The sequence below is a fragment of the Micromonospora sp. NPDC047762 genome (assembly GCF_043204655.1).
Taxonomy (GTDB): Bacteria; Actinomycetota; Actinomycetes; order Mycobacteriales; family Micromonosporaceae; genus Micromonospora.
The window spans coordinates 1-449117 of record NZ_JBIDCQ010000007.1 but is presented as its reverse complement, the minus strand read 5'-3'; the positions used below and the strand labels follow the sequence as shown (position 1 = coordinate 449117).

The window sequence follows — 449117 nt, the reverse complement described above, 5'->3', positions numbered from 1 at the left end:
GAGGGCGTTGACGAGTGGGAGCCGGTGGCGCCGTTCGCGTTGCTGTCGGACGCGGACCGGGCCGCGCTGCCGGACGACCTCACCGACGCCTACCCCGCCGCGCAGACCCAACTCGGCATGCTCGTCGAGCTGGCCACCAGCGGAGCCCGGGCGGCCTACCACAGCGTCATCGCCCACCAGGTCCGCGACGGGCGACCGCTCTCGGCCGACGCGCTGCGGGCCGCCGTCGCGACGGTCGTCGCCCGGCACGAGATCCTGCGCACATCGTTCGACCTGACCGGTTACTCGGTGCCGATGCAGCTCGTTCACGCCGAGGTGACCCCGCAGGTGACCGTGGTGGACGGTCGCGACGTGCCGGCCGATGAGCAGGTGCGACGCTTCGAGGAGTTCGTCGCGACCGAGCGGTCCACCCCCTTCGACCTGGCTGTCGCGCCACTGCTGCGCGTCGCCGCGCACCAGGACGGCGACGCGAGTTGGTGGCTGAGCTTCACCATCTGCCACGCGGTCACCGAGGGCTGGAGCAGCGCACAACTGCTCGCCGAACTGCTGGCCGTCTACGCCGACCTGGCCGACGGGCGGAGCCCCACCGAAACCGAACAGCCGGTGGTGCGGTACGCCGACTTCATCGCCGCCGAGCTGTCCGCGCTGGCGTCCGACGAGGACCGGGACTACTGGCGCACGGTGGTCGACGGGCGCAACCCGTTCGTGCTCCCCGCGGGCTGGGGTGAGCCGGGCGATCCGACGGCCATCTCGACGACCGTCGACGTCACCGATCTGGACGAGGCCGTCGCACGGTTCGCCTCCGCGGCCGGCGTCTCGGTCAAGGCGGCGCTGCACGCGGCGCACCTGAAGGTGCTCAGCCAACTCACCACCGAGCAGAGCTTCCACGCCGGGCTGGTCTGCGACGCCCGGCCCGAGGTGCTCGGGGCCGACCGGGTGCAGGGCATGTATCTCAACACTTTGCCGTTCGGATACGAGCGCACCGCCCGGACGTGGCGCGACCTGGTGACGGCGGTCTTCGACCAGGAGGTAGACCTCTGGCCGCACCGGCGGCTCCCGCTGGCGGAGATCCAGCGGGGCAGCGGTCAGCGGCTGCTGCGGGTGCTCTTCAACTACCAGGACTTCTCCCGCGCCGGGCAGTCGGCGACCATGACCGGCACCGAGCCGGTCGTCGTCGGCAGCGCCGGCGACGGCGCCACCGAGTTCGAGCTGTCGGTCTTCGCGCACCGGGGCAACTACCAGCTATCCAGCCGCAGCGACGTGCTCTCCCGAGCAAATCTGGAGCGGCTGGCCGGCATGTACCGGGCTGTGCTGGCGGCGATGGTCGCCGACCCGGCCGGTGACGCGCAGGCTGTCCACCTGCCCGGTGGCGAGCGGGAGCGGTTGCTGGGCGTGGTCGACACCGGCGTCGAGGAGCCGGCGACCGGCACGGTGGTCGAGCTGTTCCAGGCTCGGGTGGCCGCCGCACCCGACGCGGTAGCGGTGGTCGCCGGCCCGACCCGACTGACGTACGCGCAGGTAGACGCACAGGCCAACCGGCTCGCCGGGCACCTGCGGGCCGTCGGTGTGGGCAGGGGCGCGGTGGTCGGTGTCTGCCTGGATCGAGGTGCGGACCTGGTGCCCGCCCTGCTCGGCGTGCTCAAGGCCGGTGCCGCCTACCTGCCGCTGGACCCGACCCAGCCGGCCGAGCGCATCGCGTACCTGCTCGCCGACGCAGCCGCCGGGACGGTGGTCGCCACGGGTGCCCACGTCGACGCGCTCGCCGGTCACGACGGGCATCTGGTGCTGCTCGACCGCACCGACCTGACCGGCCACCCGGAGACCGACCCGGCCGCGGTGAACGACGCCGACGACCCGCTCTACGTCATCTACACGTCCGGCTCGACCGGCCGCCCGAAGGGTGTCTGCGTCAGCCACGCCAACGTGCTGAGGCTGCTCGACAGCGCGCAGGAGCACTACGCCACCGACGAGACCGACGTGGTCGCGCTGTTCCACTCGTACGCCTTTGACGTCTCGGTGTGGGAGTTGTGGGGTGCGCTGTTGCATGGCAGCCGACTGGTGGTGGTGCCGCCGGCGGTGGCCCGGGTGCCGGAGGATCTGCTCGACCTGCTGGTGGAGCAGGAGGTCACTCTGTTGGCCCAGACCCCCACGGCCTTCCGGGGACTGGTTCGGCTGGCCGCCGACGGTGACCAGCGGCTGCGGCGACTGGTGCTGCGCGCGGTCGTCCTGGCCGGCGAGCGGCTGGACTTCGCCGAACTCGCCCCGTGGGTCGATCGGCTCGGACTGGCCCGGATCGCCCTCGTCAACATGTACGGGATCACCGAGACCACTGTCTACTCCAGCTATCACCGGGTCACCCGCGCCGACCTCGCTGCCGGGGTGGGCAGCCGGATCGGGCGTCCGCTGGCCGGTTTGCGCATGTACGTACTCGACCAGCAGGGGCACCCGACGCCGCTCGGTGTGCCCGGCGAGATCCACCTGGCCGGACACGGCGTGGCCCTGGGCTATCTGAACCAACCGGCGCTGACCGCCCAGCGGTTCGTGCCCGACCCCTACGGCCCCGCCGGCAGCCGGATGTACCGCACCGGCGACCTGGGGATCCGCCTACCCGACGGCAGCGTGGAGTTCCTCGGACGGCTCGACGACCAGGTCAAGCTTCGCGGCTACCGGATCGAGTTGGGCGAGGTGGAGTCGGCGCTGGCCGCGCTGCCGGCGGTCGCCGAGGCGGCGGTCGTCCTGCGCGAGGACACTGCCGGCGATCCACGATTGGTCGGATACCTGGCCGGAGCGTCCGGGCAGCGGCCGAGCACGGGTGAGCTGCGCGCGGCGCTGGCCCGCACGCTGCCGGACTACATGATCCCGTCGGCCTTCGTGACGCTGGACCAGCTGCCCCGCAACAACAGCGGCAAGCTCGACCGGCGCGCGCTGCCCGCGCCGCAGGACGGCGATCCCGGCGACGGGCGGGCCATGGTCGGTCCGCGTACCGCGTTGGAGGAACGGGTCGCCGGGATCTGGGCGCAGGTGCTGGGCCTGCCGGCGGTGGGCGTCGAGGACGGCTTCTTCGAGCTGGGTGGCCACTCGATCAAGGCGCTGGTGCTGGCCAGCACGCTGCGGACGGCCGGCTTCGACGTCTCGGTCGCGGACGTGATGGACCTGCAAACCGTTTCCCGGCTGTGCGCCGCGCTGGTCGACCGCACCGGACCGGTGCACGTCGACCGCCCGGTGGAGCCGTTCGAGCTGGTGTCCGCGCCGGACCGGGCCTTGCTGCCGGATGGCCTCACCGACGCGTACCCGCTGTCCCAGGTGCAGCTCGGCATGCTGCTGGAGATGCTGGCCGACAACGGATGGAACCACTACCACAACGTGACGTCCTTCCTCGTCCGCGAGGACGACCCGCTGGACCTGGCGACGCTGCGCGAGGCGGTGGACCTCGTGGTGAACCGGCACGAGGTTCTGCGCTCCTCGGTGGACCCGACCGGCTACTCGGTGCCGATGCAGCTGGTGCATCCAGCCGTGCGGGTGCCGGTCGTGCCGCACGACCTGCGCGGGTTGTCCGAGGAGGACCGGGAGGCCGAGCTGCGCCGCCTCGTCGCCGTGGAGTACGCGTCGCCGTTCGACGTCGAGCGGGCGCCGCTGCTGCGGTTCACCGTCTGCCGGGAGACCGACCGGAGTTGGCGGTTGGTGCTGACGATCTGCCACGTGGTCGTCGAGGGCTGGAGCCTGCACGCGCTGGTCGCGGCGATCCTCGACCGCTACCGCTCGATGCGCCTCGGTGCCGGGCCTGAGCCGGAGCCCCTGCCGGAGGTGCGGTTCGCCGACTTCATCGCAGGGGAACGTCGCGCCCTGGAGTCTCCGGTGGACCGACGGTACTGGCAGGACCTGATGGAGCGGTGCGTGAAGTTCACCTTCCCCACCGGCTGGCTGCCCACATCGCCGCCGCCGACGCGTACCGCCCACACCGCCCGGGTGCCGTTCCGAGACCTGGAACCAGGGCTTCGCGCGCTGGCCTCCAGCGCGCGCGTCTCGCTCAAGGCGGTGCTGCACGCCGCGCACCTGACGGTGCTCGGCCAGCTCACCGACGAGCCCCGGTTCTACAGCGGCCTGGTCTGCCACACCCGGCCGGACATGCCGGGCAGCGAGCGGGTGTACGCCATGTCGCTGAACACGCTGCCGTTCCCGTACGAGCGCGACTGCGCCACCTGGACCGAACTGGTCCGCCGGGTGCACGCCACGGAGGTCGAAATGTGGCCGCACCGGCGCTACCCCGCGCCGGCGATCCGACCGGCGGGTTCCGGCACCCGCCTGCTCGACGTCTACTTCAGCTACCTCGACTTCAACGAGGTGGTCGGTGAGCACGTCGAGGCGGGCCCCCGGTACGCCGCCGCCAGCTCGGAGTTCGCCCTGGCCGTCTCGGCGGTCGCCGGGCACCTGGAGCTGAGCAGCGACAGCGACCACCTGGAGCGGGCCGAGGTCGAGCGGTTGGCCGCGATGTACCGGCTCGTGCTCGACGCGATGGTGGCGGACCCGGACGGCGACGCCCGCGCGATCCGGCTGCCCGAGGCGGAACGGCACAACGTGCTGGTGGGCTGGGTCGGGGCGACCGACGGCAACGCGCCGGAGCCCGGCATGGTGCCCGACCTGGTGCGGGACAGGGCCGCCATCGCGGGCGACACCGAGGCGGTCGGCGAGCTGAGCTACGCCGGCCTCGACGCGGCGGCGAACCGCCTCGGCTGGCACCTGCGGGAGCGGGGGGTCGGGCCGGAGCGGGTGGTGGGAGTGCTGCTCGACCGGGGTGCCGACCTCGTCACGACCCTGCTGGGCATCTGGCGGGCGGGCGGGGCGTACCTGCCGATCGACCCGTCGTACCCGGCGGCGCGGATCGCGTCCATGCTCACCCAGGCCGGGGCCACCGTCGTGGTCACCAGCAGCGCCTACGTCGACCGGTTCACCGGCGTCGACCGGGTGCTGCTGGACGTCGACGCGGGGCCGATCGCGGCCGGCCCCGACGACCAGCCGCCCGGCCGCACCGACCCGGACCAGCTCGCGTACGTGATCTTCACGTCGGGGTCGACGGGACGGCCCAACGGTGTGCAGGTCAGCCACCGCAGCCTGGCCGGCTACCTGAACTGGGCGGTGGACGAGCTCGTCGCCGACCGGGTGGGTGGCGCGGCACTGTTCTCGTCGGTCGCCTTCGACATGGTGGTGACCACCATCTGGGCGCCGCTGGTCGCCGGGCAGCGGCTGTGGCTGATGCCGACCGACGCCGGGCTGGACGAACTCGGCCCGCGGCTGGCCGCGGCGGGGCCGTTCAGCTTCGTCAAGCTGACCCCGAGTCATCTGGACCTGCTCGCCGGGCAGTTGTCGAGCGAGCAGGCAGCCGCGCTGACCCCGGTGCTGGTGCTGGGCGGCGAGGCGCTCACCGCGCGGACCTGCGCGCGATGGCAGAAACTCGCACCACGGACCGTGCTGCTCAACGAGTACGGACCGACCGAGGCGACGGTCGCCGTCAGCCGTTACCCGCTGACCGGCGCGCTCACCGGCCAGGTCGCGCCGGTCGGCCGGCCGCTCGGCGGGATGCGTACCTACGTGCTGGACGCTCGGCTGAATCCGGTGCCTGTCGGCGCGGTCGGCGAGGTCTACCTCGGTGGACCGCAACTGGCTCGGGGGTACGCCGGACGGCCCGGACACACGGCCGCCCGGTTCGTGCCCGACCCGTACGGGCCGGCGGGCTCCCGGCTGTACCGCACCGGTGACCGCGGCCGTTGGTTGCCGGACGGGCAACTCGACCTGCTCGGCCGGGTCGACGACCAGGTGAAGATCCGTGGGCACCGGGTCGAGCCGGGCGAGATCCGCGCGGTGCTCCTCGAACACTCCGCCGTACGCGACGCGGCGGTGGTGGCCCGCCCGGCTCCGGGCGGGGGCAACCAGCTGATCGCGTACCACGTGGGCGGTGCCGACGACCTGGCCGGGCACTGCGCCCGGCGGCTGCCCGCGGCCCTGGTCCCGGCGGCCTTCGTGCCGGTCGACGCCATCGCGCTCAATCCCAACGGCAAGGTGGACCTGCGGGCGTTGCCGGCGGTGCCACCGCGGACGGAGGCGGAGATCGCCCCGCCGCTGAGTCCGGCCGAGACGATCCTCGCCGGGATCTGGGCCGAGGTGCTGGACGTGCCCAGGGTCGGTCGTCAGGACCGGTTCTTCGCCCTTGGCGGGCATTCACTGCTGGTGGTGCCCGTGGTCACCGCGGCCCGGCAGGCCGGCCTCCCGCTCACCCTGCAACAGGCGATGATGGACCAACCGCTGGCAGACCTCGCCGCCGCGCTCACCGTGGCCGTTACGGCCCCGAGGCCCGGTGCGGCGCGAGCCATGGCGCTGCCCCGGATCGCGCCGTTGCCCCGGGTCGCTCCACTGCTCGCCGAGGCGCGGGTGCCCGGCGCGTCGCTGGCCGTGCTCGCGGACGGCGAGTTGGTGCAGGTCCTTGCTGTCGGGCACTGCACGGCGGGCGGTGACGCCCCGGTGACCCCGGAGACCATCTTCCAGGTGGGCTCGGTCAGCAAGCTGGTCGCGGCGGTGGGTGCGCTGGCCCTGGTCGACAGGGGAGCACTCCAGCTCGACGCGGACGTCAACGCGTACCTCAAGGGGTGGCAGTTGCCCGCCGACCGGCCGGTGACGCTGCGGCAACTGCTCGGCCACGTCGCCGGCCTGACCTCGACGGGCAGCAGCGGACATCCGCGCGGAGGCCCGGTACCGCCGCTGTCGGACCTGCTGCTCGGCCGTGGCGTGCCCACCGAACCGGTGCGGGCGCTCGACGCGCCCGACCCGGTCGCGGTGGAGCGCAACAGCCACTTCGTGGTGGTCCAGCAGCTCATGGAGGACGTCACCCTGACATCCTTCGCCGACCTGATGGCCGAGCTGGTCTTCGCACCACTGGGGATGACCGGCAGCAGCTTCGACCAGAGCTTTCCGGAGACGTCCGGCCGGCCGGTGGCAGCCGGGCACGACGAACGGGGCGAGCCACACCCACACGGTTGGGCGGTGCGTGCGGACCTGGCGGCAGCCGGCCTCTGGACCACCGCTACCGACCTGGCCGCGCTGACCAGTGAGATCCAGACCGCCTACCAGGGTGATCCGGCCCTGCTCAGCCTGGAAACGGTGAGGGCACAACTGACCGCGGGCCCGGGCGGCGTCTTCGGGCTCGGCTGCATGGTGGACCGCATCGAGGGGAGTGCTGGAACACACGTGGAGTTCACCCACCGGGGCCACATCACCGGCTACCGGGCGCTCGTCACCGGTCGGGTTCCGGACGGGGCCGGGCTGGTGCTGCTGACCAACGGCGAGGCAGGCGACGAGGTCATGTCGCTGCTGATGTCGAACACCGCACGGACGGAGGACATGTGATGAGGACCTTTCCGAGCGTCTCCGCGACGGTCACCGACCCCACCGTCCAGCAGGTGCGGCACCTGGTGTCGATCCGCGACCTGACCGATGGCGACCTCTACTCGATCGTCGCCCGGGGCGCCGCGTTCGCGGCCGGGGAGTGCGGGAGTCCGCTCGCCGGGCAGGTCGCCGGGGTCTACTTCCTCAAGACCTCGACGCGTACCCGGACCGCCTTCACCAGCGCCGCACTGCGGCTCGGCGCCGGCGTGATCCAGTACGGCCCGCAGGACCTGCAGACCAACACCGGGGAGACCAGCGCCGACACCGGCCGGGTGCTGTCCGGCATGCTCGACGTGCTGGTCGCCCGCACCGCCGGTGACCCGGCCGAGTTGCGGGCCTGGTCTGCCCAGAATCGGATGGCGGTGCTCAACGCGATGAGCGCCGAGGAGCACCCCACCCAGGCGCTGACAGACCTGACCACGTTGCTGCGGCAGTTCGGCCGGATCGAGGGGTTGCGCCTGCTCTACCTGGGGGAGGCCAACAACACGGCCACCGCCCTCGCCCTGGCGCTCACTCGGTTTCCGGGCGTTGAACTGGAACTGCGCACCCCGCCCGGTTACGGCCTGCCCGCCCAGATCCTGGCCGACGCCACCCGGCAGGCCGAGATCAGTGGGGCGAGCATCGTCGAGCGGTGCCACATGTCCGACCTGCCGGGCGATCTCGACGCCATCTACACCACCCGCTGGCAGACCACCGGCACCGTGAAGCCGGACCCGGACTGGCGACACGTCTTCGCCCCGTTCCGGGTCGAGCAGGAACTCTGGCGGCACAGCCCGAACGCGGTGTTCCTGCACGACCTGCCGGCGCATCGCGGCGAGGAGGTGACCTCGGAGGTGCTCGACGGGCCGGCGAGCATCGCCTTCGGTCAGGCGGAGAACAAGCTCTACAGCGCTATGGCGGTGCTGGAGTGGTGCCGATCGCGTGCGGGTGGGACGACGCGGTGACGGTCGTCGAGCCGCCGGGCAGACCCGCCCGCCGCGCGGCGAGGCTCACCCGCAACCGGGACTTCCTGTTGCTCTGGACCGGCTCGGGGCTCTCCGCGCTCGGTGCCCGGGCCACCTCCATCGGCTACACCCTGCTGGTCTACTGGTCGACCGGTTCGGCCACCGCAGCCAGCCTCGTCACCTTCGCCGCGCTGCTGCCGAACCTCGTCGCCCAGCTACCGTCCGGCGCGCTGGTCGACCGGTGGAACCGGCGTTCGACGATGTTGGTCTGCACCACCGGCCGCGTTCTCGGAGCCGGCAGCGTGGCGGCGGTGGTGCTGCTCGACGCGGTGCGGTTGCCGCACCTGATGGTGGTCGCGTTCCTGGAGGCCACCCTCGGCATCTGCTACGCGTTGGCGGAACGAGCCGCGGTCTGTGCCGTGGTGCCCCGCGACCAACTGGGCGCGGCGATGGCGGCCAACGAGTCGCGGGCCAATGCCGCCAGCATCCTCGGTCAGCCGACCGGCACCGTGCTCTATGCCGTGGCCCGGTTCGCACCGTTCCTATTCGCCACCGGGGTGCACCTGATGTCGTTGGTGACCCTGCTGTTCGTCCGACGGGACCTGCGGGCGTCCCGGCCCCCGGACGGCGCGGCAGGCGGGCTGGTCGCCCAGATCAGGGAAGGTGTCGTCTTCATCTGGGGCAAGCTCTACCTGCGTCGGGCGCTGTGTCTCTTCGCGGCCAGCAACATCCTCTTCCAGGTTCTCGGCCTCGGTCTGGTGGTGCTGGTCAAGGATCGGGACGGCACGCCCGCGACGGTCGGTCTGCTGCTGGCGGTCAACAGCGTCTTCGGCATGGCGGGCGCGATGACCAGTAACGCCTACCTGCGCCGGTGGGGCATCCGCCGGATGATGATCGGCATCCACGTGGTGTGGGCGGTGCTGATGCCGCTGCTGGTCGTGGCACCCGGGCTGGTGGCGGTCAGTGTGATCCTGGCGTTGATCAATTACGGCGCCGGGATCGGCAATGTGGCCGGGATGCTGTACCTGCTCAGGACGACTCCCGACGAGCTGCGCGGCCGGGCGGGCTCGATCTTCACGCTGCTCTCCTCGGGCGCCAACTCGATCGGCGCGCTGTTCGCGGGCTTCCTGCTGGACGCCGCACGCATCGAGGTGGCGTTGGCCGTCGTGGGCGCGACGATGGTGGTGATCGCGGTCTTCGCGGTACTGGCCTTCGGCACCCGTGCCGCCGCGGAGGCGGAACGGGCCGAGGCGGCTGCCGAGCGGGCCGACGCCGAGCGGGCCGACGCCGAGCGGGCCGACGCCGAGCGGGCCGACGCCGAGCGGGCCGACGCCGAGCGGGCCGACGCCGAGCTGGCGGCGACGGCAGCCGGTCGCGACCCGCATGGCTGAGCCCGGCGACGATATCGAGGAAATATGGCCGCCCACGTCAGGCTGCCCGGCACAGGACCGACCCTGGCGTGGAGGAGACCGACCGATGAGCGAGCACGGCATGTGGCAGCCGCACGAGATCACACCCAGCAGCGCCGGATGCGCGGCCACCGTTGACGGGCTGATCGGCCATCTGCGGGAGCTGGACCTGACGGCGTTACTCACCACCGAGAAGGCGCTGGTGTTCCGGGGCTTCGGCGTCGAGCCGGGCGCGCTGGACCAGGTGATGGACATGGTGCTGCCCAACCGGCTCGCCTACGTGCATGGCAACTCGCCACGTACCAAGGTCGGCCGCAACGTCTACACCTCGACCGAGTACCCGGCGCCGTACACCATCTCCATGCACAACGAACTGTCGTACGCCGCGCACTGGCCGGCCCGCCTGCTGTTCTACTGCCAGCTCGCCGCGCCGACCGGCGGTGCCACCCCGGTGGTCGACGCCCGTCACTGGCTGGAGTCTCTCGACCCGGAGGTCCGCGACGCCTTCGCGGGCGGGGTGTGCTACCAGCAGAACCTGCACGACGGCCTGGGGCTGGGCAAGAGCTGGCAGCAGACCTTTGAGACCGAGGACCGGGCGGAGGTCGAGGCGTTCCTCGACGGCACCGGGGCGACCTGGACGTGGACCGCGGAAGGGCTGCGGGTGAGCCAGGTCCGCCCGGCCACCACCCGGCACCCCGTAACGGGGGTGGAGGTGTGGTTCAACCAGAGCGACCAGTGGCACCCGGCCGCTCTGGACGACGAGGTCGCTCGGGTGATGACCCAGGTGATGACGCAGGACGAACTGCCCCAGTCGGTCACCTTCGCCGACGGCAGCCCGATCCCCGCCGAGTACGTGTTCCAGATCCGCGACCGAGGGCTGGACGCGGCGATCGACGTGGGCTGGCGCGTCGGTGACCTGCTGCTGATCGACAACGTGCTGGTGGCGCACGGTCGGCGGCCCTACACCGGGAGCCGCCGCATCCTCGTGGCGATGTCGGACTGACCGGGCATCGGCCGGCGGGAGGAGAAACGTGGAGATGACAGGGGCCGGGGTGCGTGGCCGGTGGCTGCGGACCTTCCGCCGAGCTGAGCGGTCCGACCTGCGCCTGGTCTGCTTCCCGCACGCCGGTGGGAACGCCAACGTGTTCCAACCGTGGGCGGGTCTGCTTGACGGCGCCACCGATCTGCTGGCGGTCTGCTACCCGGGTCGGCAGGACCGGCTGCTGGAGCCCTGCGTGGATCAGATGGACGTGCTCGCCGAACGGATCAGTGACGTGCTCGTGCCGTACCTGGACCGGCCGATCGCGTTCTTCGGCCACAGCATGGGCGCGTCGGTGGCGTACGAGGTCACCCTGGTCCTGGAGTCCCGCTATGGGTTCACGCCGAGCGTGCTCTTCGTCTCGGGACACGGCGCGCCGCACATCTCCCGGGTCGAACTCGACCCGGATCTCGCCGACGACGAATATCTGCTCGGCCGGATCGGCGCCCTGGGTGAGGTCGATCCGGTGCTGTTGCGGTCACCGAAGCTCCGCGAGCTGATCATGCCCTCGCTCCGGGGGGACCTGCGGATGCTCTACCGCCACCTGCCGCGCGAACCGGCGAAGGTCCGAGCCCCGATCGCCGCCTACCTGGGGACCGAGGACCCGACGTGCACCACGTCGACGGTGCGGGCCTGGGGGGAGTTGACTACCGGCGGCTTCGAGTTGGCGACGTTCCCCGGTGACCACTTCTATCTCGTGCCGGAACAGGAGCAGGTGGTTGCCGCGGTGACCGCCCGCCTGGGCTGACCGACGGACCACGCCCCAAGGGACGGTCGCGGGAACCGTGGCCAGAGGAGAGGGCGGTGGGGCCGCTCGGTGGCTCTGTGGTGTACGGGTCACCGTCGGATCAAGCCGAGTTGGGTTGCGGTGGCGATGGCGGCGGTGCGTGAGTCGACGCCGAGCGCCCCGTGGCTGAGGCGCTCATCCGCGCCTCGGACCAGCAGGACGTGGTGGCTGTCACGCTGGTGATCCTCAGCGTCGTCGCGGTGATCCTGGCGTGGGTGCTGGTGAATACGATCTTCGCACTCAAATACGCCCGGCTGTACTACCGCCACGATGGCGGCATCGACTTCAAGCAGGACGATCCACCGGCGTACGCCGACTTCGCGTACGTCGCCTTCACGGTCGGCATGTCCTATGCCCCGGGCGAGAACGAACCGACAAGCAACCGCGTGCGCCGGATCGCGCTCGGGCATGCGCTGCTCTCTTACACCTTCGGAACCGGCATCCTGGCCGTCGCGGTCAACCTGGTCACCAATCTGGGCCAGTCATGCCCCCCCGGGCAGCGGAACTGGTGTGACCTGGTTCGTTGTCCTGCCACCACCGTCGCGGACGTCGAGTCAGCTCGGCGGCTGTTGCCCCTGCGGTCCGACCAGCCATGTCGTGACCTGCCTCAGGGGCTGGCTGCTGTTGACGATCCTTTTCATCCGTTGCCACGCGGCGTGGGCCGGAGACCCGCCCAGCACGCCGCCGAGACCCCCCATGCCGCCGCCAGCCACCGTCCCGCTGCTCTGAGCAAGTTGCTGAGTGCTCTGTCCGAGCTGCTGGGTGGCCTGCCCGAGTTGTTGGCCGACCTGCTGGGTCGCCTGCTGCAGCGTCTGCGACAGCGGTCCATCGGGTCCCAGCGCCTCCTGCGCCGTCTGCCCGACCTGGTTCACGGCGTTGTCCACTGTCTTCACCAGCGACTCGATGATCTGGGGGTTCCGCTCGATTGTGCGGAGGGCGCTGTCGAGGATGCCCCGGAGCTCATCGAGCCGAACCTCAAGCATCGCCTCGGCCTCGACGCCCTTGATGTCGACCTTCACCGTGCCGAGACGCGCCTGAACGCCCACGTCGAGTTGGAGCAGGCTGCCCAGCCGTGCTCGCAGAGAAACAGAGGTGTCCAGATCGTCTACCTCGACGTAGATCTGCTCAACCTTGACCTGCGGGATCTGGAGGACGACGTCCGGGTCTGACATCGTCTTGCTGCTGCGTACACCAGCCGACTGAGGAAGGCTGTGCGCACCACCCTCCGGAATGAGGGGGTGTTCGCCGGGCTTGGCACCCGTCGGCGCGGCGGCGACACTGCGGCTCTCGCCCGGCCCGGCGGATTTTGCGCCTTCCTCGGCGTCGCGCTGCCCATCAACGCGCTCACGCGGTTGCGCCGGCGACTCCCGTGCGCCCGTGTCCCGGCTCTCCGGTTCGGTCATCACGCACTCCTCGGGCTTCGCCTGACGTCCGAACGGGATCAGGTGCCGATCCGGCGGGGCTGGAGCTGTCCCGACCCCGGCCCGGTCAACTTCCAGAACTCCTGCGGCAATTGGTCGACGAAGTCCCCGTACTCCTTCGCGCTGGCAGCCTCACGGAGGGTGTCCAAGACGGCTCGCGCTCCGTCGGTGGCCACCTGGTGATCCACCCCTGCCCGGGACTGCACCCGTTGGAGGAATTCGGTGAGGCCGAACCGTTGCGGATCTTCGGTGGGCCTGGACACCAGGCCGCGTAGCTCCTCGGGGAGTTGGGAGGCAAGGTCCCTTGCCTGGCCACCGGTGACCCGTTTTGCCACGGTCTCAAGCGTGGCGCGGGTGATCGGTTCGGCCTTTTCGGGCGGAACCTTGGGTCGTGCTGCCACAGACTGAATGAACTCGTTGTAGTTCACCTCGGATCCCCTCTCGAACCGGATGGCGGCGGGTACCCGCCGCCGTCGGGGTTAATCGGCGGTTCGTCCGTCCTCAGGGTCGTGGCGGACTGTGGGTGATACGTCGGGCCACGGGCGACTGGTACAGGCCAGCGCTGGTGATGGCGTAGAAGACGGGCAGAAGGACGAAGATGGCCAGGCCGATCAACGGCGCGACAAGGTAGCCGACCAACCCCGCGAGGACGTACAGGACGACCCCGACGAGGGCTCTGAGTCGCTCGACGGGAAAGAAGCCGCCCCTGGCCTGGTCCTTGAGCAGGTCCGGGTTCTTTGCCAGGTAGTGGTAGAACGCCAGCCAGGTAGCGCACAGCAACGCGCCGATCAGCGCGTAGAAGGCGACGGCCACCCGCTGGTCCCTGTTGTTGTGCTCCTGCAGCGCGTCCGACACGACGGCGGTCGGAAACGGCAGCAACGCCGTGCTGAACAGCACGAACAGGTTCATCCAGTGCAGGCCGCGATCGACCTGCTGGATGCGGTTGAACGCCGCCTTGTGGTTGAGCCAGACGACGGCCACATACGAGTAGGACGCGAGATACGCGGCGTACGAGGGCCACTGCTCGAGGAGGCCGGACAGAAGGCGGCCAGGAGGAACGTCCGGCACCCGCAGGTCCAGGACCAGCAACGTGATGATGATGGCGAAGATGGCGTCACTGAACGCCACCGCGCGGCTGGTGTCTGACCGGGTGCCTAGGTCTGCGTCTGGCCCGCTCACCGACTGCGCCTACCCAGGGTCGTCCATGGCAAACAGATGGAGAGCCGAGGTGCGAATGCAGGCCGTCCGCAGAAGGTCGGAGCCCGCGGACAGACGCCGCATCCGGCCACCGGGCGTACCGCGGTGGCCGGATGCGCGTGGTGGTCAGGTCAGGGTTTGAGGACGACCTTCTCGCAGTTGTCCTGCTTGTTCTTGAAGATCTCGAAGCCGCGTTCCGCCTGGTCGAGTGGCAGGGTGTGGGTGATGACCCGGGTCGGGTCGATCTCCCCACGTTCGATGCGCTGCAACAGCGGTTTCATGTAGCGCTGCACGTGGCATTGACCGGTACGCAGGGTCAGCGCCCGATTCATCCACGCCCCGGCCGGGAACTTGTCGAGGAAGCCGCCGTACACGCCGATCACCGACACGATGCCGCCGCTGCGGCAGGACAGGATCGCCTGCCGTAGCGCGTGCGGGCGCTCGGTCTCCGATCGGACTGCCTGCTTGATCCGGTCGTAGGCATGCACATGCGCGGCACCGTGGCTGGCTTCCATGCCGACCGCGTCGATGCACTTGTCCGGCCCCCGCCCACCGGTCAGCTCCAGCAGCCGGGACCGCACGTCCACGTCCTCGAAGTTCACCGGCGTGTGGCCCGCCCGCTCGGCCATCTGCAGCCGGTACGGCTCTTTGTCGATGGCGATGACCTTCGCGGCGCCGAGCGCCCGGGCGCTGTCCATCGCGAACTGCCCGACCGGACCGGCGCCCCACACCGCCACCACATCGGTGGGCTGGATGTCGCACATCTCGGCGCCCATGTAGCCGGTGGGCAGGATGTCGGAGAGGAACAGCACCTGCTCGTCGGTGAGGTCGGCCTCGATCTTCAGCGGACCGACGTCGGCGAACGGAACCCTCGCGTACTGCGCCTGACCGCCGGCGAAGCCGCCAGTCAGATGCGAATAGCCGAAGATCCCGGCAACCGGGTGGCCGAACATCTTCTCCGCGATCCCGGCGTTGGGGTTGGAGTTCTCGCAGCAGGAGTACAGCTCGGCGGCGCAGGCACCGCACGCGCCGCACGCGATCGGGAACGGCACGACAACCCGGTCCCCGACGCGCAGCCGACCCGCATCGACGCCCCGGCCGACCTCCACCACCTCGCCCATGAACTCGTGACCCATGACGTCGCCGTCCTGCATCGTGGGCACATACCCGTCGAGCAGGTGCAGGTCCGAGCCGCAGATCGCGGTGGAGGTGATCCGTACGATGGCGTCGCGGTCGTTGAGGATCTTCGGGTCCGGCACGTCACGGACCTTGACCTTGTTGCGGCCCGCCCAGGTGTTCGCCCTCACGCGTCTGCCCCCTTCGCGAGCTCGGAGTCCGACAGCGGTTGCGCCGGACGCTGCGGGAACTCCTTGCGGGCCCGCTTGCCCCACGGGGCGCCCTCGGATCGAACCACCTGGCCGGTCTCCAGCACCTGCTTGAGCCGCCGCAGGTCGTCGTCCAGCTGCTGGTGCGGTTCCTCACCGAAGTACCTGGCGACCACCTTGCCGATCGGGCCGCCCGGGATGTCGTACGACATGACGACATGCACCTCGGTGCTGACCCCATCCGGGGCGGGAACGAACCGGACCGTGCCGGCGTTCGGCACGTCGGCGTTCCCGGTGGACCGCCACGCGATCATCTCCCCGGGGTTCTCGTCGGTGATCTCCGCGTCCCACTCGACATTCTTGCCGAAGGGCGCGCTGGCGGACCAGTGGCTCGTACGGTCGCCGGTGGCGCGGATCGTCTCGAGGTGTGCCATGAACGTGGGGAGGTTGTCCAGGTCGCGCCAGAACGCGTAGACCGTGGGCGGGGGTTTGCGGATGGTTGTCGTAGCTGTCAGCTCCATGGATCCTCCTTCGCGTGGGCCTCGTACCGGCACGGCCGAACCGATCCTCGTGGCGCGGGTGGCCTGCACGGCGGTCAGCAGGTCCACCACCGTGATCCCGACGATGGCGCCGGTGACACCGACGAGGCGACGGCGGCGGTGCCCGCTTCGGTGGGCGATGGCCACCCCGAGAGAGGCGAGGTCCATCGCGTCGCCCACGACCCGCGTCCACGCCCAGATGCCCTTGCGCCGGCTCGTCAGGAGCCCGGCCGCATGGACCAACTCCCGCGCCCCGACCAGCGGCACCATGGTCCGGGAGGTCGAGGAGTCGTCCACCCCGCTGATTCGGCGCACCGTGTCCGGTGCCGCCAGCTGTGCCACGCCCAGACCGAGACTCATCCAGCCGAGCCGGCGCCCTCGCCGTCGTAGGTCGTCCTGCCTGGCCTGCGCGGCCTCTCGGGTTGCTAGTTGAGTCACGGGTCGCCTCCGTATCCGGTCGCACCCCGGCCGAGCCATTCCGGCTCGTGGAAGTCCGGTACGCAACCCATAGAGGCCCGCATACCCCTCGGAAATCACCTCAATCCGCGCATCGGTCGCGGTATGGAGGTGATCCCTGTTCCGCTGCTCAACGCGGCGTCAGGGATGCCACCGCTGTGGGGGCCAGGCCCGCCCCGATGCGCCGGATCCTGAGCCCCGTCGCGTCAAGCCGTCGCCGTCTGGCGGACGTTCTCGCCCTGAGCGAACACCTCGACCATCTTGGCGCAGAAGGCAGAAAGGTCATCGGGGTTGCGGCTGGTGACCAGGCCGTTGTCGACCTGTACCTGTTGGTCCACCCAGTTCCCGCCCGCGTTGCGGATGTCGGTCCGCAGACTGGGGAATGAGGTGACGGTCCGGCCGTTGACCATGCCGGTCTCGACCAACGACCACGGGCCGTGGCAGATCGCCGCCACCGGCTTCTGTTGCTGGAAGAACGCCCGAACGAAGTCCATCGCCTGTGGGTTCATCCGGAGCCGGTCGGGGTTGACCGTCCCGCCCGGCAGCAGCAGGGCGTCGTAGTCGGCCGCGCTGGCCTCGTTGACAGTCCGGTCCACCCGGTAGTGATTGGCAGGGTTGATGTCCTGGTTCATCGACTGGATCTCACCGGAATCCAGTGAGATCAGGTGGACCTCGGCGCCGGCCTGCTCCGCGGCGGCTCGGGACTGGGTGTACTCCACGTCCTCCACCCCGTCCGCGGCGAGACAAGCTATTCGTTTGCCGGTCAGTGGCTGCTGGCTCTGCGCCATGGTGGCGGCCTTCCCTTCGCGGCGCCGCCCCGTCGGCAGCGCATCGTTCGCGCGCCGTCGCCTTCCCGGTGTCAGAACCGGGAAACAGGTCATCGAAGGCCGCGCACGGGTAGACGGTGGGCCTGCTCGCCGATCAGGCAGGTCTGCGCGGAGGAAAGGTCGCCCGACGGAGACTGCTTCCTGTCGATACGGGTAACGCGCACTGACCCCACTGGCGCCGAGGCCCCGGAAAGGCCGACATGACTCTCCCTACCGCTTCGATCGAACTGCCGTCCGGCCAGAGAATGCCCGTTCTCGGCCAGGGCACGTGGTACCTGGGTGAGCGTCCCGCGAAGCGACGGGATGAGCTGGCCGCCCTGCACGCCGGCCTGGACCTGGGCATGACCTTGATCGACACTGCGGAGATGTACGGCGATGGCGCCTCGGAGGAGCTTGTCGGCGAGGCCATTGTCGGACGACGCGGCGATGTGTTCCTGGTCGACAAGGTGTTGCCGTCCAACGCCAGTCGCCAGGGGGCCGTGCAGGCCTGCCGCCGTAGCCTGCAACGACTCGGCGTCGACCACATCGACCTCTATCTGCTGCACTGGCGCGGCAACCATCCACTCGCGGAGACGATCGAGGCGTTCGCTGAACTCGTCGACGCTGGCGACATCGGACAGTGGGGCGTGAGCAACTTCGACCTCTCCGACATGACCGAGCTGCTCGAGGCCGGCGGGGACGACTGCGCGACCAACCAGATCCTGTACAACCTCACCCGTCGCGGCCCCGAGTACGACCTGCTGCCCTGGCTACGTGAACACCGGATTCCGGTGATGGCGTACTCCCCGATCGAACAGGGCAGACTACTCGGCCACGACCAGGTCGCGCAGGTCGCCACGCGGCACGGCGCGTCGCCCGCTCAGGTCGCGCTGGCCTGGGTGCTGAGACAGGAGATGGTTGCGGCCATTCCTCGATCGTCCAACCCGGAACACACCCGGGAGAACGCGGAAGCGCGCGACCTGCACCTGACCGAGGAGGACATCACGGCGCTCGACATGGCATTCCCGCCACCTACCGGCCCACAACCGATGGAGATGTTGTAGGGCCGGCGGCCGTCTCGGTGCAGGCCAGGCGAGATCACCATCGCGCTGGTGGCGATCATCGGGTCGCCGGTAGTTTCGTGCCGGCGGGTCGACGACCGGCATGACGAGCACGGTCTCCTCGTAGAGCGCCCTGACCAGCGGGACCTCCGCGAGTGTCGCAAACGCCCCCGGCGAGATTCGCCCCTTATTGAAGGACTTGCTGCGAAGGTTGCCGATTATCGACGGCACCCGCACGAGCAGATCGAGTGACAGGGGCGGACATTGTGCTACTCGGCGCCGATCGGGTCATCGTGATCGACCGGCTCGACAACTGGCTCCAGATGGCCCAGACGCATCTCGGCGTCGAGACGCTGAACTACGAGCAGCAGGACGTCAGCGGCGAATTGTTGGAGCGCAGTGGCGGTCGAGGCCCGGACGCCGCAAGGGCGGCAGCGTGGGTTATGTGGTCGCGACCCGCCGCAACGACGACATGATCACCGCCACCATGGGTGCCGCCCGGGCGGACGAGTTGATCGCCGCTCTGCCGGCCCGAGCGTGGTGCCGGCTGTCTCGCTCGCATCGCGGGGGCGCGGTGGGCGATCGAGGAGTGCTTCCAGCAGGCCAAGAACGAAGCCGGTCTCGACGAGTACCAGGTCCGCGACTGGCGGGCCTGGTACGCCCACATCACCCTGTCCATGGCCGCCCACGCCTGACTGTCCGTGGCCCGATCCCTTACCGCGAAAAGGGACCCACCTGCGGCTACGACATGATGATCGGCTACACCGTACCGGAGATCCGAAGACTGCTCACCGCACTCGCAGTGCAGTCAACCCACCCACCAGAGCACGTCTGGGTCTGGTCCCGATGGCGCCGCCGACGCCAACACCAAGCCCGAACCTGCCACTACCGACGACACGGCTACCCCTAACCAACTGCCGTTGCAGTATGAGAAGTAATGACGAGGCCCGCGAAGGGGTGGGCCCTCGACGTCTGCCTACGGCCGTCGGTCGGGGCTGATTCCCTGCACCGCCAATGCCAGCAGCCGATCCGCCTCCACGGCTGGGTTCCGATGGTGTTCCGTGGCGAGGACGATGCCGGTGACCAGCGTCAGCAGGCCTGCCGACGTCACGTCAGCCGGCGTTACGCCGGCCCTGATGGCCCGTTGCACCAGAGGTTCACCGGCGTCGGTGACGCGCACGCAGACATGTCCCTGATCTGCCGCTTCGCCTTCTGCGCGCATCCACGCCGCGGCCAATCCTCGCGTGGAGGTGGCGTATTCCACCAGTGCGGCGAGCCAGCCGAGCAATCCGGCCCGTGCGTCTTCAGTTCTGACCAGTTCGCGGGCGCGGGTATCCAGCGCCTCCATGTGCTCCTGGAAGACGGCGTCGAGCAGGGTGCGCCTGCTCGGGAAGTGCCGGCGCACGGTGGCTGACCCGACGCCGGCGGTGCGGGCGATCTGCTCCATCGACGCGTCCGCGCCGTGCGCGGCGACCTCCTGTGCGGCGACGCTGAGGATCAGCGCGTAGTTTATCGACCAGCTCGGCTTCGACACTGTCGACACCGGACCGCTCGCTGACAGCTGGCGCTTCGAGCCCGAGGCCGGCGCCTACACCACGATCTACCTCGCCGACCCTGACGTGCCGGTCGAGCAGATCATGCAGGCTCCCGCCGCGCCGCTGCCGATCGACAAACTGCGCGCCGCGTTGCAGGCCGCCGAGCGCACCTTCTAACCATCACTCAGACATGACCGGGCAAGGCCGAACACGATCTGGTGAAGGTCGCTCGTGGGCATCCTCGTGCCGCCGCTGGCGATGGTGGCTCTCCAGTTGCGTTGCCGGTGGCGGCCGGCGGCGTGTGGCTGGGGGCTGGGACCGGGCCGGTGCCGTCCCGGTGTCTGCCGCCGGAACAGCCGGCTCGATCCCAACCCTCGCTCGGTCACTTCTGACAGAATGCCGCGATGCCCATCGCGCTGCGGATGCCGTTGACGATGTGCTGCCGGAAATGTGCGTCGCCCACCAGCTCAGCGTCGGTCCAGGCCGCGATGTCGTGGCCGAGGGTCGTCAGCCAGGCCCGACCGCCGTCGTAGTACTGGCACCAGGAAACCAGGTGTTCCCTGCCGTGCCCAGGGTGGCCGAGGCCGCCCGTGGTGCCCTCCAACATGCTGGCTTCGTTGACGCGTAGCAGTGGCTGGACGTGGCTCGGCTCCGGGAAGAGGTTGTACCACTCATCCTTGAACTCCCACGTCCGAGGCAGGCTCTGGGTGGACGCGTCCCGCTTCGATTCCGTGAGTACTGTGGCGTTCTGGTGCCGGCCGTGGTCGTAGAAGTTCGTTCCACCGAGCAGACCCTCATACCACTTCCAGTGGTACTCCGTGCCGAAGGCGTTGTGGATGCCGACGAATCCGCCGCCGCCCCGGATGTACTGCATCAGCGCGGTCTGCGCGTTGTCGTCGAGCGTGTCCCGGGTGGTACTGAGGAAGATCACGGTGTGGTACGGGCGTAGTCGTCCGGCGGAGCTGAGCTGGCCGACATCCTCGGTCCAGTCGGCGGCGATGCCCGCCTCGCGCAGCCATGTTACGAGGTTGGCCTGGGCGACGTTGTCAGCGCCGAGTTCCGGGTTGAGCCCGGCGGGTAGGGCGGTGCCGAGGTGGGCGTGCCGTGGACCGGCCGTCCGGGTGTAGATCAACGCGCGGCGCGCCTGGCTCGGGTCGGCCCGGTCGCCCCAGTCGTTGTAGCACTTGGAACTGGTGCCCCGGCAGACGCCGTAGTCGAACATCGCCTTGAGCGGGCTGCTGGCGGTGCTGACGCCTCTGACCGAGCCGGCGGTGGCCGGCGGGCTGGCGGCGGAGGCGGTGGTGAGCGCGAGTCCGAGGACGACGGCGGCGGCGAGCAGGCTCATCGCGGTACGACGGGAGACTCTCACTGGTGTGCTCCTCTCCGATGTGGTGGATGGCGACTGCCAGTCAGGCCAGCCGTTTGCGGTCTCCCGGCCCCTGGAAGCCGGACCTGCTGTAGTAGCGCCGTACGTTGCCCCTGGCGTCGACCTCGAGGCTGTAGTGCCTGAGGAAGTCCCACAACAGCGGGCACTCCTCGGCCATCGTGTTGTGCGAGCGATAGTTGTTCCTGGTGAGCTTCAGCACCGGGATCGCGGTGTCGCGGTCGTGCCAGGCCCAGGTCTGGAATCGGTCGTGCCAGCCGCTGAACCTTCCGCCAAGGGTGTCGACGTCCGACAGTTGCAGCTCGTTGACCTGCAGGTGGTAGCGCGCCCAGTGGTCCAGGCCGTTCTGGGTGTCGTCCCACGGTCCGCCGGCGAGCGAGGTGAGGTCGCCGTAGCCGTAGATCTGGTAGTTGGGGATCACCTTGCCGCTGGCCGGATACTGCACACCGTCCATCGACACCGTGCCCGAGGAGTTTGGGGCGGCGGTGAAGGACGTCGACGCGACGGCAGCGAAGTACTCCGGGAACGCGATCGCGAGATTCTGGGTCACCGAGCTGCCCGCGGAGTGCCCGGTCGAGTAGAGCCGCGTCGGATCGACGGGGTACTGGCTCAGCATGACCTCGCGGAGTTGCCGGTAAAAGGTGACCGAGTCCCGATGGCTGACCGACACCGAGTTGTTGCTGTACTGCTCGCAGATGGTGACGAGGATGAAGCCCTCCTGCTCGGCGACCTTCCACCACTGGGTAGCGTCCTGGAACAGCTTGTCGGTCTGGCTGTTGCCGGGCCAGACGAACACGACGGGGGCCCTGCGACCCCATCGACGACGGGCCGACCGGGGGACGTGGACGAGGTACTCCCGGATGAAACCCTCGACCATCATCGTCCGGACCTGGATGTCCAGCCTGGCGAAGTCGGCACGCTCGAAGAGCTGGTTGCCGTACGCGAAGAAGTTCTCGTACCGGGTGTACGAGGTCAGAAAGGCAAGCAGTCGCTTCGTCGTCTGCTTCGACCGCCAGTCAGCCGTCCGATCCTGGACCGCGACCCGGGAAATCGGCCCGGCGTGGGACGTCATCCACCGGTTGGAATCGCGCCGCTGCCGGTAGACCGTGCCGAGCGTGCCGTCTCTGGTGCCACCGGGTGCGGTGTCGTTGGCCCGCTTCCAGTACTCCAGGCTGGCGCCGATGGACCGCTCGTCCGAGCCGATGTACCAGGTGGGTAAGACTGTCTCGTCGTACCTGACGAGGTCGAAGCCGTCGGGAAAGACGACCGGGGTGTAGGTGCCGTCGGTCTGACCGTCGAACACCCGGGCCGCCTGGGAGTCCAGGTAGGACGCTCTGAGGCCACGGGAGCCGACGTACGCCTGACTGATGACCCGCAGCGGGTGGGCGACGGCCCACGCCTCGAGTGCGGGTGCTCCTGAGTCGTAGCCGACGAGGTAGTGCAGGCCGAAGATGGAGAAGTAGGCGTTGTTCTGGAAGAAGGACATCGCTGCTGCGACGTAGCTGGCCTCCTGCTCGGCGCTGCCCCAGCCGTCGGGGCCGGGCTCGAGGACGTACACCCCTTCCTCCCGTTCGTCGGCAACGTCGTGCCAGGACGAGGTGCTCAGGAAGGCGGCCGTCTCGACACCTTCGGGAACCGCGATCACCGTGTAGTGGGACCTGATGGGTGTCTCCGGCGAGATGTACACCTTTGCGGTGCGTGTCACGCCGCCGACGTCGAAGGTCTTCGTCCAGTACCCGGTCATCTCCTTCGGGATTTTGTTGGCGCGGCTGTAGTCGTAGGCCGGGAACGGGCGGCCGTCGAGTGGTTGCGGAGTACCGAGGGGCTTCGATGGCCTCCTGCCCGCCTGCACTGCCGGCGTGCTGAAAGGTTCGGTCACCAGCGCCGCCGTCGCGGCGACGGCGGCGGTCCCTTGTAGTAGTTGGCGTCGACCGATCGTGCGCATGGTGGTGGCCCTTCCGCGTTGACGAACGAGGGCGGGTGGTCGCTGTGCCACAGTGGCGCCGTGTAAGGGCGATCCGCCGTCGGCTGGGCCCGCCAGCGTTGCTTCGGGCGGCTTCCGGGCGGTTCGCGACAGTGAGATCAGAGAGGTCCGTCTAGTGGACCGTTCGATCTGCTAGGCAGACCATATCGCTCGGCTGATCAGGCGGCAAGACCCCGTACCGGTTGGGTTCCGTCGCCCGGGAACGCCGTCGGGGTGCCGGACGGCCCCGTTCCAAATTCCGACACGCCGAGCCGTCCGTCAGACGCTGCCCGCGCCATCCAGGTGGGTCGGCTGAATCGAAGGGGGTATCGGCCCCTTGTTCCGTCGGCCCTGGCCGCTCTCCTCCCAGGCGTGCGCGAGGATCCCGACGCTGCGGGCGAGCACGAACAAACCCCTGGCCAGTGGTGCCGCAAAGCCCAACTCGCCGTACACGACGGCAGTGCAGCCGTCGATGTTGATCGGAACCGGGCGGGTGCGCCCGGTCGAGAGAGCGCGCTCGACCGCGCGGGCGGCCTGGAGAAAGTCACCTGCCACCACTTGGTCGGCGACCGCCAACTCGACCAAATCGAGCAGTGGATCGCGGCGCGGGTCGACGGTGTGGAACCGGTGACCGAAGCCGGGCAGGTACTTCGACCGGGCCTGCCACCGTGCGATGACCACCGCCGCGGCACGATCGGCGTCGGCCTCGTCCGTAGCCTCGCGCGTGATCTCGGCCAGCAGGTCCATGCACTGCTCGCCGGCTCCACCGTGCACGTCGCCCAGTAGGTTCACCGCGCTCGCGACCGCGTTGTTCAACCCGACGCCGCAGGTGGCGGCCATCCGGGCGACCGCTATCGACGGAGCGTGCGGACCATGGTCCACCGACGACACCAGGGCGGCCTCGAGCAGCTTCTCCTCAGCCGAGGTGGGTACGTCACCCCGGAGCATCAGCCAGATCATGCCCGTGAAACCGAGGTGGCCGATCAGGTCCTGGATCGGCCGGCCGCGCAACTCGATCACATTGGGTTCGATCCGGGACACGGCGGTGGACCACCAGTCCGACACGTCCTGGACCGTCGGGGCGGCACGTTCGTCGTTCATGACACGGTCTCCTCGTGGGCGGGAGTGTCGGCATGCTTCGGTGCGAGCTGCTCGTTGTGCTCGCCCAGGAGCGGCGGCGGCGCCTCCGGGTGGAGCGGTTGACCGTTGATGAGCACACCGTTGCCGCTGACCCGCAGGGTGCGGTTGGGGTCGCCCGGGAACTCCAGGTCCGTGAAGAAGCCACGATGCCGAAGTTGATCGAGCCGGACCGCCTGTGGCACCGTCAAAATGCGCGCTGCCGGCACGCCCGCTGCCGAAAGCGACTGCTCCCACTCCAGGGCCGAACATCGCTGCAGGGCGGAGTTGATCTCCCGGTTCAACTCCGCGCGGTGCGCCTTGCGTGCCTCCCGGTCGGCGAATCGCTGGTCGGTGACGAGGTCGGTCCGGTCGATCAGCCGGCACAACGTCTCGAACTGGGTCTGCCGGTTGGCGGCGATGTTGAGCGGGCCGTCGGCGGCGAGGAAGGTTCCCGATGGTGCGGCGGTGGCGTTCTGGTCACCCATCGGTTCGGGTGGGACGTCGCTGACGAGATAGTTGGAGGCCGCCCAGCCCATGGCCGACAGCGATGCCTCCAGCATGGAGACGTCGAGGAAGACGCCCCGGCCGGTGCTGGCCCGACCGGTGAGCGCCGCGCAGATCGACATCGCGGCGACCAGACCGCCGATCGAGTCGGAGACCGGAAAGCCGACGCGCAGTGGCGCCGTCTCCGGCGTGCCGGTGATGCTCATCATTCCGGACAGACCCTGGACGATCTGGTCGTACGCCGGAGCCTGGTTCATCGGTCCGGACTGACCGAAGCCGGAGATGGCGCAGTAGACGAGTCGCGGGTTGATCCGATGCAGGGTTGCCCAGTCGAAGCCGATCCGGGCGAGCACTCCGGCGCGGAAGTTCTCGAGCAGTACGTCTGCGTCCTGCAGCATCTCGTGGAACGTGGCCTGGTCGGCCGGATCCTTGAGGTCCAGCTCGACCGACTTCTTTCCGGCGTTCTGGGCGAGGAAGGACGCGCCGATTCCAGCCCGGTTGAGCGCCGGCTCGGGGCCGAGTCGACGGGCCAGATCGCCCTGACCCGGCTTTTCGATCTTGACGACCTCTGCCCCGAGCAGCAGTAGCTGATAGCTGCAGTACGGTCCCGCGAGAACGTTGGTCAGATCCAGGACCCGTACGCCGCGCAGCGGTCGGTCGTCCATGCGTTGCCCCTCGGTCGTGTGGGTGGCCCCGGTGGCCTTGTCGTGCCGTCGTCATGCGGCCGTCATGCCTCGGAAAGGGTTTGACACCGGCCTATTGCCAGGAGACTTTGCTGCCCGTACGTTACACGTAGTCCATACAGCGGTCCAGAAGTGCCACATAGTGGTTTAAGTGTGAGGAGCTTCGATGCTCGACAACCTGCTTCGGGTCAGTCCGGCAGCCGTCCCGGCCGGGTGTCTGATCGCAGGCGAGTGGCTGACCGAGGGCGAGACGGTCGATCGGGTCGGTCCGTGGGCGCGACGGGTCGTCAGCACGGCCCGACAGGCGGGCGACGACGACGTGGGCACCGCCTTGGCGTACGCGCGGCGCGGTGCCAGAGCGGTCGCCAGGATGTCGCCCGCCGCGCGGGCGCAGGTGCTGGAGAGGGCCGCCACGGCGGCGCTCACCCACCGTGACGACCTGGCCCGACTCCTCGCCCTCGAACTCGGCAAGCCCCTCAAGGACGGCCGTGGTGAGATCGATCGAGTGGCCGACACGTTCGTCGTCTCGGCCGCCGAGGCACGGCGCATCGGAGGTGAGGTGCTGCCGGTCGCGGGCTGGCCCCGAGGTGTGGGCACCACGGCCTTCACCCATCGGGCACCGGTCGGCGTCGCGTTGGCGATCACGCCCTTCAACGCTCCGGCGAACCTGCTCGCGCACAAGTTGGCGGCGTCGTTCGCGGCCGGCAACACCACGCTCGTGAAGCCGCCGCCGCAGGCCCCGGCGATCTCCACCGCGATCGTCGCGCTCCTGCTCGACGCCGGGTTGCCCCCGGAGGCGGTCCAGGTCCTGCACGGCGCCGGTCGCGTCGGCGGTGCGCTGTGTGCCGCCCCGGAGGTGGCCGCGGTCAGCTTCACCGGCAGCGCGGCCACCGGCGCGGCGGTCGCCCGTGCGGCCGGTGCGAAGCGCCTGGTCCTGGAGTTGGGTGGCAACGCGGCGACGATCGTGTGCGAGGACGCGGACGTGGCCACGGCGGCCCGGATCTGCGCGGCGACCGGTTACAGCAACTCCGGCCAGAGCTGCGTGTCGGTGCAGCGGGTCTACGTCCACCGTGATCGCTACGACGAGTTCCTCGACAGCTTCACCCGGGAGGTGGAGAAGCTGTCGGTCGGCGATCCGCTGGATCCGTCGACCGACGTGGGGTCGATGGTCGACGATCAGGCGGCCGAGCGTGTCGTCGCCTGGGCGACGGAGGCCGCTGCGGCCGGGGCGACCATCACCGTCGGCGGTCGCCGCAGCGGCGCCACGGTGTTTCCGACTGTTGTCGCGGCTCCGCCGTCGGATGCGCGGTTGGTCCGCGACGAGGTGTTCGGTGCGGCGGTCAGCGTGCTGGCCTACGACGATTTCGACGACGTCCTGGCCACCTGCAACGACAGTCGGTACGGCCTGCAGGCGGGCCTGTTCACGCACGACGTCCGTCGGATCATGACCGCGTGGCGCGAGCTCGAGGTCGGCGGCCTCGTCGTCAACGGATCGTCTAACTTCCGGCTCGACCACGTGCCGTTCGGCGGGGTCAAGGATTCCGGCTTCGGCCGTGAGTCGCCGCGCTGGATGATCGACGACTACACCGTGGTCAAGACACTTCTGCTCCGGGACATCTCCCTGTTCGGTGACGAGGAAGGAACGCGATGAGCGTCGACGAGACCAGCCGTACCAGCGTGGCCAGCGAGACGGTCACGGCTGCCGAGGCACTGGTGGCGCAGCTCGAGTCGTACGGCGTCGAGTATGTCTTCGGCACCTGCGGGCACACCAACATCGCGCTCCTGGACGCCATGGCCGGCAGCGGCATCACATTCGTCATCGCCCGTCACGAGCAGGCCGCGGCCCACGCCGCCGACGGTTACGCCCGGGCGACCGGCAGGCCGGGCGTCCTGCTGATGCACGTCGGCCCCGGGATGACCAACGCGGTGACCGGCGTGCTGACCGCGGCGCTGGACTCGGTGCCTCTGGTGGCGATCAGCGGCGACGTTCCCTCCTACTATCACGGTCGACACCCGCACCAGGAGGTCAACCTCCACCACGACGCCGACCAGACGGCGATCTACCGGCCCTTCGTCAAGCGGGCGTGGCAGGTGCACCGCGTGGAGGACCTGCCGCGCTACACCGAGCGCGCCTTCTGGACCGCCACCTCCGGGCGCCCCGGCGCTGTGCTGTTGAGCGTGCCGATGGACCACTTCTCGCGTCCGGTCCCGCCGACCAGCGCCACCGCATACCCGCTCGCGGCCCAGGAACGACCGAGCCTGCCGACCGAGGTCGTCGAGCGCATCGCCGACCTCCTGCTGGCTGCCGAGAAGCCACTGGTGTACGTCGGCGGCGGCCTGCGGCGCGGGGTCGCGGCGGACGCACTGCGGTCCCTTGTCGAGCATCTCGACATCCCGGTCGTGCACTCGCTGATGGCCAAGGGAACCCTCCCGGACAGCCACCCACTCCTGCTCGGCATGCCGGGCTTCTGGGGCCTGGAGATGACCAACTCCTACACCCGCGAGGCTGATGTCGTCCTGGCGCTGGCCACCCGCTTCGCCGAGACCGACGCCAGTTCCTGGGACCGCCGTTACACCTGGCAGTTCCCACCCAGTCAACTTGTCCAGATCGATCTGGATCCGGCGGAGATCGGCCGCAACTACCCGGTCACCATCGGTGCGGTCGCGGACGTGGCGCACGCCGTGCCGGCGATCGAGGCCGCTGTTCGCCAGCGGCAACCCACCCCACGGACCCGGGCAGGGCTGCGGGAGACCATCACGACCACCCGGCAGACCCTGTTCCGGGACAGCCAGCAGCGAGGGACCAGCGCGAACTTCCCGCTGCGACCCGAACGTATCCTCGCCGACCTCCGCACGGTCCTCCCGCCGGACGCGTACCTCGTCACCGACGTCGGGTGGAACAAGAACGGGGTGGCGCAGTGCTACGAACTGCCGGAGCAGGGGCGCTTCATCACGCCCGGCGGCGCCTCGACGATGGGCTTCGGACCGGCCGCCGCCGTCGGGGTCCAGATCGCCCGACCGGACAGCACCGTGGTGGCCCTGATCGGTGACGGCGGGATGGGAGCGCAGTTGCCAGCCATCCCGATGGCCGTCGAGCAGGGCGCCCCAGTGATCTTCGTGGTGATGAACAACCGTTCCCACGGCACCATCTCCGACCTGCAGGCAGCGAGCTTCGGCCGCAGCTACGGATGCGACTTCGTCGGGCCGGACGGTCTGCCCTACAGCCCGGACTTCGCCGCGTTGGGCCGCGCCTGCGGCGCGGACGGTTACACCGTCGACAGCGCCGATGCCTTCCGAGAGGCGCTCGGTGCCGCCGTCGCCGCGCGCCGTCCGGCGGTGCTGGACGTGCCGATGGTCAACGAACCTGTCCCGACCCCGGGGCACTGGAACATCAAGGACATCTACCAGGGAATCTTCGAATAGCAACGGTCGGCGTCGAGACGCGGCCGAGGAAAAGGTGACCGGATGACCCAGATCGATCGGAGAAACGTACTCAGGGGAGCGGGCCTCACGGTGGTGGCGGCCGGGGTCGGATCGACCGCTGCGCCGGCCGCGGCCACGGCCGGCGGGGGATCCGGCGGCGGCCGGTGGCCAGCGGCCGCCGACCTCGCCCGCTTCGACACCCCCGGCGACAAGGACTTTCCCAAGGTCGGGGGCAACCTCGGCAACCAGAACTACACATCGCTGCGCAGCATCAACAAGGGCAACGTCCGCCGGTTACGGGGCGCCTGGGTCAACCGGATCGAGGGCGGCCTCGCCAGCGGCAACAGCCAGAGCACGGCCGTCGCCGTCGACGGGGTGCTCTACATCGAGTCGGCGCCCGGCAACCTGATCGCGGTGGACGGGGTCACCGGGCAGACCAGGTGGCGCTACGACCAGACCCGGGGCGCGGTGACCCGGCGCGGCGTCGCCGTCGGTGGCGGGTACGTCTTCACCAAGTCCAACGAGAACTACGTGGTCGCCCTGGACCAGCAGACCGGCCAGGTCGCCTGGGAACGTCAGATCAACGGTTACGGCAACATCGAGAAGGTCGCCGTCGTCTACCACGACGGTCTGCTCTTCTGCGGCACCAACGACGGCCCGCGCGGCGCAGCCCTCGCCCTCGACGCCCGCAACGGCGACGTCCGCTGGCACTTCTGGGGCACTCCTGGGCCGGGCGAGTTCGGCAACGACACCTGGGAGGGCGACTCCTGGGCGGAGGGCGGGGCCACCCCCTGGATCCACCCGGCCGTGGACCCGGAGCTGGGCCTCAGCTACTGGACGTTCGGCAACGCCCGGGGCAACAACTCATCCCAGGACGGCTCCCAACGCGGGGGCATGAACCTCTTTGCCAACTCCATCGTCGCGCTCGACCTCCGTACCGGCGCGTACCGGTGGCACTTCCAGTCGGTCCACCACGACATCTGGGACATGGACAACGTGATGTCCCCGGTGCTCGCCGACGTCCGTATCCGGGGGCGCGAGCACAAGGTCGTCGTCTACGGAAGCAAGTCCGGCATGTTCTTCATCCTCGACCGGGTCAACGGGACCGCGCCGCTGGGCATCATCGAGCGGCCGGTGCCCCAGGAGCCGCGCCAGAAGACCTGGCCGACCCAGCCCTTCCCGCGACAGGGCGGCTGGACCGAGCAACGGATCGTGGACCAGCCGCTGGGCACCTCCGTCCCGGGCGACCCCAACCGGGCAGTGCCCAACTACGTCCAGGGCGCGCTCTACGACCCGCACTGGGAGACGCCGATCCTGTCGATCCCCGGGCACGGCGGCGGCGCCGACTGGTCGCACCTGTCGTTCAGCCACCGCACCGGGTTGGTCTACACCGGCTACGGGTACGTGGCTGCCGCGCACTCGCTGACCGAGAGCAGCAACGGACTGCGGCCCCCGGGGGAATACCAGACCGGCGGCGTCGTGGCCGTCGACGTGAGCACGAACACCGTGAAGTGGAAGCACCGGATGCCGTACTCGCTGGCCCATGGCAACGGCGTGCTCAGCACGGCGAGTGACCTGTTGTTCATCGGCCAGCCGGACGGCAACCTGCTGGCGTTGGACGCGCGCAGCGGTCGAGAGGTGTGGCGCTTTCAGACCGGCGCGGCGATCAGTTCCAGTCCGATCATGTACCGGGTCGGCGACAAGGAGTACCTCGCGGTCTACGCCGGTGGGACCAGCATCCCGTACGGGAACTCCGCCCCGCGCGGTGACTTCCTCTGGGCGTTCGAGATCGGTGGAGCGCTCGGCCCGGTGCCCGCGCCACCCGCGCCGGTGATCCGTCGGCCGGTGACCGGCGGCCCGGTCGAGGGTTCGTCAGTGGCCAACACGGTAGTGATCGGCCGGACCTACGACGCGGGTAACGGCACGATCGGTACGACCGAGTCGTTCGCGGTGGCCGGTATGGCGCCGACGCACCTCAGGGTGCCGGTCGGAACGTCGGTCACCTTCATCAACCATCCGGACAACGCCGGCCGGCGCGGTGTGACGCAGTTCTTCGAGGGTCTCTTCGACGTCCGGCTGGATCCCGGTGAGTCCTTCCAGCACACCTTCACCCGTGCCGGCGAGTACTTCTTCAACGACCCGGGGAGCCCACGCTCCACCGGCAAGATCGAGGTCTACTAGCACCGGTGCGGGCCGGCACGCTTCGCCGTGCCGGCCCGCACTCGGCCGTCCACGGGGTAGTACCTGAGATCCACGTGGCGGCACGTCGAGTCAAGGGGTGATGGTCATGCCAGACCGGCTGTTTATTCTCAACGGTCCGAACCTCGACATGCTCGGTCGTCGCGAGCCGCACATCTATGGTCAGGTAACCCTCGGGGAGGTGGAGTCGAGCTGCCGCGAGTTGGCCAGGGAGCTCGGGTTCGACCTCTTCTTCGGACAGTCCAACTACGAGGGACAGCTTGTCGAGTGGGTCCATGGGGCGTATGACGAGTCGGCCTCGGTGATCATCAATCCCGCTGGCCTCTCGACGCGTTCAGTCGTTCTCCTCGACGCGCTCCGCATGCTCTCGCGGCCGATCGTCGAGGTGCACCTCACGAACGTCTTCAGCCGTGAGGCCGTTTACCACCACGACCTGCTGACGGCGAGGGCGGCCGGTGGCTTCATCGCCGGATTGGGCGTCGCCGGCTACGGGTTGGCGATGCGTGGCCTCAGGATGTCGGAGATCCGGCGTGGCCAGGAGTCGCCCGCCCGGTGATCGATCCGCCCCGGGGTCGCCGACCCTTGACACGGCTCACCGCGGATGGCTAACTAACGTACTAGTTCGTATAACTGCGACAATGGGGTTCGACCTCGATGTACACCCCACCATGCGGGTCCTGTCGAGGCTGGCAGACCCGTGCAACGCGGCTGTGTCGCGCCCGGACTGAGCACCGAACTGCCGCCACGACGTGGTCTACGTAGGTGTTGGTGTTGCCCGGGTGTCACGCCGTTCGTGGCGGTGGGAAGGTGGTCCGGCTGTGCGTGGCCCGCGTGCGTCGACGGCCCCCCGCCGGTTGGCCGACCGGGCGCCGGTTGCCGTCGTCGTCCGGGGTCTCGGCAACGCGGTCGGCCGTGCCGGCGTGGCTGCCGGCTGGGCGTGTTCAGCCGCCGGCACCGAACGGGTGGCTGAAACCCTGCTCCACCATCTCCTGCGCTACCCGCCTCAGATCGGCGGCGAACTCGCTGACCCGGGCCTCGGTGAAGCGGACCGTCGGACCGCTGAGCGCGAGCGCCGCCACGACACTTCCGGACCGGCCGACAATCGGCACCGCCACGGCCGACAGCCCGTCCTCCCGCTCGCCGTGGCTCTCGGCGTACCCCTGCACCGCGGCCTCGTCGATCCACTCCTGGAGTCGTTTGACGTGACCGGGCCCGTAGGGCGAGAGCCGGGCGACTCGATCCAGGATGCCGGTACCCGCGTCGCGCAGCAGCACCTTGGCGGACGCCCCGGCCCACATTGGCAACTCGTCGCCGACGTGGACGACGTGGCGCAGCGGCTGAGGGCTCTCCTGCTGGGCGATGCACACCCGGTAGACGTCCCTGGCGACATAGACGTTGACCGTCTCGCGTCGTCGTGCGGCGAGCTCGCGCATCCTGCGCTGCGTGTCCGGCGGGAGTTCCCAACTGCGTCGAGCCAGGTGCGCCCAGCGCCACAGACCTGGCCCCGCCATGTAACCGCTGGTCGTGGCCCAGAGCAGCCCGCTCTGCTCAAGTGTCGAGACCAACCGCAGGACTGTCGTCTTCGCCAGGCCGGTCGAATCCACGATCTCCCGGATCGACACGGTGGGTCGGTCCTCCGTGAGCAGGGCAAGAATGTCCAGCGCGCGTTGGACGCTACGAACGCCCTGCTGGTCGGAGGACTCCACCGCCGACGCCTGCCGGGCGGGAATCCCTGGGTCCACGGGCTCCTTCACACTCATCCGCTCTCCTCGCGTCCGGGCTGGATCGTACCCAGCGAACGAGCGAACCGCCCAGCACCCCGCTACGACAGCCGGGTCGTCCGGGACCGCTGCCAATCGGTCATCTCTTCACGCAACCGTAACGGTCTGGACTCAAACACTTGCCAGGGCCGGGAGCCACCCGTACGTTACACCCAGTCCGCGAGGTGGTCCAAACGGTCCGACTGGCGGTTCGCAGCCTAGGGGGCGACGTGTTCGAGTCCCAGCCGCACCGTTCGAGTGGATCGCTGTCCTGCGCTGGTGCGGCACGACCCCAGGACCGACCGGCATGCGGCGCAGCCGCTGCTGTCGTCGGCAGCCTTCTTCGACCGAGAGCGAGGCCAACCGTGAACCGAGCACCCTCCGCCGTGGGCGCTGGTCGTCGGCGTGCCGATCACCGAGGAGGTGGCAACCGGTGAGCGCCGACGAAGCGCCGTCCGCCGCGACACCTCTCGCGGACACCCCTGGCAGCCCGGTGCCTCGCCGCGAGCCCACCGTGTTGCGCGTCTGGGCCTCGGCGGAACTCGCCGTCGCCTGCTCTGCCCTCGTGCTCATCTTTCTGAGCGTCCTCTGGCAGGTCGTCGGCAGGTACGCTCCAGCACTCAACTGGCCGGGAGCCGGCGAGCTGGCCAACTACTCACTGATCGTGCTGACCTTCATCATGGTCGGCTACCTGATCGGCAACAACGGCCACATCACCATCCAGATCATCGACTACGTCGCGAAAGGGCGGGCGCTCGTCGCCGTCAAGATCCTCTCAGCGGTCTTCACGGCGGTGATCTGCGGGCTCCTCGCCTTCGAGGCCTACTCGCTGATCCAGGCATATCCCACCCGGCGGACGGCGGCGCTGGGAATCCCCTTCTGGTCGCTCTATCTGATTCCACTGCTCGGCTTCGTCTCGGGCGCGGTGCGGGCGATCGTCCGGATCTTCCGCGCCAACCAGGACGACGTCATCTTCGACGCGGCGGAGGCACGATGATCCTCGAGCTGTGGATGGTGGCTCTCGTCATCGCCTTCCTCCTGCTGATCCGGGTGCCGGTCGGGCTGGCGTTCATCGGCCCGAGCCTGTGGTGGGCGATAGCCGACGGACGGTCCAGTGGGTTCGCACTGAAGACGACCTTCGACGGACTCAACAGCTTCCCGCTCCTTGCCGTTCCGTTGTTCATCCTGGTCGGAGTCCTCGCCAACCGGTTCGGCATCGCCGACCGGCTCTACGAGTTCTGCCTGGCGGCGTTGGGACGGGTGCGCGGCAATCTGGCGTACGTCAACGTCGGCTCGGCGGTGGGCTTCTCCTGGATGAGCGGCTCCGCGCTCGCCGACGTGGCGGGCCTGGGGAAGATGCAGATCCCGCAGATGGTGAAGGCGGGCTACCCGTACGGGTTCGCCTCCGGGTTGACGGCCTCGTCGTCCTTGATCAGCCCGGTGATGCCGCCGAGCATCCCGGCCGTCATCTACGCGGCCACCGCGACGATATCGACCGGTGCCCTGTTCGCGGCATCCGTCGTCCCCGCGTTCCTCATGGCGTTCGGTCTCTGCGTGTACGTGTTCATCTGGTCCGCCCGGCGTCGCGACCTGACCACGGTGCCGTTCGACCGGCAACGGTTCACGAAGGCGGCCGTCGGCGCGGCCGGAGCCGCACTGACTCCGGTCATCCTGCTCGGGGGCATCCTCTCGGGGACGTTCACGCCGACCGAGGCCGCTGCGGTGGCAGTGCTCTACATGCTCGTGCTGGGCGCCGCCTACCGCCGGCTGACGCCGCGGTTGCTGCTGCAGAGTCTCCGGGAGACGGCCGCCATCACCGGCGGTATCTCGCTCATCCTGGGTGCGGCGGCGTTGCTCGGCCTGATCCTGACGCGTGCCCACGTGTCCCGGGACGTGGCGGCCTTCCTCACCACGGTCTCTGAGAACCCGCTGATCTTCATGCTCCTGGTCAACGTGATCCTGCTGATCCTCGGCGCGCTTCTCGACGCCACCGCCGTCATCCTCGTCACCGTTCCGGTACTCCTGCCGATCGCGCTCGACCTCGGCATCGACCCGGTGTACTTCGGCGTGGTGATGATCATCAACCTGATGATCGGTCTGCTGACGCCGCCGGTGGGAAGCGTGCTGTACATCACCAGTTCGGTCACCGGCAAACCGGTCGACGTCGTGTTCCGAGGTATCGCACCGTTTCTCATCCCGCTGTTCGCCGTGCTCGCCCTGATCACCGCGTTCCCCCAGGTCTCGCTGGCGCTGCCGAAGTTGCTCGGGTTCTGACCCGGATGGAAGCCCGCTGTCACCGCCTACCGCCGCTACCGCCGAGAGAAGAGGAAAAACCATGCACCGAAAGCTGACCGGGTGGCGTCGCGTCGCCGTAGCCGTCGCCGTCGCCATGCCCGTGGTCCTCACCGCCGGCTGTGCCACGGAAAACAACGCCCCGGCCGCCGAAGGCGAGAACCCCCGACTGACGCTCAAGATCGGTAGTTCTCAGCCGGAGGCCCAACCGAACTTCTACTGCGGGATGAAGTTGCTCAAGGAGCGGATCGAGGCGCAGGACCTCAACGTGACCCTGGACCTGTTCCCCAACAGTCAGCTCGGCCCCGACGCGGAGCGTTACGCGAGCGTCCAGGCCGGTGACATCGACATCGACCTGCAGGGCGGCTCGGCCATGTCCACCGCCTTCCCCAAGATCGGTGTCCTGGACGCGGCGTACGCATTCAACGACATCGACCACTTCTTCAAGTGGGTCGACTCCGACGGCAAGCAGTTCTTCGAGGAGTTCAACGGGGCCACCGATACCACGATCGTGGACGCCTGGTACTTCGGCATGCGTACCTTCACCGCGACCGCCCCGATCCGCAAGCCGGATGACCTCGGCAGTCTGAAGATCCGCTTCCCCAACACGCCGCAGTTCCTCGCCAACGCGAAGGCCCTCGGTGCCAACGCCGTCGCCGTCGCGGTCGAGGAGCTCTATCTCGCCCTTCAGCAGGGCATCGCACAGGGCCAGGAGAACCCGGTGGTGGCGACCCGGGCCCAGAAGTTCGACGAGATCCTCAAGGTCGCGAGCCTGACCAACCACCAGGTCGGCACCCACTACGTCGTGATGTCCGACAAGACGCTCGACAGGATGAGCCAGCCCCAGAAGGACGCGCTGTTCAAGGCCATCCACGACGTTCGCGCCGAAAACCGCAAGTGCGTGGACGACGAGACCAAGAAGGTTCTCGACGGGTGGCGTGGCGCCGCTGGACACACCGTCGTGGAGATCGACCAGATCGACCGCGCGGCCTTCATCAGCAAGGCAGAAGCGTTCTTCAACAGCCACTTCAAGGGCGCGGACCTGGCCCTTTACCAGAGCATCCGGGCGTCGTCCTGATCGCGGCCGTCTCCTCCGGGAGGGCTCTGGAGAATGGCCGCCCTCCCGGAAAAGACGCTGACGGGCCGAGCGGCACCACGGCCCCGTGACCACAGTGCTCGACCGGGTTGGCGGCCGCTGACCCGGGTGGGCAGTTTCCAGGAGGAGCAATGTTGGCCCGGTCTGACGCCGCGAGAGTCCTGATCGGACTCGTGGGCGAAGGTATCCAGCAGTCGCACGCGCCTCTGCTTCACGAGCGAGAAGCCCACCGGCAGGGCATACCGCTGATCTACACCATCATCGACGCCGCCGAGCACGGGCTGACCGCGAGCGACCTGCCCGACATCCTGAGGTGGGCGCGCCTGCTCGGCTATCGCGGCCTCAACGTCACGCACCCGTTCAAGCAGGAGGTCGTCCGCTACCTCGACCACCTCTCCACCGAGGCACGGCTGCTCGGCGCGGTCAACACCCTGGTCTTCGATGGCACCAGGGCCTGCGGATACAACACTGACTCGTCCGGGTTCGCCCGTAGCTTCGCCCGGGAGTTCGCGACCGCCCCGCGCCGGCTGGTCGTGCAACTCGGCGCCGGGGGAGCGGGCGCCGCGGTCGCCCATGCGCTGTTAAGCCAGGGCGTACGGCGGTTAGCACTGGTCGATCTCGATCCGACGAAGGCGATCCAGCTGTCGGAGACGCTCACCTCCCAGTTCGGCGCCGGACGTGTCGAGGTGGGTCGGATGGACCAGTTGACGGCCACCCTCGCGAGGGCGGACGGCCTGGTCAACGCCACACCGATGGGGATGGTGCACCACCCCGGCTCGCCGGTGCCCGCCGCCGATCTGCGGTCGGACATGTGGGTGGCGGACATCGTGTACCGCCCCGTCGACACGGCGCTCCTGCGCGCCGCGCGGGCTGTGGGCGCACCGATCCTGCACGGCGGCGGTATGAACGCCTACCAGGCGGTTGCCGCGTACGAGCACTTCACCGGTCGACCGGCGGACGCCGATGCGATGCTCGCCGACTCGGCCGAGCTGTTGGACGCGGGCCTCTGACACCGAGTTCCGGGCCAGACGTGCCGTCCGGTGGCACCGGCGCTCATCGCGCCGTCAGGTACTCCAGGACCACGTCACCGAGCATCCGCCGGTAGTGATCACTGCGCTCAGGGGCGAGCAGGTCGCGGTCAAAGATCGCGTTGAAGGTGAATCGGTTGGCGATCCGGAAGACGCAGAAGGAGCTGATCAACATGTGGACGTCCACCGGATCCACACCGTCGCGAAATTGTCCCCCGGCCTGGCCACGTCTGAGTATGCGGGCCAGCACGTCGAGGGCCGGGCTGGCCAGCCGGCCCAGTTTGGCCGATCCGGCGATGTGTTCGGCCCGGTGGATGTTCTCGATGCTGACCAGCCGGATGAAGTCGGGATGTGCCTCGTGGTGGTCGAACGTCAGGGCGGTCAGCCGCACGATCGCCTCGGTAGGGTCGAGGTGATCGACGTCGAGCTCCTGCTCGAGCGCGCGGATGCGCAGGTAGGCGCTTTCGAGCGCCGCGACGTAGAGCTGCTCCTTGCCGCCGAAGTAGTAGTAGATCATTCGCTTCGTCGTGCGGGTCTTGGCAGCGATCTCGTCCACCCGGGCGCCGGTGTACCCCTTGTCGGCGAACTCCCGGGTGGCGACCGCGAGGATCTCGGATCGCGTGCTGTCGGCGTCCCGCGTAGGCGGCTTGGGCGAGACGGCTCCGGACGGCTGAGTGCGCACCGCACCTCCCTGTCGTATGGCAACACTGTAGGTCGCTGTCGCGCGTCTTCCCGGGGACGCTCAGCGGGAGTATAAGTAACTAACTAGTACGTTCATGATTCGGCCCGGTCGGGTCGACCCGCTCAGTGCAACGAACGGCCGGAACCTCGCCCGGATCGACGCCGATAGGGGGCAACTTTCATGCGCACCATGGAGACCGACGGCGCACCGCAACGGCACGGAGAGCAGGTGGGCAGCGATCGGCTCTGCATCGCCACCGTCTGTCTGTCGGGCACGTTGGAGGACAAGCTGGCGGCAGCCGCCGCAGCCCGTTTCCAGAGCGTGGAGATCTTCGGTAGTGACCTCGTCGCCTCGTCGTGGTCTCCGACCCGCGTTCGGCGGGAGTGCGACCGGCGCGGCCTGTCGGTCGCCGCCTACCAGCCGTTCCGGGACTTCGAGGCGGTGCCACCTGACGTGTTCTCGGCCAACCTGCGCCGGGCCGAGCGGACGTTCGACGTACTGGAGCAGCTCGGTGCAGCCACGTTGCTGCTGTCGTCGTCGGTTTCCCCCGACGCGGTCGATGACGACGACCTGGCCGCCGAGCAACTGCACGTGCTGGCGGAACAGGCGGCCCGGCGCGGAATCCGCGTCGCGTACGAGGCGGTCGCCTGGGGGCGTTTCGTCAACACCAACGCGCATGCCTGGCGGATCGTCCGCCGCGCCGACCACCCCGCTCTGGGGCTCTGCATCGACAGCTTCCACATCCTGTCCCGGGGTGAGGACCCGTCGACGATCAGGGTGGTCCCCGGTGAGAAGATCTTCCATCTGCAGCTCGCGGACGCCCCACGACTCACCATGGACCTGGTCGAGTGGAGCCGTCATCACCGGCTCTTTCCCGGTATGGGAGCGTTCGACCTGGCCGGGCTCGTCGGGCACGTGCTGACCACGGGCTACGACGGCCCCCTCTCCCTTGAGGTGTTCAACGACGTCTACCGCCAGGCGGATCCCCGCCATGCCGCCATAGACGGCATGCGGTCGTTGCTGACCCTCCAGGAGACGGTGGCGACGGCAGGCCCGGCACGGGCTCGCGAACGACTCCGGCTCTCCAGCCTCCCGCGCGCCCCGCAACTCGGTGGACACGCGTTCACGGAAGTCGCGGTCGATGACATCTCCGGTCCGAACGTGGCCCGGGCGCTGGCCGGTCTCGGCTTCGTGCATGCCGCGCAACACCGCTCCAAGCCGGTCCAACTCTGGCAGCAGGGCACCGCCCGCATCCTGCTGAACTTCGGCGCGCAACGGATCGTCGCACCCGGAACCGCCACGATCTGTGCCCTCGGAGTCGAAAGCGCCGATCCGGCCGGGGCAGCGCAGCGGGCCGAGGCCCTGCTCGCACCGGCGCTACCACGGCTGTACGAGCCGGGCGAGGCGGAACTCACCTCGATCGCGGCGCCCGACGGCACCGCCGTCTTCCTGGTCCAGAGCGCTGCCGAGGGTGGATGCTGGCTCGACGACTTCACCGCCACCGGCCACGCACTGCGTGCTGACGCTCTGGTGACCAACACCGACCACGTATCCATCACCGAGTCGCTTGACGACTTCGACGAGGCAGCCGTCTTCTATCGCACCGTGCTCGGGTTGACGGCCGAGCGTACGTCCGAGATCGCGGCGCCCTTCGGGCTGATCCGCAGCCGGGTCGCCACCGACCCCACAGGTCAGGTCCGCATCGCGCTCAACACGGCGCCGCTGCGTCGCGGTGACTGGGCACCCACCATCCCCAGCCCGCAACACGTGGCGCTGCAGACCGACGACATCATCGCCAGCGCCAAGGCGATGCGTGCGCTCGGCGCGCCGGTGTTAAAGATCCCCGACAACTACTACGCCGACCTCGACGCCCGGCTGTCCCTTCCGGCGGCGCGGCTGGCGGCACTCCGTGACCACTCGATCCTGTACGACCGCGACGAGCACGGTGAGTACCTGCACTTCTACACCGAGATCCTCGGCTTCCGCGTCTTCTTCGCCGTGGTGCAGCGCGTCGACGGATACGCCGGCTACGGCGACCCCACCAGCGTCCCCGTACGGATGGCGGCCCACCGCGAGCGTCGCCTGCTCTCGCTACGGGAGGCGTCGGCCCCACGGCCGGAGCAGCGGCACGACTACTCACTGGCACACCTGACCGCGTTGAGTCTCTCGCCGCCCGAACTGGTGGAGGCCGCTGCCGACGCCGGGTATCGCTTCGTCGGGCTGCGGCTCAACCGGGTCACACCGCAGGAACCGCACTACCCGCTGGCGACCGACCCGGGCCTGATGCGAAGCACCAAGGTGCGGCTGGCGGCGACCGGAATCGAGGTCCTCGACATCGAACTCGCGCGATTCAGCCCGGACAAGAACCCTCGGGACTACCTGCGCTTCCTCGAAGCAGGCGCCGAACTCGGGGCACGACACGTCATCACCCAACTGCCCGACCCCGATCGGGCCCGTAAGATCCACCGGTTCGCCGAGCTGTGTGAACTTGCCCGGCCGTTCGGTCTCACCATCGACCTCGAATTCCCGTCCTGGACGGAGACCCCGGATCTGCGCGAGGCGACACGGGTGTTGCGAGCTGCCGACCAGCCAAACGCCGGCATTCTGGTCGACCTGCTCCACTTCGCCCGTTCCGGGTCGAGCATCGCCGATCTACGGCAGCTTCCCGCGCACTGGTTCCACTTCGTCCACGTGTGCGACGCGCCTGCCGGCGTGCCCCCGACCACCGACGGCCTGATCCACACCGCGCGGTTCGAACGACTCTCGCCCGGTGAAGGCGGCATCGACGTGCACGGCATCCTCGACGCGCTGCCGCCCGGGCTGCCATACGCGCTGGAGATTCCGCGCGCGACACTCGTCGCCCAGGTCGGTGCGAAGGAGCATGCCCGCCAGGCGGTCAGCGCCACCCGGGACTACCTCGAGGACACGGTCGCCCGGCGGCAGTCCGCCGCTGACGCCTGACAGCGCTGCCACCGGAGAGGCAGCAGGGGAGGGACCGCTGGGGAGGTGACGTGGGTCGGCGGCCATCGGCACCAGCGATGCCGTTGCCGGCACCGCCGCCGCTAGCGGCACGGGAGGGGTGGCAGCGCCGGAATCGCCTGGTAGAGCACCTCGCGTAGTCGCTCGACGTTCGCGGCGAAGATGCGTAGCACCGCTGCGTGGTTGACCGCGTTGGCCGCGTCGACTCCGGCGTCAAGGTCGGTCACCAGGGCGATTGGGGTGTAGCACAGCTCCAGCTCACGGGCGATCGCTTCTGGGTGCCCAGTCATGTTGATCAGCTGCCAGCCCTGGTGGGCGGAGAGTGCTCCCGGTGGTCGCGGCACCGGGGCCGCCCGGGCTGGCATGAGGGCTATTACCTTTCGATGTTCGGCAGCGCATCAGCGAGGTGCCGGCCGGATGCCGGGTAGATTCTCCTGGCGCATGCTCGGTGGACGGCTGTGCGACGATCGGTCCGTGGATTCCAGCATCGACGCCGCCTTGGTGTCAGCGACACAAAGCGGAGATTCGGACGCGTTCGCCGTTCTGGTCGGCCCGTTGCAGAGGGAGCTGCACGCGTACTGCTATCGGATGCTGGGATCCGTCCATGACGCCGACGATGCCCTGCAGGATACGCTGGTCCGGGCATGGCGGGCGTTCGGCCGATTTGAGTTTCGTGGATCGGTACGGCCTTGGCTGTACCGGATAGCCACCAACCGGTGTCTGTCGATTCTCGACCAGCGGGGGCGTCGGGCATTACCGGTTGACCTCGACCGCTCGGTGGGGAGCGACGCCCAGATTGACTGGCTCGAGCCTTACCCAGCCGATCGCCTAGATCCGGGACAGCGCTTGGTCGCGAGGGAGAGCATCGAGCTTGCCTTCGTTGCCGCGGTGCAGCGGTTGACCGGTACGCAGCGTGCTGTGCTCCTGTTACGGGAGGTGTTGGGCTTCACCTCTCGTGAGGTTGCTGACCAGCTCGATACTACTGTGGCTGCCGTCAACAGCGGGTTGCAGCGTGCTCGTGCCGCTCTCGATCCGGCGCTGCCCGCCGCGACGCAGCGGGTGACCACCCGTCAAATGGGCGAGGCCGCGGTTCTCGAACTGGCCCGACGGTACGCACAGGCGTGGGAGGCGGCCGACATCGACACCATCGTTTCGATGCTGACCAACGACGCCCGTTACTCCATGCCGCCGGTGCCGACCTGGTTCGTGGGCCGGCAGGAGATCCGCGATTTCTTGCTCAGCGGCCCGCTGGCTTGTGGCTGGCGGTTCGTGACCACCGAGGCCAACGGTCAGCTGGCGTTTGGCACGTATCGCTGGGACAGCGCCGCCGCCGCGTACCGTCCGGGCGGCCTGGACGTTCTGACGCTGCGTCGAGACGGTATTGCGGAAGTCGTCTCTTTCCTCGAAGCCGACTTCGCCGCGCACGGCCTGCCACCCAGCCTGCCGGCCTGACACGCAACATCTTTGCTCAACCGCGATGAATTCGCTGCCTTCGCCGGGTTGTACCGGTGAAAGGAGGCACACATGGTTGTGCAGCAGTACCGGGACGACAGGGAAGTCATCACCGAGCTGATCGAGCGGTGGGCGGCCGCGATCCGTGCCCAGGACTTGCATGGTGTACTGATGGACCACGCCGACGACATCGTCATGTTCGACGTGCCGCCGCCACAGGACGGAGTCCGAGGCATCCAGGCATATCGCGACAGTTGGCTACCGTTCTTCAAGTGGATCGCCGACGGCGCCGTCTTTGACATCGACCATTTGGAGGTGACCAACGGCACGGACGTGGCCTTCGCGCATCTGCTTCTGCGGTGTGGCACGCCGGCCGACCTCGCCGAACGACCCGATCACCGGCTCCGGATCACTCTCGGGCTTCGCAAGGACGCCGACCACTGGATCGTCAGCCATGAACACCACTCGTTCCCTTTGGCACACGACTCCGACAGCACGGCAACAGAGCAGGAAATCAAGTCTCTGCATCGACGCTGGTTCGCGAGCACCGCGGCAGGGGACCTCGACGGGCTGATGGCCGGCATCGCCGACGAGGTGATTTCCTACGAGCACATCGCACCACTGCAATACAAGGGCCTGTCGCAGGTCCGGGAGGTATGCGAACGCGGCCTCAACACGGGAACCGGTGAGATGTCCTGGCATATCCCCGACCTCGCCGTCCTCGCTGAAGGCAGCCTCGCCGTCGCGTGGGGCCTCAACCGGATACGATTCGACGGCCCGGAAGGGGAATCGACAGAGACGTGGTCGCGCGGAACACGAGTCTTCCGCCGTGCCGGCGAGACGTGGGTAATGGTGCACCAACACCTCTCATACCCCTGTGACCCACAGACCGGCGCAGCGCTTGCCAACCTGAGGCCATAACCACGGCGCGGGGCCTCCCGGCCCCGCGCCAAGCCAACTCCTCGGCTCGGCAGAAGCGGAAGCCCACCGGTGGGAAGTCTGTTGTGAGACCCGGAGATGTTGGTTGGTTGGCGAGGTTCCGGCGGGAGCTCTACGGGTGCTTGACCTCGCGGGCGGATGCGTTGTTCGAGCTTGCCGACGCGGTGTTGTGCGCCGACGGGCCGGTCCGGTCGTTGGCGGAGTTGTCGCTGGTGGGTGAGCACCGTCGGGGTCACGGGGCGTTGTACGACGCCCTCGCCTGCGGGCGACTGGACATCGACCGGCTGCGCACCGCCCTCGCCGGGGTGCCGTTGCCACGGGCAGCAGATGGGCGCCGATCTTCGCAGCGACAACCCAGCGCGCCGCAGTGGTCGAATCCCGAGCGGCCCGGTGATCGAGACCAGCCCTGCCTGGCAGCCCTACCGCCAGCGCAGGCGATCTGCTCTAGGAACGCAGGTCTCGGCGGTGGTAGCCGGCGACGCCGAGCACGGTCAGGATTGTTGCTGTGGCCAGCATGACTGCGGGGGCGCCGATGCTGGCCTCGGTGAGGGGTACGGGCGCGAGGTGCGCGAACGGTGAGAGGTCGCGTACCCAGTCCGGTGCCGCGACGCTCTCGGCGGTCACCAGCAGCAGGAACCCGCCGGTGGTGGGAAGGCCGCCGATGAGCATCGTCCAGCCTGGTGTCCAGCCGACCGCGAACACCGCCGCGCCGAGGCTGAGCAGCACGAGCGGGAGAATGTTCCAGGTGCCGCGCAGTGCGGCGTCTGCCTCCAGTTCGCCGCCGATAGCGGTGACCCCGAGCCAGGTCGCCAGACCGGCGCCGGTGACCAGGACTGCCGCGGCCAACGCGGTGACCGCCAGCTCGGCGCCGATCAGCCGGGTCCGGGTGATCGGTTGACTCGCGAGCAGCGTCAGTCGCCGGTCGGTCTCGGCGGTCACGAAGGCGGCCATCCGGACGGTGACGAAGCCACCGACGGGCATGGCCAGGATCGCGAACAGGGTCGCGGTGAATCCGCTGATGCTGCCCAACCCGTCGAAGCCGGCCTGGGAGGCCCCGTCGGCAAGGGCCGGATTGTCGCGCAGGAATTCGGTGACCGACACTGCGGTCAACCCGATCAGCAGGTAGTAAGCGCCGACACCGATCAGCCAGCCGGTCAGCGGCCGCGACACCCGGCGTGCTGCGAACGTTTCCGCGCTGTCCAGTAGCAGGGTTCGCGGGCGCCGTCCGGGTGCTGCGGGGATCAGACCGTCGCGAATGTCGCGGAGTCGGGCTGCGGTCAGGGTCAGAACGGTGATGAGCGCGGTGGCGGCGGCGAGCAGGAGCAGCGGCAGAACACGGTTGTGGACGTAGGGACCGCTGAGGGACAGCAGCCCGAACGGCGAGAGCCAGTGCAGCCAGCCGAGTCCGGTGACGCCGTCGCCGATCATCCGGGTCAGCAGGCCGCAGCCCAGCACCGCCACCGCTGCGCCGGTGGCCGGCGACCGAGCGGGGAAGACCTGGGCGGACAGTGCGGCAACCGCGGTGAGGAACATCCCGAGCAGGCCGGTGCCGGCACCGTGGAGGAGGGCACCTGCCGGTTCGGTTCCGGACAGCAGCAGGACGGCAGTGATGGCGGTCGCGGTGGCGGCGTTGACCACCATCACGGGTCCGAGGTGGCGCAGCAGGACGGCTGGTGCCGGAAGACGGCTGGACAGCAGCAGGTCCCAACGGCCGGCGTCCTCCTCGCCACGGGTGATCCGGGTAGTCGCCAGAACCGACCAGGCGCCGAGCAGGACCGCGATGACGGTGCCGACCCGCCACACGGTGAACCCGCCGGCGTTGTCGAGGCCGACCGGGGCGCCGAACAGGGTCCGGATCGCCGGGTTGCCGGCCAGAGCCCGCAGGCTCCCGGCCGCCGCCGGGTCGGCCATCACCTGCGCGTGAGTCGCGGCGACCAGCGCGGTCATCCCGGCGGCCAGGCTGACAATGCTGAGTGCGCCGCGTCGAACCTGGCGGATGGCCAACCACGTGACAGCCCGGCCTGGCGCGGAATCCGATGTCAATTGGGGGTTGGCTGGGGCGGGAAGGGTGTCGAGACTCATCGAGCCGCCTCCGCTCCGTAGTAGTCGAGGAAAATCTCCTCCAGACTCGGCTCCCGCATGCTCAGGGCCGTCACCTGCGCGGCGGCGAGCGCCCGCAGTGCGGGGCCGGGCTCACCGCTCAGGGTGAACCGCAGTCGTCGCTCGCCGGCCGGTTCCACCCCCACGACGCCGGGGATCACGCTCAGGTCAGGTGCGATGCCGGTGTAGGTGATCGTCACTTCGGCACGGCGCAGGTCCCGCAGGTCGCTGATCGTCGAGACCTCGGCGAGCCGGCCGGCGCGCAGGATGGCGACCCGATCGCAGACCGCCTCGACCTCGGCGAGCTGATGGGAACTCAGGAAGACGCTCTGCCCGCGGTCGCGGGCCTGCCGGACCGCCGTGCGGAACTCCCGTTCCATCAGCGGGTCCAGGCCGCTGGTCGGCTCGTCGAGCACCAGCAGTCGGGCCCGGGTGGCGAACGCGGCGATCAGGGCGACCTTCTGCCGGTTACCCGTCGAGTAGGTGCGGGCCGGTTTCCACGGGTCGAGGGCGAAGCGTTCGAGGAGTTCGTCGCGGTAGGCCAGGTCCGTTCCCGGGCCGGTGCGGGCTTGCAGGTGCAGGATCTCGGCACCGGTCAGTTGCGGCCACAACGCCACATCGGCCGGTACGTAGGCAAGGTGCCGGTGGGCGCGGGCGACGTCGGCGGCGTCGACGCCGAACACCTCGGCCCGCCCGGCGGTGGGTCGGGCGAGGCCGAGCAGGAGGCGGATGGTGGTCGACTTGCCGGCACCGTTGGGACCGAGGAACCCGAACACCTCACCGGGAATGACGTTCAGGTTCAACGCATCGAGAGCGGTCAGGTGGCCGTACCGTTTGGTGAGGTCGACAGCGCGAAGCGCGGGATCGGTCATCGCAGGGGGCCTTCCGGGCGGGCGTGGATCAATGACCGCCGACCAGACTTCCCGGCACACCTGTGGGTCACCGTACTCCCTGCCCGCACTCGGCAGGAAGTACGGTGACGGTCAGCGCGGCGCGTCGGAGTCCTGCCGTTGGTAAATGTCCGGAACGCCGTCGGCGTCCGCGTCGGCCTCTTCGACCGCGCGCAGCCGCTGGTAGTGGCGGTTGCGGATGCGCAGCACCACGGTGGCCAGCAGCGCGGCGATCAACGATCCGGCCAGGATGCCGATGCGGGCGTGCTCGTCCTTCTCGCTGCCGGCGCCGAACGCGAGCTCGCCGATCAGCAGCGACACGGTGAACCCGACGCCGGCCAGCAGCGACAGACCGAGCACGTCCCACCAACTGACTCCGTCACCGAGGGAAGCGCGGGTGGCCCGCTGCACCAGCCACGTCGCGGCGAGCACGCCGACGCACTTGCCGAGGACCAGACCGGCGACGATGCCGATGGTCACCGGGTCCCGTAGGGTCGCGCCAAGCCCGCCGGCGCCGGCCAGCGACACCCCGGCGGCGAAGAACGCGAACACCGGCACCGCGACGCCGGCCGACAGTGGTCGCCACCGGTGTTCGAAGTGCTCGGCCAAGCCAGGACCGGGGCCGTCGGCGCGGCGTAGCACCGGCACCATGAACCCGAGCAGTACGCCGGCAACGGTGGCGTGGATACCCGAGGCGTGCACCAGCGTCCAGGTGGCCGCGGCCAGCGGGAGCAGCAACCACCAGGACCGCACGCGGCGTTGCACCAGCACCGCGAACCCGGTGAGCGGCACCAGAGCGGCCAGCAGCGGCAGCAGGTGCAGGGAACTGGTGTAGAACACCGCGATGATGACGATGGCGAGGAGGTCGTCGACGACGGCGAGCGTCAACAGGAAGGTGCGCAGCGCAGCGGGCAGGTGGGTGGCGATGACCCCGAGCACGGCGAGCGCGAACGCGATGTCGGTGGCGGTCGGTACCGCCCACCCGGACAACGCCCCGCGGGCGGTGCCCGCGTTGATCGCCGTGTAGATCAGTGCCGGTGCGGCCATGCCGCCCAGAGCCGCAGCGATCGGCATGATCGCTCGGCGGGGGTCGCGCAGGTCACCGGCGACGAACTCACGCTTGAGTTCCAGCCCAGCGACGAAGAAGAAGATCGCCAGCAGGCCATCGGCCGCCCACTGCGCGAGGGTCAGATCCAGGTGCAGCGCGCGCGGCCCGACCTGCAGCGCGCCCAAATCCTGATAGGCCGACGCCCACGCCGAGTTCGCCCAGACCAGGGCCAGCACCGCCGCGCCCAGCAGCAGCGCCCGCCGACGGTCTCGGTGCGCAACACGTCACCGATCCGGCGGGTCTCCGGCCAGCTACGACGGCCGAACAAGAAACGGCGCGGACGAGAGGGGTTACCAGTCATGGGGCTCCTTCACCAGGCACGACACGAACATCGCCGACCAGGCTTCCCTGCCCTCCTGCCGTAAACCCACCCTGCCGCCCCAATGCCGGCAGCGATCGTCCTCATCACGGCTCCGGTGCGCTCGGAGATTCGAAGGACGTTTGGCAGCTGACACCGACCCGGACGGTGTGGCCGGCTGCCTCCGAAGTAGGCCAGGATCGGGGGCAACCGCCAGCCTCCACGCGACCCTTCCGTGGAGCTCTCTCTCCGCCTCCACCGTTAGAACGCCACTGGTCCGGCACGACGAGACAGCACTCGATCGCCGCTCGGCCCGCTTGACACGACATGGGGCCAGGTGTTGACTTGCGGTTATGGGACGGGCCTCAGCAGAAAACCAAGAATCGCTTGCCCGGTCGAATATGGCTGACCGCCAGAGTGTCGCTCCATGGTGGTTTTACGGGATAACCGGGGCAATCGCGGGTGCTGCGATCGTGGCGAGTGCCTTTTTTTCGCAGCAGGTCGCAGGCCTTTTCCTCGTCGCTGCAGCCCTCTTTGTGGGAGTGGTTAGCCGTATCGCGGCGAAATCCTCCGGAACTCGTCTGCCTATCCCAGCTAGCGCTGCGGGCGTCGGTTACCTGGTAACCCTGGCGGTAGTGGTGATCGGGTCCTTGATCGTTGTATGGACCGTAGTACGTCCTAACGGTCCTTCTTGGCTCGCGTGGATGCTTGCTGTTCTCGCCTTCGCGGTCACACTGAGTGGGGCATGGGTAGCGAAGGTAGGGCGAGTCGTGCAGGCTCACGAATAATGCCACGTGCTGCCACGCTGGTGTCGCATTCCCAGTTCCGCCCTCGCCTAAATGTTCCTCAGGCGAGGCGAGGACTGTTGGTGTTGCGCTCGCGGCAATTGAGTAGCGCGGGTTATGACTGCCGGCCCGTGTTGAATGCCGCCCAGAGTGAAGTGCCCTAGCTCAGTAACCTACGCCAAGACTCCATCCAACCACAGAAATTCGGTGGGGTGTAAGGCGATCTGAGCAATGTCGGCGACCGCCTCGGCTCTGTCTCCACGCAACGGCGGCCGATGGCATCAGGATGAGGATGAGCAGTATCCCCATCCGTTCGCAAATCACTAGAAGGAATGAGGCCCCTCCCGGCTACAGGGTGCTGACGGGCCCGGCGCGAAGGCATCACCAGCGGACTCTTGCGGACGTGCCAACCCAATCCTCGTGGCGGTTCGAGCGCGCGCGTCCCTGGTATCTCCCCGATGTGGGCTGCCCTTCAGAAGTTCCCTGCAGCAGGTTCAGGGCTGAAGGGATGTTGTCAACTGGGACCTCTCGGATGACCGGCCACAGCGCCGCAATGGTGCGCCGCCTGGTCGGCGGAGGAGGCGTGCGAAAGTTCGGGTCACGAGAGGTCTCCAGATCTTATCGAAAGAGCTGACTCCCGATGCTGAGGTCGTCAGCCGCCTCGTCCGTGACCAAGAAGTCGCCAACCCGGCTACAGTCCACGTTGAACTGCAGACCGTTATTAGCCGGCTTGGACTTGAAGCCGCAAGGACAGGATGAACACCGCCGGCCTGCCAGTCAGGCACTTCGGTTACGGCGAGTCGAATCCTTCGGTGTTGTGACGGTTCCGAACGCTGAACGACGGTGGGCCAGACGGCCGTACGAGCGGCAGCCTGACCCACACACCGCAGGTCTGTGGTCAGAGCACTAGACCACGCACGACGTGAGAAGGCCAGCGGCAGCCAGACCACCCTGTACGACCCACGCCACGGCTCCGGTCGGCGGGAAGATGAAGAGCGCGACCCCGCCGGCGAGCGCCAGGACGCATCCGGTGTTCCACGGTGGAGTCTGTGCAGCTCCTCCTCCGTAGGCGAGGTTGTAGCTCCCAACCTGGTTCCCGTCGATGTACTTCAGCAGGTAGCTACCGTGACAGTTGGTGGTGGGCTCTCCCTGCGAGAGCCAGAAACCACTGCCATCGGCTCCGAGGCAGAAGTAGTCGTACTCGCCGGTCTCGAACAATTTCGGAGCGACAGGAGTCGGGGCCGTGGTGGTGGTCGCTTCGTGGCTCCTGGCGATGCTGCTGGCCGGCACCACGGGTGCGGCGTTCGCCGCCTGAGGTGCGACGACGACACTTGCCGCGACGACGAACGCCGCCAGGGTCGTCATGAGCTTCTTCATTGATGCTTCCCTTCCTCGAGTTGCGGCGTCGATGCCGCGTGTTGGGAAGCTATTTGCTGGACGGACGGTCAGGGAATGTCTCAATCCCGTATCGCCTGAGGAATGTCTCGCAACAGGTAACGACGTTGCCTGGGGTGAGGTCGGTGATCAGCGCCTATGTGTGGGCGGGGCGTAGGTGGTCGCGCAGGGCTCTGGAAGCACTTCATTCTGGCAGAGCGCGTTCGACTCCGGCTCTCACGGCGCGGTGTTCGACGTGAGGTCGTGCTTCCAGGTGGGCAGGTCGCAGCCGTTGGCGGGCTTGCGATGCAGCACCCATGAGCGCCCTGTATAGACCATGCCACCTTCTGGCCGCCGACCTGCTCGGCGAAGCCCGCGTCGGAGTCGCACGCGATCGGCAGAGCAGCTCCCGCCACAGCAGCCCAATCTCACGTGCATCCGGGCAGGTCAAGCCCTAATTGGTGGCTTCCCTGCTGGGAAGTGTTGCCCTGACCGACCGTCCAGGGTCTAAAGTCGTCATATTCGCCTTCATCAACGGCGACGCTGTCGGCGGAGGCATAAAGCTCGCCCTGCACTTCGTTCCATCGGGGAGGATCGGAAGACTTATGAGCGTCACCGAGAGTGAATTTCCGAGGCATACCGCTCTGCGGGCGGTGGAGGTCAGTCTGAGTGACAACCGAGAGGAAAACGCCGCACCTGAAATCCTTGAAGCCGCGGTTCGCGCCTTCGATGAGGCGGGGTACGAGCAAGCGAGCATCAAACACATCGCAGAGCTAGCCGGTACCTCGAAATCGCTGGTCACCTACTACTTTCCCACCAAACAGACGCTGGCGTCGGCCGTGATGGATCTCGCGTATCCGGGCGGTGTCTTCATGGGCTCCCGACGTCTCGCCGACGATCCGCTTGACGCGATCCTGTGGGTTGCCCAGCACGTCACCACAAACGTGCTCTACAGCCCCTTGGCCCGGGTGGCGATCAAACTCGGCGAACAGTTTTCTGACCACAAGGGTTTCGGCGGCCGCTTGTCCGGGTGGCATGCCAGGATCACCGACTACCTCGAAGAAGCCCGGCTGAAGCGACTCATCTCGCCAACGGTCGATCCAACTGTCGAAGCAAAATTCCTCCTGTGTGGCATTGTGGGCCTCGTTACCGTGGCGATGGAGACAGGTTCTCGTCTCTCGTTGATCGACGACGCCGTTCAGATCACTCGCGATCGCCTTGCGGGCCTACGCGTATCGAACGGGTTTTTCGTGAATAAGGGTCTATCGGTGGGGTGAGGTGTGGGCTGAGGCTCGGCCCCAGAGCATCTCCACTCGCCGGCTGCGTCACATCACGCCTAGTAGAGTCGAGCGGCACTTCGGCTACAAGGTGGTCCGCGCGTACGCCCGGTATCCGGATCGGCGCGGCCCGCATCCCGCCCACATCAAAATCGATCTGCAGGCCGTCGCAGCCGCGCGCTGCAGCCCCTCACTGACCTGGCCCGCAGCGCCTGGAGAGATGATTGGGCGCAGGGCGGAGCACCCGTCGCTGCCCCCAGAAGCCGCACGACATGACCTGTCGACCAGACTTGCCAGCCCACCTGATGTAGGCCAATCCCGGCGGGTTCGCGGCCGGCAGCAACCCGGGCTGACGCTCGGGATACTGCTTCCGATGTTCGGCAACCGTCTCAGCGTGATGTCAGCCGGATCCTGACCTGGATGCCGGATAGGAATGCCGACGACGATGTGGGTATGACGAGCGACATCGCCCTGCTCACCGAGGACCTGACCAAGTTCTACGGTCGGCGCCGCGGCATCGAGGGCCTCAGCCTGGAGATTCGCGCCGGGGAGGTGGTGGGATTCCTCGGCCCGAACGGAGCGGGGAAGACCACCACCATCCGGTTGCTGTTGGACTTCCTGCGTCCCACTCGTGGACACGCGACGGTCCTCGGGCTCGACCCCCGCAGGGACAAGGCCGCACTGCACCGTCAGATCGGCTACCTGCCCGGCGAGCTCGTGTTTCCCGGGCGGGACAAGGCGGAAGACCTGCTGCGCTTCTTCGCCGCGGCACGCGGCGGCGTGGCCTGGACGCAGGTCACCGATTTCGCGGAGCGACTTGAGCTTGACCTCTCGCGTTCGGTACGGACGATGAGTAAGGGCAACAAGCAGAAGGTCGGGTTGGTGCAGGCGTTCATGCACCGGCCGGCGGTGCTGGTCCTGGATGAGCCGACCAGTGGGCTGGATCCACTCATGCAGCAGGAGTTCCTGGCCATGGTCCGCGACGCCAGCGTTGCGGGCCAGACCGTCTTCATGTCCTCTCACGTGGTCGCCGAGGTGCAGCAGGCCGCCGACCGGGTCGCCATCGTGCGCGACGGCCAGTTGGCCGCGGTCGAGCGGGTTGAGTCACTCGGAAAGCGGGCGGTCCGCGCCGTCGAGATTCACTTCGATGACCCGGTGGACCCGGCAGAGTTCAGTGTCCTGCCCGGAGTCAGCGACGTGGTGGTGTCCGGCCCGGTGCTGAAATGCACAGTCGACGGCCGCATCGACCCGCTGATCAAGGCGGCGGCGCGTCATCAGGTGGTGGACATGTTGTCGGCCGAACCGGACCTGGAAGAGACGTTCCTGTCGTTCTACTACCACGGGGAAGGGGCCGGCGATGCTTCCCGCGCTGGTGCGTAAGACCTGGCGTGACGACCGCCTCGCGTTGATCGGTTGGGCCGGCGGCGTCACCGCTTTCACCGCCATATACACCTCGTTCTACAGCCAGTTCCAGGGAGCCGCGGAGCTGAAGCAGGACGCGCTGCCCCAGGGCATGCTGGACTTCCTCGGCATCGCCGACATGCTCTCACCGGCCGGCTATCTGCAGGCGACCATCTTCAGCCTGGTCGGCCCATTGCTGGTCCTGATGTGCGCCATCACGTTGGCGGCCCGCACGATCGCTCGGCCGGAGGAGGACGGTGGCATGGAGTTGATGCTGGCGAACCCGGTATCGCGTGCCGCTTTCGCCTGGCAACGGGTGGCCGCCGCCGGCAGCGCGGTCACCGGGATCGCCGCCATCCCCGGGATCCTGCTGATGATCATCGTTCCCTGGATCGGCATGGACATCGCCCTGTCCAACGTCGCTGCCGCGTCCGTCGGCCTGGTCGCCCTGGTGTGGTGCTTCGCCGGCACTGCCTTCCTGGTTGGCGCCGCCACCGGAAAGCGGGCCGCCGTCCTCGCGGTCACCGGTGGCCTCGCTGTGGCCACCTACATGGCCAACGCCATCGGCGGCATGATCGACGGATGGCACTGGGTGCGCTGGCTCTCACCATTTCACTACTTCATCGGCACCGACCCGCTGCACACCGGCTGGCACCCGACCGAGCTTCTCACCCTCGTGCTTCTCGCGGCGGCAACCACGGTCGCCGGAGTCGTCGTGTTCGACCGCCGCGACATCGGTGTGTAAACCTGAGGCTGGTGGCAGCCGTTCACCGGCCGCCACCAGCACGCCGACGAGGAACAGCCCATGAACGACGCCAATTGGCTGGCGGCCAACTGCCAGGATCTGCTGTACGTCGCGGCCAGTGCCCGGCGTCAGGCAGCGGTCAACCTGGGTGCCCGCGCAGCGGATGAAGGGCTGACGCTGCGCGAGCTTGTGACCGGTCTGCTGGATGCCACCACTGCCCACTGGAGCGCCACCCCCGCCGTGTCGACCGACACCGCCGTCACCGTGCACTCCCGCGCCGAGACACTGCTGGACACCGCCCGTGTCCTGCTCAGCGACGCAGTGGACGGGTACACCCGGCAGAACCGTGCCGAACTGGATCGCCACGACAACGAACGTGCCATGTTCGTCAACGACCTGCTCACCGGCCGTGCCGACCCGGGCGGTCTGGCCGAGCGCGCACACCGCTACGGCCTCCGCCTGTCGGCCACGCATACCGTCCTCATCGCCCGTGCAGCCGACCTGACTTCCGGCATCACGCACCGCATCGATGCCGCGCTGGCCTCCAGGTTCGGCGAAGGTAACACCCTCACCACCCTCCGTGACGGCGACGTGGTCTGCATCAGTGCCGGCGGGCTACGGGGCATCGCGGCCGAGCTCGCCCGCCTGCTCCTGACCGAACTCGGTGCGGGCACATGGCAGATCGCCGTCGGCCGCACCCAACCGGGGGTGCATGGCCTGGCCACGTCACTCGATGAGGCCCGCCACACCCTCGACTACGCCGTCCGGCTCGGCTTCACCACGCCCGTACTCAATGCCGCCGACCTGCTGGTGTTCCCCGTTCTCCTGCGTGACCGCGACGCCATCACCGACCTGGTGACCACGGTCCTCGGGCCACTGACGAGGGCGCGCGGTGGTGCCCTGCCGTACCTGGAGACCCTGTCCGTGCTCTTCGACAACCAGGGCAACCACAGCGCGGCCGCCCGGCAGATGCACCTGTCCGTCCGCGCGATCACCTACCGACTCGAGCGCATCCGGGACCTGACCGGCTACCACCCCGGCGAGCCGACCCAACGCTTCACACTGCAGACAGCCGTACTCGGCGCTCGACTGCTCGGCTGGCCCCCATAGCCCAAGAGCGCCGGGCCTCTCATCACCGCGCAGCTGCTCGTCGACACCGTGGCGATGCCCGATAGCCGCCGCGCCGAGTACAGGGCCGATCTGGTCGCCCGCCGGGTCGCCGGCAGCGCGCCCTTCCTCCGAACCACCGACTTGTGGAGTATTCACCCGGGCGAAGACCAGCGGATGCGGCTGATTGAGGCTTTGCCTGACGTCGACGGAGCCCTCTGTGTCGATGACACCCGCTGGACCGCGCTCGACGCTGAACTCGCGCCGTGGTGCCGCACCGCACACAACGCCCTGCTTGGTACCCGGGACCGGTTCTGAGGACTTGTGCCACCAGGGTGGGCCCGGATGCTCGCTCCGGGCCGGCGCGGGTGAGGTTCGACGACGAGGTAGGCATCGGCCGCGCGGTGCCCCTGGCTCCGAGGGCTTGAAATCCTACTTTTCCGGTAGTCGCCGCGCCGCTCTGTCACGCGACGATCCTTCCGGCTTGAGTGGGCGTTCCCCGGCTGTCGGTCGTCGTCCCGCCGGTTCGCGTCCGGCACCTTCTCAGTGATGCAAGGCCGTTGTGGGGCCGGTGCCGGCCGGGCGGTACTCGACGTCGGGCGGGTGGTCGGGCAGATGAGCCCACGCGGTTCCCTTGTCGACATGGTGGCCGAGGTGTCGCCCGATGCATCCCCGCCCAGAGGCCCATCGCGAGATGCTTGACCTCAAGTGCAGTAGAGGTCGGAGGGTGATGTTCTTCTGCAGATCTACTGAAAGGAACGGTCATGCGCGCCGTCGTCCTGCACGAGTTCGGGCCCGCTGAGAACCTCCGCTATGAGATAGTGCCTGATCCCGTGCCGGGGCCGGGTGAGGTCCGTCTGTCGGTGAGGGCCGCAGGAGTCCATCAGATCGAGGCGGCGATGCGGGAAGGGCTGGAGATCGGACCACCGCTTCCCGGGCTGCCGGCCATTTTCGGAGCAGAGGTGGCCGGCGTCGTCGAGTCGATCGGGCCAGACGTGGACGAGGGCTGGGTTGGCGCCAAGGTGGTGACCGCGTACGGCAGGCCGGGGGGCTACGCCGAGCTCGCCGTCGCCGACGTCTCGTCTCTGCACCGGATCCCAACCGGACTGGGGTACGAGGTAGCCGTGACGATGGTGGTGACCGGCACCACCGCAATCGGCCTGCTCGACATCGCGGAGCTCACCTCTGGCGACGTCGTCCTGGTCACGTCCGCAGCCGGTGGGATCGGCCGTCTGGTCGTCCAGTTCGCCCGCCGTCTGGGCGCCACGGTCATCGGCGCGGCAGGCGGACCGGCCAAGGCGGCGGCCGTGCGAGAGCTGGGCGCCAATCTCGCTGTCGACTACAACCTGCCGGACTGGGCGGGCACCGTCCGCGACGCCCTGGGCGGACGCGGCGTTACGGTCGTTCTGGACGGTGTCGAGGGCGACAAGGGGCGGGCCGCCTTCGGGCTGCTGGCCGAGGGTGGACGCTACATCACGATCGGCGCGGCCTCCCGGGACGAGTTCCGTCCCGAGGAGGCACAGCTGAAGGAGCGTGGCGTGCGTTTCACCGACGCACTGGCCCTGCTGTTGGAGGGCCAGGACGCGGCCGTTGACGAGGCCCGCGCGCTTGCGGAGGCCGCCGCCGGTAATCTGGTGCCCGCCTTCCAGACTTTCCCCCTGTCGCAGGCCGCCACGGCGCACGCCGCCCTACAGGCGCGGGCAACGACGGGCAAGATCGTTCTCGTCCCCGACGCCTGATGGGGGAACCGAGGACGGCGCCCATGGCAGCGGAGGCTCGGCAGCAGCCGGTCTTCGCGGTGGCGGCCTGCCGGCACCGCGCCGGAACGCGGCGGGATCTCAGCCGGCCTGATGCGAGAGCGTCACGGCGATCGCTGGACCGAACGCGACACTGAGCAGATAGGCAAGGTTGAACAGGCCCAGGGCTTCGGCCTTGTGAGAGCCGGGCACGACGCCGGTCGCTCGCAGGGCGAGTACGCCCTGGCCGGTCGCGGCGACAAGGGACGCGAGTGCCATTGCCACCAGCAGTAGCGGTACTGCCGAGGCGACCGCAGCCAGCACCGGCGCGGCGACGGCTCCGCCGAGCAACGCGGCGGCCGTCACGCGGTGGGGCACCCGCACCGACGCCGCGATCAGGAAACCCGAGCAGAGACCGCCGAGCAGGTACGGCACCAGCAGCACGACTCCGCTCCGCGTGCTGTCCCAGCCCGCGTGCTCTCGCAGCAGATCCGGGGCGGCGTAGAGCAGGGTGAAGTTCACCAGGCCCACGGTGAAGACCAGCACGCACGCCGTGAGGAACCGGCCGTTACGCGCCACTGCGGCGGGCAGAAAGCCATCGGGGCGAACGTTCGTCCGGACCACGAGCAACGCCAGCAGCGCGACGGTGACCGGGCCGGCCACCAGCGGACGGTGCGGAGTGAGAACTGCCGCGGTGACCAGCATGGCAAGGAGAGCCATGCCGAGCGGATCGAACGACGCCGGCACCGCGTCCGGCGGTGTGGCGTCGCGGCGGGCAGCAGGCACGGCGGCCACCGCCAGCAGCGGCAACGCCAGCACCGCCTGCCACGAAAGGAGTTCGGCCACCAGTGCGCCGGTCAGCGGACCGGTGGCCCCCACGACCGCCAGCGACGCGGCGACCACCCCCATCCGCCGAGGCGAATCAGCCAGTTTCATGGCCGTCACGCTGAGGCCGGCGGACCCCAGTGCCTGCACCGCCGCGCCGGCCACCAACGCCGGCAGTGTCGGCACCAGCACGAGGAGGATCGTCCCCGCGGCCAGCAGCGCGGCCGAGGCGGTCAGGGCCGTCCGTACGCCGCGGCGGGCCAGTAGCGCCGCCAGCAGTGGCGTACCCAACGCGATCCCCCAGCCGAAGGCGGTCACGCCGGCCGCCGCGGCCCGTTCCCCGGTGCCCGTCGCGCGTGCCAGCTCGTCGAGCAGCAGGGCCGGCGCGGCGATCCCGTACGACAGCGGACCGGCCAGCAGGGCCAGCCAGGGCGTGGCCACCCGCCGTGGTGCGACCTGCCCGTGACCGTTGGCGGTTCGGTGTCGCTGTAGGTAATCCATGTCATTCCTCCGGTGTCGGCTCGGTTCAGCCTCGCCGGGTTCGCTTACCGCCGACTGCTCGTCAACTGACGTTCGCCTCCGTGGCGTCGACGCCACGTCCCGGTGAGCGGGCCGGCTGTCGATCGACGTTTCGCGGGCGGAACAGCCGACTGGCTAGTGCTGTGTCCACTAACGTTTGGCCGGGTTGTGTCAGACCCTCGTGGTTGGCCTCGGGTATGCCCAGACGTAGGGATTCAGGAGCGCCGCGGGTGGTGCATCGCACCGCCCGGGTCGGCCTGCGTCTGACCCGGGCACAGCGGCAACGCTGCTTCGGCCTGCTCCGCGCGGCCGGGGATCTTTGGGCGTGTGTATTGGAATACAACAGCTGGCGGCATCGTCGTCACGATCGGCCGGTCGCGACCTATCAGGAGTTGTGTCGACTGCTCGCCGCGTCTGGTCCGGGCACGTTCGGTGAGCTCGACTCGACCGGCGCCCGGTCGGTGTTGCGTCGCTATTCTGATGCGTGGTTCAGCGCTGCCGCCTGCCGCAGGGCGGGGCATGGTGAGGTGCGGTATCCGCGGCGGCGACGGTCGTTGATGCCGGTCCGCTGGTATCACGGCACGTTCGGTCTGAGTGAACGGCGGCTGCGGTTGCCGACTGCGGCCGGGAGCCCGCCGCTGGTGGTGCGCCTGGACCGGGCGGTTCCCTACCCCCATGATGCGGTGCGGTCAGTGACGCTGGTGTTCGATCAGGAGCGGTTGTGGGTCGAGGTCACCGCGGAGCTTCCGGTCGCGACCTACCCTGCGGGTCAGGAGCCGCAGCGGGGGCGGGTCGCCGGGGTCGACCTGGGCATCATTCACCCGTACGCGGTGGCAACCGGTGACGGGCAGATGTTGCTGGTGTCCGGGCGGGCGATCCGCGCCGAGCACCGTCAGCACCTGGCCGACCCGAAAGGCCGCCGCCGGGCGACCGCCGCCCGTGCGCCGACGAGGGGCCAGCGGGGTTCGCGGCGGTGGCGCAAGACCCGCCGGCGGGCTCGGCTGATCCAGGGGCGGCATCGGCGTCGGGTACGGCAGGCCGGGCACGAGGCCGCGAAGACCGTGATCGGCTGGGCAGTGCAGCACCGGGTCGGGACCCTGACCGTCGGTGACCCGCGTGGTGTCCTCGATCTTCCGGCGGGTCGGCGGCACAACCTGCGGTTGCGGCAGTGGCAACTCGGCCGGGCGATCGCGGTCCTGAAGGACAAGGCGGAGCTGGCCGGGATCGCCGTGTATCTGGTCGATGAGCGGGGTACGTCGTCGACCTGCCCGGTGTGCCGGCGCAGAGTGGTCAAGCCCCACGGGCGGACCATGATGTGCAGGAGTTGCGGGTTCGTCGGGCATCGCGATGTTGCCGCGGCGTTCATCATCGCCACCCGGACCCCGGGCGGCGTCACCACCACCGCACCCGACATGGGTGCGGACATCACGCACCGTCGAGCAGGCCGACACCTTCCCGGTGCCGGGCTGTCCCGGCGTGACCCACGCCGCCCACCAGCGGTGTCAGGGTCGATTGGCCGGCTGAGGCCCGCCCCACTACCGGTGGGGAGTCGCTCGCTCCGACAACGTCTGGGCGAGGAACCACAACACCACCGACAACCCGGTGAACGTTAGTGGTCACAGCACTAGTGTGAAGCGGTGAGGTTCGGGGTGCTGGGCGAGATCGCGGTGTGGACGCCCGACGGCGGACCGGTCGCCGTACCCGGCCTGAAGGTTCGGGCTCTCCTGGCTGATCTGTTGGTCCATGAGGGGCATCCGGTGTCCTCCGACCGGCTCATCGAGGATCTCTGGGGTGACCGGGCGCCGGGCAACCCGCTCGGTGCGCTCCAGGCCAAGGTGTCGCAGTTGCGTCGCGCGCTGGAGTCGGGTGAGGCGGGTGGCCGTGCGCTTGTCGAGTCCGGTGATGCCGGCTACCGGCTGCGTATTTCGCCGGAATCGGTCGACGCTGGCCGCTTCGCGGCTCTGTTGGCGCGTTCGCGGGCGCAGCGGGAGCCAGTTGGCCGGGCCGCGGAGCTGGCGGAGGCCCTGTCGCTGTGGCGTGGCTCCCCGTACGCCGACTTTGGTGACGAGCGATTCGTCCGTCAGGCGGTCGAGCGGCTCGACGACCAGCGCCTGGCCGCGTTGGAGGAGTTGGCCGAGGCCCGGCTCGATCTCGGTGAGCATCACCTGCTCGCCGGTGAGCTGGCCGACCTGGTCACCCGTCACCCGTGGCGCGAGCGGCTACGGGCCGCGCACCTGCGCGCCCTGTACGGCTCGGGACGCCAGCGTGAAGCCCTGTCCGCCTACGAGCAGTTCCGTCGGCAGATGCGTGATGAACTCGGCATCGATCCCGGTCAGGAGTTGGCCGACCTGCATCGGGCGATCCTGCGCCAGGACCGCGCGCTGCAGCCACCGGCACCGCCGTCGTCTCCGGTGCGAACCAACCTGCCGGCGCCTCTGTCACCTGGTCCGTACGGCGGATTGATCGGGCGTGACGAGGCCGTCGAGGCGGTTCGGGAGCGGCTGACGGACGGGCGGCTGGTGACCCTCACCGGAATGGGTGGGGTGGGTAAGAGCAGGTTGGCGCTCGAGGCCGCTCGTCTGCTGGCCGACACGTTCCCCGCCGGAGTGTGGCTCGTCGAGCTGGCGGGCCAGCCGCACTGCGACGGCGAAGCGACCTCTACCGAAGTTCTCGACGTGGTGGCGGCGACTCTTGAGATCCGCGACGATGCCCCGGCCGGTCTGCCCGGTGATCGGCCAGGTGAGCCGTTGGATCGGCTGCTCGCCGCACTCCGGGACCGGCGGATGCTGCTGCTGCTCGACAACTGCGACCACGTGGTGACTCCCATCGCTGAACTGACCGAGAGTCTTCTCGGAGCTGCGGCCGACCTGCGCATCCTGGCGACGAGCCGTGAACCGCTCGGGATTCCGGGCGAGGTCGTCTTGCCGGTGCCGCCGCTGGAGCTGCCGGAGCCGGGAGCGACCGCGGAACAGATCGCCCGGGCCCCCGCGGTTCAACTCTTCGAGATCCGTGCCCGCGCCGTCGAGCCGGGCTTCATCGTCGATCAGCGGAACACGGACACGATCGCCACCATCTGCCGGCGTCTCGATGGCGTACCGCTGGCGTTGGAACTGGCCGCGTCCCGACTGCCCGTTCTCGACCCGGGCGAGTTGGCGGCACGGCTCGACGATCGCTTCCGACTGCTGTCATCCGGTCGGCGTACCGCGCCTCCTCGTCAGCAGGGGCTTCGCGCCATGATTGACTGGAGTTGGGAGTTGCTGTCGCCCTGCGAACGGACGGTGCTGAGCCGGCTGGCGGTCTTCGCCGACGGTGCCACCCTGGCTACCGCCGAGCAGGTGTGCGCGGGCGGACAAGTGGCGTCCGACGAGGTCCTCGATGCGCTGGCACGACTGATCGACCGATCGCTGGTCCTGACGCGCCACGGCGAGAGTCCACGACGCTATCGGCTCCCGGAGACGGTGGCTGCCTACGGTCTCGAACAGCTCGACAGTGCCGGCGAACTCCCGGCGACCCGTCGCCGTCACGCCGCGTGTTTCGTCCGTCTCGCCGAGCAGGCCGCAGGGCGGCTGCGGGGTCATGACCAGAGTCGCGCGCTGCGGGAACTCGACGCCGAGAACGCCAACCTGCGGGCGGCACTCGACGTCGCCGCCACCGACGGTCAGCCTCGCGTGGGCCTGGCGCTCGCGACCTCGTTGGCCTGGTACCGGCTGCTCCGAGGTCGGCTCGGAGAGATGCGCCGGTCGCTGCGAACGGCGTTGGACATCGTCGCGAAAAGTGCGGACGACGTCGCATCGGACGCCCTGCGGCGACGTGCGGATATGTGGCTGACCGCCCTGGCCACCCGTGACGGTGACCCGAACGCTCCCCGGCAACGGATCCTCGACTGCCACCAGGACGCCGACGGGCCGGAGAAGGCGTTCGCGCAGTGGTTGTTCGCCTCCATGATGCTCGGTTCCGGAGATCCGGCTGAGGCTGCCGCCCTGGTCGACGCGGCGCTGACGACGTTCCGCGCCAACGGCGACCAGTGGGGCATCGCTGCCGCCTGCGCCACTCGGGCGGACCTCGCGCTCGTACACCGCAGCGACCTGCCCGGTGTGCAGCGTGACTGCGAGACCAGCCGGACGCTGTTCGTGCAACTCGGCGACTGCTGGGGGCAGGTGCATCCGACGAGCCTGTTGGGCACCCTGGCCGAGATCAACGGCGACTACGACAGCGCAGCCATGCGGTACCGGGAGGCGTTGCGCATCGCCGAACATCTGCGGCTGTGGACGTCGGTGTCCCGGCAGCTGGCGTGCATCGGACGGATCGCCCTGTTGCGCGGCGACCTCGACGAGGCGGCCGCCTGCCACGACCGCGCGCTACAGGTCGCGCGGGAACAGTCGAGCCGGTCCGCCGCCGCCTTCGCCGGGACGGGCCTGGCGATGATCGCTCGCCGCCGGGGTGACCTCGACGCCGCCGAGACCCAGCAGCGGGACCTACTCGACTGGAACCGGCACGCCGGCTACCTGCCCGGCTGCGCGCTTGCGCTTGCCGAGTTGGGATTCATCGCGGAGCACCGCGGCGATGCGGTCCTCGCCGAGCGCCACCACCGCGAGTCGCTCGGGGCGGCGCACGCCACCGGGGATCCCAGGGCTGTCGCCCTGGCCCTTGAGGGCCTGGCCGGGGCGACCAGCCTCGGCGGTGACCATCGCCTCGCCGTACGGTTGCTCGGCACGGCCCGCACGCTTCGCGCGGGCGCCGGAGCGCCGTTGCCCCCCGGTGAGCAGCATGACATCCAGCGCATCACCTCTCGCCTCCGCACGGCGCTGAGCAGCGAGGAGCTCGCTGCCGAGATGAGCCACGGCGCACAGCTCGACTTGGACAAAGAGGATTTCAACGGCATCGGTAAGGGGATGGTCAGCGAACGGTAAGCCTGCTCGGCACGGTTGACCGAGAACCGAGCCGACCCAGGAGGTAACCGTGCAGACCGCTGCCAGGATCGCCGTCATCTACTACTCCGCCACCGGCACTGTGCACAGGCTCGCGCAGGCATTCAGGGACGGAGCGGCCGACGCCGGCGCGGAGGTCCGCTTGCGCCGGGTGGCGGAGTTGGCACCGGATCAGGTCGTCGATGCCAGGCCGCAGTGGCGTGCCCACCTCGACGCCACCGCCGATGTTGCGCTCGCCACCCTGGACGACCTGCGGTGGGCGGACGGGTACGCCTTCGGCACACCGACACGTTTTGGCAACGTCTGCTCTCAACTGCGCCAATTCATCGACACCACGACCGCCCCCTGGCAGGCAGAGGAACTGGCCGACAAACCGGCGACCGGCTTCACTGCCAGTTACGAGGAGCACGGCGGCCAAGAGTCGACCCTGCTCAGCCTGTACCAGACGTTCCACCATTGGGGGGCGGTCATCCTGCCCACGGGCTACCTGAACTACGACACCACGCACGCCGCCGGCGGGAACCCGTACGGCGTCAGCCTCGTGGAGAGCCGCGCCGGCCGAGATCCGGAGTACGCCAGAGCCGTCCTCGAGACGGCCCGCTTCCAGGGCGCACGCCTCACCCGCCTGACAGCCGCCGTCCGCGCGGAGAGCCACCTCGGGTAGGAGCCACCTGACGCATCGAATCACCGAGTAGAAACGAGAAAATCATGCTGTCAGCAACCACCGCGGATCCGACCGAACAGGCCAGCCGGGTGACCGTGCTCGGTCTCGGCGAGATGGGCTCGGCGATCGCCAAGACGTTCATCGATCGCAGACACCGTACGACGGTCTGGAACCGGACCGTGAGCAAGGCCCTGCCGATGGTCGACTCTGGCGCCACGGCTGCCGCGAGCGCCGCGGAGGCCGCGGCCGCCAGCCCGCTCGTCGTGGTGTGTCTGCTCGACGGCGCGGCGGTCGACGAGGTGCTCGCCTCCGTGGACGCCGCAGTCGCGGGCAAGGTCTTGGTGAACCTGACCAGTGGCTCTCCCCACCAGGCACGGGCCAACGATCGCTGGGCGAGAGATCGCGGGGCCACCTACCTCGATGGCAAGATCATGGGAGATCCGGCAGACGTCGGTACGCCGCACGTCATGTTGTCGTTCAGTGGTCCCCGCACGGCCATCGATGCGTACGGGTCGACGCTGGGGGAGTTGGGCACCGTCACCTACCACGGGGAAGAAGCCGGCTTGGCCGCCGTTGAGTTCATGGCGCAGGTCGCGATGGGCTACGAGATCCTCATCGGGTTCCTGCACACCCTGAGGCTGGTGCAGGCAGAAGGAGTCGACGTAGCGGAGTTCGCCGAGCGTGCCGCCAGCTCCGTCGCCGCGCTGCCCCCGCTGTTGACCTCGATCGGCAACGCGGTCAAGGCCGGCGAGTACCCGCCGGATCTCGGCCCGCTCAACGTCCAGGCCGCCCTGATGGACGACATGATCAGCCATCGGGAGTCCATTGGCGTGGAAGCCGTGCGGATGCGAGAGGTCAGGGACCTGATGAACCGCCGGATCGCTGACGGCTTCGGCGCTCAGGGGTTCTCGAGCTTGTTCGAGCTGCTGACAAAGCCCTGATGGCGGTCTCTCAGCACCCGTTCTGAGACGTTGACTGGGGCTGGGCGCGTGCCATCCGGCATGCGCCCAGTGCCCGGTCGTTCAACTGCGCTGGTGACCACGCCTCGCCACCGCGGTCGTGCATTCCATTCTCGTCCTTCGTGGACGGACTCACTGGACCGGGACGAAGGTGGCGGCCAGCACCCGCCAGTGGTCGTCCTCACGCACCCAGAGTCGGGTGTATCGCAACCGCGCGGACACGGCGGCACCGCTCTGGACGGCATCCACCGCAGCGACCATGCGAGTCACCCCGGTCTGGCCGTCTTCCTGGATGTCGAGTGACTCCTCCACCAGGCTGGTGATCCGCAGTGCACCGGAGCGGTAGCCGGCCAGGTCGTCTTCCTTCGTAAAGACCGTGCCGTCCGGTCCGGCACCCACGACCTGCGGGTGCAGTAGCGCGTCGAGGGACTCGACGTCAGCGGCGCGCTGGGCGGCCTGAAGTTGCCGTTCCGCGGTGAGGAGATCCATCCACCGATCCTCCGCAGCGGGCCCCAACAAGACAAGCGGGTTCGCTCGCGGCAGAACGGCGACGTGCGCTCGCGCCGTCCGAGGACCGCCCGGACCGATGGGTTGCGCTCAGGGCTCCTGCTTGGCTTCAGCCCGGTGGTGGCTCAGCAGTCGACCGAGCAGCCGCCGCAGCTCCGCGCGCTCGTCTTCGGACAATGGCGCAAGCAGATCGTTCTGGATGTCGAGGATCTGCTCGTCGAGCCAGTGCAGCCGCTGGCGGCCGGCCGGCGTGACGGTGATGACGTTGCGCCGCCGGTCGGCCTGGTCAGGCATGCGCTCCACCAGCCCGGTCTGCGCCAGCTCGTTGATCGTCGCCACGATGTCGCTGACGTGGATGCCGCTTCGCCGCCCCAGCGCGGCCTGGCTGGCCGGACCAAACTCGTCCAGTGAGGCCAGTACCCGGTAGTGGTAGCCCCGCGCGCCGGCCCGGGCGAACCCGTCCGCGACCAGCCGCCCCGCGTGAGCGGCGGTCTGCGTCATCAACCAGCTGGTGAGGCTGCTGAGTCGGGCCGGCGTCTCGTCCTGGACGGATGGATCCACGGACCCATCCTACCAGTCTGTTGGTGGCACCTACGATTTGATACCGTTGGTCGTCCTAACGTTTGGTCAACCAATGAATTAACTGATCGCGAGGTGACGAACCATGAGTGAGGCCACCCACACCCTCGACATGACCATGATGTTCGCGGTGCACGACGCCCTGCGCCGAGACCTGGCCCAGCTGGCCCGGGTCTCCGCCACCACCGACGACGATCCACGGCAGATCCTGCGTGCGGCGGTCGGCTGGGAGATTTTCAAGTCGTTCCTCCGGGTGCACCACACCTCCGAGGACGTCGCGGTCTGGGGCCCGATGGAGACCCGGCTGGCCGACCAGCCGGACAGGGCACTGCTCGACGCCATGGAGGCGGAACACGCGGCAATCGATCCGCTGCTCGACGCCGTGGACGCCGCCATCGCCGATCGGGAGTCCGGGCCGCAGCGCCTCGGCGACGTGGTCGACGCCCTCTATCTGAGCGTCGCCGGGCACCTGCGGCACGAGGAGGACGAGGGCCTGCGCCTCGTCGAGTCGGTGCTCACCCCGGGGCAGTGGGCGGCGTTCGGTCAGGACCACCGGAACCGTGTCGGCGCGGACTCCGCGCGTTACCTGCCCTGGCTGCTCCAGGGGGCATCGCCGGAGACCGTCTCCGCCATCCTCGGCCGCATGCCGGAGGAGATCAAGAGGGCGTACGCCACCGAGTGGCGGGCCGGGTACCTCGACCTCCGCCCCTGGAACCCCCGCATTCGCTGATCCGCAAACGCCGACTCTGGAGAAAATCAATGCCTGTCTACGAAGAATCGAAGGCCTCGCTGGCGGTGGAGCCGGAAACGGGCCCACCACCACGACTCGGCCTCGCACTGCTGGTCATCGCGGCCGCCCAGCTGATGCTCGTGCTGGACAACACCATTACGAACGTGGCCCTGCCGAGCATCCAGCGGGCACTGGGGATGGCCACCGCCGACCTCAACTGGGTGATCACCGCGTACGCGCTCGCCTTCGGCGGTCTCCTGCTAGCCGGTGGCCGAGCCGGTGACCTGTTCGGTCGACGGCGGGTCTTCCGGATCGGCCTGGTCCTGTTCACCGTCGCCTCACTGCTGGGTGGCTTCGCCTGGTCCGGCACCGTCCTCATCGCCGCCCGGGTGCTGCAGGGCGTCGGCGCCGCCATCGCGGCGCCGACCGCGCTGTCGCTGCTGGCCACGACGTTCCCGGCCGGGCCGGCACGGAACAAGGCGCTGGGTGTCTACGGGGCGATGGGCGGCCTGGGCTCGGTGGTCGGCCTCCTGCTCGGCGGCGCCCTCACCCAGTACGTCAGCTGGCGGTGGGTCCTGTTCGTCAACGTGCCCATCGCCGTGCTCGTGCTGCTCGGCACGTCGGTGCTGCCACGAGGAGAGCGCGAGCGCGGTCGGGCGGACCTCTCCGGTGCCGCCACCGCCACCGCCGGGCTCGCCGCACTGGTGTTCGCCATCAACCACGCGGCCCTTCACGGCTGGCGTGACACCGTCACCCTGGGCTTTTTGATCGCTGCCGCGGTCCTGCTGATCGCGTTCGTCCTCGTCCAGCGCTCCGCAGCGGCGCCCATGCTGCCCGGCCGGATCCTCAGCGACCGGGCACGGACCGGCGCGTACGTGACCATGTTCCTGGTGGGCGGCGGCATGTTTGCCCTGTTCTATTTCCTCACTCTCTATATGCAGGTGGTCAAGGGCTACCCTCCGATGCGGACCGGCCTGGCCTACCTGCCGTTCACCGTCGGCATCGCGGTGGCTGCTGGCGGCGTCGGTCCCCAGTTGCTGTCCCGGCTGACGGCCCGCGCCCTGACGGTGAGCGGCCTGGTGCTGGCGGCCATCGGCATGGGCTGGTTCGGGGCGCTGAGCCCGACGTCGAACGCCCTTACCGCGCTGCTGCCAGCTCAGCTGGTCGCCGGCTTCGGACTGGGACTTACCTTCGTGGCCACCACAGTGGTCGCGATCAACGGGGTGGCCCCGCAGGACACCGGCATCGCCTCTGGCGTGGTCAACACCAGTCAACAGATCGGCGGCGCACTCGGCCTTGCGCTGCTCAGCGGCGTGGCCGCCACAGTGACCGCCGCCCAGCCCTCGGGCACCGCCCTCCCGGACGCGCTGACCAGCGGGTACGTCGACGGGCTACTGCTCGGCGGAGCGGTCTTCCTGGTGGCCGCGATCGTCGCGGCCGCGACGATGAACGCACGCGTGGTGGCATCGCACTGACACCACGCGGCTGCCGCCCGGCCTCCTCTGCCGGGCGGCAGCTCCGCTGGTCAGGGCGGGCTCGCCCTTCTGCCGGTCAACGGGTCACCCGGCGGTGGCCACCTCGTCCTCGGAGACCGTCGCAGTGGTCGTCCGACGTATGGCGACGGTGACGAGCAACGCGGCGGCCGTCAGCGCCACACCGAACCAGAGGGCGCTGTTGACGCCAAGACTGTCGGCGAACCATCCACCGAACAGCGCGCCCAGCGCGATGGACGTGTTGTAGCCCATGGTGTTGATGGACATGGCTGCCTCGAACTTCCCGGGTGCGGCGCCGAGCATCAGGTTGATCTGGCACAGGTTCGCGGCGCCGAAGGACGCTCCCCAGAGGGCAACGGCGAGGATCAGGCCGGGCCGTGTGTGCCCGATGGTGAGCAGCAGCGTCATCGCCGTCACGAGTCCTGCACAGGCCAGGACGAAGCTGACCCAGAGGTTCTTGGTCACCGTGTGGCCGGCGATGAAGTTGCCGGCCGTACCGCCGACGCCGTAGATCACGAGCAACACGGTGATGAAGGCGGCCGACGCCGACGCCTGTTCCTCCGCGAAGGGCCGGATGTAGGTGTACGCGCCGAAGTGGCCGAGCACGTAGAGCGTCACGGCGACCATCACCAGGCGCAGCTGCGGGTACTGGATCGGGAGTCGGAAGACATCTCGGACCGGGACGGCGTTCTGCGAGGGCAGCGAGGGAATGGCCACGGTGACCGCGAGGAACATCAGCGCGCTGAGGCCGGCCCAGATGAGGAATGTGGCTCGCCAGTTGGTGAGGCTTTCCAGGAAGGTGCCGAGTGGAATACCCACCACGGCGGCGATCGAGATGCCGGACAGCGCGACCGCCGAGGCTCGGGGGGCGAGACGTCCAGGTACGAGGCGCATCGCCATGCTCACACCGATGGCCCAGAAGACGCCATTGGCGAATCCCATGACGAGCCGGGTGGTGAGGACCAGGGCGAAGTTCGGTGCGGCGGCGGTGAGCAGGTTACCCAGAGCCAGGATCGCCAGGAGTACGGACAGCAGGATGCGCCGGTTGATGCGTCTGGTCCACGCGACGATGAACGGCACGCCGAGACCGGCGGAGATGCCGTACAGCGTGACCATCAATCCGGCGACGCCCGCGGACACATCCAGGTTCGCGCTCACCGGGGTGAGCAGGCCGACGGGCATCAGTTCGGTGGTGACGAAGGTGAACAGGCTGGCGGTGATGACAGCGACACCCAGCCATGACCTCAGGGTCGAGTACGGGTGCTCATCGATTGTGGGCATGTCTTCTTTCTTGTCGTGAGGGGACAACGGGCGTGCGTGCCGGTTCTGTTCGAAGCTTCACCCGAATCGATCAATGAGTCCAATACATGCTTGTCACCTCATCGATCGTGAAAGAAGATGAGTCCGTGGAGCTACAGCAGATGCGCTACGTGATCGCGGTCGCCGAGACGAGCAGCTTCACCCGGGCCGCCGAGCGTTGCCTGGTGGTGCAGTCCGCGCTCAGTCACCAGATCGCGCGCCTGGAACGGGAACTGGGCGCGAAGCTCTTCGAGCGCACCAGCCGACGTGTCCGGTTGACCCAAGCCGGCGCCGCGTTCCTACCCGCCGCCCGTCAGTGCGTGGACGCCGCAGAGCGGGCTTCCGCCGAGGTCGCGGGGGCCGTCGGTGAGGTACGCGGACGGCTCGTGATCGGCCTGATCTCCACCGTCGCCGCAGTCGACCTTCCCGGCGTCCTGCGAGAATTCCGTCAGCGGTACCCCTCCGTACGCATCAACCTTCGTGCGGGTGCGAGCGAAGAACTCATCGAGCAGGTCAAGCAGGGCAGCGTCGAGGCGGCCTTTCTCGGCCTCCCCACCACCGCGCGACCCGAAGGCGTCAACGCCCGAGAGCTCGCCCGCGACCGGCTCGTCGCCGTAGTCGCCCCGGACCATCCCCTCGCCGCAGAGTCAGCGGTCAGCCTGCGTCGGCTCTCTACCGAGGTTTTCGTCGACCTGCCGGCCAAGACCGCCGGGCGAATCCAGTCCGATCAGGCATTCGCCTCCGCCGGTCTCAGCCGCGACGTCGCCTTCGAGGTGACCAACGCCTACCTCACGTCGCGGTTGGTCGAGCAGGGACTTGCCGTGGCGATGCTCCCGGCCGCCTACGCGCCGCAGCTCACCGGCGTGACCACCATTCAGGTCACGGACGCGCCGACCCGCGTCGAGCACGTCATTTGGAGCCGGGCCGAGCTCACGCCCGCGGCGAAGGCATTCCTCGCACTCCTCGACATCCACGTCAATGACACCGAAAGCCACGAGTGACGCACGCTGGGCACCACCGTAGGCGTTGCGAATCGCCCACGTACGGAACGCGACGGGTGCCAGCACGGGCCTGCGACGAGCCGTCGGCGGCAACTCACCCTCGACCAGTTTCCGCGGCTCCGACTGGGGCGATCTTCATCGAGCTGCCCCGTCCGGTCCAACCAGCACGCCCGTCTGGGGCGGGCCCGCTGGAGTGGGGAGCTGTCCCGCGACGATTGCGGCGAGCGAGAGCCCGAGCCCGCAAAGCTGGATTGGGCCGAGCGTCTGATCGAGCAGGATGGCGCCGAGCAGCGCGGCGACCAGGGGCGAGAGTAGACCGAGAACCGCGACGGCGGTCACGGGCAGCGTGGTGACGCCCCGGAACCACAGGACATACGCGGCCAGGCCGCCGACCAGGCCCAGCCAGAGGTAGCCGAGTATGGCGGGCGGATCGATCACTGGTGGCGACCCTTCGACGAGGAAGGTGATGGGCGTCAGGAAGAGACCGCCCGCGCTGAGCTGCCAGCCGGCGAAGGCCATCGGGCTCACCCCGGCGGGACGTCCCCAGCGCCTGGTGAGCGTCACCCCGAGCGCCATCGTGGCCGCGCCGACGAGGCCGGCCACGATCCCCACCAGGTCGAGCGCGGCATCTGGCCCGATCACCACGAGGCCGACGCCCAACACCCCGGTCGCGCCCCAGACGGCACGCCAGACGGAGAGCCGCTCCTGTAGGACCGCCGTGGCCATGACGGCGACGATGAGCGGCTGCACCGCGCCGAGGGTCGCCGCGACGCCCCCCGGTAGCCGCTCGGCCGCGACGAAGAGTAGCGGGAAGAAGAGTCCGATGTTCAGTACGCCGAGCGCGCCCGCTTTTCCCCACCACGCCCCTTTGGGCAGTGTGCGGGTGACCGCCAGCGCCACCAGACCGGCGGGCAACGCGCGCAGGAGTCCCGCGAACAGCGGGTGGTTGGGCGGAAGAAGCTCGGTGGTGACGACGTAGGTGGTGCCCCAGGCCAGCGGGGCGAGCGCGGTCAGGGCAGTGCGCGGCAGGTTGCTGGGCAACGTGCCGCCGCCAGCTCCGCGGAGGAGCCTCTCCGCTCCGGAACTTGTCATGGGGAAATTCTGGTCACGTGCTTATCGATGACTCCAACATATGTTTGTCATCTGATCGATCGACAGGGAAGATGGATCAATGGAGTTCCATCAGCTGCGCTACGTTCTCGCCGTCGCCGAGACGAGCAGTTTCACCCGGGCCGCCGAACGGTGCCTGGTCGTCCAGTCCGCGTTGAGTCACCAAATTGCGCGCCTGGAACGGGAACTCGGCGCGAGGCTCTTCGAGCGGACCAGCCGCCGGGTCCGGCTGACCCCGGCGGGGGTGGCGTTCCTCCCCGCCGCCCGCCAGTGCCTGGACGCCGCCGAGCGCGCGGCCGCAGAGGTCGCGGCGGCGGTGGGGGAGGTGCGGGGACGAGTGACTGTGGGTCTGATCCCCACGGTTGCGGCCGTCGACATTCCGGCCACGCTCCGCGCGTTCCGGGAGCGGTACCCACACGTGCGCGTGAGACTGCGTGTCGGCGGGAGTGACGAACTCGTGGGGCACATCAAGCAGGGCGTCATCGACATCGCGTTCGTGGGACTGCCGGGAGGGGTTCCACCGAAGGGCGTTGACGTTCACGAACTCGCCCGGGACCGGCTCGTCGCCGTGATCGCTCCCGATCATCCGCTCGCGTGCGAACCGACAGTCGATCTCCACCGGCTCGCTGCCGAGGTCTTCGTCGACTTTCCGGCCGGGAGCGCGGGGCGGGCCCAGACCGATCAGGCGTTCGCGGCCGCCAACCTTGTCCGCGACGTCGCGTTCGAGGTGACCGCCGCCGACCTGATGGCTGAGCTCGTCGCCGCGGGTCTGGGCGTCGCCATGCTCCCCTCCGCCTACGTGCCACGGCTCAGCGGCGTGAGCACCGTTGCGGTGGCCGATGCGCCGGCCCGCGTGGAGTACCTCGTCTGGAGCCACCTGGCTCGAACCCCTGCGGTAGAGGCTTTTCTCGCTAATCTCAAGATCCCGACCGGGCCGCCCATCGGGGCGGTGGCGAACTGACCCGTGAGCCGAGCACGGCCTCCGGTCTCTCATCCGATGCATCGGTCGTCGATGGGCCCGGCATCGCGGTCCGGGGTGGAAGGTTTGCGGGCCAACTCACAGCGAACGCCACATCAGCGCGTGTCCCGGCGTCTCGACGACACTGTCGATGACGATGTCGACCATGCGCTCTGCGCCCGGGTGATCTGCCAACCGGTCGGGGTTCCAGTCAATGGAGGCACTGCCCGTCACCTGTAGGGCAGGTCGGGAGCCGGTCCAGTCGATGAACAGCAGGCCGCAACGCGGCTGTACGTGGATATTGCCGAGGGTCATGTACATGGCGTTGCCGCGGTATTCCGGCCAGGACAGCGTGGTGGCGCTGCGGCCGACGACAAACCCGGGGCTGCCGCCGCGGTGCGAGACATCCGCTCCATGGCCTTCGGCGCCGGTGGCTATGAAAAACGTGTCGGCACCGGCCACGACGCGTAGTTGCTCGTCGGAAAGCCGGTCGCTGGGGGCCGCAAAGGTACCTGTGGTGACGTCACCGTGGGCCTCCCGGCGGGTGATGTGCCTCGGGCAGTTCGCAAAGATCTGGTCGGCCGTGATGATGAGCCGATGCCCTTGAACGTGACCTGTGCCGTTGATGCGCATGCGGTGGCGGGTGGCCGGCTCGATGGCGAGTGCACCGAGAGGAGCCGGGGCGGCGAACGCCGCTTCCAGTGGGTCGCCCGCGGCGGGCGCGGCGTCCGCGATCACACCGCGCTCGCCGCTGGCACGCAGGAAGCCGGGTGGTCCATACAACGGGCTCGCCCATAACGCTCCGGCCGTGTCGTGTCCGCCGATCACCACCATGCGCTGGCGGATGAGGAACTGGCGCGCGATCTCCGGAAGGCGCACGCCGATGCTGGCCGAGCCGAGCCCTTCGCGTGTGTAGCCGGACCTGCGTTGGACGTACACCTCGCCTGAGTGGATTCTCATGCCATACCCCTAGAAGAAGCCGCACGGCGGGCCGTCGCCGGTGGCGGTCGCCGGCCGGGGCGGACGCTGGAAGGCGTACACCTCAAGGCGGATGCCGTCAGGGTCGTAGCAGAACAGCTGCCCGGCGGCGGCCAGCTCACCCGGCACACCGTTGTCGTCGCGGATGTCGGCACCCAGCCTGCGCAGTCGGCGCTCGACCTCGTTCAGGGCCGGGACGTCGGCGACCTGGAACGAGAGGTGGTGCAGGCCGGCGCGGTCAGCCGCGAACGGCGCGCGACTCTGCTGCCAGAGTGTGATCATGAGCAGGTCGTGGCGGCCGAGGAAGCCGTGGCGCCTGCCGTCGACATCTGAGCGGCCGATGACCTCAATGTCGAGCGCCTGACTGTAGAAGTCGAGCGAGCGGTCGAGGTCGGTGACGTTCAACCCGACGTGGCCCGTGATGATGCTCTGATCGGTCATTCGCAGCCTTCCTAATGGTCGTTTCACCAGCGGCCGTTAGAAGTTAACAGGGGGAACTAATGGCCACAAGGGGCAGGTATCATTAGTTCGTGCGTCTTGCGATCGAGCTCGCCAATACCGTCCGCACTCGTCGGGGGGAGGTCTGTGACGAGCTTCAGACACCTGCGGATCTCGCCGCTTGGCTTGGCCGCGTCAGCTTCCTGTGCGCCGTGCCGGTCGACGACGAGGCGCTGCGCGCCGTAGGTTCCGCCGAGCTGGCTGCCGCCCGAGGCATCCGAACTGCCATCCGTGCCATCGCTGGTGCCGTCTCGGCCAGCCAGATTCCCGCCGCAGTGGACGTGGAGAGCCTCAACGCCGCCGCCCGAATGGCGCCGCGCTGGCAGGAGCTCGCCTTTGCCGATACGGGGCCACGACTGACGACGCGACACGGAGCAGCGGCCATGACCGGTGTCATCGCCGAGGTTGCCGCCGACGCTGTCGCCCTCGTCGCCGCCGGCCACCTGGGTACATGTGCGGCGCCCGGATGCGTACTGCTGTTCCTCCGTGACCGGCCCAACCGCGAATGGTGCGGCAACTCCTGCGGAAACCGGGTGCGAGTGGCGCGCCACTACGACCGCCGTAAGCACGCCGCTTTGGGTGGCGAGGCGGTCTGAGGCGCCAGGGCCTGCGAAATCGCGACGCCGGACCGGACCGCGGGTGCGCGGGTCCCCGCTCTCCACGTGCCGAACGGGCAGCGTGGGCCAGGTGTGGTGGCGTGCGGTCTACGCGCTCGCGCCGCGGCCGAAGGAGCGGCGGTAGGCGGCTGGCGTGGTGTTCACCGTGGCGCGGAAACGGCGGCGCAGGTTGGTGGCCGTGGACAGGCCGACTCTGGTCGCGATTGTCTCGACCGGCAGATCGGTCTCCTCCAACAGTGCTCGTGCAGCCGTGATCCGCTGCTGGAGCAGCCACTGTCCTGGGCTGACACCCAGTTGCGCGGCGAACCTGCGGGCGAACGTACGCGGGGACATTCTGGCCTGCGTGGCGAGGTCGTTGACGGTGAGCGGATCTTGCAATCTCTCCGTGGCCCAGTCGAGCACTGGTCCCAGGGACACCGGAGTGTGCGCGGTCCGGGATGCTGCTGCGTACTGCAGCTGCCCGCCCTCGCGATGTGGCGGCATGACCATGTGCCGGGCGATCTGGTTGGCGTGAGCGGCGCCGTGGTCATTGCGGACCAGGTGCAGGCACAGGTCGATGCCGGCCGCGGTCCCCGCGCTTGTCGCGACGTCGCCGAGGTCGATGTACAGACTGTCGGCTTCGACCTGCACGCCTGGAAACCGGGCACCGAACTCGGCCGCCATCCGCCAGTGCGTCGTCGCCCTGCGCTGATCGAGCAGGCCGGCGTGGGCGAGCAGGAAAGCGCCGGAGCAGATGGCGACGATCCGGGCACCGCGCCGGTGAGCGCGCCGCAGCGCATCGATCACGGCGGTCGGCGCGGGCTGCTCCCTGCGTTGCCAACCCGGAATCACCACAGTGTCCGCGGTCTCGAGCGCGTGCAGCCCGCTGGTGACCGCCATGTCGTAACCAGCCAGCGTGGGCACCATGCCCGGCTGCTCGGCACACACATCGAACCGGTAGTTGACTGGTAGACCGGGGCGCCGCACGCCGAACACCTCGGCAACGCAGGCGAGTTCGAAGGTGGACTGCGGCGGCAGCACCAGGGCGACCACCCGATGAATGACCATGGCAGGAATGTACCTGTCAACGTCATTGCAGACACTAGCCGGTGCGGCGCGAACACGACGATCATGACTGCATGACCAATGCATCCGATGATGTGCAGATCCTGCAGGTCGACGAGGTGGAACCCGTCGAGGTCGTGCCCGGCATCATCCGGCGGCGCCTGCCGGTGACCGAGCGGGCCCGTGGCTGGATGTACGACTTCGCCCCGGGCACGGAGTGGCCAGAGGTGGACGTGCACGAGGGCGAGGAACGCTACTACGTGGTGTCGGGTGAGTTCATCGATCGAGGCCACCGTCTGGGCCCGGGCAGTTACGTGGTGTTTGCTCCGGGCAGCACGCACCGCCCGCGCACCGAGACCGGCGCACGCATGATCGGCATCAGCATCGTCGCGAGGTAGCCGGCAATTCCGAACACGCCGTCGGAGAGCGGGCTCGTGATCTGCGGGCGACTCAAGGGTGGAAGACCGGCCCGCATCGGGTCGAGACGATCCACAGTGTCAGCCAGGGCTCCTTCAATCCGCACGTGCAACTTGATACGTCCAACAACCTCCAAGCTAGGAGCGGTAGATGAGGAAGACCCTGGCTCTGGTCATAGCGACGGTGGTTCTGGCCGGGGCAGTGTCTACCAGCGGCGCTGCGCAGGCGGCACCCGACCCGGACATCGCGCGAGCCGCCAGCCGTGCCATTGGCACCGCTCCAGCGCCGCACACCCCCGAGCCGGACCCGATCACCCCGCCGGTCCCGAGGCCCAAGCCGTTCGAGGAGGCCCCGCCCAGCATCGCGCCGCACAAGGCAGTCACTCCGCCCGACTTCGGACCGAACGAACGGATCCTCTCGGCGTACCACCGGGGCAAGCTCTCCCGGGACGACGCGGTGCGGTACGGACTCACCGCGCTTCGCTCACCCCGGGCGGTACCCGCCCACCTACGGCAGACCGGTGCCATCCGCGACCCGCAGCGGTACCTGACCTACCTCTCGATGCTGGCCGCGAGCGTTGAGCCCGAGGCGGCGAGGATGATCGCGCCGGACGTCGCCGCGCCGGCTGCCGCCCCTGCGGCGGCCGGCTACGACGACTGCGCCGCCGACCCGTTCGACTATCTCGGTGTCACCTACCGCTGCCGGGCAACCGCCGGCGAGTTCCTCATCCTGTTCAACATCGCCGGAGCAGGCCGACCGGGCATTCCGGCGGACTACCATTCCAACGGCCGGGCCAAGGCCGTCCAGCACCTACTGAATTCGCTCGCGATCGCTGTCGACGAGTACCGCGAGATGGGTTACCCGCTGCCGGTGCGCGACGGCAAGCCGTGGGTGTTGGTCTACGGCGTTGACGAGATCCCTGCCGTCGGCGGTGTCGGGTTGGAGATTGACGCGCCTTTCGTGTTGCCGTTCGGGCTCAATCAGCAGGCCACCATCCTGGTGCCGAACGGGCAGACCGACTGGGACTACCTGCCCCGGCATGAGCTGTTCCACGTCATGCAGTACCAGTACTGGGACAAGTCTGACGTCAGTCTCGATTTCCTCGCCACCCTCGTGCGCGGTAAGGAGTTCGGTTCGATGAACTGGTGGATGGAGGCCACCGCCGAGTGGGCCGCCCACCAGACCTACGTCCGGGAGCCGTACCTGCCCATCCCAGGCGAGGAAGAGCTGTATGCGCGCAACGTCTACGACGTGCTCAGCATGCCGGGCTCAGCGCTCAACTCGTGGGGCGGTTTGAGTCGCGGCCCGCAGTACGGCGCGTTCCTGCTGCCCACCTATCTCACGGAGCAGGTCGACCCGAGTTTCGTGCGGCGCACCTGGGAGAGCGTTCGGGATCACGATCATCTGCCGATCGAGGCGATCCGGCATGTCGCGCAGGGTTACGGCCTGAACTTCAAGGACATGTTGCTGGGCTATCACATCGCCAACTATCGGCTGGCCAAGGCGAACGCCGCCCCCGCCCCAACGGTGGACGCGTGGCGCAGCTATGGCTACACCGACGCTGACACGAGACTGTGGCGCGTCAACCTCAGCGCCCTGAACGGGACGAGCAGCGACGTCCTCGGCGGCGCGAGACCCGCTCGCAAGAGTCACGCGACATCCGCTGGTACGCGTGTGGAGTATCAGGACATCCTGCGTAAGGGTGGTGCCGTCTATCACGACTTCCGGGCGGTGAAGAACTCCGGTGACCCGTCCTGTGGGTACTGCTCGACGCTGCTGATCGATACGAGCAAGGACACCAACCGCAGCTCCGCGGTCATCATCTGGTCACCGACCGGCAGCACCGGCACGCTGGCGGAGTACCCGAGCATCCAGACCGTGCTCTACCCCGACGCCGGTGGCCTGATCACGGTACCCAACTTTGTCTTTCCCATGGTCGCTACCCTGGTGAGCACCTGGACCGAACTGGACATCCACTCCGCCGACGCGGACAGCAGCCCGAGGACGTTCTCCACCCACGTGGAAAGCGTGCTGCCACTCACCGGCCGCTCGTGCGTGCTGCGCCCGCTGTCGGTGCGCAGCGTGGAGACCACCGTCGAGCCGGAGGGCACGTTCAACCGGTACGCCGCCAGCACGCGCGACGGCTGGACCGGCGGTGACTCCACGTACTCGGTGAAGCTGCCCGACGGTCAGATCGTCTGGCTGTTCTCCGACACCTGGATGGGACCGCTCAACGGCGACGGCACCCGCCCGGTCAGCGCACCGCTGGTGAACAACACATTCGTGGTGCAGAGCGGCGGGACCCTGACCACCTACCAGGGCGGCACCGCCGGGGCTCCGCGAGCGTTGATGCCACCCTCCGGACCAGGTAAGTGGTACTGGGTCGGTGACGGTCACCTCTCCGGCGGGCAACTCCAGGTGGTGTACCAGGAATACGAGCGCTTCGGCTCCGGCGCCTGGGACTGGCGGTTCAACCGCAACGTGGTGGCGAACTTCGCCCTGTCCAACCTGCGAACCCCGGTCAGCGTCCGACAGCTACCCTCGGCCAGCGGCGTCGCCTGGGGCTCGGCGCTCCTGCCGGCCAGCCGCAGCGGCGACGGCTACACCTACATCTACGGCGTCGACGACTCGCCGATCAACAAGCAGATGCGCATCGCCCGCGTCTACGGCAGCGACCTCGCCACGGGCACCTGGCAATACCACACCCCGTGGGGCTGGACGATGCGTGAGCAGAACTCCCGCAACCTGCTGACCGGCATCGCCAACGAATACAGCGTCACCCCCTGGGGCGGACAGTTCCTGCTGCTCAGCCAGGACAGCACCCAGGCGTTCAGCGGCCAGATCAACGCCTGGACGTCCTGCTCACCCTACGGTCCCTTCACCCAGAAGACCCCGGTCTACCGAATGCCCGAGCCCGGACCATACGGCAGCTACTGGAACCCGAACGTCATCTCGTACAACGCCCACGTGCACGCGGCGTTCAGCTCCGGCGACACGTTCATCGCGTCGTACAACGTCAACAGCATGGACACCCGCGTCTCGCCCGACGGTGACCACTACCGCGACCCCGGCATCTACCGCCCCCGCTTCTTCCGCTTCACCCTCGGATAAACACCTGCGGTTCCGCCGGGCGTATCGCACGCCCGGCGGAACCAGCAATAGGTCGGGGGATCACAAGGTGTTTCCGGCCTGACCCGCCGGGCGTGGTGCCCGCTGAGGAGGGTGGCGTGATGACCGCGGCACTGAACGACCAGACCGGACGTGATAGCTCCACCAACGTTCGCCCAACCAACCTGGCGAACTGACCCCGTTGGTCGGGTGATGAAGCCAGCGCTCCATCTTGGGGTCAGGGCAGGGTGATCGGGAGCGGGACGCCCTCGTGGCCTCGCCCGCAGGCGCAGGTGAACGGGTCGGGTGGCAGCGCCGGAATCGCCCGGTAGAGCACCTCGCGTAGTCGCTCGACGTTCGCGGCGAAGCTGCGTAGCACCGCTGCGTGGTTGACCGCGTTGGCCGCGTCGACTCCGGCGTCAAGGTCGGTCACCAGGGCGATTGGGGTGTAGCACAGCTCCAGCTCACGGGCGAGGATCGCTTCTGGGTGCCCAGTCATGTTGATCAGCTGCCAGCCCTGGTGGGCGTACCACTGTGACTCCGCTCGGGTGGAGAAGCGGGGTCCTTCCACCACCACCATCGTGGCGCCGACGACGGGTTCGACTCCGATCTCGCGGGCGGCCGCGGCGACGATCGCACGCCCGTTCGGGCAGTACGGGTCGGCGAACGACGTGTGGACCGCACCGTTGTCGAAGTACGTGCAGGCTCGTCCGCTGGTCCGGTCGACCATCTGGTCGGGGAGGACGAGCGCCCCGGGGCCCAGTTCCGCAGTGAGTGATCCGACGGCGCAGGGTGCGAGGATCTGGCGTACCCCGAGCGCACGCAGTGCCCAGAGGTTGGCCCGGTAGTTGATCCGGTGCGGGGGAAACCGGTGGTCGGCGCCGTGCCGCGGCAGGAACGCCACGGTGCGGCCATCGACGTGTCCGACGGTGACCGGGTCGGACGGGCGGCCGTACGGTGTGGAGACCTCGACCGCCGTGCCACCGCCGACCAGTTGGTAGAGGCCACTGCCACCGATCACCCCGACTTCGGCCTGGGGCAGTTCCGCGGACCTCGTCATGCTCGTGCCTTCCTGGGTGACAGCGACGGGGAGTCACCTGTTCAACGCGCCGAACCGTCGACCCGTCGCCAGCGGATCTGCCGCACGAGGTACCAAACGACGCTGACCAGGAACAGCGCGGCGGTGAGTGCCAGCCAGTGGGCCAGGTACGGGTGCTGGTTCTGACCGGTGGCCGCGAGATAGGTGTCCCGGCCCTGCCGCAGGATGCCGGGGAGGTAAACCAGGAACAGCAGCCCGCTGGCGAGTGTCGGTACCCGAATGTGGTTCAGCGGGGATGGTCGGGCTGGCGCATGCCCGGCTCGGGGCGGCATCGGGTGGGGCGCAGCGGGCGAATGCCCGTCCGTACCAGCGTGGCCGGAGCGCCCGAGCGCACCGCGCAGCACCCGGTCGGCCGACGCGTAGATCGGAAAGAGGACGAGGTCGTGGGCGACGGCCGCGCCGACGAACCAGAGCAGCATCCGGCCAGCCGTGGCCTCTTCGGCGATTCGGAGCGCGACCCAACCGGTGAGGGTGAAGCAGGCGATCATGACGACCAGGTGCTGAAGGGACGATCCGTAGGCCGCCCGGAATCGGGAGATTGACTCAGCCATCGGCGCCGGTCCGGAAGGTGATCTCGGCGACCCATTTCGTGCAGTGCACGCCGGGTAGGGCGGGGACGATCACCCGGGCGGGAAAGCCGTGGTCGGCCGAGAGGTCGGCGCCGTTGACCCGCAGAGCGAGCAGAGAGTCGGCGTCGAGCACCTGGTTGGCCTGGAGGATCGCCTGGTTGAACAATCCGGCCTTCTCCAGTGACCGCACCTGCGCCGACGCTGGATCGTCCACGCCGACCAGGGCGGCGAGGTCGCGCAGACGCACGCCCGACCAGGTCTGTCGTGTCGACCATCCCTCCACGCAGGCGATCGGCAGGCGGGCGGTGTGCTGACCCATCGCGAGGAGGCGGGGACGGTCGAGGGTGACGAGGCGGTCGCCGCCCCGCACGGTCAGCCGCCACCGTTGCCCGGTCTCGTCCGGCTGGATGCCCGCCGCGGCGGCGGTGCGGTTGATCGGGAAGCCGTTCGGTCCGGTGCCCGGCTGACGTCCGCGGGGCAGCAGCAGCGCGGTGCGACGCCAGGGCCCGTCGAGGGTCTGCCCGATCGTGAGGGCGCCGAGCAGCAGGGACAGGCCACCGACCAGGGCTATCGCGCCGCGTCGGCTCATCGTCGGTACGCCGGGTGCGGTGGCCACCAGGTCGTCGGGATCGGAGGGCTCGGGCCGGGTCGCGGCCAGCGGGGTACGCAGTTCGGCCCGCAGTGACGCGCGCTGACCCGGTCGGCGGCGGTCCCGCAGGGCCGGCCGGGCTCGGAGTGCGCTGACCAGTCGGGGCAGCTTCAGCGTCACGTGTGCCACGAATGCTGCGATGAAGACCCAGGCTCCGAAGTAGTGCGCGGTGTAGAAGTCGAAGCCGAACAGGTACGCGTACTGGATGTTGAGCAGGCCGGTCGCGATCTCGAAGAGGATGCCGCCGACCAGCAGCAGCAGGGACAGCCGCTCCAGCACCTGGGCCAGGGAGCGGGCCGGCGGCCAGATGAAGAGCTTCGGGATCACTGACCACAGCTTCGCCAGCACCACGGGGATCAGGACGATGCCGAGCGTCACGTGCAGCCCCTGCGTGACCCGGAACAGCCAGGACGGCCGAGTCGGCCAGTCGAACGGCGGCAGCCGTAACCAACCCACCTCGCGGGGTAGGGCCTGGCCGAAATGGGGGCCGTAGGCGGCGTAGTCGAGCAGGCCGGTGATGATCACCAGCGGCAGCCCGACGAGGAGCACGGCGCCGTAGACGGCGGTGAGCCATGGACCCCGTAGCGGGCTGCGCCAGCGGTCCCCGGCCAGACCGGGGATCGGTGGGGGGTGCCGTTCCAGGGCCCGCCACCACCGATGGGGGAATCCCGTTCGCCGGTCCGTCACACCCATACCCCGGGACGCTAGACGTCCCGGGTACGCGATCTAGGGCATATCGGGATACCAATCGACTGGCAGGCGGGCGGATCGGCCTCACCCCGGCCGAGTGCGGTCTACGGTCACCGGGATGCGGGTACTGCTCACCGGCGCGGCCGGTTTCATCGGATCGCAGATCGCCGACCTGCTCGTCGACGAGGGCCACGACCTGGTGGCGCTCGACGCGTTGCTGCCTCAGGCGCATGGCGGGGAACTCCCCGAGTGGTCCCGACGACACGACCCGGTGGTCGGTGACGTCCGGGACGCCCGCCTGCTGGACCGGCTTCTGGGCGGTGTGGACGCGGTGTGTCACCAGGCGGCGATGGTGGGACACGGGCTGGATCCGTCCGACGCCCCCGACTACGTCAGCCACAACGACTACGCCACCGTGGTGCTGCTCGCCGCGATGCACCGGGTTGGTGTGAGCCGGCTGGTGCTGGCCAGCTCGATGGTCGTCTACGGCGAGGGTCGATACGACTGCGCCACGCACGGCACCGTGCGGCCCGCCGTCCGCAGCGTCGCCGACCTGGCCGCCGGTCGGTACGAGCCGACCTGCCCGGACTGCGCAGGCACCCTCGCGTCAGCCCTGGTATCCGAGGACGCGCTGCTCGAGCCGCGAAGCACGTACGCCGCCACCAAGCTTGCCCAGGAACACCTGGCCGGCGCGTGGGCGCGGCAGACGGGCGGGAGCGTCTGGGCGCTGCGCTACCACAACGTCTACGGCCCTCGGATGCCCCGGGACACCCCGTACGCGGGCGTGGCCTCGATTTTCCGGTCGGCACTGGCGGCGGGCCTGCCTCCGAAGGTGCTGGAGGACGGCCGGCAGCGCCGAGACTTCGTCCACGTCACCGACGTAGCCCAGGCCAACCTGCTGGCATTGACCGCGTCGCCACCGCAGGGTCTCGTGCCGGTCAACGTCTGCTCGGGCGAGCCGCACACTGTGGGTGAGCTGGCCGTCGCCCTCGCCGAGGCGATGGGCGGGCCGGCACCGCAGATCGCCGGTGGTGGCCGGGCGGCCGACGTCCGACACGTGGTCGCCGACCCCCGGCGGGCGGCGGAGCTGCTCGGCTACACCGCCCGGGTCGGGTTCGCCGAGGGGGTGGCCGCCTTCGCCACCGACCCGCTACGGGAACCGGCCGCCCTCACCGCCTGAGACCGTCGACCTGCCCGCCGGAGGATCAGGACACCGTCCAGAGCAGGTGACTGACCGTGAGGGCGGTGACCACCTGCCCGCCCAGCCAGACCCGTCGGGCAGGCGGTGGCAGGTGGGCGGCGGCCACCAGCAGCCAGACCACGAACGGTAGCCAGATCCGTTCCACCTCCGCCTTGCTCAGCCCGGACAGATCAGCCGCTCCGACCCCCAGCACGGCGGCCAGCGGCAGCAGCACTGTGGGCCCGGCTCCCCGCAGGGCGTCAAACCGGGCGATCACCGGAGCGTGGTCAGGCCCGCGCCATCGCAACGCAGCGGTCCGGACCCAACCGGCCGACGCGAGCGCGGTCCGGCGCAGCGCGGGCCCGAGCACCGGACCCGCAGAAAGTAGAAGCGCCGCCACGTTCGCCCACACCCAGTAGCCGTACGGGCGATCCGCCGCCCAACCCTGGTGATACCGCTCAACGACCAGGTGGTAGCCGTCCAGCCACCAGAAACCGGCCAGGGTGAACGTGACCACGACCGTGCCGGCCCCGGCCAGTGCCGCGAGCAACGCGGGCCACCGGTCCCGCAGGCGCAGCGCCACCACGGTCAGGGCCAGGACGCCGACCAGGACGAAGCCGTACGACAGGTAGAGGGCGAAGCCGAGCAGCAGGCCCCCGACCGCGGCGGCGGCGAGTCCCCGCACCGCCAGCAGGGCCAGCCCCGCCGCGACCACCCCGGCGAAGATGCCGTCGGCCGAGACTCCCACCCAGATCGCGCCGGGCAGCAGCACCAGAAACGGCAGCACCTGGCGGGCGGCTTCGTCCGCGCCGAGGGCCCGCAGCGTCACCGGCACCGACACCGTGACGGTCGCTCCCACCAGCACGCAGGCCAGGGCGGCGACGGTGGGGCCGCCGAGGCCGATCCGGTCCAACCCGACGAAGAGCAGCAGCGCCCCCGGTGGATGGCCGGCGGTGTGCGTGGACCACGCGTGCGGCTGGAAATCGAGGATCCGGGCGCTGAAGCCGGCCAGCATGGCCGTGATGTCGGTGACTCGGGGCACCTCGTGCAAATATTCGGCCTGCGGGGTGAGTCGCCGGGTGAAACCGGCCGACCAGCCGTCCACCAGCGCCAACGACATCGTCCACGCGACCGCCGTGAGGTAGGCCGCGACCAGCAGCCGGCCCCACCCGGCCGTCCGGGCCCACCGGACGCCCCAGCCGAGCACCCCGGCGGCGACCAGCAGCGCGGCCGGGGTACCCCAACCCAGGTGCGGACGCCAGGTGGCGTAGAGCGGCGCGGCGTCGGCGTGCAGGCCGACACCGCGCGCGTTGAGTAGCAGGCCCACCGCCACCGCAGCGGCGACCAACGCCACCTCGACGCCGAGCACCACCAGGTCGGCGTCGACGCGTCGGGCGGGCAGTTCCGGTCCCCGCCGCAGGGGCGCGAGCACTTTCATAACGAGCGGACGGTACGGCCATCGCCGGCCCTGAGGAGCGGAAACCGGCAGGACACCACCGTTCGATGAGCGAACGACGCTGGCGAAGATGCTGATGGTCCGATTCCGTCCATGCCGGGAGGCTTGGCGTCCTAGCGTTTCCGGTATGCCATCACCGATCGACGTGGTACTGCCGTGTCTCGACGAAGCCGCGGCACTACCTGGCGTACTGACCGCACTGCCACCCGGCTACCGGGCGATCGTGGTGGACAACGGCTCCCGGGACGGCTCAGCGGAGGTTGCGGCCCGGCACGGCGCCCGGGTCGTCCACGAAGCGTGCCGGGGCTACGGCGCGGCCGTACACGCCGGCTTGGAGGCGGCCGAGTCCGTACTGGTCTGTGTGCTCGACGCCGACGGCTCCTTCGATCCGACACAACTCCCGGCGCTGGTCACTCCGGTGGCCAGCGGATCGGCCGATCTGGTGGTCGGTCGTCGCCGGCCCGTTGCCGCCGGCGTCTGGCCGTGGCATGCCCGAGCCGGCACCGCGCTGGTCGCGGCGCTGCTGCGGCACCGGGGCATACCGCTGCGCGACCTCAGCCCGATTCGCGTGGCCCGCCGTGAGGCTCTGCTCGGCCTCGGAGTCACCGACCGAGCCTTCGGATACCCGTTGGAACTGCTCATTCGCGCCGCTGCCGCAGGCTGGCGGATCCGGGAGCTCGATGTGCGGTACTCGCACCGCGCCGCCGGCACCCGGTCGAAGGTCTCCGGCTCGCTACGCGGCACGCTCCGCGCGACCCGGGACTTCGCCGGGGTCCTGCGCACCGTGGAACGGTCGCGGTGACCGTTCTGCTGGTGATGGCGAAGGCACCCGTGCCCGGGGTGGTGAAGACCCGTCTCTGCCCACCGGCCAGCCACCTCCAAGCGGCCCGGATCGCCGCCGCAGCGCTACTGGACAGTCTGGACACCGTAGGCGCCACACCCGGCGTGACACCCGTCCTCGCCCTGCACGGTCGGCTGGCCGACGCCGAAGAAGCCGCCGAGCTGACCGCGGCAATCGCCGGCTGGCAGATCTTGCCGCAGCGCGGAACCGACCTCGGCGACCGTCTGGCCAACGCCCACGCCGACGTGGCTGACGCCTACCCTGGTCGGTCGGTGTTTCAGATCGGCATGGACACGCCGCAGCTGACCCCCGCGCAACTCGACGCAGCCGTCCATCGCCTCAGCCTGGGCGACGCCGTCCTCGGCCCCGCCATGGACGGCGGGTGGTGGTCTCTGGGTCTCCACGACCCGCGGTACGCCGCCGTGCTGCGCACGGTTCCGATGTCCACCGCACTGACCGGACACCACACCATCGCTGCCTTGCGTGAGTGGGGCTTGCGCGTCGATTGCCTGAACCCACTTCGAGACGTCGACGAGTGGGCCGACGCGCTGGCGGTGGCTGCGTCGAATCCCGGCGATAGCCGCTTCGCGCGTCAGGTCGCGGCGGTCCAACGCAGCCTGACGTCCGGGATCGCACCATGAGCCGCAGCGTCCGGCCCAGACCGACCGAGGCGTTCGCTGGCGCGCTGTGTCGCCGCACCGGCGACCGCTGGCTGGTGCACGGCGACAACGGTTGGCGCACCCGCCTGCCGGTACGCCGGTGGCACGGCCCGGCCGAACCGGCGGTGGCCGCACTCGTCGCCCGGTGCACCGGTCCGACGCTCGACCTGGGCTGCGGTCCAGGCCGACTCACACTGGCGCTCACCCGGGCCGGGCTGACAGCGGTTGGAGTCGACATCTCGGCTCAAGCGGTCCGGCTGACCCGAGCCCGAGGCGCGATCGCCCTCCACAGAGATGTCTTCGCCCCACTGCCCGCCGAGGGGCGCTGGGCACACGTGGCACTGATCGATGGGAACATCGGCATCGGCGGAAACCCCGTCACCCTCCTCGGCCGGTGCCACGACCTCCTGCGCCCCGGCGGCACCGTGCTCGTCGAACTCGAACCGCCAGGCCCAGGACTGTGGCGCGGTCAAGCCCAACTTGCCCTCCAGGTCGCCGGCGGTGGATCACGCCTCGGGCCACCGTTCCGGTGGGCCCGGCTCGACACCATGGCGGTCACCGGGGTAGCCGCTGCCGCCGGGCTCACGGTCCGCGAGGTGTTCTGCCACGATCGCCGCTGGTTCGGCGAGTTGGCCACAGGCTGCGCTGGCGCGGTCAGCCCCACCAACTGAGGTCAGTACCGGCGCACACCAGCCGGCAAGTCCGTTGCTTGGCCGCAGGAGGCAGGCCCAGCCGTTGTGGGGAGGCCAGAGACCCGGGCGGGAAAGATGTGACCCAGCAACACCCTGGCCAATGAGCACTGCGGCCCGCCGGGGATCATCGTGCCCGCGCGGCCTGGTTGATGCCGTAGGGGCAGGGCGAGGTCACGCACCACGTGTCCGTGAGGTTGCCGGTCGTCTGGGCCTCGCCGGTGAAACATGTCGACCCGGTAGAGCCGGGAGCCTGCTGGCCACGATCGATGCGACGGTGGCCGTGGCGGTATCCCGGCGCAGGTGCAGTGCCCCGTAGCTGCCGGATTGGAACTGGCCGGCGAAGACGGCCTGGTCGAAGGCCAGGACCCGAGACAGGTCGTCGGTTCGGCGCCACGATTCGTGGGGTATCTGCCAGAGTGGTTCATGCCCTTGAGCGCGTACCACCTCAGAGCCTCGGTCGCCGTGTCCGACATTCAGAAGGCCGTGGCCTTCTACGAAGGCGCGCTGGGCCTGCGGGCGTTGCGGTCCGGCCCCAGCGCCACCATCGCCGAGGGCAGCCGCGTCTATGGTTCCGGTGGCGGGCCGGCGTTGAACGTGTACCAGTCGGTCACTGCCGGGAAGACCCCGGCGACGCTGGCGACGTGGTACGTCGACGACATCGACCAGATTGTCGAGGAGCTCTCCTCGTCCGGCGTCGAGTTCGTTCGCTACGAGCAGCTCGAGCACGACGCCAAGGGGATCACCGCGCGGGCCGGAGGTGGACGTATCGCGTGGTTCCAGGACCCGGACGGCAACACCTTCGCTCTCGAAGCCGACGTGTGACCTGAGGGTTGCCTGCCCTGCCGTCGAGTGACCTGGCTGCGACCCGCGAAGCGCAGCGAGGCTCGCCATGCGGACGGCTGGCACGACATGCACCTGCGCCGGCGCACGGGTGCGCGTTCGCGGCGTTGGGCGGTGAGAACGTCGCGGTGGTGTGCGGGCGGCGTCAGTCAGCACACCGCCCGCACCAGCTTCTGTCAGGTGCCGGCGACCACGACGACGGAGCCCGTCGCCGCCTCGATGCGGTGGATCGGGTCGAACTCGGCGTAACTGCTACGGTCGGAACAGGTGACGCTGCCCTCGGCGACGAGGTCGTTCGTTGCTGAGGTGGCGGTGTTCCACCTCGTCACCGGCCCGCCCGAGTCACCGCCGAGCACGGGACCGTCCTGCGCGTGTCCGGTGACGGTGTCGACCTCCACCACCGGGGAGCCGGTGCATCCGGTGTTGCCGGTGTCGGTGACCCTGCCGTACACCAGGCCGCCGTTGGAGCCGGAGATGTAGACGGCGGAGCCGATGGCGGGCCACCCGGTCAGCTTCGCCGTGACCGGGTTGGCTGTCGACGTGTCGCGCTCGCCGAACCAGGAGTACCGGCTGAAGTAGGCCCCGTTTTCGCCGGCGACCATGGAGACGTCCGTGCCCAGGGCCAGGTAGTTCGAGCTGACGCGGAGGTTCCAGCCGCCGTTGTGCCAGAAGGTGGTGCCATTGGCACCGCAGTGCCCCGCGGTCGTCACCCAGTTGCTGTTTGTTCCCCCGCGAGTCATCCGGAAGCCGGTCGTGCAGTACGCGTTCACGGTACGCGGGTTGTCTCCCGCAGCGGTGACGTTGTAGTTGAACATCGCCAACCCGCCGTAGTACGGGATGGAGTCAACCCGGCGGCTGGCGGGCGTGATCCCGGCCTGCGAGACCGATACCCGGGGAGTCACGCCGGTCGCCTTGACGGCGGCGGCGACGAGTGCGTCCGCGTCCCCGGAAGCGTGGATGACGACCTTTCCGGCCAGGCGGTCCAGCTTCACACGGTCAACGCTGGCGGCGTGAGAGCCAGCCCAGGCGCGGCTGTTTGCCAGCCGCTCGGCTGCGGCTTCCAGCCGTTTGATCGGTACCGCAGTGGTCTCGAACCGGACCGGGACCTCTCCCGCCTGTCGCGAGCGGGAGCCGACCGCGGAGCGAAGCCGGGCACCTTCGGCGTTCTGTACCTGGCGGACGACCAGTTGACCGGTCACCTCGTCGAAGTAGGTGCCGCCCGCGCCGTCGGGGTGCGCGGCGGCAGCGGCTTCCAGTCGGTGGAACTGCGCGGTCATCGCCTCGACGTCGACTGCTGCGGCAAAGCCGGGTTGCGGGGCCGGCCCGGCCGAAGACTCCTTCGCCTGAGCGGGGGACGATGTGACCGCGATCGTGGTGACTAGGCAGCAGAGCAACACCATGCTTTTACGCATGGAGCCTCCTTAGTGGAAGGTGCCCGGATGGTGCGGTGATCGTATAGTCCCGATCGCGGCGGCGATGTCCCACGCATTGATAAACGACATAGTCTGACTTGTTTCATTCGTCCAGACACGAACGGGTCCAGGGCCCCCACGCGGGGGCTCCTGGACCGGTGTACGACTGTGCGACCCGTCAGAAAATGTTCATGGCGATGCCGTTCGTGAGCGACGTGGTGCTCTGTACGCCGTCGATCTTGATCGGGTTGCCGGAGACGTGCTGCACGAAGATCCGCATGATGAAGTTACGGGTGCCGCAGGTCGGGTCGACCGGGATGCCGGACAGGGCGAAGTTCGCGACGTAGTGGTGCGCGTCGTCGCGGATCGTCTTGCGGGACGTCGCCGTGCTCGTCGTGCGACAGGTGTGCGCCGTCGTGTCCAGCTGGATCATCTCGAAGCGCACATCCACCACAGCGTTCGTGCCACGCGGCATCTCGTGGGCGTCGACGCTGCTGCTGCACGAGGCGGTACCCGTGTAGCAGGTGGTGAGCTCGAGATTGGCCAGCGCCTGGACGCTGGTGGCGTTGCTGTGCGCGTTCCATTTGTACACGGGCGTGCCGTCGTTGTAGAACACCCAGGCCGTGGAGGTGCCCGCGCCGACGTAGGTGCAGGTGCTGGACGTCCCGGTGCTGTTGCAGGAGGGGTTCTGCCACCAGCGTGCGCCCACCTGGTTGGTGTCGCTCACCTCGAGCCAGGTGTTGGTGGCGACGGCGATCAGATGGTAATCGGTGAGCGAGCTGGAGGCCGTGTATCCGTAGAGGCCGCAGGTGTAGGTGCCGGCCGACGGCGCGGTGAACAGCAGGTCGGCGTAGATGGGCAGATGCCCAGGCGTGGCGTAGTACGTGGTGTCCGAGCCCTCGTGGTTGCGGGACGACGTTGAGGTGGTGCCGACCACGGTGCCGCCCGCGTCCACGCACTTGAGCGTGTTGTTCATCGCCACGATCTGCGTGACGCTGCTCGTCGCCTCAAGGCGCCCCCGTACGTGCCTCGACTCTCCGGCCGAGAGCGTGACCGTTCGGCTCAGCAGGCGCTCCTCGACTCTTGAGTAGAAGTTGTTCCCGCTCGTCAGTGTCAGTCTCGTCACCGGGCCCGCATCCGCCTGCGCGGCCTGCGCGGAGCCGGTGATGATCAGCAGCGCCACGAGCATGCTGAATGCTTTCCGCACGTATCGACTCCTTCAGAGTTGAGGAAAGGCGCCCGGGAGGGCGCCGCGTCGGCCGAATTGCCGGCCATGACCCGAATCGGACCGTAGTTCGAGGCAAGTGAATGTTAATGCCGGCTGATGCCCCCATGGTCTGTACCAGCCGCATGGTGAGCAGCCTTCTGTCGGGTAGACATTGGCCGTGCGAACAACAGAACGACGGTGCGGGCCGCCTCCAGGTGGCCCGCACCGTTATCGAACGCTGGGCGCGTTACGCCCGTCTGCAGAAAGCTGTTGGGTTCGAGTTGCCGGCCTACAGGTCGGCCGTCGTCACGCGGAAGGATTCGTACGTCGTGAAGGACCGGGGGAGGCCCGGCACGGTGGAGACGTTCTTGACCAGCATGCCGGTCGTGGCGTCGATGGTCAGCACCTCGCTGACCCCGCCGCCGAACACCTCGGGGCCGGCGGTGATCGTCAGCGTGGCCTTGCCGTGGGTGGTCGAGTCCTTGACGCTGACCGCGGCGATGGTGGACAGCAGACGCAGCACACCGGCCCGGACCTGCGTGTTGCCGTCGCCAGCGGACAGCGCCTGGGTGCTGTATGTCCATAGGGCGTTGTCGAAGTGCCGCTGAACTGCCTGGGGGCTGTACGGCTTCGGCTTGGCGTTGCCGCCCTTTTGCTTGATGATCACCTGGGCGTCCGCCTGCTGCTTGTCCCACACCGCCTTCTGCGCTGCGGGGTCGAGGCCCACCAGCGGGTCCTTGGCTGCCTTGAGCATCTGGGTCCGGCCGTCGGTCGGGCTGCTGTCCGCCGCGGCGACGGCTGCCTTCAGGAGCGGAGCGTAGCCGCCGTCCGTCATCTGATCCTGATGACGGGCGATCGCACGCTTGATGTCCTTCACGCTGTTGCCCGTATAGATCGCGTGACCGTCGGTGTACAGCGTGTACACGACCTGCATGGTCTTGGTGCCGTGGACCTGCGTCGCCTTCACCAGCCACGCGTCGCCCGCCGACGGGGTGAGCGTCTTGATGGACCCGGCCAGGGTCATCAGCGGCGCCTGCTCGGCTGATCCGTCGACGGTGGTCGAGCTTGAGGTGGCGGCCGACGAATCCTTGCTGGCCTCCGTGCCCCCGGTCGCCGACGAGCTGAGCACCACAGCGACGACTGCCGCCGCAGCGGCAACCCCCACCCCGGCGCCGATGCCCAATCGACCCGCGAGACCGATCCCGCGGCGGCGCTGAGGCGCCGGGCTGGACTCGTGGTCCCGCGTGGTTGTCGTCGTTTCCATGGTTGAGGTCGCCTCCATAGTCGTGTCCGCCGCTGCCATCGCGCCCAGCAGCCGCACGGTTCCGGGGTCGGCCATAGCCGCCCGCAGCACCATCCGCGCCCGCTGGTACGCCTCCGGGCGTAGTGGTTCTGCGCTGCCCAACGCACCGACCAGATCGAGCTCGTCGGTCATCGGTGTCTCTCCTTCGCGCTGTTGCGGTCCTTCAGAAGCGCGGACACCCCCGGGGCGTCGCGCAATGCCGTCCTGGCCTGGCTCAGCAGCCGTCGCGCGGTGCCGGCCGGTATGCCGAGTGCCCGCGCGGCGTCGGCTGCGGTCAGGTCCTCCCAGGCGACGAGCCTCAGAACCTCCCGCTCTTCCGGTTTGAGCCGCGTCAGGGCCGACCGGAGCACCGCCCGGGCGTCCACGCCGAGGTCCACCGCCGACCACGGATCCGATCCAGTAGCCACGTCCGGTACGTCCGCGACCAGGTCCTCGGCCGGCCGGGACCGCCAGTAGCGCCGCAAGCGATTCAATGCCACCCCGTACAGCCACGGCCGCGCATCGTTGTACGACCGGTCGTACGAGCGCCGCGACTCGAACGCCGCAACCCACACCTCGCCCAGAAGGTCCTCAGCCGCATCCCGCCCCGCCCGGCGGACGAGGTACGAACCGACGGCGGCCTCATGACGCTCGACCACCTCTACGAAGGCGTCGACATCGCCATCCAGCGACCGGCCTATCAAATCCGCATCCGAAGCCATGGCCCTCCTCGGCAAATCCGCGCTTCAACCTGACATTGCCGATCAGGCGGGAAAGTGTTCAGGTGCCGAGGTCCGACGGCGAGCGTGTTGTCGCCTCACCTGCTCCGCGGCTTGGCCGCCGAAGTCAATCCCAGGTCGCCCCGCCCCGTGTCGCCATGGTGCCCGGAAGACTCCCTGATGTGCTCCTAACCGCTCGCGAGCTGGTCAGGTGGGCGGCGGCGACGGCGACGTAGGCATCGGCGCACAGAACGAGCGTTACGGGTCAAGCGGTTCGATGACCTGCTTTCGGGCGTGTTGATAGATGACGGAGCTGCGGAACCCGACGATCTCGCGGCGTCCGCTGAACTTGTCCATGAGGAAGGAGTGCAGGCCGTCGACGCTGGGTACGGCGACGTGGACGAGGAAGTCGTCGCCGCCGGCCACGACGTACACCGACAGCACCTCGGGCAACTCCATCGCATATTTTTTGAAGCCGTCGATGACGGTGCGACTCAGGGGCCGGACCTGAACGTGCAGCAATGCTTGGACGCCGCGGTTGAGGGCGGCCAGGCTGATCTCGGCGTGGTAGCCGGTGATCACGCCGCGTTCCCGTAGTGCGCGCACGCGTTCCAAGCAGGTGGACGGCGCGATGCCTACTGCCCGGGCCAGTTCGCGGTTGGTCTGCCGCGCATGTGTCTGCAGGTGCTGGATGATCGCCGTATCAAGTTCGTCCACGACCGAAATCTTGCCAGTTCTCCGAACGTTGTTCGCTTTGAGCCGCTCAGTGCCGCGCACCTGCCTACTGTCGATCTCGTTCCGGCGAGTACATGACAGGAGCCATTATGGTCGCGACCCACCTCGACACCGAGTCCATGCACGAACACGTCGTCCTCAGGCGGGGCGTACGGTCGGGCCTGCCGATCGTCGTCGCGGTGCACTCCACCGCGCTCGGTCAGGCCATCGGCGGTTGCCGGCTCGCGCACTACCCGCACTGGCGCGACGGGCTCACCGACGCGCTGCGGCTGTCGGCCGCGATGTCGGACAAGTGCGCGCTGGCCGGGCTGCCCAACGGGGGTGGCAAGACCGTCATCGCCCTGCCCCCGGGCAGGACACTTGACGCGGCCACCCGTCGGGCGGTGCTGCACGACGCGGGCGACGTCATCGCAGGCCTGGACGGCGCCTATGCCACCGGCCCGGACGTGGGAACCGGACCGGACGACATGGTCACGATCGCCGAGCGGACCCCGCATGCGTTCTGCCGACCGGTGCAGGCCGGTGGCAGCGGTGACTCCTCCGGCCACACCGCCGTCGGCGTCGTCGCCGCGCTGCATGCCCTGTGCGCCGAGCGATTCGGGTCAGCCGACCTGTCCACGCGCAGCTTCGCCGTGCTCGGCCTCGGCCGCGTCGGCAGCCACGTGCTGCGCATACTGGCCGACGCCGGCGCGACCCTGGTGGCCGCCGACACCGACGAGGGCAGGCGAACGCTCGCCGACACAGCGGGTGCCGCCTGGGCCAGCCCGCAGGACTGCCTGACCGCCGACGTGGATGTGCTCGTCCCCGCCGCTCTCGGCGGTCTGCTCACCCCGCACACAGTGCCGACACTGCGCTGCGCCGTGATCGCCGGACCGGCCAACAACCAACTCGACACCCCGGCCACCGCCGACCTGCTGCACCAGCACGGCATCCTCTGGGCACCCGACATCATCGTCAGCGCCGGCGGCATCATCCACGCCACCGCCATCGAGCTACACCGGGAAACGCCCGCCCAGGCCACCGCCCGGGTCCACGGCATCGCCGACACCCTCACGGACATCCTGCGCACCGCCCGCGCCGCCGGCTCGACCCCGGCCGCCGCCGCCCGCTCCCACGCCCGACACCAGATTGAGCACGGCCGCCCCTGACCCCGGCCGCCACCCGACCGCGAGACAACGGTCAACCGCCGCCGTTCGACGCGGCCCGAACACCGGTATCCGACTCGTGCCAGACCTGCGGCCTGCGTGAAAGGTTCCCGCAGCCCTGGCGTACGACGGTCGTCGTGACTCCTCGCTGGCGGCAACGTCCGATCAGGGAGGTGATCTGCGTAGTGCCGGCGGTCGGGTGGGCCCGGTCAGCGAGGTGGTGGAGGCAGCGTCGGGCTTTCGAGCCAGGCACGGAACAGGTCGTCCAAGGGCTCGCGGGCGAAGCGCTGAGCGTGCAGTCGGAACTGGCCGGTCGTCACCGTCGCGTGCCGGCGCTCGGCGACCCAGGCTCGCAGGAGCGCGAAGAACGAGTCGTCACCGACCCTTTTCCGCAGGGCGTGCAGAGTGAGCGCGCCACGCTTGTAGACGAGTGGGTCGAACATCCGGTCGACGCCGGGGTCGGCGACGATGACGTTTCGCGGGCGAGCCGCGACCCACGAGTACCACTGCGCGGCCATGGCGTCCGTCGGTAGATCGCCGGAGACGCCGGACCAGAGCCACTCGGCGTAGGTGGCGAAGCCTTCGTTGAGCCAGATGTGGCGCCAGTCCGCCACGGTGAGGCTGTTGCCGAACCACTGGTGGGCCAGCTCATGCACGACAAGCCGTTCGTGCGTCCGCCGTCCGTCGACGTGGTTCCGTCCGAAGACCGCCATGCCCTGCGCTTCGACGGGATCGTCGAGGTCGTCGTCGGCGACCACGACGACGTACTCCCGGAAGGGGTACGGCCCGAAGAGCCGCTGCAGCGTCGACATGATCTCGCCGTGTCGGCCGAAGTCGTGGTCGACATTTCTCCGCAGCGCCGGTGGGATCGCCGCGCGCTGCACCACCCCACCGACAGCCAGATCCACCACCTCGTAGCGTCCGATCTGAACGCTCATCAGGTACGGCGACGTCGGCTCGCGCCGCTCGTACACCCAGGTCGTGCCGCTCGCGCCCCGCCGCTGGAGCACGGGATCACCGGTCACCACCACGGTGTAGGGGGAGGCGGTCGTGACCGCGACCCGGAAGGTGGCCTTGGCGCTGGGCTGATCATCGCAGGGGAACCAGGACGGCGATCCGTTCGGCTGGCTGGCGACGAGCACCCCGTCGGTGAGTTCCTCCCACCCGAGTTCGCCCCAACGGCCGGAGATGGGCACCGGCTTTCCCGCGTACCGGATCTCCACCCGGAAGGTGTCCTCGGCGCCGATGGGCCGCTCGGGTTTGATCTGCAGTTTGCCCGGTCGGTGCACGTACTTCGCCGGACGCCCGTCCACCCGGACGTCCTGAACTCTCAGGCGACCGAGATCGAGGGTGAACCGCGACAGCGACTGCACGGCCACCGCGGTGATGTCCGCCCGGCCACCGAGACGGTTCGACGCGACCCGGTAGTCGAGGTCGAGGTCGTAGTGCCGCACCCGGTAGCCGCCGTTGCCGTGCTCGGGCAGGTACGAGTCCCCGGAGCGGTCAGCGCCGGGCGTGGCACCGTGCGGTGTCGACGCCTTCGGATTCATGACGGCCGAGATGCCGGCATTGGCCAGGTGGTGATCGGGTTACCCCACCACCGGCTGTCGCTGGGCACGGCGTCGCCGCGGGTCACCAGCGAACCGGGCCCGACAGTGGTCCGCGCGCCGATGCTCGCGCCCGGCAGAACGATGCCGTGCGGGCCCAGCGCGGCACCCGCGCCCAGTGTCACCTCGTCCATGCTCATCACACGATCATGGAACAGGTGGGTCTGCACCACACAACCGCGGTTCACCGTCGCGCCGTCGGCGAGTCGCACCAGGTCGTACTCGGGCAGCCAGTAGGTCTCCAGCCAGACGCCCCGGCCGATCTTCGCGCCGAGGGTGCGCAACCACGCCGTCAGCAGTGGCGTGCCGGTCGCGAAACGGACCAGCCACGGCGCGGCAAGAACCTCGACGAACGTGTCCGCGAGCTCGTTGCGCCACACGAAGGAGGTCCACAGCGCGCGCTCGGTGACCCGGAACCGCCCCACCAGCAGCCACTTCGCGGCCGTCGCGATGGCGGCGGCGACGATCGCCGCGCCCAGCAGCACCGGCCCGGCGGTGAGCGCGGCCGCCCACCACCCGCCAGACCGCCACACGAGCGCGAGTGCGGCCAGAACGCCGACGGCCAGGGCGCCGGCGCACATCACCGGAACGATCCGACACAGCTCGATCGCAGCCCGGGCCAGCTTCAGCCGGAACGGCGGGTCGAAGGTGCGGCTGGTGTCGGCCGCCTCCACGGTCCGGCGCAGCGGCATCGGCGGCGCACCGAGCCACGACGAGCCCTTCTTCGCCTTGAACGGCGCCGACGACAACACGCCGACAAGCCCGCGCTTGGGCACCGAACGCCCAGGCGCGGCCATACCTGAGTTGCCGAGGAATGCCTGCTTGCCGATGCGAGCCGGGGCGATACGCAGCCACCCGTGGCTCAGCTCGTACGTCGCGACCATGGTGTCGTCGGCCAGGAAGGCCCCGTCGGCGACCGTGGTCATCGCCGGCACCGCGAGCACTGTGGAGGCCTCCACCCCGCGCCCCACCTTGGCACCCAGCAGCCGCAACCACACAGGCGTGAAGAGACTGGCGTAGAGAGGGAACAACCCGACCCGAGCCATCCCCATCAGCCGCTCGGTCGTCCAGACCTGCCACGCCACCCGCCCCTGCACAGGGTGGTGCCCGGCGCGCAGGCCGATGCTGAGCGCCCGGACTGCCCCGAGTACCAGCAGCGCATAACCCACCACGTAGGCGACGGCCGCCACCGCGACGGCCGCCAGCACCGCGCCGACAAACGGTCTGACAGTGAGCGTCCAGCCGAGCAGGGCGAGCGCCGGCAGAGCGGCCACGACCGGGACCAGCCCCAGCAACTGGGCGGTGACCCCGTACGCGAGAGGCCAGAGGCGTGCCCCCGTCCGCGATCGAGGGGGGCGCTGCCCGGGCCACCCGTCCGCATCCTTACCAGCGGCCGCGGCCGGTGAGCCGGCCCACTGCTGGTTCGCCGGTACGGCCCCCGCCACGGTCGAGCCCGCGGCGACTCGGGCGCCCTTGCCGATCCGAGCGCCCGGCATGAGGGTGCTGCGGGATCCGACCCGGGCGGCGGCACCGACGCGAACCCTGCCGATGCGGACGATGTCGCCGTCCACCCAGTGGCCGGACAGATCGACCTCCGGCTCGATCGCCGCGCCTCGGCCGAGCTTCAGCAGGCCGGTCACCGGCGGCGCGGAGTGCAGATCGACGTCGGCCCCGATCTGCGCGCCGAGGGCCCTGGCGTACGTGATCATCCAGGAGGCTCCGGCGACGCTTGTGGCGCCGGTCAGTTCGGCCAGGCGTTCGGCAGCCCACAGCCGCAGATGCACGCCGCCACCGCGCGGATAGCTGCCGGGACGTACCCCACGGAGAAGCAGTCGCGCTCCCGCGGCGGCCAGGGCGATCCGACCCGGCGGGCTGAACAGCACAAGCCAGCCCAGCGCCACCCACCACCAGGAGACGACCGGAGCCCAGGGTGCGGGAGCGGCCAGGGCGAGGACGTTGCCGAGGGCGGCGAGGACGGTCAGCCAGCGCAGCCCGACCAGCGCGAGCATGGGCACCATCATCGCGGCCTGGATCAGTCCCGCGCGTCTCGGCGTCGGCCGGACCTCCCGGCGCGTCGCCGCCGTGCTGTCGAGCGCGTTGAGCACGGCCGCGAGCCGCGACAGTTTCGGATGGAGGTAGATGTCGGCCACCGCGACGCGCGGGTGCCGGCGTCGGATCCACGCCACGAGTTGCGCCGCGTTCAGGCTGCCGCCGCCATGGGTGAAGAAGTTCGCGTCCGCCTCGGTGGGGCGAACACCAAGGATCTCTGCCCAACCGCCGGCGAGCCATCCCTCCGTCGCGGTCAGCTCGGTGGCAGTGTCCGGCGGGGTGGCCAACGGCCAGGGCAGAGCGGCCCGATCCACCTTGCCGGACGTCCGGGTCGGCAGAGCGTCCACCACGGCCAGCAGCGGCACGAGCGCGGCCGGCAACTGCTCACGGATCCGCAGCGCCGCCGCCGCGGCGTCGAACGTGACCTCGTCGTGCGGGACCACGTACCCCACCAGCAGTTGGTTGCCCGCGGCAGTGCGCTGCACCGCCGCGGCAGCGCCGGCGACGGTGGGCAACGCCTGCAGTGCGGCGTCGATCTCACCCAGCTCGATCCGGCGTCCGCCGAGCTTCACCTGTTCGTCACCGCGGCCGACGAACAGGAGCCCCTCGCGCTCTGCCCGGACGATGTCACCGCTGCGGTACGCCCGCTGCCAACCGAGCGCGGGGAGCGCAGCAAACTTCTCGGCGTCCTTGCCCGGATCCAGGTAGCGGGCAAGTCCCACCCCGCCGATCACCAGCTCGCCGGTCTCACCCATCGCGACCGGAGCACCGGAGGCGTCGACCACGGCGAGCTCCCACCCGGCCAGCGGCAGCCCGATGCGGACCGGCCCCTCGCCGGTCATCCGCGCCGCGCAGGCGACCACGGTCGCCTCGGTCGGTCCGTAGGTGTTCCAGACCTCGCGGCCCTCGACAGCCAGGCGCTGCGCGAGCTCCGGTGGGCACGCCTCCCCACCGAAGATCAGCAGCCGCACCTCCTCCAACGCCTCGACCGGCCACAGCGCAGCCAGCGTCGGGACCGTCGACACCACCGAGATCCGCTGCTCGGCCAGCCACGGGCCGAGGTCGACGCCGCTGCGGACGAGCGACCGCGCGGCTGGCACCAGACAGGCCCCGTGACGCCAGGCCAGCCACATCTCCTCGCAGGACGCGTCGAATGCCACCGACAGCCCGGCCAAGACCCGGTCCTGCGGGCCGATCGCCTCGCTGGCCTCGTCGGCGAGGAACAACCGCGCTTCGGCGTCCACGAATGCCGCCGCCGCGCCGTGGCTGACCGCCACACCCTTCGGGGTGCCCGTCGACCCGGAGGTGAAGATGATCCAGGCGTCGTCATCCGGGCCGGGTCTTCCGGTCCGGCCCGAGGGGGGACGACACAGCGACATCACCAGCCCGTCACCGAGCACTGCGACGACGCCCGCCTCGGCGAGAACGAGCTCGACGCGTTCCTCGGGATCGTCAGCGTCAACCGGCACGTAGGCCGCGCCCGCGGCGAGAACGCCGAGGATCGCCACGTACAGCTCGGCCCTCCCGGACGAGATCCGGACGCCCACACGGTCGCCGACACCGATGCCGTGCCGGGAGAGCGACCCCCGGACAGCCTCGACCTCATCGGCCAGGTCGCGGTACGTCAATGTGGTGGTACCGCTGTCGAGCGCATCTGCCTCGGCGTGCGCCCGCACGGAGTCGTCGAGAATGTCGACCAGCGTGCGGCGAGCCGGGGCCGAGGCCGATCGGAACACCGCAGGAATCGTCGGAGCGGCAGCTCGTGGCGGTACCGCGACCACCTGGGGTTCACTCGACACGGGCACTCGGCATTCACCATTCTCGTCTTGCGGATCGGCGTCAACCAGGCGCGTGGCACTCGGACACCCGCCCCGGGCAGCCCTCAACGCTACGTCGCACCCGGCCGGAAGCGACGGTCAAGCAGCGGCTTCGTGTCCACCACCACAGCGACCCAGGGTGGGAACGTCGAACGGCTCTGCGACACGCCACCGATGGATCGCTCGTGTCTATTCCCGATCCGTGTCGTCGCTACGGATGTGAACGGTCCCACCGCCGCTGCGCAGTTCCTCCGTCACCTGCTTCTCGGTCAGGGCGACCAGGTGCGCGTCGATGCTCGCCGCATCCTTGAGGCGCTGGTGCGTTTCGTGCACCAGGGCGGCGATCTCGCTCTCGTCGGCACCAGGGAATCGTTGTTTCAGGGTGTCGACCTGGCGTTGCAAGGCGATCTCCGGGTCAACAAGACCACCACTGGCCGCGGGTTCGGTCATCACACACCTCACACGTCGTCTTGAGTGTCTGCACAGGTGGTGCCCAGGACATCCACTCGACATTCATTCGTTTGCGCAAAGTTCACCTTCGGGAGCAGGCCTTCCGGCTTCTCTGATGGGACCTTCGAGAGGGCCAGTTCCCCTGACGTTTGGTCAGCCCATGATCACTATCGTGGTTCTCGCGCTGACGCTGTTCGGCGCGACGACATGGACGGCGCTGCAGCAACCGCTCGCCCGTAGCCCGGCCTTCCATCACCGCCTTACCGGAGCGCTACTGGCGCTGAGCCTGGCGGTGGCCACCGCGCTGATCACGACCGTGCTCGTGGCCTATCCGTAGCGGCAATACTCAATCGTCTGAACGAGCGGTCGAGGACGCCAGACAACACGTCGTGGTCTCCCACAACCGCGTCATCCCTGGCGACGCCCGCGCAGACGTCTGCACCCGTACACGCTCGTTGCAGGGCGCGCCGAAGGCGAAAGCCGGACGCCACGCTGTGCCGACAACGGCGACGATCTGTCGCTGCTCAATAGCAGAACGGTGGCGGGTCCTCCGGGTCCCTTGTGATTCCCAGGTCCGCGCAGTTGAACGCGCTGCCCGCTCCATGGAGGCGCCACCCCCGACTCGGCGTGTACCGGAACAGGTACGCGCCGTCGCCCTGCTGTTTCGGGTCCCAACCGGTCGCCCAGTCCTTCCAACAGTCCACCCTGTCCGGGCTGATCCGGTAACCGTCCGGCAGACCGGGGACGCGGTTCAAGGTCGCCGCCGTTACCGGGCAGCCGTGGTCGGGCCGCCCACCCGCCGTCGTCCTCGAAGGCCGTGCTGGGGTCGTCGGCGCCGACGGTGGTGGCGATGATGCCGACGGTGTCGGCGAGGCGGAGGTCGGCTCCGTCGAGGGCGGGGGGATGGGGACAACCGTCGGTGGATCGGTGGCCGGCGGCGCTGGAGGACCGGAGATTCGGCCGCCCACCAGCGTCGCGGAGGCGACGATCGCCAGCACGCCCGTAGCCGCGGCGGCGCCCCTCGTGACAACGCTGCGCCGACGTAGCCGGCGGGACTCGTGCAGCGCGCGCTCATACAGGTCGGTGCTTCCGCCGTGCTCCGCCACATCGGTCATGACGCCGCGCAGCCGGTCGAGATCGTCGGTCAACGGGGGACTCCCTTCGTCTCCGTCGCCGACAACAGCTCGGGTGCGATCTGTCGCATCCGTGCCAGCGCCTTGCTCGTCTGGCTCTTGATCGTGCCGATCGAGCAGGACAGCACATCGGCCGCCTCGGCCTCGCTGCGGTCCTCGAAGAAGCGCAGCACCAGCACCGCGCGCTGGCGGCGGGTGAGTTGATCCAGCGCCCGGAGCAGCGACAGTTTCAGGTCGGTGCGACCCGCGTGGTCGCTGTCCGGGTGAGCCCGGTCGGCCAGTTCACCAGACAGGTTCTCGACAATCCGGGTCCGTCGCCAGCGGCGGACATGCAGGTGGTACATGACGGTGCGGGTGTACGCCTCGAACTGTCCGCCGTCAGCGAGCCGACCCAGCGCCCGATGGGTGCGCGCCAGCGCGTCCTGCACCAGATCCTCGGCCAGGTGCCGATCGCCGGTCAGGAGGAAGGCGCTGCGTTGCAGCGCCGGCGTCCGGGCCCGGACGAACGCGTAGAACTCGGCCTCGGCCGGATCCTCCAGCCGGGCTCTGGTCCTCGTCGCCGGGACAGCCCGACGCGCCACTGGGTCGGCCACCATCGCTCCGCTTCTCGTCATCGGAACAACACCCGCAATCGTGAACTACCACAGGTCATGCGGTCTGCCACGAGCAGAACGGTGGCGGGTCGTCCGGGTCCTTCTCGATGCCCAGGTCGCCGCAGTCGAAGGCGCTGCCCTGTCCGTGGATGCGCCAGCCCTGGCTCTCGGTGTACCGAAAGAGGTACATGCCGTCGCCCTGCTGATTGCGGTTCCAGCCGAACGCCCAGCCTCTCCAGCACCCCACAGTGTCCGGGGTGATGCGGTCCCCGTGGGGTAGCCCGGGCACGCGGTTCAGGGTAGGTGCGGTCACGGGACAGCCGCCGTCGGGCCGCCTGCTCGACGGCGACGGCAGTGTCGGAGGTGTCGACGGCGATGCCGAGGGGGTCGACGCCGACGGCGGCGGGGTGGTGGTGATCGGGGCGGACGCCGTCCCGGGCGGGGTCGAGGGAAGTGCCTCGGCGACAGGTTGACCATCGGAGCAGCCGGCCGAGGCGACCGCGACGAAAACGGCGGGTACGAGGATGCGTAGTCCGGTGTGGAGAGCCATACCTGGTGAAAGGCCCGCCACACCGTAAAGGTTGCCGTCAGCTGACGGGATTTTCGCCCACCGGCTCGGGGCGCACTCCAAGCGTGATGAGTGGGACAACTCGCCGAGGGAGTCGGGCGCCTCGAAGCCCGTCCGCAAGGGTCGTCGTACGTGTGCTGCGCCGGGCGCTGGCCAGGGAATGGAGCTGACATCGCGCACGCCGCGCTGGTCTGGACCGCCGCCGTCCCGGCGCTCAGGGCAGGGGCCGGCGGAACCTGAGCGGGCGATCACGCTTGATGCCACACCAAACTGCGATCGCGATGACCTGGCTGCTGATCGCTCTTCCTCCTCCCCGCCGTCGTCTTCACACCAGTACGGAGAGTCGGACGCTGGAGGATCGGTGGGCACGGCGCCACGTTCCACCGTTTGCGTCTCTGCGCTCGGACGGTCAGCCGGTCTTGGTGGCGAAGGGGCCGCCGTCGCCGAACGCGAGCCGCGCGAAGTTCTCCGCGATACGGCGATGTCCGGCAGGGTCGGGGTGCACCCCGTCGGGCAGTGGGAGTTCGGCGTAGTCCGCCTCGCCGTACAGGTCACGTCCGTCGAGGTAGTGCAGGTTCGGGTCATCGGCCGAGCGTTGTTCGACGATCCGGGCGAGTTCGTCACGGATGACGGTGAGGGTCAGCCGCCCAGCGCTGCGCTCGGCCGGATCGCCCGTGGCTTTGAACCGCAGAGTCCCGCCCTCGAAGTCCGGCACGAGGGGACCAGGGGTGTCCTCCTGAACCGGGCACAGGATGGCGGACACGACCAGCAGTGGTGTGGTCGGGTGCCCTTCGCGGACAGTGTCGAGGAAGCCGTGGACCGCAGGGGTGAAGGCGCGTAGACGCATCACGTCGCTGTTGACGATGTTGATGCCGATCTTGACACTGATCAGGTCCGCAGGGATGTCCCGCATGGCGCGGGCGGTGAACGGGTCGAGCAGCGCGCTCCCGCCGAACCCCAGGTTGACCAACTGCACGCCGCCCTCGGCCGCGGCGAGGGCTGGCCAGATGGCGGTGGGATGATCGGCGTTCGAGCCGTGGCTGATGGAACTGCCGTGGTGCAGCCACGTCCTGCTTCCGTTGGGCGGGGTCTGCTCGACGGGCGCGTCGGTGCGCAGCGCGATCAACTCGGTGATCTCGGTGTGTGGAAGCCAGATTTCGATGTCTTTCTCACCGTCCGGCAGATCCGCGAAGCGGGCGGTGCCGGCCGGCCCTTCGGCCAGCACAGAGGTTTGGGTGAACATGTTGGTAACCGTCCGGACGTTGCCTTCGGGCACCGAGGTCTGTGCGGCCAGGCGGCCGTTGATCAGCAGGTCGTAGACGCCGTCCGGTGGGGGCGGGAAGCCCTGGTAGACCCGCTTGGTGGGCAGCGTGTCCAGTTCGATGGTGGTGGCCCGGGTACGGAAAGCCAGCCGCACGCCGGAGGGCTGGGCCTCAGCCATGGCCAGTTGGTCGTCGGGGATCTGCTGGCGTGCCCGGGCGGTCAGCCGATGCGGCAGTAGACCGCGCGCGGTCGCCTCCAGATCGACAAAGCCGCGCACGAGGTCCGCGGTGACCGGTGTGGTGATCCACTGGTGTTCGGTGGGCATTGCCTCAAGCCTCTCGATCGAGATCTCGATGTTCATCGCCGCGCCGCGCCGCGAACCGCTGGCGGTGGTGCGGCCGTCGTTGGGTCAGCGAGTGCTGCGGCTGCGTAAGACCGCGTCGAGCGAATCCACGATCCATTCCCAGGATTCCAGCGCACCGGGAGCGCTGTGTTCGAAACCACCGGCTAGCTCCAAGCTGACGTAGCCTCTCGGCGGCCCGGGCCAGGCCAGGGCTCAGTCGAGCAGATAGCTGGCAGGGACCGCGTCGGTCAGCCAGACGCCGTTCGCGCTGCGGTGGAACACGTGCCCGTCGGCGGCCATCGCCGCCGCGTCAACGGTGAGGATCACGACCCGACCGGCCCGCCGGGAGCCGACCCGATGGGCGGTCTCGGTGTCGGTGGAGAGATGGACGTGGTGCCGGCCCCCGCGGTGCAGGCCGGTGGCCCGGATCGACTCCAGCGCGTCGGCGCTGGTGCCGTGATAGAGCCGGTCCGGTGGGGTCACCGGGGGCAGTCCGAGGTCCACCGGGACCGAGTGGCCCTGGTTGGCCCGGATTCGCAGCACACCGTCGGTGCCGCGCTCGACAGCGAACCGCTGCTTGTCGTTGCCGGCGACGACCGCGTCCAACTCGGCCCGCTCGATCCGTAGGGCGGCGAGCAGAGCGTCGACGGGAGTCCAACCGGCCGGGTCGAGCACCAGGCCGGCCCGGCCGGGTTCGTGCCGGAGGGCCTTCGACATCCGTTTGCTCAACTTCACCAGGTGCTCGCGATCCACTGTGACATTGTGGTCGAACCCCGTCGGTCGAATCGAGAGGTTTTCCGACGACACCGAACACGGGTTTTCGCCTGCACCCACTGCAGGATCGTTGCCGGCGGCACCGGTCCGCCTGATAACCGCTGTAATTGTGACGGCGTATCGGGGCAGGATCATCAGCCGTGACACTTGTTCTGCCGCCACGTCTGACGGCCTCGGCTCGAAGCTTGCGCGACGCCGCTCATCGACGCGGAATACGCACCGTCCAGCTCGGCTCTTTCGAAGTGCCCGCCGGACTGCGTGCTGATCACCTTCATGCGGGACCGAGCTTCGCCGACGTCGTCGCACCGTTGCTGGGGATCGCGCCGCTGGAAGCGGAACCTGGCTGGCTGACTGGGCTTCCTCGTGAACTTACCCGCCGCGACATCACCCTGGTCGCCATCGGCGAGGCCTACGAACTCCGGCGACCGGCGTTCATCAAGTCGCCCAATGACAAGAACATCCCGGCGATGATCTACACGGATGGCTCCCGCCTGCCCGGCCCGGATGCTGTCGACCGGCGGACTCCAGTGCTCGTCAGCGACATCGTCGACTTCACCGCCGAGTACCGGCTACACGTGCTCGACGCTGTTGTCTACGCCGGCAGTCAGTACGCCGCGCACGGCCGACTGCACCTCGGCCCTCCGTCAACCGACGCGCTAGCCTTCGGCGCCGATCTCATCGCCGGCTACGGGCACACGTTGCCCTCCGCCATCGTCGTCGACGTAGGACTGGTTGACGGTCACTGGGCCGTGATCGAGGCAAACGCCGCATGGGCCAGCGGCGCCTACGTAGCGGATCCCGACCTGGTCCTCGACGTCGTTCTTCGAGCGGCATGCCCAAGGGCTTCGGTGCCCGCCCGCGACCGACAGTTCATCCGACGGCCTCAGCCGAGCGCTGCGCTGTGAGCCGGTAGGTCCAAGCCGCTGTACTGAACTGCCGAGTTGAGTGCTCCCTGACAAGGGCTCTGTGGCACGGCTACGTTGGGCCCATGACGACGACCTTGGGCCGATTTGCCGGCGTCACGATAGATTGTCAAGATCCACAGAAGCTGGCTGACTTCTGGTCCGCCGTGCTCGGCGGCCGGGTGATGGAGTCCCTACCCGGCTGGCGACGAGTCATCGTCACCGACGGCGGGCCGGTGTTGACGTTCCAACCGGTACCGGAGCCCAAGGTCGGCAAGGCGCGTCTGCACCTGGACATCGCTGTCGCCGACGCCGGTGAAGCGGTGGACCGGATCGGGGCGCTGGGCGGCCGGTGGACCGGCGAACGGCACGACTACCCGGAAGGCGCGGTTCTGGTGATGGCCGACCCGGAGAGCAACGAGTTCTGCGTCGTGCAGTATTACCAAAGATGACGACGCTGTCTGGATCATGGTCGCATCTCGGGGTGGCGTCGATGGAGGCAGCCGCGCTCTCGATGAGGTGGGCCGGCCGCTGGTGTTGCCGTGCCGGCATCAGGGACGGCCAGGGCAGCAGATCCGAACCACTGTGAGCCGCCTCCTCGGTTGGTGGATCCGCTCCCGGGGTTGAACCCTGCCGCTACCGCGATCGCCTCGACGAGGGTCGACTTACCGGCGCGTTGGCTGCGGGCAGAGGGGATTTTGTCGCCGGGGGTTGGCCACCGCGCCTGCTCAGCGGCTACGTCCCCGACTAGGGTTTATGGCGATGTTTCCCCAGGACGGCCGCGATGCGGCCACGAGCAGACGAAGACGGCGCAACGTGCTGTTGGACAGGAGCGTCGAACGCGCGGCGCTCGATCAGCTCCTCGCGGGTGGGCGTGTCGGCGTCAGCGGGGCCCTCGTGCTTCGTGGTGAGGCGGGAATCGGCAAGACCGCGCTACTGGATTACGCCCTTGCGCAGGCCGGGGATTGCCGGGTCGTCCAGGCCGCCGGGGTGGAGGCTGAAAGCGAACTCGCGTTTGCCGGCCTGCATCAGATCTGCGCGCCGGTCCTGGACCGCCTTGCGCGGCTGCCGGCTCAGCAGGGCCGGGCGCTGAGCACCGCGTTCGGTCTGAGCGTTGGTGAGGCACCGGACCTTTTCATGGTTGGTCTGGGAGTGCTCGGCCTGCTTGCTGGCTTCGCCGACGAACAGCCGGTCGTCTGCATCGTTGACGACGCCCAGTGGCTGGACCAGGCTTCGGCCCAGGTCCTCGGGTTCGTGGCCAGGCGGCTGAGAACCGAGTCGCTGATCATGATCTTCGCGGTACGCGGGGACCTCGACAGCGACGACATGCCGGAGCTGAAGGGCCTGCCGGTCATGACCGTCACCGGCCTGACCGACGAGCATTCGCGGGCGTTGCTCGCGTCCACGTTTCTCGGGCGAGTCGACGAGAGGGTGCTCGACCGCATCATCGCCGAATGCCACGGCAATCCCCTGGCGCTCACCGAACTGCCGCGTGGCTTCACTGCTGCTGAGCTCGGCGGCGGCTTCGGAGTTATCAGCCACGGCGCTCTGCCTCGCCGCATCGAGGAGAGCTTCCGGCGACAGATTGCCGCTCTCCCTCCGGACGTCCGAACGTTACTTCTGGTCACCGCGGTCGAACCCGTCGGCGATCCCGTGCTGGTATGGGGCGCTCTCACTCGCATGGGCGTTCCCGTCGAGAGCCATCTCACCGCCTCGTGGCTCGCCGCAGAATTCGTGGATTTCGGCTTCGGGGTGCGGTTTCGGCATCCCCTGTTGCGCTCGGCGGTCTACCGGGCGGCCAGCGAAACGGAAAGGCGAAAGGCACATGCCGCGCTCGCCGACACGATGGAGCCCGGCACGGATCCGGACCGGCGAGCCTGGCACCGGGCGCAGGCAGCCGCAGGACCCGACGAGGACGTGGCGACCGAGTTGCAGACATCCGCCGCTCGGGCCCAGACCCGTGGCGGGTTCGCGGCGGCCGGAGTGTTCCTGGAACGAGCCGCAGAGCTGACTCCGGATCCGACCCGGCGGGCTTCGCGGCTGTTGGCGGCGGCGCAGGCCCGACATGTGGGCGGTGCTCCGGACGTCGCGCTGCGCCTGCTCGCTTTGGCCGAGGCCGATCATTCCTCCGAGCTTGACCGGGCGCGCGCGGATCTCCTGCGGGCCGACATCGCCTTCACGGTCGACCGAGGTCGCGAAACGGCAGACCTCTTCCTCAAGGCGGCTTCGCGGCTCGAGCCGCTGGACGTCGGTCTCGCCCGGAGCACGTATCTCGACGCCTTGCGCGCGGCCTGGTACGCGTCAGACTCGGGCAGCAGCGGCACCCTGGGCGATGTGGCCCGAGCGGCCGCTGCTGCGCCGGTTGCCACAGCGCCGGTGCGGCCCTCGGACCTTCTTCTGGACGGCCTGGCGGTGCGGTACACCGCGGGTTTCGCGGCCGCTGTGCCGAAGATGAAGGAGGCGCTGCAGGCGTTCCAGAAGCCGGATCTGGCGAGCGAGGAGGGCCTTCGGTGGATGTGGTTCGCCAGCTCCATCGCTACGGACCTCTGCCAGGACGATGCGGCGGACGCGCTCACCGGCAGCTACGTCCGGCTGGCGCGCGAGAGCGGGGCGTTGGCCGACCTACCCCTGGCGCTGACGACACGCATCCTCATGCACCTGTTCGCAGGCGACCTGTCCGAGGCATCCGTCCTGATCATGGAACTCGACGATGTGGCGGACGGAACCGGGATACCGGTGCCGAGCTACATGGCTCTGTTGCTCGCCGCGTGGCAGGGCGACGAGGCGCGGACCCTCGAATTGGCGGCCGTCAGCACCGCCGACGCCCGCCGCCGCGGTGAAGGGCTGGCCCCAGCGATCGTCGGCTGGGCCCAGGCGTTGCTCTACAACGGCGCGGGCCGGTTCGGTGAGGCGCTGAGCGCAGCTCAGCTGACGATCCAGTCGAGCCTGGAACCCGGGGTGTTGACCGGTGCGCCGCTCGTCGAGCTGATCATCGCCGCCGCCCGCAGCGGACAGCCCGAACTCGGGGCTGACGCATTGGAGCGGCTGTCGATCTCGACGCAGGCGTGCGGCACCGACTGGGCACTCGGTATGGAGGCGTGCTGCCGCGCGATGCTGACCAACGGTGCGAGGGCGGAGGATCTGTACGTCGAGGCGATCGAGCGGCTCAACCGTACGAAGATTCGACCGCTGACGGCACGCGCCCACCTCTACTACGGTGAATGGTTGTCCGAACTCGGCCGACGCGATGATGGTCGCGACCAGCTTCGGACGGCCTACGACATGTTCGCCGCGATGGGCATGGAGGCGTTTGCCGCCTCAGCCGCTCATCGGCTTGGGATGAACGTCCGTCAACGGCCGAGTAACGACGCCGGCCCGCTGACGCCACAGGAGACCCATATCGTCAAGCTGGCCCGTGAAGGACTTTCGAACGCAGAGATCGGAACCCGTCTGTTCATCAGTCCACGGACGGTCGAGTGGCATCTGAGCAAGATCTTCGCCAAGTTGGGCATAACCTCACGACGTCAATTGCGTCGCTGATCCCGGGACGGCGGCGGCACAGGGAAGCTCCGGCGCACCTGATCGCGCTCGGTAACGGTCTGCCGTCTCGGGTCGCTCACCACGAAGCACACTGGAGTCGTATGTCACAGAGTCGTTTCGTCGCGACCAACGGTATCAATATCAGGATAACGGAGGCGGGCGACGGGCCTCTCGTCCTCCTGCTGCACGGTTTTCCGGAGTCGGCTCACTCGTGGCGGCACCAGATCCGCCCGTTGGCGGCGGCCGGCTATCGGGTAGTGGCTCCCGAGCAACGAGGCTATGGCAGCAGTTCGCATCCGACGGCGGTCGAGGCCTATTCGATCATGCATCTGGTCGCCGACATCACCGGCCTCATGCGAGAGCTGGAGGCCCAGGACGCCGTGCTGGTCGGCCACGACTGGGGCGCCACTGTCGCGTGGAACATCGCCCTTATGCGTCCTGACCTGGTCCGGGGGGTGGTGGGGCTGAGTGTTCCCCCGTATCTGCGGGGAGAGGCTGGGCAGCTGACGACCATGCGCGCGATGCACCACGGGCGGTTCTACGTGAACTACATCGAGGAGCCTGGCGTCGCGGACGAGGAGTTCGGCCGAGACCCGATGACGAGCTTGCGTCGTACCTTCTATGGCGTGAGCGGGGATAATCCGGCGAACCGTGCGCCTCGGGACATGCTGGTCCCCGTCGGTGGTGGGCTGCTGGAGGCGATCGACCCGGAGCGCAGTACGGCGCTGCCGGGCTGGCTGACCGAGGAGGACCTGGAGGTTTATGCCGCCCAGTTCGAGGACGGCTTCACCGGAGCGTTCAACTGGTATCGCAACCTCGACCGCAACTGGGAACTCACCGCCGCCTTCGACGGGATCCGTTTGCCGATGCCCGCGCAGTTCATCTCGGGCGATCTGGACCCGGTACTGGCGTTCCGTGGGCTCGAAGATTACGTGCGGACCCTTCCCCGTCGGCATGACCACTTCGCCGAGCCGATCTTCCTGCCCGGGTGCGGACACTGGATTCAGCAGGAACGCCCGCAGGAGGTCAACCGGCTGTTGCTCCAGTTTCTCGCTGCCCTCTGACAGCCCATTCCGGCACTGGCCGGTCCGGCCGCGGAACGGCCGGACCGGCAATGGCATCCTCGACCGGGACCGGTTCGTCCGGCGGGTCAGTCGGCTCGCATCCTCAGTTCCGGGCGGCTGCGCCCGCACGAGCTGTCAGGATGTCGGCGACCTGGTCCGGCGCTGACAGCATCGGCGAGTGGCCCGTCGCGATCCGCACGACATCGGTCGTCTGCGACGCATACTGCTCCTGCAGGGGGACCGGGAACTGCTTGTCCTCGGTGCAGATCACGTAGGTCGAGGGGACCCTGCGCCAGGCCGCCCGCGTCGTCGGCTGCACACACGACAGCAGGCTCTGGTCGACGAGCTGGTCGATGGCCACCTTCGCGTCGACGTCCGAAAGGTCCGAGTAGAACGTCTCCCGCGGATTCCCGTACGCCTCGCGTGGCGCGAGGCCGCTGGGGTCTTCAGGCACAGGAATGCCGAAAGCCGTCGCTGCGGAAACCCCTTCGGCCGGCATGAAGGCGGCGACGTAGATCAGACGGACGAGGTTCGGGTGGTCATCGCCGAGCTGAGTGATGGTCAGGCCCGCGTGGGAGTGACCGACCACCACGACCGGGCCTTCGATCTCCCGCAGCCTCGCGGCCAGCACGTCGGCGTCCTCGTACAGGCCGGCTGTGGGCTGTTCGCCCGCGCTGGGCATGCTGATCGCCTCGGACTTCCATCCCTGGGCGTCGAGAATGCCTTGTACGGGCAGCCAGGCGGACGCGGTGTGATAGCCGCCGTGAACGAGCAGGAAGGACGGGGGAGGGGCAGAGTCACGCAAGGTGGAACTCCTTCTATTGGACATGCGACCGCCTAGGAGCGGCGCTGATCGGCCAGCCGGAGAGCGGCCAGCAGGGCAAGGAAGCCCATTCCGTAGATGGCGGAAAGGGCCGAGCTTTCGTAGACGTCCGTCGAGCGCCACAGGTGTCCGGTGGCGTCCATGACGTGTGCTGGTACGCCGTCGTGCCCGCCGGTCAGCCAGGTGACGACGTAGTCGCCGGCTACCACGACGTAGGCGACGATCGGTAGCGAGAGGTAGCCGCCGCGCCTCAGTTCGAGACTGTCGGCCTCGGGTCCCCACCGCCGCAGGTACAGCGCGAAGAGCTGGTAGAAGACGTAGACGGTCAGGCTCCAGCCCAGGAAGTTCGTGAGCGGCACCCCGAAGTACCCACCGCCGTCCTCCCACTCCCAGCGTCCCCGCAGCGTCGACGACGACGGGTCCAGGGCCAGATCCCAGGCCACCATCGCGAAGGAGGCGACGAGAGGCGTGCCGACGACTGCGACGACAGGGCTGCCCCGGTGAACCGGGCGGAACAGGATGGTGGCGAGGGACCAGGCCATGTAACCGACGGCGAAGTAGGCCGGCCCGATCAGCACGGGTACCTCGATCAGCTTGGCACCCAGCTCGTCGGTGTAGTGATAGTGGCCGAACGGCACGCCGGTCAGCACGCCGATGTCCTCGATGACGTTGCTGACCACCAGCGCCAGCAGAAGGAAGACCAGAATCCCCCGCCATCGGTAGGCCACGGCGCCGTGCGACAGAGCGAACGTCAGCTCCATCAGCAGGCTCACCACGGTCACCACCGAGCCTGCCAGAGGCAAGGGGATCAGGTTCGCGATCGCGTCCACGCCGACGGCGAACCACATCACGACGAGGACTGTCGGGGTCGGGCGCCGCCGGCGTTCGTACCGATCCCCGGCCTCGATCTGTTGAATTTGAGCACTCACAACCAACAGATACGAAGCGCCGTGGGCGAAGTTCTCCCGGTGTGAGAGATCACAGGGGTGGGCTCGTCTGACGAGGTTCAGGTCGCGTTGCGCGCCGGGGGTGGTGGCGTTCCACGCCGCGGCGGGTGCGTTCTCCGCTCGATCAGCGCAGCCGACACAGATGAAACGCGCAGCCCGTCGCGTTCGGGCTGCGCGTCGTGTCCGGCGATGTCAACTGTTGATTGCGCCCATGATGGCGGCGTTCGTCCCGCTGTTCTCCGCCCGGTCCGCAGCCTTACGAGCCTCTTGCGGGGTAGCTCCTCCTGCGGATGCACGCAGGTACGCCTCCTGGCGCCGCTGCTGGATCTGCTTGTTTCGCCGGTCCTTGAGCCTGCTCCAAATGGTCATGACAAGATCCTTTCCAAATCGGGGCGGCGACAAACCGCGAGGTCGGTGTCCGACTGGGCCCTGTACCAAACCTGCGGGGGTTTACCGGCGCATCGCGTCGACCGGGTGCCGTTGTGCAGCGGGCTGTGGCGGCAGGCGACGTGCAACGTGACGGTAGGCACAGGCCGGCAGTCGAACCGGGCGCTGAAGTCGACGTGAGAGCGGTCATGGAGTGGTCAGACGTGAACGAGCAGGAGTCGCTGCTCACGGCACTCGCTGCGGAACGGCTCGCGCTCGGTGACAAGGTCGCCGCCGCCAAGTACGGCAGCACGACCCCGATCAACGACGAAGCTCGGGAGGAGCGGCTGCTCGCGGACGTCGTCGCGCGTTCCCGGGAGATCGGGATCGACCCGTCGCTCAGCTGTCGCTTCTTCCGGGCTCAGATCGAGGCCAACAAGGTGCTCCAGCGGCGGCTGCACGCCCTGTGGAGGGATCATCCGGAACTTCGGCCACGATGCCGGCCGAATCTGGAGTCCGATGTGCGTCCGCAACTCGACACGATCACGCAGCAGATGCTTCTGCGACTGAAGGCACTCGAGAGCGCTCGGAAAGCGGCGCACCGTGTCGACGGCACCCTGCACGAGTCACTGCGCGTCCTGCACGAGGAGGCACTCCGAATCGCGCTCGGGCGGATCCGGGGGCAGGCCGCCACGAATGCGACATCCGACGGGAGCCCCGGGGTTGGTCCGGGGTCAGTACGGACTCGCTCGACAGGGCCGACTGCGACAGTGGCCGAAGCTGACCCGACTGTGCGATCCCGAAAGGCGAGAAGGATGGGAAATTCCGAATTCGAGGGTTCCGCGGGCGGGACCTACGACGTGATCGTCATCGGCGGTGGTCCCGTCGGACAGAGCGTCGCCGCTCGCGCCACGGCAGCTGGCCTGACCGTGGCGATCGTCGAGAGGGAACTCGTCGGCGGTGAATGTTCCTACTGGGCGTGTATTCCGAGCAAGGCGATGCTTCGCCCGGTCGTGGCGGTGGACGAGGCTCGCCGGCTCGACGGTGCACGGCAGGCCGTCACCGGGCCCGTCGACGCTGCCGGTGTGTTCCGCCGCCGCGACCTCTCGGTCACTGGTTGGGACGACTCCGGGCAGGCGCGGTGGGTCAAGGACATCGGTGCCGACCTGTTTCGTGGCCACGGCCGTGTCGACGGTCCGCGTCGTGTCGCCGTCGTGACCCCGGAGGAGCAGATCGTCGGTCTGACGGCCCGGCACGCGGTGGTGGTCTGTACCGGCAGCCGCGCGGCGATCCCGGACATGCCGGGTATCGCTGAGGCGTTGGTCTGGACGAACCGGACCGCCACCGACACATCGGCCGTTCCCGCGCGCTTGGCCATCATCGGCGGTGGCGCGGTCGGTGTGGAGATGGCCACCGCCTGGCAAGGTCTGGGGTCTGCGGTGACGTTGTTGGCGCGGGAGCCGCGTCTCCTACCGCGGCTCGAATCCTTCGCCGGCGAGATGGTCGGCGCGGCTCTGCGGAAGGCGGGGGTCGACGTCCGACAAGGTGCGACCGTGATGTCGATGCGCCGGCCGTCACCTACCGGTCCCGTGACGCTGGTGCTCGACGATGGAGCCGAGGTGGAAGCGGACGAGGTGCTCGTTGCCGTCGGACGCGTCCCGCTCACCGGTGACATCGGTCTTGAGACGGTGGGGCTCAGGTCGGGGTCCTGGCTCGACGTGGACGACACCTGCCGGGTCCACGGCGTCGAGGGCGGTTGGCTGTACGCGATCGGTGACGTCAACCACCGCGCACTGTTGACCCACCAGGGCAAGTACCAGGCCCGCGTCGTCGGCGACGCCATCGCGTCCGTTGCCGCAGGTAGGGCCCTGGACACCTCAGCCTGGGGTCCGCACGCGGCTACGGCTGACGTGCACGCCCTACCGCAGGTCATTTTCACCGATCCCGAGGTTGCGGCGGTCGGGCTCGCCGCCGACCAGGCGCGCCGCAATGGCCATGACGTGCGGGTCGTCGACGTCGACATGGCGGCAACCGTCGCTGGCGCTCGTCTGTTCGCGGACGACTATGAGGGCCGTGCACGCATGGTCGTCGACAGCGTAACCGAGCACATCCTCGGCGTGACCTTCGTGGGGCTCGGAGTCGCCGAACTGCTCCACTCGGCCACGGTCGCCGTGGCCGGGCAGGTGCCCATCAGCCGGCTGTGGCATGCCGTGCCGTCATTTCCGACGGTCAGTGAGGTGTGGCTGCGGCTGCTGGAGGCGTATCGCGACGGAAAGGACGCATGACCGCTGCAGATCCCGAAGCTGCTACAGCTTCGCGCGGGACCTGATGCCGAGTTTGGCGAAGGCCTTGTACAGGTGGTACTCGACCGTACGGGTGCTGATGGCCAACTGTGCGGCGATCTCGGCATTGCTCGATCCGGCCCGAGCCAGCGAGGCGACCTGGGTCTCCTGCGGGGTCAGCTGCCGTCGAGCCCCGCCGGTCTGCTGACGCGTGTTTTCCCCGGTCGCGTGCAGTTCCCGGCGGGCCCGCTCGACGAAGGCAACGGCGCCGACCTCGCCGAAACGCCCGCTTGCCGCGCGAAGCTGAGCCCGCGCTTCGACGCGGCGGTTACGCCGACGCAACCATTCGCCGTAGAGCAGTTCGGCCCGTGCCAGCCGATCGGGCAGGCCGGTGCGACCGAGCCGCTCGATGGCCTCCCGGTAGGACGCCTCCGCGTTCTGCTCGTTGGCGAGTAGCGCGTCGGCAGTTGCCTGGACGCCCATCGCCCAGTCGCTCCCCGCCGGGGTGGTGCGCCGCGAAAGTTGGGCCGCGGCCTCAACGGCCAGACTCTCGTCGCCCGAGCGGACCGCCGCCTCGACCAGCTCGATCAGCGCCCCACCCGTGACGCCGGGATGCTCCGACCGCAGCGCCGTGCGGGCCGCCCCGACGGCCAGGCCGTAGCGCCCTCCCGCGTTGTGCAGCGCCGCGGCCGCGAGCACCTCGGCGGTCCCGCTGTCGTGACCGCGAGCCTTCAGGGGAATCTGCGAGAGCAGGTCGTCGGGTCTTGGGCCTCGTCCGGTCGCGAGGTAACGCTGAGCCAGGTCTCGCCATGCCTGGCTGTCCCACACGTCTGCGGCGAGCAGACCCGCGAGGCCGAGCCACCGTGCCGCCCGGGGGTCGAGAGAGGGCTCCCGGAATGCCGAGATTGCTGCCCGCAGCGGGGCGACCGAGCGGGCGTAGCCGTCGAGTGCCCGTGTGGCCAGCCCGAACAGAAGCTGGTCGGCCGGTCGGCGGCCTTCTTCGCACACAGCGGCGCGGGCCTCGGTCGCCGTGACGAGCAGCAGCGCGCGATCCGTGGGCCCGCTGGCGAGCGTCGCCGCGAGGAGGGCATCGAGGTATGCCTCCCGTGCGTCGGCCGGGTCGAGTGGCCACAGTCGCCGGGCGGCCTCCAGCAGTTGGCGTGTGGGCTCCTCACCGGAGCACACGGCGGTCTGGATCCGAGCTCGGTGCCATTTCCACCGAGCGGCGCGGACGGCGTCCTGCGACTCCGGCGCAACGGTGGCCAGGAGCCGCTGGGCACCGGCCAGGTCGCCGTGGTCGTACATCGCAGCCGACGCCGCGAGCGCGCGGTCGGCGCGCCCGGCCGGCTCGCTGGTGAGCAGGGCGGCCCTCTCGAGGAATGCGGCACGGGCCGCTGTGCCACCTCGGGTCTGCGCCAGGCCGGCGTGGGTCGCGAGGTCATCGGCGAGAACGTCGTCGCGGGCGGTGGCCGCCAGGCCGAGGTGCCACAACCGCCGGGTCGGATCGCCGATCGTGTTCTCGGCGAGCTTGCGGTGGATCAGTCGCCGTTCGGCGGGCACAGCCGAGTGGTAGCTGACCGATCTCAGCTCTGCGCAGGCGAAGGTGACATGATCGCCGACCTCGACCAGATGGGCCGTGACGAGGATCTCCGGGTCGGCGCCCAGCTCGGCGGCCATGCGCTCGAAGAGCGGGACGTCACCGGTCGGGTCGGCCGCCGCGGCGAGCAGAAGCCGCCGCGACACCGGGGTGAGCTGACCGATACCGCTCGGACAGTCGCCCGCGTGCGAGCACGAACGGGCGCGACGTGGGCCGGGGATCGCGAATCCGCCGGCCAGCTCCGCCGCCGAGTAGCCCCGCAGCGACTCCACCAGCACGCACATCTCTCCGCCGGATTCTGCCAGCATGCGTTCGGCCACGACCTCGTCGACGAGATCCGGCCAGACGGCCCCGAGCTGACCGCGGAGCTCGCTGCGATCGATCGGCCGCACGTGGATCACCGGGAACTGCTCGAATGGGTCGAGCTGCGGCGTATGCAAGCCGGCGAGCACGATCATCAGGGCTCGCTGGGTTGCGTGGGCGGCGACGAAGGCCAGAACCTCGGCGGTGGGCTCATCCAGCCAGTGGGCGTCGTCGACGGCGGCGCAGACGGGCTGCACCTGGGCGATGCCGCTGAGCAACTCGAGCACAGCGGGCGCGACCACGTCAACACAGGGCCTGGGCTCGTCGATCAGGCCGAACGCGGCCTTCAGTGTCGCGAGATGAGCGCTCGGAAGGAACGCGCAGCCCTCAAGCAGCTCACCACAGAGCAGATGCAGCGCTGCGAAGGGGATCCCCTGCTCGGCAGCGACCGGCCGAATCCGAAGCACGCGGAAGTTGGCAGCCTGGTCGATCAGCTGGTCCAAGGCAGCTGAGCTGCGGATGCCGCGCCTTCCGACGATGCGTACCCCACCGCCGTAACCGGCGGCCGTACGCCGCCTCAGCTCCTCGAGCCGGTTCTCGTCAGGCCCGTCGAGCGGCGGCCGAGGGCTTGCCGGTGGGCCCTCGGCGTCTGGGTCAACGTCCATCGGGCAATCCTGCGCGCCGTCAGCCGGATCGAGTCAGGGGTCCGCCACCGGTTGCACCCCCGGACGTTGGCAATCTTCCCCGGGGAAGCCCGTGAACGGGACAATATTGCCTAAAAGGTACGGCGAGCCTCGTTGTTGATTGACGTATCGCCCAACACCCCCGGGGCCAAGGCCGGGGGTCGGCCCGGGGTTGATTCGGAGGCGAAGCCCTTTCTCGCCGAGCCAAGCTCGCAACCGTACAGGTCGAAGACCGTCCTGACGGTTCACCGCAGTGAAGGAGGGGGAGTCGTGCCGAACGTTCACCACCGGTATGCCTCAGTAGCAGGGCGTCAACTGTTCTACCGGGAGGCCGGCCCGACCGACGCGCCGACCGTGGTCCTCCTGCACGGGTTCCCGACGTCGTCGTTCATGTTCCGCAACCTGATCCCGGCGCTGGCCGATCAGTATCACGTCATCGCGCCCGACCACCTCGGGTTCGGGCTGTCGGACGCTCCCGCAGCCGACGAGTTCGGCTACACCTTCGACGCGTTGACCGACCTCACCGCCGACCTGCTGAAGCAGCTCGGCATCGAGCGGTACGCCATCTACGTACAGGACTACGGAGCACCCGTCGGATTCCGGCTGGCCCTGCGCGACCCCGAGGCGATCACGGCGATCATCACGCAGAACGGCAACGGGTACGAGGAGGGTTTCGTCGACAGCTTCTGGCAGACGGTGTGGAACTACCAGAAGGAGCAGACCCCGGAGACCGAGTCCGCCATCCGTGCGGCGCTCACCCTGGACGTGACCCGCTGGCAGTACCTCACCGGCACGCCCGACGAGACCCTGATCAGCCCGGACACCTGGCATCACGACTACGCCCTGCTGAGCCGGCCCGGCAACGACGACATCCAGCTTGCCCTGTTCCGCGACTACGCCACCAACCCGCCGCTCTACCCTCGTCTGCACGAGTACCTGCGCAGCAGTGGCGTACCGGTGCTGGCGGTGTGGGGCCGTGGCGACGAGATCTTCGGCCCGGACGGTGCGCGGGCCTTCGCCACCGACGCCACCGACGCCGAGATCCACCTGCTCGACGGCGGGCATTTCCTGCTCGAAAGCGCCGGCGAGGAGGTTGCCACGATCATCCGCGACTTCCTCGGCCGCCGGCTGTCCATGGCCATGCCCGACAGAGGGAAGGCGACCACGCGGTCCAGGAGTTCTTGATGACCAGTCATGCTCCACGCCTCGACGACGTGGACAAGTTGCGGCAGATCTTCGAGGAACGCTCCGGCGTCCTGCTCCGGTATCTCAAACGAATCAACACCTACCGGCCGCAGATCGTCGAAGACCTCCTGCAGGAGACGATGTTGAAGGTCTGGCGGCACATCGGCGACGTCCCCGCCGACGAGGACCACATCCAGCCATGGCTCTTCACGATCGCTCGCAACGTGTCGGCGGACGAGGCGCGCAAGCGCGTACGGCGGCCCCAGGAGTTCCAGGGCGAACGCGAATTGCAGAACTATTCCTCGCCGGCGGACCCGATGGACTTCGTGGTGGCCCGCGAGTCCATGTTGGACGCGTTCCGCAAGCTGAGCCCCGAGCGCCGTAGAGCGTTCGAGGAGGTCTACCTCCAGAGCCGCACCGCAGGCGATGCCGCCGACCTCCTTCGCGTGCCGATCGGAACGGTCAAGTCGCGAGCCTTCCACGCGATGAGTTCCCTGAGATCAGCGGTTCTCTCCGCCTGACGATGCCGGCACGCCGAGCCAGGGGCTGGCCGGTGGCCGTGCGCAAGCGAACGGCAAGGCTCTCACCCGACCGGACCGGTCACGAGGAAAGCGATGCGGCAGGTGCGACAAGCGATCAAGTCCGACTCGATGACGTCCACGGTGATGACGCCCATCGGGACGACGGCCCGCCGCGGGCCTCCGCGTATCCGATCCGCCGGCGCCACGCTCCTCGTCGCCGCCATCGCCGTCGCCCTCGTCTGGGCGAACCTGCCCTCGCTCGACTACGACGGCCTCTGGTCCTGGGTCCTGACCGTCCAGCTCGGCCCATGGGCGGCGCACCTCGACCTACGCACCTGGGTCAACAGCGGGTTGATGACGTTGTTCTTCCTCGTCGTCGGCCTCGAAGCGCGCCAGGAGTTCGATCTGGGTGACCTGCGCGAGCGACGTCGCCTGGCCCTCCCGGTGCTCGCCGGCGCGGCGGGGATGGTGATTCCGGTCAGCATCTATCTGATCGTGAACCACGGGGGAGCCGGTGCCGTGGGATGGGGCATCGCGATGTCCACCGACACAGCGCTCGCGCTGGGAGCCTTCTCGCTGATCGCGGCACACGCGCCGGAGCGAATCCGAACCTTCGTCCTGACCGTGTTCGTCGTCGACGACCTGGTTGCCCTGATCGTGATCGCCCTCGCCTACAGCGAGCACATCGCGGTGCCGGGCATGGCGGTGGCCGTGGTGGCCTACGCCGGCCTGCTGGCAGGCCGCCGCCTGCCGCACCGGCTCCGAGGCTGGAGTTTCGCGCTGGGTACCGTCCTGACCTGGGCTGGGCTGCTCTCGGCCGGCGTCGACCCGGTGGTCGCTGGGCTGGCCGCAGGGCTGGCCACGACGGCATACACGCCCAGCCGCACCGAGCTTCAGGAGGCGACCAGGCTGGTCCGGCTGTTCCGGGAGCAGCCGTCGGCGAAGCTGGCGGCCGTGGCCACCCGGGGTCTGGCTGGTGCGCTGTCGGCCAACTCCCGGATGCGCCATACCCTGCACGCCGCGACCAGCTACGGGATCGTCCCGCTGTTCGCGCTGGCCAACGCGGGCATCGTCATCGACGGTGACTCGCTGCGCCAGGCCCTCCGATCGCCGATCACGATCGGCGTCGTCCTCGCCTACGTCGTGGGCAAGCCGGCTGCCGTCGTCCTCACCTCCTGGCTGGCGGAACGCCTCAGCGGAGGCTCGCTGCGCCCACCCGTTGGTTGGGGCGCGGTCCTGGAGAGCGGCACGATCGCCGGGATCGGCTTCACCGTATCGCTGTTGATCGCGAACCTGGCCTTCACCGGTGATGCGCTCGACCAGGCAAAAATCGGGATCCTTGCGGCAGCGGCCGGTGCGGCTCTGCTGAGCTTCGCCGTCTACCGCGTCATCGAGACCCTTCCGGAGGGAGTACGGGCTCGGGCGTTGCTCGGCACCGCGGGGCGGCTGGTCGACCTGGCCGAGCCGGTGGACGACAACCGCGACCACATCCAAGGCCCTCCCACCGCCGCCGTCACCGTCGTCGAGTACGGCGACTTCGAATGCCCCTGGACCGCGATGGTCGGGCCCACCGCCCAGGAGTTGCTCATCGCGAACACCGACGTGCGGTACGTGTGGCGGCATCTGCCGCTGCCGGACGTCCATCCGTACGCGCAGACAGCCGCCGAAGCCGCCGAGGCCGCCGGGGACCAGGGTGCCTTCTGGCCAATGCACACCCTGCTGCTCGACCGCCAGGACCGACTCACCCCTGACGACCTGACCGGGTACGCCGAGCAGCTCGGCCTCGACCTCGACCAGTTCCGCGACGACCTGGCCCGCCACCGGCACGAGGCCCGGGTTCAGCGCGACATCGATTCGGCCGACCGCAGCGGTGTGGCCGGCACTCCCACGTTCTTCGTCAACGGCCGGCGTCACGACGGACCCCAGGACCTCACCACTCTCAATCGCGTCATCGACGAGGCGCGAGCCCAGGCCACCGTCGTCAACCGCTGATCAACTCCGCCTGGCGACCCTCGATGGCGTCCGCCTGAATCCCGAAGAGGAGCTGAGTTATGCCCACTGAACTGCAGAACCGAACAGTCCTGGTGATTGGCCGGAGCGGCGGCATTGCCGGTGCGATCGTCACCGCCGTACGCGCCTCCGGCGCCACAGTGATCGTCGCCTCCCGCAACCGTGACGCCCTGGCGGACGCGTACGGCGAGGAGCTGACCGTGGAATCCGCCGACGTCACGGATGAGGCGAGCGTGGCGGCGCTCGCGCAACGGTTGGGTCGCGTCGACCATGTCGTGTCGACAGCATCGGCCCGGGCTCGCGGACGTCTGAGCGAGCTGCAGCCGGCCGCCGTGCTGCAGTCTCTGTCGACCAAGGTGCTCGGCCCGATCCTGCTGGCCAAACACCTCGCGCCGCGCATGCCGCAGGACGGCAGCTTCGTCTTCTTCTCGGGCGCGACAGCCCGCAAGCCGGTGCCGGGCATGCTGGCGGTCGCAGCCACCAACGGTGGCGTCGACGCGGTCACCCGGGCCCTGGCCGTGGAACTCGCACCGCTGCGGGTGAACGCGGTCTCGCCGGGCACCATCGACAGCGGTGCCTACGACGCGCTCGGCGAGGAGCAGAAGGAAGAGCTCTTCGCGAGTCGGGCGGCCCGCAACCCGGCCGGTCGGGTGGGCGACCCGGACGACGTCGTCCGCGCGGTCCTCTATGCCCTCACGAGCACCTTCACGACCGGCACCACGCTGGCCGTCGATGGTGGCGAGACGTTGGTCTGACGATGGTGCCTCAGTAGGCCCCACGTTCGTTTCGGTTCGAGGTCAGGGGAGTGGCGATGGAACAAGGACGTGGCACCAATCTGCCGACAGGCGCGGCCCCGGACGGGCGGCACGGGACGAGTCCGGCACCGCTGTCGATTCTCGATCTGGTCATCAGGGGCACCGGGAGCCAGCCGGCCGACGCGCTCCACCAGACCAGGACCCTGGCGCAGGCCGCCGAGCGTTGGGGCTATCGGCGCTTCTGGGTCGCCGAACACCACAGCTTTCCCGCCTCAAGCAGCCCGGCCCCTGCCGTCCTCCTCGCCCACCTCGGTGCCGCGACCCGCTTCATCAGGCTGGGGTCGGGAGGGGTCATGCTCACCAACCACGCACCACTGATCGTGGCCGAGCAGTTCGGCGTCCTGAACGCCTTCCATCCCGGCCGCATCGACCTGGGGGTCGGCCGAAGTCCCGGTGGTCTGCCGTCGGTCATGCAGGCGCTGCGTCGCAGCGGCGAGGGCTCGGATGGCAGCACTTTCGGCGACGACGTCGAGGAGCTTCTGGGCTTCCTTCGCAACGCCTTCCCAGAGAACCATCCTTACCGGCGTGACAACGTGCACGTGGTGCCGGCGGCGCCCAACCTTCCCGTCTGGACACTTGGCTCGGGAGCCACGGGTGCAGAGGTGGCGGCACGCCTCGGCCTGCCATTCGCGGCTGCCTTCCACATCAATCCCGTGCAGTCCCTGCGGGCCGTCGACGAGTACCGGAGAACCTTCCGGCCGTCCGCCGCCCTGGCCGCACCACACGTGATGGTCTCCGTGAACGTCACCTGCGCCCCGACCGCACCCGAAGCCGAACGCCTGGCTCGGCCGGGTGCGCTGATGATGATGCTTGCGCGGCAGGGAAAGCAGGCCGCCCTTCCCCGCCCGGACGAGGCGGAGCACCGCCCTTACGCGCCGGAGGAGAAGGAGTTCGTCAAAAGCTGGCTGGGCAACGTCATCCACGGGGCGCCCGACATGGTGCGCGAAGGTCTGACAGCGCTGCAGAGGCGAACCCAGGCCGACGAGTTGATGCTCACCTCGTTGATCCACGACCCCGCCGACCGCGTACGGTCCTTGGGCCTTGTCGCCGAAGAGTTCGGACTTGCCACAGGCTCTTCCTGACCCGTGACGCCGCTGAACTCGCAGCAGGGTGGTTGCCAACCGATCGAGGTTGTCGTACGTACCGGATCTCATTGCCGCCAAACGGGAAGCCGAGCATGGCCCGCCCTCCGCGGGCGTTGCAGGGCGGCTCGCCACCGACGTGTCGTGGCTGCGCACCGAGCTGGAGACGGCCCGGGACACCTCGGTGTTGCCCGAACGCGCAGATCCGGCAGCCGTGAACGCCCTGCACGACCTGGTGGTGCGCACCCGACTGCACGGGCTCCCCACCAGGGTCGTGAGTCAGCGGGCTGAGGTCGGCCGAAGGTCCGCCATCTGAGACACAGGCCCACGGGCAGTGGGCGGGCGAGATCGATCTCGCCCGCCCACTACTGTGGCGCGTCTCGTCGGGGTGCCTACTGCTTCCGTACCGTCAACTTCTGGTAATCGGCGGCGTAGGGCTGATACGTCGGGTTGCCGGAGTAGGCGACGTGGACCTGGTAGGCCCCGGGCCGCAGGTCGGCGGTCTGCAGTTCGACGACGGCCTTGCCGTGCGCCAGTGGCACGACGTGCACGGCGCCGCCGAAGGTGACGGTGACCTCGCCGGTCGGGGTCGGAGCGTGCTGCTTCGGTCCGCCCGCCGGCCCGACAGTCACGTTCAGTGTGAACGTGTCCCCGCGGACAACGGACGCCGGCGTGGCTTTCGCCTTGACCTTGACGGCGGCCGGGCCGGAGGGCACCTCGAACGACGCCGTACCTTCCGACGCCTTCAGATAGTCGAAGCCGACGTACTCGGCTTTGACCGTCCGGGCACCCGCGGGCAGACCCGTCGGCAGCGTGACGGTCGCCGCACCGTCGCTCAGGTGGGCGAGCTTCGACCACGAGCCGATGCTGATCCGTACCTGACCGCCGGTCTCGAACCCGTCAGCTGCCGTGACCGTCACGGTGGCAGTGGTCGTCTGGGCCCCGCTCACGTACGGCTCGACAGCCACCTCTGTGGTGGTGGTGACGTCGCTGTTCGGGATTCCGCGGATGTCGTTCCACTCGCGGACGGTCAGCGGGATCACGGTGCCGTGCCGGGGGCGGACGACACCCGCGTTGGTCATCGTGATCGTCTTGGCGTTCCAGGTAGGAGCCTCGATGTTCTCGTGACACGCGGCCTGGTACCCACCACCGTTCGTGTACCGGTCACCCCAGAGGTAGAACTGGCCGGGGCAGGCGGTGTCACCGGGGTTGGCCTTGAAGATGACCGGTCCCTCGTACCCCTGGTTGGCGACCCACGTCGTGCGCCCCAGAGCAGGCGCGACCAACGTCCAGTTGGCGATGTTGCTGTCCAGGAAGTCGGTGTGCTTCTCCGAGAAGATGTCCGAGCCCTGGTTGCCGGCCTCGTTCTTGGTCACCCGGTAGTAGTGGTCGCCGACGCGGATCGCGGTCGTGTCGATCCGCGACAGCGGGGCCGGATCTTGCCAGACCTGGGGAGAGGAGAACGTCTTGAAGTCCCGCGTCGTGGCGTACCACATCTGCGCGTTCCCCTGACCGGTGCGGTTCACGGGGTCGTTCCACAGCGACTGGGCCCAGAACACGACGTAGGCGCCGAGCTCTTCGACCCACAGCGACTCTGGTGCGAAGGCGTTGCCCGCATTGTCGGGCGCCACCTTCACGTGCCGCTGAGGGGTCCAGTTCACCAGATCGTGCGACTCGAACACCTCAATGTACTGAGTGTCGTTGATGGCGTACCCGCCCTGGTCGTACCAGTTCAGGTCGGTGGCGATCATGTAGAACGTGTCGCCGTCGGGGGAGCGGACGATGTGGGGGTCACGAAGCCCCTGGTCGCCCAGCTGGGAGATGAGTGACGGCCGACCTCCGGTCAGACCGGTCCAGTCCAGAGCGGTGTTTCCGTTGGAAGTGGCGAACATGATCTGCTCGCCGTCGGCGATCCCCTCTCCCTTGAAGTACCCCATGAAGTACCGCTCGTACTCCTCCGAACGCGGCATGGCGGTGATGGTCACCGGGAACGACTTCTTCTGCCAGGCCTTACCCTTGGTGATCGTCGCCGTCAGGGTCGCGGCAACGTCCGCACGGCCGAAGGCGGGGCGGCTGACCACGCCCATCGGGGTGACGAGGCCGGTGGTCGACCTCCAGGTGATAGTGGATCCGAACTCTCCCTTGGCGGCGAGGTCGAGGTTTCCGCGTACGCCGTCGGCGCCGTCCACTGTCAGATCGAAGGCGTCACGGTCGACAGCCTGCGCATCGTCGAACTCGGCCTTCACCACCACGGGGATCTCCCGTGTGGTGACCTCCTGCGCGCCCTTGCGGACAGTCGCCGTCAGCGTGGCTGTCGCGTCGGCCTGTCCCTGTGCGGGCCGGGTGATCCTGCCGGTCACCGCTACCTTGCGGGCGCTGGCGACGGCCGGCGGGGTGTTGACCTCGACGACGGACGGGTCGGAACTCGTCCAGGTGATGGCCGAGCCCGCCACGGAGCCGACCTTGGGCAGAACGAGGTCGCGTACGACCGCACTGGTGCGGCCGAGGTCGATGGCCGCGGCGTCGGCGCGAACGCCGTCGGAGACCGTCTTCTCTGCCAGGAGGAGTGTCTCGTCGAGACTCACGGCCCGGTCGTACACCCGGAAGTCCCGGATCGTTCCGCGGAACGAGTAGTGGCCCGCTGTCTGCGAGCGTCCGAGGAAGTTGCAGTTGGTCCCCGCGGCGTTCACCGACGGCGCCGTCGTCAGGTTCGTTGACGTCGCGTGCAGCACACCGTCGAGGTAGACCCTGCCGGTCCAGCTCGTCCCATCCGAGTTCAGTGACTGGGTGTAGGTGACATGGGTCCACGCTCTCTCGAGCATGCGGACCCGGCTCTGTTGGAGGTTCGTCGGACCCACCGCGACGCGGAAGCGCTGGGTGTTCGACGCGAAGATGGAGCCCTCGGCGCCGGTGTCGGCGTCACACGAGCCGGACTTACGGCCGAAGCCCCACATCTGGTGCTCGCCGACGTTCGCCGGGTCGACCCACACGTCGTAGTCCACGGTGAGGTTGGACATGCCGGCGGTGATGTCGTTCGGCAGCGCCACGTATGCGCCGTCGAGGGCGCTTTCGTAGGAGTCGGGGTTGAACCTGACTCCTTCGCCGGTCAGGGCCGCCTTCTCGGGATTGACGAGCGTGGCGTTCGCCGCCGCACCCGCGCTACCCGAGTTGACCAACGTCGTCCCACTGGTCTCGTCGAGGGCGAAGTGGTGCACCAGGCCTTGGGCGAGTTGCTCCTCGGCGGCGTACGAGGGCGTTGCCGCGATCGAGACCGAAAGAAGCGCACCCAGTGCCAGGACCGCGACACCTCTGCCCTTCCGACTCCGCCCGAGACGTGGTCTTGGCTGTCGCAGTCTCAATTGATCCTCCTTGGCCGGTTACGTTTGTCTCCAGACTGGACGGACTTGTTAACGCTAACTACGGGGTGCTGCCGGGTCAACGCGATGCGTTGCGGCCCGAGCCCACGCAGGCCCGCGCCTGATGGGCCCCCGACCGCTCGGCCGGTCGGGGTTCAGATCGTGATCCGGCACGCGCCAGTGGCGTGGTGTCACGATCGCCTGTGACGTGGTGTCACTGTTCGCTCGCCGGTGAGCGCCGAATACTGGGGTGGTCACCGCACGATCGGCGCGTCACACCCGTGCCGATCGCGGCGGCCGCAGGGACGCTCAGCGCGGAGGCGCTCGGGAGCTGGACGGTGCGTCGTCGGACCCTGCCAGGGTGCGACGCTCGTTGAGCGGACCGGGCCGGCCGGGGGCGCGACCGACAACCAGGAAGGCCCCGCCCATGACCGCGTCGGTGATCGAGAAGCCCGACTTCACCGGGTTGCGAGCGATGTACATCAACTGCACCCTCAACCGTTCCGCCGGGCGTAGCCACACCCAGGGGCTGATCGATCGCAGTGTGGCGATCATGGAGGCGAACGGGGTCGCCGTGGACCAGATCCGCGCGGTCGACCACGACATCGCCACCGGCGTCCGACCCGATATGACCGAGCACGGGTGGGACACCGACGAATGGCCCGCGTTGCTGACCCGGGTACTCGCCGCCGACATCCTGGTCATCGCCGGGCCGATCTGGCTCGGCGACAACAGTTCGGTGACCCGTCGGGTGATCGAGCGGCTCTACGGCTACTCCGGCGTGCTCAACGAGCAGGGCCAGTACGCTTACTACGGGCGTGTCGGAGGCTGCCTGCTCACGGGCAACGAGGATGGCCTGAAGCACTGCGCGATGAGCATTCTCTACAGCTTGCAGCACATCGGCTTCACCGTCCCGCCGCAGGCGGACGCTGGCTGGCTCGGCGAGGTCGGCCCCGGCCCGTCCTACCTCGACGAGGGCTCCGGCGGGCCGGAGAACGACTTCACCAACCGTAATACCGCGTTCATGACCTACAACCTGCTCCACCTCGCGTCGATGATGCGCAGCGCTGGTGGCTTCCCGGCCTACGGCAACCAGCGCACGGCCTGGGAGGCAGGAGCTCATCCGGACGCCGCCAACCCCGAGTACCGCTGACGCGGCGACCGGTCCACGACAACACCTCTGTCACCCTCTCGTGACAGCGCCAAGGATGTGAGTAGTGATGACGAGCCCGGCAACGACGACCTGGCCGAGCCTGCGGGTCTCGGACTGGACCGCCACCCGCGACACAGTGCACATGTGGACCCAGATCGTGGGCAAGATCCGCATGGCACACGCTCCGTTCCTCAACCACTGGTGGCAGGTGACCCTGTACGTGAGCCCGCGCGGGTTGACGACGTCCGCCATCCCGTACGGCACGGGAGCCTTCGAGATCGAGTTCGACTTCATCGGCCATCGGCTCGACGTTCGCACCAGCGACGGCGGCGCGCGGAGCCTCGCACTCCGGCCGATGCCGGTCGCCGAGTTCTACTCGCGGGTCATGGCCATGCTCGACGAACTCGGGATCGAGGCACCGATCCGGCCGTACCCCAACGAGGTCGACCCGGCGATCCCGTTCGCTGAGGACCACGACCACGCCTCCTACGACGGCGACGCGGCCGCCCTGTTCTGGCGTCAGCTGTTGCAGGCGAATCGGGTCATCGGCGAGTTCCGGTCGCATTTCGTGGGCAAGGTCAGTCCGGTGCACTTCTTCTGGGGCGGGATGGACCTCGCCTGCACCCGCTTCTCCGGCCGGTCGGCCCCGCCACACCCCGGGGGTGTGCCCAACTGCGGGGACTGGGTGATGGTCGAGGGCTACTCCCGCGAACTGTCCAGCTGCGGGTTCTGGCCCGGCGGCGGCGAGGAAGGCCCCTTCTACTCGTACGCCTACCCCGCACCCGACGGGTTCGCCGAGCGGCAGATCGGTCCCGAAGGCGCCTACTACAGTTCCGAGTTCCAGCAGTTCCTCCTGCCCTACGAGGCCGCCCGCGCCGCACCGGACCCCGACCGCGCGGTCGCCGAGTTCCTCCGCACCACCTACGAGGCCGCTGCGGACCTCGGGAACTGGGACCGCTCCGTGCTGGAGGATGATCCCCTCCGGTGGCACCGTGGCCCTGTTAGGTGAGGACCGACAACTGTGACGTTCACGAGTACGCGGACAAGGTCGATTCCGGCGCGCCGTATGGAGGACACGAGATGGTGGAAGTGACGGACGCTCCCGAGGCCAACCGGTACGAGGCCCGGGTCGACGGGGAGTCCAGGGTCGCCGGCGTCGCACAGTACATCCGCACCGCGGAACTCGTCGCGTTCGTGCACACCGAGGTCTCGCCGGAATACGAGGGCAAGGGGGTCGGGTCGGCACTGGCCCGCACGGCCCTGGACGAAGCCCGTGCCGCGCATCTGCTCGTCCTGGCCACCTGCCCGTTCATCGCGGGATGGATCGACCGGCATCCCGAGTACCAGGATCTGGTCTACCAGTCCCGCAGCAGGGTCAGCGACTGAACGAAGGGGCGTGGCGGTGTCGCCGCGCTGCCCTCCCGGCGCAGGAGGGGAGGCCAGGGGGCGTGCTCACGGCATGGTGAAGTCGGCGAAATCGAAGCCTGGACTCACCACACAACTGACGAGGACGTGCTCGTCGCCCGCCGGTTTCGCGGACTGCCACTCGCCCGCCGGAACCAGGATCTGCGGGCACTCGGCACTCAGGATCGTCGGCCGACTGTCCCTACCGACTGTCAGCGCCAGCGGCCCGCCCGAGTGCCAGAACCAGATCTCGTCCGACCGCACGGTGTGCCAGGCCGACGAGTCACCCGGCTCGAGCAGAAAGAGGATCGCCGTCGCGGCGGCACGGCTGCCCGGGTAGCCATCGGGCTCGAACGTGACAGCGGACCGATAAGTTTCCCTGAACCAGCCGCCTTCGGGATGCGGGCGCAGATCGAACTGTTCGGCAAGAGGCGGACGTACGGACATGTTGGCCACTGTAGTGGCCGACACCGCAGAGGAGCGCGGCATCGAGCCGCGCTCCGGCCTGGCGGGAACGCCAGCGCTTCCCCGTCGGCGGGCGACTCGTCACCGAGCATGCCGGCGAGGAACACGACGCCGTCGCCAGCCGGGTCTTCGCGCCCCGACCTCGGCTGCCCTCGCCGCACCTGACATGGGCGTTCTCGCAGGCCGCCACCGAGTGCGCACACCGAGAGATGCATGGCCGGATCGGCTGATGACACGCTCGTGCAACGCCACCGGTCGATCCGCTGCGCCCCACGGAACGGGCACATCGGCTTCGCCGGGCGGACCGGCGCGTGGCCGAAACACTCCGCCGAAACTGGGAGTCATCCATGGACAGTTGCCCGTTTTCTCTGGACACCACCGGAAAAGATATCCACGGTGAGGCCGCGAAGCTGCGTTCGCAGGGCGCCGCTACTCAGGTGGTTCTGCCCGGCGGCGTGGTGGCGTGGTCGATCAACAGCTATGCGGTGATCAAGCAACTGCTCACCGATCCGCGGGTGACGAAGAGCGCCCGCAACCACTGGCCGGCGTTCATCAACGGCGAGATCCCGCCGGACTGGGAAATGATCAGCTGGATCGCGATGGACAACATGGTCACCGCGTACGGCAAGGACCATGTGCGGCTGCGCAAGCTGGTCGGCAAGGCGTTCACCCCGAGGCGTACGGAGGCGATCCGGCCGTGGATCGCCAAGATCACTGAGGAGCTTCTCGACGGTCTGGCCGCCGCCGCCCCCGGTGAGGTGGTGGACCTGCGTGAGCGGTTCGCGTACCCGCTGCCGGCCCGCCTGGTGGCCGACCTCATCGGCATGTCCGAGGAGGCTCGCGCCAAGACGGCGAAGGTGATCGACATGATGGTCGACACCACCGTCACCCCGGAGCAGGCGCAGGCCGTGCTGGCCGGCTGGCGCGGCGCGATGGCCGATCTCATCGCCACCAAACGGGAGAGCCCGGGTGAGGACATCACCAGCGACCTCATCGCCGCGCGTGACGAGGACGGTTCCCGGCTCAGCGAGGAGGAGTTGACGGACACCATCTTCGCCATCCTCGGCGCCGGCTCCGAGACCACCATCAACTTCTTCGACAACGCCATCACGGCCCTGCTCAGCAACCCGGAGCAGCGGGATCTCGTGCTGTCCGGCGAGGCCACCTGGAACGACGTCATCGACGAGACGCTGCGGGTCGAGTCCCCGCTGGCGCACCTGCCGCTGCGGTACGCCGTCGAGGACATCGAGCTGGACGGCGTGACGATCCCGCAGGGCGATCCCATCCTGATCAACTACAGCGCGGTGGGTCGCGACCCCGCCCTGCACGGCGACGACTCCGACCGCTTCGACCTGAAGCGCGCCGACAAGGAACACCTCTCCTTCGGCCACGGACCGCACTACTGCCTCGGCGCCGGGGTGGCCCGGGCGGTCGCGACCACCGGTCTCTCCTCGCTGTTCGAGCGCTTTCCCGACATCGCGCTGGCGGTGCCGGTCGCCGACCTGCAGCCGTTGCCCACCTTCATCATGAACGGCCACCGGACGCTGCCGGTCCGGCTGACCGCCCCCGTGCCCGCCGCCTGACATCCACCGACGACCTCAGGGAGCCGCCGTGCTGACCACCACCGACACACCCAGGCGCGAGGAGATCGTCGCGCGCGTCACGGACCTCGCCCCGCTGCTGCGCAAGAACGGCGTGCAGGCCGAGCGGGACCGCCGACTGCCCGACGAAACGATCGAGGCCCTGGCCGACGCCGGGGTCTTCAAGCTGCGGGTGCCGAAGCGGTTCGGCGGCTACGAGGCCGACACCCGCACGCTCGCCGACGTCGCGACCGCGCTCGGCCGGGCCGACGGTGCCACCGCGTGGACCGCCTCCGTCTACTGGATTCCGACGTGGATGGCCGGCCTGTTCCCCGAGGCGGTGCAGGAGGAGGTCTTCTCCACGCCGAACGTGCGGATCTGCGGCACCCTGAGCCCGTCCGCCATGGCGGTCCCGGCTGATGGGGGCATCGTCGTCAACGGCAAGTGGGGCTTCATCAGCGGCGCGTTGCACAGCCACTGGCAGGAGATCATCGCGGTGCTGGTCGGCGGTGATGGTCCGCCCATGCCGGTGATGGCGCTGGTGCGGACGTCCGAGTTGCAGATCGTCGACGACTGGCACACGTCCGGCCTGCGCGGCACGGGCAGCGTCAGCACTGTCGCCCAGGACCTGTTCGTGCCGGCGGAGCGGTTCCTGCCGCTGCCGGTGGTGCTCCAGGGCCGGACCGGACCGGACGCGGCCGGCGCGCCCGCCATGTACCGGGCGCCGCTGCTGCCGGTTGCCTCCGCGTCGTCGGTGGGCACCGTGCTGGGCCTGGCCCGCGCGGCCGGTGAGACGTTCCTCGAGCGGCTGCCCGAGCGCAAGATCACCTACACGGGGTACGAGAAGCAGGCCGAGGCGCCGTTGACCCATCGCCAGGTGGCCGAGGCGGAGCTGAAGACCGACGAGGCCGAGTTCCACGTGCACCGCCTCACCGCGCAGGTCGACGACAAGTCGGCCGGCGGCCAGCCGTGGAGCCTGGCGGAGCGCGCCCGTGCCCGGGCCGACCTGGGAGCCGCGTGCCGCCTGGCGAGGGAGGCGGTCGGCATTCTCGCCGGCGCCAGCGGCGGCTCCTCGCTCTACGACGACGTGCCCATCCAGCGCATCGCCCGCGACGTGCAGGCGGTCAACCTGCACGCGCTGATGAACCCGGACACCAACACCGAGCTGTACGGCCGGATCCTGTGCGGCCTCGAACCCGACACCCTCTATCTCTGAGCCGCCGAGAAAGGACACCAGAATGACCACGAGCACCTTCAACGCCGAGGCTCAGGCCGCCGTGGCCGCGGTACCGCGGCACATCGTCACCGCGTGGGCGGAGCACGACGCCGACGCGTTCGCCCGCACGTTCACCGAGGACGCGACCATGATCCTGCCCGGGGTCTTCTGCCGTGGCCGGGACAAGATCCGCGGATACATGGAGCAGGCGTTCCAGGGCCAGCTCAAGGGCACCCGGGTCACCGGCACGCCGGTCGACGCCCGCCTCATCGCGCCCGGCGTCGCGGTGCTGACGACCGAGGGCGGTGTCCTGGAGCCCGGCACCGAGGACGTGTCGCCGGCCCGGGCCATCCGGGCGTCCTGGATCCTCGTCGAGCGCGACGGCGAGTGGCTGCTGGCGGCTTACCAGAACAGCCCGCGCGGCGAGTCGTGAGCAACCAGGCCAGGAAGGGGCAGCCGTGAGCGCACAGGTGGGAGAGCGTGCCGTCGTTCTCGGCGGCAGCATGGCGGGCCTGCTCGCGGCGCGGGTGCTGGCCGACGCGTACGCCGAGGTGGTCATCGTCGACCGCGACCGGCTCACCGGCGTCTCCACGGCCCGACGTGGCGTGTCACAGGGCCGGCACGTGCACGGTCTGCTCGCCCGGGGCCAGCAGATCCTCGACGAACTGTTTCCCGGTTTCACAGCGGAGGCGGTGGCCGCCGGGGTGCCGACCGGCGACCTGGGCGAGCTGCGGTGGTTCTTCAACGGACGCCCGCTGGCGCCGGCCAGTACCGGGCTGACCTGCGTGTCGGCCGCCCGTCCCGTGCTGGAGCAGCTGGTGCGCCAACGGGTGGCCGAGCTTCCGGCCGTACGCTTCGCCGAAGAGCGCGACATCGTCGGACTGACCACCACCCCGGACCGCCGGCGGGTCACCGGGGCGCGGGTGCAGGGGCGCGACGGCGCGGCCGAGGAGACGATCACTGCGGATCTGGTGGTCGACGCCACCGGCCGCGGGTCGCGCACCCCGGTCTGGCTGGAGGAACTGGGGTACAGCCGGCCGGACGAGGACCGGATCCGGATCGACCTGACCTACACGACCCGCCTCTATCGGCTGGCCTCGGACGATGTTCTGAAGGGCGACCTGTCGATCAACCCGGTGTCGTCGCCGTCGCACCCCCGTGGCGCCTTCCTGTCCCGCATCGACGGCGGCCGGTGCATCGTCTCTCTGACCGGGGTGCTCGGCGACAGCGCGCCGGCCGACCCGGCCGGATTCCTGGAGTTCGTCAAGTCGCTGCCGGTTCCGGACATCTACCAGGCCATCCAGGACGCCGAGCCGCTGGACGAGCCCGTGTCCCTGCGGTACCCGGCCAGCGTCCGTCGCCACTACGAGCGGTTGTCCCGGCTGCCGGACGGCTTCCTGGTCCTCGGCGACGCGGCGTGCAGCTTCAACCCGGTCTACGGCCAGGGCATGACAGTGGCGGCGTTGGAGGCGCTGACCCTGCGCGACCACCTGGCCGGCGGCACGGCACCCCGGCCGACCGACTTCCAACAGGCCGTGTCCGCGGTCACCGACGTGCCCTGGGAGATCTCGGCGGGTGGTGACCTGAGCTTCCCGCAGGTGCAGGGCCAGCGACCGTTCAAGGTGCGGATGGCGAACGCGTACATGGCCAAGATGCAGGCGGCCGCGACCCGCGACCCGCAGGTGACGCGGACCTTCATGCGGGTGGCGGGGCTCGTCGAGCCGCCACAGGCCCTGATGCGACCCGCGATGATGCTCCGGGTGCTGACCCGCAGCCGCCGTCCGGCACCGGAGGTGCCGGCGTGGCAGCCCGACGCCGTCGGCACCGCCTCGGAGGTCTGATCCAGGAAATTCGGTGCCCCGGCCCTTCTGGGCCGGGGCACCGACGTGTCCGGGGCCGGCGTCAGCCGGCGAGCACGCCGCGCTTGCGCAGCAGCGGGAGCACGCCCTCCCCGACGACGTAGGCCTCTTCGAGGTGCGGCTGCGCCGACAGGATCAGGTGGTCCAGGCCGAGCCGGTGGTATTCCTCGATCCGGTCCGCCACGTCCTCGTGGCTGCCCACCAGCGCGGTGCCCACGCCGGGACGGACCAGGCCGTACCCGGCCCAGACGTTCGGGTAGACCTCCAGGTCGTCGGTACGCCCACCGTGCAGCGCCGCCATCCGCTGCTGCCCCTGCGACTCGGTGGATCGGAAGCGCTGCTGCGCCTGCCGGATCCGCGCCGGGTCCATGCCGTCGACCAGTTGCCGCGCCACCTGCCAGGCCTGTGCGGAGGTGTCCCGGGCGATGACGTGGAAGCGGGTGCCGAAGCTCAGCGTGCGTCCGTGCGCGTCGGCGAGTTCGCGGGCCCGGCCCATCGCCTCCGCCATGGCCGCCGGTGGCTCGCCCCAGGCCAGCAGCACGTCGGCGTGCGCGGCGGCCACCTCCCGGGCCGCGTCGGAGGAGCCGCCGACGAAGATCTCCGGAGCGACCGGGTACGGCCGGGTGAGCAGGCCCGCGCGGATGCGGTAGTGCGTGCCGGTGTGGTCGAACCGCTCACCGGTCCAGGCTCGGCGGAACACGTCGAGGAACTCGCCGGTGCGGGCGTACCGTTCGTCGTGCGACAACCAGTCGCCGTAGCGCCGCTGCTCGTCGGCGTCGCCGCCGGTGACCACGTTGAGCTGGAGGCGGCCGCCGGAGAGACGTTGAAGGGTCGCCGCCGACTGCGCGGCCAGCACCGGCGAGATGAGCCCGGGGCGCATCGCCACCATGAAGCGGATCCGCCGGGTGTCCGCGGCGAGCGCGGCCGACACCAGCCACGGGTCCTCGCAGAACATGCCGAACGGCACGAGCATTCCGGTGAAACCGAATCGGTCCGCCGCGAGGGCGACCTGACGCAGGTAGTCCGGGTCGACGTCGCGGCGCGCGCCGGGCGGTGGCGGGCCGGAGGAGGGCTGGGCCACCTCGCGTCCGTCCCCGTGCGTGGGCAGGAACCAGTGCAGCTGCAACGACATGTGTCGTCCTCTCGATTCGGCGGTGAGCGCCGGCGGTCAGCTCAGCAGCAGGGCCGCGAGCACGTCGTGCGGTGGCACGGAGGTGACCCGGTGGGCGTCCAGCCACAGCGCCCGCCGGTAGCGCAAGTGCAGGCCGAACTCCCAGGTCATGGCGATGCCACCGCAGACCTGCAGGGCCACCTCGCAGGCCAGCACGGCCGCGCGCGGACCGGCCACGGCGGCACAGGCCACCGCCTCGGCCGCGCCGTCGCCGTTCAGCGTCACCGCCGCCCGGTAGGCCAGCGACCGTGCGGTCTCGATCTCCGCGTACGCCTCGGCCAGCTGGTGTGCCACTGCCTGGAACGACCCGATCGGCTGGCCGAACTGGGTCCGGGTTCCGGCGTACCGCACGGCTTCGGCCAGGGCGCCGTCCGCGACCCCCACCGCCTCGCAGGCCAGCAACATGGCGCTTCGCAACCGCAGCGCGGGCAGCAGCTCGGCGGTGCGGCCGGGGTCGGCGAGCAGTCGGGCGGGCGCGTGCAGCAACCGGACGGTGGCGTACCGGCGCAGTGGATCGATGTCGTCCCGCTCGGCGATGGAGACCTCCGAGGGCGTGACGCCGAACAGCGCCACCCCCTGGCGGGTCGTGGCGGCCACCACCAGTTCCGTGGCCAGGTGCGCGTCGACCACGCCGGGTGCGCTCCCGCTGATCCGCCAGTCCGGCGTGTCGTGCGCGGCGCACGTGTCCGAGGAATCGACCAGCGCGGCCGGTCCGGGTAGCGGCAGCCCCGCCGACTGGTACACCGGCAGAGCCGATCCGGCCGTGCCGACCCAGGGTTGGGGGAGCAGCGCCCGCCCGCTCTCCTCGGCGAGCAGGGCGAGATCCACCGGTCCGAGTTCCGCGTCCAGCCAGCCCTGTCGGTCCAGCGCGGCCCAGTCCTCCGGATCGAGGAGGCCGTGATCCGCCGTCGCGGCGAGCCGGGACGGTGGGAAGCGCTCGCTCAGGTGGCGTCGGGCCGCGTCGGCCAGGTCCCGCTGTTCGGTGGTGGTGGCGAAGTCCATGGTGCGCTCTCCTAACGGTGTCGAGGCAGGCCGAGAACACGTTCGGCGACGATCCCGCGCAGGATCTCCGAGGTGCCGCCCTCGACGGTGTTCGCGCGGCTGCGAAGCTGCGCCTGCCGCCAGTACGCCGCCCACTGCCCGGCGTGTCCGACGGTGTCGCCCTGCACCAGCCGCAGTCCCAGCCGGCACATCTGCTGGTGGGTCTGCGACCAGCGCAGCTTGAGCACCGAGCTCTCCGGGCCGGGCTCCCCGCCCCGTTCCAGCTGCGCGAGCGCGCGGTAACCGGTGAAGCGCAGCCCCTGAAGCCGCACGTGCAGATCGGCGATCTCCCGACGCACGGCCTGGTCGGCGGTGGCACCGACCGCGTGCGCGGTACGGATCAGCCGGTCCAGTTGCACCGCCAGGCGAGCGGTGAGCGTGATGCCGAACGTGCCGCGTTCGTGCGAGAGCGTCGTGAGCGCCACCTTCCAGCCTTCGCCGCGCGCACCCACCACGCTGTCCTCGGGCAGTTCCACGCCGGTCAGCACGATCTCGCTGAAGTCGGTGTCACCGGAGATCTGGCGCAGCGGGCGCACCTCGACGCCGGGGGCGCGCATGTCGAGCAGGAAACAGGTCAGGCCGCGATGCTTGGGCGCGTCGGGTTCGGTACGGGCCAGCAGGAGACAGCGGTCGGCGAGATGGGCGTACGACGACCACACCTTCTCGCCGGTGACCGTCCACCCGTGCGCGGTCCGCTCCGCCCGGGTGCGCACCGCGGCCAGGTCCGAGCCAGCCTCCGGCTCCGAGAAACCCTGGCAGAAGATGATGTCGCCGGACAGGATCCCCGGGAGGTTGACGGCCTTCTGGGCGGCGGTGCCGTACCGGATCAGCGTGGGACCGACCATGTGCAGGCCGATGACGTTGAGGTGGTCCGGGGCGCCGGCCAGCGTGCTCTCCTCGGCGTGGATCGCCTGGTACAGCGGTGGCAGGCCCCGCCCGCCGTGCTCCCGCGGCCACGTCAGGCCGGCGTACCCGGCCTTGCCGAGGGTGGCGCTCCACTGCCGCATCTCCGGCTCCGGCCACGGCTGTGGCGGACCCGCGGAGGGGGCCGGCACATGCGCGCGCAACCAGGCGCGCAGCTCGGCCCGGAATTCGCCTTCTTCGTCGCTGTCGTCCAGCCGCATAGAGGCACGCTAATGCCCACGGGGGCCGGCGTCGCCATTTGTCGGCGCATTCCGCAACGTGCGAGAAGAAGGGGCACCGGAAATGGGAGGCGGCAATTTTGAAGATGCGCCCGTACGGGCCGGGCGGCGACGATGGCGTCGGATACGGACCCGGGGAGGCACTCGTGCACGTCATCGTCGATTTCGACCAGTGTGACGGCAACGGCCTGTGCGCCGACGCCGCCCCGGAGGTGTTCGAGTTGGGCGAGGACGACGTGCTCCGGGTCCGCGCGGAACACCCGGCGCCCGCACTGTGGCCGGCGACGGAGATCGCGGCCCGGGGCTGCCCCAAGCTCGCCATCACGCTGCGGACCGACGCGTGATCGCGTCCGGTGAGCGGCTGCCGGTCATGGTCGCGGCCACCCGTACGCCGATCGGGCGGCGGGGTGGCGCGCTGTCCGGCCTCAAGGCGGTGGAACTGCTGCGGCACGTGCTGCTGGCGGTGTTGGACGAGACCGGCACCGACCCGTCCGACGTGGAACAGATCATCGGCGGGTGCGTCACGCAGTCCGGCGAGCAGAGCCTCAACGTCACCCGCAACGCCTGGCTCAGCACCGGACACGACCCGGCTGTCGGATGCACCACAGTGGACGTGTCCTGCGGGTCGGCCCACCAGGCCAATCACCTGGTGGCCGCGCTGATCGCGGCCGGGGAGATCGACGTCGGCATCGCCTGCGGCGTCGAGTCGATGAGCCGGGTGCCGGTCGGCACGAACCTCTACCAGGGCCCCGGGCACTACAAGACAGCCGACTATCCGTGGGACGACCCGCCCCAGGCGCAGTTCGGTGGCGCGGAGCGGATCGCCCGGCGCGAGGGCATCACCCGCGCCGACGCCGACGCGTACGGGTTGGCGTCCCAGCGGCGGGCCGCCGCGGCCTGGGCCGATGGCCGGTTCGCCGAGGAGGTGACGCCGGTGCGCGCGCCGGTGCTCAACGGCGACGGCAGCCCCACCGGTGCGGTCCGTCTGGTCGAGCGCGACGAGGGGCTGCGCCCGACGACCGCCGCAGGGCTGGCCGCGCTGGCGCCGACCATCGAGGGAGGGGTGCACACCGCCGGGACCACGTCGCAGATCTCCGACGGCGCCTCGGCCGTGTTGTGGATGTCCCAGGGGCGGGCCCGCGCCGCCGGCCTGCGCCCGCGGGCGCGGATCAGCCACCAGGTGGTCACCGGCGCTGACCCGTACTACCTGCTGGATGGTCCGGTTGCCGCCACCGGTCGGCTGCTCGCCCGGGCCGGGCGCAAGATCAACGACATCGACCTGTACGAGGTCAACGAGGCGTTCGCCGGCGTCGTGCTCACCTGGCAGGCGGCGTACGGTGCGGACCCGGAACGCGTCAACCCGAACGGCGGGGCGATAGCCCTCGGCCACCCGCTCGGTTCCACCGGCACCCGGCTGCTGGTGACCGCACTGCACGAACTGGAGCGCTCCGGCCGGGAGTCGGCGCTGATCACCATGTGCTGCGGGGGCTCCCTCGGCACCGCCTCACTGCTGCAGCGGCTCTGACATGCGGGCCGAGGACTTCTACGCCGAAGCGCGGACCGACCTGTCCGGGCCGCTGCACGGCGTCCGCGTGCTCGACGTGACGAAGGTGTGGTCCGGGCCTTTGGCCACCTGCGTCCTGGCCGACCTGGGCGCGGACGTGATCCGGGTGGAACTGGCGCACGGCCGCGACGGTGAGGTGCCCCCGGTGATCCCGGGCACCTCGCTGTCCTGGTTCCGCCAGACGGTGCACCGCAACAAGCGCAGCCTCGGCCTCGACCTGCGGACGGCCGAGGGTCGCGCCGAGTTCCTGCGGCTGGTCCAGGTGGCCGACGTGGTGGTCGAGAACTACCGACCGGGCACGCTCGCCAGGTGGGGCGCCGGATACGCCGACTGCCGTGCCGTCCGCCCGGACGTGGTGTTCGTGTCCGTCTCCGGGTGGGGCCAGTACGGTCCCGGCCGGGACCGGCCCGCGTACGACCCGGTGGTGCAGGCGGCCGGCGGCTGGATGGCGCTCAACGGGCCGGTCGACGGCGATCCGGTGCGTGCGCCCACCTTCATCGCCGACGAGCTGGCCGGGCTGCACGCCGCGATCGGGGCTCTTGCCGCGCTCGCCCATCGGGACCGGTCCGGCGAGGGTCAGCACGTCGACGTGTCCATGCTGGACGCTCTCCTGTTCGGTAGCAGCGGCCTGCCAACCCTCGCCGCCGCCGGGGCCCCACCCGGCAGGCACGGCAACGAGACCCCGTTCGCGGTGCCGTCGAACGTCTACGCGTGCGCCGACGGGCATCTCTACCTCGTCGTCGCGCTGAACAAGCACTGGCGGGTACTGGCCCGCACGATCGGCCGCCCCGAACTCGCCGACGCCGACGGGTTCCGGACCGGCGACCAGCGGATCGCCAACCGCGACGCGGTCAACCTCGTCGTGGCCGGCTGGTGCGCGGGACGCCCGGTCACCGAGGCGGTCGACGTGCTGACCGGCGCCGGGCTGGTGGCCGCTCCGGTACGGACGCTGAGCGAGTCGGTCGCCGACCCGCACGTACGGGCCCGCGGGATGCTCCAGGACACCGTGCTGAGCGACGGAACCACAGCGCCGCTCGTCGGCCCGGCGGTGAAATTCTCGCGTACCCCGACCCGGATCCGCCGGTCCGCACCGGCGCCCGGCGCCGACTCGGCGGAGATCCGCAACGAGCTGAAAAGCGATGTCGCAACGTGAGAGAAGGGACCCCGGCCGGTCGGCCGATAAAGTAGGCGAGTAGCGATCTCCACCATTTAAGGCCAATTCATCAATGCGGCTGTTAATGGTTCGCGCGCAAATCACGACGGAGGCGAAATGGCCGAACAGCACCGGGCTCTGATCACCGGGGCGTCGCGCGGCATCGGCCGGGCGGTGGCCCTGCGACTGGCCCGCGAGGGGTACGCCGTCGCCGGCTGTCACCACAGCGGCGACGACGCCGCCCGGCGTACCGAGGAGGACGTCCGGGTGCTCGGCGTGCCGTGCTACTTCGCGCGCTGCGACGTGGCGGACCCCGCCGCCGTCGAGGACTTCGTGCGCGCCGCCGAAGACCAGCTCGGCACGTTCGACCTCGTCGTCAACAACGCCGGCATCACCCGCGACGCGCCCCTGGTGCTGGCCCCCGCGGACGACTGGGACGCCGTGCTGGCCACCAACCTCACCGGAACCCGCAACGTCTGCCGGGCCATGGCGTTCCGCTTCATGAAGCAGCGCAGCGGCGCCATCGTCAACATGTCGTCAGTGGCCGGGGTCTACGGCAACGTCGGCCAGACGGCCTACGCCGCGAGCAAGGCCGGCATCATCGGGTTCAGCAAGTCGCTGGCCAAAGAGGTGGCCCGGCACGGCGTACGGGTCAACGTGGTGGCGCCCGGCTTCATCGAGACCGAAATGACCGACGCGCTCCCGGACCGGCTCCGCGAGCAGGCGCTGGGCCAGATTCCCGTACGGCGGTTCGGCCGGGCCGACGAGGTCGCCGAAATGGTCGCCTTCCTGCTCAGCGAGCGGGCCTCCTACGTCACCGGCCAGGTGTTCCAGGTGGACGGGGGGATCACGCTGTGACCCGGGCGGTGGCATCCCCGTTGTGTGACGCCGACCTGGTGCGCCTGGACTCCTCCGGAGCGGCCTTCGCCGTGCGGGTCCCCGTGCGCGGCGACGATCCGTACCTGCGGGGCCACTTCCCCGACCTGGCGGTGTTCCCCGGGGTCTTCGTCGTGGAGGCGCTGTGCCGGGCGATGGCCGGCGCCGCCGGGGACCGCCCGCCCGAGCTGGTCGAGCTGCGCTCGGTGCGGTTTCTCGCGCCGCTGCTCGACGGTGACACGCTCACGCTCACAGTGCGGGCGGAGGAGTCGCCCGGTGGCTGGGACGTGCGCGCGGTGGCGTACCGCGCCGACGGCACCACCACGGCCAAGCTGCGCGCCCTCTTCGCCGCCGCCGGAGCCGGCGATGGGTGAGCACAACGAGATCCGGGCGGTGCTCCCGCAACGTCATCCGATGCTGCTGGTGGACCGGGTGCTCGCGCTGGAGCCGGGACGCCTCATCCGGACGGTCAAGCTGATCAGCGCGACCGAGCCCTGCTACGCCGACCTGCCGGAGAGCGCCGAGCCGTGGCGGTTCGCGTACCCGCGGTCGCTGTTGATCGAGTCGTTCGGCCAGAGCGCCGCCCTGCTCTGGCTGGGGGACAGCCCACCGCCGGACGACGACGGCGTGCTGATGTTCGCCGGCGCCCGGGACTGGCACTTCGCCGGCTCGGCGTACCCCGGTGACGTCCTCCGGCACGAGGTCCACCTCGACTCCGTGGTCGCCGACACCGCGTTCGCCCACGGCGAGACCTGGATCGGCGATCGCCGGGTGGCCACCGTGGGCACCCTCATCGCCACCCGCCGCCCCGTCGCCCGGCCGGCGGTCCCGCCGTCCGGCGTCGCCCACCCTCATCCAATGGTTTCGGTCAGCACGGAAGGACAGCGATGACGATCAAGGAACAGCAGCTGGAGGAGCTTCGCGAGATCGTCGCGGAGGTGCTGGAGGTCGAGCCGGAGGAGCTCACCGACACCGGCGACTTCATGGACGAGTACGAGGCGGACTCACTGCGTGCCATCGAGATCCTGGCCCGTATCGACAAGCAGTTCAAGGTGGAGATTCCGCAGGCGGAGCTTCCCGAACTGCGCAACCTGAAGGCCGTGCACGCCGCCCTGACCCGGCACGCCACCGGCCGGGACTGAGCCGTGGTCCGCGTCGCGGTGACCGGGCTCGGTCCGGTATCGAGCATCGGGGTCGGCGTGTCGGCGTTCGCCGACTCGCTGCGCTCCGGGCGATCCGGCATATCCCGGATCACCAGCTTCGACACCTCCGGGTTTCCGTTCGTCAAGGCAGGTGAGGTGCACGGGTTCCGGCCCGGTGCGCACCTGTCCAGGCTGGACCCGTCCCGGTGGGGCCGGTCCAGCCTGTTCGCGGCCACCGCGGCGCGGCTCGCGGCCACCGACGGCGGTCTCGACCCGGACCGGATCGACGCCGGACGCGCGCACGCGGTGATCGGCACCACCAGCGGCGAGTCGCAGGTGCTGGAGGCGCTGACCGCCCAGATCCTCGCCGAGGGGTTCGCCGGCCAGGACCCGACCCTGCTGGCGCAGCTACCGGCGAACCGGCTCGCGCACGCCGTGAGCGAGGAACTCGGCCTCGCCGGTGAGTCGCTCACCCTGGCCACGGCCTGCTCCGCCAGCAACTACGCGATCGGGTACGGCTACGACCTGCTCGTCGCCGGTGAGGCCGACGTGGTGTTCGCCGGCGGTGCCGACGCGGTGTGCCGGTGGGCGCACGCCGGCTTCTTCAGGCTGGGCGCGCTCACCGAGCACGCGTGCGCGCCGTTCGACCGGGACCGCTCCGGCATTCTCACCGGCGAGGGCGGGGCCGTGCTGATGCTGGAGACGTTCGAGCACGCCCGAGAGCGCGGCGCGCGGATCTATGCCGAGCTGCTGGGGTACGGGCGCAACTGCGACGCGCACCATCCGGTGGCACCGCACACACCCAGCATCGCGGACTGCATCCGGCTGGCGCACCGCAACGCCGGGGTGAAACCCGAGGACGTCGACTACATCTGCGCGCACGGCACCGGCACACCCGCCAACGACCTGGTGGAGGGCGCGGCGATCCTGGAGGTCTTCGGGCCCGAGCCGCCGCCGGTGAGCTCGATCAAATCGATGATCGGGCACACGATGGGCGCGGCGAGCGGGTTCGGCGCCATCGCCGGGGTGCTGGCGATCGACAGGGGTTTCCTGCCGCCCACAGTGAACTGGGAGCACCCCGACGAGGGGCTGCCGGGTCTCGACCCCGTGCCGAACGTGGCCCGCGACGCCACAGTGCGCGTGGTGCAGAACGACGGGTTCGCCTTCGGCGGCAACAACGCCATCGTGATGCTGGGAGCGGTGGCATGACCGGCGTGGGCGTGTTCGGCTGGTCCGCGCTCACCTCGGCCGGCACGGCCACGTCCGCGGCAACCGCGTCGCTGCCGCGCTCCGACGCCCCGGCCGTCCCCGGTACCGGTGGCCTGTTCACCGAGTCGCTTCCGTCGCCGCGTGGACACGTCGTGCCGGGCTTCGACATCCGGGCCCGGCTCGGCCGCAAGGGGACCAGCACGTACGACCGGGCCACCGGGCTGGCGGTGGTCTGTTGCGAGGACGCCCTCGGCGCGGCCGAACTGGCCGCCGACGCCGACCGCGGTCGCGTCGGTGTGGTGCTCGGCACGACGATCGGCAGTTTCCGGTCCACCAGCGACTTCAGTCGCGAGACGCTGGTGCAGGAGAAGCCGTACCTGGTGAACCCGATGCTGTTCCCGAACACCGTGATGAACGGCGCGGCCGGCCAGGTCGCCATCCGGCACGGCCTGCGCGGTGTCAACGCCACCGTCGCGGGCGGCGCGCTCGGTTTCCTCAACGCCGTCCGGTACGCCGAGATGGTGCTCGCCGGCGGGTACGCCGACGTGATGCTCGCCGGTGCCGTCGAGGAGTTCTCCGCACACCGGGCGTGGGCCGCCCACCTCACCGGTACGACGGCCGAGGTGCCGCTCGGCGAGGCGGCCGCCGTGTTCGTCCTGTCCGCGCCCCGGCCACCGGCCTGGGTCGGCGCCGCGCAGGTCGCCGACCTCGTCACGGCCACCGGGTTCGGTCCGGGCGGCACCGGGGCGCGCGCACTCCTGGCCTGCGCCCGGCGCGCCCTGGACCGGGCCGGCGTCGCACCCTCCGACGTCACCGCGGTCCTCACCGGCGAGGCGGACGAGGCGGGACAGGACGAGTACCTCGCGGTCGCCGGGCTGCTCCGCCACCGACCTCGCCGGGTAGCGGCGAAGAGGCTGCTGGGGGAGTGCGACGCGGCCTCGTCCGCCGCCGCGCTCGCGGTCTGGCTGGCCGACCCGGAGCCGGCCGGGCCGGCCCTGCTGACCGCCCGCAACGCCGACGGCGCGGTGGCCGTAGCTGTCGTGAGGAGGTGCGCCGATGCCGGCACTGGTGACCGGTAGCGCCGTCCGTACCTGCCTGGGCGACGGCCAGCGGACGTTCGCGGCGCTGCTCAGCGGCGCCTGCGGCGCGGCGCCGTTGCGGCACCCCGGCCGGGCGCTTCTGAACGTCTCGCACGGCTACCACGCCGCCGGCGCGGCGCCGTTCGGCGCCGCCCGGATGTTGTCGGCGTGCGTGGCGGAGGCGGTGGCCGCGTCCGGGCTGGACGCCGGCCGTCGCCGGGTCACCGCCCTGGTGGGTACCGGGCTGCGGGAACTCGGCGCGGTCGAGGAGTTCGCCCTCAGCGGGGTCCGTCCGCCGCGGTCGAAGCTGCACTTCGCCGACGCGGTGCGCCGCGTGCTGCCAGGCGTCACCGACGTCATCACGGTGTCCAACGCGTGCAGCGCGGGTGGGCACGTCCTCGCACTGGCCGAGGACATGCTGGCCCTGGGCGACGCCGACGCCGTCGTGGTCGCCGCCGCCGACACCATGACACGCTCCATGCTGGCGATGATCGGGCGGGTGAGCGATCCGCCCACCACGCGGGTCCGCCCGTTCGACCGGGACCGCACCGGTGTGCTGCTCGGCGACGGCGCGGCGGCGCTGGTCGTGGAACCGGCGGACGCCTCCCGGCCGGCGCTCGCGCGGGTCGCCGGCACCGGCCTGTCCTGCGATGCCCGGCACGAGACAGCGCCCGACGTGGACGGCATCTGCCGCGCCATGCGCGACGCGTACGCCCGGGCGGGGCGGGAGCCGTCAGAGACCGATCTGGTGATCGCGCACGGCACCGGCACCGCGCTCAACGATCCGGCCGAGTGCCGGGCACTGCGGGCCGTGGTCGACGCCGCGGGCGGCTCGCCGCTGATCACCGCGGTCAAGGGCGCGGTGGGGCACACCTCCGGTGCCGCGGCGCTCGTCAACGTCGACGTCGCGATCCGCTGCCTGGAGACCGGGCTGGTGCCGCCGGTGGCCGGCCTGCGCACGGTCCTGGCCGAGGGTGCCGGACTCCGGTTCGTCGTGGGCGACTTCGTCGGGTCGCGGCCCCGGCTGGTGCAGGTGAACGCCTTCGGGTTCGGCGGCGTCAACGCGGTCTCCCTGCTGGAGGCGTCATGACCACCGCCATCTACGCGACCGGTTGGAGCCTCCACCTGCCCGGTGCCGACCTGAGCGCCGCGGGAACGGGGGAGTGGGCCCGCGCGGAGGCCGCCACCGCCGACCGGGCGGCCACGCTGCTGGGTCGCAAGGGCCTGCTCTCCAAGGACCCCGCGACGCGGCTCGCGCTCTGCGCCGTGCACCGGGCGCTGGGGTTGACACCGGGCCGTCACCCGCTGCCGACGCCGCTGCCCGCAACCGCGGTGGTGGCCTGCAGCAATCTGGGCAACGTCGAGACCGTGGCCCGGGTGGCCCGGACGGTCACCGAGGAGGGTGGGCGCGCGGTCAGTGTGCTCGACGCGCCGGGCGTGTCCAGCAACGTGGTGTCCAGCGCGGTGGCGCTGTGGTTCGGCTTCGGCGGCCCGAATCTGATGATCTGCTCCGGCGCCCGGTCCGGGCGGGCCGGCCTGCGCACCGCCGCGCTGCTGCTGGCGGCGGGCCGCGCCGACCGGGTGGTCCTGGTCGGCGTGGAGCCGGCCGACGAGATCGCGTCGGCGCTGCACGCCGGTGCCCCGCCGTTGCGCGCGGGTGCCGCCTGCGTCGTGCTCACCGCGCGCCCGGGCCCCCTCGCCGTCCACTCGCGACAGCCGCTGCCCGCGGCGGAGCCGTTGCCGTCGGGCCCGGTCGATGACTGGGGTGACTCCTACGGCGCACGCGACATCGTCGCCCTCGCCCTGGCCGCGCACCTGGTGGCCGACGAGGGACACGGCGCACTCGCCGTGGGCGACCCCGGCGACATGCCGTTCGCCGTCCTCGGCGGTGCGTCGTGACCGTCCCCCTGCACGTGCTCAACGACGGTGATCCGGGTGCCCCGCTCGTGGCGTTCGCGCACGGGCTGGAGGACACCTGGCAGAGCTGGCGACCTCTCGCCGAGTGGCTCGGCCCGCGCCGGCGCCTGGTCGCCCTGGACCTCCCGTGGCGTGCCGGCAACGACTACCGGTGGCGGCACCGGTCGCCCGCGGACTGGCTGCGCTCGGGCCTGGCCGCATTGCCCCGAACCCCGGACGTGCTGGTGGCGCACTCGTTCGGCGGTAACGCGGCACTCCAGCTGCTCTGCGCCGACGAACCCCTCGCCGGGCGGACCGTCGCGCTGATCTGCCCCCTGTACCGACCTCCCGGAGGGCCGGTCACCTGGGCACTGTTCGACCGTTCCCGGGAGACGTTCGTGCAGCACATCCACGACGGCCTGCGCGCCCGGATGGGCAGCCGGGCGGCCCGCATCGACGCCGGGCTGCTGGCGGCGATGACGGATCTGGCGATCGAGCGGGTGGGACCGGCCGGGTTCCTCACCGTCTTCGAGCAGTACCTGGCGACCGCCGATCTGTCGCTCGAGGCGGTGGGCAGGCCGGTCGCGGTGCTCGCCGGCGGCGCGGATCCCACGCTGACCCCGAAGGCGGCGGAGGTGCTCGCCGCCGGCATGCCGGGCGGCCTCCTGCACCTGCGCGACGACTACGACCACTTCTGCCATGTACGGCACGCCCAAGGGATCGCCGACCGGGTCGCCGACCTGGCCCGGCTGGCCCGGGCGACGATGGGAACGGCGGGATGAGCAATGACCGTGACGATCACACCAAGACCCACAGTGGTGCACACCGAACCGGGGTATGAGGGCGCCAACATCCGTACCTGGATCGGTTTCAAGCACTTCCTCTACCTGGTCGAGCAGGGCGTGCTGCGCTGGCTCCGCGACCAGGGCGCCGGCGCCGGTGAGCTGTACCTGCGGCACGGTCTCGGCCTGGAGATCGTGGAGAGCTCCGTGCAACTGCCCTCCGTGCTCGAACTGGACGACGAGGTGCGGGCCGAGGTCACCTCGGCCAGGGACAACCTGCTGAGCGTCCGGCTCGTCTCGACCCGGGACGGACAGGAGGTGACCGCGCTGCGGGGCCGGGTGCGGGTCGCGCTCGTCCGCGAGCGCACCGCCGAGACCTACCGTCGCGCGCCCGGCGGGCTCGACGCCCTGGAGGTCCCCGAGCTGGCCGCGGCGACGACGGTGAGGCACCCGGACCACCGGTCGCTGGCACCCGGTGAGACCGCCGAGGACGTGCTGGGCGCGGAGCCGGGCGCACACCTGTGGTCCTGGCGGGCGCCGTACTTCTACTGCCACTACTCCGACCGGGTCCAGCACTCCGGGTTCGTGCGCGCTCTGGAGGAGGTGGTGGACCGCTTCCTCGCCGACCGCGGCATCTCCGTCGGCCGCCTGCTGACCGAGCGGTCGTGGATCCCGGTGGTGTCGCGCAGCCACCTGCAGCTCGTCGAGGCCGCGCGGATGGAGGAGACAGTGCACACCGTCTTCACCGTCACCGACATCCTGCGCGGCGTGCTGTTCGACGGACGGATGCGGTGCCACGTCCAACGCGGCGACCGCCTGGTGCAGGTCGCGCAGGCGCGGATCCTGCACGGCTACGCCATCGCCGCCGGACCCGGCGCGGGCGGCATGGCCGAGCTCGATGACGAGGTGGTCGCGGCGCTGCGGGGAGACCGACGGTGAGCGCCCGGCCGCGGCTGTACTTCTCGTTCCGCAGCCCGTACAGCTGGCTCGCGGTGCGGCGGTTGCGCGAGGCCGTACCGGATCTGTTCACCAGGATGGACCTGCAGCCCTACTGGGACCCGGACGAGCGGTCGACGGCGGCACTGGCGGCGCGCGGCGGCGAGTTCCACTACGTGCAGATGAGCCGGGCCAAGCACCTGTACATGCTGCTCGACACCAAACGCCTGGCCCAGCGCCAGAACCTGACCATGGCCTGGCCGATCGACCGGGACCCGTGGTGGGAACTGCCGCATCTGGCCTGGCTGGCCGCGCGACGCGAGGGCCTGGCCGAGGCGTTCTACGACGCGCTGGCGCAGGCCCGCTGGGGACGGGGTGAGGACATCTGCCAGCCCGACACGGTGCGCCGTGCGGCGAAGGAGGCCGGGTTCGCTCCGGAGACGGCGGTGCTGGCCGCCGAGTCGGCGAGCATCCGGGAGGAGGGCGTGGACTGCCTGTACCGCGCGTACCTCGACGACATCTTCGGCATCCCCTACCTGAAGCTGGGGCGCCACCGGTTCTGGGGACTGGAACGGGTCGACGCCTTCCTGGAGATGTGGCAGGCGGGGGACGACCGGCCGGTGGTCACCGAGCCGGCCCGGCTGACCCCGCCGTACGACCTCGACACCCCGGGCGGATGCGGATGACCACGCGCCGCGAACCGCTCGCCGAACGGCGCTACCGCAAGCAGCGGCTCGCCGCGACACTGCGGCTGTTCGCCCGCTTCGGCTTCGACCACGGCGCCGGCGGACACGTCACCGCCCGTGACCCGATCGAGCCGGACCACTTCTGGATCAACCCGTTCGGCATGCACTTCGGACACGTGCGGGTCGCCGACCTCCTGCTGGTCGACGAGTCCGGCACTGTGGTCGCGGGCAAGGGCAGCGTGAACCCGGCCGGGTACGCGATCCACTCGCACGTGCACGCCGCCCGGCCGGACGTGGTGGCGGCCGCGCACACGCACTCCACGTACGGGCGGGCCTGGTCCACCCTCGGTCGACCGCTCGACCCGCTCACCCAGGACGCCTGCGCCTTCTACGAGGACCACTCGGTCTATGACGGCTTCGAGGGCGTGGTCCTGGAGTCGCAGGAGGCGAAGCACATCGCCGACCGGCTCGGCGACGCCAAGGCGGTGATCCTGCGCAATCACGGCCTGCTCACCGTCGGCGGGAGCGTGCAGGAGGCGGCGTGGTGGTTCATCACCATGGATCGCAGCTGCCAGGTGCAACTGCTCGCCGAGGCGGCCGGCCGGCCGGTACCGATCCGCCCGGACGCCGCGCGGGCCACGGCGGCCCTGATGGGCACGCCGGGCATGGGCCGGCTCAACTTCTCCCCGCTGTACGACGACATCATCCGCGCCCAACCCGACCTGATCGAGGAGTAGACGCGCCCATGCCGACGTTGATCAACGACCTCATCGCCGCGAACGGACACCGCACGGCCCTGGTCGACAAGCGCGGCCGTTCCAGCTGGCCGGAGCTCGGTTCGCGGGTGCATCGCTGGATGGGCGTCCTGGCCGCCGAAGGGCTGGGCCGCGGCGACCAGGTGGCCTGCGTGCTCGGCAATCGCCGGGAGACGTTCGAGATCCTGCTCGCCTGCCTGCACCGCGGGATCACCGTGGTGCCGGTCAACTGGCACCTGACCGAGCCGGAGATCGCCTACCTCATCACCGACTCGGAGTGTCGGGGGCTGATCGTCGAGGAGCCCTACGCGCAGGTGAGCGGCCGGGCCGCCGCCCGCGCGCCCGGGGAGGTCCCGACGCGACTGGTGCTCGGCGACCGTGACGTGCCCGGCTTCCGGGCGGTGGAGCCTCTGCTCGCCGCCGCGGATCCGGCCGAACCGGCCGAGCAGTCCTGCGGCTCCACCATGCTCTACACGTCCGGGACCACCGGCGCACCCAAGGGCGTGCTCAACGGCATGTTCGTGGTCGGAGCGCCGTTCACCCGGGTGGCCAAACTGCTGGAGTACGCCCGCGTGGTCCTCGACGTCCCGGCGAACGAGCGGTTCCTGCTCGACGGGCCCTGGTACCACTCGTCGCAGCTGTTCCTCGCGCTGCTCGCCCTGCTGCGCGGCTGCACGCTGCACATCCAGGAGCGGTTCGACCCGGAGGCCACGCTCGCGGTCATCGACGCGGAGCAGATTTCCGCGGCGCATCTGGTGCCGACCCAGCTGGTGCGGTTGCTCCGGCTGCCGGAGCACGTCCGCCGCGGCTTCTCCGGCGCATCGCTACGGCGGGTCTGGCACGGCGGTGGGCCGTGCCCGCCGGACGTCAAACGGGCCATGATCGAGTGGTGGGGGCCGGTGTTCCTGGAGTACTACGGCGCCACCGAGGGCGGCGTCGTGAGCCTGATCAACTCACACGACTGGCTGCGCCGACCGGGCAGCGTGGGCCGCGCCGTGCCGCCGTACGAACTCGTGGTGGTCGACGAGGAGGGTGCCCCGGTGCCCGCCGGTGTGTCCGGGCGGGTGTTCGTCCGGCGCCTCACCGGGCGCACGTTCCAGTACCACAAGGCGCCCGAGAAGACCCGGGCCGTGCACCTGGCCCCGGACAAGTTCACCTACGGCGAACTGGGACACCTGGACGAGGCCGGCTTCCTGTACCTCGACGGCCGTGCCCAGGACCTGATCGTCACCGGGGGCGTGAACGTCTATCCCACGGAGGTCGAGGCGGTGCTGCTGGCCCATCCGGCGGTACGGGACGCCGCCGTCATCGGCGTGCCCGACCACGAGTTCGGGGAGCACGTGGCCGCGGTGATCGAGCTGGCTCTGCCCGAGCCGGCCGACCTGTTCGCGCTGCTCGATCCGCACTGCCGCCGCTCGCTCGCGGGTTTCAAGACGCCTCGGGCGTACCACGTGGTGGCCGCCCTGCCCCGGGACACCTCGGGCAAGTTGCGGAAGGACGCGCTGCGCCGCGCCATCGCGCCACCCGCCCCGGACGACCCGGATGCGGTGCTGGAGCGGACGTCGTCGGCGGAGCCGGTGCCGTGACCGGCGTGTCGGGCGCCACCCGGCCGGACATCGCCCATCCGGCCACCTACGCGCACGGGGTGCCGCACGCCGAGTTCGCCCGTCGGCGGCGCGACGAACCGGTGGCCTGGGTCGACGAGCCGCTACTGACCCGGCACAGCGCGAGCGGCCGGATCACCGAGCGGGGCCGCGGGTACTGGGCGGTCACCACGCACGCGGCGGTGCAGGAGGCGTCGCGGCGCACCGGCGACTTCTCGTCCGGGCGGGCCGGCGCCTTCCTCGTCGACCCACGGACACCGGCGGACCTGCGGCAGACCCGGCAGCTGCTGATCAGCATGGACGCACCGCAGCACGTCCAGATCCGCCGCCTGGTGACCTCGGTCTTCACGCCCCGTGCGGTCGGCGGTCTCGCCGACGGGGTCGCGGCACACGCCACCGAGCTGGTCCGGCGCGTCGTGCGCACCGGCGAGCTGGACGTGGTCACCGACCTGGCGGCCGAGTTGCCGTTGCTGGTGCTCTGCGACCTGCTCGGTGTCCCGCGCGCCGATCGCCACCTGCTGTACGGGTGGAGCAACCATCTGGTCGGCTTCGACGATCCCGAGTTCGGCGGCGGGGACGTGGACGCGTACCGGCGGACGTTCGCCGAGGCGTTCACCTACGCGCTGGAGCTGGCGGCCGAGCGCCGCGCGCACCCGCAGCCCGACCTGATCAGTCGGCTCGCCGTCGCCGAGGTGGACGGCCGGCGGCTGTCCGACCGCGAATTCTGCATGTTCTGGCTGCTGCTGGTGGTGGCCGGTAACGAGACCACCCGACACCTCATCGCCGGCTCGCTGTCGGCCCTGGTCGACGACCACGAGCAGCGCGACCGACTGGTGGCTGGCACGGTGCCCATCGCCGCGGCGGTCGACGAGCTGATCCGCCATGTCACGCCGATCATGCAGTTCCGACGTACCGCCACTCGCGACACCGAGCTGGCCGGGCAGGCCATCGCGGCCGACGACAAGGTGGTCCTCTACTACACCTCGGCGAACCGCGACCCGGCCGTCTTCACCGAGCCGGACCGGCTCGACCTCGGCCGCAGTCCCAATCCGCACCTGGCGTTCGGCATCGGGCCTCATTTCTGCCTGGGCGCCCACCTGGCCCGGCACGAGTTGACCGCCCTGCTCCGGGCGATCCTCCCGCACCTGCCGTCGCTGGTGCGTACCGGACCGGAGATCCGGTTGGAGTCGAACTTCGTGAACGGTTTGAAGTCTTTTCCCGCACAGATCCGATAAGCGCGTGCTTCAGCCAACCGAAGGGAATTGCGCGATGGAAGAGTTCCGGATCGACATCCCACAACCCGACGTCGACGACCTGCGTCGCCGACTGGCGGCCACCCGGTGGCCCGGCGAACTCGCCAGCGTCGGCTGGGAACGCGGCGTGCCGCTGGGCTACCTGCAGGAGCTCACCGACTACTGGGCCACCACCTTCGACTGGCGGGCCGCGGAGGCTCGGCTCAACCAGATGCCCCAGTTCCGGACCGAGATCGACGGCGCGATGATCCACTTTGTGCACGTGCGCAGCCCGGAACCGGACGCGGTGCCGCTGATCCTCACCCACGGCTGGCCCGGCTCGTTCGCGGAGTTCACCGAGATCGTCGGCCCGCTCACCGACCCGCGCGCACACGGTGGCGACCCGGCCGACGCGTGCCACGTGGTGATCCCGTCGCTGCCCGGGTACGGCTTCTCCAGCCTGCCGGACACCGGCTGGGACGTGGTGCGGATCGCCTCCGCGTGGTCGGAGCTGATGCGCCGGCTCGGCTACGACAGGTACGTGGCGCAGGGCGGTGACGCCGGATCGGTGATCTCGCAGGCGCTCGGCGTCATCGACCCGGCGCACTGCGCGGGGGTACACGTGAACATGCTGATGACCTTCCCGTCCGGCGACCCGGCCGACCTGGACGGCCTGAGCGAGCGGGACATGGCGCGGCTGGGCCGGCTGCGCGAGTTCGACGAGCACCTGTCCGGTTACATGAAGATCCAGCAGACCCGCCCCCAGACGCTGGCGTACGCGCTCACCGACTCACCGGTCGGGCAGCTCGCCTGGATCGTGGAGAAGTTCCGGGAGTGGACCGACAGCGAGAAGGTGCCGGAGGACGCGGTGTCGCGCGACGACATCCTGACGCTGGTGTCGCTGTACTGGTTCACCGCCACCGCCGGGCCCTCGGCGCAGTTCTACTACGAGGGCGCGGCCGCGGTGAAGGCGGCGGCCGCCGGGGCGGCGCCCCCTCCGATCACCGTGCCGGTCGGTGTGGCCGTGTTCCCGAAGGACATCTTCCTGCCGGTACGCCGATTCGCCGAGGCGCACATCCCCACCATCGCCCGGTGGACCGAGTTTGACCAGGGCGGTCACTTCGCCGCCCTGGAGCAGCCCGGCCCCCTGGTCGACGACGTCCGGGAGTTCGTGCGTCTGGTGCGCTGATCGACAACCGCCGCGGCCGGCCGGGTGATCCCGGCCGGCCGTGGTGTGCGTCAGAGGACGACCGCGCCGGTGGTGATGGCGGACAGCAATGTCCTGGCCTGGACGTTGACATAGTGCCCGTGCCGGAGCAGCGCGGTCAGCTGGCCCGGTGTCAGCCAGCGGTATCCCGGCGGCGGATCGGCGGGCGCCGCGTCGGTCTCCAGGACGACGCAGCGGTTCTCCGCGTGGTAGAAACGCCCGCCCTCTTCGGCGTGCACCACGTCGTATCGGATCTGGCCGGGCGTCGCCGACCTGATCAGGTCCAGGAATGCCGGCCCGGTGCCCGAGCCGTGGTGCCCGGGTGTGCACTGTACGGTCGGCCCGAGCTCCACCGTGTTGTGGAAGCCGGCCTCCACCCGGGCGTGCGTGAGCAGATGCGGCACGCCGCCGAACCGGCGGGTCAGGAACGCGATCAACCCTCGTTCCAGCGGTTCGAAGAGTGGCTGGGTCCAGCCGCGCACCTCGCGGTTGTCGGCTTCGACCGAGACCGCCATCACCCGGAAGTAGCGCGGCGGGACGTGTTCGATGGTCCGGTCGCCGATGGCCCAGCCGGGCAGCCCGCGCAGCGGCACCAGCCGGCCGTGGAGGTCGTGGCGTGTGCGTTCCGCGGTGAACCAGGAACGCACCTCGGTGTCGTCGTGCCGGGCCACCGCATCGCCGAAGGCCACCGGCGCGCAGGCCAGTACCGTACGGGTGTCCATGTTGATCAGGTTGTCGACCTGCATCAGACGGCCGATCTGGCCGAGGGTGAGCCAGCAGAAGTCCGCGCCGGCGTCGACCGGGGCGCCAGTCTCGACGATCATGTTCCGGTTCGTCTTGTGGTGGAACCAGGACCCGTGCTCCGACTGCAGCACGTCGGTGAGCGGCCGGCCGCGGTGCGGATCGGTGAAGAGCTCCAGGTGGCGCACCGGCGCCCCCCGGTGCGCCCCGGTGTAGTTGCTGCGGGTGGCCTGAACCGTCGGCGAGAGCTGCACCGGTGTCGGGTTGCCGGGCTCGGCCTTGGCCTGCAGGAGGAAGTGCAGAACGCCGTCGAACTCGGTGGCGACGATGCCCAGGATGCCCACCTCGGGCTGGTTGATGATCGGCTGCCACCACTCCAGGTGCGGCGACCCACCGGTGCGTACGTGCAGGCCCTCCACAGTGAAGAAACGGCCGCTGTGGTGCACCAGGTTGCCGGTGCCCGGAGCGAACCCCCAACCGTCCAACTCCTGGAACGGGATCGGCGTCACCCGGAACCGCTGGGCGCGTGCCCGCTCCGCCAGCCAGCCCGGCACGTCCGTCGTACGGATGGCCGCGCCGGCCTCGGTCTCGGCCGCCGAGCGAGCCAGGCGTTGCGCCAGCCCGTCGTCCTCACGCGGGCGCAGCCGGAGCGCCGCCCCCGGCGCGCTCATGCGGCCAGCTCGATCCGGGTGTCGTCACCGATCACCAGCCGGTGCGCGAGGCCGTCGCCCGCACTGACCGTCGCGGCGCGCCCGATCAGCGACCGGGCCAGTGGCGGCACCGCCGAGATGGTGGCACCAGCGAGCACCACCGAGTCGGCCACGTTGCACCGACGCAGGACGCAGTCCGGGCCGACGGCGGTGAACGGCCCCACCATGCTGTCCTCCACGAGGGTTCCCGCCCCGATGACGGCCGGGCCGTCGATGCGGGAGCGCACCACCCGGGCGCCGGGCTCGACGACGACCTGCCCGGTCAGGATGCTGGCCGGGTCGACGTCGCCGGCGATGCCGGGCGTCAGGTCGGCCAGCATCCGGCGATTGCAGTCGAGCAGGTCGTCGACCTGCCCGGTGTCCTTCCAGTAGCCGTCGTAGACGCTGGCGCGTACGTCCGCGCCGGAGGCGAGGAGCCACTGGACCGCGTCGGTGATCTCCAGCTCCCCGCGGGTGCTCGCGTCGATGGCGGCCACCGCCTCGTGTACCGCCGCCGTGAAGAAGTAGACGCCGATCATCGCCAGATCGCTGCGCGGCCGGGCCGGCTTCTCCACCACCCGCAGCACCGTGCCGTGCGGGTCGAGCTCGGCGACGCCGAACTCCTGCGGGTCGCTGACCTTGTGCACCACGATCTGGGCGGCCGGGCGGTGCACGCGGAAGTCGGCGGCGATGTCGGCGACACCGTCGGGCAGCACGTTGTCGCCCAGGTACATGACAAAGTCGTCGTCGCCGAGGAAGGAACGTGCCAGCCGGACGCAGTCCGCGAGCCCGCGCGGCTGGTCCTGGTGCAGGTACGTGATCGGTACGCCGAAACGCCGGCCGTCGCCCAGCGCCGTCCTGATGTCGGGCCCCCACCGACCGACCACCACCCCGATCTCGGTGACGCCGAGGCCGCTGACGGTTTCCAGCACCAGTTCCAGTACCGGTCGATTGGCCACGGGGAGCAGTTGTTTCGGCATGGAATGACTGAGCGGGCGGAATCGCGTGCCGGAACCGCCCGACAGGACCAGAGCCTTCACCGTGGAAATTCCTTTCCTTGCAGGAAGTGTGGACGCTCGTTCAGTGGCGTCCGGCGACGAATTCCCGGATGGTCCGCCCGACGTGGAGGATCATGTCGTCGGTGATGCCGGGATAGACGCCGATCCAGAAGGTGCCGTGCACCACCGCGTCGCTGTTGGACAGGTCACCGGCGACCCGGAACTCGACATCCCGGTAGGCCGGGTGCCGGGTCAGGTTGCCGCTGAACAGCAGCCGGGTACGGATCTGCCGCTCCTCCAGGTGTTGCTGCAGCTCACCGCGGCCGAACGGTGCGTCAGGCGTGACGGTGAGCGCGAACCCGAACCAGCTCGGATCCGAGCCCGGTGTGGGACGCGGCAGCAGCAGTCCCGGCACTCCGTCGAGCTCCTCGCGCAGCCGCTGCCAGTTCTTGCGCCGGGCCTCACCGAACGCCTGGATCCGCTCCAGCTGGCTCAGCCCGAGCGCCGCCTGCAGGTCGGTCGCCTTCAGGTTGTAGCCGACCTGCGAGAACGTGTACTTGTGGTCGTAACCGGCCGGCAGTGTGCCGAGCTGCCAGTCGAACCGCTTCTTGCAGCGGTTGTCCTCCCCGGGCTCGCACCAGCAGTCGCGCCCCCAGTCCCGGAAGGACTCCACGAGGTGGGCCAGTTCCACGCTGTCGGTGAGCACGCAGCCGCCCTCGCCCGTGGTGATGTGGTGGGCCGGATAGAAACTGACAGTGCTGAGGTGGCCGAACGTGCCGGTGAGCCGCCCGCGGTACAGCGAGCCGACCGCGTCGCAGTTGTCCTCGATGAACCACAGCCCGTGCCGCTCGGCCAGGTCGGCGATCTCGGCCGCCTCGAACGGGTTGCCGAGCGCGTGGGCGATCATGACGGCGCGGGTGCGTGGCCCGATCGCTGCGGCCACCCGCTCCGCTGTGGTGTTGTACGTGCCGAGTTCCACGTCGACGAACACCGGTATCAGACCGTTCTGCACGATCGGGTTCACGGTGGTGGGAAAGCCCGCGGCCACCGTGATGACCTCGTCGCCGGGCCGCAGACGCCGGTCTCCCAGCTCCGACGCGCGTAGCGCGGACAGGGCCAGCAGGTTGGCCGACGATCCCGAGTTGACAAGGTGGGCCTTGCGGAGGCCGAAGTACCGCGCGAAGGAGCGCTCGAACCGCAGCGCGTGGAACCCCGCGGCGATCCGCATGTCCATCGCCGCCTCGACCAGCGCCAGCCGGTCTTCGGCTTCGAGCACCGCGCCGGACGACAGCACCGGCGTGACGCCCGGAACGAACTCCTGGTCGTCCGGTGTGCGTTCGTTGTGATAGGCCCGGACCAGGTCCAGGATCATTGCCTTGAGGTCCGGGGTCATGGTGTGCTCGCCTCCTGCGCGGGATGGCCGGGGAACGGGTGGGACCGGGCGGCCTGCCAGATCCCGAGCAGCGTCTCGGGCAGCTTCCGGCGCGCCGACCAGCCGAGCACCGTGTACGCCCGGCGGGTGTCGGCCCGCTGCCAGTCGCCGTCGGCGGAGCGCGCGCCGGTCGTCGGCGCCGGCCGCAGCTCCAGTCGGTAGGGGACACCGCTGACCTCGGCGAGCGCCCGGACCAGTTCCTCTGCGGTCCGGGTGACACCCGACCCGATGTTGAACAGCCCGGGAGCGATCTGCCGTGCCGTGCCGGCAGCCAGGACGGCGTCGGCGGCGTCGCGTGCGTCCACGTAGTCGCGGTACTGCGCCAGGTCCGTCAGCTCCAGGTGTGCTGTCGTACCGGCCCGGTGCGCCGCCACCAGCCGGTTCACCGTCCGGCCCAGCACGCTGACCGGTGACATGCCGGCCCCGATGACGTTGAACAGCCGCAGCACCACCGCCTCGACGCCGTGCCGTTCAGCGAGGCGGCGTACCAGTTCGGTGCCGGCCAGCTTCGACCGTCCGTACGCGCTGCGCGGTGCGGCCGGGGAGTCCTCGGTCAGGGCTGTCGGCGGTGGCTGCGGCGCGTACTCCAGCGACGAACCGAGATGCACCAGCCGGGCGTCGGCACCGGCCTCGGCCACGGCCCGCACCACGAGTCCGGCGAGTTCGACGTTGGCGGCGGTGAGCCGGTCGGGCTCCGGCCGCCAGATCTCACCGGCGGCGTTGACCACCACGCCGGGCCGCGCCGCGCGGATCGCCTCGGTCAGCGACCCGGTCGCGACCTCGGGCCGGCGCCCGGCCACGACCACGTCCCAGCCGGCCGAGGTCAGCCGGTCACGGACGTGCCGGCCCAGCAGACCCGTGCCGACCACCAGGGCGCGGCCGGTCACGGCTCGCCCAGGCCGGCCGCCCGGCGGATGGTGTCGACCAGCCGCGCGTGCCCCAGCATCTCGGCGTGGTGCCCGGACAGGTCGTGCTCGCCGCACACCGCCGCCACGAAGGTGCGGACCAGCGCGGCGAACTGGTCCTCGGCGGCCAGCGTCCGCGACTCGCGGCGGTCCTGCTGCCGCAACCCGAGCACCGGGCGGTGTTCCGGCGGCGGCGTGAACGCGCGCTCCAACCGCAGCTCACCGGTGCTGCCCCACAGCTCGTACCCGCTGCGGTAGAAGTGCTCGAAGCCGAACCCGACCTGCACCGCGACCTGGTTCGGCCCGCTCAGCAGCACGGTGCCCGCCACGTCCACGCCGGACGGTCCGGTGCGCAGGTCCGCGCCCACCACCCGCAGGTTCGGGCCGACGAAGTGACGTGCCGCGCGCAGAGGGTAGAAGCCGACGTCGAGCAGCGCCCCGCCGCCCAGGTCCGGGCGGTACCGGATGTCACCGTTGTGCAGCGGCGGAATCCCGAACACGCTGCTGAAGGCGCGTAGCTCCCCGATCTCGCCGGCCGCGTACGCGCGGCGCACCGCGGCGTGCTGGCCGTGCAGGAGGAACGCGGAGTTCTCCATCAGGGTGAGGCCGCGCTCGGCCGCCTGGGCAACCAGATCCGCTGTCTGCTTCTCGGTGCCCACCATCGGCTTCTCGGCCAGCACATGCTTGCCGGCGGCCAACGCCGCGCCCGCCCACCGGTGCCTCAGCCCGATCGGCAGCGGCAGGTAGACCGCTTCCACGTCGGAACGCTCGAGTAGCTCCTCGTACCGGTTCACCGCGGCGCAGCCGAACCGGGCCGCGAAACGGTCGGTGCGTGCCGGGTCACGTCCGGCGATCGCGACGGTACGCAGACCCGGTTCCGCCGCAGCCGCGGGCAGCAGCTTGCGCCACGCGATGTCCGCGCAGCCGAGCACGCCCAGGCGAACGGGGACCGGCACGTGGTTCATCGGCGTCGCCCCAGAACGAGAGCGACCCGCAACCGCACGTACAGCATGGGAATCACCTGATCACCATCGCGGAGCACCGCCCGGGACGGCATCTCACACGTTGCGCAGCCGGCTCGTCCGTCCGCTGAGCGCAACTTGCGAGATGCCCGGGATGTCGCCGCTGCGGCACAGTGGTGCCATCGCAGGCAGCGTCGCCTGTCGATGTTCGGTCCGGGCGCCGGGCGGCACCGCAATCTGGAAGAAGATCGCGCGTGGCCAGAGCAAGCAGACTGAGCCGGATCAGTCGACTTATTCCGATGGGTAGGTGCTCACATGGTTGCATCGCGCCGGCAGTTCCTCGGCTCGGCCGCTGCTGTCTCCGGCGCTGCTGTCACCGGCTTGGTCCTGCAGCCCGGCGCTGCGCAGGCCGTCGGTCACAGCGGTGGGGCGGCCTTGCCGAATGTGGTGGTGCGTCCGGACGACCCGCGTTACCCCGAACTGCTGACGCGCGGGTTCAACGCGCGTTTCGTCTTCTCCCCGGATTCGATCGTGCTGGCCTACTCGGCCGGCCAGGTTCAGGAGGCGGTGCAGCGGGCGGTCAAGGAGGGCCGCAAGTTCACCGTCCGCAGCGGCGGGCACTGCCTCGAGGCGTTGGTCGCCGACCCGCGCTTCGACATGCTCATCGACGTGTCCCCGATGCACCAGGTTTCCTGGGACTCCAAGATGAACGCCTTCTCGGTCGGCGCGGGCAGCACGCTCGCGCAGGCGTACAAAGCGCTCTACCTGGGTTGGGGCGTGACCATCCCCGGTGGGGTGTGCCCACCGGTGGGCATCGGCGGACACACCGCCGGCGGGGGATACGGGCCGCTGTCCCGGCGGTACGGTCTCATCTCCGATCACCTGTACGCGGTCGAGGTGGTGACCGTCGACGCCAAGGGCAAGGCCCGCATCGTCGTCGCCACGCGCCGCCCCGACGACCCGAACCGCGACCTGTGGTGGGCGCACACAGGTGGTGGCGGCGGCAACTTCGGCGTCGTCACCCGGTACTGGTTCCGCGACCCGCGGGCCACCGGAAACAACCCGACCAAGGCGCTGCCGCGGCCGCCGGCCCGGCTCCTGATGACCTGGGTGACCTGGCCATGGGAGTCGCTGAGCCAGGCGGACTTCAAGCGGCTGGTGCAGAACCACGGTGCCTGGCACGCGGCGAACAGCGGGCCAGACTCGCCGTACGTCGTCATGCACAGCGCCCTGCACCTCAACATGAAGAGGGACTACGCGCTCTACCTGGAGTGCCGGATGGACGCCACGGCGCCCAATGCCCGCCGGATGGTTGAGGACTACATCGCCGCTGTCTCCGAGGGCGTGTCAGTGCAGGGCTACGTCGAGATGAACGAGGAGCTCTGGCTCGCCAACGCGTTGTTCGAGTACCCCCGTTCGCTCGGCGCCCGGACGAAGTCGGCGGGCAGCAACCTGCGCAAGCCGCTCACCGACCACCAGATCGACATCGTCTACGGGGCACTGACGGACCCCGACGCCAAGAACTCCTGCCTGGTCTACCTCGGTGCCTACGGCGGGCAGGTCAACGCGGTTGCGTCGGACGCCACCGCGGTGCCCCAGCGGGACTCCATTCTGCGCTTCTGGATCGACTCCACCTGGGCCGATCCGAACGCGGACGCGGAGGCTGTGGAGTGGACCCGCCGTCTCTACCGGGACGTGCACGCCGCCACCGGCGGGGTGCCGGTCCCGAACGACCAGTACGACGGCTGCTACATCAACTACCCCAGCAAGGACACCAAGGACCCGGCGTGGAACACGTCCGGGGTGCCCTGGCACGACCTCTACTACAAGGACAGCTACCCGAAGCTTCAGCGGATCAAGAAGAAGTACGACCCGCTGAACACCTTCCAACACGCGATGTCCATCGAGCCCGCCTGACCGGGCGGTTCGTCCAGGTCTTGCCCGCAGACCGCTGACACAGCCGGTCGCGAAGCGGCCCCACGCCCATCGACTGACGGGTGTGGGGCCGGTTGCGTACTGCCCTGACGACGGTGTGACGGAAGAGGTGGCGGTCCTTGCCGGACAGCCGGGACGACCTGAGTCCCGGCCGACCCGATCCGATCAGCAAACGGAGGACCGACATGACGAGCCCGGACGGCAATGCGAACGCCACCACCAAGGTGTTCCTGGTGCAACAGGGTGTCTGGGAGATGCCGCTGGAGTCGATGCCGCTGGCGTCGGGCTACCTGAAGTCGACGGCCCTGGCCGACGACCGGATCCGCGACGCCTGCGACATCAGCATCCACAACTTCCGCGGCGGCACCACCAACGCCACCATGGCCAACGCCCTGTTCAGCGACGAGCCGCCGGACGTTCTCGCGTTCAGCGTGCTGGGCTGGAACTACCGGTCCTTCGGATCACTGGCCGCGACGTTCAAACAGCTCAACCCGGACGGCTGGGTCGTCTTCGGCGGCACCCACGTGGCCGAGCAGGCCGATCGGGTGTTCCGGATGTTCCCCGAGGTCGACGTCGTGGTCAACGGGGAGGGCGAGCTGACGTTCCGCGATCTGCTCAACTGCTATCTGGACGGCGTGGACAAGCACGCGCTGCACGCGGTGGCGGGTGTGTCGTTCCGCGAAACCGACGGCGCCACCTGCCACAACGTCGCCCGGGACCGGATCGAGGACCTCGAGATCATACCGTCGCCCTTCCTGACCGGGGCGCTGGAGATGACCGACGCCGACGGCAATTTCCGGTACGACGTGGCGCTGATGGAGACCAACCGGGGCTGCCCGTACAAGTGCGCGTTCTGCTACTGGGGCGGCGCCGTCGGGCAGAAGGTCCGGGCGTTCTCGCCGGAGCGGATGCGCGCGGAGCTCGAGATGTTCGGCCGGCTCAAGGTGCACACCGTGGTCGCCTGCGACGCCAACTTCGGGCTCCTGCCCGGTGACGTGGAGTTCGTCGAGACGCTCATCGAGACTCGGGACCGGCTCGGTTTCCCGCGCGCGCTGGAGACGTCCTGGGCGAAGAACAAGTCGAAGACGTTCTTCCGCATCGTCAAGATGATGAAGGAAGCCGGCATGCGGAGCTCCTTCACGCTCGCGCTGCAGACGCTCAGCGACACCGCACTGGACACCATGAACCGGCGCAACATGAAGGTCAACGAATGGGAGGACCTCGCCGCCTGGCTGGACGAGGAGGGGCTCGACTGTTACGCCGAGCTGATCTGGGGCGCGCCGGGCGAGACGGTGCAGTCCTTCATGGAAGGCTACGACCGTCTGTCACGGCGGGTGTCGCGGATCGCGGTGTACCCGATCCTGCTGTTGCCCAACACCGACTACATGGAGAAGAAGGAGCAGTACGGCATCAAGGCCGTCCGCGGTGACAACGACGACTTCGAGTACGTGCTCGCGCACAACACCATGACCTTCGCCGAGAACCAGCAGATGCAGCGCTTCCTCTTCATGGCTCGGGTGGTGGCGGAGAACGCGGTCCTGCGCTGGATCTGGCCGGCGCTGCGGCACCTCGCCGGCATCACCCAGTCCCAGGTGCTGCGCCACCTGGACACCTGGATCAGCACCACTGACGATCCGGCGGCCGCGCCACTGCGCGGGTACGCCGCGACCGCTGTCGGCGGAACCGGCGCGTTCGGGGCGGCGATCACCTACCTCTACACCGATCCGGACGCGGAGCGGATGCTGCACCGCTGGTGGGACGAGGCGATTCGGCCGCTGGTGCCCGCCGAGGCGGCGCCGGTGCTGGACGAGGTGTTCCGGTACGACCTGCTCACCCAGCCGGTCTACCGCCCTGCCGACCATCCGGTCGGTGAGGACCTGCCGGTGGTGCTGGTCCGCGATGAGGAGTACTACCTGCGCAGCGGGGTGCGGCTCCGCTACGACGTGCCGGCCATCGTCGCGGCCATCCGGCGCGGCGAGGAGCCGGACCTGTCGCCGGTGGACTTCACTGTCGACCTGTACTACCGCACTGGCTCGGAGTCGGCGGTCACGTCGACCAACCACGAGATCGTCGTGCACTTCATGGGGATGACCGCCGAGGAGGTCCACGACAACGCGCGGGGGAGTGCCGAGGGCCTGAGCGAGGCGGAGTTCGAGGCCGCCTCGGCGTCGCGGTCCGCGGAGGCCGGCTCCCCGGCTCCGGACGGACGGACCACGCTCGGGATGCTCAAGGCGGACAAGGGCGGCTGTTCCTGAGACATGCCGCGGGCCCGGTGCCTCAGTGGGAGGCGCCGGGCCCTGGCGTGCGCGTCGACGCGCGGGCCTCCTGGCGTGCGCGCCGACGCGCCGGTCTCGAACAGACTGAGGCGTGGACGCCGGTCGCGGGCAGAATGAGGCGTGGACGCTCGACGAGCGCCCACGCCAGCTCGGGGGTCCGCGGCGATCGCCGCCGCCTACTACGTCGCCAGGTGCGGCGCCGTCCAGCCGTTCAGGTCGTACTCGGACAGGCACTGCTCGACCAGAGCGATCATGTCGTCGGTGACGCCGGCCTGGGTGCCGCGGCGCAGCACCTGGGCCCGGTTGTCGTCCGGGTTGCCGGCGTGGTTGCGCTCGTACAGCTCCTGACGCCCGCCGAACTCCGTGCCCACCGCGTCCCAGAGCAGCTTCATCACCTTCACCCGCTGCTCAGCGTCGGTGCCGTGCGAGCCGCGCAGGTACCGGTCCAGATAAGGGCGGATCTCCGGGTTGTGGAAGTCGGCGACACCCGAGTTCAGGTAGATCAGCCCACTGCCCGCAGTGTGTTGGACGATCTCGCGCATCTTGCCGTACGCCATCGGTGCGAGGGTCCGGTACGTCAGCGCGTACTCCTCGTTGGGCTGCACGTAGCCGTCGGCCCACGGCCGGCACCGCTCGATCATGGCGTCGGACAGCGCCCACATCAGATGCCGCCAGACCATCAGCTCGCCGATGTTGCCCTGTACCTGCCGGAACTCGTCGGTGCCGTTGATCTCCACGGCCTTCATCAGCAGGCCGCAGATGAAGTCGAACTTGACCGCCAGCCGGGTGGCGCCGTGCAGGGAGAACCGCGGCATGAAGCCGGAGTCGTGGAAGAACGTGTTCGCCTTCTCCAGGTCGCCGTAGACGAAGACGTTCTCCCACGGGATCAGGGCCTGGTCGAACACGATGACCGCGTCGTTCTCGTCCATCCGGCTCGACAGGGGGTAGTCGAACGGGCTGGCGGTGCGGGCCGCGGTCATCTCGTAGGAGGTGCGGCAGAGAAGCTTCACCCCGGGGACGTTCATCGGCGCCATGAACACGACACCGAACTGCTTCTCCTTGATCCGGAGCCCGTGGTGGGCGATGAAGTTGTAGTTGGTCAGCGCGGACCCGGTTGCCACCACCTTCGCCCCGCTCACCACGAGGCCCGCGTCGGTCTCCCGGTCCACGTGCACGTACACGTCGGCGACCTGCTCGGGGCGCAGGTGGCGGTCCACCGGTGGGTGCACGAGCGCGTGGTTGACGTGCAGCACGCGCTCCTGGCACTCCTTGTACCAGCGCCGGGCGTTGTCACCGAACGGGGCGTAGAAGTCGGCCTTGGCTCCCAGGGTGGCGAGGAACGACGCCTTGTAGTCGGGCGAGCGGCCGAGCCAGCCGTAGCACCGTCGCTGCCACGCCGCGATGGCGTCGCGCGAGCGGCGCAGGTCGGCCGCGTCGACCGGGGCGCGGAAGAACGGATGGGTGAAGCCACCGTTGCCGGTGTCGGTCGGGACGGTCAGCACGTCGCGGTCCGGCGACTCCCAGAGCGCGTCGTACATGTTCGCGATGGTCCGGGCATTGTTGCGAAAGGCCGGATGCTCGGTGACGTCCTTGATTCGCTCGCCGTACAGCCAGATCTCCCGACCGTCGCGCAGGCTTTCCAGATATTCGGCACCGGTAAATGGCCGTAGCCCGGACGGTTGCGCCTCCGGCGTCTCCGTCGTGGATTCTGCGCTCGGCATCGGCAATCAGCTCCTCGGCGTGGCGGTGCGGATATTCATGGAGCGTGCCAGCCGGTTCGGTGGCACGACAAGGCAATGGAAGCGGAACGGCAATTCAGGAGATGCCGCTGCTACGCAAGGAATGCGAGCGTGAGCGGGCGACGATCAGATTCTCACGACCCACGAGGGGGCACGGTGGCACGGGACGAGATGAGCGCCAGGATCTGGTCCATGGCGGGGCTCGGTACGCCGATGGCGATCCGGACGGCGGCGACGCTGCGCCTGGCCGACCACATCGACGCCGGGGCCGACACCGCCGAGGCGATCGCGGGGGCCGAGGGGGTGAACGCCGACGCGCTGGAACGGGTCATGCGGTACCTGGCCGTCCGGGGCCTGCTGACCCGGGAGAGCGGCGGGCGGTACTCACTGACCCCGCTCGGCGCGGTGCTGCGGGAGGACCACCCGTCGAAGGCCCGCGCCCGGCTGGACATCGAGGGTTCCGTCGGCCGGGCCGAACTGTCCTTCGTGCAGTTGCTGCACAGCGTGCGGACGGGAGAGGCCGGCTTTCCGGTCCAGTTCGGCCGTTCCTTCTGGGAGGACTGGGCCGCCGACCCGGAACGGGCCGCGAACTTCAACCGGCTCACCAGCGACCTGGAGTCACGGTCGCCGGAGATCGTCGAAGGCATGGACTGGGGTCCGCTGGGCTGGGTCGTCGACGTCGGCGGCGGCAACGGCGCGCTGCTGATCGGGCTGCTCAACGCCTACCCGACGCTGCGTGGCACGGTGCTCGAGATGCCGGACAACTGCGAGGCCGCCCGCAAGTCGGTCGCGGAGTCGGACCTGGGGGAGCGCCTGGACGTGGTGGCCGGCAGCTTCTTCGACCCGCTGCCGGCCGGCGCCGGCGGGTACGTGCTGTCGTTCGTGCTGCACAACTGGGCCGACGACCCTGCGCGGGAGATCCTGCGCCGGTGCGCGGAGGCCGCCGGGCAGACCGGCGCGGTGCTGGTTGTCGAGCAGACCGGGCCCGGCGGGGAGGCCACCCACACCGGAATGGACCTGCGCATGCTGACGGCCTGCGGTGGTCGGGAGCGGACCGCCGCGGATCTGACCGCTCTCGCGGCATCCGTCGGGCTGCACGCTGTGGCCGTCCATCCAGCCGGCTCGTTCTCCATCGTGGAGCTGCGCGCGGCTGGCTGACCTGCCATTCCGTTGCCGGTGCCGCGCCACCGGGTGGGTTACCCTGTGCCGCATGCGCTTCGGGATGCTCGGTCCGCTCGAGGTCTGGACCGCTGATGGCAAGCCGGTGCGCATCCCGGAGCTCAAGGTCCGCGCGCTGCTGGCCGACCTGTTGGTCCACGACGGTCGGCCGGTGGCGGCGCACCGGCTCATCGACGACCTCTGGGGCGACCGACTGCCCGCCAACCCGGCCAGCGTGCTCCGCAGCAAGATGTCGCAGCTCAGGCGCGCCCTGGACGACGCCGAGCCGGGGGCCCGCGATCTGGTCACGCATTCCCCGGCCGGGTATGCACTCACCGCCGGCGACGACGCGGTGGACGTCGGCCTGTTCACCGAGATGGTGGGCCGAGCCCGCCGCGCCGTCCACCCCAGGGACAGGATGGCGCTGCTGACCGACGCCCTGGCGCTGTGGCGCGGCCCCGCGCTCGCCGATTTCCCGGACGAGGCGTTCGTCCGCCCGGCTGTCACGCGCTGGTCGGAGGCCCGGCTGATCGCTCAGGAGGAGTGGGCCGAGACGGCGCTCGATCTGGGTCGACACGCCGACGTGCTGGCCGACCTCGGCGACCTTGTGGAACGCCATCCGTTGCGCGAGCGTTTCCGCGCGGCGCGGATGCGGGCGCTGTACCAGTGCGGCCGGCAGGCCGAGGCGCTCGACGAGTTCCGGATCTTCGGCGACCGCATGCGCGACGAGCTGGGGCTCGACCCGGGGCCCGAACTGGTCGCCCTGCACCGCGCCCTGCTCCGCCAGGACCCGGCGCTCACCGGTCCGGCCACGACGCCGGTGCCGATCGAACCCGAACGCGGGAACCTGCCGGCCCCGCTCACCGGGCTGATCGGCCGGGACGCCGCGGTCGCCGACGCGGCTCGACTCCTGGACGCCGGCCGCCTGGTCACCCTGACCGGTCCGGGCGGCGTCGGCAAGACCCGGCTCGCGGTGGCCGTCGCCGCGCGGATCGCACCCGGTGTGCCGGCCGGCGCGTGGATGGTCGAGTTCAGCACCGTGCCGCGCCCGGCCGGCGGCGGACGGGCGGCGTCCGCCGTGATCGACGCCGTCGCCAGCACGCTCGGGCTCCGGGACGATGGCCGCTCCGGCAGCGCCGGCGGTGTCGACCGACTGGTGGCGGCGCTGCGGGGTCGGCGTCTGCTGCTGGTGCTCGACAATTGCGAGCACGTCGTCGAAGATGTCGCCGAGCTCGGCCGCGAACTGCTGGATGCCTGCCCCGACCTGCGCATTCTTGCCACCAGCCGGGAGTCGCTCGGTGTGCCTGGCGAGGTTCTGGTGCCGGTGCCGCCCCTGGCGCCGCCGGAGGCGGGTACGACAACGGTCGCGCAGCTGCGTCGGTCCAGCGCCGGGGAGCTCTTCCTGGCGCGGGCGGCCGCCTCCGAGCCCGGCTTCGCCCCGGACGACGAGAACGCGGCAGCGGTGGCCACCGTCTGCCGGCGGCTCGACGGCATACCGCTGGCCCTGGAACTGGCCGCCACCCGGGTGCGCACGATGGGGATCACCGAACTGGCCGCCCGCCTCGACGACCGGTTCCGACTGCTGGCTGCCCATCGGCGCGGCGGCCCGGCCCACCACGCCACCCTGCGCACCATGATCGACTGGAGCTGGGACCTGATCGGCGCGGACGAGCGGGCCGTGCTGCGACGGCTGTCGGTGTTCACCGACGGCTGCGCGCTGTCATCCGCCGAGGAGGTGTGCGCCGATCCGCCCGCCGCCGGGGGAGTGTCCCGTGCCGACGTGGCGTACCTGCTCGGGCGACTGGTGGACTGCTCGCTGGTCACGCTGGTGGAGAACGCCGACGGGGTGCGGTACAGGATGCTGGAGTCGGTGGGGGCGTACTGCGCCGAGCGGCTGCGCGAGTCCGGCGAGGACGAGGCGGTGCGGCTGCGGCACGGCACCTGCCAGGCCGCCCTCGCCGAGGAGGCCGACCAGAATCTGCGCGGTCCCGTCCAGCGCCGGTGGCTGCGCCGGTTGGACGCCGAACAGGCCAACCTGCGGGCGGCCCTGGCCGCGGCGATCGAGCGTGGAGACGCGGTGCTCGCCCTCCGGCTGGCCTGCGCCTGCGCCTGGTACTGGGTACTGCGCGGCCACCTGGGCGAGGGCCGCCGTGCGCTGGCGGCGGCGGCCGCGGTGCCGGGCGAGGCGCCGGCCGGCCGGCGTGCCCTGGCGCTGCTCTGGGAGGCGGGCATGGCCGCGCTCGGCGGCGATGACCCACACGACCTGCTGTGCCGGGCGGAGGCCGAGGGTGAGGCCGGTGCCGACCCGCACGCTGTGGCGCGGGCCCGCTGGTTGCTCGCCTCGGCGCTGCCCGAGGATGTCACCGCCCGGCCCGGCGACGGCCGGTTGGACGGAGTGCTGTCGGAGTTCCGTAGCCTCGGCGACCGCTGGGGGGCGGCGGCCGCGCTGAGTAGCCTGGCCTGGACGGCGCTGCTGCGCGGAGACGTCGCCGCGCTGCGCCGCGACGCGGAGCGGAGTCTGGAGGAGTTCCGCGATCTCGGCGACCACTGGGGAGTGTTGCAGGCCACCAACCCGTTGGCCGCGTTGGCCCGGATGACCGGGGACAGCAGCCGCGCCGCGCGGCTGCACCGCGATGCCCTCCGCATCGCCCGCGAGCTGGGCCTGTGGCCGGAGGTGTCGTACCAGCTCAACGAACTGGGACGGATCGCGCTGGACGCCGGCGACCACGCCGCCGCCGGCGACCTGCACGCCCAGGCCCGGCACCTGGCCAAGGAACAGTCCAATCTGGCCCTGGAGCAGTTCGCCGACCTGGGGTTGGCGATCACGGCACGCCGGCAGGGCAGATGGGACGCCGCCGAGCGACTGCTGCACCCGTGGCTGGAGTGGAACAGGCAGGCCGGCTGGCATGCCGGCGTGGCAGCGGTCGGCGCGGAGCTCGGCTTCGTCGCCGAGCAGCGCGGTGCGGCCGACGACGCGCTGCACCGGCACCGGGAGGGCTTCGCCGCGGCTCGGGACAGCGGTGACCCGCGAGCGGTGGCGCTCGCCCTGGAGGGGCTCGCCGGGGCGTACCGGCTGGCCGGTGACCCGGTGCGGGCGGCCCGACTGCTGGGCGCGGCGGACGCCGCCCGCGACGCGGCGGGACTGCCGTCACCGGACGCGGACCGGCACGACTCGCGACGCGTCGCCGGGCTCCTGGCCGCCGACCTGGGGCCGGCCCAACTGGTCGCTCAGCGCGCCGCAGGGGCCGGCGCGCCGCTCGACGACCTGCTGCGCGACGACCGGTCGATGGCCCGGCGCTGACGAGCCTGCGCAACGCAGGAGATGAACCTCGGGTCGAACACGTGTGATGCTTCAGCTCGCGAGACAGTGAATTCCCGGCCGAGGGGATCCGGATGTCAGAACAATCGCGCGCCGATCTCGAGAAGCACGTCACAGCGATCTGGGAGGACGTTCTCGACACCGCGGCCGGTCCGCCCGACGCGACATTCTTCGAATTGAACGGGCAATCGATAGCGGCTTTTCGCATCGTCGCGCGGATAAGTGACCGGACCGGCATCGACGTGCCCGTCGAGGAATTGTTCAAGGATCCGACACGCGCCGCCTTCGCCCGGGCGGTTCTCGCGTGTGCGGAACGGCGCTGACCCGAGCGGGCTCGACCACGTGGAAAGGCACGGTGGAATGGTGTACGCAGAGAACCGCTTTCCGTTCTCCATCGAGCAGGAGTTCCTGCGCGGGCAGCATCAGGAGGACGGCTCCACGGCGGGGTTCGGCCCGCGCCCCATCTCCAGCGGTGGCTGGCGGCTCACCGGGCTGGTCGACGCCGACCTGCTGCGCGGGGCTCTGGACGACGTCATCGCCCGGCACGAACCACTGCGGACCATGGTCATCAGGGGCGCCGACGGCTGGGAACAGGAGGTGCGGGACCCGTGCCCGGCCCGGCTCCAGGTGCATGACCTGGGCGACGACCCGGACGGCCGGGGCGTACGGGCCGAGCGGTTCCTCGACGAGGCCGAGTCCGGTCACTTCGACGCTGACGAGCTTCCCCTGCTCTGGGCGTACCTGGGCCGTTTCGACGACCGGGACGCGGTGCTGGTGCTGGTCGCGTACCTCCCGCTGATCGATGTGTGGTCACTCGGCATCGTCATGGACGACCTGGCCGCGTGTTACGCCGCCCGCCTGGCCGGCGGCAAACCCGACCTGCCGGACCCGCCGCGGTATCGCGACTACGTGCGACGCACCGAGGGAGATGCCGCCGCCGGCGGTTCCGACCCGTCCTTCGAGTACTGGCGTGAGCGGCTGGCCGGAGCGCGCCCTGTCGTCATCGCCGCGGACCGGCCGGCGAACCCCGACCATCCGGGCGTCACCCGCGTCGACCGTTTCCAGATCGACGCCCGGCTCGGCTCGGCCGCCCTGCGCCTGGGCCGTGCGACGGGAAGCTCACCGTTCATGGTGATCTTCGCGGCGCAGCTCATCCATCTCCAGCGGATGACCGGTGTCTCGGACGGGGTGGTGTGGACGCTCACCCCCGGACCTGGCCGCCGGCACGAGTGGGCAGAGGCCACGGTCGGCTACTTCGTCAACATGTCACCGCTGCGAACCGACATCTCGGGCTGCGTCACCTACCGCGACGTCCTCGCCCGGGTGCGCGCCACCTGCCTGGAGGCGTTCCCGCACGAGGTGCCGTTCGTCGGACTGGCGCAGCGGGCCCCGGACGTCATCGCGGGGCTGGAACAGGGCGGCATGGTCGTGCCGGGCTTCGCGGTGTTCCAGAATCCCTCGGCGTCGAAGACCCGGTCCGCCGGTGCGGTCGAGTACGCGCCGGTGCGCCGGCGGTTGTCCCAGGCGCAGGGCCCGGGCATCCCCGACGACGCGATCCTGTGGACCATCGACATCGACCCGGACGGTGAGATCTTCTGCGCCGTCAGCTCGAGCACGGACCGGTTCGAGCAGGCCACGGTGGACCGCATGCTGGCCGAGTTCCGCGACCTGTTCGGCAGGGTCCTGGCCGACCCGGACGCGCCGCTGGCCGGCGCCCGTACCCACGAAGGGGCGCACTCGTGAGCACGCTGCCTCCCGGCTACCAGCTGGTCACCGACCTCCCGGACGACCGGTACGGGGAATGGCTGGACTGCTGGCTCGGTGCCTTCGGCAACCCGGTCAGCGCCGATCCCGAGATCCTCGACTTCTACCGGCGCACGCACCCGCCGGATCGGGCCGTGGCGGTCGCCGACGACGAACGGTACGTCGCCACCAACACCGCGCTCGACCGTGACCTTGTGCTCCCCGGCGGCAACACGGTGCCGGCCGCCGCGTGCACCGGTGGTTCCGCGCACCCGGTGGTGGCCCGGCGTGGGTTGCTGCGCGCCACGGTCGCGCACCTGAACCGGCGGGCCGTCGACGAGGGCAAGGCGATCGTCGTCGGGGGCGCGTCCGAGTGGCCGATCTACGGCCGGTTCGGTTCCGGCCCGGCGACCTGGTCCGACGCGGTCGAGTTCGACGTCCGGGCGGTCGGCCTGCGCGACGACGTGCCGGGCCGCGACCTGCGTCCGCGTCGGATCGACGGTACGCAGGCCCGGGACCTCGGGTACAAGCTGTACTCCCAGCAGGCGGCGCAGACGCCCGGGGAGGTGCTCACCCCCTCGTGCTACTGGGACCGGCTTGCCGGCGACCCCGCGTCCGGCGCGCTGGAGGAGGCTCTCGCCCTGGGTGCCCCGGGGTACGGGCCCCGGCACTGCGCCGCGATCGACGACCGTGGGCTGGTGACATACCGGATCATGCCGGACTGGACGGCGGAGTCCGCGCCGCAGAGCAAGCTGCACGTCATCGACTTCCTCGCGGCCGACCAGGAGGCGGAGGGCGCGCTCTGGCGGCACCTGTTCTCCGTCGACCTGGTCCGCGAGATCGACGTGTGGCGGATGCCGGTGGACAGCCCGCTGCGCTGGTGGGTCGACGACGCGCGACGGATGCGTGTCCGCCGCCAGGACGCCCTCTGGATCCGCCCGCTGGATGTGCCACGGCTCCTGCGCACCCGCGGCTGGGCCTGCGACGGCGTCCTCACGCTCACGGTGCACGACCCGGAGGGCCTGGCGGCCGGCACGTTCCGGCTGGAGGTGACCGACGGGCACGCCACGTGCGAGCCGGTCACCGCCGCGGCCGACCTGGAGATGGGCGTCGGCGCGCTGGCCGTCATCCTGCTCGGTGGCACCCCGGCGGCCGCGCTCACCCGGGCCGGCCGGATCAGCGCCCCGGACGCGCGCAAGGTGCGACTGTGGGACGCCATGGCGGTGCCGGAGCGCAGCCCGTACATCAGCTACTGGTTCTGACGGGGTCACCGTGACAGTGAGCCCGCTCGCCGTGACCGGGGCCCTGCACTTCACCGCGCCGGTGTTCCCCGACGACCGGGGCTTCTTCGGCACCCCGTTGCAGGCTGGCCTGTTCGCCGAGACCACCGGCCGTCCGCTGTTCCCACTCGCGCAGGCCAGCTACAGCCGGTCCCGGCGGGGGGTGGTTCGGGGGGTGCACTACACGGCCGCACCCCCTGGCGCCGAAAAGTACGTCTACTGCGCGCACGGCGCCCTGCTCGACATCGTGGTGGACATCCGGGTGGGGTCGCCCACGTACGGCCAGTGGGACGCGGTGCGGCTCACCGGCGACCGGATGGACGCGCTGTACCTGCCGGTCGGCGTCGGCCACGCCTTCGTCGCGCTGACCGACGACGCCGTCATGCAGTACCTGCTCTCGCGGGAGTACGAGCCCGCTGACGAGCGCGCCGTCTCCGTCCTCGATCCACGGCTGGGTCTGCCGGTGGGAAACCCCGCCGGGCACGATCTGTCCGAGCGCGACCGCGCCGCGCCGACCCTGGAGCAGGCAAGGGAGGCGGGGTTGCTGCCGGACTACGCCCGCTGCCGGGCGATCGAGGTGCGCAATCTGCGAGATGCCCCGGCCAGGGCGGCTGGTGGACGGTAGGCGGGCACACGACGACCCGACCGAAAGGGCACCGATGCGCGTTCTGTTCGCCACCTATGCGGAAACCACCCATTACTACAACATGGTCCCGCTGGCCTGGGCCCTGCGCACCGCCGGCCACGAGGTCCGGGTCGCCACCCAACCGGCCCTCATGGACGCGGTCGTGCAGTCCGGCCTGACCGCCGTGCAGGTCGGGGAGGACCACGACTTCATGTCGGTCATCGCGGCCAAGGCCGACGACCCGACCTGGGGCGAGCGGATCACCACGGCACTGCGGACCGGCGGCGCCGACATGGACTATCCGGCCCTGCTGGCGTTCTTCGACGAGGCCGTGGAGACCTCGGCCAAGGTGTTCAACGACCCGATGGTCGACGCCCTCGTGGCGTACGCGCGGGAGTGGCAGCCGGACCTGATCATCTGGGAGAACTTCACCCTTGCCGGCGCCATCGCGGCCCGGGTCACCGGCGCCGCGCACGCCCGCCTGCTCTGGGGGGCCGACGCGCAGACCCGCATCTACAACCGGTTCCAGGCGTTGCTCGCCGAGCAGCCCGAGGATCAGCGGCGCGACCCGATGCAGGACTGGGCCGCCGCGCACCTGGAGCGGTTCGGCGTCACCTACGACGCCGACGTGCTGACCGGGCAGTACACCCTGGACCAGGCGCCGGAGAGCATGCGGCTGGACGTCGGGCTGCGGATCGTGCCGTTCCGGTATGTGCCGTACAACGGTCCGGCCCGGGTCCCCGGCTGGCTGCGCGAGCACCCGGAGCGTCCGAGGGTCTGCGTGACCGCCGGCATCTCGATGCGTTACATGCTGGGCTACGACCCGATCCCGGTCTCGACGCTCAAGCTCTTCGCCGACGCCGACGTCGAGGTGGTCGCGACGCTGGCCGTCGACGAGAGCGAACTGGCCGACGTGCCGCCCAACGTCCGGGTGGTGAACTTCGTGCCGATGCACGCGCTGCTGCCCAGCTGCTCGGCCGTCGTGCACATCGGCAGTGCCGGCGTGGTGTCGACGGCGATGGCGTACGGCGTGCCGCAGCTGACTCTCGTCCCCGACCTGTGGGACGCCGTCGTGCGCGCCGACATGTTGCGCGAGCAGGGCGCCGGCCTGGATCTGACGCTCGACCAGGCGACGCCCGAGGCGATCCGCGACAACGTCCTGCGGCTGGTGCACGAGCCGGAGTTCCGGGCGGCCGCGGACCGGATCCGGGGCGAGATGCTCGCCGAGCCGGCACCGAGCGAGATCGTGCCGGTTCTCGAGAAGATCGCCGCCCAGCGGTGACCCGGGGGTTCCGGCCGGCGCACGTCCGGCCGGAACCGAACCGGAACCCCGGCACGGAAGGCTGACCACTGCTGCGGGAAGCCGGCGAGCCGGGGAGAGGTGACGCCAGGATGAGCGAGAACCATCTGCGGTTGGTGATCGTCATCGCCAGCATCCGTCGAGGCCGGTTCGGTCCGGTCCCGGCGCGCTGGCTGTGCGACGAGACCAACCGTGGTGGGCGCATCGAGGCGGACGTGATCGACCTCGCCGAGGCCCGCCTGCCCGAGGTCGCCGGCGACCCGGCTCCGCCCGCCGTTCGCGACCTCGCACCATGGCTGGCCGCCGCGGACGCGTTCGTCGTCGTCACACCGGAGTACAACGGCAGCTTCCCCGGGTCGTTGAAGACGGCCATCGACTGGTTCCGCGACGAATGGCGGCGCAAGCCCGTTGGCTTTGTCTGCTATGGCGGTCCGGCCGCGGGGCTGCGGGCGGTGGACCATCTGCGCCAGGTGTTCACCGACCTGGACGCGATGACGGTGCGCGACCCGGTGACCATCCCTCACCACCGGTCCGCCTTCGACCTCGCCGGCCGGCCGGTCGATCCCGGTCTGACGGTCGCGGCCGGTCGCATGCTCGAACAGCTCATCTGGTGGGCCGACACGTTGCGGCGCGGACGCGTGGCGCCGACCGACACCCGACTCGGGAAACTTCAGGAAGGAATTCGATGACAACCGAAGGCACCACTGCGGCCGTGCCGCGGGCGGGCCGCCGGGAATGGATCGGGTTGGCGGTTCTCTGCCTGCCCACCCTGCTGGCCTCGGTGGACCTCACGGTCCTGTATCTCGCACTACCGCATCTCAGCGCCGACCTCGGCGCCACCACGACCCAGCAGTTGTGGATCGTGGACATCTTCGGGTTCCTCACCTCCGGCCTGCTGGTCACCATGGGCACGCTCGGTGACCGTTTCGGCAACCGCAGGATGCTGTTGATCAGCTCCGCCGCGTTCGCCGCGGCGTCGCTGCTGGCGGCGTACGCCACGACGCCGGAGATGCTCATCGGCGCCCGCGCCCTGCTCGGCGTGGCCGGTGCGGCAGGAATGCCCGCCGCCCTGGCCCTGATCACGCACATGTTCCGGGACCCGGCGCAGCGCGGCATGGCGATCGCGTCGTGGATGAGCTGTTTCATGGGCGGCCTGATGCTCGGGCCCCTGGTCGGCGGCATCATGCTCGAGTACTTCTGGTGGGGCTCGGCGTTCCTGCTCGCGGTCCCGATCATGGTCCTCGTCCTGGTGGTGGCGCCGGTGCTGTTGCCGGAGCGCCGCAACCCGGGCGCTGGCAAGCTCGACCTGCTCAGTGTCGCCATGTCCCTGGTCGCGATGATCTCGCTGGTGTACGGGCTGAAGAAGCTCGCCCAGGACGGCTTCACGGCACCGGCGCTGCTCGCCATGGTGTTCGGCGTTCTGGTCGGCGTGCTCTTCGTGCGGCGGCAGCGGAGCCTCACCGACCCGCTGCTCGACCTGCGCCTGTTCGGCATAGCGACGCTGCGCGCCGCGCTCATCCTCGGCCTGCTGGTCAGCGCGCTCAACGGCGGCGCGTCTCTGCTGGTGACCCAGTTCCTCCAGGTGATCGAGGGGCTGTCACCGCTGCGGGCGGGCCTGTGGCTGCTGCCGCCGTCCCTGGCAATGATCATCGCGTTGTTCCTGGCGCCGGGCCTCACCGCCAAGCTGAAGGCGGGTCGGGTGATCGCGCTCGGGCTCGGCATCGGGGTGGTGGGCTATCTGATCCTGGCCCAGGTGGAGAGCGTCGACGGTCTCGGGCTGCTCGTCGCGGGCTTCGCGGTGCTGCTGTTCGGTATGGGCCTGCCCTCGTCGCTGGGCACCATGCTGGTGATGGGCGCCGCGCCGCCGGACCGGATCGGCTCCGCGTCGTCGTTGCAGCAGACCAGCAACGAGTTCGGTATCTCGATCGGCATCGCCACGCTCGGCAGCATCGGCATGGCGACCTACCGCAGCGAGTTGGCGGACACCGTGCCCGACACGGTGCCGCCGGACGTGGTGGAGGCCGCCCGCGAGGGCATCGCCCCCGCCAGCGTGCTGTCAGCGCAGTTCCCCGACCTGCTGGCGCCGGCGCGGGCCGCGTTCACCGTCGGTCTGAACAACGTCGCCTGGGTCAGCGCGGCGCTGATGATCGGCCTGGCCATCTTCGCGTACTTCGCACTGCGGCACACCGAGCTGAGCGAGATGACGCCGCCGACCGACATTCCGCCGCTTGCCGAGCAGGCTACGGCCGCGGACGCCGCCGGCGTCGAGGCCGGCCGCACCGACGACGCCCCGCAGACCGTTCCGCCTCATCGCTGACGCCGATGCCCGGCGGGCCTGGCCCGCCGGGCATCGCGGAAGGAGTAACCATGTCACTCGACGTGGATGGCACCCAGGTGACGCTGTGCCGGGACAGCGCACGGCCCAGCGTGCGGCTGCGGCGCCGCTATCCGGCACCGGTCGCCGCAGTGTGGCGGTGCCTCGTCGAACCGGATCAGGTCAACGCCTGGTGGACGCCGATGACCGTCGAGCTGGTGCCGGAGGCTGGCGCCGCGATGACGTTCACCTGGCCCGGTGGCGACACGGAGCCGGGCCAGGTCCTCGCCGTCGACCCGCCCCACCTCTTCGCGTACACCTGGGGTCCGGACACCCTGCGCTGGGACCTGTCCGCCGCCGGGGACGGGACCGACCTCACGTTGCTGACCACCGTGGCCGACCCGGGCCACATCGCCTACAGCGCGGCTGGCTGGCACTCCGGCCTCGACCTGCTCGGAGATCACCTGGCCGGCCGCGAGGTCGTGCCACCCGGCCCCGATCCGGCACCTCCGGCACTGGTCGAACGCTATCGTCGACTGCTCGACGGAGAACAGGGATGACACATGGCTGACGAAGAGATCCACGACAGTCCCACCAAATGGGTGGCCGACCACGTGCGCTCCTATGTGGAGACCGGTGGCGCCAAGGGACACGACTTCCAGGGCAAGTTGCCCACCCTGCTACTGACGACGCGGGGCCGCCGGACGGGCAAGCTGCGCCGCACCGCACTGATCTACGGGCGGGACGGCGACCGGTACGTGGTGGTGGCCTCGGCGGGCGGCCAGGAGGCGAATCCCGCCTGGTACCTGAACCTCTGTGCCGAACCGGAGGTGTCCGTGCAGGTGTACGGCGAGACCTTCCAGGCCAAGGCGTCGGTCGCCGCTGAGGCCGAGCGGCCCGCGCTGTGGGAGAAGATGGCCGGGATTTTCTCCACCTACCGCCGCTACCAGAAGAAGGCATCCCGGGAGATCCCGGTGGTGCTGCTGGAACCGCTGCGTTAACCCCCGAACAGGCTGTGCGCCTCCGCCGGCCCGCCCCCGTCCGCGCGGAGGCGCACAGCCCTGCCTCAGCCCGCCCGCCGGTACGCCGCAGTCAACTTCTCCACGGCGGGCACCACCTCGTTGGGCGTGGGCAGACCCATCATCTCCGTACGCAGGCGGACCGCGTTCTCCTTGAACGACGGGTCCTTGAGGACCCGCATCAGGTCCTCGCGGAGCCCTGCGGGAGTGAGGTGGTCGGAGTCGTAGGCCAGCCACACCCCGGCGCCACGCTCCTGCAGCCCGTTCGCCTGCGCCACCGGGCCGAACCACTTCTCGCTCCAGTACGCGCTCGGCACGATGAGCTGCGGTACGGCGTGCTCGAAGGCTGAGGCCATCGTCGAGGATCCGCCGTGGTGCACGATGGCGCTGCACGTCGGCAGCAGGACGTTCATCGGCACGAAGTCGACCACCCGCACGTTGTCCGGTATCCGCGGCACCGAGGCGAGCTGCTCCGCGCTCATCGTGGCGACCACCTCGATGTCGAGGTCGCCCACCGCCTCGAGCAGGTCCACGGCTGAGGCCTCGGCGACGTCCGCCTCGCGGTGGGTCATGCCCAGCGTGACGCAAACCCGCGGCCGGACCGGCGGCTCGTAGAGCCACCGCGGCACCACCGAGGGGCCGTTGAAGGCGAGGTGACGCATGCGGATGTAGTGCGGGGCGCTGGGGCGCCAGGTCCACGGCGGCATCGTGTCGATCGTCCACTGGCCGTGCACGACGTCGTCGGCGAACGCGCCGCCGCCGTGCGTGCGCAGCAGCGGCTCCAGCCAGGCGCGCATCGGGTCCGGCCGGGACCCGCCGGCCGCCCGTACCGCCTCCCAGAGCTGCACGAAGGCGTCCGTGCCGAACAGGATGCGCGCGTGCGCCGCGCCGCAGGCCCGGGCCACCACCGGTCCGGCGTAGGTCATCGCGTCCCAGAGCACCAGGTCCGGCCGCCAGGCGCGGGCGAAGCCGATCAGGTCGGTGAGCATCGCGTCGGTGTGCAGGAACGGGAGGAGGTTCGTGGTGAGGTACTCAAGCTCGGCGTACGGATCGTCCCGGGCGTAGTCGGTCTGCACCGGCAGCGTTGCCGGTGCGGCCTGGCGCTTCGGCGGCTCGGACATCTCGTCGACCTCGGCCAGCGTCTCGGCCATGGGCTCACCGGCCAGGACGGCGGTGAGCCCCGCCTGCGCCAGCGCCTCGGTCGAGCCCGGCTGGCAGGCGACGCGCACGTCATGGCCGGCGGTGCGCAGCGCCCAGGCCAGCGGCGTCATGATGTAGAGGTGTGACTTCAGGTCCGGGGGAGCGACGAACAGGACACGCATGGCGGGTCTCTCCTTCGGGTTCGAGGTGATTCACCAGCCCGCCAGCGGGCTGGCGCCGGCGACCGGGGGGAACAGCTCGTCCAGGCGCCGGATCACCGCGGGGTCGAGCGGGCTGTCGAGGGCGGCGAGGGCACCGTGCAGGTGCGCCAGGGTGCGTGGACCGATCACCGCTCCGGTCAGTCCGGGCCGGCCCAGTACCCAGGCGAGCGCCACCTCGGCCGGGTCCAGCCCGAGACCGGCACAGTACTTCTCGTAGTCGGCGACGGCCTCGTACCGGTCCTCCAGGGCCCGCATCGCGCGCCCCTGCGCCGTCTTCACCGCGGTGCCGTCGGCCAGCTTCCGGAGTGCGCCGCCGAGCAGCCCGCCGTGCAGCGGGGACCAGGCGAACACCCCGACGCCGTACGCCTGGGCCGCCGGGATCACCTCCGTCTCGGCCTGCCGGGCCACCAGGTTGTAGGCACACTGCTCGACGACGAGCCCGAGGTGACCGCGTCGGGTCGCCGTCTCCCGCGCCGCCGCGATGTGCCACCCAGCGAAGTTCGAGGAGCCGACGTACCGGATCTTGCCCTGGCCGGTCAGCATCTCCATCGCCTGCCAGATCTCGTCCCAGCCGGCGTGCGGATCGAAGTGGTGCATGTGGTACAGGTCGATCCAGTCGGTGCGCAGCCGCCGCAGGGAGTCCTCGCAGGAGGCGACGATGTGCCGGGCGGACAACCCGCGGTCGTTGGGCCAGTCGCTCATCGGGTTGAACACCTTGGTCCCCAGCACCACCTTCTCCCGCCGGCGGTCGCCCTGGTCGAACCATGCGCCGATGAGTTCCTCGGTCAGCCCTCGATGCACCTGCCAGCCGTAGTGGTTAGCCGTGTCGAAGAAGTTGATGCCGTGGTCCAGCGCCTCGTCCATGAGGCGGAACGCCTCTTCGCGCGTGGTGCGCACACCGAGATTGAGCGTGCCCAGGCACAGCGGGCTGACCTCCAGGGCGGTACGGCCGAGTCGGGTGTAGCGCATCGTCGCTCTCCTTCGTCTCAGCCGCGCTGCCCGACGAACAGGCCGCGCCCGGTAAGCCCGTCATCCAGGAACTCGGCCGGGCAGCCGGCGTCCGCGAACGCACCCAGGTACTCGTCGCGGCTGAACAGCATGAGGTGCGACGTTTGGGTGAACTCCCGGATGCCGCCCGCGTCCCCCACCAGGAAGCGCACCTCCAGGTGCGACATCCGCCCGGTGCGGGTGGTGTGTGACATCCGGGCCACCGCCCGCGTCCCGTCGGTGTCGGAGTCGACGGCCAGATGACCGTCGAGGAACCGCTCGGGAAACCACCACGGCTCCACCACCAGCACGCCGCCCGGCTCCAGGTGCTGCGCCATTGACCCCACGGCCTGACGCAGCTCGGCCACCGAGCCCAGGTAGCCGATGGCGTTGAACATGCAGGTGACCGCGTCGAAGCGGCGGCCCAGGCGAAAGTCGCGCATGTCGCCGTCGTGCACGGGCACCCCGGGTAGGCGCGTCCGGGCCGTCGCACGCATCGGCTCGGACAGCTCCACGCCGGCCACCTCGTCGAAGGTGTCGGCAAAGGTGGCCAGGTGTGCGCCCGTCCCGCAGGCCACGTCGAGCAGGCTGGCGGCCTCTGGACGCCGGTCGCGGATCAACCGGGTCAGGGTCTCCGCCTCGGCGGCCCAGTCCTTGCCCCGGCTGCGGTAGATGAACTCGTAGATCTCGGCGAACTCGGCGGTGTAGGTCATCGGCGGACCCCGGCGAACAGGCCGCGGCCGGGCAGGCCGCCGGCATCGGTGAGATGCTCGGCGGTACAGCCCGCCGACCGCAGGGCCTCGAGATAGTCCTCCCGGGTGAACAGGGTCAGCATCTGCACGTGGGAGAAGTGCCGGATACCGCCGTCGTCGGCGACGACGTAGTGCGCCTCGTGCCGGGCCGCCTGCCCCTGCCGCGCCGAGTGCGAGACCCGCACGACGGTACGGGTGTCGTCGTGGACCACGTCGTGGGCGACGTGCCCGTCGAGGAACGTGTCCGGGGACCACCATGGGTCGATCACCAGTACGCCACCGGGAACGAGGTGCGCGGCCATCGTCCGGACCGTCGCAGAGAGCTCGTCGACGTCGTGGGCGTAGCCGATGGTGCCGGTCAGGATGCACACGGCATCGAATTCGCGGCCCAGCGCGAACGACCGCATGTCGCCGACGTGGACGGCGCCGGCCGGCAGCTTGGCCTGCGCCACAGTGCACATCGCTGGGGACAGTTCGAGTCCGGCCACCTCCGGGAAGGTCGCCGCCAGCCGCCGCAGGTGCTCGCCGGTCCCGCAGGCCACGTCCAGCACGGACCGGGCCTGCGGCCGGCGCTCGCGGATTACGCGCGCCACGGCGTCCGCCTCGGCGGCGAAGTCCTTGCCCCGTCCCGCGTACAGCAGGTCGTAGATCTCGGCCACGTCGGCGTCGTAGGCGGCCGAGGTCACCGTGTGTTGGCCGGTCACCGGGTGTCTCCCGCCGCGACGGTGTGCCGGCCGAGCCGACGGGCGAGGGATGCGCGCAGTGCCGCGACGACCGCGTCCACGTCGTCGTCGGTGAGCGCCTGGTGCATCGGCAGGCACAGGGTGCGTTCGGCGGCCCGCTCGGCCCGGGGCAGCCGCGCTGCCGACCCGTACGCGGCCACCCGGTGCAGGATGGGATAGCGGAACGTCGTGTAGATGCCCTGGGCGTACAGATCGCTGGCCACGTCGTCGCGGATGCCCTCGTCCATCTGCACCCAGTACAGGTAGTGCGAGCTGCGTTGGCCGGGAGGCAGCGGCGGGGGCAGGGTCAGACCGGGCACGTCGGCGAGGCCGCTGTCGTAGCGAGCCTCGACAGTTCGCCGCCGGTCGGCGAAGTCCGGCAGTCGGCCCAGTTGCACCAGGCCGACGGCGGCCTGCATGTCGTTCATGATCGAACGCCTGGAGAACGACGAGATGTCGAAGTCCCACCATCGGTGCGCCGAGCGCCGGGCCTGGGAGAAGCCGCTGAACTGCTCCAGACCGAAGTACGCGAGCTTGGCGGCCCGCGCCACCAGGTCGGGATCGCGGGCGGTGAGCATGCCGCCGTCCCCGGCCACGACGATCTTCTGTGCGTCGAAGCTCCACACGCCGATGTCGCCGAGCGTGCCGCAGGGCACGCCGTCCACGCTGGAGTCCACCGCACAGGCGGCGTCCTCGATGAGGAGGATCCCGCGTTCCCGGCACAGCTCGGCGATGCCCGCGATGTCACCGGGCCGGCCACCGTAGTGCAGAGCAAGCACTGCGCGGGTGCGCGGAGTGAGTGCCGCCGCCACGTCGTCGACGGTGGGGTTGAGGGTGTGCGGATCCACGTCGCAGAAGACCGGACGGGCACCGTGCGCCGCAATGGCGTTGCCCGCGCCGACGAAGCTCACGGTCGGCAGCACCACCTCGGTGCCGGGCCCCACACCGGCGAGCTGCATCGCGATGAACGTCGCCTCGGTGCACGAGTTCACCGCTGTGACCCTGCCGGTGTCCACGCCGAGGTGGCCGGCGAAGGCCGCCTCGAACGCCGCGGTGCGCGGTCCCTTGCCGACCCAGTTGCTGCCGAACACCTCTGCGATGGCGTTCAGCTCCGCCTCGCCGAGGGACGGCTGAAACACGTTGATCATGATCCGCTCACCACCTCTCGTAGTCGTCGTGGTGGCGGACCCAGTCCATCTTGTCCTCCAGGTGATCTTCCTGGCGACCCAGCGGGGTGAGGTCGAGGTAGTTGTAGGTGTTGTTGAGCAGGTCGCTACCGCGCCGGTAGGTGGAGTAGGCGTAGCGCACCACGTCGCCCTCGCGCAGGAACGTGCTGACGCCGGGCATCTCCGGCTCCGGGTCGTCGTCGTCGAGGCGCACGTGGAAGTCCTCGTAGAACGTGGTGCCGTGGCAGGAGACGAACGGCACGGTCCAGCCCATCCGCTTGACGAACTGCTCCGTCTCCGCTGGCGGCTCCGGTGACACCACCACCAGCGTGGTGTCCCGTGCGTGCAGGTGTGCCAGGTGACCGATGTTGTCCACCCAGAACGAGCAGATCGGACACCAGCCGTACCCTTCCAACGAACCCATGAAGTGGTACGTGATGAGCTGGCGCCGGCCCTCGAACAGGTCGAGCAGACTCAGCCGGCGCCCGCCCGGGGCGATGAAGGTGTAGTCCGTGTCGACGGTCAGCAGGGGCAGCGCCTGCCGCTCCCGGGTCACCGCGTCGCGGGCCCGGGTCAGTTCCTTCTCCCGCTCCAGCAGCGCCTTACGGGCGGCCAGCCACTGAGCCCGGTCGGCCGGGGCCGGCGTGGTGGTGGCGGCGGCCCTGCCCGTAGCCCCGTCAGCGCAGCACGACATCGGCGCGCTCCAGCTCCGTCAGGAACACCCCGCGCGACAGCGCCTCGGCGGTCCGCTCGATGTCGTCGGACATGTAGCGGTCCTCGCTCAGCGTGGACACGAGGCCGCGGACGGTGTCATAGGTGGCCCGGGCGGCCGGGCTCAGCCCGTCGGGCCCACCCCGCAGGTCCACCGCCTGCGCCGCGGCCAGGAACTCCACGGCGAGGATGCGGTCGTTGTTCTCCAGCACCCGCCGGGCGTTGCGGGCGGCGATCAGGCCCATGCTGACCACGTCCTGGTTGTCGCCGTTGGACGGCACGCTCTGGGTGCTGGCCGGCCCGATGGTGCGGTTCTCCGCGACCAGCGCGGTGGCCGGGTACTGCGCGCCGGCGAAGCCGCTGTTCAGGCCGGGGTCGCCGGCCACGAGGAACTCCGGCAGCCCGTCGCTGAGATGCCGGTTCAGCAGTCGGTTGGTGCGCCGCTCGGAGAACACCCCGAGCTGGGTGAGCGCGATGGTCAGGAAGTCCATCACGAAGGCGATCGGCTGGCCGTGGAAGTTGGCGCCGTGGAAAACCTCCTTGCCAACGAAGAACAGGGGGTTGTCGTTGGCCGAGTTGACCTCGGTCTCCAGCTTCTCCATGGCGTGGTACACGGTGTCCCGGACGGCGCCCACCACCTGCGGGATGGCCCGCAGCGTGTACGCCTTCTGCATGTAGATCTCCGTACGGGAGACGCCGTTCGCGGCCCGCTCGGTCGCCTGCAGCTGCCGGCGCAGGTCCTCGTGCTCCAGCGCCAACCCGCTGCCCCGCATCAGGGCCCGCATGTTCGCCGCGGTGTCGATCTGGCCGCGGTGCGGACGCGCGATGTCGTGGCCCTCGGCGAGGAACGGACTGGTTGACGCACGCATCGTCTCCAACACCAGCGCGGTGACGACCTCCGCCTGGCGAACCTGGTCGAGCGCGCGTTTGGCCACCAGGCAGCCCAGGCCGGTCATGCCCGAGGTGCCGTTGATCAGTGAGAGGCCCTCCTTGAAGCGGAGCTCCAGCGGCTCGATGCCGAGCTTGCGCAACACCGGGCCGGTCGGCACGCGGCTACCACCACGCAGCAGATAACCCTCGCCGATGAGGGTGGAAGCGATGTGTGCCAGCGGAGCCAGGTCACCGCTGGCTCCCAGCGAGCCGATCTGCGGGATGGCCGGCGTCAGGCCCTCGTTCAGATACAGCGCCAGCCGCTCCAGCACCTCGGGGCGGACCGCGGAATATCCCTTGGCGAGGGCGTTGAGCCGGGCCGCCACGATCGCCCGGGCCTCGTCCTCGGCGAAGTCCGGCCCCACGCCGGCGCTGTGACTGCGCACGAGGTTGGTCTGGAGCTCGACCTCCTTCGAGGTGTCGACGAGCATGTAGACCATCTCGCCGTAACCGGTGGTGACGCCGTACACCGGCTCACCGCGTCGTACGGTGTCCTCGAACATGGCCCGGCTGCTGGCCGCACGGCCCAGCGCGTCCCGGTTCACGCCGCAGCGGACGCGGTCCACCGCGACCTTCCACACATCGGGCACGCCGACGGTCTCGCCGTCGAAGTCGACGGTCGTCTGGGTCTCGACAAGGGTCACAGTGCACACTCCATCGGATCGCGGTGTTTCGTTCTTCCGGTACGGAGGCCGGCCAGGGCGCGCCGGTCGACCTTGCCGCCGGTGTTGCGCGGCAGGGAATCCACGGTGGTGAAGGTGACCGGCAGGACGGGATCGCCGAACCGGCGGCGCAGTGCCGAGCGCCAGTGGTCCGGGGTCCCGCCTGGGCCGGGTACGACGTAGGCGTCGAGGCGGACGACCAGGCCGTCGTAGCCGGTCACGGGCACCACGGCGCAGGCGGCCACGGCTTCGTCCGCGGACAGAGCGGCCTCGACGTCGGCGAGCTCGATGCGGACGCCGTACATCTTGATCTGCAAATCCCGGCGGCCGTGAAACTCCAGCACACCGTCCGGGCGCCACCGGCCGAGGTCACCGGTCCGGTAGTGCGGGGTGACGCCGTCGACGCCGGCCGGCGGGTGAAACACCCCGTTGTCCGCGGCCGCCGCCCCCACGTACCCGGTGGTGACGTACCGGCTGCGGATCACCAGGTGACCGATCTCGCCCGGCGGGCACGGGCGGTCGCGGTCGTCCAGCACGAGCAGGTCCCGTCCGGGGATGGGCCGACCGATCGCGACGGTGCCGGGACCGGTGTCCGCGACGGACACCTCGTGCCAGGTGGCGAGGATGGTCTCGGTCGGTCCGTACAGGTTGACGAGCCTGGTCCGCGGCAGCCGCGCCCGGAGCTGGCGGGCGAGCGGGCCAGGCAGCGCCTCGCCGGCGAGCAGCAGGGCGGCCAGCCGGGTCGACGCCGGATCGCCGTCGAGCAGCGGCTCCAGCTCACGGGCGAAGCTCGGCACGGTCTGGAGCACTGTCACGCGCTCACGTGACAGCCACGGCACCAGGCGATCCGGGTCCGCGCGTATTCGCCACGGCACCGGGCACACCGTGGCGCCCCCGCGCAGGGCCGCGAACACCTCGACGAGGCAGGCGTCGTAGCCGGGTGCCGCCCACTGCGCCAGCCGGGTGCCGGCACCGATGCCGAACTCGGCGGCGAACCATCCGGTGAACTGGGCCAGCGCGGCGTGGGTCTGCCGGATGCCCTTGGGTCGACCGGTGGTGCCGGACGTGTACGCCACGTAGGCGGTCGCGTCCGGAGCGACGGCGGACACCGTGGTGTCGGTGGCGCCGGGGATCCCGGCGAGGTCCAGCACGGGCACGCCGCTCGCGTCGACCGCCCGGCGTACCGGATCGTCCGGGTCCGAGTCGGTGAGTACGCACGCCGGCCCCAGATCGGCGAGCGCGGCGTGCGCGGTCCCGGTGCCGGCGAGGCACACCATCGGCGCCCCCGAACCGAGCGCGCCGACGAGTGCGACGACCAGGTCCGCGCCGGGGGACGCGAGCACTGCCACCGGTCGTCCAGGCCCGGCACCGTACGCCCGTACCGCCGCCCGCACACCGGCCGCGCGGCGTGCCAGCTCGCCGTAGGTGAGCTCGACGTCGCCGTCCGACACGGCGATCGCTTCGGGATGCCGCCGGGCCTGCGCCCGGATCAGGTCGGCCACGGTCGGGCCGGCCTCGGCCGGCTCCAGACCCTGGGTGTTCGCGGTCACGCCTCCTCCTTTCCAGATCGGTTGGGGCGACGGGGAGATCAGCGCAGCCGCACGGGCAGCGCGTTCAGGCCGTGCATGACGACGCTCGCCCGCCAGGCCAGCGATTCGGCCGGGTTGGCCAGCCGCAGGTGCGGATAGCGGCGCACCAGCGCGCGGATGGCGATCGTCGCGTCCAGCCGGGCCAGCGGCGCGCCGATGCAGTGGTGCAGTCCGTGCCCGAACGCCACGTGCGCGTTCTGCGGCCGGTCGACGCGTAGCGTGGCCGGCTCGGCGAACCGCTCCGGATCGCGATTGGCCGCCAGCAGCGAGACCAGCACCACCGCGCCGGTCGGTATGGTGGCCCCGCCGACAGTCACCGGCTGCCGCGCCCGCCGGGCGGCCACCTGCACGGGACTCTCGTACCGGAGAACCTCCTCCACGGCGTCCGCCACCAGGTCCGGATCGGCGCGCAGCCGCTCGAGCTGCGGGCGGTCGGTCAGCAGCGCCAGCATCGCGTTGCCGATCAGGTTGACGGTGGTTTCGTGTCCGGCGATCAGCAGAAGGAACACCATGGAGGTGAGCTCGTCCTCGGTGAGCCGGTCACCGCCGTCCCGCACCGATGCCAGGGCGGAGAGGAGGTCGTCACCCGGCGCGCGGCGTTTGTCGCGCAGCAGGCCCTGGGCGTAGTCCAGCATCTCCCCGGCGGCCGCCTCCAGTTCGGCGAGGCTCAGCGCGCTCGCCGTCAGTGTGGTCGTCCAGCGGTGGAAGGCGGCGTCGTCGGACTCGGGGATGCCGAGCAGCCCGCCGAGCACCCGGATGGGCAGCGGCAACGCGTACGCCGCGACGAGGTCGACCTCGTCCTCGCCGGCCATCGCATCCAGCAGATCCTCGGCGATCCGCTCGATGCGTGGCCGCATGTCCTCCATCCGGCGCCGGGTGAACGCCGCGGAGATCAGCCTGCGCAGGCGGGTGTGGTCCGGCGGTTCCCGGTTCAGCATGTGATTGTTCATGCCGAGGCGGAGCCGCTCGGAAAGACCGCGCCGGTCGGCTACCGCGCCGGTGCGGCCCTCCAAGCGGGTGTCGGCCAGGCACCGGCGCACCTCGTCGTACCCGACCACCAGCCACGCCGGACCGCCGGACGGCAGCGTCACCCGGTGCACCGGTCCCAGCGCCGCCAGGCGTGCGGATCCGGCGTGCCGCTGTGCCGCGTCGCCCAGCAGGAAGTCCGCGGCGTGCGGCGCGACGGTCATGCCGTCATCCTGGCAACAGCGGGTGTCGCGCAGCGCCTTCGTGGTTGCGCTGCTGGAACGAGGTGCATCCGGCATGATCAGGACCGGCCGAACTGTCCCGGCGTGCGACCCGCACCGGCTGGCCCGCGGTACGCCTGGGCGATGTCCAGCCAGTGCTCGGCGTCGGCCCCCGTCGCGGTCAGGGACAGGTCGTCGCGGTGCCGGCGACGCGTGACGAGCAGGCAGAAGTCCTCGGCCGGCCCGGAGATCCGCTGCTCGGCGTCCTCCGGGCCGAACCGCCAGACGGCGCCGGACGGAGCGGTGAGCGTGTAGCCGAACTCGACGTCGGGGGTCGACTCGCCGCGAGCCTGATAGCCGAAGTCCCAGGTGCGCACCGCGAAGCCGCACAGGAACCGGATCCGGTCCGTCCGCACCTGACGCACGCCGAGCGTGTCGGCGATGTCCTGACCGTGGCCGAACAGCTCCATCATTCCGGCGCAGGCCAGCACCGGCGCGGGCAGTGGCCGCACCAGCCAGGGCACCACTTGACCGTCCGGCACGGCGGCGAGAGCCTTCTCGGCGTTGGTGCGTTCCTCCCGCCACCGGTTGAGCAGGACGTGCGGCGGGTCGGAGAGATAGGCCGACAGCGCGACGTCGACGTTGCGGTCGAAGTCACCGCTCATCGTCGCGACGCGGGCGCGGAAGCCGTCCGGGTCCGCGGCGGCGAAACCGGCCAGCCGGAATGTCGCGGCCAGGTGGGCCACCTGATGGGCGATGGTCCAACCGGGAGCCGGGGTGTCCAGCTTCCACTGTGTGTCGTCCAGGCCGGCGAGCAGCCGGTCCAGCTCGTCACCGTCAGCGGTCAGGGCGGGGATCGGGTCGGGTCCGGTCACCGTGAAGTCCTCTCGATCGGGCGTACGGATGGCGTCGGGCCGGTGCGAGCCGGGCGGCGGTGTGTGGCCTGGATCGGCGTCGGTTCTCTGCAGGCGGGGCCCGTGCGCCAATCCCCGGAAAACGTCTCCATGGTCGACCTCGCACGGAGGGTGATGCACCTTCGTCAGTGCGCTGCGGGGCAGTGTGGATCTTCGCCGCCGGGATGTTCAGGGCGACTGCGCACGAACGCGTACGCGTGGCGCGGGTGGCGACTCACCGGGACCGGAACGTTTCCGGACCGTCTTCGCACCGCCACTGGGGCACCATGAACGCCGGACGGGCGCGTCCAAAGAACCGAAGGGAGTCACACGATGGCGCAAGGCACTGATCTGCCGAGCTCACTGGGCAAGCCCGCGCTGCGGGCGCTCGAGGGTGCCGGCTACACCAAGCTGGAGCAGTTCACCAAGATCAGCGAGTCCGAGGTCAAGGAGCTGCACGGGATGGGGCCCAAAGCCCTGAGCACGCTCAAGTCCTCGATGAAGGCGAAGGGCCTCTCCTTCAAATGAACCGTGACGACCGGGTGGGTGGCTGTTCGCCACCCACCCGGTCTCGTCGTAACGGGCACCCGCCACAGCACTTTGGAAGACGGCATCTGATGGGAAACGGGTACGAAGGCCACACACCAGCTCCATCGCGAGGCAGCGTGGGGCGTCGACCCGGAGGAAGCGGCATGACACAGGCCAGAACAGCCATGATCATCGGTAGCGGCATCGCCGGCAGTGTGGCGGCACTCGCGTTGCACCGGGCAGGCATCGAGCCGACCGTGTTCGAGGCGTACGACCGGCCGTCCGACGATGTCGGCGGCGAGTTGATGCTGGCGCCCAACGGCATCGACGCGCTCGGCATCGTCGGGGTCGAGGACGACGTGCACCGCCTTGGCAGCCCCATCCGCCGTACCGTGATGACGGACGGCCGAGGCCGGCCGTTCGGCGATTTCGAGCACCTGCCCGATCTGCCGCCGAGCCGCGCGGTCAAGCGCGCGGACCTGCAACGACTGCTGCGCGAGCGGACCGAGGCGGCGGGTGTCCGCATCGTCTACGGCCGGCGTCTGGTCGGCGCCACGGACTCGCCGGACAGCATCACCGCCAGCTTCGCCGACGGCAGCAGCGCGACGGCCGACGTCCTGATCGGTGCGGACGGCATCCGATCGGCCGTCCGGCGCCTCATCGACCCGGGCGCACCCACGGCGCAGTACACCGGGATGCTCGGCCTGGGCGGCGCCGTGGAGGTGCCGTCGGTCGGTGAGCCGGGCGTCATGCATCTGGCGAACGGGCACGACGCCTTCTTCGGCCACTGGATCGGATCCGACGGACGCGTCAACTGGTTCAGCAACATCACCAGCGACGAGCCGATGGCGATGTCCGAGGCGCGCCGGGTGCCAGCGGACCGATGGCTGAACCGGTTGCGCCGGGTGCACGCCGAGGACGTACCGGCGCGCGACGTGCTCGACCGGGCCGGGCCGCAGGACGTGTTCCCGTTCGGCGCCATCGAGATCCTGCCCCCGCTGCGGACGTGGTACCGCGGGCGGATGGTGCTGGTCGGGGATGCCGCGCACGCGCCCTCCCCGGTGTCCGGTCAGGGCGCCTCGTTGGCCTCGGAGAGCGCCGTGCAGCTCGCCCGCTGCCTGCGTGATGTGCCCGGGGTGCAGGCGGCGTTCGCCACCTACGAGATGATGCGCCGGCCCCGGGTGGAGAAGATCGCTGCCGATGCCGCGCGCGCCAATCAGGCCAAGGCACCCGGCCCGGTCGCGTACGCGCTCATGCGGCTGCTGGCCCCTGTCGCGCGGCACACCGTGCTGAAGCCCGAGCGGATGTTCGGCCCGGTGCACCGCCACCGGATCGACTGGAACCGGACGGTCACCCCCGCCTGAGCGGCGTCGACCGGTCTGCGGTGTACGCCTCGTGAACCTCCCGCAGGGCACCGATGCCGCCGCCGAAGACGGTGACCGCCAGCTCGGTGACGCCGGCCTCGGCGAACTCGCGGAGCCGCCCGGCGATCCGGTCCACCGGTCCGAGCAGCGACGTACGGTCGACGAAGTCCGCCGGTACGGCGGCGGCCGCCTCGGCGTACCGCTTCGCCAGATACAGCTCCTGGACGTCACGGGCCGCGTCCGCGTAACCCATGCGTGCGGCGAGGAGGTTGTAGAAGTTGCGGTCTCGGCTGCCCATACCGCCGAGATAGAGGGCGACGTGCGCGCGGACCCGGTCGACGCACCGCCCGACGTCGTCGCCGACGGCGAGCGGCACTGACGCGATCACCTCGAACCCGTCCATGGGCCGGCCGGCTCGCTCCCGGCCGGCCCGGACGTGCCGCAACTGCTCGGCCGCGAACTCCGGGCTGAGGAATGCGGCGAGCCAGCCGTCGCCGATCTCCCCGGCCAGTTCCAGGTTGCGCGGGCCGACCGCGGCCAGATAGATCGGCAGGTCCGGGCGGGGCGGATGGACGGTCAGCCGCAGGGCTCTGCCGGCGCCGCCGGCCAGCGGCAGCGGGTAGTGCCGGCCCGGGTGGGCGAGCGGGCGCCGGGACAGGGCGAGGCGGAGCACGTCGACGTACTCACGGGTCCGCCCGAGCGGGTCGGCGAAGGGCACGCCGTGCCATCCCTCGGAGACCTGCGGTCCGGAGACGCCGAGGCCCAGCCGGAACCGACCGCCGGACAGGCGATCGAGGGTCGCGGCGGTCATCGCGGTGAGGGCGGGGCTGCGTCCCGGCATCTGCATGACGGCGGAGCCGATGTTGACGGACCGGGTGTGCGCGGCGATCCAGGTCAGCATCGTCACCGCGTCCGAGCCGTACACCTCCGCCGCCCACACGGTGTGGAAGCCGAGCCGCTCGGCCTCGGCGGCCAGCCGCACCCGGCCGGCGGCATCGCCGGCGCCCACCAGATGTCCCAGATTCAGCGACAGTCGCATCCGACCATCGTGGCGTCGGGTCGCATCGACCGGCATCTCGCGCCGTGCCGTTCCCGCAGCGCAGGGCACCGGCGACGCCCGATCAGACGGGCCCTGCACCTGCGCAGTCTGGGAGGTGCCCCCGGTCGGACTCGGGGCCAGGATGTGTGACGAGAGCAGGGGGGTGGCGATGACCGGAGGGCGCGGAAGTCGCACCGCTGCGGTGGTGAGCTTGGAGGAGTTTGATGTCCATCCACGATTCACGTGTCGAAGCTATGGATCCGGTCGAGTTCGCCCGTCTGGTCAAGCACACTCCGGACGACGAGCTGCGCGAGGTCATGCGCGGTGAGCGGCGTGCCGAAATCCTCGATCACCTGATCGGCGGGATGCAGTCCGCGTTTCGGCCCGAGGTCGCCGGCCGGACCCGGGCGGTGGTGCACTGGCGAATCGGCGATCGACCGGACGGCGGCGTCGACACCTACCAGATGGTCATCGCCGACGGCGTCTGCACTCTGTCGTCCCGCGCCGACGGGCAGCCACAGCTGACCTTGAACCTGGCCGCGGCTGATTTCGTCCACCTGGTCACGGGCAACGCGCACGCGGTGATGCTGGTGATGAAGGGCCGGTTGAAGACCCGAGGTGACCTCGGTCTGACCGCCCGGTTCCCCACCTTCTTCGCCGCCCCCCGGCCCTGAGCGCGCGGCCCGGACCGGGTGGAGGCGTCCGTGTCCATCTGGCGATTCGGCAGGTGAGGAGCGAGAACATGACCGACACCGCTGCGCACGGTGAGGATGGGCGCGATGCCGAGAACTCGGCCGCGGACCCTCGCCACGAGGACCTCGAAGACCCGTGGCGCGGTATCCCGGCCACGCTCCTCGACGGTCCCGGCTACCACATCGGCGGGCCGGTCGGAGACGGGCGAGATGCCCAGCAGACGCTCGGAAACTCTCGCGCCGAGAACGTCGAAGACCGCTGGCGCGGCATTCCGGCCACGCTTCTCGACGGCCCCTTCTACGACGCCGACCCAGCGGGTGACTCCCGATGAACGGCGGGCTCGCGGCGCGCACCGTCAGGCGGTACGACCTCGCCAGGACCCGCGGGCGCCACCGGGTCGCGTACGCCGACTGAGGCGCGCGCACCGCGGCCGGTGCGGGTGTCGCCGCTCTCCCGCCGGGCGACGTGCCTGTGCCCGTCTCCCACGTGCCTCTCAGCTGGCACGGTCGGCCCGGCGGGGAAGCTTTTGGGGCACCCCGGTCGCCGGGTCGCCGGCGTGCCGCGTGCCGTTCGCCGGCGGCGCGTCGGTGGCGGGGGAGCGGCCGTGCGTCGACGGGGCCGCGCCGGACGTGTCGGCCGGTCTGCCGAAACGCTGGGTGACCAGGTGCTCCTGGGCCATCCCGCGCAGCGCGGCGAGCGCCGCGTCGAGCAGCACCGCGCGGGCCACCGCGGCGGCCCGCTCCACTTCCATGTCGTCGCGCGGAAGCAGACTGAGCTCGCGGTCCGCGGACTGTTCCGCGAGTTGTGCGTACGGATGGAAGAACTCGGTGCCGTGGCTGCAGCCGAGCTGGCGCAGAGCTGCGAGGACATGGGCCAGCCGGTTCCGACCCGGGACGTCGTCGCCCACCTGCCAGCCCAGCTCGTTGATGAGGCGGTCGACCTCGGTGCGCTCGGCCGTCACGTCGTTGACGGCCTTGGATTTGTCGAGGTCCGGGTACACCACCCGGTTGGCGGTCCGGTACAGCCCGGGAAGTGGGAGGTCGTCGTCCTCGATGGCCGTGAGCAGTTCCATCACTGTGGACAGCTCAAGCTGGCCGATGCCGGTCATCGCTCGGATGAAGAGCAGGCGCCGTCGGTGCGCCTCGCCGTACTGCGCCTGGTTGCGGCCAGTCAGTCGGCCCGGTGGGACGAGGCCCTCCCGAAGATAGAACTTGATTGTTGCGACGGGCACGCCGGTGTAGCGGCTCAGGTCAGAGATGCGCATCGAGTTCCCCCAGCTGGTCAACACAGCCCCGCGGTGCGATTCTCCCACGTAGAAAGGGTGGAGATTGATGGCGATCCCATGGCACGCTCGTGGCGGAAGCGTTCGGGCCGTCACCGCGTCGCGGCTGTGGCCCGTGTGGGACCGGCGGTCAGGCAGTCAGGCAGTCAGGCAGCGGTACGGTCGGACTCGCGGAGCTTCGTGATCATTACGGGCGCGGCGCTCAGGGGCGTCTCGGCGGCCTGCTGTTCCGCCGCGACCCGGGCCAACGCGAGCTTTCGGCTGTCCATCAGGGCCAGTAGCACGGGCGGATCGATGCTCTGGATCGGCTGCAGGTCGAGGTCCACCCGGATGTCGGAGTTCCAAGAGACCGTGAGAGGCCCCTCCGAGGCCACCGCGATCGGTCGGTTCGCCTCGTCGGGACGCCCGCCCGCGTTGGTGTCGACGGCTTGAGCGAGCAGGTACCAGGTGCCCGGCGGCACCGTGTCGAAGTGGAAGTAGCCGCCGTCGGGTAGCACCGCGCAGCGCACCGGACGACCCTCGGGGATGCGGTCCGTGAAGAGGCCGACGAAGACCGGCCCGTTCGGCCGGCCCGGCTGCGAGGGGATGCGGCCGTGCACCCGAGCCTCGGAGAGCGGGGCCGGTTCCGGGTCGGTCGCGATCTGCGGGGCGTAGCCGGCGCGGCGCCGGTAGGTGGTCGGCGACATGCCGACGCTGCGGGTGAACCGCGAGCTGAAGGTGCCGACGCTGTTGTAGCCCACCCGGAGGCTGATGTCGGCGACGTTGAGTGTGGTGGAGATCAGCAGCTGTTTGGCGCGTTGCAGACGCAGCGCGGACAGGAAACGGCCCGGGGAGACCCCGGTGGTCCGCTGGAAGATCCTGGTGAAGTGGAACTTGCTGAACATGGCAGCCCTGGCCATGTCGTCGACGGTGAGCTGCTCGCCGAGGTTCTCTCGCATGGTGCTGATCGCACGATTCACTGCCTGCTTGGTCGATTCCTCCATGATGCCTCCCCCTGACCCGTCCGGCGATTTTTCGTACTAGGTGGTAATAATTGTCGTGTAAAGCATCGCGGTTTTGGTCCCATCGAGCGCTGTAGTGATGCATATGATTGCGCTGGTATGCCCTACTGCCTCACTCCCGCCGCCCCGAAGGGCTCCGCTTCCGGTCGAGGCTAGCCCAGCCCAGAGCGATTGACAATACTGCTGATCATCGAGGGCAATAGACCGCAATCGTGAAGAGAGGAGCGCCTTGAGCAGTGCTTTCGACACTCATATGGAGCTTGACGGTCATGCATGCGGATAGCGGTGCGACCCACTTTCCACGGGGGGTGCCGAAAGCGGTCAATTTGGAAACTGGTCACGGATACGGTGCCCCTGGGCTGCGGTTTGACGCGAAACGTCGGTAATTGTCGATCATGTACCCGGCCGTTTGGCTACCTTCAGTGAATCTGGCGCTTTGCCGACTGAAAAAGATTATTGACCGGAGCGATGAGCGGAAGGTAGGATTATTTGCTCACGCTGTTAACCGAATTTAATGCAATGCATAGTCAGAGTTTCCCGGATTGCCAATAGTCGTTTCTCTCTTAAAGAGAATGACTATCTGAATTTCTCGGGCCAGGGTTGCGTGGTCAATTTCCTTCAATTCTCAATCGGGTGCCGAGTGTGTGGATCAGCCGCTCGTCGCGCTGGTTCTAGATCGGGCCCGGATGGTCAGTCGGGACGGATTCCAAAAATCGCCGCCCGACCCGCTGAACAACAGGAGAAATGACAGTGGAATCCCGTCGGCCGCACCGCCTCTTGCCACCCGGCACGGTCCCTACCAGGATGGGGGCGAGGGTTGCCTGACCGACCCCTTTCGAGTATCCCGTCGGTGGGACACCCGTGTGAGACACACCCGAGGGGCGCGTCCTCCTACTCAGGAAGACGTACGACATGGGCCGCGTCGTTGCCACCTGAAGCCGCGGCCGGCGACATCCAGGAGCCGTCGGGCGGGCCGTACGCCCTCCGGGATCAGCCGATGGTGCGCCGGCTCCAGCCCGCCGTCGGAGCCGGCGCCACCCGAAGGGCGCGTGCGCCCAGGTGACGGGCGGCGGTGAGGCTCGACCAGGCGGCCAGTTCGACGAGGCCGCGGTCGTCGTACCCCTGGGCGCGTACCCGGTCGACATCGGCGGCGGTGACCCGGTAGGAGGCGAACGCCACCAGCAACGCCAGACGCCCCGCCGGGCGGTCCGACTCCGGCAGGCCCGCGACGCACTCGTCGAGCCAACGAAGTCGCAGGGCGGCCGGGCGCGCGTCCAGGCCGGACGGGGGCGCGCCAAGGCGAGGGAGCTGCGCCGTCAACAGCCGGCGTACCGGTGCCGGGACGGTGCGTTCGCCTGCCGCGTCGACCACCGCTGCGGACCGCGCGAACGCCGCCACCAGGTGCGGCCGGTCGCCGGTCCAGGACAGGTCCGGCGGCACCGTCGCCGGAGGCAGCAGACCCGGGGACTCGCCCGGGACCACGGTCCTGCCGGCCAGCCCGGCCAGGATCCGGGCCGCACCCCGCCGCAGCACCGCCGCGACCGGGCCGGGCACCGGCGGCAGGGGCGAGTCCGGCAGGAAGACGTTGACCATCCGGTTCAGGTAGTGGAACACCACAGCGACGCCGACGAGTTCGGGACCGTGCTCGGGCGGGAACGGCGGCGGCCCGCCGTGGGCGGCCCAGCCGGCCAGCTCACGCAGCCGCGGGTCCCGCAGAGCGGCCAACTGCCCGGTCAGCATGGCGGCGGCGTCCGGGCCGCTCAGCAGACCGGCGAGGGTGCCACCGTGCACGTCCACGCAGTACGGGCAACGGTTGGCCTGGGAAACCCCGGCGGCCACCACCTCCCGGGCCTCCCGGCCCGTCTGCCCGGACGCCAGCAGCGCCTCGCGCAGCATGGTCCAGGCCGCGGCGAGCACGACCGGAGAGGCCGCGTGCAGCGCCACCGGCGGTGCGAGCATCCCGAAGTCCCGTTCGATCTGCTGGTAAACGGCCGCCACCGGGCCGTCGGCCCGGCTCGGCGCGACCGGCGCGACGTGCCGGAGTTGCAACGCCGTGGCGGGTCGAGCGACCCTCGCGATGAGCTTTCGCACCGATTCCCCCTCGGAAGAACAGGCGCCGGCCGGCGCCCGGCCGGCCGACGCCCGACTGTTCAGCGGGCGAACACCGCCCGGCGGCCGGCGGTCTCGCCGTCCGGCGACGGCGCCCCGTAGGTGACGGAGACCCCCCGCTCCTGCGCGGCCCGAATGATGCCCGGCATGGCGCGTTCGGCAAGGGCGGCGATCGTGAACGCCGGGTTCACCGTGAGCGCACCGGGGACCGCCGATCCGTCGGTGACGAAGATTCCGGGGTGTCCGCGCAGCTCGTGCCGGTCGTCCAGCGCCGAGGTGGCCGGGTCGTCGCCGATCCGGCAGGACGCCAACGGGTGCACCGTGTACGCGCCGACCAGGTCGTTCGTCCACGGCTCAACCCGGGCCAGCCCGTCGCGTTCCAGGATGTCCTTGATGTCGGCGTCGGCAAGCGACCAGCCCCGCCGGGTGTTCGCGGTGGGCCGGTAGCTCAGCGGACCGTGCCCCAGCATCTGCTGCGAGAAGCGGTGCGCGTTGCCGGTCTCCGGCGGTGGTCCGAAGACGCCCTCGTTGTCGTCCTCGGACATGATGAAGATCGTCAGCCAGGACCGCCAGCGGCGCAGCATCTCCTTCTTGTCCACCCCGAACCAGGTCGGGCCGCTGGCGTCGGGTGCCTGCGCCAGGATGGTGCCCAGCCCCGGCGGGAAGTAGAGCTGCTCCAGTGAGTAGCGCTCGAACTCGGGCAGGTTGCCGTCGAGCCGGTCCCAACTGGCCACCGTCGGGCCGCGCCCGATCTGGTACGCCTCATAGGCTCGCCCGTCCGGTCGGGACAGCCCGAGCACGTCTCGGATCCGGTCCTCGTCGAAGACGGCGGTGTTCAGTCGCTCCCCGTTGCCGGAGAAGTAGCGCCCCACCGCGTGCGGCATGGTGCCCAGCCCGGGTTCCGACCGTTGCAGGATCACCGGTGTGGCACCGGCACCCGCCGCGACGATGACGAGCTTCGCGTCGATCGCACCTTCGTCGTGCAGGATCCGGTAGTCCTCGCCGTCCACGATCCGGTAGTGCACCCGGTAGCCGCCGTCGTCGTTACGGGAGATCTGCTGCACCTCGTGCAGCGGCCGGATCTCCGCGCCGTGGGCGAGCGCCGCCGGCAGGTAGTTCAGCAGCAGCGATCGCTTGGCGTCGAACCGGCAGCCGGACATCATCCAGTTGCAGTTGGTGCACATGTCCACGTCGACGGCGGACGGCGCCGGGTTGGCGGTGCGCCCGGCGTGCCGACAGGCCGCGCCGAACAGGCCACCGGCGTACGGGATCTTGTCCCAGGTCTGCCGGGTGATCGGCAGTGCCTCGGCGACCCGGTCGTACCAGGGTTCGAGGGCGTCCCGGCTGATCGAGCTGGGCCACATCCGGCGGCCGATGCTGCCGCGTCGCTCGAAGACGAAGCGCGGCGCGCGCGGCATGGTGGCGAAGTAGACAACGCTTCCGCCGCCGACACAGTTGCCGCCGAGCACACTCATGCCGTCGCCGACCACGAAGTCGAAGACCCGGGTGTACGACGAGCCGAGCAGGAAGTCGTGGTCGAACTCCTCGCCGCGCAGCCATGGGCCGCGCTCCAGGACGGTCACGCGGGCACCGCCCGCGGCGAGGTGGTACGCGGGGATCGCCCCGCCGAAGCCGCTGCCGATGATGAGAACGTCGGTCGATTCGATGCTGGTCATGCGGGGCTGCCCGTCGCCGTCGTGTCGGGGTGGAGGTCGGCCAGTTGCCGGCCGTAGGAGAAGGACTCGAACCGCCAGATGCCGTCGGCCTGCGGCTGTTCGTAGCCGATGGTGAGCAGACCCGGGTGGCCGGCGGCCAGCGCGGCGGGCGTGCTGAGGTGGGCGGCGCTGTCGAAGGCCATGTTGCTGAACAGGGCCAGGCCCACCCACATCTGCTTTTCCGGGTGATCCGGTTGGGTGAGGTCGGCGACCAGGGCGGTGCGGTGGTCGAACGGCAGCGCCACGAACGGCGGCACCGTCGGGTCCAGCGTCAGGTCGCGGCCGGCGGCGTACTCCCGTGCGTGGTCGTTGAGGGAGAACACCAGGGAGTCCAGCCCTTCGGCCAGACCGCCGGCCGGGTTCTCGAGAAGCTCGACCGCACCGGCCGCCACCGCACCACCGCCGGCTGACACCCCGGCCACGCTGCGGTCCCCGGGAAACCGTTTCTCGCCGGGAATGATGGTGTCCGCGAACGCCTCTAGCACGAGCGTCCGATCCGGATTGCGCTCGGATTCGTCGGGCTGCACCGCATCGCCTCCTGTCCGTGGTCGGCGCGCCGGTACGGGTCGTCCGCCTGGCGGACGCGCGACCGGAGGAGGTGCCCGCCGGGCCGGTCAGTGCCGTGGCCGTCGTGCCGGACCCGCGGCGGTGACCCACCGGACACCGCTCACGGATCGCTTTCCCACATCGTGACGGCAGCACGACAGGGACCGCATCTTCGTCGTTGCGCTCGCACGGAACCCCCGAATCTGGAGAAAACCCCCAGGTTCTGTGGAGGGCTTCTCCGGTCGTGCGCTGGACCGGTCGGCCCCACTCCAGGCGACCGCCGCCCGCTGATACTGACCGGGAACACGACGACGGATGGAGGACGGAGATGGTCGCCGCGCGGGTAGCGTCCTCAATGGTGCGTCGGCAGGTCAGGTACGTGTCCCCGGTTTCGCCCGGGTCGGCCAACGGGCTGGTCGCCGAGGTGTACGCGCAGGTGGCCGACGAGATGCGACTCGTGGTGCCGCCCGCGTTGATGCACTCTCCGGCACCGGACGTGCTGGCCGCGTACTGGGCGCTGACACGGGAACCCCTGGTCACGGTGGGGCCGGTGGACCGGGCCACCAAGGAGGCGGTCGCCGCGGCGGTGTCGGTGGCCAACACCTGCCCGTACTGCGCGGACATGCACACCGTCGGCATGTACGACCTGTCCGGCGAGCACGCCGCCGAGGCGGTCGCCGGCGACCGGATGCAGGACATCACCGAGCCGGAGCTGCGCGTCGCGGCGGCGTGGGCGCGTACCGCGCACCAGTCCGACGACGCCGCGCCGCCGCCTGCCGGGCTGTCCCCGGCAGACCGCGCGGAACTGATCGGGGTGGTCGTCGCCTTTCATTACCTGACCCGCATGGTGAACGTGTTCCTGGCGAACTTCCTGCTGCCGCCGGGCCTTGCTCCGTGGTCCCGTCGCCGACTCAAGCAGGGGATCAGCCGGGTCCTGCGTCCCACCCTGCGGGAGCCGCGCGAGCCGGGCCGGGCCTCGGGCCTGCTGCCCGCCGCGCCGCTGCGCGCGGCCACCGCCTGGGCGGCGCCCCGGCCGGCGGTGGCCGCCGCGGTGGGCCGGGCCGACCAGGTCTTCCGCGCCGCCGGTGACCGCGCGCTCGCTCCGGAGGTACGCGACCTGGTCACCGCGCATCTCTCGGGGTGGCGGGGGAGGGACACCGGAATCAGCACCGACTGGTGCGAGCGGCTGATCGCCGACCTGGCACCGGCGGACCGGGCCGCCGCGCGATTGGCGCTGCTCACCGCGGTCGCCTCGTACCAGGTCGACGAGGAGGTGGTCCAGGAGTTCCGCCGCCACCACCCGGAGGACCGGTCGCTGGTCGACGCCGCAGCCTGGGCTGCCTGGTCGGCGGCTTCCCTGGTCGGCGCCCGGCAGGTGGCCGATCCGGTGACCGGACCGCCGCCCCAGCGCCACAGCTGACCACCGCCCCGCATCCGGATGTGCCACCCGGCCGCCGGGTGGCGCATCCGCGGGTGCAGAGCAAAGGCTGCGGACATGGAAGCGGCGGCGGGCGAGGTGGGTCCGGCGCCAACTGAGCATTGTGGAAGAAAGACGATGCGCCGCGAGCCGGAAGGGTGGGAGGGGATGCCGTCCGCAGGGCTCGGGCGGTGACCGCTACGGCGACTGGAGGCCAGGATGAGTGTTGATGCGGCGCGACCCGGGAGGGTCGGCCCGACCAACTGGTGGAACGGTGCCCACCACCGTACCGCGCTGAACCTGTTCATGGTCGTGGTGCTGGCGCACTGGGCCGAGCACCTCACGCAGGCGTTCCAGATCTGGGCGCTGGGCTGGCCCGTGCCGGAGGCGCGCGGAGTGCTCGGTCTGTACTTCCCCTGGCTGGTCACCTCGGAATGGCTGCACTACGCGTACGCGCTGGTGATGCTGGTCGGCCTGTGGCTGCTGCGCGGCGGTTTCGTGGGCCGGTCTCGCACCTGGTGGATGGTGGCCTTCGGGATCCAGTTCTGGCACCACATCGAGCACCTGATGCTCTTCGTGCAGGCTCAGACCGGCACGTTCTTCTTCGGCCGTTCGGTTCCCACCAGCATGTTGCAGCTGGTCCTGCCCCGGGTCGAGCTCCACCTGTTCTACAACACCGTGGTGTTCCTGCCGATGGTGATCGCGATCATCCTGCACCTACGGCCGAACCGGGCCGAGTCCGCGCTGATGACCTGCAGCTGCGCCCCACGGCTGACCGTGGCGCCCAGCATGCCGTGACGGCGTCGGAGGCAGCGCGTCCGGGGCCCGGGTCCCGCTGGTTCGGGTACCTCGTCGCCGTTGTGGTCTGCGCGGTGGTGGCGCTGGCCGCACTCACCGACAAGCCCACCGCCCGGGTCGCCGCGGTGACGCCGGCGGACGGCGCGACAGTGGCCGGCCCGCCGGCCGAGGTGGTGGTCACCTTCGAGGGCACGGTGCGGGCGAGGGAGTTCCATCTGGCCGTCGCGCCGGCCGGTCAGAGCCGTTCGATAGCGGCCGGTCCGGCGAAGCTGGAGGAGCAGCGGTTGGTGCTGCCCGTCCGCGTTCAGACCGCCGGGGCGTATCTGGCCGCGTACCACGTGTTGTTGACCGACGGACGGCAACTGAGTGGCACGACCCGGTTCACCGTGGCCGCTGCCGGGCCGCCCGTGTCGGTGGCCGCCGACGCCCCCTCGGTCGGGCCCGGTGGGCACCAGCACGGTGCCGACGATCCGCTCAGCGTGGGCCTCCTCGTGCTGGACCTGCTGCTGGTGGTGGTCGTGGCCGTCGTGCTGCTACGCCGGCCCCGGATCCGGGAGGGGCGACGCTGACGGTGACCGGGAGCGCATGAACGAAGGCGCGCGAGATGCGGCCGGCGTACGACGATGGGTACGCCGGCCGCGGCACGTCGCCGGGCCGTGAGGGAGGACGACGATGCCGACGACCCTGGGTTCGATACGGCGGCTGGTCCTGACGCCGTCACTGGCGGAGACGACCTTCGCCCGTCGCGGCTTCCCCGTGACGCCCGGCCCGGTGACCCGCCGCCTCGAGGCGATTCCGCAGGCGGTGATCTGCGGGTTCGAGTGGGGCATCGACATGCGCGACCAGTGGGAGCTGGAACGTCGTCTGGAACTGGTCGAACCGGAGATGCGCGGCTTCGCGTACGAGGGTGCGGCGATGGCGCTCACGGTCATCGACGCGATGCCGGGGCCGCGCCGCCACCGAGCCCGGGAGCTGCTCTCCGGTCCGGGCCGGCCGCACACCTTCCTGACCTACATCGGCATCGGGTTCGCCATGGCCCGCCTGCCGCGCCCACTGTGGAAGGGTGTGCTGCCGGATCTGACCGGCACCCCCTACTACCCGACGATGAGCTGGCTGGCCGTCGACGGCTACGGCTTCGACCGGGCGTACTTCGAGACCGAGCGGTGGGTGACCCGGCAGGAGCTGCTGCCCGCGTACCCCTGGCAGGGGCGGGCGGACTACTTTCCGCGCGCCGTCGACCAGGGCATCGGCCGGGCGCTCTGGTTCATCCACGGGGCCGGCGCGGCGGACGTCGCCGCGGCGGTGCGGCGGTTCGCGCCCGCCCGGCAGGCCGACCTGTGGAGCGGTGTCGGCCTGGCGGCCACGTTCGCCGGCGGCGCCGACCTGGGCAGCCTGCGCTCGCTGGTGGACGCCGCCGGAGAGGACCACGCGCACCTGGCGCAGGGCGCGGTCTTCGCGGCGAAGGCCCGGCACTTCTCCGGTTTCCAACCGGCGCACACCGAGGTCGCGCTGACGGCGCTGGCCGGGATGTCGGTCGAGGCCGCCGCCGCCCTGGCCGACGACGTCGCGGTCGACAGCCTCGCCGACGACGCCGAACCGGACTACGAAGTGTGGCGCCGCCGCATCCGCGCTCATTTCCCGGTGCCCGCGACGCGCGTGTCGTAGCGATTCCCGCTACCCATTTAGGCGCCCATTTTCCGGGCGCGGCCCCTGCCTGCCCGAGGTCGGTTCAAAGCGCCGCAACAATGAAGAAGAATGTCCTCGCCCGGGCTGCGAATATTGGCGACATATCTATTGCCCTGGGGGTGCTGATGAGAGCTTGGCGAAGGCTGCGACGGCGTGTCCTGACCCCTGACATCTCCCAGACGACGTGTGCCGTCCGGGGTTTCCACGTCACTGACGAAGCGACGCGCGAGCGCTTGGAGACCGTCGGCGGGTCCTTCCTCGCCGGCTTCGGCGAGGCCGCGGAGGCCCGAGTCGTGGCCGACGTCGTGGCCCCGCTGGAGCGGCTGGCGCCCACCTGGCGCGGCTTCGCCTACGAAGGCGCGGCCATGGGCCTGAGCATCCGCGACGCGCTGCCCGGGCGGGGCGGGCGGGTGGCCGAGTTCCTCGCCGGCCCCGGCGACCCGCACGTCTACATGGCGTACGTCGGGGTGGGCTGGGCGATGGCCCGGCTGCCCCGGTTCCTCTGGTCCCGGCTGTACGCGCCGGACCCGCTGCTGCGCTGGCTGGTGCTGGACGGCTACGGCTTCCACCAGGCGTACTTCCGCACCGGAAGCTACATCGAGCAGCGCTACCGCGAGGAAACCTTTCCCTGGCCCGGCGACGACCCGGGCAGGTACGCGGTGCGTGCGATCGACCAGGGCGTCGGCCGGGCCTCCTGGTTCGTGGTCGGGGCCGATCCGGACCGGCTGGCCCGCCTGTTCGCCGGGTTCCCGGAGCGGCGTCGGGCGGACCTGTGGGCCGGTGCCGGGCTGGCCGCCACCTATGCCGGCGGCGCTGACGAGGCGGGGCTGGAGCGGCTGCGCGAGCTGTCCGGGTCGTACCGGGGCGACCTGGCCCAGGGGTCGGCCTTCGCGGCCGGGGCCCGGGTGCGCGCCGGCCTGACGGTGCCGCACAACGAGGTGGCCACCCGGGTGCTGTGCGGGTTGTCGACGCGGGACGCTTCGGCGGTCACCGACGACACCCGGATCGGGGTGGCCCCGGCGAACGGCTTCCCCGCGTACGAAGTGTGGCGGCAACGGATCAGGAACGCGCTCGTGCCGATTCGGAAAAATTGATTTGCTTCATTCACCGAAGACCGTGCGCGAATTGTTCCGTGCTGCGCCGGGCGTTTGAGGAAGGGCGTAGTCAGTATGACAAGAATCGCTGTGGTGGGCATGGCGTGCCGCTATCCCGACGCCACGTCTCCGCGGGAGTTGTGGGAGAACGCACTGGCTGGCCGGCGGGCCTTCCGGCGGCTGCCCGACGTGCGGTTGAAGCTGGACGACTACTGGGACGCCGATCCGAAGACCCCGGACCGGTTCTACTCGCGCAACGCGGCGGTGATCGAGGGGTACGAGTTCGACCGGGTGGCCTACAAGATCGCCGGCAGCACCTTCCGCTCCACCGACCTCACCCACTGGCTGGCGCTGGACGTCGCCGCCGCGGCGCTGGCCGACGCGGGCTTCCCGATGGCCGAAGGGCTGCCCCGGGAGCGGACCGGCGTGGTCATCGGCAACAGCCTCACCGGTGAGTTCTCCCGCGCGAATCAGCTCCGCCTCCGCTGGCCGTACGTGCGGCGGATGGTCGGCGCGGCGCTCAAGGAACAGGACTGGGACGACGACCAGCTCGCCACCTTCCTGGACGGCTTCGAGGCCACCTTCAAGAGTCCGTTCCCAGAGGTCGACGAGGACACCCTGGCCGGCGCCCTGTCGAACACCATCGCCGGGCGGATCTGCAACCACTTCGACTTCAACGGTGGCGGATACACCGTCGACGGTGCCTGCTCCTCGTCGCTGCTGTCGGTGGCCACCGCCTGCAAGACGCTGATCGACGGCGACGTGGACGTCGCGATCGCCGGCGGCGTCGACCTTTCCATCGACCCGTTCGAGATCATCGGCTTCGCCAAGACCGGTGCGCTGGCCACCGGCGAGATGCGGGTCTACGACCGCTCCTCCAACGGCTTCTGGCCGGGCGAGGGCTGCGGCATGGTGGTGCTGATGCGGGAGGACGAGGCCCGCGCCGGAGGGCACCGCATCTACGCCTCGATCGCAGGCTGGGGCATCTCCTCCGACGGCAAGGGCGGCATCACCCGGCCCGAGATCAACGGCTACCAGCTGGCGCTGCGCCGAGCGTACGAGCGCACGGGCTTCGGCATCGAGACCGTCGGGCTGTTCGAGGGCCACGGCACCGGCACCAAGGTCGGCGACGCGACCGAGTTGGAGGCGTTGTCGCTCGCCCGCGCCGAGGCGGACCCGTCGGCGCCGCCGGCCGTGATCGGTTCGGTGAAGGGAATGATCGGTCACACCAAGGCAGCAGCCGGAGTGGCCGGCCTGATCAAGGCGGCGATGGCGGTGCACCAGGAGGTGCTGCCGCCCGCCATCGGCTGCGTGGACCCGCACGCGCTGATCAGCGAGGGCACCCCCGCGCTGCGGGCGCTGCGCCGGGCGGAGGCCTGGCCCGCTGACACACCGGTTCGCGCCGGGATCACCGCGATGGGGTTCGGCGGCATCAACACCCACATCGTCCTGGACAACTCCCGATCACGCCGCAGGTCGACACTGGACACACGGACGCGCGCGCTGGCCACCGGCCTTCAGGACGCCGAACTGCTGGTGGTCGACGCGCCCACTCCGAATGACCTGGTGCAGCGGCTGGACCAGCTGATCGAGTTCGTGCCGTCCCTGGCGTACGCCCAGCTCGCCGACCTGGCCGCGACCCTGCACGGTGAGCTGCGCGAGCAGCCCTTCCGGGCGGCCGTGGTCGTCTCCTCGCCCGAGGACGCCGAGCGGCGGCTGCGCAAGGTACGCGACTCGGTGGAGGCCGGGGAGACCCGGATGTTCTCCGCCGACGGCCGCTGCCTGGTCGGCCACGTCAGCGGGCCGGGACGGATCGGTTTCCTCTTTCCCGGCCAGGGCTCCGGACGGGGCGTCAGCGGCGGCGCGCTGCGTCGCCGGTTCGCCGAGGCGGAGGAGGTGTACCAGCGGGCGAACCTGCCCACCGGCGGCGACGTGGTGGCCACCGAGGTGGCCCAGCCGCGCATCGTCACCGGCTCCGCCGCGGGCCTGCGGGCGTTGACCACGCTCGGCATCGAGGCCGCCGTGGCGGTCGGTCACAGCCTGGGCGAGATCTCCGCGCTGCACTGGGCCGGCGCGATCGACGAGGCGGGCCTGCTGCGTATCGCCGCCGTGCGTGGCCAGACCATGGCCCGGCACAGCGCATCCGGCACGATGGCCAGCCTCGGTGCCGCGCCGGAGGCCGTCGACCCGCTGATCGCCGACCTGCCGGTGGTGATCGCCGGCTACAACAGCCCCGACCACACCGTGATCGCCGGTGCGGAGGACGCGGTCAGGGCTGCGTGCCGGAGGGCGTCGGACGCGGGGCTGAACGCCTCCGTCCTGTCCGTCTCGCACGCGTTCCACTCGCCGCTCGTGGCCCCGGCCGCCTCGGCGTTCGGTGCGGCGCTGGCCGACGAGCCGTTCCGGCCGCTGGACCGGCGGCTGGTCTCCACTGTCACCGGCGACGTGCTGCCGGCCGACACCGACGTGCCCGCCCTGCTGAGCCGCCAGATCACCGACCCGGTGCTGTTCACCCTGGCGGTCACCCTCGCCGCGAAGGACGTCGACCTGTTCGTCGAGGTCGGGCCGGGCCGGGTACTGACCGGGCTGGCGTCCCGGACCACCGACGTACCAGCGGTCGCCCTGGACACCGACGAGGAGTCGATCGCCAGTCTGCTCAAGGTGGTCGGCGCGGCGTACGTGGTTGGTGCGGCACCGGTGGACAGCGGCCTGTTCCACGGCCGGCTGATCCGGCCGCTCCAGATCGGCCAGCAGTTCTCCTTCCTGGCCAGCCCGTGTGAGCAGGCACCGCCGCTACGGCTCCCGGAGGCCACCGCCGCGGCGGCGCTCACGCCGGCCGCCCGGCCCACCGAGCCGACGGTCACGGACCTGCTCGGCGAGTCCGCCGAGGAACAGCTGCGCCAGTTGGCCGCCGAGCGGGCGGAACTGCCGCTGGAGACGGTGCAGCCGGACAGCCACCTCCTGGACGACCTGCACCTCAGCTCGATCACCGTCGGCCAGGTGGTCAACGACCTCGCCCAGCGGATGGGTGTGCCGACCGCGGCGCTGCCCACCAACTTCGCCACGGCCACCGTCCGCGAGCTGGCCGAGGCGTTGGACGAGTTGGCCGGTACGGCTGGGCAGGCCGGGTCGGTGACCGAGCCGTTGGTGGCCGGAGCCGCCGCCTGGGCCCGGCCCTGGCGGCTGGACCTGGACGAGCTGCCCGCGCCCGCGCGGGTGGCTCCCGAGGAGACCGGCCGGTGGCGGGTGCACGCCGCACCCGGACACCCCTGGGCCGACCGGTTGGCCAGCGCTCTGCAGCGGGCGAACCTCGGCGACGGGGTGCTGGTCTGCCTGCCCGACCCCTGCCCGGAGGAGGCGCTCGACCTGGCGCTGACCGGGGCCCGGGAGGTACTTGGCGGTGCCCCTGGCACCAGGTACGTGCTGGTCCAGCACGGTCGCGGCGCGGCCGGCCTGGCCAAGACCCTCCGCCTGGAGGCGCCCCGCGCCCGGGTCACCATCGTCCACCATCCCGACGACGCGGCCGTGGTGGACCGGGTGGTGACCGAGGTGGCGGGCACCGCCGACTACCGCGAGGTGCACTACGACACCTCCGGCGTACGCCGGGTGCCGACGCTGCGCGCCATGCCGGTGCGTGCCGCCCGGCCCCGTCCCGCGCTCGGCGCGGACGACGTGCTGCTGGTCACCGGCGGAGGCAAGGGCATCACCGCCGAGTGCGCGCTCGCCATGGCCACCGACAGCGGGGCGAGCCTGGCCCTGCTCGGCCGTTCCGACCCGGCGGCCGACACCGAGCTGGCGGCCAACCTGGCCCGGATCGCCGAGGCCGGGGTGACGGTCCGCTACGCCCGCGCCGACATCACCAATGCCGACCAGGTACGTCGTGCCGTCGCCGAACTCACAGCGTTGCTCGGCCCGGTCACCGCGGTCCTGCACGGTGCCGGCCGTAACGAGCCCGCCTCGCTGGCCAGGCTGGACCTGGCGGACTTCCGGGCCACGCTCGCGCCGAAGATCGACGGCCTGAGGGCCACCCTGGAAGCGGTCGACCCGGACCGGCTCAAGCTGTTGGTGACCCTGGGCAGCATCATCGGTCGCGCCGGGCTGCGCGGCGAGGCGCACTATGCCACCGCCAACGACTGGCTGGCCGAGACCACCGAGGAGTTCGGCCGACGGCACCCGGGATGCCGGGCTGTCTGCCTCGAATGGTCGGTCTGGTCGGGTGTCGGCATGGGCGAACGGCTCTCCGTGGTCGAGTCCCTCACCCGCGACGGGGTCACCCCGGTCACGCCGGACCAGGGCATCGCGATCCTGCGCCGGCTGCTGGCCGACCCGGACGCGCCCGGCACTGTGGTGATCAGCGGCCGCACCGAGGGCATCGACACGGTCCGGTACGACCTGCCGGAGCTGCCGCTGCTGCGGTTCGTGGAACGGCCGTTGATCCGGTACCACGGCGTGGAGCTGGTCACCGAGGTCGACCTCAACGTCGGTACCGACCTCTACCTGGCCGACCACCTTCTCGACGGCAACCTGCTCTTCCCGGCGGTGTTCGGCATGGAGGCGATGGCCCAGGTGGCCGGTGCGGTCACCGGCGACGGACGGGTGCCGGTCATCGAGCGGGCCGAGTTCCTCCGGCCGATCATCGTCCCGCCGTACGGCCGCAGCCGGATCCGGGTGGCCGCGACGGTGACCGACGACGACACCGTCCAGGTCGCCATCCGCAGCGAGGAGACGGGCTTCGCCGCCGATCACTTCACCGCGACGATGCGCTTCACCGACACGGTGGCCCCCGGCGGCCCGCCCGACCAGGTCTGCGACGAGATCGCCCCGCTGTCGATGTCACCGGCCGACGATCTGTACGGCGACGTGCTGTTCCAGGGTGACCGGTTCCAGCGGCTGCGCCGCTACCGGCGGGCCGCCGCTCGCCACGTCGACGTCGAGGTGGAGGCACTCGACGACGTCGACTGGTTTGCCCGCTTCGTGCCAGACCGCCTGCTGCTCGGTGACCCCGGTGTGCGGGACGCGCTGATGCACGGCAACCAGGTCTGCGTGCCGGACGCCACGCTGCTGCCGACCGGGGTGGAGCGGATCCACCCGGCGGGGGAGAAGCTGACCGGCCGGGGTGAGCTGCGCTACTGCGCCACCGAACGCAGCCGCGACGGCGACACCTACGTCTACGACGTCGTCCTGCGGACCACCGCCGGCGAGGTCGTGGAGCGCTGGGAGGGCCTGCGACTGCGTGCCGTGCGCAAGCAGGACGGTCGCGGCCCCTGGGTGGCGCCGCTACTCGGGCCGTACCTGGAGCGGGCGCTGGGCGACGTCCTCGGCGCGCAGGTGGCCGTGGCGGTCGAGCCGGACGGCCCGACCGAGCCGGTCGACCAGCCGGGCGGGCACCTGGCCGTGCGGCGGGCCCGGTCGCGGATCGCGGCGCGGCGTTCGACCGGCGAGCCGGTCGAGGTGACCTACCGCCCCGACGGCCGCCCGGAGATCGCGGGCGGGCGGACGCTGTCAGTGGCGCACGGCGCGCGGCTGACACTGGCGGTGACCGCGACCGGGGCCCTCGGTTGCGACGTCGAAACGGTGCTCCACCGCGACGACGCGGTGTGGGACGGCCTGCTCGGCGAGCACGCCGGCCTGGCCCGGCTCGTTGCCGCGGACACCGGTGAGGACGCCGACACGGCCGCCACGCGGGTCTGGACGGCGCTGGAGTGTGTGCAGAAGTCCGGCGGCCAGCCCGGCGGACCGCTGACCCTGCTGCCCTCGCCGCGTCCCGGCTGGACGGTGTTCGGGGCCGGCGAGCTGCGGGTGGCGGCCTTCGTCACCGCGGTACGCGGCGTCGACGAGCCGGTGGTGTTCGCGATCCTCACCGAGGGGAGGTGACGACGGTGGAGCGCTGGTTCGAGTACCGGCACACGGTCGGGTTCGAAGAGACCAACCTCGTCGGCAACGTCTACTACGTCAACTACCTGCGGTGGCAGGGGCGGTGCCGGGAGATGTTCCTCAAGGAGAAGGCACCGGCGGTCCTGGCTGACCTCCGGGCGGATCTCAAGCTGTTCACACTGCGGGTCGATTGCGAGTTCTTCGCCGAGATCACCGCCTTCGACGAGCTGGCCGTCCGGATGCATCTGCGTGAGCTGGCGCAGACCCAGGTCGAGTTCGGCTTCGACTACGTCCGGCTGGACACCGGCGGCGGCGAACTCCTCGTCGCCCGCGGCTCGCAGCGCGTTGCGTGCATGCGCGGCCCCAACACCCGCACCGTCCCCACCCGGGTGCCCGAGGCGTTGGAGGCCGCGCTCAAGCCGTACGCCGTGGGCGTACGGGCCTGACCGGCGACCCCAGGAGTCACTGTGACTGCTCATCCCCAACCCACCGGCCTGGTGACCGACCCGAAGACACTCCGCTGGGCACTCGCCGCCTTCGCCACCGGCGTCACGGTGGTCACCGTAGGCGGCCCGACCCCGCACGGCATGACGGCCAACTCATTCACCGCGGTCTCCCTGGATCCGCCGCTGGCCCTGGTCTGCGTCGGCCGGGACGCGATGATGCACGGCGCACTGACCGAGGCCGGGCAGTTCGGGGTCTCGGTGCTCGGCGCGGCGCAGGAGCCGGTGGCCCGCTACTTCGCCGACCGGCGCCGGCCGCTGGGCCGGGAGCAGTTCGAGTTCGCCGAGTGGCAGCCCGGCAGCCGGACCGGCTCGCCGCTGCTGGTCGGCGCGATCGCGCACTTCGAGTGCGAGTTGTGGCAGGCGTACGACGGCGGGGACCACAGCATCTTCATCGGTCGGCTGGTGGCGCTGGACCGCAACGCCGACGATGCGCTGGTCTTCGTCGACGGTCAGTTCCGCCAGTTGGAGCGTGCGCGTAGCGGAGCCACGACGTGAGCGTCGCGACGCGGGCCCGCCGGACGCCGCCCGGTCCGCCGCGCCTCGCGGCGCTACGCATGCTGCTGGTGATGAATCGCGACCGGCTGGGAATGATGACCTCGGCCGCGCAACGGTACGGCGACGCGGCGCGCCTGCCCGTCGGCCCGAAGAGCCTGTACTTCTTCAACCACCCGGACCACGCCAAGCACGTGCTGGCCGACAACGCCGCCAACTACCACAAGGGCATCGGGTTGGTGCACGCCCGGCGGGCGCTCGGCGACGGGTTGCTCACCAGCGAGGGTGAGCTGTGGCGCAAGCAGCGCAAGGTGATTCAGCCGGCGTTCCAGAGCCGGCGGATCGCCGCCCAGGCCGGTCAGGTGGCGGAGGAGGCCGCGGCCCTGGTCGAGCGGCTCCGCCGCCGAGCCGGCGACGTCGTCGACATGTCGGACGAGATGACCTCGCTGACGCTGGGGGTGCTGGGCCGTACTCTGCTCGACACCGACCTGGGCCGGTTTCCGACCATCGGCGGTGACTTCGCCGCCGTGCAGGACCAGGCGATGTTCGAACTGGCGACGTTGAGCGCGGTGCCGCCGGTGCTCCCGCTGCCCCGGCAGCTGCGGTTCCGGCAGTCCCGGCGGCGGCTGGAGGGAATCGTCGACCAGTTGGTCGCTGAGCGCGGCAGTGCCGACGACGGCCGGGCGGATGTGCTGTCCCGACTGATCGCCTCCGCCGGCCGGGAGCGGGATCCGCGCATCGGGCGCGCGCGGCTCCGCGACGAACTGGTCACCCTGCTGCTCGCCGGCCACGAGACGACCGCCAGCACACTGAGCTGGACCCTGTACCTGCTCGACCGGCACCCCGAGGTACGCGAACGGCTGCGCGCCGAGGTGGTCTCGGTGCTCGGTGACCGGTTGCCCACCATGGACGACCTGGGCCGGCTGCGCTACACCTCGATGGTGCTGGAGGAGGTGATGCGCCTCTACCCGCCGGTGTGGCTGCTGCCGCGCAAGGCCCTGTCCGAGGACGAGGTGGGCGGCTATCACGTCCCCGCGGGCGCGGATGTGCTCATCTGCACGTACACCCTGCACCGGAACCCGCGGTTCTGGGCCGACCCGGAGCGATTCGACCCGGAGCGATTCGACCCGGCCCGTTCCGTCGACCGACCCCGGTACGCGTACATCCCGTTCGGCGCGGGGCCCCGTTTCTGCGTGGGCAATCACCTGGGTCTGATGGAAGCCACCTTCGCCACCGCGTTGCTGGTGCGGGATCTGCGCCTGACCCGTCCGGCGGGTCGCCCGGTGGTGCCTGAGCCGATGCTGTCACTGCGGGTGCGCGGCGGCCTGCACATGCGCGTCGGCCTGCCCGACTGATAGTGCTCTGCCGCCGTCCCCGCCCGGTCCGCCGGGTGGGGACGGCGCCGTCCACGACTGTTTCCGGGCACTTTCCTTCCGAGTCACAACCGTTGTGAGCAGTGGCACTCGCCGCTTTCGGAAAACATTTCTTCATCCGTGCGCGCTTCGCCGTAAACAGCTCCGAGAGCAATTCCTGAGAAGACACCGCGCCGCGCCGGACGAAAGCATGGCGATGGTTCGTACCGAGACGCCGCGTCCGACCGCACCGCCCGCTGCCGGCCGACCCGTATGTCCCGGCGCCGTCTACCCGAGGGGGACACTTGCCACCGCAATCCGTAGGCATCCTGCGCCGACTCATTCCACCCGTGTTCGTCCTGGTGCTGGTCGCCGGTCTGTTCTCGGTGGCCCGGCTGCCCTCGGCCTCTGCCGAGGAGCGCAGCGCGCTGGCCTCCCGATACGCGTTCACCGAACGACCGATCGCGCTGCCGCCCGGCCTGCCGCAGCGCACCGTACGTCAGGTGAACCCCCGGTACGAGCACATCCGGTCCTGGATCTCGTCGGTCGGCGCCGCGGTGGCGCTCAACGACCTGGACGGCCAGGGTGGCGCGAACGACCTGTGCCTTGTCGACACCCGCAGCGACGCGGCGGTTGTCACCCCGGCCCCGGACAGCGGTGCCACGTATGCGCCGTTCGTGCTGGATCCGGCCCCGCTGCCGATGGGTCCGGCGATCGCCCCGATGGGCTGCACCCCCGGCGACTTCAACCTCGACGGCCGGATGGACCTGCTCGTCTACTACTGGGGCCGTACGCCGGTGCTGTTCCTGCAGCGCCCCGGGGTGACCTCGCTGAGCCTCGCGGCGTACCACCCGGTCGAGCTGATCCCGCAGCAGACCACCGGCCCCCTCTACCGCGGTCCGTTGTGGAACACCAACGCCGTCGCGGTGGCCGACTTCGATGGTGACGGCCGTCCGGACATCGGGATCTTCAACTACTTCCCGGACAGCCAGGTCCTCGACCCGCAGGGCCTGCCGCACGTGCAGATGAACCACTCGATGTCGCACGCGCACAACGCCGGTGGCGCGTACCTCCTGCGGTGGACCGGCGCTACCACCGGTGACTCGCCCTCGGTGAGCTACGAGAGGCAGGTGGGCGGCGATCCGGAGTTCTTCACCGGCTGGACGCTCGGCGCCAGCTCCGCGGACCTGGACGGCGATCTGCTTCCGGAGCTGTACCTGGCCAACGACTTCGGACAGGATCGGCTCTTCCACAACCGGTCCAGGCCGGGGCAGATCCGATTCGACCTGGTGGAGGGTCAGCGCGACCCGATCACCCCGAAGTCACTCGTGCTCGGGCACGACTCGTTCAAGGGCATGTCCATCGACTTCGCCGACCTGGAGGGGCGCGGACGGTTCGACGCGTTCGTCAGCAACATCACCGAGTCCTGGGGTCTGGAGGAGAGCAATTTCCTCTGGCAGAACACGGCCTCGACGCCGGAGCAGGCCCGGAAGATGCTGAGCAGGGGCGAGGCGCCGTTCCGCAACCAGGCCTCCGCCAAGAACATGGCGTGGATCGGTTGGGGCTGGGATGCCAAGATGGCCGACTTCGACAACAGCGGGCGGTTGGCGGTCGTCCAGGCCACCGGTTTCGTGAAGGGCACCATCAACCGGTTCAACTGGTTGCAGGAGTTGGCGATCAGCAACGACCTGCTGCTCTCCGACCCGGACATGTGGCCCAAGGCCGAACCCGGTGACGACATCGCCGGCGACAACGAGCTCGCGTTCTGGGTACGCGAGGACAACGGCCGGTACGCCAACATCAGCAAGGAACTCGGTCTGGCCCTACCCATTCCCACCCGGGGTGTGGCGGTGGCCGACACCAACGGCGACGGGGGCCAGGACTTCGCCGTGGCCCGCCAGTGGGGTGCGCCGGCCTACTACCGCAACGAGAAGCCCGGGAACGGCAACTTCCTGGGGCTGCGGCTGACCCGGCCGACGCTGTCCGGCGACGGTTCCTCACCGGCGTACGGCGCGCAGGTGCGGGTCACCACCGCCGACGGCCGCACCCAACTCGCCCAGCTCGACGGGGGCGGGGGTCACTCCGGCAAGCGCAGCTTCGACGTGTTCTTCGGCCTCGGCGCCGCCGGCGACCGGCCGGTCAAGGCCGAGCTGTTCTGGCGTGACCTCACCGGTGCCACCCACCGGCAGACGCTCGACCTGACCGCCGGGTGGCACGACTTCATGCTGACCAGTCGAGCCGAGGAGTTGACCAAGCGATGACGGACGTCAAGCAACCCGAGGCGACCAGGGAGCTGTCCCTCGCCACCCCGGTCACGCCGTCCGCGACGGCACCGCAGCCGACGCCCACAACGGACCGGCCCGCCGTACCGCGGGTGGACAGCAAGGATCCGCGCTACCTGGCGCTGCGCAACTTCGCCATGTCGATGACGGTCTTCAACATCCTGGGCTACACCGTGCTCGGTTTCGAGCAGCCCTGGCTGTGGCCGATCCTGGCCCTGGCGGTCGGATACGGCACCGAGATCATCGTCGAGATGGTCTCGGCGCGGGCGCTGAAGCGACCGGCGGCCTTCAGCGGCAACGGCGCGTGGGGGGTCTACACCTTCCTCCTGCCGGCGCACATCACCGCGCTGGCCGCGAACATGTTGCTGTACGCCAACGACAACTTCTGGCCCATCGCGTTCGCGGTGGTCGTGGCAGTCGGTCAGAAGGCGGTGCTCCAAGCGCCGATCAAGGGCCGGATGCGGCACTTCATGAACCCGTCCAACTTCGGCATCACCATCACGCTGCTGGTGTTCTCCTGGGTCAACATCGCCCCGCCGTACCACTTCACGGAGAACGTGCCCGGGGTGATCAGCATCCTGATCCCGGTGGTCATCGTGACGGCGGGCACGGTGCTCAACGCCATGCTGACCAAGAAGGTGCCGCTGATCGTCGGCTGGCTGGGCGCGTTCGTGATCCAGGCGGTGCTCCGGCACTTCATCTGGGACGTCTCGCTGGTCGCCGCGCTGGTCCCGATGACCGGGGTGGCCTTCGTCCTGTTCACCAACTACATGATCACCGACCCGGGCACGACCCCGGCGGCACCCCGGATGCAGTTCATGTTCGGTGCCAGCGTCGGCATGGTCTACGGCCTGCTCATGGTGTTCAACGTGGTCTACACGCTGTTCTTCGCCGTGACCCTGGTATGCCTTGCCCGTGGGCTGTTCTGGTGGGGCAGGTGGCTGGTGCAGCGCAACCGACCCGAGGAAAACCTGACACCCGCACCGCCGCCCGCCGCTGTGGCGCTACCGGTCGCCCGTTGACCGTCCGCCGGTCCCGGTCACCGGTCGGCCCGCTCGTCGTGGGTCCGCCGGTGGCCGGGACCGGCCGCTTTCGTGGAGGTGCACCATGAACCTGCTCGTCGTCGGCGCCTCGTACCGGACCACTCCGGTCGACGTACTGGAACGGCTCGCGGTCGGATCCGCCAGCCTGCCAGGGCTGCTGCGCACGCTGCTCGACCGGCCGGCGGTGGAGGAGGCGGTGGTGCTGTCCACCTGCAACCGGGTGGAGGTGTGGGCGGCGGTCGGCGGATTCCACGCCGGGCTGCGCGAGATCGGCGCGACGCTCGCCACGCACGCCGACGCGTCGACCGACGTGCTGGCCCGGCACCTGTACGCGCATTACGACGACGCCGCCGTGGCGCACACCTTCACCGTCACCGCCGGCCTGGACTCGATGGTGGTCGGCGAGGCGCAGATCCTCGGGCAGGTGCGGGCCGCGTACCGGGCCGCGGTCTCGTACGGGAGTGCCGGCCGGCTGACCCACGAGCTGGTGCAGCACGCGCTGCGGGTCGGTCGACGGGTCCGGGCCGAGACCGACATCGGGCGCTGCGGCGCCAGCACGGTGACCGCCGCCCTCGACGTGCCGGCGGGACACCTGCCCGGTGGCCTCGCCGGCCGCCCCGCCCTGGTGGTCGGTGCCGGGGCGATGGGCGGGATCGCCGTCGCCGCGCTGAGCCGCGCCGGCGCCGGACCGATCGCGGTCGCCGGGCGCGGCGCCGAGGGCATCCGCCGGCTCGTCTCGGCGTACGGCGTGCGGCCCGTGCCCGCGGCGGACCTGGTGCCGGCTCTCGCCGCCGCCGATGTCGTGGTGACAGCGACGACCGCACCGGACCCGGTGCTCACCGCTGAGCTGGTCGCGCCGGCGCTACGTCGCCGGCTGACCCGCGGCCCGGACCTGCCGCTGTTCGTGCTGGACCTGGCGATGCCCCGGGACGTGGATCCGGCGGTCGCCCGGCTCGACGGCGTGGTGGTCGTCGACATCGGCGGGCTCGGCGCGGTGGCGCGCCACGGTGTCGAGCGTCGGGACCAGGATGCGGCCGAGCGGATCGTGGCCGCCGAACGCGACGCGCTGGCCGGCCGGCTCCGCGGGGCCGACGCCGGGCTGACCGTGGCCGCGCTGCGCCGCCGGGCCGACCGGACGGTCAGCGCGGAGCTGCGCCGGCTGGCCCAGCGCCGACCTGACCTCAGCGAGACGCAGCGGGCCGAGGTGGCCCGCACTGTCAACCGGGTGGTCCAACAACTGCTGCACCCCCCGTCGGTACGTGTCCGTCAGCTCGCCGGTGAGCCGGACGGCGAGCGTTACACAGCGGCGCTGCGTCAGCTGTTCGACCTGGAGGTGCCGCACAGCACCCCGGTCGCCGACGTGCCCCGGGTGGCCTGACCGTCGTCAGCGACCGTCGTCGGCGGGCGTCTCGGCGAGGGCCTTGATGCCCTCCAGGGTGGTGAGCATGGCCTCCCGTAGGGCGGCCGTGCGGCGTTCGATGATGACCTCCTCCTGCTCCGGTGCGCGGTCGATGATGAGGCTCAGGCCGGTGCGGCCCGGCCCGATGCGGACCGAGTGGGTCAGTCGACATCCACCCGCCTCCTCGACGAGCCGGAACTGCCAGGTCGAACCCGGACGCTCCGGGTCGGCCGGGCCGCCGCCGAACCGGCCGGCCTCGTCGACCACCACCCAGGCGAACACACGTGGCGCGTCGAGGCGCACCACGTGCGAGATGGTTTGCCACTCGCCCAGCAGGGGGTGGTGGTTCTCCCCTTCGAACCGGGCGCCCAGCGTCGGCCTGTCGCAGTCGTCCAACCACCGCACGCGCCGTAACTCCTGGCTGAACCGCGCGGGCAGTTCGATGTCCGTCACCAGGTCCCACACCCGGGCGGGGTCGGCCGCCACATGCAGGTCACACTCGATTGTCGGGCCGTCGGCGTACCGCACGTCACCGCTCCTCTGTTCGTTGTGGACTCGTGCCGGTCCACTACAGCGCATGACATGATCGGAATTCAAGTGCGCAAATTCGTGGTGGCGTCGAGCGGGTGGATGGCGTCGTCGCTATTGCCTAGACAGGCAATGCGCGGGTTGCGGTGTTATGGGTTGTTGGCCCGCCGGCCTGGAGGCGGCGGCATTGACACACGCCGACATTCATTCCAAGGTCGATGGATTCGTCTCTCCGTCGAAGGGGCCGCAGGATGGTCAGCAACGAGCACAGGTACGTCATCGTCGGGGCGGGTCCCGCCGGCGTTCAACTGAGCTACTACCTACAGCAGCACGGTGCCGACTACCTGACGCTCGAAAGCGGAGACGCGCCGGGCGGGTTCTTCCGGCAGTTCCCACGCCATCGCAGGCTCATCTCGCTGAACAAGGTGCACACCGACAGCACTGATCCGGAGATTCGCCTGCGCTGGGACTGGAATTCGCTGCTGAACGACTCCCCGGACCTGCTGTTTCCGAAATTCAGCGAGGAATACCTGCCGGCCGCCGATGACCTGGTGCGCTACCTCGCCGAGTTCCAACGTGTGCACAAGCTCAACATCCGATACGGCACGACGGTCGAGCAGATCAGGCGTACGGGCGACGGCTTCACAGTGCGCACCGACCAGGGTGAGGTGCGCGCGCGCTGCCTGGTCGTCGCGACCGGCTGGGGCCAGCCGTTCGTTCCGGCCATCACGGGCATCGAGCACGCCATCGGGTACGAGGACATGGTCATCGACCCCTCGGCGTACGACGATCAGCGGGTCCTGATCATCGGTAAGGGCAACTCCGCGTTCGAGACCGCGTCGGCCATCCTCGGCCACGCGTCGATGGTGCACCTCGCCAGCCGGCAACCCCTGCGACTGGCCTGGAACACCAAACACCCCGGGGACGTCCGTGGTCAGTACGGCGCGATCCTCGACAGCTACCAGTTCAAGACCCTGCACTCGGTGCTCGACTGCACGATCGACGAGATCCGGCCGGTCGACGGGCGGTTCCAGGTGTCGATCACGTACACCCACGCCCAGGGGGAGACCGCCGTCCTCGACTACCACACGGTGCTGAGGTGCACCGGCTTCCGGATGAACACCGCGATGTTCGACGAGACGTCCCGACCCGACATGGTGCGGGACGGCCGCATGCCCGGGCTACGCCCCGACTGGCAGTCGAGCAACGTCGACGATCTGTACTTCGCCGGCACCATCGCCCAGGCCCGGGACGTCAAGCACGCGTCGTCACCCTTCATCGACGGCTTCCGGTACAACCTCCGTACGTTCACCCGGATTCTCCGTGAGCGCTACGACGACGTCCCGTTGTCGTACGCGACGACGCCGGCCGACGCCGCGTCGCTGACCAAGCTGATGCTCGACCGCGTCAACTGGTCCTCGGCGCTGTGGACCCAGTTCGAATACCTCTGTGACGTCTTCGTCCGCGACGACGCCAGCGGCGACTTCCACCACTACGAGGACCTGCCGGAGGACTACGCCGTGGAGCGCTTCGGGGCTGCCACGCAGTGGTACACGCTCGCGCTCCGGTGGGGCCGCGACGACTACGGCGACGTCTTCGCCATCGAGCGGCATCCCACCCCCGACCGGGCCAGGGAGAGCGCCTTCATCCACCCGGTGATCCGGCGGTACCGCGGTACCGAACTGCTCGCCGAGCAGCACCTGCTGGAGGATCTGCTGGCCGAGTGGCGGCGAACGGACCGGCACGTCGAGCCCCTGGTCGATTTCCTGACCAGGGACCTCACCAGCGGATCATGACCTCGTCGAGGGGTTTGCGGGAAAGGTCGGGGACGTGGGCGTCCGGCGTGGGATACCCGACGGGCATCACCACGTACGGGCGCTCCTCGGGCGGACGCTCACACACCTCGTTGAGAAATCGCATCGGGCTGGGCGTGTGGGTCAGTGTGACCAGGCCGGCATGGTGCAGCGCGGTGATCAGCAGACCGACCGCCATGCCGACGGACTCCTTGACGTAGTACGGCTTCGGGGTGTTCGGCCCCTGGTGCACCTCGAACACGACGATGACGGCAGGTGCGGTCTCCAGGAACGGTTTCCGCCAGTCGGTGCCGAGACCGGCGATCGCGCCGAGCCACTCCTGCGACGCGCGGCGGTCGTAGAACGCGCGTTCCTCGGCCTCGGCCGCCTCGCGTAGCCGGCGTTTGCGGGCCGGGTCGGTCAGCACGACGAACCGCCACGGCTGCACATTGGCCCCACTGGGTGCTGTCGACGCGGCCCGGATCGCCGCCTCGACCACCCCGTCGGGCAGGGGGTCGCTGGCGAAGTCGCGCACGGAACGGCGCCGCGCCATGCGGTCGGCGAACGCCTCCGCCTCCCGCACCATGTCCGCGGGGGATCGACGCTCGAACTGGATGGGGACCTTGGAAAGCAGGTCTGCGTCGTGCACCTGGAACCTCCCCTGATCCGGCGTGCCGGTTTCTGCGGGAGGGTCACCTGCCGCCGGCATCCGGTGAGTTCAGCATTTCGGAGGCCTGACGGCATGTCGTTACGCAGGTGTGCTGTCTTCGCGGGTCGGCACGTCGGGCGCGGTCCGGGTGGCGATGTCGTCGACCACGTCGGTCAGGCGTCCACGGAGCGCCGCGGCGGCCCGCTGGCGGGTCGCCCCGTCGCCGTCCACGGTGAGCGACCTCAGCCATGCCTCCACCCGGTGGCGGTCACCCGCCTCGTCCAGCGCTGGTCGGGCGAGCGCGACCAGCCGTTCGGCGAGGGCCGTAGCGGGCAGCAGTCGTCCCGTGGCGGCGTCGACGCCGTGGCCGCCCATCCCGTCGCGGGCGGCCCGCCAGTACGCCAGTCGCATCAGCTCCGGGACCAGTTCCGGCCCCTCGTCGCCCCGGTCGACGGCATCCCCGGAGACGACCACCAGAGCTCGCACCAGGGCCGCGAGCGCCGCGGATTCGGCGGCACTGACGGGTACGTCGGCCACCCGTACCTCAAGGGTGGGGTGGTTGGTGGACAGCCGGAGATCCCAGAAGATGGTGCCGTGATCGACCAGCGCGCCCGCCTCGAGCAGCATGTCCACGTGGTCGTCGTACTGCTGGGCCGACGTCAGGAACGGGGGCGGGCCGGCCACCGGCCAGCGCCCCCACGTGACACTGCGCCAACTGGCGTACCCGGTGTCGCGTTCGGGCCAGTACGGCGAGTTGGCCGTGAGGGCGAGCAGCACCGGCAGGTGCTGGCGCAGATGGTTGCCGATCAGCACCGCCCGGTCCCGGTCGGGCTGCTCCACGTGGACGTGCACGGCGCAGATCGCGAGCTCGTCGTGCAGCCCACGGTAGGTCGCCGTGCCCCGGTCCTGGCGAGGTCCTTCGGTGAGGGGCGGCGGCACGGCGCGGCCCAGCACCGGCGAGCCGCTGGCGATCACCCGCAGACCCGCCGACAGGGCTGCGGCCTGGACGGCGGCGCGGCCCTCGGCGAGCTGCACGCCGATATCCTCGACGCTCCGGCACGGGTCGGTTCGCGTCTCCACCTGAAACTTGGTGATCTCACCACCCACCCGGGTGCCGAGGGCCGGGCGTGCGCGGTCGACGACGATGGCCGCCTCCGGGACGAGCTCGCCCCGGTCGACGTCGACGACGAGGAACTCTTCCTCGACGCCGAGCAGGGGAATGGATGATGGCGCACGCTGTCCCGTAGTCATCCGACGCCGACCTCTCGCTGCCGGTCGTGTGCCGGCGGTGAGCACGTTACGTTACGGGATCACGTCGGTGGGTCAAGATCCGCGACGCTCTGATGTGGACAGCGCTTCGACGAGCCCGGCCAGGAGCGCCGTCCGTTCGGGCATCCGGTCGAGGCAGACATACTCGTCGGCGGCGTGCGCTCCGCCGCCCACCGCGCCCAGGCCGTCCAGGGTCGGTACGCCCAACGCGGCGGTGAAGTTGCCGTCGGACGCGCCGGCCGCGTACGCGCCGACGAGGCTCGGGATGCCGAGCTGACGGGCGACCGACTGGGCCAACTTCAGCAGCGGTCGCGCGAGCTCCTCGGACATGGGGTAACGGTTGATCCCTCCCTGCACGGCCAGCGTCGCCTCCGGCAGGAACGGCACCAGAGCGCGGATGGCGTGATCGACGCGCTCCAGCTCGTCCCTGGTCCAGGCCCGCACGTCAACGGCCAGGCTGGCGCGCTCCGGCACCGTGTTCGTCGTGGTGCCAGCGGAGAGCAGTGTCGGTGTGACGGAGGTGCCGCCGCTGTCCATCGCGCCGAGCGCACCCAAGGTGAGAACCTGGTGGGCCACCTCGACTGTGGCGTTCACTCCGCGCTGCGGTTCGACGCCCGCGTGGGCGGCGCGACCCTCGACGATGACGCGGTAGACCGAACCGCCCTTCCTGGCCACCTTCACCTGCCCGTCCGGGGTGGCCGCCTCGCAGACGAGAACCGCACCCGAACGCCGTGCCTCGCGTTCGATCAGTGGCCGTGACGTGACGGACCCGGTCTCCTCGTCGCAGGTGAGCAGCACGCCGACGGACGAGGTGTCCTCGATCAGTCGTAGCGCCGCGAACATCTGCACGATCCCGGCCTTCATGTCGCAGACGCCAGGTCCCGTCGCCACGTCCCTGCGTACGGTGAAGGGCCTGGATCGGATCGTGCCGACCGGGAAGACCGTGTCGAAGTGGCCCAGGAGCAGCACGCGCTGATCAGCGGCCGGCCACAGCAGGTGCGGCAGACCGTCGATCACGACCCGGCAGGCGGGCCGGCCGAGCGCCTCCTCGCCCCAGCGGGCGAGCAGGTCGGCACAGGACTCAAGATGGGGCAGCGAGCCCGGTGCCGACTCGAGCGCGACGAGCACGCCCAGCCGGTCAACCATGTCTGCCCGGAGCTGCTTCGTCGCGGGGAGCAGCCGGCGTGCGAGGTCCATCGATCCCTCCAGCGTCACAGGTGCCGGACATGGCCGGGCCTGTCCGTCGACCATCGCAGAGGGATCGGGTGTGGTCACCCGTGTCTGTGCTCAGGCGGCTGGCGGCCCGCTGATCGCAGCCCCGTAACCAACCTCGACGATCCGACGTGCGGACTCGGCGTAGGCGTCCCGGCCCTCGGGCGCGAAGGTGCCGAGCCCGTCGACGTAGCGGTTGAACATGCAGAACGCGGCGGCGATCAGGACGGTGTCGTGGATCTCCAGGTCGGTGGCGCCCTCGGCGCGGGCGTCGGCGACGAGTTCGGTGGTGACCTCGCGACCACTGATCTGTACCGCACCGGCGATGCGCAGCAGTGCCCGCAGTCTGGCGGAGATCGGGGCGGTGTCCAGGTCCGCGCGCACCTGGTCGACGAGGGAGTAACCCTCGTCGAGTTGCGCCGCGGCGAACGCGGAGTGCGACGCGCAGCAGAAGTTGCAGTCGTTACGTCCGGACACGTACGCGGCGATCAGTTCGCGCTCACCGGCGGGAAGCGAGTGAGGGGCACGCAGCAGCACCTCGGCCAGTTCGTTGAGTGGCTTCGCCGTCTCCGGCCGGTACCGCATCGGTCCGGAGATGCCGGGAAACTGCTTCTCGTCCAACCCGAGATCGATGTGCGCCATGGTCGTCAAACCCTTCGCTTGTGAGTCACGGCCCCGCCGACATCAACGTCTACAACGGACACAAGCGCGCGCGGCCGTGCGGCTGATGCCGCGCAGCCACGATCCCACTCGGTCCACCGCTCGGATCTCTTCATTTGTGCTCTCTTCCCGTCGAGGTGGCGTCAGGCGCACCGCGACCACATCAGGTGCGGCCGGCCCGCGGTGAGTCGCCCGATCAGGCCGACGGAGTTATGCCGATGCCAGTCATGCGGTTCAGAACGAGTCAGCTGACGGACCTACCCGAGCAGCGTCGCCGCCGCGGTCAGTGTTGCCAGCGACAGCGTTGTGGTCACCACCACCGCCCGGTTGGCCACCGCCTCGCCGACGCCGTACTCCTGACCGTAGATGAACGTGTTCTGCGCTGTCGGCAGGCCCGCGCACACCACCACGGCGAGCAACTGCGGCGCGGACAGGTGCAGGGCCACCCCGGCCGCGTACGCGATGACCGGCTGCGCGACGAGCTTCAGCGCGGTGATCACGGCCAGCTCGCCCGGCTCGGCTGGCTCGGCTGGCTCGGCCTGCGACAGCGCCGTGCGGTGCAGCGACGCGCCGAGCGCGACCAGGGCGGCCGGAACCGCGGCGCCCGACAGCAGGGTGAGTGACGCGCCGGCCGCCGACGGCAGATGCAGGCCGGTAGCCGAGCACGCGACACCGAGCAGCGATGCCAGGATCACCGGGTTGCGTACCGGCAGGGAGGCGATACGGGCGACCCGTACCCGCCCGGCCGGGTCGCTGTGCCGGTCCAGGGCGACCAGGATCACGGGTGTCACCACCAGCACCTGCAGCAGCACCACCTCCGCCAGGAACGACACGTCGCCGAGAACCTGCGTGGCGATCGGGATGCCGAGGTTCGCCGAGTTCACGTACCCGGCGGCCATGCCCCAGATCGGCCGTTCGCCGGGCGTGCGACCGAACAACCAGCTCGCGCCGACCCACCCGAGCCCGATGACCGTGGCGGTGCTTATCCCGAAGGCGAGCAGCGGGCGGCCGGCCAACCCGGACAGCGGCATTCGGGACAGGGCGAGGAACAGGGCGGCTGGCATCGCAAGGTGGAACACGAATCGGCCGAGCACCGACGCCGCCGCTTCGCCCAGCAGGCCCCAACGACAGGCCGCGTAACCGACCGCGGTGAGGATCCAGATCGGTACGAACGCCGTTACCAGGCTCATACGGACATGTGCGTCGATCGGAAAGTCACGCGTTCAGACTCGCACCCAGCCCGGACCGGGCGGATGTCCCGCACCTCAGCAACGTCGCGGAGCAGGGTCACAGGGTGACGTGCCGGCGGGCGGCCATTCTGCTGACCGTGACGTTGATGGCGAAAATCCCGACCACGACTTCGAGGAGCACGTTTCGCGGGTTCCAGTCCCAACCGTAGAGCGTCCAATTGGTCGGCTGATAGGCCAGCATGGGCAGCATCAGCGCCAGAAGGACCGCGCTGGCCGCGATCGACACCCGCACATCAAGTGCCGCGCCCACGATGGCCGCCACCAGCCCGGCGGCCATGATGACCGGAAGGGTCAACCCGTCTGCCCAGCCATTGAGCGGGTTGGGCGTTATGACCGCCATGGTTGTCGTGGCGCCGAGAAGCCAGGTCCATTGTCGCGTGGCCCGTGGTTGGCGCGCTCGAAGGAGCGGCACCATTGTCACCACGGCCAACAGGCATACCCACGTGGAAATCTGCATGATCAGGTAGAGGCCGGTCCGGAGCCCCAGAGCAGAGTCGTACCTTGCCCATGGTTCTACGGCGTACCTCAGGTCATTCGCTGTGGCGTGCCAGATCTCCCAGCCGAAGGCGCCAATGGTCAGGGGAAGGGCGAGGCGGTAGCGAGCCCACACCGCGGCGGCCAGCGCGAGAAGCAGCAATGCGGGCGTGACCGAGCTTCGCTCGTACAGAAAGCTGGCCGAATTACCCGGCAACAGCAGCCACAGGCGCCACGTGAGGGGCAGGGCCGTCAGGGCAACGCCGCACACGAGCAGGGACAGCACTGTCGATCGCAGCGCGGAGTGTCGCAAGGTGTCCCGGGAGCGGAGCTGGTCCACACCGGAGCGGACCCGCAGACCTCCCACCACGAGTGCGAGGGACTCCCGAAGCCTCGGGTGCCTCCGGTCCGTCTCGCCCGCGACCAGCAGTGTTTCCAGCATCTCGTCGGCGCGGTACTGCCGGTAGGCCCGAGGGTACGCGCGCAGCAGCCACCGGTAGCGGCGCTCCAGGCCGGTCATGCCGGCGCCGTCCGAGCCGTCGCGGCCGTCGACCGTACGGAACGGTCTCGAACGACCCGTGCCGCAGCGGCCATCCGAGCCGCCTCCTCGCGCAGTGCGGACAGCCCGCGCTCGGTCAGCTCATACGTGCGACGGGCGCGACCGTTGACCACCGCCTCTTCGGCCACCCGCACCATCTCCTCGCCGGTGAGCCGGTCCAGTGCGGCGTACAGCGTGCCGGTCGTCAATCGCACGCGCCCGTCGGACAGCTCCTGCGCACGCTTGACGATGGCGTAGCCGTGCAGCGGGTCGTCCTGCAACGCGGCGAGGATGAAGTACGTGGGTTCCCGCATCGCCGCCGAGGGCTTAGTCATGTCATCAACATAAGCAGACGATCGACCTATGCGTCAAGCTTTGGCGTTCCCCTTGTAGGCGTACCGGGTCGAACCCATCTCGCGCACACGTCAACCCAGTCGCACCAGCTTCTCGCGAGCGCTGGTGCCCGGCCGAGGCGTGAGGACCACGAGACGCAGGTCGGCGTTCTGAGTGGTCAGGACGTTGGCGTCGAGTGGGATGGCGCCCAGGTCCGGGTGCACGGCGGTCTTGTGCGCGCTCTCGTGACTGGCCACCGCGCGGAGGGCCCAGAGGTGGCAGAACCTGTCGTTCCCCGCCATCCGCGAGATCAGCGCCGCCACGTCGGGGTCGTTCGGATAGCGGGCGCTGGTGGCGCGCAGATCGGCTACCAACGACTGCTCGAAGTAGGCGCGCTCGGTGTCGGTCTGCCGGACTCGGGGGTTGCGGGATTCGAACTGAACGATCAGGGCGTTGCGATCGTCGCCGCTGGCACCTGCGGGGTCGCCGAAGACGGCCGCGAAAAGCCGGTTCCAGTGCAGCAGACGCCACGCGGCGTCGTAGACGGCCGCGGGGGTGTCGCCGAGGTGGTCGATGACGCGGTACAGGCTGCTGGGGATCAGGTGAGGTATCCGGTCAGGGGCCGCGGCGAAGCCGGCGAGGCGCATCAGGTGCGCCTCCTCGTCGTCGGAGAGTCGTAGCGCGCGGGCCAGGGAGGCGCACACCTGCGCGGATGGTGTGGCGGCCCGGCCCTGCTCGAGGCGTGCCACGTATTCGGGGGAGATGCCGGCCAGTGCTGCCAGCTCGCCCCGTCGTAGCCCGACGACGCGGCGGGGTGAGGCGTTTGCGACACCGACCGCGGCCGGGTCCGTGCGGTCCCGCCAGGCCCGCAGCGCCGCGCCGAGGTCATTCATGAACACCATGATCCGCCATCGGAGCCCATAGCTGGGTGGTACCAGCGGTACGCGGAAGAACTGTGCCTTCCACAGTGGTGGTTGAGCCGTTGAGGATGGAGATCATGAGCAGAGTGACCAGGATGCATCACATCGGAGTGCCGGTCAGCGATCTGGCGCGGTCGGTGAGGTGGTACGAAGACGTCCTCGGCATCGCGCCGACCGGCGTGACGATCTCGGCGGCGAACCCGGCCATCGGTGCGGTCGTCGAGGTCGAGAACGCGTCGATGCGGGCATCGTTCGCACTGGCCGGTGACAACGTCCTTCTGGAACTCATCCAGTACGACAGCCCGGAGCCGAGGCCCTTCACCGGGCGCAACTGCGACGTCGGGGTGATGCACCTGTGTTTCGAGGTCGACGACCTCGACGCGGCGCACCGTGACCTGGTGGAGCGGGGCGTCCACGTCAACGCCGATCCGGTAGTGCTTCAGGACGGGGACGGCGTCGAAGCGGGAGCGCTGGCCGGGACGAAGATCCTCTACCTGCGCGACCCCGACGGCATCCAGTTGGAACTGTTCGAGTTGCGCTCGTAGGAGCGCCGACTCCAGCTGTCGGTGACGGTCGACCCGACCGGGGCACTGCTGTGGATACCATCGATCGACCATGCATCCGGGGACATGCGGAAGTTGATGACAGCTATCAGGTCGGGATTCTTCGTCGCTCGAGAGACGGAGTTGGGCGAGATCGCCTCGGTGACGGGCCCGGCGGCGCAAGGCCGTGGCGGGGCGATGCTCGTTCTCGGTGAGGCGGGGATCGGCAAGTCGACGCTCATCGGTGCGGCCGCTTCACGGCTGGACGGATGGCAGGTGCTGCGGGCCGGCGGTATCGAGTTCGAGAGCGAACTGCCCTACTCGGCCCTGCACCAGTTGTGCGCGCCCGTGCTCGACCGACGCGCTGCGCTCCCCGCGCCGCAGCGGAGCGCGCTCGAGGCGGTGTTCGGGCTGCACGCCGGGGTCACGCCGACCCCGATGCTGGTCGGCCTGGCCGTCCTGGGCCTGCTCAGTGCCGTAGGCCGCCGCCGGCCGGTGTTCTGCACGGTCGACGACGTGCAGTGGACCGACGCCGGCTCGCGGCAGGTGCTGGCCTTCGTCGCGGCACGCGTGGCGGCGGAGCGGGTCGCCATTGTGTTCGCCGCCCGCGACGCCGCCTCGGTGCCGGAACTCGGTCGCCTGCCCGCCCTCTCTCTCACCGGGCTCGCCGACTCGGAGGCCCTCACCCTGCTGCGGTATCGGGCGCCGTTCGGCTACGAGGCGGCGATCCTTCAGCGGATCCTCGCCGAGGCGGCCGGCAACCCTCTCGCCCTGGTGGAGATCGCCCGCGACGCAGGGCCGTTCGGACTACCCGGGGACGGCGGCCATGGCGCGGTGGAGCACCGGTTCGTGAGTCGGTTCCTGCGGCTGCCCGTACCCACGCGCTCGGTTCTGGCGCTGGCCGCGGCGGAGCCGACGGGCGATCTCGTTCTGCTGCGGCGCGCCATGGCGATTCAGGGGCTGGACGCCGCGAACCTGGCGGCGGCCGAGGACAGCGGCCTGTTGGTGATCGGGCCCCGGGTGCACTTCCGGCATCCGTTGGCGCGTTCCGCGGTGTACCGGTCGGCCGGTGTCGAGCCGCGACGGCAGGCGCACGCTGCGCTCGCCGCCGGTACGGACGTCGACGTCGATCCCGACCGGCGCGCCTGGCACCGGGCGAACGCGATCACCGGCCCGGACGAGGGGACCGCGGCAGAACTGGAGCGTTCGGCCGGTCGGGCACAACGCCGCGGCGGATTCGCGGCCGTGGCCGCGTTCCTCGAAAGCGCGGCCCGACTGACACCGGGCCGGTCGGAGCAGGCACGCCGCCTGTTGGCCGCGGCCCGGGCACGGTTGAGTTCGGGGGCACCTTCTGCCGCCCGGGAGCTCGTGAACGAGGCCGAGCGTCTCCAGCTAGAGCCGGCCGACCGAAGCGTCGCGCGACTGCTGCGCGCGACGATCGACTATCACGTGACACGCAGCATCCCGGCGACGATCGCCCTCGTCGACGCTGCCGACGGCGTGGGGCCCGATGACGTCCGCGAGACCTACCTGGAGGCCTTCGCGTCGCTCATGTTCAGCGTCGACGACCCCGGGAGGCTGCGGCGGCTCGCCCTGCACATCCGGGAACGGGTGCCACATCGTCAGCCGCCACGTCCGGTCGACCTGCTGCTGCGGGCGTTGGTCGAGCAGAACCTCCGCCCGGTGGACGAGGCGATGCCGCTGATGCGCCGCACTGTCGACGCCTTCCGGGAGTACGCCCGCACACCCGACGCGGATCCGTGGTGGATGGAGCGTGCCTGCGCGTTGAGCGTCGACCTCGGTGACAGCGATGCCATGGAGGAGATCGTCGACCGTCAGGTTGAACTCGCCAGGGCGCAGGGCGCCTACGCGATCCTTCCCCATGCGCTGCGCTTCCAGGCGGTCGCTCGGACAATCGTGGGTCGATTCGCCGACGCGCAGGTCTGCGTCACCGAGGCGCGTGCTGTCGACGAGGCCGCGGGGACGTCCAACCTCGTGGGGTCCGACCTGATGCTCGCCGCGTGGAGCGGAGACGCCGACCGGTTCCGGGAGATCCGGGAGAAGCTGCGCGGCTGGGTCGGGGTGAACCCGACAGCGCTGCCCTACGCGAACGGCGTGCTGTGCAACGGCAGCGGCAACCACGAGGCCGCGCTGAACGCGTTGCTGCTCGTGCAGGACCAGCACCGGCGTGGCTCGTACGCCGTCACCGCATTCCACCACGAGCTGGTCGAAGCCGCGGCGTACGTCGGACGTCCCGAAGCGGCCACGGAATCGGCGGAGTGGATCGGGACCGTCGCACGGGTCAATCCGAACGCGTGGACGACGGGTGCGCATCTGTTGGCGTGTGCGCTGCTGGACCCGGGGCTCGACGCGCAGGACCGCTACCGCGAGGCGATCAGCCGGTTCGCCGGGAGCAGGATGCGAGTCCACTACGCGCGAGCCCGCCTGCTCTACGGGCAGTGGCTGCGACGGGTTGGCCGCCGCGCCGAGGCACGGGTGGAGCTGCGCGCCGCACACGACCTGCTCTCCACCATCGGTGCGGGCGGGTTCGCCGCCCGCGCCGCCCGCGAACTGGATGCCATCGGCGGGCCGACCCTGGCCGACCACGCCGATCCGCTGGCGGGGTTGACCGCACGGGAACTACTCGTCGCTTGCAAGGTCGCCTCGGGCGCGGGTACCAAGGAGGTCGCCGCGCTGCTGTTCGTCAGCCCGCGAACGATCGACGCCCACCTGCGTAACCTCTACCGCAAGCTGGGCATCACCTCACGCCGGCAGCTGCGCGAACTTCTCCGCTGACGGGTCCGGGGCGATCGGGCGACTGACGGCCCCGCCGGCACGAGACCGGCGGGGCCGTCAGTCGGGTCAGCGCCGGGCCCGCTCACACTCCCGTTCGGCCCGGATCTTGAGCTCCGTCAGCCATGTCTCCAAACCCGCGCCGAGAGCCACGGTGGAGAATTCGGCGTCCTGCTCCACCTGCTCACCGCGCCACGTCTCCTCGGTGCGCACGAGAACCCGGCCGTCGATCTCGGTGAACGTCCACACGTGAACGCCCTCGTCGATGCGCAGCCCGGCACTGATCGCCGGGCCGTCCCACCGAAGGCACTGCTGGTGCTGGAGCTGCCGGACGGTGGACGTGACGACGAGGGTCGTGGCGGGATTCAACGCGGTTTCGCGTACCGGCGTCGTCCATCGGAAGGACGATCCGGGACGCAGCGGACCACCATCGAGCCGCCTGCTGGAGAGGACCGGCTTCTGCCATGACGGCCAGCGTTCGACGTCGGTCTGGATCTTCCAGACGGTCCGTAGCGGCGCGTCGATCATCGTCTCCGTCCGGTAGCGGATCTTCGCCGCGGCGTCGACGGTCTTTCCCGCACACCGCACCGCCGCGCGGTCGGAGCCGCCGCCGTGCCCTGCCTCGGCCCGAGCCGGTGCACCCGCGGCGCCCATGACGCCGGCCACGACCACTGCCGTCGCGACGGCAACCATACGGTTCTTCATGAGACGGTCGCCGCCTCGGCGGTGCGCTTGAGGTGTTCCAGCCAGCTGGCGAGGGTCGTGTCGAGGCCCCCTTGGAACGGCGCAGGGTCGGCATCGACGGGCGGGCCGGCGAAGGACTCCTCGGTCGACACCTTCACGCCGTCACCGGCCGGAGTGAGCGCCCAGACGTGGACGCCGAGGACGCCGTCCGGCCCGTCACCGTACCCCCGCCACACGAGGCGTTCCTGCGGTCGTACCTGAAGGATCGTCGACTCGATCTCCATGCCGGCCGCGGACCAGCGGAACACGGAGCCCGGCGCGAGCGGACCGGGTGTCTCCACGCGTGCGTACGGGATTTCCGGCAACCAGGTCGTCCATGCGTCAATGTCCGTGAGGATCCGCCACACGGTGTCCGCCGACGCGGTCACCGTGACGCTGTGACTGCTGATCACCGGGGCTGACACGTCAATGCCGGCCTCGTCGGCGTCCGTAATGTTTATCATCATGAAGCCCCTCTGCGGTCTCTGATGATCGGAGCGCCGGGCATGGGAGAGCCGCTGGATCCACACCCGCTGGCAACGATCGTGCCAAGACGGCAACCGCCCCACATCGGCAAGAATTACCTAGATCGCGGTACGTGGGGCAGCCACTGTGACCAGCCAGCGGATCCGACCTTCGCGAGCGCAGGGGGCTGGTCACCGGGAGGCGATCGGGTCGGGTTGGCGGCATCCGGCCACCGTCCTGTCGTCGTCAATCTCGGCGGACGACGAAGTTCCTGCACTTGTGGGCCAACACCACCTTCGATAGATAATGGACAGCACCGAGCGCCGCTTCAGCGACCAATGTGATCCGCCGAACCGATGGAGGCCCGTCCATGGCGTTGACCCCGGCGACTGGGGGCGGTTGCGGCGAGTCGACGCCACGCTCGCCGATCCAGTCACCGAGGCCGGTCAATTCCGACGTGGAGTGGGACAGCTTCGACCCGCAGGCATATGTCCGGCACAACTACGCGGATCTGCGGTCCGACGATCGGGAAATACTCTGCCGCATCCGAGACTTCTTCGCCGAGGCGAAGCTCTCCGACGCGCGGTGCGTCGACGTGGGATCGGGAGCGAATCTGTATCCGGCCCTGTCGCTTCTGCCGTTCGCGAAGGCCGTCGACCTGTGTGAATGGTCGACGGCGAACGTGAACTGGCTGCGCACACAGGTCGACAGCTACGACCAGCTCTGGGACCCGTACTGGCAGGTGTGCGCGGAGCACCCGGCGTACGCGGCACTGGCGGACCCGCGTCGGCGCCTGGCGCAGGTGGGCAGGGTGGTGCGGGCCAGCGTCTTCACGCTGCCGAGGCATGCGTGGAGCGCCGGCACGATGTTCTTCGTGGCCTGCTCCATCTCGGCCGACCGGGCCGAGGCCGAGCACGCGATCGGTCGGTTCCTGGACGCGCTGCGGCCCGGGTCGCCCTTCGCCGTGACGGTGATGCTCGGGTCCCTCGGCTACAGCGTCGGTCGACAGATGTTCCCGGCGGTGGCACTGCAGCGCGCCGACGTGGTGGCCAGCATCGCGGCGGGCGCGTACGACCTGGACGTCCACGAGGTGCGGCCCAAGCCGCCGCTGCGCGACGGGTATCTGAGCATGCTGCTGGCCACCGGCCGTACTCGCGGATAGCGCCGATGCGTGCCTGTGCGGTGCGCCGATCCCGTGCTGTCGGCGCAGCGTGGCGGCGCGGCAATCCGTCGCGCCCGATCGGCCGGAGCGTCAACACGCGGCCATCGAAGCCTTTCAAGTGGCACTCGACTGGCCCGCTACCATGATGCTGTACGCCATCGTGGGCACTGCAATACCAGAGGTTTCGAGTCGACGACTACAACAGACGGCGGTGGATCATGCGGATGCAGCCGCGCCAGGAGATCCTCGACATCTGGCGGGCTACGGTTCGCAGTTGCTGGGCGAACGGTGAATGGCACTGGGGCAGCCGAAGTGGCAGCAACTCGATCAGCGACGCGGAGCAACTGCTGACCCTGTTGCTCCCTGCGGCCAAGGTCCCCGTGTTGTCACTGGACGACCCGGACCGCGCCGACGAAGAGGTGATCGAGGCGCTCAGCCCTATCGGCGGCGCGATCGAGATTCCCCGCCGGCTGGTCAGCGTGATGATCGACTATTTCCGGCGGTACACCGACGACGCCGGCACTCCGATCTTCAGCGGAGGCAGTTACCTCACTCCGCTGGAGGGCGGCCCGGAGCTCACCGACGAGCAGCGTTCCCTGGACATCGGCGACTCGTTCGCGGTCTCGATCACACTCACGTTGGCGACTATCGGTTTCATCAAGGTCTACCGGGGCTCGACCCAGCGGCGCGACCTGTTGGCGCAACTGGACGAACTGGACGCGATGGCGAGCGCGCGTCTCACGGCGGCGATGGTCGGCCTGCTCCGCAGCTTCAGCACCTTCGTCTTCACCTCCAGCGACGAGTACGGCATTCGTCTGTGCGACATGGTCAACCAGGACGAGCTGCCGCGCCGCGAGCTGGTGGCGGCGCTGCGCGAGCAGTTGCGGGACACGATGGCGAGCCTGCGCAGCGTGATCATCGGTTCGGGTCGGGTGACCGAGGACCTGGACAACAGTGAGATGCTGTTCGAGTGCGGCTGGTCGTGGGGGATCATCTCCGGCGCTGAGGAGGTTCCGACCACTGAGCCGATCGGCCTGCAGCGTGAGGGCTCCGCGGAGAACGCCCCGTACCTCTACTTCACTGTGATCGCGATGGACGCGATCGAGGATCTGAACTCCGAACGCACCCGGTTGCTCGGGTTGCTCAACGAGGAGCAGCAGCGGCTGTCCCGGGCGCTGCAACTGCGGTGGGAGCTCACCCGCACGTACTGGGCGACGGTGGCAACCTTCGGCAACCGGCGGCGGTGGCCCATCGAGGACATCCCCTGGCGGACGACCGACGGTGACCGGACCGACTACTACACCCTCCAGGCCACGTCGCTGGCGGTGAAGGGCCTGATCGCCGTCGGGCGCGGTGGTGACGAGGAGCTCGGGCGGATCGCCTCGGTGCTGGTGGAGCTGGCCCAGCGGGCGCGGATCACCCGGCGGGCGTCGCCCGGCGAGCCGGCGCTGTTCGTGCACGCGCCGGGCAAGCGGGTGACCCTGAACGACGACACGTCAAAGCCGATCATGACGTGGAACGTGAACGAGTTCTCCACTGTGCTGCTACAGCGGGCGGCCACCGTCGCCGGTCTGTTGAGCAACGCCCGACGGCGCAGTGAACTGCTCGAGCTGGCCGACGAGGTGTGGGACCACCTGCTGCTGCGGCGCATCCCGGATGGCCGGCACCAGGGGCTGTGGGACCATGCCGGTGGTGCTTTTCCCGGCCTGGCGCCGAAGCCGGACGCACCCTCCTGGTACCTGACCGAGCGGGTGGTGCAGGCTCTGGTCACGTCCGGTCAGCTGCTGTGGGAGCGGCCGTTCCCACGAGCAAGCCGGCTGGCCGACTACGCGCAGGATCTCATCGATGAGGCCGAATATCTGTTCGACCGGGAGTTGATGCGCGGCACCTTCGACGGTGAGGCGATGCAGCGCAGCATGCGCAGCATTCGCGCCAGCCTGGGCCGCGCGCAGCTGCTGGTCGACGAGCGTCCCGGCACGGCGGCCGCTCTGGTGAACACTCTCCTGTTGCTGCTCAACGACATCGCCACCGGGCAGCAGAAGGCCAGCGAGGGGATCTGAATGCTGGTCTTCGTCACGTCGCACAAGGGCGGCACCGGGCGGTCGGTGACCGCGGCGAACATCGCCTACCGCAGCGCGTTGTCCGGTCGCCCCACCTGCTACCTGGATTACGACTTCGGCTCGCCGACCGCCGGCATCACCTTCCAGATCCCGCAGGCCGTCAACGGTGTGGAGGGCGCCGGGCCCAATGGTGGCGGCCTGCACCGGTACTTGCGCGGGGAGATTCCGTCTCCGGAGCAGTTGGACGTGTGGGCCACCTCCGAACGTGCCAGTCTGCGTCAGAGGCCCATCGGGTCCGGTCCGTTGGTGCTCCTGCCGGGACAACGCAACGGTAGCGAGTTCGGTTTCACCAACGACATCGCCAAACGCTGCGCCGAGCTCTTCCTCCGCCTGGAGGAGGAGTTCGACCTGACCCTGGTGGACCTCAGCGCCGGCCGGTCGTACGCCAGCCAGATCGCGCTGGCCGCCACCGCGACCTCGACCCTGCGCAAGGTCGCCGTGCGCTGGTTGGTCTTCCACCGGTGGACTCCCCAGCACGTCACCGCAGCGGCGGACCTGGCGTTCGAGGCGGGTGGGATCGTGGCCATGGGCAAGGAGTACGGCCACGAGCCGGACAGGCTACGGGAGTCGCTGCGCTTCATCCGTACGGCGGTGATCGACTCACGTGGCCCGGAGGTCGGCCACCTCGGCCTCGCCCAGCAGGCATTCCTGCGTAAGTGCGACGCGGAGCTGTCGGAGCTGGCCCGACGCCGAGGTGTCGGGCGTACGACGCTGCTCGGCGCGGTGCCGCTTGATCCACTGCTGCAGTGGCGGGAGCAGCTCATCTCCGATCACGACGTGCAATCCAAAATTGCCAACGTCAAGACGGTGGACGCCTTCGTTGACCTGACTGAGAAGCTTTTCGACGAGACGGCATGGGACACCGCGTGATCGGCATGGATGTCAGGTTCCAGGAGGCAGCTGCGGTGCGTCGGACAGAGAGCGTGGCGTACTCGCATCTGTCCGTGGAGCTGGGGCACTTCTACGCGGAGGACTTCGGCGACGGGTGTGACGAGCTGAGGCGCAAGTTCGAGCGGATCGCGGACTGGTCTGCCGCGATCCCGGCTCTGGCCCGACGAGGGCTGCCCGCGCACCGGGAGCCGCGGATCAGCACCTGCTTCATGATGGACGACTACTTCCACCGCTTCGGTACCCCCCGCGAGGTGATACCGCAGGTGCAGAGCGCCGCGGCGGAGCACGGGCTGATCCTGGACTACGTGGCCCGGGAGTCCAGCTTCGCCCGGCACGACGGTGCCGAGCTGGCCCGGTTGGTGGTCGACACACTGGTGGTCGAACCACCTCGGCACACCACCGGGAGTCGTCCACCGCTGAGCGAGTCGGGCTGGCTGTCCAACGGTAAACGGTCCCCCGGGCACGTCGACGCGCCGGCGATGACCCTGCCACGCCCGTGGACTCCGCCGTTGCAGTCCGGTGATCCCCGGCACTCCATCTTCGTCGACATCGAGCTCTGGTCCGACGAGCCGGACGCCCGGGTGTGGGCCTGCGCCCTGCTCGCCTCGGTCTGGCAGATGACCCGACTTGGCGTGCTACGGCATCGGGGCGAGACGATGACGCAGCCGTGCCGGCTCGCCGGCGAGCTGCCGACGGACTGGGACGAACTGCCGGCGATCGTCCAGCTGAACCCGGCGGCTGCGCCGTTCTGCGCGTATCGCACGCTGACCCTGATGGGCACCCAGTACCTGCCGGTGGAGCTGGCCGTACGGACCATCCTCGGTCAGGTGGCGGTGCCGCCGACGGTCGCGCAGCAGGTCGCCAAACGGGCCGGCGGTGAGGGCCTGCTCCTGCCCAGCGAGTTGGTCGACCGGCTGAGCTACGTGTTCATCAGCGACTGAACGTGCTCAGCTCCCGCACGGCTCGTCGACGGCCACCCGGCCGGCCAGGTCGCGCAGCAGAGCCATGTTGCTCACGCTGATCTGATCCCGGATCCAGTTGACCGACGAGTTCCACTGACGGCTGAACCCGGGTACCTGCTCCAACTGCTCCCAGATCGGCCGCAGCCGCGGGTGCACCCGCGCGCCGGGCAGCCACAGGTGCAGCAGGTGCTCCAGCACCGGCCGTAGCCGCTCGACGTGCTCCTGCCCGGAGGCCGATCGGGTGACCGCGGACTCCACCAGCGAGGACAGCATGGTCAGCAGCCAGTCGTGCAACGCGAGATCTTCGCAGAGCCCGGCAACGGCGGCCGGCACGTCCTGCGGGTCGAGCACGAGTTCGACCGTACGCAGGGTGGGCGAGTCCACGGTCACCACCGCCGAGACGTCCCGGTCCGGGCGCGCGTCGGCCTGCGCGGTCCAGCGCAGCCGTGTGCGGGCGGTGCGCAGTGGCGGGCGCCGGTCCAGCAGGTCGGACATCTGCACACCGTCGAGAACCCTGCCGGTGATCGCCTCCAGGTTCAGCACGTCGGCGTTGTTGCCGTGCAGGAAGCCCGCGCTCAGGTCGGCGACGTCCAGCTTGCCGACCGTCTCCAGGACGCCGGGGTTGGCCAGATAGTGCGACCACGGCTGGCGGCGCTTGCCGGCGACGACGTGGATGACCGAGGAGGCCTGCACCATCCGGCCGCCGGTGACGATCGCCCTGGTGACCACGGCTCCCACCCCACGTAACTGGCGCCCTCTGGCGCTCGGGAGCCAGCAGTCGACACCGGTGCGGACATCGGGTGACACCGCGTACAGCGATGGACGCCGGGAGGTCAGCACGGCCTCGCCTTCGATCAGGCTGAGCATTTCGGCGCTCTGCTCCTGGGCCAACGCCGTGCTGTGTTGCAGAAGGCTGGTGTGCACCTCACCGACAGTGAGCATGGCTTCCTCCGCAACGCTGCCACCGGACCCGCGCTCATCGCGCGGTATGCGGCTCATGCTGATTGACGTACACCCCTCGCGACCGGCACTGACACGGATCCGCGTCCGACAACCGAGACTCCACGGGTACGAGTTTCGACCGCCCGGATCCGTATCTGTTGACGGTCATCATAGGCCCGGGGTGAGCGGGAATCCCATGTACGTCGGGCATTCGGAGTGTTCGCGGGTCGGCCGGACGTGACAACTGCTGATATTTTCAATGGTGCGGTCGCCAGCCACTCCCTGGAGTTTGCCGTTCATGAAGGTCTACATTTCGGCCACACAAAAGGACCTGCTGGAATACCGCGCTGCCGTGCACGCCGTGGCTCGCCGTCTGGAGATCGACGACGTGGCCATGGAGGCGTACGGCGCCGACATCCGTCCGCCGCTGGACCGCTGCCTCGCCGACGTGCGCCGCTGCGACCTCTACGTGGGACTGTTCGCCTGGCGGTACGGGTTCCGGCCGCCCGGCCAGGAGTCCTCGATCACCGAGTTGGAATACCGGGAGGCGCTCGCGGCGGGAAAGCCGTGCCTGGTCTTCCTGCTCGCGGAGGACACGCCCTGGCCGGTCGACATGATCGACCGGGATGCCGACTGGCAGCAGATCGTCGCCTTGCGCCGTGAGCTCAAGGAGCGTCACCTCTGCGCCTTCTTCTCCGGCGTGGACGACCTCACCGCCAAGGTGACCGCCGCACTGGCCGACGTACGCAGTGGCAGGTCGCCGGCGCGCGAGCCCGCCGACCCGGACACCCACCTGCCGACGGCCGTCCGCAACCAGTACTACAAGCAGTTGTCGCTGAGATACCACACCGTCTCGGTGGACGCGGTCTCACCGCGTCCCACCATCGGCTACCTCACCGTCGGGCTGCCCAAGGTGTTCGTGGAACCCCGCGTCCACGAGGACGCGCGACCGGAGATGCCCCTGGCGTGGTGGCGGTGGGCCGGGTCCACGCCGGGCGACGACGTCGGCGGGCTGCCCGGGGTGGTCAACCCGGAGGAGGTGGAGCGGCTCTGGGAGGAGTACGCGGCCAAGGACGAGCTGTCGCTGTTCGATGTGGTGTCCGACCCGGGCCGGCGCACGATCGTGCTGCTCGGCGACCCCGGCTCCGGCAAGTCAGCGGCCGCGCGGTACCTGGCGCTGACGCTGGCCGAGGTCTGCGTCGAGCCTCGACTGAGTGCGCTGGACCGGTACCTACCCGTCCTGATCGAGCTGCGCTCGTACGCCACCCATCACGGGGACGGCCGGTGCGACGGCTTGCTCGACTACGTCGGCCACCGCCACCAGCAGGGGCTGGCCGGCATCGACCAGGACGTGCTGGAGGCGTACCTGCGCCAGGGCGGTCAGGCACTGTTCCTGTTCGACGGCCTGGACGAGGTGTTCGACCCGGCGCAGCGGGAAGAGGTGGCCGCGCAGATCGCCACTTTCGCCAACGAGTACCCGGGAGTGCTGACAGTGGTCACCTCGCGGGCGGCCGGCTACCAGCGGCACACCTTTGCCAACGCAGGCTTCGACCACTTCACCCTGGAGGATCTCGACGACGAGCAGATCGCGAGATTCCTCGGCAACTGGTACCGCTACGTGATGCCCACGCCGGCCGCGGAGGCAGAGCGGCAGCGGCGGCAGATCCTCGACGTGGTGGGCAGTTCTCGAGCGATGCGCGAGATCGCCGGCAACCCCCTGTTGCTGATGCTCATGGCGATCGTCGGCCGGGGTCACCCGCTGCCCCGCAACCGACGCCGGCTCTACGCGCACGTGACCGACGTTCTGATCTCCGAGTGGGATGTGACAAAGCAACTGCGCGAGAGCCACGGCGACGTGCCGTCGCTGGACCTGCAGGCGAAGCGTCGGCTGCTGCGTCACCTGGCGTATTGGATGCAGTTCCGGGAGTCCGGCCCCGCTGGAAACTACATTGAGTCCGACGAACTGGCGCGCATCTTCCGGGACCACCTCGTCGCGTTCTACGGCTTCGAAAATGAGCGGGCGCTCGCCATGGCCTACTCAATGATCGACAAATTGCGGCAGCGAAGCTTCATCCTGGAACGTTACGGGCTACGACTGTTCGGGTTCGTGCACCGAGCGTTCCTGGAGTTCTTCTGTGCAGAGGAGATCGTGGACAGATGCGAGCATGATCCAACCAACTGGGGCCTCGATCGTCTGCGTTCACTGTTTCGCGAGCACTGGGCCGATCCGTCGTGGCGGGAGGTGCTTCGACTGGTCGCCAGCGCCCTCCCCGCCCAGACCGCCAACGAGTTGGTCACCCTGCTCGCCACCGAGGCCACCCAACCGTGGCCGCCGCTGAACCTGACCGGGCCGCCGTGGAACCTGGTGCTGGCGGCGCAGTGCGTGGCCGAGGCGCCGCAGCCCGCCGAACTGGCCGACGCGGGCGACGCCGTGCTGCGGCAGGTCGTGCGTCTCATCGAGCATGGCATCTCGGCGGACGACCCGAACCTGGTGGATCTCACCGAGCAGGAGCTGCTGTCCTCGATCCGGGCGCTCGGCCCGAGTTGGCCCGGCCGGGAGATCTTCCTGCACTGGTACCGCCGCCGTGGTGTCCGGACCAGTTGGCGATCCGGCTCTCCCTTCGCCACCCGGATCGCGGCGGTGCTGTCCACCGCCGAGGAGCAGATGGAGGACCTGCTCGTCCGGGAGCTGGGGCAGGGCCGCGAGCGTCAGGCCCACCTCACCCTGGTCGCCGGGCTGGCCGAGGTCGCCGGCCGCCTCGAGGCCACCGGCGGCAGCAGTCGCCGATGCCGGGACATCCTGGTCGCCCAGGCGCAGGCCGAGGTCTCCACCGCGGTACGGCAGGCCGCCGTACGCGCAGTGGTCGCCCACTTCGGCGCCGACCCCGACCTCGTGGACGTGCTGCGCGGTTTCGCCAGTTCCCCCGACCTCGCGGTGCGGGCGCTGGCCGTGCAGTCCCTCGGCACCCGGTCCGAACTCTCCGACGACGTCCGTCAGGTGTTGGCCAGAGCCACCGGGGACACCGCCGTCGCGGTGCGGCGGGCCGCCGCCGGAGTGCTCACCGCACGTTGCGCCGACCTGCCGGACGCACCCGAGACGATGCAGCGACTGCTGGCCACCGACGCCGACCCCGGCGTGGTGCAGTGCGCGCTGAAGGGTCTGCTGGTTCTGCCGGAGTACGCCGAGACCGCACGAACCACGGCGTTGCAGCGGGTCACCGGCGATTCCCCGGACGAGGTCCGACGCTGCGTTCTGACCGAGCTGCTGCCCGAGCGACCCGACCCGGAGAGCACCGAGCTGCTGCTGAAGCTCGCCTGCTCGGACACGTCAGCGCGGGTCCGCGCGGTCGCCGTGCAGCGGTTGGCACTCGTACCTGACCCGGAGGGGCGCTGCCGGGCCCGGCTGATCGATCAGATCGAGCAGGACGAGGAGTCCTCCGTGCGGGCCGCCGCGGTCACCGCTCTGATCGACCGGGACCGCGCCGACGACACGGGGTGGACCGTGGTGGCCCGCTCGGCTCGCGTCGACGAGGACGCGACGGTACGCCTCGCCGCGGTGCGCGCGCTGGCCGAGGCCTACCCCGACCACCGCACCGGGGAACTGCTGCTGGAGAGCGCTCGACGCGATCCGACCGCGAGTGTCCGGCTCGCCGCGGTCGACCTGCTCACCGGGCGACCCTTGTTCGGTCACGCGACCCGAGATCTGCTCATCAGCCGCGCCTCCCAGGAGCGGGACCCGATCGTCCGGCTGCGGGTCACCCGTAGCCTGGCCCGTCTCGCCGACCCACCGGACCTTGAGGTGCGGGAGTGCCTTGCCGAGCAGGTCAGTCGGGACCCCGACCCGAACGTGTTGTGCGCCGCCGCACAGGCGCTCGCCCGCCACGGCGAAGCCCCGGGCCTGATGGAGACACTGTGCCGGCGGGCACGCCGGGACAGCTACGTCGGCATCCGGTTGGCCGCCGTGCAGACCCTCTGCGCGTACGGGAGCCCGGAACTGGTGACCGACGTGCTGCTGGAATGCGTCGAGGCCGACACCGACCCGACAGTGTTCGACGCCGCCGTGCGCTGTCTGACCGAGCAGGGATCGGCGTCCATGGCGGTGACGCTGCGACTCATGCGCCGCCTGTCGGACCAGAACCCGGCAATCCGCGCCCGCATCGCCGCCGCGCTCGGCGAGCACTTCGGCGCCGACCCGGAGGTTCAGGTGCTGCTGGTCGGGCTGGTCCGCGACGATCCGGCCCTGGAGGTTCGCCGCCGGGCCGTCGAGCAGCTGGGCGCCAGCCTGGCTGGCCGCACGGGGGTACGGGACCTGCTGCTGCGGCTGGCTGACGACGATGACTGGGAGATCCGCCGGACCGCGCTGCTCGCGTTGACCCGGCACTACGACAGGGACACCCGGACCCGGGAGATGCTCGTGCGGCTCGCGTATCAGGAGGATGACGGCGCGGTTCGGCGGCTGGCCGGGCAACTGCTGGCCACGCTGGCCGACACCCGACCCGACGACTTTCCGTGATCGATCCGGAGCCGTAGGTGTGCGTGGGTGCGCGTCGAGCGACGATCCGATCGACCTCGTCAAATACCATGAGCTCATGACGGATCCGGTCGCCGGCTCGTCCCGCCCGACCGGCTGGAGTCTGCGAGTCCTCTTCGGAGTGATCGGGCTGGCCGCTCTCGTCCTCGGCTATGTCGGCTTCGAACGCCTGCTCCAGGCCCGACCGGACGTCGCCCACGATCCGTACGATGTGCTCTACTACGACCTGCAACTCTTCGTCTTCGGCGCCGAACCATTCCAGGACGCCGGCCCCTACCCATGGCAGTTGCAGGTCGCCCGGTTCGCCGCCCCGCTGTTCACGCTCCTCGCCGTCGCCGAGGCCAGCCGGCTGCTGCTGGCCGCCGAGAGTCGTCGCCTGCGCGCCCGGCGGGCACGTGGTCACGTCCTGGTCTGCGGGGACTCCCAGTTCGCCCGCATGCTCGCCGACCGACTCTTCGCCGACGGTGAACGTGTGGTGGTGGTGCGCTCCGAACCGTTCGGGCCGCTGGAGTACCGGCGGCGCCGGTACCTCGGCGTGGTCGGCGACCCGACCAGCCCCGAGGTGTTGCGCGGTGCCGGCCTGCCCCGAGCCCACACCATCTACGCCTGCAGCGAGGACGACGACCGCAACCACGCGATCGCCAACACCGCCAACCGGCTCATCCAGGACCGACGGCAACCACCGCGGGTCTACATCCTGGTGCACGACTCGGAGATGTGTCTGTCCCTGCAGGCCCGACGACTCGGTGCCGCCGGGTCCAGCCGGCTGCGGCTGGACTACTTCCACGTCGACGACGTCGCCGCGCGCGCGCTGAACCGGCACCACCCGCTGCCCAGCGGGGGAGACCGACCGACCAGGATCCTCATCGCGGGCACCGGCGCCTTCCGCCGGGCTCTCCTGGTGGAGACCGTCCGGCACTGGCGCGCATCCCGAGCCGACATCCCCCGGGGCCAGGCCGGGCCACCCCTGCGGGTGGACGTCGTGGCACCGGACGCCGGGACCGAGATCGCTCTTGCGTCGTCGCGGTACCCGTTCCTGGCCACCGTGTGCCAGTTGACCGCGTACGACCTGGATCTCGACGGTGTCGTCGGTCTCGGCCGCGACCGCTACGACCGCATCTACGTCTGCGCACCGGACGAGATCAACGGCCTGCGGTTCGTGCTGGACACGCCCGCCCTGTGGCAGGGCGCCGAGAGTGCCGTGTTCGTGCCGGTCTACCGGCAGGCGGCGCTCGCCGCGGCCTTCCACGGCGACTCCCGTCACGACCTGCTCGACGAGGTGCACGGCAAGCTCCGCCTCTACCCGGTGCTCACCCACGCCTGCGACGCCCGGCTGATCGCCGAGGATCTCACCGAGCGGCTGGCCCGGCTGATCCACGAGCGGTACGTCCAGGCTCAGCAGCGCGCCGGGGTACGACTCGGCGATGCCCCGGCGATGGTGAACTGGTCACGACTACCCGAGTCGTTGCGGCGGGCCAACCGGGCCCATGTGCAGGACATCGCCGCCAAGCTGTTGGACCTCGGTTGCGTCGTGGCCCCCCGCCACGGTGGCACCGGTGACGCCTCGGCCGCCGGGCAGGCCATCGACGACAGGATCGAGGAACTCGCTCGCCTGGAGCACGACCGGTGGTGCCGGGAACGGCGCGGGGACGGCTGGACGTACGGTGACCCGCGCGATGACGTTCAGCGGCGGCATCCCGCCCTGCGGCCGTGGGAGGAGCTGCCGTCCGACGTGCAGGAGCAGAATCGTGAGGGGGTCCGGGCGCTGCCCGATGTGCTGTCCGACAACGGGTTCGAGCTGATCCGGCTGGCACCTCCGGTGCCCGCGCAGCGCAGAGGCCCGAGGGATGCCGCCTGACCTCGGCCCGGTCCGCGTCGGCGTGACCGGGCACATCAACCTGACCCGCGACACCGAACTGCTCGTCGCCGACGCGCTCCGCGTCGAGTTGGGCCGGATCAGCGACCGGCCCGTGCACGGCGTGACCTGCCTGGCGGCCGGCGCGGACCAGGTCTTCGCGCGTACGATCCTCGATCTGGGCGGCACCTACGAGGTGATCCTGCCGGCCCGCGACTACCGGGTCGCGGTGATCAGGCCGGAGAACCGGCTGGCCTTCGACGAGCTGCTCGACCGGGCGGCAACTGTCGTCCACACCGGTCACGACCGCTCGGACACCGCCGCCTACGTGGATGCCAACCGTGAGCTGGTCCGACGGGTGCAGCGACTCGTGGCGGTGTGGGACGGCAAACCAGGCCGCCACCCCGCGTCGACGGATCGGACCATCGACTGGGCGCGGCACCACGGCGTCCCGACCACGATCCTCTGGCCCGTCGGTGCCCACCGAACCCCCGTCGAGGACTGACGGGCCGGTCCTGCCGCCGGGCCCGACGAGCGGCAGCACGGAAAACGACGGATACTCGCGTGATGACTGAACCCGATCTCGACCCTGAGCAGTATCCGCCCATCGACCCGCGCGAACCGGTGCCCGACGACCCGGGGGTCCTTCTGCCCGGCGCGCCGGACGAATTGCCAGAAGCCCCGGCCGAACCGATGCCGGACGACGGTGGAAACGCCGGTGGCGTGCGCGAGCCGGCATAGACCAGTCCGTCGTGTCCGATGCCGCGCGGATCCGGTTCATCGGAGTGGGGGTCAGGCGGACTGTCGGTGGCGGCCGAGTGACAGGAGCAGGCCGGCGGCGGCCAGGGCGATTCCGGCGGCGGCGGTGTATGCGGGGAGTTGGGCGGGGATCCCGAGGTGGACGGTGATGCCGAGAATGCGGGACAGGCCCCAGGGCAGCAACGCCAGCTGGTCGTTCCACACCGTCAGCGCGCGTTCCAGGCCCACCACCGAGACCAGGGCGGACAGCACACCGAGGGGCACACCCGCAGCGGTGAGGGTCAGCCCGACGGCGCTTCGGCGGCGCAGGTCGTACCGGTCGCGCAGGACCACGGCGACGGCTACGAACAGCCAGCAGAACGCCGCGAAGGCGACGGTGACGTACGCCGCGCGCAGACCCGGCATAGTCCAGAACGCGAACCAGTAACCACCCGGTCCGCGTCCGGCGAGCGCCGCCAGCAGGAGCACGCTGCGTAGCAGCGCGACGCCGCCGACCACGGCCCACAGGTGGAACGGATCCCGCCGGCCGACGACGAGGCGTACGACGAGGGCGAACAGCGCCCACCCGCCGAGGGTGACCAGCAGGTGCGCCGGCGCGGCGAACCAGGTCAACACGAGCCGGCTCGCCACCAGCACCAGGGCCGGGACCAGCCACACCACCACCCGGTCCGCCCGCGTCATGGGCGTCGGCAGCGCGGCGACCCGCCACGGCCGGAGCGCGCCGAGCAGCAACCCGCGCGCGGCGGCCCCGCCGAACCCGCGCCCGTACCGGCCGAGGAGCACCACCAGCAGGATCGATCCGAGCATCGCTCGGGCCGCCCAGGCCATCGCCGGGTCCCGGTCGGCACGCCGCGCCCCGAGGTCGGCGGCGGTGAAGTTGTACGCGGGCAGGTCCAGGTCGGCGCCGTAGCGCTGCCGGTGCGTGTCGCGCGCGTCGTGGTACGCCGCTGCGGCCAGCCGCCAGCCGTGGCGGGCGGCCGGGGCACCCGTGTCCAGCCACTGCGCGTGCCGCAGCACCATGGTCCGGTATGCGCTCAGCGTCTCGAACAGGTTGACCTGGTAGTCGAGAGTCGCGGTGAAGCGGCCGCGCAGTTCGGCGTCCCGCCAGGTCGCCGGGTCGGTGGCGGCGACCAGGTCGCGCATGCGCCGAGCGAGCGCGACGGCCTGCGTGCCCTCCTCGATCGCCTCGTCGACGCGACCGCCGGTCACCGCGTAGATGCTGTCCAACGCGGCGGAGTCGCCGGTCGGGATGTCCCACTCGAAGATCCACATCATGGGCGGCGGTTCCAGCCCGAGCGCCCGCACCGACCGGTCGGCGTACGGGCCGATGTAGAGGCCTTTGGTGACCGCCTGCCGGGACAGAGCCATGGCCTGCCCGATCGCGGCGACGGTGTCCGGGTCGCCGGAGAACGTGCGGTACGCCCTCGGGCGTTCCGCCGAGGGTGGGCAGCACGCCCGCCCGCAGCGTCCTCACCGCTGACAGGTCCAGTGCGGTGCCCGGCGCGGCCATCGCGTACCTGGCTGGGCTCGACGTGGCCGACACGAGGACGGGTCGGGGCAGGCCGCGGAGAACCACCGCGTCGGCGACGGCGGTTGCGGCCTTCCGGACGCGCGGCTCGTCGGGCACGACGAGGGATGCCAACGGCGGGACCGGTGCGGGCGTCCGCGCCGGCGCGGCGACAGCGTCCTCGCGCGGCACGGCGGCGGGGGAGTGGCTCAGCCCCAGCGTGTCGCCGACTCCCCACGCCGTGGCAGCGCCGAGCGCCAACAGGACCGCCGCGGCGACGAGCAGCGGGTACGGCCTGCGGACCTGGGCAACGTGAGCCACGCTCGCATGGTAGTGGCCGCACCAGCCTCCGTCTGACCTCGGCCAGCGCGGATGGCAGTTATGACATAGATGGGATTACATGTCTTGCGCGAACTCAGGTATGAAGGCCGAAGGCACGTCTCGGTGCTGATTCCTGAGAAGGAGCGACGGATGAAACTTGCCCTGCGCCGCCTGCGAACGGGGGCGGTCGTGCTCGCTGCCTGCACACTTGGGCTGAGCCTCCTGTCGGTACCCGCCGCCGAGGCGTACTCGGTTGCCCCTCTCGCGCCACGATCCGAGCGGGCACCGGAATCGAGCCAGTTCTCGGCAGAGGGTGTGACAACCATCGGTGAACTCCGCACCGTGAACAGCTCACTGTCCTACGCCGCCAGCGGCGGGACACAGATCATCCAGCACTCCGGTGCCACCTACGTCAAGGTGCACTTCAGCTCACTGCGACTGGCCGACGGCGACTACGTCACCGTGTCGAGTCGCGACGGCAAGGAGAGCTACCGGTACGACCGCCACCTGAACCGGGCGACCGGTTCGGACTACACCACCGACGGGCAGCCGGGCTTCTGGGCGATGTCGGTGGAGGGCGACACCGCCGTCGTGACACTGCACAGCAGCCGCCCCGCACGTGGCAACGCCGCAACCATTGACCGCTTCTGGCGCGGGTACGACCGCACGGAAATCACCGCGCACAACTTCTCCACCCAGTCCGTGTGCAGCACCGACGCCCGCCGGGACGTGGTCTGCTACCAGAACAGTCACCCCACCGAGTACGCCCGCGGCAGGGCGGTGGCGCGGCTGCTGATCAGCGGCGGCGGACTGTGCACCACCTGGCGGGTCGGCAACACCAACCGGATGCTGACGAACAAGCACTGCTTCTCGACGCAGTCCGCCGTGAGCGGCAGCGAGATGCAGTTCAACTACCAGTGCGCCACCTGCGGCGGCGCGAACCCCGGTGCCGGCACCAAGGTCAGCGGTGCCACCCTCTACCGGGTGAGCAGCGGCGGCTCCAGCCAGCTGGACTACGCCCTGTTCTCGGTCCACAACTTCGCCACCATCCAGGGATTCGGCACGCTGTACCTGGCAACTACCGCCACCAGCAACGGCACCCGGATCTACGTCCCCGGCCACGGCGACGGCACCGCGAAGCGGCTGTCGATCTTCGAGGACACCCAGAACGGCGCGACCTGTGCCGTCCGGAACGCGAACTACAACACCTGGAACATCAGCTACAGCTGTGACACCTCCGGCGGCAACTCGGGTTCACCAGTGCTGAACGCCAGCCACCAGGTGATCGCCCTGCACCACCTCGGCGGTTGTCCGTCGAACCAGGGCGCGAAGGCGCACCTCATCTACAACGAGATCGCCAGTCTGATCGACAACGGCTGAGACGGTGGGCCGCCGATGCGCGCCCTGCGCCTCGGCGGCCCAACGGCTCACCGCCGGCCACCGCGCACTCCGGCCCGACCGCGCGCCAGAGCCCGCCGTTCGGCGGACCCTGGCCACCGCGGAGAAGTTCAGCGCAGGGTGTCGATGTCGATGACGAACCGGTACCGCACGTCCGAGGCGAGCACCCGCTCGTACGCGTCGTTGACCGCCTCGGCGCCGATGACCTCGACCTCGGGGGCGATGCCGCGCTCGGCGCAGAAGTCCAGCATCTCCTGCGTCTCGGCGATGCTGCCGATGCTGGAGCCGGCGAACGACCGTCGATTGCCGAACAACGCGAAGACGGGCACCGGAAGCGGCTCCGGCGGGGCACCCACGCTGACAAGCGTGCCGTCCAGACGCAGCAGACCGAGGTAGCTGGCCATGTCGATCGGTGCGCTGACCGTGTTGATGATCAGGTCGAAGCTGTTCTTGAGCACCTCGAACGTCGCCGGGTCCGTGGTGGCGTAGTAGTGCTCGGCTCCGAAGCGCAGGCCGTCGTCCTTCTTGCCCAGCGTCTGGGACAGCACTGTCACCTCGGCACCCATCGCTGCGGCGATTTTGACAGCCATGTGGCCCAGACCGCCCAGGCCCACCACGGCGACCTTCCTGCCGGGACCGGCATTCCAGTGCGCCAGCGGAGAGTACGTGGTGATGCCCGCGCACAGCATCGGCGCGGCCGCCTCGTACGGGATGGTCTCCGGCACCCGCAGCACGAAGTCCTCGTTCACGACCACATGGGTCGAGTACCCGCCCTGGGTGACGGAGCCGTCCCGGTCGACGCTCGCGTACGTCTGGGTGTTGCCCTTGAGGCAGTACTGCTCGTTTCCGGTGCGGCAGTTCTCGCACTCGCGGCACGAGTTGACCATGCAGCCGACACCGGCGCGGTCGCCGACCGTGTGGCGGGTGACGTCGGCGCCGACCTCGGTGATTCGGCCGACGATTTCGTGGCCGACGGTGAGCGGGTAGGGAACGCTGCCCCAGTCACCGCGCACGGTGTGGATGTCAGAGTGGCAGATGCCGGCGTAGCGGATGTCGATGAGAACATCGTGTGGGCCCAGGTCCCGCCGTTCGATAGTCGTACGCACGAGCGGTTCGCTGGCGGACGGCGCGGCGATGGCGTTGACGGTGAAGATGATGTCCTCCGGTGACGTGATGCTGACTCCTGGCGGATCGCGCAGACGTACCTTGCCGTCCCTCGGGCCATGGTGAGACGCCGTGGTGGACGCATGAAACGCCGAACGGCGGCCCGCTGAATCAGTCGGGCCGCCGTTCGTAGCGTGTGGATCAGAGCGGGCGGATGTTCTCCGCCTGCGGGCCCTTCTGGCCCTGGGTGATGTCGAACTCCACCTTCTGGTTCTCGTCGAGGCTGCGGAAGCCGCTCGCCGAGATCGCGGAGAAGTGGGCGAAGACGTCGGCGCCACCGTCGTCCGGGCTGATGAAGCCGAAGCCCTTGTCGGCGTTGAACCACTTCACGGTACCTGTAGTCATGTCTGCTCCTCGCAGGCTGTTAGAGACCGCACTGTGCGGACCCTTACGCCGCCGCGTTGATCACCCGCGTCGAAACGACACGAAAAACGAAAAGCGCCTGGGTGGGTTCAGATGACCCATCAGGCGCTGGAAAACGTCTACGGAAATCAAAACTGCAACTTGGTTACCGTAGCAGATGATGTGTCGTCGATCCCGTAGGGGTAGGTGGCGACCCAGCGAATAATACTCTGCGCCAGAGCTCGGCCTCGTTCCATCATGGGCAGGTGACGCGCACCGAGAGCTGGATACTGGCCGGGTTCGTGGCCGGCTTCCCCTGGAACCCAGCCGAACAGGACTGGACCGCCGACCTACCGCGCGCCGTCCCCACTGTCAGCGACTGCCTCGCCGATCTCTTCCCGGCGGAGCGGGGCATCGAGCCGTGGCTACAGCCTCTGATCGAGCCGTGGTACCGATCCCTTCAACAGGCAGCTGATGCCGTCAGGCACCGGCCTTCGGACTCCCGCACCGCTCATGTGCTCAGCACGAGCGTGACGGTTACGGTGGCCACCGAACTGGCGGCCATGGTGGAGATGTGGATCGGCGACCTTCCGCATCCGATCCGGACGAACCTCGCGCAACCTGTGGCCGCTCCACCCGGCAGAACTCTCGGGTTCGAGGTACTCGGCTTCGACACCGGCCGCTTCCACAGCTGGCTCTGCTACCGACTGGATACCCAGGCACGCGACAAACTCGGCATCCGGACGGGAGATGCCGCGCTGCTGACCTCCCTCGACGACGCACAACGAGTCGCTGACATGGCCAACAACAACCACGGCACTCATGACGGCACCCCTGAGGACGTCAGCTGGTTTCCCGCACTCATCACCGAGCACTGACGACCGCGGGCCGGGTGGGCGTTGAGCGTAGGGGCGCCCAGAGATTTCGAGAATCTTCTTAGTTGACGGCAACCTGCGGGCGGTGGTTCGCATGTACCCGTATGTAAGCGACGCTTGCCCTGCACCAGGCTCTCGCCCAACTCACCCAGCAGCAACGCACTGCCTGACCGCCTTCCTGGGAAGTCCCCGGGCTGAGGATCCGCAGCCCAGGCCACCTGTACGCCTGACTTCGGTCCGCTGGGCTGGCAGCGCGGCGGTGACGGTCCTTGTGCTCGGCGATGGCCGGCGGGTCTCGTAGGCTCTGTCAGTGCGGACCAGTCGAGGACGGATCATGACGCAGATGTTGGACGCGGCGGAGAACGCCTCGCCGGTCGAGGCGGTCGAGGCGGTCACCCGGGAACTCGGTGCGGCGCTGGGTGCGCGCAGCGTGTCATTCCTGATCGCGGACCTCAGCGGTCGGGCGCTGGTCCGGTTGGCCCATGTGCCGCTCGACGGTGCCGGTGACGGCCGCCGGGACGGTGACGAGGTTGCCACTGTGATGCCGTTCGACAACGGCCCCGCCGAGCAGGCGCTACGCAGCCAGACGGCGCAGGTTTTCGCGCAGCCTGACGGATGGACGGTGTTGGCGCCGGTGACCGACCGTGGTGAGGCTATCGGTCTGCTGGAGATGATCCTGCCTGACGAGCCCGCCCCGGCGACACTGCAGGAGATCGCCCGCACGGCGCACGTGTTGGCGTTCGTCGTGATCGCCAACCGGCGGTACACCGACCTGTTCGAGTGGGGGCAACGCACAACCCCGTTCACCCTGTCCGGCGAGATCCAGCGCCGCCTGCTGCCGGCCTCGTTCACCTGTGAGAGCAGTGCGTTCATTCTGTCCGGCTGGCTGGAGCCCGCCGCCAGCGTCGGCGGGGACACCTTCGATTACAGCCTTGCCCGAGACGTGCTGCATTTCAGCGTCACCGACGCGATGGGCCACGGGGTGGCCAGCGCGTTGACCGCCACCCTGGGCGTGGGCAGCCTGCGTAACAGCCGCCGCCGCGGCGCGGTTGATCTGGTGGCACAGGCCGACGCCGCGGATGCCGACGTGGCCGAACACGCCGCGGTGCCCGGCAGTTACATCACTGCGATCCTCGGCCGTCTCGACCTGCGTACCGGGGTGTGCGCGCTGCTCAACGCCGGGCACGTGCCGCCGCTGCTGGTGCGCGACGGGGACGTCCGGACGCTGTCGCTACCGGCCAACTTCCCCCTGGGTATGTTCGCCGGGGCCGGTTACCACGATGGCGAGATCACGCTGCGACCCGGCGACCGTCTGGTAGTGCTCACCGATGGCATGCGGGAGCGTAACGCCGCCAAACTGGATCTGCCGAACATGCTGCGGTCGATTGCTCACCTGCACCCGCGTGAGGCTGTCCGGGCCCTGGCCGACGCCGCGCTCGAGGTCAGCGGACCGACCCTGGCAGACGATGCCACGCTGTTCATTCTGGACTGGCACGGCGGGCACAGCGAGGAGCGGCGGAGCAGTGCCGGCGCCGACCAGGCGCGCGCCAGTGCCGCGCTGCCTGACTGATCTACCGGCCCGTCGCGCCATCCGCGGACGGCACGCTCGCTTCAGCGGCCCGCACGCTGTCATACACGTCGATGACCCGATCCACTGATGTGACCGTCAGCACGTTACGCACGGCGGGCTGCGCCGCAGCGACGGACAACCGTCCGTCGGCGACACGCATCGCCTTGAACATCACCACCAGCGCACCCAGGGCGCTGGAATCCATGAAACCCACCCCGGCCAGATCCACCACTACCTGCTGTTCACCGGCGTCAACCAACCGTTGCAGACCCTCGCGCAACTGCGGAGACGTCGCCATGTCCAGCTCGCCGCGCACCTCAAGCACGGTGCAACCCCGGCCCGGCCGGGCCGACAACAGCAAGTCCACGACACACTCCCCACGCCGATGATCCCCGCATACTCTATTCTGCCGGCGGGCGAAGCGCCGCCGGCCGGCGTACGTCGAGCGGACATCTTGACCGTTTCAGCTCAGCAACCCCGGGTAAGGCTGACAACAACCGGTGCGTCCCGCTTCAGCCCGGCGCGGTTGCGTACGGGCCGAGGAGGAACTTCGCGATGCGCGTGACCATGATGCTGTCGCTGCCGCGGCAGCCGACCTCGGTGACCCGAGCCCGCCACACACTCGTCACCCTGCTGAGCCTCACCGAGGCCACCGAGGAGTCTCGTGGCCACCTCGCCGTGCTGATCAGCGAGGCATGCGCCAACGCGGTGATGCACGCCGATCTCGACAGCACCGTCGACATCACCATCGATATCGACGATCAACTATGCCTACTTGAGGTCGGCAACCGCGGCAGTAGCCCCAACGGCGCTGGACGGCTCGACGTCGACCTGCCCGACCCGCTCACCGTCGGCGGCCGTGGGCTGCCCTTGATCGCCGCACTTGCCGACGCGGCGGCCTTCGTCGCCGGGCCACAGGATCGCGTGCTGCTCCGCATCACCAAATACCTCGCCCACCCGCAGCCTCAGTCGACCTGATGGCCGGAAATGCCCGCCCGGCTCCGAAGTGCGTCACCAGTCGGTCGGCGCAATGTCACCACTACGGAGCGTGTCGTCAGCTCACTGACGGCTCTCCCTTATCTTCGGCAACAGCGTGCCGTGGTCACACCGCGCCTTGATCTCGCTCCTGTTGCCTGCGGACAGCAGCACCACCTGGATCTCCTTGACCGGCCCGGGGTGGTAATCCTTGAGGCGGTAGCCGGGGGCGGGGGCGACGTCCACAACGCGAGCCTGATCGCCGGTGCAGAGCACAGTCACCACACCACCGAGTGCCCGCAGGGCTGTACCTGGCTTCGGGGAGGTCGGTGCCGGCGCGGCACTGGACGGGACCGTCGACTGGTCGGCACTGGGTGACGTCGTAGGGCCAGGGCCGGCCGATGAACCGGCTCCGGCGCTCGCTTCAACAGGCCCAGCCGGAGCGGCCACCGTGCGGCTTGGTCGCGAGACTGGTAGGGGCTCCGCGGACGTCTGCCGGGCAGCAGGTGTCTCGGTGGCAGACACATCGAGGGCAGCGTCGGGCGGGGCGGCACCCTCACGTGTGGCGATGCCGCCCGACCTGCCATCGACAGGTACGAACTGAGGGAGCAGGAGCGAGACGGTCGCTGCCGTCGCCATGAGAACGGGGATCAACACGGCATTTGGGATGCGGCGACGCCGGCCGGTAGAGGGGTCGGCGGTAGGCGGAGCCGACACGGGCGAGATGGATGCCGACTGCGCCGCCTGTTTCACCCGGCGCTCGGCGTCATCGGCGAAACCGTGCAGGGCCGCGGCCACCTCTGCGGCGTCCGGTCGATCCGCCGGATCCCTGGCGAGGCAACGGTCGAGGAGGCGGTGAACCTCCGGTGGCACGCCCTCGACATCCGGCAACGGCGCCGGATCGACGTACACGTGAGCCGTCAACATCTGCGTGGGGGTCTCCGCCGACCAGGGCAGCTCGTTGGTCAGCGTTCGGTACAGCAACAGCCCGAGCGCGTAGACATCGGAAGCGGGCAGGACGGTGCCACCGGCGAGCCGTTCCGGTGCGAGGTAGGCCGCGGTGCCCAACAGTTGTCCGTCCGCCTCAAGCTCCGGCCGACCCGCTGTGGTGGCGATACCGAAATCGACCACCTTCACACCGGCCGGTGTCAGCATCACGTTGGACGGCTTGATGTCCCGGTGCACCAGCTTGCGTTCGTGCGCGGCGGCGAGCGCCTCGGCGACCTGCGCGCACGTCCGCATCGCGACGGTCGGCGGCAGCGGACCGGCGGCAAGGCGCTCGGACAGGGTCTCGCCGGGCAGCAGTTCCATCACCACGTACGAGACCTGGCGGCCGGCGGCGTCGGTGTGCTCGCCATAGTCGTACACACTCGTCACGTGCGGGTGCCAGAGCCCCGCTGCGGCCCTGGCCTCTGCCTGGACGCGTTGCCGCGCGCCTCGGGCGGCGGCCTGCGCGCCGGCCAGGACCTTGACTGCCACCCCACGTTCGAGGACGCGGTCCCACGCCCGCCAGACGACCGACATGCCGCCAGCGCCGAGACGGCTCTCGACCTGATACCTGCCGTCCAACAGATCACCGACCATCACTGGGACAGCTTGCCAGAGTGGACCCCCGGCGGCAGGACGACCACATTCCACGCTGGTCAGAGTCCGTCACGGGCAGGGTCCCGTCGCTTGGGGCCACGGGCTATCCGAACATCCGGGCGCTCCGGTGGCCAGGCGGGCTGACCCGGCGCCTCAGGAACCGGTCGGCTCCCAGAGCAGGATCTGGCGGTGGTGGCTGAAGCCGTTGCGCAGGTAGAAGTCGACAGCGCGGCGACCGGAATGGACGGTTACGTGCAGCAGCCCTCGGGCACGGGCCTCGGTCAGGATCGCGGTCACGAGAGCACCGCCGATGCCGCGGTTGCGGTACTCCTCGCGGACCTCGACGGACTGGATGTCGCCGTACCGGCGATCCAGCGAATCGTTGCTGGGCACTCGTGCTGCGACGTGGAGCCAGGCAGCGCCGACGACGTCCCCGTCGATCTCGGCGATGAACGGCAGATGTGTGTCCCTGTGGGAGGCCACCCAGTCGGTGTACGCGCTGAGTCTGCCCTCGTCGATGCCGCGTAGCTCCGCGAGCGCCCCCACGTCTGCCGCGCTGGCCCTCCGCACGATCACCCAGGGGAGTCTAGGCGAGCCGATCGCTGGCGGTGCCCCCAGTCTGCCCGGCCAGCACTTCGGTGTGCGGTGGGGGAGAATCGGCTCATGTTTGTCATCAAGGAGCGGTTCTTCTCGATCGGCGACGACTTCGACGTGCTCGACGAGCACGGCACCAAGGTCTTCCACGTCGACGGCAAGGTGCTCAGCGTCCGCGACAAGGTCGTCATCGAGGACGCCTCCGGCCGTGAGGTCGCCACGCTGCACCGGCACCTGGTGGCGCTGCGTCCCACGTACGAGATCCGCATCGGCGGCGAGAAGGCCGCTGAGGTCCGCAAGAAGCTGCTCACGCCGTTCCGCGACAAGTTCACCATCGACGTGCCGGGGCCGGACGACCTGGAGATGAAGGGTGACCTGCTCGACCACGAGTACGTGATCGAACGCGACGGCACCGAGGTGGCCTCGGTCTCCAAGCGGTGGCTGACGATCCGGGACACCTACGCCGTGCAGGTCACCGCCGGCGTGGACCCGCTGCTCATCATCGGTAGCGTCCTCGCGCTCGACCTGGCCATTAACCGTGACAAGAAGAAGGCCGACGAGGACTGACCTCCTGGGCGGCAACGGCGGTGCTCGGGGTCGGGCCACGGGTCTGGCCCGGACGGCCGATCAAGAGCGGAGGGGCCGGGGTGCTGCTGCACCCCGACCCCTCCGGCCTGCTCCGTCGGCGCGGGGATTGGGATTTCTCAGCTCACCCGCAGCGTTGACCGTTGAGGTTGAAGGCGGTCGGCGCCGGATTGGTGCCGCTCCAGGTGCCGTTGAAGCCGATGCTGGTGGATGCGCCGGGGGCGAGTCTGCCGTTCCAACTCATGCTGTCCGCGGTGACGCTCGTTCCGCTCTGTTTCCAGGTGGCCGACCAGCCCTGGCTGACTTTCTGGCCGGCAGTGGGGAAGTCGAAGGCGAGGTTCCAGCCGTCGACAGCGGTGGTGCCGGTGTTCTTGATAGTCAGTGTCGCGGTGAAGCCGCCCGGCCAACTGTTCGCCGTGTAGGCGACCGTGCAGCCGCCGGTCGGGGCGGTGGGCGCGGTCCGCACGGTCAGGCCGGGCGAGGCCGCCGAGACGTTGCCCGCCGCGTCGCGGGCGGTCACCACGAAGGTGTACGGGGTGTCCGGCGTCAACCCGGTCACGGTGTACGCGGCGCCGGTGGCGCTGCCCACCTTCACGGTGCCGGCGGTGTCGACCCGGTGCACGTCGTAGCCGGTGACGGCGGTGTTGTCGGTGGACGGCGTCCAGGTCAGCGCGACGCTGTCGCCGGTGATCGTGCCGGCGGTGGGCTTGCCCGGGACGGTCGGGGCCTGGGTGTCGCCGGGCGTGGTGCCGCGCGGCAGCACCAGGTGGGTGATGGAGTTGGCCGGGAAGGTGGCCGTGAGGCCGCCGGCGGTCACCGGAAGGTCTGCCTCCCGGACGACGCCGGTGAGATCCGCCCCGCTGTAGCGGTAGACCTGAGCGGTGCTGGCGGAGGCCCCGGTGAGGGTGACCGGGCTGGTCAGGTCGTCGCCGGTCTTGTTGACGATGACCACCGTGAGGGCCTTGTCGGCGCTGCGCTCGGCGGCGTACACCGCCAACTTGGCCTGGTCGGCGCTGGTCGCCTGGACGGAGGTCTCGCCGAACGCGCCGCCCTTGCCGTCGTAGTTGCGGTAGACGCGGAACGCGTTTGCCACCGGTTGGTCGGCCGTGGGCGCGGTCCAGAGGGTGGCCAGGTCGAGCCCTTCGCGGCCGAAGATGCCGAGTACGTCAGCCTGGGCGAGGGCGCCGTTGAGCGACCCGAAGCCACCCCAGTTGTACTCGGTCATCGCGACCTTCGTGCCCGGGTAGTGCTGGTCGACCAACTCGCGCAGGCGCGGGATGAACCGGACCGGACTGTTGATCCAGCTTTCGTCCACGTAGGTCGGATCCCAGAGTTGGCGGGTCGAGCGCAGCCGCAGCGCCTGGGTGTTGGCGTCGCCGGCCGCGTCACCGAGCACGCCGGACTGCTGCGGGTAGAGGTGGACGTCGAAGTAGTCGAGGATGCGGGTGCCGTGCTGCTGCTCGTACTCGCGCATCCGGTCCAGGTACCACGGGCCGAGGTCCTGGCCGCCGTGCGCGGCCTTGTCCGGTGGGTTCGACCAGCATCCGGTGCGTGAGCAGGTGTCCTGGTCGAGGCCCGAGAAGATGATCGAGTTGAGGCCCCAGCCGACCGGACCGAGCGTCTTCGCGCCGGGGTCGGCAGCCTTGATCGCGGCGGCGTACTCGTAGGTGCGGTCGCGTAGCTCGTCGTATCCCATGCCGGTCGGGCGGACGTCGCGGTGGGTGGATTGCCACAGGTCCGGCTCGTTGTCCAGGTTGTAGAACTGGACCCCGCCGTCGGTGGCGGCGCCGAACTGCCCCTTGAGGTGGCTGACGAAGTCGGTGACGTACTCCGGACCGACGGCGACGCTGGTGTCCTTCGGATCGTTGCCGGTGACCAGCGTCCCGTCCGGTTTCTTGCCGTTGCCACAGTCCGGTGCCCAGGGATCGGTGGCCTCCTGCGGGCCGTACTTGGCGACGCTGAAGCCACACGCCCGCGACCGGTCCTTGGCGATCCAGCCGAGCATCGGCACCGTCATGACCGTGGCGGCGCCGGTGGCCTTGTTCTGCTGCACGAACCGATCGCTCTCCGAGCCCTCCGGGAGGTCGCCCGGACTCGGGTTGTCGTTGGGAATGTTCTCGAAGTACCAGTCCGACGCGCGGTTGGTGGTGTCGGCACGGAAGTTGTAGCGGGTGGTGGCGTTGCCACCGTAGCGGTGCACCGGCAACCGCAGGTCGCTGGCGAGGGCCTGGTCGGCGAAGTTCATGCCGTAGATGTACGGGCTGATCTGGTGCCGGGCGGCAGTGGTGTCCACGGCCAGCGCCGGGCCGGCCGCGGCCAGGGCGGGCTCCGGCAGGGCCAGACCGCCGAGGGCCGTGGCGAGCACGACCGGAAGTAGAGCTGTGGTGGGACGCACGAGCATTCCTTTCGCAGAGGAGGCTCGTCGATGGGAGCGCTTCCACAGCGTTACGTCTTCCTGGCTTCGAGTCAACGCCCAACTCAGGGGCAGTTGGCGAGCGGCAGGTCGGCTTCACTTATAATGACGCCTATCAATGCGATCGACGCTGATGCGGTCGTGCCGGAATGGCTCGGATCGCCGCAGTGCGGAGGCAACCGCGCCGCAGCGGTGCGAGCGGGTGCGCCTCAGCGTCGCATGACCGGAACATTCCTGCTGGCCCGGCCCCTGCGGTGGGAGGCCAGCCGTCCTGGAGGATGACAATGCGCAGATTTCTCGCTGTGTTCAGCGCCGCCCTGATCCTCGGCGCCGCAGTCGGCAGCGTCCCGGCCGGGGCATCGGCGGCCTCCCGGCCCTCGTGCCCCCGTGGTCTGCTCTTCTGTGAGGACTTCGAGCGACTGCCTCCCGGAGGGCCCAGCACGTTGAACTGGGGCGTCGACACCCGCCACGGCACGCTCACCGTCGAACGTGCCCGTCGTGGCAACCAGGCGCTGCACATCCACACCGTTGACAACGGACGTGCGTTCCTGCGCGTCGACGACTTCGCCGCGCCGGGCAACCGCTTCTACGGCCGGATGCGTCTGCGCGTCGACGCCTTCCCCACGGCCCCGGACTGGGCGCACTTCACGCTGGTGGAAGCGACCGGCACCGGCAGCGCGGAGGTCGTCCGTCCGATCGGTGGGCAGTACGCGCCCACGGTCCCCGGAACCTTCTGGGGGATCGGCGCCGACGGCGGTCCGACCGGCGACTGGACCAACTGGCGGGAGTCCGCCCCGGTCGCTGAGGACACCTGGCAGTGCTTCGAGTGGAAGATCGACTCGGCGGACAACCGCGTCGAGGTGTGGATCGATGGCGTGGCGAACCCGGAGTTGACAGCCTCCACGACCGACCACGGTGGCAACAACGTGCCCTTTGTCCTGCCGACGGTCGACACGGTGAAGATCGGCTGGCAGCTCTACCAGGGCGGCACGACGCCGGGCGAGTTTGACCTCTGGATCGACGACATCGCCCTCTCGAGCAAGCGGCTCGGCTGCTGATCTGAGGCCCGGGTGGCTCGGAGGCTCTCCGCCGGGGTGCGGCCTTGCTGCCGCACCTCGGCGACGCGGACCGGCCTCCATGGCGATCATCGACATCTCCCGCTACGATCCGACATCGATGGATTACTGAGCGTTGATGTGTTCCGTCCGCAAGCCCTGGACGCCGGCAATCCGGCGCCGCTACGAACGTGGTGCCGACCTGAGGATCCACGCCGTCTCGACGAAGGGAATCCGGATGACGGAGAGCGCGCAGACCACCGAGAGCCGAAGCCTCCCGCCCGCGCGGCCGTACCCGTTCAGTGTGCCCGACCGCCTGGTCGTCGATCCGACCTATGGCGAGCTGCGCGAGAACGAACCGATGACCCGGGTGAAGCTTCCCTACGGCGAGGAGGCGTGGCTCGCCACCCGGTACGAGGACGTCCGTACGGTCCTCGGCGACGTGCGGTTCGGCCGCGCCCCGGCCGTCCAGCGCGACGAGCCCCGGCTCACCCCGCGCCAGCAGTACAGCGGCATGCTGACAATGGACCCGCCCGATCACACCCGGCTGCGCCGGCTGGTGGCGAAGGCGTTCACGGCACGTCGGGTGGAGGCGCTGCGACCCCGAACCCAGGAGATCGCCGACGCGTTGGTCGACAACATGGTCCAGCTCGGTCCTCCGGCCGACATGGTGGAGCACGTCGCCACGCCGCTGCCGATCCAGGTGATCTGTGAGCTGCTCGGGGTCCCGTACGCCGACCGCGACCGCTTCCACATCTGGTCCGAGGCGATCGTCTCGACCACCTCCCTGCCCGCGGAGACGATCCAGGAGTACCTGAACAACCTCTGGGGCTACATCGGTGGTCTGGTCGCCGAGCGCCGCCGCGAGCCGGGGATCGACGACCTGCTCGGCGCGTTGGTGCGGGCCCGCGACGAGAACCAGGATCGGCTCAGCGAGACCGAGCTGGTGGAGCTGGCCGCAGGGCTGCTCGCGGCCGGCCACGAGACCACAGTCACGCAGATCCCCAACTTCGTCTACGTCCTGCTGCACAACCCGGACCAGCTCGCTCGGCTGCGGGCCGACCCGTCGCTGGTGCCGGCCGCGGTCGAGGAACTGCTGCGGTACGTGCCGCTCGGCGTCGGCTCCTCATTCGCCCGGTACGCCAAGGAGGACGTCGAGGTCGGCGGGGTGCTGGTCCGGGCAGGTGAGCCGGTTCTCGGCTCACTGTCGTCGGCGAATCGGGACGGTACCGTCTTCGCCGACCCGGACCGGCTGGATCTCGCGCGTGAGCAGAACCCGCACCTGGGCTTTGGGCACGGCGTACACCACTGCGTCGGCGCGCAGCTGGCCCGCATGGAGTTGCAGGTCGCCGTCGCCACCCTCGTGACTCGCCTGCCCGGGTTGCGGCTCGCCGTACCGGAAACCGAACTGCGGTGGAAGCGGGGCATGTTGGTGCGGGGCCTGCTCGGCATGCCGGTGGCCTGGTGAGCACCGCCTGGCGAATCGGGGTGGACTCGGGCCGCTGCATCGGCACGAGCATCTGCGCCGGCACCGCGCCCGAGCACTTCCGCCTGGTCGACGGCCGGTCCACGCCGCTGACCGACGTCGTCGCCCCGGACGACGTCATCCTCGACGCCGCCGACTCGTGCCCGGTGGAGGCGATCACGGTCCACGACGTCACCGACGACCGACTGATTGCGCCGCAGGAGTGACCTGACATCGAGCCGGGCCGTCTGCGCCCACGAGGTGGGCAGGTGGTGCGGGTGCTTCTTGAGATCAGCGACGATGCGGTCGCTCTGCGTGGTGGACAGCTCAGTGTCCCGCGGCGCCAGCGATACTGTGGGCGTGGAGTACGTGTCCAGAGTGCCGCGACCGCCGCTGGACGGGCTGATCGACGACCTCTACTACCTGGAGGGTGCGCCGCCGTACGCCCGGCTGACGCTGCCGGCAAGTCCGGCGGCGTTCTTCATCGTCAACCTCGGGGCACCGTTCCGCATCCGCGCCGGCGCCGACGTCCAGACGGCCGAGTACGCCGACGGCTGCGTGGTCACCACGCCCACCCGTGCGTTCGATTTCGGCTACCCACTCCGGACCCGGTCCGTCGGCGTGCACTTCAAGCCGTGGGGGATGGCACCGTTCCTGCCGATGCCCGCGGTGGAGCTGTGTGACCGGCCGGCGACGGTGGAGCAGGTGTGGGGCCGGCCCGCCATCGCTGAGCTGCGAGACCGGCTGGCCACGGCCGAGGGACCCCACGAGATGCTGACGCTGCTTGAGGACGAGCTGATGCGACGGCTGGGCGACGCGGCCGGCCTGGGGCTGGTCCGCCATACGAGCCGCATCATCGCCGCGACCAGTGGGGCGGTGGCGATCGACGACCTGAGGGTTTCCGCCGGTGTCAGCAGCACTCACCTCGCGCGGCGGTTCAAGGAACTCGTCGGCGTCACACCGAAACGGTTTGCCCGCACCTACCGCTTCGCCGCCACCGTGCTCTCGATCAACCCCGCCGAGCCGATCGACTGGGCCGACCTCGCCGGTGGCGCCGGCTACTTCGACCAGGCCCACTTCGGCCACGAGTTCAGGGCCCTTCACCGGGCTCACACCCACCCGGTACGTCGAGGTCCGGCGGCGGTTCCTGCGCGAACATCCTGGTCACGTGCTGGACGGCTGGCCGCTACCGAGCGATTGATTCCTTACAAGAGCGACAGTCCACGGAACTCTAACCTGAGGGCATCCCCAAGCAGAGGAGCGCGCCGATGGGCGACGTGGTCATGTACAGCTCGGTGTCGGTGGACGGCTTCATCGCGGACGAGAACGACCAGCCCGGACCACTGTTCGACTGGTTGACCAGCGGTGACGTCCCGTTGGACGAGAGCGGCGCGTTGAAGGTGTCACAGACGTCCTACGACTACGTCCGGCCGTACTGGGACCGGATCGGGGTGACGATCGCCGGCCGCCACGTCTTCGACATGACCGACGGCTGGGACGGTAAGCCGCCGAGCGGGATCGACCACGTGGTCGTCGTGACGCACCGGCCGAAACCCGAGGGCTGGGACCCCGAAGCGCCGTTCCACTTCGTCGACGGTGTCACGGCAGCCGTGGCCAAGGCGCAGGAGCTCGCGGGTGACCGCATCGTCGAGGTCGCCGCTGGCGACGTCGGCGGTCAGGTGCTTGCCGCGGGCCTGGTCGACGAGGTGCGCATGGACGTCGTACCCGTGGTGTTCGGGTCCGGAAAGCGCTACTTCGGGTCGGTCCACGCGCAGCACCTGTTGGGGGATCCTGACGTGGTGATTCAGGGCAACCGGGTGCTTCACCTGCGCTATCGGGTGCGCCGTTGACCGATCTGGGCGGGCGGCGGGTGTTGAGCAGGCAGTGTCCAGATGGAAGACGCTGTGACCGGGCGGGGTGCGTCGCCGCACCCCGCCCGGATCAGATCAGAGTTCCCGGTAGTAGACGGCGACCGGCAGCGGCGTGCAGCCCAGTGCTTCGTACAGGGCTCGGGCGGGCGCATGGAACTCGTCCCCGCCCGTGCCGATCATGACGACCTCGGCGCCGAGTTCCCGCATCGCCGCGAACGCATGCTCGCACAGCACGGTGCCCGCGCCGAGCCGGCGGTGCTCCGCGGACACGGCGAGGATGGTGACGTTGGCATTGCGGCACTGAGGCTCTACCGCCCAGGCCACGTAGCCGGCGATGGTGCCGTTGCTCTCGGCGACCGCAACGTACCGGTGCGCGGCGGGGTCATGGAGCTCGGCAACCTGCTTGACGTAGTCGTCGCGCCACTTGCCGTGCTGGTTGGTGAAGACGACCTCGCCCAGCAGAGGGCGGAAGGAGTCTTCGTAGAACGGTCCGAACGTCTCGATGGTCAGTTCGGTGAGCCGGGCCAGGTCATGCTGAAGGAACGAGCGGATACGCATGTGAGTGTGCCTCTCGAGCTGAGGTCCTGAAAGCCAACAAACCGGGCATCAGATGGCCGGCCGGCGGCCGGAACGGCGGCGAGCCGACCCTCAGTGGCGAATACGCCAAGCGGCGAAGCAACTCATGACAGGAATCCTACGGGGCGCTGCCATCGCATTCGTGGCACGGAGTATTCGCCAAAGCTGCCGGCTCGGTCCGCGGTTCCCGGACGAAGGTGACATCGGCCTCGACCATCAGCCGGTAAGCGGCGTCGAAGTCGTCGGCGCGGAAGAAAAAGCCCACTCGGCCAGCTAGCTGGTTACCGATTGCGGCGCGTTGGCCTTCTCCGTTGGTCCCGTCCGCTCAGGCTGGGCCCTCGGCCAGCGGGTCGTGGACCCGGCCGAGGAACAGCGGTACGCCGGTGAGCCGGTCGTGAATGACGTACAGGAATGGCCGGTTGACGAAGAACTGCGGCCCTTGCGGGATCGACGGCGGCCGGACGATGACGGCCGACGCGGCTGCGGCCTCGGTACCCTTCTCGTCCACCGCGATGAACGTCTCGTGCACCACGTCGTCGATGGACAGGGCCGGTTGGGTGCTCATGCCGGTGAAGTCGGCCTGTGACGTGAACGCGGTGGGCATGCCGAGGCTGCTCAGCGCGGCACGAAGCTCGGCTGGCAGGCGGAACGTCCACCGGGGCAGGCGCAGTTCGACGTCGGTGATCTGGAACCCGGTCAGCAACGCGCCCAGCCAGGTCGCATCGAGGCTCGCCTCGACCGTGGCGAGATCGTCCCGGGTGGGCATGACGATGGCCATGGCAAGCCCGTCGCCCGCGTACGGCACGTCGACTGCGCGCCAGCCGTCTCCCTCGAGGTAGCCCATCCGGTCGAACGGACCGCGCATGGTCGGGACGTCGACGACGGTCCCGTCATCTCTGGTGAACGGTCCCGTCGCGGTGGCCGCCGTAGTGAACGGGTACTTCCAGGCCGCCTTGAGGTAGAGCGTGTTTGTCAGGATCAGGCTGGTGTCGGGGCTCACGGCGTCGGACTGCAACAGCTCTGGGATCTTCGCGTTGGTCCGATCGGACACCCAGGTGTTGATCTCCTGTCGGGCTACCTCGGGCGCGCCGCGGAAGTCGACCGGTCGTGGCGTGGCACCGTAATAGCCGGCCAGGGTGTCCCGGAACCTGGGTCGCAGGACCAGATCGAGGCGCGTCCACAGCGCGTTGGCGGTGGTCAGCCGAGGCTGCTTGACTCCGTCACCGTCCTGGTAACGGCCGGCGAGCGCCTGCTCGACGGTGTTGAGTCCGTGGTCGAGCGCGCAGGGGCGCGGACGCGGCGCGTGAAGCACCGTGTCCATCTCGTCCGCCGTGGTCGTGCGGGCGCCCGCCCTGGTCATCGCGAGCGCGAGTCCGACCGAGTACGGCGCGCACACCACATTGCCGCCTGCCCGGGTCGCCGCCACGGTGCGGTAGAGGTCGGCCGTGAAGCCGCGAACGGCGGTGGCGGTGGCCTGCATCGTGGCCGGGTCGGGTGGTACGCGGTCCGTGTCCGCCGAGGTGGACGGCGGGCCGGGCCAACGAAGATCACCCGGGGCGGCGGTGAGGGCAGCTGCCGCGAGCGGGACCGCCCGCAGAACGGATCGACGCGAGACCATATATGGAGGTTAGGGCAGTCCCACGGAAACCCACCAGGCGCGAGCCGAAATTCATCGAAACTCAGCGATGCCTGTCGCTCGTGCCGGCACTTCAGCGAGTCTGCCTCGGCTCGGCCGGCGGTCTTGCCCAAATCATCTTACTCATTAAGATAATCCTCGTGAACACATCGACGGACTTCTCGGTGGCGATCGCCGGCGCCGGACTCTCCGGCCTCTGTCTCGCCCAGTACCTGATGCGCGCCGGCATCGACGTGCACGTCTACGAACGGGACCCGGGCCCCTTCGTCCGGCGGCAGGGCTATCGGATCATCCTCGACCGGTACGGCCTGGATGCGCTGCGCGAGAGCCTGCCCCGCTCGCTGTACAACCTGGCGCTGATCACCGGCGACGAGCCCGGCGGGCACCTACGCTTCACCGACAGCCGGCTGCGGGACGCATTCACCATCACCTTCAAGGACGAGCCACACGCAACCCGCCAGGTCGACCGGCTGACCCTGCGGTCGATCCTGCAGTCCGGGCTGAACGGGCGCATCCACTACGGCAAGGACGCCGTCGCGGTCGACAGCGGTGACCCGGCACGGCCGCGGCTGCTGTTCTCCGACGGCGGCGCCGCGGCGGCAAGCGTCGTCGTGGGTGCGGACGGTGTCGGCTCGGCGCTGCGCGCGCAGATCATGCCGGACGCGAACCCGGCGAACAGCCTGATGGCGGGCATCTACGGCCGGTCGCCCCTGTGGCGCAACGGTGAGAGCATCATCCCGGAAGCGCTGCACAGCAGCGGGGTCCTGGCCATCGCCGACCGGCCGGGCCGCGCCTTCTTCTTCACCTCCATGCGGTTCGGCGAACGCCCGTCGGAGGCGTTCGCGCGCCTGGCCCCGGGCAGCTATGCGCCCACCGGCGACGACTACGTGATGTGGGGACTGCTGCTCCGGCAGGAGGAGGTGCCCATGGGCATCCGGGGCGACCTGCTGACGCTGTGGAGACTGGCCTCCGGGATGAGCATTGACTTCCACCCGGTCATCCGACGGCTGGTCGGTACGGCCGAGCTGGACGCCACGGTGCTCAACCTCTTCGCCGCCGGCCAGCGCCCGCGTCGGTGGGCCGTGCCCCGGGCAACGATGATGGGCGACGCCGTGCACGTCATGCCGCCGTTCGGCGCGCACGGCGGCAACACAGCGCTGCGTGACGCCGCCCTGCTCGGCCACAAGCTGGTCGAGGCGCGGGCCGCCGGCGCGCCGGTGGAGGAGGCGATCGCCAGCTACCAGGACGAGATGGTGCGGTACGCCTTCCGGGCCGTCGACACCGCGACCAGGCTGATGCGCCGCCTCACCGGGGGAGCGGCGGCACCCCACTGGGTGCTGACCCGCGTGCTACCTCGGCTGCACCGGGTCACCGTACCGGAGGGATGATTGCCGGCATGTCCCACGAGCCGGCCCGTGCGTCCGCGATCACCGACCTGATGCGCGCCGGGCGGGAGACGTCGCGGCTGTCCATGGTGTTCCGGTACGCCGTCGCGGAGCGGCTGGGCCTCACCGTGAGCGACCTGGAGTGCCTGGACTACCTGGCGGACGTCGGATCCGCCACCGCGGGGCAGGTCGCCGAGCGAACCAACCTCACCACCGGGGCGGTGACCAGCATGCTCCGCCGGCTCCAGCAGGCGGGCTACGTGACCGCCGAGCGCGATCCGGCGGACCGGCGGCGGTTGATCGTCACCCTGCGGCCGGAGCGGGGCGCCGAGTTGGAGCGGCCGTACGAGCGGTTCGCCGAGCGGGCCGAGCGACTCGTCGAGGGCTACAGCGTCGAGGAGGTCGCGCTGCTGGTCCGGCACTACGACCGCATGCAGGCGATGTACCTCGCCGAGTTGGACCGTCTCCGCGACGGCGACACCGCGCAGCGGTCAGCGTGAGGCGGCGTGGCGCGTACCACGTCACCTACGGTTCCCCGCCGCCCGCTGACGCCGCAGGGACGGCCGGGGCGGCCAGCTTGACCCTGGGGCGGTCGGCGTCCGGATGGCGCAGCTCGTCGAAGATCGTCAGCGCCTCTCGCCACGCCCGCCGCGCGGCGTCGAGGTCACCCGCGGCCTGCAGGCTGTCGCCAAGGTTGTCCAACACCTCCGCCTCGTCGTAGCGGTCGCCGAGTTCCCGGTGCAACTCCAGCGCCCGCCGGTAGCAGTCCGCGGCCCGGTCGTGGTCGCCGAGGCCGTGGTGGACGAAGCCGAGGCTGTCCCAGGTCAGCGCCGCGCCGTGCCGGTCGCCGGTCTCCTCGTGCAGCCGCAGGGCCGCCTGGCAGCAGTGCAGCGCCGGCCCTGGCTCGCCGAGCCGGGCGTGCATCCAGCCCAGATTGTTGAGCGCCTTGGCCTGCCCGACCCGGTAGTCGGCGGCCCGGTACAGGTCGAGGGCCAGCCGGGTCTCGTCGAGAGCCGCCCGCAGCCGGCCCTGCCGTGCGAGCACCCAGCTCACCCCGAGGTGCGTGTGCGCCCGTCCGGTGTCGTCGCCCAACTCGCGGTACAGCTCCAGGTCGCGCCGGTAGTGCCGGTGCGCCGCCTCGTGATCGCCCGACCAGGTGCAGGCGATGGCGAGACCCCGGTGCGCCAGGGCCTGACCGGCCAGGTCACCCCGGCGCAGCGCCGCCGCCAGGGCGGTCCGTTGCGCGGTGGCCAGCTCGGGCCAGTGCCCGCTGCGATCGAGGTACGTGGTGAGGGCCGCCGCCAGCGTCCAGACGTGCCGGTCCAGGCCGGCGCCCGCTGCCTGCTCCACACACGCCAGCAGGACGTGGTGCTCGGCGGCGAACCACGCGATCGCCCACGCGTGCTCCGGACGGTCGCCCACCGTCACACCCGGCTCGGGTGGAGGCAGCGCCGCCGGCCGCGCCAACCGGTACGGGTCGAGCAGGTGGTCCGCCGCGCGCGAGGCGTGCAGGTAGTGGTCGAACAGGCGGCGTCGGGCGGCCTTCCGCTCGGCCTCGGGGTCGGTGCCGTGACACAGCTCGGAGGCGTACGCGCGAAGCAGGTCGTGCATCGCGTACCGGCCGGGGGTGCGCTCGGTGAGCAGGTTCGCCCGGGTGAGGTCGGCCAGCAGCGGTTCGACCCGAGCCGGCGGCAGGCCAGCGAGGCTGGCCACCGCCGCCCGTCCGGCGTCGGGGCCGGGATGCAACCCGAGCAGCCGGAACAACCGGGCCGGGTCGGCGTCCAACGCCCGGTACGACCAGGAGAAGACCGCCCGTACGTCGGTCGTGGGGTCGCCGGTGGCCAGTGCGGTGAGCCGAACCGGGTCGGTGTCCCGCAGTTCGGTGGCGAACGCCCCCAGCGGTACGTCGGGCTGCCCGACGGCGCGGGCCGCGACGACGGCCAGGGCCAACGGCAGGCCGGCGCAGCGGCGCACGATCTCGTCCAGCGCCGCCGCCTCGCGCCCGACACGCCCGCGACCGAGCCGACCGGCCAGCAGCTCCCGGGCCTCGGCCGGCCGAAGCACGTCCAGCGTCACCGGGTGGGCCCCGGCGTTCACCACCAGGCCGGTGAGCCGATTGCGGCTGGTCACCACGACCAGGCTTCCGGGGGATCCGGGCAGCAGGGGCCGCACCTGCTCTTCGTCGCGGGCGTTGTCGAGCAGCACCAGAACCCGGCGGTCGGCGAGCAGGGTCCGGAACAGGGCGGCCTGCCGGGGCAGGTCGGTGGGCATCCGCTGGGGCGGCACGTGCAGCGCTTCCAGGAAGCCTCGCAGCGCCTCGCCCGGCGAAACGGCCCGGCCGTCGAGGTCGAACCCGCGCAGGTTGACGTAGAGCTGCCCATCCGGGTACCGGTGTGCGACCCGGTAGGCCCAGTGCACCGCGAGGGTGGTCTTGCCGACCCCGGCGGTGCCGGCGATGGCGGAGATGACCACCGCCCGGCCCGGATCGCCGTCGCCGCCGTTCCGGGCGGCTCCCGCCAGTTCGGCGGGCAGCAGCGCGTCCAGTTGCCGCAGCGCCGTCGCACGGCCGGTGAACCAGGCGGGGGCGCCGGGAAGCTGCGCCGGAGACGGGCCCTGGGGCTCCGCAGGTGTGGGCTCGGCCGGCGTCCGCCCCCGCAGCACCCGCAGGTGGGCCTCGCACAACTCGGGGCCGGGCTCCACGCCCAACTCGTCGACGAGGTGGCGGCGGGTCTCGGTGTAGAGCCGCAGCGCGGCGGCCCGCTGGCCGCAGCCGGCCAGGGCGAGCAGATACCCGGCCACCAGCGACTCCCGCAGCGGATGCTCGGCGACCAGGGGGCGTAGGGCACGCGCGGTGGCGGCGAACCGGCCGAGGCCGAGTTCCACGGCGGCGAGTCGCTCGTATGCGAGCAGGCGTTGCTCGTCGAGGCCGGTGGCGGCAGCGTCGACGAAGGCTCCGGTCGCTCCGGCCAGCGCCGGCCCCCGCCACAACGCCAGGCCGTCGCGCAGCAGTCGCGCCGCCTCTGCCCGCCGGCCGGCTGTCTCCTCGGCGCGGGCCCGCTCGACCGCCAGGGTGAACTCGGCGAGGTCCAGCTCGGCCATGGGTACGGTGAGCCGGTAGCCGCTGCCCTGGGTCGTCAGCAGGTCGGCGGCTCCCACCTCACGCAGGGCCGACCGGATTCGGGAGACGCAGACCTGAACCTGGGTCCGGGCGCTGGCGGGTGGTTCTTCGGCCCAGAGCGCCGACACGATCTGCCCGAGGGGCACCAGACGGTCGGCGTTGAGGAGCAGCAGCGCGAGCACCGCGCGTTGCTGAGGGCGGTCGATGGGAAGGACCCGCCCTCCGGCGGTCACCTGGACGGGGCCGAGGAGGGACCACCGCATGGCTTTCCTGTTCAGTCGTGTTCGGACGTCCACAGTCTAGGGACGACACGACCCTGCACGGCCGGCGCCAAGCGGTCGGATAGCGGACGACAAGCGGCCCCGCCCAGGCTCTCCTCAGTCGCCGGATCTGTTGGTCCGGGCGGGAGGCGGGCCGGCTTGATGTCGGCCGAGGCGGACAGGGAGAGCGACATGCGAGTAACCAAGAGGCGGGGCGTGCTGACGGCCGTCATGTCGACGGCGGCCGTGGTGGCCGGCATGGGTTGGGCGGCACCGGCCTCGGCGGAACCGGCGGGGTTGGAGACGGTCACCCAGTCGGCCGCGGAGAGCAGCCTGGACAAGTCGGCGTTCGCGTCCTGCCCGACCGGCAAGGTGGTCACCGGGGGCGGCGGCTTCCTCCTCGCCGGCTCGTCGGCCGCCGGACGGGTCGGGCTGGACCGGTTGGAGCCGCTGGCGAACGGCATCGGGTTCTTCGTGACGATGCGGGAGGTGGGCGCGGTCAACTTCACCGGCGACTGGGGACTGCAGGCCCTCGCCCAGTGCGCCACCACGCCGGCCGGGTACCAGGTGGTGGCCACGACCGGGGCGATCGGCACGGAGTTCGTCACGGCGAGCTGCGGGACGAAGAAGGTCATCGGCATGGGTGGGCGGATCAACAGCGGCCTGGGCGACGTCGTGCTCGACCAGGTGGTGCCGTCGTTCGATCTGACGTCGGTGACCGTCCGGGCGGTCCCGGTGCAGGGCACCTCGCCGTCCGGCTGGAGCGCCACCTCGATCGCGGTCTGCGCCACCGCGCCCGCCGGGTTGGAGCGGATCTCCTCGACGGGGACGAGCGCGAGCGACCCGTCCTCCAACCGGATCAAGGCGTGCCCGGCCGGCAAGGGCCTCTACAGCGCGGGCGCGGACATCAACGCCGGCAATGGTCAGGTGCTGCTGACAGCGGTCAACATCACCGGGGGTAACACAGTGCGGTTGCGAGCGGACGAGGACGCCGACGGCTTCGCCGGGTCGTGGAGCCTCAACGCGTACGGCATCTGCGGGAGCTGATCCTGGGGCCGGGGCCGCCGCTGGCGGCCCCGGCTCTGCGGCCGGGGCCGGCTGCGCGCGACCGTCAACGGAAGGCGTCGATGTTGCGCGTGGCCCAGGCGGTGAAGGGGCGTGGTGATCGGCCCAGGACCTCGGAAACGTCCGGGCTGATCCGTTGTTCGGCCTCGGTCGGCGCACCGAGGATCGCCAGCGTCCCCTCGACCACCGGCGGCGGCATGAACCGCAGCAACTGCTCGTGGGCTTCGTCGGGCGTCTGGTCCACGAAGTCGATTGGCTCGCCGAGCGCGGCGGCGAGGTCGGCGACCCGTTCGCGTGGCGTGCGCAGGGCCGGGCCGGTCAGTTCGTAGGTACGGCCATCGTGCGAGCGGTGGAGGAGCACGGCGGCCGCCACTTCGGCGATGTCGGTCGGGTCGACCACGGGCAGACCGACGTCGCCGAACGGTGCGGCCACGGTCCGCTTTCCCCGGACCGATTCGGTCCAGGCAAAGGAGTTGGAGGCGAAGCCGCCGGGGCGAAGGATCGTCCAGCCGAATTCGGATCGACGAACGAGATCCTCGATGGCGCGCAGCGGCGCGTGTGACGGCGAGTCCGGTCGGGTGGCGACCGCCTGCGAGGACTGGAGCACAACGCGCCTCACACCGCCGGCTGCGGCGACCCGCAGAATTTCGCGCATGTCGAGGTGGGCTCCGGCGCCCTCCACGAGCAGGTACAGCGCCTCGGCGCCGGCGAGCACCGGGCGTAGGCTCTCCGGCTGCTCAAGGTCCGCGCGATGGTGGCGGATGCCCGCTGGTGCGGCGCCCGGCCGTCGCCCCCGGGACACCGCCGTCACCGCGGCACCCGAGGCCGCGAGGGTTGACGCGAGCGTACGGCCGACGTTTCCGGTTGCTCCTACCACGACAAACATGTCTGGGTCTCCAGTCCGACCGTGTCGTTCGCACGGCCGAAGAAGACGCTAGTAGCGTTGATATAGTAGGTACCTAGAGGATAGTAATGGGTTTGTGACGGGGGGCACATGAAGCAGTCGACAGATCCCGAGTTGGCCTGCCCGGTCGCGCCGGTCGTCGACATCGTGTTCAGCCGGTGGACCACACCCATCCTGTGGGCACTCAACGAGTACGGTCGGCAGCGCTTTGTCGAGTTGGAACGCCGACTGGCGAGCATCACGCCGAAAGTACTCACGCAGCGGCTTCGCCAACTCGAACGTGACGGGCTCGTGTCACGCACCTATCACGCCGAGGTGCCTCCCAGAGTCGAGTACGAGATCACCGAGTTGGGCGCCAGCCTGGGTCCGCTCTTCGCGCACCTGGCAACCTGGGCCGACGCCAGCCTCGGAAAGGTGGAACGAGCACGGCGCGCCTACGACGCCCAGCGATGAGGCCGCGCCGACGTGATCGGGACCTCAGGCGGCGCCATCACGGTGGCGGTCGCTCCGAGCGCGGGCCGAGGGTACGCACCCGTGTGGTCACCTCCTCCGTCGGTATCGGGCCGGTCCTGACGTTCGTTCGCGCGTCAGGACGGACCGGGCGCGGACCGCGGCCTGATGCAGCCACGGGCGGGGCCAGCGATGCTCTCGCCCCAACGGCGGCCGACGACCCGAGGACCTGCCGGAGGAGCCCGTCACCAGGATCGGGCGCGCATGCTGGCCCGGGAAGCTGGCGCCGTAGGCGACCAGGGGCCTGTTGTGGACGAGTTCGCCGTCGGTCGTGATGCGGAACGGCCGGTCGCCGATGCCGGAATCGCAGTGGACGCAGTCGAGTGCGAGCAGGGGAAGCCCGGTACGCCCGGCGGGCCAGGGCAGCGCGGTATGAGGACGCGTAGACATGATCTCTCCAAAGACCTGACGGAAGGCATGGGAACGAACCGACGGGGACGTCGGCAACCCAGGCGCGGGGAACGTGTCAGGTCTGAAGAGCAGGCGGTGTCACGCGGGGTCAGGTCCTCTCGTGAATGCGTCGGAGATGGATACCTCGTTGCACGGTAGGTCGGAACGGTCGGCGCGGCCACTCATTTCGATGCGCTGGCGGGGCAGTCGCCGGCCACCACCAAAGCTGTGATCCGGGGAGCCGATGAGGGGAAATCGGCGAAACGTCGGCATTGGCGCGTGGTGAACGACGGGTATCCCGGACGGCGGTTCTGCGCCGATCATTGCTCGGAGATCGACACGAATGATTCTCACCTCCGGGTGGAACGCCCGGGCGCGGAGGACGAGACGTCGGCACCGGTAGCCGGGCGAGACCGTACGGCCCGACTCCGCGTCCCCGGAGGATCGCCATGCCCCGTCCCGCTCTCCGTAACCGGCTCGCGGCGTTCACCGCCGCCGTCCTGACCGCGAGCGTCCTGACGGTGACCCCGCCGTCACCGGCGCTGGCCGCCACGACGTTCGCCGCCAACGACTACTGCCTCGGCCAGTGCGCCGACATCCTGCCCCCCGGGCAGAACGGCAACGCCACGCTGGTCGCCATCCTGGCGCACCAGGCGCTCGGCACCCGCCCGGCGCACTCCAGCGACCAGCTCGACGAGTACGCGAACCTGGTCTACAACTACGCCGGGCTGACCGACGAGCAGATCGCCCACTTCTACAACGACGCCTCATTCGGTGTTCCGGCCGCACAGGTCGAGAGCACCGTCTCCCCGCGATCGGACGTCACCATCGTGCGGGACAAGGCCACCGGCGTCCCGCACGTCACCGGCACAACCCGCGCCGGCACCATGTTCGGCGCCGGCTACGCCGGAGCCCAGGACCGGCTCTGGGTGATGGATCTGCTGCGGCACGTCGGCCGTGGAAACGTCACCTCGTTCGCCGGTGGCGCTCCGGGCAACCGGGAGCTGGAGCAGAGCGTCTGGGCCAACTCGCCCTACACCGAGGCGGACCTCCAGGCCCAGGTGGACGCGCTGCGCACCAAGGGCGCCCGGGGTCAGCAGCTCTACACCGACGTGGTCGACTACATCGCCGGCATCAACGCCTACATCGACAGGTCGATCGCCGACGACAACTACCCGGGCGAGTACGTGCTCGCGGGCGCGGGCAAGCCGAAGCACTTCACGATGACCGACCTGATCGCCACCGCCGGCGTCATCGGCGGGCTCTTCGGCGGGGGCGGAGGCAGCGAGATCCAGTCCGCGCTGGTCCGGGTGGCCGCCCGCGCGAAGTACGGCGCCACGGAGGGCGACCGGGTGTGGGCGGCGTTCCGCTCGCAGAACGACCCGGAGACCGTGCTCACCCTGCACGACGGACAGAGCTTCCCGTACGGGGCGACGCCGCCGGGCGCGACGAGCGCGGTGCTCCCCGACGCCGGCTCGGTGGTCGCCGAACCCCTCGCGTACGACGCCAGCGGCGGGGCCGCCGCCCGCACCGGTGCCAGCACCGCCACGAAGGAGCTGCTCGGCGGCCTGTCCAATCTGCGCGCGCACGGCATGTCCAACGCGGTGGTGGTCTCCGGACGGCACACCACCACGGGCAATCCGGTTGCCGTGTTCGGGCCGCAGACCGGCTACTTCGCCCCGCAACTGCTCATGCTCCAGGAGTTGCAGGGTCCCGGCATCAGCGCGCGTGGCGCGGCGTTCGCCGGGCTGAACCTCTACGTGCTGCTCGGCCGGGGCCAGGACTACGCGTGGAGCGCCACCTCCGCGTCGCAGGACCTCACCGACACGTACGCGGTGCCGCTGTGCACCACCGACGGCAGTGCCCCGACGCTGCGCACCAACCGCTACCTCTACCACGGGCAGTGCCTCGCCATGGAGGCGCTGGAGCAGCGCAACTCCTGGACCCCGACGCTGGCCGACTCCACCCCGGCCGGCTCGTACACGCTGCGCGCGTTGCGCACCAAGTACGGGCTGGTCTCCTATCGGGGCCTGGTGAACGGGCAGCCGACGGCGTTCACCAAACTGCGCTCGACCTACCGGCACGAGGCCGACTCGGCGATCGGCTTCCAGGCCTTCAACGACCCGTCGGCGATGGGCAGCGCGGCGGCCTTCCAGACGTCCGCAGCCGACGTGGGGTACGCGTTCAACTGGTTCTACGTCAACTCGACCGAGGCGGCGTACCTCAACTCCGGCGCGAACCCGGTCCGTCCGGCCACCGCCGATCCGAACCTGCCCACGAAGGCCGAGCCGGCGTACGAGTGGGCCGGCTGGAACCCGGACACCAACGACGCCACCTACATCCCGGCGTCGGCGCATCCGCAGTCGGTCAACCAGGACTACTACGTCAGCTGGAACAACAAGCAGGCGCGGGACTTCGGGGCGGCGGACGGCAACTTCAGCTTCGGCTCCGTACACCGGGCTCAGCTGCTCGACGGCCCGGTGCGCGCGGCGATCGCGCAGCGCAAGCTCGGTCGCGCCGACGTCGTGAAGATCATGGCGGATGCGGCAGTGACCGACCTGCGCGGCCAACAGGTCCTCGGTGATCTGCTGCGGGTGTTGGACAGCACGCCGGTCACCGATCCGGCGCTGGCCGACGCGGTGGGCAAGCTGCGCGCCTGGCAGCAGGCCGGGGTCCGCCGGGTGGAGACGTCCCCCGGCTCGAAGGTCTACCAGCACGCCGACGCCATCCGGATCTTCGACGCCTGGTGGCCGCTACTGGCCTCGGCGCAGTTCCGCCCCGGCCTCGGGCCGGACCTCTACGCCTCGCTGGTCGACGCCATCGAGGTGAACGAGGCACCGTCGGGCGGCCAGAACGGCGGGCGCGACGGCGCCGCGAACTGGGCGTTGCAGGGCCAGGCGCACAAGGGCTCGTCATTCCAGTACGGCTGGTGGGGCTACGTCGACAAGGACCTGCGCACCGTGCTCGGCGACCCGGTGGCCGGTGGGCTGGGCCGCGCGTACTGCGGCAACGGCAACCTCGGCGCATGCCGGCAGGCCCTGCTCGACGCGCTCGGTCAGGCCGCCGCGGTGCCGGCCACCACCGTCTACCCGGGTGACAAGTCCTGCGGGGCCGGCGACCAGTGGTGTGCCGACGCGATCGCCCACTCCGGGCTCGGCGGCATCACCCACCCGGTGATCGCCTGGCAGAACCGCCCCACCTATCAGCAGGTCGTCTCGTTCCCGGCGCGCCGGGGCGACGACGTCACCAACCTGGCGCAGGGCCGTCCGGCCACCGCGTCGAGCACCCAGTTCCTGACGGGCCACACGCCGGACAAGGCGGTCGACGGCAGCCTCGGCAGCCGGTGGGCGAGCAGCTACAACGACAACCAGTGGCTCCGGGTCGACCTCGGGGCGGCCCGCACCGTCAGCCGGGCCGTGCTGCGGTGGGAGGCCGCGCACGGCACCTCGTACCGGATCGAGGTCTCCGCCGACGGCAGCTCCTGGTCGCCGGTGTTCGCCACCACCACCGGCAACGGCGGCGTCGACAACGCCACCTTCGCCCCGGTCACCGCCCGCTACGTGCGGGTGTACGGGGTCAAGCGCGCCACCTCGTACGGGTTCTCGCTCTACGAATTCGAGCTGTACGGGAAGTGAGCCTGCCCGGAGGAGGCGGCGGAATCACTCGCCGCCTCCTCCGGTGCGTGGCATCACGGCCGACCGGCGTGCCGTCGGGTCAACAGAACGCGCTCACTGGCGGGACGGCTGCACGAGGAACGATCTGATGTGTTCCAGCGCCATGTCCAGGGCGACTTCCATGGGTGCGACGTCGTGCGCGGCGTTCGCCAACAGGTAGCCGCCCTGCAGAGCGGCCATCAATCCCGTGGCCAACTTTTCCGGGTCGGCATCCTGGCGCAGTAGGCCGCTGTCGCGCATTCTGTGCAGACCATCACTGATCAGCTTTTCCCATGCCGCGAATGTCTCCGACACTGACGATCGAGCCTGCTCATCCTGATCAGACAGTTCGAGAGCCATTGAACCGAGACCGCAGCCGTATCTGCCGTTGTTCAGCGAGTTGGCCTGGACCAGCGCGTTACGCCACCGGATCAGCCCGGAGAACGATTTCAGTCGTTCCAGCCCGGCGCTTTCCCGCTGAAGCACAAGCGTGCCCCGATATGTGACCAAGGCGCGCACCAGTGCCTGCTTGTCGGCGAAGTGGTGGTAGAGCTGGGACTTGCTCGTCTGGCTTGCCTCGCGGATGTCGTCGAGGGTCGTCGCGTTCACCCCGCGCACGAGCGTCAGCCGGTTCGCTGCATCGAGGATCCGCTCTCGCGTCGCGATGCCCCGTTGACTAATCCGCCGCCTGTTCGTCGGCGCAGTCACCTGCTCGTCGCTCATCCGTCAAGTGTATCCAGCGCTGATCTAGGGCGAGTTGGACTTTGGAGTCCAACAGGTGGACGTGTTCTGTTCGCTTGGCGTGCGGGGCGACCATTACCAAAATCATTGCTGGTGCGAGATTGCCGGGACCATCCGGTCCCATAGCGCGCAGAAATTTCTGCTGTCGCTGGGCCCAGCGCCGTGAGGCCTCCGGCGAGGTCCGCTGGTCTACTCGCCGGTCAAGCCGTCTCGGCGTGGGCCGGCGCGCGGACCCGGGGTCCGCGCGCCGAGCTGTCAGGCCGATGCCCGCTTCGGAAGCTTCCACCCGGGACGGGGGAAGTGGCAGGTGTACCCGTTCGGGTAGGTCTGCAGGTAGTTCTGGTGCTCAGGCTCGGCCTCCCAGAAGTCGCCTGCCGCGGTGACCTCGGTGACGACCTTGCCGGGCCACAGGCCCGAGGCGTCGACGTCGGCGATGGTGTCCTCGGCGACACGCTTCTGCCCGTCGCTGGTGTAGAAGATCGCCGAGCGGTAGCTGACGCCGATGTCGTTTCCCTGGCGGTTCTTCGTCGAAGGATCGTGGATCTGAAAGAAGAACTCGAGCAGCGCGCGGAAGTCGGTCTTGTCGGTGTCGTAGACGACCTCGATGGACTCCGCGTGGGTGCCGTGGTTGCGGTAGGTGGCGTTCGGGACGTCGCCGCCGCTGTAGCCGACGCGCGTGGACACGACGCCGGGCTGGCGGCGGAACAACTCCTCCATGCCCCAGAAACAGCCGCCGGCGAGGATTGCCTTTTCGGTGTTCACGTCGTCTCCTTGCCTGTCGTCGTGCCAGCCCACCTGGACACGCAGGTACAGACGCTCTCCGGGTCGGCGGTATTCCCGCAGTCTCCGCGCTCCCTGGACTCCAAGGTCCATGAGGCGCGCGTCTCACCGACGTCGGGCCGCTATGTAGCAATGAGGCTGAACTGGCACTTCGAGCCTGACCGCAGCGGTAACCAGGTGGAACATTAGTGGACTTGACAGACCAGTTTTACCGTGGCTAGGTTCGGGACGTTCGACGGGGTGGCTCTGGGAGCGATGCCGCCCGACCTGCCCGTCTGCGTCGAGGTCGACACACACCCCGCCATCCTCGGCGACATCCGCGCGCCCCAACCGCTGCCGACCAACCTGCTGCGGCACGGCGCCGAGGCGTGCCGCCGCCAATGCTGGGAAACGGAACTGCGCTCCTCGTGCCAGCGCAGACGAGGGCTGGATACAGGGAGGTGTCTGATGAAGGCGATCGTGGTGACGGACGAGGCTGCGGGAACGGCCGGGATGACGCTGGTCGAGCGGCCTGAGCCGGAACCGGCCCTCAACGACGTCGTCGTCCAGGTTCACGCGTCGGGGTTCGTCCCGACCGAGTTGGCGTGGCCCTCGACCTGGACCGATCGCCTCGGCCGTGACCGGACGCCGTCGATACCCGGGCACGAGCTGGCCGGAGTGGTCAGCGCTCTCGGGTACGGCACGACGGGACTGTCGGTGGGACAGCGGGTGTTCGGGCTCACCGACTGGACCCGCGACGGCACCCTGGCGGAGTACGTGGCCGTCGAGGCCCGCAACCTCGCGCCGCTGCCCGGTGACGTCGACTTCACTGTGGGAGCGAGCCTGCCGATCTCAGGTCTGACCGCCTGGCAGGGGTTGTTCGAGCACGGCCGCCTTCGGGTGGGGCAGAGCGTCCTCGTGCACGGCGCGGCCGGCGCAGTCGGGTCGATGGTGACGCAGCTCGCGCGTGAGTTCGGCGCCCACGTCATCGGCACCGGGCGCGCTGCCGACCGTGACAGGGCGCTGGACTTCGGCGCACACGAGTTCGTCGACATCGGCAACGAGGCCCTGGAAGACGTCGGCGGAGTGGATCTGGTTTTCGACGTCATCGGCGGTGACATCGGGAAGCGTTCGGCAGGCCTCATTCGCGCCGGAGGAACACTGGTCTCCGTTGTCGGGCCGTCCGAGGCGCGGCCCGCGGACGGCCTGGCGACAGATTTCGTGGTGATGCCTGATCGCCCCCAACTGGGGGAAATCGTCCAGCGGGTACGGGACGGGCGACTGCGGACGAACATCGGCGCCGTCGCAGACCTCGACGACGCCGTCGCCGCTCTCAACCCGACCGAGCGGATCACCGGAAAGACGATCATCCGCGCTCGCTCCTAGGCCCGAGGGCAACCCTCGTCGCGGAGCGGGTTGTTCGCCGATGTTGGCCGCCTGCCACTGGACGGGATGGCACCCTGAGCACGTGGGTTGGGCAGTGAGCCGAGGGAAGCTGGCATCGGGATTACCGTGAACGGCCTCTGATGCGTACCGCGTTGATCGTAGTGGCCGCGCTGACGACCGCAGTGGTCGTGGACCTGATCTCTGGCCTGGTCTTTCGCCGGGTAGCCCGTGGCCGGTACCAGTGGCTGCTCGAGCCGCTGCGGCATGCCTGCCGCCGCCCGGCCGCGGCGCTGCTGCTGGTGGGGGCGCTGTACTACGCGCTGCCGTTGGGTCCGGCCGGGTGGCAGCGTCATCTGCGGCACATCGTCCTGGTGGCTCTGGTGCTGTCCGGGGCATGGTTAGTGATCAAGGCGTTGCACGTCGCCGAGGCGGTCGCATTCAGTCGACTGCCGGGTGACGCGGTCGCCAGCCGACGGGTCCGGCGGGCCCGGACGCAGATTCGCCCCGTGCGGCGGCTCACCGTCGCCGTGGTCACCATCGTCGCGATCGGCCTGATCCTGATCACCTTTCGGCCGGTACGCCTCTTCGGCGTCTCCGTGTTGACATCGGCCGGGGTGGTCGGGGCGTTGATCGGTCTGTCGGCCCGTACCGCGCTGGGCAACGCGTTCGCCGGTGTCCAGGTCGCTTTCGCCGACGGATTGCATGTCGGCGACGTGCTGGTGGTGGACGGCGAATGGGGCCGCGTTGAGGAGGTGAAACTGACCAACGTGGTGATCCGGCTCTGGGACGAGCGAATGCTCATCCTGCCGACGACCTACTTCACCGAGCGGCCGTTCCAGAACTGGACCCGGAATGAGTCCAGAGTGATCGGCAAGATCCAGATTCATGTCGACCACACCGCCGACCTGGACGACCTGCGCCGGGAAGCACGCCGGCTGGTCGAGTCCTCAGCGCTGTGGGATCGCGACCAGTGGGTGCTCCAGATGGTCGACTCCACCCCGCAGACGGTGGTCATCCAGGTGCAGGCTTCGGCCGCCGACGGCGCCAGCGCCTGGGACCTGCGCTGCGACCTGCGCGAGGGAATGCTTCGCTACCTTCGCGACCGCCATCCCCAGTGGCTGCCCCGCACCCGCAGTCAGTACCAGCCATGACCGATCAGACCCGCCCGCTCTCCTCATCCCGCCAGCCGTCGGGCTGAGGGTGATAGCCGTATGCCGCGGCTCGAACCGTCTCCTCGTTCTCCAGCCCAGAGCCAATCGCGCCGCCGACGGTGGCCAGCGAGCTGGTGATCCAGGCGAGCGTCAGATAGTCGGTGAAGTGGACTGGCCGCTGCAAGGTCTGTTCCAACACGGTTGTGTCGACCAGCAGCGCCCCGACGAGCACCGTTCCCACGAACAACACCACGTAGGACAGCACCGTTGCCAGAGTGAGGGTGAGGATCGTACCCAGGTTGAACAGCCGTGCCAGCTCACTCGGCGTCTCGCGGCTTGGCTTCTCCCACAGGTCGTGCGCGACGATCAGCCAGGCCACCAACGCTGTCAGCCCGAGCAGCATGATCACGGCAAGCCGGAGTCCGCCGAGGGCGTCGCCCATCTGCCAGATGGTGTCCGTGGTGAGCGCGAACGCGGCCGTGCCGAACGCGCCGACCAGCAGCTTCGACAGGCCCAGCAGGGCGCGCCCCGGACGGTTGGCGCGAACCATGCCGATCAACAGCCGTAGTCGGCCGATGAACCGCGAGGCGACGTAGCGCCGCTCACCGGTGTCGGTCTCGCCGACCACCCGGTGGATGGCGGGAACCCGGCTTGCCATCGTGGCCGGTGCCCAGCCGGCCGGCGGCATCCGCTCGTCGGAGGCGTCGGTCAGCAGCCGGCTCACCAGATCCGGAACGGCTGCGCGGGCCGCTCGCAGCTGGTGCAGTCCCAGGGCGGGCAGGGACACCACCGCGACTCGACGCCGAGCGGAGGTCTGCACGACCAGCGGCACCCGCTCAGCATGCAGCGGCAGGTCGGTCAGGCAGATTGCGACGTCCCACTGGTCGTCGGCGCGCCGCTGGGCAAGATCATCGAGTAGTGCCTCAACGCCGCCGTCGCGGCGCGGCGCTACTGCTCCCCAGCCTTCCCGGACGGTCCACCGCACGTCCGCGTTGACCCGCTCGGCGAGCCCGCTGGTCAGTTCGGTGGTGAGCCGCGCGGCCACCCGGGCCGGATGATCCGGCGGGGTTGCCACGAGCCCGACGACGATCTCCGGGCGGTCCTGTGCACTCTGCGTCATCGATGCTCCTCACCGGTAGCCGGGCTCGGCCGCTGGCCGCGAACGACACCGGGGGACCTACGCGCCGTCGCGGCAGCTCCCCGTGCCGGCTGAGGTAGCGGGAGCAGACCACCGAGAGGAGCACCCGACCAGCCCGTACAGCGCCACCGCGACGCACTCGTCGAACCGGGCGCCCCGCCCACGCAGCCTAAGAGACCACCCCGGTCGGTGCGGCGGATTCAGTGGAAGGGGCTCACGGTCAGGACGATTCGTCCGAAGACCTCGCCACCGTCCATCTTCTGGTGCGCCACCACCGCCCGCTCCAGCGGCAGAACCTCGTGCACCACGGTCTGGAGTTCCCCGCGAGCGGCGGCGGCGAACTGCTCCGTGCGTACGGCCTGTCGAGCGGCCGCCGTCACCGTCGCCGCGCTTAAGGTGGCGAACGACATCGACTTCTGGAACGCGGCCATCAACCTCGTCCCGAAATCCGCTGGCGGTTGGCCGCCGACCGCCCCGACGGCCACGAGCCGGCCGTTGGGGTTGAGTCGGTCGAAGAACGCGGGCATGTCCGGGCCCGCGACGACGTCGATGATGACGTCGTAGCCGGTGGGACCGTCCGAACCCCCAGCCCCGGAGCGGTCCAGCACGTGGGTAGCACCAAGGCTGCGCAGCCGGCGGCCGCGCTCAGGCGACGAGGTCGTGACCGCGACGGCGCTGGCACCACCGCTGGCGGCGAGCTGCACCGCCATGATCCCGATACTGCCGGCCGCGCCACGGACCAGGACCGTCTCGCCGGGCGAGAAGTGCGCGTGGGCGAGGCCGAAGTGAGCCACGACCCCGGAGCCGCCGAGCGTCACCGCGTCGACTGCGGAGAGGCCCGCCGGCAGGGACAGAACCTCAGCGATCGGGGCGACCGCCTGCTCGGCGTAGCCGCCGCCCGTACCCGTGAAGGCCCAGACGCGTTGCCCGATCCACGCGGGGTCGACGCCGTCGCCCACGGCCGTGATCGTGCCGGCAACCTCGCCGCCCGGAATGTGACCCTCGCGGAAGCCGTACGCGGCCAGAGCGCCGCTTCGGATCAGGACGTCGGCGCCAGCCACACCGGCCGCCTCAATGGTGATCAACGCCTGCCCCGGAGCGGGCACCGGGACAGGAAGGTCGACGACCGCCAGCCCACGGGGATCGCCGAACTTCCTGATCATTACTGCCTTCACTGTTCGTCACCCTTCCCACGTCAGTCCTGCGGACGCCCGAACGGTAGTGGACGGATGCGTCCGTTTAGCTAGAGTGAGGGAGTGGGTGGCCATCTGACTCAGAACCTGCGGTCGGACGCGCTGGACAACCGTGAGCGCATCCTCGACACCGCCCGGGCGGTTTTCGCCGCCGAAGGCATGGACGTGCCGATGCGTGAGATAGCCCGACGCGCCGGAGTCGGCCCCGCCACCCTCTACCGCCGATTCCCCACCAAGCAGGCGTTGGCCACGGAGGCGTTCGCGGATCAGATGAACGCGTGCGTCGCCGTCGTCGACGAAGGGCTCACCGACCCTGACCCCTGGCGCGGCCTGTGTCTCGTGATCGAACAACTGTGTGAGCTGCAAGCCCGAAGCCGAGGCTTCACCGCGGCGTTCACCTCGGCATTTCCCCACGCCGTGGACCTCGCCGCCAAGCGCGAAGCCGCCCTCACCTCGCTGGCCGAACTGATGCGCCGGGCCAAGGGCACCGGCCACCTGCGGCCGGACGTGGGCCTGGACGACCTCGTTCTCATGCTGATGGCCAACGGTGGCCTGTACGCCACCTCGACGAACGCGCGGGCTGCCGCCTCTCGGCGCTTCGCCGCGCTCACGATCGAGGCGTTTCGCACCTGATCGGCACCCGGCTGGCGGCACGCGGACAATGGGGCGATGAAGCGAGAAGTGAACCTGATGCGGTTGACCGGCACGCGTGCCGACGGCGCGGTGGCGACGGGCGCGGCGGCTACCGGCGCGCGGGCTGCGGGCGCGGCGTCGGTCGGTGCCCTCGCCGTGGGGGCGCTGGCCGCCGGGGCCGTGGCCGTCGGGGCGCTGGTCATCGGGCGGCTGGTGATCCGCCGGGCGGTCGTGCGGGAGTTGCGCGTCGGCCGGTTGGAGATCGACGAGTTGGTGGTGCACAGCCGACCCACTGCTGAGGCATGACCCACGCGACACCGTTCGGTGCGCGCTCGGGCCGCCCGGGACGGGGTGGACAGCCTGTCGGTCTGCCCACCCCGCTGAGAGCGGCTCAGTAGCGACGCAGGATGCGCTTGTCCGCGTCCAGGTGGCGGTCGAGTTTGATCACGATGAACTCGTTGTTGTCCGCCTGGCCGGCCGTCCGGCCCGCCGACGACGGGAAGTTGTTGTCATTCAGGACGGCGAGCGTGCGGTCATCGAGGATCACCACGTCCTCGATCGTCTGGAACGGGAACGTGAACGGGTCACCGAACCCACCGACGTGGCGAGGGTTGGCGATTGCCATCAGGTCGGCGACCAGCGTCTTGTCGAGCAGTCCGTCGTGGTTCCGGTCGCGCTTGTCGGCGAGATAGATCTTCTTGACCTGTGCCGTCTCGCCCTGGCCGTTGTCCCGCTCGATGATCAGGAAGCGGTCGCGATCGACCATGATGGCGTCACCGATCGCGTGCGCGGGAGAGTCGAGCGCGTAGGCCCAGCGTCGGCCGGTGTAGGCGTTGGTCCGGGTGTCGAACTCGTTGAGCCGGAGGGTGCCGGCCGGATCACCAGTGGTCGTGCCCTCAAGCAGCGGGTAGAGCGTGCGACCGTCCGGCGACTGGGCCATTCCCTCGAAGCCCTTGCTGCTGGCGAGGTTGGCCGGGGTCGTGCCGCGGCCCGGGTTCTCGGGGGCGAAGACGCCGGGCAGCGGCACCGGCGTCTGCAGTAAGCGGCCCGCCCGGTCGAAATGCAGCAGGTACGGACCGAATTCGTCACCGACCCAGTACGTGCCATCCGCCGTCCGGGTGATCGATTCGACGTCGAAGTCGGCTCCGGTGAGCACGCGGTCGGCACGAGTGAGCGGGAATGGCACCTTGCCGTACGGGTCGGTCAGGTTGATGCCACCGAGCACGTCCACGGCACCGCTGCCAAAGTCGGGCGCTACCCGCTGAACACGCAGCACGAAGTCGGCACTGTTGGCCTTGTTGCCGAAGCCGTTGTCGGACAGCACGTCGAAGGTGCCGTCGGTGTTGCGCAGGACGCCGCTGAACCCCTGGATCGGCTGGTCGGCGAACGGCGGGGTGATCCCGTTGATGGGGGCACTGCCGAGCGACGAGCCGGACGGTTCGCTGCCGGGAACGAAGGTTGCCGCCGGCAACGCGGCGAACGACAACAACTCGGCCTGGTCCCACGTGTTCCGCTCGGCCGCCGCCGCGGTCGCGGCGCCCGGCAGCGTCAGGGTCAACGCGACCGCCGCAGCAGTCAGGCCCACCCGCTTGCTTACTGCCATCAATCCTCATCTCTCCAGGTACGAGCAGAGCGTTCTCGGTCCGCTGGCACCGTAGAGCGATGTGGTGAACTCGAACTGGCCACAGGGGAATGTCCGCTCAAACCGCCGGCGGATGCCGCACGGCTGTCAGCCGCGCCGGGCCTCCCGCCTGCCGACGTACGGCTGGCGGGAGGCCCGGCGTCGGTCAGCCGTCAGCGGCCCTGCAGGCGCTTCACGTTGTCGCCGAAGGTCCACCCCTTCGACCCGTCCCAGTTCGCCGACCAGGTCATCAGGCCCTTCAGGCCGGGTACGGAGTTCCACGCCTGCGTGACCAACGACGTCGACAGGTGGCCGCCGCCGGCCCCGATCTGCGCGGGCAGGCCCGGGACCTGCTTGTCGTACGGCACCCGGATGGTGGTGCCCTGGATGGTGAGGCCGTTGTTCAGGCACTGGGTCTGCACCGTGAAGCCCTGCACGGTGCCCGCCGGGTACGAGTCGCCGGCGCAGCCGTACATGCTGCCGTTGTAGTACTGCATGTTCAGCCACCAGAGCCGGCCGTTGTCCACGTACTTCTTGATGATCGGCAGGTACGAGCCCCAGATCGAGCCGTAGACCACGCTGCCCCCGGTGACGTAGGCCGTCTCCGGAGCCATGGTCAGGCCGAAGTTCGACGGCATCCGGGCCAGCACGCCGTCGATGATCCGGATCAGGTTGGCCTGCGACGTGGACAGGGTGTTGATGTTGCCGCTGCCGGTCAGGCCGGTCTCGATGTCGATGTCGATGCCGTCGAAGTGGTAGGCCGTCAGGATCGGCACGATCGTCGCGATGAACCGGTCGGCGACCGCGCTGGAGCTCAGGTCGATGCCCGCTGCGGCCCCGCCGATCGACATCAGGATGGTGGCGCCGGCTGCTTTGGCCTGGCACATCTCGGCCGGGGTGGCAACCTTCACGCCGGCATCCATGCCGTTCTCCCAGAGGACCGTGCCGTCCGAGCGGATCACCGGGAACGCCGCGTTGATCACGTTGTAGCCGTGCTGGTTGAGCCGGCTGTCGGTGATCGGGATCCAGCCGAGGCCGGGGTGCACGCCGTTGGAGGCCCCGTCCCAGTTCTCCCAGTAGCCCTGCAGCACCTTGCCGGTGGGCCGCGACTTCACCGCGCAGGTCCCACCGGTTGGTGGTGGCGTGGTGGGGGGAGGTGTGGTGGGCGGCGGTGTGGTGGGCGGCGGCGTCGTCGGTGGTGGCGTGGTGGGCGGCGGGGTGGTCCCCGAGCACGCGCCGAGGTCACGCCAGAGCGATGGAGTCGAGGCGGGGTTCCAACCGGCACCGGGGTGCGCGGTGTGGGTGACCAGCGCCTGGTAGAGCCGGCCGCCGTAGGTGACCTGGGTGCCCGCCTGGTAGGTAGGCCCTTCGGCCCACGCGGGGGCGGTGCAGGCGACCATCGGAACGGCGTTGGCCGAGGGTACGGCCGCCATGCTGCTGGGGACGAAGGCGACGGCGGCCGTGACGGTCATCGCCGCCCCGGCCACCGCTGCGAAAATCCGACGTCTTCTCATGGCTCACTCCCCAGGCTTCGGCGACCCGCGACCTCCACATATTGACGTTCGTAACCCTTAATATCAAGGGTTGTTTACAGATGGCGGGGAGCGGTCGCCGCGAGAGGGGGCATGGGCCCTTTTGGTGGCGTGTCCTCCCGCAAGGTAAAAGTTGAGTTATTTTCCTCTTCTGTCCGAGATTCACTGTTGGCGTGAATACGGTGAGGTCGGGCGATCAGGCACGTCATCGCGCCAGCGGCTGTGCGCATCTGCCCGCGTTCGGAATCCACTGACCAACGAGGGAGAAGAGACCATGCTCGGTATCTCGCTACGTCGGCCGAAGACCATCGCCGCAACGCTCGCCGCCGCGACGCTGGTGACGGTGCTCGGCTCAGCCGCCCCAGGCGTGTCCGCGGACGGCGGTGCGCGACCAACCCCGGACGAGGGGCATCGCACCAGACCGACCATCGTCCTGGTGCATGGCGCCTGGGCGGACGGTTCGAGCTGGAGCGGGGAGGTCAAGAGACTCCAGGCACGCGGTTTCGATGTCCAGGTCGCGCCGCAACCCAACCGGGGGCCGTCGATCGACAGCGGCTACCTGAAGGACTTCCTGTCCACCATCGAAGGTCCCATCGTGATCGCCGCCCACTCCTATGGCGGTTTCGTGACGAGCGACGCCGCGACCGGCAACAAGAACGTCAAGGCACTCGTGTTCGTCGACGCCTTCGCCCCGAACAAGGGGGAGACCGTGGAAGAGCTCACCGCGGGCTCCGGCTCGATTCTCGAACCGGCCCTGACCGACCCCACGAGCGTCTTCAAGCTCGTACCGTTCCCCGGCGCCCCGGAGGGCGCGGCCGACGCGTACGTCCTGCCGAAGGTGTTCATCCCCGGCTTCGCCAACGGTCTGCCCCGGCGGCAGGCGGAGGTGCTCGCCGTGACCCAGACCGCTCTGGCCACGAGCGCGCTGGGGGTGCCGGCCACCGAGCCGGCGTGGAAGACGATCCCGGTGTGGGCGGTCATCGGCACCGAGGACCGGGTCATCCCGCCGGCCCGCCAGGAAGAGATGATGAAGCGGGCGGGCGCCGACATCACCCGGATCGACGCCGGTCACCTGGGCCTGATCTCGCATCCCGGCGAGGTAACCGAGGTCATCCTGGAGGCGGCCCGGACGACCGCCTGACGGTCTCCTGAACCCGGCAGCACCCAGAGCGCGGGGTGGCGGAAAGGCCGGCCGTGGCATCGCGTGAGCGATACCACGGCCGGCCGTCGTGTCGGTCGGGTCGTCGTGTCAGTCGGTCGCCTTGGCGGCGGCCTCGATCTGGTTGGTGACCGCGCCCGCGTCGGTGACCATGGACAGGTGAGGCGCGTTGATCTCGATCGTGTGCGCCTTGGCCCTCCTGGACATGGCGACCTGCTGAGCGGCGGGGATGACGGCGTCCTGCTTGCCTACCACCGACCACGAGGGGATGGTGAGCCAGGCCGGCTCCTTGGACTCCTCGACCAGCGCGTTGAAGGCCAGCGGACGCTGCCGGGAGGCAAGCACCGCCACGTCCTTGGCGGAAATGCTCTTGTCGGCGAACGCCTTGCCGAAGATCGACGGCTTCACGTAGAGGTTGACGTTGTGCGGGTCGTCACCGGGGATCGCGACCTGGTCGAAGACGGTGGACGCTTCGGCGGCGAAGATCGAGCCCGGCACGGCCGAGGTCAGCGACAGCACGGTGTCGTGCTGGTCCGGGATGTACGCGTCGACGTAGACCAGGGCCTTGACCTGCTCGTCGCCCCGGGCGGCGTTCGTGATGACCATGCCGCCGTACGAGTGCCCGACGAGGACGATCGGTCCGGTGATGGTGTCCAGGTACGCGCGCAGGTTGGCGGCGTCGTTCTCCACGCCGGACAGCAGATTCGGCGGCGTGACCACCCGGTAGCCGTCGTGCTGGAGCTTGGCCGCCACCTTGTCCCAGCTCGACCCGTCCGCCCACGCCCCGTGCACGAGCACGACTGTCGGCTTGGCTGTTGCGGGCCGCGTGTGGAGGGTGTGACTCGTCGAGGCCTGGGCGGTGCCGAAACCGGCACCACCCAGTGTGAGCGCACCGATGACCACGCCCACGGAGATGAGGCGCCGCCGGGAAAACAATTTCACGGTGTTTCCTTTCACTGACTTACTTCACTTCGCACAGAAGTCGAGCAGGGCGGCGTTGACCTGATCGCTGTGGGTCCAGGCAATGGCGTGCGGCCCGCCCTCGATGACGAGCAGGCGCGAATCCGCGATGAAGGCGGACAGCCGCTGGCCGGTGACCCCGATGGGTAGGACCCGGTCCTGGTCGCCCTGAATCACGAGTACCGGCACGTCAATCTTGGGCAGGTCGGCGCGGAAGTCGGTGAGCCACGTCGGGATGCAGGCCACGACGGCGACGGGAGATCCGGCCACTGCCACGTTCACACTCGCCTGGAACGCCTCGTCGCTGACCAGCGAACCGCCGTAGACGTCAAAGTTGTAGAAGTTCTCCAGGAACTGCTTGAGCCACCCGTTCCGGTCCGCCCGCGCGGCCTGGATGAACCCGTCGAACAACGACTGCGGTGCGCCTTCGGGGTTGTCGTCCGTCCGCAGGAGAAACGGCGGGATCGGCGACATCAGCACTACCTTCGCGACCCGCTCGGTGCCGTGACGACCCAGGTACCGGGCAACGTCGCCGGTTCCCATCGAGTGACCCACGAGGATCGCATCGCGTACGTCCAGTTTCGTGAGCAGCGCGTTCACGTCGTCGGCGAACGTGTCGACGTTGTATCCACCGTCGGGCTGGCTGGAATTGCCCCAACCCCGCCGGTCGTACGTGATGACCCGGTAACCGGCCGCGAGCAGTGCCGAGACCTGCTTTTCCCAGGCCTGCCCACTCAGCGGATAACCGTGGCTGAGTACCACCGGCCTACCAGCACCGTGATCCTCGTAATAGATCTCGATCGGATCGGCTCCCTCTGAGCCAACTGTGACATGGGGCATGCGCACTCCTTGGGCTTGCGTTCCGCGTTGGAACCATGCCGAAGGTACGGAGATGGCACCGTTTCGCGAATCACCCGAACCACGTAGTCCCGTTGTCGGCGAACGACTCGACGGACAACGAGAAGTGGGCGATGCGGGGGAGCCGGGGCAGACCGCAGGCTGGGCCGAAAAGCGAAGCCGCTGCCCTTCCATCCCTAGGATGTCAATCGTGACGACGCCCGACCGCAGGCCCCCGGACGCGCCGCGGTCCCACTGCGAGTTCAAGGTCTTCGGCGGTCTCGGCTGCCGGCGGGACGGCTCGGACGTCGATCTTGGCCCGGTGCGCCAGCGGATCATCCTGGCCAAGCTCCTTGCCGCGGGCGGTGACGCGGTCAGCCTCGACGCCATCATCGACGGCGTATGGGAGGACCAACCGCCGCCCAGCGCCGCCAACCAGGTCCACCGGCACGTCGGGCACATCCGGCGGATCTTCGAACCGGACCTGGACGTCCGCGAAACCGGTCGCTACCTCCTACCGGCCGGTACGGGCTACCGGCTGGTCCTCGCGACCGAGGACTCCGATCTGGCCATGTATCGCGAGTTGGTTCGGCGGGCCCGCGAGGCACTCGCCGGCGGCGACGTCATGGCCGGCGTCCGGGCGTACCTGACCGCTCTGGAGCTTGGCCGCAGCCCTGCGTTCACCGACCTTCCGGCCAGTGCGTCGAGTTCACCGGAGTTCGTCGCCATCGAACGGGAGCGCGTCGCGGTGGCGCTCGCCGCCGGCGAGGCGGCGATCGCCAACGGCATGGCCGACACCGTGTTGACCCCACTGTTGAGCGTGGCCGCCGCGGTGCCCCTGGACGAGGCGCTACAGGCGTGCCTGATGCGCGCGTACCTGGCCACCGGTCACCGGGCGGAAGGGGTGCGGGTCTTCGAGCGGACCCGTCAACGTCTCGCCGAGGAGTTGGGGGTCGACCCGGGGCCGGAGCTGCGTGAGGCGTACCGGGAACTGCTCGCCAGCGGCTGGACCCTCCAGGAGGAACTGCGCCCGCCCGAGGCTCTCCGGCCCGCGCAGCTGCCGCCGCAGGTCGCGGGCTTCGTCCGCCGGAACGACGTGGCCGCCGTGCTCGACGACCAACTGTCCGACGCGTTCGGCGACGCGGCCATCGTGATCACCGTGCTCGGCGGCATGGGCGGCATCGGCAAGACCGCGCTCGCCGTGCACTGGGCCCACCAGATCGCCAGCGAGTTCCCCGATGGCCAGTTGTTCCTGAACCTGAGGGGTCTCGATCCGGACGGACGCGTCATGTCACCGGAGGAGGCACTCGCCACGTTGCTCGCGTCCCTGGGCGAGCCGGCGGTCTCGTCACCGCAGGAGACCGTCGACGCGCAGGCAGCCCGTTACCGCAGCCGCCTCTTCGGTCGTCGACTCCTGATCCTCCTGGACAACGCGCGCGACTCCGCTCAGGTCCGCCCCCTGCTGCCGGCCACCCGGGGTTGTCTGGTCATCGTGACGAGCCGCAACCGGATGACGAGCCTGGTAACCCGGGAGGGCGCGCGTTACCTGCACGTTGATCGGCTGACCGGGGCCGAGTCCCGTCAGCTTCTGATCAACCGCCTCGGGGCCCGTCGCGTCACAGCGAACCCGGAGGCCCTGGAGAGGGTCATCGCGCTCTGCGCCGGGCTGCCGCTCGCACTGGCGATCGTCGCGGCCCGCGTGGCCCTCAATCTGGCCCTGCCATTGAGCGCGGCCGTCGACGACGTCTCCGCGCCGTCCGCCAGGCTCGACGCGTTGTCCAGCGTGGACTCCACCGACGATGTCCGATCGGTGTTCTCGTGGTCGTACCAGGCCCTCGACCCCGCGACGGCGCAGGCCTTCCGTGCCCTCGCCGTCCACCCGGGGCCAGGGATCCCGCTGGAGTCGGCGGCCAGTGTCGCCGGAGTCGGTCGCGCACAGGCGCGCGCACTGCTCATGGAACTGGTGACCGCGAATCTGCTCGACGAGTCGCAGGCCGGGCGGTATGTGCTGCACGACCTGTTGCGGGCCTACGCGGGTGAACTCCTCGACGAGGATCAGGAACGACCCGAGTACGAGCGGCGCCTCATCACGCATTACCTGCACTCGGCCCGCGCCGCGTACGCGACACACCACCGGCAGCCGGTCGGCGACGTCAGCGAACCGCCGTCCGAGGTGACACCTGAGTCGTTCGACAGCGTGCCACAGGCAGCCGCCTGGTACGCGCGGGAACGCGCCGCGCTGTGGGCGACCATCGACCTGGCCCTCGCGCACGGCCTGGGGCGTGACGCGGCGGCCATGGTCCTCGCCGCCTCGGCGCCGGGCAGCAACTCCATACCCCCGGGCCGGACACAGACCGTACTCGCGATCCTCGATCTGGTCAGCGTGCTCGGTGAGCCGCTGGTGGAGGCCGAACTCCTTCGTACCGTCGGTGAGGTCTTCGCCCCGCTGCCGCAGGCCGACGAACACCTGCGTCGAGCCCTGTCCATCTTCGAAGGCGCCGGAGAGCTTGCCGGGCAGGCCGACGTCCTGCGAAACCTCGCCGTGCTGTCGTTGTCGCGTGGCGACCACGACGCCGCGAACGGGTACGGCGAACGCTCGGTCGGTCTTGCCCGGCAGACGGGGCACCAGGAACTGCTCGCCGTCTCGCTGCTGACACTCACGAGAGCGCTCCTGGGGTCCGACCGGTTCGAGACCGGCACACGGCTCGCTGAGGAAGGGCTGGCCATTGCCGTCGCGCAGCACCTCGATCACCTGAAGATCTACTACGCGCAGCTCATCGCCGAGTCCTCCTGGAAACTCGGCCGCCTCGAACAAGCGGTGAAGGTGTCGGAGTGGGGATTGACGGAAGGCATCTGTGAGTCGGACGGGCCCCGGTGTGCCGTCGCGGCGATCCTCGCGCGGGCCGCGTTCGATCTGGGCGACCTGGTGCGCGCGGAACGCGGGTGCCAGCAGTTCGAGAACCTGATCGCCGACAACGGCTTCCGGGAACTCATCGAGTTCGCCGGCATGGAGCAGGCCGAGACATACCGGACAATGGTCGCGTATGTCCGGGCCCGCCTGAGCTTGATGAGGGGCGCGTCCTGAGCGGATAGGGCGAGCACTCAGTCTGCACTCGTCGTGCACCGCGGTGCGATCGGATCGTCGTCGAGACCCCGAACCCTCGCCCGAGGAGCACCATGCACCGCGTCGTAACCGAGCCTGCCCGAGCCCTTCCCGATGCGGTACTGACCCCGCGGCAGGAACAGATCGCCCTACTGGTGGCGGCCGGCTCCACAAACGTCGAGGTCGCGGCGAACCTGGTCATCAGCACCCACACCGTCAAACATCACCTGCGCGGAGTGTTCCACCGGCTCGGCGTCGCATCACGCCGCGAACTGCGCAGCAGGCTGGCCGGTGACGATACGACAAACCACTTCACCCAGAGCCGCTGCCTGACCAGCCAGGAGCGGGACATCGCACGGAGGGTATCGGGCGGTGCCTCCAATCGCGAGGTGGCGGCACAGATGTTCATCAGCCCGAGCACCGTGGACTATCACCTACGCAAGATCTTCCGCAAGCTCGGCATCGCCTCGCGCCGCGAACTGGCGAGACGGGGCGCACATGTCGCGCTCCGATCGGATGGCGCACCGCCGGCCGTGGTGAGGCCGCTGCGGTTCGAGGCGTAACGAGGTGTTCGTCTGACCGACGACTCGGCTTGACGTCCCAGACAAAACTATCTACATCAATATCCCTATGATGGGACATCACCCACACCACTGCCATCTTGACCACGGATCCGACGACGACGCGCCGTACGGCCAGGTTGATCTCCCCGCAGGCTTCGGCCGACGGGCGCTTCTGGCCGGTGCTGGCGGCACGCTGATGCTGGCCGCGCTGCCGACCGCCGCCAGGGCGGCCAATACGACGATGGCCGGCGCTCCGACCGCGGCGGCCGGCGCCAGCCGGTCATCCCGAATCACCCAGGGCACGACGTTGGTCCACACGGACATGCACAACCACACTGTCATGTCCGACGGTGACGGCAGCGCCGAAGCCGCATTCGCGTCGATGCGCGAGGCCGGTCTGGACGTCGCGGCCCTGACCGATCACGCCACTCTCTTCGCCATCGACGGGCTCAGCTCGTCCGAGTGGCGGACCACCGGCGACCTGGCCAACGCCGCCAACGACCCGGGTCAGTTCACCGCTGTCCGCGGGTTCGAGTGGTCGCACCCGTTGCAGGGGCACATCAACGTCTGGAACACCTCCGACTTCGCCGACCTGTTGCGGGCCAGCAGCCCCGGCAGCCTGTACAACTGGCTCACCGGCCGACCCGGGGGTCTGGCGAGCTTCAACCACCCCGGTCGGGAGGCGGGCCGGTTCAACAACTTCTCCTTCAACGCCTCGGCCCGCGATCAACTCGTGGGGCTGGAGATGTTCAACCGGACCGACGACTTTCTCTTCGAGGGCTGGTCGTCGGGTGCGACGTCGCCGCTGGTGGCCTGCCTGAACGCCGGTTGGCGGCCGGCTCTGACCGGCGTCACCGACGAGCACGGCACCAGTTGGGGCTTCCACGAGGGTAAGGGCCGCAGCGGACTGTGGGTCGCCGAGAACACCCGCGCCGCGGTGTTCGAGGCGATGGCCGCCCGCCGTTCCTTCGCCACACGCGTCTCGGGTCTACGGGTGGACGCCACCGCCAACGGTGTACGCATGGGTGGGGTGCTGAACGTGACCTCCGGCGACGTACGGTTCCTGCTGGACCTGGACCGCGGCTCGGCCTGGGACGGCAAGCCCCTGCGGATCCAGGTCCTCCGTCCCGGCACCTCGGCGCCGACCGTCGTCGACGTCATCGACACCGTCAACGGTCAGGTCACCGACTTCACAGTGCCCCTCAACGTCGCCGACGGCGACTGGGTGGTGCTCCGGATCTCCGACCCGTCGGTGCCCAACGCCACCCCCGGCCCAGTCGGCCACCTGTGTAACGACTTCGCGGTGGCCTACACCAGCCCCTGGTGGCTCCGGCCCTGACCCGTATCTGGATCGGGATGCCGGGCGGCGTGACGGGGAGGTAGCTCTCGCCTCGGTCTGTCTACTGTCGGTGACAGCACCGTCGGTATTCTTCAGCCGTCATCCGACAACCTCCCCTGCGTGTTCGTGCTCGGTGACCTGAGCGCCCAGGGATGCGGCCCCTGAGAGGACCCGGCGATGAGCCTGTCGTTCCCGTTGCACCAGAATCCGAGCCCGGCGAGCGCGCAGCGGCGAGCCGAGATCATGGCCAATCCGGGGTTCGGCACGCACTTCACCGACCACATGGCACGGGCGGTGTGGAGGCCCGACGGCGGCTGGCAGGACTCCGAGATCATCCCCTTCGGTCCGATCCTCATGCACCCCGCGGCGGCCGTACTGCACTACGCCCAGGAGATCTTCGAGGGCATGAAGGCGTACCGGCACCGAGACGGCTCGATCTGGTCGTTCCGGCCGCACGCCAACGGCGAGCGCTTCGCCCGGTCCGCCCGGCGGCTGGCACTGCCCGAGCTGCCGGTGCCGGACTTCATGGCCTCGGTCGAAGGACTGGTCCGTGCGGATCAGGTGTGGGTGCCGGACGAAGACGAATACAGCGTCTACCTGCGGCCGTTCATGTTCGGCTCTGAGCCGTTCCTGGGGGTTCGCCCGGCGAAGGAGATCACCTACATGGTGATCGCCTGCCCCGTCGGCGCGTATTTCTCCGGTGGCGTCAAGCCGGTCTCCATCTGGCTCTCCACCGAGTACACCCGGGCGGCGCGGGGCGGCACGGGCGAGGCGAAGTGCGGCGGCAACTACGCCTCCAGCCTGGCGCCGATGGTCGAGGCCGCCGAGCACGGCTGTGAGCAGGTCTGTTTCCTGGACGCCGCCGAGGGCCGCTACGTGGAGGAGCTCGGCGGCATGAACCTCTACTTCATCACTGCCGACAGACGGATAGTCACCCCGGCACTCGGCACGATCCTCGAGGGCGTCACCCGGGCTTCGATCCTCATCCTCGCCAAGGATCTGGGCCTGCAGGTCGAGGAGCGCCCGGTGGAGATCAGGGAATGGCAGGAGGGTGTGGCCTCCGGCGCGATCACCGAGGTCTTCGCGTGTGGCACCGGCGCCGTGGTCACGCCGGTCGGGCGCCTGGTCTGGGAAGGTGGCGAGGTGACGGCCTCGAAGGCCGGCGCCGAGGACTCGGTGACCATGCGGCTGCGCCGCCACCTGCTCGACATCCAGTACGGTCGGGCCGCCGACCCGTACGGGTGGATGACCCGCCTCGTCTGACGAGGAACGCCGGGGACCATCCCGACGGCCGCTGAGACCAGCCGCTGCTGTCCGCTGTGCCCCACCGGCGGGCGGCGGCGTCACGGCGTGCGGTAGTGGCCGGTGAGCCGACCGAGCTTCATGGCCAGGTGCAGGCACAGTCGTTCGTTGCCGTCCTTGAGGTCGGTCCCGGCGAGCTGTTCCACCCGTTGCAGCCGGTAGTAGAGGGTCGTCCGGTGCAAGCGGAGCTTCTCGGCGGTGGCGTGCGCGTTGCCCGCCAGGTCCAGGTAGGCCTCCAGGGTCTCCAGCAGCACCTGGTGGGCATCGTCGCGCAGCAACCGCTCCAGCCCGGGATGGACGCCCGCGACGGCGAGGTGCTGAGCGTCCAGTTGCGACAGCACCCGGTAGATGCCGAGGCCGGCCCAGGAGACCACCCCGCCCAGCGCGGGCAGTTGCGTGCCGACCCGGGCGGCCTGCGCGGCCTCCTGGTAGGACTCCACAGCGTCGGACAGCCCGGCACGAGGCTGGCCGATCCCGGTCACCGTCCGGTCCACCGACGCCAGGCCCCGGGTCGCGGTGCCCAGCGCGTCGTTGAGGTGCCCGGCGGAGGCTTCCGGCGAGGGTCGGCCGGCGACCCGGTCGCCGCAGACCAGCAGCACCCCGTGGTCGTGCCAGACCAGGTGCAGCGTCTCCCGCACGCCGATCCAGCGGCGGGTGTTGACCAGGGCCTGTTCCAGGGCGATCCGGGCCACCTCGTCGGGCTGCCGCCCGGCGGCCGGCACGAGCTGGGCGACGAGCGCGACAGTCAACCCGTCGGCGACCACCACGCCCTCCTCCAGCAGCGCCCGCGCCGCGTGCTCGCGCGCCTGCCGGCTCTCCACCAGCAGGGTACGGGTGGCCTCGGTCTCCCGCTGGGAGGCGAGCTCACCGAGCAGGTTCTCCCGGTACAGGGCCAGCGACAGGTCGGCGAAGGGGCCGGTCGCGGTGGCGATGTCGGCATCGGTCATCGAACCGTCCGCGTCGATGAACCAGACGAACCCGAGCAGCAGGTCGTCGTGCCGGATCGGCACGCACACCCTTGCCAGCAGGTCCAGTTCGGCGCACGCGGGGGTGCGGATCGGCGCGTGAGCCGTGAGCACGCCCATGTCCCGGAACCAGGCGATCACCTCCGGCGTCGTCTGCCGGCGCAGGATCGACGTCCGCCGGACGTCGTCCATCGGACCGTCGTGCTCGCTGTAGGCGACCACCCGCTGTCGGCGATCCTCGATGAGGGCGGGTCGCCCCACCCGGGCGGCGACGGCGTCCACGATTCGCTGGAGCTCACCGTGCATATAACTCCCCTGGTTGCGCTGCGTGACAGGGATCGCGCGACCGCCAGTCCTTACCCTCCGGTGCCGATGGGTCATCGCGCAAGGTCCACTGTTGAAGTCACGACAAAAAGACGGGCGGTGACGCGGCTGTTCCGGCATCTGTCCGAAGACCGCGACGGCGGACGTTCCTAGGGTTCCGGTACGGATCGCGTCGGCGCAGCCACACCTGGCGGTGCCGGCGGAGAGGGGGCTTGCGAGTGGGAACTGGTAGGCCCTGGCGGGGCGTGTTGGTCTCCATCACCACGCCGTTCCGCGCCGACCTGTCGGTCGACGTCGACAAGCTCCAGGAACACGTCCGCTGGCTCGCTGCCGAGGGGTGCCACGGGGTCGCGCCGTGCGCGTCGGTGGGGGAGTACCGGGCTCTCACCGACGACGAGCGGGCCGCCGTGGTTCAGGCGACGGTGCAGGCCGCGCCGCCCGGCTGCGCGGTGGTGCCCGGCGTCGGTGGCTACGGCAGCAGACAGGCCCGCCGCTGGACGGAGCAGGCCGCCGAGGCCGGTGCCCACGGCGTGCTGGCGCGGCCACCCGAAGGGCCCGCTGCCCGCCCCGCCGACGTGGTCGCCCACTATCGGGAGGTGGCGGCGGTCGGCCTGCCGGTGGTCGCGCACAACGAGCCGTCCGACACCCGGTTGGACCTCACACCGGACCTGCTGGCGACCGTAGCCGAGATCGACGGGATCGTCGCGGTCAAGGAGGTCACCGGCGACGTACGCAGGTTGCATCGCCTGCGGGACCTCTGCCCCCACGTCGACGTGCTGGTCGGCGCCGACGACGTGGTGCTAGAGCTGGTGCTGTGCGGCGCCACCGGCTGGGTCGCCACCCTGCCCAACGCGCTGCCCCGCCAGTCCGTGCGCCTGTACGAGCTGTGCGTCGCCCGCGACCTGGGCCGGGCGCTGCCGCTCTACGCCGAACTGCACCCGATCCTCGGTTGGGCCTCCCGGCCCGAGTCGGTGCAGGCCGTCAAGCTCGCCATGGAGTGCGCCGGACGGTTCGGTGGGCGGTGCCGCCCGCCGCGCGGACCCCTGTCCGAGGCCGCCGTCGACCGGGTACGCCGGGACGTGCGGAGGGCCCTGGCGGCGACCACCGAACCGGCCTCCGGAGCCTCCCCTGGCTGAGCCGTCGGGGGCGTCGGTCCTTCAGGTGTCGGAAGTGGCCGGCTCACCTGCCGACATCTGCACGGTGACCGGCACCGACCCGCCCTCCTAGATTCGCTGCGCGGCTTGCTGACAGGCGCTTCGCGAAAGCCCCCGCCGGGGCGCCGGCACCGCGTTTCCTCCGACGAGAGGTGGTTTCGTGCACCGTACCCCCAACCGAGCCCGGCTGAGGCGGGCCGTGCTGGCCGCCGCCGTGGTGACCACGCTCGTGGCTACCGGGGCGGCGCAGGCCGCCGCGGCCCCGGCCAACCCGGCCGGCGGCACCGCGCCGTTCCAGGTCCTCGATCCGCAGGCCTGGCAGAACCCGGACACGATGACCTGGAACGACTACAAGGCCGTGCCCGGCAAGAACTGGGCCGACCCGAGCGTGTCCGGTTCGGTCCGCAACTTCAAGATCGCCCTGGTGGCCCTCGACTATCCGGACGAGACGTTCGCGGTCTCCCAGCGGGCCCGATCGACGGTCTTCGGCAACCCCCAGTCCGTCGCGACAAACATCCCCCGGGCGGACGTGCCGAAGTTCTACCAGGACTTCCTGAACACCCCGAACACCCTCAACAAGGGTCACACCCTGCACGAGTACTGGATGCAGGACTCCAACGGCCGCTACGGCGTCGACCTCACCGGGTTCGGGCCGTACCAGATGCCGGCCAAGTCCTACCAGTACGGGCTGGACAACGGGTTCAACCCGGGCGCCTGCCCGAGCGGGGACGTGTGCGGCAAGAACATCCGCACCGACGGCCTGGGCGCCTGGCGGGCGGCCGTCGGCGAGGAGGTCGCCAACCAGTACGAGTTGGTGTTCATCCTCAGCGCCGGCCAGGACGAGTCGTCGACCTGGCAGGAGTTCGGGCAAATGATCTTCCAGAACAAGGAGGACGTGCCGGACGCCTGGGGCCCGCCGGACCCCAACCTGCCGAACTGGGCGAAGACCCGCTACGTGGACTGGACCTCGTGGAAGGCGGCGGCGACACTGTGGCCGAACGCCGGCGGCGGTTCCTCGACGCAGGGGGAGAGCTCCGGCATGGGCGTCTACGCCCACGAGCTGTCCCATCTGCTGGGCATCGGCGACAACTACAACAACCCGTACGGCGAGCCGCTGCGCAGGGCGTACACCGGGATCTGGAGCATGATGTCGCGAGGGTCGTTCAACGGCCCGGGCGGTCCGCACACCCGCTGGCAGATCCCGCCGACCAACGGCGGCTCGATGGGTTCGCTGCACACCCTGCGGGACAAGCTCAAGATCGGCCTGCTCGGTGAGGAGCACGTGCTGCGGTTGTCGCGGGAGTCGTTGGCCTCCTCGGGCCTGGTGGTCGCACAGGTCACGGCTCGGGCGGTCGACGCCGGCCCGAAGGGTCTGAGCGGCGTCAACATCGCCTTGAACAAGGACCTGTCGCCGACGTGCGGTGTCACCACCGACCCGTTGTGCGACGGTGGCAACTTCAACAACTACACAGTCGAGGTCGTCGACCGGATGGGCGCGGACTCCTTCACCCCGGACAGCGGCGTGCTGGTCAGCAAGACGAAGAACGCCGACAGCGCGCCGTTCCAGTGGGTGGTGGACGCCAACCCGCAGGACATCAACATGATCGACTTCTACCGCCCCGACGGCACCCCGCAGAAGATCACCATGGGGGACTACCGGCAGCTCTCCGACGCGCTGTTCCACGCCGGCGCGGACACCGGCAGCCAGTACGAGTACGTCGACGAGGCGAACCGACTGCACTTCTACATCATCGACCTCAAGCGGGACTCGGCCGGCTCGCTCTCCTACACCGTGGCGGTGCGTTCGCTCGACGGCACCGGCGGGCCGAGCAGTCACGGCGTGACGTTGGGCAAGGGCGAGGTGACCGGCGGCGGCAAGCCGACCAACCGCGGGGTGACCTGCTCGTTCGAGCTGACCAACACCGGCTCGTACTCGGCCGGCGGCCAGCAGCACCCGGAGAACGTCAGCGCGTACCTGAAGTCGGACGTCTACCGCCTGTCGGCGGAGGTAGCTGGCAAGGGCTGGCGGACCTGGGTGCCCAACCAGCTCGCCACCGCGCAGTTCGGTAAGGCCACCACTGTCAAGGTGTCGGTGGGTGCCACCGCCGCCGCCGCGACCACCGGTTTCGTGAAGCTCACCGCGACCTCGGAGAGTGACCCGACGAAGACGGAGACCAAGCAGTGCCGGGTCGAGAAGTCCTGATCGACGCCCAAGGTTGACCCCGTTCCTGCCGGGTCCGCGGCGGCCTGCCGCCGCGGACCCGGCAGGCGGACGGAAGGAGGATGACGTGCGGCGAAGCACCATGGCTCTGCTGCCCCTGCTGCTGGCCGGCGCGACCGGCTGCGGTGCCGTCGGCGCTGCCGAGGAGGCGGTCTCCCCGACGACCGTCCGGGTCCTTGTTCGCGACATCAACATCCGGGCCGCGGGCGTGGACTGCGCCGGGACCGGTCCCTACCAGCACTTCCACAACCGGGCATCGTTCCGCGTGCTCGACCCCGACGGAGCGGCGCTGGCCAGCGGGCGGCTGCCGGCGGGGACCGCCGTGGCGGCCTTCGCCGAGGACCTGGGGGTCGAGCGCCTGCCCACCTACTGCGAGTTCGCCGTCGGTGTGCGCGTGCCGCAGCGGGACTCGTACCGACTGGAGGTGGACGGCCAGCCGGCACTCGACCTGACGCCGGACACCAGCGAGGGCCCGGCGCTGGTGGCGGTGGTCCCCTCATGAGGCGGGCACTCCTGCCGCTGTTGCTCGCGGCGGCGCTGCTGGGCGGATGCAGCACGCCCGATCCCGAGCGCGCGCCGACGCCCGCCGGCGGCGCGACGGCGCTGCCCGGGCCGGTCCCCGCCGACCTGGCGCTGCGGCCGGTGCCCGGCACCGCCCCGGCCGCCCCGGCGTTCACCGGCGCGCTGACCGACGGCACACCGTTCGCCGCCGCCGAGCTGTGGGCGCAGCGTCCCGTCGTGCTCACCTTCTTCAGCTCCTGGTGCACCACCTGCGCCAGCAACCAGGCCGCCCTCAGTGATCTGGCCCGCAGCTACCGGGACCGGGTGGTCTTCGTCGGCGTGGCCGGCGCGGACCAGGCCGACGAGGTCCAGGACTACCTCCGCGCTCACCGGGTGGAGTACCCGATCGTCGTGGACGACCAGCAGACGATCTGGCGTTCGTACGCGGTGCGGGAGCCCCCGGCCGTCGTGCTGGTGGCCAAGGGCGGCGCCCTGCTCCGCGGCTGGCCGGGCGGCCTGGACGCCCCCACACTCGACCGGCGGCTGCGGGAACTGGTGCTGGCCGACCAGCCATAGTCCCGTCCCCCAGCACCTCGGTGCGGCGCCGACCCGGCACCGGCCGGCGCCGCACCGAGGCACTTCCGTACCCCGAGCGCGGCTGCCCGCCGACGAGGGCCGCGCCCCGTCGAACCACACCCGGTGAAGTTCCTACACGTGCAGGTGGTGGCACAAGGCCGTCGGCTCGTAGCGTACGCAGCCTCGGACACATCAAGGAGATTGCATGCCTACAGTGGGAACGCGCTGGCGCACAGGCGTGGCCGTACTGTCCGCGACTGTGCTCGCCGCCCTCGGTGCGGCGCCGCAGGCGCAGGCGGCGGACGGCCCGCCGTCGATCGTCGTGCAGGACGGCGTCACCCAGCCGGTGTTCGGCTACGCCGACGCCATTCGGGAACGCCTGTTCATCGACTCCACCTTCGACAGCGACAACGACGGTCTGCGCGACATCATCGCGTTCGACCTGATGCGGCCGGCGGCCACCGCGCAGGGGCTCAAGGCCCCCGTGGTGATGGACGCCAGCCCCTACTACTCGACGGTCTGCCGAGGCAACGAGTCCGAGTGCAAGGCGGACCTCGACGGCGACGGGCTGCTCGACAAGTGGCCGCTGTTCTACGACAACTACTTCGTGCCGCGCGGCTACGCGGTCATCCTGCTGGACATGGTCGGCACCAACAACTCCACCGGCTGCCCGACCACCAACGCCAACCAGGACAACCTCAGCGCCAAGCAGGCCATCAACTGGCTCAACGGCCGGGCCACCGCCCGTAACGCCGCCGGTGAGGTCGTCAAGGCCGACTGGCACAACGGCAGGACGGGGATGATCGGCAAGTCGTACGACGGCTCGCTGGCCATGGCCACGGCGGTGACCGGCGTGAAGGGCCTGACCACTGTCGTGCCCATCAGCGGACCGACCGAGTACTACGACTACGTGCGCAGCAACGGCGTGGTCACCCGTGGCAACAGCTACGTGTCGTCGCTGGCCAACACGGTCACCAACCCCGAGCGGCGGGACTACTGCAAGCCGGTGCGCGACGCGATCGGCGCCGCCGACGGCGACGAGCACGGCGACTACACGGCCTTCTGGAACGAGCGCAGCTACGTCAAGAAGGTCCCCAACGTCACCGCCAGCGTGCTGCTCTACCACGGCCTCAACGACGACAACGTCCGGCCGGACCACTTCAGCAAGTTCTGGTATGCCCTGGCGGAGAACAACGTGCCGCGCAAGCTGTGGCTGTCGCAGGAGGGCCACGTCGACCCGTTCGACTCGCGCCGCGCGGTGTGGGTGTCGACGCTGCACCGGTGGTTCGACTTCTGGCTGCAGAACGTCGCCAACGGCATCATGGACGAGCCGCGGGTGGACCTGGAGCGCTCCGCCGACGTGTGGGAGACCCACGCCGACTGGCCGATCCCCGGCAAGGCGGACACTGAGGTGTTCCTGCAGCCCGCCACCACCGGCGCGGGCGGTCTCGGGCTGGTGCCCACCGCGAAGCCGGCGCCCGGGGCGTTCCAGGACAGCCGCACGCAGAGCCAGAACACCATGATCCTCAACCCGGACGTGGTGCAGCCCAACCGGCTGGCCTTCCTCTCCGCGCCACTCTCCGCGCCGCTGCACATCTCCGGCACACCCACAGTGCAACTGCGGGCCTCCGCCGACCAGACCGACACCAACCTCGGGGCGATCCTGGTCGACTACGGCACCGACGAGCGGGTGGCGCACCGGGCCTCCGGCGAGGGCATCATCACCCTGACCACTGAGGACTGCTGGGGCCAGAGCAGCCCGACCGACGACGGCTGCTACAAGCAGACCGCGAAGCGGGTGGCCACGGCCGACTACGAGCTGGTCACCAAGGGCATCATGGACGCCCAGAACCGGCAGTCGATCCGCGTCGCCGTGCCGCTGGTGCAGGGGGAGTCGTACAACTTCAGCTTCCCGCTGCTGCCCGAGGACTATGTCTTCAAGCCCGGCCACCGGATCGGCGTGATCATCGTGGCCAGCTACCCGCAGTACTCCAGCCAGGCGGACACCACCGCCGCGAACCTGCAGGTCGCTCTGAAGAGCAGCAACATCGTCCTGCCTGTGGTCGGCGGTACCGCCGCCGCGCACGCCGCCGGCCTCTGACCGGCTGATCGACGGGCCGCCCTGCGCGGCTCGTCACCGGGGCGGCCCGGCGATCAAACCTCCGCGGAGGGCCGACGATCGCCGGGCCGTCCCGCCTGCCACACCAGGCTGCTGCGCGGTGCAGGCTCGACGAGTACTGGGCACGCGGCTGCCGCGAAGACCCCGTACGCTGGCGTGGTGATCGACTTCCGCGCGGCAGTTGAAGCACGCGATCCCGATGCCATCACGGCAGCCCTTGCCGACGACGTGGTCTTCCGCAGTCCGGTGGCGTTCAAGCCCTACCCGGGAAAGGCCATCACCGCGGCGATCCTGCGCGGCGTGCTGCGGGTCTTCGAGGACTTCCGATACACCCGTGAGCTGAGCGGTGACGGGGGCCGCGATCACGCGCTGGTGTTCGAGGCGAGGATTGGCGACGTCGTCGTCGAAGGTTGCGACTTCCTGCACCTGGACGAAACCGGTCTGATCGACGAGTTCACGGTCATGGTTCGCCCACTGTCCGCCGCGCAGACTCTGGCCGCCGCGATGGCCGCCCAGTTCGAGCAGATCCAGCGGGAGGCGACCGCCGGCTAGCTCGGGCCGCAGCCGGTCGCTCGTCGGACGCCGTCTGGTCCACACATCCCAGGTCGACGATCCACCACGAGCGCCGGGCCACGACCGCGCCGGCAGCAACGGAAGCGCTACCGCCGGCGCGGCCCGGCGTCAGAGCCGGGAGGTGAAGGTGGCCAGGAACCTGTGCGGGGTGACCGCGCCGGTGTTGTCGAAGCAGATCACGTCGACGTCGGCGTTGGTGGTGTACGGCCAGGGTTGGGTGAGGTGGCAGTAGTTGCTGCCGGCGCCCTGCGCCACCACCTGGGCGTGCGTCTCCTTGATGCCGATCTGCGGGAAGGTCGCCAGGTAGCGGCCCGAGGGCGCCAGCGGCGCCACGGTGTTCGCGCCGACGCCGAGCACCGAGTTGTCGTTTGTCGGCCCGCCGACGGCGGTACCGAGGTAGCCGAAGTACGAGGGTGGGCCGAGGGAGCCGATCACCGGCCGCCGACGGTGGTACGAGAGGGCGAAGTCGGTGTTGATGAACGCGCCCGCCTGGTCGTAGCAGAAGACGTACACCTGCACGCCGGTGCCGACCGCGCTCCAGGAGTAGACCTTGCAGCGGCGGGGACCGGCGTTCGGCTGTACGGCGGTGACCTGCACGTTGCCGGCAAGCAGATCGGCCAATCCCACCCCGGGCAGCCGCACAAGGTACTGCCCGACGCCCAGCGGCCCGACCGTGTTCACGCCACCGGTGGAGTTGTACGACTGCGCCACCAGCCCGCTGCTCCACTGCACGTACGCGTGGGAGGTTCCGGCCGGCAGCACGCCCGAGCTGGTCGTCCAGAGCACTGTGAACGGAGTGTCGTCGCGCGTGCCGCCCGGCTTGTGGCACTGCACGTCGACGATCTCGTCGGTGCCGGACTGGAACCAGCGGACCACCTCGCAGTAGTGACCGGTCCGGTTCACCGGGGTCACGTGCGGCACGCCGCGTGAGCTGGCACCGATCTGCGGGAAACGGACCTGGAACCGGCCGGGGGCGAGCTTGATGCCGTCGGCCCAGGCGGCTGGGAAGGCGGTCTTCCAGCTGCCCCACTGCCGGCTGGTGTCCAGCACGGTCCAGACCGGCACTGTGGGGTCCTTGACGTACGCGAAGCCCCAGCGGTCGGCGGTGGCCGCCGCGGCCGGTGTGGGCGGCGCGAGTGCGCCGGCGGCCAGGACGGCGGCCAGTGCCGTGGTGACGAACGATCGGAGACGCATCTGTTCCTCCAGTCGACGGGAACATGTCGGAGAGGAGTGTGCGCGTGGTGATCTGATGGTCACAGTCGGCTACATTGTGCTCCGGTGTCGGCTGTCCGCTACTCGTGGCCCGACTTCTGAGCAGTGCAGGCAAGACCTCAGGCAGCCCGGACGGCGGGCCCGGAGAACGACGCGGAGCAGCCGGCGCGCGACCGCTTGCTCAGCGGATCTGGTCGGCCAGGTGGCGCACCGCGTCAGTGAACGCCTTCTCCGATTCGCAGGGCCGGTGTCCTTTGATCGGTGGCGGGAAGATGTCGCCGGACGGAGGTGTGACGGCGTACGGGTCGCGAAGCCGTCGGTCCACCGTCGCCTCCCGGTCGCACGCCGAGGGTGCCTTGTCGGGGCCCTGCGGCGGAAAGACGCGACCCCCGATGGGGTCGGTGTCCCGCCACAGATTCACCCACCGCCAGTCCACCCGGTCGGCGATCTCGTGGATCACCTCGTCGTTGACGTACGCGGGAAAGAGGCGGGCGTACAACCGTCGGAGGGGCGACCCGTGGGTCAGCAGCCCGACCCGGTCGGTGACCCGCGGCGGCAGTTGGAGCACCGTCGCGGCGAGCAGGACGGAGCCGTGGCTGTGCCCGGTGAGCACCACCGCGTTACCGGAGTCGACGAGGTGGGTGATCCGGCAGGTCAGTTCGGGAACGGCCCGTTCGGCGTAGCACGGTGGCGCGAACGGGTGCGCGGACCTGGGCCAGAACGTGCCCAGGTCCCACAGCACGCCGACGTACCGGCGGAACCACGGGGTGCGATGGGCGAAGATTCCACCGAGGACCGTGCCGACGATGAGAGCGGCGATCAGATAGCTGCCGACACCGATGCTGAAGTTGACGAAGCTGATCGGCAACCCGACGTAGCGCTGGACCAGTTCGCCGGGAGGCGTCGGCAGCAGGCCGAGCGCGACCGCTGCTATACCGATCCCGGCGAGGCAGGCGTAGAGCACCGCGAGCGGTAACAGCCGCTCGGTGAACCGGGCGCGGGCCAAGGTCTTGCGCACCTGGCGCAGTCGCGGTGCGGCATCGGGCGGCGCGTCCGGGAAGTCACGAGCAACGATTGCCGACGCGGCCCGGATCCGTCCCGGCCGTGACGCCACCGACACCACCGCGGCGACGGCCAGCGTCACCAGCACCGCCAGCGAGAAGCCGAGAATCGCCCAGATGCACGCACGTGGCGGGCTTGTTATCAACGCCTCGGCGGTGGGCGCGCCCCTGTTCAGAACGTCGGACACCCGATAGACCAGCTCAGCGGAGAAGGTGATCGCCAGACTGATCGCGGCTACGGAGGTCGCCAGGGCGCCGAGCCCGAGGGCGGGCGCGACATTCGGATCTCGACCCCGATGCCAGAACAGCACCACCCCCAGGGCAGCAAGCAGCACTGTCTGACCGATGAACAGCCCGACGACGGTCAGGTTGTAGCCGGGCAGTCCGTTCCGCTCCGGCCATGCCGAGCTGGTCAGAACGAGGATCCAGACCAGCGCGGTCAGACCGAGGGTGATCGTGCGTAGCGCGCTGGCCAACCGGTCGAGCCGCAGCTCCGTGGGCGTGGTCAGGGGTGGGGTGCAGAGCAGAACCGCGCATGTGATCAACAGAAGTCCGGCAGCCGCCGTCAGCGCGACGGTGCCGATCGACATACCCTGTGCGGACCGGGCCGCGAGCAGGCTGAGGTCCAGCGTGGCAAACGCCGCCGCGACGTGAATCGAGCGCAGTCGTGCCACCAGTGGCTCATTGTCCCACCGGCCGACGGCGGTGAGCCGGTCCGCCGCACGAGGGTGGTCGGCCGCGCGGAAGGCGTCAGAGGGAAGCGCCGGGCGCGCGCTGAGCCCCCACACCAGGCTGATGGCCGCAGCCGGTGCCAGTGCGAGCACGGCCAGGCGCAGTCCGGCAGGACGCCCCCCGAGCCAGGAGAGCCAGCTACGTCCGGCCAGGCACTCCGGTGAGGACATGCACTTCCACGCGATCACATCCAGGGCGACCCCCACGATGCTCAGCACGTACATCGAGGTCATGGTGAGCGCCAACAACCGGCACAGGGCCTTGATCACCGGGTCGCCGCCGGCTCCGGCCGGACGCATCCAGATGGCGAGGTTGATCAGCATGAAGGGCAGCAGGATCACCATCGACAACGTTCGCACCGCGTTGCCAGCGGGCAGGTTGTTCCAGCGGTAGGCCTCGAGCGTCACCGCGCCCGCCTCGCTGTCCTCGTGGTCTACCGCTCGCGGCCGGTAGAAGCCGCCCCGGTGGTCACCCGCCACCTGCTGCACGTGCGGTCGATCCAGCAGGTCATCCGGGCCGGTGGCGGACACCCCGTGCACCCGCAGTTCCACCAGGCCGTCAGCCCCAGCGCGCCCGCCCCCGTCTCGCTGATCCATCCGGTACCGGCCCCCCGGCGTGTACGAGGCTCACACCGACCCGCTCGGGTGATCCGAGGGTGCCCGTGTGGCGCAACGGGCGTACCCGGCGAAGGAAGATGCAATCCCGTGCTCGTAGCGCGAGGTCGACATCCGGGCGGGCATGTTCGCCGGGCATTCTTCGGGTATCGACTCGACGACCGGCCCGGCGTGGTACCAATTACCCGGGAAGGCGAAGCCGGCAGGAATGGGCGGCCCATGTCGACAAGGGCAGCAGCGCTGCTTCGGAAACCCGGGCAACCGCAGCGACCAAGCCTTCTGGAACTCTTCTTCGACCTGGTCTTCATCTTTGCCCTCAATCGGGTCTCGCAGCGGCTGGTTGAGGAACTCACCGAGCAGCGAGTCGTCCTCATCGAGGCCGGCGAGACCCTGCTGTTGCTGCTGGCCTTCATGGTGCTGTGGTTCGTCACGGCGTGGGTCACCGACCTCTACGATCCGCAGCGGCCCCAGCTTCAGGTGCTGGTCTACACGGCCATGCTCGGCGCGCTGGTGATGGCAGTCGCCGTGCCGCACGCGTTCGGTGACAGAAGTCTGGCCTTCGCCGGTGCGTACGTCGCGGTTCACGTCATCCGTGGCCTGGTCATCGTGCCGATACTGCGCGGCCACGAAGCTCAGCGCCGAGCAGCTGGAGTGTTCTTCTGGTTCACGTTGTCGGCCGTGCCGTGGATCGCCGGCGCGATCGTGACGGATCTGGCCCGCAGCCTGTTGTGGACGCTCGCGATCGCCATCGACGGCACGGCACTGCTGCTGTTCTATCCCGCGCCCTGGTCCCGCCCCACCCAACGGCAGTGGCCCGTCCTGGCCGAATACCTTTCCGAGCGTTACCGACAATTCTTCATCATCGCCCTCGGTGAACTTATTCTGACGACCGGGTCGGCCTACAGTGACACCTCGTTCCGGCAGGGAGGAGCCGCAGCCGCCTTCGCGGTCTCATTCATCACGACCGTGCTCCTGTTTCGCGTCTACATTTTCAGGGCGGGCCAACTGTTGCCCGAAGCCATCAGAGCTGCCGCGGAGCCCGCGCATCTCATCCGAGAGGCTTTCCTCGCGCACGTACTCATGGTGGCCGGGATCGTCGCTGTTGCCGTCGGGTATGAAATCGTGATCGAACATCCGTTCGGGCACACCAACGCGGCGTGGATCCTCGTTGTCCTGGGCGGACCGATGCTTTTCCTGATCGGACGAGCCCTGGTGGAACACGCCGTGTTCGCCCGGGTGTCCCACTCCCGGATCGTCGGCGCTCTGGCGCTTGCCGCCGCCTCGCCGTTCATGATCCTTCTGCCGCCGCTGGCCGTGGCCGCCACCGCCGTCGTCGTCCTCGCCGGCATCGCGGCTTCCGACGCCGTCCACGCCAGGGGGAAACCGCCCGAAGGGCCGCACCCGCCCAATCCCAGAAAGTGAGCGGCAGACACTATGCACCGTGGCGGGTCCGCCTGCCACTGGCGTGCTGCTGTCCGGCCGGACGAACCGGACATCGTCCGGCTGTCTGCTCATGACCCCGTGGCGTCCGCTCGCTGTCCACCCCCGGGGCACTCTTCGGGCGGGGCGTAGGCACGAATGGTGCCGTTGTGCCGAGCAACCCTGTCGTCAGCGGTGAGGGGTACGAGGCGTTTACAGACGGGGCACCGTCCCCGTTGGTGCTGCGAGCGCTGGGTCACGGTGCCTCCTAGGTAGGTCCTGCGCGCATCCGCCGAGCCTGCCGTCATCGTTGCCGATCGAGGCTCGGAAGCGCGCTGATCACGGGGCCGCCGGCCACCCTCGGGCGGCCTGGTGCGCAGGCACCGCTAACTTCGCGGCAGCACGGTGATGGCCGCGACGGCGCTGTTGATGACGGTGGCCGTCACGGTGCGGGTCACGGCCGCCGCCGCGGCGTCGGCGCCCCAGTCGCCACGCTCGAGTTCCTTGGCCCGCGTGATGACCGGTGACGTCCAGGGGATCTCGCGGTGGAACTGCGGGAGCGTCCCGCTCGCGGAGAGCAGCGCCGCGAGCGCGGCGACACGGGCCTGCGGCTGCGCACCGTCCACGAGGACCCGCCGGACGTCGGCGAGCAGGCGGGCCCGTCGTTCCGTTCTACCCTCCCGTAGGGCTGTCGTCCGGAACAGGCCGAGCACCTTACGGGGCTCCTGGTCGATGTCGCCCCGGGCGATGAGCCGCTCCAACACCGGCTTGCGCAGGACGGGGCCGACCGCGGCCAGGGCCGTCTGCACCCCTCTCGGTTTCTCGGCGAGGTAGTCCCACGCCGGGCGCAGGAGGTCATCCGACGGTGGATGCCCCGCCACGCTGCTGACCCGTCCCCGGGCCTCGGTGGCCAGGTGACCGCCGAGGGCGAGGTCCGCGAGGACGGCTCCGCCGAGGACGTAGAAGAGGGTGTTCTCTCCCGCGATGGTTCCGGAGTTGGGTTGGAACAGGAGCAGCAGGAGGTCTTCCACCACTGTCGGCGTCCCCGGGCGGGCTTCGGTGGTCATCGGCGGGGCTCCCAGCGGAAGAGTCGGGTGGCGAGGGCGACGGCGACGACGACCCAGCCGAGCGTGGGCGCGAGCAGGGCAAGCGAGTCGGTCACGGCGACGCCGCCGTTCCAGGCGTTCATGGTCAGTTCGGTGGCGGCGCCGCCCGGCAGGAGGCGCTTGATCAAGGTGAGGTCCTCGGTGCCGGTGATGCCGACCCAGCTGGCCACGGCGATCACGCCGAGGGTGACGGGAAGGGTGGTGACCTGAGCGTGTTCGGGTGAGTTGGTCAGCCCGGCGGTGGCCAGCGCCAGGGCGATCATCATGGCCAGGGTGGCGATGGTCGCGACCACGAGCAGGGCGATGTTCGCCGGTGCGCCGGCGACCACGGCGAGGGCGGTCAGGATCGCTGTGACCTGGATCAGGGCGAGGACGACGACGGGCAGCAGGAGGCCGGCGAGGATGGTGGTGTCGGTTGCGGCGGTGGAGCGTAGGCGTTTGAGGAAGAGGTTCTGGCGTCGGGAGGCCAGGGTGGTGACGGCGGTGGTGTAGAGGCCGAAGGCGGTGATGGTGAAGAGGATGATCGCGGCGATGTAGCCGAGGCTGCCGAGGTCGGCGAAGGTGTCGTGTTGGCGGACGAAGTAGGCGCTGACCACGACGGGGATGATGAGGCTGGTGATCAGGACCAGTCGGTTGCGGAAGATCTGGATCAGTTCGCTGGAGGCGATGGGAAACACGGGGCGCTCCTGTCGAGATGGCGGGTCAGTTGTTGATGGCGCGGAAGACGTCGTCGAGGCGGGTCGGCCCGGCCTCCAAGCCCTGCAGCTCCACGGCGTGATCCTGCGCCCACCGGAGCAGGATGTGCAGGTCGTTCTGCAGTTCGAAGGTCTCGACCACGACCTTCCCGTCCACGTCGACGGCGGCTGGCAGCGGCAGTGCCGATGTCGGTGCGGGAAGGGCGAAGCGGATGACGGCGGGCAGGGTGCGGGTCAGTTCGGCGACGGTACCTTCGCGGTGCAGGGTGCCGTGGTGCATCAGTCCAATGCGGTCGGCGCGTTGTTGTGCTTCTTCCAGGTAGTGGGTGGTGAGCACGATGGTGGCGCCGTTTTCGCGGAGTCGGTCGACGGTTGCCCAGACGGCGTCGCGGGATTGGATGTCCAGGCCGGTGGTGGGTTCGTCGAGGACGATCAGTTCTGGAGTGCCGTAGACGGCGGTGGCGAAGTCGAGGCGGCGTTTTTCGCCGCCGGAGAGCTGGGCTACTTTGCGCCGGGCACGGCTGGTGAGGTCGACGAGGTCGAGTACCCGGTCGACGTCGTCGGTGCGTGCGGTGAGTCGGCCGATCAGGCCGACGGACTCCCGGACGGTGAGGTCGGGGGAGAATCCGCTCTCCTGGAGCATGACGCCCATTCGGGGACGTACCGTCTGGCGGTCGTCGGGGCGGTGCCCGAAGACACGTACGGTGCCGGAGGTTGACCTGCGGTGTCCCTCGATGACTTCCAGGGTCGAGGTCTTCCCGGCCCCGTTGGTGCCCAGCAGCGCGTAGAGCTCTCCAGGTCGTACCTCGAAGGAAAGGTCCCTGACGGCGTGGAAATCACCGTAGGTGAGGTTCAGCCGGTCAACTTCGATGACAGGTGTGGTGGACATGCACCTATGACAGCGCGGGCGCAGCCGATCTGTCAGTGGCACCACGTCATCACCGCAAGTGACGTGGTGTCACTGGTCCTGATCCCTGGCTGCCGGATACTGACCTGGTGACCGCGAGATCGCCGCGCTTCACCCAGTCGACGCAGGGAAGGCTGCGCCGGCTCAACCTCGCGACATCACTGCCGCCGGTGGTGTTCGCCGCGGTGATCCTGCTCTACACCGACGCGCGCGCCTGGTGGCACGTTGTCGTCCTGGCACCCGGTGCGGTGGCGGCCGTGGTGGCCTTCGAACGCTGGACGGCAAACGACCTCGCCCGGGTCGCGCTGCCCTGCTTGGTCGTGGCGGCGGCGGTCTGGCCGCTCGGGGTCCTGGTGACCGGCAGCCCCAACGCCTACTGGGGTGTCTGCGCCGTGGGTTCGCTTTCCCTGCGCGAGGTGCGACGGCACCGGGCTCTGACGATAGCCGGGCTGTTCACCTACGTCGCCGTCGTCGGCGTGGCGCGGCTGCTGGTGCAGCGGGACGACACCGTGGGCGTCCTGGTCACCTACGTTCTCATCCCGACCGCTCTCACCGTCCTCGTGACGGTCTTCACCGTCGTGGGCGAGCGGTTCTACGACCTCATCCGGGAGCTCGAACAGACTCGGGAACGCGAGGCGGAGCTGGCGGTGGTCCGGGAGCGGGTGCGGTTCGCCAGCGACCTGCACGACATCCAGGGCCACACCCTGCACGTGGTCAAGCTGAAGATCGCCCTGGCCCAGCGGCTGCTGCTGCGCGACACCGCTCGGGCGGAGAAGGAGCTGCGGGAGACGTACACGCTGGTCAGCGACACCATCGCGCAGACCAAGGAACTCGCCTACGCGCAGCGGCGGCTCAACCTCACCGCGGAGATCGAGAACGCGAAGAACCTGTTCGAGGCCGCCGGCATCCGGGTCCGAGTGACCCGGGAGGCCGAGGTCGATGCCCGCGCCAGCGAACTGCTCGGGCAGGTGCTGCGGGAGACGACCACTAACATCCTGCGGCACGCGCAGGCCGCCCAGGTGCAGATCACGCTCGCCGCGTCGGGCATCACCGTCGTCAACGACGGCGTGACCGCCACCTCGCCCCCGCAGCTCAGGGGCCTGGCGACGCTGAGGCAACGGGTGGCGGACGACGGAGGTGAGCTGTCCGTGGAACAGAAGGACGGGCGGTTCCTGACCGCAGCGACCTTCCCACCCGCTCGGGTCGACGCGGCCCCGACGGTTAGCGGGAAGGACGACCGATGACCACCATCGTGCTCGCCGACGACGAGGCGCTGCTGCGCACGGCCCTGGCCGCGCTGCTGCCGATGGAGGGCGACATCACCGTTCTCGCCGAGGCGCAGGACGGCCGGACGGCGATCGCCGCCACCCTGCGGCACCGGCCCGACGTGTTGGTCATCGACCTGGAGATGCCGGGCGTGGACGGCCTGGGCGCGGTCGCCGAGATCCGCCGCGAGCGGCCGGAGCAGGTGATCCTCATGCTGACCCGGCATGCCCGGCCCGGCGTGCTGCGCAAGGCGCTGAAGCTCGGCGTCCAAGGCTTCGTCAGCAAATCCGCCGAGCCGGCTCACATCACCTCGGTCATCGCAACCCTGCACGCGGGGAAACGCTGGATAGACCCGGACGTGTCCGTGCTCGCCGTCACCGAGGACTCCCCCCTCACCGAGCGTGAAGCCGACGTCCTGCGGGTCACCGGCGAAGGCTACTCGGTCGCCGACATCGCGGCTCGGCTCCACCTGGCTCCGGGCACCGTCCGCAACTACCTGTCCAACGCGATGCGCAAGACCCAGACCCGGACCCGCCACGAAGCGGCCCGCTACGCCCGCGAACACGACTGGCTGTAGGCGCGTCCGCCGTCGCCGACCGTGACCGTGAGTTGCGACTGTCCGAGGAAATGTCACTGTGACGTGGTGACGTGGTGGCACTGACGGCGAGGCGCCATGAGCGCTGCAATGGGATCTCCACACCGACGAGAGGGAGCTCCCCGATGAACGCCCCCAGAGCCGCAGAACCCTGGACAGGGACGAGCTCTTCTGATGCGGGAGGCTCGCGCCTCCAGACGCCGGAGCATTCCCGGCTGGCCGTCGACAGCTCCCGGCCCTTCGGCGCCCACCTTCGGATGAGCTGGTGGAAGCCGCTGGTGGTCATCGGCGTGCCGCCGCTGGCGATGGTGGTGCTACAGGTTCTGCTCTACCAGCTCGTGGGCGTCATCGAGGGCAGCGACGACCCGATGTCGGCCACCCTCACGCCATTGAAGTTCCTGGCCGTCAACCTCAGCATCGGCACGGCGGGCGCCCTGGCGATCCTGCTCCTGGTCTGGATCGCCAGGGTGCCGTGGCGCAGCCTGATCAGTGCGCCCCGAGCCTTCGACGCTCGCCGCCTGACGTACTACCTGGCCGCGGCGGCGCTGCTGGTGGGCGCCGGGATCGGTGTCGTGGCGCTGGTCGCGCCCGACGCCCCGGGCTGGACCGCCTTCGGTGTCACCGGCACGACGATCGGCATGCTGGCGATCATCGCGCTGAGCACCCCGGTGCAGGCCGTCGGCGAGGAGCTGATGTTCCGAAGTGCGGTGCTGCCCGCCGCCGCGTCCTGGGTGCGTGCGGTTCGCCCCGCCCTGGTCGTCGGGCTCGTCGTATCCGGCCTGGGCTTCGCCGTGGTCCACGGCTCGGCTGACCCCTGGTTGTTCGGCTACTACACCGTGATCGGGGTCAGCACTGGCCTGATGGCCATCATCAGCCGCGGCATCGAGGCACCGGTTGCCTTCCACGTCGCCAACAACGTCCTGTTCACGATCGTCAACACGCTGATGGCAGACGGCGAGGCCTTCGCGATCGACCGGTCCACCGACTCCGGTGACGCGTCCCTGCTGATCCTCGGCGTCGTCAACGTCGCCATGGTGGTGCTGGTCTGGCTGCGCGAGCGGCGAGCCCGGCCCCGGGCCGTCAATAGTCAGTAGGACCGCAGGCCGTCGTGACCAGCGAGCGATTGGAGACGCCCTCGTCTGGTCGGGTGTGCGTCGGTGCTCCCGCACCTCGCTCTCCTGGGGGAGTGGAACCGACCCAATGAGGGAGGCGTCACGCTGTCGGCTCGGCGAGGGTGCTGGTATGCCCGCTTTCAGTAGTCGTCGCTGGGCGTACGGCGCCTTGGCTTGGTTGATCGTCTTTGTGGTGTCCCACGTGATCCTGGTGCTCTTCCCTGGGCGCGATCCAACCGGTGACGGACCGTGGGGCATGAGGGCCTACGTGATCTTCAACGTGGTGCTCATCTCGATGTCGGCCCTCGGAGCAGTCGTCGTTCTGGCCACTGTCCGCCCGCCGGCGCGACATCTTCCCCGGTGGCTGCTTCTGACCCCACTGGTGTTTGGCAGCGTGCTGCTCGTGATCCGGGGTCTGCCAGGAGTGGCCGAGAACATTGTGATGGTCAGCGGTGTCCGTCGCGGTGGTTTCATGGGGGTGGCGGACGTCTCCACTGGCGAGTTCTGGGCCGGCATCGCAATCAACACCTACTTCTTCGCCGGAGCGGCGTTGCTGGTCGGGACAACCGTTTCCTACGGCCGACGATCAGCGAAGCCGTCTCGCTGAGGCGTACCGGCGTCCGCACGGGCGATCTCCTGCCGCAACAGCGCCGCCTCGTCGTCGCGGTCGCAGAGCAGCAGCACCTTGAACTCTGGTTGGCCGAACGGCCTGGCCCAGTGGTGTACGGCCTGCGACAGGATGCACAACAGCGTGTGCCGATCCTCGGCGCTGCTGGACAACACCCGGGGCGCGTTCTCGACGACGACGAGATACCCGTCCGCGGGCATCCATCTCAGGTCGCGGAGGCAGTCGGACAGCGCGGCCCAGTTCCACCCGAAGTAGCCGGGAAAGAGCAGCGCGTCGGAGAACTCGTAGAAGGTGTGGTCCGCATCCGTCATCCTCGCACCGTCGAGCCGCGCGACGACGAATCTGCCGGCTGCCGGTAGTACCGCCGCCAGCTCGACCAGGGCACTGCGTGAGCAGACCTCGACCTGATCGGTGGGGCCACTCCACCAGCTGCTCATCGGACGATGACCAGGTTGGCCATGTCGACGACCGGCCGGTAGCCGAGGGCGGCGTAGATCTTGTTCGACGTCGGGTTGGCCTGGTCGGTGAACAGGCAGACCTGCGTACCCTCGGCCTGGATTCGGCGGGAGACCTCGGCGACCGCGTTGCTTGCCCAACCGCGCCCCCGTTGGGCCGGCGGTGTGTACACCGGGCCAAGGCGGGCCACCCCGAACGACGGTGGGTTGGCACCGGTGAGGTGCACCGGCTCCCCGGTCTCGTCGAGCCAGAACCACAGCCGTCCGGCGTGGATCCGACGCAGCACCTCCGTATGGTCGGGCACTTCGTGCGCGCTGGCACCACGCGGGCGGCCCGCCTGTTCGTCGGCGTCGCCCACGAACGCGTCGAGCCACTCGGTGACCAGTCCCGCGTGCTTCACGGTCGCGGTCACCAAGCTGCCGGGCACCGGTGGCGGCGATGTCAGCTCGCCGAGCTGGTGCAGCCGTGTGTGCTGGTTGACCCGGACTTCGCCTCCGCCGAGCTGGGCCAGCGCGGCGGCGCACAGGTCGACCGCGGGCAGGGCGCCGTTGACCGCGAGGACCTCCTCCCCGCGCTCGTGCAACGCGTGGGCGAGCGCAACGGCCGCCTCGTCGGGCATGGGCAGCAGGAACGGCGGATAGGGGGCATACGGCGCCGAGCGCATGCCGGCACCGACCACCGCGCCGGAGTCGTCGCTGACCACGAGCCACCAGTTACGGTCGGGCTGAGGGATACCCTCTGCCCGTTGCGACAACAGCCGGTGCGCGATGGTGGTCACGACCGTGCTGACGACCGGATCGGCGCCCAGGTGGTCACCCGCAACGGCCAGGAACTCGCCCGGATCGGTGAGGAATCGCAGCCGCAGTCCGGTCCTCGGGACAATGCTCATCCGCGTACGCTAGCCACCGCCCACCGGATCGACACCGGAATTTTGTGCGGCCCGGGGACCTGCAGGCGCTGCACCAACCGGGCGGCGGGCCCACGGTTGGTTCCGTCCGGGCGGGGTACACCGCCGCGAGTGGCGCGGGGGCTGCGTTCACCCCGGCTTGGCCACCGAAGGTACTTCGGAGGGGCCGATGTCGGGTGCGTCAGCGCGGCCAAGCGGGCCCGGGACGTCCGATGACGTGGTGGAGCTGCGGGTCCACGGAGCCGCCAACGCCAGCGCCGCCCAGGTGTTGAACGCGGCGCAGGTCGAGCAGGTCGCGGGCGACCGCAGTGGGGGCTTCTACCGCCCCCACCGCCCATGTTCGTGCGGCAGCGGCGAACGGGTGACGGAGGCGTACCGCTGGGGTGACCTGCCCGCCGGAAGCGTGGTCAGGACACTGTCGCTGGTGTTCCTCCTGCCGTTCATGCTGGCCAACCTGGCGATCTGGATGCGACCGGCGAGCCCTGGCTCCGACGCGATGGTCAGATCCCTGTGCCGGTTGCTGGCGCTCACTCTCACCGCGCTGTATGTGCTTGCCTTCGTCGGCGTCACGCTGGACCTGATCGCGTGGAAGTGCATGGGCTCGCCACGTTGCCTGGACGGGCGCACCTGGTTGTCCTGGTTGGGCGGGCAACCGGTGGGCCTGCGCCTCGCGGTACTGGCGGTGATTCCGGCCGGCGCCATCGGTCTGCTCTGGCGTGCCAGCACCCGGCCGCGAAAGATGTTCGACGCGTTCCGTGCTCCGGCGGACGAGGTTTCCGAGCATCGTCTCGGCGGGATCGGTCAGTGGGACGCCGGGCCGCTGGTGGGACGGCTGCGTTCGATTCACGTCGCGGCGGCGTTCGCGACACTGGACGTCGCTCTGCTCGCCGCCCGAGCCGCGAACGGCGCCTCGGCCAGCACCATCTCGTTGGCCGTGGCCACCGGGGCGGTGCTGGCCAGCTGCGTGGTCCTGCTCTGTCTGCCCCCGTTGCTCGACCGGGCCGCCTCGGACCAGCGGCTGGATCGAATCACCCGCGCGGTGCGAACGGTGGCCGTGGCCCTGACCATCGTGGTGACGGCCCACGTCCTCGCCAGCCCGGCGCCGTGGCGCGAGGGGGGCGGCCTACCCGGCTACGGCGCAGTTCTCACCTTGCTGTTCGTCGCCCAGACGACCCTGCTGACCGCCCTCGGCGCGGTGCTGCTCTGGCACCGGTTTCGCCGGCGGGACGCCATCCCGCTGCTTGGGCTGGGCGCACTGGTGATGGCGGCCAGCGCGGTCAGTCTGGCGGTGGCAGTGTCCGCCGAGTTCGTCTACCGGGTGGCGGATTTCCTGGATCGTGACGCACCGACCGGAGAAGGCCTGGCGTCCGGTCTGCCGCCGGCGTTCACCTGGGCGATCTTCGGCTTTCTCCGGACCGTGCTGTTCACGTTGGTGGTGGCGGTTCCGGTCGTCCTCATCTCTCGTCGCCGTCGACTTCATGCTGCGGCGGTGATCGTCGACTGCGACTACCCGGAGCGCCCGCCGACGGCCGCGACCCGACTTCGGCAGGTGCGGGAGGCGATAGCAAGGGCCCGCTTCACGGAAAGACTGATTCCGTTGGCGGTGGTCTACGCATGCCTGGCCGGGATCGGCACGGCCACCACCACCCTCGGGCTGCTGGACCTGCTGCCGAGCGAGTCCGTGCAGCGGTACGCACGGGTGCCCGGTGATCTGATCACCTTCTCCATCGCGTTCGGGAGCTGGGGGATCGCCGCGATCATCCTCGGTCTGACCATCGGCGGGATCTTCGCCTACCGGACTGTCGAATTCAGGCGCCACGTCGGTGTCCTGTGGGACCTGGGCACGTTCTGGCCCCGGGCCGCCCACCCGTTCGCCCCACCCTGCTACGCCGAACGGGCCGTGCCGGAGTTGACCCGACGAATCACCTACCTCGTCGGACGCGGCAACCTCGTGCTGCTCACCGCGCACAGCCACGGTTCGGTCCTGGCCGCCGCGACAGTGCTCCAGTTACCGCCCCAGGTCAGCAGTCGAGTCGCTCTGCTCACCCACGGCTCACCACTGAGCCGACTCTACGCGCGACTCTTCCCCGCCTTCGTCGACGACGAGGTGCTGCACGAGATCGGCGCTCGGGTGGACTGGCGGTGGGTGAACCTGTGGCGCGACACCGACTCGGTCGGCGGTTGGATATTCAGCGCCCACCGGACACCCGCGCCAGTGACCGTCGGCGGGACTGCGGCAACGGTGGACCGCCGGCTACGGGATCCCGCCGACGTGGTGCCCCTACCTGGCGACAGCGTCCCGCCGCCGATCCAGGGACACCGGCCCGGCGGATCGGAGCGGCGGTACGCCGAGGCGGCCCGCGAGTTGATCGAGCGCCTTCGCCAGCCGGTGGACTCAGTACCGCTTCCGGGCGACCCGCCGAGCGGGGCAGTGGCGGATCCGTAGCAGTGACGCGGGCGCGACTGTCGGTGCGGGCGGCTCACACCGTGTCGAACCCCTGCCGCCAGGACGGATAGGCCGGGCTCCAGCCGAGGTGCGTGCGGGCGTAGCGGTTGCTCGCTCCCCGCGCCCAGCCGTGCCGCTCGCCACCGGTCACCGCCGGTGCCGGCACATCCGCCGCCGCGCAGAACGCGGGCACCCACTGCGAGGCGGCGGCTGGCTCGTCGTCGCAGACGTTGACGACGCCCACGGGCCACCGCAGAGCCTCGACCGCGGCGGCGACGGCGTCATCGATGTGCAGCAGGCTGCTCACGTCCGCGTCGGCGGGGACCTTGCCGGCGGCGGCGAACTGGGCCATCAGACCGTCGCGGGCGTACCAGGTGCCCGGGCCGTAGAGGGTGCCGTACCTCAGCACGACCCACTCGGGCGCCTCCTGAACGGCGGATTCGAGCGCGGCGGCACCGGCCACGCTGGTCTGGCGTGGCTCCGCCGCGCCGAGGTCGAGCGGAATCTCCTCGGTCGCGGGCTCGGTGCCCGGCTCGTACGCCCAGGCGATGCTCTGTGCCACGATCCGCTGTACGCCGGCGGCGAGCGCCGCGTCGACAAGGTTGCGGGTCCCGGTACGACGCAGCCGCGAATTGGCGGCGAAGTCCCCAGTGCTCAGGCTGGTCAGCTGGTGCATCACCACGTCGGGCCGGGCGTCGCGGACGGCGGCAGCGACCGCGTCCCGGTCGAGCACGTCGACGGCGACCGGGCCGTTGCGGGCCAACCCGATGACCTCATGCCCCTGAGCGGTCAGGATGGGCTCGAGTCGACGGCCGATGACGCCTGTCGAACCGGCGAGAACGATACGCATGACGTGCCTCTCCGTCAGTTCGGCCGGGTCGAGCGGCGGCCCTTACGCTGTTCGAGCTCGTCGGGGCTCACCAGCACCAGCATTTCCTGGCCGGGCGCGCACACCATCACGACCAGGAACCTCGTCACCCGATCGGAGAGGTTGTTGGCGGACCGGTAGTGGATGACGTCGCCGCCCGGCTCCCAGAACGCCTCACCGGCCTTGATCACCCGCTCCGGCTCGCCCTCCAGCTCGAAGATCATCTCGCCCTCGAGCAGGTAGCCGAAGACCGGGCCGGAGTGCCGGTGCGGCGGCGTGCCCGGGTCGCCCGGTGGCAGTTCGATCGTCGCTGTCATCACGTGGGAGCCCTCCGGCAACTCCGGCGGCATGGCCGTGCCCAGCAGCACGATCTCGTTGTTTCCGATTGTCATGGTCTGCATGGATCGAACGTATCCCCGACCGGACCAGCCGGATGGACCAGTTGGTGACCGGTCTGATGGACCAGTTGGCAGAGTCCGGACAGTGCCTCCTGCCAGGCATGAGCCGGCGGCGCCGCGTATCCGAGGACCAGGGCTGCCGCCTGCCGCTCGTCCGCGGGATCGTGCCAGTAGCCGTTGCTGTGCAGTCCGATCAGGTGCAGCCCCTCGCGGCGTCCGGCCCGGATCAGCCAGCGCTCCTCCGCCACGGAAGCCAGCGGTAGCAGCGCGTGAACGCCGGCAGCGATGCCCTCCAGGGCAGTGGCGGTCACCTCGGCCAGGCGGTCGGCCAGCTCGGTCCGGCGACGCCGGTAGGTCAGGCGCATGCGGCGGATGTGCCGGTCGTAGTCGCCGTGCGTGAGCAGCTCGGCCATGGTGAGCTGGTCGATCGCGGAGACCGCGGCGCCGGCCTCCACGATCGTCGTCGTCAGTTCACGACGCAGTGGCTCGGGGACGACGAACCAACCCAGGCGGACGCCTGGCGCCAGCGACTTGCTCGTGCTGCCGGCGTACACGATCCGCTCTGGTGCCAGCGCCTGCATGGCACCCACCGGCCGCTGGTCGTAGCGGAACTCGCCGTCGTAGTCGTCCTCGATCAGAAACGCGTCGTGCTTCCGGGCCCAGGCGATGAGCCGGTAGCGGTGCCGTGGAGCGAGCACCACGCCGGTCGGATGCTGGTGCGCCGGGGTGAGGAGCGCGGCCTGACCCGCCGCGTCGTCCGGGTCGGCCCCGCCGGGACCGACGGTCAGCGGGGTGACTGTCAGGCCCGCGGCACGCAGCACCATGCGGTGATGGGCCAGACCGGGGTTCTCGGTGGCGATGGCGCGGACGCCGCGCCGGTGCAGCGTCCGCGCAAGAAGGGAGAGGCCCTGGGTGAAGCCCGCCGTGATCACCACCGCACCCGGGTCGCAGAGCACTCCACGAGTGCGCGCGAGATAGCCGGCCACCGCCGCCCGCAGTGCGGGTAGCCCGGTCGGTTCGGAGTAGTCCAGCGTGCCGCGCGAAGCCGTTGTCAGCGCCCGGCGGACACTGTCCGCCCAGGCTGTGCGGGGGAACGACGCGAGGTCGGGAATCCCCGGCCGCAACTCGATCAATGGCCCGGCGGGAGGCGACGGCCGCGGTTGCCCGCGCGAACCGGGCGGATCATGACGTACGTCGGCGACCCGGGTGCCCGAGCCGGGTGCCGCCAGCAGCCACCCTTCCGCCACCAGCTGCGCGTACGCCTGCACCACAGTGCCGCGTGCCAAGCCCAGGTCGGCGGCCAGGCTCCGGCTCCCCGGTAGGCGCGACCCGGCCCGCAGCCGGCCTGTCCGGATGCTCTCCCGTAACGCGCTCTCCAGCGAGCGACCCGGGAAACCCGCACTCCGATCGAACTCCAGATGCAGGTCAAGCGACTTCGTCACGCAGCAACGATCCCATTCGTACGAGTAGCGCCGGCAGCTTCGGCGTCGACTCACGTGTCAGGCGCCGCCGATCTTCGCAGGTGAGGGCTCCACCCTCTCGGGGAGTCCGAGCAGTTTTCGCCGCAGTGAGAAGTCCCGAAGAGTAGAACCAGCAGTGACATCACAGTTGTTGAACTCTGTTTCACCTCGGCGCCCGGTCCGGGTGACGCACCCCTGCGGCGTTACGGCGAAGGCGGATCGGGAGGTAGCTCAGTGCGAATCGGGACAGCTGGCAGGACCGGCGGGCTCCGACGTCCCGGCCAGTGGCCGGCCGGTCCGAGGTCGCGGAACACCGCCGGGCGGACCCGATGAACGACGGCCGGTCACCCACCCCCGCCGCACGGCAGGCACGGTCAACAGGTGGGCGGGACACCGCGCTGACCGCGTTGATCCGGATCGCCCTGGCCGTCCTCTTCCTCGACGAACTCGTTGTCGGGTTCTGGAACCAGGTCTTCCCCGAAAGCTTCTACGACAACTTCCCGACCGTCAGCCTCACCCCACCGTTCAGCGAGCACTACGCGCGAGACTTCGGCGGAGCGACCCTCGGCCTGGCCGTCGTCCTCGGCACCGCGCTCGTCGTACCTAGGGCGGCGTTCACCATCCCCGCGGCGGCGGCATTCTCCACCTTCGCCATACCCCACTTCTTCTTCCACCTGACCCACCTGCACCACGCCACCCCCGGCGAGAAGGCGTTCCTGACAACCGCCAACGCCGTCGTCGCCCTGCTCGGCCTTCTCGTCATCGCCCTGACGCTCGTCCGGGACGCAGGGCGTCGCCGCCCTCGGCGCAGGTGATGCGGGCGGACCCGGCGCGACGCCGGGTCCGCCCGTTTCAGGTGTGCTGGATCTCGCCCTGCCGCTGGTCGACCCGCACACCCTCGAACAGGTGCTGCGCGGAGTCGGCCGTGATCAACGTGCGAGGGCGGCGAGCCTGAACTGCTGGTTGGTTTGTCCGTGGCAGTCGTAGAGCTGGATCTGGGCGCCGTTGGCGGTGCTCCAGGCGTCCAGGCATCGTCCGGACTGGACGTTGCTGATGGTGCCGTTGGAGTTGACGTTCCACTGCTGGTTGGTCTGGCTGTGGCAGCTGTAGATCTGCACTGCCGCGCCGTTGCCGGTGCCGGCCGCGTCGAGGCACATGGTGCCGTACACCTGGAGTTGTTTGTTCGAGGTGTAGGTCCAGGCCTGGTTGGTCTGCTTGTTGCAGTCGTAGAGCTGGACGCGGGTGCCGTTGTTACGCGAGGCGTTGGGTACGTCGATACACCGGCCGGACTGCGTGCCGACGATCTCACTGGCGGAGCCGGGTGGGACGGTCGGCGGGTCGGTGGGCGTCGGCGGGTCGGTCGGGGTCGGCGGGTCGGTCGGGGTTGGCGTCGACGGCAGCAGCGGGCAGGTGCTGCGGTAGGTGACCACGCCGCTGGAGTCCAGCAGGGGGCAGAGGAACTGGCTGTACCGGGTGTCGTTGTCGAGGAACATCTTGACGAACGGCAGCATGGTCCGGACCATCACCGGGTTCGACCGCCCGACCATGAAGCCATGATCCGCTCCGGCGACCTCCAGGTAGACGCTCTCCGTCGTGGCCGGGAGGCTGTTGTACAGGCCGGTGGCGTAGGACGGGGTGACCACCGTGTCCGCCTGACCGGCGAAGATCATGGTGGGGACCCGGTCGTTGGCCAGGTTCGACGACGGCGAGTACGGCGCGATGCCGACCACTGCCTTCAACGACGCGCGTCGCGTGGCTGCGCTCAGCGCGCCGCCGCCGCCCATCGAGTGACCGGCGACCGCCAGCCGGTTGGGGTCGACCCGGTCGCGTACGGGGCTCTGCTGCGTGAGGTAGTCCAGTGCGGCGAGCAACTGGGTGCCTCGGGCCGTGTCGAAGTCGTTGCGGCTGTTGGTCTCGATGCCGATCACGACGAAGCCGTGGGACGCCAGCCACGGCCCCATCCAGGCCAGTTCGGCGGAGAACAACGCCGTGTAACCCGGCGAGATCGCGATGGCCCCGAAGGTTCCCTGGCTGGTGTCGGTCGGGTAGTAGATCCGGCCGCCGTTGAAGCCGTATCCGGTCGGGACACTGACTGAGGTGTTGGCAAAGGGGCCGTTCACAGCGGTGACGCTGGTCCGGGTGGGGTCCGGGCCCCGCTGGTACGGGTTGTCGGCGGCCGACGCCGACCCGGTCGCCAGGGTGATGGTGAGCAACCCGACTGCGGCGGCGATCCCGGCTGCGGCGAGCGTGAACAGTCTCCCCTTCAGGCCGGTCGACACTCGGTCGGCCTTGGTGTTCCCCGTGGGCGGGGAGTGGTCTACAGGTCCTCGCACTGTCGGTACCTCCTGGTGGTGGAAGAGCGAGGGGCGGGCGGGCTCGTCGTGTGCCGAGCCTGCCCGCCCCCGGTGATGTCCGATCGTCAGCGTTGCAGGGTCAGCAGACCCGGCCGGTACGGCAGCAGGCCGTAGTCGCCGCCGGAGCTGGGGGAACGACCCTGGTAGAGCAGTTGCAGGTTGCAGGCGTCGACCGTCATGGTCTGGTCGGCGTTGGTGCGCAGCAGCTCACCGTGGCTGATGTCGTTGGTCCAGGTGGCACCGCTGTTGGCCTTGCCGGCGAACGGGTTGCTCTCGGACGTCGCTTGCGGCGTCCACGACCCACCCAGGCTGCTGGCCGTGAACGAGCGGAAGTAGCGCCCGTTCGCGCCGATGGCCTCGACGATCATGAGGTACTTGTTCAGGCCCTGGAGCTTGTAGACCTGGACGGCCTCGAACAGGTTGTTCGTCGAGTCGGTCATGATCGTCGTGTAGTTCGAGCCGAAGCTGCCGGGGAAGTTGCCGATCGGCATGCTGGCCCGGTAGATCCGGCCGTTGTCACCGGCGAAGAACAGGTACATGTTCTGGTCGTCGCCGATGACCGCCTGGTCGATCGGGCCGGTGTTGGAGTTGGAGATGCTGCCGGTGAACAGCGTCTGCGCCGACGACCACCCGTTCGGATTGGTCGGGTCGCTGGAGGTCCGGTACGAGAAGGCCGTGCCGCCCCACTGGTAGGCCAGCACCCAGATGTTGCGCGGCGCGAAGTAGAACAGCGACGGCGCGACGGTCGCCGAGTTCATCGCGTTCTGACTGGCCGAGCCCATCTGCGAGTAGTTGCTGAAGAGGCCGAAGTTCATCGAGCCCCACGTGGTGCCGGTGTCGTGGGTGGTGGCGTAGACGAGTTGCTGGCCGTTGTACGGGGCGACGGTGAAGTCCTTCAGCGACACCCACCCGGACCTCGGCTGCGCCAGCGCGCCGGTCGACGACCAGCGGTACGACGAGGGAAGGTCACACGTGGTGGTCGGCGGCGGCGTGGTCGGCGTGGGCGTGGGCGTGGGCGTCTGGGTGCCGCCGCCGAGGGCGGCGAGCCTGAACTGCTGGTTGGTTTGTCCGTGGCAGTCGTAGAGCTGGATCTGGGCGCCGTTGGCGGTGCTCCAGGCGTCCAGGCATCGTCCGGACTGGACGTTGCTGATGGTGCCGTTGGAGTTGACGTTCCACTGCTGGTTGGTCTGGCTGTGGCAGCTGTAGATCTGCACTGCCGCGCCGTTGCCGGTGCCGGCCGCGTCGAGGCACATGGTGCCGTACACCTGGAGTTGTTTGTTCGAGGTGTAGGTCCAGGCCTGGTTGGTCTGCTTGTTGCAGTCGTAGAGCTGGACGCGGGTGCCGTTGGTGGTCGCCGCGTTCGGCACGTCGACGCACCGGCCGGACTGGGTGCCGACGATCTCGCTGGCCGAGCCCGGTGGGACGGTGGGGGTGGGGCCCGGCGTGGTGGGCGTGGGGGTGGTGCCGGGGCCGGCGCTGTTCAGGGCCTCCAGCGTGGAGGTGTAGGCGGCCTTCTTGTTGCCGCTGCAGTCGAAGAGCAGCGGAGTGCCACCGGAGCGCCACGAGTCACAGTCGCGCACCCCCCACACGGTGAGCCCGTTGCAGCGAGCCACGGCAAGGCAGTCGTTGACCACACTGCGGTAGGTGTTGGCCTGCGTCGTGCCGGACCCCTCAATGTCCAACTCGGTGATCTGCACGTCCACCCCGAGGGCGGCGAAGCTGGACAGCGTGGTGCGGTAGTTGCTGTTGTACGGCGAGTTGGCGTTGAAGTGCGACTGGAACCCGACGCAGTCGATCGGCACGCCACGGGACTTGAAGTCGCGCACCATGTTGTAGACCGCCTGGGTCTTGGCCCAGGTCCAGTTGTCGGTGTTGTAATCGTTGTAGCAGAGCTTCGCGTCCGGGTCCGCCGCGTCGGCGGCGCGGAACGCCGCCTCGATCCAGTCGTTGCCGGTGCGCTGGAGGTTCGAGTTACGACGGGCGCCGCTGTTGCCGTCCTCGAACGCCTCGTTCACGACGTCCCACGAGTAGATCTTGCCGCGGTAGTAGGTGGCCACCCTGGTGACGTGGTTCAGCATCGCGTTGCGCAGCGTGGTGCCCTCCATGCTCTGCATCCAGCCCGGCTGCTGCGAGTACCAGGCCAGGGTGTGGCCGCGGACCTTCCATCCCCGGGAGAGGGCGTGGTTCACGATCCGGTCCGCGTTGCCGAAGGTGAAGTTGTTCTGCTGCGGCTCCGTCGCGTCGATCTTCATTTCGTTTTCGGGGGTGATGGCATTGAACTCGCGGTTCAGGATCGTCGTGTAGGCGCTGTCGTTGAGTTTGTTGGCGGCGACGGCGGCACCGAAGTATCGGCCGGACTGGGCTGCGGCGGCACCGAGGGTCGTCTCGGCGGCCTGGGCCAGATTGGGCACCAGTGAGACGACCAGGGCCAGAATTATCGCGGCCGTTCCGGAAAGAGTGAGTGTTCGTAGTCGGGTGCGCCCGATGGGACGGGTCCGGGAAACCATGCTGATCCTCCAGTGGTGGGGTAGGGGATTCCTGTCGCTGTCCCAGCGGGGGCCCGCTGGAACAGCGGCGGACGCGATGGTGAGTTCGCCCGAGCGGGGGGCGGACTCAGGTCGGGCGTCCGCCCGGCTGCGAGTCGGTTCGGGCTACCTGGCCAGCGAATAGAGGGAGTGGTGACAGGTAGGCCCGGTCGCCCGTGGGGGAGTGGTTGCGGCGTTGGGCTCTTTCGGGGTGGACGTGGTCTCCTGGCAGGTGGGCGGGCCCGACGGTCGCGTGGAGCGCCTCCAGTGCTAACTGATCTTGTTAACGTTCACACTTGTCGATGGCTCTCAGGCTGGCAGAAAATTCCAGAGTTTTCAACCGGTAGTTTCGGACCTGTTACGGATCCGGGCGGAAGGGGTGGAGTCCGCGCGCACTGCGGCTGGTCGACCCGCGTTACGCGTGGACCAGACCGGAACCGACAAGCGGGACGGCCGCATCGGCGGGCTCCACGCGCTGTGGCGGATCGCAGAACCTGCTGCGTGCCCGGCGCAGAGCGGGAGTCGGGCTTACGGCTGCTCGTCGGCCTCGGGGTTGAGCTGGCGCATCAGCACCGCGAACCCTTGCCCCGACTCCACGAAACCCAGTTTTCGGTAAAGCGTCAGAGCGCTGTGATTGCTGTCGGTGACCTTGAGTCGTAGTTGTCGGACGCCGGCGGAGGGCGCGCGGTGCAGGACCCGCGAGATCATCGCTGTGGCCAGACCACTACGGCGCCAGGGCGCTCGGGTGCCCAGGCAGTGCAGGATCGCCGTCGGCGTGTCCGTGTTGCCGTCGGCGAGTGCGAAGAGGAAGGCGGCCACCGGGTTGTCGCCTCGGTCGGCCTCGGCGAGCACCAGGCAGGAGAGGTCGGGCAGGAACCGCGGATGCCCGGTCGCGTGCTGGGGCCAGGTGCGCTGGTCTGGTCGAACCGCTGCGGGGCTGTCGGCGTAGGCCTCATTGTGGGCCAACCGGGCGAGTTCGTCGTAGCGCTCGTCGACAGGTGTCAGCACCAGACCGGGCGGCAGCGCGGGAGCCGGCGGCTCGTCAGGCACCGCCAGGACGAGGTCCCGTTCGTGCCGGACCAGCGCGAAGCCGCCACGGATCAGCAGCTCGCGCCCGGCCGCGTCGTTCTCGGCAGACCGGATACCGAGGACGGCCTGTGCCGACCCCCGGTCGTTCCGCACCTGCTCCGCCTGGTCGATGAGCCAGTGGTGCAGCTCTGTGCGGACGTCGTCCGCGACGTCGGGATGAAACACGGTGGTCAGGCGAATGCGGAGCACGTCGTCCGCTGTTCCCATGTCGGCGACCTCGCCGTACGCGGCGACGCTGCCGGTGTCGTCGCGGCCGACCCGGGTACGTCCGGCACTGTCCGGCCCGAGAGTGGCCAGTCGGTTCCGGACGTCCTCAGCGCGTTGCTCCATGCCGACCGGGGCGACCGCCTCGGCGCGCTGGAAAAGTGCTGCCAGCTCTGCTGCCTCGGCTGGTGTGGCGCGACTCCAACTCGCGATCCTCATCGATGGCCATCCTATGGACCTGGCTCGATGAGGGTCAACCGCAGGTCGGGATCGCCGGAGAGCGTCAACCTAACCTCCTAGGATGCTCTACGGGTTGTGCCTCACTCGACAGTCTCGCCAGCAGCGTCAGCTGCTCGAACCGCCTGCGGCGACGCTTCTGGCAAGCGGAGCGTGACGCTACGGAGGTGGCCGTACACGCGCTGGAACGCTGCGCTCCGCCGACGCGGGTGGCTGAAAATTCCCGTCGAAATCCGGTAACCAAATCGGCGTGCCAACCCGTCAGGTCAATGACGGATCGCCACTGCGGGCGGTCGGCCGAGGAGGAACAAGGACATGGGCGACGTGCGTGGGCGTTTCAGGGACGACCTGGCCCGACACCCCGCCCCGCCATTGGGTGACCTGGTCCAGCAGGCGGTGGTGCAGGGCCGCCGACTGCGCCGCCGGCGTCGCCTGGCGCAGTTCGGCGCCGGCGGATCGGCCTTGGCGATGCTGCTCGTGATCGGCCTGGCCGCCGGTCCGCTCGGCATCGGAGCGGATGACACCGGTCAGCCCGGCGGGCCGAACCTGGTTTTGCCGGGCGGGTCGGTCGACACCGGCACGCCGTCCCCGACCGATTCCCCGACTGGCGGGTTCGAGCCGGGCACCGAAGAGAACCCCGCTCGGCCAGTGGGGCCGACTCCCTCCACCACTGTGATCGACACCGTGAGGATCGGGGCGGGGCCGGACGGTGAGCTGGCGACCACCACACCGCAGGGCGCCCTGGAACTGCTGATCCGGCTGCTGCCCCCGGGCAAGACCAGCGGTTACGCGAATCTGGAGAGCAGCGGGGCGGGCCCCGGCATGCCGTTCGTCCAGCTCTACCTCGACCGCGGCGACGGACCGGGCATGCTGCGGCTCTCCATCTACCGGGACCGCCTCGGCGGCGACCCTCGCCCGGGGACGGTGGAGCTGACCGAGGTACCCGGCAACTGCGTGCAGAGCCAGATGGTCACCGTGCATCACGACGCCGGCCTCCAGGTCGATCTCATGATCGCTACCTGTCTGGTCTGGGACCCCAAGGGAACCGTTCCGGCACCGGCCGTCCTCTCCGTGAAGGAGGCGACCGAGATCGCCGCCAACCCGACCTGGGGGACGAGACTGCCGGCCGAGTACGTCATCAACGGTGCCAAGAGGTTCCCCAAGTTGGCCCGGTCGAATGGCTGACGAAGACTTCGTGGAGTTCGCGCAGGCGGCCGCCGGCCGGCTGCGCGACGCCGCCTTCCTGATGTGCCGCGACTGGCATCTCGCCCAGGACCTCACCCAGACGACGCTGGCCAAGGTGTACGCCAACTGGAGGCGGGTCCGCCGGGCCGACGATCCCCACGCGTACGCCCGCAAGATACTGCTGCGCTGCATGCTCGACCAGCAGCGACGTCGTTCCAGCCGCGAGTTGGCGATGTCGACGCCGCCGGAGCGGGGAGAGGAACATCCGGCTGAGCTGCGCATGACGTTGCTGGACGCGGTCGCCACCCTGCCGTTGCGGGACCGGGCGATCATCGTCCTGCGTTACTGGGACGACCTGAGCGTGGAGGCGACCGCCGAGGTAGTGGGCGTCTCCATCGCCGTCGTCAAGAGCCAGAGCATGCGCTCCCTCAACCGGCTGCGCGAGCTGCTCGGCGAGACCCGTTCCGAGCTGTTCGCCGAGGAACGCCATTGACGGGTCCCGTCTGCGGGCGGGGTGTGGCGGATCCCTTTGGGGTCGGACCGTCGGCCGGCGAACCGGCGCGTCGGTGCTGCGGCGGCGACGAAGGTGCCGCCACGCGTCGGCCGAAGCGCCACGTGTGGTGGCAGGTATCTGCGTCTGGGGAGGTTCTCGGTGTCCGTATCGAGCAGCAGGACGAGCCGAGGCCGGATTCGCGGCAGAGGCCGAGGTTCGGTCGCGGTCCTGTCGGCGTTGTTGGTGATGGCCGCAGGGTGCGATCGGGGGGAGGCCGGTGTCGGCTCCGACGAGCTGCACACAGTGAACGCGGACCGGGGCGACCCGGGTCTGCTGCTGGGGGCGGGCGATCTGGGAGCGGACTGGCACGAGGACGACGCGCGAACCGGTCTGGCGGCCTGGCCGTGGGAGCAGGACAGCTGTCCCGACTACCGGAGCAGCGACTACCTGGCCAAGTCCCATCGGCGCGCTGCCGTGGAGCGCTACTACCGGCTGTCTGACGGCTCGTCGCCGGCCCACCACGTCGTGGAGACGTACGAACCTGGATGGGCCGAGCGGAACGTCGATGACGTCCGTCGGGTCCTCCTGCGCTGTGCGAGCTACCCGGTCCTCGGATCGCAGGTCTCGTTCGACGTCGTGGATCCGCATTATCTGGAGGGCGCCGGGATGCTCATTCGAGGTCGCATCGCACATGCGGACGCCCCGAGCACCGTCACGTACTTCGTGATGGTGAGACGAGGCGAGACGGTCTCGACGGTCCGCCTGCCCGATCCGGGCAGTCAGGCCGTGGTGGACTCGATCGCGGCGAGGGTGGTGGCCCGCCTTGGCTGAGCGGATTGGCCGGCGGCTGTCGCGACGCTGGGTTCTCTCCGCGGCCACCGTGTCGCTGGCCGGCGTTGCGACGGCCGCCTTCGGTGCCACGCGCGGCCGCGACGGCGACGGAGCCGGACCATCGCACGGTTCCTCCCCGGCCAGCCCGATCCCCACGACGCCGGCCATCGACTGGATCGGCCAGGCGAGAATGCGCATCAAGGCCTACGTGGAGCGGTACGACGGCCACCTGGCGGTCGCGGCACTGGATCGGCAGGGAACGGCTTCGGTGACGGTCGGCGCCAAACGGTTCGAGACCGCCAGCATCGTCAAGGTCAACATCCTCGCGGCTCTCCTGCTGCGCCAGAACCCGCCGGGCAAGGCCCTGAGTTCCGGCACCCGGCGGTTGGCCGAGGCCATGATCGTGTCCAGTGACAACGATGCGGCGGTGGCCCTGTGGCAGCGGATCGAGGGCTCGCGCGGCCTCAACGCCGCGAACCGCGAGCTCGGCCTGCGTGAGACGAAGCCCAACTCGCACTGGGGACTCACCACGACCACGGTCGCCGACCAGCTTCGTCTGCTGACCGCGCTGACGTCGCCGACGGGACCGCTGACCCCGCAGGACCGTACCTTCGTCATGGGTCTCATGAAGAAGGTGATCCCCGAGCAGCGGTGGGGGGTCACCGCCGCACGGGAGCCGGGCGGTCGTTCCGAGTACGTCAAGAACGGCTGGGACACCGCTGATGTTGACGGGGGTCGTTGGCTGGTCAACAGCATCGGGCGGGTCGTCGAGGCCGATCATGACTGGCTGATCGCCGTGCTCTCCGACCATCACGTGAGTCAGAAGGAGGGCATCCGCGTCGTCGAGAAGGCCGCCACGTACGTGCTCAAGGAGCTGCGCGCCGCCACTGCGCACGACGGGCTGTCGCCGGGGTAGGCCCGCGTCCGCTCAGGCCGACAGTGGGTCGGTCGACCTGCCGGGTAGGCGCCTGTCATCGCCGGCAGCACACAATTCCCGATCTTGTACCCATCCGTCTGCGGGTCTGCCTCGAATGCCTCATGACAGCAGCAATCGAGTACAAGCATCTGAGGAGTTCGTATGAAGCGGCGCCTGTTTGCCACGGTCGGCGTGATCGCCGTGTTGGCCCTGTCCGCCTGCGGCGGAACCGACGGCGAGGACACCGCCAGCGGAACGCCGAGTACGTCGGCCAGCGCGCCGATGGCCTCGGCTTCGCCGTCGATGATGATGTCGGGTCAGTTCGGCTCGGGGTGCGCGGCCGTGCCGACCGATTCGTCCAACCCGGGAAGTTTCGAGGCAATGGCGAAGGTGCCGGTGGCCACCGCCGCGTCCGGTAACCCACTGTTGTCGACGCTGGTCACGGCCGTGAAGCAGGCCAACCTGGTGGACTCGCTCAACGGCGCGCAGGGCGTGACGGTGTTCGCGCCGACCAACGACGCTTTCGCCAAGATCCCGAAGGCCGACCTGGACAAGGTCCTGGCCGACGACGCCATGCTGAAGAAGATCCTCACCTACCACGTGGTGCCGACCCAGTTGTCCCCGGACACCCTGGCCGGCACCCACAAGACGATGCAGGGCGACGACGTCACGGTGACCGGTAGTGGTACGTCGTTCACCGTCAACGGCACCTCGATGGTGGTCTGCGGGAACGTCTCGACGGCCAACGCCACCGTGTACATCGTTGACAGCGTCCTGATGCCCAAGAGCTGAGGGTGTCCACCCCCGTCGAGCCCCGGCCGGCAAACCGCCGGCCGGGGCCGTCCCGAAGCATGACAGCCATCCGCGGCCTCGTCGTCGGCGTGCTGAGCGCCGGGGTCGCCCTCGGCGTGGCCCACCTCGTCGCGGCGCTGGTCGATCCGGCCGCCGATCCGGTGCTGACAGTCGGTAGTGCCGCTGTGGATCTGGCACCGCAACCGGTCAAGGCATTCGCCATCCGCTCCTTCGGCAGCAACGACAAGGTCGCTCTCCTCGCCGGCGTCTACGCAGTGCTGGCGCTGAGCGCGGTCCTGCTCGGCGTGGCGACGTTACGACGACGCCGTTATGGTCTGGCGGGCCTTGCCGCGTTCGCTGCCGTCGGTGTCGCCGCTGCCCTGTCCCGCCCGACGGCGACACTCGTGGACGTCCTGCCGGTACTGGCGGGGGCCGGCATCGGGATGACCGCGATGCTGGTGGTGGCACACGCCGCTCGGACGCTCCCGGTTCCTGGCTCGGGTCGCCCGCGGCTGCTCAACCGCCGCCAGTTTCTGGCCACGGCGGCGGGAGCAGCGGTCACCGCCGGCGCCACGGCGACCATCGGCCAGACTGTCGGGCGCGGCAGAGCCGCAGGCGCCCGTTCCCGCGCGGCCGTTCGCATACCGCCTCCCAGGCAACCCGCGCCGCCGCTGCCCGGCGGCGTCTCCGCTGGGGTGGACGGCGTCTCGGCGTTCCTCACCCCCAACCGGGACTTCTACCGGGTCGACACCGCCCTCACCGTCCCGCAGGTCGACGCGGAAACCTGGCGGCTGACCCTGGGTGGAGCGGTCGATCGGCCCCGTACCTGGACATTCGACGACCTCCTCGCCCGCGGTGTGGTGGAGCGCGACATCACCCTCAACTGCGTCTCCAACGAGGTCGGCGGCCCCTACATCGGCACCGCCCGTTGGACGGGGATCCCCCTGGCCCCACTGCTACGCGAGGCCGGCATCCGCGCCGGGCAGAATCAGCTCGTCAGCCGTTCCGTGGAGGGCATGACCATCGGCACCCCGCTTCAGGCGATCCTCGACGGTCGCGACGCGCTGTTGGCCGTGGCCATGAACGGCGAACCCCTGCCCCTGGAGCACGGCTTTCCCGTCCGCATGCTCGTCCCCGGCCTCTACGGCTATGTCGGCGCCTGCAAGTGGCTCACCTCCATGCAGGTGACCACCTTCGACGCGTTCGATCCCTACTGGGTGCAGCGCGGGTGGGCCGCCGAGGCGCCCGTGAAGACCGCATCCCGCATCGACACCCCGAAACCCTTCGCCCAACGGCGCTCCGGTCCCGTCATGATCGCCGGTGTCGCCTGGGCGCAACGTCGCGGGATCACCGCCGTCGAGGTGCAGATCGACGACGGGCCGTGGCGGCAGGCCCGTCTCGCCGACGGCCCCTCAGCGGACCTGTGGCGGCAGTGGACCTACCGGTGGGACGCCACCCCCGGCAGCCACACCCTGCGCGTGCGGGCCACCGATGCCACCGGCGCGACCCAGACCGATCAACGGGCCGCGCCCTTCCCGGACGGCGCGACCGGCTGGCACAGCACGACAGTGACCATCACCTGAACTGGTCCGTCCGACGGTTCGCCGTCCGGGCCGGAAAAACAATCCGGGCCGGGACCAATCCGGTGGACCGGAGGCGACGAATCCCTCACGACAGCACCTGAGCATCGACGCCGTACCCAGGCGGAGACGGAGATTTGTTGTGAGATTGTCCCGAGCCCTGCTCACCGTGCCCGCAGCCGCCCTGTTCCTCGCGTTTCCGGGGGTCGCGTACGCCGACGAGAGCGTGCAGGTCCAGCTGCAGGACCTCAACGAGACCGGTGCCACCGGAACCGCCACGTTGACCGCTACGAGCGGCGGTGACCTGAAGGTCATGATCCGGTCGAAGGGCATGACGCCGAACTCGCCGCACGCCCAGCACGTGCACGGCGCAGCGAACGGCATGGACTTCCACTGCCCGGACAAGTCCGCCGACGCCAACGGCAACGGCTTCGTCAGCACCGAGGAGGGCCTCAAGATGTACGGGGACATCTTCATCTCGTTGACCACCACCGGGGACACGACCAAGGCCAGCGGCCTGGCGGTGGATCGGATGCCGACGGCCGACGCGAACGGCAACCTCAGCTACGAGCGCACCATCCCCGCCGGGGACCTGCCCCAGGGCACTATCGCGCACCTGAAGGACCTGCACCTCGTGCAGCACGGCATCGACGCCAACAAGAACGGCAAGTACGACATGGAAGCGCTCGGCGAGTCGACGTTCGCCAAGTCCGTCGGCGTCAACGGCATCCCCGCCGAGGCCACCGACCCCGCGACGTGCGGCATGGTCAGCGGCGCGGCCGCCGGCTCCGTACCCGCGGGGGGTGTCGCCACCGGAGATGGCAGCACCTCCGGCGGATCGCCGATGATGATCTACGCCGTGGGTGGTCTCGCGTTGCTCGGCGCCGCCGGTGCGGTCGTCGCGCGTCGTCGGCTCGCCGGCGAGCGCTGAGCCGACGGCGATCATGATGGACAACGGTGGCGAACCAGCGCCGGCTGGCCGTCGCCGGGGGCGTCACGCGCTCCTGGCGGCGGCCGGCATCCTCACCGTGACGGCGGTCCTGACGATCGGTGTCGCAGTCGCCGAGCGGGGCGGCGACCCGCCCAGACCCGACAGGTCCGCTGCGGCACCAGCCGCGAACGCGTCTCCTGTCCCGGCGAGCGGGCCCGGCGAGTTGACCTCGGGACCGCTGATGGCCGGTTCACCGCCGACGCGGGTGTCGATCGCGTCGCTGAAGGCCACCGCCGCCATCGTCGCGCTCGGTCTGCAGTCGGACGGTGCGATGCAGGTTCCGGACAGCGCCACCGATGTGGGCTGGTTCACGAAGGCGCCGACGCCCGGCGCTCTCGGCCCGGCCGTGCTGGCCGGGCACGTCAACTGGAAGGGCCGCCGCGGGACGTTCTTCGACCTGGGCAAGCTGCCTGTCGGCGCCGGGATCACCGTCGATCGTCAGGATGGCAGCACCGCGATGTTCACCGTCACCAGGGTCGAGCAGCATCCCAAGGACCGCTTCCCCACCGCCGAGGTGTACGGGGCGACCGACCATGCGGCGTTACGCCTGATCACCTGCGGCGGCGAGTTCGACGACAGCACCCAGCACTACCGCGACAATGTCATCGTCTACGCGCGCCTCGCCCACGCTCGTCCCGCCTAGACACGAGTGCGGCGGCACACCGAGCCGTCGACAGCACAGGGAGAGGACATGCCGAGAATGAGCGGCGACCCGGAACAGGGGCGGCGGTTGCGAGCAGTGCCGCCGGACACCGCGACCCCACCGAACGCCGACGAGTTGCTGACGCGGGTGGCGCGGGGCGACGAGGCGGCGTTCGCCATGCTGTACGACGCCGTGGCGGGCAGGGTCCTCGGGCTGGCCCGGCGGGTCGTCCGCGATCCGGCGCAGGCGGAGGAGGTGACGCAGGAGGTGATGGTCGAGGTGTGGCGCACCGCCGGGCGCTTCGACGCCGGCCGGGGATCGGCCTCGGCGTGGATCCTCACCATGGCGCACCGCCGCGCGGTGGACCGGGTGCGCTCCGAACAGGCTCACACCGACCGTGCTCTGCGGGTTGCCGCGACCGAGACACACGTCCCCTACGACGAGGTGGTCGAGGACGTCAGTGCCCGGTTGGAGCGGGAGCAGGTCCGCCGGTGCCTGGGCCGGTTGACGCCGGTGCAGCGGGAGTCGGTGACCCTGGCCTACTACGGCGGTCACACCTACCGAGAGGTCGCCGAGAAGTTGCAGACGCCGCTGCCGACGGTGAAGACGCGGATGCGCGACGGACTCATCCGGATGCGCGACTGCCTGGGCATCGAGATGGAGGGACGGGCATGAGCGCCGATGTTCACACCCTCGCTGGTGCGTACGTCCTGGACGCGGTCGACGACGTTGAGCGGGCTGCGTTCGAGCGGCACCTGGCCGAGTGCGAGCCGTGCCGCGTCGAGGTGGCCGAGTTGCGGGAGACCGTCGCGCGCCTCGCCGACGACGCCGTCATCGAGGCGACCCCGGCGACCCCGGCGGGTCTGCGGGAGCGGACCCTCGCTCAGGCGGCCCGGACCCCGCAACTGCGCGTCAGCTCCGCGGGTGCCAGCGGCGGACGGCAGGCAGGCAGGTGGCGACAGCTCACGGTGGCCGCCGCCGCAGCCGTTCTCGTCGCCGGTGGCGCGAGCGCGGTCACCTGGACCGTCAGCAACGATCGGATCAGCGACGAGCAGGCCAGCAGCGACCAGGCCCGGCAGATCGCCGCCGTCCTGGACGCCCCGGACGCCCGGGTGTTCGAGCGGTCGTTGCCGCCCGGTGGTGCCGCCACGGTGGTTGTCTCCCGTGACCGCGACCGCGGTGTGGTGCTGCTGCGCGACCTTCCCGCGCCCGGTGCCGGGCGGATCTATGAGCTCTGGCTCATCCGGGGAAGTGAGCCCCGCAAGGTGGGACAGCTCGCCGAGGGGGACAGGGCGTCGACCACTGTCATCGGCCCGGTCGGCGAGGCGGGCACGTTCGGGGTGTCCAACGAGCCCGTCGGTGGTTCCGTCGCCCCCACTCGGATCGTGGGCACGGTGGCGCTGAGCTGAGTTGGGCTGGGCCGGCCGCCGTCACGTCGGCGTGCGGCCCAGCCCTGTCCGATGCCCGAACCTGGTGCTTCTGGTCACCCCGCCCATCCGGACGGGGGACCGCTCCGAATCACCCGCATGGATGACGAGCTGCTCGCCGGCCGGTACCGCAGGCTTCTGCTGATCGGGGACACCGCGACCTCGGGACGCGTCTGGCTGGCACGCGACGAGGTGCTTGATCGGCACGTCGCTCTCAAGCAGATCACCCTCCCGGGCTGGGTGAGCGACGCGGAGCGGTCCCGGCTGCGGGACAGAACGCTCGGGGAGGTACGCGGCCTGGCCGGTCTGGATCATCCGGGCGTGGTCGCGATGTGGGACGTGCTGAGCACCGACGGATATCTGTGGCTCGTCATGGAGCACGTGCCCTCCCGTTCCCTGTCCGAGATGGTTGTCAGCGACGGTCCGCTGGCGCCGGCCGAGGTGGCGCGGGTCGGCCTGCATTTGATCGCGGCACTGAGTGCCGCCCACGCGAGGGGAGTGACGCATCGGGAGGTCCGGCCGCAGAACGTGCTGTTCGCCGACGACGGGCGGGTCATGCTCGGTGGATTCGGTCTGTCGATCTTCGACTCCCGGGATCCCGCTACCGTCACCGCGGGGAGCCTGTCGACGGTCCAGTACACCGCACCGGAGCGCGCCCGCGACGGTAGGGCCACCCCCGCGACCGACCTGTGGGCCCTCGGCGCGACGCTCTACCTGGCTGCGGAGGGCCGTCCGCCATGGAGCCGGCCATCGACCCTGGCCATGCTTGCCGCCCTGGCCACCGAAGCGCCGGACCGGATGACCGTCCTGCCGCTCGAACCCGCGATCACCGGTCTCCTGCTGCGCAACCCCCGCCAGCGCCTCTCCGCGCAGGAGGCCCGCGACCAGCTGGAGCAGGTGGCCGCGGCGACGCCCGCGCCGGTGGCGCGGGCGGGCCGCTGGCCGCGTGTGCGCGCCAGGTCACGCCGGCGGCCCGGGGCGGTCACGCCGGCGGTGCCGCCCGCCGCGGACGCGATCACCACAATGGTCATTCCGGTCTTGACACCCACCTCCCGTGATCGGACGACCGGCTGGGCGTTCGCCGGTGCCGTGGTGGGCCTGCTGGCGGTCGCGGCCGTCGTCGTCACGGCAACCGGTGCGGTGATCGGCGGCTGGCGTGGCGAGGACAGCCTTTCGGCGGCCGAACCAGGCGGTGCGGCCGCCGGCGTGGTGGAATCGACCGCGACGGCACCGCCGGCCCACCCCTGCCTGGAGGACGCCGACTCCAGCGGGGCCGAGCCTCTGCGAGCGCCTGGCGCACCGCTGCCGTACGCCCTGCCGAACGGTTGGGCGTGGCACCAGGACCCCGCCGGATTTCTGCTGGCGGTGCCCGAGGGATGGAGCCGGCACACCGAGGGTGCACTGGTGTGCTTCCGCGATCCCGCCGAGGTGCGGGCCATCGCCGTCGACCCCGCCGCGACAGCTTCCTCCGTACCGTCGAAGCGGTGGGAGGCCGCCGAGCGCGACGCGTTGACCACAGGGGCGTTGGCCGGCTACCAGAGGATCAGTATTGGGCCGGTCATCCGCCCGGGCGGCGCGGCGGAGTGGGAGTACACCTGCGACCAGGCCGGCGGCACGCGGCTGCACGCCCGCCGGCTGCTGATCAACGAGAGCAGGACCCGCGCTTACAGCCTGTCCTGGATCACGCAGGACAGCCAGTGGAACGAGACCGAGCCGCTCCAACGACTGGCACTGGCAAGCATCCGCCTCGACTGACGCGGCGGTTGCCGGTCACAGGTCGACATGGCGGTGCGAACCTGAGGGTGGACGAGTGTGGGAGGGGTGCGGCCCGACACCCCACCCGATGGTCACTGCCGCAGAAGCAGGGCGAGGTCGAGGACCACGTGCCCGTTGAACACGCCTGTCGTCTGAGCCGCCCCGGTGAGGAGGTCGACCCGGTACAGCCGGGAGCCGCCGACGCCGTTGAGGACGGCGTAGGCGTTGTTGGCCAGGGCGCGGTCTCCACTCAGCGGGCTGTGGATGTCGAAGCCTGCTTGGAGGTTCGCGTTCACCCCCAGTGCGCCGGTGGCGGCCAGTTGCCCCGAGTTGGCGGGGGATTGCAGGACAACCTGGTCGAGGGTGGTGTCGATGTCGAAGAGGGTGGTAGCGGTGGCGGGGTTCAGGTCGTTGTTGGTGTACGCCGCACCGGTGACACCGACGGCGGCGGTGCTGGGCGGGTAGGTGAGAGGGCCGTCGACAAGGGTCGTGCCGCCGGGGTTGATGTTGTGGCGCAGGTTCTGCCCGGTGTCGCTGATGATCCGGAGTCGGTCGGCGGCGGGGTTGAAATCGACGCCGAACGACGTGCCGCTCAGCGCGACGGTCAGCTGGCTGATCTTCGTGGCCGCCGCGGTGCGCGTGTCCAGCGCGTAGATGCCGCCGTTGTTGCCGACGCCGTAGAGCCTTCCGTCCTGGACGCGAAAGTCGATGCCGATGAGCGCTTCGCTGCCGGGCAGGTCGACCGAGCCGATGGTGCAGGCCAGGGCGGGGCGGTTGGCGGCGAACTTGATCAGGTGCTGACCGTCGGTGAGACCGATGGCGACGAGCCCGTTTCGGCCTCCGGCGTTCAGCAGGTCCCACAGCAGGGTGCAGGTCCCAGTGCCCAACAGGGGCAGGCCGCGAGCCGGGATGCTCGCTGCTGTGCTGTGGCTTGGTGGGGCGGCGGTGACTGGCGTCGCGGTGATCCCGATGCTGACGACGATCATTGTGGCGGCTGCGAGCAGCCCTCGGCGAAGCGTACGGTGCATGAGGGGCACTTCCTTGATCAGATGCACCGTCGGACTCCTCGGTGGAATCCGACGCCGTTTTCGGCGACGGTGCAGGGATGAATTCCCTGCTCAGAGCCTATGTAGAGACGATCCGCAGCATCTGTCGGGATTCGGCCTTTCCTTCAACTTTCGCACCTTCTGCACGGTGCAGTCGACGTGCGACGATCAACCACACCCGACACGGTGAATCCACGAAGGGCGGCGACGTCAGCCAGCTCGGCGCCCTGGCTGGTGATATCACCAGCGGTTACACGGTCTCGCTCGGCGTCGGGGGGCGACGCGACCAGCGCCCCGCCGCCGCAGCGAAATGAGGGCAGGGCCGAAAGAGCAATCCGGCTCAGGGCGCTGGCGCCCTGAGCCGGATCAACTCTGTTGCTTCGGTCGTCCCGATCAGGTGACGTTGATGTCGCTGCACCACATGTAGGTCTGGTCCAGGTGCGACGCCCGCCAGAGCACGAACAGGATGTGGTTCCCGCTGCGTGACGGGAGCGAGACGTTGAACGAGATGTTCTGCGCCGGCGCGTAGCGCCCGGTCGTCGTGATCAGGTCGAGGTTGCCCCATCCGAGTTTCTGGGTGGACGGGTTGAACCCCTGCTTGGTGACGTAGACCTGGAAGTAGTCAGCGCCGTGGCTGGCCTGGTCGTACAGCTGGACCGTGAGGTTGCGGCTGACGGTGGTCGTCTTCCACGCGCCTGGCTGGTTCACGCTGTCGTTCCTGGACAGGGCGTTGCTGCACAGCTGGCCGTCCGGGGTGCGAGCCTGGTACTGGCCGCCGAGGCCGTCCCGCAACTGGCTCATCCAGTTCCACATGGTGTCGGGGTTGGCCTGGAACGCCTGCCAACACATGGGGTCCTGCTGCTGCATGGCGGGGTTCATGTGCTGGTTGCCCCACGTCTTCCAGCACTGGTAGGCGCGGCTCATCGGGTTGATGATCGTGCCGTGGGCCTGGGCTGCCCCGGTGAAGGGCAGCATGCCGGCCACGATGGCGAACACCATGACGAATGCTCGCAGGGACCGACGGACTGGTGACCGGGATCGTCCGCCGGATCGATCGGACTTGAGTGAACGCACTGTTCATCCTCCGCTCTTCGGGACTGCAACTCAGAATGGGAACGCTCCCAAGCCAACTGTTGCATCTATCGACTTAGATATCAATGCTTATCTATCTATGGTCGGATGTGGATCGAGCTGACCGGGGTGTCCGCAGCCGCCCGGTTCGGATCCGGGTGCGGGATACGTCCACGGCACCGGCCGCCCAGCCTGGTTACAGGCCGGCTGCGGCGTCGTACCGACGCCGAAGGTCGGCCATCTCCGACTCGGTCAGCGCTTCCCTCGTCGCGGGCTCGGCGTACTTGGGCGGGAACATCTGCCGCAGTCGGTCGATGAACCTGACGTCGGCGGTCGCCTCGACCACCTGGATGCCCGGAGGTGTGGTGGACACGTCCATGATCACCGGACCGGCCAGTTTGACCGCCACGTCCCAGGGGCGCTGCTTCTCGGCGACCCCGCAGAGGTGAAAGCCGTAGACGGTCTGCACGTCGGCGAGCGCGGTGGCCTCGGTCGGCTCGTAACCGTAGACGCGGACCCCGCAGATCACTGCCGCCTTCTCCGCGGTGGCCGCCTGTTGGGCACCGTGGCCGGCGTGGTTGTGCTGCCCCGGGTCCGCCTTCTCGAGCGTGGTGCGCATCCGGGCGATGATCTGCGACTGCAGATCCGCCGGCTTCGCCGCCGGGTCGGTCCGGTTGACCAGTACGACAACGCCGGCCGACACCACCAGCAGGATCACCGCTACCCACACGAAGCGGTTTCGGTACCAACCCGCGAAGTTCTCTCGGGACATCATTGTTGCTTCTCACCTCGTCGCCGGTTCTGGTGCTGGCAGGCCGAATCGGACGCCCCCGGCGGGTCAGGCGTCGAGCGCGTCAGCCGTGGGGGACACGTGCCAGGGGGTTGCCTACGGCGGGCGAGGATGATTGCCCGGCAAAGCGCCCGTCGTCGTAGAGGTGGCCCGGCGATCCGCCAGGCGAGCGTCCGCCGAGGCGGCGCGCTGCCGGCGCTGCGATGCTCCCGTGCTGGCCGTTCCCAGCGCGGTTGCCCCCGCGCTGCGGCGATATGAGCCATTCCAGCACGTCTGGATCGGCTTCGCAACATCGACGAGCGTCAGCGGGGGTTCGACCGGCCACCAGCACCCTCCTCGCGCGGGTGCTCATCGCCGCACCGCCGCCGGGTCCCCCGGGACGGAACTGCGGCGGGCGCAATCGGGATTGGATATGGTCGGTTTAACCCGATTTACTGCTTACAAGGGGAAACATGAGTCGCTTGCCGTACGTGAACCCCGCCGACGCCCCGGTGCCGGTCCGAGAGACGCTGCAGGCCGCGCTTCCTCTGGGCTTCTTCCGCGTCATGGCCCACGCCGAGACGGCGTTTCCAGACTGGATGCGCTGGGGCGGCACGCTGCTCAAGGACCTGGCCCTCGACCCACTGCTCCGCGAAATCGCGATCCTGCGAGTCGCTCAGTTGAGCAACGTGACATACGAGTGGGTTCAGCACGAGCCCATCGCCCGCTCCGTCGGCGCCACGGACGAGATGATCCACGCGCTCGGGCGCGACGAGATCCGGGACGACTGTTTCACGGCAGAGCAACGGATCGTCCTGCGCTTCACGACCGACGTCGTCCGTGACGTCCGCCCGCCCGACGACACCACCACCGCGCTGACCGGGCTGCTCTCCCCGCGCGAGGTGGTCGAGCTCCTGATGGTGATCGGGCAGTACATGATGATCGCCCGGGTCGCCGCAGTGACGGACCTCGACGTCGACAAGCCGATGGGCGCCGCTGTCTACGGCGGGCGGGCCTGACTAATGTCATGAGTGCCTGTGCGCACCGCATCCAACGTCGTGACTAAGCGCACTGGAGCCCACCACGTCCCGTCGATGAGACTCGATTCGACGCCGGAACAACAGCCGGCCGAGTTCGAGAGGCGGCGAGACGGTGGACGAACGCTACGACAGCTACTGCGCCGCGGATCGGTTGTTCTACGACTCGCTCGGCAGCGCCGTCGCGCAGCCCGTCTTCCCGGCTGCCGAACGACCGGTTCCGACCGGCTGGCGCCGTGAGCCGCTCGACGACTGGCTGATCTACGCGCCGGACGGCGGCTCGCTGCCGCAGCAGGGCTGGAAGATTCATGTGTCGGCGGGTCTGGCGAACGCCGAGCGGGTGCTGGACGCGGTCTGGAACTACTGCGTCCCCCGCGGCCTGTCCTTCAAGTTCCTGCGCGGGCCGCGCACCCTGCTGCTGCGCAACTCCAAGTACGCCGCCCGGGCCGCCAGCGGCAAGTTCGTCACTGTCTATCCGCGCGACGACGCGGAGCTGGAGCTGGCCTGCAAGGAACTCGACGAGCTGCTGACCGGCGAGACCGGACCGTACATCCTCAGTGACCTCCGCTACGGCGCCGGCCCGGTCCACGTGCGCTACGGCGGCTTCGCCGCCCGCTACTGCCACTCACCCGACGGCCAGGTGGTGCCGGCGATCGAGGACGACTCCGGCACGCTGGTGCCCGACCGCCGCGAGCCCGTCTTCCACGTACCCGCCTGGGTCACGCTGCCCGACTTCCTCGGCCCGCACCTGGCCGCCCGCAACGACACCAGCACCAACGAGGTGCCGTACCGGATCGAACGGGTGATCCACTTCTCGAACGGCGGCGGGCTGTACGTGGGCAGGGACCTGCGTACCGACACCGAGGTGGTGCTCAAGGAGGCCCGGCCCCATGCCGGCCTGGACGCCGACGGCACCGACGCCGTCGCCCGGCTGGCCCGTGAGGCGCAGGCCCTGCGGAAACTCGCCGACCTGCCGCAGGTGCCTCGGGTGCACGACGAGTTCGTTCTCGGCGAGCACCGGTTCCTCGCGCTCGAGTTCATCGAGGGCCGACCGCTCAACAAGGTGCTGGTCGACCGGTACCCGCTGATCGACGCCGACGCGACCGACGGCGACCGGGCGGAGTACGCGCGGTGGGCCCGCCAGACCTACGAGCAGGTCGAGTCCGTCGTGGCGGCGATCCACGAACGCGGCCTGGTCTACGGGGACCTGCACCTGTTCAACATCATGATCCGGCCGGACGACCGGGTCGCCCTGGTCGACTTCGAGGTGGCCGCCCCGATCGCCGGGCACCGCCGACCCGGGCTGCGCAACCAGGGCTTCGCGGCCCCGAGGGACCGCAGCGGACCCGCGGTCGACCGGTACGCCCTGGCGTGCCTGCGGCTGGCGCTGTTCCTGCCACTGACCCAGCTCGTCCGGCTCGCCCCGGCGAAGGTGACTCACCTGGCCGACATCATCGCCGCGAACTTCCCGGTGCCGAGGTCCTTCCTCGATCCGGCGGTCGAGGAGATCACCGGTGAGCCGCGTGTCACAGCGGACCCGCGAGGGGATCTCGGCGCCGACGACCGGCCCACGTCGCGGGACCAGTTGACGACCGCGATCCTGGCCAGCGCCACCCCCGAGCGCGACGACCGGCTCTTCCCCGGTGACATCGAGCAGTTTCGCAGCGGCGGCCTCAACCTCGCCCACGGGGCGGCGGGAGTGCTGCACGCGCTCGACAAGAGCGGCGCCGGACGGTGGCCCGAGCACGAAGAGTGGCTGGTGCGGCGGGCGACGTCGCCCCCGTCCGGAACCCGCTGCGGCTTCTACGACGGGCTGCATGGCGTCGCCTACGCCCTCGCTCACCTCGGACGCCGGCAGGACGCGCTTGACGTTGTCGACATCTGCCTGCGGGAACCCCTCGACGGGCTCGACCACAGCCTGGCCAGCGGACTGTCCGGGATCGCGCTCAACCTGGCCGAGATGGCCACGCGTACCGGGGAGCTGTCGCTGTACGACGCCGCGTGGCGGGCCGCCGAGCGTGTGATCGGGCACCTGGCCGACGACCCGGGCCCGGACGTCAGCGGCGGACGGAACCCGTACGCCGGGCTGCTGCGGGGCCGGACCGGACCGGCGCTGATGCTGTTGCGGCTCTACGAACTCAGCGGCGACGACGAGCTGCTGGAGCACGCCGCCACGGCGCTGCGTCAGGATCTGCGCCGGTGTGTGCTGCGCCCGGACGGTGCCCTGGAGGTCAATGAGGGCTGGCGCACCATGCCCTACCTGGCGCACGGCAGTGTCGGGATCGGGCTGGTCCTCGACCAGTACCTGCGCCACCGGGCCGACGAGCAGTTCGCCGAGGCGAGCGCGGGTGTCCGCCGCGCGGCGCGCTCACCGTTCTACGCGCAGTCCGGGCTCTTCGCCGGCCGGGCCGGCATCATCGCCTACCTCGCCGCCTCGACCGACGCCGCCGACCGCCTCGAACTTCGCGCGCAGGTGGACCGGCTGGCCTGGCACGCGCTGCCGTACCGGGAGGGGACCGCCTTCCCCGGTGAGCAGTTGCTGCGCCTCTCCATGGACTTCGGCACCGGCACCGCCGGCGTGCTGTACGCGCTGGCCAGCGCGCGGCACGACCAGCCGCCGGCGCTGCCCTTTCTCGCGCCCCTGCCGGGCGCGGACAGACTCCCTCGCGACAGCGGGGGCGACCCGATCGGCGAACGGATGGAAGGGAGGTGAACGACATGGCACTTCTGGACCTCCAGGGCCTGGAGATGGCTCCGGCCGACCGTACCGGTGGCGGTAGCCGGGCGAGCCTGCTGCTCTGCGGCGACAGCTCGCTCTCCGTCACGACCTGCAACTGATCCACGCACACGTGGGGCCCTGGGTGGGTAGACGTGCCCACCCAGGGCATCCGTGTACCAACGGGAGGACCGATGCCGACGTTCGCCGCGGGGGACAGGCTGCTGCGGCAGACGGTCCTGGCGGGCGGCGGCTGGACGGCCGCACTCGCGGCGGTCGCGCTGCTCGGCGCGGCCGCCGAACTGTTGCTCCCCGCGTTCCTCGGCCGCGCCGTCGACGCCGCCCTCGACGGCGGCTCCGCCTGGTGGGCGGTGTCCGCCGGCGCCCTTGTCGTCGTCCTCATCTGCGTCGACACCCTGACGGACCTGGCCAGCGGGTTCGGTGCGGCGCGCGCCACCGCCGGGCTGCGCCGGCGTCTCCTGCGTCACCTGTTCGCCGTGGACGTCCGCGCCAGCCGCCGGTACCCGGTGGGTGACCTCGTCGGCCGACTGGTCGGCCAGGCCGCCGACGCGGGACAAGCCGGCAACGCGGTGGTCCTGGCCATCGTGGCGGTGCTTCCGCCGCTCGGCAGCGTCGTCGCGCTCGCCATCATGGAACCAGTCCTCGGAGTCACCCTGCTCGTCGGTCTCGGCCTGCTCGCCGTCCTCATGCGCGCCTTCGTGGCCGACGCCTCGACCGCGACCGCCGGGTACCAACGGGTCCTCGGCAGCATCGCCGGACGGCTGTTGGAGTCGCTGACCGGTGCCCGGACCATCGCCGCCGCCGGCACCACCCGCCGCGAGGAGGACCGGGTGCTGGCGGCCCTGCCGGAGCTGGACCGGCACGGCCGACGTACCTGGGGTTTGCTGGCCCGGGCGAGTGCGCGCACCTCGGCCGTGGCGCCGCTGCTGAACCTGAGCGTCATCGCGGTCGGCGGGTACGCCCTGACCGCAGGCTGGCTCACACCGGGTGAACTGGTCGCCGCGGTCCGGTACGCGGCCATGGGCGCCGGGCTCGGTGCGGTGCTCGCCACCCTGAGCCACCTGGTCCGCAGCCGCGCGGGAGCACATCGGGTCGCCGAGCCGCTGACACAGCCCACCACGTCGGTGGGCGATCGGCCCCTTCCACCCGGCGACGGTGCCCTGCGGCTGCGTGGGGTGTGCGTGCACGCCGACGACGGGCGACCCGTCCTGGACGGCGTCGACCTGGACGTGCCGGCCGGCGCGACAGTGGCCGTCGTCGGAGCGTCCGGTGCCGGCAAGTCGACACTGGCTGCCGTGGCGGGACGCCTGTACGACCCCGACCGCGGTGAGGTGCGCCTCGACGGGGTGCCGCTGCGGGACCTCGACGCGGCGGCGCTGCGCCGGGCCGTCGGCTACGCCTTCGACCGGCCGGTGCTGATCGGCGTGACCGTCCACGACGCGATCGGCCTGGCGCTGCCTGTCGACTCGGCGCAACCGCCGGCCGACGACAGCCCGGCCACCCCGGCGGTTCTGCGGGCGGCCCGGATGGCGGCGGTCGCCGACGTGATCGAGCGTCTGCCCGGCGGTTACCGCACGCCGCTGGTGGACACACCGCTCTCCGGGGGCGAGACCCAACGCATCGGCCTGGCCCGCGCGTTCGCCGCCGAGCGGCTGCTCATCCTGGACGATGCGATGTCCAGTCTCGACACCGCGACCGAACACCGGATCACCGAGGCGGTTCTCGGGCACGCCGGGGGGCGTACCCGACTGGTGGTCACCTACCGGACCGCAGCGGCCGCGGCGGCCGACCTCGTCGCCTGGCTGGACGGCGGGCGGCTTCGCGGTCTGGCACCGCACCGGCAACTGTGGGCCGACCCGGACTACCGTGCCGTCTTCCAGCCGGCCGGCGGTGGGTCGTGAGCCGTCCCGGCGTACGCCGGGTGACCTGGCGGGCGCTGCGGGCCCGTCGGTGGGAACTCGCCGGGCTCGGCGGCTGGTCGCTTGTCGAGTCGCTGCCCGCGCTGCTCGCCGGCTATCTGGTCGCCCGTGCCGTCGACGAGGGTTTTCTGGCCGGACGTCTCCTCACCGGCCTGGCCTGGTTGGGGGTCCTCGCCGTGGCGGTGCTGGTCGGCGCGGCGGCCACCGGCCGGACGTACCGGAGCCTCGGCGCGGTGGTCGAGCCGTTCCGCGACGAGGTGGCCGCCCAGGTGATCCGGGGTGCGCTCCGCGACGCCACCAGAGCGGGTGGTCGCCCGGACAGCGCCGCCGTGACCCGGCTGACCCACCAGATGGAGATCGTCCGCGACACCTTCGCCGGTCTGCTGATGGTGACCCGCGGCTTCCTCTTCTCCGCTGGCGCGGCCCTGCTCGGCCTCCTCGCGCTGGCGCCGGTGGTGGCGGCGCTGGCGTTCGCCCCGCTGGTCGCCGGTCTGGTCGTGTTCCTCGCCGCGCTGCCGTCGATGGTCACGCACCAGCGCGCCTACGTCCGGGCCGGTGAACAGCTCGGCCAGTCCGCGGCGACCGCCCTGGCCGCTCACCGTGATGTGCTGGCCTGCGGCGCCCAGACACGCGTGTCGGCGGAGGTGGAACGCTGGGTGTCGGCGCAGGCCGCCGCCGAACGCATGCTCGCCCGGATGGCGGCGATCCGCAGCCTCAGCCTCGGCATCGGCGGCTGGCTGCCACTGCTGGTGCTGATGGTGACCGCCCCGTGGCTGGTCGAGCGTGGTCTCACCGCCGGCGCGGTGCTGGGCGCGCTGATCTACGTCTCCACCGGGCTGCAACCCGCCCTGCACACCCTGGTGCAGGGTCTCGGCGGAGGCGGGCTGCGCTACGCGGTCACCCTGGAGAACATCCTGCGCACCTGTCCGGTCTCCGACGACCCGCGCCCGTCAGCCCCCACCGCCCGGATGCCTCGCTGCCGACCACCCGCAGCTCCTGCCGATCGTCCGGCAGCCGTCGAGGTGCGGGGGCTGACCTTCGGCTACGGCCCGCGCGCCCGGCCCGTCCTGCGGAACTTCTCGCTGACACTGGCCGACCGGGACCATCTCGCCGTGGTCGGCCCGAGCGGTGCGGGCAAGTCCACACTGGCCTCCCTGATGGCCGGGCTGGTGCCGCCGCAGGCAGGCACGGTCCACCTGGCCGGCACGAGAGTCGCCGAGATCGAGCCGGCCGTCCTCGCCCGGATGCGAGTGCTGGTGCCCCAGGAGGCGTACGTCTTCACCGGAAGCCTCGCCGACAACATTCGCTACCTCCGGCCGGACGCCGACGACGACACGCTGGAGGTCGCCCTCGACACGCTCGGCGCGCGTCCCCTGGCGACCCGCCTGGGCGGCCTGGACGCGCCGGTCGCGCCGTCCCTGCTCTCCGCCGGCGAGCGGCAGCTCATCGCGGCGGTCCGAGCCTGGCTGGCACCCGCCCCGCTGGTGGTCCTCGACGAGGCGACCTGCCACCTGGACCCGGCGCTGGAAGCGACGGTCGAGGCTGCCTTCGCCCGGCGGCCCGGCACCCTCGTCGTGATCGCGCACCGGATCAGTTCCGCGTTGCGGGCCGGACGGGTGCTGGTCCTCGACGGCGACGAGCCGCTGGCGGGGACGCACGAACAGTTGATGACCCGCTCGGCCACCTACCGGGTGCTCGTCGGCTGCTGGGACGACCCGGCGGTGCCGTCCCCGGCGGCGTCGGCGCCGGCGGGCTGAAACCCGCACGACCGCGCCGACGGCGCCGGTCAGATCCAGCCCGCCTCGCCAGCCATCCGCACGGCCTCCACCCGGGTACGCGCGCCCACCTTGCGGGCGATCCGACCGAGATGGTTGCGGACGGTGCCACGGGTGAGCCCGAGCGAGACCGCCACCTCCGCAACCGGCGCACCCGCGGCCGTCAGCCTCAACACCTCCGTCTCACGGCTGGTCAGTGGGCCGTCCGAGTGCAGCGCGGCGACCACGAGATCCGCGTCGAGCACGGGCTCCCGGCGGGCGAGCCGGCGGATCCCGTCGATGACCCGCTCGGGGGTGGCGTCACTGCGCAGGATGCCGACCGCCCTGGTCGGGCACAACATGCCTCGCAACCGTCGGGCTCGCTGCGGGTGCGCCAGCACCAGGACGGGACACCGGCCGAGACGGTCGGGATCGACTCCCTCGACGAAGTCGAGGTCGGCCACGACCACGTCGGGGCTTTGCGCGCGGACGGCCGCGGAGACCTCGTCGCCGCGATCCACCTCCGCCACGACGCGAATGTCGTCCTCGGCGGCGAGGACGAGCGACAGCGCGCCCAGAACCAGGGCGCCGTCCAGGGCGAGCAGGGTACGGATCACGATGAACCTTCCCGCACTCCGACAATGATCACGGTACGTCAACATTCAAACACGCATCCGGTGGGGTCGCACGGCGACAGGTGGGTCCGGACGTTGCCTCCGGACCCACCCCCCGACGGCTACAACCAGCCGTTACGCCGCGCGTGCGACACCGCCTCCAACCGGTTGCGAGCCCCGGTCTTGCGCAGAATCACCGACAGGTGATTGCGCACCGTCCCGTGTGCCAGATAGAGGCGGCCGGCGATCTCCTTCAGCGGCAGGCCCTCGGCCGCCATCCGCAGCACGTCCATCTCCCGAGGCGTCAACGGCATCTCCGGGGGGCTCAGCACCGCGATCGCCGCGGCGGGGTCGATCGCTCGCTCCCCGGCCGCGAGCGCGCGGATCGCGCGCACCAACTCGGCCAGCGAGCTGTCCTTCCCGACCAGGCCGCGCGCGCCGGCTGCCAGCGCCGCCTCCACCAGCGCCGGGCTCCACCGTGGGCTCATCGCCAGCACGGCGGCGTGCGGCGCCTCGACGTCGATGCGGGCGACCGCCTCCACCGGGTCGGGCAGCTCCGGTGTCAGTGCCAGCACCACCACCTGCGGTCGGCACCGCCGGACCACCGTCAACAGTTCGCCGACACCCTCGACGTCGGCGACCACCTCCATGTCCTCCTCACGTGACAGCGCGGCGCAGAGCGCCCCGCGGAGCAAACCCATGTCCTCGGCGACGACAACGTGGATCACCACGTCTTCTCCGATCTCCGGTACGCGTCACGACGGCCACCGATCCCGGAACATCCACGGGTTGATCGGGGCGGTCGTGCGCTACAGACAGGTAGGCATCGGCCCGCGGCACCGTCACCGCGGACGGGCACGGACACTGATCGACCGACCAGTGGTGAAACCAGTCGCTCAGACCAGTCACCGGGGTCGATCGACCCGCCTCAGCCGGGGCGGGTGATCGCAGACGGAGCTCGGCTCTCAACCAGCAGCGGCGCGAGATCGCAGCGTTGCCCGGCGCCGACATGCGACTGCCGGTCGAGCGGCCGGGGCAACCCCGGCCCGGGCGTCGATCCATTGTCGACGCAAGCGACATCCTGGTCGGCGGGCGCGAGCGGTTGCCCAGGGAACACACCCTGCGGGGCCACCGGTCCCGGGCGTGCGGCGACCTGCCCCGTCGGGACCGTGGCACGCGCGGCGTCGACGACGGACATCGGCGGTGGCGCGGCCGGCGTCGGTGGCGCTGCGACGCGTACGGGGGCCGGCGCCGGACCCGCCGGTGGCGTCGGCACCGTCGGTACGGGAGCCGGCTCGGTCACCGGGACGCCAGCCGGCCCGAGCACTGGGGGATCGGGCAGTGCAGGTGTCACCGACGGGACGACCACCTCGCCGAGAGCCGGCGGTAGAACGGCATCGGCGACCCGGAGGAGTGTCATGACGACGGGCCGGATCGGCACCCTGCCCACGATGTCGACGACGTGCGGCAAGGCGGCGGTGATCGGGCCCACCGCCGGCGACTCGCCTGGTCCGTGCAGCGTAGGCGGCCTGGGCGCGGCGGTGGCTGATTTCCGTGGTGGATCCGCGGCCGGCCGCGACAGTCCGACACGGTGCGCTGGACGATGAACCGTGCGACCTACGGAGGTCGGCCGGAGCTTCTCGCGCTCCGCCGCCGCGTCGGGTGCGTCGCGCCTCGAAGCACCCGTCAACCGTCGAGGCCCCGTCGAGGGTAGCTTCTCGCGGGAGGCGGCGGCGTCATCGGTAGGCCCTGGCAGTGGGACGTGGAGCCCATCGCGGCGACTGTCGTCGGCATCCGCGGCCACGTGGCGGCCCTGGTTGAGTGGCACGGCGACCGTGAGCCGCGCGACCGACTCGACCAGAGCGCCGACCGTCCGATGAGGCTCGTCAGTGGACCCGCTGCGCATCCCGTCGGCGGCGGCCGGGCCCTGGAACAGGACGGCCCCGACGAAACCGGCCCCGACGGCGGCCGCGATCAGCACCAGCGGCCGGGCGAGCCTGCGCAGCCGGCCGGTCATGAGCGGCGCGGATCGGCCCGGCGCGGACGCCGACGCGGTCTCGGTGACGGGACTTCGCACGCGGGCACGACCCCTTCCCTCTGGACTGCTGACCCATAGTAGCGATGCGCTCACGTAACCGCATCCGGTGGGAGAGCGCACTTGGCAGGATGCGGGCGCACCAGGTCTGCTGTGGAGGCCGGCTGCTCACCGCCCGGCTGGTCCCTGGTCGAATGTATCGGGACCGGAACGCCTACGCGGATGGCGGCGCGGTCGACTCCCGGATCCTTAGCGACGGGCTGATGACGACCCGGTGGGTGGGACGGTCGGGGTCGGCGAGCCGGTCGGCGACGAGACGCACGGCGGCTCGTCCGATCGAGCGTCGCGGCGGTCGGACCGCGGTCAGCGGCGGGCTGAAGAGCCCGGCGACCTCGTCGTCGTACGCCACCAGGGAAAGGTCGCCGGGAACGGACAGGTGCCGCTCCTCGCAGTGCTGCACGAGCGCGATCGCCTCGGCGTCGGCGTGCACCAGCAGCGCCGTCGTCCCGGTCGCCTGGCACTGGTCGAGGATGCCGTTGAGCACGGAGTCCCGCTCGGGTGAGCGTGCGTCGGGTACCACAGCCACCACAGTCGCGTCCGGGTCGAGGCCGCACTCGGTGGCGGCGTCGAGCCAGCCACGTCGTACGTGCTGGCTGGTGGGGCTGTTGGCGTCGAGCACCAGGCCGACCTTGCGGTGTCCGAGCGAGGTGAGGTGGCGCACCGCCATGGCCGCACCGAGCGCGTGGTCGGTGACCACCGACTCCATGACAGCGTGGTGGCTGCCTACCTTGGCGGTGCGTTCCAGCAGGACGACCGGGACGCCGACCTTGTCGAGCCACTCGATGGTGCGTTCGGCGGTTGGTGCGTCCATGCTCGGCGCGATGATCAGCGCGTCGACGCCCATCCGCCCCACCATGCGGGCCAGTTGCGGCTGGTCGTCCTCGCTGTCGTAGGAGGAGCCGCGCAGAACCACGCGCATGTCCAACTCGCGGGCGGCCCCCTCGACGCCGCGAGCCACGTCCGGCCAGTAGTAGTCCAAGGAGGGCACGAGCATGCCGAGGGCGCGCCCGACCAGCGGCTCCAGGCCCGCGGCGGGTGGCTCGTCGGCTGCCGGGACGGCGTCCGGCAGGATCAGGGCGACCCCACCGTGGACCCGGCGAACCAACCCTTCGGCGGCGAGCTCCGCAATGTCACGCCGGATGGTGACCGGCGCGGCACCAAGCACGTGGGACAGGTCAGAGATGCGCATCGAGCCGTCGCGCTGCAGGGCTGCCAACAGTTGCTGGCGGCGGGCGACCTGAAGCGGCCCTCGGGGGGACTCCGCCGTGGTGACGACGGGGCTGTCCTTGGTCATGGGGGACCTCCGAGGAGCGCTTCGTGCGACGAGAGCGTTTTGGTGCGGACGACCTCGCCGGTCGGGCCGAACGCGGTGATGTCGATCGCGAGCCGGATCGGGTGATCTCCCCATCCGTCGAAGAGCATAGGAGTCGCGCTCCGCCGGGTCGTCGCGGCGCACGGCGCTGAACCTGGCTGCTGGCCGAGGGTGGGCCGGCTGACGTCGTCCAGCGTGGCAGCCTCGGCGCGGCCGTCGCCAAGCCGTGCCTGGCCGGCGACGAGCGGGTGGATGTGGGGCGGCGTGGTCGCCTGATCCGGGTCGAGGTCCCGGGCGTTGTCGGGCGATGCGAGCACCCGTGCCGACGGTTCCCTCCGGTGACCGCGCCACGCCGCAGCCAGCGGGTCTGCGGAGCGGTCTGCGACGGTCATGACTCCTCTGGCGGTGGAGCGGCTATGAGCGATTGTGATCGTATCAGAGCACTTGGTGTGTCACGGCAGCGTTGTGCGCTCTCCTGATCAGGTGTGTTCACATCGGTTTGGGAACGGCATTGACTTGCTCCTTTGTGAGCGTTTTACTTCGGAAACCCTGCGGATGCCTGCACGTCACATTCATGGGCAACGCCCCGCTCGCCACAGTCGACGGAGACGGATCGATGCGACAGGACCACGGATGACGTTCGAGACGACCGGTCAGGTGGCACCGTCGACGGACTCGGATGTCGCTACCGCCGCGACCTGGAGCCGGGATGACTGGTTGGCCCTCGCCGACCGGATGCTCGCCGCCACCCGACCGTTCGCGTCGCCCGGACACGCCCTGGTCACCTTCCCCGGGCCGGAGGGCGGTTACGGGCGGGCCGTCGACGGGCTGGAGGGTTTCGCCCGTACCTTCCTGCTGGCTGGGTTCCGCATCGCTGGTGCCCGGGGAGTGGGCCTGGACGAGCTCGTGGCCCGGTACACGGCAGGCATCACCGCTGGCACCGACCCGAGCGCTCCAGACCGTTGGGTGCGCATGGACGAGCACCCCCAGGCGAAGGTGGAGGCCGCCTCCATCGCGCTGGTCCTGGACATGACCCGCCCGTGGATCTGGGACCGACTGCCGTCCGTGGTGCGCGAGCGGGTGGTGAACTATCTGCGCCCGGCGGTCGGCGACGACACGTACCCACGAATCAACTGGGTCTGGTTCCGGCTGGTCGTACAGACGTTTCTGCGTTCGGTGGGCGGGCCGCACTCGCTCGACGAGATGAACGAGGACCTGACCACCCATGACGGCTTCGTCCGCGGGGAAGGCTGGATGTCCGACGGGCCGGACCGCGCCTACGACCACTACGTGGGCTGGGCCCTGCACCTCTACCCGACCCTGTGGGCCCGGATGGCTGGCGCAGCGGACCTGGCCGAGCAGCGCCGCGAACGGGACCTGGCCGGCCTCGACCGCTTCCTGAGCGACGCGGTCGCGCTCGTGGGCGCCGACGGATCACCGTTGATCCAGGGGCGGAGTCTGACCTACCGCTTCGCCGCGGCGGCGCCGTTCTGGGTTGGCGCCATCGCCGGCGTGCCCTCGGTCAGCCTCGGCCGGTTGCGCGGCGCGGCCACCCGCATCGTGCGTCACTTCGTCGCTAATGGAGCCCCGGACGAACGAGGCCTGCTCACCCTCGGCTGGCACGGGCCGTGGCCGCGACTGGCGCAGTCGTACTCCGGGCCGGGCTCGCCGTACTGGGCCAGCAAGGGCCTGCTCGGTATCGCGCTACCCGCCGACCATCCGGTCTGGGCGACTCCCGAGGAGCCGTTGCCGGTGGAGGAGCGGGACGCGGTGCGGGCGATACACGCGCCAGGCTGGCTGATCTCTGGCACCCGTGCCGACGGCATCGTCCGCGTCGTCAACCACGGCACCGACCACGCCGTCGAGGGTGCCACCGTCTCAGACTCACCGCTCTACGCCCGACTGGGCTACTCCACCGCGACCACCCCGGTCCTCGACGACAGCGGCTGGGCCAGTCCGGTCGACCAGTCCGTCACTCTCGTCGACGACGCGGGCCGGGTCACCCACCGCACCGGCATGCGTCTGCTGAGCGTTCACGTCGACACCGACGGCGTGGGCGTGGCCGGGTCACGTGCCCTCGCCCACTGGGTCGACCCGGATCCGGGTCAGCGCGATCACGGCGGCGGCCGTGCGGGCCGGTCCCGACCGGCCGGGCACCTCACTGTGTATTCGCTGGTCCGCGGCCCCTGGGAACTACGTCTGACCCGCGTCGACGGCCTCGTCGACGGCGTCGAGGCGGCTGCCCTGAGGCTCCGGATCGGGGGCTGGGCCATCGCCGGGGATGCGACGGCCACCGCCGCCGGCGGTGTGGCGGTCGTGACCGGAGCCGGCCTGACCAGCCGGCTCGACAGCATTCACGGCGGCGGTACGGCCGGCGTCACCGCCGCTCCGCACGGCGGACCCCTGGCCGGCGGGCTGCTCGTGCCATGGCTCGACCACCCCGTCCGGCCGAGCGCATGGGCCGCCACCTTCACCGAGCTGTCCAGGGTGCCGGTTGCCCCGGCCCGGCAGGCGTGCCAGGCCGTGGTCGACGAGGGCGGCCGCGGCCTCCACCTGGCGGTCGACTGGCCCGACGGAATCAGCACGTCGACCCGTCTGGACACGGAGAATGCCAGGCCCACCCGGGCGTCCTGGTAGCAGTGCGGGCCCGTCCGGGCCCCTTGACCTAAGGAGAAAGGGATGAAGCGTGCGATACCTGCCGTCATCAGCGCTGCGACGGCCCTGACGCTTGTGCTCGCCGGTTGCGGCGGCGCAGACGAGTCAGTCGACCCCAATGCCCCGGTGACCATCACCCTGGCCGGCTGGACCCTGTCGTCCACGCCCGAGTTCAAGACGCTCGCCGACGGCTTCAAGGCGACCCACCCGAACGTGACGGTGGAGCTCAAGGAGTACGCCCCAGGCAACGACTACGACACCCAGATGATCACGGACCTGGCTGCCGGCACCGCCCCGGACGTCTACGTCATGAAGAACCTCAAGAACTTCTACACGTACCAGAGCGGTGGTCAGCTGCTCGACGTCTCCGACGCCACCTCCGGTCTCGGCTCGACCCCGGCGCTCGCGTCCTACCAGGTGAATGGCAAGGCGTACGCGGTGCCGTACCGGCAGGACTCGTGGGTGTTGTTCTACAACAAGGACCTGTTCGCGAAGGCGAAGGTGGCGCCGCCGGACGGCAGTTGGACCTGGGACGACTACACCGACGCGACGAAGCGACTGCACACCGGGTTGAAGGGGGCCGGTTCGAACGCGACCGGCGCGTACCAGCACACCTTCCAGTCGACAGTGCAGGGATTCGCGCTCGCCCAGACCCCCAACGCGGACCTGCTCTCCGGGGACTACGGCTACCTGAAGCCGTACTACGAGCGGTCACTGGACCTGCAGGCGGCCGGCGCGCAGCCGACCTTCGGCACCGCGAAGACCAACAAACTGACCTACCAGGCGCAGTTCGGCAAGCAGCAGTCGGCGATGCTGCTTATGGGCACCTGGTACGTGGCCACGCTGCTCAACCAGCGACAGAGCGGTGACGCCGACAAGTTCCAGTGGGGGCTCGCCCCGGCGCCGCAGTTCGACAAGTCCACCACCGGCACCTCCGCCACACCAGTGACCTTCGGCGACCCGACCGGCTTGGGGATCAACCCGAAGATCAGCAAGTCCAGGACCGCCGCGGCCAAGGCCTTCGTCCAGTACGCGGCCGGCCCGGATGCCGCTAAGGCGCTGGCCGGGATCGGCATCACCCCGGCCCAGGTCACCGACGCGGTTACCGCGACGCTGTTCGGGCTGGACGGCGTGCCGCAGGACGACCTGTCGAAGTTCGCCTACGCCAAGCACACCATCAAGCCGGAGAACCCGGTGTCGAAGCACACCGCGGGCCTGCAGAACCTCCTCAACGAGACGCACTCGGCGATCCTCTCGGACAGCAAGGGCGTCGACGCGGAGTTGAGCAAGGCGCAGGCCCGCGCCAAGAACGAGGTCCTCAACCAGTGAGCTGATGGCGGTCCCGGCGCGCCTGAACCGCACGCCGGTCCCGCCATCATGCCGAACGCTTCCGGAGACTTCCTATGGCAACATTGCCGCGCACGAGACCCAGGAGCCGGCGGCTGGTGTCGCGCGACACGGTCGCCGGCTGGTCGTTCATCCTGCCCAACTTCGCCGGTTTCGCAGTGCTCACCCTGCTACCCGTCGTCGTGCTGTTCTATGTGGCCTTCACCGACTGGAACGTCTTCGGGGTGGCCGAGTGGACCGGCACCGCCAACTTCCGGCGAATGTGGGGCGACGCAAGCTTCTGGACCGCTTTGCGCAACACCGTCTACTACACCGTCTTCCACATCCCGCTGACCCTCGCGGCGTCACTCGGGCTGGCGCTGCTGCTCAACCGCAAACTGCGCGGCGTACGGTTCTTCCGCACCGTCGCCTTCTTCCCCTACATCACCTCGATCGTGGCGATCGCGATCGTCTGGAACCAGCTGTTCAGCCCGGAGTACGGCCCGATCAACGCTCTCCTCGGTGCAGTCGGGGTGGACGATGCGCCGGGCTGGACCACGTCGTCGACCTGGTCGATGCCGGCGGTCATCATTGTCGGCACCTGGCGGTACATGGGTTACTACATGCTGCTGTTCCTGGCCGGCCTGCAGACCATCCCGGCCCAGCTCTACGAGGCGGCCGAGACCGACGGCGCCACACCGTGGCAGCGGTTCGTGCACGTGACCCTCCCCGGGTTACGACACACCACCTTCTTCGTCACAGTGCTGCTCACCATCGAAAGCTTCAAGGTCTTCGACCTCATCCTCGTGATGACCGGTGGTGGCCCGGGCCAGTCGACACTGGTGCTCTCGCAGTACATCTACCAGAAGGGCTTCGAGGAGAACCAGTTCGGCTACGCCTCGGCGGTCTCCGTCGTCCTGTTCGCCATCTGCTTCAGCATCACGGTCATCCAGTTCATGGTCAACAAGCGGAGGAACAGCTGATGACCGCGACCGACCTCTCCCTGCCCAACCCGGTCCTCGCCGCGCCCGGCAACCGCAGCGCGCCCGGCCGACCGGTCCGGTCCCGGGGCTGGCGACTCGTCGGCTACGCCGCCCTCGTGCTCGCGGCGGCCGGGCTGCTGCTGCCCTTCTACTGGATGGTGGTGGCGTCGTTGAAGACCAACAGTGACGTCTTCACCATCCCGATCACCTGGCTCCCCGATCCCGTGGTGTGGCGAAACTACCTCGACATCTGGCAGCGCTCGGACATGACGACGTGGTTGGGGAACACGCTGCTGCTGTCGGTGGTTGTCAGCCTCCTACAGGTGGTGACCGGCAGCTTCGCCGCCTACGGGTTCGCCCGGGTCCGCTTTCCCGGCCGCAACGCGCTCTTCCTGGCGTACGTCGGGACGATCGCGGTGCCCTGGCAGTCGTACATGATTCCGCAGTTCATCCTCATGTCGAAGCTGCAGCTGTCGAACACCCTGTGGTCGATCGTCGCGCTGCAGGCGTTCGGCGCGTTCGGCGTGTTCCTGATGAAGCAGTTCTACGAGACGATTCCCGAGGAGCTCAGCGAAGCAGCTCGGGTTGACGGGCTCAGCGAGTTCGGCATCTACCGACGGATCATGCTGCCGTTGTCCCGGCCGGCGCTGGCCAGCCTGGCCCTGCTGACGTTCGTGACCACCTGGAACGACTACCTCGGCCCGCTTGTCTACCTGCGCAGCCCGGAGCTGCGCACCATCCAGTTGGGGCTGAACACCTTCGTTTCCCAGTACAACGCCGAGTACGCGCTGATCATGACGGGCTCGGTGCTGTCCGTGCTGCCCGTCGCTGCCATCTTCCTGCTCGGCCAGCGCTACTTCATCGAGGGCATCGCCTCGACCGGACTGAAGGGTTGAGGTCCATGCGTTCGCGCCACAACACCATCATTGCCGTCTTCGACGGCTTCTACGTCGCGCTCGTCACCAACCTGCTGCTGGTGCTCGGGTGCCTGCCACTGGTGACGCTCGCGTTCACCACCGAGGCCGAGCGCTCCTGGCCGCTCTACGCGCTGACCACCCCGCTCTGCGCGCCGGGGCTCTGTGCGGTCTTTGCGGTCATGTCCGCCTACTCGGCTGGCGACACCGGCGGCGTGCTGCGCACCTACTACCGCGCCTGGCGAACCACCGCCCGGCCCGCGATGCTCTGGACGGCGGCAGCCATGGCTGCCCTGGTGGTGCTCGCCGTCGACGCCCGCGCCGCGTGGGGCCACCGGGTCGGGGCACTCGCCCTGCCGGTGCTGGCGACCCTGATCGTCCTCACCGTCGCGACAACTCTGCTCGGCTTGGTGACCCTCTCCGAGCGACCCACCGCGCGGTTGCGTGAGGTGGCCCGCGCCTGCGTGTACCTGGCGGTGCGCCGGTGGTACCTCACCGCCGTGTCTCTGCTCGTCCTCATGCTGCTCGCCCAGATCCTGACGGCCCGCCCCGCGATCGCGCTCGGCCTCGCCGCGGCGCCACTGCTGTACGTCGTCTGGGCCAACAGCCGCTTCACCGTGCGCGCCGTCCTCGACCCACTGACCACCGCACCCCAGAGCACCTGAACACCCGGTTCCGGCCACCGAGCCGGGACCCCGACGACACACCTGCCCTGCACCGGACCGGACCCACGAGGGAGAACAGCATCCATGACGGCGACCGACGTCCGTCCCCACTCCGACGCAGAATCCACGGCGGCCGCGGTGACAGCCGCGATACTGACCGTCGATGCGAACATCGCGACCTTCGGCGACCGGTATCCCGCGGACACCACCGACGCCAACCGCTACCCGCTCCGGCCACCGAGCGGAGGCCAGCCCGAGGGCGCCAACGTCGGCTGGACCACCAGCTTCTGGCCCGGCATGCTCTGGCTGGCACATGATCTGACCGGCGACGAGCGCCACCTGCGCGCAGCGCTCTCCCACGTGGACAGCTTCGCGGCCCGGATGACCCACAGCATCGACCTGGACACCCACGACCTCGGGTTCCTCTACACCCTCGCCTGCGTCACCCCGGCCCGCCGTACTGGTGACCCGCAGGCCCGAGACGCGGCCCTCGCCGCCGCCGACCACCTGATGACGCGCGTCCTCGAACCCGCCGGAATCATCCAGGCCTGGGGTGACCTGAACGACCCCCGCCAACGCGGGCGCACGATCATCGACAGCCTCATGAACACGCCGCTGCTCTTCTGGGCCAGCCGGACCACCGGCGACGACCGCTACGCCGCAGCGGCCCGCCGGCACACCGCTCAGCTGCGCCAGCACATCCTGCGTCCGGACGGCACTACCTTCCACACCTTCTACTGGGACCCGGCCAGCGGCGCGCCGCTGCGCGGCGAAACCGAACAGGGCCACGCCGACCACTCCTGCTGGGCGCGCGGGCAGGCATGGGGCATCTACGGGTTCAGCCTCAACCACCGGCACATCGGCGACCCAGCGCTGCTCGCCGCCGCGAGGACCTGCGCCGACCGCTTCCTCGCCGACCTGCCCGACGACCACGTCGCGTACTGGGATCTGGAGTTCGGCGACGGCAGCGGCCAGGAGCGGGACAGCTCGGCCGCGGCCATCGCCGCCTGCGGCCTGGTCGAACTGGCAGACGGCCTTGGCGACGACACGGCCAGCGCCGACCGGTACCGGAAAGCCGCCGCCGAGATCCTGCGCTCGCTCATCGCCCACTACTCCACCGGTGGTCATCCGGCCTCGAACGCGCTGATCCTGCACGGCGTCTACGACAAACCCAAGAGCGTCGGCGTCGACGAGGGAACCCTGTGGGGCGACTACTTCTACCTGGAAGCCCTCGCCCGCGCCACCATTCCGGGCTGGACCAGCCCCTGGTGACCACCACGCACCGACCCGCTCCGCCCCGCATCCCGAAAGGTGACCATGGACTACCGCTACCACTGCTCCATTCCGGCCGTCGACGGCCGGAACACGCTGCCCTTCAATCCCTGCCGACTGCTGGACTTCACCCTGCTGCGGCTGTCGGCCGGCGAGTCCTGGACCGGCGAGTCGGGTGACCGGGAGATCCTGGCCGTCGTCCTCGGTGGCACGGCCAGCTTCACCGTCGCCGGCCGCCACTTCCCGCACGTCGGTCAGCGTCCGGACGTCTTCTCCGGCAGGCCGCACTCGGTCTACATCCCGGCCGATTCCTCGGTGACCGTCGAGGCGGTTACCACCGTGGAGATAGCCCTGCCCAGCGCACCCAGCGAACTGGCCACCGACCCCTACGTCATCGCACCGGAGCAGGTCGTGAGCGGCCGCTGGGGAGCTGCCAACTTTGGCCGTACCTACCACCAGATCCTCACCGAGATCTCCCAGCCGGACCTGCCCGCCCGCCGGCTCATCGTCGGCGAGACCTACACGCCCTCGGGGAACTGGAGCACCTACCCGCCGCACCGGCACAAGGTCGACGACCTGCCCGCCGAGGCCGCACACGAGGAGATGTACTACTACCGCGTCAACCCGGCGAACGGCTTCGGCATCAGCCGGGTCTACACCGACGACGGGTACGAGGAGAACGTCACCATCCGTGACCATGTGATGCAGATGATGCCCGAGGGGTACCACACCGTGGTCAGCGCACCCGGCTACACCACCTATTTCCTGTGGTTCCTGGCCGGCACGCAACGCACCCAGGGCGCTCGCGAGGACGCCGACCTCGCCTGGGTGGGCCAGACCGTACCGACCCTGCGGGGCCTGGGCCTGTAGTGACATCAGTGGGACCCATCGCAACGTCGCCGTCGACCGGGGAGTGGCCGGACGCTCGGACCTGATCGGGAGGACTACCGCGGTCCCGTGCAGGTCGAACCGTGGAGGGCCGCTGCGGGTCGGGCACTTGACGAAATCGTCGAAGATGGATGATCAGGGCAGTTGCGTCGAGGACCACAGGATCGCGTTCCTGAAGGTCAGCGGGAGGGCGCCATGACCGCACAGATTTCGGCCGTGGTGGCGATAGTTGCCGCATTGATCTCGTGTGTTCAGTTGTTGGTCGGCCGGTCCGTCTCACGCGGCGGCATTCTGTCCGCCGTGATGATGAATCACTGGTCGGCCGAGAATGTGGCGCTGCGGGACGTTGTCTATGGACTGGGGAACAAGGAGTACGCACAGTGGTCGGAGGAGGAGCGTGCGGCGGCGACTGCCGTGGGCATCCAGATCTCCCAAGTCGGCTTCCTGCTCCGCAATTCCTACGCTGACCGCAGGGCGTTCCTCGACTTCTGGTCGAGCTGGTGCGTGCGGCTCTTCGTCATCCTGTCGCCGATGATCGCCGACCTGCGCACGCGCCAGAACGCTCCAGATCAGTGGATCTACTTCGAATGGCTGGCCCGGAAAGCCTATCGGCACACGTTGCGTAGGCCCTGGTGGCAGCGGTATGCCTGGGCGTCACTGAAACGACAGACGCGCCAACTTCCCGATCCCGATGTCCTGAGGTCGGCCGGGCACCCCCGTACAAGGGCCACCGATGACGACTTCGCGACTCGACCCGAGGCGGGCGAGAAGGGCTGAGCCCGGTACTGCTTCACATTCAGGGCGGTCCGCGCCTCCCGGACCGCCCTGACCTCAGACGAGTGGCGCCGTCGGGTGAGAACGCGGTCGGCTCTCCCGTGGGCAGTGATGGACGCCAGCTTCCGAGTGACCCGCCCGGACTACGTCGTTTCAGGTGCTTGACCTGTCAATTTTCCGCCGGTAGTTTAAATTCCGCATCTACCGGCGTCTATGAAACCAGGTGAACCGTGCTGTTGAAATCCATCGCCATCGCCGCGTCCGTCGCAGGCGTGCTGGCCACCGCCCCCGCCGCCTCGGCGGCAGCACCCGGAGTGTCGATACAAAACTGGGGCTCCGGGAACTGCCCGCAGGGCATGCTCTGCATCTGGCCCAACTGGAATCACCCGCCGCAGGGTCCCGTGGAGACGCCGTCTCTGACGACCAACAGCGAGTGGACCGGCAGCATCCAGGGGTTCAACTTCTACAACGGCACAGGCCGCGACGCCGTGATATCCGGGTTCACTTTCGGCTCGTCGATTCCCTTCAAGAACTGCGCTCCTGCCGGCGGGACCGGGGGAAACCTGTATATACCGGTCAACGTGACGAAGGTGACGTGGCAGCTGACCCCCTGCTGATCCTCCACTAGTGGCGCGCAGGTGGGTTGAAGCGAGGCCGTTCGATGTTCGGTGCCGCCAGGGGAAGTGTCTCGGCGCGGCTCCACCGCGGAGGCCGGCTTCGTTCCTTGTGCGGCCGGCGACCCGGCGGAGGGCCAGGTAGGCGACCCCCGCGGCCAGCACCCAGGGCGCGGCGACGAGGACCGGGTCGAGCGGATGGTGGACGCGGTCGACCCGCTTGCCGCTCAGCCGGGACGAGAGCCCGTGGTGCGTGAACTCGCTCAGGACACCGGTTTCGGTGATCGGACTGTCAGGGTGGCGGTTCAGGAACGACGCCAAGGTGCCCTCGACCGCGTCCACCCGGTCGGCAGCGAGCAGGAGCAGCCAGTGGGCGGCCCGTCCCTCGCTGTACCTGCGGTAGGAGTACCGACGGATCACCCCGGACAGGCCTCTGGGCGGGCACGAGGTACCGAACACCGGGGTGAGGAACTGTGCTCGATCTACCGCTCCCTCGGCCACTTCCTCGGCGCCGACGAGCTGGTGGGGCGAGGACGATGACGTTCAGTGGCTCAGGCGGCGGATGACCAGCAGAGCGATGTCGTCGTTGGGACGCTCCTCCGCGGTGGTGATCATGATGTGGTCGCACAACGCCTCGGCTGGCCCCGACTGCACGGCGCCGGCGAGACGCTCGATGCCGGTGTCGATCACCTCGCTGCGGCGTTCGACCAGTCCGTCGGTGTAGAGGACGAGCGCCGCACCCGGCGGTAGGTCCAGAACGGTCGTGCGGCGATCGACTGATGGTCGACCCACACCGAGTGGGCGGTCCACCGTCAGGTTGACAGGCCGGGTGGGGTGGCCGGGGACGGCCAGCAGCGGTGGCAGATGGCCTGCGGAGGAGAGGTGCACAGTCGTGCGGTCGGGTGCGATCAGGGCGTAGACGGCGGTGGTGAGGCTGCCCGCCTCGAAGTGGTGGATCTTGCGGTCGAGGGAGGTCAGCGCCGTGGCGGGATCGTCGGAGTCGAGAGCGTAGGCGCGTAGCGCGCTGCGGATGCGTCCCATGACGACGGCGGACGGCAGCCCGTGGCCGGAGACATCACCGATGACGGCACCCAGCCAGCCCGAGGGCAACGTGAACACGTCGTACCAGTCGCCGCCGATGCCGAGGTCGTGGCCGGGCACGTACCGGGCGGCCAGGTCCAGGCCGGGGATGTCGGGCAGCCGGCCGGGTAGCAGGCTGCGTTGCAGGGCCAGCGCCGCCTGCCGGTCGAGAACCTGTGCTCGGGCCTGCCCCGCCAGGCCGGCGCGATCGGCAACGAGCTGCAACAGCCGCACGTCGTCGGGACCGAACCGCCGCAGGGCCAGAGAGCCGACGTGCAGTACGCCGACGAGGTTGCCGTTGACGAGCATGGGCACGCCCAGCAGGGCACGTATGCCCGTGGCGAGCAGGATCGGATTCACCACGTCGTCGGGTGTCACGTTGTCGATCGTGACCGGGGCGCGTGTCGCTGCCACTCGGCCGGCGAAGCCGCGCCCGACCCGGACGCGGAAACCGCGGCGCACCTCCTCCTCCAGGCCCTTGGCCGCGGTCGCGACGAGCTCGCCGGTGTGGTCGTCAAGCAGCAGAATGGTGGCGGTGTCGACCTTGAGCAGGTCGCGGACCCGCTCAAGGAGCTCGTCGAGCAACTCGGCGATGTTGAGCCCCGACAGGGCGGCGTCGGTGATCGCCTCGATACGTCTCAGTCGCTCCTCGTTCGTCACCAGGTCGGCGTCGGCCACCCAAGCAGCCTAGACGCTGACGCGGCGGCGAACGCACGTCAGGAGCGAGATCAACAGTGTCGTGGCTCCGACGTGGGGTCCTGCCCGCCGGGTGACCGCCCCGGTCCGACACGGGAGGAATGGGCCTGTGGGCGTCGGTCCTATCTGGAGTGTGAGCGGGTGTACCGTCGCCGCATGACGGTGCTGCAGGAGTTTGTCGCCGCTCTCTCCAGCGGCCGGATCCAGGTTGTCGACCTCACCGCTCCGCTCTCGGACCAGACCCCGATCCTGGGTCTGCCCGAGCAGTTCGGCCAGACCTGGCCGTTTCAACTCAGCGAGATCAGCCGGTACGACGACAGGGGTCCGGCCTGGTACTGGAACAACTTCTCCACCGGTGAGCACACCGGCACCCACTTCGACGCCCCGGTGCACTGGGTCACCGGTCAACACGGCGCGGACGTGTCGCAGGTTCCGGTGAGCCAGTTGATCGCCCCGGCTGTGGTGATCGACCACGCCGCCGAGGCCGCCGAGAATCCCGACTTCCTGCTCGAGGTCGAGCACGTCAAGGCATGGGAGGCGGAACATGGCGCCCTGCCCAGCGGTGGCTGGCTGCTCTACCGCACCGGCTGGGACGCGTACGGCGACGACCCGGAGCGGTACGCCAACGCCGGGCGTACCCCGGGCATCTCCGTGGAGTGCGCCCGCTGGCTGGCCGAGGAGTCGCCGATCCAGGGCGTCGGGGTGGAGACGGTCGGGACCGACGCGGGCGCCGCGCACTCGTTCGACCCGCCCTTCCCGTGCCACTCGTTCCTGCTGGGTCAGGACAAGTACGGCCTGACCCAGCTCCGTAACCTGGCGCAGTTGCCGGCGACCGGCGCGGTGGTGATCGCCGGGCCGCTGCCCATCGTCTCCGGGTCGGGCAGCCCGTGCCGGGTCCTCGCGCTGGTCGAACGGTAGGCCGGACCACCGATGCGGGTAGCCGAGGTGGTCGGGCGGGTTCTGTACGGACACGGCGCACGGCACGTCTTCGGGGTGGTCGGCAGTGGCAACTTCCATGTCACTAACGCGCTCGTCGCGGCCGGCGCCCGGTTCGTGGCGGCGGCCCACGAGGGCGGCGCGGCGAGCATGGCAGACGGGTACGCCCGCACCGCCGGGACGGTGGGGCTGCTCTCGGTGCACCAGGGCCCCGGCGTCACCAACGCGCTGACCGGCCTCACCGAGGCGGCGAAGAGCCGTACCCCGATGGTGGTCCTGGCCCCGGAGGCGACCGCGCCGCTGTCGAACTTCTTCATCGACCTGCCGGCACTCGCCGCCGCGGTCGGGGCCGACTTCCACCGGGTACGCGCGACGCACGCGGCCGAGGACGCGGGCGCGGCCTACCGGGCCGCCGCGCGGGGCGCGACAGTGGTGCTGGGCCTCCCGTTGGAGGTGCAGCAGGCAACCGAACCATGGTCCGGCCCGGTCCCCGCGGCCGCGCCGGCCCCGGTCACCGCCCCGCACGTCGAGCCCTTGCTGGCCGCGCTCCAGGCTTCCCGCCGACCGGTGTTCATCGCCGGTCGGGGCGCCCGCTCGGCCCGGGAACCGCTGATCCGGCTCGCCGACGCGTGCGGCGCGTTGCTCGCGGTCTCCGCCGCGGCGAAGGGGCTGTTCGCCGGGAACCCGTGGAACCTCGACGTGGCCGGCGGCTTCGCCACCCCGCTCACCGCCGAGCTGATCGGCGGGGCGGATCTGGTCGTCGCCTGGGGCAGCACGCTGAATATGTGGACCACCAGGCACGGCGAACTGATCCCGCCCGACGCCGTCGTCGTTCAGGTAGACCGCGACCCGACCGCGTTCGGAGTGAACCGTCCGGTCGACCTGACCGTGGCCGGTGGAGTGGCGACTGTCGCCGAGGCGCTGCTCGCTCGCCTGGGCGTCGACTCCACCGGCCCCGCGGGCGCGACCACCGGCGGATGGCGTACGCCGGAGCTGGCACAGCGGATCCGCGACCACGGCCGGTGGCGGACCGTCCCGTACCGGGACGAGAGTGCGCCGGCGCGGGCCGGCGCCCCGGCGACGATCGACCCGAGGACGCTCTCGACCGCCCTGGACGACCTGCTGCCGTCCGACCGGACGGTGGTGGTCGACTCCGGCAACTTCATGGGCTACCCGTCGATGTGGCTCGACGTGCCGGACGTGGCCGGATTCTGTTTCACCCAGGCGTTCCAGTCGGTCGGGCTCGGGCTGGCCAGTGCGCTCGGCGCGGCGGTCGCCCGGCCGGACCGGCTCACCGTCGCCGCGGTCGGCGACGGTGGCTTCGTCATGTCCGCCACCGAACTGGTCACCGCCGTCCGGCTGGCGCTACCCCTGCTCGTGGTGATCTACGACGACGCGGCGTACGGGGCGGAGGTGCACCACTTCGGGCCGGACGGGCACCCGTTGGAGACGGTCACCTTCCCCGAGACCGACCTGGCCGCGATCGCCGGTGGCTACGGCTGCGACGGGTTGACCGTCCGGACCGTCGACGATCTCGAACCGGCACGCCACTGGCTCGCTGGTCCCCGTACCCGACCGCTGGTGATCGACGCCAAGGTCAGCGCCGCGCGCGGCTCGTGGTGGTTGGAGGAGGCGTTCCGTGGCCACTGAGCCACCGTCGTGCCCACGCTGCCGCCCCGGCCTGCTGGACAGTGATCCGCGAGGAGTGCTACGGCGATGTCCTCGGGCACGTCGTCATGCTCGACCCTGAGGGCAACGAGTTCTGCGTCGCCTGACGCCGTGGTCAGGCGGTTGCGGGTGGGGCCGGCAGAACCTCACGTAGGTCAGGCGCAGGCGACCCGGTCCGCGCCGGGGCGCGCACACGCGGGTCGTGCGGCGGCAGGTGGCAGACTCATCGGCGTGGACGACGTGGCCGCATCGACGGTGGATGGTGAGCTGGAGAGCGTCAGCCTGGTGGACCTCGCCGTCTCTCGGCTGACCCGGGAAATCCTCAGCGGCAAGAGCGACCCGGGCGAACGCCTGGTGGAGGAGCAGTTGACCCGACGGCTGGGGATCAGCCGGGCTCCGTTGCGGGAGGCGCTGCGGCTGCTGGCCCAGCAGGGGCTGGTCGAGCACGTGCCCCGGCGCGGTGTTCGGGTCGCCACCCTGTCGGACCGCGACGTGCGGGAGCTGTACGAGCTGCGTGACGTGCTGGAACGCTTCTCGGTACGGGCGGGGATCCCGGTCGCCAGGGAGAGTGACCTCGCCGGACTGCGGGCGACGCTGGACCAGTTGAGGGAGGCGACCCGGGCCGGCGACCGGATGGCGGTCGCCGAGTCGCACCGGGAGTTCCACGTCGCGCTTGTGGCACTCGCCGGTAACCGTCAGCTTTCCGCTGTGTACGGCTCGATCCTGGTGAAGCTTCAGCTCTACATGGCGATCAACCTGCGCCGGGAGGCGGAGCTGGCGCAGCCGCTGGACGGTGTCCACCGGCATGAGCGGTTGTTCGAGGCGGTCGCCGGGGGAGACCCGGAAGAGGTGCTCACCGTGCTCTCCGGGCACGGCGCTCGCTCGTATCTGGGCTAGCCGAGGTCGGCCGTGGCCCGGTGAGTCCGGGCCACGCGCCGTCATGTTGTCGTTACGTGACGCGCGGGTTCCTGTAACAGAACAGTCGACAATCGACAGTATGCCAGAGCGAGTAGGGTCCATTTCGGAGCTTCGGTCGGCGTACCGTGAGGGCGGCCTGACCCCGGCGGACCAGGCCGAGCGAGTCCTGGACGGGCTCGCCGGGCACGACGACGGACCGGTCTGGATCAGCACCGTCCCGGCCGATCGTCTGCGTGAGCGCGCCGAGTCGCTGAGCCGCTACGGCGATCCCGCGCTGCCGCTGTACGGGATCCCGTTCGCGGTGAAGGACAACATCGACGTGGCCGGCATGGTCACCACCGCGGGCTGCCCCGACTTCGGGTACGAGGCCGTCGAGGACGCGCCAGTGGTGCGGCGACTCCTCGACGCCGGCGCGCTGCTTGTCGGCAAGACCAACCTCGACCAGTTCGCCACCGGTCTGACCGGCGCCCGCTCGCCGTACGGCAGTTGCCAGAGCGTCTTCGGCGGCGGCCTCATCTCCGGGGGTTCCAGCTCCGGCTCAGCGGTCGCGGTAGCTGCGGGCCAGGTCAGCTTCGCCCTGGGTACGGACACCGCCGGCTCCGGTCGGGTGCCGGCGGCGCTCAACGGGATCGTCGGTCTCAAGCCCACCCGGGGTCTGCTCAGTACGGCCGGCGTGGTGCCCGCCTGCCGCTCCCTGGACTGCGTGTCGGTCTTCACCACCGACGTGGCAGGCGCTCTCGACGTGCTGCACGCCGCCCGCGCGGTCACCTCGACCGACCCCTGGGGACGTCCGTTCCCGGCCGAGCGGGTGGTTCCCCGCCCGCCGGGGACGCTCCGCCTCGGGGTGCCCCGGGCGGAGGACCTGGAGTTCTTCGGCGACAGCGGGCAGCAGGCCCGGTTCGCGGCGGGGGTGGAACGGCTGCACACCTTCGTCGGGTCCCGTCGGTCGGTGCCGCTCGGTGCCTTCTTCGAGGCGGGCGACCTGCTCTACCGGGGGCCCTGGGTGGCCGAGCGGCTCGTCGCCCTGGACGGCTTCCTGCGGTCGCACCCCGAGTCGGTCTTCGAGGTGACCCGTGCCGTACTGGAGACCGGGCGTCGCTACGACGCGATCGACGCCTTCCGCGGTCAACACCGCCTGCGCGAACTGCGAGCCCAGGTCGACCAGCTCTGGCAGGACGTCGACGTGCTGGTGGTGCCCACCGTCGGCACCACCTTCACGCTCGACGAGATCGCCGAGGATCCGATCGGGCGCAACGCGATGCTCGGCCGCTACACCCAGTTCGCGAATCTGCTCGACCTGGCCGCGGTGACCGTACCCAACGGGTTCACCAGCTCCGGCCGCCCGGCGAGCCTGACCCTGGTCGGCCCGGCGTTCAGCGACACCACCCTGGCCAGGCTGGCCGCCGCGGTCACCGAGGGCGCGTCGACCCAGATGGTCGAGGCGAGCCCGCCACCTCCCCAGCGCTCGGCTGAGCTGCTTGTCGCAGTGGTCGGCCGGCACCTGACCGGCGAATCCCGCAACGGCGAGCTGCTCGGGCGCGGCGCGGTCCTCGCCGGTACCGCCCGCACCGCGCCGCTCTACCGGCTGTACCGGATGGACACGCCCGATGGCGAAGGGCTGCCAGGTCTGGTCCGGGTCGGCGCGAACGGTCACCCGATCGAGGTCGAGCTGTGGCGGCTGCCCAGCGCGGCTCTCGGTGGGTTGCTGGCCGGAGTGCCAGCACCCCTCTCGCTCGGTTGGGTCCAGCTGCACGACGGACGTGACGTGCTCGGGTTCCTCTGCGAAGCGTACGCGGCGGGCCCGCCGGCCGAGGACATCAGCGCCAGCGGCGGGTGGCGGGCCTACCGCCGATCCGCCGCCCGGCGCTGACGCGCCAGCATCAGCGATCACGACAGGAGGCGAGAGGATGGGCAGCATCGGGCCGGTAACGGCCAACCCCTACCCGTGGCCCTACGACGGCGCGGCGGACACCGCGCGTACCGCACTGCTCTGCATCGACTGGCAGACCGACTTCTGCGGACCGGGCGGCTACGTCGACGCGATGGGTTACGACATCGGCCTCACCCGGGCCGGCCTGCCGGCCACTGCCCGGTTGCTCGAGCACGCGCGATCGCTCGGGATGCTTGTCGTGCACACCCGGGAGGGACACGACCCGCAGTTGTCCGACCTGCCGGCGAACAAGCTGTGGCGTTCGGCGCGCATCGGCGCCGAGATCGGCGCGCCCGGCCCGGCCGGCCGGATCCTGGTCCGGGGCGAGCCGGGCTGGGAGATCGTGCCGGAAGTGGCCCCGGTGGCCGGCGAAGTGATCATCGACAAGCCCGGCAAGGGTGCCTTCTACGCGACAAACCTCGACCTGGTGCTCCGCAGCAGGGGCATCACCCACCTGATCCTCACCGGCATCACCACCGACGTCTGCGTGCACACCACGATGCGCGAGGCGAACGACCGGGGGTACGAGTGCCTGATCCTCTCGGACTGCACCGGCGCCACCGACAAGGCCAACCACGACGCGGCACTGCACATGGTCACCATGCAGGGCGGCGTCTTCGGCTGCGTCACCACATCCGACGACGTCATCGCCGCCACGGCCGAGTGAGGTGCGCCCATGGTGACCATCGCGGCGGCGCGGCCCAGCCCGTACGCCTTCGACATCTCGACCACGGCGCTGCTCGTCATCGACATGCAGCGCGACTTTCTGGAGCCCGGCGGGTTTGGTGAGAGCCTGGGCAACGACGTCGCCCAGTTGCGCCGCACCATCGCACCGCTCGCGGCGCTGCTGGCCGCCGCCCGCGCCGTCGGCCTGAGTGTCGTGCACACCCGCGAGGGGCACCTGCCCGACCTGTCCGACTGTCCGCCGGCCAAGCTCAGCCGCGGTGCGCCGAGCAGGCGGATCGGTGATCCCGGACCCAAGGGTCGCATCCTCGTCCGCGGCGAGTACGGCCACGACATCATCGACGAGCTGAGGCCGCTGCCCGACGAGCCGGTCATCGACAAGCCCGGCAAGGGTGCCTTCCACGCCACCGACCTGGACGTCCTGCTCGCCGGGCGGGGTGTCCGCAGCCTCCTGGTCACCGGGGTCACCACCGAGGTCTGCGTGCACACCACCGTCCGGGAAGCCAACGACCGCGGGTACGAGTGCCTCGTGCTCGCCGACTGCGTCGGGTCCTACTTCCCGGAATTCCACCGGGTCGGGCTCGACATGATCGCCGCCCAGGGCGGCATCTTCGGCTGGGTCGCCGACTCGCTGCAGGTACGCGCCGCGCTACCCACCACCCCCGTGTTGCAGCCCTCCTCCTGACCGGGAGCAGTCATGGTCTCGACCAAACCCACAAGCGTCGCGCTGCCGTACTGGGTCCGCGGCGACACCAACGCGTTCTTCGGATTCGGCGTCAACGTCCTGGTCAACGTGCTCACCCTGACCGGGCTCTGCCTCGCCGTGGTGAACCTCCCCGAGGGGGAGGTGTTCGGCACCATCCTGCCGGCACTGGGCATCGCCCTGGTCGCCGGAAACATCTACTACACCTACCTGGCCCGCCGGCTGGCTCGACGGGAGAACCGCACCGACGTGACGGCCCTGCCGTACGGGCCGAGCGTGCCGCACATGTTCATCGTCATCTTCGTCATCATGCTCCCCATCTACCTGCGCACCCAGGATCCGGTGCGGGCCTGGGAGGCCGGGCTGGCGTGGGCCTTCATCATCGGCGTGATCGTGCTGATCGGCGCGTTCGTCGGGCCCTACATCCGCCGGTACGCGCCACGGGCCGCGCTGCTCGGCACCCTTGCGGGAATCTCCATCACGTTCATCTCGATGAACCCCGCCGGGCAGATGTGGCGGATGGCCTGGGTCGCCCTGCCGGTCCTCGCGCTGCTGCTGATCGGGTTGTTGACCGACGTGAAGTTGCCGTTCAACTTCCCGATCGGGCTCGCGGCACTGCTGCTCGGTACCGCGATCGGTTGGGCCGGCGGTGCGATGTCGGTGCCGGACGTCACGGCCGCCGCCCGGGACATCGCGATCGCCGTGCCCTCGTTCAAGCTGGACCTGCTCTTCGCCGGGCTGGTCGACATGGCGCCTCTGCTGGCGACGGCGATCCCGCTCGGCGTCTACAACTTCACCGAGGGAATGACGAACGTGGAGAGCGCGGCGACCGCGGGGGACAACTACAACCTGCGCAGCGTGCTGCTCGCCGATGGCGCGGGTGCGGTGATCGGGGCCGCGCTCGGCTCGCCGTTCCCACCGGCCGTCTATGTCGGTCACCCGGGTTGGAAGGCCGCCGGTGGGCGCAGCGGCTATTCGATGGCGACCGGTGTGGTGATCGCGTTGCTCTGCTTCTTCGGCATGTTCGGGCTGCTCGGCGCGATCTTCCCGACGGCGGCGATCGTGCCGATTCTGCTCTACATCGGGTTGCTGATCGGGGCGCAGGCGTTCCAGGCGACCCCCAGGGCGCACGCCGCCGCAGTGGTCGCGGCGCTGATTCCGAACATCGCCGCCTGGGCGACCGGGCAGATCGACAACGCTCTGGCGGCGGCGGGCACCACCGCCGCGGCGGTCGGCGACGATGCGCTCAACGGCGCTGGCGTGATCTACGACGGGCTTCTGGTGCTGGGTCAGGGTGCGATCCTCGCCGGCCTGGTGCTCGGCGCGGTGGTGGTCTTCATCATCGACAAGCGGTTCGTTCGGGCCGCGATCTTCGCCGGCTCCGGTGCACTGTTGTCGTTCATCGGGTTGATCCACGGCGAACGGATCGAGTGGAACGCCAACGGCCAGGTGGCGCTCGGCTACCTGTTCGTCGCGGTGATCTGTGTGGTCTTCGCGCTGGGCCGCCCCACGCCCCGCGAGCCCGGCCCGGAGGAGGTCGAGCCGGACGTGGAACCGGGTCGGGCCGGGCCGGTCACCGATCGGTCAGCGGAGGAGCAGCGGACGTCGGCAGTGAGCGGGTGAGCCGGCCGGCCCGGTCGGGGGCGTCACGGCTCCCGACCGGCCCGGGAAGTTCCTGACCGAACGGATCGAAGGGACGTACCGCATGGAGATCGACCGGACGGACGTGGCCGCCGAGGTGGCGGCGGCCTTCACCGCCTACGAACAGGCGCTGGCGGCTGGCGACGCCGACCTGATCTGCGGGTACTTCTGGGATTCCGAGCGGACCGTTCGGTTCGGCCTCGCCGACCATCAGTACGGGCTGGACGAGCAGCGCAAGTGGCGCGCGGCGCAGCCACCGTTGCCGGCCGGTCGCCGGCTGGTCGACCTCATCATCACCACGTTCGGCCTGGACCTGGCGGTCGTGACAACCCGGTTCGGGTACGACGGCACCGCCACGACCGGGCGGCAGACCCAGACCTGGGTACGCCTGCCCGTCGGCTGGCGGATCGTCACCGCGCACGTCTCCGTCTCGGGCGCGGCCACCGACTGACGGAGTACGCGCCGCCCGGGACAGGACCCGGGCGGCGCGTGCTCCGACGTCGCGCGCGGTACTAGTTGCGCCTGCTCCACTGCTGGTTGGCGCCGCCGTGGCAGGCCCAGAGGTGAAGTTGCGTCCCGTTGGCCGTGCCGGATGCGACTGCGTCGAGGCACAGCCCCGACTGGGCGCCGGTGATGGTGCCGTTGGAGTTCAGGTTCCACTGTTGGTTGGCTTGGCCGTTGCAGTCCCAGATGATGACCGCGGTGCCGTTGCTGCTGCCCGCACCGCTGGCGTCCAGGCACTTGTTGCCGTACACGGTCAGCGTGCGGTTGGCGGTGTAGGTCCAACGCTGGTTGGTGCCACCGTGACAGTCCCACAGTTGCGGACGAGCACCGTTCGTCGTGCTCGAGTTGGGAATGTCGATGCACCGGTTGGCCGGGCTGCTGGCGATCAGCACGTTCTGCTGGCCGGGCGGCGGGGTCGACGGCGGGGGAGTGGTGGGTGGCACTGTGGACCCGAACTGGGCGAAGAAGTTCCAGACCTCCTGCTTGACCCAGCTCCGCGCGCCGCTCTCACAGCCGGCGCAGCCGTCCACCGGGCCCTGCTGGTGGCCGCCGTCGAAGGCGGCCCAGAGCACCGGGTATCCGGCCTGGCAGGAGTACGCGGTGGTGATGTGGGTCAGGCTGCCAGCCCTTGGCTCGGGTGGGCTCTGTGCGGCGCATCCGTTGTTGCGGACGAACCTGTCGCGCAGCGAGCGTCCGCTGGGGATGTTGTCGTTGATGCCGTGGATCCCCAGGTACGCGACCGGTCCGGTGCCGCCGCTGCATCCGCTGATCGCCCCCGGGGCCGCGATTGCCGCGACCGCACGGAATACCGTCGGTCGGGAACACGCCAACGAGTAGCTCATCGCGCCGCCGTAGCTGAACCCGACCGAGAAGCGTTGTGTGGTGTCGACGCAGAGAGCGTTGTCGATCATGCGGATCATGTCGTCGGTGAAGGTGACGTCTTCACCGTTGGAGTTGCCCCAGCCGTTGTTGAGGCCCTGCGGGGCGACGAAGATGGTGCTGTTGTTCGCCTGCGACTGCATGCCGTAGTAGGCCCACGCCGCACCGTCGCTTCCGCCCGACGCGACCTGACTGGCGGTGCCGCCCAGCCAGTGGAACCCGAAGGCCAGCCGGTGGGCGTAGGTGTTGTTGTAGCTGTCCGGCAGTCGAAGGATGAAACTACGGCTCTTCCCGCCGCTCTGGATGGTGTGGGTGCCGCTGTTCAGCCCGGGCGCCTTGCCGCAGCCGGCAGTGGTGGCCGCCGCCGCCGGTGCGACGGTCGTGAGAACGTACATTCCGACGGCGATCACAACCATGACCGCCATGGCTGCCCCCAGCCAGGGGCCGGAGAGTTTACGAAGCGGCACGGTTGCGCCTCCTTGCGAGTCGTTGAACATCCGTTGGGCCGGTCCCCTCTGCGGGAACCTCGTCGGGCTCAACTCCGGCTCCAACGTTGGTTGGCCGCGCCGGTGCAGTCGGAGATCTGCACGCGCGTGCCGTTGGCCGTGCCGTTGCCGACCAGGTTCAGGCAGCGGCCCGAACCAACTCCGGTGATCGAGCCGTCGGCGTTGAACCGCCACTTCTGGTTGGACTGGCCGTTGCAGTCCCAAATGATCACCGAGCTGCCGTTCGCGGTGCTGGCGCCGTTGACGTCGAGGCACTTGCCGCCAAAGACGCGCAGTTCCTGGGCGGCGGTCGAGGTCCAGCTCTGGTTGCTCTGACCGTGGCAGTCCCAGATGATCGCCGTCGCGCCATTGGTCTGCGAGGCGCCGTTGACGTCGAGGCACCGTCCGGAGGACGTGCTGCGCAGGGCCGACGTGTCGCTCGGCGGCGGGGTGGTCGGCGGTGGGGTGGTCGGCGGCGACGTGGGATCGGTGCCACCGAACTGGGTGAAGAACCTCCACACCTCGCCCTTGGTCCAGGTCCTGGCGCCGCTGTCTCCGCCGCCGTCCACCGGGCCGGGGGTGTGCCCGCCGTCGAAGGCTGCCCAGACCACCGGATAGCCGGACCGGCAGCCGGAGTAGGTGGTGGTGATGTGGGTCAGACTGCCCGCCCTCGGTTCGGGTGGGCTCTGGGCGGTGCACCCGTTGTTCCGGACGAACGTGTCACGCAGGGACCGTCCGGCGGAGATGTTGAGCACCGAGTCCCCGATGCCGTGGATCCCCATGTACGCGACCGGCTGGGTGCCGCCGCTGCACCCGCTGAGCTGCCCACCGGAGTAGACCGCGACAGCGCGGAAGACACCTGGGCGGGAACAGGCCAGCGAGTAGCTCATGCCCCCGCCGTAGCTGAAACCGAGCGCGAAGCGCTGGGTGGTCTCGACACACAGATCGGCCTCGATCAGGCTGATCATGTTGTCGACGAAGGTGACGTCCTGGCCGCCGGGGTTGGCCCACCCGTTCCCGTTGCCCTGGGGTGCGACGAAGATCGTGCTGTTGTTCGCCTGCTGCCGCAGCCCGTAGTAGGACCAGGCCGCCCCGTCGGACCCGCCGCCGTCGACGTCGTTCGCGGTGCCGCCGTTCCAGTGGAACCCGAAGATCAACCGGTAGGGGTGGTTCCTGTCGTAGTTGTCGGGGATCCTCAGGATGAAGCTGCGGTTCTGGCCGTTGCTCTGAATGGACCGCTGGCCGCTGGTCAACGTGGGCGCCTTGCCGCACCCGGCGGTCGCCGCGGCCGCTCCGATGTCCGCGGCCGACGCGGTGGTGCTCAGACCGCCGGCCAGTGCCCCTGCGCTCACGGTCACGACGACGGCCGCCGCCGTCGCGAGCAATCCAAGGATGGGTCTACGTCTTGTCATGAAGGGGCTCCCGCCATTCGGCACGAACTGGTTGAAAGGGGTCCACGGCCGACCGGTTCATCGACGCAGGTGTCTGCCGCTGGTCTCGCCGCCCGCGCGGGACCACTCGGCAATCGATTCGACAGTGGTCACCTCGTGCGCCCAAACATCACGAGACCGTTCGACCGACGGTGCCGGAGCACCTGGCTCGGCGTCGAATCGATTCGTTCCGACGCTAGATCGCGCAGTGAAAGATGTCAATGCCGTGTCCGGCAGGTTGCGGGCCGGTCCTGTCGGTCAGGCGCTCGTGAGATCGGCCGCGCCGAAGGAGACCGCGAACCGCTTGCACCAGATGGAGACGCTCCGGAAGTCACCTGGATCCACCGACGCCGGTAGCTCGTACACCTGGTTGCCCTTGTTGCCCTTGAGCTTGGCCAGCTCGACCCATTCGCCGTCGTCGAACACCCGCCAGCCGGCCGTGCCCCGGATGACCGGTTGGTCGGTCAGCCACACCCGCAGGTCCGGGCCGTTCGACGTGTCCAGGTCGCGGATGACCAACTGGTGGCGCCCGTCGGCGAGCCGGTGAATCTCGGCGCTGCCGGTCGTCCGGTGCTCATGGGTGACGAACTCGCCGGCGGTCAGGATCTCGTTCGCCGCCGGGGTGGCTGCCGACGCCGCAGGGGTTGGGGTGGCTGCCGACGCCGTCGGGGCCGGGCTCGCGGACACCGGGGTCGGGGTGACAGATGTCGTCGCGACGCGGGGAACGGCCTCGTCGACGTAGGTGTCGGTGACGAGCTTCCACGGCTGGAACCAGTACAGGGCCAGCATCGACACGACGACAGCGCAGGCGAGACCGGCTCGGACCAGCGGCGACCGGAACATCCGTCTTCCCATCACCGCAGCGTACGGCCGCAGCCGCCGTCGAACTGTTCGCGAACCATTGCGGAACTCTTACGACGGTCACCCCTGCGTATCTGCCAGCGCCTGTCCGCACCGGCAGGCGCCCTGGGCCTCCGGCAACGTCTGCACCGCGTCGCCGAGCAGGAGGCGCAGGCGCTCGATGTTCCGGGCGAAGACCGTGAACACCTCCTGCTGAGTCACGCCCTGACCGACCTCCACGCCCGAGTCGAGGTCGGTCACCAGGGACAGCGCGGTGTAACACAGTGCCAGTTCGCGGGCCAACACCGCCTCCGGGTGACCGGTCATGCCGACGACCGACCAGCCCTGCCGGCCGTACCACAGCGATTCCGCGCGGGTGGAGAACCGGGGCCCCTCGATGACGACCATCGTTCCGCCGTCGACCGGCTGCCAACCAGTGGATCGGGCGGCGTCGAGAACCGTGGCTCGTCCGACCGGGCAGTAGGGGTCGGCGAAGGGAACGTGAACGACCGGGGAGGGCTTCCCGTCCGCGCGCGGCTGTCCGTCGTAGTAGGTCTGCTCCCGGCCGCTGGTCCGGTCGACCAGTTGGTCCGGTACGACGAGGGTTCCCGGGCCCAGATCCGGTCGCAGGCCGCCCACAGCGCCCGGTGCGAGCACCTGGCGGACGCCGAGTGCGCGCAGCGCCCACAGGTTGGCCCGGTAGTTGATGCGGTGTGGGGGGAGGGTGTGCCGGCGTCCGTGGCGGGGCAGGAACACCACCGGCCGCTCGGCGACAGTCCCGACGGACAGCGCGTCGCTCGGCGGCCCGTACGGTGTGTCGACGGTGACCTCGGCGACGTCGTCGAGGAACTCGTAGAACCCGGATCCGCCGATCACGCCGATCCGCGGGCGGTCGGTCGTGCTGATGTCTCCTGCTGACATGTGTACCCCTCCTGGACGAACAGTGAAGAACGGCTGGGACCGACTCAGCTACGCTCGGCTCGTCGGCCCGCGACACGTCTGTCGACAGTGGTGGCGACGACCAGGACGACCACGATCGCGGCCCAGAGCACAGCCAGCCCGACGGCGAGCCCCAGCGGGTACTCGCGGTCCGGTAGGCCCGGGTTCGGTGGCGCCGAAGGTGGTCGCCACAGCAGCGGCACAGCGATCAGCAGCAACGTGGCGCTGGCCAGCAGACCTGCGGCGATCCAGGCCAGGCGCAACCGGTTCCTCACCAGTCGGCCCAGCGCCAGTCCGACCAGTCCGACCAGCGGCGCCACCAGGACGTCGTGCAGCACCGGGCCGCCGATCAGCCACGGCAGGGCGGTGTCGAGCTGGGGGAGGAGCAACCAACCGCCGTACGCGGTGGCCGCGGCACCGACCACGAACAGGAGCAGCCGGACGGTTCTCACCGCAACACCTCCAGCCTTGCCACCCACTTGGTCTGCAGGACGCCTGGCCGGCTCGGCGCGATGAGTCGGCAGGGGTAACCGTGGTCGGGAGACAGTTGCTCGCCGTTGATCCGCAGAGCGAGCAGGGTCAGCGGGTCGCGGGCGTGGGCCGCAGGGAGTGTGCTGGCCGCGTACAGACCGTCGGTTTCCAGTGAGCTGACCCGAACCGGTCGGCCGGTCGGTGCGCCGGCCCAGCGCAGCAACTCGACGACGGGCACGCCGGTCCAGTGGGCCGACGCGCTCCAGCCCTCGACACAGGCGATCGGCAGTTCCGCCGTCAGTTGCGGCAGGGCCGCCAGGTCGGCCAGGGACAGGCTGCCCCGACCGCCCGGCCAGACGATCTCCAGTCGCCAGTCCGGGGGAACGGCGATGTGCGCGGCAGCCGCCGTACGGTTGATCGGTACGCCCTGCGGCCCGGACGCGGAACGCCACGCCAGCGGCGACACCCGACGTAGCCACGGCACGGTGACCCCGGCGGTGGCCAGCACGGCGATGCCGGCGACGCCCGCCGAGGTACGCAGGAACGCCCGTCGCTCGGACGAGTCCCGGTCGTCAGCCTCCGGTGTCGCAGCCCGCCCCGCTCTGCTGCGCCGCAGTGGGGTGCCCAGCGCCGTCCGAGCGATCGGGAGCTTCACCGCGACGTGCAGCAGCGTCGCGCCCGCCACCAGCCAGGCGACCGCGTAGTGCGCCGTTGGGAAGAAGAACCCCCACGGGTACGACTGGGCGACGTTGAACAGGCCCGTGACCAGTTCGAAGAACGCGGCGCAGACCAGTACGAGGACGGAGATCCGTTCGAGGGTGTGGGCGGTCAACCGGATCGGCTGACGGAGGGGCGGGCGGACGAACAGCCTGGGGTAGACGCTCCACAGCTTGGCCAGCAGCAACGGGATCGCGGCGACACCGGAGAGCACGTGAACGCCCTGGGTGACCCGGTACAGGTTGACCGGTCGGGTCGGCCAGGTGAACCAGCCTGGCGGGTGCTGGATGTAGTGACTCAGCAGCCCGGTGCCGAAACACAGCCCGAACGCCACCCCGAGCCAGAGACCGAGCCGCGCGGCGACCAGCGGTGAGTGCGAGGGCGCTGTGAAGTCCTCGGGTACGGGGACGCGGGGCCGGCGGATCATGAGCGCGCCAACTCGGCGAACCAGCGTGGACCGAACCGGAAACGGTCGACGACCCGCAGGCCGGCAGCGGCGGCGACCCGGGCCACCGCCTCCGACCCGACCCGCGCCCAGCGGAACACCGGTCCGCGCGGCTCCCGATCGCCGGACGACCCGGACACGACGTACGCCTGCCCCTGCCACAGCCCGGCCCCCGGGGGTTCCACCTCGACCACCAGCGTTCCGTCGGCAGCGATCAGGGTGCCGCACCGGCGCAGCAAGCGGACCGGGTCGCCACCGATACCGATGTTGCCGTCGATGAGCAGGGCGTGCGCCCACCTCCCCTCCCCGGGAAGGGGTTCGAAGACGTCGCGTCGCAGGGCGACCACCCCTCGGCCCTGGGTCAGACGCACCGCCTCGGCGGAGATGTCCACCCCCAGTGCGACGAGGCCGCGGCGAGCGAGCGCCATCGTCACCCGCCCGGGGCCGCAGCCGAGATCGATCGTGGGCCCGGTGCAGCGTGCGGCGACGGACTCGATGGCCGGCTCGGGCGGCCCGTGCCATCGCCGTACCGGCAACAGGTCACGTCGCCCGTCGGTGTGCACCAGCCAATGGTCGGGTTGGGCAGCAGGCCGCCTCGGGCTGACCGGCGTGCCGTGGGCGTCATGATCGGCGGACCACCCGCCGAGTCTGCCCAGCACCACGTCGAAACCGTCGAGACTGACAGTCGACCTCACCGGGGGTGTCCGCTCAGCAGATGGCCGCCCACCGACGCGACAGCATCCGCGAACCGGGTGCCGGGTAGGTCGGCCGCGACCGCCAACGCCGTCGACCAGTCGTCGACATCCCGCTGCGCGGGCAGGAACGCCGGTTGTACGCCGTGCCCGCGCAGCGCGGCGAGGGTGCGGCGCCCGGTGTCGTCGGTCGACGTGGGTACCTCGCGTAACGCGCTCGCGTACCTCGCATCGCGTAACCCGAGCGCCCACCAGCCGCCGTCCAGCGCCGGCCCGAACACCGCCTCGTGTTCGGCGAGCCGGTCCAGCGCGGCGCTGAGCAGGGCCGGCCCGATCTGCGGGGTGTCCATGCCGATCTGCAGCACCGGTCGGCCGGGAAATGCCGCAGCGGTGTCGGCGTGGGCGTTCGCGAGGCGGTCGGCGAACGTGTCGCCGCGTTGCGGAAGCAGGTGCCAACCTGCCAACGCGGCGGTCAGCTCCGCGCTGTACTCGGCATCGGCGAACCGACCGGTGTGGGCCAACACGGGAATGGTCGAGGCGGTGGCGCGCACCGCCGCGAGGGTGTCCAACAACGACGCCGCAGCGATCCGGGCCGCCTGGGTGGGATCGGCGGGCGGGCAGAGGCGCGTCTTGGCCTGCCCGGGGACCGGCGCCTTCGCGACCAGGAGCAGGACGTTCACCGGCCACCACCGGCGCGCAGCACTCCGGCGAAGTCCCGGGTCGCCCGCAGCGTGCCCCGGACCGACCCGGAGACCTTCGACGTGGTGCCGGCGGCGCGGGGCGCGTACGCGACGTCCAGTTCGAGGATCCGCCAGCCCGCTCCGGCCGCGCGCAGCAGCAACTCCAGGGGGTAGCCGAACGCGCGGTCGTCGACACCGAGGCCCAGCAGCGCCGCCCGGCGGGCCACCCGGATCGGGCTGATGTCGTACACCGGCACGCCGCGACGCCGCAGCAGGGCGGCAACCATCGCGTTCCCGGCTCGGGCATGCCATGGCCAGGCATCCGCCGAGACCGGCCGACGCCGCCCGACGGCGAGATCGGCCCGTCCGTCGTGCACCGCCGAGACGAGCCTGGGCAACTCGGCCGGGTCGAACGAGCCGTCCGCGTCGAGCACGCAGACCAGATCCGCCTCCGCGGCCAGCAGGCCGGCGTGCACTGCCGCTCCGTACCCGCGTTGAGGCTCGTGGACGACCCGGGCCCCATGCTCGGCCGCGACGACCGGTGAACCGTCGGTGGAGCCGTTGTCGACCACGATGGCGTGGTAGCCGGGCGGTAGCCCGCTCAGTACGGCAGGCAGTGCGGCCGCCTCGTCCAGACACGGCAGCACCACGTCGATCGTTGTGTGCATACCGGCGACGCTAGGCCCGCCACCGGCCGTCGGGACCGTGGTTCGTCCTTACGAATCGCTTACACGGCAACGGATCTTACGACTCGCTGACGTATCGCCTTCGGGCAGTCGAACGCCTGGTGGGAGGCCGTAAGGTCGGCCGTCACCATGACCATGATGACCCGGCCGGGACGAACCCGGTCCGCTGACCTGATCGTCCTCGGCGTCGAGGCGGCAGTGCTCGCTGTCGCTGTCGCCGTCGGCGCCCTGCTCAACCATCAGGGCGTACGGCTGCACGCCGACGCGGCGCCGCTCTACGCGAGTTGGCAGCCCCATCTGGGCCCCGGTACCCCCGCCGCGTTGCTCGTCGCGGCGCTGTTCGTCTGGCGGGGCGTGCGCTGGGCGACCGACACGTCGTGGCCGCGGCTGCTGGCGGTCGGCTATCTCGCCTCGCTGCTCTGGACGCTGTCGCTGGCCCTTGTGGACGGCTGGTCCGCGGGGTTGACCGAGCGGCTCACCGTGCAGGCCGAGTACCTGCACGAGGTGCCCCGGGTGACGGACGTCGGCATCATGCTGTCCGGCTTCGCCGACCGCATTCTCGACTTCCAGCCCGACTCGTGGTCCACCCACGCTGCCGCTCATCCACCGGGGGCGTTGCTGTTCTTCGTCTGGCTGGAGCGGATCGGCCTGGGCGGCGGGACCGCCGCCGGGCTCGCCTGCGTGCTGCTCGGTGCCACGGTGTCGGTGTCGGTTCCGGTGGCGCTGCGGGCACTCGGCGTCGAGGACGCGGCCCGGGCGGTGTGGCCGTTCCTGGTGCTCCTGCCGGGGGCGGTCTGGGTGGGCGCGTCCGCGGACGGGATCTTCGCCGCGGTGGTCGCGGCCGGGTTGGCGCTGCTGGCGGTGGGTGGTCGACCAGGTGCCGCACTGGGCGGGTTGCTCCTCGGCTTCGCGCTCTACCTGTCGTACGGGTTCGTCCTGGTCGGGCTGCTCGCGTTGACGGTGGTGCTGCTCCGGGCGCGGGACCGACTCGGAGTGCTCCTGGTCGCGGCGACGGCGGTCGCGGCCGTCGTCGCCGTGTTCACCCTGGCCGGCTTCTGGTGGCTGGACGGCTACCACCTGGTGGCGCGTCGCTACTACCAGGGCTGGGCGGCGGAGCGTCCGTACGGTTACTGGGTCTGGGCGAATCTCGCGGCCCTGCTGCTCTCGGCCGGTCCGGTGGTCGGGCCGGCGCTGCGCCGGGCGGTGGCCGCCGTGTCGATCCACGCACCGCACCCACCGCTCGCCACGACACTCCGGCAGCGGATCGTCAGCGCCGGACCCACCGTGTGGTTGCCCATCGCGGCGACAGTGGCGGTGCTCGCGGCGGACCTGTCCGGGCTCAGCAAGGCCGAGGTCGAACGGATCTGGCTACCGTTCGCCGTCTGGCTGCTGGTCGCGACCGCGCACCTGCCCCACGGTCACCGACGGTGGTGGTTGGCCGCCCAGGCCGCCACGGCTCTCGCCGTCAACCACCTGCTCTGGACCGTGTCGTGACCGATGCCGGATCCCGCATCACCGCGTTGGTGAAGTCGGCGACGCCAACGGCGAAGCCGACCCGGGCGGTGAAACCAAGCAGCCGGGCGGCGCGCGCCGGATCGGCCACGACGTGCCGTACGTCCGCCGCCCGTCCGCCCCCGACCGTGACCGGCGCTGGCCCGCCCATCGCCGATGCCAGCTCGTGGGCCAACTCGCCGACGGTGTGCGGTTCGCCCGAGCAGACGTTGATCGGGGTCAGGGGATCCGGTGCCGGTGTCGTGAGGGCCAGCAGATTGGCCGCGGCCACGTCGGTCACGTGGACGAAGTCCCGCCGCTGCCGGCCGTCCTCCAGCACCCGGGGCGGTCGTCCGGCGGCCAGGGCCGAGCGGAAGATCGACGCGACTCCCGAATACGGGGTGTCGCGGGGCATTCGCGGACCGTAGACGTTGTGATAGCGCAGGGCCCACACCGATCCGCCGGTCTGCCGGGCCCAGGCACCGGCGAGGTGTTCCTGGGCCAGCTTGGTGGCGGCGTACGTGCTGTGCGGCTCCAGCGGCGCGTCCTCGGGCACGAGACCGGGGGAGAGCGCCTGATCGCAGCGAGGGCAGGTCGGCTCGTACCGGCCCTCGGCCAGGTCGACCACCCGGCGGCCGGCAGGCCGGACGATGCCGTGGGTGGGGCAGTGGTAGCGGCCCTCGCCGTAGACCACCATCGAGCTGGCCAGCACCAGTCGGCGCACCCCGGCGCTGTGCATCGCCGCGAGGAGGGTGGCCGTGCCGAGGTCGTTGTGCGCGGCGTACCGGGGGGCGTCGGCGGGGTCGAGGCCATGACCGACCATGGCTGCCTGATGGCAGACCGCGTCGACCCCGGTCAGTAGCCGGGTCAGCAGTTCGTTGTCGCGGACGTCGCCGACCACCAGGTCGTGCCGCTCGGTCCAGGGCGGCGCCGTCGCAGCGTGCGCCTCGGGCAGGAGCGCGTCCACGGCCACCACCTCGTGCCCGTCGTCGCTGAGCAGGTCGGCGATGTGTGAGCCGATGAACCCGGCCGCACCGGTGACAAGGATCCGCATTCCGGTCACCGTATGACCCCACGTACGCCTGGGCGGGTTTCCGCGCCCAGCCGTAAGAACCTCGCAAGGTTTGCTGGTCCGGGGGGAGTCCGCCGCGTGGCTAGGCTGGGCCGATGGACATTCTGGGGGAGACGTTGACGGGGCGGAACGGGGAAGGCCCGTGACGCAGCGCGTGCTGGTGGTCGACGACGATCAGACCGTGAGCGACGTCATCCGTCGTTACCTCGAGAACGACGGCTTCCAGGTGAGCCTCGCGGCGGACGGCGCGGCGGCACTGGCGGCCGTGGAGCGGCAGGCGCCAGACCTGGTCGTGCTCGATTTGATGCTGCCGTTGATCAGCGGCCTGGAGGTGTGTCGGGCGCTGCGGGTACGGCCGGACGGCGTACCGATCGTCATGCTCACCGCGCGCGGCGACGAAGCCGACCGGATCCTCGGGCTGCAACTCGGCGCGGACGACTACCTGACGAAGCCCTTCTCACCCCGGGAACTGGTGCTGCGGGTCCGTTCGGTGCTCCGTCGCGCCGGCGGTGGGATTCCACCAGAGCGTCCGGAGGCGCTCACCGACGGCAACCTGGTGGTGCACACGGCCTCCCGAACCGCAGGCCTCGCCGGTGCGGATCTGGCCCTGACGTTGCGCGAATTCGACCTGCTCGTCCACCTCATGCGGCATCCCTCCCGGGTCTTCGGCCGGGCCGAACTTCTTGAGCAGGTCTGGGGCTGGAACTTCGGGGACCACTCGACAGTGACGGTGCACGTACGCCGGCTGCGGGAGAAGATCGAGGCCAACCCCGCCGATCCGCAGCGGATCGTGACCGTCTGGGGCGTCGGCTACCGGTACGAGCCAGCCAGTGCGTGACATCGTCCTGATCTTCGCGATCGCCCTCGGCGCGGCACTCGGCATCGGGCTCGCCGGTGCGGTGCTGCTCCGCGCCCTGCGACGCAGCTCGATCACCGTGCACCTCAACGTGCTGCTCACCACCACTGTGGTCGCCGTCGCCGTCGGGGTGATGGCGGTCGCGGAAGCGATGTTCCTCTCCGCGCACGACAGTGAGGTGGTCCTGATCACCGTCGCGGCGGCAGCGGTGGTCAGCCTCGCCGTCGGCGGGCACTTCGGCCGGCGACTGGCTCGCGCCGCGGTCTGGCGCGACCAGGCCCGGGAGCGGGAACGGCAACTGGAGAAGGGCCGGCGCGACCTGGTCGCCTGGGTCTCCCACGACCTGCGGACCCCGCTCGCCGGGCTGAGGGCCATGGCGGAGGCGCTGGAGGACCGGGTGGTTCGTGATCCGGACACTGTCGACGAGTACCACCGACGCATCCGCCTGGAGACCGACCGGATGACGCGACTCGTCGACGACCTGTTCGAGCTGTCCCGGATCAACGCGGGAGCGTTGCGGTTGTCGTTGACGGCGGTGCCGCTCGGAGAGGTGGTCTCGGACGCGCTGGCCAGCACCACCCCGTTGGCCGACGCTCGCCGGATCAAGCTGATCGCCAGCGAGTCGGGGTGGCCCACGGTTGCCGCGAGCGAACCGGAGTTGGCCCGGGTCGTGGCCAACCTGCTGCTCAACGCGGTCCGCTACACCCCGGAGGACGGCACCGTACGCATCGAAGCCGGCCGGGAGGACGACCATGCCTGGCTGTCTGTCGCCGACACCTGTGGCGGCATTCCCCCGGCCGACCTTCCCCGCCTGTTTGACATCGCGTTCCGTGGTGAACCGGCCCGCACGCCCGGCCCCGGCGACGGTGGGGCGTCCGGAGGGCTGGGCCTGGCCATCGTCCATGGCCTGGTGGAGGCGCACGGCGGTCGGGTCGAGGTGCGCAACACCCCGGACGGCTGCCAGTTCATGGTCCGCCTGGCGACCGCCTGAGACAACGCTTCGCTCTCCGGTGGCCCACCGCCGCCAGCGCAGTCTCGGTCAGCACCCGCACGTCGGGCGGCACCGCCTAGCGGGACTACACGATTTGCCGAATTGACTACGCTTTCCACTGTCTCGGAGGCGATCGATGGAGGGCGCATGTCGGTGAATGAGCCGGCGAGCGGGGAGTTCGCTCGCATGCTGGACGCGACGGTCGGCGCGTTGCGCGCCGCTGGCACTGCGCCGGAGGACGAGGAGGCCGCGCGCCTGCGTCGGGTCGGTGAGTCCGCCGAGGGGCAGGTCCGCGCCGAGTTCGGCGCTGATGGCCGGTTGGAGTCGCTGACGCTGGACCCACGGATGATGCGGCTCGGCTCGGCCGAGGTCTGCGACCACGTGATCGAGGCCGTGAACGCGGCGATCGACTCGATGCGCGGCGGCCCAGCCGTGGCCTCCGGCGACCTGTCGCAGCTCACCGAGCAGCTGGAACAGGTTCGTGACACTGCCGTGCCGCGGCTCGGTGCGTTCCTCCAGGCGCTCACCGACGCGCAGGAGCGGATGGCCCGAGGAGGCACCCGGTGAACGGCTTCGAGGTCGATCCGGCGCTGCTGCGGTCCGGCGGCGACGAGGTCATCGGCGCCGCGGAACGTTTCATCGGCCAGCTGGAGAGCTTCGAGGCGCGGATGCAGGGGTACGGCGAGCCGTGGGGCGCCGACGACATCGGCTCGCTCATCGGCATCGCGTACACGGAGGCGTCCACCTGGGTCCTGGACTGCATCGGCGTCGCGGCCGAGGAGATCGGCTCGGCCGGTAGCGACCTGACCAAGATGGCCGACAACTACGAGTCGGTCGAGGAAGCCTCCGCAGGCGCGCTGCGGGACATCCAGGGAATGCTGGGGTGACGGCATGGGGCTCCAACTGCCCGGCGAGCTGATCACGGCTCTCAGCTGGATCGGCTACACCTGGCCTGAGGCCGACGAGGAAAAGCTTTTCGAGATGGGCCAGGCCTGGTTGGACTTCTCCGGCACGGTCGCCGAGGCCTCCGGGCAGGCCGGAACGGCTGCGGCGGCGATCTGGTCGCAGCACCAGGGCGAGTCGATGCAGGCGTTCCAGAAGTGGTGGGCCAACCCGGAGAGCGGTCCCGGAACCCTCTCGGACTACTCCCAGGCCGCGATGCTGATCGGCACCGGCCTGATCATCGCCGCTGCGATCGTGCTTGCGCTGAAGATCCAGGTGATCGTGCAGTTGGCGATCCTCGCCTTCGCCGTGGCGCAGGCGATCGCCACAGCCGTCGTCACGTTCGGCGCATCGCTGGCCGAGGTTCCGATCTTCCAGATGATCACGCGGGAGATCGTCGGCCTGCTGATCGACCAGGTGATCCAGGAGCTCCTCGATGCCTAGCAGGGCGCCGAAGAGTTCGAAGAAACGCGGCGGCGCGGCCAAGCCGAAGGTCGGCAAGGGTGTCCGGGCGGCGGTGAAGAAGGCCGCCGCGAAGCCGGTGGTGCGCAACAACAGCGTGCCCGAGGTCACGATCAAGGTGCAGCGCAAGCCGTTCCACGCGCGCGGACAGTTCGACCGCAAGATGAACGCGCTGAAGAAGCTCAGCGACGAGGGCAAGCTGTTCAAGCAGGCGAACCCGGTCGCTCGGGACAAGAAGATCACGGCCGACTACAAGAAGCGCATTCGGCAGAAGATCTTCGACAAGTACTGGCCCCACGACAAGAAGATGGCGAACGCCCTCGCCGCCCGACTCCGCAAGCAACAGCCGGACCATGTGTGGGAGCTGCAACTTGGCGGCGCCGACGACGTTAGTAATCTGAAGCTCCTGCACGGTCAGACAAACTGGGATGTCGGCGGGCAAATCTGGCAACAGATCAAGAACCTGCCGGACGGCACACCGATCCGAATAGAGGTAGTGGATTGAATCCCGAGCTGCGGGAGCTCATCGCGGAGCTGCGTACCGACCTGGAAGCGGACCAGCCGGCGACGCTGGCGTGGGCACAGATCAACGAGGGCGCTCCGGCCGACCAGATTCCCGCCGAGCTGCCGCGGCCGGTCCGGGAGCTGCTGGAGACCGCCAACGGCATCCTGGCCGGCGCGTTCGACCTGCCCGCTGTCGCCGATCTCGACGACATCCAGTACTACCTCGAACAGATGCCCGAGTTCACCGGCGTCGCCGACGAACCCGCCGAGTGGCTGGTCATCGGCACACTGAACGACGAGCCGCTGCTGATCCGACGCGACACCGGCGCGGTCTGGTACTTCCCGGCGGAGACCACCGACGAGTGGTTCATGCGTGAGATGTTCCTCGACGTCGCGCCGGACCTCGACTCGTTCCTCGCCTACTACGTCTTCGGCGCCGGGTACGGCGAGGTCGGCTTCGACGACGACGAGTGGTGGGGCTTCCTCGACGAGCACGGTCTCACCACGCCCGGTGACGATGACGAGGAGGCGGACGATTGACCGCGACACATGAGGAGCTCACGGCGCTCTGGGGCGCCGATGGGATGATCTACTTCCCGGTCGACCGGTTCGACGACGTCCTCGGTCCGCTGACGCCGGAGGTCTTCCCGCCGTTCGGGGCCATCCCGGTCGACGTGCCGATCCTGTTCACCGTCGACGTCGACGTGTCCGGCATGGAGTTGTTCTCCAAGCTGAAGATCGAGATCGGCGAGGCCAGCCCGCGCATCCACATCGTCCTCGGCAGCTCGCCCGAGGACCCGCAGCTGCTCTTCTGCCTCGACGCGCTGACCGGTGCCGTCGTGTTGCTGGACCTGGAGACCCCCAACTTCGAGGCGGTCAACGCGACCTTCGCCGCGTTCGTCGAGTTCCTTTACCGGCTCGGAGGGCTCATCGCCACGGACCCGGGCGGTCGGGCCCGCGCGGCCCGCGCCGCCGCGATCCGCGAGGAACTGATGGGCGTGGACTCGTCCGCGTTCGCCGATCCGAAGTCGTGGTGGAGCATGGCCTTCGATCAGCTGGAGTCCACCAGCGGCTAGCCTCCTCGCCGCCGCCGGCACGCGGGTCGTCCAACCGTGACCGTAGGTTCACCGCGCTCGCGGCACCGGCATGGACGCGGCCGGGTGCTCCGGCGGTGGTCCCTCTCGGTGCCGTGCCTCGGCGAGGAGGGCGTAGGTGCAGCCGTCGACCCAGCCCAGTTCGGCGTGCCAGGAATCGCCGACGCCGTACTGTTCACGACGCATGCCGACCTTCTCGAGGATTCGCACCGAGGCGAGGTTGTCCGCGAAGCAACCGGCGGTGATTCTCCGAATGCTCAGCCGGTCGAATGCGTACGCCACCACCGCGGTCACGGCCTCGGTCGCGTACCCGTTTCCGCCGTAGGCTGGATCGAAGATGTAGCCAAGGTGGGCCTCGGTCCGTGGTGGCATGCCGGGTTGACCCATGCCGTTGACGACGTCGAGCGAGACGGTGCCGATCACCACGCCGTCGAGGGTGGCCGCCATGCTGTGGTCGTCGGGGTCCGCGGCCGCGCGTCGCCATGCCGCGCGGAAGGACGCAGGGTCGACCTGCGTGCGGAGTAGCCAGCGCGTGACCTGCGGCAGGTTGCGGTACTCCAGGATCCGGTCGATGTCCTCGTCCCGCACCGGGCGAAGCTCGAGGCGTTCAGTGCGCACTGTGGTGTTCGCCATGAGGCGGGACGCTAGTGGACGCAGCCCGGCGAGACGCCCGAATATCGCTCCGATGGCCCCCGCCCCACCCCCCGATGGCAGAGGGCGCGCGGCTCAGTCGACCCGTTGGGCCAGCACCTGCCCCGGCCAGGATCCAACCAGGAACGTTTCGGTGGGAGTGAACCCGTGGCGCTCGTAGTACGCCACCAACTCGCCACCGCCGCCCGCCCAGCAGTCGACCCGTAGCAGTCGCACGCCGGCTTGCCGGGTCTCCTCGACGGCGTGCGCCAACAGGGCCGACCCGAGTTTCCGGCCGGCGAATCGTCGGTCGGAGACCAGGAGGCGGACGAACCGCTCCGGTTCTTCCGCAGGCGAGATCGGTACCCGGGGGTCGGGCCCGGAATCCAACACGAGGGCTGCGGCCGGCGTCCCGTCCACCTCCGCGATGTACGGGAGGTTCTCGGTCAGGTACCGGTCGACCTGGTCAACCCTCTCGGGCTTCTCCGAGAACGACGTCGTACCCCACTGCTCGGTGTTGCCGCGGTCGTTCATCCAGACCACCGCGGAGTCGAGCATGCCCAGTACGGCAGGTGCGTCGGCCGGGCCACCGTGTCTGATGCGTACGTCGCGGGTGGTGTCGTCCATGGCCGAATGGTAATCCGAGGACTGGTCGACCCAGGTCTGTCGATGCTTCGTCACCGGTTGTTCGGCGTCGCGTCGGCTCGAATCGATAGTGTCCGTTGGCCGGCCACCGTCGGCGGTCCAGGCGGAGGGGAATCGATGCGCAGGACAACGATCTGGTCGGTCCGCGCGCTGGGCGCACTCGTGAGCGCGCTCGCGCTGGGGGTGGCCCTGCTGCCGGCGGCCCCGGCGACCGCCGCGAGCGTGACCTTCAGGGCGGCGACGCTGAACATCTACTACGGGTTGAGCCAGGCCGACTTCGCACAGGATCTGAACCTGATCGCGTCCAAGGCTGACCTCGTCGGGCTCAACGAGGTCGGAAACCGCAAGGCGTACCTGGAGAACTGGGCCGCCGACAACGGCTGGTGGTTGTACGCGCCGGGCGGCACCAACCAGGCCGGCGAGGCACTGATCGCCAAGAAGAGCATGTTCGACGTACTAGACAAGGGCTCGATCTTCGTCTGTGACACCAACGGTCCGGGTGAGGTGCCGCCCGCGCGGTACAACAACTGGGTCAAGTACCGGCACAAGGCCAGTGGCCGCAACGTCACCCACATCAACGCCCACGCGGTGGCCAGCATCGAGACCGCCGGCCAGCCGCAGGACCTACCGCGCACCAGGTGCGCCGAGGCGCAGTTCCAGGGCCTCAAGGAACTGGCCGTCAACAAGCAGGCCGAGGGCCAGGTCATCGTGAGCGGTGACCTCAACGTCGACTTCAGCGCCGACCGGAGCTTCGGGTACGCGAAGTTCCCGTGGCAGGTCTTCGAAGCCAACGAGCTGCCGAACCTGCGCTCCAACTACAACCTCTACGGCGAGAAGGGCACCGGAACGCACGGCAACCGGCACATCGACTACGTCTACTTCTGGAAGCGGCTGCCCGAGTACCAGCTGATGTGGATGACCGGTTACGACATCGTCGGCGGCACCAATTCCGACCACAACGGAGTCGTCGCGACGTTCTCCGTCCAGAGCTGACGCCTTCGGCCTTCGCCGGCTACGAGTCGCGGCGCTCCGGATGCCCCCGGTGCGCCGCCCACTCGGGCAGAGGGTCCTGGTGGAGGCCAGCCCGCTCGACCGGATCTGGGGTATCGGCCTGAACCGCGACGATCCGGCCGCCGGCGACGCGGCCCGTTGGCGAGGGGCTCAACCTGCTCGGCTTCGTGTCGTTATGCCGAAGTCGGCATAACGCGACTTATGCGGACCTCACGGTTATGCCGATGGGGCCTCCGGAGAAGTCTCGTCCCGCTCAGGAACGTGAGGCACCCGGGCCATCGGTATTGCGACGCCGGGTGAGCCGGGCAACCCGCCGTCGTTGCCAGCGGCGAGGGATCGTTGGCGTGAGATGACGCGCGGATCGCGCATGACAGTGAGTCGTCACGTTCTGTACCAGTACTCTTCCAACCTTTGCGGCGCCGTCACCGTCGCATTCGGCGCATCATCGACGCCTGCCGCAGGAAGGCGCTCGGCACTGCACCAAGAGGGCTGTCGCCCGATGGCATGATGCAGCGATGCTCCCTACCCGCCGTTCCCTTCATGACCGCGTCGCGGCGTCGTTGGCCGCCTGCGCCGACGGTGAACTGTCGGCGTTGTTGCAGGCCGCGTCACCCGTGGGTGTAGGCGTGGGAGGCGGCTCTTCGATCGCCGACGTCGATGGCACGCCCGTGTTCGTCAAGCGGGTTCCGATCACCGACCGGGAGCTGGATCATCCGCACAGCACGGCGAACCTGTTCGACCTGCCGGTCCGTTGCCAATACGGCATGTACCGCCTGGCCGGTCCGGGCTTCGGCGCGTGGCGCGAGCTGGCCGCAAACCAGAGCGTCACCGAGGGCGTCCTCGCCGGGGAGACGGAATCGTTCCCGCTGTTGCACCACTGGCGGGTGCTGCCCGGCCGCCCGCCGGTCGCGCCCGAGCACCTCGACATCGACGCCGTCGTCGCCCAGTTCGGTGGTAACCAGGCCGTGCGTGCCCGGTTCGAAGCGCTGGCGGGCGCGACCGCGAGCCTCGTGCTGTTTCTCGAATATCTCCCCGACGGATTGCCCCGCTGGCTTGACGACCCGGTCGGCAGAGCCGCGACGGTCGAGCGGCAGCTGTTCGAGATGGTGGCGTTCCTGTGTCACCGCGAGCTGCTGCACTTGGACGGACACTTCGGCAACATCAGGGCCGACGACGACCGGCTCTACCTGGTCGACTTCGGGCTCGCCACCTCACCGCGCTTCGACCTGTCGGACGCCGAGCGCGACTTCGCTGCCCGCAATGCCGGTCACGATGCCGACTACGCTTCCATGCGGCTGGTGAACTGGCTGGTCACCTCGGTGTGCGGGGTGCCCGTGCCGGCCGACAGCGGTCCCATCGCCCGCGACCAGTTTGTGCGCCGATGTGCGACCGGAGACATCCCACCGGACGTGCCGCCGCCCGTGAGGGAGATCATCGCCAGACACGCCCCCGCAGCCGCCCGGATGAACGACTTCTGCTGGCGCCTGTTCGACGGCGACCTTCACGCCGAGTATCCCGGCAGTGAAACCACGGTCCGGATCAATGCGGATCGGGCAAGTTGAGGAAGCGGACAACACCCTCCTCTCGGCTCCGGACGTCGTCGGGTCGACGAGCCCCTCGTTGAATCGAGGATTCCTGTGTGCAGCCGACCTGCTGGCTCGTCGGCGAGCCAGCGGGTGGCGTCGGCATAATCACAAGTTCTCCAGGAAGGCGACGATCGTTTCGGTGGGCTGGTAGCGCCCTGGAGTAGTGCCGAGCGGCGTGGTTCGGGCCAGCGCGCGTTCCTTGAGTGCGAGGTCGGCGTGGAGATAGATCTGGGTTGTGGCAACGCTTTCGTGGCCGAGCCAGAGGGCGATGACGGTGGTGTCGACTCCGGCGTTCAACAACCGCATGGCTGCGGAGTGGCGCAGGACATGCGGGGAGATCTTTTTCTCGGCGAGGGTCGGGCAGGCCAGTGCGGCGGTCGCGGCGTGCTTGGTTACTCGCCGTTCGAGCGCGTCCCGGGTGATGGCGGTGCCCCGCTCCTTGGCCAGATAGCCAGCGAACCGGAGGAGCAGTGCATCGACCTCGCCGACAGGCGCCTGCTCCGGTGACCTGATGACACCGACGCCGCGAAGGTAAGCCAACGCTGACGCGAATGAGCTGACCCGCAACCGCGTCTGACGGCCTCTTGCGTGACGTTCAACCAGGAATTCTTCGATCAGCCCTTCGCTCAGTACGCCGGCCCCGAGTGCGCGGGTTTCCATCGAACACCAGGAATATGCGGCTGCCCGCTGGTCAGTTCGGCATAACCACCAGGTCCGCATAAGCGCTCATGCAGGTGCGTGAGGTGCTCGGGGATCGTGGCACTCAGGATGCGGGTCGAGTGTGACAACCGGCTTCGCCAGGTGTCGGGGGAGCGGCGACGATCGATGCCTTGACACTCGTGGATGCGATCGCTAACACTTGTCCGCAACGCGAACTTAACGAACCGAACACATTGTGCCTGTGTCGCGACGCGGCCAGAGGCACCGTGAGCGAAGACTCCAAACCCGTCGCCAGGGCCTCTCAGCCTTTGCCCGGACACTGCCGAATGTGTTAACGCTAACATAGATGATCTTGCGAGAGGGGCTGAGGTGGTGGTTCCACGGCGCAGGACAGCGGCATCGCTGCCGAAAGCATCCACCGCCCGCCTACGTGCGCTCCTCGTGCTCTCCGCCGTGGCCGCCGCGGCTGTCGTGGTGGTGGCCGACGGGCCGGCGCACGCCGCCACACTGCCGACCGGCGCCGTCTCGCTGGAGGCGGTCAACCAAGCCGGACGGTACGTACGCCACATCGACTACCTCGGTCAGCTCGACCCGGTGACCTCCGGCAGCGCCAACCAGACCAAGCTCGACGCCACCTTCACCGTGGTCAACGGGCTGGCGTCGCCGGCCTGCTACTCCTTCCAGACGAAGGCCGGCTTGTTCCTGCGGCACCGCGACTACCGGCTGAGGGTCGACCCGAACACCGGCGACGCGTCATTCCGGGCCGACGCAACCTTCTGCGCTGTGGAGGGCTCGGTCAGCGGTTCGGTGGCGCTTGCCTCGTACAACTACCCGACCCGGCGGATCCGGCACCGCGACTTCGCCCTCTGGCTCGACGCTTACCAGGACACGGCCGCCTTCCGGGCGGACAGCTCCTTCCGCCTCGTCGCGCCGTGGGCGCCCAGGACCACCAAGGGGCCGGTGATCCCGGGCCTCTTCGCCGACCCGCACATCGCCGTGTTCAACGGCCGTTACTACCTGTACCCGACCACCGACGGCTACGCGAGCTGGGCCGGCACCTACTACAAGGCGTTCTCCTCCACCGACCTGGTCACCTGGACCGACCACGGCGTGATCCTCGACCACGGACCGGACGTGTCCTGGGCGGACAATTCGGCCTGGGCACCGGCGGTGGCCAGCGCCAACGGCCGCTACTACCTGTACTTCAGCGGTGGCGCTGCCAGCGGCAACACCGCCAAACAGCTCGGCGTGGCGGTAGCCGACAGTCCCACCGGGCCGTTCCGGGACGCCCTGGGTCGACCACTGATCCGCAGCGACCAGTTCTCCGGCGGGCAGACGATCGACCCCATGGTGTTCACCGACGACGACGGGCGGTCCTACCTGTACTGGGGGCAGGGCGTCGCGCGGGCGGTGCGGTTGAACGCCGACATGGTCTCCTTCGACGCGGCGCAGGCGCGGATCATCACCCCGTCCGGCTACAACGAGGCGCCGTTCGTGTTCAAGCGCAACGGTCTGTACTACTTCATGTGGTCGGAGAACGACACGCGCAGCGAGGACTACCGGGTCGCCTACGCCACCGGCTCCTCACCCCTCGGGCCGTGGACGAAGCGCGGCGTGGTGCTGCAGAAGCGCCTCGACGTGGGCATCAAGGGCACCGGCCACCACTCCGTGGTCCGGGCTCCCGGCAGCGACACCTGGTACATCGCCTACCACCGGTTCGCTGTTCCGGCCGGCAACGGCACCAACCGTGAGACCGCCATCGACCGGATGGAGTTCAACACCGACGGCACCATCCGTCCCGTCGTACCGGCCCTGTAGCTGACCGGTAAGCCCCTGCGCTAAGGAGAGAGACACACATGTCGAGAGTCCTCGCCCGGCTCTGCGCGGTCATGGTCGCCGCTTGTCTGCTGTTCACCACCTGGTCGGCGGCGACACCGAAGGAGGCGGCCGCGCTGGACCCGACCGTCGGCTACCTGATGGCGCACTTCACCGGCGAGTCGTCGACCGACCAGCAGATCTACCTCGCTCACAGCACCGACGGCCTCCGCTGGAACGACCTCAACAACGGTGGGCTGGTGCTGCGGTCCACCGTCGGCACCCGCGGCGTGCGCGACCCCGCCCTGGTCCGCTCGCCGAACGGCGACCGGTACTGGATCATCGCCACCGACCTGTGCATCGGCTGCGGCCAGGACTGGTCGGCCGCGATCAACAACGGCAGCCGCAACCTCGTCGTGTGGGAGTCCACCGATCTGGTCAACTGGTCGGCACCCTGGCTGCTGAACGTCGCCGGCGCGATCCCGGACGGACGCAACGCCTGGGCGCCGGAGGCGATCTGGAACCCCGCCACCAATGACTACGTCCTCTACTGGGCGACGAACGTCCCGCTCAACGGGGCGACCAAGCACCGCATCTACTACGCGCGGACGACGAACTTCCGTAGCGTCACCACGCCACAGGTCTACATCGACCGGCCCGGAAACCAGGAGATCATCGACACCCAGATCGTCGAGGTGCCGACCGGCGTCGGCGCCTACCGCTACGTCCGGGCCTCCCGGGACGGCCAGATCGGCATCGAAGGCAGCAACTCCATCCTCGGTACCTGGACCAGCCTCGGAAACCTCTCCGGCATCGGGCTGACCGGCGCGCAGGTCGAGGGCCCGATGTGGATGAAGATGAATGCCCGCAACGAGTGGGTCCTCTACCTCGACCAGTACTCCAGCGGACGCGGCTACCTGCCGGTCCTGACCACCGATCCGTCGAGCCCGGGCAGCTACCGACTGCCGGCGTCCGGCTCGTACTCGATGGGTGGCACCAAGAAACGGCATGGTTCGATCCTCAACCTGACCGCCGCCGAACAGAGCCGGGTGCTCGCCCGCTGGCCCGCCACCGCTGTCAACCGGATCCAGTCGTACAACTTCCAGGACCGGTACGTGCGGCACTACGACTACGACGTCCGCATCGACCCGAACGTCAGCCCGGCGCAGGACGGCCAGTGGCGGCTGGTGCCCGGCCTCGTCGGCTCCGGCACCGTCTCCATCCAGTCGGTCAACTACCCGGGCCACTACCTGCGCCACTACGGGTACGACTTCCGACTGGAGGCCAACGACGGCACCGCCACCTTCGCCGCCGACGCCACCTTCCGGCAGGTCGCGGGTCTAGCCAACTCCTCGTGGACGTCGTTCCAGTCCTACAGCCACCCGGACCGCTACCTCCGGCACTACGCCTACCTGCTGCGACTCGACCCGGTCCCCGACGCGCAGAGCCGGGCCGACGCCACCTTCCGCGTGACCAGCTGACGCTGGCCCCTGATCAAGGAGTCTCGACTGTGGTACTACATCGACGGGTGCTCTCCGCCCTGGTGGCCGCGTTGACGGCGATGGTTGGCGTGGTCGCCGTCGCGTCGACGCCGGCCACCGCCGCCACCAACCAGTTCCGCGGCATGAACTGGGCCGTGTTGGGTGACAACTTCAAGACCGTCCCCCTCGTCGTACAGGGCCTGAGCGCGTCCGACAGCAACGCGACGGTGCGGGCCAAGGCCAACGCGCTGTACGACGACATGGCGTCCACCATGGGAGTCAACACCGTCCGACTGCCCATCAACACCCACACGGTGGGGACGGCCTGGTGGGAGGCGTACCGAGGCGCGATCGACGCGGCCACCGCTCGCGGCTTCAAGGTCATCCTCGCCTACTGGGAGGACGGCGCCGCCTCCGGCGGCAGGATCACGAACCTTGCCGCGTGGAACGCGATGTGGTCCACCGTGACCAACACCTACGGCACGAACACCAACGTCTACTTCGAGCCGATGAACGAGCCGCACGGCTACAGCTCGGCGGAGTGGCGCGACGTCGCCGCAAACTGGCTCACCTACCACTACTCGGCGGTGCCCAGCCGGGTGCTGATCGGCGGCACCGGCTTCAGCCAGGACCTGCGCGACATCTGCAACGACAGCCGCTTCAACTCGACACTGCTGTCCTTCCACTACTACGCCTTCTTCTACGGCGCGATGACCTACGACGCCTTCCGCAGCCACATCCAGGCCCGCCTCGGCAACTGCGCCTCCCGCGCCGTAGCGACCGAGTTCGGCGCTCCCATGAACGACGGCCGCAACTATGCCGACGCGGGCAGCACCGACAACTTCGTGCGCTACATCCGCGCCATGGCCCAGGTCATGCGCGACAACCAGATGGGTGGCACCTACTGGCCCGCCCTCGGCGGCAAGACCGGCACCATCGGCTACGACTGGTACTCGATGTTCGCGCTGAGCGGCAGCGGCACCGACCTCAACCTGACGGTCCGCAACACCTCGGGCGCGGACCGGATCCGGTACGCGTGGGGCGACACCGTCGGCGATGGTCCGACAACGCCCCCACCATCGACGGGAACCTTCTACCGGATCGATGCGCGACACAGCGGCAAGGCCATGGACGTCCAGCAGCCGAACACCGCCAACGGCGCTCGTGTCGGCCAGTACACGTACGGCGGTGGTGCGTGGCAGCAGTGGCAGTTCCAGGACGCGGGCAGCGGGTACTGGCGCATCGTCAGCCGGCACAGCGGAAAGTGCCTCGACGTGGTGAGCGCGTCGACCGCCGACGGCGCCGAGCTTGTCCAGTACACCTGCGGCACCGGGGCCAACCAGCAGTTCCAGATGGTCACCAACGGCGCCTACTTCCAGCTCCGGGCACGACACAGCAACAAGTGCGTGGACGTGCCGGCTGCGGCGACCGCGGACGGAGTGGTCATCAAGCAGTATTCGTGCAACTCCGGCACCAACCAGCAGTGGTCCCGCACCGCCGTCTGACGGTCGTCCCGACGTAACGACTGATCAGCGGCGGCCCTCCCGAGCCGGGCAACGGCGGGTTGCATGTCGGCAACCCGTCGTTGTTCGGGCCGGGCGGGGCGGCTCCGTAGCGTCGCAGCAAACTTCCGGCTTCGGCGCCTACCACTGCCGGCAATGATCGCCGCCCGGCGGGGAGTGAGATGCGGATCCTCAGCGATCGGCTCTGCTCCGGCTCGCGGGTCGGTCCTGCAATTGACAGGCATGCTAATTTGATGTCCCGCGAAGCGGAGTCCACGGAAGCACCGGGACAACCAGCGCGGACCTCTGTTCCTACTTCGTAGCCCAGCGTGCCCTCATGCGCGCCCGGGAGGAGCTGTCGTGCCCAGAGAAGTAATCGCCTTCGTGCCCCAACACACCACCACCAAGTCGCGTGTCATGGCAATCGTCGACAAAGGCAACGGCAACGAGCTGGATGCCATCGCGACCGTCGATTGGCCACACCAGGCGGTCGCCATTTGCAACCTGTTGAACTCTCCAGACAAGGGGCAGGAGAACTTCTCCGGCCTCTGGCTCAGTCTTCCGGCAAGCGTCCGAGCCGGGCTTGACCAAGCAGCCCAACAGCGCGTCGACGTCACCGATGAACGGCAGTTCCTTGCCACCTGGTTCGTGAGCGAACTCGACGTCCCCAACCTGCCGAGGGATGGCAGCAAGATCGATTGGGCGGGGCTGTTTCCCGCCGCGCAGTGTCCCGCCGATGGGTGCGACTACTGCGACGGCTGTCCGTCGTATGCCGAACGCCGAGGTGATGACGCCGGCATCGGCCAGTGCGGTCCCGGCGGATCGTGCCGCTGCCTGATGGAGAGCTCGGACGACGACGAAGAAGTCTGCGTATGTCCCTCGTGGAGCGTCGGCCCTCGCTGGGCTGCTGCTCTCTACGAGTCGTTGTGCGGTATGGCGGAGGTCCTTGTTGATCAGGCGGATGGCCTCATGTGGGGGATCGAAGGTCCCGCGGTCGCGTTTCCGGCTTCGTTGATCGCGCAGCCGCCAGAATTCTTTGTTCGGCTCGCGCAGACCTGCGTCGACCTGTGTGACCTGCTGGCCAGGGGAGTGACGCCTGTGCCACACACCATCGCTGAGCTGCTGATGCTCGACGAGGCAGCGCGCTCTCACCTTGAGAGCCACACGACGAGCGCCGGCCTCGATGTCGACGCCATGAAGCAGGAGTTCGAACACCTTCCCGAGGGACACGGTGACTTCGAGTTGGACGCCCTGTGGATGTTCCAGTTCACCAACTCGGACTGGGAGAAGATCGCCGAGTCCGAGACGACGTACCAGCCGTACTCCATGGACCGCATCTTCGACCTGCTCCCGGAGGCTGCGGAGTGGCCCCGGAACGGCGAAGCCGGCGTAGCAGCCGGCGTAGCAAGGGTCTAGGTCCACCAGCCCAGCGCACCGTGCTGAGCCGGCGGTGACAACGTTTGCGCTGTCACCGCCGGCGGGGCCTATCCAGCGGCAGTTACGGCAGCGGACGGCCGAGGCGGGCACAGGTACGGGTTCCGTAGGTTCCGCCCTGGTAGGCGGGGAACTTCAGGGACGCGCGTGACTGCGGCCCGAACTGGCCGTCCGCGCTGATGCCCGCCTTGCTCTGAGCGAACTTCAGCGCGTTGAAGGTCAATTGGCCGAACGCCGCGTCATCGCTGAGCAGCACTTTGCCGGCGGGTGCGAGGTAGCAGTCGTTCAGGGCCCACTGGAGGGCCGCCGTGCCCGGTCCACCGTCGCCCCAGACCAGCGAGCACGGCAGGACGCCGTACTTGCCAACCGGTGCGGCGACCTGATAACCGGCCTGGTTGCTGACGACGTCGTAGGACTCGCATTCCGGCTGACTGCGAGCGTGGGCAGGGCTGGCGGCGACGAGCGTGCCCGCGAGCACGGTCACGAGCAATGCGAGCAGTGCTGCCAAACGCTTCATCGAGTTCTCCTTCATCGCGGTGTCGTCCGATGCCCGGGACCCCCGTTGGGCTTTTCCCCGGGCAGTCGGACTCCTGGCAGGACATCCACCGCACGGCTCGTGTCCTGGAGTCAGGCTGGTTCGACGTGAGGTTGTCCAACAGGGCGGTGGCGCCGGACAAACAACGTCGGACAACCCTCAGGACGTTTGCGCAGCTCAGTCAGCGACTCGGCGGTGAGCCGCAGGAAGGGTCGTACCGCTCTGAGGGGATGTGCCTCGTCCACTCCTGCCGGGTCAGCTCACGGCCGGCCTTGGCGCAGATCTGAGCCCTGGCGGCGCGGACGTCGAACGACCAGCGGACGATTCGGCCGTCCTCGGCACCGGAGATGAGAGTTCCGGCCGCAGTGAAGGCGAGCCCGCGGACTCTCGCACCATGGCCGCTGAGGGTCGTGACCCGCTGCTGGGTGACGGTGTCCCAGATGATGATGGTCCGGTCGTCACCGGCGGACGCGATCCTGCGGCCGTCGCGACTGAAGGCAAGGACCTGGACGGGTGCGGTGTGGCCGTGCAGAACGGCGAGTTCGCTGCCGGCCGCGGCATCCCAGAGCTTGACGCTACGACTGTCGCCGGCGGTCGCGAGCAGAGCTCCGTCAGGGCTGACAGCGATGTCCTGCACTGTGCCCTGCTGGCTCTTCACTCGGCTGAGAAGTTTGCCGGTGGTGACGTCCCACGTGTTGACGAAGCCGCCCACGCTCGCGCCCAGGAGACGGCGGCCGTCCGGGCTGAAGGCCAGCGACGTGACGATCTGCGCCGGGAACCTGGCTGTGATGTCAGTCGGGTTGTTGATGTCCCCGACGTCCCAGATGAAGGGGCCGAGCGTGGCGGCTGCGACGAGACGGCCACCAGGATCGAAGGCAACGTCCGTGGACGCACCGACCCCCTTGGACACGATCGGTCAGGTGGCGTGCCGTCCACGTTGGAGATCCCAGATCGTCACGATGTTGTTGCGGGTCACGGCGGCGAGCCGGAGCCCGTCGGGGCTGAACGCGACGGCCTGGACCTCGTCTGGGTGCCCGCTGAGAACGGCCACCTGCTCGCCGTCGGTGTCCCAGAGGCGGACGGTGCCGTCGCTGCCCGCCGAGGCGACACGTGTTCCGTCCGGGCTGATCTTCAGGTCTTTGACCTGTGCCGCGAAACCGCTGAACGGGGCGTCCTCCAGATCGTGGAGCACGATGGTTCCGTTGAAGCCGGCCGAGGCGAGCATCGCCCCGTCCCGGCTCAGTGCGACGGACACCGTTTCGGTGCGGCCGCGGTCCTGAAAGGTCTGCAGGGACTCGCGGCGTCGCACATCCCACATCGTGATCGCGCCGTTCTCGTCGGCCACGGCGAGCCTGTTGTCGGTGGGCGCGGAGATGGTCCATGCGTAGCGGCCGGCAAGCGGTAACGGCGGAAGGCGGACCGGCTGGCCGGTGGCAAGGTCCCACAGGTACACCCCGCGGTCGTCGGCGGAACCCGCGAGGACATAGCCCGAGGGACCGAAGGCGACCGAGAAGACATGCTGGGCGGACAGTCTGGCGAACACGGTGCCGGTCGCCACACGCCAAGCGGCCGGGTGCTCCACCCCGTCGCTGGAGACAAGGATCGCGCCGTCGTGGCTGAACGTGAGGGATCTGACCGGACTCCGGTGCTCGCGGAGCACTGTGCGAGTTGTGGTCCGCAGATCGTAGAGGGCGATGTCGCCGGCACGGCCGGCATTCGCGTCGGCCCCGGGGCCGCCCGTGAGACCGACGGCGAGCTTGGTCCCGTCCGGGCTGAAGGCCATGCCCGACCCGAGGCTGTTCTCGGTCAACCGGGTCTTCTGTTGGCGCGTCGCGACGTCCCAGATGATGATGGACTTGTCGATCCCGACGGAGGCGAGCAGCCTTCCGTGGTCCGCGAAGGCCAGGTCGGAGGTCCGACCGGTGTGACCGGAGAGGATGGCGATCCGCTCGCCACGTGCGGGGTCCCACAACCCGACGGTGCCGTCACCGGCCGCGGAGGCCAACAGGGAATGGTCCGGGTTGAACGCGACCGTGTAGATGGAGGGCCCGCCGACGTTGAGTTCGGTGCGGCGGGGCGCGACCGCCGCGCTCAGCACGCTGCCCTGGGTCTCGGTGTTGGAGTTGAGGTGATCGGCCTCGACGGCCAGCAGGCCGGCCAGATCGGGATCGGTGGCGAGCAGGGATCGGGCTTGCAGCGACAGTTCGCCGGAGAGCGCGGCAACCTGCTGTCGGCGGGCGTCCTGGCGTTGTCGTACCGCGACGGCGCCGCCCAGCAGGGCGAGTACGAGAAGGGTGGATATGCCTGCGACGAGATGCTTGAACAGGCGGGCCTGACGTCGGCCGGCGTTCTGCTCGGACTCGGCGAGAGCGGAGCTGGCGTGCAGGAAGGAGCTTTCGAGTTCGTTGAGCTCCTCCGGACCGTCCTCGGCCAGGGCCTGCGCGCCCAGGAGTTGGGTTCCCCGGTACAGGGCCCCGGTATCACGGTCGAGCGTCATCCAGGTGTGCGCGGCTTCGGTGAGAGGCCGGTGGATCAGCAGGTTCGCCCGATCATCGGTCAGCCATCGGTGCAGCCGCGGCCAGGCCCGGATGAGCGCCTCATGGGCCACCTCCACAGTGCCGTCGCCCATGACCACCAGACGGGATTCGGCCAGCTGGTCCAGAACTCGGGCGGTGACCGCCTCATCGGCGATGCCGTCGAGTTCGGTACGCATGATGGGCCGCCGGGTGTCCTCGGTACCGTCGCCCAGTGCGGTGAGCCGCAGGAAGACCCGGCGAGCTGCTTGTCGCTCGGCTGCCCCGAAGTCGCCATAGGCCCGCTCGGCGGTCTGGGCGATCGCCCCGCGCACGCCGCCGCTCGCCTGATAGGCCGACAGAGTGAGGGTTTCCCCGCTTCGTCGTTGCCATGTCTCGAGGAGCGCGTGCGAGACGAGCGGCAAAGCGCCCGGCTCGTCGGCGGCATCGGCGAGCACCGTACTTACCAGGTCGGCTTCGACGCCCATGCCGACCTGGGCGGCGGGCCGAATGATGATCTCCCGCAGGTCGGTGACGCCCACCGGCCGCACCAGGAGGTGCGCCTCGTCCTCCAGCGCGACGGCTAGGTCCGGATATTGCATGAGGTGGGCGAGGAAGTCGGCGCGTACCCCGAGTACCACAGTGGTGCGGCGGTCGGCCCCCTGCGCGGCGTCCAGCAGCGCCTCGATGAACCGGCGGCGTTCCGCCTTGTCGGGGCAGAGTGTGAACACCTCCTCGAACTGATCCACCACCAGCAGCGCGCGGGTCTGCGGGGGGCCGCCTGCCAGTGCGCTCCGCACCGCGATGTCGAGCGCGGCGGCATCCGCCGCCAGCTCCTTCCGGATCTCTGGGGCGTCCTGGCCGGTCAACTTGGCGATCTCGGCGGCCAACGCCTCCAGCGGGTGTTCGGTCGGCGTCAACAACATCGTCTGCCACCGCTGGGCGAGCCCACGGTCGGCGGTGATGGCTCCCAGCAGACCGGCCCGCAGCAACGAGGACTTGCCGCTTCCGGAAGCCCCGACGACCGCGGTCAGGCACCGCCGATCGGCCCGTGCCAGCAGCCGCTCGACAAGCTCCGTACGGCCGAAGAACAGCTCCGCCTGCTCGGGCTGGAATGCCGTCAGCCCCTGATACGGGCAGCGTTGCGCGATGGTCTCGGCGGTGCTGGAGGCGACCGCCGCTTCGGCGATGGCCGACCACCGTGCCCGCCATTCGGCCGGGTCGCCGCCGCAGGCCTGAACGTACGCGAGCGTCACCTCCAGCGTCGGCAGCCGGTCACCCTTCGCCGCGTCCGCCAACGTGCTTGCCGAGTAGTGCGCGCGCCGAGCCAGGAGCCGATAGCTCGGGTTGCCCGCGTGCTCCCGCAACTGTCGTAGCTGCCACGCCAACCGTTGCACCGGGCCCGCCGCCGGGTCCACTGGCTTCTCCGGACGGCCCAATACCCACCTCCGCATACTGGGCCGCAACTCTGGCCGCGCGACCATGGCGAGCTTCGGCACGGGCGCCCATCGGATCGGGCCAGAAGAAGTATCCAGTTGTGGCGATGCGGTTGCGGCCCGGGGCTCGGTCCGCGCCGCCAGGCAGCAGGTAACGACCGTCCCATTGGAGCGGGGGAACACGCGGTTGGGCCTGGCGTTGCGCTACCGTCAAGCCGCGCCCCGGCGTCGATCAGTCCGCGTCCGCCGGCCGTCGACGGCCCGCAGGACCCCACCAATCCAAGGAGACCCGATGCCGGAGCCTGAGCCCGCCCAGGACGCCGACGCGGCGGCAGCCGACACCTCAACCACGGCCGAGACCGAGGGTGAGACCGATCCGCCCGCCGTTCCCGCGAATCGGGCTGCCCGACGCGCGAAGGGCAAGGTCGCCTCACCTCAACCATTCGGAAAGGGTCAGAACCCCACTGGCCGGGGCTCGGTCCAGAGCCCTCGCCAGTGGGGTAACCGCCGTAGCGGTTGATCCGCGACAGGCACCCTGTCACCGCACCCATGATCAGCGCGGTGGGTCGGCATCATGCCGATGCCGGTCGTGAGCGCCGTGGCGTCCCCGCCGCGGCGCTCACGACCTTGTGCGCATCCGGGTGCTCGCCCCGGCGCGGCGCGGGCGGCGATCGCTTCGACCCGTCCGCGCCTCCGCGCCGGTCCAGGACCGGTGTCGCTCGTGGTGCGGGCCAAGCCGACCGGGCAGAGTGGAATCCGGCAGCCGGCGTCCGTCGGCTTTGTCGGCGACCACGGGTACGGTTTCGGTGCTCGGCACGTTTGGGCATCGGCGACCCGTCGTCGGGGCGGGAGCGGTCAGCCCGGTGGCGACGGACCGTGGGAGGGAGCGACGGTGGCGCAGCGGAGAGCACTGGTGGTTCGGGGCGGTTGGGAGGGGCACCAGCCGGTCAAGGCGACGGAGTTGTTCCTCCCCTTCCTCGAACGTAGCGGCTATGCCGTACGGGTCGAGGAGTCGACGGAGATCTACGCCGACACCGCCGAGATGGCCGAGACCGACCTCGTCGTGCAGTGCATGACGATGTCGCAGATCACCGCGGACCAGGTGGCGGGCCTCAGCGCGGCGGTCATCGCCGGCACGGGCTTCACCGGCTGGCACGGCGGCGTCGTCGACTCGTTCCGCGCGTCAGCCGAATACCTGCACCTGGTGGGCGGCCAGTTCGCGACCCACCCGGGCCTCGAGCCGTGTGAGCGTCACGGTGGCCCGGAGGACAACTTCCTGCCGCACACGGTGCGCGTCACCGACCTCGGCCGAGAGCACCCGATCACTGCGGGCATCGAGGACTTCGACCTGGTCACCGAACAGTACTGGGTGCTGCACGATGACCTGATCGACGTACTGGCCGTGACCACCCACCCGACGCAGGCGTGGCATCCGTGGCATCGACCGGTCACCTCACCGGCCATCTGGACCCGACAGTGGGGTGCCGGGCGCGTCGTCGTGACGACCCCGGGGCACAGCCTCGACGTGCTGGAGCACGCGGATGTCCGTACCGTGATCGAGAGGGGGATGGTGTGGGCGACCCGCACCGCGTCGGCGTCATAGGTCTCGGGGTCATCTCCCGCGCGTACCTGGACACCCTCGCGGACCACCCTGAGATCGACATCGTCGCGGTGGCCGACCTCGACGCCTCCCGGTCGGCCGAGGTCGCGGCCACGATTGCTGGAGCCGAGGCGATGAGCGTCGAGCGGCTGCTCGCCCGCCCGGACGTGCAGACCGTGCTCAACCTGACCATCCCCGCAGCCCATGCCCACATCTCGCTGGACACGATCGACGCTGGCAAGAACGTCTATGTGGAGAAGCCGCTCGCCGTGACGTTCCCGGACGGCCGCTCGATCATCGAACGGGCCGCTTCGGCCGGCGTCCGCGTCGGGTGCGCGCCGGACACCGTCCTGGGTACGGGCACACAGACGGCGCGGGCGGCGATCGACGGCGGGCTCATCGGCCGCCCGATGTCCGCGTCGGCCGTCATGGTCACTCCGGGGCACGAGCGCTGGCATCCCAATCCCGACTTCTACTACGCCCCGGGCGGCGGCCCGATGCTGGACATGGGGCCCTACTACATCTCGGCGCTCATCCATCTGCTCGGGCCGGTCCGGTCGGTGACCGGCGCCGCCAGCCGCCTGCGCGCCGAGCGCGTCATCGGCTCGGGCCCCCGCACCGGCCAGCGGATCCCGGTGGGGGTGGACACCCACCTCACCGGCGTGCTCGAGCACACGAACGGTGCGCTCTCCACCATCACGACGAGCTTCGACGGCGTCCGGACGACGGCCGCACCGATCGAGGTGCACGGCGAGGCCGGCACGCTCGCCGTGCCCGACCCGAACTACTTCGACGGTGAGGTCCGCGTCTTCGCGCTCGGCGACACCGACTGGCGCGCTCTCGAACCGCAGGCCGGTTACGCCAAGGCTTCCCGGGGCATCGGCCTGATCGACCTGGTCAGGGCCGACGATCGGCGTGCCCCGCGCGCTGACGGCGAGGTCGCACTGCACGTACTCGAAACCATGACCAGCCTGCTGCGGTCGGCGGCCGAAGGCCAGCGGATCGAGCTGACGACGACGGCACAGCGGCCCGTGCCGGTTCCGCTCACTCCGCTGGAGGACTGGAAGGCGTACGACGCAAGGACACGCTGAAGAGGGCCAGCCCGAAATGGGTTCGTGGTCATCGTGGAAGGCCGAAGTGGTGGGCGAGCGAGGCGCGCAGCGTGGCGGCGTCCCCGGCCGACCAGGCGATGAAGCAGTCGGGGCGTACGAGCAACGCGGCCGCTGTCGTGCCCTCCAGTGAGCCGGTGACCACGTCGACCCGGTCTCGCCATGGTGCGGCGATTCCGGCGTAGGCACCCGTGGAGTCCAGCAGCAGCGGCCGGGCGGTGCGGGTCAGCTCGGCGAGGCGTGTCGCACCGTGCTCGGTGTGCACGACCACGTCGGGCGCGCAGCGGCCGGCCAGAGGGTCGGCGGGATCGGCGGGGTAGCGGATGTCCGCACCGGACATCAGCGCCGCGATGTGCCCGGTCACCTCCGGCTTGCGCAGCAGTTCGGCAAAGAGTTCCCGCAAGCCGCTGATCTCGTCGCCGGGGCCGATGAGCGCCGACTGCGCCTGGGTGGACATGACGACCCGTTCGGCGACGGGGCGACGCTCGCTCTCGTAGGTGTCGAGCAGGCCCTTCGGCGCCCAGCCGCGCACCGCGGCGGCGAGCTTCCAACCCAGGTTGACCGCGTCCTGTAGGCCCAGGTTGAGGCCGGGGCCGCCCATCGCGGGGTGCACGTGCGCGGCGTCGCCAACCAGCAGCACCCGGTCGGCGCGGTAGCGGGCGGCGATGCGGGTGTTGCCTCCGGTCAAGCGCCGCAGCAGGCCGGGGCCGCCGGGCGCGCCGAAAGGGATGTCGGCACCGAGCACCCGGGCGACGCTGGCGCGGAGTTCCGCCAGGCTCATCGGGGCTTCGTCGTTCGTTGGCGGGTCGGGCCACTCCGTCGTGCTCAGGATCGCCGGTCGGCCGGGGAACGGGGCCCAGGCGATCAGGCCCCGCACAGTGCGGGTGTGCTGGAACGGCGGGACGACACCGTAGCCGGGGACGCGCAGGCCGCCCGTCTCAGGGTCGAGGGACGACGCAGGCACGGTCACCGTCGCGGTGCGGGAGATCGACCGGTCGTTGGTGACACCGGGGAAGTCGATACCGGCGAGGCGGCGCACCACGCTGCGGCCGCCGTCGGCACCAACGACGAAGCGACTGGTGAGCTGCGTACCGTCGGCGAGGTGGACCTCGACCCCGTCGGGGCGTTGGCGGAGGTCGACGACCTCGTGGCCGCGGCGCAGGCCGACTCCGAGCTCGGCGGCTCGGACGGCGAGACCGGCCTCGAGCTGGGCTTGCGGCACTCCGAGCACGTAGTGCGGGTTCTCCGCGAGCATTGTGAGATCCAGCGGGAACGCGCCGAAGGTGAAGGCCGGTTGAGGGGCCGGCGGGGTGCTCTCACCGCTGAGCCGCGCGTAGAGGCCGCGTCGGTCGAGCAGGCGGACGACCTGTCCCACGAGGCCGTTGGCGCGGGGCTCGCCGGTGGGCGCGGCGTGGCGTTCGAGGACGACGGGGTGCACGCCGGCGAGGGCCAGTTCGCAGGCGAGCATGAGGCCGTTGGGGCCGGCTCCGACGATGGCGACATCGATCATGGTCGTGATCCCTTCGGGGTGTGCGTCATCGCCACGGCAGGCGCGGCACGCGGCCGGCCCGCCGCGCGACTGTGATGCGGCTGGAGACGTGGGTGAGGTGGTGCCTGCGTGAGGGCGGAGCTTCAGCGGGGTGGGGCCGGAAGGCCGGCGGCGACCTGGGTGAAGGCGTCGGTGATGAGGCGTTCGATCGGGGCGGGTGGGTCGGCGCTGTCGAGATAGTGCTGCATGGCGACGACGACGGCGGCGCTGGCGGCGGCCGCGACGAGCCTCGGATACATGTCGGAGGCGAGGTCGGTGCCGGTGCGCTCGGCGACCGCCGCGGCAAGCTCGGCCTCGGCGAGGGCGGTGGCGCGCAGCCGCTCGCCCTGTAGTGCGGGCTCGGCGAGCATGGTGCGTACGCCGGCCACCCACCGGGCGTGGTCGGGGGAGGGCATCGCCTCGACCTCGGGGCCGCGCGTGAACTGATCCAGCGCGGCCTGGGTGAGCGCCACCCAGAGTGGCTCGTCGGCGGGACGTTCGCGCAGCGCGGCGGCGGTGCGCAGGCTGCGGTCGAGGTGGCGGGAGGCGATCGCCTCGGCCTTGCTGGAGAAGTAGTTGTTGAAGGTACGCGGGGAGACACCGGCAGCCTCGGCGATGTCCTCGACGCGGACGTTGTCGTAGCCACGCTCCGCGGTGAGGTGGATCGCAGCCCAACCAAGCGCCGCCCGCGTCTCGGCCTTCTTGCGCTCCCGCAGCCCCGTCATGCCGCCACGCTAGCACCAATTGCGTGACACGCAAATATGCGTGCCACGCAAAAATTGACGGACTGTGGGTTCGGCAGCGTGAGGTGACCGCGTCGACAGGCGGGAGGGCCGGCCTGCGCCGACAATGGGGGAGTGGCACCCGCCTTCGTCCTGCACCACCACCGCAAACCACGACCGCACTTCGACCTGCGGCTTGAGGAAGATGGTGTGCTGCGCTCGTGGGCGGTGCCTCGCGGTCTACCGGACAGCCCCAGCGACAACCGGCTCGCGATCGCCGTGCCCGACCACGACCTCGCTCACCTCACGTACGAGGACGTCGACAAGTCGATCGCCGACATCGGCACCTGGGAGGAGCATGATCGCACCGACCGCCGGATGCTGTTCACGTTGCACGGCCGCACCGGTCGCCGGCGATACGCGCTCATCCGCACCGGCGAGGGGTGGCTGCTCCACCTGACGAAGGAGCAGCTCCCGGACGATCGCGGACGGTAGTGCGGTAGGCGGCTACGACGGTCAGCGAGACGCGGGCACAGGCCCTAGCATCGCGGCATGGCGACGCGGCTTGTGCAGATCAACATGAAGGCTCGGAACGACTCCGCGCTGGGCGGTTTCTGGGCGCAGGCGCTCGGCTGGGAAATCTCCAGTGAGGGACCCGGCGTGACCAACCTCGAACCCGAGGGCTTCGTCTACCCCGACCCGGTCGCTGTCTGTATCGACCTGATCGTCTCGTCTGAGCCCAAGACGGTGAAGAACCGCGTGCACGTGGACCTCGCCACCACCTCGGCGGCCCACCAGGCGCAGGTGGTCGCCCGTCTGACGGAGCTCGGCGCGACCGCCACCGACGTGGGCCAGGGTGACGTGCCGTGGACGGTCATGGCCGACCCGGAGGGCAACGAGTTCTGCGTGCTGGAGCCCAGGGCGGTCTACCGGGACACGGGACCGATCGCCGCCGTGGTGGTCGACTGCGCCGACCCGCGAGCCATGGGCCGGTTCTGGAGCGAGGCCACGGATTGGACCCTGCACGAGGTGAACGATCAGGGTGCGAGACTGCGCTCCGCCAAGGGTGTCGGCCCCTACCTGGAGTTCGTCCGAACCCCAGACGTCAAGAGCGGGTGGAACCGCGTCCACCTCGACGTCCGTCCGTACCCCGGTGACGACCCGGAGGTCGAGGCGGCCCGGCTGCGGAGTCTCGGCGCGACCCCCATCGAGCTGGGGCAGGACGTCCCGTGGCGGGTGCTCGCCGACCCGGAGGGCAACGAGTTCTGCCTCCTCACCCCGAGCTGACAACCGGTAAACAGTGAGCATCATTGAACGTTGGCATTAGGGCAACGCCACTCTATGGTTGGGGCATGCCGCCGGTGACCTTCCGCTCGCCCGCCGCCACTGACGTGGTGGTGGGCGCTGCTGTGCGCGTGCCGACGGCCACACGCCCCGAGGCCGACATGCGGGTGCCGGTTGTCCGCGCGCCGCACACCGTGTCCGCGCACACAACGTCGAGCCCGATGCGAACCGGCCGAGGCCCACCTGCGGAGTCGTTGCATACCCAGAACGACCGCCAGGGCGAAGCTATCCAAGCTTCGGCCCTTTTTGTTTTTCCCACCCGTTTTCCCTGGAAGGCAGATCATGAGCGTCGATCATCATCGTCCTACTCTCGACCAGAGTTGGCTGGCTGACCTACGAGCGTCCCTGGCGGACGACTTCGCCACCCAGACAGCTCGGCTGCGGGAACTGACCGAGCTCAACGCGGACACCGGCGACCCCGGCGAGGCCCACAACCAGGCCGCCCTGCTGGTGGCCACCCGCCAGAACATCGAGCAGATCACCGGTGCGCTGAACCGGATCAGCGACGGCACCTACGGCGCCTGCCAGAGGTGCGGCCGGAGCATCCCGGCCGAGCGGCTCGAAATCCTCCCGCACGCCCGCTTCTGCGTGCCGTGCCAGGAGAAGCAGAGCAGGTGACGTCGGGTGGCTGCCGTGCCGCCGGCACGGCAGCCACACAGGCGCGAGGGTCGACCTTTCACTCAGTGAAAGCTCTGGTTCCTGGGAGGAGGCGCCGCACGGGACGATCCGGATCCATCGACGTCCGTCTGCGTGGAGGTCCGGTCGCATGGTGTTCGCGCGTAACCAGTGGTATGTGGCGGCCTACGGCAGTGAGGTGGGGCGGAACCTGCTCGCCCGCACGGTGCTCGGTGAGCCGATGGTGCTGTACCGCACCGGTGCCGGGAAGGCGGTGGCGCTCGCCGACCGGTGCGTGCACCGGCGCTTTCCACTGTCGGAGAGCCGGCTCGACGGCGACACCATCGTCTGCGGTTATCACGGCTTCACCTACGACCCGACCGGCGCGTGTGTCTTCGTACCCGGGCAACAGCGCATCCCGCGAACCGCGCGGGTGGTCTCGTTCCCACTGGTGGAACAGGACTCCTTCATCTGGGTCTGGATCGGCGACCTGGACCGGGCCGACCCGGCCGCGATTCCCCGCGCGCCGTGGCTCGCCGACCCCCGCTACGCCGTGGTGCGGGGCATGGTGCCACTGAACGCGCGGTACGGCCTGCTGGTGGACAACCTCCTGGACCTGTCCCACGAGACCTACCTGCACGGCAGTTACATCGGCACTCCGGAGGTGGCGAACACCCCGATCACCACCGAGGTGGACGAGGACCGGGGGATCGTCTACGTCAGCCGGCACATGGACGACGCCGAGTGCCCGCCGTTCTACGCGCGCTCGACCGGGATCCAGGGCCGGATCACCCGGTGGCAGGACATCGAGTTCCACCCGCCCTGCCTCTACCTCCTGCACAGCCGGATCGCGCCGCAGGGTGTCTATCCGCCCGCCGAGGGCGAGGACCGCGAAGCGTTCCACGCCGAGATCGTGTACGCCATCACCCCGTCGACCGAGCACACCACCTACGACTTCTGGGCCGTGGCGCGCGACTTCGCGATCGACGACGAGTCGGTCAGCGAGTACCTGCACCACAGCAACCACACAGTGGTCATGCAGGACGTGACAGCTCTCAACATCCTGGAGCAGGTGATCGCGACCGAGCCGGACCGGTATCAGGAGCTGAGCATCAACATCGACACCGGCGGCCTGGCCGCCCGGCGGCTGCTGGCCCGGATGGTCGGGTCGGGGACGGTGGGAGCGGCGCGGTGAGTTCCCGAGCAGGCACCCTCAGTGGGGACCGGGTCTACCGGATCCACTGGGTGCCGGGCACCGACACGCTGCGCGGGATCTGTCACTGTGGGGCCGAGCGCCTCGCCGAGGAGCCGGTCGAGTTGTGGGAGTGGCTGCTCGCCCACCCGCAGGGGCACCAGGGCGTCGCCGTGCCGGTGCCCGGGCGGCCGAGGCGGCTGGCGATGCGCGAGTGACAGGGGACGTTCTGACCGGTGCGGAGCTGGTGGTTGCCGGCCGGGAAGAGGTGGCCGCCGAGGTCGTGGCCATCTGTCTGCGCCGCGCGGACGGCGGTGACCTGCCCGGGTGGACGCCGGGCGCGCACATCGACCTGGAGTTGAGCGCCGGGCTGGCCCGCCAGTACTCCCTCTGCGGCGACCCGGTGAACCGCTCCGTGCTGCGGATCGCGGTGCGGCGCGAACCCAACGGACGTGGCGGCTCCCGACTGGTGCACGAGCGGCTCACTGTCGGCGCGACCGTCCGGGTGAGCGGACCGCGCAACACCTTCCCGTTGGTCGCGGCGCGGCGCTACCTTTTCGTCGCCGGTGGCATCGGTATCACCCCCATCGCACCGATGGTCGCCGCCGCCGACGCCGCGGGCGCCGACTGGCGGTTGGTGTACGGGGGCCGCAGCCGTGCCAGCATGGCCTTCGCCACCACCCTGCGGGAGAGGTACGGCGACCGGGTCAGCCTGCACCCGCAGGACGAGACCGGGTTGCTCGACCTGGTCGGGTTGCTGGGCCGCCCCGGCACCGGACTCGTCTACTGCTGCGGGCCGGAAGCGCTGATCAGCGCGGTGGAGGAGCACTGCCGGCGCTGGCCACCCGGCTGCCTGCACGTCGAGCGTTTCACCCCCCTGGGCGACACCGGGGCGCCGGAGACGACGATCGAGGTCGAACTCGCGCTCTCCGGGCGGACGGTGATCGTCCCGCCGGGCACACCGATCCTGCAGGCGGTGGAGGAAGCCGGCGTGCCGGTCCTCTCGTCCTGCCGGGAGGGCACCTGCGGCACCTGCGAGACCCCGGTGCTCGACGGCGTGCCGGAGCATCGCGACAGCCTGCTCACCGAGCAGGAGCGGGCCGCCGGGGACACCATGATGATCTGCGTCTCCCGGGCCATTACGCCCCGACTCGTGCTGGAGCTGTGACCGCCCGGCGCGGGCGGGGATGATGACGGGGTGCGCGCAGAGCCGGGACGGTCGGTGACGAGCAAGGTGTTGGCGCTGCTCGACGCGTTCAGCCCGGCCACCCCGGCGTTGACATTGAGCGAGATGGCCCGCCGCACCGGGCTGCCCCTGCCCACCGTGCACCGGCGGGCCGCCGAACTTCTCGCGTGGGGTGCGCTGGAACGTGGCGACGACGGGCGGTACCGGATCGGTCTGCGGCTGTGGGAGGTGGGCTCGCTCGCCCCGAGGGGCGTGGGGTTGCGGGAGCTGGCCCTGCCGGTCATGGAGGACCTGTACGAGGTGACCCACGAGAACGTCCAACTCGCCGTGCGGCAGGACCTCGAACTCGTCTTCATCGAACGGATCGCCGGGCGCCACGCGGTGCCGGTGCTCACCCGGGTGGGGGGTCGTTTCGCGCTGCACGCGACCGGCGTCGGGCTGGTCCTGCTCGCCCACGCGCCCGCCGAGGTTCAGGAGCAGGTGCTGGCCGCGCCGCTGGAGCGGTACACCGACATGACCATCACCAACCCGAGGCGGCTGCGTAGCTGCCTCGCGGAGGTGCGCCGGATCGGGTACGCGGTCAGCGACCGCCAGGTCACGATGGATGCCCTCTCGGTGGCCGCACCGATCCGCGTACCGGAGGGTGTGGTGGCGGCGATCTCGCTGGTTGTCGCCCACGACCGGGCGGACCCGGTGGCGTTGGCCCCGCTGGTCCAGGCTGCCGGCCGGGTGGTCTCCCGGGCGCTGAGCAACTCCGTCTGATGTAGACATACTGCAAATCGTTGACGCCCGATCAAAATCTGCATTACGTTGCCCGTGCGCGTGTCACTCCCCACCTTCGTGCGCGGATCGGCATCGACGAAAGGGAGCACCCATGTCACTGGACAGCAAGGTTGCCATCGTCACCGGAGCCGGGCGGGGCCTCGGCCTGGCCTACGCCCAGGAGCTGGCGCGGCGGGGCGCCTCGATAGTGGTCAACGACGTCGACGCCGGAGCTGCCGCCGACGCGGTGGCGGCGATCCAGTCATCCGGCGGTCGGGCCGTCGCGGTGGTGGCACCGGTCGGCCCGACCGAGACCGCCAAGGAGCTCGTCAGCACGGCGGTCGAGCACTTCGGACGGCTGGACATCCTCGTCACCAACGCGGGCGTCCTGCGTGACACGGTGCTGTGGAAGATGAGCGACGACGACTTCGACACCGTCATCAACGTGCACCTGCGCGGCACGTTCACCACGGTGCGCGAGGCGGTGCAGCACATGCGGCAGGCCGGCGAGGGCGGCCGGATCATCTGCGTCGGGTCACCCACCGGGCAGCGGGGTACCTTCGGCCAGACCAACTACGCGGCCGCCAAGGCGGGCATCGTCGGCATGGTCCGTACCTGGGCACTCGAGCTCAAGCGGGCCGGCATCACCGCCAACACCGTTGTTCCGGTCGCCGCGACCGCGATGACCGCCACCGTCCCCTACTTCGCTGCGGCGGTACGGGCCGAGGCGAACGGCGAGCCGATGCCCGCGTTCTTCCGACACGGCCTGGGGTTCGGCACGGCGGACGACGCGGCCGGGCTCGTCGCGTTCCTCGGCTCCGACGCGGCGGCCTCGGTGACCGGGCAGGTGATCGGTGTGGGAGGGGACCGCCTCCAGATCTGGACCCATCCGGAGGCGGCTCTGACCGCGCACCGCGAGGGCGGCTGGACGTACGAGGCGCTCGTGGACGCCTGGCCGACGACGTTCGTCGGCGCCGAGCAGAGCGTCGGCGAACGCTTCCCGGACCTCCCCGAGGAGTTCGAGCCCGCGACGTCCTGACCCGCCCCGACGAAGGTTGGCCCCATGTACCAGCCCGCGATCGACATCGACACCGTCACGGCGATCGACATGCACGTGCACATCGAGGTCGACGACCACGGTCACACCTCACTGCCCGAACCGCTCGTGGCGGCGGCGTCGGCGTACTTCAAGACGGACGGCCCACGGCCGGCGGTCGGCGCGGTGGCCCAGTACTACCGCGAGCGGAGCATGGCGGCCGTCGTCTTCACAGTGGACGCGCGTACCCAACTGAAGCACCCACCACTGTCGAGCGCCGACATCGCCCGTGCCGCGGCAGAGCACGCCGACGTGCTGATCCCGTTCGGGTCGGTCGACCCGCGCACAGGCGAGGCCGCCCTCGACCTCGCCGCCCGACTGATCGAGGAGGAAGGCGTACGAGGCTTCAAGTTCCACCCCACAGTGCAGGGCTTCGACCCCAGCCACGACGAGTACGCGCCGATGTGGGGCCTGCTTGGGCGGGCCGGCGTCCCGGCGCTCTTCCACACCGGGCAGACCGGCATCGGCGCCGGCACCCCGGGCGGTTACGGCCTGCGCCTCGGCCTGTCGAATCCGATCCTGCTCGACCCGATCGCGGCCGACTTCCCCGACCTTCAGATCATCATGGCCCACCCGTCGGTGCCCTGGCAGGACGAGGCGTTGTCGGTGGCCACGCACAAGCACAACACCTGGATCGACCTGTCCGGCTGGAGCCCGAAGTACTTCCCGGCCGAGTTGGTGCGTCACGCCAACTCGGTGCTGAAGCGACGGGTGCTCTTCGGCACCGACTACCCCCTGCTCACCCCCGACCGGTGGCTGCGCGACGTGCAAGCGACCGATCTCAAGCCGGATGTGCTCCCGGGCATCCTCAAGGACAACGCGGCCCGCCTGCTGGGCCTTGCCCGGTGACGACGAGAGGAAGCGCCATGACGACGACCATCACCTACGAGCGGCTGGGCGACCTCGCGGGCACCGATCTTGGCCACACCGGGTACCGTACTGTCACCCAGGACCAGGTCGACCTGTTCGCGGACGCGACGGACGACCACCAGTGGATCCACGTCGACCCCGAACGGGCGAGGACCGGGCCGTTCGGCGCGCCGATCGCGCACGGCTTCCTCACCCTCTCCCTGGCCGTTCCGTTCTGGACCGAGCTGCTTGAGGTCAAGGGCGTGACCACGAAGGTCAACTACGGCCTCGACAAGGTGCGCTTCCCCGCGCCGGTCGTGATCGGGGCGCGGGTACGCATGCGGGCCACAGTCGTCGAGGTCGTCGAGGTGCGCGGCGGCTACCAGATCGCCGTCGACCAGACGATCGAGATCGAGGGCGGCGCCAAGCCGGCGGTCGTCGCGCGAGGGCTGTACCGCTTCTACGCCTGAGGCCCGGGGGCATCCGACGAGCCGGGCGAGCACACCACCTCCACCCCCGGGAGAATGCTGATGCAGCAGCACGGAATTGGCGCCTGGGTGGCCAAGCGCCGGCTGAAGTCCCCGGACCAGGTCGCGATCATCCACGGCGACCGGCCCCCCATGACGTACGGACAGTTCGCCGACGCCGCGGACCGGATCGCGGCGGTGCTGCGGGAGCGAGGCGTCGGTAGGGGTGACTGCGTCGCCTACCTGGGCGAGAACAGCCCCGAACTCCTCCTGGTGATGTTCGGGGCGGCGCAGGTCGGGGCCGTCTTCGTGCCGATCAACACCCGGCTCGCCGCACCCGAGATCGTGGCCGTCCTCGCCGACTGCGGCGCGCGGGTGCTGATCCACGACCCGGACTTCGCGGCGCTGGTGGCCTCCGCCGCGCCGACCGCCCGGACCCCGTACGTCATCGTCAACGGTGAGGGCACCGCGGACCGGCACGGGCTTGCCCGCCTGGCGCGGGCCGCCGTCTCCCCGTTCACCGGTCGGGTCGACTCCACCCACGAGGACCCGGCGGCGATCGTCTACACCTCGGGCGCGACCGGCCGGGCCAAGGGTGCCGTGCTGACCCACGGCAACCTCACCTGGGTGGCGCTCAACTGTGTGGTCGACTACGACGTCGTCTCCACTGACGTCGCGCTCATGATCTCGCCGCTGTTCCATGTCGCGTCGCTCGGGATGGGTGCCCTGCCCGTCATCCTCAAGGGCGCCACGATGGTGATCGAGAAGGGCTTCGAGCCGGGCCGCGCGCTCGCGCAGATCGAGCGTCACGGGGTGACAATGCTCAGCGGCGTGCCGACCACCTACCAGCTCATGGCCGACCATCCCGCCTGGGCGTCGACCGACCTGTCCACGCTGACGAAGCTCACCTGCGGAGGTTCGGCCGTGCCGGCCCGCATCCTCAACGCGTACGAGGCGCGGGGCCTGTCGTTCTCGCAGGGTTACGGCATGACCGAGGCCGCGCCGGGCGCGACAGCGTTGCCGCCGACGATGACCCGCGTCAAGCAGGGCAGTGTCGGTCTGCCGCACTTCTTCACCGATGTGCGGATCACCGACGCGGCCGGGGCGGTGGTGCCCACCGGCGCTGTCGGTGAGATCGAGGTGGCCGGGCCCAACGTCTTCCCCGGCTATCACGGCCTTGCGGAGGCGACCGCCGAGGCGTTCACGGCCGACGGGTGGTTCCGCTCCGGCGACCTCGGACACCTGGACGCCGACGGCTACCTCTACATCTCCGGCCGACTCAAGGACATGATCATCTCGGGGGGCGAGAACATCTACCCGCTCGAACTCGAGCAGCTGCTCACCGAGGTCGACGGGGTGACCTCGGCGGCGGTCATCGGCGTGCCGGACGAGCGTTGGGGTGAGGTGCCCTGGGCAATCGTGACCGTACGGGAGGGGGCGTCGGTGGACACCACCACCGTCCGGGCGTGCCTGGACGGCAGAATCGCCCGCTACAAGCTCCCGAAGAACGTGGTCATCGTGGATGAGCTGCCGCGGACGGCGTCGGGGAAGGTGCGGAAGGCCGATCTGAGGACCCGATTCGGCTCCTAGCAGTGGGCCGGGCCGCGACGAGTTCGGCGAACTCCGCCGCTGACGCCTCGGCCAGCTTCTCGTGCGTCCGACGGTAGGTCTCCACCGATCTCGTGGCGGGCCATTCGTCGTCCATGAACTCGGCCGGCAGCCTCGGGTCGGTGCGCAGCAGCGCGAGCCAGTCCGCCACCAGCATCGTCCGTACGGTGAGGGCGCTCGGTGCCATCGCCGTCGCGGACGGGTCGTCCCACACGTCGATGAAGGCCAGGTGGGCGCGCCGGATCGCCTCGATGTCCCACGCGGCGCGTACGCTCTCGCCGATCGGGAACCCGGCGAGTTCGCGGGCGTGAAAGGCGACCACCGTATTGGGCGCGAGGTCCTGCCGCAGCGGCTCCAACGAGCCGGCGAGGTCGACCTCGCCGGGCGCGAGCCAGAGCCCGTCCCGGATCGGCGCGAAGCCCTCCCAGATGAGAGTTGAGCGCAGTCGGTGCCGCAGCATCCGCTGGCCCTCCGGGATCGAGAAGGTGACAAGGGTCCACCCGTTGCCCTGTGGGTCGAACGGCCGCGGCCCGCGAACGCGGTACGTCGCCTCGCGCAACACCGCGACCCCGTGCTCGGTCAGGGAGAACAGCGTCTCCCGGCCGCTCCTGCTGCGGGCGAGGATGCCGCTGTGCACGAGTCGGTCCAGGGTCGCGCGGGTGGCCGGCGCGGCGACGTCGGCGCCCTCCAGCACGTTGATCAGGACGCTCGCCCGGATCGGTCCCGTGTCACCGTCGACGACGTGCTCCCCGAAGAAGGCGAGCAACAACTGCTTCGGCTGACGACTACCCACAGCCCTTCCCTTCGGCGAACTCGTTGGTTGGCCGCCGATCACCGCGCGGATCGCGGGGCCACGGCCTGCCCGCGCTTGGCCCGCTGGATCTGGTCGTAGACGTGCGTCCGCAGTTCCGTGAAACGGGGCAGAGCGCGGGTCGTGATCTGATCGCGCTCCGGCGGCAGGTCGATCGCGAGGTCCTCCTGGACCCAGGTCGGCGACGTGGACAATACTAGAACCCGCTGACCGAGATACACCGACTCGTCGATGTCGTGGGTGACGAAGACAACCGAGATGGTCCGGCTGGCGTGCAGCTCGCGGACCAGGTCCTCCAGGTCGGCCCGGGTCTGCGCGTCCACGGCGGCGAACGGTTCGTCCATGATCAGGACGTCGGGCTGGTAGGCGATGGCCCGCGCGATCGCCACGCGCTGTTGCATCCCCCCGGAGAGCTGCCACGGGTGGCTCAGCGCGGCGTGCCCGAGACCCACCGCCTCAAGAGCGTCGACGACAAGCTTGTTTCGGGCATCGCGGTTGAGCCTCTTGTGCCGCAGTGGAAGCTCGACGTTTCCGCGCACCGTCAGCCAGGGGTAGAGGCTACGGCCGTACTCCTGGAACACGACTGCCATGGCCGGGCTGGGTCCGGTCACCGCGGAGCCGTCCATCTCGACCAGGCCGCTGGTGGGCCGCAGCAGGCCGGCGAGGCATTTCAGCAGGGTGGTCTTGCCGCAACCGGACGGCCCGACGATGCAGACGAGCTCACCGGCGTCCATCGTGAAGCTGATGTCCCCGATCGCCTCGACGTTGCCCGTGGTGGACTCGTAGACCTTCCGCAGGTGCTCCACCAGCAGCAGACTGCTCCGATCAGGCACGGTTGACCTCCCTGACTCCGTGGTACCAGCGCAGAACGCGCTGTTCGACGAGACCGAAAGCTACGGCGAGGAGAACGCCGACGAGACCGAGGAGGACGATGCCGCTCCACATCTCGGCGATCAGGTAGTTGCGCTGGAAGTAGGCGATCCGGTAGCCGAGGCCGGAGGAGGAGGCGAACATCTCGGAGATGACCATCAGGATCAGCGCGACCGAGAGGGCCTGACGAACCCCGGCCATGATCCGTGGGCTGGCAGCGGGGAGTACGAGGAACCGGAGCCGCTCCCACCAGGAGACCTGGAACGACTCCGCGGTCTCCTTCATGACGCTGTCGGTCCCCCGGACACCCTCGATCGTGTTCAACAGGATCGGCCAGACCGCGCCGGAGACGATCACGGCCACCTTCATGGTGTCGGTGATTCCGAGCAGGAGCATCACCACCGGGATCAGCACCGGTGGTGGGATGGCCCGGAGGAACTCCAGCAGTGGTTCGAGGAGTTCCCGCAGCCAGGGGGTCAGCCCGATGACGGTGCCGGCGCCGATGCCGAGCACGATCGACGCGGCGACACCGAGGCCGAGGCGGGCGAGGCTCGGCAGCACGTCCTCGACGAAGGCCGGACCGACCCAGGTCTCCCGAAAGGCTCTGGCGATCGTCAACGGGTCGGGGAAGAACCGGTTCGTCGCCCTCGTCGCCGCCAGGCCCCAGACCACCAGCAGCATCGTCGGCAGGCCCAGTGGGTAGAGGATGCCCGCCGCGATCCGGGTTCCGACCGTCCGGCTGCGTGCCGTGGTGGCGATCCGCCCGGGGTACGTGGTCACAGCGCCTCCTCTCCTCGTACGGACTGGTGCCAGGACAGCACCCGACGCTCGATGAACCGGAAGACGATGTTCACCATGAGCCCGAGCAGGCCGGTGACCACGACCAGCGCGTACAGGCCGGCGGCGTCTCCGGCGGACCGGGACAGCTCGATCATGCGCCCGAGACCGGGGTTGCCGATCACCATCTCCGCGGTGATGGCGAGGATGAGCGCGACCGCCGCCGCGAGCCGCAGGCCGGTCATGAGGTACGGCAGGGTGGTCGGCAGGACGAGGTGCGACAACTGTTCCCGCCGACTCAGACCGAAACTGCGGGCGGTGTCGCGGGCCACCGAGTCGACGTCGGCGACGCCGTAGATGACCTGCACGAACACCTGCCAGAACGACGCGTAGATGATGATGACGAGGGCGGCCTGCCGCTGGATGCCGAACATCAGCACGGCGAGCGGGATGAGGGCGACCGACGGGATCGGGCGGAGGAACTCGACGATCGTGTGGGTCGCGCGCCGCAGGAAGGGCACCAACCCGACGACCGTGCCGAGGACGACGGCGGCGACCGTCGCCACCGTCAGGCCGATCGCCCAGGACGTCATGGTGCTGCCCAACCGCCGCCAGAACGCGAGGTCGACGAGTTGCTCGACAAGCCGCGCCAGCACGTCGGTCACGTACGGCAGGTAGAGCGGGTTGATCAGGCCCAGCGTAGGGATCAGCTGCCAGACGACGAGGAACGCGGTCAGGCCGACGACGCCCAGCATCGCTTTGCGTAACGCGCGTAGGCGTCGGGTGGGAAACACGCGCATGTCACTCCCGTCGTCAGGCGGGCGACGAGGCCCTCCCCACTCCGGGGGCGGGGAGGGCGGGATCGCGCCGGCTACTGCTGCTGGATGAGACGGTCGAGGTTGGGTTGCCTGTCGAGCACCTTGTACTTCTGCGCGAGCTCGGCGAGCGTCTGGAGGCTCGACCGATCGACCTCCCAACCGAATGCCGGCAGCCGCACCGACTCGGCCACCGGTGGGGGCAGCTCAAGGTTGTCCTTGATGGCCTGCCGAAGCGCCGCCTCGTTGGCGGGGGCCTTGGCCCACTCCAACGTCTTCTTCATCGCCGCCGTGAAGTCCTCGACCAGCTTGGCGTCCTTCTCCGTGCGTTTCCTGGTGGTGATGGTGGTGAGCGTGGTCAGGCCGGGCACCACCGCCTGGTAGGGGGCGACGATGAAGGTGTCCCCGCGGGTCTTCAACTGGGTGACGAAGGGCTCCGGCACCCAGGCGGCGTCGATGTTGCCGGATTCGAGTTGGGCCGGGGCGTCCGGAAAGGCGACCTCGACGAACTTGATCCTCGAAGGGTCGCCACCGTCCTTCTCGACCGCCGCCATGATCGTCACGTCGCCGGCGGCGCCCAGGCTGTTGACCGAGACCCGCTTGCCCGCGAGGTCGGCCGGCCGCTTGATGCCTGACTTCGCCGAGGCCACCACGGCGTTGATGTCGTCGCCGTCGGCGTACGAGGAGGCGTAGTTGCCGATGATGACGACGCCGAGATCCCGCAGGTCGGCCCGGAACGGCCCGAAGGGCTGGCCGATGGCGAAGTCGATGTCGCCGTTCAGGAGCGCGGGAATGGCCTGCGCGCCGCCCTGGGCGGGCAGCACCTCGACCTGGAGGCCGCGCTCGGCGAAGACACCGGCCTTGATGCCGCCCCAGAGCGCGGCGGTCTCGGTGATGGGCAGCGCCGCGACCCGGACCTTGCGCAGGTCGCCCGAGGTCTGTTCGGACGGGTTGGACGCGTCGGAGTCGGTACATCCGGTGAGGGCGACCGCGGTGACGGCGATCAGCCCGAGAGCCATGACCTTCTTCATGGACGAGGCCCTTCCTGGGCGGGGGTGGTGGGTGCCTCGGATGTGCAGGTGACCAACGGTGGCGCGGGGGCGCACTTCGCTGTGTTGGCCATGGTCAGTCACCCCGGCATTGAAAGTCAATAATTTCTGACGCCCGTCAGAAATAAGTTGAACAACGCTCTGCTGTGGTGCCGTCCCGCACGCTCGCGTTCAGACCTCGGGCAGGCCCACGTAGTTCTCGGACAGGCTTGCGGCGTACGCCTCGGAGGTGGCGACGTACCTCAGCGTGGCGGTCTGGAGCTTCGTCTCGTACGGGTCGTCGCGCTCCAGCCGGTGCAGCATTGAGGTCATCCACCAGGAGAAGTGCTGGGCTCGCCAGACCCGGCGTAACGCCGTGGCCGAGTATGCCTCCAGCAGATCGGTGCTGCCTCGGTCGTACCAGCCGGCGAAGGCGTCCCCCAGCAGCGCGACGTCAGCGAGCGCGAGGTTCATGCCCTTCGCGCCGGTGGGTGGGACGATGTGCACGGCGTCCCCGGCCAGGAACAGCCGCTCCCACCGCATCGGCTCGACAACGAAACTGCGCATCGGGGTGATGGACTTCTCCAGGATCGGTCCCTCGTTGAGCGACCACCCCGGCACCGTCTCCAACCGTGCCCGCAGCTCCGTCCAGATCCGCTCGTCCGGCCACGCGGCGATGTCCTCGTCGGGCGCGACCTGTAGGTACAGCCGAGAGATCTCGGGGGAGCGCATGCTGTAGAGGGCGAAGCCACGCTCGTGGTTGGCGTAGATGAGTTCGTCCACCGCCGGCGGTGCGGCGGCGAGGACGCCCAACCAGGCAAACGGGTACACCCGCTCGTAGGTGGTCAGCACCCCTTCGGGCACCGCGCCGCGGCTCACCCCGTGGAACCCGTCGCAGCCCGCCACGAAGTCGCAGCGCAGCTCCTGGACCTGCCCGTCGCGTCGAAAGTGGATGACCGGGGAGTCCGAGTCCAGCCGGTCCAGGCGCACCGCCTCAGTCTCGAAGAGGATCGAGCCACCGGCCGCGAGCCGGGCGGCGATCAGGTCCTTGACCACCTCCTGTTGCCCGTAGACGGTGATCGCCCGCCCGGTCAGGTCTGCCATCGGCACCCGGTGCGACTCCCCGGCGAAGCGCAGCTCGATGCCCTCGTGGCGCAGTCCCTCCCGTCGCAGCCGCTCGCCGACGCCGTTGCGGCAGAGCAGGTCGACCGAGCCCTGTTCGAGGACGCCCGCCCGGAGCCGGTGCTCGACGTGGTCCCGGCTGCGGCTCTCCAGCACCACGGACTCGATTCCGCGCAGGTGCAACAGGTGCGACAGCATGAGCCCCGCCGGCCCGGCGCCGACGATGCCGACCTGGGTACGCATTCCCGGCATGCCCGATCCTTCCGGTGTCAGAACGGGTACCGCGTGATGGCGCCGCGCACGGTGAGCCACTGGGTCTCGGTGAACGCCTCGACGTTCGCCGCGGGCCCGCCGAACCGGGAGCCGGTACCGGACGCTCCCACCCCACCGAACGGCGCCACCGCCTCGTCGTTCACCGTCTGATCGTTGATGTGCACGATCCCGCTGGGGATCCGGTCGGCGAGGGCCATCGCCCTCATCACGTCACGGCTCAGGATGCCCAGCGACAGGCCGTACTCGGTCTGGCGGGCCAACTCGACGGCCTCGTCCTGGTCGGCAAAGGTGATCACCGGGGCGACCGGGCCGAAAACCTCCTGGGCGTACGCCGGGGTCGCGGAGGTGACGTCGGTGAGCACCGTCGGCCGGTAGAACAGTCCCTCGTACGTGCCCCCGGCGGCCAGCCGGGCACCCGCGTCGACGCTCGCGGTGACCAGTGCGTGGATCTTGTCGCGCTGGTGCTCGTCGATGATCGGCCCGAGCGCCACCTGCTCCTTTGCCGGGTCGCCGACCGGCAGGTGGTTCGCCTTCTCCGCCAGCCGCTCGACGTAGCGCTCGGACAGACTTTCGTGGACCAGGTGCCGGCCGGTGGTCATGCAGATCTGACCCTGGTGCAGGAAGGACCCCCACGCGCCGGCGGAGACAGCGAGGTCCAGATCGGCGTCGTCGAGCACGATCAGCGCCGAGTTGCCACCGAGTTCGAGGTGCGAACGTTTGAGGTGGCGTGCCGCCGCCTCACCGACCTTGCGGCCGGCAGCGGTCGAGCCGGTGAAGCTGATCACCCGTACGTTCGGGTCGGCCACCAGCGCCTCACCGGCCTCCACCCCGCCGGGAAGGACGTGCAGCAACCCTTCGGGCAGGCCGGCCTCCTCGAAGACCCGGGCGATCGCGACGCCACCGCAGACGGCGGTGCGCGGATCGGGCTTGAGCACCACGGCGTTGCCCAGCGTCAGGGCCGGGGCCACCGAACGGGTGGCCAGGATGAGCGGGAAGTTGAACGGCGCGATGACCCCGACGACGCCGACGGGCAACCGGCGGGCCAGGCTGAGCCGCGGTTGCGCGCTCGGGATGATCTCGCCCAGCGGGTGCGAGGCCAGCGCCGACGCCTCGTAGCACTCCTGCGCGGCGGCGGCGATCTCGACGCTGGCCTTGGTTGGGATGGACCCGGACTCCCGCACGATCCAGTCGCCGATCTCGGCGGCGTACCGCTCGAACAGCTGCCCGGCCCGGCGCAGCACCGCGGCCCGCACGGCGTAGCCGGTGGCGGCCCAGGCGCGTTGGGCGGTGGCGGCGCGGGCGCAGGCGCGCGTCACGTCCTCGGCGTTCGCCACGCCGACCTGGCCGATCTCCTCTCCGGTGGCGGGGGATCGCACGGGTGCCGTCCCGCCGGCGGGTTTCACCCAGCCGTCGCTGTGCAGGGTGCCCTGCCAGGTCGTGGCGTCCAGCAGTGTCATGGCGGTCCTCCTCGGAGGTGTTCGCGTACCGAACGGCCGTTCTCTGCTTGAACGTTGGCACGTGGCCCGGCTCGCGTCAACGCATCGGCCGACGTGACTGCCGAACACAGTGGACGACGCCGGCCGGGGCCCGGCCGACCTGTCGTTGACGGATGTCGTCCTCCGTCGTACGTTCGATATGAGTACGGCAGTCCGCATGGCGAACAGCCGGCGGCAGCGCGGTTTTCGCAGGATGCGGGGAGGCCCATGGCGAAGCTCGTCTCGCTTGCCGACGGCGTGGCCCACCTGGTCCGCGACGGTGACGTGGTGGCCCTGGAAGGGTTCACGCACCTCATCCCGTTCGCCGCGGGTCACGAGATGATCCGCCAGGGACGGCAAAAGCTGACCCTCGTGCGGATGACCCCCGACGTCATCTACGACCAGCTCATCGGCGCGGGTTGCGCCAGCCGCCTGGTCTTCTCCTGGGGCGGCAACCCGGGCGTCGGATCGCTGCACCGCTTCCGGGACGCCGTGCAGCACGCCTGGCCGCGTCCGCTCGAGCTGGAGGAGCACAGTCACGCGGGCATGGCGAACCGGTACGTCGCCGGGGCGTCCGGGCTGCCGCTCGCCGTCCTGCGCGGCTACACCGGCACCGACCTGCCCGGGCACACAACGAACATCCGGCCCATCACCTGCCCCTTCACCGGCGAGACGCTCACCGCCGTCCCCGCCCTGCGTCCCGACGTGACTGTGGTGCACGCCCAGCGCGCCGACCGTGACGGCAACGTGCAGATGTGGGGCATCACCGGGGTGCAGAAGGAAGCGGTGCTCGCCGCCCACCGGTCACTGGTCACCGTCGAGGAGATCGTGGACGAGTTGGAACCCGTACCCGGGCAGGTGGTCCTTCCTGGCTGGGCGGTCACCGCGGTGGCCGAGGTGCCCGGCGGCGCGCACCCCTCCTACGCCCACGGCTACTCGGTGCGGGACAACGACTTCTACCGGGACTGGGACGCCGTCAGCCGGCACCGCGACACCTTCCGCGCCTGGCTGGACGAGCACGTGCACACGGCCGGGGCGGCGGCATGAGTCAGCGCGGCGAGCGGGGGGAACGCGATGGCTGACTGGACCGCCGACGAGATGATGACTGTCGCCGCCGCCCGCCAACTGCGCGACGGCACCGCCTGCTTCGTGGGGATCGGGTTGCCCAGCACCGCGGCGAATCTCGCCCGGGTGACCCACGCCCCGAACCTGGTGCTCATCTACGAATCGGGGTGCCTCGGCGCGAAGCCGGACCGGCTCCCGCTCTCCATCGGGGACGCGGTCCTCGCCGAATCGGCTGACGCGGTGGTGTCGGTGCCCGAGGTGTTCAACTACTGGCTCCAACCGGGCCGGATCGACGTGGGTTTCCTCGGGGCGGCGCAGCTCGACCGGTACGGCAACATCAACACCACTGTCGTCGGCGGTGACTACGCCGCCCCGAAGGTCCGGCTGCCCGGCGCTGGCGGCGCCCCGGAGATCGCCGCCTCCTGCGGTGAAGTCGTGGTGATCGTCCGGCAGGACCTCCGGACGTTCACCGAACGGGTCGACTTCGTCACCTCGGTCGGCTACGGAACGGGCCCGGGCGACCGGGAGCGACTCGGCCTGCGTGGCGCCGGCCCCCGCGTGGTGATCACCGATCTCGGCGTCCTCGAACCCGACCCGGTGACCTGCGAGCTCACGCTGACCCGCCTGCACCCCGGGGTGACCCGGGAGCAGGCGCGGGCGGCCACCGGCTGGGACCTCGCCGTCGCCGCCGGGCTGACCACCGGTGAACCGCCGACGGCGCGGGAACTCGCGGCGCTGCGGGCACTGGAGGCGACGAAGTTCGACGGGAGACGACGATGACCACACAGGACACCGGGGCAGACAGGGGTCTCGTGCTACCGCGGTACCGGCGCGACGACGTCGACGTCCACCCACCACTGCTCAGCCCCGGCTACGGGTCGACAGTGGCGCGGGCGCCGCGACACCCGCTGATCCACCTGCCGCAGCGGCTGACCGAGGTCACCGGACCGCTGCTGGGGGAGGGACGGCTCGGGGCGCTCGACCACGACCTGACCCGCCAGCACGACGGCGAGCCGCAGGGACAACGGATCATCGTGCACGGGCGTGTCCGCGACGGTGACGGTCGACCGGTGCCCCGCACGCTTGTCGAGATCTGGCAGGCCAACGCCGCCGGCCGGTACCGCGACGCCCGGGACACCTGGCCGGCCCCGCTCGACCCGTACTTCGAGGGGGTGGGCCGGGCGCTCACCGACGACCAGGGGCGGTACCGGTTCATCACGGTGCAGCCCGGTGCCTACCCCTGGCGCAACCACGACAACGCCTGGCGGCCGGCGCACATCCACTTCTCCCTCTTCGGCCGCGCGTTCACCCAGCGGCTGGTCACGCAGATGTACTTCCCGGGCGACCCGCTCTTCTTCCAGGACCCGATCTTCAACTCGGTCCGTGACCCGAAGGCACGGGAACGGATGATCGCCCGGTACGACCACGCCACCACCGCACCGGAGTGGGCACTGGCGTACGAGTTCGACATCGTGCTGCGCGGCCGGGAGAGCACCCCCTTCGAGGACGAGGACGACGATGACTGAGCAGTTGGGCGTCATGCCCGCGCAGACAGTCGGGCCGTACCTGCACATCGGCCTCCGCTGGCCCGACGGCCCGTACGTCGTACCCGAGGGCACGCCGGGCGCGTTCTGGATCGGGGGGCGGGTCTTCGACGGCACCGGAACACCGGTGGTCGATGCGATGGTGGAGAGCTGGCAGGCCGACCCGGACGGCCGGTTCGACCATCCGGACGACCCTCGGGGTGCCCGGCGGCCCGCGCTCGTGGGCTTTCGCGGATTCGGCCGGAGCGAGACCGACGCGCAGGGGTGGTACCGGCTGTTGACCGTCAAGCCGGGTTCGCTGCCCGAGCCGGGCGGCGGCACCGAAGCCCCCCACCTGACCCTGTCGGTCTTCGGGCGTGGGCTGCTGCACCGCCTCGTCACGCGGCTCTACTTCCCCGACGAGCCGGCGGCGAACGCCGCCGACCCCGTGCTGCGCATCGTCGACGCCGACCGCCGCGACACCCTGCTGGCGAGTCCCGCCCCGGACGGGTTCCGGTTCGACATCCACCTGCAGGGCGACAATGAGACCGTCTTCTTCGCCGTCTGACGGCCTGCTCGGCGGCCTGTCCGGCGCTCCGGACGTCGACGCGGAACTCAGCGACCCGTCAGTGCTCCAGGCGATGCTCGACGTGGAGGCCGCACTCGTCCGGGCCGCGGCGGACGCCGGCATCCTGCCACCGCCGGCGGCCACGGCGATCGTCGAGCAGTGCCGCGCCGAGCGGTACGACCCGGGAGCGCTCGGCCGGGCGGCCGACGCCACGGGCAACCCGGTCGTCCCGCTGGTGGCTGAGCTGACCGCCGCCGTGCCGGAGGACGCCCGAGCCTGGGTGCACTTCGGAGCGACCAGCCAGGACGTCCTGGACACCGCGCTGGTCCTGGTGGCCGTGCGGGCGCTCGGGCCGCTGCTGCGTCACCTCGACGCCGCCGTGGACGCCGCCGCCCAGCTGGCCGACGCGCACCGGTACACGGTGATGGTCGCCCGGACCCTCGGGCAGCAGGCGGCGCCCACCACGTTCGGGCTCAAGGCCGCCGGCTGGTTGACCGGGCTGGTCGAGACCCGGGACCGACTGCGTCAGACCCGCACCGCGCAGCCTGCGCAACTCGGTGGCGCGGTCGGCACCCTGGCCGCGTACGGGCCGGCCGGCGCCGAGGTCGCCCAGCGCTTCGCGGCGCACCTGGGCCTCCCGCCGAGCCCGCTGCCCTGGCACACCCGTCGCCAGCCCTGGCTCGACCTGACCGCCGCCCTCGGCGGGCTGCTCGTCGCCGCCGGCAAGGTCGCCCTCGACGTCGGGTTGCTCGCCCAGAACGAGGTGGGTGAGGTCGCCGAAGGCGGCGCCGGACGCGGCGGCTCCTCGGCAATGCCGCACAAGCGCAACCCGGTGGACTCGGTCCTCGTCACCGCCGCGGCGCGACGCGGCCCGGGTCTCGTCGCCACCCTGTTCGCCGCGGCGGTGCAGGAGCACGAGCGGGCCGCGGGCGCGTGGCACGCCGAGTGGGAGCCCCTGCTGGAGCTGCTGCACGTGGCCGGCGGTGCCGCCGCCCGGTGCGCGCGGATGCTGCACGGGCTACAAATCCGTCCGAACAAGATGCGGGAGAACCTCGACGCCACCGGCGGCCTGCTGCTCGCCGAGGCCGTGGCCGCGCGACTGGCGCCCGCTGTCGGTCGCGGCGTCGCACACGACCTCGTGACCCGCGCCGCCTCCGAACCCTCGTTCCGCGCCGCGCTGCTCGCCGACCCCGAGGTACGCGCCCACCTGTCCGACACGGAGATAGCCGAGGCGCTCGACCCGCACCGCTGGCTCGGCTCGGCCGGCCGGTTCGTCGAGAATGCCCTGGCCGCCGCTCGAGGAGTAGGCCGATGACGTCCCGACTGCATCTCACAGTCGACGGCCCGGCCGCCGCGCCGGTGCTGCTGCTCGGCAGCTCCCTGGGCACCGCCGCCGCCATGTGGGAACCCCAGGTCCCGGCGCTCGCCCAACGGTTCCGAGTCATCCGGTACGACCACCTCGGCCACGGGCGCTCCGCGGTGCCTCCCGGGCCGTACACGCTGGACCTGCTGGGCCGGGAACTGCTGCGGACGCTGGACGACCTCGACGTGCAGTGGGTCCACTACGCGGGGCTGTCCCTCGGCGGCATGGTGGGCATGTGGCTCGCCGCGTACGCGCCCGAGCGGGTGCGGCGGCTGGCGCTGCTCTGCACGTCGGCGTCGCTCGGCCCACCGGAGCAGTGGCGGGAACGAGCCGCGACGGTACTCACCGGCGGGATGCCGGCGATCGCCGACGCGGTGGTGGCCCGCTGGTTCACCCCGGCCTTCGCCACGGCCCGGCCGGTGGTGGTCGCCACCCACCGCGCCATGTTGACCGCGAACGCGCCGACCGGATACGCCGCCTGCTGCGAGGCGATCGCCGCCATGGACCTCCGACCTGACCTCGGCCGGGTCGTCGCGCCGACGCTGGTCATCGCGGGAGCGGACGACCCGGCCACCCCGGTGCCGCACGCCCGCGAGATCGTCGAGCGCATCCCGCAGGCCCGGCTGGCCGTGGTCGACGCGGCGGCGCACCTGGCCAACGTCGAGCAACCCGAGCAGGTGTGCCGACTCCTGTTGGAACACTTCCACGAGGGACGGGGTGACGGGTGAACGACCACGAGCGGCACCAGGCCGGCATGGCGGTGCGACGACAGGTGCTGGGTGACGCACACGTGGACCGCGCGGTCGCCGGCACCGACGAGTTCACCGCCGACTTCCAGGACTTCATCACCCGCTACGCCTGGGGCGAGGTGTGGAGCAGGCCGGGCCTCGACCGGCGAACCCGTAGCTGCATCACCCTCGCCGTGCTCGCCACCCTGCACCACGACGAGGAGTTGGCGATGCATGTCCGGGCCGCGTTGCGCAACGGACTCAGCCCGGAGGAGGTGGCGGAGGTCCTGCTCCAGGTCGGCGTCTACGCTGGCGTACCGGCGGCGAACCGGGCGTTCAAGGTGGCCCGGGAGACCCTGCGGCAGGAGGCCGGGTGAGCGTGAGCGAGGAGGCGACGAGGTCGCCGGAGTTCGTTCAGTCGCTGGAGCGCGGCCTCGCGGTGATCCGGGCGTTCGACGGCGACCACCCGGAGCTCACGCTCAGCGACGTGGCCAGACGCACCGGGCTGACCCGGGCCGCGGCGCGCCGGTTCCTGCTCACGCTTGTCGAGCTGGGGTACGTGCACACCGACGGTCGGCTCTTCTCGCTGCGGGCACGGATCCTCGAACTCGGGTACGCGTACCTGTCGAGCCTGAGCCTGCCCGAGCTCGCGCAGCGGCACATGGAGGCGCTCGTCGCGCGGGTGCACGAGTCCTGTTCGGTGTCGGTGCTCGACGGCGACGAGGTGGTCTACGTCGCCCGCGTGCCCACCAAGCGGATCATGACGGTGGGGATCAGCGTCGGGACGCGCTTCCCCGCGTACGCCACCTCCATGGGTCGGGTGCTGCTCGCCGCGCAACCGGCGGACTGGCTGGCCGACTACCTCGCCACCGCGCAGCTGCGGCCGCTGACCCGGCGCACCGTCACCGACCCGGCGAAGCTGCGCACCGTCCTGAGGAAGATCGCCGCCCAGGGGCACGCCATCGTGGACCAGGAGCTGGAGGAGGGCCTGCGCTCCGTTGCCGCGCCGATCCACGGCGAGAACGGGTCGGTGATCGCCGCGGTGAACGTCTCCGCGCACGCCAGCCGGGGGTCCTTCGAGATGATCCGTCGAGAGCTGCTCCCGCCGCTGCTGGCCGCCGCGAAGCGGATCGAGGAGGACATCCGGGGCGGCCCGAGCCGGTCACCGAGGGCCGGCGGGCTCAGCTCAGCTTGAGGGCCGGCGCGGTGACGACCCGGGTCGGACGCCGCAGGTACCACTCGGCCACCGCAAGGTTGATCACCCAACCGGCGACCACCAGGCCGGCCCGCAGGTTCCCGTCGGGCTGTTCCCCGGTCGCGATCAGGTACGGCGCGTGGGTGAACGCCTGGGTGCCGGCGCCGAGGCCGATCGCGTAACCGCGCACCATCCACCTGCGGTGCAGGGCGATGTCCCGGCGTAGCGCGGCGGCGAGACCGAGCAGGATCGAGCCGGCCATGGCCGAGCCGAAGACGAGCCGCATACCGGCGAGCACGTCGTTGTCGTGGGCCGGCAGGTCGTACGCGACGGCCATCCAGAGGCCGGTGAACGCCACCGTCAGCCCGCAGGGGACGAGCACCCGGCCGGCACGGCGGTGCCAGGGGTAGCGGCGCAGCCGGGGCACGAACTGGAACGCGCCGAGGATCGTGTAGACCACCGCGCCGACGATGTGCAGCACCACCGGCAGCGGATCGGCGACGAAGCGGGCGTTGGTCGGGGTGATTTCGGGTCCGCTGCCCAACTCGGTGAGCCGTCCCGCGCCGGCGAGCATCGGTATCAGGCCCAGCAGGATCAACGCGGCCGGTAGCCGCCACTCGCGGATCGTCATGCCACCGATGGTGGACGCCGTACCCGCCCCCGCTCATCGGCACAAGGGCCGCGATCGGGTCGGCCCATGGTCGGACGCCGTCGTCGTACTTCCGTCGCTCACCAGTGCCGTCGGCTGCGGTTGGTCTCGTACGCCCACATCGCCACCTCGACCCGGTTACGCACCCCCAGCTTGGTCATCAGGCTGGTGACGTGCGACTTGACGGTGCTCAACGTGATGTAGAGCTCGTCGGCGATCTCCTTGTTGGTGCGCCCCCGCGCGACGGCCACCAGGACCTGTTCCTCCCGGTCGGTGAGCGCCTCGATGGGCTGCGTGCGCGGCGCGGCCGGATCCGCCTCGGCGAACGCCTTCAACAGCCGCGTGGTGACGCTCGGCGCGATCAGCGCGTCCCCGTCAGCGGCGGCGTGCACCGCCTGGCTGAGCAGGGCGGGACCGGCCTCCTTGAGCAGGAAGCCGCGGGCGCCGGCCCGCAGTGCCGCGTACACGTACTCGTCGAGGTCGAAGGTCGTGATGACGACCACCGCGAGCGGGTCCGGGACCGTTGGCCCGGCGAGCGCCCGGGTGGCCTCGATGCCGTCCATGCCCGGCATCCGAATGTCGAACAGACACACGTCGGGGCGTAGCCGCCGGGCGAGCGCGACCGCCTGCCGGCCGTCACAGGCCCCACCGACGACCTCGATGCCGGGCTGCGTGTTCAGGATGATGGTGAGCCCGGTACGGACGATCTCCTGGTCGTCCGCCACGAGCACGCGAACCGTCACCTGCCGGCCCCCTCGCGCGGTAGCACTGCCGTGACGGTCCACCCACGGCCCGGGTTGGGGCCGGCCTCGCAGGTGCCGCCGAGCAGATCGGCGCGCTCCATCATGCCCACCAGGCCGAAACCGGGCGAGCCGGGCGGACGGGAGGTGCCGGCCTCGCCGTCGTCGCTGACCCGTAGGCGCACTGACGTGTCGTCGGCAGCGACGCTGACCTCGATGCGGGTGGCGTGGCGGGCGTGGCGTCGGGCGTTGGTGACCGACTCCTGGGCGAGGCGGTAGAGCGCGGAGCCCACGGTGGGCGGAAGGTCGCCGAGGTCGCCGTACAGCTCCACGTCGACGGTCGGCCCGGTGCGGAACTGCCCGGCGAGCCGCCCGATGTCGGCGACCTGCGGGTTGGGCCCCAGGTCGGCCGGCTCGTCGCGCCGCAGGACGCGAACCATGGCACGCATCTCGGCAAGCGCACGGGACGCCTCTGCCTCGATGGTCCGCAGCGCCTCGACGGCGGCACCCGGCTGGCCCGCCGACGCGGCGATGCCGGCCTGGGCGCGGATCGCCATCGCCGACACGTGGTGCGCCACAGTGTCGTGCAGGTCACGGGCGAGCCGCTCCCGCTCCAACAGCTTCACCCGATCGAGTTCGCGCAGCCTGGCGGCGGCGCGGAAGCGGATCGCGACACCCAGCGTGGCGGCGGCGAACATCACCGCGAAGCCGGCGACCAACTCGCCACCGTCGACCGACCCGACCAGACCGGCGGTGGTCACCTTGGCCACCACGAAGAACGAGCCGATCACGGCATCCCGGCCGGAACCCCAGCGGAACAGCGCGTGGACCAGGACGACCAGGAAGCTCGCCGTGAACAGTTGGCACGGATCGCCGGGCAGCACGAACGGGGCGACGGTCGTGCAGCCGAACGCGATCACCACCATCGCGAGCGGCGCGGTGCGCCGCCACAGGAGCGTGGGCAGCAGCGCGAGCGCGACGACGACGCAGCCCACCCGCCAGGGCAGATCAGGTCGGAAGATTGCTTCCACCACGATCGCCGGCCCGAGGACGGCTATCACCGCCCAGTCGCGCCACACCCGGGACGGGGCGGGGGAGACACGCGGCTCGGCCAACACCGCGTGCAGGCGAGGGTGCATGGGACTCATCGTACGAACGGTGGTGCGACTTCAGATCGTCCCAAAGTACGACTCGGGTGGTCTGGTTGCTGGTGGATCAGGCGGGGTGGTGTCCAGTGCCCGCACCGGTTGCCAGCTGATCTCCACCGCGTTACGTTGAGATGTCATCGACGCTCGTCTAAATCGTGAGGTACGGGGGCCGCATGTCCACGCCTGTCACTCGTCGCACCGTTCTGGCCGGAGGGGCCGGTGCCGCCATCGGCCTGGCCCTGCCCGGCGTCGCCGCCCACGCTGGTGGTCACCATCCCACCAGCGTGAGGTTCACCCTCGACGCGAGAACGCTCGACGGTGGTGAGCAGGTCACCTCGGTCACCCTCGACACCGCCCGGCTCGGGCCGATCGACCCGGCCGGACTGACCCCCGGCACGTTCAGCGTGCACGCCAAGGCCACCAGCCCGATCCCGATCGCCCCCGGCGACCTGATCTTCAGCGAGTACGACCTGGACCGCACGGTGACCGCGGCCCGGCTCGACCGGCACGGCAACATCGTGCTGGAGCTGAGCCACGCCGAGGGTCAACCTGGCGGTGGCACCCTCGGCTACATCCTGAGCAGGGGCCGCAACGTCCGGCTGGACCTCGTCTACACCATCACCCAGAACACCCCGATCGTCCGACGCCACGGCTCGCCGCTCACCATCACGCGCTTCGTGCAGGGGCGGCTGTCCAACCCCGAGGTCGACGCCTTCAGCCACCACGTCTCGGGCTCGGGCATGAAGTACCGGCTCTACTCTCCCGACCACTCGCCCCGGCACGGTAGGCGACCCCTGATCCTCTGGCTGCACGGCGGCGGCGAGGGCGCCTCACTGCCCGACGACTACTACGACAACGAGACCACGCTGCGCGCCAACCGGGGAGCACTCGGCTTCGCCACCCCGCAGGCCCAGCGGATCTTCTCCGGCGCGTACGTCGTCGCTCCGCAGAGCACCTCCTACTGGATGGAGGACGGCCCCCGGTTCGCCCCGCTGATCCGCGAGATCGTCCAGGACCTCGTCCGCCGCAAGCGTGTCGACCCGGACCGGATCTACGTGGTGGGGTGCAGCAACGGCGGCTACATGTCACTGGAGATGACAGTCGCCTACCCCGACCTGTTCGCCGCGTCGGTGCCGATCTGCGGCGTCGTCCAGCCGCTCAGCGGGGAGGGCCCGCCGCTGATCACCGACGCGGAGCTGGCGCAGATCCAGACCCCGACCTGGCTGGTCACCTCGCTCGACGACGACACGGTGCCGCCCGAGACCAACACGATCCACGCCCACGACCTCATCCCGGGATCACTGGTCAGCTTGTACGACCACGTCGTCTGGAACGGCTACCAGTTCCCCGGCCACTGGTCCTGGATCTACGTGGCCCGCAACGACCCGAGCCTCAACGGCACCCACATCTGGCAGTGGATGGCACGCCGTCGTCGGTGATCTGCCGTCCAGTGTCGTGCCAGCCGGTGCCACCGGCACCGGCTGGCGTCGATCACCGGTTGCGGCGTAGTTCCCGCAACACCCCGTGCCGGCGCAGGGCCCAGGCGAGGCGCCGGACGCTCGGGTGCCGCACGAAGAGCACCGCCGCCCGGCGGATCAGACCGAACCGGTCCTCGCTCAGCTGGTTCTCGATCGCCTGCCAGATCAGCTCGCGCACCTTGGCGCTGGCCAGCACCGCCCGCACCTCACGCCGCACCACAGGATCCTCGGCCGCCGACGCGATGGCGGCAGCCTGACCCGGCCGGTCCGCCAGCGGCGCCACCGCCGCCGCGACGAGCGGCCCGCGCACCTCGTCCTGCTCCAGCAGCAGCAACACCGCTTCGCGAATCTCGACAGTGTCCAGGGCGGACCGCAGCAGGCTCAGCAGGCTGCGTTCCACCTCGTGGTCATGGTCCGGGACGGACAGCGTGGCCAGCAGCACCGCGACCTCATCGAGATCGACGACGTGTCGCACCCCGGTGCGGAACTCCGGCAACTCCCACGCGACCTGCAGAGCCTTGACGAGATTGCGGTTCATGGGCCATCGCTACCCGCAAGCGCCAGCGGACGAAACCCCGCTACCGGTCCGGGCCGGCGCGATCCGGCTCGGAGCGGCCGCCGAGATCCAGGCGGCCGCTCCGCACCGGGTCAACACCACGTCAGCGTCGAGTTCACCCGGGTGACGTTGCTGATCGTGTTGTTCGCCCCGCCACAGGGGCTCTGGGTGATGTTGGTGCCGCTGACTGTCAGATTCTGGAACCGGATGCCAGAGGAGATCGGGAATTCGCTCCGGGCCGCGATCCGCACCTCGCCACCGCCGGTCACCGTCCCGGAAACCCCGGCGATGGTGACGTTGTAGCAGTTCTCCACCAGGATCGCGTTGTTCCCCGTGTTGGAGATCGTCACCCGGTCGATGACCGCGCCGCCGGACTCGGACACGCAGAAGATCCCCCGGCCACCGCCGGACGCGAGCACGGTCCCGACCCGGATGTTGGTCGGGTACGAGTTGCCCACCCGGCCGTTGCGGTTGGCCATCCGGAACGCCGCGTACCCGGTTCCGGCCCCGGCGCCCTGCGCGTCGACAGTGCCCACCGTGGCGTTGATCGTGTCATTGAGCAGCAGGCCGGAATCCCGGGTGTTCCTCGCGGTGACAGTGCCGATCGTCAGACCGTCCACGCCGTACGTCTCCACCCCGTGGGTGCCGGTCCCCGACACGTACACGGTGTCGATGCGGATGTTGCGCACCTTGACCGCCCGATCTCCGCCGTGGTTGTCGATGCGTACGCCCAGACCGGCGGAGAGGCGCATGTCGATCTGCCCGAGGGTCAGGTTGTTCACGTTGCGCATGAAGATCCCGTACAACGGCGAACCGGTCAGCGTGAGGTTCTGCACCTCGACGTCGGTGGTTCCCCGCGAGTACACCGGTGCCTGGTCACCCGAGCCCGACCCGGTCACGTTGATCGTGCCGCACACGGCAAGGGTCGTGTACGACGGCAGCGACAACCGCGAGCCCGCACTCATCGAGCCGGAGCCGCGAACCACCACCCGCTGCTTCGACGTACGCCCCGCCGAGAGCGAGTTGACCGCCGCCTGCATCGCCGACAGCATGTCCGAACCCGAGTAGACAGTCGACGAGCCGTTGCGGGCCGTCCAGGTGCTCCCACTGAGTACGGCCTCGGCGTTCGTCGACCCGCTGCCACAGCCGGTGGTCGGCGGCGTGCTGACACCTCCCACCGCGACCAGCTGCCACTGCTGGTTCGTCCCGTTCTGGTCGGCGTACTGGCTGATCCGACCGCCGTCGACAGTGGACCGCTCCCAGACCTCAAGCGCCTTCGCCGAGTGGCGGTTGATCAGCCGGACGTGGCCGCCGTCGGAGTCGAGAACCTGGAACTGCTGGTTGGTGCCGTTGACATCGGACCACTGGCGGTACTCGGCGCCGTCGGCGGTGTTCCACTCCCAGAGGTCGACGACCTTGCCGCTGTGCCGGGCCTTGAGGCGGTAGTAGCCGCTGCCGGAGGAGACGAACTGGAACTGTTGCCACGCGCCGTCGTTACGGGACCACTGCTGGATCACCGCGCCGTCCGCCGTCGAGGTGTCCCGGACGTCGAGGACCTTGCCGCTGTTCCGGTTGACCAGGACGTAGTAGGCGTTGGTGTCGATGCTCGCCGCCGCTGCCGGCGGTGCGCCGACCAGAACGGCACCGGCGGCGCCGACCAGCGTGGTGATCATGGCGAGCACCAGGCCCGTACGCCGGCCGCGACGGAACGACCCACCGCCGGACGGTCTTCTCGTGCTGCTGAAGGGCATCGCTCCTCCTGGCTGGAATGGGCTCCGGGCGATCCGGAACGGGTGTCGGCGACCGTGGGCACCTCGACCTGTGAGCGGTTACTCCAGGTGGAAGGTGGCCGAGGCGCGTTCGGCGCTCGAACTGACGGCCTCGATGTAGAGCAGTCCGTCGCGGTGGCGCACGTGCCGGCCCGGGAAGTTCTGCGACTCCAGGGAGATCCCGGCGCTGTCGGCGAGGCCGGCTTGACGGCGGAAGCTCGCGTCGCCGCCGAACAGCGCGGAGCCGTCGTTCTTCTCCACGTACAGGGCGTAGCCCCGGTGACGGAGGTAGTAACCGGGGAAGTTGGTCGACTCCAGCGACACCGAACCGCCGCCCGCGAGACCGCTGACGATGCGGAACTGGGAGTCGGCCAGGTTTGTCACGTTCGGCTCGACCCGCGCCCGGTAGTCGTAGTGCCGGATGTAGCTGCTGGCCTGGTCGTGTGACCGCAGCCGTACCGGCGTGGCCCCGTCGGGCACCGGGATGCCGAAGTTCGGGGTGCCGTCGGCGTTCCAGTACACCTTCTGTAGCCGGGTCCGTCGGTTCGGGTCGTTGAGCGGATCGCCGGTGATGTCGCGGTAGTTCCGGTCGTGGTAGACGAGGATGTCGCTCTGCCCGTCCTCGGAGACGGTGAACGAGTTGTGGCCGGGGCCGTACTGGCTGGTGGCCGCGTTGCTGGCGAACACCGGGCTGGGGCTCTTGCTCCAGGAGGCGGCGTCGAGCAGGTTCGCGCCGGCGGAGGCGCTCAGCATCCCGAGGCAGTAGTTGGCGTCCGTGGCGCTGGCCGAGTAGGTCAGGAAGATCCGGCCGTTTCGTTGGATCACCGCCGGTCCCTCGGCAACCCGGTAGCCGCGGGTCTCCCAGTCGTACGTCGGGACGACGAGCCGGGTCACGGTGCCGGTGATCTGCCACGGGTTGGCACCCATCCGGGCGAGGTAGACGTTGGAGTTGTTTCCGATGGCCGGCTCCTGCTGGGCCCAGGTCAGATAGCGCACCCCGTTGGCGACGAAGGTCGAGGCGTCCAGGCTGAAGGTGTCCCAGGGTGTGGTGATCCGGCCGCGTTCGGTCCACGAACCGGTCAACGGATTGGCGTTGGCGTTCTCCAACACGTACATCCGGATCCGCCACACGTCGTCGGTCCGGCCCGCGGCGAAGTAGACGTACCACCGGTTGTTGATGAAGTGGATCTCTGGAGCCCAGATGTGGGCACCCATCTCTCCGCTGGTGTGGCGGCTCCAGATCGTCGTCTCCGCCGCCGTTGCCAACCCTTGCAGGGTGGTGGCCCGGCGCAGCACGATCCGGTCGTACTGCGGCACCGTCGCGGTCAGGTAGTAGTAGCCGTCGGTGTGCCGGAAGATGTGCGGGTCGGCCCGCTGGTTCACCAGCGGGTTGGTGTAGTTGACGGCGGGCGCGGCCTGCGCGGGCGCGGCCACGGGCAGGCCGACCGACACGGACAGCACCACCAGGATCGCGGCCAGCATTGACCGCACCCGCCGCGGGGCGCCGTGGCCGGCAGGCCCCCGGTGGACGGCCCGACGGGTGTTCGGATCGGTTCGACGGGACGGCAGCGGCATCTGTCCTCCGCGAGCTTGGAATGGCCATTCACCAGCACCTGTAGCACCGCGGCGATGCCGTAGCCGATCCGGTCGACGCCGAGCGGTGACGTCGGGCAGGACCGGGGGAGAGGCACGAAGGGCTGCGAATGTGACGGTGGCGTTGCTACCAGGTGGCGGAGTTCATGTTGGCGTTAACATCGATGCCTGTCAAGGTATGCCAGCCGCTCACCTGGCCGGAACAGCGGCCATCCGCGTACCTGGAGGTAGGGTCCTCGGCGTGCTGCGACGGTGGATTCTGGCGATCCTGATGGCGACCTGCGGTGTGCTGGTGGCGGTGACGCAACTGGCCGACGGTCTGCCCGTCGTCGGCGGCGTCGAGTTGTTGGTCTTCCTGGTGTTGGCGCTGCTGCTGTCGCCGTGGGCCTTTCCCCGCTCGGTGGGCGCCGCCGAGGCGCAACGGGCCAGCGCCGTCGACGGCCGGCCGATCGTCTACTGGCGTCCCGGCTGTCACTACTGCCTGCGGCTCCGGTTCTCTCTCGGCGGGCTCGCCCGGCGGGCGCACTGGGTGGACATCTGGCGTGACCCGGCCGCTGCCGCCGCCGTTCGGGCGGTAGCTGGCGGCAACGAGACAGTGCCCACCGTCGTGCTCGGTGATCAGGCCGTCGTGAACCCCGACCGGGCCTGGCTCCGCGGGCAGCTCCGCGCATCCTGACCCTTCATCTCACCGGCAGACCGGCGCGGTACACCGCGAGCGGGCCGCGCAGCACCGTGATGTCGGTCCCGCCAACGGAGCACCGCGCCACGCCGGTCGCCCAGGTCCCGAACAGTCGTGACGCCAGCCGTCAGGTGCGTCCGCAGTGACGTCTCGACGACTTTGTCGAGGTCCGACTCGGGACGCTCCACGAGCCGGCCGAGCGCATCGGGCCCAGCGTCGGCGCAGAGGTGTACGGGCGCGTCCACCAGGCCGGGTAGCAGGGTGCCGTTCGGCTCCTCGCGCACCGGCCAGCCTTCCGGCGCCTCGGCGTCACCCAGGCGCACCTCGGCGACGCGCCCCTCGTCGAGCAGGACCAGCACCCCGCCGTCCACGAGCCGTTCGCCGTCGAACATCCCGGCCATCCGGGCCATCCGGGCCATCCGGACAGCGTGCTTCGTCATCGTCACCCCAACCCGCCCTGCTCGGCCACACCTGCCGTCACCGACGCTGCGACCTTCCCGCCGCTGCCGGCCACCGGTCGTGACCTGACGATCGCAGCACCGCAGGGTGCGCAGCCTCCCCCGCCAGAGCGATATCTCTCCCCCTGCCGGGTTGGCGGCCTGCCGACGCCTACCTAGTCGACTCCTGAAGGTGAGTCGGGGACGTCACCCGTCGTGGTGGCGTTTTCGACACCTTTCCCGGGGGATACCGCCGTCGCCCGACTTCTCGCGCGCGAGAAGGGGCGACGACAGGAGGACGGTCATGGCGTTGGCCAACCCGGCACCCGACTACTTCGAGCCCGAGGACGGCATGTTCCTCGCGACCCTGCTGATCGTTCGCGATCTGGCGCGGTCCCGGGAGTACTACGAGCGGGTGTTCGGGGCGACCTGTGTCCACGAGAGCAGCCCGCTGATCATGAAGTTCTTCAACAGTTACATCATCATCAACGTCGAGGGCGGTCCGACGGACGACAAGCCGACGGTGCAGGCCAAGGCGCCGGCCGACTCCAACACCCTGAGCTGCGCGATGAACGTCCGGGTCCGGGACATTCGGAAACTCTACGAGGAGTGGAAGTCCCGGGGTGCGGACTTCCTCACCGAGCCCAAGGACCACGGAACGGAGATCCGCTGCTACCTGCGAGACCCGGACGGCTACCTGGTCGAGGTGGGTCAGGGTCTCTGACCCACGGGAGCTTCGTGATCCGCCACGACGACCTGGCCGCCGGTCGGCTGGACGAGGCGCTCTCCGTTACCGAGGTCAGTGAGTAGGGCAGCGGCAGCGCACGTGAGCTGCCTGCGAGCCTCAGTCGATGAAGCGGCGGGCTACAGTGACCTGCGATGACTCGAAGCCCCCGTGATCAGAGGAGTCGATGCTGACATGACGTCAGGGCGACCGATGCCGACCCAGGACGAAGTGCTCGGGTACTTCGACACGCTGTCGAACTGGGGGCGATGGGGTGACGACGACGAACTCGGCACGCTCAACCACATCACCGACGACGTCCGGCTCGCCGCGGCGCGGGCTGTGCGGCACGGCAGGAGCGTGTCCTGCGCCTGGGAGGTCACCGCGCCGGGAGACATGGAACGGTCGACGACGACGTGCCCATGCACCGCCGACATGCCGGGTGCGGAGAACATGCCGGCAGCCTTCCACGCCGACAGGCGCTGGGGCTTCTCGTCCGAGCGGCTCGGCATCTCGTTCCACGGCAACACCCTCACCCACCTCGACTCGCCGTGCCACATCTACTGGGACGGCACCATGTACAACGGACGGTCGCACTCGTTCGTCGACCCCGCGACGGGCTCGGCGTGGGCGGCCGTCACGGCTGCCGCGAACGGAATCGTCACGCGTGGTGTCCTGCTCGACGTTGCGACTGCCCGTGGTGTGCCGTGGTTGGAGCCGGGTCAGGGGGTGTTCCCCGACGACCTCGAAGAGGCCGAGCGCCGCCAGGGCGTACGGGTACGACCCGGCGACGCGGTACTCCTGCGGACCGGCTACGGGCGCTTCCGGCACGAGAACGGTGCGGCCAGCGGTTTCACCCAGGCCGGCTGGCACGCGTCCTGCCTGCCGTGGCTGCACGAACGGGGGGTGGCGCTGATCGGCGCCGACACCCCACAGGACGTTCAACCGTCGGGGTACGACGACGTGTTGATGCCGGTCCACGCCGTGAGCCTCGTCGCGATGGGTCTGTGGATGCTCGACAACTGCGACCTGGAGGCCTGCGCGACGACGGCTGCCGAGCTTGGCCAGTGGGACTTCCAGCTGGCGGTCGCACCGGTGCGCTTCGTCGGCACGTCCGGCAGCCCGGTCAACCCGATCGCCACATTCTGACCCTTGCGGCACACCCGACGCGCCGAGGGCTCGCCACGACCGCGGTCACCAGTGCACGCTACGACCTGGTCCGCACCGCACCCGCCCGTCGGATCGACGAGGTCGGTGCGATCGCACGCGGTGTAACCGCACCGGCCACCCGCGATCCAGTACAGCCGTTGAGCCACCGCGGCGGCGACGAACACGGCACACGCCAGCGCCCACGGTCTGGAGCGGGTCGGTACTTCAACGACGGCCATGGATAAACGATCGCCGGCTGCGGACCAGGTCTCCTCCCCGACAGAAGGGGAGGCGCTCCCTCCGCCGGGGACAGTCTGCCCGGGGTACGGACGTGGCGGCGCGGGACGCCATCGACGGTCGCCTCAAGGAATGCTCAAATTCGATCGACGCGAACCATTGAAGCCGCCCATCCGCATACGCTCACCGGACCGGTCCGCCGGCAATCACCCGTCGTAGGCAGAAGGAGGGGGAATGCGGCGATCACAGCGGCGCATCGCGCTACTCGCGCTGTCCACCCTGGTGGGTAGCATCCTCGTGACGACCGGCCCTGCGGGCGCGGATCCCACGGGGCTCGCAGCCGCCGCCAGCCGATCCCAGCCTGAGGATCGTGCAGCGGTACGCCTCGTGCACGTCAGGCTGACCGGTGCCGACATGCTGGACAAGGTGTCTGCGGCCGGCATCGACCTCGAACACGGCCTCCGGCGCGTGCCTGACGGCATCGAGGGCGAAGCGGTGGTGACCGCCGAGCAGATCACCGAACTCACGGCGATGGGCGTCGAGGTGCTCGGCGACGACGCGGGCTTCGCGTGGAGCGACGAGGCCGACGGTGGCCTTGGCATCGGCGCGGCCAGCGCGCGGGCCACCCAGCCGGCGAACCACGACGCGACGGTACGCGTCGTCCGCGCCGACTGGTTCACCACGAAGGGTCAGGGCTTCCTCTACGTCGAGGCGCGCACCACGGAGGGGCAGCAGGAGGACCCGATCGTCGAGATGCAGCTGGAGAACGACTCGGGGAAGGGCACGCCGTTCGGCTTCGCCCGGACGATGAGTCGGTTCGTCGACTCGGGGCAGTACATGTTCCACCGGAACCTGTTCAAGCTCGACGTACGCCCCGCCAAGATCAAGCTGACGAGTTCCACCGGTGGTGTCGCGACCGGCGTCGTCTCCAACTGGCTGGAGGGCGCCCCGCCGCCGCTGACGGCGAACCCGTCCTACAAGTCGGACTTCGTGGACGGCTACCGGCACCCGCAGCAGCTCTACAGCCGGGCCAGGGAGATCGCCCGGCAGTACCCGGACATCGCCGAGATCGTCTACCTGCCGAACCAGACGAACGGGTACCAACGCAAGGCGCAGGCCCAGATCGGCGGTACGGGGCAGTCGGCGGTCGTCGTCTCCTCGGCCGCCTGGGGTCACCAGGGCGGCAACGACATCACAGTGGACTTCGTGGACCGGCCGGACCCGGATCTTCCGCTGGCGGTGGAGGTCACCGGCACGGCGGTCCGTGTCCTGCTCGCCACGGACGCCTCGGGCGCGCCGAAGAGCACGGCAGTCGAGGTGGCCGAGGCGCTGCGGACCCGCTCTGCGGGGCTCATCGACCGGGCTCACCCGTACCGCGCCAACGAGGGCACCGGCGTCGTCGCTCCGACGGCTGGCCCGGTCGCGCTGACCGACTTCCTCGACCAGAAGCGCGTCGGAGCACCGGAGGGCGAGGTGCCGCGCGGGCCGGCGACGATCCCGGTCCTGCGGATCGGCAAGCACCGTGACGGCAAGAAGCCTGGTGTCCTCATCCAGGCGCAGGACCATGCCCGCGAGTGGGTGCCGGCGACGACCAGCCTGGAGTCGGCCGAACGTCTGGTGCACAACTACCGCTCCGACCGGGAGACGAAGAAGATCGTCGAGAACACCGACGTCTTCTTCATCCTGTCCAACAACCCCGACGGGGCGAACTACAGCTTCTACAACTTCGCCTCCCAGCGCAAGAACATGACGAACCACTGCCCGGACACGAGCGCCGATCCGGGGCAGCGGAACTCCTGGGGCGTCGACCTGAACCGGAACTACCGGGTCGGGTCGGGCCACGACGGCTACGCGGGAGGGTCGACCAACTGCGTCAGTGGCACCTACCAGGGGCCGGAGGAGCTGTCCGAGCCCGAGTCGAAGAACATCATCTGGCTGGTCGAGAAGTACAAGAACATCAAGTTCATGATGTCGGTGCACTCCAACGGCGGCCAGCTCTTCTGGCAGCCCGGCGCCTACATCGCGGACGGCCGGATCACCACGCCGCGCCCGCCGCTGGGTGACGAGGCGTTCTACTGGCAGTCCGCCGCCCGGATCCTGTCCCAGGTCAAGGCCCACCGGGAAACCGTCGTCACGCCGGAGAACGTCGGCGGCTCGTCCGACGTCCTGTACTCCTCAGCGGGCAACGTACGCGAGGACCTTTACCACACCTACGGGATCTACGCGTTCGGCTGGGAGGTCGGGGGCTCCGTCTACAACCCGGCCACCGGTGACTGGCAGGGCGGTTCGTTCCAGCCGGAGTGGGACGGGAACCCCGAGCTGGTCAGTGGCCACGCCGAGACCATGGAGTACGCCAACGGGATCATGGAGATGTTCCGGGTCGCGGCGGACTGGGGCAGGGACAACAAGAACCCGACGTCCCAGCTGGTCCCCGGCGCGGGGCGTTACTCCGGGCCTGTCGACGTGCGCTTCGAGACCAGCGAGCCGGCCACCATCTACTACACGACCAACGGCAGCCGGCCCACGCTCGAGTCGCCCCGCTACGCGGCGACCGAGTTCCGTGAGCCGGGGCAGGTGTTCCACGTGACCGAGACGACGACGTTCCGCTGGTTCTCGGTCGACAGCGCCGGCAACATCGAGAAGAACTACGACCCGACGAAGAACGACAAGCGCAACAACTACCGCACCGCGACGATCAGAATCGCCAAGAGGTAGCGCCCCGCGGCAATCGATGCCCCGTCGGTGCGGACCACCCGCGCCGACGGGGCAACCTCTGCATGAACACGTCACGCCGCTCAGCGGCCGTACACCTCCAGCTCCCACAGCGAATAGCCGTACGCGGGCAGAGCCCGCTGGGTGCCCTGGACACGTAGGTAGCGACCGGTCGCCGAGACGGCGATGTCGTCCACACCGCCGTCGCCCGTGGTCGTGGTGTGCACCGGTGACCAGGTGGCGTTGTCCGGGGAGACCTGGATCTGGTACGCCCGCGCGTACGCCGCCTCCCAGGTCAGCCGGACCCGGTCGAGGGTGCGGGACGCGCCGAGGTCCACCGAGATCCACTGCGGGTCGGCGTACGCGCTGCCCCAGCGGGTGGTCGTGATGCCGTCCACGGCGTTGCCCGCCACGTGCGTGCTCCCCGGCTCCACGCTGGAACTAGTGACCGGCCTGCCCCGGGAGAGCAGGGTGCTGCCGGCCGCGGTGCCGTAGACGTTGAGGTCCCACAGCGAGTAGCCCCACTGGGTGGCGCGTTGGGTGCCGTACACCCGCAGGTAGCGGCCGGTGCCGGTGACGGTGAGGTCGTCGACGCCGCCGTCGCCGGTGGTCGTGGTGGACACCGGCGACCAGGTGGCGTTGTCCGGCGACACCTGGACCTGGTACGCCCGCGCGTGGGCCGTCTCCCAGGCCAGCCGAACCCGGTTGATCGCGTACGAGGCTCCCAGGTCGACGGTGATCCACTGCGGGTCGGCGTACGCGCTGCCCCAGCGGGTGGTCGTGTTGCCGTCCACGGCGTTGGCCGCCGCGTGCGCGCTGCCCGGCTCGACGCTGGACGCCGTCACCGGCCGGCCCTGGGCCAGGTCGGTGGCGGGCGGCTCACTCGGGCCGTCGGTCCTGACCCGCACGTTGCGATAGTTGATGTCCATTCCGGCGCCGTCGTTCTGCAACCCGATGTAGCCGTTGGCGATGGCCCGGCTGCTGACGTAATCGTTGATCTTGACGCCGTTGAGCCAGATCTCGACCCGCTGGCCGTGCACGCCGATCTCGTAGGTGTTCCAGGAGCCGGGTGGGTTGAGCGCCGCCGCGCGGACGGCCTGGTTGGGTGCCTGGAAGCTGTAGACGCTGCCGGTGGTGCGCGTCGGGTCGCCGTCGGTGGCGTCGATCTGGATCTCGTGACCGGCGGCGACCGGGCCCCATGGGTCGCCCTGCGGATCGGGGAACCCGATGAAGACTCCACCGTTGTCGTCGCCCGGCATCATCCAGTCGACCTTGAGCGAGTAGTTGGCGAAGGTACGCACCGGGTACCAGAGCAACCCCATGCCACCGTTCGACGTGAGGGTGCCGTCAGCCAGGGTGAAGCCGCCCGGCCCCGCCTGCCGCCACTGCCCGAGGCTGGCCTGGGTGCCGTCGAACAGCGGGGCGTAGCCGGGCTCCGGCCGGCAGTCGGCCGCCACCGCGCCCGCCGCCACCTGGATGCCGCCCAGCAGCATCCGGGTGAAGTTCGGGTCGGTGTAGCTCTGCTCGGTGTGGCCGAGGCCGGTGTACCAGGAGCGTCCGCCGCCGTAACTGTGGCACCAGGTGATCGGGTGATCACCGCCCATCGACCCGCCGGTGTACGACGACTCGTCGAGGTTGGCCAGCACCTTGACCGCCGAGCGGGGGTTGGTCCGGTAGTTGTACCACTCGTCGGTGCGGGTCCAGGTCGACGGCAGGTGCGCGGTCGAGACGTTGGCCCGGTCCTCGACCCGCACTGTCGCCTGCTGGGTGGCCGGGTGCGAGGCGAAGTACCCGCCGACCAGCCCGCCGTACCACTGCCAGTCGTACTCGGTGTCCGCGGCGGCGTGCACTCCGACGAAACCCCCGCCGGCGCCCACGTACGCCTCGAAGGCACCCTGCTGGCCGGCGTTGAGCACGTCCCCGGTGGTGCTGAGGAAGACCACCGCCTGGTACTGGGCGAGGTTGGCGGTGGTGAAGGTCGCCGCGTCCTCGGTGGCGGTGACTGTGAAGCCGTTCGCCGCGCCGAGCTGCTGGATGGCGGCGATGCCGTTGGGGATGGAGGAATGCCGGAAGCCGGCGGTTTTGGAGAAGACCAGGACCTTGCCCAACGGTGCGGCCTCGGCAGGGGCCGAGGTCACCGTCGCCGCGCCGGCGGCGAGGGTGAGTCCGGTGACGACGGCGGCGGCGAGCGGAGTCAACTTCATCGACACGATCTCCTCTGGATCGTCGTGCGGATGCAGGTCTCGCACCCCGGGAAGTGCCCCGGTGTGCCCGCGTCCGCCGAAACGAGGGCGATGTCGAGACAACGCGGAGCGGCGTCACCGTGCCGGGTTGACGGCAACCGGATAAACATCGATCCACATCGTTGATGTGCAGTTAACAACGGGCGCCAGTGAGGGTCAATCCCTTGGGATGGCCCGGGTTTCCTCAGGAGCGGTGAGCCGCCACGTTGATGACGTTGCCGTCCGGAGCGCGGACGAAGAACCTGCGCACGCCCCACGGCTCGGTGGTCAGCGGGTGCACGATCTCGTAGCCGAGCCGCTGTGCCTCCGCATAGGCGCCGTCCACGTCATCCACCTGCACGCTGATGACCGAGTCCTCGGGTGCGGTCGCGTCGCCGGAGACGAGCTGCACGGCGGCGGCCCCGACGCCATTGTCGGCGTCAGGCGAGGTGTAGCGGGCCACCCAGCCGAGGTTGAACTCCTCGGTGCCGAGACCGAGGAAGTCGGTGTAGAAACCCTTAGCGGCGCCGATGTCAGCCACCGGAAGGTTGGGGAGAATACGGATCACGCGCACGCGAACCTCCAGCTCAGACGTCTCGGCCCGCTCGATTATCCGCCTGACATGACCCTGACCGCGCACTCCGGTCCTGGCGCGGCGACGGGTGGTCCTGGGCCCCTAGTCTGATGACCATGAAGACGCGCAGGCCGGTGCTGGTGGTCGCCCTCGTCACGGTTGCCACGATGGTGCTGGTGGCCGGCGGGTGCGTCGCGGCCGGAATCCTGGCCGTCCAAGATGATCCTGCCGACCTGCGTTCGTGCCAGAAGTCGTTGGAGGTCGCCGAGGCGAAAGTTCGGACCGACCGCTGGGATCCGCCAGAGGAGATGCCGGACCTCGGCGATTACCTCGAGATCCACTGGCAGTTGCGTGCCAGCGGCAATCCGTGTTCCCGAGCGCCCGGCCCGACGGACTGGGCGTACCAGGGTGTGATCAAGCTGCGGCCGGAAGACACCAGAGCGTTGGCAGAGCGGTACGAATTTCGGCCCTGGTCCTCCGTCAACCTGGATGAACTGTCCCACTCCAGCAAGCCCACGGACGCCTGGTCGGCCCTCGTGCCCTTTCTGCCGACCGCGCCGACATGGCTGCACAGCACGTTGTACAACGAGGGGAATCCGTCGACACGATGGCGCGTCGGATTCCTCGACGTCGAGCATCAGACGCTCTTCTTCATGCTGAACGACCACTAACTTGATCTTTAACCTGTGCGGCGTGGCCTTGGGGTATTCGAAGTGTTCGTTTTCTTTGTGTCGCGTTTCGGTTTTGTGCTGGTGGCGGTGGT

Annotated in this window: 390 protein-coding genes and 7 pseudogenes; 237 read left to right on the top strand and 160 right to left on the bottom strand. The window is 70.0% G+C overall.

Annotated features, from left to right (window positions below; all coding sequences use genetic code 11):
• Positions 1–24 precede the first annotated feature (24 nt).
• The 6 genes from ACGF3C_RS23385 to ACGF3C_RS23360 all read left to right on the top strand — a co-directional run bounded on the left by ACGF3C_RS23385 (position 25) and on the right by ACGF3C_RS23360 (position 12782).
• Complete coding sequence (locus ACGF3C_RS23385) at positions 25–7395, top strand: amino acid adenylation domain-containing protein (RefSeq protein WP_393225139.1); 7371 nt, start codon at positions 25–27, stop codon at positions 7393–7395.
• Entirely contained in the window at positions 7395–8378 is a 984-nt protein-coding gene (locus ACGF3C_RS23380; RefSeq protein WP_357223111.1) for an ornithine carbamoyltransferase, read from the top strand. The genes ACGF3C_RS23385 and ACGF3C_RS23380 overlap by 1 nt, the downstream gene beginning before the upstream one ends.
• A complete protein-coding gene (locus ACGF3C_RS23375) occupies positions 8342–9769 on the top strand; it encodes an MFS transporter (RefSeq protein ID WP_393225135.1) in 1428 nt (475 codons plus the stop codon). Before ACGF3C_RS23380 ends, ACGF3C_RS23375 begins: the two co-directional genes overlap by 37 nt.
• 85 nt (positions 9770–9854) lie before the next feature.
• Entirely contained in the window at positions 9855–10790 is a 936-nt protein-coding gene (locus ACGF3C_RS23370) for a TauD/TfdA family dioxygenase (protein WP_393225132.1), read from the top strand.
• Between the two features lie 34 nt (positions 10791–10824).
• Positions 10825–11574 carry a thioesterase II family protein gene (locus ACGF3C_RS23365; protein ID WP_244219063.1) on the top strand — a complete coding sequence of 250 codons (750 nt, stop codon included), beginning with the start codon at positions 10825–10827 and terminating at the stop codon, positions 11572–11574.
• 161 nt (positions 11575–11735) lie between these two features.
• Positions 11736–12782, top strand: a complete 1047-nt coding sequence (locus ACGF3C_RS23360; RefSeq protein ID WP_393225129.1) for a DUF1345 domain-containing protein — start codon at positions 11736–11738, stop codon at positions 12780–12782.
• A 272-nt stretch (positions 12783–13054) separates the two neighbouring features.
• Here the strand turns inward: ACGF3C_RS23360 and ACGF3C_RS23355 are convergent, their stop codons facing one another.
• From ACGF3C_RS23355 to ACGF3C_RS23335, 5 genes are all read right to left on the bottom strand, one after another.
• Entirely contained in the window at positions 13055–13435 is a 381-nt protein-coding gene (locus ACGF3C_RS23355) for a DUF2267 domain-containing protein (RefSeq protein ID WP_357223097.1), read from the bottom strand.
• A gap of 100 nt (positions 13436–13535) precedes the next feature.
• Positions 13536–14162: a TMEM175 family protein gene (locus tag ACGF3C_RS23350; RefSeq protein WP_393225126.1), complete on the bottom strand. Its 627-nt coding sequence runs from the start codon at positions 14160–14162 to the stop codon at positions 13536–13538.
• 200 nt (positions 14163–14362) lie between these two features.
• The gene (locus ACGF3C_RS23345) at positions 14363–15538 is read right to left on the bottom strand and encodes a zinc-dependent alcohol dehydrogenase (RefSeq protein ID WP_357223090.1); all 1176 of its coding nucleotides are present in this window, start codon (positions 15536–15538) and stop codon (positions 14363–14365) included.
• Positions 15535–16533 (bottom strand): SRPBCC family protein, encoded by a 999-nt coding sequence (locus ACGF3C_RS23340; protein ID WP_393225122.1) that lies wholly within the window; start codon positions 16531–16533, stop codon positions 15535–15537. Before ACGF3C_RS23340 ends, ACGF3C_RS23345 begins: the two co-directional genes overlap by 4 nt.
• A 224-nt stretch (positions 16534–16757) precedes the next feature.
• The gene (locus tag ACGF3C_RS23335) at positions 16758–17339 is read right to left on the bottom strand and encodes a type 1 glutamine amidotransferase domain-containing protein (RefSeq protein ID WP_393225119.1); all 582 of its coding nucleotides are present in this window, start codon (positions 17337–17339) and stop codon (positions 16758–16760) included.
• 239 nt (positions 17340–17578) lie between these two features.
• Here ACGF3C_RS23335 and ACGF3C_RS23330 point away from each other — a divergent pair, with 239 nt between their 5' ends.
• The 3 genes and pseudogenes from ACGF3C_RS23330 to ACGF3C_RS23320 all read left to right on the top strand — a co-directional run.
• Entirely contained in the window at positions 17579–18421 is an 843-nt protein-coding gene (locus ACGF3C_RS23330; RefSeq protein WP_393225116.1) for an aldo/keto reductase, read from the top strand.
• 245 nt (positions 18422–18666) lie between these two features.
• Positions 18667–18894: a hypothetical protein gene (locus ACGF3C_RS23325; protein ID WP_357223078.1), complete on the top strand. Its 228-nt coding sequence runs from the start codon at positions 18667–18669 to the stop codon at positions 18892–18894.
• Positions 18855–19113 (top strand): annotated as a pseudogene (locus tag ACGF3C_RS23320) (IS701 family transposase); the annotation flags it as partial. The gene ACGF3C_RS23325 and the pseudogene ACGF3C_RS23320, both read left to right, overlap by 40 nt.
• A 281-nt stretch (positions 19114–19394) precedes the next feature.
• On the opposite strand, the gene ACGF3C_RS23315 reads toward ACGF3C_RS23320, so the two are convergent.
• From ACGF3C_RS23315 to ACGF3C_RS23295, 5 genes are all read right to left on the bottom strand, one after another.
• Entirely contained in the window at positions 19395–19952 is a 558-nt protein-coding gene (locus ACGF3C_RS23315) for a TetR/AcrR family transcriptional regulator (protein WP_357223075.1), read from the bottom strand.
• Positions 19953–20335: 383 nt separating this feature from the next.
• The gene (locus ACGF3C_RS23310; protein WP_393225111.1) at positions 20336–21322 is read right to left on the bottom strand and encodes a ThuA domain-containing protein; all 987 of its coding nucleotides are present in this window, start codon (positions 21320–21322) and stop codon (positions 20336–20338) included.
• A 40-nt stretch (positions 21323–21362) separates the two neighbouring features.
• Positions 21363–23081 (bottom strand): hypothetical protein, encoded by a 1719-nt coding sequence (locus tag ACGF3C_RS23305; protein WP_393225108.1) that lies wholly within the window; start codon positions 23079–23081, stop codon positions 21363–21365.
• Between the two features lie 498 nt (positions 23082–23579).
• Positions 23580–24401: a citryl-CoA lyase gene (locus ACGF3C_RS23300; protein WP_393225105.1), complete on the bottom strand. Its 822-nt coding sequence runs from the start codon at positions 24399–24401 to the stop codon at positions 23580–23582.
• Positions 24398–25588, bottom strand: a complete 1191-nt coding sequence (locus tag ACGF3C_RS23295) for a CoA transferase (protein ID WP_357232145.1) — start codon at positions 25586–25588, stop codon at positions 24398–24400. The genes ACGF3C_RS23300 and ACGF3C_RS23295 overlap by 4 nt, the downstream gene beginning before the upstream one ends.
• A gap of 184 nt (positions 25589–25772) precedes the next feature.
• On the opposite strand from ACGF3C_RS23295, the gene ACGF3C_RS23290 reads away from it, so the two are divergent.
• The 4 genes from ACGF3C_RS23290 to ACGF3C_RS23275 all read left to right on the top strand — a co-directional run bounded on the left by ACGF3C_RS23290 (position 25773) and on the right by ACGF3C_RS23275 (position 31784).
• Entirely contained in the window at positions 25773–27257 is a 1485-nt protein-coding gene (locus ACGF3C_RS23290) for an aldehyde dehydrogenase family protein (protein WP_357232142.1), read from the top strand.
• Positions 27254–29029 carry a thiamine pyrophosphate-binding protein gene (locus ACGF3C_RS23285; protein ID WP_393225102.1) on the top strand — a complete coding sequence of 592 codons (1776 nt, stop codon included), beginning with the start codon at positions 27254–27256 and terminating at the stop codon, positions 29027–29029. The genes ACGF3C_RS23290 and ACGF3C_RS23285 overlap by 4 nt, the downstream gene beginning before the upstream one ends.
• Positions 29030–29071: 42 nt before the next feature.
• Positions 29072–31210: a PQQ-binding-like beta-propeller repeat protein gene (locus ACGF3C_RS23280; RefSeq protein WP_393225099.1), complete on the top strand. Its 2139-nt coding sequence runs from the start codon at positions 29072–29074 to the stop codon at positions 31208–31210.
• A gap of 106 nt (positions 31211–31316) precedes the next feature.
• Positions 31317–31784: a type II 3-dehydroquinate dehydratase gene (locus ACGF3C_RS23275; protein ID WP_357229774.1), complete on the top strand. Its 468-nt coding sequence runs from the start codon at positions 31317–31319 to the stop codon at positions 31782–31784.
• 385 nt (positions 31785–32169) lie between these two features.
• Here the strand turns inward: ACGF3C_RS23275 and ACGF3C_RS23270 are convergent, their stop codons facing one another.
• Entirely contained in the window at positions 32170–32988 is an 819-nt protein-coding gene (locus tag ACGF3C_RS23270; protein WP_357229772.1) for an IclR family transcriptional regulator, read from the bottom strand.
• A gap of 433 nt (positions 32989–33421) precedes the next feature.
• Here ACGF3C_RS23270 and ACGF3C_RS23265 point away from each other — a divergent pair, with 433 nt between their 5' ends.
• From ACGF3C_RS23265 to ACGF3C_RS23250, 4 genes are all read left to right on the top strand, one after another.
• Positions 33422–33985, top strand: a complete 564-nt coding sequence (locus ACGF3C_RS23265) for a TRAP transporter small permease subunit (protein ID WP_357229770.1) — start codon at positions 33422–33424, stop codon at positions 33983–33985.
• A complete protein-coding gene (locus tag ACGF3C_RS23260) occupies positions 33982–35262 on the top strand; it encodes a TRAP transporter large permease (protein WP_357229768.1) in 1281 nt (426 codons plus the stop codon). The genes ACGF3C_RS23265 and ACGF3C_RS23260 overlap by 4 nt, the downstream gene beginning before the upstream one ends.
• 61 nt (positions 35263–35323) lie before the next feature.
• On the top strand, positions 35324–36358 hold the full coding sequence (gene dctP, locus ACGF3C_RS23255; protein ID WP_357229766.1) for a TRAP transporter substrate-binding protein DctP: 1035 nt from the start codon (positions 35324–35326) through the stop codon (positions 36356–36358).
• Positions 36359–36507: 149 nt separating this feature from the next.
• The gene (locus ACGF3C_RS23250) at positions 36508–37386 is read left to right on the top strand and encodes a shikimate dehydrogenase (RefSeq protein WP_357229764.1); all 879 of its coding nucleotides are present in this window, start codon (positions 36508–36510) and stop codon (positions 37384–37386) included.
• A 43-nt stretch (positions 37387–37429) separates the two neighbouring features.
• Here ACGF3C_RS23250 and ACGF3C_RS23245 read toward each other — a convergent pair whose 3' ends face one another.
• The gene (locus tag ACGF3C_RS23245; protein WP_357229762.1) at positions 37430–38086 is read right to left on the bottom strand and encodes a TetR/AcrR family transcriptional regulator; all 657 of its coding nucleotides are present in this window, start codon (positions 38084–38086) and stop codon (positions 37430–37432) included.
• A 180-nt stretch (positions 38087–38266) separates the two neighbouring features.
• Between ACGF3C_RS23245 and ACGF3C_RS23240 the strand changes: the two genes are divergently transcribed.
• Entirely contained in the window at positions 38267–41047 is a 2781-nt protein-coding gene (locus tag ACGF3C_RS23240) for a TIM barrel protein (protein WP_357229759.1), read from the top strand.
• A 101-nt stretch (positions 41048–41148) separates the two neighbouring features.
• On the opposite strand, the gene ACGF3C_RS23235 is transcribed toward ACGF3C_RS23240, so the two are convergent.
• Complete coding sequence (locus ACGF3C_RS23235) at positions 41149–41430, bottom strand: hypothetical protein (RefSeq protein ID WP_393225091.1); 282 nt, start codon at positions 41428–41430, stop codon at positions 41149–41151.
• 76 nt (positions 41431–41506) lie between these two features.
• Between ACGF3C_RS23235 and ACGF3C_RS23230 the strand changes: the two genes are divergently transcribed.
• From ACGF3C_RS23230 to ACGF3C_RS23220, 3 genes and pseudogenes are all read left to right on the top strand, one after another.
• Positions 41507–42517 carry a sigma-70 family RNA polymerase sigma factor gene (locus ACGF3C_RS23230; protein ID WP_393225155.1) on the top strand — a complete coding sequence of 337 codons (1011 nt, stop codon included), beginning with the start codon at positions 41507–41509 and terminating at the stop codon, positions 42515–42517.
• Between the two features lie 72 nt (positions 42518–42589).
• The gene (locus tag ACGF3C_RS23225) at positions 42590–43438 is read left to right on the top strand and encodes a YybH family protein (RefSeq protein ID WP_393225088.1); all 849 of its coding nucleotides are present in this window, start codon (positions 42590–42592) and stop codon (positions 43436–43438) included.
• 83 nt (positions 43439–43521) lie between these two features.
• A pseudogene (locus ACGF3C_RS23220) lies at positions 43522–43791 on the top strand (transposase); the annotation flags it as partial.
• 109 nt (positions 43792–43900) lie between these two features.
• On the opposite strand, the gene ACGF3C_RS23215 reads toward ACGF3C_RS23220, so the two are convergent.
• From ACGF3C_RS23215 to ACGF3C_RS23200, 4 genes and pseudogenes are all read right to left on the bottom strand, one after another.
• Positions 43901–45403, bottom strand: coding sequence for an ABC transporter permease (locus tag ACGF3C_RS23215; protein ID WP_393225085.1), 1503 nt, complete (start codon positions 45401–45403; stop codon positions 43901–43903).
• Positions 45404–45534: 131 nt separating this feature from the next.
• Positions 45535–46428 carry an ATP-binding cassette domain-containing protein gene (locus ACGF3C_RS23210; protein WP_393225082.1) on the bottom strand — a complete coding sequence of 298 codons (894 nt, stop codon included), beginning with the start codon at positions 46426–46428 and terminating at the stop codon, positions 45535–45537.
• Between the two features lie 111 nt (positions 46429–46539).
• Positions 46540–47855 (bottom strand): annotated as a pseudogene (gene nhaA, locus ACGF3C_RS23205) (Na+/H+ antiporter NhaA).
• Positions 47856–49543: 1688 nt separating this feature from the next.
• Positions 49544–50014: a hypothetical protein gene (locus ACGF3C_RS23200; RefSeq protein WP_357229360.1), complete on the bottom strand. Its 471-nt coding sequence runs from the start codon at positions 50012–50014 to the stop codon at positions 49544–49546.
• 458 nt (positions 50015–50472) lie between these two features.
• On the opposite strand from ACGF3C_RS23200, the gene ACGF3C_RS23195 reads away from it, so the two are divergent.
• From ACGF3C_RS23195 to ACGF3C_RS23170, 6 genes are all read left to right on the top strand, one after another.
• Positions 50473–51288 carry a TetR/AcrR family transcriptional regulator gene (locus tag ACGF3C_RS23195; protein ID WP_357229357.1) on the top strand — a complete coding sequence of 272 codons (816 nt, stop codon included), beginning with the start codon at positions 50473–50475 and terminating at the stop codon, positions 51286–51288.
• Positions 51289–51741: 453 nt separating this feature from the next.
• Complete coding sequence (locus tag ACGF3C_RS23190; protein ID WP_393225077.1) at positions 51742–52668, top strand: ABC transporter ATP-binding protein; 927 nt, start codon at positions 51742–51744, stop codon at positions 52666–52668.
• Positions 52646–53434 carry an ABC transporter permease subunit gene (locus tag ACGF3C_RS23185; protein ID WP_357229352.1) on the top strand — a complete coding sequence of 263 codons (789 nt, stop codon included), beginning with the start codon at positions 52646–52648 and terminating at the stop codon, positions 53432–53434. Before ACGF3C_RS23190 ends, ACGF3C_RS23185 begins: the two co-directional genes overlap by 23 nt.
• Positions 53435–53494: 60 nt before the next feature.
• Entirely contained in the window at positions 53495–54544 is a 1050-nt protein-coding gene (locus ACGF3C_RS23180) for a PucR family transcriptional regulator (protein WP_393225074.1), read from the top strand.
• Between the two features lie 48 nt (positions 54545–54592).
• Positions 54593–54859, top strand: a complete 267-nt coding sequence (locus tag ACGF3C_RS23175; protein ID WP_393225071.1) for a hypothetical protein — start codon at positions 54593–54595, stop codon at positions 54857–54859.
• 446 nt (positions 54860–55305) lie between these two features.
• Positions 55306–56280 (top strand): zinc-binding dehydrogenase, encoded by a 975-nt coding sequence (locus ACGF3C_RS23170; RefSeq protein ID WP_393225068.1) that lies wholly within the window; start codon positions 55306–55308, stop codon positions 56278–56280.
• A gap of 99 nt (positions 56281–56379) precedes the next feature.
• Here ACGF3C_RS23170 and ACGF3C_RS23165 read toward each other — a convergent pair whose 3' ends face one another.
• On the bottom strand, positions 56380–57603 hold the full coding sequence (locus ACGF3C_RS23165; RefSeq protein ID WP_393225065.1) for an MFS transporter: 1224 nt from the start codon (positions 57601–57603) through the stop codon (positions 56380–56382).
• 248 nt (positions 57604–57851) lie between these two features.
• On the opposite strand from ACGF3C_RS23165, the gene ACGF3C_RS23160 reads away from it, so the two are divergent.
• The 4 genes from ACGF3C_RS23160 to ACGF3C_RS23145 all read left to right on the top strand — a co-directional run bounded on the left by ACGF3C_RS23160 (position 57852) and on the right by ACGF3C_RS23145 (position 64154).
• The gene (locus ACGF3C_RS23160; protein WP_393225062.1) at positions 57852–59234 is read left to right on the top strand and encodes an RNA-guided endonuclease InsQ/TnpB family protein; all 1383 of its coding nucleotides are present in this window, start codon (positions 57852–57854) and stop codon (positions 59232–59234) included.
• A 24-nt stretch (positions 59235–59258) separates the two neighbouring features.
• The gene (locus tag ACGF3C_RS23155; protein ID WP_393225060.1) at positions 59259–62531 is read left to right on the top strand and encodes a BTAD domain-containing putative transcriptional regulator; all 3273 of its coding nucleotides are present in this window, start codon (positions 59259–59261) and stop codon (positions 62529–62531) included.
• Between the two features lie 49 nt (positions 62532–62580).
• Positions 62581–63213: an NAD(P)H:quinone oxidoreductase gene (gene wrbA, locus ACGF3C_RS23150; protein WP_393225057.1), complete on the top strand. Its 633-nt coding sequence runs from the start codon at positions 62581–62583 to the stop codon at positions 63211–63213.
• A gap of 89 nt (positions 63214–63302) precedes the next feature.
• Complete coding sequence (locus tag ACGF3C_RS23145; protein ID WP_393225054.1) at positions 63303–64154, top strand: NAD(P)-dependent oxidoreductase; 852 nt, start codon at positions 63303–63305, stop codon at positions 64152–64154.
• 150 nt (positions 64155–64304) lie between these two features.
• Here ACGF3C_RS23145 and ACGF3C_RS23140 read toward each other — a convergent pair whose 3' ends face one another.
• On the bottom strand, positions 64305–64661 hold the full coding sequence (locus ACGF3C_RS23140) for a nuclear transport factor 2 family protein (RefSeq protein ID WP_357229289.1): 357 nt from the start codon (positions 64659–64661) through the stop codon (positions 64305–64307).
• 108 nt (positions 64662–64769) lie between these two features.
• Positions 64770–65240, bottom strand: a complete 471-nt coding sequence (locus ACGF3C_RS23135) for a MarR family transcriptional regulator (protein WP_357229286.1) — start codon at positions 65238–65240, stop codon at positions 64770–64772.
• Between the two features lie 103 nt (positions 65241–65343).
• On the opposite strand from ACGF3C_RS23135, the gene ACGF3C_RS23130 reads away from it, so the two are divergent.
• Both ACGF3C_RS23130 and ACGF3C_RS23125 read left to right on the top strand, forming a co-directional pair.
• On the top strand, positions 65344–65988 hold the full coding sequence (locus ACGF3C_RS23130; protein ID WP_393225050.1) for a hemerythrin domain-containing protein: 645 nt from the start codon (positions 65344–65346) through the stop codon (positions 65986–65988).
• 29 nt (positions 65989–66017) lie between these two features.
• Positions 66018–67463, top strand: a complete 1446-nt coding sequence (locus tag ACGF3C_RS23125) for an MFS transporter (RefSeq protein WP_393225047.1) — start codon at positions 66018–66020, stop codon at positions 67461–67463.
• A gap of 84 nt (positions 67464–67547) precedes the next feature.
• Here the strand turns inward: ACGF3C_RS23125 and ACGF3C_RS23120 are convergent, their stop codons facing one another.
• The gene (locus ACGF3C_RS23120) at positions 67548–68762 is read right to left on the bottom strand and encodes an MFS transporter (RefSeq protein WP_393225044.1); all 1215 of its coding nucleotides are present in this window, start codon (positions 68760–68762) and stop codon (positions 67548–67550) included.
• Between the two features lie 125 nt (positions 68763–68887).
• Between ACGF3C_RS23120 and ACGF3C_RS23115 the strand changes: the two genes are divergently transcribed.
• Positions 68888–69781 carry a LysR substrate-binding domain-containing protein gene (locus tag ACGF3C_RS23115; protein WP_357231497.1) on the top strand — a complete coding sequence of 298 codons (894 nt, stop codon included), beginning with the start codon at positions 68888–68890 and terminating at the stop codon, positions 69779–69781.
• A 135-nt stretch (positions 69782–69916) separates the two neighbouring features.
• Here ACGF3C_RS23115 and ACGF3C_RS23110 read toward each other — a convergent pair whose 3' ends face one another.
• Positions 69917–70873 (bottom strand): EamA family transporter, encoded by a 957-nt coding sequence (locus ACGF3C_RS23110; protein ID WP_357231494.1) that lies wholly within the window; start codon positions 70871–70873, stop codon positions 69917–69919.
• Positions 70874–70952: 79 nt separating this feature from the next.
• Between ACGF3C_RS23110 and ACGF3C_RS23105 the strand changes: the two genes are divergently transcribed.
• Positions 70953–71852 carry a LysR family transcriptional regulator gene (locus ACGF3C_RS23105; RefSeq protein WP_357231491.1) on the top strand — a complete coding sequence of 300 codons (900 nt, stop codon included), beginning with the start codon at positions 70953–70955 and terminating at the stop codon, positions 71850–71852.
• A 96-nt stretch (positions 71853–71948) separates the two neighbouring features.
• Here the strand turns inward: ACGF3C_RS23105 and ACGF3C_RS23100 are convergent, their stop codons facing one another.
• Together ACGF3C_RS23100 and ACGF3C_RS23095 are read right to left on the bottom strand one after the other, a co-directional pair.
• Entirely contained in the window at positions 71949–72809 is an 861-nt protein-coding gene (locus ACGF3C_RS23100) for a pyridoxamine 5'-phosphate oxidase family protein (RefSeq protein ID WP_357231488.1), read from the bottom strand.
• A gap of 9 nt (positions 72810–72818) precedes the next feature.
• The gene (locus tag ACGF3C_RS23095; RefSeq protein WP_357231485.1) at positions 72819–73268 is read right to left on the bottom strand and encodes a VOC family protein; all 450 of its coding nucleotides are present in this window, start codon (positions 73266–73268) and stop codon (positions 72819–72821) included.
• 89 nt (positions 73269–73357) lie between these two features.
• Here ACGF3C_RS23095 and ACGF3C_RS23090 point away from each other — a divergent pair, with 89 nt between their 5' ends.
• The gene (locus tag ACGF3C_RS23090; protein ID WP_393225039.1) at positions 73358–73921 is read left to right on the top strand and encodes a CGNR zinc finger domain-containing protein; all 564 of its coding nucleotides are present in this window, start codon (positions 73358–73360) and stop codon (positions 73919–73921) included.
• A 108-nt stretch (positions 73922–74029) separates the two neighbouring features.
• Here the strand turns inward: ACGF3C_RS23090 and ACGF3C_RS23085 are convergent, their stop codons facing one another.
• The gene (locus ACGF3C_RS23085; protein ID WP_393225036.1) at positions 74030–74989 is read right to left on the bottom strand and encodes a helix-turn-helix domain-containing protein; all 960 of its coding nucleotides are present in this window, start codon (positions 74987–74989) and stop codon (positions 74030–74032) included.
• A gap of 41 nt (positions 74990–75030) precedes the next feature.
• Here ACGF3C_RS23085 and ACGF3C_RS23080 point away from each other — a divergent pair, with 41 nt between their 5' ends.
• Together ACGF3C_RS23080 and ACGF3C_RS23075 are read left to right on the top strand one after the other, a co-directional pair.
• Positions 75031–75384 carry a cupin domain-containing protein gene (locus tag ACGF3C_RS23080; protein WP_393225033.1) on the top strand — a complete coding sequence of 118 codons (354 nt, stop codon included), beginning with the start codon at positions 75031–75033 and terminating at the stop codon, positions 75382–75384.
• Positions 75385–75553: 169 nt separating this feature from the next.
• On the top strand, positions 75554–78514 hold the full coding sequence (locus tag ACGF3C_RS23075) for a hypothetical protein (RefSeq protein WP_393225030.1): 2961 nt from the start codon (positions 75554–75556) through the stop codon (positions 78512–78514).
• A 235-nt stretch (positions 78515–78749) separates the two neighbouring features.
• Here ACGF3C_RS23075 and ACGF3C_RS23070 read toward each other — a convergent pair whose 3' ends face one another.
• From ACGF3C_RS23070 to ACGF3C_RS23060, 3 genes are read right to left on the bottom strand one after another with little or no spacing between them, the layout of a single operon-like run.
• The gene (locus ACGF3C_RS23070; RefSeq protein WP_393225027.1) at positions 78750–79571 is read right to left on the bottom strand and encodes an S-methyl-5'-thioadenosine phosphorylase; all 822 of its coding nucleotides are present in this window, start codon (positions 79569–79571) and stop codon (positions 78750–78752) included.
• 41 nt (positions 79572–79612) lie between these two features.
• The gene (locus tag ACGF3C_RS23065; RefSeq protein WP_357234592.1) at positions 79613–80161 is read right to left on the bottom strand and encodes a hypothetical protein; all 549 of its coding nucleotides are present in this window, start codon (positions 80159–80161) and stop codon (positions 79613–79615) included.
• Positions 80154–81521: a molybdopterin-dependent oxidoreductase gene (locus ACGF3C_RS23060; RefSeq protein WP_357234590.1), complete on the bottom strand. Its 1368-nt coding sequence runs from the start codon at positions 81519–81521 to the stop codon at positions 80154–80156. Before ACGF3C_RS23060 ends, ACGF3C_RS23065 begins: the two co-directional genes overlap by 8 nt.
• A gap of 115 nt (positions 81522–81636) precedes the next feature.
• Here ACGF3C_RS23060 and ACGF3C_RS23055 point away from each other — a divergent pair, with 115 nt between their 5' ends.
• Entirely contained in the window at positions 81637–82698 is a 1062-nt protein-coding gene (locus tag ACGF3C_RS23055) for an NAD-dependent epimerase/dehydratase family protein (protein ID WP_393225024.1), read from the top strand.
• A gap of 25 nt (positions 82699–82723) precedes the next feature.
• Here ACGF3C_RS23055 and ACGF3C_RS23050 read toward each other — a convergent pair whose 3' ends face one another.
• Complete coding sequence (locus ACGF3C_RS23050) at positions 82724–84136, bottom strand: hypothetical protein (protein WP_393225021.1); 1413 nt, start codon at positions 84134–84136, stop codon at positions 82724–82726.
• Positions 84137–84281: 145 nt separating this feature from the next.
• On the opposite strand from ACGF3C_RS23050, the gene ACGF3C_RS23045 reads away from it, so the two are divergent.
• The 4 genes from ACGF3C_RS23045 (at position 84282) to ACGF3C_RS23030 (ending at position 87168) form a co-directional block, all read left to right on the top strand.
• Positions 84282–84956: a glycosyltransferase family 2 protein gene (locus tag ACGF3C_RS23045; RefSeq protein WP_357229679.1), complete on the top strand. Its 675-nt coding sequence runs from the start codon at positions 84282–84284 to the stop codon at positions 84954–84956.
• Entirely contained in the window at positions 84953–85636 is a 684-nt protein-coding gene (locus tag ACGF3C_RS23040) for a DUF2064 domain-containing protein (RefSeq protein WP_393225018.1), read from the top strand. The genes ACGF3C_RS23045 and ACGF3C_RS23040 overlap by 4 nt, the downstream gene beginning before the upstream one ends.
• Complete coding sequence (locus ACGF3C_RS23035; RefSeq protein ID WP_393225015.1) at positions 85633–86325, top strand: class I SAM-dependent methyltransferase; 693 nt, start codon at positions 85633–85635, stop codon at positions 86323–86325. Before ACGF3C_RS23040 ends, ACGF3C_RS23035 begins: the two co-directional genes overlap by 4 nt.
• A gap of 345 nt (positions 86326–86670) precedes the next feature.
• Positions 86671–87168, top strand: a complete 498-nt coding sequence (locus ACGF3C_RS23030; protein ID WP_393225012.1) for a VOC family protein — start codon at positions 86671–86673, stop codon at positions 87166–87168.
• 194 nt (positions 87169–87362) lie between these two features.
• Here the strand turns inward: ACGF3C_RS23030 and ACGF3C_RS23025 are convergent, their stop codons facing one another.
• From ACGF3C_RS23025 to ACGF3C_RS23005, 5 genes are all read right to left on the bottom strand, one after another.
• Complete coding sequence (locus ACGF3C_RS23025) at positions 87363–88598, bottom strand: hypothetical protein (RefSeq protein ID WP_393225010.1); 1236 nt, start codon at positions 88596–88598, stop codon at positions 87363–87365.
• 178 nt (positions 88599–88776) lie between these two features.
• Entirely contained in the window at positions 88777–89805 is a 1029-nt protein-coding gene (locus ACGF3C_RS23020) for a hypothetical protein (protein ID WP_393225007.1), read from the bottom strand.
• A gap of 289 nt (positions 89806–90094) precedes the next feature.
• Positions 90095–91162: a hypothetical protein gene (locus ACGF3C_RS23015; protein ID WP_357229667.1), complete on the bottom strand. Its 1068-nt coding sequence runs from the start codon at positions 91160–91162 to the stop codon at positions 90095–90097.
• Positions 91163–91236: 74 nt separating this feature from the next.
• The gene (locus tag ACGF3C_RS23010; protein WP_357229665.1) at positions 91237–91809 is read right to left on the bottom strand and encodes a sigma-70 family RNA polymerase sigma factor; all 573 of its coding nucleotides are present in this window, start codon (positions 91807–91809) and stop codon (positions 91237–91239) included.
• Positions 91810–92064: 255 nt separating this feature from the next.
• The gene (locus ACGF3C_RS23005; protein WP_393225003.1) at positions 92065–92583 is read right to left on the bottom strand and encodes an Lrp/AsnC family transcriptional regulator; all 519 of its coding nucleotides are present in this window, start codon (positions 92581–92583) and stop codon (positions 92065–92067) included.
• A gap of 47 nt (positions 92584–92630) precedes the next feature.
• Between ACGF3C_RS23005 and ACGF3C_RS23000 the strand changes: the two genes are divergently transcribed.
• Positions 92631–93689 carry a Glu/Leu/Phe/Val dehydrogenase dimerization domain-containing protein gene (locus ACGF3C_RS23000; RefSeq protein WP_393225000.1) on the top strand — a complete coding sequence of 353 codons (1059 nt, stop codon included), beginning with the start codon at positions 92631–92633 and terminating at the stop codon, positions 93687–93689.
• Between the two features lie 206 nt (positions 93690–93895).
• Here ACGF3C_RS23000 and ACGF3C_RS22995 read toward each other — a convergent pair whose 3' ends face one another.
• From ACGF3C_RS22995 to ACGF3C_RS22985, 3 genes are all read right to left on the bottom strand, one after another.
• The gene (locus ACGF3C_RS22995; RefSeq protein WP_393224997.1) at positions 93896–95236 is read right to left on the bottom strand and encodes a M1 family metallopeptidase; all 1341 of its coding nucleotides are present in this window, start codon (positions 95234–95236) and stop codon (positions 93896–93898) included.
• A complete protein-coding gene (locus ACGF3C_RS22990; protein WP_393224994.1) occupies positions 95233–99141 on the bottom strand; it encodes a Pls/PosA family non-ribosomal peptide synthetase in 3909 nt (1302 codons plus the stop codon). The genes ACGF3C_RS22995 and ACGF3C_RS22990 overlap by 4 nt, the downstream gene beginning before the upstream one ends.
• Positions 99142–99348: 207 nt before the next feature.
• Positions 99349–99609, bottom strand: coding sequence for a three-helix bundle dimerization domain-containing protein (locus ACGF3C_RS22985; protein WP_357234653.1), 261 nt, complete (start codon positions 99607–99609; stop codon positions 99349–99351).
• A 160-nt stretch (positions 99610–99769) separates the two neighbouring features.
• Between ACGF3C_RS22985 and ACGF3C_RS22980 the strand changes: the two genes are divergently transcribed.
• Positions 99770–99946 (top strand): hypothetical protein, encoded by a 177-nt coding sequence (locus tag ACGF3C_RS22980; RefSeq protein ID WP_393224991.1) that lies wholly within the window; start codon positions 99770–99772, stop codon positions 99944–99946.
• An 807-nt stretch (positions 99947–100753) separates the two neighbouring features.
• Here the strand turns inward: ACGF3C_RS22980 and ACGF3C_RS22975 are convergent.
• From ACGF3C_RS22975 to ACGF3C_RS22965, 3 genes are all read right to left on the bottom strand, one after another.
• Positions 100754–101356: a SigE family RNA polymerase sigma factor gene (locus ACGF3C_RS22975; RefSeq protein ID WP_357235438.1), complete on the bottom strand. Its 603-nt coding sequence runs from the start codon at positions 101354–101356 to the stop codon at positions 100754–100756.
• Positions 101357–101390: 34 nt separating this feature from the next.
• Positions 101391–101624, bottom strand: a complete 234-nt coding sequence (locus ACGF3C_RS22970; protein ID WP_357235440.1) for a hypothetical protein — start codon at positions 101622–101624, stop codon at positions 101391–101393.
• Between the two features lie 688 nt (positions 101625–102312).
• Positions 102313–103491 carry a GDSL-type esterase/lipase family protein gene (locus ACGF3C_RS22965; RefSeq protein WP_393224986.1) on the bottom strand — a complete coding sequence of 393 codons (1179 nt, stop codon included), beginning with the start codon at positions 103489–103491 and terminating at the stop codon, positions 102313–102315.
• Between ACGF3C_RS22965 and ACGF3C_RS22960 the strand changes: the two genes are divergently transcribed.
• Entirely contained in the window at positions 103484–103693 is a 210-nt protein-coding gene (locus tag ACGF3C_RS22960; RefSeq protein ID WP_393224984.1) for a hypothetical protein, read from the top strand. The genes ACGF3C_RS22965 and ACGF3C_RS22960 overlap by 8 nt on opposite strands.
• A 29-nt stretch (positions 103694–103722) precedes the next feature.
• Here ACGF3C_RS22960 and ACGF3C_RS22955 read toward each other — a convergent pair whose 3' ends face one another.
• Positions 103723–104262 (bottom strand): RNA 2'-phosphotransferase, encoded by a 540-nt coding sequence (locus ACGF3C_RS22955; protein WP_357224105.1) that lies wholly within the window; start codon positions 104260–104262, stop codon positions 103723–103725.
• 161 nt (positions 104263–104423) lie between these two features.
• Between ACGF3C_RS22955 and ACGF3C_RS22950 the strand changes: the two genes are divergently transcribed.
• The 4 genes from ACGF3C_RS22950 (at position 104424) to ACGF3C_RS22935 (ending at position 109789) form a co-directional block, all read left to right on the top strand.
• The gene (locus ACGF3C_RS22950; protein ID WP_393224981.1) at positions 104424–105188 is read left to right on the top strand and encodes an ATP-grasp domain-containing protein; all 765 of its coding nucleotides are present in this window, start codon (positions 104424–104426) and stop codon (positions 105186–105188) included.
• A gap of 83 nt (positions 105189–105271) precedes the next feature.
• Entirely contained in the window at positions 105272–105637 is a 366-nt protein-coding gene (locus ACGF3C_RS22945) for a VOC family protein (RefSeq protein WP_393224979.1), read from the top strand.
• A gap of 310 nt (positions 105638–105947) precedes the next feature.
• Complete coding sequence (locus tag ACGF3C_RS22940) at positions 105948–108725, top strand: LuxR C-terminal-related transcriptional regulator (protein WP_393224976.1); 2778 nt, start codon at positions 105948–105950, stop codon at positions 108723–108725.
• Between the two features lie 101 nt (positions 108726–108826).
• Positions 108827–109789, top strand: coding sequence for an alpha/beta fold hydrolase (locus tag ACGF3C_RS22935; RefSeq protein WP_393224973.1), 963 nt, complete (start codon positions 108827–108829; stop codon positions 109787–109789).
• Positions 109790–109892: 103 nt separating this feature from the next.
• Here the strand turns inward: ACGF3C_RS22935 and ACGF3C_RS22930 are convergent, their stop codons facing one another.
• From ACGF3C_RS22930 to ACGF3C_RS22920, 3 genes are all read right to left on the bottom strand, one after another.
• A complete protein-coding gene (locus tag ACGF3C_RS22930; protein ID WP_357224092.1) occupies positions 109893–110594 on the bottom strand; it encodes an alpha/beta hydrolase in 702 nt (233 codons plus the stop codon).
• A 32-nt stretch (positions 110595–110626) separates the two neighbouring features.
• Positions 110627–111460: a carotenoid biosynthesis protein gene (locus ACGF3C_RS22925; RefSeq protein WP_357224111.1), complete on the bottom strand. Its 834-nt coding sequence runs from the start codon at positions 111458–111460 to the stop codon at positions 110627–110629.
• Positions 111461–111751: 291 nt separating this feature from the next.
• On the bottom strand, positions 111752–111928 hold the full coding sequence (locus tag ACGF3C_RS22920) for a hypothetical protein (protein WP_393224970.1): 177 nt from the start codon (positions 111926–111928) through the stop codon (positions 111752–111754).
• Positions 111929–112134: 206 nt separating this feature from the next.
• On the opposite strand from ACGF3C_RS22920, the pseudogene aroQ reads away from it, so the two are divergent.
• Positions 112135–112431: pseudogene (aroQ, locus tag ACGF3C_RS22915) on the top strand (gamma subclass chorismate mutase AroQ); the annotation flags it as partial.
• A gap of 309 nt (positions 112432–112740) precedes the next feature.
• Complete coding sequence (locus ACGF3C_RS22910; RefSeq protein ID WP_393225152.1) at positions 112741–114210, top strand: dihydrolipoyl dehydrogenase family protein; 1470 nt, start codon at positions 112741–112743, stop codon at positions 114208–114210.
• 21 nt (positions 114211–114231) lie between these two features.
• Here the strand turns inward: ACGF3C_RS22910 and ACGF3C_RS22905 are convergent, their stop codons facing one another.
• Positions 114232–116772, bottom strand: coding sequence for a LuxR C-terminal-related transcriptional regulator (locus ACGF3C_RS22905; RefSeq protein ID WP_393224967.1), 2541 nt, complete (start codon positions 116770–116772; stop codon positions 114232–114234).
• 288 nt (positions 116773–117060) lie between these two features.
• Between ACGF3C_RS22905 and ACGF3C_RS22900 the strand changes: the two genes are divergently transcribed.
• From ACGF3C_RS22900 to ACGF3C_RS22875, 6 genes and pseudogenes are all read left to right on the top strand, one after another.
• Positions 117061–117975 carry an alpha/beta hydrolase gene (locus ACGF3C_RS22900; RefSeq protein WP_357224081.1) on the top strand — a complete coding sequence of 305 codons (915 nt, stop codon included), beginning with the start codon at positions 117061–117063 and terminating at the stop codon, positions 117973–117975.
• A complete protein-coding gene (locus ACGF3C_RS22895) occupies positions 117975–118496 on the top strand; it encodes a sigma-70 family RNA polymerase sigma factor (protein WP_393224964.1) in 522 nt (173 codons plus the stop codon). Before ACGF3C_RS22900 ends, ACGF3C_RS22895 begins: the two co-directional genes overlap by 1 nt.
• Positions 118497–118598: 102 nt before the next feature.
• A complete protein-coding gene (locus ACGF3C_RS22890; protein ID WP_393224962.1) occupies positions 118599–120488 on the top strand; it encodes a Na+/H+ antiporter NhaA in 1890 nt (629 codons plus the stop codon).
• A gap of 59 nt (positions 120489–120547) precedes the next feature.
• Entirely contained in the window at positions 120548–121261 is a 714-nt protein-coding gene (locus tag ACGF3C_RS22885; protein ID WP_393224959.1) for an SDR family oxidoreductase, read from the top strand.
• A 56-nt stretch (positions 121262–121317) separates the two neighbouring features.
• Positions 121318–122403, top strand: coding sequence for an LLM class flavin-dependent oxidoreductase (locus tag ACGF3C_RS22880; protein ID WP_393224956.1), 1086 nt, complete (start codon positions 121318–121320; stop codon positions 122401–122403).
• Positions 122404–122452: 49 nt separating this feature from the next.
• A pseudogene (locus ACGF3C_RS22875) lies at positions 122453–122719 on the top strand (hypothetical protein); the annotation flags it as partial.
• Between the two features lie 76 nt (positions 122720–122795).
• Here ACGF3C_RS22875 and ACGF3C_RS22870 read toward each other — a convergent pair.
• Entirely contained in the window at positions 122796–125762 is a 2967-nt protein-coding gene (locus ACGF3C_RS22870; RefSeq protein WP_393224954.1) for an immunoglobulin-like domain-containing protein, read from the bottom strand.
• A 424-nt stretch (positions 125763–126186) separates the two neighbouring features.
• Here ACGF3C_RS22870 and ACGF3C_RS22865 point away from each other — a divergent pair, with 424 nt between their 5' ends.
• From ACGF3C_RS22865 to ACGF3C_RS22855, 3 genes are all read left to right on the top strand, one after another.
• Complete coding sequence (locus ACGF3C_RS22865; protein ID WP_357227191.1) at positions 126187–126912, top strand: flavodoxin family protein; 726 nt, start codon at positions 126187–126189, stop codon at positions 126910–126912.
• 67 nt (positions 126913–126979) lie between these two features.
• Positions 126980–127921 (top strand): DUF5996 family protein, encoded by a 942-nt coding sequence (locus ACGF3C_RS22860; RefSeq protein ID WP_393224951.1) that lies wholly within the window; start codon positions 126980–126982, stop codon positions 127919–127921.
• 71 nt (positions 127922–127992) lie between these two features.
• On the top strand, positions 127993–128298 hold the full coding sequence (locus ACGF3C_RS22855; protein ID WP_355008669.1) for a GNAT family N-acetyltransferase: 306 nt from the start codon (positions 127993–127995) through the stop codon (positions 128296–128298).
• 66 nt (positions 128299–128364) lie between these two features.
• Here the strand turns inward: ACGF3C_RS22855 and ACGF3C_RS22850 are convergent, their stop codons facing one another.
• Positions 128365–128763, bottom strand: coding sequence for a cupin domain-containing protein (locus ACGF3C_RS22850; protein WP_357227197.1), 399 nt, complete (start codon positions 128761–128763; stop codon positions 128365–128367).
• A 365-nt stretch (positions 128764–129128) separates the two neighbouring features.
• On the opposite strand from ACGF3C_RS22850, the gene ACGF3C_RS22845 reads away from it, so the two are divergent.
• From ACGF3C_RS22845 to ACGF3C_RS22830, 4 genes are read left to right on the top strand one after another with little or no spacing between them, the layout of a single operon-like run.
• Entirely contained in the window at positions 129129–130364 is a 1236-nt protein-coding gene (locus tag ACGF3C_RS22845; RefSeq protein WP_393224948.1) for a cytochrome P450, read from the top strand.
• Between the two features lie 31 nt (positions 130365–130395).
• A complete protein-coding gene (locus ACGF3C_RS22840) occupies positions 130396–131577 on the top strand; it encodes an acyl-CoA dehydrogenase family protein (protein ID WP_357227210.1) in 1182 nt (393 codons plus the stop codon).
• 22 nt (positions 131578–131599) lie between these two features.
• A complete protein-coding gene (locus ACGF3C_RS22835; RefSeq protein WP_393224945.1) occupies positions 131600–132010 on the top strand; it encodes an SgcJ/EcaC family oxidoreductase in 411 nt (136 codons plus the stop codon).
• 25 nt (positions 132011–132035) lie between these two features.
• On the top strand, positions 132036–133418 hold the full coding sequence (locus ACGF3C_RS22830; RefSeq protein ID WP_357227201.1) for an FAD-dependent monooxygenase: 1383 nt from the start codon (positions 132036–132038) through the stop codon (positions 133416–133418).
• Between the two features lie 61 nt (positions 133419–133479).
• On the opposite strand, the gene ACGF3C_RS22825 is transcribed toward ACGF3C_RS22830, so the two are convergent.
• From ACGF3C_RS22825 to ACGF3C_RS22815, 3 genes are read right to left on the bottom strand one after another with little or no spacing between them, the layout of a single operon-like run.
• On the bottom strand, positions 133480–134568 hold the full coding sequence (locus ACGF3C_RS22825; RefSeq protein ID WP_355008673.1) for an LLM class flavin-dependent oxidoreductase: 1089 nt from the start codon (positions 134566–134568) through the stop codon (positions 133480–133482).
• Positions 134569–134604: 36 nt separating this feature from the next.
• Complete coding sequence (locus ACGF3C_RS22820; RefSeq protein WP_393224941.1) at positions 134605–135609, bottom strand: acyl-CoA dehydrogenase family protein; 1005 nt, start codon at positions 135607–135609, stop codon at positions 134605–134607.
• An 11-nt stretch (positions 135610–135620) separates the two neighbouring features.
• A complete protein-coding gene (locus ACGF3C_RS22815) occupies positions 135621–136772 on the bottom strand; it encodes an acyl-CoA dehydrogenase family protein (protein ID WP_357227205.1) in 1152 nt (383 codons plus the stop codon).
• Positions 136773–136936: 164 nt separating this feature from the next.
• Here ACGF3C_RS22815 and ACGF3C_RS22810 point away from each other — a divergent pair, with 164 nt between their 5' ends.
• The 18 genes from ACGF3C_RS22810 to ACGF3C_RS22725 all read left to right on the top strand — a co-directional run bounded on the left by ACGF3C_RS22810 (position 136937) and on the right by ACGF3C_RS22725 (position 152893).
• On the top strand, positions 136937–137134 hold the full coding sequence (locus ACGF3C_RS22810; protein ID WP_355008676.1) for a ferredoxin: 198 nt from the start codon (positions 136937–136939) through the stop codon (positions 137132–137134).
• 26 nt (positions 137135–137160) lie between these two features.
• Positions 137161–138315, top strand: a complete 1155-nt coding sequence (locus tag ACGF3C_RS22805) for a steroid 3-ketoacyl-CoA thiolase (protein ID WP_393225148.1) — start codon at positions 137161–137163, stop codon at positions 138313–138315.
• A gap of 1 nt (position 138316) precedes the next feature.
• The gene (locus tag ACGF3C_RS22800) at positions 138317–139507 is read left to right on the top strand and encodes a CaiB/BaiF CoA transferase family protein (protein ID WP_393224937.1); all 1191 of its coding nucleotides are present in this window, start codon (positions 138317–138319) and stop codon (positions 139505–139507) included.
• 117 nt (positions 139508–139624) lie between these two features.
• Complete coding sequence (fabG, locus tag ACGF3C_RS22795; protein ID WP_355008678.1) at positions 139625–140365, top strand: 3-oxoacyl-[acyl-carrier-protein] reductase; 741 nt, start codon at positions 139625–139627, stop codon at positions 140363–140365.
• Complete coding sequence (locus tag ACGF3C_RS22790) at positions 140362–140757, top strand: hypothetical protein (RefSeq protein WP_357224970.1); 396 nt, start codon at positions 140362–140364, stop codon at positions 140755–140757. Before fabG ends, ACGF3C_RS22790 begins: the two co-directional genes overlap by 4 nt.
• Positions 140750–141274 carry a beta-hydroxyacyl-ACP dehydratase gene (locus tag ACGF3C_RS22785; RefSeq protein WP_357224974.1) on the top strand — a complete coding sequence of 175 codons (525 nt, stop codon included), beginning with the start codon at positions 140750–140752 and terminating at the stop codon, positions 141272–141274. Before ACGF3C_RS22790 ends, ACGF3C_RS22785 begins: the two co-directional genes overlap by 8 nt.
• Positions 141271–141525, top strand: a complete 255-nt coding sequence (locus ACGF3C_RS22780) for an acyl carrier protein (protein WP_355008681.1) — start codon at positions 141271–141273, stop codon at positions 141523–141525. The genes ACGF3C_RS22785 and ACGF3C_RS22780 overlap by 4 nt, the downstream gene beginning before the upstream one ends.
• A 3-nt stretch (positions 141526–141528) precedes the next feature.
• Entirely contained in the window at positions 141529–142734 is a 1206-nt protein-coding gene (locus tag ACGF3C_RS22775; protein ID WP_393224932.1) for a beta-ketoacyl-[acyl-carrier-protein] synthase family protein, read from the top strand.
• Positions 142731–143813, top strand: a complete 1083-nt coding sequence (locus tag ACGF3C_RS22770; protein WP_393224929.1) for a beta-ketoacyl synthase N-terminal-like domain-containing protein — start codon at positions 142731–142733, stop codon at positions 143811–143813. The genes ACGF3C_RS22775 and ACGF3C_RS22770 overlap by 4 nt, the downstream gene beginning before the upstream one ends.
• The gene (locus tag ACGF3C_RS22765; protein WP_357224985.1) at positions 143791–144903 is read left to right on the top strand and encodes a beta-ketoacyl synthase N-terminal-like domain-containing protein; all 1113 of its coding nucleotides are present in this window, start codon (positions 143791–143793) and stop codon (positions 144901–144903) included. The genes ACGF3C_RS22770 and ACGF3C_RS22765 overlap by 23 nt, the downstream gene beginning before the upstream one ends.
• On the top strand, positions 144900–145712 hold the full coding sequence (locus ACGF3C_RS22760) for a beta-ketoacyl synthase N-terminal-like domain-containing protein (protein ID WP_357224988.1): 813 nt from the start codon (positions 144900–144902) through the stop codon (positions 145710–145712). Before ACGF3C_RS22765 ends, ACGF3C_RS22760 begins: the two co-directional genes overlap by 4 nt.
• On the top strand, positions 145709–146491 hold the full coding sequence (locus ACGF3C_RS22755; RefSeq protein ID WP_393224924.1) for an alpha/beta fold hydrolase: 783 nt from the start codon (positions 145709–145711) through the stop codon (positions 146489–146491). The genes ACGF3C_RS22760 and ACGF3C_RS22755 overlap by 4 nt, the downstream gene beginning before the upstream one ends.
• 3 nt (positions 146492–146494) lie before the next feature.
• The gene (locus ACGF3C_RS22750; protein WP_357224996.1) at positions 146495–147430 is read left to right on the top strand and encodes a thioesterase; all 936 of its coding nucleotides are present in this window, start codon (positions 146495–146497) and stop codon (positions 147428–147430) included.
• Positions 147427–148113, top strand: coding sequence for a DsbA family protein (locus tag ACGF3C_RS22745; RefSeq protein WP_357225001.1), 687 nt, complete (start codon positions 147427–147429; stop codon positions 148111–148113). Before ACGF3C_RS22750 ends, ACGF3C_RS22745 begins: the two co-directional genes overlap by 4 nt.
• A complete protein-coding gene (locus tag ACGF3C_RS22740) occupies positions 148110–148850 on the top strand; it encodes a class II aldolase/adducin family protein (protein ID WP_357194112.1) in 741 nt (246 codons plus the stop codon). The genes ACGF3C_RS22745 and ACGF3C_RS22740 overlap by 4 nt, the downstream gene beginning before the upstream one ends.
• Before the next feature lie 8 nt (positions 148851–148858).
• Entirely contained in the window at positions 148859–150454 is a 1596-nt protein-coding gene (locus ACGF3C_RS22735; RefSeq protein ID WP_393224920.1) for an AMP-binding protein, read from the top strand.
• Entirely contained in the window at positions 150451–151707 is a 1257-nt protein-coding gene (locus ACGF3C_RS22730) for a cytochrome P450 (RefSeq protein WP_357225009.1), read from the top strand. Before ACGF3C_RS22735 ends, ACGF3C_RS22730 begins: the two co-directional genes overlap by 4 nt.
• Positions 151708–151741: 34 nt before the next feature.
• Positions 151742–152893, top strand: coding sequence for an epoxide hydrolase family protein (locus ACGF3C_RS22725; protein ID WP_357225013.1), 1152 nt, complete (start codon positions 151742–151744; stop codon positions 152891–152893).
• Positions 152894–152943: 50 nt separating this feature from the next.
• On the opposite strand, the gene ACGF3C_RS22720 is transcribed toward ACGF3C_RS22725, so the two are convergent.
• The 5 genes from ACGF3C_RS22720 to ACGF3C_RS22700 are packed head-to-tail and all read right to left on the bottom strand — an operon-like array spanning position 152944 to position 158641.
• A complete protein-coding gene (locus tag ACGF3C_RS22720; RefSeq protein WP_357225017.1) occupies positions 152944–154323 on the bottom strand; it encodes an NDP-hexose 2,3-dehydratase family protein in 1380 nt (459 codons plus the stop codon).
• A complete protein-coding gene (locus ACGF3C_RS22715; RefSeq protein ID WP_357225021.1) occupies positions 154320–155381 on the bottom strand; it encodes a glucose-1-phosphate thymidylyltransferase in 1062 nt (353 codons plus the stop codon). Before ACGF3C_RS22715 ends, ACGF3C_RS22720 begins: the two co-directional genes overlap by 4 nt.
• Positions 155382–155421: 40 nt before the next feature.
• The gene (rfbH, locus tag ACGF3C_RS22710) at positions 155422–156732 is read right to left on the bottom strand and encodes a lipopolysaccharide biosynthesis protein RfbH (protein WP_357225025.1); all 1311 of its coding nucleotides are present in this window, start codon (positions 156730–156732) and stop codon (positions 155422–155424) included.
• Positions 156729–157658 carry an NAD-dependent epimerase/dehydratase family protein gene (locus ACGF3C_RS22705; RefSeq protein ID WP_393224914.1) on the bottom strand — a complete coding sequence of 310 codons (930 nt, stop codon included), beginning with the start codon at positions 157656–157658 and terminating at the stop codon, positions 156729–156731. Before ACGF3C_RS22705 ends, rfbH begins: the two co-directional genes overlap by 4 nt.
• Positions 157655–158641, bottom strand: coding sequence for a Gfo/Idh/MocA family protein (locus ACGF3C_RS22700; protein WP_393224911.1), 987 nt, complete (start codon positions 158639–158641; stop codon positions 157655–157657). The genes ACGF3C_RS22705 and ACGF3C_RS22700 overlap by 4 nt, the downstream gene beginning before the upstream one ends.
• Positions 158642–158953: 312 nt before the next feature.
• Here ACGF3C_RS22700 and ACGF3C_RS22695 point away from each other — a divergent pair, with 312 nt between their 5' ends.
• A complete protein-coding gene (locus tag ACGF3C_RS22695) occupies positions 158954–160555 on the top strand; it encodes an FAD-binding oxidoreductase (RefSeq protein WP_357222136.1) in 1602 nt (533 codons plus the stop codon).
• Positions 160556–160758: 203 nt separating this feature from the next.
• Positions 160759–162828 carry a KedN5 family methylcobalamin-dependent radical SAM C-methyltransferase gene (locus ACGF3C_RS22690; protein ID WP_393224908.1) on the top strand — a complete coding sequence of 690 codons (2070 nt, stop codon included), beginning with the start codon at positions 160759–160761 and terminating at the stop codon, positions 162826–162828.
• 200 nt (positions 162829–163028) lie between these two features.
• Here the strand turns inward: ACGF3C_RS22690 and ACGF3C_RS22685 are convergent, their stop codons facing one another.
• Positions 163029–164570 (bottom strand): 4-hydroxyphenylacetate 3-hydroxylase N-terminal domain-containing protein, encoded by a 1542-nt coding sequence (locus ACGF3C_RS22685; RefSeq protein ID WP_357206434.1) that lies wholly within the window; start codon positions 164568–164570, stop codon positions 163029–163031.
• A 174-nt stretch (positions 164571–164744) separates the two neighbouring features.
• Here ACGF3C_RS22685 and ACGF3C_RS22680 point away from each other — a divergent pair, with 174 nt between their 5' ends.
• The 11 genes from ACGF3C_RS22680 (at position 164745) to ACGF3C_RS22630 (ending at position 177328) form a co-directional block, all read left to right on the top strand.
• Complete coding sequence (locus ACGF3C_RS22680) at positions 164745–165746, top strand: methyltransferase (protein ID WP_357222132.1); 1002 nt, start codon at positions 164745–164747, stop codon at positions 165744–165746.
• A 52-nt stretch (positions 165747–165798) separates the two neighbouring features.
• Complete coding sequence (locus ACGF3C_RS22675) at positions 165799–169047, top strand: BTAD domain-containing putative transcriptional regulator (RefSeq protein ID WP_393224903.1); 3249 nt, start codon at positions 165799–165801, stop codon at positions 169045–169047.
• A 92-nt stretch (positions 169048–169139) separates the two neighbouring features.
• Positions 169140–169388 carry a phosphopantetheine-binding protein gene (locus ACGF3C_RS22670; RefSeq protein WP_393224901.1) on the top strand — a complete coding sequence of 83 codons (249 nt, stop codon included), beginning with the start codon at positions 169140–169142 and terminating at the stop codon, positions 169386–169388.
• Between the two features lie 37 nt (positions 169389–169425).
• Positions 169426–170808, top strand: a complete 1383-nt coding sequence (locus ACGF3C_RS22665) for a condensation domain-containing protein (RefSeq protein ID WP_393224898.1) — start codon at positions 169426–169428, stop codon at positions 170806–170808.
• Positions 170805–172070 carry a GNAT family N-acetyltransferase gene (locus ACGF3C_RS22660; protein ID WP_387350500.1) on the top strand — a complete coding sequence of 422 codons (1266 nt, stop codon included), beginning with the start codon at positions 170805–170807 and terminating at the stop codon, positions 172068–172070. The genes ACGF3C_RS22665 and ACGF3C_RS22660 overlap by 4 nt, the downstream gene beginning before the upstream one ends.
• Positions 172071–172080: 10 nt before the next feature.
• Positions 172081–172713 (top strand): dTDP-4-dehydrorhamnose 3,5-epimerase family protein, encoded by a 633-nt coding sequence (locus ACGF3C_RS22655; protein WP_357206422.1) that lies wholly within the window; start codon positions 172081–172083, stop codon positions 172711–172713.
• Between the two features lie 34 nt (positions 172714–172747).
• Positions 172748–173995, top strand: coding sequence for an activator-dependent family glycosyltransferase (locus ACGF3C_RS22650; RefSeq protein ID WP_357222121.1), 1248 nt, complete (start codon positions 172748–172750; stop codon positions 173993–173995).
• A 110-nt stretch (positions 173996–174105) separates the two neighbouring features.
• Positions 174106–174702, top strand: a complete 597-nt coding sequence (locus ACGF3C_RS22645) for an NAD(P)H-dependent oxidoreductase (RefSeq protein ID WP_357206418.1) — start codon at positions 174106–174108, stop codon at positions 174700–174702.
• Positions 174699–176330, top strand: a complete 1632-nt coding sequence (locus ACGF3C_RS22640; RefSeq protein WP_357222119.1) for an MFS transporter — start codon at positions 174699–174701, stop codon at positions 176328–176330. The genes ACGF3C_RS22645 and ACGF3C_RS22640 overlap by 4 nt, the downstream gene beginning before the upstream one ends.
• Positions 176331–176380: 50 nt before the next feature.
• Complete coding sequence (locus ACGF3C_RS22635; protein ID WP_393224892.1) at positions 176381–176887, top strand: SRPBCC domain-containing protein; 507 nt, start codon at positions 176381–176383, stop codon at positions 176885–176887.
• Positions 176888–176890: 3 nt separating this feature from the next.
• The gene (locus tag ACGF3C_RS22630) at positions 176891–177328 is read left to right on the top strand and encodes a nitroreductase family deazaflavin-dependent oxidoreductase (protein ID WP_393224889.1); all 438 of its coding nucleotides are present in this window, start codon (positions 176891–176893) and stop codon (positions 177326–177328) included.
• A gap of 65 nt (positions 177329–177393) precedes the next feature.
• Here the strand turns inward: ACGF3C_RS22630 and ACGF3C_RS22625 are convergent, their stop codons facing one another.
• From ACGF3C_RS22625 to ACGF3C_RS22580, 10 genes are all read right to left on the bottom strand, one after another.
• Positions 177394–178668, bottom strand: coding sequence for an activator-dependent family glycosyltransferase (locus ACGF3C_RS22625; RefSeq protein ID WP_357222113.1), 1275 nt, complete (start codon positions 178666–178668; stop codon positions 177394–177396).
• A gap of 30 nt (positions 178669–178698) precedes the next feature.
• Entirely contained in the window at positions 178699–179676 is a 978-nt protein-coding gene (locus tag ACGF3C_RS22620) for an aldo/keto reductase (RefSeq protein ID WP_393224885.1), read from the bottom strand.
• A 17-nt stretch (positions 179677–179693) separates the two neighbouring features.
• Complete coding sequence (locus ACGF3C_RS22615; protein WP_357222109.1) at positions 179694–180407, bottom strand: class I SAM-dependent methyltransferase; 714 nt, start codon at positions 180405–180407, stop codon at positions 179694–179696.
• The gene (locus ACGF3C_RS22610) at positions 180404–181150 is read right to left on the bottom strand and encodes a class I SAM-dependent methyltransferase (protein WP_393224882.1); all 747 of its coding nucleotides are present in this window, start codon (positions 181148–181150) and stop codon (positions 180404–180406) included. Before ACGF3C_RS22610 ends, ACGF3C_RS22615 begins: the two co-directional genes overlap by 4 nt.
• On the bottom strand, positions 181147–182316 hold the full coding sequence (locus ACGF3C_RS22605) for a DegT/DnrJ/EryC1/StrS family aminotransferase (protein ID WP_357222105.1): 1170 nt from the start codon (positions 182314–182316) through the stop codon (positions 181147–181149). The genes ACGF3C_RS22610 and ACGF3C_RS22605 overlap by 4 nt, the downstream gene beginning before the upstream one ends.
• 7 nt (positions 182317–182323) lie before the next feature.
• The gene (locus tag ACGF3C_RS22600) at positions 182324–183028 is read right to left on the bottom strand and encodes a DUF899 domain-containing protein (RefSeq protein ID WP_357222103.1); all 705 of its coding nucleotides are present in this window, start codon (positions 183026–183028) and stop codon (positions 182324–182326) included.
• Positions 183012–184619 carry a tyrosine 2,3-aminomutase gene (cmdF, locus tag ACGF3C_RS22595; protein ID WP_357222101.1) on the bottom strand — a complete coding sequence of 536 codons (1608 nt, stop codon included), beginning with the start codon at positions 184617–184619 and terminating at the stop codon, positions 183012–183014. Before cmdF ends, ACGF3C_RS22600 begins: the two co-directional genes overlap by 17 nt.
• Positions 184616–186187, bottom strand: a complete 1572-nt coding sequence (locus ACGF3C_RS22590) for an AMP-binding protein (RefSeq protein ID WP_357222099.1) — start codon at positions 186185–186187, stop codon at positions 184616–184618. The genes cmdF and ACGF3C_RS22590 overlap by 4 nt, the downstream gene beginning before the upstream one ends.
• A 38-nt stretch (positions 186188–186225) precedes the next feature.
• Positions 186226–187416: a cytochrome P450 gene (locus tag ACGF3C_RS22585; RefSeq protein ID WP_393224878.1), complete on the bottom strand. Its 1191-nt coding sequence runs from the start codon at positions 187414–187416 to the stop codon at positions 186226–186228.
• A 77-nt stretch (positions 187417–187493) separates the two neighbouring features.
• A complete protein-coding gene (locus ACGF3C_RS22580; protein ID WP_357222095.1) occupies positions 187494–188288 on the bottom strand; it encodes a TIGR03084 family metal-binding protein in 795 nt (264 codons plus the stop codon).
• A 351-nt stretch (positions 188289–188639) separates the two neighbouring features.
• Here ACGF3C_RS22580 and ACGF3C_RS22575 point away from each other — a divergent pair, with 351 nt between their 5' ends.
• A complete protein-coding gene (locus tag ACGF3C_RS22575; RefSeq protein WP_355008720.1) occupies positions 188640–188834 on the top strand; it encodes a DNA-binding protein in 195 nt (64 codons plus the stop codon).
• A gap of 164 nt (positions 188835–188998) precedes the next feature.
• On the top strand, positions 188999–190198 hold the full coding sequence (locus tag ACGF3C_RS22570; RefSeq protein ID WP_393224874.1) for an FAD-dependent oxidoreductase: 1200 nt from the start codon (positions 188999–189001) through the stop codon (positions 190196–190198).
• On the opposite strand, the gene ACGF3C_RS22565 is transcribed toward ACGF3C_RS22570, so the two are convergent.
• Positions 190185–191237 carry an LLM class F420-dependent oxidoreductase gene (locus tag ACGF3C_RS22565; RefSeq protein ID WP_357228425.1) on the bottom strand — a complete coding sequence of 351 codons (1053 nt, stop codon included), beginning with the start codon at positions 191235–191237 and terminating at the stop codon, positions 190185–190187. The two genes, ACGF3C_RS22570 and ACGF3C_RS22565, sit on opposite strands and share 14 nt — an antisense overlap.
• A 224-nt stretch (positions 191238–191461) precedes the next feature.
• On the opposite strand from ACGF3C_RS22565, the gene ACGF3C_RS22560 reads away from it, so the two are divergent.
• Both ACGF3C_RS22560 and ACGF3C_RS22555 read left to right on the top strand, forming a co-directional pair.
• Positions 191462–191911 carry an SCP2 sterol-binding domain-containing protein gene (locus ACGF3C_RS22560; protein WP_357204124.1) on the top strand — a complete coding sequence of 150 codons (450 nt, stop codon included), beginning with the start codon at positions 191462–191464 and terminating at the stop codon, positions 191909–191911.
• 68 nt (positions 191912–191979) lie between these two features.
• Positions 191980–192261, top strand: a complete 282-nt coding sequence (locus ACGF3C_RS22555) for a hypothetical protein (protein WP_357228420.1) — start codon at positions 191980–191982, stop codon at positions 192259–192261.
• Between the two features lie 162 nt (positions 192262–192423).
• Here the strand turns inward: ACGF3C_RS22555 and ACGF3C_RS22550 are convergent, their stop codons facing one another.
• The 5 genes from ACGF3C_RS22550 to ACGF3C_RS22530 all read right to left on the bottom strand — a co-directional run bounded on the left by ACGF3C_RS22550 (position 192424) and on the right by ACGF3C_RS22530 (position 198564).
• Positions 192424–193194: a MerR family transcriptional regulator gene (locus tag ACGF3C_RS22550; protein ID WP_393224869.1), complete on the bottom strand. Its 771-nt coding sequence runs from the start codon at positions 193192–193194 to the stop codon at positions 192424–192426.
• A 164-nt stretch (positions 193195–193358) separates the two neighbouring features.
• The gene (locus ACGF3C_RS22545) at positions 193359–194195 is read right to left on the bottom strand and encodes an AraC family transcriptional regulator (RefSeq protein WP_355008726.1); all 837 of its coding nucleotides are present in this window, start codon (positions 194193–194195) and stop codon (positions 193359–193361) included.
• A 1008-nt stretch (positions 194196–195203) separates the two neighbouring features.
• Positions 195204–196304: a carboxymuconolactone decarboxylase family protein gene (locus ACGF3C_RS22540; protein ID WP_393224864.1), complete on the bottom strand. Its 1101-nt coding sequence runs from the start codon at positions 196302–196304 to the stop codon at positions 195204–195206.
• Positions 196305–196363: 59 nt separating this feature from the next.
• Positions 196364–197998 (bottom strand): GMC family oxidoreductase, encoded by a 1635-nt coding sequence (locus tag ACGF3C_RS22535; RefSeq protein ID WP_357221877.1) that lies wholly within the window; start codon positions 197996–197998, stop codon positions 196364–196366.
• Entirely contained in the window at positions 197995–198564 is a 570-nt protein-coding gene (locus tag ACGF3C_RS22530) for a DUF5987 family protein (RefSeq protein ID WP_357196735.1), read from the bottom strand. The genes ACGF3C_RS22535 and ACGF3C_RS22530 overlap by 4 nt, the downstream gene beginning before the upstream one ends.
• Before the next feature lie 398 nt (positions 198565–198962).
• Here ACGF3C_RS22530 and ACGF3C_RS22525 point away from each other — a divergent pair, with 398 nt between their 5' ends.
• The 12 genes from ACGF3C_RS22525 to ACGF3C_RS22470 all read left to right on the top strand — a co-directional run bounded on the left by ACGF3C_RS22525 (position 198963) and on the right by ACGF3C_RS22470 (position 216505).
• Positions 198963–200003 (top strand): carboxymuconolactone decarboxylase family protein, encoded by a 1041-nt coding sequence (locus ACGF3C_RS22525; RefSeq protein ID WP_393224860.1) that lies wholly within the window; start codon positions 198963–198965, stop codon positions 200001–200003.
• Positions 200004–200219: 216 nt separating this feature from the next.
• The gene (locus tag ACGF3C_RS22520) at positions 200220–200798 is read left to right on the top strand and encodes a hypothetical protein (RefSeq protein WP_357233353.1); all 579 of its coding nucleotides are present in this window, start codon (positions 200220–200222) and stop codon (positions 200796–200798) included.
• On the top strand, positions 200795–201367 hold the full coding sequence (locus ACGF3C_RS22515; RefSeq protein WP_357233355.1) for a copper resistance CopC family protein: 573 nt from the start codon (positions 200795–200797) through the stop codon (positions 201365–201367). Before ACGF3C_RS22520 ends, ACGF3C_RS22515 begins: the two co-directional genes overlap by 4 nt.
• A gap of 103 nt (positions 201368–201470) precedes the next feature.
• On the top strand, positions 201471–202463 hold the full coding sequence (locus ACGF3C_RS22510) for a DUF1702 family protein (protein WP_357233357.1): 993 nt from the start codon (positions 201471–201473) through the stop codon (positions 202461–202463).
• Between the two features lie 146 nt (positions 202464–202609).
• Positions 202610–203578, top strand: coding sequence for a DUF1702 family protein (locus ACGF3C_RS22505; protein WP_393224858.1), 969 nt, complete (start codon positions 202610–202612; stop codon positions 203576–203578).
• Positions 203579–203653: 75 nt separating this feature from the next.
• The gene (locus ACGF3C_RS22500; RefSeq protein ID WP_393224856.1) at positions 203654–209452 is read left to right on the top strand and encodes an SDR family NAD(P)-dependent oxidoreductase; all 5799 of its coding nucleotides are present in this window, start codon (positions 203654–203656) and stop codon (positions 209450–209452) included.
• 5 nt (positions 209453–209457) lie between these two features.
• Positions 209458–209898, top strand: a complete 441-nt coding sequence (locus ACGF3C_RS22495) for an acyl-CoA thioesterase (protein ID WP_357231931.1) — start codon at positions 209458–209460, stop codon at positions 209896–209898.
• Between the two features lie 21 nt (positions 209899–209919).
• Positions 209920–210453 carry a flavin reductase family protein gene (locus ACGF3C_RS22490; RefSeq protein WP_393224853.1) on the top strand — a complete coding sequence of 178 codons (534 nt, stop codon included), beginning with the start codon at positions 209920–209922 and terminating at the stop codon, positions 210451–210453.
• On the top strand, positions 210450–211805 hold the full coding sequence (locus ACGF3C_RS22485; RefSeq protein WP_357231928.1) for a cytochrome P450: 1356 nt from the start codon (positions 210450–210452) through the stop codon (positions 211803–211805). Before ACGF3C_RS22490 ends, ACGF3C_RS22485 begins: the two co-directional genes overlap by 4 nt.
• Before the next feature lie 323 nt (positions 211806–212128).
• Entirely contained in the window at positions 212129–214063 is a 1935-nt protein-coding gene (locus ACGF3C_RS22480) for a CRTAC1 family protein (protein ID WP_357231937.1), read from the top strand.
• On the top strand, positions 214060–215106 hold the full coding sequence (locus ACGF3C_RS22475; RefSeq protein WP_357231925.1) for an enediyne biosynthesis protein: 1047 nt from the start codon (positions 214060–214062) through the stop codon (positions 215104–215106). Before ACGF3C_RS22480 ends, ACGF3C_RS22475 begins: the two co-directional genes overlap by 4 nt.
• A gap of 85 nt (positions 215107–215191) precedes the next feature.
• Positions 215192–216505: a glutamyl-tRNA reductase gene (locus ACGF3C_RS22470; RefSeq protein WP_393224849.1), complete on the top strand. Its 1314-nt coding sequence runs from the start codon at positions 215192–215194 to the stop codon at positions 216503–216505.
• A 6-nt stretch (positions 216506–216511) separates the two neighbouring features.
• Here the strand turns inward: ACGF3C_RS22470 and ACGF3C_RS22465 are convergent, their stop codons facing one another.
• Positions 216512–217054 carry an SRPBCC family protein gene (locus ACGF3C_RS22465; RefSeq protein WP_393224847.1) on the bottom strand — a complete coding sequence of 181 codons (543 nt, stop codon included), beginning with the start codon at positions 217052–217054 and terminating at the stop codon, positions 216512–216514.
• A 251-nt stretch (positions 217055–217305) separates the two neighbouring features.
• Between ACGF3C_RS22465 and ACGF3C_RS22460 the strand changes: the two genes are divergently transcribed.
• The gene (locus ACGF3C_RS22460; RefSeq protein WP_393224844.1) at positions 217306–218850 is read left to right on the top strand and encodes an NAD(P)-binding domain-containing protein; all 1545 of its coding nucleotides are present in this window, start codon (positions 217306–217308) and stop codon (positions 218848–218850) included.
• On the opposite strand, the gene ACGF3C_RS22455 is transcribed toward ACGF3C_RS22460, so the two are convergent.
• The 8 genes from ACGF3C_RS22455 to ACGF3C_RS22420 all read right to left on the bottom strand — a co-directional run bounded on the left by ACGF3C_RS22455 (position 218834) and on the right by ACGF3C_RS22420 (position 226125).
• Positions 218834–219433: a nitroreductase family protein gene (locus tag ACGF3C_RS22455; protein ID WP_357225300.1), complete on the bottom strand. Its 600-nt coding sequence runs from the start codon at positions 219431–219433 to the stop codon at positions 218834–218836. The genes ACGF3C_RS22460 and ACGF3C_RS22455 overlap by 17 nt on opposite strands.
• 162 nt (positions 219434–219595) lie before the next feature.
• A complete protein-coding gene (locus ACGF3C_RS22450) occupies positions 219596–220747 on the bottom strand; it encodes a glutamate--cysteine ligase (protein ID WP_393224841.1) in 1152 nt (383 codons plus the stop codon).
• 72 nt (positions 220748–220819) lie between these two features.
• Complete coding sequence (locus ACGF3C_RS22445) at positions 220820–221962, bottom strand: M20/M25/M40 family metallo-hydrolase (RefSeq protein ID WP_393224838.1); 1143 nt, start codon at positions 221960–221962, stop codon at positions 220820–220822.
• A 90-nt stretch (positions 221963–222052) separates the two neighbouring features.
• Positions 222053–222619 carry a carboxymuconolactone decarboxylase family protein gene (locus ACGF3C_RS22440; RefSeq protein WP_393224836.1) on the bottom strand — a complete coding sequence of 189 codons (567 nt, stop codon included), beginning with the start codon at positions 222617–222619 and terminating at the stop codon, positions 222053–222055.
• Between the two features lie 275 nt (positions 222620–222894).
• The gene (locus ACGF3C_RS22435; protein ID WP_357225273.1) at positions 222895–223827 is read right to left on the bottom strand and encodes an AEC family transporter; all 933 of its coding nucleotides are present in this window, start codon (positions 223825–223827) and stop codon (positions 222895–222897) included.
• Between the two features lie 97 nt (positions 223828–223924).
• Positions 223925–224881, bottom strand: a complete 957-nt coding sequence (locus ACGF3C_RS22430) for a hypothetical protein (protein WP_357225276.1) — start codon at positions 224879–224881, stop codon at positions 223925–223927.
• Positions 224878–225234, bottom strand: a complete 357-nt coding sequence (locus ACGF3C_RS22425; RefSeq protein WP_357225280.1) for a PadR family transcriptional regulator — start codon at positions 225232–225234, stop codon at positions 224878–224880. The genes ACGF3C_RS22430 and ACGF3C_RS22425 overlap by 4 nt, the downstream gene beginning before the upstream one ends.
• A gap of 90 nt (positions 225235–225324) precedes the next feature.
• Complete coding sequence (locus ACGF3C_RS22420; protein ID WP_393224832.1) at positions 225325–226125, bottom strand: helix-turn-helix transcriptional regulator; 801 nt, start codon at positions 226123–226125, stop codon at positions 225325–225327.
• A 104-nt stretch (positions 226126–226229) separates the two neighbouring features.
• On the opposite strand from ACGF3C_RS22420, the gene ACGF3C_RS22415 reads away from it, so the two are divergent.
• Together ACGF3C_RS22415 and ACGF3C_RS22410 are read left to right on the top strand one after the other, a co-directional pair.
• Positions 226230–226697 (top strand): VOC family protein, encoded by a 468-nt coding sequence (locus tag ACGF3C_RS22415; protein ID WP_393224829.1) that lies wholly within the window; start codon positions 226230–226232, stop codon positions 226695–226697.
• 96 nt (positions 226698–226793) lie between these two features.
• The gene (locus ACGF3C_RS22410) at positions 226794–229490 is read left to right on the top strand and encodes an AAA family ATPase (protein WP_393224826.1); all 2697 of its coding nucleotides are present in this window, start codon (positions 226794–226796) and stop codon (positions 229488–229490) included.
• A gap of 66 nt (positions 229491–229556) precedes the next feature.
• On the opposite strand, the gene ACGF3C_RS22405 is transcribed toward ACGF3C_RS22410, so the two are convergent.
• Complete coding sequence (locus tag ACGF3C_RS22405) at positions 229557–230192, bottom strand: SRPBCC family protein (protein ID WP_393224823.1); 636 nt, start codon at positions 230190–230192, stop codon at positions 229557–229559.
• Positions 230189–230677 carry an SRPBCC family protein gene (locus ACGF3C_RS22400; RefSeq protein WP_357232474.1) on the bottom strand — a complete coding sequence of 163 codons (489 nt, stop codon included), beginning with the start codon at positions 230675–230677 and terminating at the stop codon, positions 230189–230191. The genes ACGF3C_RS22405 and ACGF3C_RS22400 overlap by 4 nt, the downstream gene beginning before the upstream one ends.
• 368 nt (positions 230678–231045) lie before the next feature.
• Between ACGF3C_RS22400 and ACGF3C_RS22395 the strand changes: the two genes are divergently transcribed.
• The 4 genes from ACGF3C_RS22395 (at position 231046) to ACGF3C_RS22380 (ending at position 235789) form a co-directional block, all read left to right on the top strand.
• Positions 231046–231837 (top strand): SCO2525 family SAM-dependent methyltransferase, encoded by a 792-nt coding sequence (locus ACGF3C_RS22395; protein ID WP_357196671.1) that lies wholly within the window; start codon positions 231046–231048, stop codon positions 231835–231837.
• Between the two features lie 218 nt (positions 231838–232055).
• Entirely contained in the window at positions 232056–233897 is a 1842-nt protein-coding gene (locus ACGF3C_RS22390) for an SCO2524 family protein (RefSeq protein ID WP_393224819.1), read from the top strand.
• Positions 233898–234827 carry an SCO2523 family variant P-loop protein gene (locus ACGF3C_RS22385; RefSeq protein ID WP_357196665.1) on the top strand — a complete coding sequence of 310 codons (930 nt, stop codon included), beginning with the start codon at positions 233898–233900 and terminating at the stop codon, positions 234825–234827.
• Positions 234812–235789, top strand: coding sequence for an SCO2522 family protein (locus ACGF3C_RS22380; RefSeq protein WP_357232464.1), 978 nt, complete (start codon positions 234812–234814; stop codon positions 235787–235789). Before ACGF3C_RS22385 ends, ACGF3C_RS22380 begins: the two co-directional genes overlap by 16 nt.
• Positions 235790–235795: 6 nt before the next feature.
• Here ACGF3C_RS22380 and ACGF3C_RS22375 read toward each other — a convergent pair whose 3' ends face one another.
• Positions 235796–236809: an SCO2521 family protein gene (locus tag ACGF3C_RS22375; RefSeq protein ID WP_393224816.1), complete on the bottom strand. Its 1014-nt coding sequence runs from the start codon at positions 236807–236809 to the stop codon at positions 235796–235798.
• A gap of 241 nt (positions 236810–237050) precedes the next feature.
• Here ACGF3C_RS22375 and ACGF3C_RS22370 point away from each other — a divergent pair, with 241 nt between their 5' ends.
• The 4 genes from ACGF3C_RS22370 (at position 237051) to ACGF3C_RS22355 (ending at position 243879) form a co-directional block, all read left to right on the top strand.
• Entirely contained in the window at positions 237051–241265 is a 4215-nt protein-coding gene (locus ACGF3C_RS22370) for a HEAT repeat domain-containing protein (RefSeq protein ID WP_393224813.1), read from the top strand.
• A 76-nt stretch (positions 241266–241341) separates the two neighbouring features.
• Positions 241342–243141: a RyR domain-containing protein gene (locus tag ACGF3C_RS22365; RefSeq protein WP_393224810.1), complete on the top strand. Its 1800-nt coding sequence runs from the start codon at positions 241342–241344 to the stop codon at positions 243139–243141.
• Positions 243131–243643 carry a hypothetical protein gene (locus ACGF3C_RS22360; protein WP_357232487.1) on the top strand — a complete coding sequence of 171 codons (513 nt, stop codon included), beginning with the start codon at positions 243131–243133 and terminating at the stop codon, positions 243641–243643. Before ACGF3C_RS22365 ends, ACGF3C_RS22360 begins: the two co-directional genes overlap by 11 nt.
• A gap of 62 nt (positions 243644–243705) precedes the next feature.
• Complete coding sequence (locus ACGF3C_RS22355; protein ID WP_393224806.1) at positions 243706–243879, top strand: hypothetical protein; 174 nt, start codon at positions 243706–243708, stop codon at positions 243877–243879.
• A gap of 51 nt (positions 243880–243930) precedes the next feature.
• Here ACGF3C_RS22355 and ACGF3C_RS22350 read toward each other — a convergent pair whose 3' ends face one another.
• Positions 243931–245265 carry a hypothetical protein gene (locus tag ACGF3C_RS22350; RefSeq protein ID WP_393224804.1) on the bottom strand — a complete coding sequence of 445 codons (1335 nt, stop codon included), beginning with the start codon at positions 245263–245265 and terminating at the stop codon, positions 243931–243933.
• 610 nt (positions 245266–245875) lie between these two features.
• Between ACGF3C_RS22350 and ACGF3C_RS22345 the strand changes: the two genes are divergently transcribed.
• On the top strand, positions 245876–247105 hold the full coding sequence (locus ACGF3C_RS22345; RefSeq protein ID WP_393224801.1) for a trypsin-like serine peptidase: 1230 nt from the start codon (positions 245876–245878) through the stop codon (positions 247103–247105).
• Positions 247106–247233: 128 nt separating this feature from the next.
• Here ACGF3C_RS22345 and ACGF3C_RS22340 read toward each other — a convergent pair whose 3' ends face one another.
• Together ACGF3C_RS22340 and ACGF3C_RS22335 are read right to left on the bottom strand one after the other, a co-directional pair.
• Complete coding sequence (locus tag ACGF3C_RS22340; RefSeq protein WP_393225144.1) at positions 247234–248277, bottom strand: NAD(P)-dependent alcohol dehydrogenase; 1044 nt, start codon at positions 248275–248277, stop codon at positions 247234–247236.
• A gap of 151 nt (positions 248278–248428) precedes the next feature.
• The gene (locus ACGF3C_RS22335; RefSeq protein WP_013283833.1) at positions 248429–248632 is read right to left on the bottom strand and encodes a cold-shock protein; all 204 of its coding nucleotides are present in this window, start codon (positions 248630–248632) and stop codon (positions 248429–248431) included.
• Positions 248633–248895: 263 nt separating this feature from the next.
• On the opposite strand from ACGF3C_RS22335, the gene ACGF3C_RS22330 reads away from it, so the two are divergent.
• Entirely contained in the window at positions 248896–249507 is a 612-nt protein-coding gene (locus tag ACGF3C_RS22330; RefSeq protein WP_393224798.1) for a hypothetical protein, read from the top strand.
• Between the two features lie 331 nt (positions 249508–249838).
• The gene (locus tag ACGF3C_RS22325) at positions 249839–251074 is read left to right on the top strand and encodes a PP2C family protein-serine/threonine phosphatase (RefSeq protein WP_357223575.1); all 1236 of its coding nucleotides are present in this window, start codon (positions 249839–249841) and stop codon (positions 251072–251074) included.
• Between the two features lies 1 nt (position 251075).
• Here ACGF3C_RS22325 and ACGF3C_RS22320 read toward each other — a convergent pair whose 3' ends face one another.
• Positions 251076–251441 carry an STAS domain-containing protein gene (locus tag ACGF3C_RS22320; protein WP_393224795.1) on the bottom strand — a complete coding sequence of 122 codons (366 nt, stop codon included), beginning with the start codon at positions 251439–251441 and terminating at the stop codon, positions 251076–251078.
• A 188-nt stretch (positions 251442–251629) separates the two neighbouring features.
• Between ACGF3C_RS22320 and ACGF3C_RS22315 the strand changes: the two genes are divergently transcribed.
• Entirely contained in the window at positions 251630–252052 is a 423-nt protein-coding gene (locus ACGF3C_RS22315) for an ATP-binding protein (protein WP_357223570.1), read from the top strand.
• 81 nt (positions 252053–252133) lie between these two features.
• On the opposite strand, the gene ACGF3C_RS22310 is transcribed toward ACGF3C_RS22315, so the two are convergent.
• Together ACGF3C_RS22310 and ACGF3C_RS22305 are read right to left on the bottom strand one after the other, a co-directional pair.
• The gene (locus tag ACGF3C_RS22310; RefSeq protein WP_393224792.1) at positions 252134–253633 is read right to left on the bottom strand and encodes a protein kinase; all 1500 of its coding nucleotides are present in this window, start codon (positions 253631–253633) and stop codon (positions 252134–252136) included.
• Positions 253634–253786: 153 nt separating this feature from the next.
• The gene (locus ACGF3C_RS22305; protein ID WP_393224789.1) at positions 253787–254209 is read right to left on the bottom strand and encodes a GNAT family N-acetyltransferase; all 423 of its coding nucleotides are present in this window, start codon (positions 254207–254209) and stop codon (positions 253787–253789) included.
• Positions 254210–254278: 69 nt separating this feature from the next.
• On the opposite strand from ACGF3C_RS22305, the gene ACGF3C_RS22300 reads away from it, so the two are divergent.
• The gene (locus tag ACGF3C_RS22300; protein ID WP_393224787.1) at positions 254279–254794 is read left to right on the top strand and encodes an LURP-one-related/scramblase family protein; all 516 of its coding nucleotides are present in this window, start codon (positions 254279–254281) and stop codon (positions 254792–254794) included.
• A gap of 142 nt (positions 254795–254936) precedes the next feature.
• Here the strand turns inward: ACGF3C_RS22300 and ACGF3C_RS22295 are convergent, their stop codons facing one another.
• Positions 254937–257213 (bottom strand): glycoside hydrolase family 44 protein, encoded by a 2277-nt coding sequence (locus ACGF3C_RS22295; RefSeq protein WP_393224784.1) that lies wholly within the window; start codon positions 257211–257213, stop codon positions 254937–254939.
• Positions 257214–257509: 296 nt separating this feature from the next.
• Between ACGF3C_RS22295 and ACGF3C_RS22290 the strand changes: the two genes are divergently transcribed.
• The 5 genes from ACGF3C_RS22290 to ACGF3C_RS22270 all read left to right on the top strand — a co-directional run bounded on the left by ACGF3C_RS22290 (position 257510) and on the right by ACGF3C_RS22270 (position 261595).
• Positions 257510–258283, top strand: a complete 774-nt coding sequence (locus tag ACGF3C_RS22290; protein WP_357223555.1) for a hypothetical protein — start codon at positions 257510–257512, stop codon at positions 258281–258283.
• Positions 258284–258518: 235 nt separating this feature from the next.
• Positions 258519–259748 (top strand): cytochrome P450, encoded by a 1230-nt coding sequence (locus ACGF3C_RS22285; RefSeq protein WP_357223552.1) that lies wholly within the window; start codon positions 258519–258521, stop codon positions 259746–259748.
• Positions 259745–259972 carry a ferredoxin gene (locus tag ACGF3C_RS22280; RefSeq protein ID WP_357223550.1) on the top strand — a complete coding sequence of 76 codons (228 nt, stop codon included), beginning with the start codon at positions 259745–259747 and terminating at the stop codon, positions 259970–259972. The genes ACGF3C_RS22285 and ACGF3C_RS22280 overlap by 4 nt, the downstream gene beginning before the upstream one ends.
• Before the next feature lie 133 nt (positions 259973–260105).
• Complete coding sequence (locus ACGF3C_RS22275; RefSeq protein WP_393224780.1) at positions 260106–261104, top strand: helix-turn-helix domain-containing protein; 999 nt, start codon at positions 260106–260108, stop codon at positions 261102–261104.
• Positions 261014–261595 carry a dihydrofolate reductase family protein gene (locus ACGF3C_RS22270; protein ID WP_357223545.1) on the top strand — a complete coding sequence of 194 codons (582 nt, stop codon included), beginning with the start codon at positions 261014–261016 and terminating at the stop codon, positions 261593–261595. Before ACGF3C_RS22275 ends, ACGF3C_RS22270 begins: the two co-directional genes overlap by 91 nt.
• 96 nt (positions 261596–261691) lie before the next feature.
• On the opposite strand, the gene ACGF3C_RS22265 is transcribed toward ACGF3C_RS22270, so the two are convergent.
• The 3 genes and pseudogenes from ACGF3C_RS22265 to ACGF3C_RS22255 form a co-directional block, all read right to left on the bottom strand.
• Positions 261692–262174, bottom strand: a complete 483-nt coding sequence (locus tag ACGF3C_RS22265) for a GNAT family N-acetyltransferase (RefSeq protein ID WP_357223542.1) — start codon at positions 262172–262174, stop codon at positions 261692–261694.
• A 136-nt stretch (positions 262175–262310) separates the two neighbouring features.
• Positions 262311–262505, bottom strand: a pseudogene (locus tag ACGF3C_RS22260) (VOC family protein); the annotation flags it as partial.
• A gap of 12 nt (positions 262506–262517) precedes the next feature.
• Positions 262518–263810 carry a serpin family protein gene (locus tag ACGF3C_RS22255; protein ID WP_357223539.1) on the bottom strand — a complete coding sequence of 431 codons (1293 nt, stop codon included), beginning with the start codon at positions 263808–263810 and terminating at the stop codon, positions 262518–262520.
• A 158-nt stretch (positions 263811–263968) separates the two neighbouring features.
• Between ACGF3C_RS22255 and ACGF3C_RS22250 the strand changes: the two genes are divergently transcribed.
• Complete coding sequence (locus ACGF3C_RS22250; RefSeq protein WP_393224776.1) at positions 263969–265216, top strand: FAD-dependent oxidoreductase; 1248 nt, start codon at positions 263969–263971, stop codon at positions 265214–265216.
• Between the two features lie 8 nt (positions 265217–265224).
• Positions 265225–265713: a MarR family transcriptional regulator gene (locus tag ACGF3C_RS22245; protein ID WP_357223534.1), complete on the top strand. Its 489-nt coding sequence runs from the start codon at positions 265225–265227 to the stop codon at positions 265711–265713.
• Positions 265714–265738: 25 nt separating this feature from the next.
• Here the strand turns inward: ACGF3C_RS22245 and ACGF3C_RS22240 are convergent, their stop codons facing one another.
• On the bottom strand, positions 265739–268594 hold the full coding sequence (locus tag ACGF3C_RS22240; protein WP_393224773.1) for a BTAD domain-containing putative transcriptional regulator: 2856 nt from the start codon (positions 268592–268594) through the stop codon (positions 265739–265741).
• Positions 268595–268783: 189 nt separating this feature from the next.
• Between ACGF3C_RS22240 and ACGF3C_RS22235 the strand changes: the two genes are divergently transcribed.
• A complete protein-coding gene (locus tag ACGF3C_RS22235; protein WP_393224770.1) occupies positions 268784–269638 on the top strand; it encodes a hypothetical protein in 855 nt (284 codons plus the stop codon).
• A 64-nt stretch (positions 269639–269702) separates the two neighbouring features.
• Here the strand turns inward: ACGF3C_RS22235 and ACGF3C_RS22230 are convergent, their stop codons facing one another.
• Positions 269703–270542, bottom strand: coding sequence for an NAD(P)H-binding protein (locus tag ACGF3C_RS22230; RefSeq protein WP_393224767.1), 840 nt, complete (start codon positions 270540–270542; stop codon positions 269703–269705).
• 108 nt (positions 270543–270650) lie between these two features.
• Here ACGF3C_RS22230 and ACGF3C_RS22225 point away from each other — a divergent pair, with 108 nt between their 5' ends.
• Together ACGF3C_RS22225 and ACGF3C_RS22220 are read left to right on the top strand one after the other, a co-directional pair.
• Entirely contained in the window at positions 270651–271013 is a 363-nt protein-coding gene (locus ACGF3C_RS22225) for a winged helix-turn-helix transcriptional regulator (RefSeq protein WP_393224764.1), read from the top strand.
• 896 nt (positions 271014–271909) lie between these two features.
• Positions 271910–275095 carry a penicillin acylase family protein gene (locus ACGF3C_RS22220; RefSeq protein ID WP_393224761.1) on the top strand — a complete coding sequence of 1062 codons (3186 nt, stop codon included), beginning with the start codon at positions 271910–271912 and terminating at the stop codon, positions 275093–275095.
• Between the two features lie 93 nt (positions 275096–275188).
• Here ACGF3C_RS22220 and ACGF3C_RS22215 read toward each other — a convergent pair whose 3' ends face one another.
• Both ACGF3C_RS22215 and msrA read right to left on the bottom strand, forming a co-directional pair.
• On the bottom strand, positions 275189–275836 hold the full coding sequence (locus ACGF3C_RS22215; RefSeq protein WP_357230934.1) for a TetR/AcrR family transcriptional regulator: 648 nt from the start codon (positions 275834–275836) through the stop codon (positions 275189–275191).
• A 273-nt stretch (positions 275837–276109) separates the two neighbouring features.
• On the bottom strand, positions 276110–276616 hold the full coding sequence (gene msrA / locus ACGF3C_RS22210; RefSeq protein ID WP_357207500.1) for a peptide-methionine (S)-S-oxide reductase MsrA: 507 nt from the start codon (positions 276614–276616) through the stop codon (positions 276110–276112).
• Between the two features lie 231 nt (positions 276617–276847).
• On the opposite strand from msrA, the gene ACGF3C_RS22205 reads away from it, so the two are divergent.
• On the top strand, positions 276848–277999 hold the full coding sequence (locus ACGF3C_RS22205) for an NADP-dependent oxidoreductase (protein ID WP_393224756.1): 1152 nt from the start codon (positions 276848–276850) through the stop codon (positions 277997–277999).
• A gap of 140 nt (positions 278000–278139) precedes the next feature.
• Positions 278140–279150 (top strand): mechanosensitive ion channel domain-containing protein, encoded by a 1011-nt coding sequence (locus ACGF3C_RS22200; RefSeq protein WP_357230940.1) that lies wholly within the window; start codon positions 278140–278142, stop codon positions 279148–279150.
• Between the two features lie 4 nt (positions 279151–279154).
• Here ACGF3C_RS22200 and ACGF3C_RS22195 read toward each other — a convergent pair whose 3' ends face one another.
• Together ACGF3C_RS22195 and ACGF3C_RS22190 are read right to left on the bottom strand one after the other, a co-directional pair.
• A complete protein-coding gene (locus ACGF3C_RS22195; protein WP_357230943.1) occupies positions 279155–280270 on the bottom strand; it encodes a hypothetical protein in 1116 nt (371 codons plus the stop codon).
• A 218-nt stretch (positions 280271–280488) separates the two neighbouring features.
• Positions 280489–281463, bottom strand: a complete 975-nt coding sequence (locus ACGF3C_RS22190) for a zinc-dependent alcohol dehydrogenase family protein (RefSeq protein ID WP_393224752.1) — start codon at positions 281461–281463, stop codon at positions 280489–280491.
• Positions 281464–281544: 81 nt separating this feature from the next.
• Here ACGF3C_RS22190 and ACGF3C_RS22185 point away from each other — a divergent pair, with 81 nt between their 5' ends.
• Entirely contained in the window at positions 281545–282114 is a 570-nt protein-coding gene (locus tag ACGF3C_RS22185) for a helix-turn-helix domain-containing protein (protein WP_357230948.1), read from the top strand.
• 36 nt (positions 282115–282150) lie between these two features.
• Positions 282151–282420, top strand: coding sequence for a hypothetical protein (locus ACGF3C_RS22180; protein WP_357230951.1), 270 nt, complete (start codon positions 282151–282153; stop codon positions 282418–282420).
• 85 nt (positions 282421–282505) lie between these two features.
• On the opposite strand, the gene ACGF3C_RS22175 is transcribed toward ACGF3C_RS22180, so the two are convergent.
• Together ACGF3C_RS22175 and ACGF3C_RS22170 are read right to left on the bottom strand one after the other, a co-directional pair.
• A complete protein-coding gene (locus tag ACGF3C_RS22175; RefSeq protein ID WP_393224748.1) occupies positions 282506–283717 on the bottom strand; it encodes an esterase-like activity of phytase family protein in 1212 nt (403 codons plus the stop codon).
• A gap of 191 nt (positions 283718–283908) precedes the next feature.
• Entirely contained in the window at positions 283909–285249 is a 1341-nt protein-coding gene (locus ACGF3C_RS22170) for a carbohydrate-binding protein (RefSeq protein ID WP_393224745.1), read from the bottom strand.
• Between the two features lie 292 nt (positions 285250–285541).
• Between ACGF3C_RS22170 and ACGF3C_RS22165 the strand changes: the two genes are divergently transcribed.
• On the top strand, positions 285542–286408 hold the full coding sequence (locus ACGF3C_RS22165; RefSeq protein WP_393224742.1) for an alpha/beta fold hydrolase: 867 nt from the start codon (positions 285542–285544) through the stop codon (positions 286406–286408).
• Positions 286409–286516: 108 nt separating this feature from the next.
• Here the strand turns inward: ACGF3C_RS22165 and ACGF3C_RS22160 are convergent, their stop codons facing one another.
• Complete coding sequence (locus ACGF3C_RS22160) at positions 286517–287368, bottom strand: alpha/beta hydrolase (RefSeq protein WP_357232387.1); 852 nt, start codon at positions 287366–287368, stop codon at positions 286517–286519.
• 24 nt (positions 287369–287392) lie between these two features.
• Entirely contained in the window at positions 287393–288226 is an 834-nt protein-coding gene (locus ACGF3C_RS22155) for an alpha/beta hydrolase (RefSeq protein ID WP_357232390.1), read from the bottom strand.
• A gap of 208 nt (positions 288227–288434) precedes the next feature.
• Between ACGF3C_RS22155 and ACGF3C_RS22150 the strand changes: the two genes are divergently transcribed.
• The 4 genes from ACGF3C_RS22150 to ACGF3C_RS22135 all read left to right on the top strand — a co-directional run bounded on the left by ACGF3C_RS22150 (position 288435) and on the right by ACGF3C_RS22135 (position 294491).
• Positions 288435–291308 carry a BTAD domain-containing putative transcriptional regulator gene (locus tag ACGF3C_RS22150; RefSeq protein ID WP_357232393.1) on the top strand — a complete coding sequence of 958 codons (2874 nt, stop codon included), beginning with the start codon at positions 288435–288437 and terminating at the stop codon, positions 291306–291308.
• A 92-nt stretch (positions 291309–291400) separates the two neighbouring features.
• The gene (locus ACGF3C_RS22145) at positions 291401–291889 is read left to right on the top strand and encodes a helix-turn-helix transcriptional regulator (protein ID WP_357232396.1); all 489 of its coding nucleotides are present in this window, start codon (positions 291401–291403) and stop codon (positions 291887–291889) included.
• A 70-nt stretch (positions 291890–291959) separates the two neighbouring features.
• Positions 291960–293228 (top strand): CehA/McbA family metallohydrolase, encoded by a 1269-nt coding sequence (locus ACGF3C_RS22140; RefSeq protein WP_393224736.1) that lies wholly within the window; start codon positions 291960–291962, stop codon positions 293226–293228.
• A gap of 177 nt (positions 293229–293405) precedes the next feature.
• The gene (locus ACGF3C_RS22135) at positions 293406–294491 is read left to right on the top strand and encodes a branched-chain amino acid aminotransferase (RefSeq protein WP_393224733.1); all 1086 of its coding nucleotides are present in this window, start codon (positions 293406–293408) and stop codon (positions 294489–294491) included.
• An 80-nt stretch (positions 294492–294571) separates the two neighbouring features.
• Here the strand turns inward: ACGF3C_RS22135 and ACGF3C_RS22130 are convergent, their stop codons facing one another.
• Positions 294572–295801, bottom strand: coding sequence for a PucR family transcriptional regulator (locus ACGF3C_RS22130; protein ID WP_393224730.1), 1230 nt, complete (start codon positions 295799–295801; stop codon positions 294572–294574).
• A 236-nt stretch (positions 295802–296037) separates the two neighbouring features.
• Between ACGF3C_RS22130 and ACGF3C_RS22125 the strand changes: the two genes are divergently transcribed.
• The 6 genes from ACGF3C_RS22125 (at position 296038) to ACGF3C_RS22100 (ending at position 302942) form a co-directional block, all read left to right on the top strand.
• Positions 296038–296955: a dihydrodipicolinate synthase family protein gene (locus tag ACGF3C_RS22125; RefSeq protein ID WP_393224727.1), complete on the top strand. Its 918-nt coding sequence runs from the start codon at positions 296038–296040 to the stop codon at positions 296953–296955.
• 178 nt (positions 296956–297133) lie between these two features.
• A complete protein-coding gene (locus ACGF3C_RS22120; protein ID WP_393224724.1) occupies positions 297134–299176 on the top strand; it encodes a M6 family metalloprotease domain-containing protein in 2043 nt (680 codons plus the stop codon).
• Between the two features lie 85 nt (positions 299177–299261).
• Positions 299262–299696 (top strand): hypothetical protein, encoded by a 435-nt coding sequence (locus ACGF3C_RS22115; protein ID WP_393224721.1) that lies wholly within the window; start codon positions 299262–299264, stop codon positions 299694–299696.
• Entirely contained in the window at positions 299693–300271 is a 579-nt protein-coding gene (locus tag ACGF3C_RS22110; RefSeq protein WP_393224718.1) for a TlpA family protein disulfide reductase, read from the top strand. Before ACGF3C_RS22115 ends, ACGF3C_RS22110 begins: the two co-directional genes overlap by 4 nt.
• Before the next feature lie 205 nt (positions 300272–300476).
• Positions 300477–302372, top strand: a complete 1896-nt coding sequence (locus ACGF3C_RS22105) for a CocE/NonD family hydrolase (protein ID WP_393224715.1) — start codon at positions 300477–300479, stop codon at positions 302370–302372.
• Between the two features lie 177 nt (positions 302373–302549).
• Positions 302550–302942: a nuclear transport factor 2 family protein gene (locus ACGF3C_RS22100; protein ID WP_357233610.1), complete on the top strand. Its 393-nt coding sequence runs from the start codon at positions 302550–302552 to the stop codon at positions 302940–302942.
• A gap of 129 nt (positions 302943–303071) precedes the next feature.
• Here ACGF3C_RS22100 and ACGF3C_RS22095 read toward each other — a convergent pair whose 3' ends face one another.
• Together ACGF3C_RS22095 and ACGF3C_RS22090 are read right to left on the bottom strand one after the other, a co-directional pair.
• Entirely contained in the window at positions 303072–304157 is a 1086-nt protein-coding gene (locus ACGF3C_RS22095) for a hypothetical protein (protein WP_357259560.1), read from the bottom strand.
• 199 nt (positions 304158–304356) lie between these two features.
• A complete protein-coding gene (locus ACGF3C_RS22090; RefSeq protein ID WP_393224712.1) occupies positions 304357–306564 on the bottom strand; it encodes a hypothetical protein in 2208 nt (735 codons plus the stop codon).
• A gap of 237 nt (positions 306565–306801) precedes the next feature.
• Here ACGF3C_RS22090 and ACGF3C_RS22085 point away from each other — a divergent pair, with 237 nt between their 5' ends.
• Complete coding sequence (locus ACGF3C_RS22085; protein ID WP_357230523.1) at positions 306802–308004, top strand: low temperature requirement protein A; 1203 nt, start codon at positions 306802–306804, stop codon at positions 308002–308004.
• 383 nt (positions 308005–308387) lie between these two features.
• Here the strand turns inward: ACGF3C_RS22085 and ACGF3C_RS22080 are convergent, their stop codons facing one another.
• From ACGF3C_RS22080 to ACGF3C_RS22070, 3 genes are read right to left on the bottom strand one after another with little or no spacing between them, the layout of a single operon-like run.
• A complete protein-coding gene (locus tag ACGF3C_RS22080; RefSeq protein ID WP_357230520.1) occupies positions 308388–309068 on the bottom strand; it encodes a GPP34 family phosphoprotein in 681 nt (226 codons plus the stop codon).
• Positions 309065–309784 carry an ABC transporter permease gene (locus ACGF3C_RS22075; RefSeq protein WP_357230517.1) on the bottom strand — a complete coding sequence of 240 codons (720 nt, stop codon included), beginning with the start codon at positions 309782–309784 and terminating at the stop codon, positions 309065–309067. Before ACGF3C_RS22075 ends, ACGF3C_RS22080 begins: the two co-directional genes overlap by 4 nt.
• Positions 309785–309809: 25 nt before the next feature.
• Entirely contained in the window at positions 309810–310736 is a 927-nt protein-coding gene (locus ACGF3C_RS22070; protein WP_357230514.1) for an ABC transporter ATP-binding protein, read from the bottom strand.
• Positions 310737–310798: 62 nt separating this feature from the next.
• On the opposite strand from ACGF3C_RS22070, the gene ACGF3C_RS22065 reads away from it, so the two are divergent.
• From ACGF3C_RS22065 to ACGF3C_RS22050, 4 genes are all read left to right on the top strand, one after another.
• Complete coding sequence (locus ACGF3C_RS22065; RefSeq protein ID WP_393224706.1) at positions 310799–311953, top strand: sensor histidine kinase; 1155 nt, start codon at positions 310799–310801, stop codon at positions 311951–311953.
• Positions 311950–312552, top strand: a complete 603-nt coding sequence (locus ACGF3C_RS22060) for a response regulator (protein WP_393224703.1) — start codon at positions 311950–311952, stop codon at positions 312550–312552. Before ACGF3C_RS22065 ends, ACGF3C_RS22060 begins: the two co-directional genes overlap by 4 nt.
• A 275-nt stretch (positions 312553–312827) precedes the next feature.
• Positions 312828–313664 (top strand): CPBP family intramembrane glutamic endopeptidase, encoded by an 837-nt coding sequence (locus ACGF3C_RS22055; protein WP_393224700.1) that lies wholly within the window; start codon positions 312828–312830, stop codon positions 313662–313664.
• A 148-nt stretch (positions 313665–313812) separates the two neighbouring features.
• Positions 313813–314289, top strand: coding sequence for a hypothetical protein (locus tag ACGF3C_RS22050; RefSeq protein ID WP_393224697.1), 477 nt, complete (start codon positions 313813–313815; stop codon positions 314287–314289).
• On the opposite strand, the gene ACGF3C_RS22045 is transcribed toward ACGF3C_RS22050, so the two are convergent.
• On the bottom strand, positions 314256–314747 hold the full coding sequence (locus tag ACGF3C_RS22045; protein ID WP_393224695.1) for a barstar family protein: 492 nt from the start codon (positions 314745–314747) through the stop codon (positions 314256–314258). The genes ACGF3C_RS22050 and ACGF3C_RS22045 overlap by 34 nt on opposite strands.
• Positions 314744–315655 carry a GNAT family N-acetyltransferase gene (locus tag ACGF3C_RS22040; RefSeq protein ID WP_393224692.1) on the bottom strand — a complete coding sequence of 304 codons (912 nt, stop codon included), beginning with the start codon at positions 315653–315655 and terminating at the stop codon, positions 314744–314746. The genes ACGF3C_RS22045 and ACGF3C_RS22040 overlap by 4 nt, the downstream gene beginning before the upstream one ends.
• A 238-nt stretch (positions 315656–315893) precedes the next feature.
• On the opposite strand from ACGF3C_RS22040, the gene ACGF3C_RS22035 reads away from it, so the two are divergent.
• Positions 315894–318119 carry a hypothetical protein gene (locus ACGF3C_RS22035; RefSeq protein ID WP_393224689.1) on the top strand — a complete coding sequence of 742 codons (2226 nt, stop codon included), beginning with the start codon at positions 315894–315896 and terminating at the stop codon, positions 318117–318119.
• A gap of 34 nt (positions 318120–318153) precedes the next feature.
• On the opposite strand, the gene ACGF3C_RS22030 is transcribed toward ACGF3C_RS22035, so the two are convergent.
• Genes ACGF3C_RS22030 through ACGF3C_RS22020 form a run of 3 tightly spaced genes read right to left on the bottom strand, consistent with a single transcriptional unit; the run spans position 318154 to position 320827 of the window.
• Positions 318154–318969, bottom strand: a complete 816-nt coding sequence (locus ACGF3C_RS22030) for an NAD(P)-dependent oxidoreductase (RefSeq protein WP_357230145.1) — start codon at positions 318967–318969, stop codon at positions 318154–318156.
• A 14-nt stretch (positions 318970–318983) separates the two neighbouring features.
• Complete coding sequence (locus tag ACGF3C_RS22025) at positions 318984–319388, bottom strand: cupin domain-containing protein (protein ID WP_357230147.1); 405 nt, start codon at positions 319386–319388, stop codon at positions 318984–318986.
• Complete coding sequence (locus ACGF3C_RS22020) at positions 319376–320827, bottom strand: PLP-dependent aminotransferase family protein (RefSeq protein ID WP_357230149.1); 1452 nt, start codon at positions 320825–320827, stop codon at positions 319376–319378. The genes ACGF3C_RS22025 and ACGF3C_RS22020 overlap by 13 nt, the downstream gene beginning before the upstream one ends.
• 347 nt (positions 320828–321174) lie before the next feature.
• Here ACGF3C_RS22020 and ACGF3C_RS22015 point away from each other — a divergent pair, with 347 nt between their 5' ends.
• Entirely contained in the window at positions 321175–321660 is a 486-nt protein-coding gene (locus tag ACGF3C_RS22015) for a hypothetical protein (RefSeq protein WP_357230151.1), read from the top strand.
• 114 nt (positions 321661–321774) lie between these two features.
• Here ACGF3C_RS22015 and ACGF3C_RS22010 read toward each other — a convergent pair whose 3' ends face one another.
• From ACGF3C_RS22010 to ACGF3C_RS22000, 3 genes are all read right to left on the bottom strand, one after another.
• Entirely contained in the window at positions 321775–323124 is a 1350-nt protein-coding gene (locus tag ACGF3C_RS22010; protein WP_393224684.1) for a ricin-type beta-trefoil lectin domain protein, read from the bottom strand.
• Between the two features lie 140 nt (positions 323125–323264).
• Complete coding sequence (locus ACGF3C_RS22005) at positions 323265–325706, bottom strand: non-reducing end alpha-L-arabinofuranosidase family hydrolase (protein WP_393224681.1); 2442 nt, start codon at positions 325704–325706, stop codon at positions 323265–323267.
• A gap of 546 nt (positions 325707–326252) precedes the next feature.
• Positions 326253–327236 carry a GNAT family N-acetyltransferase gene (locus ACGF3C_RS22000; protein ID WP_357233903.1) on the bottom strand — a complete coding sequence of 328 codons (984 nt, stop codon included), beginning with the start codon at positions 327234–327236 and terminating at the stop codon, positions 326253–326255.
• A gap of 333 nt (positions 327237–327569) precedes the next feature.
• On the opposite strand from ACGF3C_RS22000, the gene ACGF3C_RS21995 reads away from it, so the two are divergent.
• The 11 genes from ACGF3C_RS21995 to ACGF3C_RS21945 all read left to right on the top strand — a co-directional run bounded on the left by ACGF3C_RS21995 (position 327570) and on the right by ACGF3C_RS21945 (position 337867).
• A complete protein-coding gene (locus ACGF3C_RS21995; protein WP_357233905.1) occupies positions 327570–328439 on the top strand; it encodes a hypothetical protein in 870 nt (289 codons plus the stop codon).
• Positions 328432–328932 (top strand): SigE family RNA polymerase sigma factor, encoded by a 501-nt coding sequence (locus ACGF3C_RS21990; RefSeq protein WP_357206671.1) that lies wholly within the window; start codon positions 328432–328434, stop codon positions 328930–328932. Before ACGF3C_RS21995 ends, ACGF3C_RS21990 begins: the two co-directional genes overlap by 8 nt.
• A 303-nt stretch (positions 328933–329235) precedes the next feature.
• Positions 329236–329763 (top strand): hypothetical protein, encoded by a 528-nt coding sequence (locus tag ACGF3C_RS21985; protein WP_357234615.1) that lies wholly within the window; start codon positions 329236–329238, stop codon positions 329761–329763.
• Positions 329756–330679 carry a serine hydrolase gene (locus ACGF3C_RS21980; RefSeq protein ID WP_357234617.1) on the top strand — a complete coding sequence of 308 codons (924 nt, stop codon included), beginning with the start codon at positions 329756–329758 and terminating at the stop codon, positions 330677–330679. Before ACGF3C_RS21985 ends, ACGF3C_RS21980 begins: the two co-directional genes overlap by 8 nt.
• 162 nt (positions 330680–330841) lie before the next feature.
• Positions 330842–331471 carry a fasciclin domain-containing protein gene (locus ACGF3C_RS21975; RefSeq protein ID WP_357234619.1) on the top strand — a complete coding sequence of 210 codons (630 nt, stop codon included), beginning with the start codon at positions 330842–330844 and terminating at the stop codon, positions 331469–331471.
• A gap of 59 nt (positions 331472–331530) precedes the next feature.
• Positions 331531–333054: a molybdopterin-dependent oxidoreductase gene (locus ACGF3C_RS21970; protein ID WP_357233086.1), complete on the top strand. Its 1524-nt coding sequence runs from the start codon at positions 331531–331533 to the stop codon at positions 333052–333054.
• Positions 333055–333193: 139 nt separating this feature from the next.
• Positions 333194–333982, top strand: a complete 789-nt coding sequence (locus ACGF3C_RS21965) for a hypothetical protein (protein WP_357233084.1) — start codon at positions 333194–333196, stop codon at positions 333980–333982.
• A gap of 241 nt (positions 333983–334223) precedes the next feature.
• Complete coding sequence (locus ACGF3C_RS21960; RefSeq protein WP_357233082.1) at positions 334224–334685, top strand: class F sortase; 462 nt, start codon at positions 334224–334226, stop codon at positions 334683–334685.
• A 57-nt stretch (positions 334686–334742) separates the two neighbouring features.
• The gene (locus tag ACGF3C_RS21955) at positions 334743–335360 is read left to right on the top strand and encodes a sigma-70 family RNA polymerase sigma factor (protein WP_393225141.1); all 618 of its coding nucleotides are present in this window, start codon (positions 334743–334745) and stop codon (positions 335358–335360) included.
• Positions 335357–336094: an anti-sigma factor gene (locus ACGF3C_RS21950; RefSeq protein WP_357233078.1), complete on the top strand. Its 738-nt coding sequence runs from the start codon at positions 335357–335359 to the stop codon at positions 336092–336094. The genes ACGF3C_RS21955 and ACGF3C_RS21950 overlap by 4 nt, the downstream gene beginning before the upstream one ends.
• 117 nt (positions 336095–336211) lie before the next feature.
• Positions 336212–337867 (top strand): serine/threonine-protein kinase, encoded by a 1656-nt coding sequence (locus ACGF3C_RS21945; RefSeq protein ID WP_393224673.1) that lies wholly within the window; start codon positions 336212–336214, stop codon positions 337865–337867.
• A gap of 92 nt (positions 337868–337959) precedes the next feature.
• On the opposite strand, the gene ACGF3C_RS21940 is transcribed toward ACGF3C_RS21945, so the two are convergent.
• Entirely contained in the window at positions 337960–338895 is a 936-nt protein-coding gene (locus ACGF3C_RS21940; RefSeq protein ID WP_357231475.1) for a DUF4394 domain-containing protein, read from the bottom strand.
• A gap of 41 nt (positions 338896–338936) precedes the next feature.
• Here ACGF3C_RS21940 and ACGF3C_RS21935 point away from each other — a divergent pair, with 41 nt between their 5' ends.
• Positions 338937–339227 carry a hypothetical protein gene (locus ACGF3C_RS21935; protein WP_357231472.1) on the top strand — a complete coding sequence of 97 codons (291 nt, stop codon included), beginning with the start codon at positions 338937–338939 and terminating at the stop codon, positions 339225–339227.
• Between the two features lie 79 nt (positions 339228–339306).
• Here ACGF3C_RS21935 and ACGF3C_RS21930 read toward each other — a convergent pair whose 3' ends face one another.
• Both ACGF3C_RS21930 and ACGF3C_RS21925 read right to left on the bottom strand, forming a co-directional pair.
• The gene (locus ACGF3C_RS21930) at positions 339307–339912 is read right to left on the bottom strand and encodes a lytic polysaccharide monooxygenase (protein WP_124853697.1); all 606 of its coding nucleotides are present in this window, start codon (positions 339910–339912) and stop codon (positions 339307–339309) included.
• Positions 339913–340180: 268 nt separating this feature from the next.
• Complete coding sequence (locus tag ACGF3C_RS21925; RefSeq protein ID WP_357231469.1) at positions 340181–340759, bottom strand: hypothetical protein; 579 nt, start codon at positions 340757–340759, stop codon at positions 340181–340183.
• Positions 340760–341226: 467 nt separating this feature from the next.
• On the opposite strand from ACGF3C_RS21925, the gene ACGF3C_RS21920 reads away from it, so the two are divergent.
• The 5 genes from ACGF3C_RS21920 (at position 341227) to ACGF3C_RS21900 (ending at position 348203) form a co-directional block, all read left to right on the top strand.
• Positions 341227–341772, top strand: a complete 546-nt coding sequence (locus ACGF3C_RS21920) for a carboxymuconolactone decarboxylase family protein (protein WP_357231466.1) — start codon at positions 341227–341229, stop codon at positions 341770–341772.
• Between the two features lie 133 nt (positions 341773–341905).
• Positions 341906–344503, top strand: coding sequence for a class III lanthionine synthetase LanKC (gene lanKC, locus ACGF3C_RS21915; protein ID WP_357231463.1), 2598 nt, complete (start codon positions 341906–341908; stop codon positions 344501–344503).
• Between the two features lie 5 nt (positions 344504–344508).
• Positions 344509–344628, top strand: a complete 120-nt coding sequence (locus ACGF3C_RS21910) for a SapB/AmfS family lanthipeptide (protein WP_013734295.1) — start codon at positions 344509–344511, stop codon at positions 344626–344628.
• A gap of 72 nt (positions 344629–344700) precedes the next feature.
• Positions 344701–346428, top strand: a complete 1728-nt coding sequence (locus ACGF3C_RS21905) for an ABC transporter ATP-binding protein (protein WP_393224666.1) — start codon at positions 344701–344703, stop codon at positions 346426–346428.
• Positions 346425–348203: an ABC transporter ATP-binding protein gene (locus ACGF3C_RS21900; protein WP_357228225.1), complete on the top strand. Its 1779-nt coding sequence runs from the start codon at positions 346425–346427 to the stop codon at positions 348201–348203. Before ACGF3C_RS21905 ends, ACGF3C_RS21900 begins: the two co-directional genes overlap by 4 nt.
• Positions 348204–348232: 29 nt before the next feature.
• Here ACGF3C_RS21900 and ACGF3C_RS21895 read toward each other — a convergent pair whose 3' ends face one another.
• The 4 genes from ACGF3C_RS21895 to ACGF3C_RS21880 all read right to left on the bottom strand — a co-directional run bounded on the left by ACGF3C_RS21895 (position 348233) and on the right by ACGF3C_RS21880 (position 352613).
• Positions 348233–348817, bottom strand: a complete 585-nt coding sequence (locus ACGF3C_RS21895; RefSeq protein ID WP_357228223.1) for a response regulator transcription factor — start codon at positions 348815–348817, stop codon at positions 348233–348235.
• Positions 348818–348936: 119 nt separating this feature from the next.
• Positions 348937–349542: a response regulator transcription factor gene (locus ACGF3C_RS21890; protein WP_393224662.1), complete on the bottom strand. Its 606-nt coding sequence runs from the start codon at positions 349540–349542 to the stop codon at positions 348937–348939.
• Between the two features lie 1521 nt (positions 349543–351063).
• Entirely contained in the window at positions 351064–352203 is a 1140-nt protein-coding gene (locus tag ACGF3C_RS21885; RefSeq protein ID WP_357228217.1) for a substrate-binding domain-containing protein, read from the bottom strand.
• Entirely contained in the window at positions 352200–352613 is a 414-nt protein-coding gene (locus tag ACGF3C_RS21880) for a hypothetical protein (protein ID WP_393224659.1), read from the bottom strand. Before ACGF3C_RS21880 ends, ACGF3C_RS21885 begins: the two co-directional genes overlap by 4 nt.
• A gap of 241 nt (positions 352614–352854) precedes the next feature.
• On the opposite strand from ACGF3C_RS21880, the gene ACGF3C_RS21875 reads away from it, so the two are divergent.
• From ACGF3C_RS21875 to ACGF3C_RS21835, 9 genes are all read left to right on the top strand, one after another.
• Entirely contained in the window at positions 352855–354858 is a 2004-nt protein-coding gene (locus tag ACGF3C_RS21875; RefSeq protein ID WP_357228211.1) for a DUF2264 domain-containing protein, read from the top strand.
• A gap of 42 nt (positions 354859–354900) precedes the next feature.
• Positions 354901–356205, top strand: a complete 1305-nt coding sequence (locus ACGF3C_RS21870) for an extracellular solute-binding protein (RefSeq protein ID WP_357228208.1) — start codon at positions 354901–354903, stop codon at positions 356203–356205.
• Between the two features lie 116 nt (positions 356206–356321).
• Positions 356322–357185, top strand: coding sequence for a sugar ABC transporter permease (locus ACGF3C_RS21865; protein ID WP_357228205.1), 864 nt, complete (start codon positions 356322–356324; stop codon positions 357183–357185).
• Positions 357185–358081 carry a carbohydrate ABC transporter permease gene (locus tag ACGF3C_RS21860; protein WP_393224654.1) on the top strand — a complete coding sequence of 299 codons (897 nt, stop codon included), beginning with the start codon at positions 357185–357187 and terminating at the stop codon, positions 358079–358081. The genes ACGF3C_RS21865 and ACGF3C_RS21860 overlap by 1 nt, the downstream gene beginning before the upstream one ends.
• Positions 358082–358086: 5 nt before the next feature.
• Positions 358087–358764, top strand: a complete 678-nt coding sequence (locus ACGF3C_RS21855) for a hypothetical protein (RefSeq protein ID WP_357228302.1) — start codon at positions 358087–358089, stop codon at positions 358762–358764.
• Positions 358765–358848: 84 nt separating this feature from the next.
• On the top strand, positions 358849–360036 hold the full coding sequence (locus ACGF3C_RS21850; protein WP_393224651.1) for a glycoside hydrolase family 88 protein: 1188 nt from the start codon (positions 358849–358851) through the stop codon (positions 360034–360036).
• A 45-nt stretch (positions 360037–360081) separates the two neighbouring features.
• Complete coding sequence (gene iolB, locus ACGF3C_RS21845) at positions 360082–360906, top strand: 5-deoxy-glucuronate isomerase (protein WP_357235336.1); 825 nt, start codon at positions 360082–360084, stop codon at positions 360904–360906.
• Positions 360907–361119: 213 nt separating this feature from the next.
• A complete protein-coding gene (locus tag ACGF3C_RS21840; protein ID WP_393224647.1) occupies positions 361120–361701 on the top strand; it encodes a hypothetical protein in 582 nt (193 codons plus the stop codon).
• Between the two features lie 227 nt (positions 361702–361928).
• Positions 361929–362315 carry a hypothetical protein gene (locus ACGF3C_RS21835; protein ID WP_357229203.1) on the top strand — a complete coding sequence of 129 codons (387 nt, stop codon included), beginning with the start codon at positions 361929–361931 and terminating at the stop codon, positions 362313–362315.
• Positions 362316–362855: 540 nt separating this feature from the next.
• Here the strand turns inward: ACGF3C_RS21835 and ACGF3C_RS21830 are convergent.
• A complete protein-coding gene (locus ACGF3C_RS21830; protein ID WP_357229200.1) occupies positions 362856–364070 on the bottom strand; it encodes a GAF domain-containing SpoIIE family protein phosphatase in 1215 nt (404 codons plus the stop codon).
• A 174-nt stretch (positions 364071–364244) separates the two neighbouring features.
• On the opposite strand from ACGF3C_RS21830, the gene ACGF3C_RS21825 reads away from it, so the two are divergent.
• The 8 genes from ACGF3C_RS21825 (at position 364245) to ACGF3C_RS21790 (ending at position 373019) form a co-directional block, all read left to right on the top strand.
• Positions 364245–365006 carry a cyclase family protein gene (locus ACGF3C_RS21825; protein ID WP_393224643.1) on the top strand — a complete coding sequence of 254 codons (762 nt, stop codon included), beginning with the start codon at positions 364245–364247 and terminating at the stop codon, positions 365004–365006.
• A 12-nt stretch (positions 365007–365018) separates the two neighbouring features.
• On the top strand, positions 365019–366674 hold the full coding sequence (locus ACGF3C_RS21820) for a thiamine pyrophosphate-binding protein (protein WP_393224640.1): 1656 nt from the start codon (positions 365019–365021) through the stop codon (positions 366672–366674).
• Positions 366675–366923: 249 nt separating this feature from the next.
• Positions 366924–367589 (top strand): GntR family transcriptional regulator, encoded by a 666-nt coding sequence (locus tag ACGF3C_RS21815; protein ID WP_124853711.1) that lies wholly within the window; start codon positions 366924–366926, stop codon positions 367587–367589.
• A gap of 100 nt (positions 367590–367689) precedes the next feature.
• The gene (gene atzF, locus ACGF3C_RS21810) at positions 367690–369480 is read left to right on the top strand and encodes an allophanate hydrolase (protein ID WP_357229191.1); all 1791 of its coding nucleotides are present in this window, start codon (positions 367690–367692) and stop codon (positions 369478–369480) included.
• 37 nt (positions 369481–369517) lie between these two features.
• A complete protein-coding gene (locus tag ACGF3C_RS21805; RefSeq protein ID WP_355496682.1) occupies positions 369518–370207 on the top strand; it encodes an isochorismatase family cysteine hydrolase in 690 nt (229 codons plus the stop codon).
• A gap of 9 nt (positions 370208–370216) precedes the next feature.
• Positions 370217–370909: an isochorismatase family cysteine hydrolase gene (locus ACGF3C_RS21800; protein ID WP_357229187.1), complete on the top strand. Its 693-nt coding sequence runs from the start codon at positions 370217–370219 to the stop codon at positions 370907–370909.
• Between the two features lie 12 nt (positions 370910–370921).
• Positions 370922–372550: a regulator gene (locus ACGF3C_RS21795; protein ID WP_357229184.1), complete on the top strand. Its 1629-nt coding sequence runs from the start codon at positions 370922–370924 to the stop codon at positions 372548–372550.
• 82 nt (positions 372551–372632) lie between these two features.
• Positions 372633–373019: an AtzH-like domain-containing protein gene (locus tag ACGF3C_RS21790; protein WP_393224635.1), complete on the top strand. Its 387-nt coding sequence runs from the start codon at positions 372633–372635 to the stop codon at positions 373017–373019.
• Between the two features lie 61 nt (positions 373020–373080).
• Here ACGF3C_RS21790 and ACGF3C_RS21785 read toward each other — a convergent pair whose 3' ends face one another.
• From ACGF3C_RS21785 to ACGF3C_RS21745, 9 genes are all read right to left on the bottom strand, one after another.
• Positions 373081–374418, bottom strand: a complete 1338-nt coding sequence (locus tag ACGF3C_RS21785) for a ricin-type beta-trefoil lectin domain protein (protein ID WP_393224632.1) — start codon at positions 374416–374418, stop codon at positions 373081–373083.
• A 68-nt stretch (positions 374419–374486) separates the two neighbouring features.
• A complete protein-coding gene (locus tag ACGF3C_RS21780; RefSeq protein WP_357228169.1) occupies positions 374487–375848 on the bottom strand; it encodes a ricin-type beta-trefoil lectin domain protein in 1362 nt (453 codons plus the stop codon).
• Between the two features lie 276 nt (positions 375849–376124).
• Positions 376125–376721, bottom strand: coding sequence for a DM13 domain-containing protein (locus ACGF3C_RS21775; protein WP_357228173.1), 597 nt, complete (start codon positions 376719–376721; stop codon positions 376125–376127).
• 66 nt (positions 376722–376787) lie between these two features.
• Positions 376788–377627: an S-methyl-5'-thioadenosine phosphorylase gene (locus ACGF3C_RS21770; RefSeq protein WP_393224628.1), complete on the bottom strand. Its 840-nt coding sequence runs from the start codon at positions 377625–377627 to the stop codon at positions 376788–376790.
• Between the two features lie 44 nt (positions 377628–377671).
• Positions 377672–378097: a hypothetical protein gene (locus ACGF3C_RS21765; RefSeq protein ID WP_357228178.1), complete on the bottom strand. Its 426-nt coding sequence runs from the start codon at positions 378095–378097 to the stop codon at positions 377672–377674.
• Positions 378094–379260: a molybdopterin-dependent oxidoreductase gene (locus tag ACGF3C_RS21760; protein ID WP_357228181.1), complete on the bottom strand. Its 1167-nt coding sequence runs from the start codon at positions 379258–379260 to the stop codon at positions 378094–378096. The genes ACGF3C_RS21765 and ACGF3C_RS21760 overlap by 4 nt, the downstream gene beginning before the upstream one ends.
• On the bottom strand, positions 379257–379973 hold the full coding sequence (locus ACGF3C_RS21755) for a class I SAM-dependent methyltransferase (RefSeq protein WP_393224623.1): 717 nt from the start codon (positions 379971–379973) through the stop codon (positions 379257–379259). The genes ACGF3C_RS21760 and ACGF3C_RS21755 overlap by 4 nt, the downstream gene beginning before the upstream one ends.
• On the bottom strand, positions 379970–380650 hold the full coding sequence (locus ACGF3C_RS21750; RefSeq protein WP_357228184.1) for a DUF2064 domain-containing protein: 681 nt from the start codon (positions 380648–380650) through the stop codon (positions 379970–379972). The genes ACGF3C_RS21755 and ACGF3C_RS21750 overlap by 4 nt, the downstream gene beginning before the upstream one ends.
• Entirely contained in the window at positions 380647–381318 is a 672-nt protein-coding gene (locus ACGF3C_RS21745; protein ID WP_357228187.1) for a glycosyltransferase family 2 protein, read from the bottom strand. The genes ACGF3C_RS21750 and ACGF3C_RS21745 overlap by 4 nt, the downstream gene beginning before the upstream one ends.
• A gap of 147 nt (positions 381319–381465) precedes the next feature.
• Here ACGF3C_RS21745 and ACGF3C_RS21740 point away from each other — a divergent pair, with 147 nt between their 5' ends.
• The gene (locus tag ACGF3C_RS21740; protein ID WP_357228189.1) at positions 381466–382830 is read left to right on the top strand and encodes a hypothetical protein; all 1365 of its coding nucleotides are present in this window, start codon (positions 381466–381468) and stop codon (positions 382828–382830) included.
• On the opposite strand, the gene ACGF3C_RS21735 is transcribed toward ACGF3C_RS21740, so the two are convergent.
• Positions 382802–383881 carry an NAD-dependent epimerase/dehydratase family protein gene (locus tag ACGF3C_RS21735; protein ID WP_357228191.1) on the bottom strand — a complete coding sequence of 360 codons (1080 nt, stop codon included), beginning with the start codon at positions 383879–383881 and terminating at the stop codon, positions 382802–382804. The two genes, ACGF3C_RS21740 and ACGF3C_RS21735, sit on opposite strands and share 29 nt — an antisense overlap.
• Before the next feature lie 160 nt (positions 383882–384041).
• On the opposite strand from ACGF3C_RS21735, the gene ACGF3C_RS21730 reads away from it, so the two are divergent.
• The 8 genes from ACGF3C_RS21730 to ACGF3C_RS21695 all read left to right on the top strand — a co-directional run bounded on the left by ACGF3C_RS21730 (position 384042) and on the right by ACGF3C_RS21695 (position 388730).
• Complete coding sequence (locus tag ACGF3C_RS21730; RefSeq protein ID WP_357228194.1) at positions 384042–384737, top strand: response regulator transcription factor; 696 nt, start codon at positions 384042–384044, stop codon at positions 384735–384737.
• On the top strand, positions 384730–385746 hold the full coding sequence (locus ACGF3C_RS21725; protein ID WP_357228197.1) for an ATP-binding protein: 1017 nt from the start codon (positions 384730–384732) through the stop codon (positions 385744–385746). Before ACGF3C_RS21730 ends, ACGF3C_RS21725 begins: the two co-directional genes overlap by 8 nt.
• Positions 385747–385893: 147 nt before the next feature.
• Entirely contained in the window at positions 385894–386313 is a 420-nt protein-coding gene (locus ACGF3C_RS21720) for a YbaB/EbfC family nucleoid-associated protein (RefSeq protein WP_357197320.1), read from the top strand.
• On the top strand, positions 386310–386633 hold the full coding sequence (locus tag ACGF3C_RS21715; protein WP_393224615.1) for a WXG100 family type VII secretion target: 324 nt from the start codon (positions 386310–386312) through the stop codon (positions 386631–386633). Before ACGF3C_RS21720 ends, ACGF3C_RS21715 begins: the two co-directional genes overlap by 4 nt.
• A 4-nt stretch (positions 386634–386637) precedes the next feature.
• Positions 386638–387132, top strand: coding sequence for a hypothetical protein (locus ACGF3C_RS21710; RefSeq protein WP_355006354.1), 495 nt, complete (start codon positions 386638–386640; stop codon positions 387130–387132).
• The gene (locus ACGF3C_RS21705) at positions 387125–387655 is read left to right on the top strand and encodes an endonuclease (RefSeq protein ID WP_357233381.1); all 531 of its coding nucleotides are present in this window, start codon (positions 387125–387127) and stop codon (positions 387653–387655) included. The genes ACGF3C_RS21710 and ACGF3C_RS21705 overlap by 8 nt, the downstream gene beginning before the upstream one ends.
• Positions 387652–388194, top strand: coding sequence for an SUKH-4 family immunity protein (locus ACGF3C_RS21700; RefSeq protein ID WP_357233383.1), 543 nt, complete (start codon positions 387652–387654; stop codon positions 388192–388194). Before ACGF3C_RS21705 ends, ACGF3C_RS21700 begins: the two co-directional genes overlap by 4 nt.
• A complete protein-coding gene (locus tag ACGF3C_RS21695) occupies positions 388191–388730 on the top strand; it encodes an SUKH-4 family immunity protein (protein ID WP_357233385.1) in 540 nt (179 codons plus the stop codon). Before ACGF3C_RS21700 ends, ACGF3C_RS21695 begins: the two co-directional genes overlap by 4 nt.
• A gap of 48 nt (positions 388731–388778) precedes the next feature.
• On the opposite strand, the gene ACGF3C_RS21690 is transcribed toward ACGF3C_RS21695, so the two are convergent.
• Both ACGF3C_RS21690 and ACGF3C_RS21685 read right to left on the bottom strand, forming a co-directional pair.
• Positions 388779–389381 (bottom strand): GNAT family N-acetyltransferase, encoded by a 603-nt coding sequence (locus tag ACGF3C_RS21690; RefSeq protein WP_393224610.1) that lies wholly within the window; start codon positions 389379–389381, stop codon positions 388779–388781.
• Between the two features lie 93 nt (positions 389382–389474).
• Positions 389475–390005, bottom strand: a complete 531-nt coding sequence (locus ACGF3C_RS21685; protein WP_393224607.1) for a GNAT family N-acetyltransferase — start codon at positions 390003–390005, stop codon at positions 389475–389477.
• A 135-nt stretch (positions 390006–390140) separates the two neighbouring features.
• Here ACGF3C_RS21685 and ACGF3C_RS21680 point away from each other — a divergent pair, with 135 nt between their 5' ends.
• The 3 genes and pseudogenes from ACGF3C_RS21680 to ACGF3C_RS21670 all read left to right on the top strand — a co-directional run bounded on the left by ACGF3C_RS21680 (position 390141) and on the right by ACGF3C_RS21670 (position 392596).
• The gene (locus ACGF3C_RS21680; RefSeq protein ID WP_357233391.1) at positions 390141–391016 is read left to right on the top strand and encodes an endonuclease/exonuclease/phosphatase family protein; all 876 of its coding nucleotides are present in this window, start codon (positions 390141–390143) and stop codon (positions 391014–391016) included.
• A 64-nt stretch (positions 391017–391080) separates the two neighbouring features.
• Positions 391081–391201 (top strand): annotated as a pseudogene (locus ACGF3C_RS21675) (NADAR domain-containing protein); the annotation flags it as partial.
• A 348-nt stretch (positions 391202–391549) separates the two neighbouring features.
• The gene (locus ACGF3C_RS21670) at positions 391550–392596 is read left to right on the top strand and encodes a serine/threonine protein phosphatase (RefSeq protein WP_357269584.1); all 1047 of its coding nucleotides are present in this window, start codon (positions 391550–391552) and stop codon (positions 392594–392596) included.
• A gap of 129 nt (positions 392597–392725) precedes the next feature.
• Here the strand turns inward: ACGF3C_RS21670 and ACGF3C_RS21665 are convergent, their stop codons facing one another.
• The gene (locus ACGF3C_RS21665; RefSeq protein ID WP_393224603.1) at positions 392726–393280 is read right to left on the bottom strand and encodes a tyrosine-type recombinase/integrase; all 555 of its coding nucleotides are present in this window, start codon (positions 393278–393280) and stop codon (positions 392726–392728) included.
• Between the two features lie 369 nt (positions 393281–393649).
• Here ACGF3C_RS21665 and ACGF3C_RS21660 point away from each other — a divergent pair, with 369 nt between their 5' ends.
• The 4 genes from ACGF3C_RS21660 (at position 393650) to ACGF3C_RS21645 (ending at position 399494) form a co-directional block, all read left to right on the top strand.
• Positions 393650–395098, top strand: coding sequence for a family 43 glycosylhydrolase (locus ACGF3C_RS21660; protein WP_393224600.1), 1449 nt, complete (start codon positions 393650–393652; stop codon positions 395096–395098).
• Positions 395099–395136: 38 nt separating this feature from the next.
• The gene (locus ACGF3C_RS21655; protein ID WP_393224597.1) at positions 395137–396576 is read left to right on the top strand and encodes a glycoside hydrolase family 43 protein; all 1440 of its coding nucleotides are present in this window, start codon (positions 395137–395139) and stop codon (positions 396574–396576) included.
• A gap of 29 nt (positions 396577–396605) precedes the next feature.
• Entirely contained in the window at positions 396606–398081 is a 1476-nt protein-coding gene (locus ACGF3C_RS21650) for an RICIN domain-containing protein (RefSeq protein ID WP_357233336.1), read from the top strand.
• Between the two features lie 357 nt (positions 398082–398438).
• Positions 398439–399494 (top strand): hypothetical protein, encoded by a 1056-nt coding sequence (locus ACGF3C_RS21645; protein ID WP_357233334.1) that lies wholly within the window; start codon positions 398439–398441, stop codon positions 399492–399494.
• A gap of 82 nt (positions 399495–399576) precedes the next feature.
• On the opposite strand, the gene ACGF3C_RS21640 is transcribed toward ACGF3C_RS21645, so the two are convergent.
• From ACGF3C_RS21640 to ACGF3C_RS21630, 3 genes are all read right to left on the bottom strand, one after another.
• Positions 399577–400029, bottom strand: coding sequence for a peptidoglycan-binding domain-containing protein (locus tag ACGF3C_RS21640; RefSeq protein ID WP_393224593.1), 453 nt, complete (start codon positions 400027–400029; stop codon positions 399577–399579).
• Between the two features lie 199 nt (positions 400030–400228).
• Positions 400229–400957 (bottom strand): WD40 repeat domain-containing protein, encoded by a 729-nt coding sequence (locus ACGF3C_RS21635; RefSeq protein WP_393224590.1) that lies wholly within the window; start codon positions 400955–400957, stop codon positions 400229–400231.
• 6 nt (positions 400958–400963) lie between these two features.
• On the bottom strand, positions 400964–403978 hold the full coding sequence (locus ACGF3C_RS21630; protein ID WP_393224587.1) for a helix-turn-helix domain-containing protein: 3015 nt from the start codon (positions 403976–403978) through the stop codon (positions 400964–400966).
• A 910-nt stretch (positions 403979–404888) separates the two neighbouring features.
• Between ACGF3C_RS21630 and ACGF3C_RS21625 the strand changes: the two genes are divergently transcribed.
• Together ACGF3C_RS21625 and ACGF3C_RS21620 are read left to right on the top strand one after the other, a co-directional pair.
• Complete coding sequence (locus ACGF3C_RS21625) at positions 404889–405599, top strand: ThuA domain-containing protein (RefSeq protein ID WP_393224584.1); 711 nt, start codon at positions 404889–404891, stop codon at positions 405597–405599.
• Positions 405569–406687: a Gfo/Idh/MocA family oxidoreductase gene (locus ACGF3C_RS21620; RefSeq protein WP_357230234.1), complete on the top strand. Its 1119-nt coding sequence runs from the start codon at positions 405569–405571 to the stop codon at positions 406685–406687. Before ACGF3C_RS21625 ends, ACGF3C_RS21620 begins: the two co-directional genes overlap by 31 nt.
• Positions 406688–406715: 28 nt before the next feature.
• Here ACGF3C_RS21620 and ACGF3C_RS21615 read toward each other — a convergent pair whose 3' ends face one another.
• Together ACGF3C_RS21615 and ACGF3C_RS21610 are read right to left on the bottom strand one after the other, a co-directional pair.
• Complete coding sequence (locus tag ACGF3C_RS21615) at positions 406716–408215, bottom strand: FAD-dependent monooxygenase (RefSeq protein ID WP_393224581.1); 1500 nt, start codon at positions 408213–408215, stop codon at positions 406716–406718.
• A 122-nt stretch (positions 408216–408337) separates the two neighbouring features.
• Positions 408338–408958 (bottom strand): helix-turn-helix domain-containing protein, encoded by a 621-nt coding sequence (locus ACGF3C_RS21610; protein ID WP_355006335.1) that lies wholly within the window; start codon positions 408956–408958, stop codon positions 408338–408340.
• A 132-nt stretch (positions 408959–409090) separates the two neighbouring features.
• Here ACGF3C_RS21610 and ACGF3C_RS21605 point away from each other — a divergent pair, with 132 nt between their 5' ends.
• From ACGF3C_RS21605 to ACGF3C_RS21555, 11 genes are all read left to right on the top strand, one after another.
• A complete protein-coding gene (locus ACGF3C_RS21605; protein WP_124860959.1) occupies positions 409091–409450 on the top strand; it encodes a DNA polymerase ligase N-terminal domain-containing protein in 360 nt (119 codons plus the stop codon).
• 57 nt (positions 409451–409507) lie between these two features.
• Positions 409508–410242: a VOC family protein gene (locus tag ACGF3C_RS21600; RefSeq protein WP_393224577.1), complete on the top strand. Its 735-nt coding sequence runs from the start codon at positions 409508–409510 to the stop codon at positions 410240–410242.
• 339 nt (positions 410243–410581) lie between these two features.
• On the top strand, positions 410582–410917 hold the full coding sequence (locus ACGF3C_RS21595; protein ID WP_357230243.1) for a TraR/DksA C4-type zinc finger protein: 336 nt from the start codon (positions 410582–410584) through the stop codon (positions 410915–410917).
• 148 nt (positions 410918–411065) lie between these two features.
• Positions 411066–412109 (top strand): aromatic ring-hydroxylating dioxygenase subunit alpha, encoded by a 1044-nt coding sequence (locus ACGF3C_RS21590; RefSeq protein WP_357230245.1) that lies wholly within the window; start codon positions 411066–411068, stop codon positions 412107–412109.
• Entirely contained in the window at positions 412106–412324 is a 219-nt protein-coding gene (locus ACGF3C_RS21585; RefSeq protein WP_357230247.1) for a hypothetical protein, read from the top strand. Before ACGF3C_RS21590 ends, ACGF3C_RS21585 begins: the two co-directional genes overlap by 4 nt.
• Entirely contained in the window at positions 412321–413274 is a 954-nt protein-coding gene (locus ACGF3C_RS21580; protein WP_357230249.1) for a PDR/VanB family oxidoreductase, read from the top strand. Before ACGF3C_RS21585 ends, ACGF3C_RS21580 begins: the two co-directional genes overlap by 4 nt.
• 30 nt (positions 413275–413304) lie before the next feature.
• Positions 413305–414054, top strand: coding sequence for an IclR family transcriptional regulator (locus ACGF3C_RS21575; protein ID WP_393224572.1), 750 nt, complete (start codon positions 413305–413307; stop codon positions 414052–414054).
• A 112-nt stretch (positions 414055–414166) separates the two neighbouring features.
• Positions 414167–415093 carry an SDR family NAD(P)-dependent oxidoreductase gene (locus ACGF3C_RS21570; RefSeq protein WP_357229417.1) on the top strand — a complete coding sequence of 309 codons (927 nt, stop codon included), beginning with the start codon at positions 414167–414169 and terminating at the stop codon, positions 415091–415093.
• 24 nt (positions 415094–415117) lie between these two features.
• Positions 415118–415999, top strand: coding sequence for an amidohydrolase family protein (locus ACGF3C_RS21565; RefSeq protein ID WP_393224569.1), 882 nt, complete (start codon positions 415118–415120; stop codon positions 415997–415999).
• A gap of 17 nt (positions 416000–416016) precedes the next feature.
• Complete coding sequence (locus ACGF3C_RS21560) at positions 416017–416469, top strand: MaoC family dehydratase (protein WP_357229412.1); 453 nt, start codon at positions 416017–416019, stop codon at positions 416467–416469.
• 60 nt (positions 416470–416529) lie between these two features.
• A complete protein-coding gene (locus tag ACGF3C_RS21555) occupies positions 416530–418056 on the top strand; it encodes a long-chain fatty acid--CoA ligase (protein ID WP_393224566.1) in 1527 nt (508 codons plus the stop codon).
• Here ACGF3C_RS21555 and ACGF3C_RS21550 read toward each other — a convergent pair.
• The 7 genes from ACGF3C_RS21550 to ACGF3C_RS21520 all read right to left on the bottom strand — a co-directional run bounded on the left by ACGF3C_RS21550 (position 417980) and on the right by ACGF3C_RS21520 (position 425227).
• The gene (locus tag ACGF3C_RS21550) at positions 417980–418867 is read right to left on the bottom strand and encodes a PaaX family transcriptional regulator C-terminal domain-containing protein (protein WP_393224563.1); all 888 of its coding nucleotides are present in this window, start codon (positions 418865–418867) and stop codon (positions 417980–417982) included. The two genes, ACGF3C_RS21555 and ACGF3C_RS21550, sit on opposite strands and share 77 nt — an antisense overlap.
• A gap of 38 nt (positions 418868–418905) precedes the next feature.
• The gene (locus tag ACGF3C_RS21545) at positions 418906–419718 is read right to left on the bottom strand and encodes an ABC transporter ATP-binding protein (RefSeq protein ID WP_355006322.1); all 813 of its coding nucleotides are present in this window, start codon (positions 419716–419718) and stop codon (positions 418906–418908) included.
• Positions 419711–420535, bottom strand: coding sequence for an ABC transporter permease (locus ACGF3C_RS21540; RefSeq protein ID WP_393224560.1), 825 nt, complete (start codon positions 420533–420535; stop codon positions 419711–419713). The genes ACGF3C_RS21545 and ACGF3C_RS21540 overlap by 8 nt, the downstream gene beginning before the upstream one ends.
• Entirely contained in the window at positions 420532–421332 is an 801-nt protein-coding gene (locus tag ACGF3C_RS21535) for an ABC transporter permease (RefSeq protein WP_357229399.1), read from the bottom strand. The genes ACGF3C_RS21540 and ACGF3C_RS21535 overlap by 4 nt, the downstream gene beginning before the upstream one ends.
• A gap of 71 nt (positions 421333–421403) precedes the next feature.
• Positions 421404–422378: an ABC transporter substrate-binding protein gene (locus ACGF3C_RS21530; RefSeq protein WP_393224557.1), complete on the bottom strand. Its 975-nt coding sequence runs from the start codon at positions 422376–422378 to the stop codon at positions 421404–421406.
• Between the two features lie 189 nt (positions 422379–422567).
• Complete coding sequence (gene pobA, locus ACGF3C_RS21525; protein WP_393224554.1) at positions 422568–423749, bottom strand: 4-hydroxybenzoate 3-monooxygenase; 1182 nt, start codon at positions 423747–423749, stop codon at positions 422568–422570.
• Between the two features lie 17 nt (positions 423750–423766).
• Positions 423767–425227: a benzaldehyde dehydrogenase gene (locus tag ACGF3C_RS21520; RefSeq protein ID WP_393224551.1), complete on the bottom strand. Its 1461-nt coding sequence runs from the start codon at positions 425225–425227 to the stop codon at positions 423767–423769.
• Between the two features lie 246 nt (positions 425228–425473).
• On the opposite strand from ACGF3C_RS21520, the gene ACGF3C_RS21515 reads away from it, so the two are divergent.
• Genes ACGF3C_RS21515 through ACGF3C_RS21480 form a run of 8 tightly spaced genes read left to right on the top strand, consistent with a single transcriptional unit; the run spans position 425474 to position 431687 of the window.
• Positions 425474–426292 carry a CoA transferase subunit A gene (locus tag ACGF3C_RS21515; protein WP_393224548.1) on the top strand — a complete coding sequence of 273 codons (819 nt, stop codon included), beginning with the start codon at positions 425474–425476 and terminating at the stop codon, positions 426290–426292.
• 27 nt (positions 426293–426319) lie between these two features.
• A complete protein-coding gene (locus tag ACGF3C_RS21510) occupies positions 426320–427090 on the top strand; it encodes a CoA-transferase (protein ID WP_357227045.1) in 771 nt (256 codons plus the stop codon).
• Positions 427087–427836 carry a protocatechuate 3,4-dioxygenase subunit beta gene (pcaH, locus tag ACGF3C_RS21505; RefSeq protein ID WP_393224545.1) on the top strand — a complete coding sequence of 250 codons (750 nt, stop codon included), beginning with the start codon at positions 427087–427089 and terminating at the stop codon, positions 427834–427836. Before ACGF3C_RS21510 ends, pcaH begins: the two co-directional genes overlap by 4 nt.
• Positions 427829–428401, top strand: a complete 573-nt coding sequence (gene pcaG / locus ACGF3C_RS21500; protein ID WP_393224543.1) for a protocatechuate 3,4-dioxygenase subunit alpha — start codon at positions 427829–427831, stop codon at positions 428399–428401. The genes pcaH and pcaG overlap by 8 nt, the downstream gene beginning before the upstream one ends.
• Positions 428376–429716 (top strand): 3-carboxy-cis,cis-muconate cycloisomerase, encoded by a 1341-nt coding sequence (gene pcaB / locus ACGF3C_RS21495; protein ID WP_393224541.1) that lies wholly within the window; start codon positions 428376–428378, stop codon positions 429714–429716. The genes pcaG and pcaB overlap by 26 nt, the downstream gene beginning before the upstream one ends.
• On the top strand, positions 429713–430492 hold the full coding sequence (gene pcaD, locus ACGF3C_RS21490; protein WP_393224538.1) for a 3-oxoadipate enol-lactonase: 780 nt from the start codon (positions 429713–429715) through the stop codon (positions 430490–430492). Before pcaB ends, pcaD begins: the two co-directional genes overlap by 4 nt.
• Positions 430489–430869 (top strand): 4-carboxymuconolactone decarboxylase, encoded by a 381-nt coding sequence (gene pcaC, locus ACGF3C_RS21485; RefSeq protein ID WP_357262299.1) that lies wholly within the window; start codon positions 430489–430491, stop codon positions 430867–430869. Before pcaD ends, pcaC begins: the two co-directional genes overlap by 4 nt.
• Positions 430866–431687 (top strand): IclR family transcriptional regulator C-terminal domain-containing protein, encoded by an 822-nt coding sequence (locus tag ACGF3C_RS21480; protein ID WP_393224534.1) that lies wholly within the window; start codon positions 430866–430868, stop codon positions 431685–431687. Before pcaC ends, ACGF3C_RS21480 begins: the two co-directional genes overlap by 4 nt.
• On the opposite strand, the gene ACGF3C_RS21475 is transcribed toward ACGF3C_RS21480, so the two are convergent.
• From ACGF3C_RS21475 to ACGF3C_RS21465, 3 genes are all read right to left on the bottom strand, one after another.
• Positions 431674–432318 carry a DUF2306 domain-containing protein gene (locus tag ACGF3C_RS21475; protein ID WP_393224531.1) on the bottom strand — a complete coding sequence of 215 codons (645 nt, stop codon included), beginning with the start codon at positions 432316–432318 and terminating at the stop codon, positions 431674–431676. The two genes, ACGF3C_RS21480 and ACGF3C_RS21475, sit on opposite strands and share 14 nt — an antisense overlap.
• A 98-nt stretch (positions 432319–432416) precedes the next feature.
• Positions 432417–433079, bottom strand: coding sequence for a response regulator transcription factor (locus ACGF3C_RS21470; protein WP_357233478.1), 663 nt, complete (start codon positions 433077–433079; stop codon positions 432417–432419).
• Positions 433076–434224, bottom strand: a complete 1149-nt coding sequence (locus ACGF3C_RS21465) for a sensor histidine kinase (protein ID WP_393224528.1) — start codon at positions 434222–434224, stop codon at positions 433076–433078. Before ACGF3C_RS21465 ends, ACGF3C_RS21470 begins: the two co-directional genes overlap by 4 nt.
• A 173-nt stretch (positions 434225–434397) precedes the next feature.
• On the opposite strand from ACGF3C_RS21465, the gene ACGF3C_RS21460 reads away from it, so the two are divergent.
• Complete coding sequence (locus ACGF3C_RS21460; protein WP_393224525.1) at positions 434398–435663, top strand: prolyl oligopeptidase family serine peptidase; 1266 nt, start codon at positions 434398–434400, stop codon at positions 435661–435663.
• 52 nt (positions 435664–435715) lie between these two features.
• Here the strand turns inward: ACGF3C_RS21460 and ACGF3C_RS21455 are convergent, their stop codons facing one another.
• The 3 genes from ACGF3C_RS21455 to ACGF3C_RS21445 form a co-directional block, all read right to left on the bottom strand.
• Positions 435716–436240, bottom strand: a complete 525-nt coding sequence (locus tag ACGF3C_RS21455) for a hypothetical protein (protein WP_393224522.1) — start codon at positions 436238–436240, stop codon at positions 435716–435718.
• A gap of 110 nt (positions 436241–436350) precedes the next feature.
• Complete coding sequence (locus ACGF3C_RS21450) at positions 436351–438009, bottom strand: RICIN domain-containing protein (protein ID WP_393224519.1); 1659 nt, start codon at positions 438007–438009, stop codon at positions 436351–436353.
• A 78-nt stretch (positions 438010–438087) separates the two neighbouring features.
• On the bottom strand, positions 438088–439509 hold the full coding sequence (locus ACGF3C_RS21445) for a family 43 glycosylhydrolase (protein WP_393224516.1): 1422 nt from the start codon (positions 439507–439509) through the stop codon (positions 438088–438090).
• Between the two features lie 352 nt (positions 439510–439861).
• On the opposite strand from ACGF3C_RS21445, the gene ACGF3C_RS21440 reads away from it, so the two are divergent.
• A complete protein-coding gene (locus tag ACGF3C_RS21440) occupies positions 439862–440296 on the top strand; it encodes a glutaredoxin domain-containing protein (RefSeq protein WP_393224513.1) in 435 nt (144 codons plus the stop codon).
• On the opposite strand, the gene ACGF3C_RS21435 is transcribed toward ACGF3C_RS21440, so the two are convergent.
• Positions 440239–440739: a hypothetical protein gene (locus tag ACGF3C_RS21435; protein WP_393224510.1), complete on the bottom strand. Its 501-nt coding sequence runs from the start codon at positions 440737–440739 to the stop codon at positions 440239–440241. The two genes, ACGF3C_RS21440 and ACGF3C_RS21435, sit on opposite strands and share 58 nt — an antisense overlap.
• A 301-nt stretch (positions 440740–441040) precedes the next feature.
• Between ACGF3C_RS21435 and ACGF3C_RS21430 the strand changes: the two genes are divergently transcribed.
• The 3 genes from ACGF3C_RS21430 to ACGF3C_RS21420 all read left to right on the top strand — a co-directional run bounded on the left by ACGF3C_RS21430 (position 441041) and on the right by ACGF3C_RS21420 (position 445561).
• Positions 441041–441460: a VOC family protein gene (locus ACGF3C_RS21430; RefSeq protein ID WP_112583511.1), complete on the top strand. Its 420-nt coding sequence runs from the start codon at positions 441041–441043 to the stop codon at positions 441458–441460.
• Between the two features lie 195 nt (positions 441461–441655).
• On the top strand, positions 441656–442609 hold the full coding sequence (locus ACGF3C_RS21425) for a cyclase family protein (protein WP_393224507.1): 954 nt from the start codon (positions 441656–441658) through the stop codon (positions 442607–442609).
• 471 nt (positions 442610–443080) lie between these two features.
• Positions 443081–445561 (top strand): M14 family metallopeptidase, encoded by a 2481-nt coding sequence (locus tag ACGF3C_RS21420; protein ID WP_393224504.1) that lies wholly within the window; start codon positions 443081–443083, stop codon positions 445559–445561.
• Between the two features lie 80 nt (positions 445562–445641).
• Here the strand turns inward: ACGF3C_RS21420 and ACGF3C_RS21415 are convergent, their stop codons facing one another.
• Both ACGF3C_RS21415 and ACGF3C_RS21410 read right to left on the bottom strand, forming a co-directional pair.
• Complete coding sequence (locus ACGF3C_RS21415) at positions 445642–447762, bottom strand: ThuA domain-containing protein (protein WP_393224501.1); 2121 nt, start codon at positions 447760–447762, stop codon at positions 445642–445644.
• A 223-nt stretch (positions 447763–447985) separates the two neighbouring features.
• Positions 447986–448348, bottom strand: coding sequence for a VOC family protein (locus ACGF3C_RS21410; protein ID WP_393224498.1), 363 nt, complete (start codon positions 448346–448348; stop codon positions 447986–447988).
• 116 nt (positions 448349–448464) lie between these two features.
• Here ACGF3C_RS21410 and ACGF3C_RS21405 point away from each other — a divergent pair, with 116 nt between their 5' ends.
• Positions 448465–449025: a hypothetical protein gene (locus ACGF3C_RS21405; RefSeq protein WP_393224495.1), complete on the top strand. Its 561-nt coding sequence runs from the start codon at positions 448465–448467 to the stop codon at positions 449023–449025.
• The last annotated feature ends 92 nt before the right edge of the window (positions 449026–449117 follow it).

Bases quoted from the DNA above. Each gene is read 5' to 3' on its own strand.
- ACGF3C_RS21875 (WP_357228211.1), top strand. From the start codon at position 352,855: ATGACGTTCGAGACGACCGGTCAGGTGGCACCGTCGACGGACTCGGAT.
- ACGF3C_RS22770 (WP_393224929.1), top strand. From the start codon at position 142,731: ATGACCGGCGTGGGCGTGTTCGGCTGGTCCGCGCTCACCTCGGCCGGC.
- ACGF3C_RS23275 (WP_357229774.1), top strand. From the start codon at position 31,317: ATGCCAGACCGGCTGTTTATTCTCAACGGTCCGAACCTCGACATGCTC.
- ACGF3C_RS22565 (WP_357228425.1), bottom strand. From the start codon at position 191,237: ATGCGACTGTCGCTGAATCTGGGACATCTGGTGGGCGCCGGCGATGCC.
- ACGF3C_RS22025 (WP_357230147.1), bottom strand. From the start codon at position 319,388: ATGCAGACCATGACAATCGGAAACAACGAGATCGTGCTGCTGGGCACG.
- ACGF3C_RS21515 (WP_393224548.1), top strand. From the start codon at position 425,474: ATGGCGAAGCTCGTCTCGCTTGCCGACGGCGTGGCCCACCTGGTCCGC.
- ACGF3C_RS23075 (WP_393225030.1), top strand. From the start codon at position 75,554: ATGAGGAAGACCCTGGCTCTGGTCATAGCGACGGTGGTTCTGGCCGGG.
- dctP (WP_357229766.1), top strand. From the start codon at position 35,324: ATGCACCGAAAGCTGACCGGGTGGCGTCGCGTCGCCGTAGCCGTCGCC.
- ACGF3C_RS21990 (WP_357206671.1), top strand. From the start codon at position 328,432: ATGGCTGACGAAGACTTCGTGGAGTTCGCGCAGGCGGCCGCCGGCCGG.
- ACGF3C_RS23035 (WP_393225015.1), top strand. From the start codon at position 85,633: ATGAGCCGCAGCGTCCGGCCCAGACCGACCGAGGCGTTCGCTGGCGCG.
- ACGF3C_RS21950 (WP_357233078.1), top strand. From the start codon at position 335,357: ATGAGCGCCGATGTTCACACCCTCGCTGGTGCGTACGTCCTGGACGCG.
- ACGF3C_RS22445 (WP_393224838.1), bottom strand. From the start codon at position 221,962: ATGGACCTCGCACGCCGGCTGCTCCCCGCGACGAAGCAGCTCCGGGCA.
- ACGF3C_RS22985 (WP_357234653.1), bottom strand. From the start codon at position 99,609: ATGACCGAACCCGCGGCCAGTGGTGGTCTTGTTGACCCGGAGATCGCC.
- ACGF3C_RS22400 (WP_357232474.1), bottom strand. From the start codon at position 230,677: ATGATGATAAACATTACGGACGCCGACGAGGCCGGCATTGACGTGTCA.
- ACGF3C_RS21855 (WP_357228302.1), top strand. From the start codon at position 358,087: ATGCGTTCGCGCCACAACACCATCATTGCCGTCTTCGACGGCTTCTAC.
- ACGF3C_RS23365 (WP_244219063.1), top strand. From the start codon at position 10,825: ATGACAGGGGCCGGGGTGCGTGGCCGGTGGCTGCGGACCTTCCGCCGA.
- ACGF3C_RS22585 (WP_393224878.1), bottom strand. From the start codon at position 187,416: ATGACCGTCGCGCCGCACGCCGCGGACTTCCTGCTGGGCGACGCGGCA.
- ACGF3C_RS23045 (WP_357229679.1), top strand. From the start codon at position 84,282: ATGCCATCACCGATCGACGTGGTACTGCCGTGTCTCGACGAAGCCGCG.
- ACGF3C_RS22865 (WP_357227191.1), top strand. From the start codon at position 126,187: ATGACCGCGTCGGTGATCGAGAAGCCCGACTTCACCGGGTTGCGAGCG.
- ACGF3C_RS22390 (WP_393224819.1), top strand. From the start codon at position 232,056: ATGCGGATGCAGCCGCGCCAGGAGATCCTCGACATCTGGCGGGCTACG.
- ACGF3C_RS22000 (WP_357233903.1), bottom strand. From the start codon at position 327,236: ATGAGGATCGCGAGTTGGAGTCGCGCCACACCAGCCGAGGCAGCAGAG.
- ACGF3C_RS21415 (WP_393224501.1), bottom strand. From the start codon at position 447,762: ATGAAGTTGACTCCGCTCGCCGCCGCCGTCGTCACCGGACTCACCCTC.
- ACGF3C_RS21995 (WP_357233905.1), top strand. From the start codon at position 327,570: ATGGGCGACGTGCGTGGGCGTTTCAGGGACGACCTGGCCCGACACCCC.
- ACGF3C_RS21945 (WP_393224673.1), top strand. From the start codon at position 336,212: ATGGATGACGAGCTGCTCGCCGGCCGGTACCGCAGGCTTCTGCTGATC.
- ACGF3C_RS22425 (WP_357225280.1), bottom strand. From the start codon at position 225,234: ATGACTAAGCCCTCGGCGGCGATGCGGGAACCCACGTACTTCATCCTC.
- ACGF3C_RS21970 (WP_357233086.1), top strand. From the start codon at position 331,531: ATGACAGCCATCCGCGGCCTCGTCGTCGGCGTGCTGAGCGCCGGGGTC.
- ACGF3C_RS22785 (WP_357224974.1), top strand. From the start codon at position 140,750: ATGGGTGAGCACAACGAGATCCGGGCGGTGCTCCCGCAACGTCATCCG.
- ACGF3C_RS21820 (WP_393224640.1), top strand. From the start codon at position 365,019: ATGCGGGTAGCCGAGGTGGTCGGGCGGGTTCTGTACGGACACGGCGCA.
- ACGF3C_RS23060 (WP_357234590.1), bottom strand. From the start codon at position 81,521: ATGGGTGTGACGGACCGGCGAACGGGATTCCCCCATCGGTGGTGGCGG.
- ACGF3C_RS21560 (WP_357229412.1), top strand. From the start codon at position 416,017: ATGACGACGACCATCACCTACGAGCGGCTGGGCGACCTCGCGGGCACC.
- ACGF3C_RS22475 (WP_357231925.1), top strand. From the start codon at position 214,060: ATGACGGACGTCAAGCAACCCGAGGCGACCAGGGAGCTGTCCCTCGCC.
- ACGF3C_RS22265 (WP_357223542.1), bottom strand. From the start codon at position 262,174: ATGCGTATCCGCTCGTTCCTTCAGCATGACCTGGCCCGGCTCACCGAA.
- ACGF3C_RS21870 (WP_357228208.1), top strand. From the start codon at position 354,901: ATGAAGCGTGCGATACCTGCCGTCATCAGCGCTGCGACGGCCCTGACG.
- ACGF3C_RS21740 (WP_357228189.1), top strand. From the start codon at position 381,466: ATGACCATGATGACCCGGCCGGGACGAACCCGGTCCGCTGACCTGATC.
- ACGF3C_RS21800 (WP_357229187.1), top strand. From the start codon at position 370,217: ATGGTGACCATCGCGGCGGCGCGGCCCAGCCCGTACGCCTTCGACATC.
- pcaB (WP_393224541.1), top strand. From the start codon at position 428,376: ATGAGACCGTCTTCTTCGCCGTCTGACGGCCTGCTCGGCGGCCTGTCC.
- ACGF3C_RS22180 (WP_357230951.1), top strand. From the start codon at position 282,151: ATGAAGCGAGAAGTGAACCTGATGCGGTTGACCGGCACGCGTGCCGAC.
- ACGF3C_RS22270 (WP_357223545.1), top strand. From the start codon at position 261,014: ATGGGCGACGTGGTCATGTACAGCTCGGTGTCGGTGGACGGCTTCATC.
- ACGF3C_RS23050 (WP_393225021.1), bottom strand. From the start codon at position 84,136: ATGAAAGTGCTCGCGCCCCTGCGGCGGGGACCGGAACTGCCCGCCCGA.
- ACGF3C_RS21590 (WP_357230245.1), top strand. From the start codon at position 411,066: ATGGTGTTCGCGCGTAACCAGTGGTATGTGGCGGCCTACGGCAGTGAG.
- ACGF3C_RS23095 (WP_357231485.1), bottom strand. From the start codon at position 73,268: ATGACCGATCAGAGCATCATCACGGGCCACGTCGGGTTGAACGTCACC.
- ACGF3C_RS21770 (WP_393224628.1), bottom strand. From the start codon at position 377,627: ATGTCAGCAGGAGACATCAGCACGACCGACCGCCCGCGGATCGGCGTG.
- ACGF3C_RS21670 (WP_357269584.1), top strand. From the start codon at position 391,550: ATGCTCCCTACCCGCCGTTCCCTTCATGACCGCGTCGCGGCGTCGTTG.
- ACGF3C_RS21640 (WP_393224593.1), bottom strand. From the start codon at position 400,029: ATGAAGCGTTTGGCAGCACTGCTCGCATTGCTCGTGACCGTGCTCGCG.
- ACGF3C_RS22780 (WP_355008681.1), top strand. From the start codon at position 141,271: ATGACGATCAAGGAACAGCAGCTGGAGGAGCTTCGCGAGATCGTCGCG.
- ACGF3C_RS21510 (WP_357227045.1), top strand. From the start codon at position 426,320: ATGGCTGACTGGACCGCCGACGAGATGATGACTGTCGCCGCCGCCCGC.
- ACGF3C_RS23290 (WP_357232142.1), top strand. From the start codon at position 25,773: ATGCTCGACAACCTGCTTCGGGTCAGTCCGGCAGCCGTCCCGGCCGGG.
- ACGF3C_RS22230 (WP_393224767.1), bottom strand. From the start codon at position 270,542: ATGTTTGTCGTGGTAGGAGCAACCGGAAACGTCGGCCGTACGCTCGCG.
- ACGF3C_RS22325 (WP_357223575.1), top strand. From the start codon at position 249,839: ATGACGCAGATGTTGGACGCGGCGGAGAACGCCTCGCCGGTCGAGGCG.
- pcaG (WP_393224543.1), top strand. From the start codon at position 427,829: ATGACTGAGCAGTTGGGCGTCATGCCCGCGCAGACAGTCGGGCCGTAC.
- pobA (WP_393224554.1), bottom strand. From the start codon at position 423,749: ATGCCGGGAATGCGTACCCAGGTCGGCATCGTCGGCGCCGGGCCGGCG.
- iolB (WP_357235336.1), top strand. From the start codon at position 360,082: ATGGACTACCGCTACCACTGCTCCATTCCGGCCGTCGACGGCCGGAAC.
- ACGF3C_RS23295 (WP_357232145.1), bottom strand. From the start codon at position 25,588: ATGGACGACCGACCGCTGCGCGGCGTACGGGTCCTGGATCTGACCAAC.
- ACGF3C_RS22630 (WP_393224889.1), top strand. From the start codon at position 176,891: ATGGCTGACGAAGAGATCCACGACAGTCCCACCAAATGGGTGGCCGAC.
- ACGF3C_RS21920 (WP_357231466.1), top strand. From the start codon at position 341,227: ATGAGTCGCTTGCCGTACGTGAACCCCGCCGACGCCCCGGTGCCGGTC.
- ACGF3C_RS21710 (WP_355006354.1), top strand. From the start codon at position 386,638: ATGGGGCTCCAACTGCCCGGCGAGCTGATCACGGCTCTCAGCTGGATC.
- ACGF3C_RS22685 (WP_357206434.1), bottom strand. From the start codon at position 164,570: ATGCCGAGCGCAGAATCCACGACGGAGACGCCGGAGGCGCAACCGTCC.
- ACGF3C_RS23285 (WP_393225102.1), top strand. From the start codon at position 27,254: ATGAGCGTCGACGAGACCAGCCGTACCAGCGTGGCCAGCGAGACGGTC.
- ACGF3C_RS23025 (WP_393225010.1), bottom strand. From the start codon at position 88,598: ATGCGTAAAAGCATGGTGTTGCTCTGCTGCCTAGTCACCACGATCGCG.
- ACGF3C_RS21595 (WP_357230243.1), top strand. From the start codon at position 410,582: ATGAGCGTCGATCATCATCGTCCTACTCTCGACCAGAGTTGGCTGGCT.
- ACGF3C_RS22385 (WP_357196665.1), top strand. From the start codon at position 233,898: ATGCTGGTCTTCGTCACGTCGCACAAGGGCGGCACCGGGCGGTCGGTG.
- ACGF3C_RS22460 (WP_393224844.1), top strand. From the start codon at position 217,306: ATGGTCAGCAACGAGCACAGGTACGTCATCGTCGGGGCGGGTCCCGCC.
- ACGF3C_RS22535 (WP_357221877.1), bottom strand. From the start codon at position 197,998: ATGACCAGCATCGAATCGACCGACGTTCTCATCATCGGCAGCGGCTTC.
- ACGF3C_RS21940 (WP_357231475.1), bottom strand. From the start codon at position 338,895: ATGCACCGTACGCTTCGCCGAGGGCTGCTCGCAGCCGCCACAATGATC.
- ACGF3C_RS22555 (WP_357228420.1), top strand. From the start codon at position 191,980: ATGACCGACACCGCTGCGCACGGTGAGGATGGGCGCGATGCCGAGAAC.
- ACGF3C_RS23010 (WP_357229665.1), bottom strand. From the start codon at position 91,809: ATGGCTTCGGATGCGGATTTGATAGGCCGGTCGCTGGATGGCGATGTC.
- ACGF3C_RS22725 (WP_357225013.1), top strand. From the start codon at position 151,742: ATGGAAGAGTTCCGGATCGACATCCCACAACCCGACGTCGACGACCTG.
- ACGF3C_RS21975 (WP_357234619.1), top strand. From the start codon at position 330,842: ATGAAGCGGCGCCTGTTTGCCACGGTCGGCGTGATCGCCGTGTTGGCC.
- ACGF3C_RS22005 (WP_393224681.1), bottom strand. From the start codon at position 325,706: ATGGTTTCCCGGACCCGTCCCATCGGGCGCACCCGACTACGAACACTC.
- ACGF3C_RS23330 (WP_393225116.1), top strand. From the start codon at position 17,579: ATGACTCTCCCTACCGCTTCGATCGAACTGCCGTCCGGCCAGAGAATG.
- ACGF3C_RS21910 (WP_013734295.1), top strand. From the start codon at position 344,509: ATGGCACTTCTGGACCTCCAGGGCCTGGAGATGGCTCCGGCCGACCGT.
- ACGF3C_RS22835 (WP_393224945.1), top strand. From the start codon at position 131,600: ATGACCACGAGCACCTTCAACGCCGAGGCTCAGGCCGCCGTGGCCGCG.
- ACGF3C_RS22510 (WP_357233357.1), top strand. From the start codon at position 201,471: ATGCCGACGACCCTGGGTTCGATACGGCGGCTGGTCCTGACGCCGTCA.
- ACGF3C_RS21805 (WP_355496682.1), top strand. From the start codon at position 369,518: ATGGGCAGCATCGGGCCGGTAACGGCCAACCCCTACCCGTGGCCCTAC.
- ACGF3C_RS22135 (WP_393224733.1), top strand. From the start codon at position 293,406: ATGAGCCTGTCGTTCCCGTTGCACCAGAATCCGAGCCCGGCGAGCGCG.
- ACGF3C_RS23140 (WP_357229289.1), bottom strand. From the start codon at position 64,661: ATGGATCTCCTCACCGCGGAACGGCAACTTCAGGCCGCCCAGCGCGCC.
- ACGF3C_RS23130 (WP_393225050.1), top strand. From the start codon at position 65,344: ATGAGTGAGGCCACCCACACCCTCGACATGACCATGATGTTCGCGGTG.
- ACGF3C_RS21685 (WP_393224607.1), bottom strand. From the start codon at position 390,005: ATGGACGACACCACCCGCGACGTACGCATCAGACACGGTGGCCCGGCC.
- ACGF3C_RS23185 (WP_357229352.1), top strand. From the start codon at position 52,646: ATGCTTCCCGCGCTGGTGCGTAAGACCTGGCGTGACGACCGCCTCGCG.
- ACGF3C_RS23250 (WP_357229764.1), top strand. From the start codon at position 36,508: ATGTTGGCCCGGTCTGACGCCGCGAGAGTCCTGATCGGACTCGTGGGC.
- ACGF3C_RS23335 (WP_393225119.1), bottom strand. From the start codon at position 17,339: ATGGCGCAGAGCCAGCAGCCACTGACCGGCAAACGAATAGCTTGTCTC.
- ACGF3C_RS22860 (WP_393224951.1), top strand. From the start codon at position 126,980: ATGACGAGCCCGGCAACGACGACCTGGCCGAGCCTGCGGGTCTCGGAC.
- ACGF3C_RS22855 (WP_355008669.1), top strand. From the start codon at position 127,993: ATGGTGGAAGTGACGGACGCTCCCGAGGCCAACCGGTACGAGGCCCGG.
- ACGF3C_RS21520 (WP_393224551.1), bottom strand. From the start codon at position 425,227: ATGACACTGCTGGACGCCACGACCTGGCAGGGCACCCTGCACAGCGAC.
- ACGF3C_RS22920 (WP_393224970.1), bottom strand. From the start codon at position 111,928: ATGACCATTTGGAGCAGGCTCAAGGACCGGCGAAACAAGCAGATCCAG.
- ACGF3C_RS22085 (WP_357230523.1), top strand. From the start codon at position 306,802: ATGTCGACAAGGGCAGCAGCGCTGCTTCGGAAACCCGGGCAACCGCAG.
- ACGF3C_RS22520 (WP_357233353.1), top strand. From the start codon at position 200,220: ATGAGTGTTGATGCGGCGCGACCCGGGAGGGTCGGCCCGACCAACTGG.
- ACGF3C_RS22880 (WP_393224956.1), top strand. From the start codon at position 121,318: ATGGAACAAGGACGTGGCACCAATCTGCCGACAGGCGCGGCCCCGGAC.
- ACGF3C_RS21840 (WP_393224647.1), top strand. From the start codon at position 361,120: ATGACCGCACAGATTTCGGCCGTGGTGGCGATAGTTGCCGCATTGATC.
- ACGF3C_RS22765 (WP_357224985.1), top strand. From the start codon at position 143,791: ATGCCGGCACTGGTGACCGGTAGCGCCGTCCGTACCTGCCTGGGCGAC.
- ACGF3C_RS23055 (WP_393225024.1), top strand. From the start codon at position 81,637: ATGCGGGTACTGCTCACCGGCGCGGCCGGTTTCATCGGATCGCAGATC.
- ACGF3C_RS21775 (WP_357228173.1), bottom strand. From the start codon at position 376,721: ATGGGAAGACGGATGTTCCGGTCGCCGCTGGTCCGAGCCGGTCTCGCC.
- ACGF3C_RS21745 (WP_357228187.1), bottom strand. From the start codon at position 381,318: ATGCACACAACGATCGACGTGGTGCTGCCGTGTCTGGACGAGGCGGCC.
- ACGF3C_RS21465 (WP_393224528.1), bottom strand. From the start codon at position 434,224: ATGAGTCCCATGCACCCTCGCCTGCACGCGGTGTTGGCCGAGCCGCGT.
- ACGF3C_RS21960 (WP_357233082.1), top strand. From the start codon at position 334,224: ATGGCCGGTTCACCGCCGACGCGGGTGTCGATCGCGTCGCTGAAGGCC.
- ACGF3C_RS23200 (WP_357229360.1), bottom strand. From the start codon at position 50,014: ATGAAGAAGCTCATGACGACCCTGGCGGCGTTCGTCGTCGCGGCAAGT.
- ACGF3C_RS22735 (WP_393224920.1), top strand. From the start codon at position 148,859: ATGCCGACGTTGATCAACGACCTCATCGCCGCGAACGGACACCGCACG.
- ACGF3C_RS22295 (WP_393224784.1), bottom strand. From the start codon at position 257,213: ATGCTCGTGCGTCCCACCACAGCTCTACTTCCGGTCGTGCTCGCCACG.
- ACGF3C_RS21825 (WP_393224643.1), top strand. From the start codon at position 364,245: ATGACGGTGCTGCAGGAGTTTGTCGCCGCTCTCTCCAGCGGCCGGATC.
- ACGF3C_RS23210 (WP_393225082.1), bottom strand. From the start codon at position 46,428: ATGACCGATCCCGCGCTTCGCGCTGTCGACCTCACCAAACGGTACGGC.
- ACGF3C_RS23165 (WP_393225065.1), bottom strand. From the start codon at position 57,603: ATGGATTACCTACAGCGACACCGAACCGCCAACGGTCACGGGCAGGTC.
- ACGF3C_RS21655 (WP_393224597.1), top strand. From the start codon at position 395,137: ATGTCGAGAGTCCTCGCCCGGCTCTGCGCGGTCATGGTCGCCGCTTGT.
- ACGF3C_RS21930 (WP_124853697.1), bottom strand. From the start codon at position 339,912: ATGGTGTTCGCCATCGTGGCCGGCATGCTGCCCTTCACCGGGGCAGCC.
- ACGF3C_RS23125 (WP_393225047.1), top strand. From the start codon at position 66,018: ATGCCTGTCTACGAAGAATCGAAGGCCTCGCTGGCGGTGGAGCCGGAA.
- ACGF3C_RS21460 (WP_393224525.1), top strand. From the start codon at position 434,398: ATGTCCACGCCTGTCACTCGTCGCACCGTTCTGGCCGGAGGGGCCGGT.
- ACGF3C_RS22310 (WP_393224792.1), bottom strand. From the start codon at position 253,633: ATGGTCGGTGATCTGTTGGACGGCAGGTATCAGGTCGAGAGCCGTCTC.
- ACGF3C_RS22345 (WP_393224801.1), top strand. From the start codon at position 245,876: ATGAAACTTGCCCTGCGCCGCCTGCGAACGGGGGCGGTCGTGCTCGCT.
- ACGF3C_RS23225 (WP_393225088.1), top strand. From the start codon at position 42,590: ATGGTTGTGCAGCAGTACCGGGACGACAGGGAAGTCATCACCGAGCTG.
- ACGF3C_RS23120 (WP_393225044.1), bottom strand. From the start codon at position 68,762: ATGCCCACAATCGATGAGCACCCGTACTCGACCCTGAGGTCATGGCTG.
- ACGF3C_RS22760 (WP_357224988.1), top strand. From the start codon at position 144,900: ATGACCACCGCCATCTACGCGACCGGTTGGAGCCTCCACCTGCCCGGT.
- ACGF3C_RS22675 (WP_393224903.1), top strand. From the start codon at position 165,799: ATGCGCTTCGGGATGCTCGGTCCGCTCGAGGTCTGGACCGCTGATGGC.
- ACGF3C_RS21535 (WP_357229399.1), bottom strand. From the start codon at position 421,332: ATGCGCGTGTTTCCCACCCGACGCCTACGCGCGTTACGCAAAGCGATG.
- ACGF3C_RS22895 (WP_393224964.1), top strand. From the start codon at position 117,975: ATGACCAGTCATGCTCCACGCCTCGACGACGTGGACAAGTTGCGGCAG.
- ACGF3C_RS22045 (WP_393224695.1), bottom strand. From the start codon at position 314,747: ATGAGCAGCTGGTGGAGTGGCCCCACCGATCAGGTCGAGGTCTGCTCA.
- ACGF3C_RS22720 (WP_357225017.1), bottom strand. From the start codon at position 154,323: ATGAGCGCGCCGGGGGCGGCGCTCCGGCTGCGCCCGCGTGAGGACGAC.
- ACGF3C_RS22605 (WP_357222105.1), bottom strand. From the start codon at position 182,316: ATGATCAACGTGTTTCAGCCGTCCCTCGGCGAGGCGGAGCTGAACGCC.
- ACGF3C_RS23230 (WP_393225155.1), top strand. From the start codon at position 41,507: ATGCTCGGTGGACGGCTGTGCGACGATCGGTCCGTGGATTCCAGCATC.
- ACGF3C_RS22650 (WP_357222121.1), top strand. From the start codon at position 172,748: ATGCGCGTTCTGTTCGCCACCTATGCGGAAACCACCCATTACTACAAC.
- ACGF3C_RS21735 (WP_357228191.1), bottom strand. From the start codon at position 383,881: ATGCGGATCCTTGTCACCGGTGCGGCCGGGTTCATCGGCTCACACATC.
- ACGF3C_RS22850 (WP_357227197.1), bottom strand. From the start codon at position 128,763: ATGTCCGTACGTCCGCCTCTTGCCGAACAGTTCGATCTGCGCCCGCAT.
- ACGF3C_RS21790 (WP_393224635.1), top strand. From the start codon at position 372,633: ATGGAGATCGACCGGACGGACGTGGCCGCCGAGGTGGCGGCGGCCTTC.
- ACGF3C_RS22285 (WP_357223552.1), top strand. From the start codon at position 258,519: ATGACGGAGAGCGCGCAGACCACCGAGAGCCGAAGCCTCCCGCCCGCG.
- ACGF3C_RS22060 (WP_393224703.1), top strand. From the start codon at position 311,950: ATGACCACCATCGTGCTCGCCGACGACGAGGCGCTGCTGCGCACGGCC.
- ACGF3C_RS21780 (WP_357228169.1), bottom strand. From the start codon at position 375,848: ATGACAAGACGTAGACCCATCCTTGGATTGCTCGCGACGGCGGCGGCC.
- ACGF3C_RS22470 (WP_393224849.1), top strand. From the start codon at position 215,192: ATGAACCTGCTCGTCGTCGGCGCCTCGTACCGGACCACTCCGGTCGAC.
- ACGF3C_RS22885 (WP_393224959.1), top strand. From the start codon at position 120,548: ATGCCCACTGAACTGCAGAACCGAACAGTCCTGGTGATTGGCCGGAGC.
- ACGF3C_RS22395 (WP_357196671.1), top strand. From the start codon at position 231,046: ATGGCGTTGACCCCGGCGACTGGGGGCGGTTGCGGCGAGTCGACGCCA.
- ACGF3C_RS22600 (WP_357222103.1), bottom strand. From the start codon at position 183,028: ATGTCGTGCTGCGCTGACGGGGCTACGGGCAGGGCCGCCGCCACCACC.
- ACGF3C_RS22030 (WP_357230145.1), bottom strand. From the start codon at position 318,969: ATGCGTATCGTTCTCGCCGGTTCGACAGGCGTCATCGGCCGTCGACTC.
- ACGF3C_RS22080 (WP_357230520.1), bottom strand. From the start codon at position 309,068: ATGACCACCGAAGCCCGCCCGGGGACGCCGACAGTGGTGGAAGACCTC.
- ACGF3C_RS22365 (WP_393224810.1), top strand. From the start codon at position 241,342: ATGACGGATCCGGTCGCCGGCTCGTCCCGCCCGACCGGCTGGAGTCTG.
- ACGF3C_RS22200 (WP_357230940.1), top strand. From the start codon at position 278,140: ATGCGTACCGCGTTGATCGTAGTGGCCGCGCTGACGACCGCAGTGGTC.
- ACGF3C_RS23180 (WP_393225074.1), top strand. From the start codon at position 53,495: ATGAACGACGCCAATTGGCTGGCGGCCAACTGCCAGGATCTGCTGTAC.
- ACGF3C_RS23100 (WP_357231488.1), bottom strand. From the start codon at position 72,809: ATGAGAATCCACTCAGGCGAGGTGTACGTCCAACGCAGGTCCGGCTAC.
- ACGF3C_RS23370 (WP_393225132.1), top strand. From the start codon at position 9,855: ATGAGCGAGCACGGCATGTGGCAGCCGCACGAGATCACACCCAGCAGC.
- ACGF3C_RS22635 (WP_393224892.1), top strand. From the start codon at position 176,381: ATGTCACTCGACGTGGATGGCACCCAGGTGACGCTGTGCCGGGACAGC.
- ACGF3C_RS21565 (WP_393224569.1), top strand. From the start codon at position 415,118: ATGTACCAGCCCGCGATCGACATCGACACCGTCACGGCGATCGACATG.
- ACGF3C_RS21925 (WP_357231469.1), bottom strand. From the start codon at position 340,759: ATGATGTCCCGAGAGAACTTCGCGGGTTGGTACCGAAACCGCTTCGTG.
- ACGF3C_RS23070 (WP_393225027.1), bottom strand. From the start codon at position 79,571: ATGACGAGGTCCGCGGAACTGCCCCAGGCCGAAGTCGGGGTGATCGGT.
- ACGF3C_RS22560 (WP_357204124.1), top strand. From the start codon at position 191,462: ATGTCCATCCACGATTCACGTGTCGAAGCTATGGATCCGGTCGAGTTC.
- ACGF3C_RS22965 (WP_393224986.1), bottom strand. From the start codon at position 103,491: ATGCCCACCGAACACCAGTGGATCACCACACCGGTCACCGCGGACCTC.
- ACGF3C_RS23015 (WP_357229667.1), bottom strand. From the start codon at position 91,162: ATGGTGCTGCGGGCGGCTATGGCCGACCCCGGAACCGTGCGGCTGCTG.
- ACGF3C_RS21405 (WP_393224495.1), top strand. From the start codon at position 448,465: ATGACCATGAAGACGCGCAGGCCGGTGCTGGTGGTCGCCCTCGTCACG.
- fabG (WP_355008678.1), top strand. From the start codon at position 139,625: ATGGCCGAACAGCACCGGGCTCTGATCACCGGGGCGTCGCGCGGCATC.
- ACGF3C_RS23000 (WP_393225000.1), top strand. From the start codon at position 92,631: ATGGTCGCGACCCACCTCGACACCGAGTCCATGCACGAACACGTCGTC.
- ACGF3C_RS22110 (WP_393224718.1), top strand. From the start codon at position 299,693: ATGAGGCGGGCACTCCTGCCGCTGTTGCTCGCGGCGGCGCTGCTGGGC.
- ACGF3C_RS21455 (WP_393224522.1), bottom strand. From the start codon at position 436,240: ATGAACCGCAATCTCGTCAAGGCTCTGCAGGTCGCGTGGGAGTTGCCG.
- ACGF3C_RS21425 (WP_393224507.1), top strand. From the start codon at position 441,656: ATGACGTCAGGGCGACCGATGCCGACCCAGGACGAAGTGCTCGGGTAC.
- ACGF3C_RS22195 (WP_357230943.1), bottom strand. From the start codon at position 280,270: ATGACGCAGAGTGCACAGGACCGCCCGGAGATCGTCGTCGGGCTCGTG.
- ACGF3C_RS22550 (WP_393224869.1), bottom strand. From the start codon at position 193,194: ATGCGCATCTCTGACCTGAGCCGCTACACCGGCGTGCCCGTCGCAACA.
- pcaH (WP_393224545.1), top strand. From the start codon at position 427,087: ATGACCACACAGGACACCGGGGCAGACAGGGGTCTCGTGCTACCGCGG.
- ACGF3C_RS22410 (WP_393224826.1), top strand. From the start codon at position 226,794: ATGACAGCTATCAGGTCGGGATTCTTCGTCGCTCGAGAGACGGAGTTG.
- ACGF3C_RS22220 (WP_393224761.1), top strand. From the start codon at position 271,910: ATGCCCCGTCCCGCTCTCCGTAACCGGCTCGCGGCGTTCACCGCCGCC.
- ACGF3C_RS22360 (WP_357232487.1), top strand. From the start codon at position 243,131: ATGCCGCCTGACCTCGGCCCGGTCCGCGTCGGCGTGACCGGGCACATC.
- ACGF3C_RS22670 (WP_393224901.1), top strand. From the start codon at position 169,140: ATGTCAGAACAATCGCGCGCCGATCTCGAGAAGCACGTCACAGCGATC.
- ACGF3C_RS22215 (WP_357230934.1), bottom strand. From the start codon at position 275,836: ATGAGCGACGAGCAGGTGACTGCGCCGACGAACAGGCGGCGGATTAGT.
- ACGF3C_RS22165 (WP_393224742.1), top strand. From the start codon at position 285,542: ATGCTCGGTATCTCGCTACGTCGGCCGAAGACCATCGCCGCAACGCTC.
- ACGF3C_RS22910 (WP_393225152.1), top strand. From the start codon at position 112,741: ATGGGAAATTCCGAATTCGAGGGTTCCGCGGGCGGGACCTACGACGTG.
- rfbH (WP_357225025.1), bottom strand. From the start codon at position 156,732: ATGACCCCGGACCTCAAGGCAATGATCCTGGACCTGGTCCGGGCCTAT.
- ACGF3C_RS23085 (WP_393225036.1), bottom strand. From the start codon at position 74,989: ATGGTCATTCATCGGGTGGTCGCCCTGGTGCTGCCGCCGCAGTCCACC.
- ACGF3C_RS22620 (WP_393224885.1), bottom strand. From the start codon at position 179,676: ATGCGCTACACCCGACTCGGCCGTACCGCCCTGGAGGTCAGCCCGCTG.
- ACGF3C_RS22175 (WP_393224748.1), bottom strand. From the start codon at position 283,717: ATGGCAGTAAGCAAGCGGGTGGGCCTGACTGCTGCGGCGGTCGCGTTG.
- ACGF3C_RS22440 (WP_393224836.1), bottom strand. From the start codon at position 222,619: ATGGCGCACATCGATCTCGGGTTGGACGAGAAGCAGTTTCCCGGCATC.
- atzF (WP_357229191.1), top strand. From the start codon at position 367,690: ATGCCAGAGCGAGTAGGGTCCATTTCGGAGCTTCGGTCGGCGTACCGT.
- ACGF3C_RS22245 (WP_357223534.1), top strand. From the start codon at position 265,225: ATGTCCCACGAGCCGGCCCGTGCGTCCGCGATCACCGACCTGATGCGC.
- ACGF3C_RS23270 (WP_357229772.1), bottom strand. From the start codon at position 32,988: ATGAGTGTGAAGGAGCCCGTGGACCCAGGGATTCCCGCCCGGCAGGCG.
- ACGF3C_RS22825 (WP_355008673.1), bottom strand. From the start codon at position 134,568: ATGTCGTTGCAGCTGCACTGGTTCCTGCCCACGCACGGGGACGGACGC.
- ACGF3C_RS22235 (WP_393224770.1), top strand. From the start codon at position 268,784: ATGCGAGTAACCAAGAGGCGGGGCGTGCTGACGGCCGTCATGTCGACG.
- ACGF3C_RS22430 (WP_357225276.1), bottom strand. From the start codon at position 224,881: ATGACCGGCCTGGAGCGCCGCTACCGGTGGCTGCTGCGCGCGTACCCT.
- ACGF3C_RS21885 (WP_357228217.1), bottom strand. From the start codon at position 352,203: ATGACCAAGGACAGCCCCGTCGTCACCACGGCGGAGTCCCCCCGAGGG.
- ACGF3C_RS23065 (WP_357234592.1), bottom strand. From the start codon at position 80,161: ATGGCTGAGTCAATCTCCCGATTCCGGGCGGCCTACGGATCGTCCCTT.
- ACGF3C_RS22505 (WP_393224858.1), top strand. From the start codon at position 202,610: ATGAGAGCTTGGCGAAGGCTGCGACGGCGTGTCCTGACCCCTGACATC.
- ACGF3C_RS21850 (WP_393224651.1), top strand. From the start codon at position 358,849: ATGACGGCGACCGACGTCCGTCCCCACTCCGACGCAGAATCCACGGCG.
- ACGF3C_RS22945 (WP_393224979.1), top strand. From the start codon at position 105,272: ATGACGACGACCTTGGGCCGATTTGCCGGCGTCACGATAGATTGTCAA.
- ACGF3C_RS22995 (WP_393224997.1), bottom strand. From the start codon at position 95,236: ATGAATCCGAAGGCGTCGACACCGCACGGTGCCACGCCCGGCGCTGAC.
- ACGF3C_RS21705 (WP_357233381.1), top strand. From the start codon at position 387,125: ATGCCTAGCAGGGCGCCGAAGAGTTCGAAGAAACGCGGCGGCGCGGCC.
- ACGF3C_RS21665 (WP_393224603.1), bottom strand. From the start codon at position 393,280: ATGGAAACCCGCGCACTCGGGGCCGGCGTACTGAGCGAAGGGCTGATC.
- ACGF3C_RS23300 (WP_393225105.1), bottom strand. From the start codon at position 24,401: ATGAACGACGAACGTGCCGCCCCGACGGTCCAGGACGTGTCGGACTGG.
- ACGF3C_RS22935 (WP_393224973.1), top strand. From the start codon at position 108,827: ATGTCACAGAGTCGTTTCGTCGCGACCAACGGTATCAATATCAGGATA.
- ACGF3C_RS22455 (WP_357225300.1), bottom strand. From the start codon at position 219,433: ATGGTGCGGGAGGCGGAGGCGTTCGCCGACCGCATGGCGCGGCGCCGT.
- ACGF3C_RS22700 (WP_393224911.1), bottom strand. From the start codon at position 158,641: ATGAACCACGTGCCGGTCCCCGTTCGCCTGGGCGTGCTCGGCTGCGCG.
- ACGF3C_RS23215 (WP_393225085.1), bottom strand. From the start codon at position 45,403: ATGACCGCGCTGGTCGCCGCGACTCACGCGCAGGTGATGGCCGACCCG.
- ACGF3C_RS22740 (WP_357194112.1), top strand. From the start codon at position 148,110: ATGACCACGCGCCGCGAACCGCTCGCCGAACGGCGCTACCGCAAGCAG.
- ACGF3C_RS21435 (WP_393224510.1), bottom strand. From the start codon at position 440,739: ATGACGAAGCACGCTGTCCGGATGGCCCGGATGGCCCGGATGGCCGGG.
- ACGF3C_RS21795 (WP_357229184.1), top strand. From the start codon at position 370,922: ATGGTCTCGACCAAACCCACAAGCGTCGCGCTGCCGTACTGGGTCCGC.
- ACGF3C_RS22375 (WP_393224816.1), bottom strand. From the start codon at position 236,809: ATGAGCCGCATACCGCGCGATGAGCGCGGGTCCGGTGGCAGCGTTGCG.
- ACGF3C_RS23170 (WP_393225068.1), top strand. From the start codon at position 55,306: ATGCGCGCCGTCGTCCTGCACGAGTTCGGGCCCGCTGAGAACCTCCGC.
- ACGF3C_RS22255 (WP_357223539.1), bottom strand. From the start codon at position 263,810: ATGGTCTCGCGTCGATCCGTTCTGCGGGCGGTCCCGCTCGCGGCAGCT.
- ACGF3C_RS23235 (WP_393225091.1), bottom strand. From the start codon at position 41,430: ATGCCAGCCCGGGCGGCCCCGGTGCCGCGACCACCGGGAGCACTCTCC.
- ACGF3C_RS22130 (WP_393224730.1), bottom strand. From the start codon at position 295,801: ATGCACGGTGAGCTCCAGCGAATCGTGGACGCCGTCGCCGCCCGGGTG.
- ACGF3C_RS22170 (WP_393224745.1), bottom strand. From the start codon at position 285,249: ATGAGAAGACGTCGGATTTTCGCAGCGGTGGCCGGGGCGGCGATGACC.
- ACGF3C_RS22315 (WP_357223570.1), top strand. From the start codon at position 251,630: ATGCGCGTGACCATGATGCTGTCGCTGCCGCGGCAGCCGACCTCGGTG.
- ACGF3C_RS22405 (WP_393224823.1), bottom strand. From the start codon at position 230,192: ATGAAGAACCGTATGGTTGCCGTCGCGACGGCAGTGGTCGTGGCCGGC.
- ACGF3C_RS22640 (WP_357222119.1), top strand. From the start codon at position 174,699: ATGACAACCGAAGGCACCACTGCGGCCGTGCCGCGGGCGGGCCGCCGG.
- ACGF3C_RS22940 (WP_393224976.1), top strand. From the start codon at position 105,948: ATGTTTCCCCAGGACGGCCGCGATGCGGCCACGAGCAGACGAAGACGG.
- ACGF3C_RS21420 (WP_393224504.1), top strand. From the start codon at position 443,081: ATGCGGCGATCACAGCGGCGCATCGCGCTACTCGCGCTGTCCACCCTG.
- ACGF3C_RS21720 (WP_357197320.1), top strand. From the start codon at position 385,894: ATGTCGGTGAATGAGCCGGCGAGCGGGGAGTTCGCTCGCATGCTGGAC.
- ACGF3C_RS22815 (WP_357227205.1), bottom strand. From the start codon at position 136,772: ATGCGGCTGGACGACAGCGACGAAGAAGGCGAATTCCGGGCCGAGCTG.
- ACGF3C_RS21905 (WP_393224666.1), top strand. From the start codon at position 344,701: ATGCCGACGTTCGCCGCGGGGGACAGGCTGCTGCGGCAGACGGTCCTG.
- ACGF3C_RS21430 (WP_112583511.1), top strand. From the start codon at position 441,041: ATGGCGTTGGCCAACCCGGCACCCGACTACTTCGAGCCCGAGGACGGC.
- pcaD (WP_393224538.1), top strand. From the start codon at position 429,713: ATGACGTCCCGACTGCATCTCACAGTCGACGGCCCGGCCGCCGCGCCG.
- ACGF3C_RS22240 (WP_393224773.1), bottom strand. From the start codon at position 268,594: ATGCGGTGGTCCCTCCTCGGCCCCGTCCAGGTGACCGCCGGAGGGCGG.
- ACGF3C_RS22500 (WP_393224856.1), top strand. From the start codon at position 203,654: ATGACAAGAATCGCTGTGGTGGGCATGGCGTGCCGCTATCCCGACGCC.
- ACGF3C_RS22050 (WP_393224697.1), top strand. From the start codon at position 313,813: ATGCCCGCTTTCAGTAGTCGTCGCTGGGCGTACGGCGCCTTGGCTTGG.
- ACGF3C_RS21450 (WP_393224519.1), bottom strand. From the start codon at position 438,009: ATGCCCTTCAGCAGCACGAGAAGACCGTCCGGCGGTGGGTCGTTCCGT.
- ACGF3C_RS22055 (WP_393224700.1), top strand. From the start codon at position 312,828: ATGAGCTGGTGGAAGCCGCTGGTGGTCATCGGCGTGCCGCCGCTGGCG.
- ACGF3C_RS21880 (WP_393224659.1), bottom strand. From the start codon at position 352,613: ATGACCGTCGCAGACCGCTCCGCAGACCCGCTGGCTGCGGCGTGGCGC.
- ACGF3C_RS22800 (WP_393224937.1), top strand. From the start codon at position 138,317: ATGCGGGCCGAGGACTTCTACGCCGAAGCGCGGACCGACCTGTCCGGG.
- ACGF3C_RS21615 (WP_393224581.1), bottom strand. From the start codon at position 408,215: ATGATCGATGTCGCCATCGTCGGAGCCGGCCCCAACGGCCTCATGCTC.
- ACGF3C_RS21475 (WP_393224531.1), bottom strand. From the start codon at position 432,318: ATGACGATCCGCGAGTGGCGGCTACCGGCCGCGTTGATCCTGCTGGGC.
- ACGF3C_RS23105 (WP_357231491.1), top strand. From the start codon at position 70,953: ATGGAGTTCCATCAGCTGCGCTACGTTCTCGCCGTCGCCGAGACGAGC.
- ACGF3C_RS22420 (WP_393224832.1), bottom strand. From the start codon at position 226,125: ATGAATGACCTCGGCGCGGCGCTGCGGGCCTGGCGGGACCGCACGGAC.
- ACGF3C_RS22040 (WP_393224692.1), bottom strand. From the start codon at position 315,655: ATGAGCATTGTCCCGAGGACCGGACTGCGGCTGCGATTCCTCACCGAT.
- ACGF3C_RS23280 (WP_393225099.1), top strand. From the start codon at position 29,072: ATGACCCAGATCGATCGGAGAAACGTACTCAGGGGAGCGGGCCTCACG.
- ACGF3C_RS21555 (WP_393224566.1), top strand. From the start codon at position 416,530: ATGCAGCAGCACGGAATTGGCGCCTGGGTGGCCAAGCGCCGGCTGAAG.
- ACGF3C_RS22370 (WP_393224813.1), top strand. From the start codon at position 237,051: ATGAAGGTCTACATTTCGGCCACACAAAAGGACCTGCTGGAATACCGC.
- ACGF3C_RS21600 (WP_393224577.1), top strand. From the start codon at position 409,508: ATGGCGACGCGGCTTGTGCAGATCAACATGAAGGCTCGGAACGACTCC.
- ACGF3C_RS22845 (WP_393224948.1), top strand. From the start codon at position 129,129: ATGGACAGTTGCCCGTTTTCTCTGGACACCACCGGAAAAGATATCCAC.
- ACGF3C_RS21760 (WP_357228181.1), bottom strand. From the start codon at position 379,260: ATGATCCGCCGGCCCCGCGTCCCCGTACCCGAGGACTTCACAGCGCCC.
- ACGF3C_RS22980 (WP_393224991.1), top strand. From the start codon at position 99,770: ATGATCACTATCGTGGTTCTCGCGCTGACGCTGTTCGGCGCGACGACA.
- ACGF3C_RS22140 (WP_393224736.1), top strand. From the start codon at position 291,960: ATGGGACATCACCCACACCACTGCCATCTTGACCACGGATCCGACGAC.
- ACGF3C_RS22350 (WP_393224804.1), bottom strand. From the start codon at position 245,265: ATGGCTCTGTCCCGGCAGGCGGTCACCAAAGGCCTCTACATCGGCCCG.
- ACGF3C_RS22545 (WP_355008726.1), bottom strand. From the start codon at position 194,195: ATGGAGGAATCGACCAAGCAGGCAGTGAATCGTGCGATCAGCACCATG.
- ACGF3C_RS22695 (WP_357222136.1), top strand. From the start codon at position 158,954: ATGGTTGCATCGCGCCGGCAGTTCCTCGGCTCGGCCGCTGCTGTCTCC.
- ACGF3C_RS21680 (WP_357233391.1), top strand. From the start codon at position 390,141: ATGCGCAGGACAACGATCTGGTCGGTCCGCGCGCTGGGCGCACTCGTG.
- ACGF3C_RS22615 (WP_357222109.1), bottom strand. From the start codon at position 180,407: ATGACCTACACCGCCGAGTTCGCCGAGATCTACGAGTTCATCTACCGC.
- ACGF3C_RS23305 (WP_393225108.1), bottom strand. From the start codon at position 23,081: ATGACCGGGTACTGGACGAAGACCTTCGACGTCGGCGGCGTGACACGC.
- ACGF3C_RS21445 (WP_393224516.1), bottom strand. From the start codon at position 439,509: ATGCTGGCCGCGATCCTGGTGGTGCTGTCCGTGTCGGTCGGCCTGCCC.
- ACGF3C_RS22155 (WP_357232390.1), bottom strand. From the start codon at position 288,226: ATGCCCCATGTCACAGTTGGCTCAGAGGGAGCCGATCCGATCGAGATC.
- ACGF3C_RS21530 (WP_393224557.1), bottom strand. From the start codon at position 422,378: ATGAAGAAGGTCATGGCTCTCGGGCTGATCGCCGTCACCGCGGTCGCC.
- ACGF3C_RS22145 (WP_357232396.1), top strand. From the start codon at position 291,401: ATGCACCGCGTCGTAACCGAGCCTGCCCGAGCCCTTCCCGATGCGGTA.
- ACGF3C_RS22665 (WP_393224898.1), top strand. From the start codon at position 169,426: ATGGTGTACGCAGAGAACCGCTTTCCGTTCTCCATCGAGCAGGAGTTC.
- ACGF3C_RS21955 (WP_393225141.1), top strand. From the start codon at position 334,743: ATGAGCGGCGACCCGGAACAGGGGCGGCGGTTGCGAGCAGTGCCGCCG.
- ACGF3C_RS23380 (WP_357223111.1), top strand. From the start codon at position 7,395: ATGAGGACCTTTCCGAGCGTCTCCGCGACGGTCACCGACCCCACCGTC.
- ACGF3C_RS22015 (WP_357230151.1), top strand. From the start codon at position 321,175: ATGAACGACGGCCGGTCACCCACCCCCGCCGCACGGCAGGCACGGTCA.
- ACGF3C_RS21690 (WP_393224610.1), bottom strand. From the start codon at position 389,381: ATGGCGAACACCACAGTGCGCACTGAACGCCTCGAGCTTCGCCCGGTG.
- ACGF3C_RS22975 (WP_357235438.1), bottom strand. From the start codon at position 101,356: ATGACGAGAAGCGGAGCGATGGTGGCCGACCCAGTGGCGCGTCGGGCT.
- ACGF3C_RS21610 (WP_355006335.1), bottom strand. From the start codon at position 408,958: ATGACGGGGCTGCGGGAGCGCAAGAAGGCCGAGACGCGGGCGGCGCTT.
- ACGF3C_RS22415 (WP_393224829.1), top strand. From the start codon at position 226,230: ATGAGCAGAGTGACCAGGATGCATCACATCGGAGTGCCGGTCAGCGAT.
- ACGF3C_RS22435 (WP_357225273.1), bottom strand. From the start codon at position 223,827: ATGAGCCTGGTAACGGCGTTCGTACCGATCTGGATCCTCACCGCGGTC.
- ACGF3C_RS23110 (WP_357231494.1), bottom strand. From the start codon at position 70,873: ATGACAAGTTCCGGAGCGGAGAGGCTCCTCCGCGGAGCTGGCGGCGGC.
- ACGF3C_RS23190 (WP_393225077.1), top strand. From the start codon at position 51,742: ATGACGAGCGACATCGCCCTGCTCACCGAGGACCTGACCAAGTTCTAC.
- ACGF3C_RS22450 (WP_393224841.1), bottom strand. From the start codon at position 220,747: ATGACTACGGGACAGCGTGCGCCATCATCCATTCCCCTGCTCGGCGTC.
- ACGF3C_RS22750 (WP_357224996.1), top strand. From the start codon at position 146,495: ATGACCGTGACGATCACACCAAGACCCACAGTGGTGCACACCGAACCG.
- ACGF3C_RS22335 (WP_013283833.1), bottom strand. From the start codon at position 248,632: ATGACTACAGGTACCGTGAAGTGGTTCAACGCCGACAAGGGCTTCGGC.
- ACGF3C_RS22225 (WP_393224764.1), top strand. From the start codon at position 270,651: ATGAAGCAGTCGACAGATCCCGAGTTGGCCTGCCCGGTCGCGCCGGTC.
- ACGF3C_RS22570 (WP_393224874.1), top strand. From the start codon at position 188,999: ATGACACAGGCCAGAACAGCCATGATCATCGGTAGCGGCATCGCCGGC.
- ACGF3C_RS22290 (WP_357223555.1), top strand. From the start codon at position 257,510: ATGCGCAGATTTCTCGCTGTGTTCAGCGCCGCCCTGATCCTCGGCGCC.
- ACGF3C_RS21570 (WP_357229417.1), top strand. From the start codon at position 414,167: ATGTCACTGGACAGCAAGGTTGCCATCGTCACCGGAGCCGGGCGGGGC.
- ACGF3C_RS22095 (WP_357259560.1), bottom strand. From the start codon at position 304,157: ATGCGTCTCCGATCGTTCGTCACCACGGCACTGGCCGCCGTCCTGGCC.
- ACGF3C_RS22575 (WP_355008720.1), top strand. From the start codon at position 188,640: ATGGCGCAAGGCACTGATCTGCCGAGCTCACTGGGCAAGCCCGCGCTG.
- ACGF3C_RS22105 (WP_393224715.1), top strand. From the start codon at position 300,477: ATGCCTACAGTGGGAACGCGCTGGCGCACAGGCGTGGCCGTACTGTCC.
- ACGF3C_RS22380 (WP_357232464.1), top strand. From the start codon at position 234,812: ATGGGACACCGCGTGATCGGCATGGATGTCAGGTTCCAGGAGGCAGCT.
- ACGF3C_RS22905 (WP_393224967.1), bottom strand. From the start codon at position 116,772: ATGGACGTTGACCCAGACGCCGAGGGCCCACCGGCAAGCCCTCGGCCG.
- ACGF3C_RS23240 (WP_357229759.1), top strand. From the start codon at position 38,267: ATGCGCACCATGGAGACCGACGGCGCACCGCAACGGCACGGAGAGCAG.
- ACGF3C_RS22820 (WP_393224941.1), bottom strand. From the start codon at position 135,609: ATGGACTTCGCCACCACCACCGAACAGCGGGACCTGGCCGACGCGGCC.
- ACGF3C_RS22355 (WP_393224806.1), top strand. From the start codon at position 243,706: ATGACTGAACCCGATCTCGACCCTGAGCAGTATCCGCCCATCGACCCG.
- ACGF3C_RS22090 (WP_393224712.1), bottom strand. From the start codon at position 306,564: ATGGATCAGCGAGACGGGGGCGGGCGCGCTGGGGCTGACGGCCTGGTG.
- ACGF3C_RS22925 (WP_357224111.1), bottom strand. From the start codon at position 111,460: ATGTGGTTCGCCGTCGGCGTGGACGCGATCGCGAACCTGATCCCCTTG.
- ACGF3C_RS22625 (WP_357222113.1), bottom strand. From the start codon at position 178,668: ATGCGTGTCCTGTTCGTCGCTCCCCCGGACCTGAAGTCACACCTCTAC.
- ACGF3C_RS22645 (WP_357206418.1), top strand. From the start codon at position 174,106: ATGAGCGAGAACCATCTGCGGTTGGTGATCGTCATCGCCAGCATCCGT.
- ACGF3C_RS21860 (WP_393224654.1), top strand. From the start codon at position 357,185: ATGACCGCGACCGACCTCTCCCTGCCCAACCCGGTCCTCGCCGCGCCC.
- ACGF3C_RS23260 (WP_357229768.1), top strand. From the start codon at position 33,982: ATGATCCTCGAGCTGTGGATGGTGGCTCTCGTCATCGCCTTCCTCCTG.
- ACGF3C_RS22690 (WP_393224908.1), top strand. From the start codon at position 160,759: ATGACGAGCCCGGACGGCAATGCGAACGCCACCACCAAGGTGTTCCTG.
- ACGF3C_RS22805 (WP_393225148.1), top strand. From the start codon at position 137,161: ATGGTCGCGGCCACCCGTACGCCGATCGGGCGGCGGGGTGGCGCGCTG.